Annotated in this window: 390 protein-coding genes, 2 tRNA genes and 3 pseudogenes (2 of these 395 running past the window's edge); 214 read left to right on the plus strand and 181 right to left on the minus strand. The window is 59.8% G+C overall.

The genetic code is table 11. The features are described 5' to 3' along the window. The 5 genes in view from IH404_RS12365 to IH404_RS12385 are tightly spaced (at most 4 nt apart) and all read right to left on the minus strand, a layout consistent with a single transcriptional unit that may run on beyond the window. Window positions 1–268: the start of an NAD(P)/FAD-dependent oxidoreductase gene (locus tag IH404_RS12365; RefSeq protein ID WP_005787616.1), read on the minus strand. It extends 1076 nt beyond the left edge of the window; only the first 268 of its 1344 coding nucleotides appear in the window; its start codon is at window positions 266–268; its stop codon lies off the left edge, out of view. Beyond that, window positions 265–555, minus strand: coding sequence for a (2Fe-2S)-binding protein (locus IH404_RS12370; protein ID WP_005787618.1), 291 nt, complete (start codon window positions 553–555; stop codon window positions 265–267). Before IH404_RS12370 ends, IH404_RS12365 begins: the two co-directional genes overlap by 4 nt. Next, window positions 555–1349: an ABC transporter permease gene (locus IH404_RS12375; protein WP_005787620.1), complete on the minus strand. Its 795-nt coding sequence runs from the start codon at window positions 1347–1349 to the stop codon at window positions 555–557. Before IH404_RS12375 ends, IH404_RS12370 begins: the two co-directional genes overlap by 1 nt. A gap of 4 nt (window positions 1350–1353) precedes the next feature. Beyond that, window positions 1354–2199, minus strand: a complete 846-nt coding sequence (locus IH404_RS12380; protein WP_194440528.1) for an ABC transporter permease — start codon at window positions 2197–2199, stop codon at window positions 1354–1356. Beyond that, window positions 2196–3224 carry an ABC transporter ATP-binding protein gene (locus tag IH404_RS12385; RefSeq protein WP_005787624.1) on the minus strand — a complete coding sequence of 343 codons (1029 nt, stop codon included), beginning with the start codon at window positions 3222–3224 and terminating at the stop codon, window positions 2196–2198. The genes IH404_RS12380 and IH404_RS12385 overlap by 4 nt, the downstream gene beginning before the upstream one ends. Window positions 3225–3467: 243 nt before the next feature. Between IH404_RS12385 and IH404_RS12390 the strand changes: the two genes are divergently transcribed. Both IH404_RS12390 and IH404_RS12395 read left to right on the plus strand, forming a co-directional pair. Beyond that, window positions 3468–4298, plus strand: coding sequence for an IclR family transcriptional regulator (locus IH404_RS12390; RefSeq protein ID WP_005787625.1), 831 nt, complete (start codon window positions 3468–3470; stop codon window positions 4296–4298). An 84-nt stretch (window positions 4299–4382) separates the two neighbouring features. Next, a complete protein-coding gene (locus IH404_RS12395; protein WP_005787627.1) occupies window positions 4383–5738 on the plus strand; it encodes an MATE family efflux transporter in 1356 nt (451 codons plus the stop codon). On the opposite strand, the gene IH404_RS12400 is transcribed toward IH404_RS12395, so the two are convergent. Beyond that, complete coding sequence (locus IH404_RS12400) at window positions 5722–6309, minus strand: TetR/AcrR family transcriptional regulator (RefSeq protein ID WP_005787628.1); 588 nt, start codon at window positions 6307–6309, stop codon at window positions 5722–5724. The two genes, IH404_RS12395 and IH404_RS12400, sit on opposite strands and share 17 nt — an antisense overlap. Window positions 6310–6440: 131 nt before the next feature. Between IH404_RS12400 and IH404_RS12405 the strand changes: the two genes are divergently transcribed. The 3 genes from IH404_RS12405 (at window position 6441) to IH404_RS12415 (ending at window position 33831) form a co-directional block, all read left to right on the plus strand. Continuing rightward, a complete protein-coding gene (locus IH404_RS12405; protein ID WP_194440529.1) occupies window positions 6441–7613 on the plus strand; it encodes an MFS transporter in 1173 nt (390 codons plus the stop codon). Window positions 7614–7944: 331 nt separating this feature from the next. Then, window positions 7945–21978 (plus strand): non-ribosomal peptide synthase/polyketide synthase, encoded by a 14034-nt coding sequence (locus IH404_RS12410; RefSeq protein WP_194440530.1) that lies wholly within the window; start codon window positions 7945–7947, stop codon window positions 21976–21978. Window positions 21979–21981: 3 nt separating this feature from the next. Continuing rightward, on the plus strand, window positions 21982–33831 hold the full coding sequence (locus IH404_RS12415) for a non-ribosomal peptide synthetase (protein WP_194440531.1): 11850 nt from the start codon (window positions 21982–21984) through the stop codon (window positions 33829–33831). Between the two features lie 173 nt (window positions 33832–34004). Here the strand turns inward: IH404_RS12415 and IH404_RS12420 are convergent, their stop codons facing one another. Further along, window positions 34005–36446: a TonB-dependent siderophore receptor gene (locus IH404_RS12420; RefSeq protein ID WP_005787637.1), complete on the minus strand. Its 2442-nt coding sequence runs from the start codon at window positions 36444–36446 to the stop codon at window positions 34005–34007. Window positions 36447–36563: 117 nt separating this feature from the next. Further along, entirely contained in the window at window positions 36564–38216 is a 1653-nt protein-coding gene (locus tag IH404_RS12425) for a cyclic peptide export ABC transporter (RefSeq protein WP_005787638.1), read from the minus strand. A gap of 202 nt (window positions 38217–38418) precedes the next feature. On the opposite strand from IH404_RS12425, the gene IH404_RS12430 reads away from it, so the two are divergent. Next, window positions 38419–39246, plus strand: coding sequence for a formyltransferase family protein (locus tag IH404_RS12430; RefSeq protein WP_194440532.1), 828 nt, complete (start codon window positions 38419–38421; stop codon window positions 39244–39246). Window positions 39247–39367: 121 nt separating this feature from the next. Here IH404_RS12430 and IH404_RS12435 read toward each other — a convergent pair whose 3' ends face one another. The 3 genes from IH404_RS12435 to pvdM are packed head-to-tail and all read right to left on the minus strand — an operon-like array spanning window position 39368 to window position 42905. Further along, window positions 39368–40240 (minus strand): formylglycine-generating enzyme family protein, encoded by an 873-nt coding sequence (locus IH404_RS12435; protein ID WP_005787642.1) that lies wholly within the window; start codon window positions 40238–40240, stop codon window positions 39368–39370. Window positions 40241–40268: 28 nt separating this feature from the next. Further along, a complete protein-coding gene (locus tag IH404_RS12440) occupies window positions 40269–41537 on the minus strand; it encodes an aminotransferase class V-fold PLP-dependent enzyme (RefSeq protein WP_194440533.1) in 1269 nt (422 codons plus the stop codon). Between the two features lie 18 nt (window positions 41538–41555). Further along, window positions 41556–42905: a pyoverdine-tailoring dipeptidase-like protein PvdM gene (gene pvdM / locus IH404_RS12445; protein ID WP_005787645.1), complete on the minus strand. Its 1350-nt coding sequence runs from the start codon at window positions 42903–42905 to the stop codon at window positions 41556–41558. Between the two features lie 142 nt (window positions 42906–43047). Here pvdM and IH404_RS12450 point away from each other — a divergent pair, with 142 nt between their 5' ends. Next, window positions 43048–44676, plus strand: coding sequence for a PvdJ/PvdD/PvdP-like protein (locus IH404_RS12450; protein ID WP_194440534.1), 1629 nt, complete (start codon window positions 43048–43050; stop codon window positions 44674–44676). Here the strand turns inward: IH404_RS12450 and IH404_RS12455 are convergent. Next, window positions 44673–48449, minus strand: a complete 3777-nt coding sequence (locus IH404_RS12455) for a hypothetical protein (RefSeq protein WP_194440535.1) — start codon at window positions 48447–48449, stop codon at window positions 44673–44675. The two genes, IH404_RS12450 and IH404_RS12455, sit on opposite strands and share 4 nt — an antisense overlap. A 175-nt stretch (window positions 48450–48624) precedes the next feature. Continuing rightward, complete coding sequence (locus IH404_RS12460) at window positions 48625–49167, minus strand: thioesterase family protein (RefSeq protein ID WP_194440536.1); 543 nt, start codon at window positions 49165–49167, stop codon at window positions 48625–48627. Between the two features lie 109 nt (window positions 49168–49276). On the opposite strand from IH404_RS12460, the gene IH404_RS12465 reads away from it, so the two are divergent. Then, a complete protein-coding gene (locus IH404_RS12465; protein WP_194440537.1) occupies window positions 49277–50236 on the plus strand; it encodes a helix-turn-helix domain-containing protein in 960 nt (319 codons plus the stop codon). A gap of 128 nt (window positions 50237–50364) precedes the next feature. Here IH404_RS12465 and IH404_RS12470 read toward each other — a convergent pair whose 3' ends face one another. Beyond that, window positions 50365–50751, minus strand: coding sequence for a hypothetical protein (locus IH404_RS12470; protein ID WP_194440538.1), 387 nt, complete (start codon window positions 50749–50751; stop codon window positions 50365–50367). 145 nt (window positions 50752–50896) lie between these two features. Then, window positions 50897–51619 (minus strand): pirin family protein, encoded by a 723-nt coding sequence (locus IH404_RS12475; protein ID WP_005787654.1) that lies wholly within the window; start codon window positions 51617–51619, stop codon window positions 50897–50899. A gap of 181 nt (window positions 51620–51800) precedes the next feature. Between IH404_RS12475 and IH404_RS12480 the strand changes: the two genes are divergently transcribed. Then, window positions 51801–52751, plus strand: coding sequence for a GlxA family transcriptional regulator (locus tag IH404_RS12480; protein WP_005787655.1), 951 nt, complete (start codon window positions 51801–51803; stop codon window positions 52749–52751). Window positions 52752–52846: 95 nt separating this feature from the next. Continuing rightward, window positions 52847–54352: a winged helix-turn-helix domain-containing protein gene (locus IH404_RS12485; protein ID WP_194440539.1), complete on the plus strand. Its 1506-nt coding sequence runs from the start codon at window positions 52847–52849 to the stop codon at window positions 54350–54352. Here the strand turns inward: IH404_RS12485 and IH404_RS12490 are convergent. Both IH404_RS12490 and IH404_RS12495 read right to left on the minus strand, forming a co-directional pair. After that, window positions 54299–57070, minus strand: coding sequence for a winged helix-turn-helix domain-containing protein (locus IH404_RS12490; RefSeq protein WP_194440540.1), 2772 nt, complete (start codon window positions 57068–57070; stop codon window positions 54299–54301). The two genes, IH404_RS12485 and IH404_RS12490, sit on opposite strands and share 54 nt — an antisense overlap. Window positions 57071–57128: 58 nt before the next feature. After that, window positions 57129–57527, minus strand: a complete 399-nt coding sequence (locus IH404_RS12495) for an AraC family transcriptional regulator (RefSeq protein WP_032876268.1) — start codon at window positions 57525–57527, stop codon at window positions 57129–57131. A 203-nt stretch (window positions 57528–57730) separates the two neighbouring features. Between IH404_RS12495 and IH404_RS12500 the strand changes: the two genes are divergently transcribed. The 5 genes from IH404_RS12500 to IH404_RS12520 all read left to right on the plus strand — a co-directional run bounded on the left by IH404_RS12500 (window position 57731) and on the right by IH404_RS12520 (window position 62950). Continuing rightward, window positions 57731–58636, plus strand: a complete 906-nt coding sequence (locus IH404_RS12500) for a LysR family transcriptional regulator (RefSeq protein ID WP_194440541.1) — start codon at window positions 57731–57733, stop codon at window positions 58634–58636. 124 nt (window positions 58637–58760) lie between these two features. Then, entirely contained in the window at window positions 58761–59351 is a 591-nt protein-coding gene (locus IH404_RS12505) for an antibiotic biosynthesis monooxygenase (protein ID WP_005787663.1), read from the plus strand. Continuing rightward, on the plus strand, window positions 59348–61186 hold the full coding sequence (locus IH404_RS12510; protein WP_194440542.1) for an amidohydrolase: 1839 nt from the start codon (window positions 59348–59350) through the stop codon (window positions 61184–61186). The genes IH404_RS12505 and IH404_RS12510 overlap by 4 nt, the downstream gene beginning before the upstream one ends. A 24-nt stretch (window positions 61187–61210) precedes the next feature. Continuing rightward, window positions 61211–61828: an isochorismate family cysteine hydrolase YcaC gene (gene ycaC / locus IH404_RS12515; protein WP_005787666.1), complete on the plus strand. Its 618-nt coding sequence runs from the start codon at window positions 61211–61213 to the stop codon at window positions 61826–61828. Between the two features lie 240 nt (window positions 61829–62068). Further along, complete coding sequence (locus IH404_RS12520; RefSeq protein WP_005787668.1) at window positions 62069–62950, plus strand: LysR family transcriptional regulator; 882 nt, start codon at window positions 62069–62071, stop codon at window positions 62948–62950. 44 nt (window positions 62951–62994) lie between these two features. Here IH404_RS12520 and IH404_RS12525 read toward each other — a convergent pair whose 3' ends face one another. The 5 genes from IH404_RS12525 to IH404_RS12545 form a co-directional block, all read right to left on the minus strand. Then, window positions 62995–63939 (minus strand): D-isomer specific 2-hydroxyacid dehydrogenase family protein, encoded by a 945-nt coding sequence (locus IH404_RS12525; RefSeq protein WP_194440543.1) that lies wholly within the window; start codon window positions 63937–63939, stop codon window positions 62995–62997. Beyond that, window positions 63936–65105, minus strand: coding sequence for an acyl-CoA dehydrogenase family protein (locus tag IH404_RS12530; protein WP_194440544.1), 1170 nt, complete (start codon window positions 65103–65105; stop codon window positions 63936–63938). Before IH404_RS12530 ends, IH404_RS12525 begins: the two co-directional genes overlap by 4 nt. A 61-nt stretch (window positions 65106–65166) precedes the next feature. Next, window positions 65167–66141 carry an ABC transporter substrate-binding protein gene (locus IH404_RS12535; RefSeq protein WP_005787673.1) on the minus strand — a complete coding sequence of 325 codons (975 nt, stop codon included), beginning with the start codon at window positions 66139–66141 and terminating at the stop codon, window positions 65167–65169. Between the two features lie 82 nt (window positions 66142–66223). Next, a complete protein-coding gene (locus IH404_RS12540) occupies window positions 66224–67807 on the minus strand; it encodes a rhodanese-related sulfurtransferase (protein WP_194440545.1) in 1584 nt (527 codons plus the stop codon). Beyond that, window positions 67804–68415, minus strand: coding sequence for a cysteine dioxygenase (locus IH404_RS12545; protein ID WP_005787676.1), 612 nt, complete (start codon window positions 68413–68415; stop codon window positions 67804–67806). Before IH404_RS12545 ends, IH404_RS12540 begins: the two co-directional genes overlap by 4 nt. A 213-nt stretch (window positions 68416–68628) precedes the next feature. Here IH404_RS12545 and IH404_RS12550 point away from each other — a divergent pair, with 213 nt between their 5' ends. After that, window positions 68629–69534, plus strand: coding sequence for a LysR family transcriptional regulator (locus tag IH404_RS12550; RefSeq protein ID WP_005787677.1), 906 nt, complete (start codon window positions 68629–68631; stop codon window positions 69532–69534). Between the two features lie 106 nt (window positions 69535–69640). Further along, entirely contained in the window at window positions 69641–70435 is a 795-nt protein-coding gene (locus IH404_RS12555) for a class II aldolase/adducin family protein (protein ID WP_005787679.1), read from the plus strand. Window positions 70436–70508: 73 nt separating this feature from the next. Here the strand turns inward: IH404_RS12555 and IH404_RS12560 are convergent, their stop codons facing one another. Next, a complete protein-coding gene (locus IH404_RS12560) occupies window positions 70509–71591 on the minus strand; it encodes an LLM class flavin-dependent oxidoreductase (protein ID WP_194440668.1) in 1083 nt (360 codons plus the stop codon). Window positions 71592–71892: 301 nt separating this feature from the next. Between IH404_RS12560 and IH404_RS12565 the strand changes: the two genes are divergently transcribed. After that, window positions 71893–72237, plus strand: coding sequence for a hypothetical protein (locus IH404_RS12565; protein WP_005787683.1), 345 nt, complete (start codon window positions 71893–71895; stop codon window positions 72235–72237). Between the two features lie 55 nt (window positions 72238–72292). After that, on the plus strand, window positions 72293–73201 hold the full coding sequence (glsB, locus tag IH404_RS12570) for a glutaminase B (RefSeq protein ID WP_005787684.1): 909 nt from the start codon (window positions 72293–72295) through the stop codon (window positions 73199–73201). A gap of 238 nt (window positions 73202–73439) precedes the next feature. Here glsB and mddA read toward each other — a convergent pair whose 3' ends face one another. The 3 genes from mddA to IH404_RS12585 all read right to left on the minus strand — a co-directional run bounded on the left by mddA (window position 73440) and on the right by IH404_RS12585 (window position 76767). After that, window positions 73440–74207, minus strand: coding sequence for a methanethiol S-methyltransferase (mddA, locus tag IH404_RS12575; protein ID WP_005787686.1), 768 nt, complete (start codon window positions 74205–74207; stop codon window positions 73440–73442). Window positions 74208–74396: 189 nt separating this feature from the next. Then, window positions 74397–75641: a saccharopine dehydrogenase family protein gene (locus IH404_RS12580; protein ID WP_005787687.1), complete on the minus strand. Its 1245-nt coding sequence runs from the start codon at window positions 75639–75641 to the stop codon at window positions 74397–74399. Between the two features lie 28 nt (window positions 75642–75669). Then, window positions 75670–76767 (minus strand): carboxynorspermidine decarboxylase, encoded by a 1098-nt coding sequence (locus IH404_RS12585; protein ID WP_005787689.1) that lies wholly within the window; start codon window positions 76765–76767, stop codon window positions 75670–75672. Window positions 76768–77055: 288 nt separating this feature from the next. On the opposite strand from IH404_RS12585, the gene metE reads away from it, so the two are divergent. Then, window positions 77056–79344 carry a 5-methyltetrahydropteroyltriglutamate--homocysteine S-methyltransferase gene (gene metE / locus IH404_RS12590; protein WP_005787691.1) on the plus strand — a complete coding sequence of 763 codons (2289 nt, stop codon included), beginning with the start codon at window positions 77056–77058 and terminating at the stop codon, window positions 79342–79344. A gap of 286 nt (window positions 79345–79630) precedes the next feature. Here the strand turns inward: metE and IH404_RS12595 are convergent, their stop codons facing one another. After that, window positions 79631–80785 (minus strand): DUF1624 domain-containing protein, encoded by a 1155-nt coding sequence (locus tag IH404_RS12595; RefSeq protein ID WP_194440546.1) that lies wholly within the window; start codon window positions 80783–80785, stop codon window positions 79631–79633. Between the two features lie 100 nt (window positions 80786–80885). On the opposite strand from IH404_RS12595, the gene IH404_RS12600 reads away from it, so the two are divergent. Both IH404_RS12600 and yfcF read left to right on the plus strand, forming a co-directional pair. Next, window positions 80886–81437, plus strand: coding sequence for a DUF924 family protein (locus IH404_RS12600; RefSeq protein ID WP_122733507.1), 552 nt, complete (start codon window positions 80886–80888; stop codon window positions 81435–81437). Window positions 81438–81531: 94 nt separating this feature from the next. Continuing rightward, the gene (gene yfcF / locus IH404_RS12605) at window positions 81532–82164 is read left to right on the plus strand and encodes a glutathione transferase (protein WP_005787698.1); all 633 of its coding nucleotides are present in this window, start codon (window positions 81532–81534) and stop codon (window positions 82162–82164) included. On the opposite strand, the gene IH404_RS12610 is transcribed toward yfcF, so the two are convergent. Further along, on the minus strand, window positions 82123–82407 hold the full coding sequence (locus IH404_RS12610) for a hypothetical protein (protein ID WP_005787700.1): 285 nt from the start codon (window positions 82405–82407) through the stop codon (window positions 82123–82125). The two genes, yfcF and IH404_RS12610, sit on opposite strands and share 42 nt — an antisense overlap. 137 nt (window positions 82408–82544) lie before the next feature. On the opposite strand from IH404_RS12610, the gene IH404_RS12615 reads away from it, so the two are divergent. Together IH404_RS12615 and IH404_RS12620 are read left to right on the plus strand one after the other, a co-directional pair. Further along, on the plus strand, window positions 82545–83189 hold the full coding sequence (locus IH404_RS12615; RefSeq protein WP_122733506.1) for an ATPase: 645 nt from the start codon (window positions 82545–82547) through the stop codon (window positions 83187–83189). Window positions 83190–83234: 45 nt separating this feature from the next. Then, entirely contained in the window at window positions 83235–83576 is a 342-nt protein-coding gene (locus IH404_RS12620) for a hypothetical protein (protein ID WP_194440547.1), read from the plus strand. 76 nt (window positions 83577–83652) lie between these two features. Here IH404_RS12620 and IH404_RS12625 read toward each other — a convergent pair whose 3' ends face one another. Together IH404_RS12625 and IH404_RS12630 are read right to left on the minus strand one after the other, a co-directional pair. Then, on the minus strand, window positions 83653–84399 hold the full coding sequence (locus IH404_RS12625) for a creatininase family protein (protein WP_186560160.1): 747 nt from the start codon (window positions 84397–84399) through the stop codon (window positions 83653–83655). Between the two features lie 30 nt (window positions 84400–84429). Beyond that, window positions 84430–85143 carry a murein L,D-transpeptidase catalytic domain family protein gene (locus IH404_RS12630; RefSeq protein ID WP_032876209.1) on the minus strand — a complete coding sequence of 238 codons (714 nt, stop codon included), beginning with the start codon at window positions 85141–85143 and terminating at the stop codon, window positions 84430–84432. 40 nt (window positions 85144–85183) lie between these two features. Between IH404_RS12630 and IH404_RS12635 the strand changes: the two genes are divergently transcribed. Continuing rightward, on the plus strand, window positions 85184–86779 hold the full coding sequence (locus tag IH404_RS12635) for a L,D-transpeptidase family protein (protein WP_194440548.1): 1596 nt from the start codon (window positions 85184–85186) through the stop codon (window positions 86777–86779). 36 nt (window positions 86780–86815) lie between these two features. Here IH404_RS12635 and IH404_RS12640 read toward each other — a convergent pair whose 3' ends face one another. Together IH404_RS12640 and IH404_RS12645 are read right to left on the minus strand one after the other, a co-directional pair. Further along, window positions 86816–88207, minus strand: coding sequence for a HAMP domain-containing sensor histidine kinase (locus IH404_RS12640; RefSeq protein ID WP_005787711.1), 1392 nt, complete (start codon window positions 88205–88207; stop codon window positions 86816–86818). After that, entirely contained in the window at window positions 88185–88868 is a 684-nt protein-coding gene (locus tag IH404_RS12645) for a response regulator transcription factor (RefSeq protein ID WP_005787712.1), read from the minus strand. Before IH404_RS12645 ends, IH404_RS12640 begins: the two co-directional genes overlap by 23 nt. A 392-nt stretch (window positions 88869–89260) precedes the next feature. Here IH404_RS12645 and IH404_RS12650 point away from each other — a divergent pair, with 392 nt between their 5' ends. Next, window positions 89261–90166: a hypothetical protein gene (locus IH404_RS12650; RefSeq protein ID WP_005787714.1), complete on the plus strand. Its 906-nt coding sequence runs from the start codon at window positions 89261–89263 to the stop codon at window positions 90164–90166. Window positions 90167–90267: 101 nt separating this feature from the next. On the opposite strand, the gene IH404_RS12655 is transcribed toward IH404_RS12650, so the two are convergent. Continuing rightward, the gene (locus tag IH404_RS12655; protein ID WP_194440549.1) at window positions 90268–91503 is read right to left on the minus strand and encodes a multidrug effflux MFS transporter; all 1236 of its coding nucleotides are present in this window, start codon (window positions 91501–91503) and stop codon (window positions 90268–90270) included. A gap of 92 nt (window positions 91504–91595) precedes the next feature. Between IH404_RS12655 and IH404_RS12660 the strand changes: the two genes are divergently transcribed. Next, window positions 91596–93008, plus strand: coding sequence for a PLP-dependent aminotransferase family protein (locus IH404_RS12660; protein WP_194440550.1), 1413 nt, complete (start codon window positions 91596–91598; stop codon window positions 93006–93008). A gap of 7 nt (window positions 93009–93015) precedes the next feature. Here the strand turns inward: IH404_RS12660 and IH404_RS12665 are convergent, their stop codons facing one another. Continuing rightward, a complete protein-coding gene (locus tag IH404_RS12665; RefSeq protein ID WP_032876193.1) occupies window positions 93016–93924 on the minus strand; it encodes a MurR/RpiR family transcriptional regulator in 909 nt (302 codons plus the stop codon). A 284-nt stretch (window positions 93925–94208) separates the two neighbouring features. Here IH404_RS12665 and iolC point away from each other — a divergent pair, with 284 nt between their 5' ends. The 13 genes from iolC (at window position 94209) to IH404_RS12730 (ending at window position 108032) form a co-directional block, all read left to right on the plus strand. Further along, window positions 94209–96146 carry a 5-dehydro-2-deoxygluconokinase gene (iolC, locus tag IH404_RS12670; protein WP_194440551.1) on the plus strand — a complete coding sequence of 646 codons (1938 nt, stop codon included), beginning with the start codon at window positions 94209–94211 and terminating at the stop codon, window positions 96144–96146. 87 nt (window positions 96147–96233) lie between these two features. Continuing rightward, window positions 96234–97121: a myo-inosose-2 dehydratase gene (iolE, locus tag IH404_RS12675; protein ID WP_005787726.1), complete on the plus strand. Its 888-nt coding sequence runs from the start codon at window positions 96234–96236 to the stop codon at window positions 97119–97121. Between the two features lie 3 nt (window positions 97122–97124). After that, entirely contained in the window at window positions 97125–97913 is a 789-nt protein-coding gene (iolB, locus tag IH404_RS12680) for a 5-deoxy-glucuronate isomerase (protein ID WP_005787728.1), read from the plus strand. 26 nt (window positions 97914–97939) lie between these two features. Then, on the plus strand, window positions 97940–98755 hold the full coding sequence (locus IH404_RS12685) for a TIM barrel protein (protein ID WP_194440552.1): 816 nt from the start codon (window positions 97940–97942) through the stop codon (window positions 98753–98755). 10 nt (window positions 98756–98765) lie between these two features. Continuing rightward, window positions 98766–100697, plus strand: coding sequence for a 3D-(3,5/4)-trihydroxycyclohexane-1,2-dione acylhydrolase (decyclizing) (gene iolD / locus IH404_RS12690; protein ID WP_194440553.1), 1932 nt, complete (start codon window positions 98766–98768; stop codon window positions 100695–100697). Window positions 100698–100716: 19 nt separating this feature from the next. Next, window positions 100717–101727, plus strand: coding sequence for a Gfo/Idh/MocA family oxidoreductase (locus IH404_RS12695; RefSeq protein WP_194440554.1), 1011 nt, complete (start codon window positions 100717–100719; stop codon window positions 101725–101727). Between the two features lie 150 nt (window positions 101728–101877). Continuing rightward, entirely contained in the window at window positions 101878–102906 is a 1029-nt protein-coding gene (locus tag IH404_RS12700) for a Gfo/Idh/MocA family oxidoreductase (RefSeq protein ID WP_194440555.1), read from the plus strand. A gap of 126 nt (window positions 102907–103032) precedes the next feature. Beyond that, window positions 103033–103209, plus strand: a complete 177-nt coding sequence (locus IH404_RS12705; RefSeq protein ID WP_005787736.1) for a hypothetical protein — start codon at window positions 103033–103035, stop codon at window positions 103207–103209. Between the two features lie 49 nt (window positions 103210–103258). Then, complete coding sequence (locus tag IH404_RS12710) at window positions 103259–104194, plus strand: sugar ABC transporter substrate-binding protein (RefSeq protein ID WP_194440556.1); 936 nt, start codon at window positions 103259–103261, stop codon at window positions 104192–104194. A gap of 65 nt (window positions 104195–104259) precedes the next feature. Then, entirely contained in the window at window positions 104260–105813 is a 1554-nt protein-coding gene (locus tag IH404_RS12715; protein ID WP_005787739.1) for a sugar ABC transporter ATP-binding protein, read from the plus strand. Between the two features lie 26 nt (window positions 105814–105839). Then, window positions 105840–106862, plus strand: coding sequence for an ABC transporter permease (locus tag IH404_RS12720; protein WP_003191668.1), 1023 nt, complete (start codon window positions 105840–105842; stop codon window positions 106860–106862). A 361-nt stretch (window positions 106863–107223) separates the two neighbouring features. After that, entirely contained in the window at window positions 107224–107628 is a 405-nt protein-coding gene (locus IH404_RS12725; RefSeq protein WP_003191666.1) for a TraR/DksA C4-type zinc finger protein, read from the plus strand. Window positions 107629–107828: 200 nt separating this feature from the next. Continuing rightward, a complete protein-coding gene (locus IH404_RS12730; protein ID WP_005787746.1) occupies window positions 107829–108032 on the plus strand; it encodes a hypothetical protein in 204 nt (67 codons plus the stop codon). A 7-nt stretch (window positions 108033–108039) separates the two neighbouring features. Here the strand turns inward: IH404_RS12730 and IH404_RS12735 are convergent, their stop codons facing one another. The 3 genes from IH404_RS12735 to IH404_RS12745 all read right to left on the minus strand — a co-directional run bounded on the left by IH404_RS12735 (window position 108040) and on the right by IH404_RS12745 (window position 108964). Beyond that, a complete protein-coding gene (locus IH404_RS12735; RefSeq protein ID WP_005787748.1) occupies window positions 108040–108276 on the minus strand; it encodes a DUF2789 domain-containing protein in 237 nt (78 codons plus the stop codon). Window positions 108277–108347: 71 nt separating this feature from the next. Beyond that, on the minus strand, window positions 108348–108578 hold the full coding sequence (locus IH404_RS12740) for a hypothetical protein (RefSeq protein WP_005787750.1): 231 nt from the start codon (window positions 108576–108578) through the stop codon (window positions 108348–108350). 110 nt (window positions 108579–108688) lie between these two features. Next, window positions 108689–108964, minus strand: coding sequence for a hypothetical protein (locus IH404_RS12745; protein ID WP_194440557.1), 276 nt, complete (start codon window positions 108962–108964; stop codon window positions 108689–108691). A gap of 395 nt (window positions 108965–109359) precedes the next feature. On the opposite strand from IH404_RS12745, the gene IH404_RS12750 reads away from it, so the two are divergent. Together IH404_RS12750 and IH404_RS12755 are read left to right on the plus strand one after the other, a co-directional pair. Further along, entirely contained in the window at window positions 109360–109809 is a 450-nt protein-coding gene (locus IH404_RS12750; protein WP_177327419.1) for a hypothetical protein, read from the plus strand. 131 nt (window positions 109810–109940) lie between these two features. Further along, window positions 109941–110948, plus strand: a complete 1008-nt coding sequence (locus IH404_RS12755; RefSeq protein ID WP_005787756.1) for an ABC transporter substrate-binding protein — start codon at window positions 109941–109943, stop codon at window positions 110946–110948. A gap of 126 nt (window positions 110949–111074) precedes the next feature. Here IH404_RS12755 and IH404_RS12760 read toward each other — a convergent pair whose 3' ends face one another. Together IH404_RS12760 and IH404_RS12765 are read right to left on the minus strand one after the other, a co-directional pair. Beyond that, on the minus strand, window positions 111075–113201 hold the full coding sequence (locus IH404_RS12760; protein WP_005787759.1) for a TonB-dependent receptor: 2127 nt from the start codon (window positions 113199–113201) through the stop codon (window positions 111075–111077). A gap of 94 nt (window positions 113202–113295) precedes the next feature. Next, on the minus strand, window positions 113296–113685 hold the full coding sequence (locus IH404_RS12765) for a DUF2946 domain-containing protein (RefSeq protein ID WP_005787761.1): 390 nt from the start codon (window positions 113683–113685) through the stop codon (window positions 113296–113298). A gap of 93 nt (window positions 113686–113778) precedes the next feature. On the opposite strand from IH404_RS12765, the gene IH404_RS12770 reads away from it, so the two are divergent. The 13 genes from IH404_RS12770 to IH404_RS12830 all read left to right on the plus strand — a co-directional run bounded on the left by IH404_RS12770 (window position 113779) and on the right by IH404_RS12830 (window position 129157). Next, window positions 113779–114216 carry a DUF3995 domain-containing protein gene (locus tag IH404_RS12770; RefSeq protein ID WP_005787763.1) on the plus strand — a complete coding sequence of 146 codons (438 nt, stop codon included), beginning with the start codon at window positions 113779–113781 and terminating at the stop codon, window positions 114214–114216. Window positions 114217–114854: 638 nt separating this feature from the next. Continuing rightward, a complete protein-coding gene (locus tag IH404_RS12775; RefSeq protein ID WP_005787765.1) occupies window positions 114855–116021 on the plus strand; it encodes an efflux RND transporter periplasmic adaptor subunit in 1167 nt (388 codons plus the stop codon). After that, on the plus strand, window positions 116018–119194 hold the full coding sequence (locus tag IH404_RS12780; protein ID WP_194440558.1) for an efflux RND transporter permease subunit: 3177 nt from the start codon (window positions 116018–116020) through the stop codon (window positions 119192–119194). The genes IH404_RS12775 and IH404_RS12780 overlap by 4 nt, the downstream gene beginning before the upstream one ends. Then, window positions 119191–120639: an efflux transporter outer membrane subunit gene (locus tag IH404_RS12785; RefSeq protein ID WP_194440559.1), complete on the plus strand. Its 1449-nt coding sequence runs from the start codon at window positions 119191–119193 to the stop codon at window positions 120637–120639. Before IH404_RS12780 ends, IH404_RS12785 begins: the two co-directional genes overlap by 4 nt. A 512-nt stretch (window positions 120640–121151) precedes the next feature. Next, a complete protein-coding gene (locus IH404_RS12790; protein WP_005787770.1) occupies window positions 121152–122147 on the plus strand; it encodes an HOASN domain-containing protein in 996 nt (331 codons plus the stop codon). 37 nt (window positions 122148–122184) lie between these two features. Then, the gene (locus tag IH404_RS12795) at window positions 122185–123171 is read left to right on the plus strand and encodes an HOASN domain-containing protein (RefSeq protein ID WP_005787772.1); all 987 of its coding nucleotides are present in this window, start codon (window positions 122185–122187) and stop codon (window positions 123169–123171) included. Between the two features lie 29 nt (window positions 123172–123200). Beyond that, the gene (gene purB, locus IH404_RS12800) at window positions 123201–124634 is read left to right on the plus strand and encodes an adenylosuccinate lyase (RefSeq protein WP_005787773.1); all 1434 of its coding nucleotides are present in this window, start codon (window positions 123201–123203) and stop codon (window positions 124632–124634) included. After that, window positions 124634–126082: an adenylosuccinate lyase family protein gene (locus tag IH404_RS12805; RefSeq protein WP_194440560.1), complete on the plus strand. Its 1449-nt coding sequence runs from the start codon at window positions 124634–124636 to the stop codon at window positions 126080–126082. The genes purB and IH404_RS12805 overlap by 1 nt, the downstream gene beginning before the upstream one ends. Window positions 126083–126120: 38 nt before the next feature. Next, window positions 126121–127194, plus strand: a complete 1074-nt coding sequence (locus IH404_RS12810) for a class I SAM-dependent methyltransferase (protein WP_005787777.1) — start codon at window positions 126121–126123, stop codon at window positions 127192–127194. Window positions 127195–127344: 150 nt separating this feature from the next. Next, complete coding sequence (locus IH404_RS12815; protein ID WP_032803867.1) at window positions 127345–127674, plus strand: hypothetical protein; 330 nt, start codon at window positions 127345–127347, stop codon at window positions 127672–127674. A gap of 89 nt (window positions 127675–127763) precedes the next feature. Next, window positions 127764–128210 carry a GNAT family N-acetyltransferase gene (locus IH404_RS12820; protein WP_005787782.1) on the plus strand — a complete coding sequence of 149 codons (447 nt, stop codon included), beginning with the start codon at window positions 127764–127766 and terminating at the stop codon, window positions 128208–128210. A 4-nt stretch (window positions 128211–128214) separates the two neighbouring features. Further along, window positions 128215–128451, plus strand: a complete 237-nt coding sequence (locus IH404_RS12825; protein WP_242462659.1) for a hypothetical protein — start codon at window positions 128215–128217, stop codon at window positions 128449–128451. Between the two features lie 457 nt (window positions 128452–128908). Continuing rightward, window positions 128909–129157: a DUF1652 domain-containing protein gene (locus IH404_RS12830; RefSeq protein WP_194440562.1), complete on the plus strand. Its 249-nt coding sequence runs from the start codon at window positions 128909–128911 to the stop codon at window positions 129155–129157. Between the two features lie 15 nt (window positions 129158–129172). Here IH404_RS12830 and IH404_RS12835 read toward each other — a convergent pair whose 3' ends face one another. Further along, a complete protein-coding gene (locus IH404_RS12835) occupies window positions 129173–129535 on the minus strand; it encodes an NUDIX domain-containing protein (protein WP_005787788.1) in 363 nt (120 codons plus the stop codon). Window positions 129536–129661: 126 nt separating this feature from the next. Here IH404_RS12835 and IH404_RS12840 point away from each other — a divergent pair, with 126 nt between their 5' ends. The 8 genes from IH404_RS12840 to uvrA all read left to right on the plus strand — a co-directional run bounded on the left by IH404_RS12840 (window position 129662) and on the right by uvrA (window position 141909). Beyond that, window positions 129662–130639, plus strand: a complete 978-nt coding sequence (locus tag IH404_RS12840; protein WP_194440563.1) for a Gfo/Idh/MocA family oxidoreductase — start codon at window positions 129662–129664, stop codon at window positions 130637–130639. Window positions 130640–130681: 42 nt separating this feature from the next. Beyond that, window positions 130682–131311 carry a ribonuclease T2 gene (locus tag IH404_RS12845; RefSeq protein ID WP_103734368.1) on the plus strand — a complete coding sequence of 210 codons (630 nt, stop codon included), beginning with the start codon at window positions 130682–130684 and terminating at the stop codon, window positions 131309–131311. Window positions 131312–131833: 522 nt separating this feature from the next. Then, the gene (lexA, locus tag IH404_RS12850; RefSeq protein ID WP_032803494.1) at window positions 131834–132451 is read left to right on the plus strand and encodes a transcriptional repressor LexA; all 618 of its coding nucleotides are present in this window, start codon (window positions 131834–131836) and stop codon (window positions 132449–132451) included. Continuing rightward, window positions 132451–133065, plus strand: a complete 615-nt coding sequence (gene imuA / locus IH404_RS12855; RefSeq protein WP_005787796.1) for a translesion DNA synthesis-associated protein ImuA — start codon at window positions 132451–132453, stop codon at window positions 133063–133065. Before lexA ends, imuA begins: the two co-directional genes overlap by 1 nt. Before the next feature lie 7 nt (window positions 133066–133072). Then, window positions 133073–134488 carry a DNA polymerase Y family protein gene (locus IH404_RS12860; protein WP_194440564.1) on the plus strand — a complete coding sequence of 472 codons (1416 nt, stop codon included), beginning with the start codon at window positions 133073–133075 and terminating at the stop codon, window positions 134486–134488. Between the two features lie 19 nt (window positions 134489–134507). Next, entirely contained in the window at window positions 134508–137579 is a 3072-nt protein-coding gene (locus IH404_RS12865; protein ID WP_194440565.1) for an error-prone DNA polymerase, read from the plus strand. 101 nt (window positions 137580–137680) lie between these two features. Beyond that, window positions 137681–139393 carry an ATP-binding protein gene (locus IH404_RS12870; protein WP_005787802.1) on the plus strand — a complete coding sequence of 571 codons (1713 nt, stop codon included), beginning with the start codon at window positions 137681–137683 and terminating at the stop codon, window positions 139391–139393. Continuing rightward, window positions 139390–141909, plus strand: a complete 2520-nt coding sequence (uvrA, locus tag IH404_RS12875) for an excinuclease ABC subunit UvrA (protein WP_005787804.1) — start codon at window positions 139390–139392, stop codon at window positions 141907–141909. Before IH404_RS12870 ends, uvrA begins: the two co-directional genes overlap by 4 nt. A 58-nt stretch (window positions 141910–141967) precedes the next feature. On the opposite strand, the gene tkt is transcribed toward uvrA, so the two are convergent. Continuing rightward, window positions 141968–144025 (minus strand): transketolase, encoded by a 2058-nt coding sequence (gene tkt / locus IH404_RS12880; protein WP_005787806.1) that lies wholly within the window; start codon window positions 144023–144025, stop codon window positions 141968–141970. Between the two features lie 175 nt (window positions 144026–144200). Between tkt and IH404_RS12885 the strand changes: the two genes are divergently transcribed. After that, window positions 144201–144425, plus strand: coding sequence for a DUF465 domain-containing protein (locus tag IH404_RS12885; protein WP_005787808.1), 225 nt, complete (start codon window positions 144201–144203; stop codon window positions 144423–144425). Window positions 144426–144564: 139 nt separating this feature from the next. Here the strand turns inward: IH404_RS12885 and IH404_RS12890 are convergent, their stop codons facing one another. Beyond that, window positions 144565–145941, minus strand: coding sequence for a VOC family protein (locus IH404_RS12890; protein ID WP_005787810.1), 1377 nt, complete (start codon window positions 145939–145941; stop codon window positions 144565–144567). Window positions 145942–146180: 239 nt separating this feature from the next. Between IH404_RS12890 and IH404_RS12895 the strand changes: the two genes are divergently transcribed. Continuing rightward, entirely contained in the window at window positions 146181–148817 is a 2637-nt protein-coding gene (locus tag IH404_RS12895) for a glucosidase (protein WP_194440566.1), read from the plus strand. Window positions 148818–148845: 28 nt separating this feature from the next. Here IH404_RS12895 and IH404_RS12900 read toward each other — a convergent pair whose 3' ends face one another. The 3 genes from IH404_RS12900 to IH404_RS12910 are packed head-to-tail and all read right to left on the minus strand — an operon-like array spanning window position 148846 to window position 152129. Next, window positions 148846–149688 (minus strand): metal-dependent hydrolase, encoded by an 843-nt coding sequence (locus IH404_RS12900; RefSeq protein WP_005787814.1) that lies wholly within the window; start codon window positions 149686–149688, stop codon window positions 148846–148848. 15 nt (window positions 149689–149703) lie between these two features. Beyond that, a complete protein-coding gene (locus tag IH404_RS12905; protein ID WP_005787815.1) occupies window positions 149704–150594 on the minus strand; it encodes an SDR family NAD(P)-dependent oxidoreductase in 891 nt (296 codons plus the stop codon). Then, a complete protein-coding gene (locus IH404_RS12910; RefSeq protein ID WP_194440567.1) occupies window positions 150591–152129 on the minus strand; it encodes an NAD(P)/FAD-dependent oxidoreductase in 1539 nt (512 codons plus the stop codon). Before IH404_RS12910 ends, IH404_RS12905 begins: the two co-directional genes overlap by 4 nt. 294 nt (window positions 152130–152423) lie before the next feature. Between IH404_RS12910 and IH404_RS12915 the strand changes: the two genes are divergently transcribed. The 10 genes from IH404_RS12915 to IH404_RS12960 all read left to right on the plus strand — a co-directional run bounded on the left by IH404_RS12915 (window position 152424) and on the right by IH404_RS12960 (window position 165977). After that, window positions 152424–153422, plus strand: a complete 999-nt coding sequence (locus tag IH404_RS12915) for an alpha/beta hydrolase (RefSeq protein ID WP_005787819.1) — start codon at window positions 152424–152426, stop codon at window positions 153420–153422. A 308-nt stretch (window positions 153423–153730) separates the two neighbouring features. Then, window positions 153731–155011 (plus strand): alkane 1-monooxygenase, encoded by a 1281-nt coding sequence (locus IH404_RS12920; RefSeq protein ID WP_005787821.1) that lies wholly within the window; start codon window positions 153731–153733, stop codon window positions 155009–155011. Between the two features lie 125 nt (window positions 155012–155136). Continuing rightward, entirely contained in the window at window positions 155137–155631 is a 495-nt protein-coding gene (gene praA, locus IH404_RS12925; RefSeq protein ID WP_005787823.1) for an alkane oxidation protein activator PraA, read from the plus strand. A gap of 134 nt (window positions 155632–155765) precedes the next feature. Further along, entirely contained in the window at window positions 155766–156260 is a 495-nt protein-coding gene (gene praB / locus IH404_RS12930) for an alkane oxidation protein activator PraB (RefSeq protein WP_005787825.1), read from the plus strand. Window positions 156261–156392: 132 nt separating this feature from the next. Continuing rightward, complete coding sequence (locus IH404_RS12935) at window positions 156393–157841, plus strand: outer membrane protein transport protein (RefSeq protein WP_005787826.1); 1449 nt, start codon at window positions 156393–156395, stop codon at window positions 157839–157841. Between the two features lie 262 nt (window positions 157842–158103). Next, window positions 158104–160629: an acyl-CoA dehydrogenase gene (locus IH404_RS12940; RefSeq protein WP_122732924.1), complete on the plus strand. Its 2526-nt coding sequence runs from the start codon at window positions 158104–158106 to the stop codon at window positions 160627–160629. A gap of 79 nt (window positions 160630–160708) precedes the next feature. Then, entirely contained in the window at window positions 160709–162052 is a 1344-nt protein-coding gene (locus IH404_RS12945; RefSeq protein ID WP_005787830.1) for a 3-oxoacyl-ACP reductase, read from the plus strand. Between the two features lie 4 nt (window positions 162053–162056). Then, window positions 162057–162944, plus strand: a complete 888-nt coding sequence (locus IH404_RS12950) for a MaoC/PaaZ C-terminal domain-containing protein (RefSeq protein ID WP_122732922.1) — start codon at window positions 162057–162059, stop codon at window positions 162942–162944. Continuing rightward, window positions 162944–164242, plus strand: coding sequence for an acetyl-CoA C-acetyltransferase (locus IH404_RS12955; protein ID WP_194440568.1), 1299 nt, complete (start codon window positions 162944–162946; stop codon window positions 164240–164242). The genes IH404_RS12950 and IH404_RS12955 overlap by 1 nt, the downstream gene beginning before the upstream one ends. A gap of 31 nt (window positions 164243–164273) precedes the next feature. Continuing rightward, a complete protein-coding gene (locus tag IH404_RS12960) occupies window positions 164274–165977 on the plus strand; it encodes an AMP-binding protein (protein WP_194440569.1) in 1704 nt (567 codons plus the stop codon). A gap of 26 nt (window positions 165978–166003) precedes the next feature. Here the strand turns inward: IH404_RS12960 and IH404_RS12965 are convergent, their stop codons facing one another. Beyond that, window positions 166004–168085 carry a M10 family metallopeptidase C-terminal domain-containing protein gene (locus tag IH404_RS12965; RefSeq protein WP_194440570.1) on the minus strand — a complete coding sequence of 694 codons (2082 nt, stop codon included), beginning with the start codon at window positions 168083–168085 and terminating at the stop codon, window positions 166004–166006. Between the two features lie 379 nt (window positions 168086–168464). Next, entirely contained in the window at window positions 168465–169580 is a 1116-nt protein-coding gene (locus IH404_RS12970; protein ID WP_005787838.1) for a Gfo/Idh/MocA family oxidoreductase, read from the minus strand. 298 nt (window positions 169581–169878) lie between these two features. Here IH404_RS12970 and IH404_RS12975 point away from each other — a divergent pair, with 298 nt between their 5' ends. Beyond that, the gene (locus IH404_RS12975) at window positions 169879–170919 is read left to right on the plus strand and encodes a YCF48-related protein (protein WP_005787840.1); all 1041 of its coding nucleotides are present in this window, start codon (window positions 169879–169881) and stop codon (window positions 170917–170919) included. A gap of 16 nt (window positions 170920–170935) precedes the next feature. Then, window positions 170936–173311, plus strand: coding sequence for an RND family transporter (locus IH404_RS12980; protein ID WP_194440571.1), 2376 nt, complete (start codon window positions 170936–170938; stop codon window positions 173309–173311). A 55-nt stretch (window positions 173312–173366) separates the two neighbouring features. On the opposite strand, the gene IH404_RS27845 is transcribed toward IH404_RS12980, so the two are convergent. Both IH404_RS27845 and IH404_RS27850 read right to left on the minus strand, forming a co-directional pair. After that, window positions 173367–175037: a hypothetical protein gene (locus IH404_RS27845; RefSeq protein WP_242462660.1), complete on the minus strand. Its 1671-nt coding sequence runs from the start codon at window positions 175035–175037 to the stop codon at window positions 173367–173369. 83 nt (window positions 175038–175120) lie between these two features. Beyond that, a complete protein-coding gene (locus IH404_RS27850) occupies window positions 175121–178225 on the minus strand; it encodes a DUF6543 domain-containing protein (RefSeq protein WP_242462661.1) in 3105 nt (1034 codons plus the stop codon). 524 nt (window positions 178226–178749) lie between these two features. On the opposite strand from IH404_RS27850, the gene IH404_RS12990 reads away from it, so the two are divergent. The 3 genes from IH404_RS12990 (at window position 178750) to IH404_RS13000 (ending at window position 180544) form a co-directional block, all read left to right on the plus strand. Beyond that, entirely contained in the window at window positions 178750–179046 is a 297-nt protein-coding gene (locus IH404_RS12990) for a DUF5629 family protein (protein ID WP_005787844.1), read from the plus strand. Further along, window positions 179033–180208, plus strand: coding sequence for a lactonase family protein (locus tag IH404_RS12995; protein ID WP_032803498.1), 1176 nt, complete (start codon window positions 179033–179035; stop codon window positions 180206–180208). Before IH404_RS12990 ends, IH404_RS12995 begins: the two co-directional genes overlap by 14 nt. Before the next feature lie 156 nt (window positions 180209–180364). Further along, a complete protein-coding gene (locus IH404_RS13000) occupies window positions 180365–180544 on the plus strand; it encodes a hypothetical protein (RefSeq protein ID WP_005787847.1) in 180 nt (59 codons plus the stop codon). Between the two features lie 372 nt (window positions 180545–180916). Here the strand turns inward: IH404_RS13000 and IH404_RS13005 are convergent, their stop codons facing one another. The 10 genes from IH404_RS13005 to IH404_RS13050 form a co-directional block, all read right to left on the minus strand. Continuing rightward, window positions 180917–181510, minus strand: coding sequence for a glutathione S-transferase (locus IH404_RS13005; RefSeq protein WP_005787848.1), 594 nt, complete (start codon window positions 181508–181510; stop codon window positions 180917–180919). After that, window positions 181507–185145 carry an AAA family ATPase gene (locus IH404_RS13010; RefSeq protein ID WP_194440572.1) on the minus strand — a complete coding sequence of 1213 codons (3639 nt, stop codon included), beginning with the start codon at window positions 185143–185145 and terminating at the stop codon, window positions 181507–181509. Before IH404_RS13010 ends, IH404_RS13005 begins: the two co-directional genes overlap by 4 nt. Continuing rightward, complete coding sequence (locus IH404_RS13015) at window positions 185142–186383, minus strand: exonuclease SbcCD subunit D C-terminal domain-containing protein (RefSeq protein WP_194440573.1); 1242 nt, start codon at window positions 186381–186383, stop codon at window positions 185142–185144. The genes IH404_RS13010 and IH404_RS13015 overlap by 4 nt, the downstream gene beginning before the upstream one ends. A gap of 182 nt (window positions 186384–186565) precedes the next feature. Then, window positions 186566–188206, minus strand: coding sequence for a BatD family protein (locus IH404_RS13020; RefSeq protein ID WP_194440574.1), 1641 nt, complete (start codon window positions 188204–188206; stop codon window positions 186566–186568). Continuing rightward, window positions 188203–189942 carry a tetratricopeptide repeat protein gene (locus IH404_RS13025; protein WP_005787854.1) on the minus strand — a complete coding sequence of 580 codons (1740 nt, stop codon included), beginning with the start codon at window positions 189940–189942 and terminating at the stop codon, window positions 188203–188205. Before IH404_RS13025 ends, IH404_RS13020 begins: the two co-directional genes overlap by 4 nt. Beyond that, entirely contained in the window at window positions 189939–191027 is a 1089-nt protein-coding gene (locus IH404_RS13030) for a VWA domain-containing protein (RefSeq protein WP_005787856.1), read from the minus strand. The genes IH404_RS13025 and IH404_RS13030 overlap by 4 nt, the downstream gene beginning before the upstream one ends. Next, a complete protein-coding gene (locus IH404_RS13035; protein WP_003190798.1) occupies window positions 191020–191514 on the minus strand; it encodes a DUF4381 domain-containing protein in 495 nt (164 codons plus the stop codon). Before IH404_RS13035 ends, IH404_RS13030 begins: the two co-directional genes overlap by 8 nt. Beyond that, a complete protein-coding gene (locus IH404_RS13040; RefSeq protein WP_005787858.1) occupies window positions 191511–192443 on the minus strand; it encodes a DUF58 domain-containing protein in 933 nt (310 codons plus the stop codon). Before IH404_RS13040 ends, IH404_RS13035 begins: the two co-directional genes overlap by 4 nt. Window positions 192444–192448: 5 nt before the next feature. Next, window positions 192449–193408, minus strand: coding sequence for a MoxR family ATPase (locus IH404_RS13045; RefSeq protein WP_005787860.1), 960 nt, complete (start codon window positions 193406–193408; stop codon window positions 192449–192451). Window positions 193409–193667: 259 nt separating this feature from the next. Next, entirely contained in the window at window positions 193668–194021 is a 354-nt protein-coding gene (locus IH404_RS13050; RefSeq protein WP_194440575.1) for a hypothetical protein, read from the minus strand. A gap of 481 nt (window positions 194022–194502) precedes the next feature. Between IH404_RS13050 and IH404_RS13055 the strand changes: the two genes are divergently transcribed. Further along, window positions 194503–199371, plus strand: coding sequence for an NAD-glutamate dehydrogenase (locus tag IH404_RS13055; RefSeq protein ID WP_005787863.1), 4869 nt, complete (start codon window positions 194503–194505; stop codon window positions 199369–199371). Between the two features lie 137 nt (window positions 199372–199508). Here IH404_RS13055 and IH404_RS13060 read toward each other — a convergent pair whose 3' ends face one another. The 3 genes from IH404_RS13060 to IH404_RS13070 form a co-directional block, all read right to left on the minus strand. Then, window positions 199509–200195, minus strand: coding sequence for a GntR family transcriptional regulator (locus tag IH404_RS13060; RefSeq protein ID WP_194440576.1), 687 nt, complete (start codon window positions 200193–200195; stop codon window positions 199509–199511). A 16-nt stretch (window positions 200196–200211) separates the two neighbouring features. Then, window positions 200212–200913 carry a FadR/GntR family transcriptional regulator gene (locus IH404_RS13065; RefSeq protein WP_005787865.1) on the minus strand — a complete coding sequence of 234 codons (702 nt, stop codon included), beginning with the start codon at window positions 200911–200913 and terminating at the stop codon, window positions 200212–200214. 158 nt (window positions 200914–201071) lie between these two features. Then, window positions 201072–202397 carry a C4-dicarboxylate transporter DctA gene (locus tag IH404_RS13070; RefSeq protein WP_177327440.1) on the minus strand — a complete coding sequence of 442 codons (1326 nt, stop codon included), beginning with the start codon at window positions 202395–202397 and terminating at the stop codon, window positions 201072–201074. Between the two features lie 216 nt (window positions 202398–202613). Between IH404_RS13070 and IH404_RS13075 the strand changes: the two genes are divergently transcribed. Continuing rightward, window positions 202614–203243: a DNA-3-methyladenine glycosylase I gene (locus IH404_RS13075; protein ID WP_005787868.1), complete on the plus strand. Its 630-nt coding sequence runs from the start codon at window positions 202614–202616 to the stop codon at window positions 203241–203243. Between the two features lie 541 nt (window positions 203244–203784). Here the strand turns inward: IH404_RS13075 and IH404_RS13080 are convergent. The 7 genes from IH404_RS13080 to IH404_RS13110 form a co-directional block, all read right to left on the minus strand. Next, a complete protein-coding gene (locus tag IH404_RS13080; RefSeq protein WP_005787870.1) occupies window positions 203785–204186 on the minus strand; it encodes a cupin domain-containing protein in 402 nt (133 codons plus the stop codon). A gap of 84 nt (window positions 204187–204270) precedes the next feature. After that, window positions 204271–205704 (minus strand): PLP-dependent aminotransferase family protein, encoded by a 1434-nt coding sequence (locus IH404_RS13085; protein ID WP_194440577.1) that lies wholly within the window; start codon window positions 205702–205704, stop codon window positions 204271–204273. A 70-nt stretch (window positions 205705–205774) separates the two neighbouring features. Then, on the minus strand, window positions 205775–206542 hold the full coding sequence (locus IH404_RS13090; protein WP_005787872.1) for an SDR family oxidoreductase: 768 nt from the start codon (window positions 206540–206542) through the stop codon (window positions 205775–205777). Window positions 206543–206563: 21 nt separating this feature from the next. Further along, window positions 206564–207631 carry a phosphotransferase family protein gene (locus tag IH404_RS13095; RefSeq protein ID WP_005787874.1) on the minus strand — a complete coding sequence of 356 codons (1068 nt, stop codon included), beginning with the start codon at window positions 207629–207631 and terminating at the stop codon, window positions 206564–206566. A gap of 129 nt (window positions 207632–207760) precedes the next feature. Continuing rightward, a complete protein-coding gene (locus IH404_RS13100; RefSeq protein ID WP_005787875.1) occupies window positions 207761–208714 on the minus strand; it encodes a 2-hydroxyacid dehydrogenase in 954 nt (317 codons plus the stop codon). Between the two features lie 145 nt (window positions 208715–208859). Next, window positions 208860–209294: a hypothetical protein gene (locus tag IH404_RS13105; RefSeq protein WP_005787877.1), complete on the minus strand. Its 435-nt coding sequence runs from the start codon at window positions 209292–209294 to the stop codon at window positions 208860–208862. Between the two features lie 53 nt (window positions 209295–209347). Then, window positions 209348–209848: a DUF4822 domain-containing protein gene (locus tag IH404_RS13110; RefSeq protein ID WP_005787879.1), complete on the minus strand. Its 501-nt coding sequence runs from the start codon at window positions 209846–209848 to the stop codon at window positions 209348–209350. 553 nt (window positions 209849–210401) lie between these two features. Between IH404_RS13110 and IH404_RS13115 the strand changes: the two genes are divergently transcribed. Next, window positions 210402–211679 (plus strand): serine/threonine transporter, encoded by a 1278-nt coding sequence (locus IH404_RS13115; RefSeq protein ID WP_005787881.1) that lies wholly within the window; start codon window positions 210402–210404, stop codon window positions 211677–211679. 217 nt (window positions 211680–211896) lie between these two features. Here IH404_RS13115 and acnB read toward each other — a convergent pair whose 3' ends face one another. Further along, a complete protein-coding gene (gene acnB / locus IH404_RS13120) occupies window positions 211897–214506 on the minus strand; it encodes a bifunctional aconitate hydratase 2/2-methylisocitrate dehydratase (RefSeq protein ID WP_005787883.1) in 2610 nt (869 codons plus the stop codon). Window positions 214507–214902: 396 nt separating this feature from the next. On the opposite strand from acnB, the gene IH404_RS13125 reads away from it, so the two are divergent. After that, complete coding sequence (locus IH404_RS13125) at window positions 214903–215370, plus strand: DUF1289 domain-containing protein (RefSeq protein WP_005787885.1); 468 nt, start codon at window positions 214903–214905, stop codon at window positions 215368–215370. A 528-nt stretch (window positions 215371–215898) separates the two neighbouring features. On the opposite strand, the gene IH404_RS13130 is transcribed toward IH404_RS13125, so the two are convergent. Beyond that, a complete protein-coding gene (locus IH404_RS13130) occupies window positions 215899–216762 on the minus strand; it encodes a universal stress protein (protein ID WP_194440578.1) in 864 nt (287 codons plus the stop codon). A 147-nt stretch (window positions 216763–216909) separates the two neighbouring features. Between IH404_RS13130 and miaE the strand changes: the two genes are divergently transcribed. After that, window positions 216910–217512 (plus strand): tRNA isopentenyl-2-thiomethyl-A-37 hydroxylase MiaE, encoded by a 603-nt coding sequence (gene miaE / locus IH404_RS13135; protein ID WP_005787889.1) that lies wholly within the window; start codon window positions 216910–216912, stop codon window positions 217510–217512. On the opposite strand, the gene IH404_RS13140 is transcribed toward miaE, so the two are convergent. Then, window positions 217468–218667 (minus strand): MFS transporter, encoded by a 1200-nt coding sequence (locus IH404_RS13140; RefSeq protein ID WP_194440579.1) that lies wholly within the window; start codon window positions 218665–218667, stop codon window positions 217468–217470. The two genes, miaE and IH404_RS13140, sit on opposite strands and share 45 nt — an antisense overlap. Window positions 218668–218824: 157 nt before the next feature. Between IH404_RS13140 and IH404_RS13145 the strand changes: the two genes are divergently transcribed. Both IH404_RS13145 and IH404_RS13150 read left to right on the plus strand, forming a co-directional pair. Beyond that, entirely contained in the window at window positions 218825–219532 is a 708-nt protein-coding gene (locus tag IH404_RS13145) for a response regulator (RefSeq protein ID WP_194440580.1), read from the plus strand. Beyond that, a complete protein-coding gene (locus IH404_RS13150; protein ID WP_194440581.1) occupies window positions 219533–220810 on the plus strand; it encodes an ATP-binding protein in 1278 nt (425 codons plus the stop codon). It abuts the gene before it with no gap. A gap of 50 nt (window positions 220811–220860) precedes the next feature. Here IH404_RS13150 and IH404_RS13155 read toward each other — a convergent pair whose 3' ends face one another. The 3 genes from IH404_RS13155 to IH404_RS13165 form a co-directional block, all read right to left on the minus strand. Beyond that, window positions 220861–221652, minus strand: coding sequence for a MipA/OmpV family protein (locus IH404_RS13155; protein WP_194440582.1), 792 nt, complete (start codon window positions 221650–221652; stop codon window positions 220861–220863). A 16-nt stretch (window positions 221653–221668) separates the two neighbouring features. Next, the gene (locus tag IH404_RS13160) at window positions 221669–223492 is read right to left on the minus strand and encodes a serine hydrolase domain-containing protein (RefSeq protein WP_194440583.1); all 1824 of its coding nucleotides are present in this window, start codon (window positions 223490–223492) and stop codon (window positions 221669–221671) included. 137 nt (window positions 223493–223629) lie between these two features. After that, entirely contained in the window at window positions 223630–224511 is an 882-nt protein-coding gene (locus IH404_RS13165) for a LysR family transcriptional regulator (protein ID WP_005787897.1), read from the minus strand. A 131-nt stretch (window positions 224512–224642) separates the two neighbouring features. Here IH404_RS13165 and IH404_RS13170 point away from each other — a divergent pair, with 131 nt between their 5' ends. The 8 genes from IH404_RS13170 to dctM all read left to right on the plus strand — a co-directional run bounded on the left by IH404_RS13170 (window position 224643) and on the right by dctM (window position 233252). After that, window positions 224643–225461: a MaoC family dehydratase N-terminal domain-containing protein gene (locus tag IH404_RS13170; protein WP_005787900.1), complete on the plus strand. Its 819-nt coding sequence runs from the start codon at window positions 224643–224645 to the stop codon at window positions 225459–225461. Window positions 225462–225489: 28 nt separating this feature from the next. Continuing rightward, a complete protein-coding gene (locus tag IH404_RS13175; protein WP_194440584.1) occupies window positions 225490–226653 on the plus strand; it encodes an acyl-CoA dehydrogenase family protein in 1164 nt (387 codons plus the stop codon). 10 nt (window positions 226654–226663) lie between these two features. Next, a complete protein-coding gene (locus IH404_RS13180) occupies window positions 226664–228013 on the plus strand; it encodes an MmgE/PrpD family protein (protein ID WP_194440585.1) in 1350 nt (449 codons plus the stop codon). A gap of 10 nt (window positions 228014–228023) precedes the next feature. Further along, on the plus strand, window positions 228024–229217 hold the full coding sequence (locus tag IH404_RS13185) for a CaiB/BaiF CoA-transferase family protein (protein WP_194440586.1): 1194 nt from the start codon (window positions 228024–228026) through the stop codon (window positions 229215–229217). 14 nt (window positions 229218–229231) lie between these two features. Next, complete coding sequence (locus IH404_RS13190) at window positions 229232–230047, plus strand: CoA ester lyase (RefSeq protein WP_122732260.1); 816 nt, start codon at window positions 229232–229234, stop codon at window positions 230045–230047. A gap of 146 nt (window positions 230048–230193) precedes the next feature. Then, entirely contained in the window at window positions 230194–231177 is a 984-nt protein-coding gene (locus IH404_RS13195; protein WP_005787905.1) for a TRAP transporter substrate-binding protein, read from the plus strand. A 162-nt stretch (window positions 231178–231339) separates the two neighbouring features. After that, window positions 231340–231972 carry a TRAP transporter small permease gene (locus IH404_RS13200; protein WP_005787907.1) on the plus strand — a complete coding sequence of 211 codons (633 nt, stop codon included), beginning with the start codon at window positions 231340–231342 and terminating at the stop codon, window positions 231970–231972. Beyond that, window positions 231972–233252 carry a C4-dicarboxylate TRAP transporter large permease protein DctM gene (dctM, locus tag IH404_RS13205; protein ID WP_124400844.1) on the plus strand — a complete coding sequence of 427 codons (1281 nt, stop codon included), beginning with the start codon at window positions 231972–231974 and terminating at the stop codon, window positions 233250–233252. The genes IH404_RS13200 and dctM overlap by 1 nt, the downstream gene beginning before the upstream one ends. Window positions 233253–233297: 45 nt before the next feature. On the opposite strand, the gene ampC is transcribed toward dctM, so the two are convergent. Beyond that, a complete protein-coding gene (ampC, locus tag IH404_RS13210) occupies window positions 233298–234437 on the minus strand; it encodes a class C beta-lactamase (RefSeq protein WP_194440587.1) in 1140 nt (379 codons plus the stop codon). A gap of 131 nt (window positions 234438–234568) precedes the next feature. Between ampC and IH404_RS13215 the strand changes: the two genes are divergently transcribed. Further along, window positions 234569–235441 carry a LysR family transcriptional regulator gene (locus IH404_RS13215; RefSeq protein ID WP_194440588.1) on the plus strand — a complete coding sequence of 291 codons (873 nt, stop codon included), beginning with the start codon at window positions 234569–234571 and terminating at the stop codon, window positions 235439–235441. An 18-nt stretch (window positions 235442–235459) separates the two neighbouring features. On the opposite strand, the gene yghX is transcribed toward IH404_RS13215, so the two are convergent. From yghX to IH404_RS13230, 3 genes are read right to left on the minus strand one after another with little or no spacing between them, the layout of a single operon-like run. Further along, the gene (yghX, locus tag IH404_RS13220; RefSeq protein ID WP_194440589.1) at window positions 235460–236347 is read right to left on the minus strand and encodes a YghX family hydrolase; all 888 of its coding nucleotides are present in this window, start codon (window positions 236345–236347) and stop codon (window positions 235460–235462) included. A 44-nt stretch (window positions 236348–236391) separates the two neighbouring features. Beyond that, window positions 236392–236886, minus strand: coding sequence for a thioesterase (locus tag IH404_RS13225; RefSeq protein ID WP_005787913.1), 495 nt, complete (start codon window positions 236884–236886; stop codon window positions 236392–236394). 51 nt (window positions 236887–236937) lie between these two features. Next, window positions 236938–237828, minus strand: a complete 891-nt coding sequence (locus IH404_RS13230; protein WP_194440590.1) for a DMT family transporter — start codon at window positions 237826–237828, stop codon at window positions 236938–236940. 87 nt (window positions 237829–237915) lie between these two features. Here IH404_RS13230 and IH404_RS13235 point away from each other — a divergent pair, with 87 nt between their 5' ends. Continuing rightward, on the plus strand, window positions 237916–239241 hold the full coding sequence (locus IH404_RS13235) for a PLP-dependent aminotransferase family protein (RefSeq protein WP_194440591.1): 1326 nt from the start codon (window positions 237916–237918) through the stop codon (window positions 239239–239241). A 7-nt stretch (window positions 239242–239248) separates the two neighbouring features. On the opposite strand, the gene IH404_RS13240 is transcribed toward IH404_RS13235, so the two are convergent. Further along, entirely contained in the window at window positions 239249–239674 is a 426-nt protein-coding gene (locus IH404_RS13240; RefSeq protein WP_194440592.1) for a nuclear transport factor 2 family protein, read from the minus strand. 152 nt (window positions 239675–239826) lie between these two features. On the opposite strand from IH404_RS13240, the gene IH404_RS13245 reads away from it, so the two are divergent. Beyond that, window positions 239827–240042 carry a DUF6434 domain-containing protein gene (locus IH404_RS13245; protein ID WP_005787917.1) on the plus strand — a complete coding sequence of 72 codons (216 nt, stop codon included), beginning with the start codon at window positions 239827–239829 and terminating at the stop codon, window positions 240040–240042. Window positions 240043–240496: 454 nt separating this feature from the next. Here IH404_RS13245 and IH404_RS13250 read toward each other — a convergent pair whose 3' ends face one another. Next, the gene (locus IH404_RS13250) at window positions 240497–242206 is read right to left on the minus strand and encodes an amidase (RefSeq protein WP_194440593.1); all 1710 of its coding nucleotides are present in this window, start codon (window positions 242204–242206) and stop codon (window positions 240497–240499) included. A 53-nt stretch (window positions 242207–242259) separates the two neighbouring features. After that, window positions 242260–243048: a helix-turn-helix domain-containing protein gene (locus IH404_RS13255; protein WP_194440594.1), complete on the minus strand. Its 789-nt coding sequence runs from the start codon at window positions 243046–243048 to the stop codon at window positions 242260–242262. Between the two features lie 83 nt (window positions 243049–243131). On the opposite strand from IH404_RS13255, the gene IH404_RS13260 reads away from it, so the two are divergent. Then, window positions 243132–243437 carry a DUF2834 domain-containing protein gene (locus IH404_RS13260; RefSeq protein WP_194440595.1) on the plus strand — a complete coding sequence of 102 codons (306 nt, stop codon included), beginning with the start codon at window positions 243132–243134 and terminating at the stop codon, window positions 243435–243437. Continuing rightward, entirely contained in the window at window positions 243430–243585 is a 156-nt protein-coding gene (locus IH404_RS13265) for a hypothetical protein (protein ID WP_194440596.1), read from the plus strand. The genes IH404_RS13260 and IH404_RS13265 overlap by 8 nt, the downstream gene beginning before the upstream one ends. On the opposite strand, the gene IH404_RS13270 is transcribed toward IH404_RS13265, so the two are convergent. The 3 genes from IH404_RS13270 to IH404_RS13280 are packed head-to-tail and all read right to left on the minus strand — an operon-like array spanning window position 243572 to window position 246504. Then, the gene (locus IH404_RS13270; protein WP_005787924.1) at window positions 243572–244495 is read right to left on the minus strand and encodes a sugar ABC transporter substrate-binding protein; all 924 of its coding nucleotides are present in this window, start codon (window positions 244493–244495) and stop codon (window positions 243572–243574) included. The genes IH404_RS13265 and IH404_RS13270 overlap by 14 nt on opposite strands. A gap of 39 nt (window positions 244496–244534) precedes the next feature. Next, window positions 244535–245659, minus strand: coding sequence for a phytanoyl-CoA dioxygenase family protein (locus IH404_RS13275; protein WP_194440597.1), 1125 nt, complete (start codon window positions 245657–245659; stop codon window positions 244535–244537). Continuing rightward, entirely contained in the window at window positions 245659–246504 is an 846-nt protein-coding gene (locus tag IH404_RS13280; protein ID WP_005787928.1) for an SDR family oxidoreductase, read from the minus strand. The genes IH404_RS13275 and IH404_RS13280 overlap by 1 nt, the downstream gene beginning before the upstream one ends. Window positions 246505–246627: 123 nt before the next feature. Between IH404_RS13280 and IH404_RS13285 the strand changes: the two genes are divergently transcribed. Next, window positions 246628–247653, plus strand: a complete 1026-nt coding sequence (locus IH404_RS13285) for a LacI family DNA-binding transcriptional regulator (RefSeq protein WP_005787930.1) — start codon at window positions 246628–246630, stop codon at window positions 247651–247653. 43 nt (window positions 247654–247696) lie between these two features. After that, window positions 247697–248701 (plus strand): inositol 2-dehydrogenase, encoded by a 1005-nt coding sequence (gene iolG, locus IH404_RS13290; protein ID WP_005787932.1) that lies wholly within the window; start codon window positions 247697–247699, stop codon window positions 248699–248701. 544 nt (window positions 248702–249245) lie between these two features. Here the strand turns inward: iolG and IH404_RS13295 are convergent. Continuing rightward, entirely contained in the window at window positions 249246–250457 is a 1212-nt protein-coding gene (locus tag IH404_RS13295; protein WP_005787935.1) for an MFS transporter, read from the minus strand. A gap of 96 nt (window positions 250458–250553) precedes the next feature. Between IH404_RS13295 and IH404_RS13300 the strand changes: the two genes are divergently transcribed. Then, a complete protein-coding gene (locus IH404_RS13300) occupies window positions 250554–251375 on the plus strand; it encodes a helix-turn-helix transcriptional regulator (protein ID WP_194440598.1) in 822 nt (273 codons plus the stop codon). Here the strand turns inward: IH404_RS13300 and IH404_RS13305 are convergent. Next, the gene (locus IH404_RS13305; protein ID WP_122732827.1) at window positions 251368–252555 is read right to left on the minus strand and encodes an MFS transporter; all 1188 of its coding nucleotides are present in this window, start codon (window positions 252553–252555) and stop codon (window positions 251368–251370) included. The genes IH404_RS13300 and IH404_RS13305 overlap by 8 nt on opposite strands. 168 nt (window positions 252556–252723) lie before the next feature. On the opposite strand from IH404_RS13305, the gene IH404_RS13310 reads away from it, so the two are divergent. After that, window positions 252724–253644 (plus strand): AraC family transcriptional regulator, encoded by a 921-nt coding sequence (locus IH404_RS13310; protein WP_194440599.1) that lies wholly within the window; start codon window positions 252724–252726, stop codon window positions 253642–253644. Here the strand turns inward: IH404_RS13310 and IH404_RS13315 are convergent. Beyond that, the gene (locus tag IH404_RS13315) at window positions 253622–254125 is read right to left on the minus strand and encodes a GAF domain-containing protein (protein ID WP_005787942.1); all 504 of its coding nucleotides are present in this window, start codon (window positions 254123–254125) and stop codon (window positions 253622–253624) included. The two genes, IH404_RS13310 and IH404_RS13315, sit on opposite strands and share 23 nt — an antisense overlap. 52 nt (window positions 254126–254177) lie before the next feature. After that, complete coding sequence (gene proP / locus IH404_RS13320) at window positions 254178–255680, minus strand: glycine betaine/L-proline transporter ProP (protein WP_005787944.1); 1503 nt, start codon at window positions 255678–255680, stop codon at window positions 254178–254180. 320 nt (window positions 255681–256000) lie between these two features. Here proP and IH404_RS13325 point away from each other — a divergent pair, with 320 nt between their 5' ends. Together IH404_RS13325 and IH404_RS13330 are read left to right on the plus strand one after the other, a co-directional pair. Then, window positions 256001–256531, plus strand: a complete 531-nt coding sequence (locus IH404_RS13325) for a GNAT family N-acetyltransferase (protein WP_194440600.1) — start codon at window positions 256001–256003, stop codon at window positions 256529–256531. A 144-nt stretch (window positions 256532–256675) separates the two neighbouring features. Beyond that, window positions 256676–258079 (plus strand): MFS transporter, encoded by a 1404-nt coding sequence (locus IH404_RS13330; RefSeq protein WP_005787948.1) that lies wholly within the window; start codon window positions 256676–256678, stop codon window positions 258077–258079. Here IH404_RS13330 and IH404_RS13335 read toward each other — a convergent pair. Further along, complete coding sequence (locus IH404_RS13335) at window positions 258066–258926, minus strand: alpha/beta hydrolase (protein WP_005787950.1); 861 nt, start codon at window positions 258924–258926, stop codon at window positions 258066–258068. The genes IH404_RS13330 and IH404_RS13335 overlap by 14 nt on opposite strands. Further along, complete coding sequence (locus IH404_RS13340; RefSeq protein ID WP_194440601.1) at window positions 258923–259906, minus strand: DMT family transporter; 984 nt, start codon at window positions 259904–259906, stop codon at window positions 258923–258925. Before IH404_RS13340 ends, IH404_RS13335 begins: the two co-directional genes overlap by 4 nt. Before the next feature lie 92 nt (window positions 259907–259998). Between IH404_RS13340 and IH404_RS13345 the strand changes: the two genes are divergently transcribed. Further along, on the plus strand, window positions 259999–260907 hold the full coding sequence (locus IH404_RS13345; RefSeq protein WP_005787953.1) for a LysR substrate-binding domain-containing protein: 909 nt from the start codon (window positions 259999–260001) through the stop codon (window positions 260905–260907). A gap of 30 nt (window positions 260908–260937) precedes the next feature. Here the strand turns inward: IH404_RS13345 and IH404_RS13350 are convergent, their stop codons facing one another. Together IH404_RS13350 and IH404_RS13355 are read right to left on the minus strand one after the other, a co-directional pair. After that, on the minus strand, window positions 260938–262230 hold the full coding sequence (locus IH404_RS13350; protein ID WP_005787955.1) for a sorbosone dehydrogenase family protein: 1293 nt from the start codon (window positions 262228–262230) through the stop codon (window positions 260938–260940). Beyond that, window positions 262227–262652, minus strand: coding sequence for a DUF2231 domain-containing protein (locus tag IH404_RS13355; protein WP_005787957.1), 426 nt, complete (start codon window positions 262650–262652; stop codon window positions 262227–262229). The genes IH404_RS13350 and IH404_RS13355 overlap by 4 nt, the downstream gene beginning before the upstream one ends. 188 nt (window positions 262653–262840) lie before the next feature. Here IH404_RS13355 and IH404_RS13360 point away from each other — a divergent pair, with 188 nt between their 5' ends. The 3 genes and pseudogenes from IH404_RS13360 to IH404_RS13370 form a co-directional block, all read left to right on the plus strand. Beyond that, window positions 262841–263320 (plus strand): ATP-binding protein, encoded by a 480-nt coding sequence (locus IH404_RS13360; RefSeq protein ID WP_005787958.1) that lies wholly within the window; start codon window positions 262841–262843, stop codon window positions 263318–263320. Then, window positions 263317–264114 carry a nucleotidyltransferase domain-containing protein gene (locus IH404_RS13365; protein WP_194440602.1) on the plus strand — a complete coding sequence of 266 codons (798 nt, stop codon included), beginning with the start codon at window positions 263317–263319 and terminating at the stop codon, window positions 264112–264114. Before IH404_RS13360 ends, IH404_RS13365 begins: the two co-directional genes overlap by 4 nt. Continuing rightward, a pseudogene (locus IH404_RS13370) lies at window positions 264107–264238 on the plus strand (DNA mismatch repair protein MutT); the annotation flags it as partial. The gene IH404_RS13365 and the pseudogene IH404_RS13370, both read left to right, overlap by 8 nt. A 76-nt stretch (window positions 264239–264314) precedes the next feature. On the opposite strand, the gene IH404_RS13375 reads toward IH404_RS13370, so the two are convergent. Continuing rightward, entirely contained in the window at window positions 264315–264875 is a 561-nt protein-coding gene (locus IH404_RS13375; protein WP_005787964.1) for a cysteine hydrolase family protein, read from the minus strand. Window positions 264876–265030: 155 nt separating this feature from the next. On the opposite strand from IH404_RS13375, the gene IH404_RS13380 reads away from it, so the two are divergent. After that, window positions 265031–267229, plus strand: coding sequence for an OsmC domain/YcaO domain-containing protein (locus IH404_RS13380; RefSeq protein WP_194440603.1), 2199 nt, complete (start codon window positions 265031–265033; stop codon window positions 267227–267229). Between the two features lie 167 nt (window positions 267230–267396). Here the strand turns inward: IH404_RS13380 and IH404_RS13385 are convergent, their stop codons facing one another. From IH404_RS13385 to IH404_RS13410, 6 genes are all read right to left on the minus strand, one after another. After that, on the minus strand, window positions 267397–268563 hold the full coding sequence (locus tag IH404_RS13385; protein WP_194440604.1) for a cystathionine gamma-synthase: 1167 nt from the start codon (window positions 268561–268563) through the stop codon (window positions 267397–267399). Then, window positions 268560–269936, minus strand: a complete 1377-nt coding sequence (locus tag IH404_RS13390; protein ID WP_005787970.1) for a cystathionine beta-synthase — start codon at window positions 269934–269936, stop codon at window positions 268560–268562. Before IH404_RS13390 ends, IH404_RS13385 begins: the two co-directional genes overlap by 4 nt. A 334-nt stretch (window positions 269937–270270) precedes the next feature. Beyond that, on the minus strand, window positions 270271–275214 hold the full coding sequence (locus tag IH404_RS13395) for an RHS repeat-associated core domain-containing protein (RefSeq protein WP_194440605.1): 4944 nt from the start codon (window positions 275212–275214) through the stop codon (window positions 270271–270273). A gap of 213 nt (window positions 275215–275427) precedes the next feature. Continuing rightward, on the minus strand, window positions 275428–275910 hold the full coding sequence (locus IH404_RS13400; RefSeq protein ID WP_005787974.1) for a VOC family protein: 483 nt from the start codon (window positions 275908–275910) through the stop codon (window positions 275428–275430). 65 nt (window positions 275911–275975) lie between these two features. Continuing rightward, the gene (locus tag IH404_RS13405; protein WP_005787976.1) at window positions 275976–276695 is read right to left on the minus strand and encodes an SDR family oxidoreductase; all 720 of its coding nucleotides are present in this window, start codon (window positions 276693–276695) and stop codon (window positions 275976–275978) included. 65 nt (window positions 276696–276760) lie between these two features. Continuing rightward, a complete protein-coding gene (locus IH404_RS13410; RefSeq protein WP_194440606.1) occupies window positions 276761–277945 on the minus strand; it encodes an MFS transporter in 1185 nt (394 codons plus the stop codon). Between the two features lie 94 nt (window positions 277946–278039). Here IH404_RS13410 and IH404_RS13415 point away from each other — a divergent pair, with 94 nt between their 5' ends. The 4 genes from IH404_RS13415 (at window position 278040) to IH404_RS13430 (ending at window position 282326) form a co-directional block, all read left to right on the plus strand. Continuing rightward, complete coding sequence (locus tag IH404_RS13415; RefSeq protein WP_194440607.1) at window positions 278040–278933, plus strand: LysR family transcriptional regulator; 894 nt, start codon at window positions 278040–278042, stop codon at window positions 278931–278933. Beyond that, the gene (locus IH404_RS13420; protein ID WP_005787982.1) at window positions 278933–280102 is read left to right on the plus strand and encodes a hypothetical protein; all 1170 of its coding nucleotides are present in this window, start codon (window positions 278933–278935) and stop codon (window positions 280100–280102) included. Before IH404_RS13415 ends, IH404_RS13420 begins: the two co-directional genes overlap by 1 nt. Window positions 280103–280346: 244 nt before the next feature. Further along, window positions 280347–280871: a hypothetical protein gene (locus IH404_RS13425; protein WP_194440608.1), complete on the plus strand. Its 525-nt coding sequence runs from the start codon at window positions 280347–280349 to the stop codon at window positions 280869–280871. A gap of 240 nt (window positions 280872–281111) precedes the next feature. Continuing rightward, window positions 281112–282326 carry an aldose 1-epimerase family protein gene (locus tag IH404_RS13430; RefSeq protein ID WP_194440609.1) on the plus strand — a complete coding sequence of 405 codons (1215 nt, stop codon included), beginning with the start codon at window positions 281112–281114 and terminating at the stop codon, window positions 282324–282326. Between the two features lie 94 nt (window positions 282327–282420). Here IH404_RS13430 and IH404_RS13435 read toward each other — a convergent pair whose 3' ends face one another. Together IH404_RS13435 and IH404_RS13440 are read right to left on the minus strand one after the other, a co-directional pair. After that, entirely contained in the window at window positions 282421–282960 is a 540-nt protein-coding gene (locus tag IH404_RS13435) for an AAA family ATPase (protein ID WP_194440610.1), read from the minus strand. 168 nt (window positions 282961–283128) lie between these two features. Continuing rightward, complete coding sequence (locus IH404_RS13440) at window positions 283129–283749, minus strand: LysE family translocator (protein ID WP_194440611.1); 621 nt, start codon at window positions 283747–283749, stop codon at window positions 283129–283131. 190 nt (window positions 283750–283939) lie between these two features. Here IH404_RS13440 and IH404_RS13445 point away from each other — a divergent pair, with 190 nt between their 5' ends. Further along, on the plus strand, window positions 283940–284455 hold the full coding sequence (locus IH404_RS13445) for a GNAT family N-acetyltransferase (protein ID WP_122732852.1): 516 nt from the start codon (window positions 283940–283942) through the stop codon (window positions 284453–284455). Between the two features lie 322 nt (window positions 284456–284777). Here IH404_RS13445 and IH404_RS13450 read toward each other — a convergent pair whose 3' ends face one another. Both IH404_RS13450 and IH404_RS13455 read right to left on the minus strand, forming a co-directional pair. Further along, window positions 284778–285911 carry a sensor histidine kinase gene (locus IH404_RS13450; RefSeq protein ID WP_122732853.1) on the minus strand — a complete coding sequence of 378 codons (1134 nt, stop codon included), beginning with the start codon at window positions 285909–285911 and terminating at the stop codon, window positions 284778–284780. 156 nt (window positions 285912–286067) lie between these two features. Next, complete coding sequence (locus IH404_RS13455) at window positions 286068–286307, minus strand: hypothetical protein (protein WP_194440612.1); 240 nt, start codon at window positions 286305–286307, stop codon at window positions 286068–286070. Window positions 286308–286542: 235 nt separating this feature from the next. Between IH404_RS13455 and IH404_RS13460 the strand changes: the two genes are divergently transcribed. The 3 genes from IH404_RS13460 to IH404_RS13470 all read left to right on the plus strand — a co-directional run bounded on the left by IH404_RS13460 (window position 286543) and on the right by IH404_RS13470 (window position 290542). Then, window positions 286543–287070: a sigma-70 family RNA polymerase sigma factor gene (locus tag IH404_RS13460; protein ID WP_194440613.1), complete on the plus strand. Its 528-nt coding sequence runs from the start codon at window positions 286543–286545 to the stop codon at window positions 287068–287070. Next, on the plus strand, window positions 287067–288032 hold the full coding sequence (locus IH404_RS13465) for a FecR family protein (RefSeq protein ID WP_005788000.1): 966 nt from the start codon (window positions 287067–287069) through the stop codon (window positions 288030–288032). The genes IH404_RS13460 and IH404_RS13465 overlap by 4 nt, the downstream gene beginning before the upstream one ends. Window positions 288033–288109: 77 nt before the next feature. Beyond that, entirely contained in the window at window positions 288110–290542 is a 2433-nt protein-coding gene (locus IH404_RS13470) for a TonB-dependent receptor (RefSeq protein WP_194440614.1), read from the plus strand. A gap of 12 nt (window positions 290543–290554) precedes the next feature. Here the strand turns inward: IH404_RS13470 and IH404_RS13475 are convergent, their stop codons facing one another. Beyond that, complete coding sequence (locus IH404_RS13475) at window positions 290555–291469, minus strand: LysR family transcriptional regulator (RefSeq protein ID WP_194440615.1); 915 nt, start codon at window positions 291467–291469, stop codon at window positions 290555–290557. Window positions 291470–291613: 144 nt separating this feature from the next. On the opposite strand from IH404_RS13475, the gene IH404_RS13480 reads away from it, so the two are divergent. Next, window positions 291614–292624 carry an NAD(P)-dependent alcohol dehydrogenase gene (locus tag IH404_RS13480; RefSeq protein ID WP_194440616.1) on the plus strand — a complete coding sequence of 337 codons (1011 nt, stop codon included), beginning with the start codon at window positions 291614–291616 and terminating at the stop codon, window positions 292622–292624. Window positions 292625–292701: 77 nt separating this feature from the next. Here IH404_RS13480 and IH404_RS13485 read toward each other — a convergent pair whose 3' ends face one another. The 21 genes from IH404_RS13485 to IH404_RS13585 form a co-directional block, all read right to left on the minus strand. Then, window positions 292702–294195, minus strand: a complete 1494-nt coding sequence (locus IH404_RS13485; protein WP_194440617.1) for a methyl-accepting chemotaxis protein — start codon at window positions 294193–294195, stop codon at window positions 292702–292704. Window positions 294196–294374: 179 nt separating this feature from the next. After that, a complete protein-coding gene (locus IH404_RS13490; protein WP_194440618.1) occupies window positions 294375–296528 on the minus strand; it encodes a TonB-dependent siderophore receptor in 2154 nt (717 codons plus the stop codon). Between the two features lie 203 nt (window positions 296529–296731). Beyond that, the gene (locus IH404_RS13495) at window positions 296732–299284 is read right to left on the minus strand and encodes an autotransporter outer membrane beta-barrel domain-containing protein (protein WP_194440619.1); all 2553 of its coding nucleotides are present in this window, start codon (window positions 299282–299284) and stop codon (window positions 296732–296734) included. 250 nt (window positions 299285–299534) lie between these two features. After that, window positions 299535–300296, minus strand: coding sequence for a PIG-L family deacetylase (locus IH404_RS13500; RefSeq protein ID WP_005788016.1), 762 nt, complete (start codon window positions 300294–300296; stop codon window positions 299535–299537). A gap of 143 nt (window positions 300297–300439) precedes the next feature. Then, a complete protein-coding gene (locus IH404_RS13505) occupies window positions 300440–301099 on the minus strand; it encodes a glycosyltransferase (protein ID WP_194440620.1) in 660 nt (219 codons plus the stop codon). After that, on the minus strand, window positions 301096–301695 hold the full coding sequence (locus tag IH404_RS13510; protein ID WP_005788020.1) for an SAM-dependent methyltransferase: 600 nt from the start codon (window positions 301693–301695) through the stop codon (window positions 301096–301098). The genes IH404_RS13505 and IH404_RS13510 overlap by 4 nt, the downstream gene beginning before the upstream one ends. Beyond that, the gene (locus IH404_RS13515) at window positions 301692–302450 is read right to left on the minus strand and encodes a PIG-L family deacetylase (RefSeq protein ID WP_005788022.1); all 759 of its coding nucleotides are present in this window, start codon (window positions 302448–302450) and stop codon (window positions 301692–301694) included. Before IH404_RS13515 ends, IH404_RS13510 begins: the two co-directional genes overlap by 4 nt. Further along, a complete protein-coding gene (locus tag IH404_RS13520; protein WP_194440621.1) occupies window positions 302447–303445 on the minus strand; it encodes an acyl-CoA dehydrogenase family protein in 999 nt (332 codons plus the stop codon). The genes IH404_RS13515 and IH404_RS13520 overlap by 4 nt, the downstream gene beginning before the upstream one ends. A gap of 1 nt (window position 303446) precedes the next feature. Then, on the minus strand, window positions 303447–305606 hold the full coding sequence (gene glgX, locus IH404_RS13525; RefSeq protein ID WP_005788025.1) for a glycogen debranching protein GlgX: 2160 nt from the start codon (window positions 305604–305606) through the stop codon (window positions 303447–303449). A gap of 121 nt (window positions 305607–305727) precedes the next feature. Next, on the minus strand, window positions 305728–305988 hold the full coding sequence (locus IH404_RS13530) for a DUF2934 domain-containing protein (protein WP_005788027.1): 261 nt from the start codon (window positions 305986–305988) through the stop codon (window positions 305728–305730). Between the two features lie 23 nt (window positions 305989–306011). Further along, window positions 306012–308762 (minus strand): malto-oligosyltrehalose synthase, encoded by a 2751-nt coding sequence (locus IH404_RS13535; protein WP_194440622.1) that lies wholly within the window; start codon window positions 308760–308762, stop codon window positions 306012–306014. After that, window positions 308759–310843 carry a 4-alpha-glucanotransferase gene (gene malQ / locus IH404_RS13540; protein ID WP_194440623.1) on the minus strand — a complete coding sequence of 695 codons (2085 nt, stop codon included), beginning with the start codon at window positions 310841–310843 and terminating at the stop codon, window positions 308759–308761. Before malQ ends, IH404_RS13535 begins: the two co-directional genes overlap by 4 nt. Then, on the minus strand, window positions 310840–312585 hold the full coding sequence (treZ, locus tag IH404_RS13545) for a malto-oligosyltrehalose trehalohydrolase (RefSeq protein ID WP_194440624.1): 1746 nt from the start codon (window positions 312583–312585) through the stop codon (window positions 310840–310842). The genes malQ and treZ overlap by 4 nt, the downstream gene beginning before the upstream one ends. Window positions 312586–312616: 31 nt before the next feature. Further along, on the minus strand, window positions 312617–314173 hold the full coding sequence (gene glgA / locus IH404_RS13550; RefSeq protein WP_005788034.1) for a glycogen synthase GlgA: 1557 nt from the start codon (window positions 314171–314173) through the stop codon (window positions 312617–312619). Window positions 314174–314544: 371 nt separating this feature from the next. Then, window positions 314545–315498, minus strand: coding sequence for a D-2-hydroxyacid dehydrogenase family protein (locus IH404_RS13555; protein ID WP_194440625.1), 954 nt, complete (start codon window positions 315496–315498; stop codon window positions 314545–314547). Between the two features lie 16 nt (window positions 315499–315514). Then, entirely contained in the window at window positions 315515–316516 is a 1002-nt protein-coding gene (locus IH404_RS13560; RefSeq protein ID WP_194440626.1) for an alpha/beta hydrolase, read from the minus strand. A 45-nt stretch (window positions 316517–316561) separates the two neighbouring features. Further along, a complete protein-coding gene (locus IH404_RS13565) occupies window positions 316562–317005 on the minus strand; it encodes a YqaA family protein (RefSeq protein ID WP_194440627.1) in 444 nt (147 codons plus the stop codon). Between the two features lie 3 nt (window positions 317006–317008). Further along, complete coding sequence (locus tag IH404_RS13570) at window positions 317009–317455, minus strand: DUF411 domain-containing protein (RefSeq protein ID WP_005788041.1); 447 nt, start codon at window positions 317453–317455, stop codon at window positions 317009–317011. 82 nt (window positions 317456–317537) lie between these two features. Then, window positions 317538–317996, minus strand: coding sequence for an SRPBCC family protein (locus IH404_RS13575; protein WP_005788043.1), 459 nt, complete (start codon window positions 317994–317996; stop codon window positions 317538–317540). Window positions 317997–318086: 90 nt separating this feature from the next. Then, window positions 318087–318989 (minus strand): calcium-binding protein, encoded by a 903-nt coding sequence (locus tag IH404_RS13580; protein ID WP_194440628.1) that lies wholly within the window; start codon window positions 318987–318989, stop codon window positions 318087–318089. Between the two features lie 200 nt (window positions 318990–319189). Beyond that, window positions 319190–320095, minus strand: a complete 906-nt coding sequence (locus tag IH404_RS13585) for an AraC family transcriptional regulator (protein WP_005788046.1) — start codon at window positions 320093–320095, stop codon at window positions 319190–319192. A 103-nt stretch (window positions 320096–320198) separates the two neighbouring features. Between IH404_RS13585 and IH404_RS13590 the strand changes: the two genes are divergently transcribed. From IH404_RS13590 to IH404_RS13610, 5 genes are read left to right on the plus strand one after another with little or no spacing between them, the layout of a single operon-like run. Then, the gene (locus IH404_RS13590; RefSeq protein WP_032875627.1) at window positions 320199–320759 is read left to right on the plus strand and encodes a carboxymuconolactone decarboxylase family protein; all 561 of its coding nucleotides are present in this window, start codon (window positions 320199–320201) and stop codon (window positions 320757–320759) included. Between the two features lie 39 nt (window positions 320760–320798). Continuing rightward, window positions 320799–321860: an acyl-CoA dehydrogenase family protein gene (locus tag IH404_RS13595; RefSeq protein WP_005788049.1), complete on the plus strand. Its 1062-nt coding sequence runs from the start codon at window positions 320799–320801 to the stop codon at window positions 321858–321860. Beyond that, a complete protein-coding gene (locus IH404_RS13600) occupies window positions 321857–322660 on the plus strand; it encodes an ABC transporter ATP-binding protein (RefSeq protein WP_194440629.1) in 804 nt (267 codons plus the stop codon). The genes IH404_RS13595 and IH404_RS13600 overlap by 4 nt, the downstream gene beginning before the upstream one ends. Beyond that, the gene (locus tag IH404_RS13605) at window positions 322647–323846 is read left to right on the plus strand and encodes an ABC transporter substrate-binding protein (RefSeq protein WP_194440630.1); all 1200 of its coding nucleotides are present in this window, start codon (window positions 322647–322649) and stop codon (window positions 323844–323846) included. Before IH404_RS13600 ends, IH404_RS13605 begins: the two co-directional genes overlap by 14 nt. Before the next feature lie 53 nt (window positions 323847–323899). Beyond that, the gene (locus IH404_RS13610; protein ID WP_164699546.1) at window positions 323900–324604 is read left to right on the plus strand and encodes an ABC transporter permease; all 705 of its coding nucleotides are present in this window, start codon (window positions 323900–323902) and stop codon (window positions 324602–324604) included. 47 nt (window positions 324605–324651) lie between these two features. Here IH404_RS13610 and IH404_RS13615 read toward each other — a convergent pair whose 3' ends face one another. Then, window positions 324652–328116, minus strand: coding sequence for a membrane-targeted effector domain-containing toxin (locus IH404_RS13615; RefSeq protein WP_194440631.1), 3465 nt, complete (start codon window positions 328114–328116; stop codon window positions 324652–324654). 316 nt (window positions 328117–328432) lie between these two features. Between IH404_RS13615 and IH404_RS13620 the strand changes: the two genes are divergently transcribed. Then, the gene (locus IH404_RS13620; protein WP_005788056.1) at window positions 328433–328627 is read left to right on the plus strand and encodes a hypothetical protein; all 195 of its coding nucleotides are present in this window, start codon (window positions 328433–328435) and stop codon (window positions 328625–328627) included. 15 nt (window positions 328628–328642) lie between these two features. Here IH404_RS13620 and IH404_RS13625 read toward each other — a convergent pair whose 3' ends face one another. Continuing rightward, entirely contained in the window at window positions 328643–329023 is a 381-nt protein-coding gene (locus IH404_RS13625; protein ID WP_005788058.1) for a hypothetical protein, read from the minus strand. Between the two features lie 237 nt (window positions 329024–329260). Between IH404_RS13625 and IH404_RS13630 the strand changes: the two genes are divergently transcribed. Further along, a complete protein-coding gene (locus tag IH404_RS13630; protein WP_194440632.1) occupies window positions 329261–331540 on the plus strand; it encodes an acylase in 2280 nt (759 codons plus the stop codon). Between the two features lie 214 nt (window positions 331541–331754). Next, window positions 331755–331828: transfer RNA gene (locus IH404_RS13635), tRNA-Cys, on the plus strand. A gap of 277 nt (window positions 331829–332105) precedes the next feature. Here the strand turns inward: IH404_RS13635 and IH404_RS13640 are convergent. Beyond that, window positions 332106–333068 (minus strand): LysR family transcriptional regulator, encoded by a 963-nt coding sequence (locus tag IH404_RS13640; protein WP_194440633.1) that lies wholly within the window; start codon window positions 333066–333068, stop codon window positions 332106–332108. A gap of 312 nt (window positions 333069–333380) precedes the next feature. Between IH404_RS13640 and IH404_RS13645 the strand changes: the two genes are divergently transcribed. From IH404_RS13645 to IH404_RS13670, 6 genes are all read left to right on the plus strand, one after another. Beyond that, window positions 333381–334700, plus strand: coding sequence for a serine hydrolase (locus IH404_RS13645; RefSeq protein ID WP_194440634.1), 1320 nt, complete (start codon window positions 333381–333383; stop codon window positions 334698–334700). A 303-nt stretch (window positions 334701–335003) separates the two neighbouring features. Further along, a complete protein-coding gene (locus tag IH404_RS13650; RefSeq protein WP_194440635.1) occupies window positions 335004–335756 on the plus strand; it encodes an alpha/beta hydrolase in 753 nt (250 codons plus the stop codon). A 542-nt stretch (window positions 335757–336298) separates the two neighbouring features. Then, on the plus strand, window positions 336299–337237 hold the full coding sequence (locus IH404_RS13655; protein WP_242462598.1) for a DUF481 domain-containing protein: 939 nt from the start codon (window positions 336299–336301) through the stop codon (window positions 337235–337237). Between the two features lie 128 nt (window positions 337238–337365). Beyond that, window positions 337366–338346: an MBL fold metallo-hydrolase gene (locus IH404_RS13660; protein WP_199803501.1), complete on the plus strand. Its 981-nt coding sequence runs from the start codon at window positions 337366–337368 to the stop codon at window positions 338344–338346. Between the two features lie 586 nt (window positions 338347–338932). Further along, window positions 338933–339658, plus strand: coding sequence for an META and DUF4377 domain-containing protein (locus IH404_RS13665; protein WP_232289425.1), 726 nt, complete (start codon window positions 338933–338935; stop codon window positions 339656–339658). Window positions 339659–339836: 178 nt separating this feature from the next. Beyond that, window positions 339837–340019 (plus strand): hypothetical protein, encoded by a 183-nt coding sequence (locus IH404_RS13670; RefSeq protein WP_194440718.1) that lies wholly within the window; start codon window positions 339837–339839, stop codon window positions 340017–340019. Window positions 340020–340081: 62 nt separating this feature from the next. On the opposite strand, the gene IH404_RS13675 is transcribed toward IH404_RS13670, so the two are convergent. Next, complete coding sequence (locus IH404_RS13675; RefSeq protein WP_005788077.1) at window positions 340082–340327, minus strand: hypothetical protein; 246 nt, start codon at window positions 340325–340327, stop codon at window positions 340082–340084. A 553-nt stretch (window positions 340328–340880) separates the two neighbouring features. Between IH404_RS13675 and IH404_RS13680 the strand changes: the two genes are divergently transcribed. Next, the gene (locus IH404_RS13680; protein WP_194440670.1) at window positions 340881–341864 is read left to right on the plus strand and encodes a GlxA family transcriptional regulator; all 984 of its coding nucleotides are present in this window, start codon (window positions 340881–340883) and stop codon (window positions 341862–341864) included. A gap of 15 nt (window positions 341865–341879) precedes the next feature. On the opposite strand, the gene IH404_RS13685 is transcribed toward IH404_RS13680, so the two are convergent. The 5 genes from IH404_RS13685 to IH404_RS13705 all read right to left on the minus strand — a co-directional run bounded on the left by IH404_RS13685 (window position 341880) and on the right by IH404_RS13705 (window position 348381). After that, entirely contained in the window at window positions 341880–343127 is a 1248-nt protein-coding gene (locus IH404_RS13685) for an FAD-dependent oxidoreductase (protein WP_194437988.1), read from the minus strand. Window positions 343128–343129: 2 nt separating this feature from the next. Next, a complete protein-coding gene (locus IH404_RS13690) occupies window positions 343130–344701 on the minus strand; it encodes an aldehyde dehydrogenase (NADP(+)) (RefSeq protein ID WP_194437991.1) in 1572 nt (523 codons plus the stop codon). Window positions 344702–344834: 133 nt separating this feature from the next. Then, window positions 344835–345782: a dihydrodipicolinate synthase family protein gene (locus tag IH404_RS13695; protein WP_005788086.1), complete on the minus strand. Its 948-nt coding sequence runs from the start codon at window positions 345780–345782 to the stop codon at window positions 344835–344837. A 35-nt stretch (window positions 345783–345817) separates the two neighbouring features. Beyond that, the gene (locus IH404_RS13700) at window positions 345818–346744 is read right to left on the minus strand and encodes a 4-hydroxyproline epimerase (RefSeq protein WP_194437994.1); all 927 of its coding nucleotides are present in this window, start codon (window positions 346742–346744) and stop codon (window positions 345818–345820) included. A gap of 11 nt (window positions 346745–346755) precedes the next feature. After that, complete coding sequence (locus IH404_RS13705; protein ID WP_194437996.1) at window positions 346756–348381, minus strand: APC family permease; 1626 nt, start codon at window positions 348379–348381, stop codon at window positions 346756–346758. A 186-nt stretch (window positions 348382–348567) separates the two neighbouring features. Between IH404_RS13705 and IH404_RS13710 the strand changes: the two genes are divergently transcribed. Together IH404_RS13710 and treS are read left to right on the plus strand one after the other, a co-directional pair. Then, window positions 348568–349386, plus strand: coding sequence for an AraC family transcriptional regulator (locus IH404_RS13710; RefSeq protein WP_194437998.1), 819 nt, complete (start codon window positions 348568–348570; stop codon window positions 349384–349386). Window positions 349387–349483: 97 nt separating this feature from the next. Then, complete coding sequence (treS, locus tag IH404_RS13715) at window positions 349484–351547, plus strand: maltose alpha-D-glucosyltransferase (protein ID WP_194438000.1); 2064 nt, start codon at window positions 349484–349486, stop codon at window positions 351545–351547. 65 nt (window positions 351548–351612) lie between these two features. On the opposite strand, the gene IH404_RS13720 is transcribed toward treS, so the two are convergent. Next, on the minus strand, window positions 351613–352041 hold the full coding sequence (locus IH404_RS13720) for a glycine zipper domain-containing protein (RefSeq protein ID WP_032875586.1): 429 nt from the start codon (window positions 352039–352041) through the stop codon (window positions 351613–351615). A 228-nt stretch (window positions 352042–352269) separates the two neighbouring features. Here IH404_RS13720 and IH404_RS13725 point away from each other — a divergent pair, with 228 nt between their 5' ends. Further along, window positions 352270–352728, plus strand: coding sequence for an Hsp20 family protein (locus IH404_RS13725; protein ID WP_005788097.1), 459 nt, complete (start codon window positions 352270–352272; stop codon window positions 352726–352728). 49 nt (window positions 352729–352777) lie between these two features. On the opposite strand, the gene IH404_RS13730 is transcribed toward IH404_RS13725, so the two are convergent. Beyond that, complete coding sequence (locus tag IH404_RS13730; RefSeq protein WP_005788099.1) at window positions 352778–353674, minus strand: LysR family transcriptional regulator; 897 nt, start codon at window positions 353672–353674, stop codon at window positions 352778–352780. 285 nt (window positions 353675–353959) lie between these two features. Here IH404_RS13730 and moaB point away from each other — a divergent pair, with 285 nt between their 5' ends. Next, window positions 353960–354499 (plus strand): molybdenum cofactor biosynthesis protein B, encoded by a 540-nt coding sequence (moaB, locus tag IH404_RS13735; protein WP_005788101.1) that lies wholly within the window; start codon window positions 353960–353962, stop codon window positions 354497–354499. Continuing rightward, window positions 354496–355701 carry a gephyrin-like molybdotransferase Glp gene (gene glp / locus IH404_RS13740; RefSeq protein ID WP_194438002.1) on the plus strand — a complete coding sequence of 402 codons (1206 nt, stop codon included), beginning with the start codon at window positions 354496–354498 and terminating at the stop codon, window positions 355699–355701. The genes moaB and glp overlap by 4 nt, the downstream gene beginning before the upstream one ends. Window positions 355702–355753: 52 nt before the next feature. Here glp and moaE read toward each other — a convergent pair whose 3' ends face one another. From moaE to moaA, 4 genes are read right to left on the minus strand one after another with little or no spacing between them, the layout of a single operon-like run. Continuing rightward, window positions 355754–356209, minus strand: a complete 456-nt coding sequence (gene moaE, locus IH404_RS13745) for a molybdopterin synthase catalytic subunit MoaE (protein WP_194438004.1) — start codon at window positions 356207–356209, stop codon at window positions 355754–355756. Window positions 356210–356212: 3 nt separating this feature from the next. Next, window positions 356213–356464 carry a molybdopterin converting factor subunit 1 gene (moaD, locus tag IH404_RS13750; protein WP_078821301.1) on the minus strand — a complete coding sequence of 84 codons (252 nt, stop codon included), beginning with the start codon at window positions 356462–356464 and terminating at the stop codon, window positions 356213–356215. Continuing rightward, a complete protein-coding gene (gene moaC, locus IH404_RS13755; RefSeq protein WP_005788109.1) occupies window positions 356461–356955 on the minus strand; it encodes a cyclic pyranopterin monophosphate synthase MoaC in 495 nt (164 codons plus the stop codon). Before moaC ends, moaD begins: the two co-directional genes overlap by 4 nt. 46 nt (window positions 356956–357001) lie before the next feature. Then, on the minus strand, window positions 357002–358000 hold the full coding sequence (gene moaA, locus IH404_RS13760) for a GTP 3',8-cyclase MoaA (RefSeq protein WP_194438005.1): 999 nt from the start codon (window positions 357998–358000) through the stop codon (window positions 357002–357004). Window positions 358001–358411: 411 nt separating this feature from the next. On the opposite strand from moaA, the gene IH404_RS13765 reads away from it, so the two are divergent. From IH404_RS13765 to IH404_RS13855, 19 genes and pseudogenes are all read left to right on the plus strand, one after another. Next, on the plus strand, window positions 358412–360736 hold the full coding sequence (locus IH404_RS13765; protein ID WP_005788114.1) for an FdhF/YdeP family oxidoreductase: 2325 nt from the start codon (window positions 358412–358414) through the stop codon (window positions 360734–360736). Window positions 360737–360868: 132 nt separating this feature from the next. Continuing rightward, window positions 360869–362290 (plus strand): cytochrome ubiquinol oxidase subunit I, encoded by a 1422-nt coding sequence (locus tag IH404_RS13770; RefSeq protein ID WP_194438008.1) that lies wholly within the window; start codon window positions 360869–360871, stop codon window positions 362288–362290. Window positions 362291–362305: 15 nt separating this feature from the next. Continuing rightward, window positions 362306–363322: a cytochrome d ubiquinol oxidase subunit II gene (gene cydB / locus IH404_RS13775; protein WP_194438010.1), complete on the plus strand. Its 1017-nt coding sequence runs from the start codon at window positions 362306–362308 to the stop codon at window positions 363320–363322. After that, the gene (locus tag IH404_RS13780) at window positions 363309–363467 is read left to right on the plus strand and encodes a DUF2474 domain-containing protein (RefSeq protein WP_194438012.1); all 159 of its coding nucleotides are present in this window, start codon (window positions 363309–363311) and stop codon (window positions 363465–363467) included. The genes cydB and IH404_RS13780 overlap by 14 nt, the downstream gene beginning before the upstream one ends. Before the next feature lie 248 nt (window positions 363468–363715). Continuing rightward, the gene (locus tag IH404_RS13785) at window positions 363716–364405 is read left to right on the plus strand and encodes an isochorismatase family protein (RefSeq protein WP_005788122.1); all 690 of its coding nucleotides are present in this window, start codon (window positions 363716–363718) and stop codon (window positions 364403–364405) included. 63 nt (window positions 364406–364468) lie between these two features. Beyond that, window positions 364469–365095, plus strand: a complete 627-nt coding sequence (gene ycaC / locus IH404_RS13790; RefSeq protein WP_003191542.1) for an isochorismate family cysteine hydrolase YcaC — start codon at window positions 364469–364471, stop codon at window positions 365093–365095. Between the two features lie 119 nt (window positions 365096–365214). Beyond that, window positions 365215–366633 (plus strand): annotated as a pseudogene (locus IH404_RS13795) (OprD family outer membrane porin). A 115-nt stretch (window positions 366634–366748) separates the two neighbouring features. Beyond that, window positions 366749–366958 (plus strand): annotated as a pseudogene (locus IH404_RS28020) (transporter); the annotation flags it as partial. A 203-nt stretch (window positions 366959–367161) separates the two neighbouring features. Further along, window positions 367162–368193, plus strand: a complete 1032-nt coding sequence (pstS, locus tag IH404_RS13805) for a phosphate ABC transporter substrate-binding protein PstS (RefSeq protein ID WP_005788130.1) — start codon at window positions 367162–367164, stop codon at window positions 368191–368193. Window positions 368194–368268: 75 nt separating this feature from the next. Next, on the plus strand, window positions 368269–369237 hold the full coding sequence (gene pstC, locus IH404_RS13810) for a phosphate ABC transporter permease subunit PstC (protein ID WP_005788132.1): 969 nt from the start codon (window positions 368269–368271) through the stop codon (window positions 369235–369237). Next, a complete protein-coding gene (pstA, locus tag IH404_RS13815) occupies window positions 369234–370127 on the plus strand; it encodes a phosphate ABC transporter permease PstA (RefSeq protein WP_005788134.1) in 894 nt (297 codons plus the stop codon). Before pstC ends, pstA begins: the two co-directional genes overlap by 4 nt. Before the next feature lie 76 nt (window positions 370128–370203). After that, on the plus strand, window positions 370204–370965 hold the full coding sequence (pstB, locus tag IH404_RS13820) for a phosphate ABC transporter ATP-binding protein PstB (protein ID WP_019817112.1): 762 nt from the start codon (window positions 370204–370206) through the stop codon (window positions 370963–370965). Window positions 370966–371020: 55 nt separating this feature from the next. Beyond that, complete coding sequence (locus tag IH404_RS13825) at window positions 371021–371719, plus strand: hypothetical protein (protein WP_032803881.1); 699 nt, start codon at window positions 371021–371023, stop codon at window positions 371717–371719. A 74-nt stretch (window positions 371720–371793) separates the two neighbouring features. After that, window positions 371794–372345 (plus strand): hypothetical protein, encoded by a 552-nt coding sequence (locus IH404_RS13830; RefSeq protein WP_194440671.1) that lies wholly within the window; start codon window positions 371794–371796, stop codon window positions 372343–372345. A 200-nt stretch (window positions 372346–372545) separates the two neighbouring features. Then, on the plus strand, window positions 372546–374267 hold the full coding sequence (locus tag IH404_RS13835) for a ShlB/FhaC/HecB family hemolysin secretion/activation protein (RefSeq protein WP_194438014.1): 1722 nt from the start codon (window positions 372546–372548) through the stop codon (window positions 374265–374267). Between the two features lie 33 nt (window positions 374268–374300). Then, the gene (locus tag IH404_RS13840) at window positions 374301–391247 is read left to right on the plus strand and encodes a hemagglutinin repeat-containing protein (protein WP_242462600.1); all 16947 of its coding nucleotides are present in this window, start codon (window positions 374301–374303) and stop codon (window positions 391245–391247) included. A 10-nt stretch (window positions 391248–391257) separates the two neighbouring features. Beyond that, window positions 391258–391605 (plus strand): hypothetical protein, encoded by a 348-nt coding sequence (locus IH404_RS13845; protein WP_194438016.1) that lies wholly within the window; start codon window positions 391258–391260, stop codon window positions 391603–391605. Between the two features lie 152 nt (window positions 391606–391757). After that, window positions 391758–392234 (plus strand): hypothetical protein, encoded by a 477-nt coding sequence (locus IH404_RS13850; RefSeq protein WP_242462601.1) that lies wholly within the window; start codon window positions 391758–391760, stop codon window positions 392232–392234. Between the two features lie 475 nt (window positions 392235–392709). Then, the gene (locus IH404_RS13855) at window positions 392710–394569 is read left to right on the plus strand and encodes a calcium-binding protein (protein WP_194438017.1); all 1860 of its coding nucleotides are present in this window, start codon (window positions 392710–392712) and stop codon (window positions 394567–394569) included. Between the two features lie 110 nt (window positions 394570–394679). Here IH404_RS13855 and IH404_RS13860 read toward each other — a convergent pair whose 3' ends face one another. Beyond that, window positions 394680–395147 carry a MerR family transcriptional regulator gene (locus IH404_RS13860; RefSeq protein WP_242462602.1) on the minus strand — a complete coding sequence of 156 codons (468 nt, stop codon included), beginning with the start codon at window positions 395145–395147 and terminating at the stop codon, window positions 394680–394682. Window positions 395148–395241: 94 nt separating this feature from the next. Here IH404_RS13860 and IH404_RS13865 point away from each other — a divergent pair, with 94 nt between their 5' ends. Beyond that, window positions 395242–395880, plus strand: a complete 639-nt coding sequence (locus IH404_RS13865) for an NAD(P)H-dependent oxidoreductase (protein ID WP_078821309.1) — start codon at window positions 395242–395244, stop codon at window positions 395878–395880. Window positions 395881–396004: 124 nt separating this feature from the next. Here IH404_RS13865 and IH404_RS13870 read toward each other — a convergent pair whose 3' ends face one another. The 13 genes from IH404_RS13870 to IH404_RS13930 form a co-directional block, all read right to left on the minus strand. Then, on the minus strand, window positions 396005–397453 hold the full coding sequence (locus IH404_RS13870) for a serralysin family metalloprotease (protein ID WP_194438018.1): 1449 nt from the start codon (window positions 397451–397453) through the stop codon (window positions 396005–396007). A gap of 714 nt (window positions 397454–398167) precedes the next feature. Further along, the gene (locus tag IH404_RS13875; protein ID WP_194438019.1) at window positions 398168–399202 is read right to left on the minus strand and encodes a tyrosine-type recombinase/integrase; all 1035 of its coding nucleotides are present in this window, start codon (window positions 399200–399202) and stop codon (window positions 398168–398170) included. Further along, window positions 399203–399415, minus strand: a complete 213-nt coding sequence (locus IH404_RS13880; protein ID WP_194438020.1) for a DUF4224 domain-containing protein — start codon at window positions 399413–399415, stop codon at window positions 399203–399205. Between the two features lie 2 nt (window positions 399416–399417). Further along, window positions 399418–399636, minus strand: coding sequence for a hypothetical protein (locus IH404_RS13885; RefSeq protein ID WP_194438021.1), 219 nt, complete (start codon window positions 399634–399636; stop codon window positions 399418–399420). Between the two features lie 42 nt (window positions 399637–399678). Beyond that, window positions 399679–400425, minus strand: coding sequence for a hypothetical protein (locus IH404_RS13890; RefSeq protein WP_194438022.1), 747 nt, complete (start codon window positions 400423–400425; stop codon window positions 399679–399681). Next, complete coding sequence (locus IH404_RS13895; RefSeq protein ID WP_242462603.1) at window positions 400422–400673, minus strand: hypothetical protein; 252 nt, start codon at window positions 400671–400673, stop codon at window positions 400422–400424. Before IH404_RS13895 ends, IH404_RS13890 begins: the two co-directional genes overlap by 4 nt. Before the next feature lie 43 nt (window positions 400674–400716). Then, entirely contained in the window at window positions 400717–401025 is a 309-nt protein-coding gene (locus IH404_RS13900) for a hypothetical protein (RefSeq protein ID WP_194438024.1), read from the minus strand. A gap of 50 nt (window positions 401026–401075) precedes the next feature. Next, window positions 401076–401321: a hypothetical protein gene (locus IH404_RS13905; RefSeq protein WP_194438027.1), complete on the minus strand. Its 246-nt coding sequence runs from the start codon at window positions 401319–401321 to the stop codon at window positions 401076–401078. After that, window positions 401318–401743, minus strand: a complete 426-nt coding sequence (locus IH404_RS13910; protein ID WP_347340287.1) for a hypothetical protein — start codon at window positions 401741–401743, stop codon at window positions 401318–401320. The genes IH404_RS13905 and IH404_RS13910 overlap by 4 nt, the downstream gene beginning before the upstream one ends. Window positions 401744–402146: 403 nt before the next feature. Further along, complete coding sequence (locus IH404_RS13915) at window positions 402147–402710, minus strand: hypothetical protein (protein ID WP_194438029.1); 564 nt, start codon at window positions 402708–402710, stop codon at window positions 402147–402149. Further along, entirely contained in the window at window positions 402707–403018 is a 312-nt protein-coding gene (locus IH404_RS13920; protein ID WP_073842580.1) for a DUF4406 domain-containing protein, read from the minus strand. Before IH404_RS13920 ends, IH404_RS13915 begins: the two co-directional genes overlap by 4 nt. Beyond that, window positions 403015–403611 carry a hypothetical protein gene (locus IH404_RS13925; protein WP_194438030.1) on the minus strand — a complete coding sequence of 199 codons (597 nt, stop codon included), beginning with the start codon at window positions 403609–403611 and terminating at the stop codon, window positions 403015–403017. Before IH404_RS13925 ends, IH404_RS13920 begins: the two co-directional genes overlap by 4 nt. Window positions 403612–403866: 255 nt before the next feature. Then, window positions 403867–405825: a DNA cytosine methyltransferase gene (locus IH404_RS13930; protein ID WP_194438032.1), complete on the minus strand. Its 1959-nt coding sequence runs from the start codon at window positions 405823–405825 to the stop codon at window positions 403867–403869. A gap of 390 nt (window positions 405826–406215) precedes the next feature. Here IH404_RS13930 and IH404_RS13935 point away from each other — a divergent pair, with 390 nt between their 5' ends. Both IH404_RS13935 and IH404_RS13940 read left to right on the plus strand, forming a co-directional pair. Then, window positions 406216–406830, plus strand: coding sequence for a riboflavin synthase subunit alpha (locus IH404_RS13935; protein ID WP_194438034.1), 615 nt, complete (start codon window positions 406216–406218; stop codon window positions 406828–406830). 69 nt (window positions 406831–406899) lie between these two features. Then, on the plus strand, window positions 406900–407469 hold the full coding sequence (locus tag IH404_RS13940) for a hypothetical protein (protein ID WP_194438036.1): 570 nt from the start codon (window positions 406900–406902) through the stop codon (window positions 407467–407469). Here IH404_RS13940 and IH404_RS13945 read toward each other — a convergent pair. From IH404_RS13945 to IH404_RS13965, 5 genes are all read right to left on the minus strand, one after another. Continuing rightward, on the minus strand, window positions 407424–407759 hold the full coding sequence (locus IH404_RS13945) for a hypothetical protein (protein WP_194438038.1): 336 nt from the start codon (window positions 407757–407759) through the stop codon (window positions 407424–407426). The two genes, IH404_RS13940 and IH404_RS13945, sit on opposite strands and share 46 nt — an antisense overlap. 69 nt (window positions 407760–407828) lie before the next feature. After that, window positions 407829–408299 carry a hypothetical protein gene (locus IH404_RS13950; RefSeq protein ID WP_194438040.1) on the minus strand — a complete coding sequence of 157 codons (471 nt, stop codon included), beginning with the start codon at window positions 408297–408299 and terminating at the stop codon, window positions 407829–407831. Beyond that, a complete protein-coding gene (locus tag IH404_RS13955) occupies window positions 408296–408538 on the minus strand; it encodes a hypothetical protein (protein WP_194438042.1) in 243 nt (80 codons plus the stop codon). The genes IH404_RS13950 and IH404_RS13955 overlap by 4 nt, the downstream gene beginning before the upstream one ends. 7 nt (window positions 408539–408545) lie before the next feature. Next, on the minus strand, window positions 408546–409109 hold the full coding sequence (locus IH404_RS13960) for a siphovirus Gp157 family protein (RefSeq protein ID WP_194438044.1): 564 nt from the start codon (window positions 409107–409109) through the stop codon (window positions 408546–408548). Then, window positions 409106–409849, minus strand: a complete 744-nt coding sequence (locus IH404_RS13965) for a hypothetical protein (protein ID WP_194438046.1) — start codon at window positions 409847–409849, stop codon at window positions 409106–409108. The genes IH404_RS13960 and IH404_RS13965 overlap by 4 nt, the downstream gene beginning before the upstream one ends. Window positions 409850–409973: 124 nt before the next feature. Here IH404_RS13965 and ykgO point away from each other — a divergent pair, with 124 nt between their 5' ends. Continuing rightward, the gene (gene ykgO / locus IH404_RS13970; protein WP_019816741.1) at window positions 409974–410129 is read left to right on the plus strand and encodes a type B 50S ribosomal protein L36; all 156 of its coding nucleotides are present in this window, start codon (window positions 409974–409976) and stop codon (window positions 410127–410129) included. Here the strand turns inward: ykgO and IH404_RS13975 are convergent, their stop codons facing one another. From IH404_RS13975 to IH404_RS14000, 6 genes are all read right to left on the minus strand, one after another. Next, complete coding sequence (locus tag IH404_RS13975) at window positions 410130–410321, minus strand: hypothetical protein (RefSeq protein ID WP_194438048.1); 192 nt, start codon at window positions 410319–410321, stop codon at window positions 410130–410132. Then, a complete protein-coding gene (locus IH404_RS13980; RefSeq protein WP_194438050.1) occupies window positions 410318–410509 on the minus strand; it encodes a hypothetical protein in 192 nt (63 codons plus the stop codon). Before IH404_RS13980 ends, IH404_RS13975 begins: the two co-directional genes overlap by 4 nt. Continuing rightward, on the minus strand, window positions 410506–410928 hold the full coding sequence (locus IH404_RS13985) for a hypothetical protein (protein ID WP_194438051.1): 423 nt from the start codon (window positions 410926–410928) through the stop codon (window positions 410506–410508). The genes IH404_RS13980 and IH404_RS13985 overlap by 4 nt, the downstream gene beginning before the upstream one ends. 158 nt (window positions 410929–411086) lie before the next feature. Further along, entirely contained in the window at window positions 411087–411470 is a 384-nt protein-coding gene (locus IH404_RS13990; protein ID WP_194438053.1) for a helix-turn-helix transcriptional regulator, read from the minus strand. Window positions 411471–412308: 838 nt separating this feature from the next. Then, window positions 412309–412959 (minus strand): DUF4760 domain-containing protein, encoded by a 651-nt coding sequence (locus IH404_RS13995; RefSeq protein ID WP_102606502.1) that lies wholly within the window; start codon window positions 412957–412959, stop codon window positions 412309–412311. A gap of 67 nt (window positions 412960–413026) precedes the next feature. Continuing rightward, window positions 413027–413815, minus strand: coding sequence for a S24 family peptidase (locus IH404_RS14000; protein ID WP_194440675.1), 789 nt, complete (start codon window positions 413813–413815; stop codon window positions 413027–413029). 116 nt (window positions 413816–413931) lie between these two features. On the opposite strand from IH404_RS14000, the gene IH404_RS14005 reads away from it, so the two are divergent. The 9 genes from IH404_RS14005 (at window position 413932) to IH404_RS14045 (ending at window position 419476) form a co-directional block, all read left to right on the plus strand. Then, complete coding sequence (locus IH404_RS14005) at window positions 413932–414135, plus strand: Cro/CI family transcriptional regulator (RefSeq protein ID WP_102606500.1); 204 nt, start codon at window positions 413932–413934, stop codon at window positions 414133–414135. A 79-nt stretch (window positions 414136–414214) separates the two neighbouring features. Further along, a complete protein-coding gene (locus IH404_RS14010) occupies window positions 414215–414640 on the plus strand; it encodes a phage regulatory CII family protein (protein WP_102606499.1) in 426 nt (141 codons plus the stop codon). A gap of 69 nt (window positions 414641–414709) precedes the next feature. Continuing rightward, on the plus strand, window positions 414710–415534 hold the full coding sequence (locus IH404_RS14015; protein WP_194438055.1) for a Rha family transcriptional regulator: 825 nt from the start codon (window positions 414710–414712) through the stop codon (window positions 415532–415534). After that, the gene (locus tag IH404_RS14020) at window positions 415531–416442 is read left to right on the plus strand and encodes a helix-turn-helix domain-containing protein (protein WP_194438057.1); all 912 of its coding nucleotides are present in this window, start codon (window positions 415531–415533) and stop codon (window positions 416440–416442) included. The genes IH404_RS14015 and IH404_RS14020 overlap by 4 nt, the downstream gene beginning before the upstream one ends. Beyond that, window positions 416429–417226, plus strand: coding sequence for a hypothetical protein (locus IH404_RS14025; protein ID WP_194438059.1), 798 nt, complete (start codon window positions 416429–416431; stop codon window positions 417224–417226). The genes IH404_RS14020 and IH404_RS14025 overlap by 14 nt, the downstream gene beginning before the upstream one ends. Further along, complete coding sequence (locus IH404_RS14030) at window positions 417223–417738, plus strand: hypothetical protein (protein WP_194438061.1); 516 nt, start codon at window positions 417223–417225, stop codon at window positions 417736–417738. Before IH404_RS14025 ends, IH404_RS14030 begins: the two co-directional genes overlap by 4 nt. After that, entirely contained in the window at window positions 417735–418379 is a 645-nt protein-coding gene (locus tag IH404_RS14035; RefSeq protein WP_194438063.1) for a recombination protein NinG, read from the plus strand. Before IH404_RS14030 ends, IH404_RS14035 begins: the two co-directional genes overlap by 4 nt. Then, the gene (locus IH404_RS14040) at window positions 418376–418921 is read left to right on the plus strand and encodes a hypothetical protein (protein WP_194438065.1); all 546 of its coding nucleotides are present in this window, start codon (window positions 418376–418378) and stop codon (window positions 418919–418921) included. The genes IH404_RS14035 and IH404_RS14040 overlap by 4 nt, the downstream gene beginning before the upstream one ends. A 159-nt stretch (window positions 418922–419080) precedes the next feature. Next, window positions 419081–419476, plus strand: coding sequence for a winged helix-turn-helix domain-containing protein (locus IH404_RS14045; protein ID WP_194438066.1), 396 nt, complete (start codon window positions 419081–419083; stop codon window positions 419474–419476). Window positions 419477–419757: 281 nt separating this feature from the next. Here the strand turns inward: IH404_RS14045 and IH404_RS14050 are convergent, their stop codons facing one another. Continuing rightward, window positions 419758–420147, minus strand: a complete 390-nt coding sequence (locus tag IH404_RS14050; protein ID WP_242462604.1) for a hypothetical protein — start codon at window positions 420145–420147, stop codon at window positions 419758–419760. A gap of 78 nt (window positions 420148–420225) precedes the next feature. Between IH404_RS14050 and IH404_RS14055 the strand changes: the two genes are divergently transcribed. The 13 genes from IH404_RS14055 (at window position 420226) to IH404_RS14115 (ending at window position 429613) form a co-directional block, all read left to right on the plus strand. Continuing rightward, complete coding sequence (locus tag IH404_RS14055) at window positions 420226–420564, plus strand: MFS transporter (protein ID WP_194440677.1); 339 nt, start codon at window positions 420226–420228, stop codon at window positions 420562–420564. Continuing rightward, window positions 420561–420905 (plus strand): hypothetical protein, encoded by a 345-nt coding sequence (locus tag IH404_RS14060; protein WP_194438067.1) that lies wholly within the window; start codon window positions 420561–420563, stop codon window positions 420903–420905. The genes IH404_RS14055 and IH404_RS14060 overlap by 4 nt, the downstream gene beginning before the upstream one ends. A gap of 47 nt (window positions 420906–420952) precedes the next feature. Further along, window positions 420953–421201, plus strand: a complete 249-nt coding sequence (locus tag IH404_RS14065; protein WP_194438068.1) for a hypothetical protein — start codon at window positions 420953–420955, stop codon at window positions 421199–421201. A gap of 91 nt (window positions 421202–421292) precedes the next feature. Then, a complete protein-coding gene (locus tag IH404_RS14070) occupies window positions 421293–421709 on the plus strand; it encodes a hypothetical protein (protein WP_194438069.1) in 417 nt (138 codons plus the stop codon). 24 nt (window positions 421710–421733) lie between these two features. Next, the gene (locus tag IH404_RS14075; protein ID WP_194438070.1) at window positions 421734–422348 is read left to right on the plus strand and encodes a putative metallopeptidase; all 615 of its coding nucleotides are present in this window, start codon (window positions 421734–421736) and stop codon (window positions 422346–422348) included. Window positions 422349–422379: 31 nt separating this feature from the next. After that, the gene (locus tag IH404_RS14080) at window positions 422380–422856 is read left to right on the plus strand and encodes a DUF2280 domain-containing protein (RefSeq protein ID WP_194438071.1); all 477 of its coding nucleotides are present in this window, start codon (window positions 422380–422382) and stop codon (window positions 422854–422856) included. Beyond that, window positions 422831–424153, plus strand: a complete 1323-nt coding sequence (locus IH404_RS14085; RefSeq protein ID WP_194438072.1) for a terminase — start codon at window positions 422831–422833, stop codon at window positions 424151–424153. Before IH404_RS14080 ends, IH404_RS14085 begins: the two co-directional genes overlap by 26 nt. Further along, window positions 424150–425568: a DUF4055 domain-containing protein gene (locus IH404_RS14090; protein WP_194438073.1), complete on the plus strand. Its 1419-nt coding sequence runs from the start codon at window positions 424150–424152 to the stop codon at window positions 425566–425568. Before IH404_RS14085 ends, IH404_RS14090 begins: the two co-directional genes overlap by 4 nt. Further along, window positions 425543–426628 (plus strand): minor capsid protein, encoded by a 1086-nt coding sequence (locus tag IH404_RS14095; protein ID WP_194438075.1) that lies wholly within the window; start codon window positions 425543–425545, stop codon window positions 426626–426628. The genes IH404_RS14090 and IH404_RS14095 overlap by 26 nt, the downstream gene beginning before the upstream one ends. Window positions 426629–426711: 83 nt before the next feature. Beyond that, window positions 426712–427440 (plus strand): hypothetical protein, encoded by a 729-nt coding sequence (locus IH404_RS14100; protein WP_194438077.1) that lies wholly within the window; start codon window positions 426712–426714, stop codon window positions 427438–427440. A gap of 12 nt (window positions 427441–427452) precedes the next feature. Next, window positions 427453–428418 (plus strand): major capsid protein, encoded by a 966-nt coding sequence (locus IH404_RS14105; protein WP_194438079.1) that lies wholly within the window; start codon window positions 427453–427455, stop codon window positions 428416–428418. A 47-nt stretch (window positions 428419–428465) separates the two neighbouring features. Further along, window positions 428466–429050: a hypothetical protein gene (locus tag IH404_RS14110; protein ID WP_194438080.1), complete on the plus strand. Its 585-nt coding sequence runs from the start codon at window positions 428466–428468 to the stop codon at window positions 429048–429050. Between the two features lie 59 nt (window positions 429051–429109). Continuing rightward, a complete protein-coding gene (locus IH404_RS14115) occupies window positions 429110–429613 on the plus strand; it encodes a DnaT-like ssDNA-binding protein (RefSeq protein WP_194438082.1) in 504 nt (167 codons plus the stop codon). Here IH404_RS14115 and IH404_RS14120 read toward each other — a convergent pair. Beyond that, window positions 429610–429915, minus strand: coding sequence for a hypothetical protein (locus IH404_RS14120; protein ID WP_194438084.1), 306 nt, complete (start codon window positions 429913–429915; stop codon window positions 429610–429612). The genes IH404_RS14115 and IH404_RS14120 overlap by 4 nt on opposite strands. A gap of 28 nt (window positions 429916–429943) precedes the next feature. On the opposite strand from IH404_RS14120, the gene IH404_RS14125 reads away from it, so the two are divergent. The 11 genes from IH404_RS14125 (at window position 429944) to IH404_RS14175 (ending at window position 438227) form a co-directional block, all read left to right on the plus strand. Next, window positions 429944–430312: a hypothetical protein gene (locus IH404_RS14125; protein ID WP_194438086.1), complete on the plus strand. Its 369-nt coding sequence runs from the start codon at window positions 429944–429946 to the stop codon at window positions 430310–430312. Between the two features lie 105 nt (window positions 430313–430417). Continuing rightward, window positions 430418–430729 carry a hypothetical protein gene (locus IH404_RS14130; RefSeq protein WP_194438088.1) on the plus strand — a complete coding sequence of 104 codons (312 nt, stop codon included), beginning with the start codon at window positions 430418–430420 and terminating at the stop codon, window positions 430727–430729. A gap of 113 nt (window positions 430730–430842) precedes the next feature. After that, window positions 430843–431439, plus strand: a complete 597-nt coding sequence (locus tag IH404_RS14135; RefSeq protein WP_194438090.1) for a hypothetical protein — start codon at window positions 430843–430845, stop codon at window positions 431437–431439. Continuing rightward, window positions 431436–431864, plus strand: a complete 429-nt coding sequence (locus IH404_RS14140) for a phage tail terminator-like protein (RefSeq protein ID WP_194438092.1) — start codon at window positions 431436–431438, stop codon at window positions 431862–431864. Before IH404_RS14135 ends, IH404_RS14140 begins: the two co-directional genes overlap by 4 nt. 39 nt (window positions 431865–431903) lie before the next feature. Next, window positions 431904–432563: a phage tail protein gene (locus IH404_RS14145; RefSeq protein WP_034135914.1), complete on the plus strand. Its 660-nt coding sequence runs from the start codon at window positions 431904–431906 to the stop codon at window positions 432561–432563. 9 nt (window positions 432564–432572) lie between these two features. Next, window positions 432573–432953: a phage tail assembly chaperone gene (locus IH404_RS14150; protein ID WP_194438094.1), complete on the plus strand. Its 381-nt coding sequence runs from the start codon at window positions 432573–432575 to the stop codon at window positions 432951–432953. 17 nt (window positions 432954–432970) lie between these two features. Continuing rightward, window positions 432971–433276, plus strand: coding sequence for a DUF1799 domain-containing protein (locus IH404_RS14155; protein WP_194438096.1), 306 nt, complete (start codon window positions 432971–432973; stop codon window positions 433274–433276). 27 nt (window positions 433277–433303) lie between these two features. Continuing rightward, on the plus strand, window positions 433304–436351 hold the full coding sequence (locus tag IH404_RS14160) for a phage tail tape measure protein (RefSeq protein ID WP_194438098.1): 3048 nt from the start codon (window positions 433304–433306) through the stop codon (window positions 436349–436351). Beyond that, window positions 436351–436689 carry a phage tail protein gene (locus tag IH404_RS14165; RefSeq protein WP_194438100.1) on the plus strand — a complete coding sequence of 113 codons (339 nt, stop codon included), beginning with the start codon at window positions 436351–436353 and terminating at the stop codon, window positions 436687–436689. Before IH404_RS14160 ends, IH404_RS14165 begins: the two co-directional genes overlap by 1 nt. A 9-nt stretch (window positions 436690–436698) precedes the next feature. Further along, entirely contained in the window at window positions 436699–437451 is a 753-nt protein-coding gene (locus IH404_RS14170; RefSeq protein ID WP_194438101.1) for a phage minor tail protein L, read from the plus strand. Between the two features lie 2 nt (window positions 437452–437453). Next, entirely contained in the window at window positions 437454–438227 is a 774-nt protein-coding gene (locus IH404_RS14175; protein ID WP_194438103.1) for a C40 family peptidase, read from the plus strand. On the opposite strand, the gene IH404_RS14180 is transcribed toward IH404_RS14175, so the two are convergent. Then, the gene (locus IH404_RS14180) at window positions 438203–438802 is read right to left on the minus strand and encodes a hypothetical protein (protein ID WP_194438104.1); all 600 of its coding nucleotides are present in this window, start codon (window positions 438800–438802) and stop codon (window positions 438203–438205) included. The two genes, IH404_RS14175 and IH404_RS14180, sit on opposite strands and share 25 nt — an antisense overlap. A gap of 204 nt (window positions 438803–439006) precedes the next feature. Here IH404_RS14180 and IH404_RS14185 point away from each other — a divergent pair, with 204 nt between their 5' ends. Then, window positions 439007–439429 carry a hypothetical protein gene (locus IH404_RS14185; RefSeq protein ID WP_194438106.1) on the plus strand — a complete coding sequence of 141 codons (423 nt, stop codon included), beginning with the start codon at window positions 439007–439009 and terminating at the stop codon, window positions 439427–439429. Between the two features lie 96 nt (window positions 439430–439525). Here the strand turns inward: IH404_RS14185 and IH404_RS14190 are convergent, their stop codons facing one another. The 7 genes from IH404_RS14190 to IH404_RS14220 all read right to left on the minus strand — a co-directional run bounded on the left by IH404_RS14190 (window position 439526) and on the right by IH404_RS14220 (window position 443956). Then, window positions 439526–441025 carry a hypothetical protein gene (locus tag IH404_RS14190; protein ID WP_194438108.1) on the minus strand — a complete coding sequence of 500 codons (1500 nt, stop codon included), beginning with the start codon at window positions 441023–441025 and terminating at the stop codon, window positions 439526–439528. Between the two features lie 462 nt (window positions 441026–441487). Beyond that, a complete protein-coding gene (locus IH404_RS14195) occupies window positions 441488–441970 on the minus strand; it encodes a hypothetical protein (protein ID WP_194438110.1) in 483 nt (160 codons plus the stop codon). A 56-nt stretch (window positions 441971–442026) separates the two neighbouring features. Beyond that, entirely contained in the window at window positions 442027–442314 is a 288-nt protein-coding gene (locus IH404_RS14200; RefSeq protein WP_194438112.1) for a hypothetical protein, read from the minus strand. After that, window positions 442311–442523: a hypothetical protein gene (locus tag IH404_RS14205; RefSeq protein ID WP_194438114.1), complete on the minus strand. Its 213-nt coding sequence runs from the start codon at window positions 442521–442523 to the stop codon at window positions 442311–442313. The genes IH404_RS14200 and IH404_RS14205 overlap by 4 nt, the downstream gene beginning before the upstream one ends. 76 nt (window positions 442524–442599) lie before the next feature. Next, the gene (locus IH404_RS14210; RefSeq protein ID WP_194438115.1) at window positions 442600–442893 is read right to left on the minus strand and encodes a hypothetical protein; all 294 of its coding nucleotides are present in this window, start codon (window positions 442891–442893) and stop codon (window positions 442600–442602) included. Between the two features lie 54 nt (window positions 442894–442947). After that, window positions 442948–443415 carry a hypothetical protein gene (locus IH404_RS14215; protein WP_194438117.1) on the minus strand — a complete coding sequence of 156 codons (468 nt, stop codon included), beginning with the start codon at window positions 443413–443415 and terminating at the stop codon, window positions 442948–442950. Between the two features lie 109 nt (window positions 443416–443524). Continuing rightward, window positions 443525–443956: a helix-turn-helix transcriptional regulator gene (locus tag IH404_RS14220; RefSeq protein WP_242462605.1), complete on the minus strand. Its 432-nt coding sequence runs from the start codon at window positions 443954–443956 to the stop codon at window positions 443525–443527. Window positions 443957–444068: 112 nt separating this feature from the next. On the opposite strand from IH404_RS14220, the gene IH404_RS14225 reads away from it, so the two are divergent. The 12 genes from IH404_RS14225 (at window position 444069) to IH404_RS14280 (ending at window position 455478) form a co-directional block, all read left to right on the plus strand. Next, window positions 444069–444233 carry an Arc family DNA-binding protein gene (locus IH404_RS14225; RefSeq protein ID WP_194438118.1) on the plus strand — a complete coding sequence of 55 codons (165 nt, stop codon included), beginning with the start codon at window positions 444069–444071 and terminating at the stop codon, window positions 444231–444233. Further along, window positions 444214–445203, plus strand: coding sequence for a phage antirepressor N-terminal domain-containing protein (locus IH404_RS14230; protein ID WP_194438120.1), 990 nt, complete (start codon window positions 444214–444216; stop codon window positions 445201–445203). Before IH404_RS14225 ends, IH404_RS14230 begins: the two co-directional genes overlap by 20 nt. Further along, window positions 445200–445418 (plus strand): hypothetical protein, encoded by a 219-nt coding sequence (locus IH404_RS14235; protein WP_194438122.1) that lies wholly within the window; start codon window positions 445200–445202, stop codon window positions 445416–445418. Before IH404_RS14230 ends, IH404_RS14235 begins: the two co-directional genes overlap by 4 nt. Then, window positions 445415–446251, plus strand: coding sequence for a BRO family protein (locus tag IH404_RS14240; protein WP_194438123.1), 837 nt, complete (start codon window positions 445415–445417; stop codon window positions 446249–446251). Before IH404_RS14235 ends, IH404_RS14240 begins: the two co-directional genes overlap by 4 nt. A gap of 123 nt (window positions 446252–446374) precedes the next feature. After that, window positions 446375–446776 carry a hypothetical protein gene (locus IH404_RS14245; protein ID WP_194438125.1) on the plus strand — a complete coding sequence of 134 codons (402 nt, stop codon included), beginning with the start codon at window positions 446375–446377 and terminating at the stop codon, window positions 446774–446776. Between the two features lie 46 nt (window positions 446777–446822). Continuing rightward, window positions 446823–447422, plus strand: a complete 600-nt coding sequence (locus IH404_RS14250) for a tail assembly protein (RefSeq protein WP_194438127.1) — start codon at window positions 446823–446825, stop codon at window positions 447420–447422. Window positions 447423–447480: 58 nt separating this feature from the next. Then, window positions 447481–451434: a phage tail protein gene (locus tag IH404_RS14255; protein ID WP_194438129.1), complete on the plus strand. Its 3954-nt coding sequence runs from the start codon at window positions 447481–447483 to the stop codon at window positions 451432–451434. 306 nt (window positions 451435–451740) lie between these two features. Then, window positions 451741–452643 carry a hypothetical protein gene (locus tag IH404_RS14260; protein ID WP_242462606.1) on the plus strand — a complete coding sequence of 301 codons (903 nt, stop codon included), beginning with the start codon at window positions 451741–451743 and terminating at the stop codon, window positions 452641–452643. 25 nt (window positions 452644–452668) lie between these two features. Then, on the plus strand, window positions 452669–453883 hold the full coding sequence (locus IH404_RS14265; RefSeq protein ID WP_194438132.1) for a hypothetical protein: 1215 nt from the start codon (window positions 452669–452671) through the stop codon (window positions 453881–453883). Window positions 453884–453926: 43 nt separating this feature from the next. Continuing rightward, a complete protein-coding gene (locus tag IH404_RS14270; protein ID WP_194438134.1) occupies window positions 453927–454352 on the plus strand; it encodes a structural protein in 426 nt (141 codons plus the stop codon). Next, on the plus strand, window positions 454349–454882 hold the full coding sequence (locus IH404_RS14275; RefSeq protein ID WP_194438135.1) for a lysis system i-spanin subunit Rz: 534 nt from the start codon (window positions 454349–454351) through the stop codon (window positions 454880–454882). The genes IH404_RS14270 and IH404_RS14275 overlap by 4 nt, the downstream gene beginning before the upstream one ends. 119 nt (window positions 454883–455001) lie before the next feature. Beyond that, window positions 455002–455478: a DUF3757 domain-containing protein gene (locus IH404_RS14280; protein WP_194438136.1), complete on the plus strand. Its 477-nt coding sequence runs from the start codon at window positions 455002–455004 to the stop codon at window positions 455476–455478. Here the strand turns inward: IH404_RS14280 and IH404_RS14285 are convergent. Then, window positions 455470–456156, minus strand: a complete 687-nt coding sequence (locus IH404_RS14285; RefSeq protein ID WP_194438137.1) for an SOS response-associated peptidase family protein — start codon at window positions 456154–456156, stop codon at window positions 455470–455472. The genes IH404_RS14280 and IH404_RS14285 overlap by 9 nt on opposite strands. A gap of 83 nt (window positions 456157–456239) precedes the next feature. On the opposite strand from IH404_RS14285, the gene IH404_RS14290 reads away from it, so the two are divergent. The 3 genes from IH404_RS14290 to umuC all read left to right on the plus strand — a co-directional run bounded on the left by IH404_RS14290 (window position 456240) and on the right by umuC (window position 458238). Further along, a complete protein-coding gene (locus tag IH404_RS14290) occupies window positions 456240–456449 on the plus strand; it encodes a hypothetical protein (protein ID WP_194438138.1) in 210 nt (69 codons plus the stop codon). 96 nt (window positions 456450–456545) lie between these two features. Further along, a complete protein-coding gene (locus IH404_RS14295; RefSeq protein WP_032880717.1) occupies window positions 456546–456971 on the plus strand; it encodes a S24 family peptidase in 426 nt (141 codons plus the stop codon). Beyond that, complete coding sequence (umuC, locus tag IH404_RS14300; RefSeq protein WP_194438143.1) at window positions 456964–458238, plus strand: translesion error-prone DNA polymerase V subunit UmuC; 1275 nt, start codon at window positions 456964–456966, stop codon at window positions 458236–458238. Before IH404_RS14295 ends, umuC begins: the two co-directional genes overlap by 8 nt. Before the next feature lie 3 nt (window positions 458239–458241). Here the strand turns inward: umuC and IH404_RS14305 are convergent, their stop codons facing one another. Continuing rightward, window positions 458242–458451 (minus strand): hypothetical protein, encoded by a 210-nt coding sequence (locus IH404_RS14305; protein ID WP_194438145.1) that lies wholly within the window; start codon window positions 458449–458451, stop codon window positions 458242–458244. Between the two features lie 168 nt (window positions 458452–458619). After that, a tRNA-Leu gene (locus tag IH404_RS14310) sits at window positions 458620–458706 on the minus strand. 224 nt (window positions 458707–458930) lie between these two features. Between IH404_RS14310 and IH404_RS14315 the strand changes: the two genes are divergently transcribed. Continuing rightward, complete coding sequence (locus tag IH404_RS14315) at window positions 458931–459407, plus strand: hypothetical protein (protein WP_005788147.1); 477 nt, start codon at window positions 458931–458933, stop codon at window positions 459405–459407. 114 nt (window positions 459408–459521) lie between these two features. Here IH404_RS14315 and IH404_RS14320 read toward each other — a convergent pair whose 3' ends face one another. Continuing rightward, the gene (locus IH404_RS14320; RefSeq protein ID WP_194438147.1) at window positions 459522–460049 is read right to left on the minus strand and encodes a DinB family protein; all 528 of its coding nucleotides are present in this window, start codon (window positions 460047–460049) and stop codon (window positions 459522–459524) included. 125 nt (window positions 460050–460174) lie between these two features. Here IH404_RS14320 and IH404_RS14325 point away from each other — a divergent pair, with 125 nt between their 5' ends. Beyond that, window positions 460175–460870 carry a tellurite resistance TerB family protein gene (locus tag IH404_RS14325; RefSeq protein ID WP_194438148.1) on the plus strand — a complete coding sequence of 232 codons (696 nt, stop codon included), beginning with the start codon at window positions 460175–460177 and terminating at the stop codon, window positions 460868–460870. Here IH404_RS14325 and IH404_RS14330 read toward each other — a convergent pair. Next, window positions 460867–461373, minus strand: partial view of a hypothetical protein gene (locus IH404_RS14330; RefSeq protein ID WP_194438150.1) — the 3' portion only. Its footprint extends 315 nt past the window's final position; 507 of the gene's 822 nt are visible here — the last part of the coding sequence; its start codon lies off the right edge, out of view — the gene reads right to left on this strand; its stop codon occupies window positions 460867–460869. The two genes, IH404_RS14325 and IH404_RS14330, sit on opposite strands and share 4 nt — an antisense overlap.

The following is a 461373-nucleotide window of genomic DNA, read 5'->3' on the forward strand; positions in this document are numbered from 1 at the left end:
CCTCGGCGTTCCATACCAGGGTTTGCGGCCGGTAGTCGATCAACGGTGCAAGCTCGTCCATGATGCGATGCACGGTCTGCGCCTTGCTCGCTTCAAAGCCGTAGAGTTGTTTGGCCGAGCGCTGGAAGTTTGCCGGTTGGCGCCGATATATCTGCCCGCCGCCGCGCAGGTTCTCATCGATCAAGCAGGGTTTTATGCCGTGATCGAGCAGCGTACGTGCGGCAGCGATGCCCGCTGGGCCTGCGCCTACAATTGCCACGGGCTTCATGGCTGCCGTCCTGGATCGCGGCTGATCGCGTGACCTTCTTCGAGCAACGTCGAGCAGGCCCGTACGCGTCGCCCATCGGCAAGCCGTACCCAACAATCCTGGCACGCCCCCATCAGGCAAAAACCGGCGCGGCGTTCGGCGCTGAAATCGCTGCCGCGCAGATGGTCGGCGCAGGTCAGCATGGCAGTCAGCAAGGTATCGCCGAGCAGCCCGGTGGCCGGCTGCCCATCAAGGGTGAACGCCAGGGCTGGGCGCTGGGTTTCGGTCAGTCGCTTGAACAGCGCCATCAGTGTTTCCCCACCAGTACACGGTCCAGGCCGTAGACCCGATCGAGCAGAATCATGGTCGCTGCGGTGAGTGCAATCACCAGCGCCGATACCGCCGCCATCATTGGATCGATGGACTCAGTGGCATACACGTACATGCGCACCGGCAGGGTTTGTGTGGCCGGTGAACTGACGAAGATCGACAGGGTCACCTCATCGAAACTGTTGATGAACGCCAGCAACCAACCACCGGCCACCCCAGGCAAAATCATCGGCAAGGTGATTTGCCGGAACAACGTAAAGCGCCCGGCTCCGAGGGATTCGGCGGCCTGCTCGGCACTGCGATCAATCCCGATCGCTGCCGCCAGCACCAGGCGCAGTACATAGGGAGTGATGATCACCACGTGTGCCAGCATCAGCCAGGTAAAGCTGCCATTAACGCCCATCAACGCAAACAGGCGCAGCATCGCCACGCCCAGCACCAGGTGCGGGATGATGATTGGCGACAGAAACAGTGCACTGAAAAAGTTGCGCCCGGGGAACGTATAGCGACTGATCGCCAAGGCCGCCGGTACCGCGATCAAGGTCGCCAGGGACGCGGCGGTAAACGCCAGGATCAGGCTGTTATAGAAGGCCTGGATGAAGTCGGCGCGCTCGAATACGGCGCGAAACCAGCGCAGGGAAAAGCCCGATGTGGGCAGGCTCAAGGTGTTTTCCGGGGTGAACGCCACCAGGCACACCACCACCAGCGGCGCCATCATGAACAGCACCACCAAACCATGGAAACCGAGGGCCAAAGGACCGTTTCTGGACATGCGCTTAAACCCCCAGGGACTTTTTATAGCGGCCTTCGACCATGCGGTTCCAGCTCAGCATGATCAGTAGATTGACCAACAGCAGCACCACCGCAATGGTCGCGCCCATGGGCCAGTTGAGTTCCGAGAGGTATTGGTCATACACCACAGTGGCGACCATTTTCAGACGCCGCCCGCCCAGCAACCCTGGGATTGCGAACGAACTGGCGGCCAGGCCGAACACGATCAAGGTGCCGGACAGCACGCCGGGCATCACTTGCGGCAACACGATCTTGCGCATCACCGTGGCCTGGCTTGCGCCCAGAGACAGCGCTGCTTGTTCCGCCGAGGGGTCGAGCTTTTGCAGGGAGGTCCATACCGGGATGATCATGAACGGCAGCATCACGTGCACGAGCGCGATGATCACGGCGAACGGCGTATACAGCAGCTTCACCGGGCGCCCGCCGACGGCCTGGATCACCTGGTTGACCAGGCCATCGGCGCCGAGCAGCAAGCTCCAGCCAAACGCGCGTACCACCACGGAAATCAGAAGCGGTGTGAGGATCAGGATCAGGAAGACCGACCGCCACGGCGTACCCATGCGGCTGAGGATGTACGCCTCCGGTACCCCGATCACCACGCACAGCAACGTTACCAGCGCACTGATCCAGAAGGTGCGCCAGAAGATCTCGTAGAAATAGGCATCGCTCAACAATGCCAGGTAGTGGGCCAGGGTCCACTGATCGGCCTTTACACCCACCTGGTAATCGAACACGTTGAAGGACAGTACCAGCGTCAAGGCCAATGGCAGGATCAGTAACCCGCCAAACAGCACCAATGCCGGCAACGAGAGCAGGTAGCCGCGATTCATGGGTGCACCTCATCGGCCGCCAGTACCCGTAGCAAATCCGCTTGCCATTGCAGGCCCACTGCCGCGCCGTTGCAAAGCGGTGCGCTGCCATCGTTGCCGCGCACCACGGTAATTTCGCCAAGGGGGGTATGGATGCGATACAACCATTGGCTGCCGAAAAAGTAGCGGTCGAGCACCTGGCCTTGCACGCGGCCTGAACCTGCTTGTACCAATTGGATCTTTTCCGGACGCAGGCTCAGGGTCAGTTGGCCAGCGCCGCCCTGGTGACGCACTTGGGGGACACCGAGCGCGTCGTAGTCGCCGGCCAGCAGGTTGGCCTTGCCGACAAAGTCAGAGATGAAGCGCGTGCGCGGGTGTTCATAGAGTTTGTATGGCGCGTCGATCTGGGTCACGCGCCCGGCCTGCATCACGACCACGCGATCGCTGATGGAGAGCGCTTCGGCCTGGTCGTGGGTGACCATTAAGGTGGTGATGCCCACCGCACATTGAATGCGGCGGATCTCGAACTGCATCTCTTCACGCAGGTTGGCGTCAAGGTTGGACAACGGTTCATCCAACAGCAGAACCGGTGGCTCGATCACCAATGCACGGGCCAGCGCGACGCGTTGGCGTTGGCCGCCGGAGAGTTCCCGAGGGTAGCGTTCGGCATGGGGGGCCAGACGCACCAGTTCGAGTACGGTCTTGACGAGGCTTGCGATCTCGGTGGCCGGTACCTTGCGCATCTTCAAGCCGAAGGCGACGTTGTCGCGCACGCTCATATGGGGAAACAGCGCATAACTTTGGAACACCACGCCCAGGCCACGACTGGCAGGCTTGGCACGGGTGATGTCGCGACCATCGAGCAGGATCTGGCCGCTGCTCACCTCGACAAAGCCGGCGATCATTTGCAGGGTGGTGGTCTTGCCGCAGCCCGAAGGACCAAGCAGGGAAACGAATTCGCCTTTTTCCACCGCGAGGTCGGTGGCAACTACTGCATCAACGGCGCCGTAGCGTTTACTCAAGGCGTTGAGTTGGAGAAATGCCATGTCTGCGATCCACCTTTTATTCCGCCGCGCCGAAGCGCGTTTTTTTGTTTTGGGCAGATGCGAAAAGAGTGTTGCCGGTGCGTTGACGCTCGATCTTGAGTCGGCTGCCAGTTGTTGTTCGTTTCGCCCCTGTGGACGCAGATTAGAGCGAAGACTAGGATGGGCGGAAGATGGAATTTCATTCAGCGGACTACTATTTTAAGATTTATTCACTGAGCAGAATTTATGTTGATATCGAGTGATATGGATTCCATTCAGCGGAATAGCAACGGCAAGGAAGTCGGTGCTGGTGGCGTATCCCGCGTGTTTGCCTTACTACGTGCTCTGGGTGAAGTGCCCGAGGGAGGCGAACGTGTCACCCAGCTCGCCCAACGCGTTGGCCTCTCCCAGCCCACCACTCACCGCTTGCTACGCAGCCTGATGGATGAAGGCATGGTCGAGCAGGATGCGCGCAGTAAACGCTATCGCCTGAGCCTGGAGTTCTTTGCGTTGGCCGCCAATGCCGGCAAGACTGGCAACCTGCGCGATCTGGTGCGCCCAAGCCTGTTGCGCCTGAGTGCATCGTTGGGAGATTCGCTGTTCCTGCTGGCTCGCAGCGGCTTCGACGCCATTTGCCTGGACCGCAGCGAAGGCCCGTACCCGATTCGTACCTTCACCGGTGATATCGGCGGGCGCGTAGCCCTGGGGGTAGGGCAGGGCAGCCTGGCAATTCTGGCCTTTCTGCCGCAGGAAGAGCGCGAGACGGTCATCCGCTACAACCTGCCACGGCTCAAGGATTTTCATTTGTATGACGAAGTGCTGCTGCGCTCCGAAGTTGAGAACGTTCGCAATTTGGGCTACGCGGCACGCAACACCGGGGTGCTGGAAGGTATGGCGGGGTTGGCAGTGCCGATCCTCAACCGCGAGGGGCATGCGGTCGCAGCGTTGAGTGTGGCGACCATCAGTGACCGCCTGGGGCCAAGCCGATTGCCGATGGTGGTGGAATTGCTCAAGCGCGAAGCTGCAGCAATCGGGCCACGCATCAACCCGTTCGACCCTACGTTGCGCAGGCCGTCGCAGACGTTTGGTGGATGAGTGATCTTTGCTAAAGCGCATTAGCATTGGATCCACTTACGGTATAACCCTGCGACGCTTTCGTTATTCGAGGTCCCATTTTTCATGCTGACCCCTTTGCAACGCCCGCTGTGGCAGATCTATCTGATCTTTCTGGCACCGATGGTGCTGTCCAATTTTCTGCAAAGCTTTTCCGGCACCCTCAACGGTATCTATGTCGGGCAAATGCTCGGCACCCAGGCTTTGGCGGCGGTGTCGGGGATGTTCCCCATCGTGTTTTTCTTCATCGCCCTGGTGATCGGCCTGGGGGCGGGCGCCTCGGTGTTGATCGGCCAGGCGTGGGGTGCCCGGGAGACGGGCATGGTCAAGGCGATTACTGGCGCCACTCTGGCCTTGGGCGCACTGGTGGGCCTGATTGCTGCGGTGCTCGGCAGCCTGTTTGCACGGCCGGCGCTGCAGGCATTGGGCACGCCGCTGGATGTGCTCGACGATGCGGTGGGCTATGCCCAGATGATGATGTTGATCATGCCGCTGTTACTGGTGTTCATCCTCTATACCCAATTGCTGCGTGGGGTGAGCGATACGATTTCGCCGTTGCTGGCGTTAATGGTTTCGACCCTGGTGGGCTTGCTGCTGACGCCAGCGCTGATTCGCGGCTGGATCGGCCTGCCGCCCCTGGGCATCCAGAGTGCGGTGTACGCAGGTTTGGTGGGTAATGCGTTGGCCATGCTGTTTCTGGTCCTGCGCCTGCGGCATAAAAACCATGTGATGGCACCGGATCGCGAGCTGCTCGCGGCTTTACGCCTGGACCGCGTCATCCTCGGTAAAGTGCTGCGCATCGGCCTGCCGACAGGCTTGCAGATGGTGGTGTTGTCGTTGTCGGAATTGGTCATCCTGGCCCTGGTCAATAGCCACGGCTCCCAGGCCACGGCGGCTTATGGCGCAGTGACGCAGATCGTCAACTACGTGCAGTTCCCGGCGCTGTCGATTGCCATCACCGCCTCGATCCTCGGTGCCCAGGCGATCGGCGCCGGGCGTCTGGAGCGCATCGGGCCGATCCTGCGCACGGGGTTGGTGATCAACCTGTGCCTGACCGGTGGCCTGATTGTGCTCGGTTATGGGTTGTCGCACTGGTTGCTGGGGCTGTTCATCACTGACGACAGCGCCCGGATCAGAGCCGAACACCTGCTGCACATCATGCTCTGGAGCATCCTGGTGTTCGGCTTCCAGGCGGTGATCGGCGGCATCATGCGCGCCAGCGGCGTGGTGCTGATGCCGGTGGCGATCTCGATTTTCTGCGTGCTCTGCGTGGAGCTGCCGATGGCTTATCTGTTCAACGCACACTTCGGGTTGGAGGGGGTGTGGATGGCGTTCCCGGTGACCTACCTAGCGATGCTGGTATTGCAGACCGCGTATTACCGGCTGGTATGGCGGCATAAGCAGATCAAGCGGTTGGTTTGAGGCTAAGCCCGCGCAATAACACCTCCAGGCCTTGCAAGCCTTCCTCCAGCCGCGCGCCCGGGTGTGCATCCCGGGCGATCCACAACGCCGTGTTGACCAGGCTGCCGTTGATCAACTGCGCCAGTGCCTGGCTGGGTGCCGGCGCGACCCATCCGGCTTGCATCAGGGCTTCCAGGAGTTGGCGCAACGACTCAACACAGTGATGTTGTGAGCCGGTATCCCCCAGCACCGCTGGCGCATCCTGCAACACAATGCGCTGGATTTCCGGATCCTGGGCCATGCGCAGATAAGCTCGGCAGCGTTCGCAAAACCCGCTCCACACCTCTGTGGCCTGCGCGCTGATGCGTTGCAAGCGCTCGTCCATCTCGCTGTCGAGCTGGGCGACTACGGCTGCCAGCAAGCCTTTTTTGTCACCAAAGTGATGGTACAACGCACCGCGCGTCAGCCCGGCTTGAGCGGTAAAGTCATCCATCGAGGTATGGGCATAGCCTTGGGTGGCGAATGCCCGGCGCGCACTTGCGATCAGGCGGGCGCGAGTCTCTTCGATCATTTCGGCACGGGCTCGGCTCATGGAAGTCTCATCGGTTGGTGATTGACATACGGTGCGTATGCGAAGCATGATCCCTCACATACGCACCGTATGTATTCTGCCCGGATCGCTTCAGATAGCAAGGCCGCGGCTTGAGCAAGAGGTTACGCAGGATGGCAAACCCTTACGCCGAATTATTCCAGGTCCCAGGCGCCCGAGCCTTTGTGCTCGCAGGCATGTTGGCGCGTATGCCAATCTCGATGACCGGTATCGGCCTGATCACTATGCTCGCCCAAGTCCATGGCGGTTATGGGCTGGCGGGGTCGGTGGCGGCGGTGTTTGCCCTGGCCACGGCGTTTTGTGCGCCGCAAGTGTCGCGTTGCGTGGACCGCTACGGCCAGGGCAAGGTCCTGCCGATAGCTGCACTGATCGGCGGCGGGGCGCTATTGATGTTGTTGCTGTGTACGCGTTTGCAGGCACCAAGCTGGACGCTGTTCCTGTTTGCTGCGCTGGCCGGCTGCATGCCCAATATGTCCGCCATGGTGCGGGCGCGCTGGACCGAGTTGTACCGCGGCCAGCCCAGGCTGCAAACCGCGTTTGCTCTGGAGTCGGTGCTGGATGAGGTGTGCTTTATTATCGGCCCACCCATTTCTGTGGGCCTGAGCGTGGTGCTGTTCCCTGAAGCCGGCCCTTTGGTGGCGGCGTTGTTGCTGGCGGTAGGCGTCACCACCTTTGTATTGCAGCGGCAAACCGAGCCACCCATACACGAGCACCACGGCGCGCATGGCCGCTGGCTGATCGCTTCCCCTGCGGTTTTGATCCTGATGACCTTGCTGCTGGCCATGGGCGTGATCGTTGGCGTGGTGGACGTGGTCAGTGTGGCGTTCGCCCAGCATCAGGGCCAGCCGGCGGCGGCGAGTATTGTGCTGTCGGTGTACGCCATCGGTTCGTGCCTGGCCGGATTGGCCTTCGGGGCCCTCAAGCTCAAGGCGCCGTTGCCGCGTCAGTTCCTGTTCTGCGGCGTGGCCACGGCGTTGACTACCTTGCCCTTGTTGTTGGTGAGCAACATCCCCGCCCTGGCCGTCGCCATATTTATCTCCGGCCTGTTCTTTGCGCCCACCTTGATCGTGTCGATGGCCATGGTCGAGCAGATCGTTGCGCCCAGCCGCCTCACCGAAGGCATGACCTGGCTGATCACCGGGTTGAGCATCGGCGTTGCTATCGGCGCCGCCAGTTCTGGTTGGATGATCGATCATTTCGGTGCGACCAGTGGATTCTGGGTGGCGCTGGCGGCGGGGGCGGTGGTGTTGTGCTCGGCTGCATTGGGTTACCGGCGTTTAGGATGAAGGGGCTACGGAGCACTCCCGGTCAAGAAAATCATTTACGGCTGCGCTGTGTTCAACCGAGCCTCTATAGCCTTTGTGTTGCAGTTGGCGATTCATTGTGCGGATTTTCCTCACTTAAACGGCTGGATAACTTGGCCTCGGCAAGCCTGAATCTTACGCATCGCTGAAAATATCGGCCGCGCACGCTTTTTTTTCGTAGGACGTTTCCCGCCAGCCCGCATTCCCCGCGGATAACGGCCGCCTATCCCCCCGCTAATTTTTCCCTTCCCGGTTCGTTTTATAGGGACGACGTGCCTTTGTGCTTCCCGCCTATTGCCCCGGATTCGAAGAAATGAATGCTGAAGACTCCTTGAAACTTGCTCGCCGGTTTATCGGGCTACCCCTGGAAAAACGCCAACTGTTCCTGCAAGCCCTGCAGAAAGAGGGCGTGGATTTTTCCAGGTTTCCGATACCGGCAGGGGTGGAGGTTGAGGATCGCCAGGCGCTTTCCTACGCGCAGCAGCGCATGTGGTTTCTCTGGCAATTGGACCCGGCCAGTGGCGCCTACAATTTGCCTGGCGCGGTGCGCTTGACCGGCGCGCTGAGCCTGCCTGCGATGGAGCAGGCGTTCGCCAGCCTGGTGGCGCGCCACGAAACCCTGCGCACCGTGTTCCAGCGTCAGGCCGACGAGCGCTTGACGCAGGTGGCGGTAGAACCGGCGGTGAATGTCGAGCAGTTGGACGTCAGCGCCTTGCCAGCCGCCGAGCGCGAGCAGGCCGTCAGCGACGCCGCTACCCGCCAGTCCCTGTTGCCGTTCGACCTGGAGCACGGCCCGCTGCTGCGCGTGCAACTGCTCAAACTCGCCGATCAAGAGCACGTGCTGCTGCTGACCCTGCATCACATCGTCTCTGATGGTTGGTCGATGAACGTGCTGATCGACGAGTTCATTCGTTGCTATGACGCCCATGAGCGCAACCAAGAACCGCAATTGCCGGCGCTGCCGATCCAGTACAGCGACTATGCCCTGTGGCAACGGCGCTGGCTGGAAGCGGGGGAGCAGGCGCGCCAGTTGGAATACTGGCAGGCGCGCCTGGGCGACGAGCATCCGGTACTGGAACTGCCCACCGACCACCCACGCCCGGCGATGCCCAGCCATCAAGGCACGCGGCATAACTTCGCGATTGATCCGGCATTGGCGGCGCAACTGCGCAGTTGCGCGCAAAAACACAACGTCACTTTGTTCATGCTGCTGCTGGGCGCGTTCAATGTGCTGCTGCATCGCTATACGGGCCAGGGTGATATCCGCGTCGGCGTGCCGATTGCCAATCGCAACCGCACTGAAGTCGAAGGGCTGATCGGTTTCTTCGTCAACACTCAGGTGTTGCGCACCGAACTGAGCGGGCAAACCCGCGTCACCGAGCTGTTGCAAGGCATCAAGGAACACGCCCTGGGTGCCCAGGCCCATCAGGAATTGCCCTTCGAGCGCCTGGTAGAAGCGCTGAAAATCGAGCGCAACCTGAGTCACACGCCGCTGTTCCAGGTGATGTACAACCACCAGCCGGTCGTCGCCGACATCGCTTCGGTCAGTACCGCGTCCGGCCTGGAGCTGGCTCTGGTGGAATGGCAAGGCCGCACCACGCAGTTCGACCTGACCCTGGACACTTATGAAAAATCCGGCACCCTGCACGCCGCGCTGACCTACGCCAATGACCTGTTTGACGCGCCGACCATCGACCGCATGGCCCAACACTGGATCAGCCTGTTGCAGGCGATGGTGGTGGATGGCGAACAGCGTATCGGCGAATTGTCGATGCTTGATGCCCAAGAACAGCACCGGCTGGTTCACACCTGGAACCAGACTGCCGAGTCATACCCAACTGAACGCGCAATTCATCACCTGATCGAAGACCAGGTTCAGCGCACCCCGGATGCACCGGCACTGGTATTCGGTACAACCACCTTGACCTACGCCCAGCTCGACAGCCGGGCCAACCAGCTGGCCCACGCCTTGTGCGAGCAGGGCGTAGGCCCCGACGTGCTGGTGGGAATCTGTGTCGAGCGTTCCGTCGAAATGGTGATTGGCCTGCTGGCGATTCTCAAGGCCGGTGGCGCCTACGTGCCCCTCGACCCCGAGTATCCCCAGGAACGCCTGGCCTACATGATCGAAGACAGCGGCATTCGGTTGCTGTTCAGCCAGCAAAGCCTGCTGGCCGCGCTGCCCGCTGCCGGTATCCAGGTGATTGCCCTGGATCAGCCGGCGCTGTGGCTCGACGGCTACAGCCGCGAAACGCCCGCCGTGGCGGTCCATGCCCTCAACCTCGCCTATGTGATCTACACCTCCGGCTCCACCGGCAAGCCCAAGGGCGCTGGCAACAGCCACCGTGCGTTGGTCAACCGTTTGAGTTGGATGCAGCAGGCCTATGGTCTGGATGCCAGTGATGCAGTGTTGCAGAAAACCCCGTTCAGCTTCGACGTGTCGGTGTGGGAGTTCTTCTGGCCGCTGATGACCGGTGCGCGCCTGGTGGTCGCGGCGCCTGGGGAGCACCGTGAACCGGCGCGCCTGATCGAAACCATCGGCCGGCACGCCATCACCACGTTGCACTTCGTGCCGTCGATGCTGCAGGCGTTTATCCACGAGCCGGGCGTGCAGGCGTGCACCCGCCTCAAGCGCATTGTGTGCAGCGGCGAAGCCTTGCCCCTGGATGCGCAACTGCAGGTGTTCGCCAAGTTGCCGGGTGCGGCGCTGTACAACCTCTATGGCCCGACCGAGGCGGCCATTGACGTCACCCACTGGACCTGCATCGACGAAGGCGCCGACAGCGTACCCATCGGCCGCCCGATCGCCAACCTCGCCACCTATGTGCTCGACGCCCAACTCAACCCGGTGCCTGACGGTGTAGCTGGCGAGCTGTACCTGGGCGGTACTGGCCTGGCGCGCAGTTATCATCGGCGCCCGGCGTTGACCGCCGAACGTTTTGTGCCAAGCCCGTTCGTGACGGGTGAGCGGCTGTATCGTACCGGTGACCGTGTGCGCCAGCGCGCCGATGGTGTGATCGAATACCTCGGTCGCCTCGATCACCAGGTCAAGTTGCGCGGCTTGCGTATCGAACTGGGCGAAATCGAAACCCGCCTGATGCAGCACCCGCAAGTGCGCGAAGCGGTGGTGTTGGTGCAAGGTGGCAAACAATTGGTCGCGTACCTGGTGTGTGAAGGCGAGGAGCCGACCGACCTCAAGGCCTGGCTGCTCGGCAGCCTGCCGGAATACATGGTGCCGACCCACTTCGTCACCCTGGCCAGGCTGCCGGTGACCGCCAACGGCAAGCTTGACCGCAAGGCATTGCCACTGCCGGATGCAGCGCTGCAACAGGCGTTTATCGCCCCGCAAGGCGACCTGCAAACAGCCCTGGCGGCGATCTGGAGCGATGTGCTCGGCGTTGAACAGGTCGGCCAGGACGATAACTTCTTCGAGCTGGGTGGCGACTCGATCATTTCTATCCAGGTGGTCAGCCGCGCCCGCCGGGCCGGTATCCGACTCAGCCCCCGGGACCTGTTCCAGTACCAAAGCATCCGCAGCCTTTCGCGGGTGGCCAGCTTCGACCAGGTCAGCCTGATCGACCAGGGCCCGGTCAGTGGTGAGGTGATTCTGACCCCAGTGCAACAGCGCTTTTTCGCCCAGACGATCCCGGCACGTCATCACTGGAACCAGTCGTTGCTGCTGACCCCGCGAGAGGTGTTGCAGCCCGCGCGGCTGGAAGCGGCCTTGAACCAGCTGATCCAACATCACGACGTCTTGCGCCTGCGTTTTGTGCAGCAGGCGGATGGCTGGCATCAGAGCCATGCGGCACCCCTCGCCGAGCCGCTGCTGTGGCAGTCCCATGCCAGCATCGACGCCGAGTTGGCAGCGCTGTGTGATGAAGCCCAGCGCAGCCTCGACCTCGAACAAGGCCCGTTGATACGCGCCGCATTGGTGAGCATGGCCGATGGCAGCCAACGCCTGCTGCTGGTGATCCACCACCTGGTCGTCGATGGTGTGTCCTGGCGCATCCTGCTCGAAGACCTGCAACAGGCTTACCGCGAACAGTCGCTGCCGGCGAAAACCAGCGCGTACCAGCATTGGGCGCAGCAACTTCACGACCACGCGCAAACCCTCGACGAGCAACTGCCGTACTGGCAGGCGCAATCGGTCGACACCGATCTACCTTGCGACCACCCCGAGGGCGGCCTGCAAAACCGCCTGGGCACCAAACTGGAAACCCGCCTCGACGCCGAGCAAACCCGCCGGTTGCTGCAAGACGCACCGGCGGCCTATCGCACCCAGGTCAACGACCTGCTGCTGACCGCCCTGGCGCGGGTGATCAGCCGCTGGAGCGAACAACCCGCTGCGCTGATCCAGCTCGAAGGCCATGGCCGCGAAGACCTGTTCGACGACATCGACCTGAGCCGCACCGTCGGCTGGTTCACCAGCCTTTTCCCGGTGCGTCTGCACGCCGAAGGCGAGTTGTCCGATGCGATCAAATCGGTCAAGGAGCAACTGCGCGCCGTGCCCGACAAGGGCCTGGGTTACGGTCTGCTGCGTTACCTGGGGTCGCCGCAGGCCCGCGAAAGCCTGGCGAACCTCGCCGCGCCACGCATTACGTTCAACTACCTGGGCCAGTTCGACCGTCAGTTCAATGAGTCGGCACTTTTCGTACCGGCCAGTGAAGGCAGCGGCCAAGCCCAGGATCCCGAGGCACCGCTGGCCAACTGGTTGACGGTGGAAGGGCAGGTGTATGGCGGTGAGTTGGCGCTGCAATGGGGCTTCAGTCGCGAGATGTTTGACGTGTCGAGCGTCCAGCGTCTGGCGGATGAATACACCGCTGAACTCAAGGCGTTGATCGAACATTGCTGTGCTGCTCCGGCAGGGCAGGTGACCCCGTCGGATTTTCCGTTGGCACGTCTTACTCAGCAGCAACTGGATGCATTGCCCGTGGCGGGGGCGGCGATTGCCGATCTTCACCCGCTGTCGCCGATGCAGCAGGGCATGTTGTTCCACACGTTGCTTGCGCCCGAGGCCCAGTCTTATATCAACCAGTTGCGCCTCGACATCGAAGGGCTCGACCTGTTGGCCTTCGGGCGTGCCTGGCAGGCCGCGCTGGATCGCCATGACACCCTGCGCAGCAGCTTCCACTGGCTGGGCATGGACAGTGCTCACCAGTTGATCCAGCACCAGGTGGACCTGCAACTGCAAGTGATTGAAGACCCGTATGCCGACTTCGACGCCCTGGCCCAGGCTGAACGTGAGTGCGGTTTCGCACTGAATGCCGCGCCGCTGTTTCGCCTGACCCTGGTGCGCGGTGCGGGCGCGGCCTGGCACCTGATTTTTACCAGCCACCACATTCTCATGGATGGCTGGAGCAACGCGCAGTTGCTTGGCGAAGTCATTGCTCACTACGCAGGTCAGGCTGTGCCCGCACCACTGGGGCAGTGGCGCGATTACCTGGGCTGGTTGCAACAGCAAGGCGCTGGCGAAGCGTTCTGGAAAGCCGCACTGGCAGCATTGCCGGCGCCGACCTTGCTGGCCCAGGCACTGCGCAAGCCGGTGGACGGGATCGGCATGGCTGACCATCACGTGGTGCTAGACAGCGACGTTACCCGGCGTCTCGGCGAGTTTGCGCGCCAGCACAAAGTGACCCTCAATACCGTGTTGCAAGGCGCCTGGAGCCTGCTGTTGCAGCGCTACACAGGCCAGGATTGCGTGGCCTTTGGCGCCACCGTGGCCGGGCGTTCCGCGCCACTGCCAGGGATCGAGCAGCAATTGGGCCTGTTCATCAATACCTTGCCGATCATCAGTGCAGCCTCGCCAGCCCAGTCGGTCGCAAGCTGGCTCGGCGAGTTGCAAGCGCTCAACCTCAGCCTGCGCGACCATGAGCATGCACCGCTCTACGATATCCAGGCTTGGGCCGGCCATCACGGCGCGCTGTTCGATACCTTGCTGGTGTTCGAAAACTTTCCGGTTGCCGAGGCGCTCAAGCAAGGCGCGCCGGCAGGCCTGACCTTCGGCCGCCTGCACAACCATGAACAAACGCACTACCCATTGACCCTGGGCATTGAGCTGGGGGCCAACCTGCGCCTGGAGTTCAGCTACGACCGTTCGCTGTTCAGCGAGCCGCAAGTCGCGCACCTGAGCGCCAACCTGCAACACCTGCTGGCGCAATTGCTCGCCGATGCCCATGTGCCCCTTGGTAACCTGCGCCTTCTCGACGCCACCGCACAGCGGAATATGCTCGCTCTCAGCCGGTCGGCCGCGGCTGCCCAGGGTAACGAGCGCGTGCATCAACGCATCGCTGCCCAAGCCCAGGCCACCCCGGACGCCCTGGCTGTGCTGGCCGGTGGCGAAGGCTTGACGTACGCGGAGCTAAACCAGCGGGCCAATCGTCTGGCCCATCGCCTATTGGAGCTTGGTGTCGGTCCCGGACAACGGGTGGGCCTGGCTTCGCGTCGTGGCCCGCAGTTGATTGTCAGCCTGTTGGCGGTACTCAAAAGTGGCGCGGCCTACGTACCGCTGGACCCGAAATACCCCGTCGAACGCCTGGCCTACATGCTCGCCGACAGCCGACTCAACCTGCTGCTCAGCGAAGTGGGTTTGCTCGTGGATCTGCCATTGCCCCAAGGACTGGCACGTGTGGATTTCACCGCCTGCGGTGACGAGCTGGCCGGCTACCCGGCGACCAACGTGCCCAACCCTGCCGCCGCTGCTGATCTGGCATATGTGATCTACACCTCGGGCTCCACCGGTCAGCCCAAAGGTGTGGCCATCGATCATGCCGCCCTCGGTCAATTCTGCGACAGTGCCACGCTGTACAGCCGCTTGAGTGCCGAGGATCGCGTCTTGCAGTTTGCGACCTTCAGTTTCGACGGTTTTGTCGAGCAGTGCTTCCCGCCCTTGTGTGTGGGCGCAGCGTTGATCATGCGCGGTGATGAGCTGTGGGACGCCGGGCAACTGGCGCGGGAGATCGTCGAGCAAGGCGTAACCCTGGCCGACTTGCCGGCGGCCTACTGGTACCTGTTGGCGCAGGAATGTGCAGTGCACTGCCGCTCCCTGGGCAAGCTGCGCCAGGTGCATGTGGGCGGTGAAGCCATGGCGGTGGAGGGTGTACGTGCCTGGTATGCCGCAGGGCTTGGCGATGTGCGCCTGGTCAATACCTACGGGCCGACCGAAGCCACGGTGGTGTCCAGCGTGCATGACTGCCAGTTGACCGATGCCAACGACGCGTACGGCGTGCCGATTGGGCAGGCGATTGCGGGGCGTGCGCTGTATGTGCTCGACAGCGGTTTCGAACTGCTGAGCACCGACGGTGTGGGCGAGTTATGCATCGGCGCCGAGGCGGGCTTGGCCCAGTGCTACTTCGATCGCCCGGCGCTCACCGCCGAGCGCTTCTTGCCGGACCCATTTTCCGCCACGCCCGGTGCGCGGCTTTATCGCAGTGGCGACCTGGCCCGGTACAACGCGGCGGGGGCGCTGGAATACGTGGGGCGTATCGACCATCAGGTGAAGATTCGCGGCCTTCGTATCGAAATGGGCGAGATCGAAGCCAGCCTGCAAGCCTTGCCCGACGTGCGTGAAGCGGCGGTGATTGCCCAGCCGAGCGCAATCGGCATGCAGTTGGTGGCGTATGTGGTACCCGCCGACGATCAGCCGTTGGAAACGCAGGCACTGGCCACTCGCTTGCGTCAGGCGTTACCGGATTACATGGTGCCGGGACACTGGGTGGTACTCGATGCCTTGCCGCTCAACAACAATGGCAAGCTCGACCGCCGGGCGCTGCCGGCACCGGATCTGAGCCAGGCGTGCGCCGTGTACGTGGCACCTCAGAGCCCTTTGCAGGTGCAGTTGGCAGCGATCTGGCAAGCGGTGCTGCACGTGGAGCGGGTTGGCCTGGACGACCACTTCTTCGAACGCGGCGGTCACTCGTTGCTGGCGACTCAGGTGATCTCACGGGTGCGTCACGACCTCAAGCTGGAAGTGCCGCTGCGGGCCCTGTTCGAACAGCCGACGCTGGCAGCCTTCGCGGCGGCTTGCGCAGGCTTGACGGCCGATACGGCACCAGCGATCCAAGCGCTTGGACGTGAGCAGCCGCTGGCGTTGTCCTTTGCTCAGGAGCGTCAATGGTTCCTGTGGCAATTGGACCCGGCCAGCGCGGCTTACCATGTACCGACTGCATTGCACGTGCGCGGTCAACTCGACAGTGCGGCACTTGCACGCGCCGTCCAGGCCCTGGTGCAGCGTCATGAACCGCTGCGCACTACATTTGTTGAGGCGGGCGAGCACACCTTGCAAGTCGTCCACCCCAGTCTGACCGTGCCGATTGAGCAGCAAGCGATTGACGCCGATGCCATCGAGCACGCCGTCAGCGAAGAAATCCAGCGCCCGTTCGACCTGCTTGACGGCCCATTGATGCGCGTCAAGTTGCTGGTCGTCGCGCCTGAACACCACGTGCTGGTCATTACCCAGCACCACATCATCTCTGATGGCTGGTCGATGCAGGTCATGATCGACGAGTTGGTAGCGCTGTACCAAGGTGACGCGGACTTGCCGGCCTTGCCGATCCAATACGCCGACTATGCCCGTTGGCAGCGGGATTGGATGGCGGCAGGGGAGCAACAACGCCAGCTCGATTACTGGTGCGCCCGTCTGGGTAACGACCATCCGCTGCTGGACTTGCCGCTGGACCATCCGCGCCCAGCGGTGCAGAGCTATCGCGGCGCGCGCCGGCAGATCCACCTTGACCGCGTGATGCTGGCTGAGCTCAAAGCCTTGGCCGAACGCCAGGACGTGACCTTGTTCATGCTCCTGCTGGCCTCGTTCCAGGCCTTGCTGCACCGCTACAGCGGCCAGTCGCAGGTTCGCGTCGGCGTGCCGATCGCCAACCGTAATCGTCTCGAAACCGAGCGGCTGATGGGCTTCTTCGTCAATACCCAAGTGCTGCAGGCGCAGTTGCACGGGCAGATGCCTTTCGAGCAGTTGCTGGGCCAAGTCAAACGGCGCGCTTTGGAAGCCCAGGCTCATCAGGACCTGCCGTTCGAGCAACTTGTGCAGGTGTTGCAGCCGGAGCGTAGCCTGAGCCATAACCCGCTATTCCAGGTGATGTTCAATCATCAAAGCAGCCTGCGTTCGGGGGCAGTGCAACTGCCTGGCCTGGTGTTGCAGCCAATGGACTGGGCGGGTCACAGCACGCAGTTCGACTTGAACCTGGAAACCGAGGAATCGGCCGACGGCCTCTGGGCGTCCCTGACTTACGCCACCGACTTGTTTGACGCTGCAACCGTGGAGCGTCTGGCCGAGCATTGGCAAAACCTGCTGCGCGCGGTCGTGCACGATGCCTCCCAGCCCCTGGATGAACTGGCGATGCTGAGCACGTCGCAATGGCAACAAATGGTGCACGACTGGAACCGCAGCGACACCCCATACCCACACGAACACTGCGTACACCAGCTGTTTGAGGCCCAGGCTGTGGCGCAACCCGACGCCATCGCGCTGCACTTCGACGAGGAGCGCCTGAGCTACGATGAACTCAACCGCCGCGCCAATCGCCTGGCCCATCGTTTGATCGCCATGGGTGTCGGCCCGGACGTGCTGGTGGCAGTGCACGTGGAGCGCTCCCTGGACATGGTGGTCGGCTTGCTCGCGACTCTCAAGGCCGGTGGCGCCTATGTCCCGCTCGACCCGCAATTCCCGGCAGAGCGCCTGGCGTTCATGCTCGAAGACAGCCGCGCCCGGGTGCTGCTGACCCAGGCGCACCTGCAAGGGCGCCTGGTGCAGTCGCAAGGCGTGCAGGTGCTGATGGTCGAGGATGTCGGCACGCAGGCATATAACCCGCAGGTTGCCGTTACACCGCAAAATCTGGCCTACGTCATCTACACCTCCGGCTCCACCGGCAAGCCCAAAGGGGTGATGGTAGGCCACCAGGCGCTGTGCAGCTTTACCAGCGGTATGGCGGGCACCCTGGATATTGGCCGGCAGACGCGGCTGTTGTCGCTGACGACCTTCTCGTTCGATATCTTCGCCCTGGAGCTGTACGTGCCGCTGAGTATGGGCGGCACAGTGCTACTGAGCGCCCAGGACATGGCCCTCGACCCTGAGGCGATTCTCGAACTGGCCCAGCGTCAGGCCGCGAGTGTGCTGCAGGCCACGCCATCGAGCTGGCGCATGTTGCTCGATAGCCCGCGCGCCCATTTACTGCGTGGCATAACCTGTCTGTGCGGTGGTGAAGCGCTGCCAGCCGACTTGGCCCAGCGCCTGCTCGAGCTGCAAGGTCCCGTATGGAACCTCTATGGCCCGACGGAAACCACCATCTGGTCAGCGGCTCATCGTCTGCATCAAGCGCAGCCTTTCGTTGGACGGCCCATTGCCAATACCGGGTTGTTTATCCTCAATCCCGGCCTCATGCCATGCCCGCAAGGCGCGTCTGGCGAGCTGCTGATCGGCGGTGTCGGCCTGGCGCGCGGTTACCACAGGCAGCCGGCCCTCACTGCCGAACGCTTCGTGCCCAACCCGTTTGGGGCGCCGGGCGAACGCCTGTACCGCACCGGCGACCTGGCACGCTATCGGGCCGACGGCGTGGTGGAGTACATCGGGCGCGTCGACCATCAGGTCAAGGTCCGGGGTTTCCGGATCGAGCTGGGTGAAGTCGAAGCCTGCCTGCGTGAGCACGACGGTGTACGCGAAGCGGTGGTGCTGGCCGATAACGACCGCCTGATCGCCTATCTGGTCAGCACTGCACCGCAGCCACCGCAGGTGTACAAAGCCGCGCTGCGCGAGCGCCTGCCGGATTACATGGTGCCTGCGCACTGGATGTTTCTCGATAGCCTGCCCTTGACCCCCAACGGCAAGCTCGACCGCAAGGCGCTGCCCAAGCCGGAGGTTGGCGATTCACTCAAAGGCCATATAGCACCGGTAACCCTGCGCGAGCAGCAGGTAGCCGCCATCTGGGCCGAAGTGCTGGAGGTGCCGCAGGTCGGCCTCGACGACCACTTCTTCGAGCTGGGTGGCCATTCATTGCTGGCTACGCGTGTGGTGTCGCGGGTTCGCCAGGCCCTGACACTGGAAGTTGCGCTCAAGACCTTGTTCGAACACCCGCTGCTGAGTGATTTCGTTCGGGCCTTGGGCGAGGAGGGCGCTACTGCGCCAGCGTTGCTCAAGGCCGATCGCACGCAGCCTTTGCCGCTGTCCTACGCTCAGGAGCGCCAATGGTTCCTCTGGCAACTGGACCCCACCAGCGCCGCGTACCACATCCCCAGCGCCTTGCGTTTGCAAGGGCCGCTGGACCTGAGTGCACTGCAACGCAGCTTCGACAGCCTGCTGGCACGCCATGAAAGCTTGCGCACGCATTTTCAGCAACAGGCCACCGGTGCGTTGCAGGTCATTGAGGCCGTTGGCTGCGTCGATATCGACCGGGTCGATAGCGATTACGCTGGCCTCAAGGCGCGGGTCGCCGAAGTGGTCGCCCACCCGTTCGATCTGCTGCGCGGGCCACTGCTGCGGGTCAAGTTGCTGCGTCTGGCCGACGATGATCATGTGCTGGTGCTGGTGCAGCACCACATCGTCTCCGATGGTTGGTCGATGCAACTGATGGTTGAGGAGTTGGTGCAGTTGTATGCCGCCTTCAGCCAGGGTCAAACCCCAAGCCTGCCGATGCTGCCGATCCAGTACGCCGACTATGCTGTATGGCAACGCGACTGGATGGCCGCGGGCGAGCAGGCACGTCAATTGGCCTACTGGCGCGAGCATTTGGGCGGCGAGCAACCGGTGCTGGAATTGCCGTTCGATCACCCGCGCCCGGCCCAGCCAAGCCATCGCGGCGCCCGCTTGGGCATCGAGTTGGCCCCCGAGCTCCTGAAGGGTTTGCGCGCACTGGCACACACTGCCGGCGTCACGCTGCCGATGGTGCTGCTGGCGTCTTACCAGGCATTGTTGCATCGCTACAGCGGCCAGGAGGACGTGCGCGTCGGCGTGCCGATTGCCAACCGCAACCGTCTCGAAACCGAGGGTTTGATTGGCTTCTTCGTCAACACCCAAGTGCTCAAGGCCGATATTCATGGTCAGATGAGCGTGGAGCAATTGCTGCGCCAGGTACGCCAGCGCTCTTTGGAGGCTCAGGCGCACCAGGACCTGCCCTTCGAGCAGTTGGTGCAGGCTTTGCAACCGGAGCGCAGCCTGAGCCTGAGCCCGTTGTTCCAAGTAGTGTTCAACCACCGTGTGAGCGGTGCCGACAGCCACCTGAGTCGCCTGACCGACCTGCACGTGGAGGTCCTGGATCTGGATGAGGGCGTGGCCCAGTTCGACCTGGCGCTGGATGTGGAAGAAAGCCCGACCGTGCTGCGCGCCTCCCTGAGTTACGCCACTGACCTGTTCGCTGTGGCGACCATCGAGCGCATGGCCGGGCATTGGCAGAACCTGTTGCGGGCAATGGTTGCCGATCAACAACAGGCTATCGGCCAATTGAAGCTGCTGGGCCAGGATGAGCAAGAGCACATCCTTGAGCTGTGGAACCAGACCGACGCCGGTTTCTGCGCCGAGCGTCTTGTTCACGAGTTGGTAGCCGACCGTGCCCGGGAAACCCCGGATGCGGTGGCGGTTAAGTTCGACGCGCAAACCCTGAGCTACGCCGAACTGGATCGCCAGGCCAACCGTCTGGCTCATGCCCTGATTGCCCGTGGCGTCGGCCCGGAAGTGCGCGTGGCGATTGCCATGCCGCGCAGTGCCGAAATCATGGTGGCGTTCCTGGCGGTGATGAAAGCCGGTGGCGTGTATGTGCCGCTGGATATCGAGTACCCGCGTGATCGCTTGCTCTACATGATGCAGGACAGCCGTGCGCAACTGCTGCTGACCCATAGCCGTGCGTTGCAACAACTGCCGATCCCCGAGGGGCTCACCACCCTGGCGATCGATCGTAGCGAAGAATGGACCGGTTACAGTGATACGGCACCAGACGTGGCGCTGGATGGCGACAACCTCGCCTACGTGATCTACACCTCCGGTTCCACCGGCCTGCCCAAGGGCGTGGCGGTGTCTCACGGGCCGTTGGTGGCGCACATTATCGCTACCGGCGAGCGCTATGAAACCTCGCCGGCCGATTGCGAACTGCACTTTATGTCGTTCGCCTTCGACGGCTCCCACGAAGGCTGGATGCACCCGTTGATCAACGGCGCCAGCGTGTTGATCCGTGATGACAGCCTGTGGTTGCCCGAATACACCTATGAGCAGATGCACCGTCATAACGTGACCATGGCGGTATTCCCGCCGGTGTACCTGCAACAGTTGGCCGAACATGCCGAGCGCGACGGCAACCCACCGGCGGTGCGGGTGTATTGCTTCGGCGGTGATGCCGTTGCTCAAGCCAGCTATGACCTGGCATGGCGCGCGCTGAAACCCAAGTACCTGTTCAACGGCTACGGCCCTACCGAAACCGTGGTTACGCCGTTGCTGTGGAAAGCGCGCAAGGGCGACCCATGCGGTGCAGTCTACGCACCCATCGGCACCTTGCTCGGCAACCGCAGCGGTTACGTCCTGGATTCGCAACTCAATCTGCAACCCATCGGCGTGGCAGGCGAGTTGTACCTGGGCGGCGAGGGCGTGGCCCGGGGTTACCTGGAGCGCCCGGCACTGACTGCCGAGCGTTTCGTGCCGGACCCGTTCGGCAAACCGGGCAGCCGTGTGTATCGCAGCGGCGACCTGACCCGTGGGCGTCCGGATGGGGTGGTGGACTACCTGGGGCGTGTCGACCATCAGGTGAAGATCCGCGGTTTCCGTATCGAACTGGGTGAAATCGAAGCGCGCTTGCGCGAGCAGGTCAGCGTCGGTGAAACCGTGGTGGTGGCTCAGGAGGGCCCGACCGGCAAGCAGTTGGTGGCCTATGTGGTGCCGGCAGATGCCAGCCTGGCAGACCCCGCCGAGTTCCGCGATGCCCTGCGTCGAGCCCTGAAAGCCGACCTGCCGGACTACATGGTGCCCAGCCACTTCGTATTCCTGGCGCAAATGCCGCTGACCCCCAACGGCAAGCTCGACCGCAAGGGCTTGCCATTGCCGGATGCGAGCCAGATGCAGCAACAGTACGTGGCCCCGCAATCCGAGCTTGAACAACAGATCGCGGCGATCTGGGCCGACATCCTGCACCTGCCGCAAGTGGGGCTGAACGACAACTTCTTTGAAGTCGGCGGCCATTCCTTGCTGGCGATCCAGATCACCTCCCGGGTGCAAGCCGAATTGGGCCTTGACGTGCCGCTGATGGAACTGTTCCAGACCGATTCGCTGCGTGCCTACGTGCAGGCGGCAGCCACTTTCCGCGCCGGCAGCGTGGAAGATTTTGATGACCTGCGTGACTTTTTGAGCGAACTAGAGGCGATTTGAACCATGCTTTCCAACCCTAATATCGACTTGGTGTCGCGCTTTCTTCGCTTGCCTCTGGAGCAGCGCCAGCAGTTTTACCAGCGCCTGCAAAGCCGGGGCATGAGTTTCGCTCAACTGCCGATTGCCTCGATCCGCGAGGACGGCCAACATCTGCCGCTGTCCTACGCTCAAGAGCGCCAGTGGTTCCTTTGGCAACTGGATCCGGACAGCACCGCCTATCACATCCCCGGGGCCCTGCGTTTGCACGGGCACTTGGACCTGGCGGCATTGCAGCGCAGTTTCGACAGCCTGCTGGCCCGGCATGAGAGCTTGCGCACACAACTGGTCGAGGACGGCGAACGCCTCTGGCAAGCGGTGATGCCCCAGGCGCGGGTGCAGATCCACCAGGCGCGTATCGACGAGGCGCAGTTGATGGCGCGGGTGGAAGCCGAAGTCGCACGGCCGTTTGATTTGCACCAGGCGCCGTTGTTGCGCGTGACGCTGTTGCAACTGGCCGAAGATGAACATGTGCTGGTGATGGTGCAGCACCACATCGTGTCCGATGGTTGGTCGATGCAAGTGATGGTCGAGGAGCTGGTGCAGTTCTACGCCGCTCACAGTCAGGGCCATGATTTGCAACTGCCTGAGCTGCCGATCCAGTACGCCGACTACGCCCTGTGGCAACGAGGCTGGATGGAGGCCGGAGAGCAGGCGCGCCAGCTGGCCTATTGGCAGGCCTTGCTGGGCGGCGAGCAGCCGGTGCTTGAGCTACCGCTGGACCGCCCGCGTCCGGCGCAGCAAAGCCATCGCGGTGCAAGCGTGCAGGTGCATCTGCCACCGGCTCTGGTGGCCGGTCTCAAGCGCCTGGCGCAGCAGGAGGGTGTGACGGCGTTCATGCTGTTGCTGGCGTCGTTCCAAGCCCTGTTGTATCGCTACAGCGGGCAGTCGGACATTCGTATTGGCGTGCCGAATGCCAACCGAAACCGCGTCGAAACCGAGCGGCTGATCGGCTTCTTCGTCAATACACAGGTGCTCAAGGCTGACCTCGACGGGCAGATGAGCTTTGCCGAACTGCTGCAACAAACCAAGCGTCGCGCCCTGGAGGCCCAGGCCCATCAGGATCTGCCGTTCGAACAACTGGTGGTGGCGTTGCAGCCCGAACGCAGCTTGAGCCACAACCCATTGTTCCAGGTGATGTTCAACCACCAGACCGATGCCCAGGGCGGCCGCGAAGGCCAGCAGTTACCGGGCCTGCGTGTGGTGGAACTGGATTGGGACAGCCCGACCACCCATTTCGATCTGAGCCTGGATACCCATGAATCCGCCGATGGCCTCTGGGCTGCGCTGACCTATGCCACTGACCTGTTTGACGCCGCTACCGTCGAGCGCTTGGCGCAGCACTGGCAGCACGTGTTGCAGGCGGTGGTGAATGCACCGCGCAGCCGTCTCTGCGAGCTGCCGATGCTGAGTGCCGTGGAGCAACAGGTGATGCTCCAGGATTGGAATGCCCCAGCTTGCGCCACCACCCTGCACGCGGTGCACCGGCTGTTTGAAGCCCAGGCCGACCGGCAGCCGGGCCGCCAGGCCCTGGCCCTGAATGACCAGGCCCTCAGCTATGGCGAACTGAATCGCCAGGCCAACCGCCTGGCGCATTACCTGCTGGCCCAGGGCATCGGCCCGCATGGGCCGGTGGGGATCTGCATCGAGCGCTCCTTTGCCATGGTGGTCAGCTTGCTGGCGGTGCTCAAGACGGGCGCAGCCTATGTGCCGTTGGACCCTGAGTACCCGCGCGAACGCCTGGTGCATATGCTTGAGGACAGCGGCGTCGGCCTGGTGTTGACTCAATCTCACCTGCGCGGGCGCCTGCCGTTGCCGGCTCATGTGTCGTCCGTGGATATTGATCTGGCCCCATTGGCGCAGTGCTCCGAGGACAATCTACCGACTGATGTCGAGCCCCAGAGCCTGGCGTACGTGATCTACACCTCCGGCTCCACCGGCAAGCCCAAGGGGGTTGCCATCAGCCATGCTGCCCTGAGTGAGTTCGTTGGCATCGCGGCGGATTACTCGCAACTGGTTGCCCAAGACCGGGTGTTGCAGTTTGCCACCCTGAACTTCGACGGTTTTGTCGAGCAGTTGTACCCGGCCCTGACCCTCGGTGCCACCGTAGTATTGCGCGGCCCGCAACTGTGGGACGGTGCCGAGCTGTATCGGCAGATCATCGCCCAGGGCATCACCTTGGCCGACTTGCCCACGGCCTACTGGAAGCTGTTCCTGCAAGACTGCCTGGCAGCGGGCCCGAGGTCTTATGGTGCCTTGCGCCAGATCCATATCGGCGGCGAAGCCATGCCGTTGGATGGCCCACTCCTGTGGCAGCGCGCAGGGCTTAGCCATGTGCGCTTGCTCAACACCTACGGGCCTACCGAGGCCACTGTGGTCTCCAGTGTGCTGGACTGCACTGACGCGAGCGCCGTCAGCGCCGCCGGTGCCAGCCCGATTGGCCGGGCGCTGCCAGGGCGTGGCCTGTATGTGCTGGACCGCGACCTGAACTTGCTGGCGCTGGGCGCAGTCGGTGAACTCTATATCGCCAGCGCCAGTGGCTTGGCCCGCGCTTATTTACAACGGCCGGGCCTGACTGCCGAACGTTTCGTCGCGGACCCGTTCGGCGCCGCAGGCGAGCGCCTGTACCGCACGGGCGACCTGGCGCGTTATCGCGCCGACGGCGTGGTGGAGTATGTCGGGCGGGTCGACCACCAGGTCAAGATCCGTGGTTTCCGCATTGAACTGGGTGAGATCGAAAGCGTACTGCTGGCTCAGGACAGTGTGCGTGAAGCCTTGTTGCTGGCCGCTGACAACCAACTGGTGGCCTACCTGGTGCCGGCACAGACGCTGTCTGAAACCGAGCGCGCGGAGGCTGGCGAACAACTGATGCTGACCTTGCGCGAACACCTGCCGGACTACATGGTGCCAGCGCACCTGATCTTCCTCGACCACATGCCTTTGAACCCCAACGGCAAGCTGGACCGCCAGGCGCTGCCCAAACCCGAAGCCGCCGCCTTGCAACAGGACTGGCTGGCGCCGGTCACGCCGTTGCAGCAACAGGTGGCAGCGATCTGGGCGGATATCCTCGGCGCCGAGCACGTGGGCCTGAACCAGCACTTTTTCGAACTGGGCGGGCATTCGCTGTTGGCGATGCAGGTGGTATCACGGATTCGCCAGACCCTGAGCCTGGAAGTGCCGCTCAAGGCCGTGTTCGAACACCCACGCCTGGAGGCATTTGTCACCGCCTTGCAGGCCCAGGACAGCCCGATGCCGACGGCGCCACCTCTGCTGCCGGCGGGCCGCGAGCAGCCCTTGCCGCTGTCTTATGCCCAGGAGCGCCAATGGTTTCTGTGGCAACTGGAGCCCCAGAGTGCGGCGTATCACATCCCCAGTGCATTACGCTTGAAAGGGCAGTTGGATCCAGGCGCGCTTCAGCACAGTTTCGATAGCTTGCTGGCGCGCCATGAAAGCTTGCGCACCCATATCCGCCAGGATCACGACGGCGCGGTGCAAGTGATTGAACCGCAGGTGACCTTGCCGATCACCCAGGCTGATGTCGATGAGGCCCAGCTTCAGGCCCGGGTAGAAGCGTTGATTGCCCAACCGTTCGACCTGCAGCAAGGCCCGTTGCTACGCGTGACGTTGCTGCGCCTGGCCGCAGACGAGCATGTGTTGGTGCTGGTGCAGCATCATATCGTCTCCGATGGTTGGTCAATGCAGTTGGTGGTCGAGGAGTTGGTGCAGTTGTATGCCGGTTACAGCCAAGGCCAGGATGTACCGCTACCGGTGTTGCCGATCCAGTACGCCGATTATGCCGTATGGCAGCGTAACTGGATGGACGCCGGCGAGAAGCAACGTCAACTGGCCTACTGGCGTGAGCTGTTGGGCGGTGAGCAGAACGTGCTGGAGTTGCCGTTCGACCACCAGCGCCCGGCGGTGCAGAGCCACCGTGGCGCGCGCCTGGCCTTCGAGCTGGCGCCCGAACTCACCCAGGGTCTCAAGGTGTTGGCGCAAGAGCAGGGCGTGACCCTGTTCATGTTGCTGCTGGCATCGTTCCAGACCTTGTTGCACCGCTACAGCGGCCAGGAAGAAATACGCGTCGGTGTGCCGATTGCCAACCGCAATCGCAGCGAGACCGAGCGGCTGATCGGCTTTTTCGTCAACACTCAGGTGCTCAAGGCGGATGTGCATGGGCAGATGAGCGTCGAGCAGTTGTTGCAGCACGTTCGGCAACGCGCGGTCCAGGCCCAGGCCCACCAGGACTTGCCGTTCGAACAGCTGGTGGAAGCCCTGCAACCTGAGCGCAGCCTGAGTCACAACCCGTTGTTTCAGGTCATGTTCAACCACCAGACCGATGTCGGCCAGGTCCAGGTTCAGCGCCAATTGCCAGCGTTGCAGGTGCAAGGGCTGGAGTGGGAAAGCAAGACCGCTCATTTCGACCTGGACCTGGATATCCAGGAGTCCACCGAAGGCATATGGGCCACCCTGGGTTATGCTCAGGACCTGTTCGAAGCCGGCACTGTGCAACGCATGGCGCGCCACTGGCAGAACCTGCTGCAGGGGATGGTTGCCAACCCACGGCAGCAGCTCAGTCAGTTGAGCTTGCTGGACGCGGCCGAACAACAACAGATCCTGCAACTCTGGAACCGCACGGATTCCGGCTTCTCGGCCGAGCGCTGGGTGCACGAATTGTTTGCCGATCGCGCCCGGGAAAACCCGGCGGCGGTGGCGGTGAAGTTCGACGCGCAAACCCTGAGCTACGGCGAACTGGATCGCCAGGCCAACCGTCTGGCTCATGCCCTTATTGCCCGTGGCGTCGGCCCGGAAGTGCGCGTGGCGATTGCCATGCCGCGCAGCGCCGAGATCATGGTGGCATTCCTGGCGGTGATGAAAGCCGGTGGCGTGTATGTGCCGCTGGATATCGAGTACCCGCGTGATCGCTTGCTGTACATGATGCAGGACAGCCGCTCGAAATTGCTGCTGACCCATTCGGCAGTGCAGCAGCGGTTGCCGATCCCGGAGGGCCTGGAAGCCTTGGCGGTGGATCAGGTACACGCCTGGTCAGGTTATAGCGAAACAGCACCGAATGTGGCGCTGGACGGCGACAACCTCGCCTACGTGATCTACACCTCCGGTTCCACCGGCCTGCCCAAGGGCGTGGCGGTGTCTCACGGGCCGTTGGTGGCGCACATTATCGCTACCGGTGAGCGTTATGAAACCTCGCCGGCCGATTGCGAACTGCACTTTATGTCGTTCGCCTTCGACGGCTCCCACGAAGGCTGGATGCACCCGTTGATCAACGGCGCCAGCGTGTTGATCCGTGATGACAGCCTGTGGTTGCCCGAATACACCTATGAGCAGATGCACCGTCATAACGTGACCATGGCGGTATTCCCGCCGGTGTACCTGCAACAGTTGGCCGAACATGCCGAGCGCGACGGCAACCCACCGGCGGTGCGGGTGTATTGCTTCGGCGGTGATGCCGTTGCTCAAGCCAGCTATGACCTGGCTTGGCGCGCGCTGAAACCCAAGTACCTGTTCAACGGCTACGGCCCGACCGAAACCGTGGTTACGCCGTTGCTGTGGAAAGCGCGCAAGGGTGACCCATGCGGTGCAGTCTACGCGCCCATCGGCACCTTGCTCGGCAACCGCAGCGGTTACGTGCTGGATTCGCAACTCAATCTGCAACCCATCGGCGTGGCAGGCGAGTTGTACCTGGGCGGCGAGGGCGTGGCCCGGGGTTACCTGGAGCGCCCGGCACTGACTGCTGAGCGTTTCGTGCCGGACCCGTTCGGCAAACCGGGCAGCCGTGTGTATCGCAGCGGCGACCTGACCCGTGGGCGTCCGGATGGGGTGGTGGACTACCTGGGGCGTGTCGACCATCAGGTGAAGATCCGCGGTTTCCGTATCGAACTGGGTGAAATCGAAGCGCGTTTGCGCGAGCAGGCCAGCGTCGGTGAAACCGTGGTGGTGGCTCAGGAGGGCCCGACCGGCAAGCAGCTGGTGGCCTATGTCGTGCCGCTGGACTCAACACTTCTGGACGACGCAGTCGCTCAATCAAACGGCCGCGAAACCTTACGTCGCGCGTTGAAATCCCGCTTGCCGGACTACATGGTGCCGACGCACTTGATGTTCCTCGAACGTATGCCGCTGACCCCTAACGGCAAGCTCGATCGCAAGGGCTTGCCGCTGCCGGATGTGAGCCAGATGCAGCAGGTGTATGTGGCACCTCAGAGCGAGTTGGAGCACAAGATCGCCACCATCTGGGCCGACGTGCTGCGCCTGCCGCAAGTCGGCTTGCATGACAACTTCTTCGAACTGGGTGGCGACTCGATCATTTCGATCCAGGTGGTCAGTCGGGCTCGCCAGGCCGGGGTGCGCTTCACGCCCAAGGATCTGTTCCAGCATCAGACCGTGCAAAGCCTGGCGACCGTCGCGCGGGAAGGCGAGGGCACGGTGCAACTGGACCAGTCGGCGCTGACCGGCGAGTTGCTGCTGCTGCCAGTGCAACAAGGCTTCTTTGCCGATGACATTCCCCAGCGTCACCACTGGAATCAGTCCGTGGTGCTGCAACCGCATCAGCCGTTGCAGGCACCGGTGTTGGTGGCCGCATTGCAGGCGTTGATTGTGCATCACGATGCCTTGCGCAGCACTTTCGTCGACGGGCCGCAAGGCTGGAGCGCAGCGTACCGCGGCCCCGATCAGCACCAGGCTGAACAGGTGCTGTGGCAAACCACCTTGAACAACGTCGAGGAGCTGGACGCCCTTGGTGAAGAAGCCCAACGCAGCCTCGACCTGGCTGTGGGGCCGTTAGTGCGTGCTGTGTTGGCGCAGTTGGCCGATGGCTCCCAGCGTTTGTTGCTGGTGATCCATCACTTGGTGGTGGACGGTGTGTCGTGGCGCATCCTGCTTGAAGACCTGCAAAGCGCTTACCGGCAACTGGCGCAGGGCACTCCTGTTGCGCTGCCGGCCAAGACCAGCGCCACCCGCGCCTGGGCCTCTCGCTTACAGACCTATGCCCGTAGCGCTGCGCTGCAACATCAACTGGCCTGGTGGCAGACGCAATTGCAAGGCAGCCCGGTCGGCTTGCCCGGCGCTGATCCACAGGCAAGCTTGAGCAATCAGCTGGCGCTGAGCGTGAGCACGCAGTTGGACGCCACGTATACGCGACGCTTGCTGCAAGACGCGCCGAGTGCCTACCGCACCCAGATCAACGACCTGCTGCTCACCGCCCTGGCGCGGGTGATCACACGCTGGAGCGGCGAGGCCTCGATGTTGATACGGCTGGAAGGCCACGGTCGTGAAGACCTGTTCGATGAGATCGACCTGACCCGCACGGTCGGTTGGTTTACCAGCCTTTACCCATTGCAACTGGTTCCGGCTGACTCCCTGGGTACTTCCCTGAAACACATCAAGGAGCAATTGCGCGCCGTGCCCGACAAGGGCCTGGGGTTTGGCGCATTGCGATACCTGGGCGATACCGAGGCGCAATTGGCGCTGGCGGCCTTGCCACGCCCACGTATTACCTTCAACTACCTGGGGCAGTTTGACGCCAGTTTTGACAATGGCGAACAGCCAGGGCTGTTCACACCGACCGGTGATGCCAGTGGTGCCGAGCAAAGCCAGCAGGCGCCTTTGGGCAACTGGCTGGAAATCAATGGCCAAGTCTTTGGCGGCGAGCTGAAATTGAACTGGAGCTTCAGCCAGGCGATGTTCGATGAGGCGACGGTGCAATGCCTGGCTGATGAATATGCAACTGAACTCAAGGCGCTGATCGACCACTGCTGTGAGTCGACGCACCAGGGCGTGACGCCGTCGGACTTCCCCCTGGCGCGCTTGTCCCAGGCACAGTTGGATGGCCTGGCGCTGAACGTGTCCGAGGTCGAAGACCTGTACCCGTTGTCACCGATGCAGCAAGGCATGTTGTTCCAATCGCTGTACGGCGAAGGCTCGGGTGACTACATCAACCAGATGCGCATTGATGTGCAGGGCCTGGACGTAGCGCGCTTCCACCAGGCATGGCAGGTGGCGGTAGAGCGTCATGAGATCCTGCGCAGCGGCGTGGTCTGGCAGGCGGAGCTTGAGCAGCCTTTGCAGGTGGTCTACAAGCAGGCGCACCTGCCGTTTGTGCAGTTGGATTGGCAAACGCGTGCAGACTGCAACCAGGCCCTTGATGACCTGGCCGAGTCGGCACGGGCCCAGGGCTTTGTGCTGGAGCAGGCGCCGTTGTTGAGCTTGACGGTGGTGCGCACGGGGGTATCGAGCTACCACCTGATCTACACCAATCACCATATCCTGATGGATGGCTGGAGTGGTTCGCAGCTGTTCGGCGAGGTGCTGCAACAGTATGCGGGTGAGGCGCTGCCCGCGCCGACCGGGCGTTATCGTGACTATATCGCCTGGCTTCAGGCGCAGGATAAAGCTGCCAGTCAAGCGTTCTGGAAAGACCAACTGGTCAACCTGCAAGAGCCTACGCGTCTGTCCCGTTCCGCACAGACTGAGGCGGATGCGGCCCTGGCGGTCAATGGCGAGCATCGCTTGAGCCTGGATGCCGCGCAAACCGAACAGCTTAGAACCTTTGCCCAACGCCACAAGGTGACCCTCAATACCCTGGTGCAAGGCGCCTGGTTGCTGCTGTTGCATCACCACACCGGGCAAGCCACCGTAGCCTTCGGCGCCACGGTGGCAGGGCGTCCGGCGCAACTTCGCGGGATTGAACAGCAGGTCGGATTGTTCATCAACACGCTGCCCGTAGTCGCGACGCCGGATGCCCAGATGTCGGTCAGCCACTGGTTGCAGCAGCTCCAGCAACAGAACGTTGGCTTGCGAGAGCAAGAGCACACGCCGCTGTTCGAGATCCAGCGTTGGGCCGGGCTGGGCGGTGAAGCCCTGTTCGACAGTATCCTGGTGTTTGAAAATTATCCGGTGTCCGAGGCGCTGGAGCAGGGTGCACCGTCGGGGTTGCGGTTTGGTGCAGTGCACAGCCTGGAGCAGACCCACTATCCATTGACCGTGTTGTTGGCCCTCGGCGAGACACTGGGCCTGGAATTCAATTACGCCCGCCAGGCCTTCAGCACAACGCATATCCAGCGCTTGGCCGAGCACTTCCAGCAGTTGCTGCTGGCCCTGGCCACCGATGGCAGTCAACGTCTTGGCGCGTTGCCGTCTCTGGCGCAGGCCGAGCGTCAGTTGGTGGTGCAGGATTGGAATGCCACGGCGGTGGACTACCCGCTCGATCAAGCAGTACACCGCTTGATCGAGGCTCAGGTGTTGCGCGCGCCGGATGCGCAAGCGTTGGTGTTTGACGGGCAAACCCTGAGTTACAGCGCGTTGAACGCCCGGGCCAACCGGCTGGCGCACCGCTTGATGGCTGCCGGAGTCGGCCCGGATGTGCTGGTGGGCCTGGCGCTGGAGCGCTCGGTGGAAATGGTGGTCGGCCTGTTGGCGGTGCTCAAGGCCGGTGGCGCCTATGTGCCGCTGGACCCGGAATACCCCGGTGACCGTCTGGCCTACATGCTGCAAGACAGTGGCGTGCAACTGCTGTTGACCCAGGCCCACCTGCTGGCGCAGCTGCCGGTTCCGGCGGGTGTGAACACTCTGGTGCTGGAGCAGGGCGATGCCTGGTTGGAGGCGTTCGGCAGCCACAACCCGGATATTACCGTGCATGGCGAAAACCTCGCCTACGTGATCTACACCTCCGGATCCACCGGCCAACCCAAGGGCGCCGGCAACCGCCATCATGCACTGACCAACCGCCTGTGCTGGATGCAGCAGGCCTATGGTCTGGACGCTCGCGACAGCGTATTGCAGAAAACCCCGTTCAGCTTTGACGTGTCGGTGTGGGAATTCTTCTGGCCGTTGATGACCGGCGCCCGCCTGGTGGTGGCGGCGCCGGGGGATCATCGTGACCCTGCCAGGCTGGTGAGCCTGATCAACTCGCAGCAGATCACCACCCTGCATTTCGTGCCGTCCATGCTGCAAGCGTTTTTGCAAGACGCGGCAGTTGCTTCGTGCCAGAGCCTGCAACGCATCGTCTGCAGCGGTGAGGCATTGCCCGCGGACGCCCAGCAACAGGTGTTCGCCAAGTTACCCCTCGCCGGGTTGTACAACCTGTACGGTCCCACCGAAGCGGCTATCGATGTGACCCACTGGACTTGTGTCGAGGAAGGCCGCGATGCCGTGCCGATTGGCCGACCGATTGCCAACCTGGGTTGCTACGTGTTGGATGACAACCTGGAGCCTGCACCGGTGGGCGTGTTGGGTGAATTGTACTTGGGCGGTATTGGCTTGGCGCGGGGTTACCATCGCCGCGCGGCACTCACCGCTGAGCGTTTTGTGACTGACCCGTTCGGTAGCGGCACACGTCTGTATCGCACCGGCGACCTGGCGCGTTATCGCGACGATGGCGTGATCGAATATGCCGGGCGCATGGACCATCAGGTCAAACTGCGTGGCCTGCGTATCGAGTTGGGAGAAATCGAAGCGCGCCTGCTGGAGCTCGACAGTGTCCGCGAAGCCGCAGTGCTGGCGGTGGACGGCACGCACCTGGTGGGTTACCTGGTGCTGCAGCAGCCGCTTGAGGATTGGAAGGCGGCGGTGGTTGCGTACCTGGCCGCGCAGTTGCCGGACTACATGGTCCCGGCGCAGTGGGTGGTGCTGACGCAGATGCCGCTGAGCCCGAACGGCAAGTTGGACCGTAAGGCACTGCCCAAGCCTGAGGCTCAGAGCGCTGAGCAACACCAGGCGCCTGTCACCGAGATCGAGCAGCAGATCGCGGCGATCTGGCGCGAGGTACTGGAGGTGGAGCGTGTGGGGCTTCGCGACAATTTCTTCGAACTCGGCGGCCATTCGCTGCGGGTGCTGATGCTCAAGGAGCGGATTCGCAAGGTCAGCGGCGTGAACCTGTCCGTCAGCCAATTGATGCTTAACCCCACCGTGGCGGGGCAGGTCAAGTGCTTGCAGGGCGATAGCCGAGCGTCGTTGATCGTCAAGCTTAACCAGCAGACGCAAGGCACGCCGTTGTTCATGTTCCACCCAAGCTTCGGCTCGGTGCATTGCTACACCGCGGTTGCCTTGGCCCTGCGTGAGCAGCGCCCGGTGTACGGGGTGATGTGTCGCGCATTGGCTGAAGACGGCGCTGCGGTGCCGCATTGGCAGGTGATGGTCGAGGATTACACCGCGCAATTGTTGGCGGCCCAACCCCATGGCGCGTTCCGCCTGGCCGGCTGGTCGTTGGGCGGTAATCTGGCCATGGAAGTGGCCTACGGTCTGGAGCAAGCCGGCCGCGAGGTTGAGTTTGTAGGCTGGATCGACGCTGCGCCGCCGCAGTGGGTCAAACCCTACTGGGATGCTGTGGAGGTCGAGGACGACCTCGAAGTCTCAGCCAATGAGCGCCGTGCCGCCTTGTTGGGGGTGATGTTCCCCGAATTTGCCGAGTCCATCCAGGGTGCCTGGCAGCAATGCCGGCAGGATACCGAGGATGAAGCGCAGCAATGGCTGGGATTCGTGAGCTGGGCTGAACAGACCTTGGGCGAAGCATTTACTGCCGTCAAAGAGGAACTGCTGCGTGGCAATGAGGCGCAGATATCCTGGGACGTTGACCGGGCACTGAGTGAGCGCTTGCTGCAGGCGGACTTCAAGCCGATCAAGGCTCCCATCAGTTGCTGGTGGGCAGCCAAGAGCCGGGCAGGGCGATTCAAGGACGTGATTGAGCAGCAGATGGCGACGGTGATCAGCCAGGGGCGTATCGAGCGCTCGGTGATGATTGAGACTGATCATGACGGCATTATCGACAGCGCGGTGTTCATCAGCAGTTTGGCGGATGCGATGAGGTAAGCCGCCGCTTTACGAGAAGCCCGGATCCTGTATCCGGGTTTTTTGTGGGTGAGCGGCATAGTCTTTTTGGCTGATGCCGATCAATGAAGCAGCCACAGACTATTTTCGTACGACAAAAAACGCCCGGTGAGCGTTCAACTCTCACCGGGCGTGCGGTCGATCAAGGGGTGCGATCAGAAGTCCCAGCGGGTGCTGACCATCACGTTGCGCGGCTCGCCGTAGGCGGCCGAATTATAGAAGCCCACGTTGCTGTAGTAGGACTTGTCGAAGATATTGTTGAAGTTGACGGTGGCCGAAAGGTTCTTGGTGACCTGGTAGCGGGTCATCAAGTCCACCAACCAGTAGGATTCCTGGGTGATGTCCTGATCTTGCTTGAGCGGCTCGTTCCAGATTGAGTTCCAGCCCTTGGTCTGCCAGCGCACCCCACCACCGATGGTGAACTTGTCCAGGTCGCCCTTGAGCTTGTAGGTGGTATTCAGGTTGACCTGATGCTCGGGCTCGAAGGTAGAGAGCTTCTTGTCGTCTTCGTCTCGTACGATCTTGTGGGTGTAGCCACCCTGCAGTTGCCAGCCTGGGCTCAACTCACCGGAGATCTCTGCTTCATATCCCTTGGTGACGGCTTTGGAGCCCTTGAACGCCCAGTTTTGCGGGGCTGGTACTTGGTTGTTATAGGCATCGTCCGAGATCGGGCGGTTGGTCTCATGCACTTCGAAGTAAGCGATGCTGGTGTTGAGACGGCCGTCGAAAAACTCGCCTTTCAGGCCCAACTCGTAGTTCTGTCCTTCGTCCGGTTCCAGCAGTTTTTCGTTGCGGTCCTTATAGGTGCTTTCCTGGGGTTGGAAAATATCGGTGTAGCTGGCGTATACCGAGAAGTTGTCGTTGAGGTCGTAGATCACGCCGGCGTAGGGAATAAAGCGACCCGTTTCCTTGTAGGAAGGATTGTTGCCGGTGACGTGATAGTTGGCCACGCGCCCACCCAGGATCACGTTCAGGTCGTCTATCACGTTAAAGCGTGCCGTCAGGTAGTAGCCGGTCTGGCGGATGGTGTCATCGATGTGCTGTTGGGCCGGGCCGTAGATCGGCTTGGCGATATGGCCGTTCCAGTTATAGAAGTCGACCTTGTTACCGCCTGGCCATTCCGGCGACCAGTAGCCCTTGCCTTGCCAGCGCGAGGTGCCGATGGACCCCCCCACCACCAGTTCATGTTCGCGACCAAACAGGCTGAACGGCCCGGTGGCGTAGAGGTCCGCCGAGGTGCTCTTGGTCTCGCCGGTGTATTTCTGGCCATTAATCTCGGCGGTGCCGTCGGCTGCTGGCTGGACGAATTGAATCGAACCCAGGTCGGCATGGTAGCTGTTGATCTTGTGGTCTAGCTGGAATTTGGTGACCCAGCCGTCACCCATGTCATGTTCGAGCATGGCGAAGGCGGTACGGGTGTTCTGCTCCCAGGAACTCCAGGTGGTGCCGTTGTTATACGAGCGGGGCATCTTGTTGATGCTGCCGTTGGAGTTGACCAGCGGGAAGGACCCGGACCAGCTCGACCCCTGCGGAATGTTGTCCTGGTAATCGAAGCCCACCGTCAGCATGGTGTCCGGGGAGAGGTCGAATTCGGTGATGCCGTAATAGGTTTCGGTCTTGCGTGAGTAGTGGTCCATGAAGGACTTTTTGTCCTGGTACGCCGCCACTGCACGCCCACGGACATTGCCGCTGTCGGTCAACGGGCCGCTGACATCCACTTCGCTGCGGTAGTTGTCCCAGGAACCCGCGCCCAGTTGGACGTGGCCCTTGAAATCCGAGGTAGGTTTCTTGCGGATCAGGTTGATGGTAGCGCCCAATGAGCCCGCGCCATTGAGCAGGCCGGTGGCCCCCTTGAGGATTTCGACACGATCATAGATCGCCATGTCGCTGAGGGTGTTGCCCGCCGAATAACCAACGTTGCGCACGGTGGACGGGATACCGTCGTACTGGAAACTGTTGACCGAAAAACCACGAGAGTAGTAGTTGGTGCGGTCGGAGTCATAGGCTGACACGGTGATGCCCGGGGTGTGGCGCATCACGTCATCCATGTTGTTGAGGCCGAAGTCCTCGATGTGCTGGCGGGTGACCACGGTGATCGACTGCGGCGTTTGCCGCGGCGTCAGGGTCAGGCGCGTAGCCGTGGCAATGGTGCCCGGCGTGTAGGAACCGGAACCTTCGGTGATGTTGCCCAAGTAGTTGGCGGTCACCTCAGTCGGGCTCAGCTCCAGCCCGCCACCGCTGCTGGCGGCGGCAACGGTCAAGGTATTGCCATTGAGGCTATAGGTGGTCTGGCTGCCAGCCAGCAACGCGTCAATGGCCTGCTGCGGCTGCATCTTGCCCTTGACGGCGCGGCTGTTCTTGCCCTGTACATCGCCCGGGCTGTACAGCACTTGCACATTGGTCTGGCGGCCAAATTCCTGCAGTGCGCTCCCCAGCGACTGTGCAGGAATATTCAGCTCGATCTCCTGGGCTTGCACATAACCTGCAATTGGCATCGACACAGCCAGCGCCAGGGCACTCGGCAAGAGGTTGATGTTCAGGGCCCGGCGCATGGATAGCGCTTTGCTCAGGGGGCTGAGACCGAGTCGTGCTGGCATGGATGCTTTCTCTTCTGTGTTTTAAGTGGGCAATTATAAGTGTTTATTGAGGTTAGTTCTCATTACCACTAGTGAGACGTTCCTACTTCGCAAAACCGGAAAAAATATTCCGACGCATCATGCAGGCTCCATTTCATGCACCACCTGGCCGGCGCGCAGGCGCACCAATTGGTCGGCAATGTCGAAATAACGGTCGTCATGGCTGATCACGATGATGGTCTTGCCCAGGCGTTTGAGGTCCGGCAGTAGCTCGGTGTAGAAGATGCGGCGAAAGGCCGGGTCCTGGTCGGCAGCCCATTCGTCGAACACCAGTACCGGGCGCTCCTCCAGCCAGGCATTGACCAGGGCCAGGCGTTTGCGCTGGCCGGTGGACAGGTCGGTGGTGCTGAACACGCCATCCTTGACGCTGACCTTGTGCGCGATTTCCAGGCGTTCCAGGTATTTGGTCGCGCTGTCCAGGGACTGGGCGGCGCTGCCTTGTACCAAATCGTCGAACAGGTAGTAGTCAGAAAACACCGTAGTGAACAACTGCCGATAATCGTCGCGTTCAGGGTCGGTCACCGCTGTGCCGTTGAGCACAATCTCGCCAGCCTGAGGGGGATACAGGCCCAGCAGCAGCTTGATCAAGGTGGTCTTGCCGCTACCGTTTTCGCCGACGATAAATACGATATCGCCTTGCTTGATGCTGAGGTTGATCGGCCCCAGATGGAACGGCTGGCTGCCTTCTACCGCTGGTGGGCTGTAGCTGACGCCACGCAGTTCAAGGCTGTTGACCAGCGGCTTTGGCGCTTCACTGTCGTCCATCAACAAGTGGGGCTCGGGCGAAGAAAAACGCTCCGACAGTTCGCTGATGCGCCCAAAGGCAATCTTGGCCTTGCCCACGACCGGCAAGTAACCCAGCAGGTGCTCCAGCGGCCCCTTCATGTACAACAGCACCAGCACGAAGCCAGTAATCACCGTAGGGTCGGGGTTGGGGTTGTACGCCTGCATCGCCAAAGCCAGGCCGATGACCACGAAGAACAGCATCGAGCCGAAGGTCTTGGCCAGAATATAAATATTGACCGAGCGCACCTGGATGTCGCTGATGCGGTCAGCGGTTTCCTGGATGCGATGGGTGTTCATGCGAAACCGCCGCGGGCGGTGCATGCGCAATTCCTTCGCGCCGGAGGCAATCGCATTGTAATAGCGCTGCAATTCATCCTCGTGGCTGCGGGCCAGGTCGAAGCCCTGGATGCCTTTGCCGCCGGCAATGAACTGCACGGCGCTACCGACAATGATCGCGACCACCATCATCAGAAACATCGGCACCGACAGGTAAGCCAGGTAACCGAGGCAACCCAGGGTAACGGTGGCGGCGATGGCCAGGGGTGTGAAGGCAAAGGAAAAATCGCTGATGGTGTCCACGTCGTGGGTCAGCACCGGGATCAGGCGGTGGGAGCGATACTGCTCGATCTGTCCGATCGGAGCTGACAGCACCTTTTCACCCAGATCCTTGCGCAGGGCGGCAATGATCCGTTGCCCGACATAGTTGGTGCCGATGTCGGAAATGATCGAACTGATAAGCGCCACCACGCACAAGGCGGCAAAGGTCAGGACCACACCCTGTGTCATGCCACCCTCGGAATGCAGAGCATTGTTGATGGTTGCCAGCAGCAGGGTGATGGCCAGGCCGCCGACCATACCGAGGGCGACGGAGACCGTAACAATGGTGCGAAAGGGCCGGAGCAATGCGAGCAAACCTTTGAAGGCGCCGCGCTTGGGGTCGGTCATAAATACTTCCCGGGAAATGAAAAAGAGGGGGCTGGGCACACAGACCCTTACCCATGACAAACGAAGCATCGGCGTGACTATTTAGCTCGGTGCGCCAGGCGGTGGCAGTGAGCGATAAATTGCCTGGGGCCTGGTTCGTTCTTGTTGTGTAGGCGCACGCGTATCGACGCTGTGCGTGGCCCTTTCAGCGAGAGCGAAACAAATGACGAAAAAGAACCTGGTGTATGTCTGGTCCCTGAGAAATGCCGCTGCCGACAAGGCCGGGCAGCCGGTGGCCTATAAGGACCACGAGCGCTACATGAAGTCGGTGCTGGAGTTTCTGGTGGGCTCGCTCAACGACACGCCGCTGGGCGAGGTCTACAACCTGGTGGGCGTGGTGTATGACGACGATGAGCAAAACCCGCGCGACCAGCAGTTGGTCGCGGACTATGGCTTCGCCTACAAGCCGGGCCGCCAGTGGTTGTACCCGGCGGATTTGCGCGTGCAGGGCAAGTTGGTCAATAACCTGCTGCTGAGCGTGCCATCCACCTATCGCCGGCTGCCACGGGGCAGCGCCGAACATATCGCTGGCAAGCAGGATTTCGAGCGGCGCCTGCATGACACCCTGGTGGAGTTGAAGGCCGACATCGTGGTACTTGACGGTTTGCTGGTGATCCTCGATGAACTGGTGCGTCCGGGCGCGCCGTTTGCGCGGCGCATCATGAACATTCATCCGGGCATCACCCGCATCGAATCGCCTTACGAGCGCCGTGGGGCCTACGCCACCTGGAATGCGCTGTACGGCGCGCGTGGGCAAGCGGTTGTAGATTGGGCGACCAGGCAGACGCAGCCGTGCGAGCCGCTGTACCTGACCGGGGCATCGTTCCATTACGTGGATAACGGTATCGACTCCGGTGAAGTGTTCCACGACGTGCTCAAGACAGAGATTTCGCCCGAGGACACCATCCTCGAACTGCGCTGGAACAACTTCAATAACAGCCTGTTCCCGGCGCTGCACGAAGGCTTGGAGCTGTTGGCCAAGCAAGGCTGAGCACAATCTTGCTGATGCATGGGATCTAAATGTGGGAGGGGGCTCGCTCCCGATGAGGGCATGTCAGTCAATGCATGGGTGACTGACACACCGCTATCGGGAGCAAGCCCCCTCCCACAATTTAGAGCTCGCGCACTACCCGAAAGCCAATCCAGTCGCCGCGTGTCTGCGGATAGATGTTGTTGCGATTGCCCGAACGCGAAAACACCGGCGCCTCGCCCCAGTCATTGCCGCGAATCTGGTAAGCCTCACAGTTCGGCTCCACCCACGCACTGCCATCAGTCGGTGCGCCGATGTAGTTCGGGTGCTCGCAATCGGCTACCCGCTCATACACATTGCCGTGCATGTCATACATCCCGAACGCATTCGGCGGGTAGCTGCCGACCGGCGACGAATAGCTATAGCCGTCCGCCGGGCCGTAGGTGTTGGCGTGCTTGGCGATGCTGTAGCCCTTGCCCTCGTCGAACGGGAAGGGGAACGGTCCGGTGGTACCGGCGCGCGCGGCGTATTCACGCTGGGCTTCGCTGACCATGTGGTACGTGTGCCCGGTCTTCTTCGACAACCAACTCACGTATTGCTTGATGTCGTCCATGTCCATGCACACTGCCGGCTGGCGTGGGCCCTGGGGGTAGCGTGGCTTGCTGGCGATACATTCGCGGCCGGGGCGGTCGTCGCCGTTGGCGATCTTCACGCCGGTCTGGCGCACGTAACTGTCCCATTCGCCGGCGGTGATGTGGAAACGGCTCATGGCGAACGGCTTGGCGAAGGTCACTTCATGCATCGGGCCTTCATCGGGCTCGCGCCCCACTTCATCGTCCGGGGTGCCCATGGTGAAGGTGCCGGCGGGTAGCACCACCATCTCGGGGCAGTCCTTGCAGTCCTTGAAGACCTTGCCCGGCTGCGGGGCGGCAGCCTGGGCAAGGTTGGGCAGCAGGGCCCCACACAGGGCGGTGAGTGCCAGGGCGGTCAGGGGTTTGAGTCGGGATGGAGTCATGTGGGCATCTCGTTCAAAGGGAAAAAGGTCATAACCGCTGGCTCAGCAAGGTCATGAAGCGCTGGATCTCGGCCGAGTTGTTGAGCAGGCCGGGCGAGGTACGAATGACCGGGCCGACGTCACGGTCTACCGCGTCCACCACCACGCGGTTTTTCATCAGGTGGGCCGCAACTGCATCGCTGTCCTGGCCCTTGACCCGAAAGAAGGTGAAGCCCGCCGACAGCTCGGGGCTGCGTGGTGTGACCAGTTCGATCTGCGAGTGAGCCAGCAACTGGTCTTTCAGTTCGGTATTGAGCGCATGGATGCGTGCCTGTACCGGCGCCTTGCCCAACTGCAGGTGCAACTTGAAGGCTTCGTCGGCGGCCCAGCGATGTTCGAAGGCGTGGTAGCCGCCGGGTGTCATGGTCGTGGCGAAGTCCTTGTCTTCCGAGAAGGTCGGTATCATCGGTGTGACGTATTTGTTTTCGGTCTCGCGGGCGCACACCAGGCCGGTGCCGCGCGGGCCGAACATCCACTTGTGGGTGCCTGATATAAAGAAGTCGCAGTGCATGTCCGGGAAGTCGAGGTTCTCGACGCCGAAGCCGTGCACGCCGTCGACCACATAGAGAATGCGGTCCGGCTCGTCGCGGTTGCGGTTGTGTTCGTCCACCAGCTTGCCGATCTCGCCGATGGGCAATTTCACGCCGCTGCCCGACTGCACCCACGTCATGCCCAATACGCGAGTGTTGGGGCGGATATTGCGCTGGATATTGCTCAGCACCTCATCGACCGATACCTGATTGGCGTTTTCGAACAGGCGTATTTTACGAACCTGGGTTTGCTCCTTGCGCACTCTGAAATCCAGGCTGAACTCGGTGGCATAGTGCTCGTGCACGGTGGTGAGGATTTCCTGGTCGGCGCGCACCTTGATCCCGCCGTAAATCATCGCCAGCCCTTCGGATGTGCTACCGGTGAGGGCGATCTGTGCGGGTTTGGCCTTCAAATAGCGGCCGGCCCACTCGCGTACCTGGCCTTCGCGCTTCCAGGTCTCCTGCAGGTCCCAGTCCATGGCCAGCCCGGGGTTGCGATCGATCTGCTGGCGGTAGCGTTCAATGGCTTCGCGCACCGGCTTGGGGTGCGAGGCCACCAGGAAGTTGGAAAAGTGCAGGTAGTCCGGATCCTGGTTGAACAGCTGTTTGAGTCCCGTCCATGGGTCGTTTGTAGAGGCTGCCCGTGCCTCGGGCAGCAGTGCGGCGCCCAGTGGCAGGCTCGCGGCAAAGACGCCGGCCTGCTTGAGAAATGTACGGCGGTCGGTCATGGACTTACTTCGTGCTGGTTAGCGATTGGCCAATGGTTTGGCGGCTTTTTGTACCTGGTCCCACACCCGCAGGAAGTTGCCGCCCCACAGTTTGGCAATATCGGCTTCGGAGTAGCCGCGCTGGATCAATTCGGCGGTGACGTTGCGTACTTCGCCAACGTTCTCCCAGCCCTGCAAACCGCCGCCGTCGTTGAAGTCCGAGGCGATGCCGACGTGATCGATGCCGATCTTGCGCACGGTGTAGTCGATGGCGTCTCCCAGGTCCTTGAGGGTGGCCTTGGGTTCTTCTTCAAGGATGGCGTACAGCGCGCTGGCATACTCGCCGAAGCGTTGCTCGGGCCAGGCGGCAATGATTGCATCGCCGGGCATCAAGGCCATGGCCAGGTTGGGCAGTGGTGGCAGGTCGAAGCGTGCGCGCAGGGTGTTGAGCTTGTCCTGGGTCGGCTGGCTCAAGGGGCGCAGGTACGCGGGGAAGCCCACCACCTGCACCACGCCGCCGCTGTTCTTGATCAGTTGCAGTTCTTTGTCGCTGAGGTTGCGCGGGATATCCACCGACGCCCGAGGCGCCGAGTGGGATGCCACCATCGGCGTGCGGCTCAACTGCGCGACTTGCTCCAGGGCCTTGGTCGACATTTGCGATACATCGATGATCACGCCCAGGTCATTCAGGCGATGCACCGCCTGCTGGCCGATCGGCGACAGACCTTCGAGGGCGTCGGGGGAGTCATTGAAAAACGGCAGCGGGCGCGACGAGTCGGACCAGGCGTTATTGCCGATGTAGCTGAACCCGAACATGCGCATGCCGCGTGCGGCCCACAGGTCCAGCTGGTTGAGGTCGTTGCCCAGCGGGTAGGCGTTGAGCATGCTGATAAAGATCGCGAACTTGCCTTCGCCGTGCAGGCGCCGCATATCGTCCGGGGTGTAGGCGATGCCCACCTGGTTGGGAAAGTCGCGCACCATGCCAGAGATGATCTTGTAGCGCACCTCCTGCTCGTGGCGGGCCTCTTCGACAAAACCGTCGGTGGGCTTGTGCGGGGCGTTGTCGCCGTTCCAGATCTCCGGCCAGCCGAAGATCGTCAGTGCGGCACCCGACAATCGGCCCCGCGCCGCCTTGGCCAGGTCGAACTGGCCGCTGCCATCCTTGTCGGCTTCATTGCCCGCCGTGCCGAAATCCAGGGGCAGGGTGATGTGGCTGTCGAACGACAACAGGCGATCCTGCATTTCATTGGCCTGCTTTATCACCTCCAGCGGGTAGCCGGCGTTGCCCTTGAACCATTGGTCCCAGACCAGAAAGCCGGCCCCGGCGCCGATAGCCAGGGCCAACGGCAGGCCGATATACAACGCCTTTTTCGAACGTGATTTTGTCATTGCCATCTCAGTCAGTTGCGGCCTTTGCTATCAGGGAAGAACGAGCGCTGGCGGGGGAAATTTAGGCAGCGCTGGCGCGACGGTAAATTTCAGTGGGCTGCAAACGTTCTAGCTCTGATCAAGCCGTTTCCTAAGGTAGCCAATGACAATCTCTCGACGTGGGTTCATCGCAGGCCTGGCGCTGACCGGCGCGGCCGTGCCGGCGGCCTTTTATGCCCGTCGCGAGCTGACGCGGGAAGAAGAATTCCCCATAACCCCCGGCGAAGCCACGGTGGACCTGGCCGACACCCAGGGCCAGCACCTGGCGAACACCCTGCGCGGCGTCTGGAGCCTGCGCCTGGCAGGGCGCGATGCCGGCCTTGCGGGTTTGCCGTTGCACGGCCTGGAGCTGCTGCTCGACATCGCCCCTCGTGGCCGTGGGCTGCGGGGTTACCTGGATACCGCCGAGAACCTGCGCGCCGACGGCGAGCCACGCTATCGAGTCTTGGGCGACCTGCTGACGGGCGAGGGCGTCGTGCTCTATTGGCGGTTGATCGACCGCGACTCAGTCGGCGGTGTGCCGGCCTATGAGTTCAAGATGACCCTGGATGAAGTCTGGGCCGACTTCGGCAATGCCGGCAGCGCCACGCTCAGCGGGCAAATCCTCGACCTCGAGCGGCCCCTGGCGTTGACCGAGCGCGACAACCGTTTCATTGCGCACAAACAGCTGTTCCCCGAGGCGCGGCAACGCATCGGTCTGAATCCCACCTTGCTGGCCTGGCTGATTTCTCCCGAACACCGCCTGTTTCACCAACTGTGGCACGCCACGCGTGACCAGTGGCACAAGCTCTCCGAAGAAAAACGCGAGGCCCTGCGTGGCATCGGCTGGCAACCGGGGCCCCGTGGTCAGGAGCGCGATGCCCGCGGCCAACGCAAGGATCGCAATGGCTCGGGCATCGACTTCTTCTTCATGCACCGGCATATGCTCGGTACTGCGCGCTCCATGCAAGACCTGCCGTCGTGGCCGCAATTCCCCGCGCCGCAACCGGCGCTGGAGCGTGATCGCCTGGGCTTTGTGCGCTACTTCGACAACCACGACGGCTTCGCGCTGCCGCCCTGTTGGTCGGCGCCGGACGACGCCGACTACACCCAGTGGGTCAGCGATATCAAGGCGGCCGAGACCTACCACAGCAACTTCCAGGTCTGGGAATCCCAATACCGCGACCCGCGCTACCTGGCCAGGATGACCCTGGGCCAGTTGGGCTCGGAGATGGAACTGGGCCTGCACGACTGGCTGCACATGCGCTGGGCCTCGGTGCCCCGTGACCCGTCCAACGGCGCACCTGTGCCGTTCGCCCGTGACCCAGCAGACTTCTCGGCACGCTGGTATGCGCCGGAGAATGACTTCCTTGGCGATCCGTTTTCATCCCACGTCAATCCGGTGTTCTGGCACTTCCACGGCTGGATTGATGACCGTATCGAAGACTGGTTCCGCGCCCACGAGCGTTTCAACCCGGGCGAAGTGCGTCGCCTTGAAGTCAACGGTGTGGCCTGGTTTGCGCCGGGCCGTTGGGTTGAAGTGGGCGACCCCTGGCTGGGCCCGGACACCCACGGTTGCAGCACCACGCCGGGCTTGCAGCAGGGTCGCTCGATGGAAATGGACCCGGAAATCATGAAACTGGCCCTGCGTATTACCTTCGGCGCCGATGAGGACCTGCTCAAGGGCTTGTTCAAACGCGTACCGCGGCGGCCTTGGTACGCGCGGCATTTGAAGGTCACGCCCAAGCTTTAAACGCCATTGGCAGCGTCCTGTTCCAGCTTTATCTCCGCTCTATACAGGCCGCTGACACTTAGAGGGCTACCCGTCTTGCTCATCAGGTACAACTCGTTGAAGTCGGACACGGTGTAACCATCAGCCCTTCTGAGCGGCTGGAACAAGTGGCTGGTCTGCCCACTATTGAGCGCGCGTTCCATGCCGCTGCGCATAGACGCCTCATTGGGGAATTTGGCGAGCCCGAGGTTGGGATCGTAAAAGAACCAGGTTTTTTGGCCATCCACGACTTTCACTCCGGCCGTGACGCCGTGCTTTGGATTGCTGATGAGCAAGGCTTTGGACGTGGTGGCCTTTGCCAAGTCCGCGATGATCATCTCGTGCGTGGCGTTGTGGGTCAGTTGCCCGGAATGAAAGTCGTCTCTGAGCGTGTTTTGATACCTCTCCAGGCTGTTGCGGAATGCTTCCGTGTTGGGGTGCTTGGGGTGCGCCATACTGATGAAGAAGTTTTTGATCAGCGTGTCTTGCTTGTCATCGAGAATAGCCAATGCCATGGCATTGGACAGCGCGGCACAATCGCCATCGGATGGCAGGTTGACCTGACTCAGGTAATAGCCTTGCGGCATGGAGACGACTGTTGCGCCGGCAGCGGTCATGTCGTCACTGAATTTTTTGCTGAACGCAAGGCTAGTCTCAATCGTCTGATTTTGCAGGTGCTTGAACAGCGCCCCGACTTCTGCAGGGGTTAGCCCAGGGGTCAATATCAACTCGCGCAATTGATGCTTTTTCATCGTCGGTGAGAAACCCTCGATCCCCGCAGGGTTGCCCCTGGCAAGCGCCTCTTCAAACTGCATTTGTTGGGCGGTTGGGAGGTTGCCGGGCGATAAATTCCTGGGCGGAATGAGCGTTTCGTAGAGTGCTTTGACTCTGCCTGGCAGTGCCTCCAGTTCGTCAATGCGCCTGGACAAGCTGCCCAGTACGCTGGGTGAAGCCGTGGAATCCGTGGCCAGTTTTTTCAATTGTGTGACCCCCAGATCCGGGGAGTAACCAGCAAGGCTGGTCGGGTCGACCGTACTGTACCCCTGATGGAACGCAGCCCCACCTGCGGCGGTTGACCTGGCGTCGGCAACGGCATCGTTGAAGGCTTCCGGTATGGGTTTTGTCGGGTTGAACCAGCTCGTGATCCACTCGTCGAAGGTGCCTTTGATCTCACCCTGGGTTGCCAGCAGCTTAGGGGTGAAGTCCTTGATCGGTGCGCCGTAGGGTTGGCGGGTGATGGGGTCGTAGTGATGCCACTGATTGTTTTTGTATACCGCCACACTTTCAAGGGTGCGCCCGCTGGCTTTGACCGAACCCAGCAAAGCGCTGCCATGTTCCTGGCTGATAGTTTTCAACCAATCATGGCTTTTATCCGTGGCACGTATGTTGGCAAGCCACGCCGTGGTCCTGTTCAGCCCTTTGCTGATCAGGTTTGTACCGCCAACGGCCAGGTCAGCCAACCCGTCCAAAGGGTTGAAGTTGCTCAATGTGACCATGCCGATGACTTTGCCGGTCCGTGCGACTTTGGTCACAAGGGATGCGGCGCTTGCAGCAACGTTGGTCAGTTTGCCGATGGTAGCCGCGCCGGCTGTCAGAAAGCCGAATACATCCAGGGCCAAGTCAAACCCGCCCTCAAGAGTGTTGCCTTTTTTAAAGTTTTCAATTGCCGAGCGGAAAGGAATCAAATTCATGAAGAAATCGTTCACCTGATTGGCTTTCTCATTGGCCAGGTCCTGGGTTGTTTGGCCTCTGGCGTATTTCTCCATGTCCGGGTCGTCGAGATTGAAATGCTCGACGAAGGCATCGGCGATGTGTTGAGTGCGCGTGGTGGCAAAACTATCCATAGCTGCGCCAGTCGTGCGTTCGCTTGCGTGGCTGGCACTGACGCTCGTGGGTACGAACACGTTGGTCTTGAGCTCCACATTTCCAGCATCCCTGGACTCGCGCTCTTTAACCGCCCACCTTTCAACGGGCACGATTGCGCCTTGGGTAAGGTCAATACAGTAGCCAGTGGTTTGGCCGTTACGTTCAATTTTTACCAGCAGGTTTTTTTCATAGACGGGGTTGGACTTGCTCCAGAAGCCCAACTCAGTGGAGGAGTTTCGATAATACGTAATTTTGCCGTACTCGAAGTTCTTGCGGTCTTCCAGGGGCAATTGAGCGATCAGGTGTTTGACGGTCGTGCCAAGGGCGACTTTTTTCTGCTTGATCGTTTCCTCAAAGCGCTTTTCGAAGTTGCCGCTCACATCAAACCGGTAGCGGGCGTTCAGGTCTTTTATCGGTACACGTTTGTCCGCCGATTCAAACAGGTAGGGCAATCTTAGATCCATCATTGCGATGTCCAGCATCGAGTGACGGCCATAGAGCCATGTATGAGCCTTGTTCTGCCCTGTGCGCGGCGTGTTGGTGGTCTTTATCAGCTTTTGTCTGAACAGATCGCCCAGATCGCCATATCGTTCTACCAGCACGGCCATGGCCATTTTTTCGCGAGTAGGGAGTTCCATATCCAGTGCTCGGGACGCGGCGAGCATGTCCTGCTGGCGTTGTGTGAAGGTGGTTTTCAGGCTTTCGAGTTCCTGCAGGCTGTATTGCGTGTCGTCCTTGCGTGCAATCACGTTATGGCAAACCCCCCAATCTACCAGTGCGGCCGTGCGCGCTCGCTCAGCCGCCTCAGGTTGCGCCAGCCTGGCACGTTCACCTTCCTGCATCACCTGGACGTAGGTCATGTTCGGGACTTTTCCCGGCGTACCGGCTTCAATGGCTGCCGCAGCAATCACCAGGTTCAGCCAGGCGGGGCTGCCAGGCCTTACAGTGGCTGGGATGTCCTTGATCAGATAGACAGGCGCTTTCCTGGCCAGTAATGCATACGCGCCGACTTTGGACAGCGCAGGGCTGATCCTGGCGCTGTCGATCAGGTACTTGCTCAATGCATCCAGGACCGAGGAAGCAGGTTTACCCCAGTGGTTCTCGTGCGCCAGATCGAATCCCGCCACTTTATGGCGGTGAGGTGCGGTGATGGATTCTGGGTCCAATTGCAGGTGAATGGCGGCCATCAGGTAGTCCGTGGCGCTGTTGGCCGTGGCAATACCGCCGGACTGCTCCTGCAGGTATTTGCCCAGCGTTTGCCCAGCGGCACCGTTAAGCAAGGCCTCCAGCGCCTGGGCGGGATCACTGTGTACCTCAGTGGGCAGTGGGTGCTCGGCCAGCAAAGCCTCCAGGGCGTTCTGGTAATCTGACCTCATGGAGATAATGCGCAGTCGACTCTGTTCAGCCTGGCTCAGGGGAGTTGACCATGACAACGCTCCACCAAAATCCCCCAGTGGTTGCGCCAGGGCTTGCTGTTTTACCGTATTTATCAGCTCAATCAGCGAAAGCTTGGTGGTCGGTATCGACCAACCCTTGGCCCTGATAAAGCTCTCCAGTGTCGCCCCTTCACTGGGGCGCATAGGAAACGATGAGTCAGGATGAATATCCAGTGGTGCTCTTAAGGTGACAAGTATTGCTTGAGGCGTGGTGTTTACATCCAATTGTGGCGCGATGGCTGCGAGTTTCGTTGCCAGCAGCTGCAGGTCATGCCTGTCGCCGAACCCTTGCTTAAAGGTTTTCGGCGCAATGGCACGCTTCTCGGAGTCGACGGCAGGGAAGGTGGTTGCCGGTTCGATTGCGGGTGCCTGGTGGGGCGGCCTATCAGGCTTGGGGGTATGGAAGGGTCTGTTGTACCAGTGTGATTCGGCGTGTGTAGTCGGGTTGAGCATGGATGGCGGACCTGTAAGTCGAATAGCAAATAGGCAAGTTTCCTAAGGTGTACGCTTGAGCTTCAGACGCCGAGTTGGGTGAAGGAAAGGGGCACCAGGGTTCCCCTCCGGCAGAGAATGGAGTGTGACTAATAGCGACACGCGGTCGTATTACCCCCTGTGGGCTAAACAGCCTTCACGCTTGCTCTTGTTCCCGTAATTGCACACTCATCTGATCGCAACTGCGCGCCCAGTCACTGAGCCATTGGGGCATAGGTGGCGACGTTTCTTCCAGACCCAGTTCGCGCACGAAATCCGACGGCGGCACGTTGCCCTTGGCGCTGCGGAACACTCCACGGATCACCACCACGCCGATCACTCGGCCATGGCTGACGAAGCGGTGCTCCATCAGGCTCCACTTGTGGTCCCAGCCGAGCATTCGGGTGTGCACTTCAAATACCTCGAACAGTTTCAACTCGCGACGAAACTTGCCCCAGGTATCGCCCACGATCGGCACTGCCCTGTGGCGCAGCGCCACGCGAAAGGCACCCGTGCGCAGCACAAAATCCATGCGCGCCACATCTGCCAGGGTGAAATAGCGACCATTGGTGACATGCCGGTTCAGATCCAGGTCCAACGGCCAAACCCTCATGCGCACCACCGTAGTGGCCAGGCCGTGGACCGGTTTGCGCCAGGGGCGGCGCAACAGCATGTGCAGTAATCGAAACCAGAGATTCATGAAAAGACGCCAGACAGTTGAACAATGACCGCACTGTAAAGGTGAGGAATCGGATAAGGTAGGTGCGCAAATGACTTATTTCATGCGAAAAGCGCAAACTGGTTTTTAAATGCACATTACCTTGCTTCTGGCTGACCGATGTTCCGCTGCCAATGCCACCCTCGCCATGGAAGTACTCAGTGCGGCCAACCTGTTTGCGGATAGCCCGTGCTTTGAGGTGGTGCTGGCTTCCCTGGATGGGCAGGCGGTGGTGACATGGGGCGGCCAGCGCCTGGAGGTGGATTGCAGCGTGGCGCAGGTGGCCCGGACCGACCTGGTATTGATCCCAGGCTTTCTGTTTACCCTCAAGGAAGTCTTGCCGACGTTTGCCGCTTACGGCCCTTGGTTGCGTGAGCTGCACGGTCGTGGCGCAGTGCTGGCCTCGATGTGCACGGCCGCGTTTCTCTTGGCCGAAACGGGCCTGTTGCAGGGCTTGCGCGCCACCACCCATTGGGCGTTTACCGAGTTCTTCCGTCGTCGCTATGCCCAGGTCTGCCTGGATGAGGGGCAGATCCTCTGCGAAGAAAACCGCTTGATTACCTGCGGTGGCGCCACGGCGGCGATGGATTTGATGCTGCACCTGATCCGCCGCTTCGGCTCTGCGGAACTGGCTTATACCTGCGGCAAATATTTGCTGATCGATACCGGGCGCACCGAACAGTCGGTGTATGCCATGTGGTCGTTGCCCAAAAGCCACGGGGATAGCGAGATTCTGCGCGTACAGCACTGGTTGGAGCAGCACTTTACCGAGTCATTGGTGATCGACGAGGTGGCCCGGCGCTTCGGCTTTGGCGTGCGTAATTTCAAGCGCCGCTTCAAGGACGCCACCGGTCATACGCCAATCGGCTACCTGCAAACTCTGCGTCTGGAACGGGCCAAGCAGATGCTTGAGTCAACGCGCATGACGCTCGACAGCATTACCTATGCCGTTGGCTATGAAGACAGCAATTCGTTTCGACGCCTGTTTCAGCAGCGGGTGGGTATGTTGCCGGCGGCGTATCGCAAGAAATTCCTGATCGTCCAGGGCTGACCCAAATGTGGAAGGGGCGGTGCGACGATTCGACTTCCCCCGGAGGCGACCTGACAGCCGAGCAAATCGCAGACGAAAAAAAACCGGCTGATCAGGCCGGTTTGGGGGCTCCCGCAAACAGCGCGGGGTTATACGTGGGAGCTCAGCAGACGCTCGGCACCACCTTCGGCCAAGCCACGTTCCTGCAAGCGGTCAGCACCACCTTCGGCCAAGCCACGTTCCTGCAAGCGGTCAGCACCACCTTCGGCCAAGCCACGTTCCTGCAAGCGGTCAGCACCACCTTCGGCCAGGCCGCGTTCCTGCAAGCGGTCAGCACCACCTTCGGCCAAGCCACGTTCCTGCAAGCGGTCAGCACCACCTTCGGCCAGGCCACGTTCCTGCAAGCGATCCGCGCCACCTTCGGCGACACGAGTTTCCATCAGGCGGTCGGCACCGCCTTCAGCGACTACCGGGTGGGCAAAAGCGTTTGCAGCGAGTACCGAGAAAGCGAGGCTAAGCAGGATTTGGCGTTTCATGATGGTGTGCTCCGAGTGCTTTGGTTGGGTGCCGTTTGGCATGGGTTTGATGTTACGCGCTGCATGTTTTAAGAGAACTTCATTGCGCTGATGGTGACTATCGATGCCAGCGATGGTCCCGCCTACGGGGCCATCACTGTGGCCGTCATGGCATCTGCGGCAGTTCGTTGGGGCGCAGGTCAAACACCAGCACCTCGGCGTCTTCGCCATGGCTCAGGCGGATCTGGCGCTCGTCGCGCACTCGCACACCGTCGCCTTCCTGCAAGCGCTGACCATTGAGTTCAACGCTGCCGCGTGCCACATGGACGTAGGCGTAGCGATCCGGTGCCAGCTCCAGGCGGGTACTTTCGTCAGCGTCGAACAGCCCGGCATACACCCGTGCGTCCTGGCGCACTTTCAGCGAACCGTTGGCGCCGTCCGGCGAGATGATCAACTGCAAGCGCCCACGTTTTTGCGCTTCACTGAAGTGCTCCTGCTGATAGCGTGGCTTGGCGCCGGCTTCGTTGGGCACGATCCAGATTTGCAGGAAATGCACACCAAGGCGCTGGCTGTGGTTGAACTCGCTGTGGGCCACGCCGCTGCCGGCGCTCATCAGTTGCACATCGCCGGGGCGAATCACCGAACCGGTGCCCAGGGTGTCCTTGTGCTCCAGTGCGCCTTCAAGCACATAGGAGAAGATCTCCATGTCGCGGTGGGGGTGCTGGCCGAAGCCTTTACCCGCGGCGACACGGTCATCATTGATCACCAGCAGGTCGGAAAACCCCTGCTCCTTGGGGTTCCAGTAGTTGGCGAAAGAGAAGGTGTGGAACGACTTCAACCAACCGTGATTGGCGGCGCCGCGTTCGGAAGCTTTGCGAAGGGTCAGCATGGTCCAGTCCTCAAGTGAGCGCGGGCTGCGAGATGCAGGGCGCTTGGGTTGAGAAGAAGGTTAATGGTTAACGAATGATTGATTAAGAAGATGAAAATAGAATAACTGTCAACCTCAAGTTGACAGTAAAAGTCGTGCCATAATGCCCGTCGCACTTCTTCTCGATGGACATTTCCCGCTTATGAAAACCGTGGCCATGGCGCTGTTTCCGGACTTCCTGCTGCTCGACATGGCCGGGCCGCTTGAAGTGTTTTCGATTGCCAACCGCTACCTGCCGGCGGCCGATCACTACCAGATCCTGACCATTGGCACTGAGCCTGGTCCGTTGCGGGCATCCAATGGTGTGGTGGTCCAGACCGATCTGCTGTTGGAACAGGCCCAGGCGGCTTATGACCTGCTGCTGGTGCCGGGTGGCCCAGGTGCCTATAACGAATGCCATCCCGCGTTGCTGCCTTGGCTGAAGGCCGCCGCGCCGCGTGCCCGGCGTTTCGGCTCGATCTGCACCGGGGCCTTTGTGCTCGGCCATGCAGGTTTGCTCGACGCGCACCGCGTGACCACCCACTGGCACTACACCGAGCGCTTGATCAAGGCTTTTCCCAAGGCCATCGTCGAGACAGACCGCATCTACTTGCAGGACGGGCGCCTGATTACCTCCGGCGGCGTCACTGCGGGTATCGACCTGGCCCTGTCGGTGGTTGCCCAGGACCATGGCAAGCAAGTGGCGGTGGACGTGGCCAAAGTCTTGCTGGTGGTGATGAAGCGCCAGGGTGGCCAGGCCCAGTTCAGCCCCATGACGGCTGCGGTAGCGCCCCAGGAAACCGCGATCACCCGCGTGCAGAACCACGTGCTGGCGCATCTTGAGCAGCCGTTTACTATCGAGTCCATGGCCGAACTGGCCGGCATGAGTGCACGCCATTTTGCGCGGCTGTTCGCCAAGGACGTGCAGATGACGCCCATGGCGTTCTTGCAGGGCGCGCGCATCGACCGTGCCCGGCAACTGCTGGAAACCACCGACCTGCCGCTCAAGACCGTGGCGTTTCACGCAGGCTTCGGCAGCGTGCGGCATATGCGCTTTCTGTTCAGTGAAAAACTGGGCCTGAACCCGACCCAATACCGACAACAGTTCAGTTAACGACACAATGTCCGTCTGAGGCACTCGATTGTCCGTATCGCTCCCCGTGCCAGCATTGTCCTGTCATCGCTAGCTGGCAAGATAGGGCCGAGCCCATGGAAAAGGATGCGCAGGCACTCAAGCACGGGTGTTTCAGCGCAGTTACGGACATGCAAGATTCTGAGACGCTGAGCTTCGGCCCCTACACCTTTCATCGGCAACAGCGCCTGGTCAGCAAGTCTGGCTGGCCGGTGCCGTTGGGCGGGCGGGCGTTGGATATTCTTGCGGTACTGCTGGAAGTGCCGGGGCAGTTCATCAGCAAGGCCACCTTGATCGAACGGGTCTGGCCCAACAGCGTCGTCGAAGACAATAACCTGCGCGTGCATATTGCCGCGTTGCGTCGGGCGCTGGACGGACAACGCCTGATCCTCAATCACCCCCAGCGTGGTTATTGCTTCGTCGGCCCCGTGCAAGCCACTGTGCCGACGCTGCCGGCTGCGCATAACCTGGCTGCCCGGCTCAGCCCGGTGTTCGGTCGCGAAGAGCTGGTGAGCCTGCTGGCGCGGCGCTTGTCCGGGCAACGCTTGCTGACCCTCACCGGTGTGGCCGGCGTCGGCAAAAGTACGCTGGCCCTGGTCCTGGCCGAGCGCGTGTTGCCGCGCTATCGCGACGGGGTGTGGTGGCTCGACCTGACCCAGGTGCAAACCCTTGGCGAACTGCTTGCCAGCGTTGCCACGGTCATGCAGTTCAAGCCCACTTACAGCCTCGATGAGGTGTCTCGCCAGTTGGCCTCGCACCAACTGCTACTGGTGCTCGACGGTGCCGACCTGTTGCTCGGCGCCTGTCGAAAGCTGGTGCGCGCACTGCGCGAAAGAGCGCCCGAGGTGAGTATCCTGATCAGCAGCCGCGAACCCTTGCTGGCGCCCGGCGAGTGGGTGTTGCGTGTACCTGCGCTGGCACTGCCTTCACCGTCGGCGTGCCGTAGTGTCGAGCAGGCCATGGAGTGTGCCGCGGTGCAGCTGTTTGTCGCCCGCGCCCGCGCCAGTCAGCAGGATTTTGTATTGCGGCCGCAGGACCTGGCGCCGTTGCGCGATATTTGTCGACGCCTGGACGGTATCCCATTGGCCCTCGAACTGGCGGCCGCCCAGGTCGATGCGCTGGGCATCGGCGCAGTGCAGCAGCAGTTGCGCAGCGGCCTGCAGGGGCTGACGCGCGGTCGCCGCACAGCGGTAGAGCACCATCGCTCATTGACCGCTGCCCTGGATTGGAGCTACGCGCGTCTGAGCCTGCCGCAGTGCTGGCTGTTCTTGCAGTTGGGCTTGTTCAAGATGGCGGTGACCTTGCCCACGTTGAGTGAGATGGTACGCGGTACCGAGCTTGAGCACGCCGACCTGACTTATCTGTTGGCGCGTCTGGTCAATACCTCGCTGCTGGTCATCGAGCCTGGGCTTGGCCCGCGGCGCTACCGGTTGCTCAACTGCGTGCGCAGCTATGCTTTGGCGCAACTGCGTGATCCGAGCCAGGTGCAGCGGTTGCAGCAAGGTTATGGAGACTGCCTGGATGCGTGTTCAGGCCGGCCGTTTGTCTTGCAACTGGTCGAGCAGGCCGCGCACGCGCATTAAGTCCTGGGTGGCGAAGCCTTCGGTAAATTGCGCGTGGATCGGGCTCAGCAGGTTCCTGGCAGCCAGGCTGCGCCCTTGCTGTTGCCACAGTTGCGCCAGGGAGTGCGCACATCGCAGCTCCCAGGCGAGCGCGCCTTGCTGGCGCGCCAGGCCAAGGGCCTGGAGCAAGAGGTCTTCAGCGACGCGCATATCACCTTGACGCGCCAACTGTTCGGCGCGCACCCGCAGGATTTCCGTGGCGCACCAGCCGGCAGCGCCACTGCGTGCCCTTTCGACGGCGGCCGCGTCGGCTTCACGGGAGCCGAGTGTGATCAAGGTATCCTCGATCAGTCCCAAACCCTGCAAATGGTTGTCACCCAGGATGCCGGCGTAATGCCCGGCCCAGGTCTGGAACAGTTGCACTGAATGCTTGTGGGATTGCTCCAGCAGCAGCGTTTGCAACGCGTGTGCGTCGTCTTCGGCGCCGTTGTAGCGGGCGATTACCACGCCGGCCAACGCCAGGGTGTAGCAGATCGACGTGCCGTGATTGATCTGCAGTGCCAGTTCCAGTGCCTGGCTGGCCGTGCGCCAGGCGCACTCGGGAAAGCCCTGTAGCCACAGGATCCTCGCCAGGACGGTCAGGGATGCGACGTTCTGGTCGTATTGCACGCCAACGCCATGGGCGAAGCGGTTCACGTGGCCGCTGTGGGTCATGCGCTGCAGCACCTGCTCGGCATGGTGACGAGCAAGCGGCTGATTGCCCATGTAGTGCTGGCCCAGCGCGCGCAAGCGTTGGACGCTGAGGTCCAGCAGCGGTTCGGTGCGCGGGTCGAGGCGCTCGAACTGTACGCTTTGCTCCAGCGCCTCGGCATAGCGTCCGGCACACAGGTTCACGGCCATATGGCCTGAGACCGCACGCAACTGGCCGGCCAGGTCCTGATTCATTTCGGCCAGGCGTGCGGCACCCACGAAGGCTGCGACGGTCTGGGGCGCGGGGCCCAAGGCATGGTACGAGAGACTGCCCAAGGCCAACTGCAATTGCAGGGTCAATTGGGTGCAAGGGGCCTTGACCTGATCAATCAGCGCCAGCGCCTTGTGCACATAACCGCCGTGCTCGCGCAGTAACGACAGCTCCTGCCACAGCGGCATCGCACTGACCGTCAGGCGAATGGCCAACAGGTGCTCGTTTTCCTCGGTAAAGCTCCAGTCGAGTGCGGCGCGCACGTCCTCGCGCAGCGGTGCGTAACGGTCGATCCAGGGCTGCGTGGCGATCAGTTCCCAGTCGCCTTGCGCCTGTTCCATCAGCGCCAGGCACCTGGCGGCGTGGCGTTCGCGAGTGGCGTGCAGCTCGCCGGCCTGGCTGAGCTTTTCCAGGGCATAGGTGCGGGTAATATCCAGCAGGCGATAAACCACCTCGTCATCGCTGGCTTCCACATTCAACAGCGACTTGGCCACCAGTTGCGTGATGGAGCCCAGCACCTGGGCCGGGGCAATGTTTTCCCCGGCGATCACCGCCGCCGCGCTGACCAGGCTGAAACCACCGCGAAACACCGCGAGCCGGCGCAGGCAGATTTTTTCGCATTCGGTGAGCAAATCAAAACTCCAGTCGAGCGTAGCTCGCAGGGTTTGCTGGCGGGGCAGGGCACTGCGTCGCCCGCGGGTCAGCAGACGGAAGTTGTCCTCCATCTGCACCAGCAGCCCCTGCAAGCCAAAGCGTTCGATCTGCGCGGCGACCAGTTCGATCGCCAGGGGAATGCCGTCCAGGCGCTGACAAATATCGATTGCCAACGGCAGTTCGGCTTCGCTGAGGGCAAAGCTGTCCTGATGAGACATCGCCCGCTCGATCAGCAATTGCATGGCCGGATAACCCAGGGCCTGGGCACGGTTGCCGGTGGCGGGCGGGCAGGCCAGCGGTTCGAGGCGTTGTACATGTTCACCCTCGGCGCGCAGGGCTTCGCGGCTGGTGCTGAGAATGTGCAGGTGCGGCGCATGGCGCAACAGGGTTTCGCTGATCAGGGCAATGTCGTCGAGCAGGTGTTCGCAATTATCGATCACCAGCAGCATCTGACGCGCCTGCAGGCTGCGGGCGAAGCTGACCAGTGGCGCATTTTCGCCGGGAGTGAGGCCGAGCAGGGCGGTGAGATTGGGCAGGATCATTGACGCGGCGCTCAGCGGCGCCAGGTCCAGCAGATGAATCCCATCGCGGTAATGCCCGATCAGCAATTCGGCGACACGCAGGGCCACGGTGGTCTTGCCGATGCCACCGGCGCCGGTCAGGGTGATGAAGCGTTGCTGCGGCAGTTGCTGCACCAGGGCGTCGATCAGGGCCTGGCGGCCGATCATTCGCGTGCGTCGCAGCGGCAGGTTATGGCGCGGGCGCTGGGGGGCGCCGTCGGTGGGTAGCGTCATCGGTTCGATGCTCAGTGGCGCAACAAAGCTGTAGCCGCGCTGGGCGACTGTGACGATATAGCGCTGCCCGGCCTGGCCGTCACCCAGCGCCTTGCGCAGCGCCGCCATGTGTACCCGCAGGTTGCCGTCTTCCACCACGCTGGTGGGCCAGACCCGCGCGATCAGCTCCTGCTTGCTCACCACATTGCCGGCCTGCTCCAGCAGGATCAGCAGGATATCCACCGCCCGCCGCCCCAGGCGCAACGGGCGACCGGCCTCCAGCACCAGGCGCTGGCGCGGGTGGATGCAGTAGGGGCCGAAGTGCACGGCCTGGTCGCTCAGGTCTGTCATGGTTGCCCAGGTTCTGGAGTAGGGGTTGGGCCAGCATATTCCAGCCGCGGCAAGACCACTAGGCGGCGATCACGTCAGGCTTGGAACGCGAGTGGTGATTTCGCCAGGTCATCGGGTTCACGCCTTCGCTGCGCGTGAACATATGGCAGAAGTGCGCCTGGTCGCAGAATCCGCATTCCAGGCTGATTTGCGTGAGGCTCAAGGACGAACCGGTGATCAATTCCTTGGCCCGCAGAATCCGCTGCTGGCGAATCCATTCCTGGGGCGACACTCCGGTGGTGCATTTGAACGCGCGGGAGAAATGGCTGCGCGACAAGGCGCAGGCCTGTGCCAGGTCGGCGATGGCCAGGCTTTCGCCGAGGTTGGCGAGGATCAATTGCTTGGCGATGCGCTCGCGCCGGGGGCACAGGCCACCGGTGGCGGACAAACGAGGGGCGTATTGCTCAAGTCGGGCCATGACAAATATCCGCAGTCGATGGGAGCGTTCCCGTGAATGGATGCAGTGTAGACGTGGCTTATCTTGTTGGCGGGCCGCCTGGCTGACGAGTTAATCGTTGTTAATTTCGCTAGGTGCCGCCGCATAAAAGACAGCACGGCTATGCAATCGCAGGCGTGCGGGACATGCTTTGCTTGCCCTCTGCAAATTGTCTGGATACCGCCATGAACCGCAACGACCTGCGTCGCGTCGATATGAACCTGCTGGTGATTTTCGAGGCCCTGATGTTCGAAAAAAACCTGACCCGGGTTGCCGAGAAGCTCTTCATGGGCCAACCGGCGGTCAGCGCGGCGCTGGGCCGTCTGCGCGATTTGTTCGACGACCCGTTGTTGCTGCGCAACGGTCGCGGTATGGAGCCCACGCCACGGGCGGTGGCAATACTCAAGGAGCTGCAACCGGCCATGGACACCATCTCCGGCGCCGTCAGCCGCGCCAAGGATTTCGACCCTTCCACCAGTTGCGCGGTGTTTCGCATTGGCCTGTCCGATGACGCCGAGTTCGGGCTGTTTCCCGCGTTGCTCAGCCAACTGCGCGAAGAGGCCCCGGGCATCATCGTGGTGGTGCGCCGGGCCAATTACCTGTTGATGTCATCGCTGCTGGCCAGCGGTGAAATTTCGGTCGGGGTGAGCTACACCACCGAACTGCCGGCCAATGCCAAGCGCAAGAAACTGCGGGATATTCCCTGCAAGGTGTTGCGCGGGGATGACGGTGAGGCGCCGCTGACTCTGGATGACTACTGCGCCAGGCCCCATGCGATGGTGTCATTCTCGGGTGACCTGAGCGGCAATATCGACCTGGACCTGGCGCGCATCGGCCGCTCGCGGCGGGTGGTGCTGGCGGTGCCGCAGTTCAGCGGGTTGCGCGCGTTGCTGGCGGGAACGCAGATCATCGCGACCGTGCCGGACTACGCAGCGTGCGCGTTGACCGAAGGCACCCGCTTGCGGGCCGAGGATCCGCCGTTTGCGATTGATGCGGCGGAACTGTCGATGGTCTGGAGCGGGGTGCATGACAATGATCCGGCGGAGCGCTGGCTACGCGGGCGGATTGCCGAGCATATGGCGGCGAACTGAATGCCAAGTGACTGTCGGTGATCTCCTCCCACAGAAACCCAGACAGCACATACATCCAATTCCCAGTACCCCCGGCCCGGCAAACTCCTCCCATCGCTCAATCCTGCGGGGGAGTCACCCAATCATGGACCCAACACCTAAAACCAGCTCTGACGAAGTCGTCACGCTGGTCGTCAAGCACCGGGTCAAGCCCGGCCGTGAAACCGAGTACGAAGCCTGGCTACGCCGCATCGTGCGTATCGCTGGCGAACGCCCCGGCCACCTGGGCGTCGACGTGGTGCGCAGCCAGCAAAACGGCACGGCCCTGTTCACCTGCGTATTGCGCTATAGCTCCACCGATGCCCTGGAACTGTGGCTCGACTCTCCACAACGCCAGGCCCTGATCGACGAAGCCGCGCCGATGCTGGCTGACGGCGACCAGACTGAAATCGGCGGCGCCAATGAGTTCTGGTTCGCCCCTCAGGCCGACGGCGCCGCCAAGCCACCGCGCTGGAAGCAGGCGGTGGTGAGCCTGTTTGTGATCCTGCCGCAAACCTTGCTGCTGCCCATTATCTGGGGGCCGATCCTGCGGCTGCATCCGTTTTTGTCCAACTACGTGGTTTCGACCTTTTTGGTCACCCTCACCATCGTGCTGTTGGTGGTGTACCTGCTGATGCCGGCAGCCACCCGCTTGTTCGCTCCCTGGCTTGAAGCCTCTGTAAAGGAAACCCTATGAACGCCGATCTGATTCTGTTCAATGGCCAGTTCCACACCGTGGACCGGGAAAACCCACGCGCCAGCGCCGTCGCCATTCGCGACGGGCGCTTCGTCGCTGTCGGCACTGACGGCGAGGCCATGGCCCTGCGCGGCAGTGGCACCCAGGTGATCGACCTCAAGGGCCGTACCGTCATCCCCGGGCTCAACGACTCGCACCTGCACCTGATCCGTGGCGGGCTGAACTACAACCTCGAACTGCGCTGGGAGGGCGTGCCGTCCCTGGCCGATGCCTTGCGCATGCTCAAGGACCAGGCGGATCGTACGCCCACACCGCAATGGGTACGCGTGGTCGGCGGCTGGAACGAATTCCAGTTCGCCGAAAAACGTATGCCCACCCTGGAAGAACTCAACCAGGCCGCGCCGGATACCCCGGTGTTCGTGCTGCACCTGTACGACCGCGCCTTGCTCAACCGTGCGGCGCTGCGCGTGGCCGGCTACACCAAGGACACGCCGAACCCACCGGGCGGCGAGATCGTACGTGACAGCAACGGCAACCCCACCGGGATGCTGGTGGCGCGGCCCAACGCGATGATTTTGTATTCGACCTTGGCCAAAGGCCCAAAACTGCCGCTGGAATATCAGGTCAACTCCACCCGCCAATTCATGCGCGAACTCAATCGCCTGGGCCTGACCAGCGCTATCGATGCCGGCGGTGGTTTCCAGAACTACCCGGACGATTACGCGGTGATCGAGCAACTGGCCAAGGACCAGCAGTTGACGGTGCGCATCGCCTACAACCTGTTTACCCAAAAGCCCAAGGAAGAACTCAGCGACTTCAAGAACTGGACCGGCAGCGTGACCCTGCATCAGGGCGACGACTACCTGCGCCACAACGGTGCCGGGGAGATGCTGGTGTTCTCCGCTGCGGACTTCGAAGACTTCCTCGAACCACGTCCGGACCTGCCGCTGACCATGGAACAGGAGCTGGAACCGGTGGTGCGCCACCTGGTGGAACAGCGCTGGCCGTTCCGCCTGCACGCCACTTACGACGAATCCATCTCGCGTATGCTCGACGTGTTCGAGAAGGTCAACCGTGACATTCCGTTCAATGGCCTGCCGTGGTTCTTCGACCATGCCGAAACCATCACCCCGAAAAACATCGAACGGGTGCGCGCCCTCGGCGGTGGTATTGCGATCCAGGATCGCATGGCGTTCCAGGGTGAGTACTTTGTCGAGCGCTATGGCGCCAAGGCCGCCGAAGCCACGCCACCGATCAAGCGCATGTTGGCCGAAGGCGTGCCGGTAGGGGCGGGCACCGATGCCACGCGGGTCTCCAGCTATAACCCCTGGACCTCGTTGTACTGGATGGTCAGCGGGCGCACGGTCGGCGGCCTGGAGCTGCATGCCGAGGGCTTGCCGCGCCTTACCGCGCTGGAGTTGTTTACCCACGGCAGCGCCTGGTTCTCGTCCGAGCAGGGCAAGAAAGGCCAGATCAAGGTCGGTCAGTTGGCCGATGTCGCAGCGCTGTCGGCGGACTTTTTCAGTGTCGATGAAGAGGCCATCAAGTGGATCGAGTCGGTACTCACCGTGGTCGGCGGCAAGGTTGTCTACGGCGCTGGCGACTTCGAAGATTACGCACCGCCGCGCGTGCCGGTGCTGCCGGACTGGTCGCCGGTGGCCAAGGTGCCAGGGCACTGGCGCCCGACTTCGCCGATGCAGGCGCAGGTACATCAGTGCAGCGGTCCGTGCGGCGTACACGCCCATAGCCATGAAAAAGCCCGTCTTTCCAGCGTGCCGGTCAGCGACTTCCAGGGTTTCTGGGGTGCGTTTGGCTGCTCATGCTTTGCCTTTTAATCCAGAAACCCAAGGAGTTACCCCATGACTTACAAGCGCTTGAACAAAGATGACGCCGTTGTCCTGCTGGTCGATCACCAGACCGGTCTGATCTCCCTGGTGCAGGATTTTTCCCCCAACGAGTTCAAGAACAACGTGTTGGCCCTGGCCGACGTAGCCAAGTTCTTCAACCTGCCGACCATCCTGACCACCAGCTTTGAAAGCGGCCCCAACGGCCCACTGGTTCCGGAACTCAAGGCACTGTTCCCGGACGCGCCGTACATCGCTCGCCCTGGCCAGATCAACGCCTGGGACAACGAAGAGTTCGTCAAGGCCGTCAAGGCCACCGGCCGCAAGCAGATCATCATTGCCGGTGTGGTGACGGATGTGTGCGTTGCCTTCCCGACCCTGTGCGCCCTGGCCGAAGGCTTCGAGGTGTTTGTGGTCACTGACGCCTCCGGCACCTTCAACGAGACCGTGCAACAAGCTGCCTGGGCACGTATGACCGCCGCCGGTGCGCAACTGGTGAACTGGTTCTCGGTGGCCTGCGAGCTGCAAGTGGACTGGCGCAACGACATGGAAGGCCTGGCCAACCTGCTGTCGCCGCGCATCCCCAACTACCGCAACCTGATGAACAGCTACTCGGCGTTTACTGCCAAGTAAGCGGATCTGCCAGGTGTAAGTAATCCCCTGTGGGAGGGTAATGCTTTTGCAGGAGCGAGCTTGCTCGCGAAAAACTGATAGGCGCCGCGTTCATTCAGGAAACACGCGTTATCGTTGACGTTTTTCGCGAGCAAGCTCGCTCCTACGGGGGAGCGTTGGGGCAAGCCTCCTCCCACATCAGGTTTGTGGTGTGCCTCTGAACCCGCTATAAAACAGCCCATCGTCCACCGAGTAGCGACAATGAACCCCTTCGAAGACATGCGCCTGTTCTGTCAGGTCATGGAGTCCGGCAGTTTCACCGCCGCCGCCGAGCAACTGGGCCTGTCCAAGCAATTTGTCAGCCGCCGCCTGATCCAGCTGGAAGAACGCCTGGGCGTGCGCCTGCTCAATCGCTCCACGCGGCGCCTGGATGTCACGCCGCTGGGCCAGAGTTACTACGAATCCGCCTTGCGCCTGCTCAGTGATGTCGAGCAGGTGGAGCAGGGCATTGCCGGGCAGAACAGCGAACCGCGCGGCACGATTCGCCTCAGTGCGCCGCTTTCGTTTGCCATGGCGCACTTGGGTTGCCTGCTGCCGCTGTTCCTGCAGCGCTATCCCGACGTGTCGGTGGAGGTAGATCTCAGCGACCGCCCGGTAGACTTGATTGGCGAAGGCTACGACTTGGTGCTGCGGATCGGCACCCTGGAAGACTCCACCTTGATCGCCCGTCGTATCGCCAGCATCCCGAGGGTGTATTGCGCCAGCCCCGATTACCTGGCTTTGCGCGGCACGCCGCAAAAACCTGACGACCTTGCCGACCACGACTGCCTGCCTTACGGTCACGGCCGCCAGGTGCAATGGCGCTTCAAGGGCAAGCTGCAAGCGCTGAATGTGAGCGGGCGCATGCGGGTCAACAACGGCGATTTGCTGCGTGACACCGCCATTGCCGGGCTGGGGGTTACCTACCTGCCGACGTTCATAGTCGGCGAGGCATTGAAGGACGGTCGCCTGGTCAGCGTATTGGACGAGTTCGCGCCCGAAGCCCTGACGTTGTCGGCGGTGTACCCCCAGCACCGGCAGAGTTCACGGCCGGTACAGGCGTTGGTCGAGTTCCTGCGTGAACGCCTGGCTGGCGGCTGCTGATACGTGTGGGAGCAGGCAGGCCAGCTCCTGTAATTTGAATAGCGTCAGGCGTTTGCTACGTTGGTTAATTCAAGGCCTGCCACATACCGCTCCAGATTCGCCAGGAACGTATCCGCAATCTCCTCCTTGCTGTTGGTAGAAATCGCCGACGTATGCGGCGACAACCGCACCCTGGGATGGGTATACAGCGGATGCCCGTCCGGCAATGGCTCTGGCTCGGTCACGTCGAGCGATGCCAGCCCGATCTGCCCGTTATCCAGCGCCTCCAGCAGCGCCTCCTGATCCAGCAAGCCACCGCGTGCGATGTTGATCAGGTGCAGCCCCGGCTTGGCGCTGCCTAGTACGTCACGGTTGATAACGTGCCGCGTTGCCTCGGTCAGTGGTGCCGCCACCACCAGATGGTCGGCGCGGGCGAACAGGTCGTGGATGTCAGTGGTGGCCTCCACGCCGGCGCTGAACGGAGCCTGGCTCTGACGCAGCGCGATCACCTTGAGGCCAAGGCCCAGGGCTTTTTGCGCCAGGCTTTCGCCAATCGCCCCAAAGCCAAAGATACCCAGGGTGGTCCCTTTGAGCGGGCGCAGGGCGGTGAAATTCCACTGCGAGTCTTTCACCCAGATGTCCGGCAGGTGTTTGGCGGCGGCAAAGATTGCTGCCAGGGCGAATTCGGCCAGGTTGTCGGCCGCGCTGCCCCGGGACGTGCTCACAGGCGGGCCGTTGAACAGCCACTGCGGGTAAAAGTCGATGCCCGATGACACCAGGTGCACCCATTGCGCGCCGTACGGCCAGCCCGGTGGGGGCGTGTCGGGGGCGATATAGCCGCGCACATTGATCGGGCGCAACAGCAGGATATTGGCCTGGGGTGGCAGGTCGTTCGGCGCACCCACCGGCACACCGATCACCTGAGCTTGGGGGTGCAGCGGCGCCAGTCGTTCGCGAATGACCTGGTTGAAGTCTTCGTCCAACTGGCTGGCAATTATCACGTGGCTCATGGGCGCTCCTTCTGGTGTTGGGTGAACACGGCTCTGCCGACACCTTGCAGCACGGCGTCGTTTTGTGGGGTATGCACGCGGCTGCACAGCACATCGCGGTAATGCCGTTGCAGTGGGCTATGGCGTGACAAGCCTGGGTTGCCCGAGGCTTCGATGGCCAGCTCGACGGCGCGGATCGCGTTACCGGTCACCAGGTATTTCAATTGTGCGGCGTTGGCGGCCGGCGTGTGGCCTTGGGCGGCAGCCTCAAGCAGGCTGCGATTGGCGAACAGCAAGGTGTCGATATGGCCGACGGTTTCCTGAAAGCGCGGCAAAGTGGACAGCGCAGCCCCCAGGTTGGATGGCTTGCGCTCTTGCAGCCAGTTCACCAACCAGTCCCGCGCCGCCTGGGCCACCGCGTCGTAAACCGACGACAGCAGCACTGACATCCACAGCAAGCCTTCGCCATCCAGTTCCGGCTGCGGCGCGCTAAAGGGGCTGACGCTGACGGCGTGGTCCAGTGGCACCAGTACGTTGTCGAGCACCACCTCGTGGCTGCAAGTGGCGCGCATACCCAGGTGATCCCAGGTGTCGATGATGCTCACGCCGGGGCTGTCCTTGGCCACCAGCCAGGCGCCCACCAGCGGGTCTGCGTCGTCGCTGCGCGCCCATACGCTGAACCAGCTCAAGCCATGGCTGCCGGTGGAGTAGAGTTTGCGCCCGCTGATACGCCAGCCGTCAACGGTGCGCACGGCGGTGGTGGCGGGTAAACCGCCACGGGCCGGTGTGCCCAGGTCCGGCTCGACGCGCAGGGCATTGATCAGCGCACCGTTGCGCACCGCGTCCTCGGCGACGCGTACGCGCAGGTGCCGGGGCCAGGTTTTGCTGTCTTGCAGGCGGGCGTGTTGCAGGTACTGCATCACCAGGATCAGCGCCGTGGAGGGCTCGCCCTTGGCAATGGCGCTGATGGCCTTGCGCGCCTGGGCCAGGCTGGCACCGCCGCCGCCGAGGGCGCTGGGGACGGTGAGGGCGACCAGACCGTGTTGGTGCAACAGGTTGAAGTTGGCGTGGGGGAAGGCGCCGCTTTCGTCATAGATATGAGCGGTCCCGGCCAGTTCGGCGCTGAGGCGGGTGAGCGTGGTGTCGAAATCGACGACGTCTACAGCGCGTAGAGACGAGTGAGTCATCAGCATGTACTCGGTCAAGTGTGGGAGGGGGGCTGGGCCGGGGCTCGCACTGCATCCCTCTTTAGCGCGAGGCTTGGTCGAGGGTGGCACGCTTGGCGTTAAAGCTTGGGTCGAAGCCCTGGGAGACATCGATGCGGTTGGGCAGCAGCCCCTCTTTTACATACGTGTCGGCGGTGGCTTGCAGGCCGCTGATCACCGCATCGTCAATCGCGACCGGCGACAGGTGAGTGTCCTTGGCCACTTCGATATGCACGGCCAGCGGCAAGCCGGTGATCCTGGCCTGGGCGGCGGCATACTCATCGGGGTGGGCGTTGGCCCAGGCGTAGGCGCGGTCAACCCGTGCGACAAAGTCGTCCAGTTGCGCGCGCTTGTCGGCAATGGCCTGGCCGGTCGCAGCGAAGTACAGATGATTGCTCAGCAGGTGTTTACCGCTGACCAGCACGCGAGCGTTGCTCTGTGAGGTGACCACGGTGGTGTACGGGTCCCAGGTGGCCCAGGCGTCTGCAGTGCCGTTGTCCAGCACCAGCCGCGACTCGGCAGGCAGCAGGAATATGAACTGCACATCCTGAGTGCTCAGGCCCGCATCGTTCAGGGCCCTGATCGCCAGGTAATGCCCGATGGAGCCGCGCCCGGTGACGATTTTCTTGCCTTTGAGATCGGCCGCGGTCTTGATCGGCGAGTCCTTGGGCACCAGCAGTGCGGTGGTGTTACGCCCTTGTGCATGGATGATGCTGATCACTTTGAGCGACGCGCCGGCGCCCAGAGCGAACACATAAGGAGCGTCACCAAGCGCGCCGACATCCACGGCGCCGGCATTCAGCGCTTCGCCCAAGGGCGAGGCCGAGGGGAATTCCGACCACTTGATTTCGTAGGGCACGTTGCGGGTTTCGCCAGAGGCTTGCAGCAGCGCCTTGATCGTGGATTTCTGGTTGGCCACGCGCAGCGGTTGCAGGTCGGCAGCCTGTACGCTGGACAGCAGGCCGAGGGCCAGGGCGGCGCCCAGTAGCAGGTGTTTGAAAGGGATGGCGTACAGCATGGGACACACTCCAGGCGTTGGATAAGGGGGATACCTCCACCTGGAGAAGGGGTCGGATAGGCGAAAACGATGCAGCAGCAGCTCAGATCACGTAGAAACCATGGGTGCCGTCGCGGGCCAGTTGCTCGACCAGGCCGAACTCCCAATCCAGGTAAGCCTGCATGGCTTCCCGTGGATTGTCGGTGCCTTCGTAGGGGCGACGGTAGCGATCGATACGCGGTGAGGCGAGGTGGGTTTCGCCTTCCTCCAGGGGCAGTTGCGCGGCGATCCAGGCGGCAGTGCCGTCCTGCAACACGAACACCTGCTGGCCGGTCAGCGCTTGTACCTCGGCCACCGCCAGGCGCGCCAATTGGCTGCTGCCGCAGGTCAATACGTAGCGCTGGGCACGCGGCACCTTGGCCAGGGCCTGAGGCAGTTGCGCACGCAGCACCCACCAGGCACCGGGTATATGGCGTTTGACGTAATTGGCGCTCGCGGTGAAGTCCAGCACCACGGTGTCACCATGGCCCAGCCAGTCGGCGAGGGTGTGCGGGCTGATCAGTTCGGCCTGGGGTGGCGCAGGCACTGGCGCGACCCACCCGCCGCGTTCGCTGAAGTGCTCGGCTTGCAGGTCATCCAGCACATGCACTTGCCAACCCAACTGAGCCAGCCAGGAGGCGGACATATTGGCACGCACGCCGTCGTCATCGACCAGCACCAGGCGCGCACCGCGGACGCTGGCGACATGATCGGTCTCCTGCACCAGTTGCCCGCCGGGTGTGGCGCGTGCCCCGGGCAGGTGCCCGGCTTCGAATTCTTCAAGGGTGCGCACATCGAACAGGTAGGTGGTGCGCGTCGTGTCCTGCTGCCAGTGGTGTAGATCGTCAAGGGTGGCGCGGCCGACGCGGGCCTTGTCGGCGACACGGCGTGCAGCCTCGGCGGCGAGTTGGCGATGTTCCTCTGGCGTTGGCGCGAAGCGGCGGGCTTGGTTGTGGGCAAGTGTTTGCCCGGCCAGGGTCCAGCCGATGGTGCCGTTGCGTAGCGCCGCAACCGGGTTGGGAAGGCCGGCATTGATCAACGACTGGGTACCGATAATGCTGCGGGTGCGCCCGGCGCAGTTGACGATAATGCGCGTGGCCGGGTCTGGCGCCAGTTCGCGGGCGCGCAAGACCAGCTCCGCACCCGGCACGCTGATACCGGTGGGAATACTCATGGTCTGGTATTCGTCGAAACGGCGGGCATCGAGCACCACCACATCGGCCTGGCTGTCGAGCAGGGCCTGGACTTCTTCGGCGGCCAGGGACGGCGTGTGGCGCTGGCTTTCGACCAGCTCGCCAAAGGCTTTGCTCGGCACGTTGACGTCGATAAACAGCTCGCCACCCGCGCGGCGCCACCCGTCCAGTCCCCCCTCAAGCAGGCTGACCTGGGTGTAGCCCAGCTCAAGTAGACGTTCGGCAGCGCGGCTGGCCAGCCCTTCACCGTTGTCATACAGGGTGACCTGGGTATCGCGGCGTGGAATGCGTGCGTACACCTCCAGTTCCAGCTTGGACAGCGGGATATTGGCGGCGAACAACGGGTGGGACTCGGCAAACGGCGCCTCTTCACGCACGTCGATCAACGCCAGCTCCTCACGGTCCAACAGGGCCTGGCGAATCTGGGCAAAGCTGCGGGTCGATACGGTGATCATAGGGCAGGGCTCTTTTCTTTGGACAGGTCCCAGATGTTCGGGAGCGAGGCGTTGGAATAACCGGAGATAAACAATTTTTCGCTGCCGTCGGGCTGGTACACCGCACGGCGTACCGCACCGATATTGGCGCCGTATACATGGATGCTGATGGACACCTGATCGCGGTGGGCATTGCTGACCTGATGGATATCGCCGATCTTGGGCGATACCGCCTCGACCTGGCCCGGCAGCAGCTGGACGGGTGAGCCTTGCGCCACCAGGCTGCCGTCGGGCGCACGTGCAAAGCCCTGGGAAAACTCAGCGCCCCGCAACATGCCGATCAGCCCCCACACCCGATGGTCATGAATCGGCGTGCTTTGCCCTGGCCCCCACACAAAACTGACCAGGCTGAAACGCTGGCGCGAATCGGCATGCAGCAAAAATTGCTGATAGCGCTCGGGATCGGGCTGGGCGAACTCGTCGGGGAGCCAGTCATCATGGCTGACCAGTTGCGCCAGCAGCTTGCCGCCGCGGTGCAGCAGGTCACCTTCACGTGGGTTGGCGTCGATCAATTCCGCCAGGGCGCCTATGAAGGCTCTGAGTCTTTCGGGGTGTCGGGCCTGGGGCATGACCATTCCATCGTGCTGTTGTGATGGGTTTATATAAGCATAATGTTTATAGTTAATATGCTATTTTTTAATGATTAGCTTATAGCCACAGGTAATTTAGAACCGCCGTGAATAGCGTTAGACGTTATCGATCCCAAGGCGGGCTATCCAGAGCGGTGCGCGACAACTATGCTTCACGCACATCTTAATGACTGATCTCTATGTGCGGCCCAAATGAAAATTGACGATATCGATGCCTTTGTCGAAGTGATTCGTTGCCAGTCCATCAGCCATGCCGCCGAGTCGTTGCAACTGACCCAGCCGGCTATTACCCGCCGTGTGCAGAACTTTGAGCAGGCACTGGGGGTGGAGCTGTTCGACCGCAACACCAAACCCCTCAAGCCGACGCTGATCGGCACTCGCGTCTATGAACAATGCCGGCTGATCCTGCGCGAGATGGATGCCCTGCGCGAACTGGTGGCCACCGATGCACCGCCCACCGGCGTGTTACGCCTGGGCGTCCCGCAAACCATTGGCGATGTGGTGTTGCTGGATGCGCTCAAGCACCTGCGCACTGAATACGCCGACCTGCGCGCCCAGGTTGCCACCGGTTGGGGCAGCCAACTGGTCGGCAAGATCGAACGCGGCGAACTGGATGCGGCGGTGGCGTTGTTCCCGGCGGGCAAGATTTTCCCGGACAACGTTGTCGGCGAGTCCATCGGCAAGATGGAGCTGGTGGTGGTCTGTGCCAAGGCGCAGCTGCCGAAGAAGCCGTGCAAACTGGCGGACGTATACCAGAACGGCTGGATCCTCAACCCGGATGGTTGCGGCTTCCGTGCCGGGTTGCAACGCACCTTGTCGGACCAGGGCCTGGCGTTGCGGGTCAACCTGGAAACCTTCGGCACGGAGTTGCAACTGGGCCTGGTGGCGGATGGGCTGGGCCTTGGCCTGGTGCCACGTCCGTTGTTGGAACGCAGCGCTCAGCGCGAGCACCTGGCAGTGATGCCGCTCAAGGATTTCAAACCGGTGATGGATTTGTGGCTGATCTATCCGCACTTTCTCGGCAACCTGCAAGGACCGGTGGATGCGTTCGGGCAATGGGTGGCGGCTTCTTTGCACAAGGTTCGCGCAGTGGCGTGATATGAAAAAAAATAATAATTAGCTTAGATTAAAATGTGCTTTTTATTATTTTTTTGCTTCCCCTAGGCTGGCCTGACGTCCTTAAGGCCATCCAGGAAGTTTTGTCATGAGCAGCGTCACCTCGCTATCGAGTGTTTCCAATACTGTCCGCCAACGTGTTACGCCAGAGGAATGGGAGGTGCGTGTCAAACTGGCCGCCGCCTATCGCCTGGCCGCCCTGTACAAGTGGACCGACCATATCTATACCCATTTCTCGGCCCGTGTGCCGGGGCCCGATGAGCATTTCCTGATTAACGCCTTTGGGCTGTTGTTCGATGAAATCACTGCGTCCAACCTGGTTAAGGTCGATCTGGACGGCACTCTCGTCGATGATCCTACGGGCCTTGGCATCAACTACGCCGGTTATGTGATCCACAGTGCCATTCACGGCGCGCGCCACGATTTGCAAGCGGTGCTGCACACCCATACCCGCGACGGCATTGCCGTGTCGGCGCAGAAGGGCGGCTTGCTGCCGATCTCCCAGCACGCCATTGCGTTCTCAGGGCGCGTGGCCTACCACGGCTATGAAGGCGTGGCCCTGGACCTGGACGAGCGCGAGCGGCTGGTCGCGGATTTGGGCGACAAGAGCGTGATGATCCTGCGCAACCATGGCTTGTTGACGGCGGGTGTCAGCGTCGAGCACGCCTTTCAGCAACTGCAAGGCCTGGAGCGCGCGTGCAATATCCAGATTGCTGCGCAGGCGGCGGGGAATGCCGAGTTGGTTTTCCCGCCCGCAGAGGTGGTAGCCAAGGTCGAGCAGCAGGCCAAGGTGTTCAGCAATGGGGAAGGGCCGGGCGTGGCACGGCATTGGAATGCGCTGGTGCGGCAGTTGGAGCGCACCGATACCGACTACAAAAACTGATCCTGAGTGCACAGCAAATCAAATGTGGGAGGGAGCAAGCCCCCTCCCACATTTTTTACGACTTGCTGTGTGCCTAAGCCACTTGCTGGGCCTGTTCTCTCTCTGCGACCAACTGGCGGGTGAGGGGAATCAACTTCTTGCCATAGTCGATCGCATCATTGAGCGGATCAAACCCGCGAATCAGGAACGTGGTAATCCCCAGGTCGTAATAATCCAGCAGCGCCTCGGCCACTTGCTCCGCCGTGCCCACCAGCGAGGTGGAATTACCCTGCGCCCCAAGTAACCCGGCAATTCCCGTCCACAAGCGCTTATCCAGCCGCGACCCCTGCGCCGCCGCCGCCAGCAAGCGCCGCGAGCCTTCATTCGGCGGTTCACGGCGCACAAAACCATGCTGCTCGGCCAGCGCCGTGGCCTGCTGCAGAATCTGCTCGGCACGTTGCCACGCCAGTTCCTCGGTCTCGGCGAGGATCGGGCGCAATGACAGGCTGAAGCGAATCGTGCGCCCATGCCTGGCCGCTTCTGCCCGCACCTGGGTCACCACTTCGCGTACCTGTTCATAGGTCTCCCCCCACAGCGCATACACATCCGCGTGCTTGCCGGCCACTGCGATCGCAGCAGCTGAGGAACCGCCAAAGTACAGTGGAATATGCGGTTGTTGCGGCGACTTCACCGTGGAGTGCGCGCCTTGCACTTGGTAGTACGTGCCGGTGAAGTCGAAGGGATGCTCGCTGGTCCATTCCTGGCGCACCACGTCCAGGTACTCTTCGGTGCGCGCATAGCGCTCGTTCTTGCCGATATGGCTGCCATCGGCACGCAGTTCCTGGTCATCGCCACCGGTGATGATGTGCACGGCGGTACGCCCTCCGTTGAACACATCCAGCGTGGCGAACTGGCGAGCAGCCAATGTGGGTTGGGCAAAACCCGGGCGGTGGGCGATAAGAAATTGCAGTCGGGTGGTGACGCTGGCCGCATGGGCCGCGATCAACGTGCTGTCCGGGCTGTTGGAATGGAATGCCACCAGGGCGCGGTCGAACCCCGCCGTTTCGTGGGCACGGGCGACGGTTTCAACGTAGTCCGGTTGCAGAGTCGGGCCGCTGCGCGGGTGGATTTCCGAGGCGTGATGGCCGCCGATATAGCCGATGAATTCGATGCTCATGGTCAGGTCCTTGTCGAGGTCGGTAAACAAGCCTCCACCGGGCAGGGGGTCGGTCCGTCGCATGAAAGTAGGGCTCACGGGCCAATCTGTAAAATGCCGATTGGTTCTAACCTAATTATAAAATTAAAGAATAATTATGATTGATTATTATAGAAGATGCTTTTTGGCTTTGATCTCAAATGGAGAGCGTTTATAGATAAGGCCTCTAAAACGTGGCGCATTTCTAATGCCTCGCCTTGGCTCGACAGCGCCTGCAAATGAACTACCTTGAGTGACGAGCCCTCCCAATCGGTACTCAAGTATGCGCAGCTTATGGACGCGGTATCTGGCGTTGCTGGAAAACGACCTGAGCACCCAGATTTTCGACAACGTGAAGAACCTGTTGGTGTGCGCGCTGTTGTTTGCGGCGGGTACCGATACGTTGATGGGGCGACGTGAGTTATTTATCGGGGTGTTCGCCTCCAACGTCGCTGGCTGGGGGCTGATTATCCTGTCGGCGTTGTTGATGTTGTTGAATGTCAGTGACGGTATCCGCCGACTCGCCAGGTTGCCTTATCACCTGGCGCTGCAAGTGTTATTGATCCTGGTGTATGTGGTGATTGCAGAGCGGGTGGTAGAGATTGTGTGGGGCTTCCGCGCTCATTAACGTATCCTCCGCGCCTCGCTTATCACTGATTTAAACAAAGATGACAGGACAAGACATGCAGGCGCTGCTGGAGTCGATTCTCGACGAAGTGCGCCCCCTGATCGGCCTCGGCAAAGTGGCCGACTACATCCCTGCGCTGGCCGACGTGCCCGCCGACCAACTGGGCATTGCGGTCTACGGCAACGATGGCACGGCCTACAGCGCCGGTGATGCCGACACGCTGTTCTCGGTACAAAGCATCTCCAAGGTCTTCAGCCTGGTGCAGGCCATTGATCACGGCGGCGAAAGCATCTGGGAACGCCTGGGCCATGAGCCCTCGGGGCAACCGTTCAACTCCATGGTGCAACTGGAATTCGAACGCGGCCGCCCGCGCAATCCGTTTATCAATGCCGGCGCCCTGGTGATCTGCGACATCAACCAATCGCGCTTTGCGGTGCCGATCTTGTCGATGCGCGACTTTGTACGGCGCCTGTCGGGTAACCCGCAGATCCTGGTCAACAGCGTGGTCGCCGAATCCGAAGCCCAGCACGGTGCGCGCAATGCGGCCATGGCCTACCTGATGAAATCCTTCGGTAACTTCCATAACGACGTGCATGCAGTGCTGCACAGTTACTTCAATTACTGCGCGTTGCAGATGAGCTGCCTGGACCTGGCCCGGGCCTTCAGTTTCTTGGCCAATGAAGGCGTGAGCGCCCACAGTGGCGAGCAGATCTTGACGGCGCGGCAGACCAAGCAGGTCAACTCGATCATGGCCACCAGCGGGCTGTATGACGAGGCGGGCAATTTTGCCTATCGCGTCGGGTTGCCGGGCAAGAGCGGGGTAGGCGGGGGGATCGTCGCGGTGGTGCCTGGGCAGTTCACGGTATGTGTGTGGTCGCCGGAGTTGAACGCGGCGGGGAACTCGCTGGCGGGGATGAAGGCGTTGGAATTGTTGAGTGAGCGGATTGGGTGGTCGGTGTTTTAGGGGCGCGGTGGAACGCTGAATAACAGGCGCCATAAAAACGGAATGTGGGAGGGGGCTTGCATCTTCAGTGTTCTGGGGAGTGATGTACGGCCTGGCTTTATGTGGCGGGGCAGGCTTCACCAAGACTTTGTCTACCCGCAACTGCGCGCCTTGAGTATCCGGCAGATGCCCAGCGTTCATCCAGGCTGCCTGCGTCATCCTTGACGATCTTCGCGAGCAAGCTCGCTCCTCCAGGAGGCTAGCGGCGCCGCTTTTTGAGTTGCGGCACAATCATGCCCACCTCACGCTGGTAGCGTTGATAGGGCTCACCAAACAGCTGCACCAGATCCCTTTCTTCGAAACGGGCACCCACGAACAAATAAACCGACATCCCCAGTGCGAACAACAGATGGCCTGCCGTCATATGCGGGGTTGCCCAGAGCGCGATCAAAAACCCCAGGTACATCGGGTGACGCACGACCCGGTAGAGCAGCGGCGTTTTAAATATCGCCGCCTTTTGTGGGGCGTTTCGCCAATGATCAAAGGCCTGTTTTAACCCGAACAGTTCGAAGTGACTGATCAGGAAGGTTGCCAACAACACCAAGCCCCAGCCCAGCCAGAACAGACCTGACAACAGTGCCTTGGCCCAAGCCGCTTCAACCTCCCAGACGGTGTATGGAATGGGTTGCCACAGCCAGAACGTCACCCCAAGCACCAGGCTACTGAGCAGCACATAGGTGGAGCGTTCAGCCACAGGTGCAATGAGCGCGGTCATTCTATCCTTGAAGCTTCTACGCGCCATGAGGCTGTGCTGGACACCGAACAGGATCAACAGTAGCCCGTTGATCAGCACAGCAGTCGGCCAGTCGACAGCTGGCCCATCGTTAATGTTCTTGGGCACCAGCACGCCACCTGTGAAGCCTATGAGGTATAAAACTGCGGCCAGGAAAATCAGGTAGCAGGCGATGCTGTAGAGCAGACAGAGCAGATGCACTGTCAGGTTGTTGGTTTGTTTTTGCGGGCGCATGGACGACTCCTTTCGCACATGGTGACGGGAGAAGTGAGTCAGGCTAGTGGAGTTTGCCCTGCCCGTAACCTGTGAGAATTGACAGTTGCTTAGACGGATTGGCGATGAGTTTTCACGAGTTTGAGAGGTGTGCGAGCCTAAAAAATGCGCCCCTGAGGGCGCATTCTTTTGTCAGTCAGCTATCGCCTGTCAGGCAATCGCATCCCAGGCACGATCACCTTTCTCGTCCTTGATCCGAGTCGGCAACCCCATCACATCCAGCGCCTTGAGGAACGGCTCAGCCGGCAGTTCCTCAACGTTGGCCATGTGCTTCACGTCCCATTCGCCACGGGCAACCAGCAGCGCAGCGGCTACGGGTGGAACGCCTGCGGTGTAGGAGATGCCTTGGCTGTCGGTCTCGGCATACGCCTCTTCGTGATCAGCCACGTTGTAGATGAACATCTCGCGTGGCTGGCCGCCTTTGGTGCCTTTGACCAGGTCGCCGATGCAGGTCTTGCCGGTGTAGCCCGGGGCAAGCGATGACGGGTCGGGCAGCACGGCCTTGACCACTTTCAACGGCACCACTTCCAGGCCTTCGGCGGTCTTGACCGGTTTTTCCGAGAGCAGGCCGAGGTTTTTCAGCACGGTGAACACGTTGATGTAGTGCTCGCCAAAGCTCATCCAGAACCGCACGTTGGGCACGTCGAGGTTTTTCGACAGCGAGTGCACTTCATCGTGGCCGGTGAGGTAGAGGTTTTGCGAGCCGACTACCGGCAGGTCGTCGGTACGTTTGACTTCGAACATGGTGTTGCTGGTCCACTGGCTGTTCTGCCAGCTCCACACCTGCCCGGTGAATTCGCGGAAGTTGATTTCCGGATCGAAATTGGTGGCGAAGTATTTGCCATGGGAGCCGGCATTGACGTCGAGAATGTCGATCGAATCAATGCGGTCGAAATGCTGTTGCTGCGCCAGCGCGGCGTACGCGTTGACGACACCCGGGTCGAAGCCCACGCCAAGGATGGCGGTGATGTTCTTCTGTTTGCACTCTTGCAGGTGGTTCCATTCGTAGTTGCCGTACCACGGCGGGGTCTCGCAGACCTTGCCCGGCTCTTCGTGGATGGCAGTGTCGAGGTAGGCAACGCCCGTGTCGATGCAGGCACGCAGCACCGACATGTTGAGGAACGCGGAACCTACGTTGATGACGATCTGCGACTCGGTCTCGCGGATCAGGGCCTTGGTCGCTTCCACGTCCAGGGCGTTCAGCGCAAAGGCCTGGATATCGGCGGGTACCTTGAGGCTACCCTTGGCCTTGACGCTGTCGATGATGGCCTGGCATTTGGAGATGTTGCGCGACGCGATAGCAATACGACCGAGTTCGTCGTTGTGCTGCGCGCACTTGTGGGCCACCACCTTGGCGACACCTCCTGCACCAATGATAAGAACGTTCTTTTTCAATTGCTTTATTTCTCCTATATCCGCCAGCTTAGGAAAGGCTGGACAGGTAGTCGTCGTAACCAAATTCACGAACCACCTCGACTGTACCGTCGAGTTGTTTCACTACGATGGACGGCATTTTCAGGCCGTTGAACCAATTTTTCTTGACCATGGTGTAGCCCGCGGTGTCGATGAACGACAGCCGATCGCCGATGGCCAGCGGACGATCAAATTGATACTCGCCGAAGATGTCCCCGGCCAGGCAGGATTTGCCGCACACCATGTAGGTATGTTCGCCCTCGCTCGGCGCCAGCTTGGCGTTGAGGCGATAGATCAGCAGGTCCAGCAGGTGGGCTTCGATGGAGCTGTCTACTACGGCGAGGTTCTTGCCGTTGTAGAGGGTGTCGAGCACGGTGACTTCCAGGGAGGCGCTGTTGGTGATCGCAGCTTCCCCCGGTTCCAGGTACACCTGCACGCCATACTTCTCGGAAAACGCCTTCAAGCGCGCGCAGAACGCGTCCAGTGCATAGCCTTCACCGGTGAAATGGATGCCGCCGCCGAGGCTGACCCACTTGACCTTGTGCAGCAGCTCACCGAAGCGTTCCTCGATGGTGCCGAGCATCTTGTCGAACAGGCTGAAGTCGCCGTTCTCGCAGTTGTTGTGGAACATGAAGCCGGAGATCTGATCGATCACGCCATCGATCTTCACCGGGTCCCACTCGCCCAGGCGGCTGAACGGGCGCGCAGGGTCGGCCAGCAGGTAATCGGAGCTGCTCACCTGCGGGTTTACGCGCAGGCCACGGGTCTTGCCTTCGCTGCGCTCGGCAAAGCGCTGCAGCTGGCTGATGGAGTTGAAGATGATCTTGTCGCAGTTCTCGAGCATCTCTTCGATTTCATCGTCGGCCCAGGCCACGCTGTAGGCGTGCGCTTCACCTTCGAACTTCTGGCGACCGAGCTTCAACTCGTACAGCGACGACGAGGTGGTGCCGTCCATGTATTGCTGCATCAAGTCGAACACCGACCAAGTGGCAAAACACTTGAGCGCCAGCAGAGCCTTGGCGCCGGACTGCTCGCGCACATAGGCAATCTTCTGCATGTTGACCAGAAGCTTCTGTTTATCGATGAGGTAGTACGGCGTTTTGATCATTTTTGAGAGCCTGCGGCGGTGCCTGCCAAAAAAGGACACGCATTGTGCCCGCACTTGGGGCAGATCGAAAGGTTAGCGGGCGGAAATTGCGCGCTTGCGTTTAAGCATACGGAACGAGTGTGACCGTTCGTTAGGATGACGGTAATAACTGCCAGTCCGGTTATGGGCAATGCGCAGCCGTACAAACATGAATGGATCTTGTGATGATCTAGAATTAAATGAGTTTGTCTCACTATTGCCGACTGCCGACAATGAGCGCCATAAACATCGACATTGGAGCTTTACGTCATGGCAGTCGCTCATTCCCTCGGATTTCCGCGCATTGGACGCGATCGTGAACTGAAAAAAGCGCAGGAAGCGTTCTGGAAAGGCGAGCTCGACGAAGCCGGCCTGCGCGCCGTTGGCCGTGACCTGCGCAAGACCCATTGGGCGCTGCAAAAACAGGCCGGTATTGAACTGCTGCCCGCTGGTGATTTCGCCTGGTACGACCAGGTGCTGACTCACTCGCTGATGTTTGGCGTGATCCCCGAGCGTTTCCGCCCGGCCGATGGCCACGCCACGTTGCACACCTTGTTCGCCATGGCTCGTGGCGTCAGTGACACCTGCTGCGGCGGTGCTCACGCTCAGGAGATGACCAAGTGGTTCGATACCAACTATCACTATCTGGTGCCGGAGTTCAGCGCCGATCAGCAGTTCCATCTGGGTTGGGATCAACTGTTCGAAGAGGTCAAGGAAGCCCGTGACCTGGGCCACACCGTCAAGCCTGTCGTCATTGGCCCGCTGACCTACCTGTGGCTGGGCAAGGCCAAGGGCGACGCTTTTGACAAGCTTGATCTGCTTGAGCGCTTGCTGCCGCTGTACGGGCAGATCTTCCAGCGCCTGGCGGACCTGGGCGTGGAGTGGGTGCAGATCGACGAGCCGATCCTGGTGCTCGACTTGCCGCAGGACTGGAAGAATGCGTTCGAGCGTGCCTATAACCTGATCCAGCGGGACCCGCTGAAAAAACTGGTGGCTACCTACTTCGGTGGCCTGGAAGAAAACCTCGGCCTGGCGGCCAACTTGCCGGTGGATGGCCTGCACATCGACCTGGTGCGAGCACCGGAACAGTACCCGACTATCCTGGATCGCTTGCCGGCCTATAAGGTGTTGTCCCTGGGGGTGGTCAATGGCCGCAACGTGTGGCGTTGCGACCTGGAGAAGGCCCTGGCCACGTTGCAGCATGCCCAAGAGAAGCTCGGCGATCGCCTGTGGGTCGCGCCGTCCTGCTCGTTACTGCATAGCCCGGTTGACCTGGGCCGTGAAGACAAGCTGGATACCGAGTTGAAAAGCTGGCTGGCCTTTGCCGTGCAAAAGTGCGAAGAAGTGGCGCTGCTGGCCCAAGCTGTCGACCAGCCCGAGGCACCCGCTGTACTTGCCGCCCTGGCTGAAAACCGTGCCGTACAGGATGCTCGCCAGGCATCGACACGGATCCACAAGCCTGCCGTACAAGCCCGCGTTGCCGCTATCACCGAGCAGGACAGCCAGCGCCAGTCGCCGTTTGCCCAGCGTATCGAGAAGCAGCGCGCCGGCCTGAACCTGCCACTGTTGCCGACCACCACCATCGGTTCGTTCCCGCAGACCGCGGCGATCCGCCTGGCGCGCCAGTCGTACAAGGCCGGCAAGTTGAGCGAAGCCGAATACGTCGAAGCCATGCACAGCGAGATCAAGCACGCTGTCCAGGTGCAGGAAAACCTCGGCCTGGATGTGCTGGTGCACGGTGAGGCCGAGCGTAACGACATGGTCGAGTACTTCGCCGAACAACTGGATGGCTACGCGTTCACTCGTTTCGGCTGGGTGCAGAGCTACGGTTCTCGTTGCGTGAAGCCGGCAGTGATCTTCGGTGACCTGAGCCGCCCGAAAGCCATGACCGTGGAGTGGATCCGCTACGCCCAGGGGCTGACCGACAAGGTATTGAAGGGCATGTTGACCGGCCCGGTAACGATGCTGATGTGGTCGTTCCCGCGGGAAGATGTGAGCCGCGAAGTGCAGGCCCGGCAACTGGCCCTGGCGATTCGTGACGAAGTGGTGGACCTGGAAGCCGCCGGCATCAAGATCGTGCAGATTGACGAAGCCGCGTTCCGCGAAGGTTTGCCGTTACGCCAGGCACAGTGGCAACACTACCTCGACTGGGCCACCGAAGCATTCCGCCTGTGCGCCGGCGGTGTGCGAGACGAGACCCAGATCCACACTCACATGTGCTACAGCGAGTTCAACGATGTGATCGAGTCCATCGCGGCGATGGATGCCGACGTGATTACCATCGAAACTTCGCGCTCGGACATGGAGTTGCTTGATGCCTTTGAGGCCTTTGACTACCCGAACGACATCGGCCCCGGCGTGTATGACATCCACTCGCCACGGGTGCCCGATGTATCGCAGATGGCTAACTTGCTGCGCAAGGCTGCCAAGCGGATTCCGGCGGAGCGTTTGTGGGTCAATCCCGATTGCGGCTTGAAGACCCGCGGTTGGCCGGAGACGGAGGCGGCGCTCATTCACATGGTCACCGCCGCCCGCCAACTACGCGCTGAATTGGCCTGATATTGTCTGCAAGTGTGGGAGGGGGCTTGCCCCCGATGGCGGCTAAACCGGCATCCCTGCCGGTTTACCCCCCAAATCCCTGTCGAATTCCGGCCAGCGTGGTTTAACGGGGCGCCTGAGATCAAAAGCAGATCAAGAGCGGCTCGCTTCGCATCGTGGTTACGGTCGGCAGCTACAAAGTTGTGTAGATACCTATGCCCCGATTGCGGTAGTTCAGCCAAGGAATTGGATACTGATCCACCGCTATCGGGAGCAAGCCTCCTCCCACATTTTGAGCCGCGTCAGGTCAGAGGTACTTGAGCCAGGCGATATCGCGTCGGCGCGCTTTGAGCCCGGCAAACCAACGTACCGGCGGGTATAGCACCAGCGGCAACACCAAAGCTGCCAACCACACCGCACCGATGCTGTCGAAGCCGAAATAGTTGCCGTGGTTGAGCCCAAACCACTCCACACAGGCGACATACAGCACCTTCAGCACATACAGATGCAGCAGATAAAAGAACATCGGCGCCGCACCAAACACCGCCAGCACGCCAATCCAGCGCTTATGCCCGGCGCGTTCGAATGCCAGCAACAGCAACAACCCAATCCCCAACGTCAACGCGAGGAACAACAGCGACGGCGGGTACTTGGTGATGTTGAAGAAGCTCATCAGGGTCTGCACGCCATTGTCATACACGGACCAAGGCTGCTCGCCGTAGCCATTGACTGCCCGCAGCAGCACAAAACCCATCAATGCCGCCACGCCCGCGATCAGCAAATGCCGCTGACGCACAGCCGGTAGTGCGGTAGCGGCAAACCATGGCCCGAGTCCATAACCCAGGGCGATCACACCGATCCACGGCAGCACCGGATAAGTCACGCGCAGGCGCAGGTTTTCCGACACCTCGATCCAGCTGCGCTCATGCAGGATTGACCAGCCAATCTGCAACGCCGAATCCGGGGCAAAGTGCACTCCGTCAAGCAGGTTATGCCCGGCGATGATCACCAGCGCCAAGCTGATCAGCAGCGGGCGCGGCAACCACACCAGTGCTGCGAGGGCGATCATGCTCACGCCGATGGCCCAGATCACTTGCATATAGATCACACTGGGCGGCAACTGGAAGGTCCACGCGAAATTGACCAAGGTGAATTCCAGCACCACCAGAAACAGCCCACGCTTGAACAGAAAGGCCGACACATCGCGTCGTCCCTGATATTTCTGGCCATACAGCCACGCCGACAATCCGGTGAGCAACACAAATACCGGCGCGCAGAGATGGGCGAGGGTGCGGCTGACAAACAGCGCAGGCTCGGTGCTGTCGATGCTCATCGGGTCGCTGACCTGGCGATGCAACAGGAAGGTTTCGCGCACATGGTCCAGTAGCATGAACAGGATCACCAGGCCGCGCAGGGCGTCGATGGACTGCAGGCGTTGGCGTAGGGGAACAGCATCGGTCATGGGCAAGAGTCACAGGCAGGACAAGAATTTAGCGTTATCCTATAACATTAACCTGCGCGTTGCTGCGTTGGATCATCTGCGAGCTGATTGGGAGGCACTCATGACACACATCACCACACAACCGGCCGAGGCCGTGATTGAGTTCTGGACACAGGCGGGCCCCAAGCGCTGGTTCGCCAAGGACGATGGCTTCGATACGGCCTTTCGCGACACCTTCCACGCCACCCATATGCAAGCCGCGCGGCGCGAGCTGGACGGCTGGCTGGCCACGGCCGACAGCGCACTGGCGTTATTGATCCTGTTGGATCAGTACCCGCGCAACGCCTTTCGCGGCACCGCGCATATGTTCGCCACCGACCCGCTGGCGCGTCTGTATGCGCAGCAGATGGTGGACGCCGGGTTGGATCAACAGATCGATCCCCAGTTGCGTGCGTTTTGTTATTTGCCGTTTGAACATTCCGAAGACCCGCAAGACCAGGAGCGCTCGTTAGCGCTTAACCAGCAGTTGGATGCCAGCACCTATCACTGGGCCAGGGAACATGCCGATATTATCCAGCGGTTTGGGCGCTTTCCCCATCGCAATGCGGTGTTGGGCAGGGTCACCACCGAGCAGGAGCATTTGTTCCTCAAAGCGGGTGGTTTCGCTGGTTGATGCTATTCCCACCAGGAATGCCCCCATAAAAACCCTGCATTGTCCTTATCGACCTGAATCTCGTAGCGTGGCGTTTCATCCTCGGAGATAGCCCATGAGCCAACCCCCGCTGCGCCTCTATGTTGATTCGCTGTTCACAAGCCCCTACGCCATGTCGGTGTTCGTTGCCCTACGGGAAAAAGGCCTGGCGTTCGACATGGTCCCCCTGGACCTGGATGCTGGACAAAACCAGTCGGCAGATTACGCCCAGCGCTCCCTGACCCAACGGGTACCGACTCTGGAGCACGGTGATTTTACGCTGTCGGAATCTTCGGCAATCACGGAGTACCTGGACCAGGCGTACCCCCAGATCAGCATTTACCCGGCTGATCTGCAGCAGCGGGCGAGGGCGCGGCAGGTTCAGGCATGGTTGCGCAGCGACTTGCTGGCGATTCGCCAGGAGCGCTCGACGCTGGTGGTGTTTTGCGGGCAGAAGATGCCACCTTTATCGCCGCTGGCTCAGGCTGCTGCGTGTAAGTTGATCGGTGCGGCGCAGGTTCTCCTGGCAGGCAACCCTGAGCATTTGTTTGGCGAGTGGTCGATCGCCGATGTAGACCTGGCGGTGATGCTCAATCGCCTGATCCTCAACGGCGACCCCTTACCGGCCGAGCTGGTGATGTACGCGCAACGCCAGTGGCAACGGCCGTCAGTGCGGGAGTGGGTCAACCTGCGACGGCCTGTGCTCTAGCTGCCACTCTTCCTTGACACGTCGGTCCAGGTCCTCCCAATGGGCCATGCCCAGCACCCGCATGGTGTTCAAGCCCCGCAGGTAACCACGCAGTTGCTGGGCGCTGGCCGAGCGTTGTTTGGCGTCGGCGTCTGGGTCCAGCAGTACTTCTTCATACTCGACCAGGTAATCGGCGACCCGCTCGCGAAATTCCGGCAGTACGGCATCGCGGATGCGGTCGAAGGTTTTCTGGTAGGGCTTCATGGCGGGGTCCTTATAGGTTTTATGGGCTGCCTGACACTATCGGTTCAAATGATAGTCACCATCAAGGATCACAAGTTCTGTTTTTTCGCCAAGCGCGCAGAATCTGCTCATCCAGACGCAGCTCAAGGAAATGCGCGATGAGGACGATTATCCAGCTTGCTTTAATGGCCCTGATGTTGGGCACCACCCTCATGACCACCCCGGCGATTGCCGATGAGCTGCGTACAGGCCATTTGCTGCCGCTGGCCGCTAGCGTAGAATCCCTGCAACGCACCCAGAGGGTAGGGGTGTTATTCAGCGAAAATACCCGCGACAACCTCATCTACCTTGAGCGCTACCATGCCATGGCACTTAACGGCGCCAAGGATGCCCTGGATGGGCGGATTCGCCAGGCGTTCGTCAATAGCTCCGATCCGGAGCTGGCCATCGACTGGTTGATGAACTCGCTGCAGGGCGCTTTTTTCTCGGTGACGGTCTATGGCAGCCTGGATGAGATGGTGCAGGCGCATCCGGATGTAGTGGTGGTGCTCGATACCCATAACCAATTGCTGACCCAGCATAACGACCGGGTCGAGGCACGCTTTGCAGCACGCTTCTATGACGCGAACCTGCAATACATCGCCAAGGCCGAAGGTTCGGTGGACAGGCAAGTGCCGTCAGTGTGGGTGCACGGAAAGGCGGCGCCGGAGATTGCCGCGCTGATCGAGCAGCAGCGAGATGTACAGCGAGATGCCCTGAAGCAGTTCGATGTGTCGCTCAAGGCCCTGGTTCGCGCAGGTTGATTCGCGAGTGGATGTGAACCCTATTGGTTATTTTCAGGAATCTGTATGCGCTCTTTTTTCGCCCCGGCCCTGGCCTTTGCAGCCTTGTTGCTGACCGGTTGTATCACGGCTCCGAATGCCCCATCGCTGACCCTGCAAACCGACAAGACCCCCGAAGGCTATGTGCAATGCGTATTGCCCAAGCTGGAAAAGCACGGCATCACCTCGACCGTGACGCAGAACTCGCGTCACGCCAAGGTGCTGTTGACCAGCAAGATTGCTGCTGATGATGTGCTGGAAGCCTACAAGTCCCAGGACGGCACCAAGGTGTTCCTGTATGAGCGCAAACCGCTGGCCTCGGCGATCAAACCGTCGCGGCTTGAGCAAGCGGCCCAGGACTGCAAGTAAGCCCGTTCTGAAAGGCAATGCATTTCAAAATGTGGGAGGGAGCAAGCCCCCTCCCACATTTGGACCAACACTCGGCTCAGGGTTTGGCTTCGTTGCTGAAACTATCGACCGTCTTGATCAACCCCTGCGCCGCCAACGCCACCAACTCACCGCCTTTCTCCACCGTCGCCAGCGCAGGGTCTGAACCCATGCGGCCATCGGGGAAGCGCGCGCGGAAGTCCAGCGCCTCGCGGATCGGCCCGGTGTTGGCAATTTGCGGTGAGTAATCGGCAGACTTGATCGACTGCGGATAAGCCCACTGCGTCACCGCAATCTCCGACGGCGTGGCGTGGCTGCCGTGGCCGACCGGGAATTGGCGCTGGGCCAGGTCGGTGACGCCTTCCAGGTCCCACCAGTTCACCAGCTTCAGCGCAAACCCGGCCGGGCGGCGGGCGAAGCTGGCTTCGGCGTACAGCTCGGAAAACGCCGCTTCGATCGTGGCAATATTGCCGCCGTGGCCGTTCAGGAACAGGATTTTCTCGAAGCCATGCCCGGCCAGCGAACGCACCCAATCGCCAATCGCGGCGATAAAGGTGGAAGGGCGCAACGAGATGGTGCCGGGAAACCCCAGATGATGCTGGGCCATGCCGATATTGAAAGTAGGGCCGATCAGAATGTCGGCGTTTTTTTGCGCCTCATGGGCGATGATCTCCGGGCACATCCAGTCGGTACCCAGCAGGCCCGTGGGGCCGTGTTGTTCGTTGGAGCCGATGGGGATCACGACCGTGCGGCTGCGTTCCAGGAACTGCCCGATTTCGATCCAGGTGCTGGTGTGTAGAAGCATGCGAGGCTCTCTTTTATCTGTGGGGACAGGCTATCCGCCACGGATTGTACGACTACTCGCTACCTGTTGGGGCTTGCAATTGAGGTACGTCGAGGACTTCAACCAGCGCTGGTCGGGGTACCAGGAAAACATGAACTGCCCATCCTTGAGCTTGTCTACCACTTGACGGGCGACCTGCGGGCGTACTGCCGGGCAGCCCTGGCTACGGCCGATGCGGCCTTCGCGCTTGCTCCACAGCGGGCTGACGTAGTCGGCGGCATGGATCACGATGGCGCGGTCGCGCGCCAGGTCATTGAAGCCGGGCTCCAGGCCATCCATGCGCAACGAGTAGCCATGAGCGCCGAGGTAGCTTTCCTGGGTTCGGAACAAGCCCAGGCTGGATTGATGGCTGCCTTCGAGATTGGAGAACTGGGTGGCGAAGTTTTCCCCGGACTTGGCGCCATGCGCCACCAGGTCACGCAGCAGCAGGGTCTGTTTGCGCAAATCGAAGATCCACAGCCGACGGGCGGTCGAGGGCTGGGAGTAGTCAATAACCGCTAGGCGATCGGAACGTTCTTCGCCGTTATTGACAGCGCACTGCACCGCGCTCAGGGCGCTTTTGAGTACAGTGGGATTGAGTTCTGGAGCCGAGCGCGCCAGGCTGCTATACAAGGAAGGTGGGGTGCCGGTGGCCGCGAGCGCAAAATTGCTCAGTAAAGCCAGGCCCCCGGTGATCAAGCCGAGGTGGCGCATAAAAGTCAGCATCTACAGTCGATTCCCCCGCTGTGGAGTGGAGCTAAGTCAATTGTTCAAAAAACACGCATGTTACTTGAGCATTTGCCTGCTCGTTGCACCATTGGTCGCGACAGCCGATGCGCTGGCGCCTGAGCCGCTGCCTGTGACCACGCCTGCGCCCGTCGATCTGGCGCCGATACAGCAGGCGTTGGCGCAACTGCCCAGCGTCTGCCCCCACCTGGTCTCGCGGGTCGATGCCACCGCCCAAGTGCGCCTGCAAGCCTTTTACCAGCAGCAAGGCAATGCACCGTTATGGTCGGCCGACGAGTCCCGGCAAGCCTTGCAAACCCAGTTACTGATGCTGGCCGACGACGGCCTGGATCCCACCCACTATAGCTTGCCTGCGGTAGATGCCACGGCCAACGTGCTGTGCAGCGATATCGCGACCAGCCAGCAATACCTGCAAGCCCTGCACGATTTGCATTACGGGCGCCTGCTGCAATCGCGCTATGAGCCGCTCTGGCATTCGCAACCGCCTGCGACGGACCCGAACACCGCAGTGTTGGCATTTGCCGCCACCGGCTTGCAGGACATGGCCAAAGCGTTTGACCAGGCGCGCCCAAGTGCAGACTTGTACCGCAGCCTGCGCAACGTCTATTCCAGCCTGCGCCAGCAGCCTTTACCGCACTGGGACGCGGTGGGCAGTGGCCCGTTGTTACGCCCCGGCATGGAAGACCCGCGCGTGCCGGAACTGGCGCGGCGCCTGCACAGTGGTGGCTATCTGGCCAAGTTGCCCAACGGCAAGCAATATCAGGGCGACCTGGTCAAGGCGGCGAAGGCGTTCCAGCTCAGCCACTCGTTGCAAGCCGATGGCGTGATCGGCGCCGGCACCGTGGCCGAACTCAATATCAGCCCGGCGGTACGCCGCGAGCAACTGCGCATCAACCTGGAGCGTTTCCGCTGGCTGGCCCAGGACCTTGAGCCTGAAGGCGTAGTGGTCAATGTGGCCGCCGCTCAATTGAGCGTGTACCAGAGCGGCATCCCGGTGTGGCAAACCCGCTTGCAAGTGGGCCGCGCCGAACGCCAGACACCGCTGCTCAAGTCGCGCATCACGCGGCTGACCCTCAACCCCACATGGACCATCCCGCCGACCATCATGCGCGAGGACAAGCTCCCGGCTATCCGTCTCAACCCTGAATACCTGCGCCAGCAAAACCTGCAAGTACTCGACGCCGAAGGTCATCCGCTGACCCCCGAGCAGGTCGATTGGGCGCGCCCTGGTAATATCCTGCTGCGCCAACAGGCTGGCCCGCGCAACCCGCTGGGCAAGATCGTGATGCGCTTCCCCAACCCGTTCTCGGTGTACCTGCACGACACGCCCAGCCAGCCGCTGTTTACCAAGGGGCCACGGGCGTTCAGTTCGGGGTGTGTGAGGGTCGAGCAACCGCTGCTGCTGCGTGACCTGCTGGTGACCCCGGCCGAACGCACCCGTACCGATGAACTGTTGGCCACCGGCTTGACCCATGAATTCAGGCTGGCCACGCCGGTGCCGGTGCTGTTGGGGTATTGGACGGTGGAAGTGGATCGCCAGGGGAGCCTGGTCTATGCGCCGGATATCTATGCGCTTGATCCGGTGTTGATCAAAGCCATGGGAAGTGTGCTCTAGGCACAATGGGCAGGGGTCTTCATGACCCCATCTGACCTATTCAGGTATCAACTGCTGGCGACATTCCAGCACCAGTCGGGCGCCGCCCAGTTCACTGGTACCGACTTCGAGCTTGAAGCCATGCAGGTTGATGATCGCCGCCACAATCGACAGCCCCAGACCAAAGCCACCTTGCTGATCGTTCTCATCCACCCGATAAAAGCGCTGGAACACCGACGCGCGCTCGGCCGCTGGAATTCCAGGGCCGGAGTCGAGCACTTCAATGCGCGTACTGCCCATATCATTGACCGCTCGCAGGATGACCTTGCCATTGGGCGGAGTGAACTTGATCGAATTGCTCAACAGGTTGGCCAAGGCTTCAAACAACAGGGCGCGGTCGCCCGTTACCCACGGCAGCGATTCGGGAGCCTGCAATACCAACTCCATTTCACCTTCCTCCGCCAGGGGCAGATAAAAGTCATGCAATTCGCGCAGCAACGGCAGCGGGTCCAGCACCAGGAAGCCTGACCTGCGCTGGTGATCTTCCAGTTCGGAAATGCGCAGCAGCCCGCGAAAGCGCGCCATCAGCGTGTCGGTTTCGGCAATGGCGTCATCGAGTTTCACTGCGTGGGCGGAGTCTTCCTCGGCTTGCTGCTTGATGCGGTAAAGCTGTGCGCGCAGGCGGGTGAGGGGGGTACGCAGGTCATGGGCGATGGCGTCGCACACGCCCTTGACCTCGTTCATCAGTTTCTCGATGCGTTCGAGCATGGCGTTGACGATGGCCGCGAGCATGTCCAGTTCGTCGCGCCGATTGGACAGCGGCAAGCGGTGCGTCAGGTCGCCGGCGACGATGGCTTCGGCGCTGGCCTGGATCCCGCGGATGCGCCGCAACGGGCGCCGGCGCAGCAGGTGCCAGCCCGCAGCGCCGGGGATGATGGTCAACGACAGCGCCCACAACAGGGCATGCCAGATGATCCGCGTCACACCGAACAACGAACCGTTGGCGCGCACCAGCACCAGCCAGCGCCCGTCGTCGGTGTGGGTGGCCACGGCGTCGCAGCTGTCCTTGGGCAGCTTGGGGTCATCGGATTCGACGCAATTGGCCAGGGTGTGGATCTTGCCATCCAGGGGCAGGTCCGCCGGTAACGTGCGGATCGGCCCGCTCAAGGGCCGAAACTGCTCATCGAACAAGCCATAAGCATCGACGCCCTTCATGTCGAAGGTCATGCTGGTGGTCAGCGCTTCCACCAGGGCTTCGCCGTCGAAGCGCTGGAACAAGTGCTGGCGTTGCAGAAGAGAATGGCGCGAGAGGTCGCTGAGGTAGCCCGACACCTCGTAATACAGCACCCCCATGAGGATGCAACTCCACGCCACGAACAACGAGCTGTACAGCGCCAGCAAGCGGCTGCTGGAGGAACGCCAGCCCTTAGAGGGGTTCAGCAATGACATACCCGGAACCTCGTACCGTGCGGATCAGCGGCGTGAGGCCCGGGGGATCGATTTTCTTGCGCAGGCGACCGATGTGCACATCGATCAGGTTGGTGCCCGGGTCAAAGTGATAACCCCAGACTTCCTCGAAAATCATCATCCGCGACAGGATCTGCCCGGTGTTGCGCATCAGGAATTCCAGCAGTTTGTATTCGGTGGGCAACAGGGTCAGCGGCTGCTCGGCGCGGCTGGCTTCGCGGCTGATCAGGTTCAATTCCAGGTCCGCCACGCGCAGGGCGGTTTCGAACTCCTTGACCGTGCTTTTGCGCCGCAGCAGCACTTCGACCCGGGCGGCCATTTCGTCGGAGGCGAACGGCTTGGTCAGATAGTCATCACCGCCGGCACGCAGGCCACGTACGCGCTCGTCGACATCGGAGAGGGCGCTGATCATCAGGATCGGCGTCGATACGCCAATCGTGCGCAAGGTGGTAACGATGGCCAGGCCATCCAGTTCGGGCAACATGCGGTCGAGGGTGATCAGGTCGTAATCGCCGCTCACGGCGCGGACCAGGCCCTCGCGGCCGTTGTCTACCCAGTCTACGTCCAGTCCATGGCTACTCAGCTCGGCGACGATCTCGCGGGCCGTTACGGCGTCATCCTCGATGGTCAAAATGCGGGTCATAGGATTACCTGGTGAGCGTTCACACTAGAAGTGGAGGTCATTTTGCCAAGAAGTTGCTGAATGTTTCCTAAATAAAACTTCATCTTGGCAAAACTGCCACCTGTTCATGACTGGCACGAATCGATGTGGGAGGGGGCTTGCTCCCGATAGCGGTGTCTCAGGCAAGAGTTTGTTGATTGACACGGTGCTATCGGGAGCACGCCCCCTCCCACATGAATGCATATCGCCCGCCCTTAACGGCCGGTTCTTGCAACTTGCATGACTTTAGTAAGTTCAATTTAATTAACTTGTTGAAATGCAAGGAATTTAAATTATTGGCCGACTGGCATGGTGCCTGCACTGTCCCTTTTGAGACTTGTAACACTATTTTTCATGCCTGGAGCAAAACAACAATGATCACATCCTCATCCGCGCTGCAAGAGTCAAGCACGCTCTCCGGGGTTTCCTGGGGGGCGATCTTCGCCGGGGCCGCTGCGGCGGCTGCGCTGTCACTGATTCTGGTGCTGCTGGGCTTCGGCCTGGGCTTTTCGGCGGTGTCGCCGTGGGCCGATAGCGGTATCAGTGCCAAGGGCCTTGGCATTTCCACGATTGTCTGGCTGGCCTTTACCCAGATCGTCGCTTCGGGCCTGGGTGGCTACATCGCCGGCCGGTTGCGGGTGAAGTGGGCCAACATGCATGGCGATGAAGTGTACTTTCGCGATACCGCCCATGGTTTCCTGGCGTGGGCCGTGGCCACATTGATCACGGCAATGCTGGTGGTCGGTTCGGTCAGCAGTGTCGTCAGTGGTGGTGTGAAAGCCGGTGCCAGCGTTGCGTCGGGCGCCGCCAGTGGCTTGACCCAAGCAGCCGGCAGCGCAGCCAAAGGTGCCGACAGCGGCGACTTCGGCTACTACGTCGACAGCCTGTTCCGCGATGACCGCCCAGCCGCGGTCAGCGACGATGCGGCCCATGCCGTGGTCGGCCGTATCTTCGCCCGCACCCTGAGCAATGACGGTCAACTGGCCGCCGAAGACCGTGCCTACCTGGCCCAGTTGATCACCCAGCGCACCAACCTCAGCCAGGCCGATGCCGAAGCGCGTATCGATAAAGTGTACGGCGATGCCCGTAAAGCCATCGAAGACGCCAAGCTCAAAGCCAAGCAGGCCGCCGAGACCGCCGCGAAAGTGGCTGCCTATACCTCGCTGTGGACCTTCGTGGCGCTGTTGATCGGTGCATTCTTCGCCAGCTTCGCTGCCACCTTCGGCGGTCGCCGCCGGGATGCCGTGGTGTACGTCGAAACCGAAAACTACGTTCGTTAATTCAAGGCCCATTCATTTAAGGAAAGCATCATGCGCTCATTACTGCTGTGGTTCCTCGGCGTGCCGATTCCGGTGATCATTCTGATCGCGATCTTCATGCACTAAACCCGGGCCTGGCTCGGTAAAGGGTGGGAAGGGCTTTGCTCCTTCCCACTTTTCGTTTTGCGCAACGTCAGCCAACTGATGACCAGCAAGGTGCTGGCCAGCGATGTCATGATTACCAACGGTTGTGCAGTGCCATCCGATAGCAGCCCGGTGGCCCAACTGCTCACAGCCGTCACAAACATCTGAATAAAAAAGAACAACCCCGACGCCGTACCGGCAATTGCGCCGTAGGGCTGCAACACCGACAACTGGCAGGCGGGCATCGTCAGCCCCACCGACACCATGATCACCACCATCGGCAACACAATCGCCAGCCAATCCTGCGCCAGCAGTGTCGTGGCCGTCGCAAGCAGTACGCTGCCCAGCACATTCAGGCCGATGGCGAAGCTGATCAAGCGGTCTGCCTCGAACCGCGCTACCACGCGGCGGAACAGGTTGGCGCCGAACATATAGCCACTGATCGTTGCGGCAAATACCAGGGCGTAGGCGCTCGGCGATAAATCAAAGCCGCGTTGCAGCAACGCCGAAGACTCGCTGATAAACGGAAAATAGGTGCTGTACACGCAGCCGATCGCCAAGGCATAACGCAGGAAATAGCGGTCGCGCAGCAGTTGGCCGTAGATGCGTAGCAAGTGGGTGGGTGGTGCGGCGGCCACTTGTGGCGGACGGGTTTCCGGAAGGCGGCGCTGGACCACCAGGCACAACAGGCTGCCAATCACCGCCAGCAACACAAACAAACCCTGCCAACCCAAGAGGGGCAACAGCACGCTGCCAAGCACCGGCGCGGCCATGGGCGAGACCGCCATTGCCATGGAGATCAACCCCAGCAAGCGCGCCTGCTCCTGCGGGGCAAAATAGTCGCGCACGATCACCCGGCCTATTACCGTGGTGCAACACCCGCCGAGGGCCTGGAACAGCCGCGCAATGATCAATACCCCCAGGCTGTCGGCCAGTGCGCAGGTGAGGGTTGCCAGTACATACATCGTCAACCCGGCCAGCAACACCGGACGCCGGCCGAAGCGGTCGGTAAGCGGGCCGCTGACCAGCAAGGAAATCGCCGATCCGAGGGTGTAGAGCGTCAGTACCAGCTGCAGTTGGCTATCGGAGGTCTGGAAGTAGTCGGCCATAGCGGGCAGGGCGGGCAAGTGCAGGTCCAGGGTGAGGCGCGGCAAGCCCACCAGGACCGTCAGCAGCGTTAGCCAGAACCAGGGAGCGAGAATGCGTTGCGTCATGGGCGGTTACTTCGCGAGGGGTAGAGCCCGGACTCTAGCGGCGTTGTGGTTTAATCCGCAGAACCACTTGTGCATGGAAGGACTGGACCACTATGAGCCGAGGAAAAGCCGCCTCCAACCTTGACTTGCCGCGCCCGGACAACTTGGGCGAGGGTAAACAGCAGGGCGCCTATGAGGCTTTGCGGGGGGCGATCCTGACTCGGCAGTTGCCGGCCGACAGCCGTTTGCCATCGACCCGCAGCCTGGCCGAGCGCTGGCAGGTTTCGCGCGGCACCCTTGAGGCCGTGTTCGACCGCTTGCACAGCGAAGGCTATGTGCAGCGCGTGGCGGGCTCTGGCACGCGGGTGCGCGCGGTGATTCCCGAGCAATTCATTGCGGCCCCGGCGTCAAAACAAATGCTGCGCCGCCCGGTTGACCCCGACCCACCCCACGCCGGGGTACAGAGCCATGTGCCCTTTGTCGCACGGCGCCCGGATGCCGGCCTGTTCGACCTCAAAGCCTGGGCGCGTTGCGTCGCCCGTGGGTTGTTGGCCGCAGGCCCTGGTGTACTGGAGGCCGCGCATCCTGGTGGGCTACCGGCCCTGCGTGAGCACATTGCGGATTACTTGCGCCGTTATCGCGGTATGCACTGCGAGGCGGATGAAGTGATTGTCACCACGGGTATTCGTCATGGCCTTGACCTGATCGCCCGCACGCTGCTCCAACCGGGTGACCTGGCCTGCGTCGAAGACCCCGGCTACACCCCGGCGCGGCGTCTGTTCAACCTGGCCGGTGCACAGGTGCAGTCGATCCCGGTCACCGCCGAAGGGCTCGATACCGCTCAGTTGCCTGCCCACGCACGACTGGTGTATGTCAGCCCCGCGCACCAGGCCCCGCTGGGCGTGACCCTGTCGGTGTCGCACCGCCTGGCGCTGCTGGACTGGGCAAGTCGAGCGGATGCCTGGGTGGTCGAAGACGACTACGACAGCGAGTACAACTACAACAGCGCACCTTTGGCCGCGCTCAAGTCCCTGGATGCGAACGGCCGCGTGCTCTACTGCGGCAGCTTCAACAAGAACCTGTTTCCAGGGTTGCGAGTCGGTTTCATGGTGGTGCCCAAAACCCTGCGTCCGTCACTGCTGCGCACCCTGCAACTGACCGGGCATTCGGTGGGCGCCAGCGATCAGTCGGGCCTGGTGGACTTTCTGGGCAGCGGTGCGTTTGTGCGGCATTTGCGCGCTTCGCGTCAGGCCTATCAGGCACGGCGTGATGCCTTGCTCGCCTGCTTCCCGCCGGACGTCACGGTCACTGGCGAGCAGGCCGGGCTGCATTTTGTGCTGTGGTTACCGGCAGGGGTGCCAGAGGCGGACTTCTGCGCCCGCGCCGCCGACGCCGGGCTGAGCTTGCAGCCACTGGGCAAGTTTTGTGTCGATGTAACGTTGCCGCCCGCCGTGATTGTCGGCTACACCGCATTGACCCTCGCGCAGATCCGCTTCCACGGCCGGGCTCTGGCGCAATTGCTGTAGGAGCGCGTCAGTCGTCGAACCCGACCTGCTCATGAATTTCATCCACCTTCAATTCCAACCGATAGGCCACCGCAATAAACAACGCCTGGCACAGGCACAAGGTGGCGCTCAGCGAGCGAAAGGCAAACGATGAGCCTTCATTGACCAACAGCACCGCATTCGCGCGCTTGGCCAGCGGCGACAGGTTGCTGTCGGTGATGATCAAGGTCTTGGCCTGGTGATGCTGGGCAATGCGCAGGCAGTGCTGGGTTTCCTTGCCGTAGGGCGTAAAACTGATGGCAATCACCAGGTCATTGGCGCGCACGCTGCGCATCTGCTCGCGATAACTGCCGCCCAGGCCAGAGATCAGGTGGATGCGCTTGTTGGTGTGCTGCAGGTTGTAGACCAGGTAGTCGGCCACGGCAAAGGAACGGCGCACACCGACCACATAGATGTTGTCGGCATTGACCACCAGGTCCACGGCTTTCTCGAAGGCCGCATCGTCCAGTTCCAGGCCCAGGCGTTCGATGCCGGACAGGGTGGCGTTGACACACTCACGCGCCAGGTCGCCGCCGCTGGCTTTCTGCGACTTGTTGGCGATCATGCTGCGGATGCGCTGCTGGTAGTTCTGTACCGGCGTGGTCTTGTGGGTATAGGCCTCGCGAAACAGCGCCTGCATTTCACTGAAACCGCTGAAGCCGAAACGCTGGGAAAACCGCACGATGGCCGAGGGGTGCACTTCGCATTCACGGGCGATGTCACTGATGCGATCGACCATGATCCGGTCGCTCTGCTGGCTCATGTAACTGGCGATGCGCTTGAGCTGGCGCGGCAGGCTTTCGTATTCGTCGGTGATCAGCTGCAACAGGCGTTCGGCATTGATCGGAGGGCTGGCGACAGTTGCTTCCAGGGTGGTCTCGGGATCGGTGCGGGACATGGGCAATCCTTCTGGCGTGTTCGTCTGATGCGCTGATGGGTGACGCAAGTCTACAGGGTAGGCGCAAAAAAATACCTCGGCATCACGGCCCGCGTGGCCTGCTGAAACGATGCACGGGCGCTGGCGTGCCGCTATGCTGACGTATTGGAAAATATATTCCACTAAAAATAATTATGGAATAAATATTGATTGCCGCCGTCGGACGTTCTAGTCTGCTCCCACCAAGAGCGTTTGCCGCCACTACGGCGGCACAACGCAGGCTGATAAAAATAACAGGAGCCAGCATGGGCCAGACTCGTTTTGCCAGTGGGCGTCAATTGGATCTGATTTGCCTGGGGCGCCTGGGCGTCGACCTCTACGCGCAGCAAGTGGGTGCGCGGCTTGAGGATGTGTCCAGCTTTGCCAAATACCTCGGCGGTTCCTCCGCCAACATCGCCTTCGGCACTGCCCGGCTGGGGCTCAAGTCGGCGATGCTGAGCCGGGTGGGCGACGACCATATGGGCCGTTTTCTGATCGAATCCCTGGCCCGCGAAGGTTGCGATGTCAGCGGCATCAAGGTCGACCCCGAACGCCTCACCGCCCTGGTGCTGCTGGGTCTCAAAGACCGTGAAACCTTTCCCCTGGTGTTCTACCGCGAAAACTGCGCCGACATGGCCCTGCGCGCCGAAGACATCAGCGAAGCCTTTGTTGCATCGAGCAAGGCGCTGCTGATCACTGGCACGCATTTCTCTACCGACGGTGTGTACAAGGCCAGCATCCAGGCGCTGGATTACGCGGCCAAACACAACGTCAAACGGGTGCTGGATATCGACTACCGCCCGGTGCTGTGGGGCCTGGCGGGCAAGGCCGATGGTGAAACCCGTTTTGTTGCCGACCAGAATGTCAGCCAGCATGTGCAGAAAATCCTGGCGCGTTTCGACCTGATCGTCGGCACTGAAGAAGAATTCCTCATCGCCGGTGGCAGTGAAGACCTGCTCACCGCCCTGCGCACGGTACGTGAACTGACGCCCGCCACCCTGGTGGTCAAGCTCGGCCCGCAAGGCTGCACGGTGATCCACGGCGAGATTCCCGCCCGACTGGAAGACGGTGCGATCTATCCCGGTGTGCGCGTTGAAGTGCTCAATGTGCTGGGTGCTGGCGATGCCTTCATGTCGGGCTTTCTCAGTGGCTGGCTCAATGACGCCAGCGACGAGCGTTGCAGCCAGTTGGCCAATGCCTGTGGCGGCCTGGTGGTCTCGCGGCACGCCTGTGCGCCGGCCATGCCCACGCCCGCCGAACTCGATTACCTGTTCAACAGCCCGGTGCCGATCACCCGTCCCGACCAGGATGCGACCCTGCAGCGCCTGCACCGCGTCACGGTGCCGCGCAAGGCTTGGAAGCAACTGTTCGTGTTTGCCTTCGACCACCGCTGGCAGCTGGTGGACCTGGCGCAAAAAGGCGGCCAGGACTTGACGCGAATCAGCGCCATCAAGCAGCTGTTTATCCAGGCCATCGAACGTGTGGAGACCAAGCTCGCCGAGCAGGGCATCGAGGCCGACGTGGGCCTGCTTGCCGATCAGCGTTTTGGCCAGGATGCCCTCAATGCCGCCAGCGGCCGAGGCTGGTGGATTGCCCGCCCGGTCGAAGTGCAGAACTCACGGCCCCTGGCGTTCGAACACGGTCGCTCGGTGGGCAGCAACCTGATTGCCTGGCCCCAGGAACAGATCATCAAATGCCTGGTGCAATTTCACCCCGATGACGAGCCGATGCTGCGCCTGGAACAGGAAGCGCAACTCAAGGCGGTGTATGAGGCGTCCATCGTCAGCGGCCATGAACTGCTGCTGGAAGTCATCCCGCCCAAGGATCACCCCTCCACTTATCCCGACGTTTTGTATCGCAGCCTCAAGCGCCTGTACAACCTGGGCATCTACCCGGCCTGGTGGAAGATCGAAGCGCAGTCGGCCGCTGACTGGAAAAAGCTCGACGAACTGATCCAGGAGCGCGACCCGTACTGCCGTGGCGTGGTGTTGCTTGGCCTGAACGCGTCGGCTGAATGTCTTGCCGACGGTTTTCAACAAGCGCGCATGAGCACCACCTGCCGCGGATTTGCCGTCGGCCGCACGATCTTCCAGGAGCCGAGCCGGGCGTGGATGGCGGGGGAGATCGATGATGAGACCTTGATCCAGCAGGTACAGGCTACCTTCGAACAACTCATCAACGCCTGGCGCAGTGCTCGAAATTGAATTAGGTCAAATGTGGGAGGGGGCTTGCCCCCTCCCACATAAAGCAGATCTCAGTGATCTCTAGAGAAAACAATAAAAGGTGCAGCCATGCCCGCAATCCGAATTGGCATCAACCCGATCTCCTGGAGCAACGACGACCTCCCGGCCCTTGGCGGTGAAACGCCGCTGAGCACGGCCTTGAGTGAAGGCAAGGACATCGGCTACGAAGGTTTTGAACTCAATGGCAAGTTTCCCAAGGATGCCAAGGGCGTCGGCGACGTGCTGCGTCCCTATGACCTGGCGCTGGTCTCGGGCTGGTACTCCAGCCGCCTGGCCCGTCGTTCGGTGGCCGAGGAGATCGAGGCCATTGCCGGCCATGTCGAACTGCTCAAACAAAACGGTGCCAACGTACTGGTGTACGGCGAAGTCGCCGATTCGATCCAGGGTTCACGCATTCGCCTGATAGAGCGTCCGCGTTTTCATAGCGAACAGGCCTGGCAGGCGTACGCCGACAAGCTCACCGAGCTGGCGCGTTTCACCTTGTCTCAAGGCGTGCGCCTGGCCTATCACCACCATATGGGTGCCTACGTCGAGTCTCCCGAAGACATTGACCAGTTGATGAAGCGCACGGGCCCGGAAGTCGGCCTGTTGTTCGATTCGGGCCACTGCTACATGGGCGGCGGCGAACCCATCGAGGTGTTGCGCAAGCACATCGACCGCGTTTGCCATGTGCATTTCAAGGACGTGCGCAAACCCGTGGTGCAATTGGCGCGCAATCAGATGTGGAGTTTTCCCGATTGCATCGTCAACGGCACTTTCACCGTGCCCGGGGACGGCGATATCGACTTTGCACCGTTACTGGACGTGCTGCTGGCTGCGAACTACACAGGCTGGCTGGTGGTGGAAGCCGAGCAGGACCCGGCCGTGGCGCCCAGTTATATCTACGCGAAGAAGGGCTATGACACCTTGCGTGCGCTTCTCAACGAGAGGGTTTGAGTGATGAGCTTGTTGGTCAAAAGCAGCAAACGTGGGCAAACCATGGTTGCCCTGGAGGCGGGGCGCCTGGAGTACGTAGGCTTCGCCGCTTACCGCTTGAGCCTGGGCGAAACCTTGCCGGTCAGCGCGGGTGATCAGGAGCTGTGCCTGGTACTGCTCAGCGGTCGGGTGAATATCGAAGGCGAAGGCTTCAATTGGCAGAACCTGGGTGATCGCCAGTCGGTGTTCGAAGACAAATCACCGTTCGCCGCCTATTTGCCGCCGGGCACCGACGCCCAGGTCACGGCCCTGAGCGATGTACAGATTGCCGTGTGTGCGGCGCCGGGTGCGGCGGGTTTTGCCCCGCGCCTGATCCGCCCCGAGCAGTGCAAACGCAGTGTGCGCGGCAAAGGCGCCAACACCCGCTACGTCTGCGACATCCTGCCCGACAGCGAGCCGGCCCATTCGCTGCTGGTGGTGGAAGTGCGCACACCGTCGGGGCATTCCTCAAGTTACCCGCCGCACAAACACGATACCGATGACCTGCCGCACCAGAGCTTTCTGGAAGAAACCTACTACCACCAGGTCAATCCACCCCAGGGCTTTGTGTTCCAGCGCGTATACACCGATGACCGCAGCATCGACCAGGCCATGGCCGTGGAAAACAGCGACCTGGTGGTGGTGCCCAAGGGGTATCACCCGGTCAGCGTGCCGTATGGCTACGAGTCTTATTACCTCAATGTCATGGCCGGCCCCAAGCGCGCCTGGCATTTCCATAACGACCCGCAGCACAGTTGGCTGCTGGACCTTTAAACGGTTTTGGACGGAGAACAACAACAATGAAGTCGCCGCTACGTTTTGCCCTTAACCGTATGGTCGCGCCTGACTTGCCCCTGGCGGATTTTATCCAGCTGGCCAAAGCCCTCCAGTGCGATGCCATCGAGATTCGCAACGACCTCAAAAACCGCGAAATCGAATACGGCATGTCCGCCGCCCGCGTGCGTGAGTTGTGCGCGGCGCAGGGCATCAAGGTGCTGTCGATCAACGCGCTGTACCCTTTTGATGTGTGGAACGACGAACGCCGCGCTCAGGCAATCGAACTGGCCACCTACGCCCGTGAGTGCGGGGCCCGGGGCCTGGTGATGTGCCCGTTCAATCAGCCTGGCGATACGCGTAACGACGCGCAGCGCGCCGCTGGTTTGCGCACCGCGTTGAGCGAACTGGCGTTGATCCTGCGTGAGTACGGGATTCTCGGTTTCATCGAACCCCTGGGCTTCGCAGTATCCGCCCTGCGCCGCAAGCGCGTGGCAGTGGATGCAATCAAGGCCATCGGTGGCCTGGATGTATTTCGTGTGGTGCATGACACCTTTCACCATCATTTGGCCGGCGAGCATGAGTTCTTCCCGGAACTGACCGGGCTGGTGCATATCTCCGGGGTGGAAGACCGCGAGGCGCCGCTTGACTCAATCCGCGACGGCCACCGCGTGCTGGTGGGCGAGGACGATATTCTCGGGAATGCGGCGCAGATCGACACCTTGCTGAGCACCGGCTACAGCGGCTATCTGTCGTTCGAGCCGTTTGCCGAAAGCGTGCATGGGTTGGCGGATATCCGGCAGGCATTGGGGGCAAGCATCGCCCACCTGCAAAAACGATAAGGGGCGCGACATGAGCACCACACGATTGACCATGGCCCAGGCCCTGGTGAAGTTTCTGGATAACCAATACATCGAAGTCGACGGCGTACAGAGCAAGTTCGTTGCCGGGGTGTTCACTATTTTCGGGCATGGCAATGTGTTGGGCCTTGGCCAGGCGCTTGAGCAGGACAGCGGCGACCTGGTGGTGCACCAGGGCCGCAACGAACAAGGCATGGCCCATGCCGCCATCGGGTTTGCCAAGCAGCACCTGCGCCGCAAGATCTATGCGTGCACGGCCTCGGTCGGCCCTGGCGCTGCGAATATGCTCACTGCCGCAGCCACCGCCACGGCCAACCGCATACCGCTGCTGCTGTTGCCCGGCGATGTCTACGCCAGCCGCCAGCCCGACCCGGTGCTGCAGCAGATCGAGCAGTTCCACGACCTGAGCATCAGCACCAACGACGCGTTCCGCGCCGTGAGCAAATACTGGGACCGCATCAACCGCCCCGAACAGTTGATGACGGCGGCGATCCACGCCATGCGCGTGCTCACCGACCCCGCCGAAACCGGCGCGGTGACATTGGCGTTGCCCCAGGATGTGCAGGCCGAGGCCTGGGACTATCCCGACTACTTCCTGCAAAAGCGCGTGCACCGTATCGACCGGCGCCCGGCCACCGCCGCGATGATCGGCGATGCGCTGGCGGCGTTTCGCGGCAAGCGCAAACCGCTGATCATTTGTGGCGGCGGGGTGAAGTACTCCGGCGCCAATGCGGCGCTGCAAGCCTTTGCCGAGCGCTTTGAGATTCCCTTTGCCGAAACCCAGGCCGGTAAAAGCGCGGTGGTCTCCAGCCATGCACTGAACGTCGGCGGCATCGGCGAAACCGGCTGCCTGGCGGCGAACCTGCTGGCCCCCGAGGCGGACCTGATCATCGGCATCGGCACGCGGTATACCGACTTCACGACCTCGTCCAAATCGCTGTTCAAGCACCCCGAGGTGACTTTTCTCAACCTCAATGTCAGCACCTGCGACGCGTTGAAGCTGGACGGTATGCAAGTGGTGGCGGACGCCAGAGTCGCGCTTGAAGCGCTGGCCGATGCCCTCGGTGACTACCGCTCCGGCTGGGGCGAGCAGATCGCTGACGCCAGGGCGCAACTGGATGCCGAAGTGGATCGCGTGCATCAGGTGCAATACTCAGGCGATGACTTTGTGCCGGAAGTTGACGACCTGCTGGACCGCGCCGTACTGCGCGAGTTTATCGAGCTGACCGGCTCCTGCCTGACCCAAAGCCGCGTATTGGGCGTGCTCAACCAGACGCTCGCCGACGATGCGATCATCGTCGCTGCCGCCGGCAGCCTGCCCGGGGACTTGCAGCGCGCCTGGCGCAGCAAGGGCGTCAATACCTATCACGTCGAATACGGCTATTCGTGCATGGGCTACGAGATCAACGCCGCCCTGGGCGTGAAGCTCGCCGAGCCTACCAAAGAGGTCTACGCCCTGGTCGGTGACGGCTCCTACATGATGCTGCACTCGGAGCTGGCCACCTCGATCCAGGAACGGCGCAAGATCAACGTGGTGCTGCTCGACAACATGGCCTTCGGTTGCATCAACAATCTGCAGATCGGCAATGGCATGGACAGCTTCGGCACCGAGTTTCGCTTCCGCAACCCCGAGAGCGGCAAGCTCGACGGCGGCCTGGTACCGGTGGATTTCGCCATGAGTGCGGCGGCCTATGGTTGCAAGACCTACAAGGTCAGCACGGTAGAGCAGCTGGAAGCGGCCCTGGCCGATGCGCGCACGCAAACCGTCTCGACGCTGATCGATATCAAGGTGCTGCCCAAGACCATGGTCCACGGCTACCTGTCGTGGTGGCGGGTAGGTGTGGCGCAGGTGTCCACCAGTGAACGCACGAATGCAGCGGCAAAAAAACTCAATGAGCACCTGGCCAAGGCCCGGCAGTACTAACAACAAGAGGAGTGTTTACATGTCTTTGAAGCTTGGAGTGATTGGTACGGGCGCCATTGGCCGGGACCATATCCGTCGTTGCAGCCAGACCTTGCTCAACAGCCAGGTGGTGGCGGTCACCGATATCAACCTTGAGCAGGCCGCCAAGGTGGTCGCGGACTTGAAGCTGGACGCAGAGGTGTACCCGGACGGCCATGCACTGATCAGCTCGCCGCAGGTCGAAGCGGTGCTGGTGACTTCATGGGGTCCAAGCCACGAAGCGTTCGTACTGGCCGCCATCGCCGCCGGCAAACCGGTGTTCTGTGAAAAACCTCTGGCGGTCACCGCCGAAGGTTGTCGCAAGATCGTCGAGGCCGAAGTGGCCCATGGCAAGCGCCTGGTGCAGGTGGGCTTCATGCGTCCGTATGACGAAGGCTATCGTGCCTTGAAAGCCGTGATCGACAGCGGCCAGATCGGTGAGCCGTTGATGCTGCATTGCGCGCACCGTAACCCGACGGTGGGCGAGAATTACAACACCGACATGGCGATCACCGACACCCTGATCCACGAACTGGACGTGCTGCGTTGGCTGCTCAATGACGACTATGTGTCCGTGCAGGTGGTGTTCCCGCGCAAGACCAGCAAGGCCCTGGCCCACCTGCGCGACCCGCAGATCGTGCTGCTGGAAACTGCCAAGGGCACGCGTATCGACGTGGAGGTATTTGTGAACTGCCAATACGGCTACGACATCCAGTGCGAAGTGGTGGGGGAGACCGGCATCGCCAAGTTGCCGGAGCCGTCCCAGGTGCAACTGCGCAGCGGTGCGAAGCTGTCCAATGCGATCCTGATGGATTGGAAGGATCGCTTTATCGGTGCCTATGACGTGGAGTTGCAGGCGTTTATCGACAGCGTACGGGCTGGGCAGGTCGGCGGGCCGTCGGCGTGGGATGGGTATGCGGCGGCGGTGGCGGCGGATGCGTGTATTGAAGCCCAGGGCAGTGGGCAGATTGTGCCGGTGAGCTTGCCGGATCGCCCACACTTCTACGGCTAACTCACTGAAGAAATGTGGTTAACATTGTGGGAGCTGGCTTGCCTGCGATAGCGGTCTATCAGTGGCAGATTCAGTGCCTGACACACTGCTATCGCAGGCAAGCCAGCTCCCACAGTTGCTTGGGTTCCCAAATCAATTCTGGAGTTGAGCATGCGGATCGGACTAGTGGGCTACGGCCACGGCGGGCGCTTTTTTCATGCGCCGCTGATCGCCACCCTGCCTGGGGCCACCTTTGTCGGCGTGGTGACGCGTTCACCCGAACGTCGCCAGCAATTGAGTACTGATCTTCCAGGTGTCAAAGCCTTCGACTCCATCGGCCAGATCGTCGAAGCCGGCGTCGACGCCCTGGTGATTTCCACCACCCTCAAAGGTCGCCCGGCGTTGGTACTGGAAGCCATCGAACACGGCGTGGCGGTGGTCAGCGACAAACCCTTTGCGGCCAACGCCGAACAAGCCCAAGCCCTGATCACTGCCGCCGAGCGCCAGGGCTCGCTGCTCAGCGTCTACCAGAACCGGCGCTGGGACTCGGATTACCTGACTCTGCGCAAACTCATCGATGCCGGCGCCCTGGGCACCATCACCCGCTTTGAATCTCGTGTAGAACGCTACAGCCCACAAGCCGTGGGCAATGCCAGTGGCGGCGGCTGGTTGCGCGACCTGGGCAGCCATCTCGTGGATCAGGCGCTGCAACTGTACGGCCCGGTGGACCGAGTGTTCGCCCAACTGCACTACACCCCTGAACACCCCAGCGTGGATCACGGCTTCTTTGTTTCCCTGACCCACACCAACGGCGTGATTTCCCACCTGTGGGGCAACGCCTTGCAGAACAGCCAGGCGCCGCGCTTTCGTGTCAGTGGCACCTTGGGTTGCTACACCGTCGAAGGGTTGGATGGCCAGGAAGAAGCGCTGATCGCCGGTAAATCGCCGAAGACCGAAGGCGAGCACTGGGGCGCGGAGGAGCATCGACGCTGGGGCTGGTTCGAACAAGGCTCGGAGCGCGAGCGGGTGCCGTCGGAGAAGGGCTGCTGGACACAGTTCTATCGCCAGTTGCAGTTGGCGGTGCAAGGGCAGGGGCCGCTGCCGGTAAGCGCCTATGACGCGCTGGAAACCACCCGTATATTGGACGCCGCACGCCTGAGCGCCGAGCGCCTGCAAGTGGTTTCGACAAAAATAGAATAAAATTCTAAAACAGGTTGATATGGAAATTATTTTCTAATACAGTCGTTTCCAGGTTGCATAAAGTACGTCCCGGACCCAGCGGGCGACTCAACAAAAACAAGATCAAAAACAACCAGGTACCGTCAGATGAAAATCTTCAACGCTGTACTTCGAGTTTTACGCCCCGCCCAAGCGCCACGCGGACTGCCCCGCGCCCGGCCGTTCTACTTCTCCTTCCTTAACGTGCTGTGCGTCGAAAACCAGGGCGCGCTGGTGTGCTGCATTCCAGGGGCGCCAGTGGTGCGACTGACAGCCGAGTCCTGATAAACGCAACGTCGAAAAAAACCAACAAAAAAGTGGAGACAGACCGTTCATGAAGACCCCGATCCGTTTTACCGCGCTGGCCCTGTCCATGCTGCTGGCCAGTGGCGTTGCCGGCGCCGCCGATCTGAAGGTGGGCGTCACGATGTCTGCGTTCGATGACACCTTCCTCACCTATCTGCGCGAAGACATGGACAAGCAAGCCAAGTCCTACCCCAAGGGCGATGGCGTGCAATTGCAGTTTGAAGACGCGCGGGCCGATGTGGTCAAGCAATTGAGCCAGGTCGAGAACTTTATCAGCCAGAAAGTCGACGCCATTATCGTCAACCCGGTCGATACCGCTTCGACCAAGAACATCATTGCGGCTGCGACCAAGGCGGGCATTCCGCTGGTGTTCGTCAACCGCCGCCCGGACCAGAAAGACTTGCCCAAGGACGTGGTGGCAGTGACCTCCGATGACGTCGAGGCCGGGCGCCTGCAAATGCAATACATCGCCGAAAAACTCGGCGGCAAGGGCAAGGTCGTGATCCTGCTGGGTGACCTGGCGAACAACTCCACCACCAACCGCACCAAGGGTGTCAAGGAAGTGCTGGCCAAGTACCCGGACATCAAGATCGAGCAGGAGCAGACCGGCGCCTGGCTGCGTGACCGGGGCATGACCCTGGTCAACGACTGGCTGACCCAGGGGCGTGATTTCAATGCGGTGCTGGCCAACAACGATGAGATGGCGATCGGGGCGTCCATGGCCCTGCGATCGGCCGGCAAGGAAAAAGGCAGCGTGCTGATTGCCGGTGTTGACGGTACGCCGGATGGCTTGAACGCGATCACCAAGGGTCACATGGCCGCCTCGGCGTTCCAGGACGCCAAGGGCCAGGCGGTGGGTTCCGTAGAAGCGGCGCGCAAGATGGCCAAAAAAGAGCCGGTGGAGCAGAACGTGGTGATCCCGTTCCAGTTGATCACCCCGGACAACGTCAAAGACTTCAAGTAGCCCTGACACAACAACAATAAGCCGGCAGGGCGGTCACGGCCGCCCTGCAGATGGAGTGCCTCCCTATGCTTGCTCAAGCCGCTGCCTCGCAGCCCCCGGGCATCCAGCCGTTGCCGCTGGACGAACCCTACCTGCTGGAAATTCTCAACATCAGCAAAGGCTTTCCCGGTGTTGTCGCCCTGGACGATGTGCAACTGCGGGTGCGCCCCGGCACGGTGCTGGCATTGATGGGCGAGAACGGCGCGGGTAAATCAACGCTGATGAAGATCATCGCCGGCATCTACCAGCCCGACGCCGGGGAAATCCGCCTGCGTGGCAAGCCTATTACCTTCGAAACGCCGCTGGCGGCGCAAAAGGCCGGGATCGCCATGATCCATCAGGAGCTCAACCTGATGCCCCATATGAGCATCGCCGAGAACATCTGGATCGGCCGCGAGCAGCTCAACAGCCTGCACATGGTCAACCACCGCGAAATGCATCGCTGCACCGCCGAGTTGCTGGCGCGCCTGCGCATCAACCTCGACCCTGAAGAGCAGGTGGGCAACCTGAGCATCGCCGAACGGCAGATGGTCGAGATTGCCAAGGCGGTCTCGTACGACTCCGACATCCTGATCATGGATGAACCCACCTCGGCCATTACCGACAAGGAAGTTGCCCACCTGTTTTCGATCATTGCCGACCTCAAGGCCCAGGGCAAAGGTATTGTCTATATCACGCACAAAATGAACGAAGTGTTCGCCATCGCCGATGAAGTGGCGGTGTTCCGCGACGGCCAGTACATCGGCCTGCAACGTGCCGACAGCCTGAACAGCGACAGCCTGATCTCGATGATGGTGGGGCGGGAGTTGAGCCAGTTGTTCCCGGTGCGCGAGACGCCGATAGGTGAGTTGCTGCTGTCGGTGCGCGACCTGAGCCTGGACGGCGTGTTCAAGGACGTCTCGTTCGACCTGCACGCCGGGGAGATTCTCGGTATCGCCGGCCTGATGGGCTCTGGGCGTACCAATGTGGCGGAAACCATTTTTGGCATTACCCCAAGCACCGGTGGGCAAATCACCCTGGATGGCAAGGCGGTGCGCATTACCGACCCGCACATGGCCATCGAGAAAGGTTTTGCGCTATTGACCGAAGATCGCAAGCTCAGCGGCCTGTTCCCGTGCCTGTCGGTGCTGGAAAACATGGAGATGGCGGTGTTGCCGCACTATTCGGGCAGCGGCTTTATCCAGCAGAAGGCCCTGCGCGGCCTGTGCGAAGAGATGTGCAAGAAGCTGCGAGTAAAAACTCCGTCCCTGGAGCAATGCATCGACACCTTGTCGGGCGGTAACCAGCAAAAGGCACTGCTGGCACGCTGGCTGATGACCAACCCAAGGCTGCTGATCCTGGATGAACCGACCCGCGGTATCGATGTGGGCGCCAAGGCCGAGATCTATCGCTTGATCGCCTTTCTTGCCAGCGAAGGCATGGCGGTGATCATGATTTCCTCGGAGCTGCCCGAAGTGCTTGGCATGAGCGATCGGGTGATGGTGATGCACGAAGGCGAACTGATGGGCACCCTGGATCGTGCCGAGGCCACCCAGGAAAAAGTCATGCAGTTGGCCTCCGGCATGTCTGCGGTCCACTGATCTACAGAATAAGAAGGTGATGGGCTATGAACGCAATAACAGACAACAAGCCGGCGACGGCACCGGTGAAGAATCGTCGACGCATGCCCACCGAGCTGAGCATCTTTTTGGTGCTGATCGGTATCGGCCTGGTGTTTGAACTGTTCGGCTGGATCGTGCGCGACCAGAGCTTCTTGATGAACTCCCAGCGCCTGGTGCTGATGATTCTGCAAGTCTCGATCATCGGCCTGCTGGCTATCGGTGTGACCCAGGTGATCATTACTACGGGCATCGACTTGTCGTCCGGCTCGGTGCTGGCCTTGTCAGCGATGATTGCCGCCAGCCTGGCGCAGACCTCGGATTTTTCCCGGGCGGTGTTTCCGTCCCTGACCGACTTGCCGGTGTGGATCCCAGTGGCGATGGGCCTGGGCGTGGGGCTGCTGGCGGGGGCGATCAATGGCAGCATTATCGCGGTGACCGGCATCCCGCCGTTTATCGCGACCCTGGGCATGATGGTCTCGGCCCGTGGCCTGGCGCGTTACTACACCGAAGGCCAGCCGGTGAGCATGCTCTCGGATTCCTACACGGCCATCGGCCATGGTGCTATGCCGGTGATCATCTTCCTGGTGGTGGCGGTGATCTTCCACATCGCGCTGCGTTATACCAAGTACGGCAAGTACACCTACGCCATCGGCGGCAATATGCAGGCGGCGCGCACCTCGGGCATCAACGTCAAGCGCCACTTGATCATCGTCTATAGCATCGCCGGGCTGCTGGCGGGCCTGGCCGGCGTGGTGGCCTCGGCCCGTGCCGCGACAGGGCAGGCGGGCATGGGCATGTCCTACGAGCTGGATGCGATTGCCGCTGCGGTGATCGGCGGCACCAGCCTGGCGGGCGGGGTAGGGCGCATCACCGGCACCGTGATCGGCGCGCTGATCCTCGGCGTGATGGCCAGCGGGTTTACCTTCGTGGGTGTGGATGCGTATATCCAGGACATCATCAAGGGCCTGATCATCGTGGTGGCAGTGGTGATCGACCAGTACCGCAACAAGCGCAAGCTCAAGCGCTGAGTGAATCCAAGGGCCGAATCAGATCAAATGTGGGAGGGGGCAAGCCCTCTCCCACATTTAGTCCGGGATCAGCCACTTTCAACCGTTTGTCTTCTATATAGCTCCACTGCACTGAATTTCTTGCTATAAACGCACTCCGATGACCGTTCGCCAAGCCCGTCCTGGTGCCTTTGGGGGTTAATTGGGAAAAAATGCCTGTCTTTTCAGTTGCTGCGCTCTCAAGTCGGCCTTAGACTGCCGCCCCTCGTAAATTGAGTGCCGGGTGGCGCTTGAAATGGACGGCGCCCTTCCGAGACCTGTACAGGCCTTGCGGAACGCTCCCTTATTCGCCTTAATGCACGTATTTTTTATAGAGAAATCAATGACAAAGGAAAAGTTGCTGGCCATGCCGGCGGATGACTACATGAATGCCGAACAGCACGCTTTTTTCGAGAAGTTGCTGCAAGACATGAAGGTGGAACACCACGAGCGCATTGAACAGAACCGCATCGCCATTGAAAGCCTGGACACCCCGGCGGACCCGGCTGACGCGGCTTCCGTTGAAGAAGAGCGCACCTGGCTGGTAAATGCCATTGATCGCGACCAGCGTATGCTGCCGCAACTTGAGCGCGCCCTGGAGCGCATCAAGGAAGATTCTTTTGGTTGGTGTGATGACAGCGGCGAGCCGATCGGCCTCAAGCGCCTGCTGATCAGCCCGACCACCAAGTACTGCATCGAAGCCCAAGAGCGCCACGAGCAGATCGACAAGCATCAGCGCCAAGCCTGATGTGCTGAATGACGGGCCTGCCAGTGAGCTGGCTGCCCCGTCTGCAACAACCTCCCGAGATCATCCGGCCCGCGTCTGGCGCGATGGATTGTTGCTGTTTATGCAATGAAGCTATTCCCAGGATAGCTTTTTCCAGCTGGAATAAAACCGTAGCATGGCCAACATTGTTAGGCAGCTAACTAATGCTACGGAGAACTTCCATGCAAAACAAAGTCGATGTGGCCGTGATGATCGGCAGCGGTGTACCTGAGACCCTGCGCGCCTTGGGTCAGAAAGCCTGCTGGGTAGTGTTGCTCAATGGTGAACAGCGCGGCACCGCTTTTGCAAGTCGTGATGAGGCGCAGGAGTGTCAGGCTGCCTGGCAAGCGCTGTTGCGCATGGAACAGTCAGACAGCCTGCATTGAGACCGTGCTAGTGAGGTTGATGCAGGCGCTGATTCAACTCATCCACCGGGATGGCCCACTCAGCGTCTTCACGCAGTTCTTCCTTAAGAAACTGCGCCTGTTGGGGCGTCCAGAACGGCGCATCGATCAACTTCACGTCTTCGGGCAAAGAATGCGCGACGATGAAGGCATCAATGGCCTCAGGGGTTGAGTCCAGGCCCAGTTGTTCAAACAGGGTTTCGAGCGTGGGGATTGGCGCGTCCATTGGGTACTCCATACAAAGTGAGGATCGTTGTGTATGGGAGGCTTGAGGCGCGTTAGAGTTCTATCGAAGTGTCAGGAATTGAGAGCACCCGAATCCACGGCGGTTTTCAGGGCTTTTGCGGCTTCTTTTGCTGCAAAGGCAGCGGCGTCTACAGTCTTGAACCAACGGTCTTTTTCTACCTGGTGCGCGGTTACGGTGGTCAGCGGTGGTTTGGCCCGCATGATAATGACTGCTTGAAACTCTCCGTCTACTTCCCTGGCATCGCCGTGGATAAAAAATTCGCCAATATCAAATTCCGTCACGTATAGCCTTCCCTTCAAGGTAACTGCACTGATGAAACCTGACCCGCACGGGGCAAACTTCAATGGACGGGCCAGTATGGCAGTTGTTGAGGGGCGCAGGCGCAGTAAAGTCACCCAGGTGACGAAACGAGCCCCCCGCAAAGGGCATGCAGCTTGGCTTCAAGCATTTTGGCCAATTCACAGGCTTTATTGTGATCGCTGCGAAACCCCTTGATCCTGCCACTGGGCACTTCAAGAATGTGGAAAAAGTTCTTTCCGGCCGGTACCACTTGGTAAAGAACCGAATGGGAGTACCCATCAAGGTTATGCAAGCAGTAGTATTGGCGTTCGTCTGGACATGATGAACGAGTGTGGAAGGACATAGCATCGTGTTGACGTCGTTGCATGCTCAGCTCCTGTCGATCGATCTTGTTAGCCTGTCTTTGGCGTTTCGGGTGGTTTTGACCCGGCTTGCTGTTTTAGTATTGTCGTCGGTAGTTCGCAACTGGTTCCATGCCCGTCTATTTTTTGTTTCGGGTGTCGGAAAACTGCACTTTTGACTGGGTTATTCTCTGAAGTTGGTCGACTCGTATTCTCGGGTCGTTGAACCTGTGATTTGCTGTGCCACCGGCTGACCTTGCTTTAGGTCCACCGCGGCTGGGTGTACGGGGCCTGCGGGTTATCTTCAGGTTTTTGACGAATGTGTGATCGTGCCGTAACGGCCGTTTTTTTGTGCTGCCCGCTTCGGCGGCCAGCGCTTTCTTGATGTGGGGGCGTTTCCTTGGCAGTCAGTAATCTGGATATGCACGCGTTATTCGTGCTGGGTGATTTGCGCGCAAAGTTGGTCAAACAGTTTCAATCCCGGTTTGTCTACGTCACTGAACAGACGCCGGAAGGCATCTACATCGCCGAGATCGATACCGAAGCGGCACTGGTCGTGGATGACAAGCCACGCCTGGAACTCAAGGTGGGCGACCATTTCCGTGCGGCTGTCTTACCCAGCCGCGAAGGTGGAAAGTTCGAACTCAAGTTTCGCGATATCAAGTTGACCGTTTACGGCCTCGGCGACTACGCCTTTGTATCGTCAAACGAAGGCCAGGGCATTGTGTTCAAGGAAGGCCATAGCGTGATGCTGGTATTTGCCGCCCATGAACAGTTGCAGGAAGGGCTGACCAAAACCCTCAAGGCCGTGACGGGCAAGGCCGCCAAGTGGCGCAAGGGTGAACTGGTGACGTTCAAGGCCAGCGAATAACCGATAAATACGCTGTGCACCTTTGTCTTTCGGAACCTCTACTACAGTTGAGTTGACTTAACTATTCAGAGGCTTCGCGCATTAGCGGCAAAGCCGTTTGCCATGACTGCGAGAACGCGAGGTGCAAAGGCATGAGAGGATTGAAGTCACTGCTGGCCGCGTCACTGACGGCCCTGAGTCTGTCACTGCCGGTATCGGCCGCACAGGCACCGGTGCATTTTGCCGACCTCAACTGGGAAAGCGGCAGCCTGATCACCGAAGTACTGCGCTTTATCGTCGAAAAGGGTTATGACATGCCCACCGACACCTTGCCTGGCACCACCATCACCCTGGAAACCGCCCTGGCCAAGAACGACATCCAGGTGATCGGCGAAGAGTGGGCGGGCCGCAGCCCTGTTTGGGTCAAGGCTGAAGCCGAAGGCAAAGTGGTAGGGCTTGGAGACACGGTCAAAGGCGCCACTGAAGGCTGGTGGGTGCCGGAATACGTGGTCAAGGGCGACCCGTCCAGAAACCTCAAGGCCCTGGCGCCGGACCTGAAAAGCGTACAGGACCTGGCGCGCTACAAGGATGTATTCAAAGACCCGGAATCCCCGGGCAAAGGGCGCTTTCTCAACAGCCCCATCGGCTGGACGTCCGAAGTGGTCAACAAACAGAAGCTCAAGGCCTATGGCCTGGACGACACCTACGTGAACTTCCGCAGCGGTTCGGGCGCAGCACTGGATGCCGAGATTGCCTCTTCGATCCGCCGGGGCAAGCCGGTGCTGTTCTATTACTGGTCACCCACCCCGTTGATGGGGCGCTATAAATTGATCCAGCTGGAAGAGCCGCCGTTTGATGCCGATGCATGGAAGACCCTGACCGACGCGGACAACACTGACCCCAAGCCTACGCGCTCGCTGGCATCCAAATTGAGCATTGGCGTATCGACGCCGTTCCAGCAGCAATATCCGCAGATCACCCAGTTCTTCGAAAAAGTCGAGTTCCCCATCGAGCCGCTTAACAAAGCCCTGGCGAAGATGAGCGAAAACCACACCGCGCCACGGGACGTGGCCCAGGCGTTCCTCAAGGAGCACCCTGAGGTGTGGAAGGCGTGGTTGACGCCGGATGTAGCCCAGAAGGTTGAGACGGCCCTTAAATAGCCTGAATGCAGAACAAAATGTGGGAGGGGGCTTGCTCCCGATGGCGGAGTGTCAATCACAGATAAATTGACTGACACGCCCTCATCGGGAGCAAGCCCCCTCCCACAATTTTTTTGCATTCCAGATTTAGAATCGCGTTTGTACCGCTATCTCGAAGGTCCGCGGTGACCCCAGATAGTAAGCTGGCGACACATGCGCAAACTCGGCATACACCTCATTGGTCAAGTTGCGCACGCGCGCGGTCACCGAGGTGCGGGCATCCAGCTTGTAGCGCAGGAACGTACCGAACAGCGTGTAAGCCGGCACTGTCTGGGTGTTGGCATAATCGGCATACACCTGGTCGACATAGCGCGCATCCACCCCCCCTTGCCAATCCTCTGAGAAGTCGTAGGTCAACCACAGGTTGCCCACGCGCTTGGGCACATTGGTCGGCGTATTGCCTTTGCGCGATACCACGGCGCCGCTGGCAACTTTGTCATTGAATTCATCGTACTCGGCATCCACCCAGGCAAAGTTGCCTTCGGCCAGCAGCCTTGGCGTGATGCGCAGTGAGCTGGCCAGTTCGATACCTTTGGATGACTGCGCGCCCACCGGGATGCTGTTGGTGGGGTCCTGTGGGTCGGTGACGGCAAAGTCTTCGCGTTCGATCTTGTAGACGGCGACCGTTGCCGAGCCGCGACCGTCCAGGTAATCGAACTTGCTGCCGATCTCCCACTGCTTGCCGGTGGACACGTCGAACACCTGGGTGGTGGTATTGGGCTGTTCGACGGCTGTGCTGTATTGCACGTAGACATTGGCCGACGGAACAAACTGATAGGTAAGCCCCACACGGCCGGTTACTGGCTCCCAACTGCGCTTGAAGTGCCGAGGGTTGGTAGCGGTGATTGTGCGGTGGTTGGTCACGTCCAGGTCGATAGCGTCATAACGCAGGCCGGTCAGCAGTGACAGCTTGTCCGTGAGCCCCAGGCGGTTTTCCACAAACAGCGCCTTGGTGGTGACCTGGTTGGTCTTGTCCTTGATGAAGCCCGGCCGTGTGCCGGGGATGTCATAGAAGTGCCCCGGGTTGTAGTTGTTCGGGTCGACGGTACTTCGACCCGATACGTTCAAGGGGCTGTTGGTGGTGCTGTTGACCTTGTACTCAAAACCGCTAGACCAAGTGGTGGAGAGGCCGAACACGCTAGTGTCATGGCGCAGTTCAAACTGGTTGCCGTTCTGTTCGCCCTGATGCCGCACCTGATAGGCGGTCGAACGGTTCACCGCGCTGTTGTCGGCGTTGTACTGGTAGGTCTCCAGGTTGCGGTAATCGCGCTGGCTGTCGAGATGGTAGAGGGTATTTTTCAGCGTGGTGCTGTCGTTGATCCGATAGTCGATGATCGAGCGCGCCCAGATCGTGCGCTGTTCGTAACGCCCGTCGGCGACGTTGTAGTTGTTGAAGCGGTTGTGCTTGTCGATCTTCAGTTCGCCGGCCTTGGGGTTGAGCACCGGCGTGCCCCAATACGGGCTGTCTTCATGCTCATCCTGATATTCCAGGGCCAGGGTATGGGACAGGTTGGGCGTGAGGTCGCTGAGCAGGGAAAACGCCACGCTCCAGGCATCTCGTTGAGCGCGGTCGATGTGGCTGTGGTTGGTGTTGCGGCTCACATCCAGTCGCGCGTAATGCTGCACATCGGCGCCGGGCTCGGTCAGCGCGTGATTAAGGCCGAAGGCCATGCCGGCGGTGTCGTAGCTGCCGTAGGTCAGTTGGCCTTCTGCTGCCAGTTCTTCACGGGTCGCCAACTTGGTCACGTAATTGAGCGAGCCGCCCACGGAGCCGGCGCCGTTGATCAGGGAGGAGGGGCCGCCGACCAGTTCCACGCGGTCGTAGATCCACGCATCCACCGGCCGCGCCAGGCCTGTGGCGACATTGATGCCGTTGAACATCTGGGTGATCTGGCTGCTGGTAAACCCGCGGTACGAGATAAACCCACCAAACCCGGGCGGCGCGCTGGCGTTGACGCCGGGCAGGGTATTGGCCGCCTCGCGAAAGGTCCTGGCGCCATGGCGCTCGATATCGTTGCGGTTGGCGATGGCCACCGACGCCGGGGTTTCCCGCACACTCAGGCCCAGGCGCGAGGCCATGCCGCTGGATTGATCCAGGGCCAGGCCGGGCTCAACGCTTTGCCCGCCTTCAATGGTGGTCGGCGCCAGCTCAAGGGCGCAGGCGCAAACGGGCAGGCAGCCGAACAGGCCCGCCAATAGGGGTAGATGTTTCATGGTTGAATCCTGAAAACTTGGCTTGAAAACAACGCACAGCCATCCGTCCTTCCTCACGGAAGCGGTCGGCAATACAGATCAGAAAGCGCAGGGCTCAGGCGTAGGCAGGTGGCGCGCGCGGGTTAGCCGTGGGCCAGGTGAAACGGGCAGGGATGTCAGCGGCAAGCACCACCGCAGCAGGTGGCGCATGGGGTTGTGGCAGTACCGCCACATTCAGATGGGAGTTGAGAGCAGGCCCCATGCCGCCGGTAGAACACAGCGGGCAACCAAAGGCCTTCGACAGGGTTGGCAGGCTTTCATCCGTGGAGTTGCTGGGCAGGGGCGCCTGGGTGCGCGGGTCCACCGTACAGAACTGGCCGCTGATGCCGTTGAGCTGCATCCCCACCATCTGCCCATGACCAATGCTGCAGGCGAACACATTGAACAGGACGCAGCAGTAGAGCATCCAGGCAATGAGCGAGCGGTCGGCACGGGCGAGTTTCATGGGGCGGCACTTTACCATCAGCCGCCGACGAAATGCCTGCAAAAAATCTCAGGGCGACTATCCTGATTCCCACATTTTTCGGGAGTGTGCGCCATGAGTTTTGTCATTGCGCGATGGATTGTCGGGGTTTTTACCTTTATCAGCATGGTGCATCTTTACTGGGCGGCTGGCGGCAAATTCGGCAGCCTGGCGGCGATTCCGCAACTGCCTGGTGAATTTGCCAGCGGGCCGCGACCAGCGTTCAAGCCGTCGGCGCTGGGCACCTTTCTGGTCGCGATGGGGCTGGTAGCGATTGCCTTGCTGGTTTGCCTGCGCGCCGGGCTGTATTTCTCGCCGGTGTCCCATGGTGCGTTGCAGTGGGGCATCAGCGCGATTGCGGTGCTGATGTTTGCCCGTGCGATTGGCGATTCGGAGCTGGTAGGTTTTTTCAAGAAAGTCGGCAATTCCCGGTTTGCACGCCTGGATACGTACCTGTACTCGCCGTTGTGCCTGGTGTTGGGTGCCGGGTTGTTGGTGGTGGCGTGGACCTGATGGTCTCGGCGCCATACCTGTGGCTAGGGAGCTTGCTCTCGTGACGGTCGGACAGCCAGCACATATCTACCTGACAAATCGAGATCCAAATGTGGGAGGGGGCTTGCTCCCGATGGCGGCCTCAGGGCCGACCAGGATGCTGGATCAGACCGAGTACATATCCGTTATTTGGGTAACGGCTGCTATTGGTTCCGCTCTTACAGCGGCTCACTTTTGAACGGCGCAAAAGTAAGCAAAACGCTATCGCCCCACCACTCGGCACCTCGCCCAGGCTCGGTGTGCCCGTAATCCGCCATGGATTTGGGGGGCCGCCGCCACGCGCCATCCATGGCGCGGGGCGGCTAAACCGGCATCCCTGCCGGTTTACCCCCCAAATCCCTGTCGAATTCCGGCCAGCGTGGTTTGACGGGGCGCCTAAGATCAAGATCAAAAGCAGATCAAGAGCGGCTCGCTTCGCATCGTGGTTACCGTCGGCTGCTATAAAGCGCGCTTGACCTGCGCACCCAATCCCCACTCAAAACACCCTCCAGACAAAAACACACCCTCCCGGTTTTATAGCGCTTGACCTTCCCAATGTGGCAAGCCCGATAAAAACCTCCAGTGTCGATTTGTCTTGAAAATTCCAAGGAGGGTGAACGATGTACGCCAAACCAATAAGCCTGATCACCGGGGCAATGGCCGTGGTGTTGATGCTGGGCGGATGCACAGACAACGCGCCGCCGGCCGCTGCCGCCAAGCCGCCCAGCGTGCCAGTGGCCGAAGTGGTGGCGCGAGCGGTGACGCCGTTTGTCGAGTACACCGGTTCGTTGACCGCCATTGAGCAGGTCGAACTGCGCCCGCGTGTCAGTGGTTATCTGCAAAGTGTCAGCGTGCCCGAAGGCCAGTTCGTCACCAAGGGCAGCCCGTTGTTTGTGATTGACCCGCGGGGATTTCAGGCCGCGTTGAACGCTGCCAAGGCGCGCTTGCGCGAGGCCGAGGCCAATGCGTTGCTGGCCCAGGCCGAGCATGGTCGAGCCGAGCAACTGTTCGCCAAGAAGGTGGTGGCGCGTGATCGTCTCGACACCGCCATTGCCTCCTTGAATGCCGGCAGGGCCCAGGTCGAGGCGGCGAAGGCGGCATTGGATACGGCACAGTTGGACCTGAGCTACACACGCGTCACCGCGCCCATCAGCGGCCGCATCGATCGTGCCCTCGTCACCGAAGGCAACTATGTCACCCGAGGGGAGACGCCGTTGACGACGATCGTTTCGGTCGATCCGTTGCATGTGTACTTCGATGTCGACGAGCGCACCTATCTGCACTCGTTGGCCGCGACCCGTGAATACGCCGGATCGAAGGGGGACAAAGCCGCCAAGGTGATGGTCGCGATGCTCAATGATGCGACCTATGCGCGGGCTGGGCGGGTGGACTTTCTGGCCAACGCGGCCGACCGCAAGACCGGCACCGTGCGCGTGCGTGCGGTGGTCGACAACCCGGACGGGCGCCTGACCCCCGGGCTGTTCGCCAAGGTCAAGCTGGACACCGGCGCGGCACAAACGCGGGTGTTGATTGCCGACCATTCCATCGGCACCGACCAGGGCCGGCGCTATGTGCTGGTGGTCGGTGACAGCGACAAGACCCAATACCGCCCGGTCGAATTGGGCCCGATGGCTGAAGGCCTGCGGGTGATCGAGCAGGGCCTGCAACCGGGCGAGCGTATTGTCGTCAAAGGGCTGGTGCGCCCGGGCATGACGGTGACGCCGCTGGCCGCCAGCATCGAGGGCAAGCCGCTTGAGGCACCGCTGACCGTGGGAGGCGTGCAATGAGCTTTCCACGGTTCTTTATTGATCGGCCCATCTTCGCCATCGTCCTGTCGGTGTTGATGATGATCGGCGGCCTTGTCGCCTTCTTCCACCTGCCGCTGAGCGAATACCCCGCGGTCACGCCACCGACCGTGCAAGTCACCGCGAATTATCCTGGGGCCAACCCGCAAGTGATTGCCGAGACGGTGGCGGCGCCACTGGAACAGGTGATCACCGGCGTTGAGGGCATGCTCTACATGACCTCGCAGTCGGCCACCGATGGCCGCATGATCCTGACGGCGACCTTCGCCCAGGGCACCAATGCCGACATGGCACAGATCCAGGTGCAAAACCGCGTCTCGCGTGCGTTGCCGCGTTTGCCCGAAGAGGTACAGCGTCTTGGTGTGGTCACGCAGAAGACCTCGCCGGACATCCTCATGGTGGTCCACCTGCTGTCTCCCGACCAACGTTATGACCCGCTGTACATCTCCAACTACGCCTACTTGCAGGTGCGCGATGAGCTGTCGCGCATACCGGGGATCAACGACGTGCTGGTGTGGGGCGCGGGTGAATACAGCATGAGGCTGTGGCTCGACCCGGACCTGATCGCTGCCCGTGGCTTGACCGCCGGTGATGTGATCGGCGCCGTACGCGAGCAGAACGTGCAAGTGGCGGCGGGCTCGGTCGGCCAGTCACCCGATTCCAATGCGGCTTTCCAAGTCACGGTCAACACCCTCGGGCGCTTGACGGACGAAGCGCAGTTCGGCGACATCATCATCCGCACCGGCGATAACGGCCAGGTCACGCGCCTGCGCGATGTGGCCCGTATCGAGATGGGCGCCGATGCCTATGCGCTGCGCAGCCTGTTGGATGGCGAGCCGGCCGTGGCCTTGCAGATCATCCAGAGCCCAGGGGCCAATGCGCTCGATGTGGCGCAGGCGGTGCGTGACACCATGCAGCGCCTGCAGGCCAACTTCCCCGAAGGGCTGGTGTCGCGGATAGCCTACGACCCGACCGTGTTTGTGCGCGCTTCGCTGGAGTCAGTCGCCATCACGCTGATGGAAGCGATCCTGCTGGTGGTCATCGTGGTGGTGGTGTTCCTGCGTAACTGGCGCGCATCGCTGATCCCGTTGATGGCTGTGCCGGTGTCGATCATTGGCACCTTTGCGGTCATGCATCTGATGGGGTTTTCCCTCAATACCTTGTCGTTGTTCGGGCTGGTGTTGTCGATCGGCATCGTGGTCGACGATGCCATCGTGGTGGTCGAGAACGTCGAGCGGCATATCGAGAACGGCGAGGAGCCCACCGAGGCAGCGCGCAAGGCAATGGGGGAGGTCACCGGCCCGATCATCGCCATTACCTCGGTGCTGGCGGCGGTGTTTATTCCCACAGCGTTTCTCAGTGGCCTGCAGGGTGAGTTCTATCGGCAATTTGCGCTGACCATCGCGATTTCCACGATCCTCTCGGCGGTCAACTCGTTGACCCTCAGCCCGGCGCTGGCCGGCCTGTTGCTGCGCCCGCGCGGCGCCGCCGTGGCGCACGACCCGCGTAGCCTGCGCGGTCGTGCTGCGCATTGGGTGCAGGTGCTGAGCCGACCGTTCCAGCGGGCGCCGCAGGCGTATGGCAACTCGGTGCGCAAGGTCGTCGGCCGCCGCGGGGTGGCGCTGGTCGCCTACGGCGGATTACTGGCGCTGACCTGGTTCGGCTTCAACGCTGTACCGGCGGGCTTTGTGCCGATGCAAGACAAGTACTACCTGGTGGGTATCGCCCAATTGCCCAATTCGGCCTCGCTGGAGCGTACCGATGCGGTGGTGCGGCAGATGTCGAAGATCGCCCTGGATGAACCGGGTGTAGAAAGCGTGGTGGCGTTCCCGGGGTTATCGGTCAACGGCTTCGTCAATGTGCCGAATGCCGCGGTGATGTTTGTCATGCTCGATCCATTCAAGGAACGAACCTCGTCCGATATGTCCGCGGTCGCCATCGCCGGGCGCCTGCAAGCCAGGTTCGCGAGCATCCCTGACGGTTTCCTCGGCGTCTTCCCGCCGCCGCCGGTGCCCGGCCTTGGGGTGACCGGTGGCTTTAAGTTACAGGTCGAGGACCGTGGCGGGGTTGGGCTTGAGGCATTGGTGCAGCAGACCCAGGTATTGATGACCAAAGCCACTGAGTCGGGCCAGGTCGCCGGATTGATGACCAGCCTGGACGTCAACGCACCGCAGTTGAACGTCGACATCGATCGCACCCAGGTCAAGAGCCAGGGCGTGCGTCTGGCGGATGTGTTCGAGTCCTTGCAGGTCTATCTCGGGTCGCTGTATGTCAACGACTTCAACCGTTTCGGCCGGACCTACAAGGTGACCGCCCAGGCTGATGCCGACCATCGGATGCAGGCCGAAGCCATCGGCCGCCTGCAAGTGCGCAATGCGGCCGGGAACATGCTGCCGTTGTCGGCGTTTGTCACCGTCACTCCCGGTTCCGGCCCGGACCGGGTGATTCACTACAACGGCTACCCTTCGGCGGATATCTCCGGTGGGGCGATGCCTGGGGTCAGCTCGGGGCAAGCTGTTGCGCTGATGGAGCGGCTGGCGCAGGAGGTACTGCCCGAAGGCGTGACCTATGAATGGACGGATTTGACCTACCAGCAAAAACTCGCCGGATCATCGGCGCTGTTTATTTTCCCGCTGTGTGTGTTGCTGGCGTACCTGATCCTCGCCGCGCAGTACAACAGTTGGCTGTTGCCGCTGGCGGTCTTGCTGATCGTGCCCATGTGCCTGCTCAGCGCGATCATCGGCGTGTGGCTGGTGGACGGTGACAACAACGTGTTCGTGCAGATCGGGCTGGTGGTGCTGGTCGGGCTGGCGGCGAAGAACGCCATTTTGATCGTCGAGTTTGCCCGCAGCCTCGAAGCCGAAGGTGCGAGCCCGTTGGAGGCGGTTATCCACGCGTGCCAACTGCGCTTGCGACCGATCCTGATGACGTCGCTTGCGTTCATCGCCGGCGTGGTACCGCTGGTATTGGCCAGTGGCGCCGGGGCCGAAATGCGTCATGCCATGGGGGTTGCAGTGTTTGCCGGGATGTTGGGGGTGACGCTGTTCGGCCTGTTCCTCACGCCGGTGTTCTACGTGGTGATGCGCAGCCTGGCGCTGCGCTTGCAGCGTCAGGGTTCGAATCCGAAGTTGCAGCTGGAGGAGCGCGCATCATGAAACGGTCTTTTCCACTTTTTATGTTGCCGTTGCTGCTGGTGGCCGGCTGCGCTGCGGTAGGGCCTGACTATTCCGCGCCGGTGCTGCCCGCCGCGCACAGGCCGGCAAGCTTCGGTGCGCCCGTTGCAGGTCTGGGCAGCGGCGAGGTCGAGGTGCAGTGGTGGCAAGTGTTCGACGAGCCGGCACTCAGCCAATTGATCCAGCAGGCGCTGGCGGCCAACCACGACATCGGCATCGCCGCCGTACGCCTGGATGAAGCCAAGGCGATGCTGCGCGAGAGCCGCCAAGGGTTTCTGCCCAGTGGCGGTGCCGCCCTCGGTTATGAGCACCGACGGCGCAGTGAAGTCGAGACACCGTTGGGCCAGGAACGCTCAATTGAAACCACCCGCGCGGCACTGGATGCGGCCTGGGAAATCGACCTGTTTGGGCGCGTCCGCCGTTCGGTAGAGGCAGCGCAAGCGCAGGCGGGGTCGCGCCAGGCATTGCTGCGCAGTGTACAGGCGAGCGTCGCCGCCACCGTCGCGGCCACCTGGTTCGAACTGCAAGGGATCGAAGCTGAACAGGCGGTGGTCGCGGATATCAGCCAGAGCCAGCGCGACAGCCTGGGCCTGGTGGAACATCTGGTCAGCGTCGGCGCCGCCACCGAGTTCGACCGGCTGCGCGCCGAGGCCTTGCTGCGCAATGTCGAGGCGGTAGCGCCCGACCTTGAACGGCGACGCGCAACCTCCACCAACGCGCTGGCCGTGCTACTGGGGCAAGCACCGCAGGGGTTCAAGCCGCCTGCGGCCAAGCCCGGCCGTGAGGCCTTGAACCTGCGTACCCTGCAAGTCGGCGACCCGGCCGGCTTGTTGGCCCGGCGCGCCGATATCGCTGCGGCCGAGCGCACGCTGGCAGCCGAGACTGCACAAATAGGCGTGGAAACCGCGGGTTTGTACCCGGATATCCAGGTGCAGGGCTCCATCGGGCTACTGGCCGGAAGCCTCGGTTCGCTGGGGGACGCCGGTATGCAGTCGAACTTTATCGCCCCGGTGATTCGCTGGTCGCTGCTGGATACCGGACGCGTGCGCGCGCGAATCGCCGCCAGCGAGGCGCGCACCCAGGCGGCACTGATCGCCTACGACCAAGCCGTCTTGCGTGCCCTGCAAGAGACCGATGATGCGTTTCAGGCCAACAACGCCGCGGGCAATACCCTGAGCCTGAGGCTGCTGGAAGCGGCGGCCAATCGCGAGGCGGCCAGGTTTGCGCGTACGCGCTTTACCGAAGGCGAGGGCGTATATCTGGATGTGCTTGAGGCCGAACGCGCAGACTTCAACAGCCGCCGTGCGTTGACGGCGGCGCGTACCGGGCAGCGGCTGGCGGTGGTGGGGATTTACAAGGCGTTGGGAGGTGGATGGCAGATTTGTGAGCAGATGGGGCAGGGATGTGGGGTGGCGGTGATGCGATAGCGGCTAGTCCACGATGCGAAGCGAGCCGCTCTTGATCTTGCTCTTGATCTGCTTTTGATCTGAGGCGCCCCGTTAAACCACGCTGGCCGGAATTCGACAGGGATTTGGGGGGTGAACCGGCAGGGATGCCGGTTTAGCCGCCCCGCGCCATGGATGGCGCGTGGCGGCGGCCCCCCTAATCCCTGGCGGATTACGGGCACACCGAGCCTGGGCGAGGTGCCGAGTGGTGGGGCAAGAGCCTTTTGGTTACTTTGGGGCTCTTTTCCAAAGTGACCCGCTGTAAAAGCGGAACCAATAATGGCCGTTACCCAAACAACGGATATGTACTCGGTCTGATCCAGCATCCTGGTCGGCCCTGAGGCCGCCATCGGGAGCAAGCCCCCTCCCACATTACCCCTGGCAACTCCCTCCAAAAAGAAATTTCCTACAGGTGTTGACCTTGCCACTACAGGAACCTTTAGGCTTTTTTCCGTGTACGCCAAATCACAAAAACAAGAATCAAGGGGTTATCAATGGATACTGCTACCCTGCAACAACGCTCGGATTCCCATCGGTTTGCCACGGCTTCAACGCTGATGGCCAACGCCCTGGAACCCGGTGCCAATTACGCCCAGCTCACCCGTGCCCTCGAGGCACTGCTCACGCTGACCCGCCAGGGCCTTTCGGGAGATGCCGACGCCTACGCCCACTACCAGTCAGCTCTGCTGCAACTGCACATCCCGGGCGAGCCGCGCACTGAGCCGACCCGCCGCTGGATGGCCAGCGAGGTCTACCGCGTCGAAGACGAGTTCGCCGCCGACCTACCGGGCTTCACCGCGTTGCCGGTGGATGAGTTCCGCCAGTTGGTCGACGCTGAAATCGCCGCGCGCAGCCGGGTCAACCACCCCATGTCGGTGCACCTGTTCCAGGGTACGCCGCCTGTGCAAGATGTGCGGTTCTTCCTGGAGCATCACTGGACCCGCTCCTACAACTTTTACAGCCTGCTGGCCGAACTGGCCTTTCGCTTTGAAGCGATCGAAGACGCCTCGGTGTTCTACCGCAACCTTTACGGTGAAGCGGGTGCCGAGACGCCGGAGCGTTCGCACCCGGCGATGCTGGCCCATCTGATGGAATATTTCGATATTGCGCTGGCAATCGATTTTCCTGCGCTGCATCCGTTGGAAAAGGCCTACCTCAATAATCGCATTCGCTGCGTGCGCCACACCGATGTCGCCTGGGGGCTTGCACTGCTCTATGCGGTGGAGTCAGTCAGTTGCGTCAACCATCGGCGCATCTACGAGCTGTTGCAGCGCCTCGACGTTCCGCAGCAACCCAGTGAGTTCCATCGCCTGCATGGCACCCAGGATGAAATCGATACCGAGGAGATGTGGGCACTGATTGCCAAGTTCGCCGGCGATGAAGGCTTCCAGCGCACGTTCATGCGCGCGTTGAAACGTCACTTCGAAATCAACAAGGCCTACTTCGACAGTTTGTGGCAGCAGATGCAGGCACAGCGCCTGTCTGCCTGAACCCTGTGATCGCAGAACAACAATAATGGAGCACATGATGAGCCCACGTAATTTCTCGCAGCCGCAGTTGCAGAATATCCACACCGCCGAAGCCCGCTTGTTGGCCGAAGCGCTGAAGCCCGAGGCAACGTTCAATCGCATCGAGATTGCCGCCAATATGCTGAGCGGCCTGTGCGAGTCCGGCTTGCAGGGCGACGCCGCAAATGCGGCGCAGTGCCAGCAATTGCTGTATATCCTTTCGCTCAGCGATGACGTTGCCAGCGCCTCGACCCGCCGCTGGCTGGCCAATGCCATCTATCGCGTGCAAGAGCGCTTCATGCCCTCGGTGGATCTGGCATCGCCCTTGTCCGAAACCGGCTTCCAGCAACGCCTGGAAGAACAAATTGCCGCGCAATCGCGAGAGCATCACCCGATGTCGCAGTATGTGTTTGAGGGCAAGGCTTCCCGCGAACAACTGCAGGTGTTTCTGCGCCATCAATGGTTCCGCACCTACCGCCTGTACCGTGATGCCGCCGACCTGTTGGTCAACCTGACCGACGTAGACGAGGCTGCCGCACTGGGCCGTTATCTGTACGGCGAACTGGGCGAAGAGGACGAGCAGCGCTCCCACCCTCGGTTGTTGGCCAAGCTCCTCGCCGCCATTGGCCTGACCGCCGATTTCGAAGCCATCTCGACCATGCCCGAAGAAATCGCCTACCTGAACAACCGCGCGCGGTGTTTCCGTAACCCCGATGTCGGCTGGGGCCTGGCGGTGTTCTATATCACCGAGCTGGTGGTGCCCGGCAATCACGGCAAGCTGTACAACGCTTTGCGCAACGCAGGCTTGAGCCAGGACGACGCGCAGTACTACGAAGTGCATATCAGCCTGGTGCCGCCGCGGGCCAAGCGTGAATGGGCGTTGATTTCACGCCGTATTCCGGACCTCGGGTTCCAGAACGCGTTTCTGACCTCGCTGGCCGAGCACTTCCGGCTGGAGCGGGCTTATTACGATGCGGTCTGGGAAGAAATGCAGCGCGTGAAATAGCCCTCCCTGGACAACGCGAGTACCCCGACATGCCAAGTCATATCACTGAATCCCGTATCCACGGGGGCGCTTACTCGTCCCCGGAATTTGCCGCGATCTTCTCTGATGCCAATCAGGTGCAGAAGTGGCTCGATGTTGAAACAGCACTGGCGGCGACCCAGGCGCAGATGGGCATCATCCCCCCTGAGGCCGCGCGGGAAATCGCCCGGGTCGCCAGTGTGGAACTGCTGGACCTTGATGCCCTGGGACGCCAAAGCATGGAAACCGGGCATATCCTGGTGCCGACCCTTCGCGCACTGGAGGCCCTGTGCGCCGATGGCCTGGGTGAATACGTGCACTACGGCGTAACCACCCAGGACATCCTCGACACCGGCCTCATGTTGCAGGTCCGCGATGCCTGGGGCCTGGTGTTGCAGCGTTTGCGCGCTATCCGTGGGCATTTGCTCAAGCTTGCGCTGCGGCACAAACACACACCGATGGTCGCCAGGACCCACGGGCAACAAGCGCTGCCCACCACGTTCGGCTACAAGGTGGCGGTGTGGGTCGATGAGATCGATCGACACCTTGAGCGTTTTGACGAAGCCTATGCCCGGGTCATGGTGGGCAATCTCACCGGCGCCGTGGGCACCCTGGCCGGCCTTGGCCCGCAGGGTCTGGAGGTGCAGCGCCGGACTCTGGAAAGCCTCGGCCTGGCGGCACCGTTGAGCAGTTGGCACAGCGCCCGCGACCGCATTCTGGAGGCGGCGTGGTTGCTGGTGCAGGCATCGGCAACCCTGGGCCGGGTTGCCAATGAGATCTACCACCTGCAACGCACCGAGATTGATGAAGTGCGCGAAGGGCGACGGGCAGGGCAGGTGGGGAGCAGCACCATGCCCCACAAGCACAACCCGTCGACGGTGGATTTGATCAGCGCGCTGTCGCGCCTGGTGCGTGCGCAGATGCTTGCGCTCACCGACGCGGCATTCCAACTGCATGAGCGAGACGGCACCACCTGGCGGATTGAATGGGCGGCCTTGCCGGAGCTGTTCATCTACGCCGGGGCCTTGCTCGCCCGTATGGAAGGCGTACTGCTGGCCGGCCTGGACGTGCGTGAAGCACGGATGCGCAGCAACCTGGACATGCTCGGCGGGCTGATCCTGTCGGAACGCATCATGCTCGCGCTGGCGCCGCGTCTGGGCAAGCAGACGGCCCATTACCTGATCCACGACATCGCCCTGCAGGCCCAAGGTTTGGGCGGTTCTTTTCGCGAAGCCTTGCTCAGCGATCAACGTCTGCACGGCTGTTTCACCCGCCAGGCACTCGACGACCTGCTTGACCCGGCCGCCTACACCGGGTTGGCGGCGGAGATGGTCGAACTGGTGGCCAATAAAACAATCCCCCGCTGTTCAAGCGATGGCCTTGAGGCGGTGATGGCAACCCAAGGCAATACCAGTCAGTCCCAGTACGCTATGGAGGGTATGTAATGGATGCGCAAACGTTGGAAGCGGTAGCCCGTGCGTCTTGCACCGCACGCACCGAACACCTGGGCCTTGATCATGAAGGCGAGCAATGCCGCCATGAACACAGCCACATTCTCGACTCGAAAACCCACGGTTCAGGCTATGCCGGCCCGCAGAGCCGCAAGATCTTCTGCAGTCACTGTCGCTTGCAACGCTGGCTGGATGTGGAAGCCGCGTTGGCCATGGCTCAGGCCGATGTGAATATCATCCCGCGCGAGGCCGCCCTGGAAATCGAAAAAGCCGCCTTGCTGTCGGGCATCAATGTGCGCCAGTTGGCCGAGGGCGTGGCAGCCACCGGCCATTCGCTGATGCCGTTGCTGAGCGCCCTGCAAAAAAATTGCAGCCCAAGCGCCCGCGAGTACGTTCACTACGGCGCCACCACCCAGGATATCCAGGACACCGCCCAGTCCCTGGAAATGCGTGACGTCCTCGACGCGATGGACCAGGCCCTGGAGACCTTGCTCGGCAAGTTGTCGACCCTGGCCGATGCGCACCGTGACTCGCTCATGGTGGCCAGGACTCACTCGATCCCGGCGTTGCCGACCACCTTCGGGCTGAAGGTCGCCGGCTGGATCGATGAACTGTTGCGGCATCGCCAGCGCCTGGCCGAAGCGCGTCAGCGTGTGCTGGTGGTGCAGCTGTTCGGCGGGGTTGGCACCATGGCGGCGTTCGGCCCGGAAGCGATACCGATGCTGGAACGCTTTGCGCAGCGTCTGTCGCTGCAAGTGCCGCTGACGGGGTGGCACGTGTCCCGTGACCGCGTCGCGGAGTTTGTCAGCACCCTGGCCATGGTCACGGCCTCCTTGGCCCGTGTGGCCGATGAGATCCGCACGCTCAATCGCTGGGAAATCGCTGAAGTGGAAGTGGGCTGGAGCGACCAGCAGATCGGCAGCAGCACCATGCCGCACAAACGCAACCCCGAAGGCTGCGAGCAAGTGGTGGTGTTGGCGCGGCTGGCCAAGGCCCAGGTCATGCTGGCCCTGGACGCGATGATCCTCGAACACGAGCGTGATTACCGCGGCACACGCCTGGAATGGTGTGCGGTGGCGGACGTTTCTCACTATGCGCTGATGGCGCTGTCGATCCTGACCGACACCATCGACGGGCTCACCGTTAACGTCAAAAAGATGGAGGGCACTGCCCATGCCTACGGCGATGCGATCTGCACCGAAGCGGTGGTGTTCGAAATGGCGCGCAAGCTGGGCAAGAGCAGCGCCTACCAGATCATCTTTGAAGTGTCCCAGGCCAGCCAGCGTGATCACGTATCGATCCGCGCCGCAATCGAAGCCGACGCCCGGGTGCTTGCCGTCATGAATGCAGGCGCTTTGGCGCGACTGTTCGAGCCGAGAACTCACCTGGGCATGTCCGAACACATCGTCGATAACGTGCTGTCCAAACTGGCGGCGCGTTGATCACTGAACAGACTTACACAATCATCAAGGAGCGACAGATGTCCAAACTTATGGAAGTTGATCAAGCCAAGGTTCAACAGTTTTCGGCGCGCATAATGGAGGATTACGGCAACACGCTGCGCGGCGCCATGCTCTACATCGGCGACCAGTTGGGTTTGTTCAAGGCACTGGCCGATGGCGAGGCCGTCACCCTGGAACAATTGGCGCACAAGACCGGCTACAACGCCCGCTACTTGCGTGAATGGCTGGGCAGTATGGTCACCGGCAATTATGTGACCTATGACGCGCAAACTCGCCAATACCGGATGCCCGCTGAATTTGTGCCGGTACTTGCCGATGAAGACTCGCCGTATTTCGCCGGTGGCATCATCCAGTTGAGCGTGCCGTTCGTGAGCATGGCGCCCAAAGTCATCGAAGCCTTCCGCCATGGCGGTGGCTGTGCCGAAGAAGCGTTCCCGCTGGAAACCTGGAAAGGCATGGAGCGCATGACCATGCCTTGGTACAAGCACTACTTGGTCCAGCACTGGATCCCGTCCCTGGACGGCGTCGAAGAGAAGCTCAAAACCGGCGGCAGTGTGCTGGATTTCGGCTGCGGCGCGGGCCTGGCGGCGATCACTATGGCCAAGGCTTACCCCGAGGCGCGCATCGTCGGCTGCGATTTCCACTTGCCTTCCATCGAGTTGGCGCGCGCCAACGCCGAGGCGGCTGGGGTGGGCGACCGGGTGCAATTCGAGGTCAACGATTCGGATGCCCTGCGCGGACAGCAGTTCGACTTCGTGACCACTTTCGTGGTGATCCACGACGCCACTGACCCCCAGCAAATGCTCAAGGACCTGCGCGCCGCCACGGCCAAAGACGGCACCTACCTGATGGTAGAACTCAACCTGTCCGAAGAGCTGCACGAGAACATGAACCTGTTCGGCCGCGTCATGTACCCGCAGAGCACCCTCTATTGCATGACCTGCTCGCTGTCCCATGGCGGGGAAGGGCTGGGAGCGTTCATGGGCGAGAAACGTGCGCGCCAGATGGCGCAGGCGGCCGGTTTCAGCCATTTCCGCAAAGTCCCCTCGGAGTGGCCGCCGATGCCGGCGCTATTCGAGCTCAAACCTTGATGTGAGCTTGCTGTGGCGAAGGCGCTTGCACCCTCGCCACGGCGCGCAGCGTTCCCGAAATATTGCGCAATAAGGCAATTTAATGGCCCCTTTGTAACAAAATCCTCGCCAAAATCACTTTTATTTTCAGGTGGTTAGGCGGGGATGCAAATGCGCACTGTTGGAATGATGCTGATTGCCTGCTCCCTGGCGGGGGGCGCGACCACCGTACAGGCTCGGGAGTTGCGCGAGGGCGACAAGTACATGTGCAGTTGGGGCGCGGGCACAGCTGCCAGGGCTCAGGAGTTGAAGTTGTCCGGAGTGTCGCTGTATGCCGCTCGGCAGAAGATCCAGACCATCAAGTTCAACAAATCCTGGATGCGCATGATGGCCATGGGGATTACCGAGCAAACCTATGACAGCCACTCAAGACTGAAGCCGGAGGCGATCCGCAAAAGTTTTTACCAGGATTGCCTGCGCTACAAAGTCGCACGTAAATAAGCCGAAGCCGTTTAACGGCGCTTACAAATCCCCCACAAACCCTGTGTGAGTATTTGCATACAATTGCGCACTTCTTCATGGAGGCTTGTATGCGAGTGCTTATTCGAGCGGCGACAGCCGATGATGTCGACACGCTGTGTGCTATTCGCACCTCGGTGGTGCAAAACCATCTGAGCCTTGAGCAGATGGCCGAACGGGGGATCACGCCGCCGGTACTGATCGACGCGTTACGCCAAGCGCCTTGCGCCTGGATCGCCGAAGTCAACGGCCAGGCCGCCGGATTTTCCATGGTTGATCTGGATGAAGGTGAAGTGTTCGCGATGTTTGTGTTGCCTACACACGAGAACCTGGGCCTGGGACGGCAACTGATGGCAGTGGCTGAAGCCGCTTTGTTTGAACGCCACGACAGGCTGTACCTGATCACTGACGGGCGTGGTGAAGTCCGTGCCAACGGTTTCTATCAACACCTGGGCTGGTCCAACGTCGGCCCGGTTGATGGCGACGATGTTCGCTACGAAAAGAGCAGGGCGCCGTAAGGTCATGAATGCCCCAAAACCCACATCCTCCAGCGGCTTGCTGTATCTCGCCGTGGGGGTGCTGTGCCTCGCGGCGCTGCTGGGGTTCTATTTCGTTCAACTCAACGCCCAGGTGGACCGCCAGCGTGAAGAGGCCGCTGAGCGCCTGGCGCTTTGTCGGCACATGGAGACCGTCGTGGAGGTGAGCGCTGCCAGGCGCGCTGAACTTCAACAGACGTGCAAGCAATTGAGTGAACAGTGATTGAACAGTGTGCCGTACCTAATCAATAACCCTTTTTTATAGATGGACTTATGGCACGGGTATAACCGTTACTTGCACCAAAAAGTGGCACTCATTGTTCCCGTTACCTTAAAAAACATGTGGTTATTGAATGACTTACAGCGCTTTCAATCCGACGAAAGGATTAAAATAATCTTGTTACACGTTTTTACAGTCGCTACTATAGCCGGGCGTTCACCTCCCACGGTTTATGCATTTTTAAATCCCAAGTTTCCATCAGCTACTTGGGATTTTTTTTGCCTGGAATTAAATACGGGCAATAACGGCAGCGATACGGCCTGTCATTCGAAACGCGCTCGTTGCCGGGCGAAATGAGGCATGGCTAACACTTTTGCATCAATCGTCCGGCCTGCGACAAAACCTCATCTACGCTGTTTGGATCACAACCACCAGGTAGGCCCGCACAAGGGCGCTTGTCATGATCTCGATCGTCGAACTCAACCGCATCATGGCCTCGGGGTTCCAGCCTCTTTGCTGCGACTGCACCTTGAACAGCGATGGCTCGTTGCGCATCAGCATCTATGAGCCGAAGTCCGGTCGCGTCGATCTTTTGTTGACGTGCGTATCCCCTGAGCGCCTGGACAGCATCCGTTCCATCTCAAACCTGATTGGTGAGTTGCGTGCCGAGATCAAGGCCGGGCGCCGTGGGTTTGCGGCGGTGGGTTAGTGGCTGTGCGCGGCGTCAGAGGCGCCGCAGGAAGGATTTGACGATGTGACGGGTGGCGTCGGTGGTGTCCAGTTCGTCCAGGGCGCTGTAGGCGTACCACTGGCAGGCAACGATTTCGTTGCACGGCCGCGCCTCCTCGATATTCACCACCGAGGCCTCGAACACGTGGTGCAGCGTGTCGCGGGCCTTCAGTTCTTGCAAGTACAGCAAGCCATCGACGCTTAATCCGGTTTCTTCTTCCAGCTCGCGTTCGGCGGCGCCCACCGGGCGTTCGTTGCGTTCTACCTTGCCGCCCGGCAAGGCCCACTTTGATCTGGCCTTGCGCACGAAGAGAATATGCCCTTCATGTTCGCAAATGACGGTTGCCCTAATTTTCATCGTATGTGCCCCCGCGCCGGATGAATGTCACAAAAGTGTAATGCAAATGTCATGCTAAGTGGTTATGGCGTGCCGGGTTCTGTATGTGGATACTGCCCGATTGACGAAGACGAACGAGGGCATTCGATGAAGACCATACGCTGGGGCATGATCGGCTGTGGCAGTGTCACTGAGTTAAAGAGTGGACCCGCTTTCTACAAAGCGCCAGGTTCGGCATTGGTGGCCGTGATGGGGCGGCGTATCGAGGCGGTGCGCGATTATGCGGCGCGGCACGGTATCGCGCGTTTTCATACCGATGCCCAGGCACTGATCAATGACCCTGAGGTGGATGCGGTCTACATCGCCACACCGCCCGACAGTCACCTTGAATACAGCCTGATGGTGGCGGCGGCGGGCAAACATTGCTGCGTCGAAAAGCCCATGTCGCTGAATGCCGAGCAGAGCGCATTGATGCAACGCACCTTCGAGCGCGCCGGGCTGCACCTGTTTGTTTCCTACTATCGGCGTTCGTTGCCGCGCTTTCAGCAAGTGCGCAGCTGGTTGCAGGAAGGTCGTATCGGTGAGTTGCGGCACCTGACCTGGACCCTGTGCAAGCCTGCCGCTGCAACTGATGGCAACGCCGCCAATTGGCGCACCGATCCGGCCATTGCCGGTGGCGGCTATTTCGCCGACCTGGCCAGCCACGGGTTCGACCTGTTCCAGTACCTGGCCGGGGATATTGTCGAGGTCTCAGGCTTTTCCGCGCGTCAGGCCGGGCGCTACGCGGCAGAGGATGCCGTGACGGCCTGCTGGACCTTCGCCAATGGTGCCTTGGGCATGGGCTGCTGGAACTTCGTGGCGGACCGTCGCGAAGACCGTGTCGAATTGATCGGCAGCCGTGGCCGCATTCAGTTTTCAGTGTTCGAGGACCAGCCATTGCGCCTGGAAGGCGAAACCAGCGAGGTGTTGGAAGTGCCGTGCCATGCGCATATCCAGTGGCACCACGTATTGGGCATGAATGCGCATATTCGCGGGGACGCCGAACATCCGTCGCTGGCGATCGAGGCGTTGAAGACCGATATCATCCTGGACAAGGTGTTGCAACGTTACTCCAATCATCCCTAGCTGCCGCGATAGCGTAAGACTCATTTTTAAAGGAATACCGGGATGAAATACTGGATGGTGTTGTGGCTCCTGATCGCCACAGTTGCAACTGCGGCGCCGCGTGACCAAGGGCTGCCGGGGGAGTTTGACTTTTATGTGCTGTCGTTGTCGTGGTCACCGACCTTCTGCCTGACGCACCCAGGCAATGAACAGTGCACGGGTAAGGGCTATGGGTTTGTGTTACATGGCTTGTGGCCGCAATACGCGCGGGGAGGGTGGCCGGCCTCCTGTGCGCCACAGTCACGCTTGAATGACGAAGAAATGGACAAGGGCGCGGCAATGTTTCCAACCCGTGCGCTGCTCAAGCACGAGTGGGCCAAGCATGGCACCTGCAGCGGGCTCGAACCGCTGGAGTATCTGGACAAGACCGACACGGCACTCGGCGCGGTGGTCATTCCGCCGCAACTGCAGCCATTCAATACACCACCGTCGCTACAGGCGCGTGAGATTGAGGACTTGTTTCGCGAGAGTAACCCGCGCATGGGCAATCACGGCTTGGCAGTGATCTGCAAGGGCAAGGTGCTGTCGGAGGTACGCGTGTGCCTGACCAAGGAGCTGGCATTCACCGGGTGCCCGCGCAGTGTAAAAAGCCAATGTCGTAGCGGTGATATTCGCATTCCGACGCAGCGCTGAGCTCAATTGCGGGAGCCAGGTTAAAGCCAACACTGATCTTGTGGGAGGGGGCTTGCTCCCGATGGCGGCCTCAGGGCCGACCAGGATGCTGGATCAGACCGAGTACATATCCGTTATTTGGGTAACGGCTGCTATTGGTTCCGCTCTTACAGCGGCTCACTTTTGAAAAGCGCAAAAGTAAGCAAAACGCTCTTGCCCCACCACTCGGCACCTCGCCCAGGCTCGGTGTGCCCGTAATCCGCCATGGATTTGGGGGGCCGCCGCCACGCGCCATCCATGGCGCGGGGCGGCTAAACCGGCATCCCTGCCGGTTTACCCCCCAAATCCCTGTCGAATTCCGGCCAGCGTGGTTTGACGGGGCGCCTGAGATCAAAAGCAGATCAAGAGCAAGAGCGGCTCGCTTCGCATCGTGGTTACGGGGTGTGCGGAAGCTATAAAGTTGTGTAGATATTTATGCGGTGATGACCAGGCAGTTGGTCGCCGACTGACGGTTATTGTCAGAAATTTCCCACAGGAGTACAAATGTACTCCATGACAAACCTGACTCCCCGCCGTACCGCCATCCTGACTTTCATTCGCGAGCGCATCGCGCACCAAGGTCAGCCCCCCAGCCTCGCCGAGATCGCCGAGGCGTTCGGCTTCGCCTCGCGCAGCGTCGCCCGCAAGCATGTGGTGGCCTTGACCGAAGCCGGTTTCATTGAGGTCAACCCCAACCAGGCCCGTGGTATTCGTTTGCTCAATCAACCCGCGCGTCCCGAGTGGCTGGATGTGCCGGTACTTGGCCGCGTGGCGGCTGGCCGGCCCATCGGTGCCGATGCGGACGTGCACAGCCACTTGCAACTGGATCCGGCCACTTTCGCCAAGACCCCTGACTACCTGCTGCGAGTACAGGGTGATTCGATGATCGAAGACGGCATTCTCGACGGCGATCTGGTGGGCGTACGTCGCAGTGCCGAAGCCTTGAACGGGCAGATTGTGGTGGCGCGTCTGGACGGTGAGGTCACCATCAAGCGCTTCGAGCGCAACGGCGAGCGGGTGCGTTTATTGCCGCGCAACCCGGCATATCAACCCATTGTGGTCGGCCCCGACCAGGACTTGGCCATCGAAGGGGTGTTCTGTGGCCTGGTGAGGCAAGGCTGATGGGCGCCGTAGTTGCCCTGGACTCGCTGTTCAATGGCGGGCGAGTCTGGAAGGGCCGGCCCGCCGCACCACCGGCCAGCGTGCACCCTACGGGGCTGGCGGCGCTGGATGCGGTGCTGCCCACTGGCGGCTGGCCGGAAGCGGCCTTGAGTGAAATCCTCATGGCCAAGGACGGGGTGGGCGAATTGCAACTGGTGCTGCCAACCCTGGCGCGCTTGTCGGCCCTGGGTGAGCGTATTGTGCTGGTGGCGCCGCCCTATACGCCGTATCCCCATGCCTGGCAGAACGCCGGGGTAGATGTGCGTCAGCTTTCCATTATCCAGGCCCAGGAGCGCGATGCGCTGTGGGCGGTGGAACAATGCCTGCGCTCCGGCAGTTGCGGTGCGGTGTTGTGCTGGCCGCGCAAGGCCGATGATCGGGCCTTGCGGCGTTTGCAGGTGGCGGCGGAAACCGGACAGACCCTGGCATTTGCCTGGCGCTCCTTGAATGAGGCGGTCAATGCCTCGCCCGCGGCCTTGCGCCTGGCGGTCGAGGCAAAGCCTGCACAAGTGCGCGTGCTCAAGTGCCGGGGCGGGTTGGCCCATCCGGCACCGATTGCCCTGGCGGGGCATTGAGGTTGCCATGCGTTGGGTCTGTATCGTCTTCCCGCAATTGGCGCTGGACGGGGCGCAGCGTGTGCATCCCGAACCCGACCAGCCTCTGGCACTGCTGGCCGGCACGCCGCAGCGGCGGGTGCTGCAAACCGTCAACGCCGCCGCCCGTGCCCTGGGCTTGCGCCCTGGTCAATCGTTGACGGCAGCTCATACCCTGGCCAAGGGCTTTGCCTGTGTGGAATACGACCCTCTGGAAATCGAGCGCTTGCAGCAATTGCTTGCCGCCTGGGCCTACCGTTTCAGTTCCCAGGTCAGCCTGTATTACCCGCGCGCCTTGTTGTTCGAGATCGAATCGAGCCTGGGCCTGTTCGGGCCCTGGTCGCAGTTCGAGGCGCGCTTGCGCAAGGAGTTGACCGACCTTGGCTTTCGTCACCGTATCGTCGCAGCGCCCAACCCGGCGGCGGCGCGGGTGTTGGCAAACCTTTACGATGGCCTGGCCGTGGCCGATGACAACGCCTTGATGCAGGCCCTGGCGCCACTGCCTGTCGACCGCGCCGGTCTTGACCCGCAGGCCGCCACCGCCTTGTCACGCATGGGCCTGCGCACCCTGGCCCAGGTGCAGGCATTGCCGCGGCATACCCTGGCGCGACGCTTTGACGCCAGCCTGCTCAAGCACCTCGACGCCCTGAGCGGGCAACGCCCCTTGGCCCTGGCGTTCTATCAGCCGCCGGACCAGTTCGAGGCGCGCATCGAGTTGAACTTCGATGTGCAATCCCACCAGGCCTTGCTGTTTCCATTACGGCGCTTGACCGGAGATTTGTCGGCCTTCCTTTGCGGGCGCGACAGTGGCGTGCAGCGCTTTGACCTGCACCTGGAACATGCCCAGGCGCCCGACAGCGTGATCAAGGTGGGCTTGCTCAGTGCCGAGCGTGAGCCTTTGATGCTGTTCGAACTGGCCCGTGGGCGCCTGGAGCAGGTCCAGGTCACCTCGCCGGTGCGCGGTTTGCGCCTGGTGGCCGAGGACTTGCCGGTGTTCGTGCCCCAGCGCCAGGACCTGTTCGACGACCGCCCGCAGCAAACCCTGCCGTGGGAACAATTGCGCGAACGCCTGCGCGCGCGCCTGGGGGATGAGGCGGTGCAGGGCTTGCGCTTTCACGCCGACCATCGCCCCGAATGTGCCTGGCAAGCCGCGACCGACAGCCGTCCATGCCCGAGCTTGAACAAGGTGCGGCGCCCCGGCTGGTTGCTGTCCGAACCGACGCTGCTGGCCGAGCAGGGCGTGCACATTCTGATGGGCCCGGAGCGCATCGAATCCGGCTGGTGGGATGGCGCCGATATCCGCCGCGACTATTACCTGATCCAGACCCGCGCCGGCCAGCAAGGCTGGGCCTACCGCAATGTGGGGTGCAGCGATGGACTGTGGCTGCAAGGCTGGTTTGCATGAACCCTGGAGCGAGTCGCGCATGAGTTACGCCGAACTGCATTGCCTGTCCAACTTCAGCTTCCAGCGCGGTGCCTCCAGTGCACTGGAGCTGTTCCAGCGGGCCAAACACCAGGGCTACAGCGCCCTGGCAATCACTGATGAATGCACCTTGTCGGGCATCGTACGGGCCTGGCAAGCAGCCAAAGCGATGGATTTGCCGCTGATTATCGGCAGTGAAGTGCGCATCGAAAACGGCCCCAAACTGGTGCTGCTGGTGCAAGACCTCAACGGCTACCAGCATCTGTGCCGGCTGATCACCCTGGCCCGTCGCCGTGCTGAAAAAGGCCGTTACCGCCTGCTGCAGGAAGACTTCGAGCAACCATTGCCCGGCCTGTTGGTGCTGTGGGTGGCGCAGGACCATGACACCCAGGCCTCGATCCAATGGCTGTGCCGCACTTTCAACGGGCGACTGTGGCTGGCAGTGCAGTTGCATTGCGGCCAGGACGATGGGCGTCACCTGGAGCAGCGCCTGAACCTGGCCGCCCGGTTGCAGATCCCGGCGGTGGCTTGCGGCGATGTGCACATGCATGCTCGTGGCCGCCGTGCCCTGCAAGACACCATGACCGCCATCCGCCATCACGTCGCGGTGGCCGACGCCGGTACCTTGTTGCATCCCAATGGCGAGCGGCACTTGCGCAGCCTCGATGCCCTGACCGCGCTGTACCCGCAAGCGCTGCTGGACGAGACCCTGGCGATTGCGCGGCGTTGTACCTTCGACCTCAGCCAGTTGCGCTATCACTACCCACGCGAACTGGTGCCGACAGGTCATGACGCCGCCTCCTGGTTGCGTGCGGTGACCGAAGAAGGCATTGCCCGGCGCTGGCCCGAGGGCATCGATGCCAAGACCTTGCAGCAGATCGACAAGGAACTGCTGCTGATCAGCGAGTTGGGCTACGAAAGTTATTTCCTCACGGTGCACGACATCGTGCGCTTCGCCCGCAGCCGCTCGATCCTGTGCCAGGGTCGTGGCTCGGCGGCCAATTCGGCGGTGTGTTTTGCCTTGGGTATCACCGAAATCAACCCGAGCTTGAGCGACTTGCTGTTCGAGCGCTTCCTCTCCAAGGAGCGCAATGAACCGCCGGACATCGACGTAGACTTCGAGCACGAGCGCCGCGAAGAAGTGCTGCAATACGTATTCCAGCGCTACGGCCGCAATCGTGCAGCGTTGACGGCGGTGGTCAGCAGCTACCACGCCGCCGGCGCAGTGCGCGATGTAGCCAAGGCCCTCGGGCTGCCACCAGACCAGATCAACGCGCTGGCCGACTGCTGCGGGCGCTGGAGTGATGACGCGCCACCTCTTGAACGCCTGCGTGAAAGCGGTTTCGATCCGGACAGCCCACTGCTGCGCCGCGTGTTGACGCTCACCCGGCAACTGATCGGCTTTCCCCGGCACCTGTCCCAGCACCCCGGCGGTTTCGTGATTTCCGAATACCCGCTGGACACCCTGGTGCCAGTGGAAAATGCGGCCATGGCCGAGCGCACCATCATCCAGTGGGACAAGGATGACCTCGACGCCGTCGGCCTGCTCAAGGTGGATATCCTCGCCCTCGGTATGCTCAGCGCAATCCGCCGCTGTTTCGATTTGCTGCGTCGGCATCGCAACCTGGATTTGAGCCTGGCAGGCATCCCAAAGGAGGACCCGGCAACCTACGCCATGATCAGCAAGGCTGACACCATCGGCGTGTTCCAGATCGAATCGCGGGCACAGATGTCGATGTTGCCCAGGCTCAAGCCGCAAACGTTCTATGACCTGGTGATCGAAGTCGCCATCGTGCGCCCCGGGCCGATTCAGGGCGGCATGGTGCATCCGTATTTGCGCCGCAGAAACAAAGAGGAAGCAGAAACCTATCCTTCACCCGAATTGGAGGCCGTGCTCAAACGCACCCTGGGTATCCCTTTGTTCCAGGAACAAGTGATGCAGATCGCCATGGTCGCCGCCGACTACAGCCCTGGCGAGGCCGACCAGCTGCGCCGCTCCATGGCCGCCTGGAAACGTCACGGCGGCCTGGAGCCGCACCAGAAGCGGCTGCGCGACGGTATGCTCGGCAACGGCTACACCGAAGCCTTTGCCGCGCAGATTTTCGAGCAGATCAAAGGCTTTGGCAGCTATGGTTTCCCCGAGTCCCACGCGGCCAGTTTTGCCCTGTTGACCTACGCCAGTTGCTGGCTCAAGTGCCATGAGCCGGCGGCCTTTGCCTGCGCCCTGATCAATAGCTGGCCCATGGGTTTCTACAGCCCGGACCAGATCCTGCAGGACGCCCGGCGCCATCGCTTGCAGATTCGCCCGGTGGATGTGCAGGCCAGCGACTGGGATTGCAGCCTTGAGCCCATCGACGGCCAGCAACCGGCGATTCGTATGGGCTTGCGCATGATCTCGGGGTTTCGCGAGGACGACGGGCGGCGTATCGAAGCCGCACGCCAGCGGCAACCGTTCAGCGACATCGCCGACCTGGACGCACGCGCCGGCCTGGATGCCCGGGGCCAGGCGCTGCTGGCGGATGCCGGTGCCTTGCGCGCCCTGGCCGGCAACCGACACCAGGCGCGCTGGGACGTGGCCGGTGTGCACAAGCAGTTGGGCTTGTTTGCCGGCCAGCCAGGTCAGGATGAAACCGTGGTGGCATTACCCGCGCCCAGCGTAGGCGAGGACCTGCAAGCCGATTACGCCACGCTGGGCACCACCCTTGGGCCGCACCCCTTGGCCTTGTTGCGCGCCGAGCTGCGCAAGCGACGCTGCCGCAGTTCCCAGGAGTTGCTGGCGGTGGAGCATGGGCGCAATGTGAGCATCGCCGGGTTGGTGACCGGTCGCCAGCGCCCCGGTACGGCAAGTGGCGTGACCTTTGTCACCCTCGAAGATGAGTTCGGCAACCTCAATGTAGTGGTCTGGCGCGACCTGGCCGAGCGCCAGCGCCGGGCGCTGGTGGGGTCACGTCTGCTCAAGGTGGATGGGCGCTGGGAGGCGGTGGGCGAGGTGCGGCATTTGATCGCAGGGCGCCTGACCGATTTGACGCCGCTGTTGGATGGAATGGTGGTGCGCAGCCGGGATTTTCATTGAGTTCAGTGGTTTCTGCATTCCAGCGTTCACAAGATGAAACCATCCACCGTCGGCGCGCTCCAAAACTTGCGATCGTCTTCTCCTGCGCACAGAGCCCAATGATGCAATTTTTATCCAACCCCCACGGCTGTGAAGGCTGGGCCGGCGAAATGGCTCAGCGGATACGCACCTTTGACTGGTCAACTACCGACCTTGGCCCTTTGGATCAGTGGTCCACAAGCCTGGCTTGCACCGTGCAAATGATGCTGGCCTCACCCGTGCCGATGGTGATGCTGTGGGGGCGGGCGGGGTACATGATCTACAACGACAGCTATTCGGCATTTGCCGGCGGGCGCCATCCTTACCTGCTGGGTACGCCGGTGGAACTGGGCTGGCCGGAAGTGGCCGAGTTCAATCGGCATGTGGTGGATACGTGCCTGGCGGGCGGTACCTTGTCGTTCAATAACAAGGAACTGGTGTTGTCGCGGCACGGCCGACCGGAAAGCGTGTGGCTGGATCTCTACTACAGCCCGGTGGCGGGTGACAACCAGCAGCCGGCCGGCGTGCTGGCGATTGTGGTGGAAACCACCGAGCTGGTGAAGTCCGAGCGGGTGCGCCAGGAGCTTACCCATAATCTGGAGCAACGCGTGGCCGCCGAGGTGCAGGCGCGCTCTGCCGCCGAAGACCAGTTGCGCCAGTCACAAAAGCTGGAAGCGATTGGCGGCCTGACCGGGGGCGTGGCCCATGACTTCAATAACCTGCTGCAAGTGATCGCCGGCAATCTGCATTTGCTTGCCCGGCATGAGCCGGACAATTGCCAGGTGCAACGTCGCGTGACCGCGGCCATCGCGGCAGTCGAGCGCGGGGCCAAGTTGTCATCGCAATTGCTCGCGTTTGCCCGTCGCCAACCGTTATCACCCGCGGTGTACAACCCGCAGCGCATCTATGCCGGCCTGGGCGAGTTGCTGCAACGGGCGCTGGGGGAAACCATCCATATCGACGTGCAATTGCCCCTGGACTCCTGGTGCATCAATGTCGACCGCAACCAGCTGGAAAATGCCTTGCTCAACCTGGCAATCAACGCCCGGGATGCCATGCAGGGCGAAGGGGTGATTCGGATCACCGGGGAAAACATCATCCTCAACCCTGACGATTGCATCGGCAAAAGCATCAAGCCCGGCGAGTACGTGCGCCTGGCGGTGGCCGACACCGGTGTGGGCATGTCCCAGGCCACCCTCAAGCGCGCCTTCGAACCCTTCTTTACCACCAAACGCGAAGGCCACGGCACCGGTCTGGGGCTGAGCATGGTGTTTGGTTTTGTGCGCCAAAGCGGCGGCCACGTGGATATGTGGAGCGAGGAGGGCAAGGGTTCGGTTGTGCAGATGTATTTCCCCCACAGCCTGGAGCCCGAGTGCCTCGACGACTACAGTGACGTGGACCTGCAAGGAGGCGGCCAGGAAACCATCCTGGTGGTCGAGGACAACGAAGGCGTGCGCCTGACGGTGGTCGAGTTGCTGCAGCAGTCGGGTTACACCGTATTGACCGCCGAAGATGGCGACCGCGCGATGCAGGTGTTGCAGCGTGGCGCAGCGCCGGACTTGATCTTCACCGACGTGGTGATGCCAGGCCGGGTCAAGAGCACTGACCTGGCCACTTGGGCGCGTACGCAGAACCCGCCGGTGGCGGTGCTGTTCACCTCCGGCCACACCCGCGACATCCTGTCCTCCAATCATTTGCTCAGCGCCGACATCCACCTGCTGAGCAAACCCTACAGCCCCGAGGCCCTGACTCAACGCGTGCGCAGGGTGCTCAGTGCAAGACAAGGTTGCCCATGACATCACAGCGCAACATCCCTGCGGTTACCGCTCGGCAACCGGGCTTTGTCAGGGTGCGTGGCGCCCGTGAACATAATCTGCGTAACGTCGATGTGGATATTCCACGCGATGCCCTGGTGGTGTTTACCGGGGTATCCGGCTCCGGCAAATCGTCCCTGGCGTTTTCCACCGTGTATGCCGAGGCGCAGCGTCGCTATTTCGAATCGGTGGCGCCCTATGCGCGGCGCTTGATCGACCAGGTGGGCGTGCCGGATGTGGACAGCATCGAGGGCTTGCCGCCGGCGGTGGCCCTGCAACAGCAACGCGGCACGCCGAGTGCGCGCTCTTCGGTGGGCAGCGTCACTACCCTGTCGAGCTTGATCCGTATGCTGTATTCACGCGCCGGCAGCTACCCGCCGGGGCAGGCCATGCTGTATGCCGAGGACTTTTCCCCGAACCTGCCCCAGGGCGCGTGTCCGCAATGCCATGGCTTGGGTCGCGTGTATGAAGTGACCGAAGCGTTGATGGTGCCCGATCCGTCCTTGAGCATCCGCCAGCGTGCGGTGGCGTCCTGGCCGCTGGCCTGGCAGGGTCAGAACCTGCGCGACATCCTCGTGACCCTGGGCTATGACGTCGACATCCCCTGGCGTGACCTGCCGAAAAAACAGCGCGACTGGATCCTGTTCACCGAAGAAACCCCCACCGTGCCGGTATACGCCGGCTTTACCCCGCAGCAGACCCGCGATGCGTTGAAACGCAAGCTCGAACCCAGCTACCAGGGCACTTTCAGCGGCGCACGGCGCTACATCCTGCACACCTTCGCCCATACCCAAAGCGCACTCATGAAAAAGCGCGTGTCGCAGTTCATGCAAGGCAGTGCCTGCCCGTTATGCCACGGCAAGCGCCTGACCCAGGCGGCACTGTCGGTGAAGTTTGCCGGGGTGGATATCGGAGAGTTGTCGCAACTGTCCCTTGCGCAATTGGCCCAATTGCTGCGGCCGGTGGCGGCGGGGCAGGACAAGATGAAATTGTCGGTGGAAAAGCGCCTGGCAGCCCAACGCATTGCCCAGGACTTGCTCGAACGGGTGAACACCCTGATCGAGTTGGGCCTGGGCTATCTGTCGCTGGAACGCAGCACGCCGACCTTGTCCTCCGGAGAGTTGCAGCGTTTGCGCCTGGCGACCCAGCTGGGCTCGCAGTTGTTTGGCGTCATCTACGTGTTGGACGAGCCCTCGGCGGGCCTGCATCCTGCGGATGGCGAAGCGTTGTTCAGTGCGCTTGAACGCTTGAAGGCCGCGGGCAATTCATTGTTTGTAGTGGAGCACGACCTGGAAACCATGCGCCGCGCCGACTGGTTGATCGACGTGGGCCCGGCAGCCGGTGAACATGGCGGGCAGGTGCTGTACAGCGGGCCGCCTGCGGGGTTGGAGGCTATCGAGGCGTCGCAGACCCGTGAATACCTGTTTGCTCCACAGCGCCCGGCCAACGTGGCGCGGCGCGCGCCCACTGCCTGGCTGAAGCTCGAAGGCGTGACGCGCAATAACCTCGATGACCTGAAGGTGGACTTCCCGCTGGGCTGCTTTACCGCGGTAACCGGAATTTCCGGCTCGGGCAAATCCAGCCTGGTCAGCCAGGCGTTGCTGGAACTGGTGGCCACGGGCCTTGGGCGCGTGCTGGAAAATGACGACGAGCCAAGCCTGGAAGACGCTGCACCGCAAGCCAGTGGCGGGCGCATCAGTGCCGGGTTGGAACACATTCGCCGCCTGGTGCAGGTGGACCAGAAACCTATCGGCCGCACGCCGCGCTCTAACCTGGCGACCTACACCGGGTTGTTCGACAACGTGCGCAAGCTGTTCGCCGCTACGCCGGCGGCCAAGAAACGCGCTTACGACGCCGGGCAGTTTTCGTTCAACGTCGCCAAGGGGCGGTGCCCGAACTGCGAGGGTGAAGGCTTTGTCAGCGTTGAACTGCTGTTTATGCCCAGCGTGTACGCGCCGTGCCCCACCTGCCACGGTGCACGCTACAACCTTGAAACCCTGGCGATCAAATGGCAGGGTTTGAACATCGCTCAGGTGCTGGGGCTGACGGTCGAGCAGGCAGTGGACGTCTTTGCCGAGCAGCCTGGCGTACTGCGCTCGTTGCAGGTGCTGCGCGATATCGGCCTGGGCTATCTGCGCCTTGGCCAGCCGGCCACCGAACTGTCCGGCGGTGAAGCCCAGCGCATCAAGCTCGCCAGCGAACTGCAACGCAACGCCCGCGGCGCTACGTTGTATGTGCTCGACGAGCCGACCACCGGCTTGCACCCCAAGGATGTCGACCGCTTGCTCAGCCAGTTGAATCAACTGGTCGATGCGGGGCATACCGTGGTTGTGGTCGAGCATGAGATGCGCGTGGTGGCCCAGAGTGACTGGGTGATTGATATCGGGCCGGGGGCAGGGGACCTGGGCGGGATGGTGGTGGCGTGTGGTACGCCGCACAAGGTTGCCAAAAGCAAGCACAGCCGAACCGCGCCTTATCTAACCCAGGCGCTGATCTAGCAGTTGTTGATGACCAAATGTGGGAGGGAGCAAGCCCCCTCCCACATTAAGCCAAGCGCTAGTCAGTGAGATTATGCTGGATCTGCTCCTTGGCCAGCTTCACCACATTCTCCACGGTAAACCCGAACTTCTCCTGCAACTTGGCCAATGGCGCCGACGCGCCAAAGCTGTTCATCACCACCTTGGCACCGGTTTGCCCGACATAGCGATCCCAACCCAGGGGCCCCGCCTGTTCCACCACCACCCGCGCTTTTATCGCAGGCGGCAAGACGCTGTCGCGGTAGGCTTGATCCTGGTCTTCAAACAACTCCCAACTCGGCATCGATACCACTTGCGCGGCCACGCCTTCGCCCTTGAGTTGCTCGTAAGCAGCCACCGCCAGGCTGACCTCACTGCCTGTCGCGATCAGAATGACTTCAGGCTTATCCGCAGCGGCCAATACATAGGCACCTTTGGCCGCACCGGAGGCGCACGCATACTGGGTGCGATCCAGGGTTGGCAGCGCCTGACGCGACAGCACCACGCAGCTTGGCCGATGGGTTTGCGCCAGGGCCACCTTCCACAACTCCAGGGTTTCATTGGCGTCGCCCGGGCGTAGGGTCAGCAGCCCCGGCGTGGCGCGCAGTTGGGTCAGGTGTTCGATCGGTTGGTGCGTCGGCCCGTCTTCACCCACGCCGATGGAATCATGGGTAAACACGAAAATCACCGGCAATTCCATGATCGCCGCCAGGCGGATCGGTGGTTTCATATAGTCGCTGAACACCAGGAAGGTCGAGGTGTACGGGCGCAGGTAGGACAGTGCCATGCCATTGGCAATTGCGCCCATGGCGTGCTCGCGGATGCCGAAGTGCAGGTTTCGCCCGCTGTAGTCATCGGCGCTGAAGCGCCCGGCGCCGTCGAACGTCAGGTTGGTTTTGGTCGACGGCGACAGATCCGCCGAGCCGCCCAGCAACCAGGGGATCTGTTGGGCGAAGGCATTCAATACCTCGCCGCCGGAGGCCCGGCTGGCGACGCCCTTGGCATCGGCGGCGAAGCTGGGCAGGTGCGCCTGCCATTGCTCGGGCATTTCGCCGGCGCGCATTCGGTGCAGTTCATCGGCACGTTGCGGGTCGAGGGATGCCAGGGTCTGGTTCCATTCGGCGAACAGCGGTTCGGCGCGTTCGTAGAGGGCATCACGCAGTACCGTGCGGGCTTCGTCGGGCACCAGGAAGCTCGAATCCTGCGGCCAGCCATAGGCAGCCTTGGTCAGGCGAATCTCGTCTTCGCCCAGAGGCTCGCCGTGGGCGGCTGCGGTGTTGTGCTTGTGCGGCGAGCCATAGCCGATCACGCTGTCGACCACGATCAGGGTCGGCGCGCCGGTATTGGCCTTGAAGGTTTCCAGCGCCACGCTCAACGCCTGCAAGTCATTGGCGTCGGTGACGTGCTGGGTGTGCCAGCCGTAGGCCTGGAAGCGCTTGATCACGTCTTCGCTGAAGGCCAGTTCAGTGTGCCCCTCGATGCTGATGGTGTTGTTGTCGTAGATCCAGCACAGGTTATCCAGCTTCAAGTGGCCGGCCATCGAGGCCGCCTCGCTGCTGATGCCTTCCATCATGTCGCCGTCACCGCACAGGGTGTAGACGTCGTAGTCGAACAGCACCTGGCCGTCGCGGTTGAAGCGTTCGGCCAGCCAACGCTGGGCCATGGCCATGCCCACGCTGTTGGCGCAGCCCTGGCCGAGCGGGCCGGTGGTGGTTTCCACGCCGGTGGTCATGCGGTATTCGGGGTGGCCTGGGGTCTTGGAACCCATCTGCCGGAACTGCTTGATATCGTCGAGGCTGATGGCCGGCTGGCCAGAGCGCTGGCCGTGGGCGTCAATCTCCACCACACCGGCCAGATGCAACAGCGAATACAGCAGCATCGACGCATGCCCCACTGACAACACAAAACGGTCACGGTTAGGCCAATCGGGATGTTCGGGGTGATAACGCAGGAAGCGACTCCACAACGTATAACCCACCGGCGCCAGGCCCATGGGCGTGCCCGGATGCCCGGAATTGGCCTTCTGTACAGCGTCCATGGCCAGGGTGCGAAGCGTGTTGATGCATTGAGTGTCGGCAGCAGTGGCAGCGTGATTCATGAAACCTGTCTCCCTCGGGTGGCGATCTACAGTGGAGGGCAGGGCACGGCAAAGGTTTGATCCCATCGCAGGCTGCACGACGAACGGGACTGTATTGACCTCAAACATGACAAGACCCATTGGAATGGGCTAGCTTCAAGGGCGTAGACCATTGATCAATTTGTGGAGGTACGCCATGCCAGTGAAACACGACCTGTATCAGGACTTGGGTTTGAGCAAGGAAGACGTTCACGAACGCAGGGCGAACGATAACCGGCTGGATTCGCTGCTCACGCAATATGATGAAGCTGACGCAAAGGTGCTGAAGGCAGAAAAAGCCAGTGCCAGTGATGAGGACGTAGAAAACCTGAAGAAGAAACGGCTGCTGATCAAGGACGAGATCGTCGGGCGATTAGGCTAGGCGCAAAACGGCAATATTTGTTCAGATTTGTATGCGGGACATCGCAGGACTGTGTCTTTATGATGCGCCCCGTCCACCCGGCTCTGGGGACTGTTGCGGCGCAAGGATTGTGCCGCTGAGCCGGGGAGGACACCCCATTTCAGGCCAGCAGTGTGCCCAGACACTCATCAATGGAACGCTGCTGCGTCTCGCCGTAAAGCTGCAACTCATCAATCGTCTTGCGCCCCAGCGCCTGTTCGAATTGCGCCTGGTTGGCGTTGGCCGCGTAATGACTCTGCGCCGCATCCCCCAGGTTTGACTGGAAAATCCCCGCCGCACTCACCGGCAGAAAATCCTCATACACCAATGGCTCCACCGCCACGTGATCGGCGTTGACCAGTGCTTGCAACGTTCGCGGCTGCTCGGGCTGGCCGCGTGCCGCCAGGCCCTTGGCTGTAACGAAGTAACGAAAGTACGCCAGGCCCTGCTCGCGCATCTGTGCGGGGGTATCCGGGAACGCCGTAAAGTGCCGTTCCATCAATTGCACATAACGCTCGGCGTTGGCCTCGTTGGGGAACGCTCCGAGTTCATCGCGGGCGGCGTTCAGCAGTTGGTCGTACAGGGCGCGGCCTTTAGGCGTGAGCGCTACACCGCGTTGTTCGATTTCGCCAAAGCGTGCGCTGTGGCTGCCGTGGGCGTCGGTGAACGCGATAGGTTCGTCGAGCGCCTTGAAGCTGGTCTGGCGCAGCAGGATCGGGCAATGGCGCCGGGGTGGGCCTTCGATCACGGCTTTGGGCGTAATGCCTTTGCCGGGCATGGCGGCCTGTACCTGGTCGATGTCCAGGGTGCGTGGCGTGAGATGGTTGATATGCGGGCCCCTGAAGGCGACCACGTCGGCGATCAGGCGGTGCTGGTTGCTCAGTTGCTCGTATTGCGCGCCTGTCACGGTGGCGGTGTTATGCCAGCGGAACGTCTCCAGCGCCTCGTCGATGAAAGCCTGGGCGTCGCGGGCATTCAAGCCGCCCTGTGTTTCGGCCTGTTCGATCAGCGCCAGGGCGCCGGGGGTGAAGATCGAACGCTTGGCCAGGGCACTTTCGGCGAAGGCGCGCAGCTCCAGGTTTTCGATCAGCTCCAGGCGCAGCAGCGAGGTGAACACCCGGAACGGGCTGGTTTGCAGCGCGTGTTCATGCACGGCGCGAAAGGCCGTGGAATGCACCGGCACGCCGGCGGGGGTGAGGTCGTAGTAGCCCACCGGTTGCATGCCCATCACCGCGAACAGGCGGCTGATGGTCGCCAGTTCTGCGGCAGTGCCCAGGCGGATAGCGCCATGGCGCTCCATGTCCAGGCGCTGGATTTCTCCGGTACGCTGCAACTGCTGCACCAGCTCAGGTTGGCTGTCGAGTACGCGTGCATTGGTTTGGGCCACCAGTTCCAGCAGCGCGCCGTACAGAGGTACTTCATCGCGGTACATGTCGGACATGGCCTTGGAAAAGCCCTTGCGGATCTCATCGGGGCTGACATGTGCAGTGGCGTGCATAGAAAAATTCCTGATGGCTGTGGCGAGCAAAATGACCTTTGCCCGATTTTGTTGAGGCGCAGGCCGGCTTGCAAACGAAGATTCTTCTGGACTTCATTCTGCAAATGAATGAGATGCCATGAACAGGAGCAAACCCAGCCCCAGCGGCTTGTCAACGCCAGGTGCTTTGAGTCTTCATGTGCAACCGGGCCCCATTGGGTTCTACACTGCGCCTCACTGTGTAGGTGATGGAGGACTCAATGACGGCCGTACCCGCAAACCGCCTGCTTGACACGATTGAAGGCCAGCGCCTGGCGACGCAAGATGCCGAGCGTTGGCGTGAGTGGGGCCCGTACTTGAGCGAACGCCAATGGGGCACCGTGCGCGAAGACTACAGCGCCGATGGCGACGCCTGGGCCTACTTCCCCCATGAACAGGCGCGCAGCCGCGCTTATCGCTGGGGCGAGGACGGCCTGGCCGGTTTCAGCGACAAGGCACAACGCTGGTGCCTGGGCCTGGCGCTGTGGAACGAACGGGATGCGATCCTCAAGGAGCGCCTGTTCGGCCTCAATAACGCTGAAGGCAACCACGGGGAAGACGTCAAGGAACTGTACTTTTTCGTCGATGGCGTACCGAGCCATGCCTACATGCGCATGCTCTACAAATACCCCCATGCCGCCTTTCCCTATGCCGACCTGATCGCTGAAAACGCTCGCCGTGGGCTGGGCGATACCGAGTATGAAATCCTTGATACCGGCGTGTTTGAAGACAACCGTTACTGCGACATCAGCGTCGAATACGCCAAGCACCAGCCCGACGATATTTTCATGCGTGTCACCGTGCACAACCGCTCGGAGCAGCCGACACGTCTGCAGGTGCTGCCCCAGTTGTGGGCGCGCAATGACTGGAGCTGGACCTTTGATGCGCCCAAACCCAGGTTGACGCTGGACGGCGACCGCGTGCTGGCCCGTCATCATGAGCTGGACGATCGCCAGCTCAGCGCCTGGGGACAGGATGGGGTGCAATGGTTGTTCTGCGAAAACGAGAGCAACTTCGCCAAGCTGAGCGGGCAGCCGACGTCCGGGCCGTTCAAGGATGGCATCAACGATTACGTGGTGGAGGGTGATCAAGGGGCCATTCGCGGTGACGCGGGCACCAAGGTGGCGGCGCGATTCAGTCTTGAATTGGCGGGCCTGGAAAGCAAAAGCCTCTATCTGCGCTTTGCCCCTGTGGACGCGCCCCAGGTCAACGCTCGCAAGCTGTTTGAACAGCGCCGCCAGGAGGCCGATGACTTCTACGCAGCCCTGCAACAGGGGATCGCCGATGACGATGCGCGCAATGTGCAGCGCCAGGCCCTGGCCGGCTTGCTGTGGTCCAAGCAGTTGTACTATTTCGACGTCAACCAGTGGCTCGACGGTGATCCGGCCCAGCCTGCGCCGCCGCCCGAGCGCCTGCATATCCGTAATACCCATTGGCGGCACCTGTCCAATTTCGACATCCTGTCCATGCCCGATACCTGGGAATACCCGTGGTATGCCTCCTGGGACCAAGGCTTCCAGGCGGTGGCCATGGCGCTGATCGATCCCGGCTATGCCAAGCAACAGCTGCTGTTGCTGGTTAAAGATCGTTTCATGCACCCCAACGGCCAATTGCCCGCCTACGAATGGCGCTTCGACGATGCCAACCCGCCAGTGCATGCCTGGGCCAGCTGGCGCGTGTATCAGCAGGACAAGGCGCTGACCGGCGTGGGCGATATGGACTTTCTGGAGCGGATCTTCCACAAGCTGCTGCTGAATTTTTCCTGGTGGGTCAACCGCAAGGACGCCGAAGGCCGCAACCTGTTCCAGGGTGGTTTTCTGGGCCTGGACAATATTGCTTTGTTCGACCGCTCGGCCACGCTGCCACCGGGTTACCAGTTGGACCAGGCCGATGGCACTGCCTGGGTCGCGGCCTATGCCCTGGACCTGATGCGCATCGGGCTGGAGCTGGCCAAGCGCAACGCCGTGTACGTGGACATTGCGGTAAAGTTTTTCGAGCACTTCCTGTATATCGCCGGCGCCATCAACCGCGTCGATGACAGTGCCGAAGGCTTGTGGGATGAGCAGGACCTGTTCTTCTACGACGTACTGCACCGTCCCGACGGCCAGAGCGAACCGGTGCGTTTGCGGTCTATCGTCGGCCTGATGCCGCTGTTCGCCGTGCTGGTGCTGGAACAGCGCGAACATGAAGGCTTGGAAGGCCTGCGCGAGCGTCTGCTGGGGTTTATGCATCACCGGCCGGACCTGGCCAAATTGGTCTCACGCTGGAACGAACCGGGGCAGGGCAATCGCCTGCTGCTGGCGTTGCTGCGTGGCGAGCGTACCAAGGATTTGCTGCACCGCATGTTGGATGACCAGGAGTTCTTGTCGACCTTCGGTGTGCGCGCCTTGTCCAAGACCTTTGCAGAGCAACCCCTGGCGCTGAAGATGAATGGCGACACCCTGTGCGCCAGTTACCAGCCCGGCGAATCCGACTCTCGCCTGTACGGCGGCAACTCCAATTGGCGCGGGCCGCTGTGGATGCCGGTGAACTACATGCTGATCGAATCGCTGCGTGAATTTCACCGCTACTACGCGGATAACTTCTCAGTGGAATACCCCACAGGCAGCGGCTATCTGGCGTCGCTGGAAGACGTGGCCGACAGCCTCAGCCAGCGCCTGATCGGATTATTCCTGCGCGATGAAAATGGCCTGCGGCCATCCATGGCAGGGTATGCGCAGCTGGAGGCGGACCCGGCCAGCCGCGATCTGGTGTTGTTTCATGAATACTTTCATGGCGAGACAGGGCGAGGGTTGGGGGCGTCGCACCAGACGGGGTGGAGCGCCCTGGTCGCCTTGCTGCTGCAGCCAAAGGTCTAGCACCCATGGCGCGCATAGGCATCGGTAGCTACACCCCTTTGGCGCCGCGCCGCGTGCGCTCGATCTCTTCAAGCAAGCCATCTATGCCCGCCAGGCGTGCGCGGTTGTCATGTTCCCAAGGGTGAAACCCCGGTTTGAAATAATGCAGCCACGGCCTGAGCATCCGCGGGAATACGCCCTTGGGGCCGTACAAGTACTTGACCATGCGCCACAGCCCCTTCAACGTGCCGCCCGAGGTGCGGTCGGCAATCAGCAGCCGCACGTGGAAGTCCAGCACCACTAGCCAGAACATGACGGTGGTGGTCAGCATGGTGCCGGTGCGCAGCAGGTAGCGTGCGGGGCCAGGTTTGATCACCTGGTTCCATACATCGAAGGCTACGGCTTTATGTTCGGTTTCTTCCAAGGCGTGCCAGTACCACATCTGCTGGTAACCCTTGAGTGAATCACCAAAGCGCGAGGGGTCGCTCAACAGGATTTCCGCCAGCATCGCAGTGTAGTGCTCAAGGGCGATGGTCACCGCCAGGTTGAACGACGGCGGCAGGTGTTTCTTCTGCAAGTCGAGGAAGAACTTCAGGCGTCGGTCGAGGGTGTGCGCCGGCAAGCCCGCCGCTTGCAGCAGGTCGTTATAGGCCACATGTTCGCGGCTGTGCATGGCCTCCTGGCCTATGAAACCCTGGATTTCCTTTTTCAGTTCGGGGTCGTCGATCTGCCCGCGGTAGTGGCGCACGCTGTCCATGAAAAACAGCTCGCCCTGGGGAAACAGCAACGACAGGGCGTTGAAGAAGTGGCTGATCACCGGCCCTTGTTCATGCCAGTCTTTGATGCGCTCGGCAGGCAAGGCAAAACGGATATCGCGACGGATCGGCAACATGCTGCGTCCTCCTGTTCAGAGATGGGACTGGTCGTTGGTTTCAAAGACCTGTGTGCGCGGCTTGGGCGCCATGCGTTTGCTGGCAAACACCACCAGTGCCTGATAGGCCGAAGGCAGGCAACGGGCGAGCAGGTCGAGAAAATAGGCGTCGCGGCCGATCAGCACACGGCGCTTGTTTTTGCGTACACCTAGCAGGATCACTTTGGCGGCCTGGTCGGCGTCGGTAATGAACAGCTTTTCGAAATCGGCGCGGGCCTGTTGTTCGCTGTGGATGAGGAAACCGGTCATGTTCGCGTCGATGCGGCTGCTGCGGCAGATATCAGTACGAATACCACCGGGGTGCACACAGGTGGCCGATACGCCGCAGCGTTGCAGGTCGAGTTCCTGGCGCAGGGCCTCGGTGAAGCCGCGTACAGCAAACTTGGTGGCGTTGTAACCGCTCATGCCGGGTTGGGCGAACAGGCCGAACACGCTGGAAGTATTGACTATGTGGCCTTCGCCGCTGGCCTTGAGATACGGCAGGAACGCCTTGGTGCCATGCACCACGCCCCAGAAGTTGATGCCGACGATCCATTCCAGGTCGGCGTAGTCCACGCCTTCGACGGTACTCGACAGCGCCACCCCGGCATTGTTGAACACCAGGTTGACCTGGCCATGTTCCGCGGCACAGCGTGCAGCCCAGTCCTGCATGGCTTGGCGGTCAGAGACGTCCAGCACCTGCGTGGTAACGGTCACGGGCGACAAGGTCGATGTGCGGATCAGCTCCAAGGTCTGTTCCAACCCCTGGCTGTTCTTGTCGGCCAAGGCCAGGTGGCAGCCTTCGCGTGCCAAGGCTAAAGCCAATGCGCGGCCCATGCCGGAGGCTGCACCGGTGATCGCCGCAACGCGGCCATTGAATGACTTCATGACAGGCTGCCTTCTGTGGCGGAGTGAGGGGCTGGTACGGGACGTGGCAGAGCGGGCGCCGGCAACGGGCTGGCGACGTAGTCCTTGAGCGCAAAGTGACGGGTGAGCTGTTTGAAACGCCAGGTAGAACCGGGCCACAGCGTGGTGTTCTTGCCGGTGCGTGGGTCCAGGTACCAGCTCTGGCAGCCGCCGGTGTTCCAGATGGTGCGCTTGAGTTTGTCCTGCAACTGGTAGTTGTAGGCGTGCTCTACAGCGGGTTTGACCTCGACCGTGGCAATGCGCTGGCGCCGCATATGTTTCAAGGCATCGAGGATGTAGGTGACCTGAGCTTCGATCATCAGGATCATCGAGTTATGCCCCAGGCCGGTGTTGGGCCCGACGATCAGAAACAGGTTGGGATAGCCCGGCACGGTAGTGCCTTTGAAGGCATGGGCGCCGTCGCTCCAGGCGTCCATCAGGTCGATGCCGTCGCGGCCGATGATGCAGTCTCGCGGCAAGGGGTCGCTGGCCTGGAAACCGGTGCCGAAGATCAGGCAGTCAGCGGGATGCTTGATCCCGTCGGCGGTGATCACACCGTCCGCCTCGATGCGCAGCACCCTGTCGGTGACCACCTCGACATTACTGCGCGTCAGCGCCGGGTAGTAGTCATTGGAGATCAGCACGCGCTTGCAGCCGATGGTGTAGTCCGGCGTCAGCGTCCTGCGCAGGGAAGGGCGGGCCACTTGTTTGCGCAGATGCCGCAGGGCGATTTTCTGCACCATCTTCATCAGGCGTGGGTGCAAGGCAAAACCCACCACCCGGCCTTCCAGTGCCCAATAAAACGCGCCGCGCACCAGCTTTTGGGTGAACGGCAGGTGTTTGAACAGCCAGCGTTCAAGCGTTGAAATCGGCCGGTCCGGTTTGGGCATGATCCAGGGCGGCGTGCGCTGGAACAGGTCCAGGTGCGCCACCTGTGGCGCGATCTGCGGCACGAACTGGATGGCACTGGCGCCGGTGCCGATCACGGCCACGCGCTTGCCTTTCAACGAGTAGTCATGGTCCCACTGCTGGGAGTGAAAACGCTTGCCCTTGAAGCTGTCCAGCCCCGGAATATGCGGCAGCGCCGGGCGAGACAGCCCGCCCATGCCCGAGACCAGCACCCGTGCGCTGACTTGGCGGCCATTGCTGAAGCTCAGGTGCCAGCGCTGCTGTTGCTCATCAAACACCGCACGTTGCAGGGCCATGCCAAAACGCAGGTAGGGCGCCAGCTCAAAACGTGTGGCGCAGTGTTCCAGATAGGCGCGGATCTCAGGTTGTGTCGCGAACTGTCGCGACCAGTCCGGGTTGGGCGCGAAGGAAAATGAATACACATGGGACTGCACGTCACAGGCGCAACCCGGGTAGTGGTTATCGCGCCAGGTACCGCCGAGGGTCTCGGCCTGTTCGGCGATGAAGAAGTCGGTGAGCCCGGCCTCCTTGAGCTTGATTGCCATACATAGGCCAGCGAACCCCGAGCCAATGATGGCAATGTCAATCGAATCACTGTGGGCAGTCATGGGCGTGCCTCATCGATAGATAGAAAGCGGGTGGGCATCGGATGTGCTCCTCTTTTTGTTTTGTCTTTTAGATAGAACACCATTGCAAAGGAAAATTGAATTAATTATTTTAAAAAAGATTTTAAATAATCTACCTGAAAATTTCGCCTACGCTAGGACCTTGTTCCGCATGTGCGATTTGTCCGACGGACGAGCGTGGTATGCAGGGCGCCCAGGTCCAAGGGGTGGACGATGGCTGAGGCCTTGATCAATTCCGGTCGGGTCGCCAGCAGCAGGGAAGCAGAGGACCGAGCTATGGCTGTGGAATGGGTTGTCGCTGCGGGTGTGCTGGCCGGCGCCAGCGTGGCGTTATGGGGCTTGAGTGCCTGGATGACGCGGCGCATTGAAGCGCGGGTTCCGATCAACGGGCGTTTCGTCGAGGTGGATGGCGAGCGCTTTCATTATGTCGAAGAGGGCAAGGGTCCGCCGCTGGTGATGATCCACGGGCTGATGGGCAGCAGCCGTAACCTCACGTATGCCTTGTCCGGTCAGTTACGAGAGCATTTTCGCGTGATCACCGTTGACCGGCCGGGGTCCGGCTATTCCAGCCGACACAGCGGCACGGCCGCAGACTTACCGGGTCAGGCCCGACAAATCGCGGCCTTTATCAACACGCTCGACTTGGGCAAGCCATTGGTACTGGGCCATTCCCTGGGTGGCGCGATTGCTCTGGCGCTGGCCCTCGACCATCCCCATGCGGTGTCCGGGCTGATACTGGTAGCGCCCCTGACCCACCCGCAACGCATGTTGCCGCTGGTGTTCCTGTCATTGGCGGTGCGCCCGGCCTGGCTGCGACGCTGGATGGCCCACACCCTGACGATGCCCGTCGGCCTGCTGAGTAAAAATGCGGTGGTCAAAGGCGTTTTCGCCCCCGATGCCGCACCGCCGGACTTCGCCACCCGGGGCGGCGGGCTGCTGGGCATGCGTCCGGACAACTTCTATGCCGCGTCCACCGAAATCAACCAGGTCAACGACCACCTGCCCGACATGGTCAAGCGCTACCCGCAACTGACCTTGCCCATCGGGCTGATCTATGGCACCCGCGACAAGGTGCTCGACTTTCAGAAACACGGCCAGGCCCTGGCGAGCAAGGTGCCAGGGCTGAAAATGCAAGTGGTCGAAGGCTGTGGGCATATGTTGCCGATCACCGCGACAGAGCGGGTGGCGGCGCTGGTGGAGCAGGTCGCCAAGCGCGTCCGGCCCGGGGCGGACATCAGGCTGTTGCACCCACCCAAGGCCCTGGCGAGTAGATAAGGGTGCACCCGACTTGCGGTTCAAAGGCGTTGATGCCTGCCCTAGACACCTGACCAGACGGCTGAAAAAGAGACTGCCCGGTCACGGTAAAAAGGGCTGGAGAAACTAGTTGACGACCTAACGATTCCGCGCTATTTATTTAAAAAAATTATTTCAATGTGTAATTTGAAATTATTTTTGAAATGCCTAAGAGCGAATAAAATAATGAAAAAAACGTCTTTTATCGCATGGTTGATTTCTCGGGGCAGTCAGCGCTCCGTAAACCTGTTTGCTGCCCCAATGCACACCGAATGTGTACGGAGGTTGCCATGAATCAGACCCTGGCCGCCCCGCACGTCTGGACCGACGGTAAGCGCCACCTGTGGTGGCTCGGCATCATGCCACTGGCAACCCCCTTGCTCTCCGGCGCCCTGGCGATCGGTACCGGCGTACAGCAATTGTGGTGGGTGGGTGTGCTGGTGATCTTCGGCTTGATCCCCCTGATCGACGGCCTGCTCGGCGAAGATGTCAGCAACCCGCCTGAATCTGCCGTCAGCAACCTTGAATCCCAACGTTACTATCGCTGGATCGTCTACACCGGTGTGCTGTTTGTGATCTCTTCAGTGATTATCACCGGCTGGCTGGCCGCCGGTGGCATCGACTGGATCATCAACGGCGGCCTGCTGAACGCCACGGCCACGCTGGAGCCGTCGAGCTGGCTGGCCAAGGCTGCTGCATTCGTCACCGCACGCACTGAACTGCATGGCCACATCAGCGTGTTCACTTACCTGGGTATGGCAATGTCCACCGGCGCTGCCACGGGTATCGCGATCAACACCGCCCATGAACTGGGGCACAAACCCAAGCCCCTGGAAGTGTTCCTGGCCAAGGTCACCCTGGCGCCGACGTTCTACGGGCACTTCTACACCGAACATAACCGCGGCCATCACGTTCGGGTCGCCACCCCGGAGGATCCCGCCAGTTCGCGGCTGGGGGAAAGTTTTTGGGCATTCCTGCCGCGTTCGGTGTGGTTCAGCGCCGTGTCAGCCTGGAACCTGGAGCGCGAACGCCTGCGCAAACTCGGGTTGCCGGCCTTGCACTGGAAGAACGCCGTGCTCAGTGCCTGGATGTACAGCGTGGTGTTGTGGGGCGCGATGATTGCCTGGTTGGGCGCGGCGGTGATTCCGTTCCTGATCATCCAGGGCATCTACGGGTTTTCGTTGCTGGAAGTGGTGAACTACGTCGAGCATTACGGCCTCAAGCGCCAGAAGTTGCCCAATGGCCGTTACGAACGCTGCTCGCCGCGCCATTCATGGAACAGTAACCGGATTGTCACCAATATCTTCCTGTTCCAACTTCAGCGGCATTCCGATCACCATGCCAACCCCACGCGCAGTTATCAGTCGTTGCGCCACTTCGATGAGTCACCGCAACTTCCGTATGGTTACGCGAGCATGATTGTCTGGGCCTATGTGCCTTACTTGTGGCGACGTCGTATGGACCATCGGGTACTCAATCATTACGCCGGGGATATCACCCTGACCAATCTTCAACCGTCACAGCGTTTGAAGTATCTGGAGAAGTACAGCAACAGCGCCAAGCCGTTTTGAAATGAAGTAAGCAGTACGGGCGTACTCGGGATCTGTGTATCGCGCAGGTCCTTGTCGCCCCCAGTATCAGGTGCAAGAACGTGGTTTGACCCTACAAAAATAATTTCAAGGGAAGGACGTACACCATGCAAAGTTCTGCCAAGTTCACCGCCCACATCCTGCTGGCAGCGATGGGCCTGATTGTCTATCACCAGGCCCAGGCTGCCCGTATCGAACCTGCCGGCAGTGCCTTCACGGCTCAAGGGCCCATCAGCTTCTCCAAAGGCAAGCTGATCAGCGCCGACTGCACTATCAAGGTGGCCGGCAAGGTTGCAGCCGATGGCTCATCGGTGAATGTCGATAAAGTCGAGTTCGACGGTGGCCTCAAATGCAGCCGTGTCGAAGCGATCAACTTGCCCTGGGTGTTGGTCGCCAAAGATACAAAGAGTGGCTCGATGTCCAGGATCAGTGTCGATGTGCACGCCTTTGGCCTGGGCGGCAAGTGCGGCCCTTCAACCGCCGACGGTACTTGGGACAACGCCACCGGCAAGTTGGAAGCCGCCAATGTTGCTATTGGCGAAGACTGCAAGATCAACACGGTATCCATCAAGATGCCGGCCAACTTCAAAGTGGTCGAATAAACCGTTCCAACTGTTGCAGCGGTAAATGCATTGAAATTTGGCTGGAAAGGGAAGTTCTGCAGTTTCACCGTGACCTCTCGATCATGGCCATTACCCCTGGCGAAATGAATCGCCATAACATGTGAGGAAAAACAATGAAAAGCTTGAAAACTCTCGTGTCGCTCTCTGCCTTGGCTGTTTGCATGGGTGCTGCCTCCATGGCCAACGCCTATAGCATCACGCCGGTTAATTCTAACTTCACTGCGCCTGGCACCATTTCGGTGAAATCACCGTCGTCCTATCAGGCCACCGTTAACTGCACCGCGAACTTTACCGGCAACGTAGATGCCACTGGGGTAGCAAAAATCACCGGAGTAACGGTCAGCGGCAGCGGCCTTTGCGCATTGCCGAAAATCACTGGGTTGCCATGGACATTGACCGCCACCGGCCCAACCGCAGGTTCGGTCGCCAATGTTGGCTATACCATTGCCTCATCGGTTCTGTACCCGGCATCCAACTGTGGCCCATCGACCATCACCGTGGGCTACAGCGGTGGGGTGCTGACGGCGGCCAATCAAGGGCTTAGCGGCAGCTGCACCGTGGTGAGCTTGAGCGTGACCCCAAGCCCAACCTTCACCATCGTGCCTTGATGGCAGGTTGAAATGCGGGGTTGATCACCTGCTCAAAAACTGGCGCCTGAACCAGGCGCCAGTTCACCAATGGCCTGGCAGCAAGACGAACCGGCAGGGCCGGCTCAGAGAGATAACAATAAGGAGTGCCGCATGAATAATAAGAAACAACAGGTGTTGCTGGGGCTGGCACTGATAGGAGGTGCGATAGTTACCGCGCCTGTGCAGGCTGGCGGTTTTTCTACCCCTACTTACGGCGCGCCCGGTTGGGGCAGGGCGTTTGCCGGTGGCTCGTTATTCAAGAACGACCCTAGCTCGGCCTATAACAACCCGGCCGCCATGGCGTTTGTCGAACACAACGTCGCGCAATTCACGGTCGACTATGCGCGGATCAAGATCAAGTACAAAGGCAATGCCTCTGACTATGCCGGCAACCCGATTTCCAGTACGCCGTTGGACGAGAATGGTTTTCCCGACGGTGCAGCGACCGCGGTCAATAACAATGATGGGGGCCAGGGTGGCTTCACTGCCTGGCTGCCGACTGGCTTCATGGTGATGCCACTGGGCGATCGGTTCGCCTTCGGCTTGAGCCAGGTCGTGCCCCAGGGCATGCGCTCCACCTGGGATGAAGACTCCAAAGTGCGCGATTTTGCCGTGGATACCAAAATCGAAACCGTCGGGTTGACGGGCTCGTTGTCTTTCAAAGTCAACGACCAGTTTTCTATCGGTGGCGGCATGATCGTGCAACACAGCAAGGGGTTCGTCAGCCAGAACGTCGACCTGTTGTCTGCGGCGGCGGTGTCCGATTCCGAGCTGGGCGGCATCAATTTCCCGTCCGATGTGGGGCACGCGTTGATGCGCGTCAAGGTCGACAATATCTCGACTGGCTGGTTTGCCGGCGTGGTGTGGAAACCCACTGAACGCGACACCTTGGGCTTGAATTACCACGCCAAGATCAAAAACAAGATGACCGGCAAATACAACCTGTATGCCGATCAGTTTTCCTACAACCTCATGACGCAACCCAGCCCATTCGGGGGCACCGGCACGTTGGTCAACACCGCGTATCCAGGCCTGGAACTGGCACCAAATGGCGCCCATGCCAGTGTCCAGCTGGACATTCCTGCCACCGCCGGCCTGGACTGGGTGCATCAGTTCAATGATCGCTTGACCCTGGGCGCAAGCGTGACGTGGACCGAATGGTCATCGTTCAAGGACCTGACGCTCGACTCCGGAGACATGCGGATTGTCTCCATTCCCTACAACTACAAGAACACCTGGATGTACTCCCTCGGCGGTGATTATCGTGCGACCGATGAGCTGACCTTGCGAGCCGGTGTGGCGATTGATCAGACACCGACACGTAACTCCACCCGCGACCCACGGATTCCGGACGGCGACCGCACGTTCCTTTCCCTGGGGGCGGGTTACGACGTCAAAGCCGTCAAGGGGCTGAGCCTGGACGTGGCCTATTCCCACCAGTTCGTGCAGAAGGTCAACCTCAAGACCAAGAACATCGATCGCCTTGGCGGTGCGAGCCTGGATGGCAAGGCCGAGTCTTCCGGGGATGTAGTGAGTTTGTCGGCAACCTACGCGTTCTAGCGATACATGCGCAGAATGGAGGAGGGCGGCAAGCGCATCTTGCTGCCTTCCCCCAGGGCTTTTTTCTGACGGGCTTTGATGTTTCTCGGTAGTCCTTGAGCAGGCTGATTCGGTCAGCCATTTTTTTCGCCCAAGGATTAAATAAAAATTTCAAAACAAAATTTGAATTTAGTCTTTCAAGTTTGTAGTGTGGTTTTACGCCGCCGCGCAGCTCGACCTGCCTGTGCTCTGGCCACATCCCGAATCAAGTAGAGGTATCCCTATGCTTATCTGGTTATTGGTGGGTTTCGCAGCAGCGATTGCCCTGGCGTATCGACAAGCCGCCGCTACCCTGTGGCTGGTCACTGGCCTGGTTTGGCTGGCAGCGGGTTACCTGTTCAACGTCGTGGCCGGCCTGGGCACCGCCGTCGCGGCGGTACTGGTGGTGTTACCGGCCCTGGTGCTGGCGCTCAAACCCCTGCGCCGCACGCTGTTGACCAGCAAGGCCCTGGGCCTGTTTCGCACGATCATGCCGGCGATGTCCGACACCGAGCGTGCGGCCATCGAGTCCGGCACTGTGTGGTGGGATGCCGAGCTGTTCAGCGGCAAGCCCAACTGGCAGCGCCTGTTGCAAGCCGCGCCGGCCAGCCTGAGTGCGGAGGAGCAAGCCTTTCTCGACAATGAGGTCGAAACCCTGTGCGACATTGCCAACGACTGGGAAACCACCCAAGTCTGGCAGGACATGTCCCCCGAAGGCTGGCAATACACCAAGGACGCCGGGTTCCTCGGCATGATTATTCCCAAGCAATACGGAGGCAAAGGCTTCTCCCACTACGCCCACTCCCAGGTGGTGATGAAGCTGTCGACTCGCTGCTCGGCGGCGGCGATTTCGGTGATGGTGCCCAACTCCCTGGGCCCGGCCGAATTGCTGCTGCATTACGGCACCGACGCCCAGCGCAATTACTACCTGCCGCGCCTGGCGCGGGGTGAAGACATCCCGTGTTTTGCCTTGACCAGCCCGTATGCCGGCTCTGACGCGGGTGCGATCCCGGACCTGGGCATTGTCTGCAAAGGTCTGCACGAAGGCGAAGAAGTGCTGGGTTTCAAAGTGACCTGGGACAAGCGTTACATCACCCTTGGCCCCATTGCCACGGTACTGGGCCTGGCATTTCGCGCCGAAGACCCGGACGGCCTGCTTGGCGCGGCCGGTTCCCTGGGAATTACCTGTGCGTTGATCCCGACTTCTCATCCCGGGGTGAACAGCGGTCGTCGTCACTGGCCGCTGAATGCGGTGTTCCAGAACGGTCCTACCACCGGCAAGGACGTATTCATTCCACTGGAGTGGGTGATTGGCGGCCGTGAACAAGTCGGCAACGGCTGGCGCATGTTGATGGAGTGCCTGGCCGCGGGCCGGGCGATTTCCCTGCCTTCGGCGAACGTTGGCCTGGGCAAGGTCGCCGTGCGCGGCACTACGGCCTATGCGGCGATGCGCAAGCAGTTCGGCTTGCCCATCGGCAAGTTCGAAGGGGTGCAGGCTCCGTTGGCGCGCATGGCCGGGCATCTGTATGCCTGCGATGCGGTGCGCAAGGTGTCGGTAGCGTCCCTGGATGCCGGCGAGAAACCTTCAGTGATCTCGGCCATTGCCAAATACCACGTCACTGAGCGCGCGCGCATCATCGTCAACGACGGCATGGACATTGTCGCCGGCAAGGGCATCTGCATGGGGCCCAATAACTTCCTCGCCCGTGCCTATCAGCAAAGCCCCATCGCCATTACGGTGGAAGGCGCCAACATCATGACCCGCTGCCTGATCATCTTTGGCCAGGGCCTGATTCGTTGCCACCCCTATGTGTTGCGCGAAATGGAAGCGGCGCGCAACCCGGACCGGCGCAAGGCGCTGGAAGACTTCGACAGCGCGATGTTCGGCCATGTGAGTTTTGTACTGGCCAACACCGTGCGCGCAGCCGTGCATTCCCTGACTGGCGGGCGCCTGCTTGCCGCGCCAGCCAAGACCGACCCGGCGCTGGCGTCCTACTACCGTCAGGCCAATCGGCTGTCGGTGGTGCTGGCGTTGATCTCGGACATTTCCATGGGCGTGCTCGGGGGGGCCCTCAAGCGCAAGGAAAGTATCACCGGGCGTTTGGGGGATATTCTGTCGCAGCTGTACATCCTGTCGTGCGTGCTCAAGCGTTTCGAGGACGACGGCCGGCCCCAGGCAGATCTGCCGCTGGTGCATTGGGCGGCGCAGGACGCGTTGCTGCGCGCCCATGAAGCCTTGGCCGAAGTGCTCGACAACTACCCGTCGAAACCAGCGGCGACGGTGGTGCGCGCGTTGAGTTTTCCGTTTGGCATTCCCCTGCACAAACCGTCGGATCGTCTGTTGGCGCAAGTGGCCGATGTGGTGCAAACCCCTGGGGAAACCCGCGACCGCTTGCTGGCCAATTCCTACATACCGCGCCCGGAAATCGACAAGCTGGCCTACGGCGAATTGGGCTTTCGTTTACTGCCACAGGTGGAGTCGATCGAGGCTCGGCTTAAACCCGCCATCAAGCAAGGTTTGCTTGGCCCGCTGCCGATTTCGGCCACGGCCTTTACCGAATGGCGCGTCAAGGCGCGGGCGCTGGACTTGATCAGCGACGACGAGGACGCCTTGCTGGGCCGCTATGTGGAATACGCCGACCACGGTATCCAGGTGGATGACTTCCCCCAGGACTTTGGTTTGCTGGAGGCGTTGCAGCAGCGCAAGCAGGCGCTCGAACCGACCGCCAAACGGCGCAGCAGCCAAAGCGAAAACGCCCCGGTGAATTGACAGTGTGGGAGGGGGCTTGCCCCCTCCCACATTTGATTGGGTTTACAAGGCAAATGTGTGGTGTGAGTGAGTGCTTACCATGAGTGACAACTACCTTTCATTCGTCAACTCCCCCTGGGGCCGTCGCCTGGCCCAGGCTATTGGCTTGCCGCAACCCTTGCCGCTGCAGCGTTATCGCAGCGGCCAGGCCGGGCTGGCCAACCCGGTGATCATCGCCGGGGCAGGGCGCCTGGCGGCGTCGGTGCTGCGTAACTTCAGCGCCACCGACACCGTCGCCGCCACGGCGGCAACCCTCAAGGCGCCGTCGACGGTCAAGGTGCAAGGCGCAGTGTTTGATGCCAGTGGCGTGGTCGATCTGCAACAGTTGGACGAGCTCTACCTGTTCTTCCACGCCAATGCCAAACGCCTCGGTCAACATGGCCGAGTGGTGGTGCTCGGCACCGCGCCGGAACACTGCCAGGGCTTGCCCCAAGCCATCGCCCAGCGCGCCCTCGAGGGTTTGGTGCGCTCGCTGGCCAAGGAGCTGCGTCGGGCGATCACCGTGCAATTGTTGTATGTGGCGCCGGGTGCCGAGGAGGCATTGGACAGTAGTTTGCGCTTCTTCCTCTCACGCCGCTCTGCCTATGTATCGGGGCAGGTGGTGCGCCTGGAAAAACCTGTGGATGGCAACACCACCGTCAATTGGGACAAACCCTTCGCCGGTCGCCGTGCCTTGGTCACCGGTGCTTCCCGAGGCATCGGCCTGGCCATCGCCCAGGTGCTGGCGCGTGACGGCGCCCATGTGGTGTGCGTGGACGTGCCCCAGGCCCAGCAAGCCTTGCAACAGGCCGCCGCCAGCGTCGGCGGGTCGTCGTTGCCCCTGGACATCACCGCCGCCGATACTGCCGCGCTGTTGCAAGCCCATGCCAACCAGTACGGTGGCTTTGATGTGGTGGTGCACAACGCCGGGATCACGCGTGACAAGACCATCGCCAAGATGACTGAAGCCGCCTGGCGCAGCGTGATGGCGGTCAACCTCCAGGCGCCGTTGCAGCTCAGTGAAGCCTTGCTCGACAACCAGGGCATCAACGCCGGTGGGCGCATCATCTGCGTGTCGTCGATCTCAGGGATTGCCGGCAACCTGGGGCAAAGCAACTACGCCACCTCCAAGGCGGGCGTGATTGGCCTGGTGCAAGGTCTGGCACCGCATGCGGCGGCCCGGCAGGTCACAGTGAATGCGGTGGCGCCCGGTTTTATCGAAACCCAGATGACCGCGAAGATCCCGTTGATGATCCGTGAGGCCGGGCGGCGCATGAATTCATTGTCTCAGGGCGGGCAGCCCATTGATGTGGCCGAGACCATCGCCTGGCTCGCTCATCCTGCGTCGGGCGGAGTGAATGGCCAGGTCGTGCGAGTGTGTGGCCAAAGCCTGTTGGGAGCCTGAAGCGATGGACTATGTGACACAGATTATCGACCCGCCGCCGTCGCGCACGCAGCTGCTGCTCGACGGTATGCGCGCTATGCGCAAGCCCAAGCTCGACGGTGCGCCGCTGTTACCCACGGCGTGCCTGGTGCGCTCCGCGGTGGCGCTTTCCCCCGCGGGTATCGCCGCTTACGCACGGGCCTGTGGCTTTCGGCGTGAACAGGGCGTGCCGCTGTCCTACCCTCATGTGTTGGCGTTCCCACTGCATTTGATGCTGCTGACCCGGCCAAGCTTCCCGTACCCGGCCAGCGGCATGGTGCACCTGGCCAATCGCATTCGCCAGCACCAACGCCTGCACGAGGGCCAGGCGTTGCGCGTGGAGGTGTACTGCGAGCGCTGGGTCGCGCATCCCAAGGGGCAGGCGCTGAGTATCGCCACCCGGGCCTACGGTGCTGACGTCCTGGTGTGGGAAAGCGACAGCCTGTACCTGCGTCGTGACGTCGATGACCCCGTGGGCGAACCCTGGAGTGACCCTTTGCCGCTGCAGGAAGACGGTTTGTTGCGTACCCAACGCTGGGTGTTGCCGGCTGACCTGGGGCGACGCTTTGCCAAGGTCTCGGGGGATTTCAATCCGATTCACACCTCGGTCATTGGCGCCAGGCTCTTTGGTTTTCGCCGTGCCATCGCCCATGGCATGTGGACGCTGGGCCGTGCATTGGCGGCGCAACAACCGCCCGGTGGCCTGGAGCAGGCGCAAGCGCATTGCGATTTCAAGTTGCCGATTTTCCTGCCTGGCCAGGTCGCCCTGTGGAGCCACCCGGTGACCGGCCCACGACGTGAGTTCGAAGTGCGCAATTTCGCCGGGGACAAACCCCATATGCGCGGGCTGTTTATTTGGAAAGAGAACCAGTGATGAGTGACTACAGCTTCAACCCGGCGCCAACTCGCCGCGTGGCGATTATCGGCGGCAATCGCATTCCGTTTGCTCGCTCCAACACGGTGTATGCCCATGACAGCAACCAGGATCTGCTGGTCGCCGCTCTCCAGGGCCTGGTCGACCGTTACAAGCTGCATGGCCAACGCGTGGGCGAATTTGCCGCTGGGGCAGTGATCAAGCATTCGCGGGATTTCAACCTGGCCCGTGAAGCGCTGTTGTCCACCACACTGTCGCCGCAAACCCCGGCCTATGATGTGCAGCAAGCCTGCGGCACCGGGCTTGAAGCTGCGCTGCTGGTGGCGAATAAAATCGCTCTGGGCCAGATCGAAGTCGGCATTGCCGGTGGCGCCGACACAACCTCCGACGCGCCTATCGGCATCAACGAATCCTTGCGCCATACCTTGCTTGCGGCCAATCGCGCCAAGGGTATGGGCGACAAGCTCAAGCAACTCCTCAACGTACGCCCGTCGATGTTGTTCAAGCCGCTGCTGCCGCGCAATGGCGAGCCGCGTACGGGGCTGTCCATGGGCGAGCACTGCGAAGAAATGGCCAAGCGCTGGCAGATCAAGCGCCTGGCCCAGGACGAGTTGACCCTTACCAGCCACCAACGATTGGACGCGGCCTATAACCGCGGTTTTTTCGACGACCTGATCAGCCCCCATCGCGGCCTGGCCCGCGACAATAACCTGCGTGCCGATATCAGCCTGGAGAAACTGGCGGGCCTGTCGCCGGTATTCGATCGCCAGAACGGCACGCTCACTGCCGGCAACTCCACGCCCTTGACCGATGGCGCCTCGGTGGTGCTGCTTGCCAGCGAAGAATGGGCTACCGCCAATGGCTGGCCGGTGCTGGCTTACTTGCGCACGGGTGAGACGGCGGCGGTAAATTTTGTCGACGGCACCGAGGGCCTGCTGATGGCACCGGCCTACGCCGTGCCGCGCATGTTGCAACGGGAAGGCTTGAGTTTTGCCGACTTTGATTTATTCGAGATACACGAAGCGTTTGCCGCCCAGGTGCTGTGTACGCTCAAAGCGTGGGAAGACCCTGAATATTGCCGCGAGCGGCTCGGCCTTGATGCACCCCTGGGCACCATCGAGCGCAGCAAGATGAACGTCAACGGTGGCTCACTGGGCTGCGGCCATCCTTTCGCGGCCACTGGCGGTCGGCAATTGGCGGCGCTGGCCAAGGCGATCCATGAACGTGGTGGCGGTCGCGGCCTGATCTCGATCTGTGCGGCGGGTGGGCTGGGCATTACCGCCATCGTCGAAAAGTAACGCTTTTAAAAACAACAATAAGGACACTGCCATGAACGCTATCAGCCTGGAACACACCGAACGTATCTGGTTGAACACTTACCTGCCCGGCGTTCCAGCCGATATCGAGGCCGGGATCGAGGCGTATCCGTCGCTGCGTGAAGTGTTCCTGGAGCATCTGGAAAAGTTCAGCGAGCGGGTGGCCTACGTCAGCATCGGCACCGAAATGACCTACGCCGACTGGCGGGTTCAGGGCATCGCCTTTGCCGCCTGGTTACAGGGCCAGGGCGTAAAGAAGGGCGACCGCGTGGCGCTGATGATGCCCAACTGCTTGCAATACCCGATCTGCCTGTTGGGCACGATCCTGGCCGGTGCCGTGGTGGTCAACGTCAACCCGTTGTACACCGCCCATGAACTCAAGCACCTGCTCAAGGACAGCGGCGCCGAAACCGTGGTGATCTTCGAGAACTTCGCCCACACCCTGGAAAAAGCCATGGCCGGCAGCAGCGTCAAGCGCGTGGTGCTAGCGGCTATCGGTGATTTGCTGGGGACCTTCAAGGGCGCTGCGATGAACTTTATCCTGCGCCGCGTGCAGAAGCAGGTGCCAGCCTTCACGCTGCCCGGCGCGCTGCGCTTCAACCAGGTGCTCAAACAGGGCAGGGGGTTGCACCACTTGCCGGTTGCGTTGGATCGCGATGAACTGGCCTTCCTGCAGTACACCGGCGGCACTACCGGCGATGCCAAGGGCGTGATGCTCAGCCATCGCAATATCATTGCCAACCTGCTGCAAGCCAAGGCCTGGGTCGGCGACCAACTGGACCAGCACAAGCAGGAAACCAATGTGACTCTGCTGCCGCTTTACCACATCTTTTCGCTGACCGTGAATTGCCTGATGTTCATGTGCCTGGGCGGGCGCAATATCCTCATCGCCAACCCGCGGGACGTGAAGCGGGTGCAGATGATCCTGCGCAAAGAGCGCTTCAACGGGATTGCCGGGGTTAACACGCTGTTTAATGGCTTGCTGGAGAACAAGGAGTTCTGCTCGCGGGATTTTTCCGATCTGCGCCTGGTGATCGCCGGCGGTATGGCCACCCACACCGCGGTGGCCAAGCGCTGGAAGGAGGTGACCGGGCTGCCGATCATCGAAGGCTACGGGCTGACCGAGTGTTCGCCGGTGGTGAGCATCAGCCCTATCGATATTTCGCGTATGCGCGAGATGGAATTCACCGGCAGCATCGGCGTGCCGTTGCCGTCGACCTGGGTACGTTTCATGCGCGAAGACGGCGAGCTGGCTGACATCGGCGAGCAAGGCGAGCTGCAAGTACGTGGCCCGCAAGTGATGCAGGGCTACTGGAAGCGGCCCAAGGAAACCGCTGAGGTATTGGATGCCGACGGTTGGCTGTCCACGGGCGATATCGGGGTGATGGACGCGCGCGGATATATTCGCCTGGTGGACCGCAAGAAGGACATGATTCTGGTCTCGGGTTTCAATGTGTACCCCAATGAAATCGAGGACGTGGTGGCGATGCATCCGGGTGTCGCAGAAGTGGCGGCGATCGGTGTGGAAGATGCCGTGAGTGGGGAGAAGGTCAAGATCATCGTGGTGCGCAAGGATCCGGCCCTGACCCAGGAGCAGATTCTTGCGCATTGCCGGGAATACCTGACGGGGTACAAGGTGCCCCGGTATGTGGAGTTTCGCAGTACCGAGCTGCCCAAGACGACTGTTGGCAAGGTACTGCGGCGCGCATTGCGCTGACTCGGTTCACCGGGGCTCGCCAATCGTCAGAGGTAACCATCTTCCCGGAAATTGAGACCAATGACATCCTCGCTGTGGATCGGTCGGATGCTTTTGATCAAAAAGTCAGTCTTGCCATTTCCCGTCAAATCGACACCGAGTAAGTACCTATTGGTTTTTGGGTTGAATGTCAGGATGGTATCGCCCGGTTGTCCGCTGTACTGAGTGACGTAGTTGAACTTGAGCTGCGTGTTTTCGCTCAGGCTGCTCAAGTCGATCTTGTCCTGGCCTGTGGTGAAGTCCATGAGCAAGTCGGCGTTGTTGCGCAGCGAGTCGCTGGCGGCATGATAAGTGAAAGTGTTGAAGCCACCGTTTCCGGTCAGAATGTCGGCTCCGCCACCTCCGGTCAGGACGTTGTCCGCACTGTTTCCGGTAATACGATCGTTGCCTGTGCCGCCTTTGGCGTTTTCGATAAGGGTTTGGGCGCTGATGTGCACGTTGTCAGTCAAACCACCCACGCTGGAACGCGAATCCGGAGCCAGGTTGATTCGCTGATTTTGCGCGAAGCCAGAGAAGTCCAGCGTGTCATTGCCTTGTTTGTCGTGCACGCTGAAACCGGGCTTGTCGGTGGGAGAGGTCAGGCTGGTTTCAGGCTTGCCGGTATTGGAATTGAAGCCATAAACAGTGTCGGCGACCTCGCACTCGGGATGTGAAGGCGTTACTGGGGGCTTGGGTACCGGCTTGGGGACTGGAGTCGTTGTAGGTTCTGTCTCAGGCTCTGGTTGAGGTGGCGTTACCGGGGGCGTGGGTACCGGTTTGGGGACTGGAGTCGTTGTAGGTTCTTTCTCAGGCTCTGGTTGAGGTGGCGCAACTGGCGTGGCACTGGTCAAAATATCCTCGGGTTTTATGGGCTTTTCACTCAGAATCACCAGCATGGAATAGGGGTCGCCAGTTACATTCATGGTCAGCCTGTAGCGCTTGATACTCTCATCGTAGTCCAGCGTCAGTTCACCTTTCTTCCCCGTGTGCCGGTCAACAAACGTGGGTTTCTGGATGCCCGCATCTTTCAACATAGTTGACAGATCAATCTTGTCGATGCCACTTGTGAAGTCTGTGAGTGTATCGGGATTTTCACCCGATGAGTCGCTGACACTGTTATATACAAACGTATCTGCGCCACCTCCACCGGTCAGCGTGTCGCCGCCAGCACCTCCCCTCATGCGATTGTTGACATTATTGCCGATCAGCACATCGTGCCCGGAGCCGCCAATGGCGTTTTCAATAACAACGCCCTTGGCAATTGATACATTACCCTCACGGCCGCCGACATCCGAGAGTGTTCCCGCGTTCAAGTTTATCCTTTGATTTTTTTTGAAACCGGAAAAATCCAGAGTGTCCTCGCCGCCGTTATCCCAGACACAAAAGAACGGCAAGTCGTTGGGGGAAGTCAACGTATAGTGGTCGCGCTCTGTGTTGGAGTTGAAACCGTAGGTCGTATTGCCTTTACGGGTTTCGTCGTTGGCCTTGTATCGCAGATGAGCGCCGGCAATATCGTGCATCATCGGGGTTTGGGAAGAGTCCGCGACGAAGGAGTTTTTACTGTTTTCATAGGGGCGAAACATGGTGAAACCATAACTCATAGTGCTATAGACGTCGCTGCTTTGAGGGAGGTCAAGGTCCGGATGCTCAAGTCCCAAGGTGTGTCCGATTTCGTGGACCATTGCCGCATGTAGCCCAGCCCCTTCATTTTTTCCGATGTCTATCCTCTGAGCGCCGTAAGCATTTGGCAACGTAGCGCTACCGCCCCCGCCTGAGACTTCCCGAACTGACAGGTGAGTGTCAGCATTTTTGCCATTTTCGACAAACTTGACTTTTATAACATCTTCCCAAGACTGAAGTGCCTGCCTGAATGCTCTTTTCTTGGCCTCGCTGAATTCGCTAAGTGTATAGGAGATCGTTATTTGTCCGTCACCATTGCGATCTTTTATTTTATAGTTGCTTCGAGTGAGGCTTTTGGCAACTTCATTGGAAGGGTCGGAGGAGGGTGAGTTACTGGCGGGTAACTTGGAAGTTCCGGTTGTCACAGGAAGCGGTTTTGCGGGCGGGCAATAAACGCGAATGGACGACATGATAGAGGCTCTTGAGTAAGTGGATATTAGTTGCTGGCCATGCTTGCAATTGATATTTAAGGCAGGGGTAAGTTAGACGCTTTTTGGAGGCTGCTCTAGGGGTACAGTATTTCGATATATGATTGTGTTGTTAGGTAACTGCGGCCGTGTTACTGGTGTGCTAAGTGTTGTCGGAATAATTACTTTGTGGGGGAGGCGGCAAGATATTTAAGCGAAGGGTGACGGTTAACTTGTCAGGCAGAATAGGCGTTGAATGAGGCGTGCGTTCATGTTTTCGTTATTTAGCAAGCAAGCAATGAGTGCGCGTAAAGAACATGCAACACTGAGTGACGTCGCCCGTAGACAGGGCGACGTGATTGATTATTTGCACCGTGATTGATTAAAGCGCGCTGACCTTGACCCAACGTTCTTCGAGGGCTGCTACGCGAATCGCTGTTGCCAACCGCTCCACCTCCCATGCAGCCTCGAAGTCCGTGCCATCCGCACCTTGCCCCGCCAGCGCCATGATCAACTCCTGCACCTCCAGCGTCTTCAACTCGTTGTAGCCCAACTGATGCCCCGCCGCCGGGCTGAACGCCGCATAGCCGGGCAGCGCAGGGCCGGCCAGCACGCGTTGGAAGCCGTCCTGGCCGACGCGGTGCAGGCGCAGTTCATTCAAGCGCTCCTGATCGAATGCCAAGGTACCTTTGGTGCCGCTTATCTCAAAGCACAGGTGGTTTTTGTAGCCGTGTTTGAGCCAGCTGCTGCTCACCGTGCCGCGTGCACCATTGGCGAAGCGCAGCAGGGCGTGCACCTGGTCATCCACGGCGATGGATTTCAAATCAGTGCTGCCTTGGGTAGCGGGGCGCTGAGCATGCACGGTCTGGGTATCGGCACACACACTGACCACATCGCCCACCAGGTAACGGGCCATCGACAGCAAATGGCTGCCCAGGTCAGCCAGAGCACCACCGGCGTGGCCCACTTCGCAGCGCCACGACCACGGCGAGACTGGGTCGGCCATGAAGTCTTCGCTGAACTCACCCTGGAAGCTGATGATCTGGCCCAGCTCACCCCGGGCTAGCATCTGGCGCGCCAACACGATCATCGGGTTGTGCTGGTAGTTGTAGCCCACTCGCGTCACCACCCCGGCGCTGCTGGCTGCACGGCGCATGGCATCGGCTTGCTCCAGGCTGATGGCCAGGGGTTTCTCGCAATACACCGCTTTGCCCGCCGCAATCGCGGCCATGGCCATGGGGTAGTGCAGGTGGTTGGGGGTGGTGATGGCCACGACATCGACCTTGGGGTCCTCGATCAGCGCCTGCCAATCGCCATGGGCCTGGGCAAAACCCCAGGCCGTTGCGCAGCGTCGGGCGCGCTCGGTGTCGGCATCGGCCAGGGCAGCAAGCTTCAGCTGTACCGGCAACTCGAACACTGTGCGCGCATTATTGAACGCCAACGCGTGGGCACGGCCCATGAAGCCTGTGCCGATCAAGCCGATTCCGAGTTCACGCATAGCCGTGGTCCTTTGGATTATTGTTTTCAGGGATGGCATTAATGGAATAAAAATTCGCAAATATCAATAGTTGGAATAAAAATTCACTCATCACTTCAGTTGATATGAACCTATTCAGCCGTAGCCAAACGCCGCCAGTTAACAAAAGATAACGTAGCGCCGATTGTCAGACGATTCCAAAGCCCGATAGGATGGCCCGTGCTGACTCCAGGCGCTCTAGATTGCAGGTTTCAACGTCCTGGAAGATAAGCCGACCTAACAATAATAAATGGGAGAAAGGTCTATGAGTGAGCCTGTCATGGGTTGGGTTGTTTGCCGCCCACGCGCCGCACGCAGGGTTGCGTTGCTGGCCACAGCGCTCTCGCTGCTTGCCGGTGCGGTGTTGTCTACGCCCGTGCTGGCCGCCAGCGATACCTCCGCCGCCGCGGTATTTGCGATTCAATCCCCCAAGGCCGCCAAAGGCTTGATGATCGATGTGGTTCACGCCGGCAAGCGCCTGGTGGCGGTCGGTGATCGTGGGCATATCCTGTATTCCGATGACCAGGGCAACACCTGGACCCAAGCCAAAGTCCCCACCCGGCAACTGCTCACGGCGGTGTTTTTCGTCGATGACAAACAGGGCTGGGCCGTCGGCCATGATGCGCAAATTCTTGCCAGTTCCGATGGCGGCGCCACTTGGACTCAGCAATATGAAGACCTCAAGCGCGAAGCGCCGCTACTCGATGTGTGGTTCAACGATGCCAGGCACGGACTGGCCGTCGGCGCCTACGGTGCGTTGATTGAAACCACCGACGGCGGCACCACCTGGGCCGACGTCAGTGACCGCCTCGATAACGAAGACCAGTTTCACCTCAACGCCATTGCCCGGATCAAGGGCGCCGGCCTGTTTATCGTCGGCGAACAGGGCAGCATGTTCCGCTCCAGCGACGATGGCCAAACCTGGGAGAAACTCGAAGGCCCCTACGAGGGCTCGTTGTTTGGCGTGATCAGTACGGCGCAGCCGCAGACCCTGCTGGCTTATGGCTTGCGCGGCAACCTCTATCGTTCCACGGATTTCGGCAGCACCTGGGAACAGGTCGAACTCAATGCCACACGCGGTGCGCTTGAGTTCGGCCTGTCTGGCGCCACCTTGCTTGATGATGGTGCCATCGTCGTCGTCGGCAACGGTGGCAGCGTGGTGGTCAGCCATGACGACGGCCAGACGTTCAGCGTGTTCAATCGTCCGGACCGGATTTCACTCTCGGCAGTCACAGCCGCAGGCAATGGCAACTTGATTCTGGTGGGGCAGGGTGGCGTTCGTGTCGCCACGCCCGCCGGTGCCGAACTCGTAAAACAATAAGAAGGGCGGGGAACGCATGAGCAGTCATCACAACGATAAAGCGACCTTTCTTGAGCGCCTGATTTTTAACAATCGCCCGGCGGTGATCATCATCTGCCTGCTGGTGAGTATTTTCCTGTTCTGGCAGGCGACGTTGATTCGCCCGTCTACCAGCTTTGAAAAGATGATCCCCCTCAAGCACCCCTTCATCGAAAAGATGATGGAGCACCGCAACGACCTGGCCAACCTGGGCAACACCGTGCGTATTTCGGTGGAGGCGAAGGATGGGGATATCTTTACCAAGGACTATATGGAGACCCTGCGTCAGATCAATGACGAGGTGTTCTACATCTCCGGCGTCGATCGTTCGGGCCTCAAGTCGCTGTGGAGCCCCAGCGTGCGCTGGACCGAAGTGACCGAAGAAGGCTTTGCCGGCGGTGAAGTGATCCCGCAAAGCTACAACGGCTCGCCGCAAAGCCTCGACCAACTGCGCAACAACGTGCTCAAGTCCGGCCAGGTCGGGCGTTTGGTGGCTAACGATTTCAAGTCGAGCATTGTCGATATCCCGTTGCTGGAGTCCTACCCGGACCCACAGGACCAGGGCAAGCTACTGGCCCTGGATTACCAGAAGTTTTCCCACGAGCTTGAGGACAAGATCCGCAACAAGTTCGAGGCGCAAAACCCTAATGTAAAAATCCACATTGTCGGCTTTGCCAAGAAAGTCGGAGACCTGATCGACGGCCTGATCATGGTGGTGCTGTTCTTTGGCGTGGCCTTTGGCATCACCCTGGTCCTGTTGCTGTGGTTCACCAACTGCCTGCGCAGCACCATCGCAGTGTTGAGCACCACATTGGTGGCGGTGGTATGGCAGTTGGGCCTGATGCATGCCGCCGGTTTCGGGCTGGATCCCTACTCGATGCTGGTACCGTTCCTGATCTTCGCCATCGGTATTTCCCACGGCGTACAGAAGATCAACGGCATCGCCCTGCAATCCGGTGAGGCCGACAACGCCCTGACGGCTGCGCGCCGCACGTTCCGGCAACTGTTCCTGCCGGGGATGATCGCGATTCTCGCGGATGCGGTCGGCTTTATTACCCTGCTGATCATTGATATCGGCGTGATCCGTGAACTGGCCATTGGCGCATCGATCGGCGTGGCGGTGATCGTGTTCACCAACCTGATCCTGCTGCCGGTGGCGATTTCCTACGTTGGCATCAGCAAACGCGCCATCGCCAAAAGCAAGAAAGATGCGAACCGCGAACATGCGTTCTGGCGCCTGCTGTCCAAATTCGCCAGCCCGAAAGTCGCACCGGTCTCGATTTTCCTGGCCTTGATCGCCTTTGGTGGCGGCCTGTGGTACAGCCAGAACCTGAAGATCGGCGACCTCGACCAAGGCGCACCGGAACTGCGCCCGGACTCGCGCTACAACAAAGATAACAACTTCATCATCAGCAACTACTCCACCAGCTCCGACGTGCTGGTAGTGATGGTCAAGACCCGTGCCGAAGGTTGCTCGCGCTATGAAGCCATGGCGCCCATCGACCAGTTGATGTGGAAGATGCAGAACACCGAGGGTGTGCAGTCGGCGATCTCGTTGGTGACCGTATCCAAACAAATGATCAAAGGCATGAACGAGGGCAACCTGAAATGGGAAACCCTGTCGCGTAACCCCGACGTACTGAACAACTCCATTGCCCGTGCCGATGGCCTGTACAACAACAACTGTTCCCTGGCGCCGGTGCTGGTGTTCCTCAACGATCACAAGGCCGAAACCCTCGACCGTGCGGTGCACGCTGTGCAGGACTTCGCCAAGGAAAACAACAAGGACGGCCTGGAGTTCATCCTCGCTGCTGGTAACGCAGGGATCGAAGCCGCCACCAACGAAGTGATCAAGGAGTCGGAACTGATCATCCTGATCCTGGTGTACCTGTGTGTGGCGACCATGTGCATGATCACCTTCCGGTCCTGGGCGGCGACTTTGTGCATTGTGCTGCCGCTGGTGCTGACCTCGGTGTTGGGTAACGCGCTGATGGCGTTCATGGGTATTGGCGTCAAGGTCGCGACCTTGCCGGTGGTGGCCCTGGGTGTGGGGATTGGCGTGGACTACGGTATCTACATCTACAGCCGTCTGGAAAGTTTCCTGCGTGCAGGTTTGCCGCTGCAAGAGGCGTACTACCAGACGTTGAAATCCACCGGCAAGGCTGTGCTGTTCACGGGTCTGTGCCTGGCTATCGGCGTGTGTACCTGGATCTTCTCGGCGATCAAGTTTCAGGCCGACATGGGCCTGATGCTGACCTTCATGTTGTTGTGGAACATGTTCGGCGCGTTGTGGCTACTACCCGCACTCGCGCGGTTCCTGATCAAGCCTGAGAAACTGGCGGGGCAGAAGGGCAATTCGTTGTTTGCGCATTGAGTCAATGCAAAAAGCCGCACTGTGCGGCTTTTTGCAGAGCGTCAGTTGATCAGCCTCACAGATCCAGAAAGAGCTTCTGGTCCAACGGGGCTGTAATACTGGTTTTGGTTATTTTCTCCACGACGCCATTGTTTCCTGCTTCTCTAATCAAGTCCTTTTGGGTCTTGTAGCGTTGGGATGGGATTTTCAGATGCGCAGCGTTGTGGTCGGCTCGCTTCCAGCCTTTCTGCGGATAGTGGAAGTGGGCATACCACAACGGTTCGACTTCGCCTTTTTTGCGAACTTGGTACTCGGTGAGAAAGTCGTTTGGCTTTAATTGGAAGTCCCGCTTTACCAGGTTGATATCGACAAAGCGATGGGTCCACAAGAAGTCGACATTTTCCGCTGTCGGCGGCTGAACCAGAAAGCCGTCTGCGGCGTGTTGACGGGCCTTTTGCAGCAGCTCATCTGCGGCGGCCCTCCATTGTGCAACTAAGTCGGCGGTTTCCGGTCTGGCTCTATGGCTGGCTTCGGCTTGATCCGCTGTGTCCCTGAGTTTATTGGCCAGCGGCTCTAGCATATCGTTCCAATCCTTGGGGGCAACAGTATCGCGCCGCGCCGGATCGTTAAGTTTGCGTTTCTGGAAAAGAATTGACTGCTCCTCTTTCGCCGCGTCACTCATCAGCTTTTGTGCCTCGCTCTTATAGTTCGCCAGGGACCTCGGGGGGGAGGCAAGGCGGGGAGGTGTGGGCTGCCCACGGATGATCTTCACCCACCCACGATCATTCGCGTGTTCGCTATAACTCTCCATGGGTTGGCCGCTTTGTGGGTCTATCACATCGACAATGTCAAAGGTCTGGCCCGGTTCCGGAGCGCGCAGGGTGCCGATCAAGGTCTCATTGTCTTCAGTCTTGAATACGCGTTGATTACTCGGTTTGGCCCGTTGGTCGCTGCGTGGGGGCGCTTTTGGAATTAGAAACTGCTCTTCTTCGACGACTTGGACCAACTCGGCTTCCGCTTCGGCGATGAGCTCATTGAGCACCTCGGTGAAACGCTGGTGGTATTGCGCCCGAAAGAGTTCTGGGTGCTCCTCCTGCATAAGGAGGCTGTCGCTCAATACCTGTTTGTATTTAGTGATAATGGTAGTCAGCGCGGCATTGCGTTCGCTCAAGGTGTAGCCGGTGTATTGGCGCAGATCGTTAAAAGCGACTATTTCGGTTTTCAGGGATTCTGTCAGGAAGCGCTTCATCTGCAGGCGATCAGTTGCCCCTGCGCTGCGGGCAGACCATGTCGTGGTTAGTAATTTGAGGAACGACATCCTATTCAGTTTTGATGTCAGTATTCTGGCGGCGGGAGGGGAGGTGTATCGCTCTTTGATGTACTCCTCGGCGTTTTTATTACCGAAGGGGGAGTCGTTCTTCCACTGATCAAATGTGTCACTGACCGCCTGCTTCGACGCCAATAGGTTTTCAGTAGCGTGATAGGCCATTTCGGATACTTGCATCAATTCATCGTAAGCGATCTCGGAGTCGTTATTGGACTGCCGTATCAACTCCTCCAGCGAGGCGCCGTTCACTCCAACGTGGCGGGCGTCGTTGGCCAGCTTCGTGTAAACGTCATCTATTTCAGTCAGGGCGTGCAGGACTTTTTCGTACACCTCTGAGCGGTCCTCTTTGAATTTGGACAGGTCGTCGACCCCGCCGAATTTTTTGGGTGCAATGATTTCAATGGCTTTTTCGCCAGCCACCTTTAGGGTTTGTGTCAGCGGCTTGAGCGCCTGAAGTTGCTGGTCCAGGTTGCTCTTGAGCCGCTCGGAGACCTCGTACTGTTCTAGATAGGGCGCAAGAAATCGCTGTGCCGAACCCTCACTCCTGGATAGGTTGCGAAGCGTCTTGAGTTTTTTTTTCGAGCGGCCTCGTAGTCGGAGAGGCTGGTTTGGATTTCTTTGAGTGCGCTTTCATGGGCTTCTACCACTTTGGTCAATTCCCGCGTGCTGCGCTGGAAGTTCGCTTTTGCTTGCTTCTGCGCTAGCAGGTTTTTTTTGACCATATCCTGCGGGCTCTCGTTTTTTGGCATGCCGCCCTTGAGCTTGGGTGCCACGTCAAAATGCCAACGACCCTGGGCATCGCGTTGTATTGGCGGTGCCGTACGCGCCTTGTTCTGTTCATCAATAACGTACGGGCCATCCAGGTCGGTCGCTACGCGATACCAGTGATTGTCGATGTTGGCATACAGCTTATCGTTCACTCGGTACAGACCTTTTTTGATGCCTTCGGCGATGGGCAATCCAGGGGTGGTCGGAGCCGTTACTTTGAACGAGTCTATGTGTGCAAGCAGGCTTGGCGTCAATCCACGCGGGCTGGATAAGCGGATATCGATGGCCGTACCGTTGCCGCCAAAATTGCCGGAGGAGGGAGGTGTCGGGTCCTGGCGGATCACAGCCTGGCGTACTATCGGCTGATTGCTGTCGCGAGGGAGCGGACCGCGGCTGTCGGAATGGGCGTCCTGCTCGAAGTGTTCAAAGGACTGCGCTGGTTTGCCAGGCTCGCTGGTCGGAGCATGGGTCAGCGTCATGCCCAAATTGATCAGCAGGTCGATCACCGCCGAAGTCGGGTCCGGGTCGTTTGGTGTGGAGAGCCGCTTGATGTCCTCTTCGCTGTTGGCCAATTGCAATAACCAGCCTGCCATGGCCCCCGGCCCGCGCAATACCGGCAGCAACGTGTTGAATAGCAGCCAACCGAGTTCCTTGTGCGAAGCCCAGCGGCTTTCAGCGTCGGTGGTGGATTGGCCTTGCGCCAGGGTGACGAGGCTGTTGGCGTTGGATCGGAACCAATGGGTGAACAGACCACCGTTGAGCTGGTCCTGGCGTAGCTTGGTGGCCTCAGCATAGCCGTCGACGGCGAGGGTGGTGGGCTTGGGCGTGGTGGGTGGGTCGAACTCATTGAATACGGTGAAGCGTGCAATATTGGGGATGCGAAAACCGCCATTGCCATACACCGCTCTGACCTTGTCATCCTTCAACCAGGCCAGCACGCTGTCTTGCAGCGCACCCGGCTGGCGGATGGCTTCCAGTAGCGCGTCGCGGCTTGCAAACTCCAGCAACGCAGGCTTCAGTTGCGCACGATAGAGAATATGTGGGCCGCTGGTGCCGGCCAGTGGTTCGATGATGAACATGTTGTCGACAACGTCTGGCGTTGCCCCTGGTTTGCGCACAAATGCCAGGGGGCGCACGGTAATCTCCTGTCCATCCACCTGTTTGCTGCCCGCACCGGGCTGGGTGAGTGCTTCAATAAAGCGGTAACCCTGGGCGGTCATGCCGGCTTCGCCCTTGAGCTTGAGCCCCAGCGCCTGCATGGCGAGCTGGATCGGCACCTGTTCGACAAAACGCGCTGCCCGCTCCTGGGATTGCGGGGTCTTGCTGAGCAGTTCGCGATTAAGCAGTTGCGGGTAGTGACTACCGATGTCCACGCTGCTGATCAGGTTCTTGAGCATCTGCGGCATTTGCGGGTCGCTGCTTGGTTGCCCGCGCAGATGGACTTCCATCTCGCCCTTGGGCAAGCCGGCGAGATTGTTCAGAGCCATATCCACCAGGCTCATCTTCACCCGCTCGATGTAGCCGCTGCCCAGGTTACCCACGGCGACCTTGAACACCACTTCCACATCCTTTGCCGTGTAGCCCTTACCGGACAATTGCTCGTCCAGCTGCTGCTGGGCGTAGGTGCGGATATCGGGAATGCCGTCGAGAAACGTCCGGCCATTGTTACGTTGTACGCTGCTGGCCAGTGCCAACGAGTGACGCCGGTAAGTGTCACGATCTGCTTCGCTGGCGTTTTTGAGCCAGCCTGGCAAATTATCGCGCAGCCGCCCAAGCTCGGCCGCATTTGCAGCATAGGCTCCGGTGAACCAGGGGCTCGGGTCGCTTGCACGGAAGAAGGCCTGCTCCAGTTGATCAAGCGTGCCCGACGTCGGAAGCGCAATGGACGCTACGTTTTCCACCATGGCATTGAGGATGAGCGCCGCTTGTGTATCAAAAATGTTTGCATCGATTTCCTGGCGCTTCCAATTCAGGCTGTCGAAAACAAATACTTTCTCCAGGTTTCGCCCCCAGGCTTCGCCGAATGCTTGCAATGAGTCATACGGTGTGACGACTCCAGCGGGGGTGGTATGCAGCACTTGCGTACGGCCGTCGACTTCTCGTGTGATCAACAGATCCGGGCTCAGTTGAGCTGAACTGCTGGCGCCATGGCTTACGGTGGTGTCGAGGATAAATACCTTGGCCGCTGCGTTGCCTTTTGCGGCTTGGCGGTGCACTTGATCCGGGTAGGTGGCGAGCTGATCGAGAGTCTCGCGTTGCGTGTCGGTGAGCCTGGGTTGTTTCAATGCAGCGGTTTGCAAGGTGTCCCTGAGTGTGTCGCTCAGCCATAGCCAACGGTTTGTCTCAAGCTCGGGGGTGTCATAGGCGTTGCCGTTGAAGTGGCGAACCAGCGCTTGTTCGAAGCCGCTTTTGAGAGTGGTTCGCAGGCTGCGGATGATCAATTCGATGGCTTGCATATCGATGCCCGGCACCAGCGCTCCCGCCAAGGGCCCCGGTTTGAGCATATGGCCCGTGGCTTGATCAATCAGCGTGCAGGCCAGTGAGTGCTTATCGGTAAAGTCCAGCTCGCCGTCGCGGGTCAGGTGCTTGAGCGCTACGTCCAGCAAAGGGGTCAAGCAGTACTGGGGGGGATTGTTGGAAATGGGTTCGGCCAGCGCTGTGTATTGAGGGTCAAACGCCAAGGTGGGATACAGGTTTTTGATGGCGTCGCCGAGCAGGTTCGATACCACTGAGCGCAACGTGGGCCGGCCGGCGAACTGGTGTGCAACCGTATTGGCAGTGACGTCGGCAGCGGGCTGCAGCGTTGAGACCGTAGCGGCCGGCGTTGGGCTTAGCGGCACAAAGCTCAAGCCGGATCTGAGCGATGACGACCCAGGCGATATTTCGTAATGGACGCTGGTATCGCGCCGGGATCTGCGCAGTGAATGATCGTGGTCCGTTTGGAGCGACGCCTCGGAGTGGCTGCCAGGGGGTGTTTCGAGCACTTCACCCGACTTGTGGGTAACGGGGGGGAGCGGTACGGGGCTCAAGGTGCAGTCGGAAGGTCGTGGAGGGTGGTTTCCATGGATCATCATGTAGCTTCCTTGTCGTTGAGATCTTGCTCGGCATAGCGATTTGACCCTGAACGCGTAAAGCGAACAGGCGAGCGAAAACTAACGACCGGTGCTTAACCGTCAAATGAACAATGAGTAATCAGCTGTTTCCGGTAACGCTGTATCAGCGGTAAAAGCTGATAATGCGCGGGCCGACTTAGGGAGGGAGCAATTATGGCGGCATGTGAACGCCCCCGATGGTTGAAGGCAGCATTTAGGCCGATGCAACAATTTGGCCTATCATGAGGTCTTTCCTCTGAACGACTGATGTGATGACTGCCGAATCTGCCACCCTGCCGGACACCCTTGAAACCAGCGACATGCTTGAAATCGATGGCTTGCACGCTTTTGACTTCGAACTCAATGACGAGAAGTTGCTGATCACCGCCATGGACGGCCGTGCAGAAAAACGCTGGGCATTCAGCCTGGCCCAGGTGCAGGCGGCCACGTTCGACGACACCCTGCAAAGCTGGACCCTTACCGGTGAATCGGGCGAGCATCGTCTGATCTGCATGAGCGCTTTCACCGGCAACAATAACGATGAGGATGAAGCCGATGATGATGCGTAAATTCTGGCCCCTGCTGATGGCCGGCAGTGTTGGTGCCATGTCGGTGCAGGCTGCACCGGCTGACACCTATGAACTGCTGGTGGGCAGCTACACTGCCGGTACCAGCGAAGGCATCTACCGCCTGCAATTCGACAGCCGCACCGGGCAGTTCAGCGGCAAGCCGGTGCTGGCGGCCAAGACGGCCAACCCGTCGTGGTTGACGGTTTCCAAGGACCAGAAGTACCTGTTTGTGGTCAACGAGAACGGTCCAGGCCAGAAAGACCCGGTGGGTCGTGTCAGCAGTTACAGCATCGACCCGCAAAATCATCAGCTCACCCTGATCAACCAGGTGCAGAGCCTGGGCAACGAGCCGACCCATTCCAGCGTCGCCGCCGATGGGCGTCACCTGTTCGTTGCCAACTATTCGGTACTCGAAGACCCGGGCGGCAGCCTGGCGGTGCTGCCGGTAGGCGCCGAGGGCAAGCTGTCGGCCCCGGTGCAGTTGAGCGGGCATCCGGCCAGCCGGGTAAATCCTGAGCGCCAGGCGTCCAATCACGTGCATTCTGTGGTGTCGTCGCCGGATGGCAAGTACGTGTATGTGCAGGACCTGGGCGCGGACAAAGTGTTTGTCTACCAGTACGATCCCAAGGCCAATCACGAATTGCCGCTGACGCCGGCCAACCCGGCCTCGGTGCAACTGCCACCCGGCAGCGGCCCACGTCATTTGCTGTTCAGCGCCGACGGCAAACACGCCTGGCTGACCACCGAAATGAGCGCTCAGGTCGCGGTGTTCGATTACAGCGATGGCAAGCTGACGCAAACCCAGCTGCTGGACTATGCCGCTGGCCAACCGGTGTCCGACAAGGCCGGCGCGGCGCTGCATGCGTCAAGCGATGGCAAGTTCCTCTACGTGAGCAACCGCGGTACCGCCAATCAGTTGCTGGTGTTCAGCATCGACCCGGCCACCGCGCACCTCAAGGAAATCCAGCGTCGCTCTGTGGAAGGTGATCACCCTCGCGAGTTCAGCCTCGACCCGAGCGGCAAGTTCCTGCTGATCGCCAACCAGAAAAGCAATGAAATCGTGGTGGTTGAACGCGACCCCAAGACCGGTCTGTTGGGTAAAACCGTGCAGCAATTGCCGATCGATGCCCCCAGCGACCTCAAGTTCCTGGTGCGTCAATAAGCCACAGGCCCCGCAGTGCGGGGCCTGAGCCTTTGTATTAATTCGGTTGATAGCGGCTACTGTTTCAAAGCATTTCTAAGGTTCAAGCCTCGGGCGTAAGTTTGGTTCCAAGGCCTCCACCGGCCACCCAACCAAACGAACACAAGGGTTACCGCCATGAACTTGAATCTCTTCTCCATCATCGCCGCTTCCGCTGTTTCCGCTACCGTGGCATTGCCTGCCAGCGCCAGCGTGGAAGTCACTGACAAGAAATCCAGTGTCACGGCCTACACCCAGAAATACCTGCAACAGAGTGCCAATTTCTATGCAGCGCTGGATCACAAGACTCAGCACTGAGCTTCAGACTACAGAGTACTAATGTGGAAGGGAGCTTGCCCCCGATAGCCATAGGTATCTACACAACTTCAGTTCCCAGCCCTACGGTAACCACGATGCGAAGCGAGCCGCTCTTGATCTGCTTTTGATCTCAGGCGCCCCGTTAAACCACGCTGGCGGATTACGGGCACACCGAGCCTAGGCGAGGTGCCGAGTGGTGGGGCAAGAGCGTTTTGCTTACTTTTGCGCTTTTCAAAAGTGAGCCGCTGTAAAAGCGGAACCAATAGTAGCCGTTGCCTAAATAACGGATATGTACTCGGTTTGATCCGGCATCCTGGTCGGCCCTCAGGCCGCCATCGGGAGCAAGCCCCCCCACATTTAGTCGAGTAAGACTCAGGTTTTTGCCATCACCGCAATAAACAGCGGTGACTCCAGAAATTTCTGAAGCCACGCCTGCAACCGGTAGTACTGCGTCCCCGCAAACCATTCGCGATCCACATGGGCAAACTGCCGTACAAAGGGCACAAGCGCCGCATCTGCCAGGCTCCGGTGATCGGCAAGCAAATACTCCCGCTCTGTCAGCAAACCCTCCAGCTTGCGCAAAAACACCTCGCCCTCGGCCCGATAATGTTCCATCGGTTGCTCCGGGTAGCGTTCGGCGTACTTGTATCGATTCAAGTGATGTTTGAACACCTGATCGTTCTCGCTAATCAGCGCCAATACCGCAGGCTCACCCTGCAACAACCAATCCTCGGGATCGTGCTGTGCCAGCGCCCACTGCATGATCTCCAGGCTTTCTTCGATCACTCGGCCTTCGACGCTCAACACCGGCACCGTGCCCTTGGGCGACAGCGCCAGCATCTCGGTCGGCTTGGCTTTCAGGCTCACTTCGATAATGTCCACCGGCACGCCTGAATAGCGCAGCGCCAATCGCGCCCGCATTGCATAAGGGCAACGCCGGAACGAATACAGCAGCGCCTGGCTCACTTGACCTCCAGGGTGCTCAGGCCATTGCCCTGGCGCTTGACCTGGATTTGCACCGGGATACGCTCGTGCATTTCCTGAACGTGAGAGATCACCGCCACCTTGCGGCCCTGAGCCTGCAAACCATCCAAAGCGTCCATGGCCAATTGCAGGGACTCGGGGTCGAGGCTGCCGAAACCTTCATCGATAAACAGCGACTCGATCTTCAAGGTGCTTGAGGCCATGGACGCCAGGCCCAAGGCCAGCGCCAATGACACCAGGAAGGTTTCGCCACCGGACAGTGAGTGTACCGAGCGCAATTCGTCACCCATCTCCGTGTCCATCACCAACAGCCCGAGCATACTGCCGCCGCGTTTAAGCCGGTAGCGGCGCACCAGTTGGCGCAACTGCACGTTGGCATGGTGCACCAGCAAATCGAGGTTGTAGGCCTGGGCGATCTTGCGGAAGGTGTCGCCGGTGGCCGAACCGATCAACGCATTCAGGCGCGCCCAGCGCTGCCATTCTTCATAGGCCTTGGTGATCTGTTCGGCCAGGGCCTGGTTGGCGTCCTGGCGGCGTTGATCTTCGGCTTGGCGGGCGCGCAGTTCGGCGCACTGCTTCTCGCCTTCGGCCAGCTGCTGATTGAGCGCCGCCAGGGTGTGGTCCAGTTGATCGGCGTCGAGATTGCCGTTGTGCAAGGCCTGGTGTTCGGCCAAGCGCTGTTCGCGCTCTTGCAGCAGTACCTTGGCTTGCTCGACAGCTTTTTCGCTGCTGTTCAGGTCCTGGCGTAGCTGCGCGATCCGGGCCTCATCGAAGGCCAATAAACGTGACAGGCCCTGGTTATCCAGGTCGGGGTGCAGCGTGCGCCATTCATTGATGCGTGTTTCAAGCGCTTGTTGTTCCGCTTGCAGCGCGTGCTGGCGGTCCTGCTGGGCCTTAAGGTCAGCAGCCAGTTGGACCAGGGCCGTGTGCACGGTGTGCAGCTCGTGGTTGGCGTCGGTCTCGCTTTGGCGTGACTGCGCGACGGCCTGCTCCAGTTGCTGCTGCCAGTGTTCGGCGCTGGCGTGGTCGCCCAGCAAGGCGCTGAGTTTTTCTTGAACAGCTTGTTGCTGTGAGGCCACTTCGGTGACTTGCAGCGTGAGCGCGTCGAGCTGCTGCTGGCGATGTTGCTGGTGGGTCTGCTGTTTCTCGATGGCCTGCTGGCGCTCCTGCTGCTCGGCCAGTTCATCGCGCTGATGGCCCAATTGCTCAAGGCGTTGACTGACCTGCTGGTCGAGTTGCATGAAGGTCGCCGCAGGCGCACTGCGCAAGCCCTCCAGGGTTTGGGTGGGCAACAGGGTGGCGAAGGTGGTGAGTTCTGCGTCGAGGCGTTCGCGGTCCTTGGCCAATTCCCGTTGCTGGTCCACCAGCAGCTGCCGGGCTTGCTGGCTGGCCTCCTGGGCGGCTTGCAATTGCTGCTGAAGGCGCCCGGCGTTTTGTTGCAGGTTGAGCAGGGCGCCCTGGCGTTGTTCGTCCTGAGTGAGGCTCTGGGTCAGTTGGGCCAGTTGCTGAGCCAGCCAGCCGCTGCGTTTGGCCGCGTCCTGGTTGAACAACGAAGCGGCCAGCGGATGGGCTTCCAGGCTCTGTGCCAGGCCTTGCTGGTGTATCGCCAGCTGTTCCTGTTGGCGCAGGAACTCCTTTTGTTCGGCGATCAGGCCACCGACTTCTCCGCGCAGTTCGTTGAGTTTTTCCTTGAGGTCGTCGACCGCCTTTTGCGCCGTGGCTTCTTCGTTCTCGTCATGGCGACCCAGGCTCTGCAACAGGGCTTCGGGCTGGTGATACGGATGCTCGTGGCTGCCGCACACCGGGCAGGGCTGGTCATCCTGCAATTGCGCGCGCAACTCTTCGACGCTGGCACTGCGGGCCAGACGCTGACGTTCCAGCAGTTGCTTGGTCACCGTGAGGGTTTGCTCAGCCACGCTGAGTTCGGCCTTGGTTTGCAAACCGCTCTGGTTCAGTTGCTCGCGGCGTTGCGCGGCGTCGGTGAGCTTTTGTGTCAGCGCGGCTGTCTGTTGATCCAGTTGCTGCTGGCTGTCCCACAAGCGGGCCAGGTCCTCGAAGGCACGCTGTTGCTTGCGATTATCCTGCAGCAGGCTGGCCAGCAACTGAATTTGCTCGGCCACCGCGTGGGGTTCGGCACCGGCTTCCTGGTAGAGCAGGTCAAGGGCTTCGCGCTGTTGGGTGAATTGTTCGGCGGCGGCGCTGGCACGCTGTTCGAGTTGCGGCAGTTCAGCCTCGCCCTTGTTGAGGCGATTGCCGATCACCATCAGCTGTTGCAGACGGTCGCGGTAGGCGTTCCAGGCTTCGCTCAGCGGGGCAAGGGCGGCGCTGTGCTCAAGCTCGGTGGCCAGGCGGTGCAGGCGCTCGGCGACTTGGGTTTGCGTGTCCTGCAAACCCTTGAGCAGGGCGTGGCCTTCGTTGCAGGCGCTTTGCTGTTGTTGTTTTTCTTCGCTGCGCTTGGCCAGTTCCCGGGTCAAGTGGGCGAGGGTGTTCTGTTCTTCAACGGCCTGGCGCAGCAGGGGAGCCGCCTCGGCCTGGTTTTTCAGGGCGTCGACCAGCGCCGTTTGGGCAGCCAGTTGCTGTTGTTGCGCCTGGTCCTGGCGGGTATGCAGGGCGACTTGCTGCTCAAGCTGTTGCTGAATCTGTGCCGCGAGTGGCGTCAGCAGGGTGCCGAGTTCAGCCTGGCGCAGGAAGTGATGACGTTGCGGTGCCAATTGCTCCAGGCGATTGAGGTCCTGGCGTTGCGGGCCTTGGCTGTCCCACTGCTGCTGGGCCTGCTGCAGTTGTTCGACGGCGCTGAGCTGGCGCTCTTGCCACTCACGCAACTCTTTAAGCCAGGTGTGCTGCAACTCCAACTGCTTGAGCTGGGCCTGCTGGGTCTTGAGTTGTTGCTGGGCTTCGGCCAACTGTTGATCGAGTTCGACGCGGGCTTCAGGCGCCAGGGGCACTACGCCGGTGGCCTGGTCTTGCAGCTGTTTGTGGGCGTCCCTGGCCTCCTTGGCCTTGTCGAATGCACGTCGCCCCAGTTGGGTGTACAGCGCGGTGTCGGTGAGCTTTTCCAGCAGTTCGCTGCGCTCATTGTCATTGGCCTTGAGGAAGGCGCTGAACTCGCTTTGCGCCAGCAATACCGCACGGGTGAACTGCTCGAAGTTCAGGCCCAAGGCCAGCTCAAGCTGAGTCTTGTATTCGGTTTTCTGGCTGGCCAGCAGTTGCTCGCTGTCCAGGTCGATCAAGCTTTGCCGGCTGTTCTGCAACTTGCCGCTGGCCTTGTCGCGGGCGCGGTTGGCTTCCCAGCGCGCGCGGTAGCGACGGCCGCTGACGCCGACGAAATCCACTTCGGCATAACCGCCGCCGGTGCCGCGCCGAATCAGCGTGCGCGGATCGCCAATGGAAATATCGGTGTCGGCGTCCGGCATCTTGGCCTGGCCGGTATCGCCCAGGCGCGGCACCGCGCCGAACAACGCCAGGCACAATGCATCAAGCAGCGTGCTTTTACCCGCGCCGGTCGGCCCGGTGATAGCGAACAGGCCCGCACTGGCCAGGGGCTCGGCGGTAAAGTCGATCTCGAACGGGCCGGCCAGGGAGGCGAGGTTTTTCAGGCGGATAGCGAGGATCTTCATGGCTGTTCGCCCTCCTGTTGCACTTCCTGGAGCAGCACGGCGAAATCCTTCAGGGTTTGTTCATCCACTTCGCTGCCATAGCTGTCCTGCCAGGCGCGGCTGAACAATTCCTGGGGCGTGAGCTGGTCGAGTTCGATCAAGCGCTCATCGTCGCTTTCGCTGTTGCCGCGCTGGCCGGCGTATTCGGCGGCGATGCGCACCAGGCGCACGGCTTTGCCTTGCAGGGCGGTTTCGATCTGCTGGCGCAGGTCTGGCTGTGGTTCGTCGAGGCGTACCCGCACTTCCAGCCAAGGGTGACGTTGGGTTTCGGCCAGCAGGTCGATGTCGGGCAGGTCGTGCAGCTGCTTGAGGATGTCCGCCAGCGGTGCGGCTTCCAGGCGTTGCAGGTTGACTGAACGGGGGATCAGCAGCGGTTCAACACCCACCAGCCGTTCGCCCTGGAACGTCACGTCGAGCACCTGGTGCTTGTAGCCAATCTCGGAAAACGACAGTGGAATCGGCGAGCCGCTGTAGCGAATGCGCTCTTCGCCATTGACCTGTTGCGGCTTGTGCAAATGGCCGAGGGCAACATAGCCGACGGTTTTGTCGAACAGGCTGGCCGGCAGCGCCTCGGCATTGCCGATGATCAGGCTGCGCTCGGAGTCTTCCGATACCGACCCCCCGGCCATGTGCGCATGACTGATGGCTATCAGCGCCTGGCCTTTTTTGCGTTTGGCATTGGCGGCGGCGATCAGCCATTCATGCACCTGGCCGATACCCCGCAAGTAATCATCGCCCAAGTGCGCACCGGTGACTTCCGCCGGGCGTAGAAAAGGTAACGCCAGGCACCAGGCGGCAATCTTGCCTTTGGCATCCGGCAAGGGGATCAGCAGGCGTTCGGCGTCCAACTGGCCATCATCGAGCCACAACACCCGGCCCAGGGCATGAGTGCGCAGGCGGCGCATCAACGGCGCGGGCAGCTCGATACGCGAGCCGGAGTCATGGTTGCCGGCGACCATCACAATCGTCAGCGTCGGGTTTTGCTCGTGGGCGCTGATGATGAAGTCATACAGGCGTTCCTGGGCCTTGAGCGGCGGGTTGACCGTGTCGAAAATATCGCCAGCGATCAACAGCGCATCCGGGCGCTGGGCCTTCAGTTGGCCCAGCAGCCACTCAAGGAAACAGGCATGTTCGAAGTCGCGTTCCTGGCCGTGGAGGTTTTGGCCCAGGTGCCAGTCGGAGGTGTGAAACAGACGCAAGGCGAACTCCGTGGAGAAGATGAAAAGGAGGGGAGTTTACCTGTAACACGCACGCAGTGCCTGCAAGTGGCCCAGACCCGATATAGAAGAGGACTTGCCCCGATGACGATGAGTCAGATATGGATTAACTGGCTGATCCACCGCCATCGGGAGCAAGCCCCCTCCCACATGAGTTTGCGGTATTACTTGGGATACAACGGCGGCAAGCTGGTGGTGTCGGTCGCCGGGTCTTGCTCGCGTTCGGCCACGGGGATGGCCTTGATTGCACGCCACAGGTCTTCACCCAGCCAGTACTGGCCGCTTTCGCTGTACAGCGCGCCGTTCAAGCCATCCAGGGCATCTGACAATGGCACAAACCGCGCCGCCATGTCGGCCAGGGTTTCCGGCTGTTGACGCGCCCAGGCATCGAGGGCCTGGCGGGTGGCTTGCGGATCGTTGGCCTGGGTGGCGCGCTTGAGGTCGTCGAGCAGGGTGCGTGGGCTTGGGCCGGTTTGCGCGGCGCGCTGTACGGCCGGCTGCCGACGGGCGCGCCACCACAGGCCGAAGCCCAGCAACGTGGTGCAAGCCAGGATCAGCGTGCTCAGTTGCCACAGCCACAGGCGCTCATCGTCGGGTGCAGTGATGATGGTCGGCGTGGCGGGTGTGTCCACCACCAGGCTGGGATTGACCGCCACTTGCATAGTGCGCGCCGGCAGGGTGGTGCGTTCCAGGTGATCTTCGTGGGTGTTCCACCACACCACTTCCACCGGCGGCAGTTCCAGCTCGCCGGCGCGGGTTGGCACCAGGGCTTCGCGGTCTTCACGGCTGCCGATCAGGCCGCGGTCGCTGGTCTGGTTGCCCAGTACCGGTTGGTCCGGGTAGCGGCGCAGGCCGTTGACGTCGGCGCTGGGCAGCGCCGGCAACTGTGCGCTGGATAAGCCCTCGGCCTGCACGGTGAGGCTGCGGGTCAGAGAGTCGCCGACCTGCACGTGGTCCGGCGTAGGGTTCCAGCCTTCGCTCAGGGTCAGGCTGCGCGCCGGCAGCCAGGGAGCGTCGGCGGGGTAGAGGTCCGGCTTGGGTTTGATCGTCAACGGCAGGGCTGCAGAGCTGACGTGGATCATCTTGCCCGGCTTGGTGCCCTGCAGTGTGTTTTCCTGGGGGGGGCGCGATTCGACCAGGGTAGCGCTGAAGGTCTGCGCCGGAATTACCACCATGCCGCTGTGCTGGGGGTAGACAGCGTAGCGTGTCTCGATCACGCCATGGCGGATGCTGTTGATGACCTTCTCATAGGTGCGCGACTCGCCCAGTTGTTCGACACGGGCATCGGGGATCTGCAAGGGCGTGAGGCTGCTGTCGTCATACAGCGATACCGAGTGGTACACGCGTACGGTCAACAGCGCCTGGGCCTGGACGTACACGGCGGTCTGGTCGAGGTTGGCCTCGATAAATACCGGGGCCAGTTCGGTGCTGGTGTTCTGGCTGGCGGTTTCGACCACTTGCAGGGTGATCGGCTGGGTCTTGAGTGCGCCCACTTGCAACGGCGGGATGACCACGTTGCCGTTTTCCTTGGGCAGCAGGGTGATGATCCAGCGGGTGGTGGCGTGGTTATCGCCGCCCAGGGTGGTGAGTTGGTTGATCTGGCGGGTGCCGCTGACTTCGAACTGTGCGTCCAGGGGCGACAGGTCCGGCTTGCCGAATTGGGTTACATCGCTGGACTCCACCGTCAGCTCCACCGTTTCCCCGGAGTTGAGGCGGTTACGGTCAACGCTGGCAACCAGGTTCGCCGCCTGGGCGTGGCCTGCCGACAACGCGAGCAGAAGCAAAAGGGTGGTGCGGCGGCTCATCGAGTCGTGTCCTGATGTTGTTGCTGTTCGTACCAGAATTTGCGCCGCAGCAGTTCGCCGGGGTTGTCCGGGATCTCTTGCAGCCATTGCTCCAGCGCTTGGCGGCGCTCGCCTTCAAGGCGGGTGTCGACAGGGCGCAGGGGCGGCGTGGTGGTGTGCTCGTCGCCCAGTTCGCTGCCCGGCACTTCATTGTGGCCTGGCTGTGGCGTGGCGCCGGCCTGCGTTTCACCGCTGCTGGCTTCGCCCTGGCCCTGGGGCGATTGTTCGCCACTCTGGCCCGTTTGCCCGCTGGCCCCCGGTTGCGCAGTTTGGCCGGGTTGGGGGCTTTCGTCATCTTCGTTTTTTGCAGGCTGGGTCGGTTCGGGCTGGGCTTGCTCTTGCATCAGGGTTTCAACCAGGGCCTTGTTTTTCAGCGCCGGTTGCAGATCGGGCTGGGCTTCCAGGGCTTGCTCGTAGGCGTCGATAGCGGCTTCGAGTTCACCGGCTTTGGCCAGAGCATTGCCTCGATTGTAGTGGGAATAAGCGTCGTTGCCTTGGGCAAAACGTTTGATCGCCTCGGCGTAATTGCCGGCTTCGTACAGGGCTACACCTTGCCATTGCGGGTCTTGAAAGTGTTCGGCGGCTTCGGCTGGGCGCTTGTGCTTGAGCAGGTATTGGCCTTGCTGGTCGGGGCGCAGCCACAGGTCCTGAAGGCCAAAGGCGTAACTGGGTTGTGGTGCGCCCAGCAGCAGCAACGGCAGGCAGAACAGCCAGCCGCGACGCCCGGCGCAGGCGGCCAGCAGTAACAGCGGCAGCAGCAGCCAGTAACCCTGATCGGCCCAGGTGTCCAGGTGCAGTACTTGGCCGTCGTTGCGCAGGGCTTGTACGCTGTCGAGCATACCCAGTTGGCGCAGGTCCTTGTCATCCAGGCGCGCTGCACGGTAGCGGCCACCCATTTCACTGGCGAAGGCCTTGAGCGTCGGGCTGTCGAGGCGTGGCACCAGGATCGCGCCCTGGTCGTCCTTGAGGAACTCGCCGCTTTCCTGGGTCACCGGTGTGCCTTCACGGCTGCCGATGCCGAGGATCGACAAGGGCGGTGCCTGGGCGCTTTGCAGTTGCAGGCGGATGCCCTGGCGCTCCTGTTTCGACAGTGAGGAGCCGATCAGCAGCAGGCGCCCCTGGCCGAGCCCGCCTTGCTTGAGCAGGCCGAGGGCTTTTTCCACGGCCAGATCGGCGCGATGGCCGGGCTCGGGCATGATCGAGGGGCGCAGGGCCTCCAGCAGATTGCGGCTGGTGGCCAGGTCGTCCGACAGCGGCACCAGCGTATGGGCGCTGCCGGCATACACGACGATGGCGGTTTGCGCATCGGTGCGTGCTTGCAGCAGGTCATACAGCTTGCGCCGCGCCTGCTCCAGACGGTTGGGCGGGCTGTCGGTGGCAAGCATTTCCGGGGTCAGTTCCAGCAGTACCACCAGCGGGTCAGCGGGTTTCTGACTGGGCTGTTCAACCCGTTGCCAACTGGGCCCCAGCAACGCCAGCACGGCCAACAGCCAGGCGATGCCCAGCACCACCCACGGCGATTTGCTCTCGCGGCCGTTGCCGCCACTGAGCAGTACGGCATGGAAGGCCGGTGGCAGGATCATCTGCCAGCGGCCGGCGCGCTTTTGTCGGTGCCACAACTGCCACAGCAACCAGCCGAGCAGCGGTAGCAGCAACAGCCACCAGGGCCGGAACCAGTGCGGCCACAGGGCGATCATCGACGTCTCCGCAAACGCAGGCGCTTGAGGCGCTGGCGCCATTCAGGGTGTTGTTGCAGGAAGATCCCTCTGCTCGACAGCTTGTTGAACCCGCGTTGCAAGGCGTTGTTGGGCCAGCGTTCCTGGATTACCAGCAACAGGCTCAAGATCAGCGCCAGCGCCAGCGGGCCGCTGTACAACGCCTGGGCCGGTCGCGCTTGGGTGGGTTGTTGTTCGACGGGCTCCAGGGTGTCGAGGGTCTCCTTGATCTGCTGCAGTTCTTCGCCGTCATGGGCGCGGAAATATTGGCCGCCGGTGGCCTCGGCCAACGCCTTGAGCGCCGGTTCGTCGAGGTCCAGGCTCGGATTTACGCCGAGAATGCCCAGAGAACCGGTTTGCTCCGGGTCGGCGCCAATGCCGATCGGGTAAATCTTCACGCCTTCTTCGGCCGCCAGTCGCGCTGCCGTCAACGGGTCGATCTGCCCGGCGTTATTGGCGCCGTCGGTGATCAGGATCAGCACACGGCTTTGCGCCGGGCGTTGGCGCAGGCGTTTCAAGGCCAGGCCGATGGCATCGCCGATAGCGGTATTCTTGCCGGCAATGCCGATACGCGCTTCGTCCAGCCAGGTACGTACGGTGCGCCGATCGAAGGTCAGCGGTGCCTGCAGGTAGGCTTGAGTACCAAACAAGATCAAGCCCACGCGGTCACCTTCGCGTTCTTCAAGAAAGTCCCCGAGCAGGTGTTTGACCAGGGCCAGGCGACTCACGTCCTCGTCTTGCCAGTGCATGTCGGGAAAATCCATGGAGCCGGACACGTCGACCGCCACCAGCAAGTCCCGGCCACTGGCGGCAATCGGTAAAGGTTCGCCAAGCCATTGCGGGCGTGCGGCGGCGGTCAGCAACAGCAGCCACAGCACCACGAAGGGGGCCTGCTGACGCCAGCCGGGCAGGTTGGCCCGGGCGCGGCGACGGGCGAGGCTTTCGAGGTCGCTGAGGTAGCTGACTTTCAATGCCGGCTCGCCGCTGTCGGCCACGGGCAGGATCAGGCGCATCAACCAGGGCAATGGCAACAGGGTAAAGATCCACGGCCAGGCGAACTCAAACATGTTTGCGAATCCAGGTGTCGACAGCTTGAGTCAGGCCGGCGATAGCTTTGTCGTCGAGTTTGCATTCGGGCTTGTAGGCGCCTTCCACCAGCACCATCCAGCGTGTCAGGCCGGCAGCCGGGCAGCGGTTGTCGAGGAAGGCCAGCCATTTGCGGCCGTTGAGGGTATGGCTCTGGCTATACGGGTAGTCGTTACGGCACAGGCGCTTGAGCAGGCCGTTGAGTTGTTGCAGCCAGGCACCTGCGGGTGCACCGTCATAGGGCTTGGGCATCAAGGCCAGTTCGGCGAGGGCGGCGATGCGCAGCGGGTCCAGCGGTTGTTCGGCGCGGGCCACGGGGCGGCGCGCTGGCAGGAAGCGGCGCAACCACCACAGGCCCCAGCCGAGCAGCGGGATCACCAGCAGCAACAGCCACCAGCCGGGCGCAGGCGGCCAGAAGCCGATGGCCGGCGGGGCGATCAGCGGTTGCAGTTGGTCCAGGCTGCTCATTGTTTTTTAACCGGGCGTTGCGGGTTGAGGTACTCGCGCAATTGCTCGACCATTTCACTCTGTGTGCTCAACGGCATCAACAACACCCGCAGCTTTTGCGCGAGCCGTTCCCAGCGGGCGATACGCGCTTCGGCCTGGGCTTTGTAGGCCTGGCGCAAATCAATGTTCAGGGTGTCCAGTTCCAGCTGTGCGCCACGTTCTGCGAAGCGCAGTAACCCGGCGGCGGGCAGGGCGTGATCAAGGGGGTCGGAAATGGGCAGCAGCAACAGGTCGCAATGTCGCGACAGCAGGCTCAGCTGTTGCTCGGCGCTGTCAGTCAGCGCCCGTTCATCGCAGATCACAATCCCCAGGCTGCCCGGTCGCAACACTTCACGGCCACGGCGCAAGGCCATTCCCAGGGCGTCAGCTTCGGGGCGGCTTTCGGTGTTCAGGCTCTGGTTGACCCGCACCAGGCGGTTAAGCAGCTGCAACAGGCTTTGTTTGCTGCGTCGAGGCTTGATTTCGTAGTGCTCGCTGTCGCCGAACACCAGCCCGCCGACCCGATCGTTATGCCCCAGGGCCGCCCAGCCGATCAGGCTGGCAGCTTGTGCGGCGAGCACCGACTTGAACATCTGCCCCGAGCCAAAGAACAGCCGGCAGCTTTGCTCTACCATGATAAAGATTGGCCGTTCGCGTTCTTCGTGGAACAACTTGGTGTGCGGTTCCTGGGTGCGCGCTGTCACGCGCCAGTCGATGGTGCGCACGTCGTCGCCGGCCTGGTACACCCGCACCTGATCGAAGTCCACACCGCGCCCGCGCAGCTTGGAGTGGTGCAGGCCGATCAACGGGCTGCGCTGGCCGGGCGTGGAGAACAGCTGCACTTCGCGCACGTGGTGACGCATCTCAATCAGTTCACTGAGGGTTACGCGTATACCATCGCTGGCGTTCATCGGCTTCAAGCGACGGCAACAACGTCAAGAATGCGTTGCACCACGCGGTCCTGGTCGATCCCGGCAGCTTCGGCTTCGAACGACAGGATGATGCGGTGACGCAGCACGTCGAACAGCACCGCCTGGATATCCTCGGGGCTCACGAAGTCGCGACCGGCCAGCCAGGCGTGGGCGCGGGCGCAGCGGTCCAGGGCGATGGAGCCACGGGGGCTGGCGCCATAGGCGATCCACTCGGCCATTTCCGGGTCGAACTTGGAAGGCGTACGCGTGGCCATGACCAGCTGCACCAGGTATTCCTCTACCGCATCGGCCATGTACAGGCCAAGGATTTCCTTGCGGGCGGCAAAGATCGCCTGTTGGCTGACGCGCCGCTCGGGCTTGGTTTCGCCATTGAGCGCTTCGCCGCGGGCCTGCTGCAGGATGCGCCGTTCGACGGCGGCGTCCGGGAAGCCGATCTTCACGTGCATGAGGAAGCGGTCGAGCTGGGCTTCGGGTAGAGGGTAGGTGCCTTCCTGCTCGATGGGGTTCTGCGTGGCCATCACCAAAAACAGCGGCGATAGCTCGTAAGTGCTACGGCCCACGCTGACCTGGCGCTCGGCCATCGCTTCAAGCAAGGCCGACTGGACCTTGGCCGGGGCGCGGTTGATTTCGTCGGCGAGCACCAGGTTGTGGAATATCGGCCCCTGCTGGAACACGAAACTGCCGGTTTCCGGGCGATAGATCTCGGTGCCGGTGATGTCGGCGGGCAGCAGGTCGGGGGTGAACTGGATACGATGGAACTGCGCTTCGATGCCTTCGGCCAACTCCTTGATCGCCTTGGTCTTGGCCAGCCCCGGTGCGCCTTCGACCAGCATATGGCCGTCGGCGAGCAGGGCAATCAGCAGGCGATCGATGAGTTTTTCCTGGCCGAGAATCTGCGTAGAAAGAAAGGTTCGCAGCGCAAGCAGCGCTTCACGATGTTCCATCGATGACGGTTCCTGGAAAGATGAGCCTGATGGTGGAGCGCGAGCGCCAGGCTTGGGAGGCTTACTTTAATGCATCGAAGGGGGTGACGACTAACGACGTCACGGGTATTTTCAGAAAAACTTGTAGGCTTTTGGTGTGGGAACACGGTCAATGTGGGAGGGGGCTTGCCGCCGATGCCCGTGTGTCAGGCACCGATGTATTAACTGGCCCGCCGCTATCGGGGGCAAGCCCGCTCCCACATTTGAACCAGGGTGCAGCTCAAGTCCGGATGAAAGTGCCAGTGCCTGCGAGGATTTTCTGCAAGGTTTCCTCCACTTCAGTCAGGTCGGATGCGGCCGTGGCGTGGGTGATCTCCAGATGATCCTTGCCACCCAATGCATCGGCATCACCAGCTGCAAGTTCGACCAGCAACGTCGTGGCACTCAAGGTGATCTTCAGCCCATCCAGCGTCGACGGCTCGTAATCCCAGGTCAGTTCCACTTCCTCTTCATCCGGGTAGCGGCTCAACATGAACATTTCGCCGTTCTTGCCGTGGCAGCAAAGCATGGCCATGTTGTCTTCTTCTTCGTCGCACGGGGTGGCCATCAGGGCGTCGGTTTTCAGCTGCAGCATGGGAAATCCTGTGTGGAGGAGGGCGTTGCGCTGGCAATTGTGCCATTGCGGCGAATTTTATGCTGCAGGGTGTGTCAGACCCAGGGCATGACCTGGGGTGCGGTATCAGTCATTTTCGGTACTCAGAGGGCTGAAAAGCGCAGGTTTTTTGCCCGGAAAAACGCGGTTGCCCAAGTTGCAACCTATTGCCTGCTTACCGATGACCGAATATGTCGCAGCGTCGCAAGCAGCGGTCTTCCTACACTCGTTAAGCTGCGCAACGGATGTGCCCCGCGCCCGGCGCCTGACCTGCCCGTCGTACCGTCACCCGGCAAGGTGTGCATCTTGTGGAAGTTGTATGTGACCTGACTGTCCTGTCCAGCTTCACCCACCTGTCGGCCTGATTCGTTTATCGTGACCCACGAACAGAGCTGACGGTCTCCCCGCAAGGGGATAACACGCGACGCTTCCATCAATAACAAGCCCAAGCGGAGTACCACAGATGGCGTTCTTCACCGCAGCCAGCAAGGCCGACTTCCAGCATCAACTGCAAGCGGCACTGGCGCAGCACATCAGTGAACAGGCACTGCCACAAGTGGCGCTGTTTGCTGAGCAATTCTTCGGCATCATTTCCCTGGACGAACTGACCCAGCGTCGCCTTTCCGACCTGGCCGGTTGCACCCTGTCTGCCTGGCGCCTGCTTGAGCGCTTCGATCACACCCAACCGCAAGTGCGGGTCTACAACCCCGATTACGAACGTCATGGCTGGCAATCGACCCACACCGCGGTCGAAGTGCTGCACCATGACCTGCCATTTCTGGTGGACTCGGTCCGTACCGAGCTGAACCGCCGTGGCTACAGCATCCACACCCTGCAAACCACCGTGCTCAGCGTGCGCCGTGGCAGCAAGGGCGAGTTGCTGGAAATCCTGCCCAAGGGCACCCAGGGCGAAGGCATCCTGCAAGAATCGCTGATGTACCTGGAGATCGACCGCTGCGCCAACGCCGCCGAGCTGAACGTGCTGAGCAAAGAGCTGGAGCAGGTGCTGGGCGAAGTGCGCGTGGCCGTGGCCGATTTCGAACCGATGAAAGCCAAGGTCCAGGACCTGCTGGCCGGTATCGACGCCAGCGCGTTCACGATCGACGGTGAAGAAAAAGCCGAGATCAAGAACTTCCTGGAATGGCTGGTGGGCAACCACTTCACCTTCCTGGGTTATGAAGAGTTCGTGGTACGTGACGAGGCGGACGGCGGTCATATCGAATATGACGCCAGCTCCTTCCTCGGTCTGACCAAGCTGCTGCGCGCCGGCCTCACCGCCGAAGACCTGCGCATCGAAGACTACGCCGTGGCCTACCTGCGTGAACCGACGGTGCTGTCGTTCGCCAAGGCTGCACACCCAAGCCGCGTGCACCGCCCGGCGTATCCGGACTACGTGTCGATCCGCGAGATCAGTGCCGACGGCAAGGTCATCAAGGAACACCGCTTCATGGGCCTCTACACCTCCTCGGTGTACGGCGAAAGCGTGCGAGTGATCCCGTACATTCGCCGCAAGGTAGCGGAAATCGAGCGTCGCTCGGGCTTCCAGGCCAAGGCGCATCTGGGCAAGGAACTGGCCCAGGTGGTTGAAGTGCTGCCCCGTGACGACCTGTTCCAGACCCCGGTCGACGAGCTGTTCAGCACCGTGATGTCGATCGTGCAGATCCAGGAACGCAACAAGATCCGCGTGTTCCTGCGCAAAGATCCGTACGGTCGTTTCTGCTACTGCCTGGCCTACGTGCCGCGCGACATCTACTCCACCGAAGTGCGCCAGAAGATCCAGCAAGTGCTGATGGATCGCCTCAAGGCTTCGGACTGCGAGTTCTGGACCTTCTTCTCCGAGTCCGTGCTGGCCCGTGTGCAACTGATTCTGCGGGTCGACCCGAAGAACCGCCTGGACATCGACCCGCTGCAACTGGAAAAAGAAGTGGTGCAAGCCTGCCGCAGCTGGCAGGACGACTACGCCAGTCTGGTCGTGGAGAGCTTCGGCGAAGCCCACGGCACCAACGTGCTGGCGGACTTCCCCAAAGGCTTCCCGGCCGGCTACCGCGAGCGTTTCGCCGCGCATTCGGCCGTGGTCGACATGCAGCATCTGAACAGCCTCACCGAAGCCAACCCGCTGGTGATGAGCTTCTATCAGCCGCTGGGCCAGGTCTCCGGTCAGCGCGAACTGCATTGCAAGCTCTATCACGCTGACACCCCGCTGGCGCTGTCCGACGTGCTGCCGATCCTGGAAAACCTCGGCCTGCGCGTGCTGGGCGAGTTTCCGTATCGCCTGCGCCATGCCAATGGCCGTGAGTTCTGGATCCATGACTTTGCGTTCATCGCCGCCGAAGGCGTGAACCTGGATATCCAGCAGCTCAACGACACCCTGCAGGACGCCTTCGTGCACATCGTGCATGGCGACGCCGAGAACGATGCATTCAATCGCCTGGTATTGACCGCCGGCCTGCCATGGCGTGACGTTGCGCTGCTGCGTGCCTACGCCCGTTACCTCAAGCAGATCCGCCTGGGCTTCGACCTGGGTTACATCGCCAGTACCCTGAACAACCACACCGACATCGCCCGCGAGTTGACCCGGTTGTTCAAGACCCGCTTCTACCTGGCGCGCAAGCTCACCGCCGACGACCTGGAAGACAAGCAGCAACGCCTGGAACAAGCGATCCTCACCGCCCTGGACGATGTTCAGGTGCTCAACGAAGACCGTATCCTGCGTCGCTACCTGGACCTGATCAAGGCGACCCTGCGTACCAACTTCTACCAGACTGACGCCAACGGCCAGAACAAGTCGTACTTCAGCTTCAAGTTCAACCCGCACGCGATCCCTGAGCTGCCCAAGCCGGTGCCGAAGTTTGAAATCTTCGTGTACTCGCCACGGGTTGAAGGTGTGCATCTGCGCTTCGGAAACGTCGCTCGCGGCGGCCTGCGCTGGTCCGACCGTGAAGAAGATTTCCGTACCGAAGTGCTCGGCCTGGTAAAAGCCCAGCAAGTGAAAAACTCGGTGATCGTGCCGGTGGGCGCCAAGGGCGGCTTCCTGCCGCGTCGCCTGCCATTGGGCGGCAGCCGGGACGAGATCGCGGCCGAGGGCATCGCCTGCTACCGCATCTTCATTTCCGGCCTGTTGGACATTACCGACAACCTCAAGGACGGCGCCCTGGTGCCACCGGCCAACGTCGTGCGTCATGACGACGATGACCCCTACCTGGTGGTGGCGGCGGACAAGGGCACTGCGACCTTCTCCGACATCGCCAACGGCATCGCTATCGACTACGGCTTCTGGCTGGGTGACGCGTTCGCTTCCGGCGGTTCTGCCGGTTACGACCACAAGAAAATGGGCATCACCGCCAAGGGCGCGTGGGTGGGTGTGCAGCGTCACTTCCGCGAGCGCGGCATCAACGTGCAGGAAGACAGCATCACCGTAGTGGGCGTCGGCGATATGGCCGGTGACGTGTTCGGTAACGGCTTGCTGATGTCCGACAAGCTGCAACTGGTGGCGGCCTTCAACCACCTGCACATCTTCATCGACCCGAACCCGAACCCGGCCACCAGCTTCGTCGAGCGCCAGCGCATGTTCGAGCTGCCGCGTTCGTCCTGGACCGACTACGACACCAGCATCATGTCTGAAGGCGGCGGTATCTTCTCGCGCAGCGCCAAGAGCATCGCCATCTCGCCACAGATGAAAGAGCGTTTCGACATCCAGGCCGACAAGCTGACCCCGACCGAACTGCTCAACGCCTTGCTCAAGGCGCCGGTGGACCTGTTGTGGAACGGCGGTATCGGTACCTACGTCAAGGCCAGTACCGAAAGCCATGCCGACGTGGGCGACAAGGCCAACGACGCGCTGCGTGTCAACGGCAACGAGCTGCGCTGCAAGGTGGTGGGCGAGGGCGGTAACCTGGGCATGACCCAACTGGGTCGTGTGGAATTCGGCCTCAATGGTGGCGGTTCCAACACCGACTTCATCGACAACGCCGGTGGCGTGGACTGCTCCGACCACGAAGTGAACATCAAGATCCTGCTCAACGAAGTGGTGCAGGCCGGTGACATGACCGACAAGCAACGCAACCAGTTGCTGGCGAGCATGACCGACGAAGTCGGCCACCTGGTGTTGGGCAACAACTACAAGCAGACCCAGGCCCTGTCCCTGGCCGCACGCAAGGCTTACGAGCGCGCCGCCGAGTACAAACGCCTGATGAGCGACCTGGAAGGCCGTGGCAAGCTGGACCGTGCCATCGAGTACCTGCCGACCGAAGAGCAGCTCAGCGAGCGCGCGTCCACCGGCAAGGGCTTGACCCGTCCGGAGTTGTCGGTGCTGATTTCGTACAGCAAGATCGACCTCAAGGAAGCGCTGCTCAAATCCCTGGTGCCGGATGACGAGTACCTGACCCGTGACATGGAGACCGCGTTCCCACCGAGCCTGGTGGCCAAGTTCTCCGAAGCCATGCGTCGCCATCGCCTCAAGCGCGAGATCGTCAGCACCCAGATCGCCAACGACTTGGTCAACCACATGGGCATCACCTTCGTGCAGCGACTCAAAGAGTCGACCGGCATGAGCCCGGCGAACGTCGCCGGTGCCTATGTGATCGTGCGCGATATCTTCCACCTCCCGCACTGGTTCCGTCAGATCGAAGCCCTGGACCACCAGGTGTCGGCCGACGTGCAACTGGAGCTGATGGACGAGCTGATGCGCCTGGGCCGTCGTGCTACGCGCTGGTTCCTGCGCAGCCGTCGCAACGAACAGGACGCCGGGCGTGACACAGCGCACTTCGGTCCGCACCTGGCGGCATTGGGCCTCAAGCTCGACGAACTGCTGGAAGGTCCGACCCGTGAAGGCTGGCAGAACCGTTACCAGGCCTACACCCAGGCCGGCGTACCGGAGTTGTTGGCACGCATGGTTGCAGGCACTACCCACCTGTACACCTTGCTGCCGATCATCGAAGCCGCCGACGTGACCGGGCATGACGCCGCCGAAGTGGCCAAAGCCTACTTCGCCGTTGGCAGCGCTCTGGACCTGCCGTGGTACCTGCAGCAGATCAGCGATCTGCCAGTGGCCAACAACTGGCAGGCCCAGGCCCGCGAAGCCTTCCGCGATGATGTGGACTGGCAGCAACGGGCGATTACCATTTCGGTACTGCAAATGGCCGACGCGCCACAAGACATGGAAGCCCGCGTGGCCCTGTGGCTTGAACAGCACCAGGACATGGCTGATCGCTGGCGTGCCATGATGGTGGAAATTCGTGCTGCGGTTGGCACGGACTACGCCATGTACGCGGTGGCCAATCGTGAGTTGCTGGACCTGGCGTTGAGTGGTCAGTCGGTGTTGCAGCCGGCTTGATGCTTCGGTAAACCAAAAGCCCCCGCATCGTGAGATGCGGGGGCTTTTTATTGGAACACCATTTATCAAACACTGAAGGGCTAGTGTGGGAGGGAGCAAGCCCCCTCCCACATTTGGATCTCCTTATTATCCGCAGGTCAGTGGTGTTTGAGTAGCCGGGTTTCCAGGTGATTCAGGTGCTGGGTCATCAGGGCGACAGCCGTGTAGGCGTCGCGCTGTTCCACGGCATCCACAATCGCCACATGTTCCTGCCACGCACAATACGTGCAGGCCTTCGTTTCAAATTGCGCAATGATCAACGACGTCAACGGCACCAGGCTGTTGAGAAACTGTGCCAACGGCGCATTGCCTGCCATGTGCGCCAGTTGCAGATGAAACTCTCCAGAAAACCGGATCGCCGGCCCACGCTGGTCACGCTCAATGGCGTCGCGCTCCTGCGCAATCAGCTCGCGCAGTTGGCGGATCTGCATCGCTGTGGCCTGGGCGCAGGCCAGTTGCACCACGGTCATTTCGGTCAGGCGCCGTGCTTCCAGAATCTGCCGTGTGTGCTGGGCATCCGGCGCGGCGACCTGGGCGCGCTGGTTGGGGCGCAGGATGACCACTTGCTGATGGGACAGCTTGGCGAGCACCCGGCGAATCACGCTGCGGCTCACGCCAAAGAGTTCGCCCAGGCCTTCTTCGGTGAAGCGGCTGGCGGGGGCAATGCGCTGCTCAAGGATGGCGTCGAACAAGCGTGGGTAGATATCGTCCACCGAGGGCTTTTTTTCGGGCGCCCAGCGTAGGGAGGTGAGAGTGGAATCGCGTTGCAGGGCGTGAGCGTTCATGGCCGGTCTCCGAAAATCAGCTGCCCAGATGGTCATCCGGGATATTCAAGCGAATGCCCATGCGCAAGCCTTCCTGAAGGATGTGCCGACGCATTTCCGCACTGGCCAGGGCGCTGTTCTTGTTGCGGATGGCGCGTACCACGGCTTCGTTCTCTTGCAGGCGTTCGGCCAGGTGTTCAGGGGAGTTGCGCAATACCTGGGCGCTTTGTTTGAGCGCGGTGCTGGTTTGCTGCACCACGTTCTGGAAAATCGGGTTGGAGGTCAGGGCAAACAGTTCTTCGTGAAAGTCGATGTAGGCGTTCATGCCCGCCTCGGCGTCGCCGGCATCCAGGGCTTCGCGCATGTCCATCAGCGTCAGGCGCAGTTGGCCGATTTCCTTGCTGCTGATGGATTGGGCGACCAGGCCGACGATGAAGGGTTCGAGGGTATAGCGCAGTTGCAGGATGTCTTCCAGGCTGGCGTCGGCCACCGCGTCGTTCGACTGCGGCTCGCTGACGCTGGTTTCCAGTACCACCACACCTTTGCCCGGCATGGAACGCACCAGGCCCAAGGTCTCCAGCACGATCACCGCTTCACGCAGGCTCGGGCGGCTGATGCCCAGCTGTTCGGCCAGTTCGCGTTGACCGGGCAGCATTTCACCGCGGCGCCACTGGCCTCGCGCCAGGGCGGCGCGCAGTTTTTCTACCACTGAATTGACGACGGTTGAAGTGCTGATCACGTCGAAGGCTCCTTGATGTTGCTCATACAGTATTCAGTCTGGCAAAGGGCCAATGTGGGAGCTGGCTTGCCTGCGATGACTGAGTGTCAGGCACTACATTTGACGCTGACTCACCGCTATCGCAGGCAAGCCAGCTCCCACATTGGATGGGCGTTGTCCTAGAACTCCTGATGCGCCGGCAGCACCGGCTTCTTGGCCTGAAAGGCATAACCCTGCTGACCGTCGAGCACCTTGTTGGCACGCTGGATATCGATATCTTTTTCCCAGCGAGCAATCGCCACGGTAGCCACGCAGTTGCCGATCAGGTTGGTCAGCGCACGACCGATACCCATGAACCAGTCCACCGCCAGCACCAACACCAGGCCCACCACCGGAATTGCCGGGATCGCCGTGAGTGTCGCCGCTAGAATCACCAGTGCCGAGCCCGGAATGCCGTGGGCGCCTTTGGAGGTGATCAACGATACCAGGAGGATGGTCAGCAAGTCGGTCATCGACAACGGTGTACCGGTGGCGTTGGCGATAAACACGATGGCCAGGGTCAGGTAGATCGAAAAACCGTCGAGGTTGAACGAGTACCCGGTGGGAATTACCAAACCCACGGTGGAACTGCCAATGCCCAAATGTTCCAGCTTGCGCATGATCTGCGGCAGCACAGCGTCGGACGAAGCGGTGCCCATCACGATCAGCAGCTCTTCGCGCAGGTACTTGAGCAGCGGCAGCATCCGCAGGCCGGACAAGCGCATTACCAGCCCGAGGATCAGCGCGACAAAGGCAAAGCACGTCAGGTAGAACAGCCCAACCAGGCTGCCCAGGTGTTGCAGCGAGTCCAGGCCGTAGGTGCTGGTGGTGAACGCGATGGCACCGAATACGCCAATCGGCGCCAGGCGCACGATCATGCCCATGATGCGGAAGATCACATGGCTAAGCTCATTGATCAGCCGCGAGATACCGCTGGCCGCTTCGCCCACCAGGTTCAGCGCACTGCCGAACAGCACCGAGAACAGCAGCACTTGCAACACGTTGTTATCGGCAAACGCACCGATCACCGAGTTGGGAATCAGGTCCATCAGGAACTGGCTGGTGCCCTTGATGTGCTGGCCCTTGTCGGCCAGCTCATTCAAGCCGGCGGAAGAGAGTTGCTCAAGGTGAATATTGGCGCCGCTGCCGATGCCGGTGCTGAAGGCCATGATCAGGCCAAGCACCAGGGCGACGGTGGTCAGCACTTCAAAGTAGATCACCGACTTGAGCCCGATACGCCCGACCTTCTTCAAATCGCCGGCGCCGGAAATACCGCTGACCACGACACAGAACACGATCAGGCCGATCAGCATTTTGATCAGCTTGATAAAGCCGTCGCCCAGGGGTTTGAGTTGTGAGGAAAATTCGGGAAGGGCCAGGCCGCAGGCGATGCCGAGCATCAGGCCAATCACGACTTGCAGGAAAATCGAACGCGAGCACCATCTGAGCATGGGAGGGATCTCTATTCGGTGCCCTGGTGGTTCCAGGGCTTAATTGTTGTGGTCTTACCGGTAAGTCCAGTGCGCGGCCAGTCTACGCTCGGTTTTTTTCAAACAACAAGTAAATATTCAGCGGTTGACAGGTCCCGGTCTGACCAGTTGGTCGGTAAGTACGGTGCTTGAGCGGTTGACGGGCTTTAAAGTTTTTTGCGTATCATCGGCCCACGGCACACGAGGTGATGGATGGATCAACCAGGGCTGACAACCGACCCCGCAGGACGTACCCATTGCAGCTGGCGCAACGCCGCCCCGGAATACCTCCATTACCACGACCACGAATGGGGCGTGCCGGTGGCGGATGACATCCAGTTGTACGAGAAAATCTGCCTGGAGGGCTTTCAGGCGGGGATGGCGTGGATCACGATCTTGCGCAAGCGTGAATATTTTCGGCAGGCGTTCCACGGATTTGATTTTCGCCAGGTCGCGCAATATGACCAGGCGGATATCGAGCGCTTGATGACGGATCCGGGGATCGTGCGTAACCGCGCCAAGATCGTCTCCACCATCAACAATGCGCGCCGGGCCTGTGAGCTGGTGGAAGAAACCGGCTCGCTGGCACGCTGGTTATGGACATTCGAACCCGGCGAAGCCGAACGCCCGGCAGTGGTGGACATGGCTTACTGGACGGCCAATCCGACCTCAGCGGCTTCGATGCGCTTGTCCAAGGCCCTGAAGAAACGCGGCTGGACCTTCGTCGGCCCGACCACGATGTATGCGTTGATGCAGGCGATGGGGATGGTCAATGATCATCTGGAGGGTTGCGAATGCCGGCTGCGCATTGAACACCAGCGCGACCTATTCAAACGTCCCTGACCAGACACGGTTAAAACTGTGGGAGCTGCCTTGCCTGCGATAGCGGCCTGACAGGCGACGCCAATCTACCTGACACCCCGCAATCAAACTGTGGGAGCGGGCTTGCTCGCGAAGGTGGCCTGACAGGCGACACCGCTATACCGAGTACATATCCATTCCTGCGGTAACGGCCACTTAGGGTTCCGCTCTGACAGCGGGTCACTTTTGAAAAGCGCAAAAGTAACCAAAACGCTCTTGCCCCACCACTCGGCACCTCGCCTAGGCTCGGTGTGCCCGTAATCCGCCATGGATTTGGGGGGCCGCCGCCACGCGCCTTCCATGGCGCGGGGCGGCTAAACCGGCATCCCTGCCGGTTTACCCCCCAAATCCCTGTCGAATTCCGGCCAGCGTGGTTTAACGGGGCGCCTAGGATCAAAAGCAGATCAAGATCAAGAGCGGCTCGCTTCGCATCGTGGTTACCGTTGAGCGCTACAGAGTTGTGTAGATACCTATGGCTATCGCAGGCAAGCCAACTCCCACATGGGTTTTGGGGTGTTGCTGATTATTTGGGAAGCGGGGTGAGTACCTCAGCCTTGTCATCCAGCACCATCACCACCAGCAGCCTGGCCGGTTGGGTCTGGCTGGCATTGCTTGATTCAAAGTGTCGTGAGCCTGCCGGTTCATAGAACGATTCCCCGGCCTTGTAGGTGATCGCCTTTTCATCGTTGACCCGCGAGGTGATCGCGCCTTGCAGCACATAAGCCACCGCAGTGCCGGTGTGGCTATGGGGCACGGTGGCCTGGCCGGGGGCATAGTCCACGGTGAGCATGATGGTTTTCTTGCCGGGCACGTTGGTCAAGGCGTGCTCCTGCAGCACCTTGAGCGTTTCCTGGTTGTATACCGGGTCGTGGGCAAATGCGCTGAGGGAGGTGAGCATCAGCGTGGTGGCGAGCAATCGTTTCATGATCAGGATTCCGCGTAGTTCGAGACCTCTTCACCCTACGCCGTAGCCTGTACGCCACCAATGACCAATACGCCGGAAAACCCCTTAGCCAATCTGCCGGAGAATATCGCGCACCTTGTCCAGCGCCGGGTCGATGTCCAGGGTCTCGATGGCGCCGAAGCCGAAAATCAGCCCCGAGCGTAATGGCACGTCGTGGAAGAATACGTCCAGAGGGTACAACCCCACCTCGACCTGACGCGCCTGTTCTATCAGCAAGGGGATATTCAACGCCACCTTGCACAATGCCGCCAGGTGAAAGCCCGCCACCGTCGGAACCGCCTCGAACCACGGTGACAGATCGCCCGCTAGACGCTGCAGTATTCGTTCGCGACGCCCCGCATAGATGCTGTGGCAACGGCGAATATGCTTGAGCAGGTAGCCTTCGCTGATGAACTTGGCCAATGCCCACTGCGGCAGGGTAGAGCTGTGCTGGTCGGTCAACTGCTTGGCCTTGAGCACCGCGCCATAGATCGCTGGCGGCAGCACCGCGTAGCCCAGGCGCAACTCGGGCAACAGGGTTTTGGAAAAGGTCCCGACGTAGGTGACCACGCCTCGGGTGTCCAGGCTTTGCAGGGAGTCGGTGGGGCGCCCTTCGTAGCGAAATTCGCTGTCGTAGTCGTCTTCGATGATGATCGCTCCCAGCTCGATTGCGCGGTCCAGCAGCGCCTGGCGGCGCTTCTGACTCATCGGCATGCCGAGTGGAAACTGGTGGGACGGGGTTACGTAGATCAGACGGGTGCCATCGGGGATCTGATCGACCTGGATGCCCTGTTCATCAACGGCCACGCTGGCAACGCTGGCGCCCATCGCTACGAACATTTGGCGTGCGGGGCTATAGCCTGGGTCTTCCATCGCGACCATGCTGCCGGGTTCCAGCACCACGCGGGCAATCAGGTCCAGCGCCTGCTGCGCGCCATTGGTGACCACGATATCGCTGGCGCGGCATTTGACCCCTCGGGAAAACGCGATATGCCCGGCGATGGCCTCGCGCAATGCCGGTAACCCTTCCGGTTGGCTGTAGAAACCACTGTTCTGGGCGATACGACGCAGCGCATCCTGGGTGCAGCGTCGCCATTCGTCCTGGGGGAATTGGTTGCGTGCAGTCGCGCCGCCGATAAATTCGTAGCGCAGGATACCCTCACGGGAAGGGTGGCCCATGGGCGAGGGCAGTGCTGCCCACTTGCCCAGGTTGGCGGCGCAGGCCAGGTCGGTGGCGGTTTGTACACGATCGGGTTGGGGCGCCCACGCATTGACGAAAGTGCCGCGGCCGATCTTGCCGATCAGCAGGCCTTCGTACGTGAGGGTGGTGTAGGTATCCGACACTGTCTTGCGTGATACGCCCAGTTGTTCGGCGAGCAGTCGGCTCGGTGGCAGTTGCGCTCCCGCCGACAGTCGCCCGGTGGCGATAGCTTCGCGCAGTTGCTGATAAAGCTGGGCAGCCAGGTCCTTGCGGCCCTTGATGACGAGGTGCAGTTCCATGTTTCATCCTGGAGACAGATCGATCCGCGCCAAGGTTACGCGCAAATCGATCTGAAGAAACCAGGCAGTGTCAGGACAGGAAACCGCCGTCTACATTCAACGACACACCGGTGGTGTAGCTTGACGCATCGCTGGCCAGATACAACACCGCGCCGGCCATTTCGCTGGGTTCGGCCACGCGCTTGAGGGGGATCTGCGCCAGGGCCACTTTCAGGATCGAGTCGTTCTTGACCAGCGCCGAGGCGAACTTGGTATCGGTCAGGCCCGGCAGCAGTGCGTTGCAACGGATGCCGAACGCTGCGCATTCCTTGGCGAACACCTTGGTCATGTTGATCACGGCAGCCTTGGTGACCGAGTAGATGCCCTGGAACACGCCCGGCGAAATGCCGTTGATCGACGCCACGTTGATGATGCTGCCGCCGCCGTTCTCGCGCATCAGCTTGCCGGCTTCCACCGACATGAAGAAGTAACCGCGGATATTTACGTCGACGGTCTTCTGGAATGCGCCAAGGTCGGTATCCAGCACGTTGCAGAACTGCGGGTTGGTGGCGGCGTTGTTGACCAGAATATCCAGGCGGCCGAACTGTTCGCGGATGCCGGCGAACACCTGGGTAATCTGCTCCATTTCACCGATATGGCAGGCAATCGCCGTGGCCTTGCCGCCGTCGGCAATGATCGCGTCGGCGACGTGCTGGCAACCTTCCAGCTTGCGGCTGGAGACGATCACGTGGGCGCCTTGCTGGGCCAGCAGCTTGGCAATGGCCTCGCCGATACCACGGCTGGCGCCGGAAACGAAGGCAATCTTGCCGTCAAGGTCAAACAGGTTGGTCTTGGACATAAAGGTTCCTTGTGGTTGCGATCAGAGCGCTGATTTGCCAATGACATTCAGGCTCATTTGCTCCAGCAGCTTGTTCATGTGGATGAACTGCGCAAAGCGTTTGTCCTGGGTCTGGCCGTGGAAAAAACGGTAGTAGATCTGCTGCACGATGCCGGCCAGCCGGAACAGCCCGTAGGTGTAATAGAAATCGAAATTGTCGATCGCAAGCCCCGAGCGCTCGGCGTAGTAGTCGACAAACTGACGGCGGGTGAGCATCCCCGGAGCGTTGCTCGGCTGGCGCCGCATCAGTTGCACCGGCGCCGGGTCTGCGGCTTCGATCCAGTACGCGAGGGTGTTGCCCAGGTCCATCAGCGGGTCGCCCAGGGTGGTCAGTTCCCAATCCAGCACACCGATGATTTGCATCGGGTTATGCGGGTCGAGGATCACGTTATCGAAGCGGTAGTCGTTATGCACGATGCTGGATGTGGGCGAGTCGGCTGGCATTTTGTCGTTGAGCCAGGCGCGCACCGCTTCCCATTTTGGCGCATCAGGGGTCAGGGCTTTTTCGTAGCGCTCGCTCCAGCCACGAATCTGCCGCGCCACGTAGCCTTCAGGCTTGCCCAGGTCGGCCAGGCCGCAGGCGCTGTAGTCGACTTGATGCAGTTCGACGAACTTGTCGATAAAGCTTTTGCACAGCGCTTGAGTCTTGGCCGCATCCAGGCCCAGTTCGGGCGGCAGGTCAGAGCGCAGGATAATGCCGTTGACCCGTTCCATCACATAGAACTCGGCACCGATCACTGATTCATCGGTGCAGTGCACGTATGCCTTGGGGCAATACGGAAAACCATCTTTGAGCTGGTTGAGAATGCGGTATTCGCGGCCCATGTCGTGGGCGGACTTGGCCTTGTGGCCAAACGGCGGGCGACGCAGCACGAATTCCTGGCCTGGGTATTCCAGCAGGTAGGTCAGGTTCGATGCCCCGCCGGGAAACTGACTGATCGCAGGCGTGCCGTTCAAGCCCGGAATGTGGGCCTTGAGGTAGGGATCGATCAGGCTGGCATCAAGTTCTTCGCCGGGGCGAATCTGGGTCGATTGGTCGTTCAGCGCCATGCTTATCCCTTCTGCTTATTCTAAAGGCCGTGGACTATTTCCTAATCTAATGCGCACCGCCGCCCAGCGACAAGGTCGGGGCGGCTTAATAGGTTAGCGTGTTGAACGGTGATCAGCGTGCCTGATCGGTCATTTTGCGGGCGCTGGCAAGGCTACCGGTGTAAGCACGGGGCGGCCGGCAAAGTATTCCACCAGGTTATCAGCGACGCGCTGCACCGTGTCATGGGCCGCTTCCGGGGACAGACCGGCCACGTGGGAGGTCAGCACGGTATTGCTCAGGCGCTTGAGGGCATCGGGCACCGCGGGCTCATCGTCAAACACGTCCAGTGCGGCACCGCCGATGCGGCGCTGCTCCAGCGCGGCGACCAGGTCGGCGGTCACTACCACGCTGCCGCGGCCGATGTTGACCAGAAAACCGTGTGGCCCCAAGGCGTCCAGGGCATGGCGGTCGATCAGGTGACGGGTGCTGGCACCGCCGGGCGTGGCCAGCACCAGGAAGTCCGAGGTGCGCGCCAGCTCCACGGCCGTCGCACAGTAGGTGTAATCTACGTCATCGCGGGGTTGGCGGTTGTGATAACTGACCTCCATGCCGAACCCCAGGGCGGCGCGCCGGGCGATCTCCATACCCACCGCGCCCAGCCCGAGAATCCCCAGGTGTTTACCGCTCAGGGAAGGGCGCATCACTTTCGGCCATTCGCCGCGCCGCACTGCCGCATCCGTCTGGGGAATGCCACGCACCAGCGACAGCAGCAACGCCATGGCATGGTCGGCCACCGACGGCGCATTCACCCCGGCGCCGTTCGTCACCACGATCCCACGATTGCTCGCGGCCTGCAGGTCCACATGTTCGTAGCCGGCACCGATCACGCAGATGATTTCCAGCAACGGCAGTGCCGCGATTTCATCAGCGTACAACCCCAGCGGACCACGGGTCAGCACGGCCTTGATCTGCCCACCGTGCAACTTGATCGCCTGAGCGCGTTCGGCGGGCGTCGGCGCCAGAATCACATGAAAGTCATTGCTCTCGATGATTTGCAGGTATTCGTTGATGGTTTCAACCAGGACTAGAACGGTGGTGGGCATGGGGCAGCTCTCCGGTGAGTTCGATGCTCGGAGTATGCTGCATTTTTGTTGCGCGAAATGCTGAGGGCGCTGAGAAAGCGCCCCTGATTTTGCGAAAAGTGCCAGCGTCTCGGCGAGCGGGAGACGCTGTTTGCACGCGTGCGAATTATTTAGCGGCTACGGGCTTGCGTACCTTGCTCTGTTCGGCAGCTACGATGTCCATGTAATCGTAGGTAGGAAAGAACTCCGTCCTGAAGGGCCCCCATGCAGAGCGTTCGATGGCGAGATTGACTTCCCGCAGGCGCGAGGCGGGGAAGCGTAGAACGATGACGTGACCGATCCCCATGGCGATGTTCCAACTGACAATCTCTACCCCTTCAGGAGGGAATACTTTAAAGAGTTCCTGTTCGGTGAGTTTTGTTCTTATTTCGTTCAAGTTGCGAGATTGGTCATGTTTGAGGAAGACGGTCAACATGACTGCATTGTCAGCGCTGATGGCGACAGGTTTTCCTGGCGTGGAAACCTGCGCATGAAGGCCGCCTGAAACAAGGGTAGAGAGCAATAAAACAGACGCCAATAAAGGCTTTAATAGTGTTTTCATTGACTGAGGCCTTTTATGAGTATTGTCGCTACTCGTGGGATGAGTATTGAGGGTTAGTGGGTGGGGGTGGTTTTGACTGATCCGGTATAGGGCGCATGAACCACATGTATTCGAACAAGAGGGTTGGCGTCGATCATGTCGCGCGGCACTTCACGAGAATAAGTGAATTCCTGATTGTTCAACGTCTCAAGTTTTCTGACGATGGTTCTCGTTGCACCTTTATCCGGTATCAGGATATGGTTTTTCTTGTCACCCGTTACCATGAAGTAACCGCCGCCGCCGTTGTCATATTTTGATAGCCCGGTATCGGTGTAGAAAAATTCGTAGCGATTCCGTTCAGGGTCCCACACTGATATTCCAACGACACCTGGGTACTTGTCCTTTACGTCGATCTCCGGGGCGCCTTCTATATAAACTTTTGTCGTCAGCCAGCGGGGGGATGTACCCAGGGCACTTGCGTCTGAGTTTTCTACTGCCGGTTGTGCTTGACTGGCCAATGGGCTGAGTATTCCGGTGGCAAGTATCAGGGAGAAAATAAGGTTGTGTTTGTTCATCAAGTCGCTCCTGAAGAGTGAGGTTTTTAATTCTGCTGTGGTGGGTTTAGATACCTTTGTTTTTTTTGAACTGGACTGGAATATAGACGTGATAGAAGGGGGTCTCAATGCCTGGGAAAACCCTTGCAACAAATGCCGTAATCATTAGAGTTTCAATCGAGAGGCGTTGGTTAACTGTATGTAAGAACTTTCTTATATGTGAGGGTGTTTAACTTTAATTGATATTGGGTTTCTGTCAGCGGCTCCCCACTGGCGAACTTTGAGTGACGGCGTTTATTTAAACAAAGCTTCGCCGGCCTTGTGTGATCGCCCCTCCCAATGCCCCGCTGGCAGGGGCGTTCGTGAGGTGGGTAAAGGCGGTGGACATCTGGCGTCGAATCAACTGAGCCGCCCATGGGCTGCCTTCCAGCCTTTGCACTGCATTGCCGTTCCTCAGCTAAGTCTTTGCTTATTCAAGAGAATCCCGGACAATCCGGCCCTTGTTACGGCCAGGGCGCTGCCTGTCAGGTTTTTCTGACTCGTGCTGGCCGTGTGAATGCGGAGATCCGACCGGATGAATGATCAGGCCAATAGCGTCGACGAACGCTATGCAACGACACCTGCAACCCTCACAAGCTGGAGCCGCCAGGACACCACCTGGATGCTCGGGCTATTCGGTACCGCCATTGGCGCCGGTACTTTGTTTCTGCCAATCAACGCGGGCCTGGGGGGCTTCTGGCCGCTGGTGATCCTGGCGTTACTGGCGTTCCCGATGACGTTCTTTGCCCACCGTGGGCTGACCCGTTTCGTGCTGTCTGGCCGTGAAGGCTCCGACATCACTGATGTGGTCGAGGAACATTTCGGCATCAAGGCGGGTGCGTTGATCACCTTGCTGTATTTCTTCGCGATCTTCCCGATCCTGCTGATCTACAGCGTGGCACTGACCAATACCGTGAGCAGCTTCATGGAACACCAACTGCACATCATGCCGCCGCCTCGTGCGATCCTGGCGTTTGTGCTGATCCTCGGCCTGCTGGCCGTGGTGCGCTGCGGCGAGCAAGTGATCGTCAAGGCCATGAGCCTGATGGTGTATCCGTTTATCGTCGCCTTGCTGTTCCTGGCCGTGTACCTGGTGCCGCACTGGAATGGCGGTATTCTCAGCACTGCCAGCGAGGTGCCAGCACCGTCGGCGCTGCTCAATACGCTGTGGCTGGCGATTCCGGTGATGGTGTTCTCGTTCAACCATTCGCCGATCATCTCGGCTTTCGCGGTTGACCAGAAACGCCAGTACGGCGCACACGCCGAGGAGCGCAGTTCGCAGATCCTGTCCCGCGCTCACTTGCTGATGGTGGCGATGGTGCTGTTCTTCGTGTTCAGTTGCGTGCTGACCCTGTCGCCCGCACAACTGGCCGAGGCGAAAGCGCAGAACCTGTCGATCCTGTCGTACCTGGCCAACCACTTCGACAACCCGACCATCGCCTTTGCGGCACCGTTGATTGCGTTCGTGGCGATTGCCAAGTCGTTCCTGGGCCACTACATCGGCGCCAGCGAGGGTCTCAAGGGGCTCGTGGTCAAGACCGGTCGCCGCCCGGCACCGAAGACCCTGGACCGCATGACCGCCGCCTTCATGCTGGTGGTGTGCTGGATTGTCGCCACGCTTAACCCAAGCATCCTCGGTATGATCGAGACCTTGGGTGGGCCGGTGATTGCGTCGATCCTGTTCCTGATGCCGATGTATGCGATCCGCAAGGTGCCGGCCATGGCCAAGTACCGTGGGCAGGCGTCGAATGTGTTTGTGACTGCAGTTGGTTTGGTTGCCATTACGGCCTTGGTGTATTCGCTGGTTGCCTGAGCCCTGATGCGGTCTATCTGACTGCACAGCTCTAAAAGTGTGGGAGCTGGCTTGCCTGCGATAGCTATGTGTCAGTCATTACATTCATGACTGATACATAGCTATCGCAGGCAAGCCAGCTCCCACATTGGTTTTGTGTTGGCAGTAAAGGTTAGTTCCAGGCATAAAAAACGCCGCGTACCTTGCGATACGCGGCGTCTTTCACATCAACACACCCTTAAGCTTGAATCACCGGGATGTTGGCGCTTGCTGCGATCTTGCGGAACTCGGCGATCTGGTCGAAGTTCAGGTAGCGGTAGACGTCACTGGCCATGGTGTCCAGTTTCGCTGCGTAGCCCATGTACTCTTCGACAGTCGGCAGGCGACCCAGGGTAGAGGCCACTGCCGCCAGTTCGGCCGATGCCAGGTAGACGTTTGCACCGTCACCCAGGCGGTTCGGGAAGTTACGGGTCGAGGTCGACACAACGGTCGAATTCGGCTCAACACGTGCCTGGTTACCCATGCACAGCGAGCAGCCCGGCATTTCCATGCGTGCGCCAGCCTTTCCGTAGATGCCGTAGTAGCCTTCTTCGGTCAACTGGTGAGCGTCCATCTTGGTCGGCGGCGACAGCCACAGACGAGTCGGCAGCTGGCCCTTGACCTGCTCCAGCAGCTTGCCGGCAGCGCGGAAGTGACCGATGTTGGTCATGCACGAACCGATGAACACTTCGTCGATCTTCTCACCGGCAACGCTGGACAACAGACGGGCGTCGTCCGGGTCGTTAGGCGCGCAGAGGATCGGCTCGTTGATTTCCGACAGGTCGATCTCGATGATTTCGGCGTATTCGGCGTCGGCATCGGCTTCCATCAGTTCCGGGTTGGCAACCCAGGCTTCCATCGCTTGGGCGCGACGTTCCAGGGTGCGGGCATCGCCGTAGCCTTCACCGATCATCCAGCGCAGCAGGGTGATGTTGGAGTTCAGGTACTCGGTAACGGACTCTTTGGACAGCTTGATGGTGCAACCGGCAGCCGAACGTTCAGCCGAGGCGTCGGACAGCTCGAAAGCCTGTTCCAGCGTCAGGTCGTTCAGGCCTTCGATTTCCAGGATGCGGCCGGAGAAGGCGTTTTTCTTGCCTTTCTTCTCTACGGTCAGCAGGCCAGCCTGGATCGCGTAGTAAGGAATGGCATGAACCAGGTCACGCAGGGTGATGCCAGGCTTCATCTTGCCTTTGAAGCGCACCAGGATCGATTCCGGCATGTCCAGTGGCATCACGCCAGTGGCTGCGGCGAACGCGACCAGACCGGAACCGGCCGGGAACGAGATGCCCATCGGGAAACGGGTGTGGGAGTCACCACCGGTACCGACGGTGTCCGGCAGCAGCATACGGTTGAGCCAGCTGTGGATGATACCGTCGCCCGGACGCAGCGATACACCGCCACGGGTCATGATGAAGTCAGGCAGGGTGTGGTGGGTGGTCACGTCGATCGGCTTCGGGTACGCCGCGGTGTGGCAGAACGACTGCATCACCAGGTCGGTCGAGAAGCCCAGGCACGCCAGGTCTTTCAGTTCATCACGGGTCATGGGACCGGTGGTGTCCTGGGAGCCCACGGTGGTCATCTTCGGCTCGCAGTAGGTGCCAGGGCGAACGCCTTTGCCTTCCGGCAGGCCGCACGCCTTGCCGACCATTTTCTGTGCCAGGGTGAAGCCTTTGCCGGTGTCGACAGGCGCTTCAGGCAGCTTGAACAGGTCGGTAGGGCCCAGGCCCAGCTCGGCGCGGGCCTTGTCGGTCAGGCCGCGACCGATGATCAGCGGGATACGGCCGCCGGCGCGAACTTCGTCCAACAGTACCGGAGTCTTCATTTCGAAGGTGGTCAGGACTTCGTCGGTGCCGTGTTTGCAGACTTTGCCAGCATGAGGGTACAGGTCGATCACGTCGCCCATGTTCATGTTGGTGACGTCGAATTCGATTGGCAGTGCGCCAGCATCTTCCATGGTGTTGTAGAAGATCGGAGCGATCTTGCTGCCGAAGCAGAAACCGCCGGCACGCTTGTTCGGCACGTAAGGCACGTCGTCACCGAAGAACCACAGTACCGAGTTGGTGGCCGACTTACGCGACGAACCGGTGCCGACCACGTCACCGACGTAGGCGATCGGGAAGCCTTGGCCGCGCATTTCTTCGATCTGCTTCATCGGGCCGGTCTTGCCTTGCTCGTCCGGCACGATGCCTTCGCGAGCCATTTTCAGCATGGCCAGGGCGTGCAGCGGGATGTCAGGGCGGGACCAGGCGTCCGGCGCAGGCGACAGGTCGTCGGTGTTGGTTTCGCCGGTGACCTTGAACACGCGCAGGCTGATCTTGTCGGCCAGGGTAGGGCGGTTGCGGAACCACTCGCCATCAGCCCAGGACTGGATCACGCCTTTGGCGTGTTCGTTGCCGTTGCGGGCTTTTTCGGCGACGTCGTGGAACGCATCGAACATCAGCAGGGTGTGCTTGAGTTGGGCGGCCGCGACGGGCGCCAGGGTGGCGTCGTCCAGCAGCTCGACCAACGTCACGATGTTGTAGCCGCCTTGCATGGTGCCGAGCAGTTCAACAGCGCGTTTCTTATCGATCAGGGGGGAAGTGGCTTCGCCCTTGGCCAGGGCAGACAGGAAACCGGCCTTGACGTAGGCAGCTTCGTCAACGCCTGGTGGAATGCGGTTGGTGATCAGGTCAACGAGGAATTCTTCTTCGCCAGCCGGAGGATTTTTCAGCAGCTCGACCAGGCCTGCGGTTTGTTCGGCGTTAAGCGGCTGGGGAACGATACCCAGTGCTGCGCGCTCTTCGATATGTTTGCGGTAGGCTTCAAGCACAGTTATTACCCTCATCAGTGGTCCCACGGGACGCTCATCCAGAAATGAACGGCACGCATGCGCTCAGGGGCTTTTTGGGCCGCAAAGCCAGCGCTGCCGGCATTCCTTTACAGAAGCTGCTTTCAAAGTTTTACGCCTGCAGAACGGAGCTGATGAGGGTTGGCGTGGGCTCTGACCTACCGGGTCGAAACCACGCCAACACCGTTCTGAAGGAACGACTGTGCTCGTGACGCTTTGAAAACAGCTTCCAGCGGATTATTGGCGCCTTACAAGGCCGGGTGATTCTACGGCAAAAAAAATCTAAAGGTAAGTTGCCTGGCCAAGTTTGCTGGGTGATCAACCTTAGACAAAGGGCTAACATGGCGCACTGTTTCGCTGATTTGCGTGTTATCGCCCATGTCCAACCAAACCATCAAGACCCCCTGCGTCGGCCTGTGCTCCACGGTCTACGGCGACCTCGTGTGCCGCGGCTGCAAGCGCTTCCACCACGAAGTGATCCAGTGGAATGGCTATAACGAAGAAGAAAAGCGTGCAGTCTGGCTCAGGCTTGAGCAACTGCTGGTCCAGGTGATGGCCGGCAAAGTGGAGGTGTTTGACCCCAAGACCCTGCGCGGGCAGTTGGAGCAACGCAAGATTCGCTTCGTGCCGCACCAGTCCGAGTATTGCTGGGCCTACCAGTTGATCGCACGCGGGGCGCGGGTGATCAATAACCTTGAGGCGTACGGCATGGTGCTGTTGCCGGAGTTTCGCGACTGGCCCTTGCCGGACCTGCGCGATGCGATTGATCGGGAGTTCTTTATCCTCTCTGAAGCGCATTACCAGCGCTATATCGCCCCGGGATTCTTGAAAGATGCGCTGGGCTAACTGACTGACGAGCTCAATGTGGGAGCTGGCTTGCCTGCGAAGGCGGCCTGACAGCCGACAAGGATGTTGGATCAGACCGAGTACATATCCGTTGCTGCGGTAACGGCCGCTTATGGTTTCGCTCTTACAGCGACTCACTTTTGGAGAGGCCCAAAAGTAAGCAAAAGGCCTTCGCCCCACCACTCGGCACCTCGCTGTGGCTCGGTGTGCCCGTAATCCGCCATGGATTTGGGGGGCCGCCGCCACGCGCCATCCATGGCGCGGGGCGGCTAAACCGGCATCCCTGCCGGTTTACCCCCCAAATCCCTGTCGAATTCCGGCCAGCGTGGTTTGACGGGGCGCCTGAGATCAAAAGCAGATCAAGAGCGGCTCGCTTCGCATCGTGGTTACTGATGGTTGCTACGTCAGAGTTGTGTAGATACCCATGCTGCGATAGCGGTGTATCAGAAGCAAATGCGCCAGCTGACCCACCGCAATCGCAGGCAAGCCAGCTCCCACATTTGATCTTCATTGCCTGAAGGGTCGGTGTCAGGGTTTGGTTGCCAGCTCTTGCAGGTGATCCATCAACGTCTGCGGCTTGAGCACCAGCACGTCACTTTCCACCGCATCCAGCACCACCTCCGCTGTATTACCGATCAACGCCCCCGAAATCCCGGTGCGGGCCACGGTGCCGATGATGGTCACCGCCGCGTGCAGCTGATGGGCCATATGCGGGATCAGCACATCGGCCGGGCCTTCCTTGATATGCAGGTGCCTGTCGTCCACGTCGAACTCGTCCTGGAATGCCTTGCATTGTTCGCGATAGCGCGCCTCGATGGTTTCCTTGAGCTGGAAGGTCGGGTCGGCTGCCGACAGCATCGGCGACGGGTGGGCGCTGATCACATGCAGTTGCGCCTTGGCCAGGCTGGCGATATCAAAACCATGGTCGATGATCGCATTGTGCAGTGAGCGGTGTTCGCTGTCGGTATTGCCCACATCGATGGCCGCCAGAATCACTCCGCCCGCCCATGGCGTAGCGGTCTTGACCAACAGCACCGGCGTGGGGCAGTAGCGCAGCAGCTTCCAGTCCGCCGGCGTCAACAGGGCTTTTTTCAGCGGGCTGTCGGGAAAATGCTGTTTGATCACCAGGCCGCAGCCTTCGGCTTGCTGCACCTCGATAATGGTGTCATGCAGGCTGTCGTTCCACGCCTGTTCGGTGGTGACGCTGTAACCGTCGTTCTTTAAACCCTCCTTGAGCACACTCAACAGCGCCGAATGCTCGTGTTTCTTGTCGCAGACCAGCAAATGCAGGTGCGCGTCGGTCACCCCGGCAATCAGCTTGGCACGCTTGAGGGCCAGGCTTTCCGAGTGTTCGGGCTCGATGACCACCAGGATGCTGCGGATGGCTTGCATGATCGGGTTCTCCAGGAAGGGGCATGCGACAACTATAGTTGCTGCCCGCCAGACGTCATGTTGATGCACATCAAGGCCGGTGGCTGGTGGTCTGCGGCGGGGTCGGTATAATCGGCGCCCTTTTGTGATCCTTTGCCCGTGAGCCCGATGAACCTGCCCGAAATCCATGAATTCCTCGGCTGCCGCACCCCCGACGCCTGGGTCCAGGCCGCCCTGGCCGATCAGGACACCCTGCTGATCGACCACAAGAACTGCGAATTCAAAGCCGCCAGCACCGCCCTGAGCTTGATGGCCAAGTACCACGGCCATGTTGACCTGATCAATATGATGTCGCGCCTGGCCCGCGAAGAACTGGTGCACCACGAGCAAGTCATGCGCCTGATGAAAAAGCGCAAGGTCGAACTGCGCCAACTGCACGCGGGCCGCTATGCCTCGGGTTTGCGCAAGGTGGTGCGCAGCCATGAGCCGGTCAAGCTGGTGGACACCCTGGTAGTCGGCGCCTTTATCGAAGCACGCAGCTGCGAGCGTTTCGAAGCATTGGTGCCGCATTTGGACGAAGAGCTCGGCAAGTTCTACTTCGGTTTGCTCAAAAGCGAAGCCCGGCACTTCCAGGGTTACTTGAAGCTGGCCTACCAGTATGGCGACGCCAAGGACATCGCCCAGGTGATCGAGCGGGTGAGGGCGGCCGAGCAGGAGCTGATCGAATCACCCGACATCGAGTTCCGCTTTCACAGTGGCGTGCCAGCCTGAGGCCACCGCCACGCCGATCAAGGCGGTGATCCCGGCGAGCAGCAGGATCACCGTTTGCGTGCCCAACGGCGCTGCCAGCACGGCGATCATCAGGCCCGCCAACGGCTGCGGCAGGTTGTTGAGCAAGGTGATCACGCCTACCGTCTTGCCGAAATCCTGCACCGGGATCACTTTTTGACGGGTGCTGCGCAGGTACACGTTGAACATCTTGTCAAAGCCGGTCACCAGCAAAAAGCCCACGGCATACGCCCACACACCGGGGCTGACGGCGGTGATCAGCGCGCCGACTGCAATCATCGAATACGACAGCCCACCCATTACTTTCAACGGCAGTGATGAGCGTGCCAGGTAAAACAGAATCCCGATGGTGACCAGCGCGCCGGCGGCTTGCAGCAGGGCGTAGGCATCCTTGTCGGCGGCGTATTGGCCGGTAACCATGGCGGCCGAGGTGGCCAGTGTGACCCCGATAATCAGGTTCACGCCGACTGCCAGAATGATGATGCGCTTGAGTTCCACCAGGTTGCGGATGTGGCCAAACGCGGTGCGCAGCGGTTGCAGCCAGATACCCGGGGGCTGCCCATGGCTTTGCAGGCTCACCGTGGTGTTGCGCTGCCAGATCAGCATTGCCAGGTCAGCGAGAACAAACAGTGCGGCGATGGCCAGCACCACCCAGGGCCAGGCCCAAACCTGCAGCATCAGCGCTGCCAGCAACGGCCCGAGCACCAGGCCGCTCTGGTCGGCAATCTGCGAATAGGACAAGGTCTTGGCGTAGGTGTAATGCTGGAAGACATGCGGCATCACCACCTCCCGCGCCATGATGCCCTGAGTGGTCAATACCCCGCACAACGCGGACAGCATCACCAGCCAATGGATCCCGTCGAACAGCCTATACAGCGCCACCGCCACCACGCAGGCCAGCGCGCGATACACCTGGCTGATATGCAGAATGCGTACGGGTGAAAACCTGTCGCACAAGGCTCCGCACACCGGAAATGCCAGATAGCGCGGCAGCGATTCGACAAAAAACGCCAGGCCCGCCCACGACACACTTTGCGTGGTCTGGAACACGATCAGCGGCACGATGAACAGCAGGATCTGGTCGGCCAGCCGCGAGAGGAACAGCGAAACGAAGAACGCCAGGTAATCCTTGCGCATACAACTCCTTGTGAATGGCGTTAAAGATTGCAGGCTATTTGTTAAAAACTCTTAAAAGCATGAAGCTTCATCGGCTCGTACTGGCCAGCTGCTTCTGTGCGCCTGCTTGCCACCTATAATGCGCGCACTTCAATCTGCGTTTCTACACTGAGAACTTATGGAAAACCTGGGTCTGGGCAAGGTCCTGCTCGTTGAGGACGATGAAAAGCTGGCGGGGCTGATCGCGCAGTTCCTGTCGCAGCATGGTTTTGAGGTGCGTGTCGTGCACCGGGGCGATGAAGCCCTGGCAGCGTTCCTGGACTTCAAACCCAGGATTGTCGTGCTCGATTTGATGCTGCCAGGCCAGAGCGGGCTGCATGTTTGCCGCGAAATTCGCACTGTGTCAGACACGCCCATCGTGATCCTGACAGCCAAGGAAGACGATCTGGACCATATCCTGGGCCTTGAGTCCGGGGCTGACGATTACGTGATCAAGCCGATCAAGCCGCCAGTGCTGCTTGCGCGTTTGCGTGCGTTGCAGCGCCGCCAGGTGCCCGAGCCCGCGGCGCGGGGTGCCCTGGAGTTCGGCCGCTTGTCGATTGATCGCAGCTGCCGGGGCGTCAGCCTGGGCGGTCAGACCATCGACCTGACGACCATGGAGTTCGAGTTGCTGTGGTTACTGGCCAGCAGCTCGGGCAAGATCCTCTCGCGCGATGACATCCTCAACCGTATGCGTGGCATTGCCTTTGATGGCCTCAATCGCAGCGTTGACGTCTACATCAGCAAATTGCGCGGCAAGCTCAACGACAACCCACGCGAGCCGGTGTGCATCAAAACCATCTGGGGCAAGGGTTACCTGTTCAATCCGTTCGCGTGGGAGGTTTAGATGCTGCGCTTGTATCTGCGCCTCTATGTGATCCTCGCGCTCGGCCTGGCCGGGTCGGTCTGGCTGGTCAACTATGGCCTGGACGCGTACATGCCCGAGTCCAACGAGACCTATAACCGTGAAGCCTTGCGCGGCCCGGCGTGGGCCCTGGTGGAACAATTGCGACCGGTACAGGGAGAGGCGCGCCAGGCACGCCTGGCTGAGCTGCAACCGCATTATGGCTTGCGCCTGAAACTGGTGCAGCGCGACGCCCAGCACCTGAGCGAGCGCGAACAGAAACTCCTGGCGAGTGACCAAGTGGTGGTACGCGAGGATTTTATGAAGTTCCTGTCAGCGATTGACGGCGGCCCGCAATTACTGGAGATCCAGCTGCCGGAAGAACCCAAATGGCTGTATTTGTGGGCTTATGGCTTTCTGGGCGCAGGCCTGGCCATCGTCCTGTATTTCTGGGTACGCCCGCACTGGCGTGACCTGGAGCATATCCGCCTGGCGGCGCAACGTTTTGGTGACAATGACCTCGGCTCACGCATCCTGTTGCCAAGGCGTTCCACCGTGCGCGAACTGGCCGGGCACTTCAACCAGATGGCCGAGCGTATCGAGAGCCTGATCGCCAACCAGCGCGAACTCACCAACGCCGTATCTCATGAGCTACGCACGCCGATTGCGCGCTTGTCGTTTGAACTTGACCAACTGCGCCAGCAGATCGATCCAGGCCAAAGCAGCGAGTTGATTGCCGATATGTATGCCGACCTCGGCGAGCTGGAAGAAATGGTTTCCGAACTGTTGACCTACGCCAGCCTGGAGCGCGGTGCCACCCAGGTCACCCGCGAGAACATCGAAGCCCACAGCTGGCTCGACAGCGTGATCGGCAGTGTGGCCCTGGAGGCCGAAGCACAGGGGGTGCAGTTATCGCTGCGTACCTGTGAGGTCGACTTTATCCGCATCGAGCCACGCTTTATGGCGCGGGCGGTGATCAACCTGCTGCGTAACGCCATCCGTTATGCCGATCGCCGCGTGGAAGTGTCGCTGGTCAAGTTCGGCAACGGCTATGAAGTACGGGTCAATGACGATGGCCCAGGCGTGCCGCTGGAGGGTCGCACCAAGATCTTCGAACCCTTCCTGCGCCTCGACGCCAGCCGCGACCGCCGCACGGGAGGGTTTGGCTTGGGCCTGGCGTTGGTCAAGCGCGTCAGCCAGTGGCATGGAGGGCACGTGGAAGTGCTGGATTCGGAGTGGGGAGGGGCGTCGTTTCGGATGACCTGGGCGTATGCCGAGTAACACCTTTTGAATACCCCCCTCCCACATTTGGATTGGGTTACCAATTTGAATCAGAAGGTGTATTCCACCATCCCCATCACCGACGTCTGCAAGCGGCGCTCCACAATCGGGCTCTTGCCCGCTTTATCCGCCAGGTACTGCACATCCAGCAACGTCGAGAACTGTGTGTGCTCGCTGATTGGCAAGCTCCACGTAAGGTTCATGCCATTGCTGATATTGCCGCCGCTGGCCTTATATCCCTTGAAGCGGCTGCGCGCGGCTTGGCCGGTGGTCACGCCGTACCAGGTCTGCAGGTAGTCACGGTCACCAAAGTGGCTGTTGATGGCAGCATCGACGGAACCGAAGCGCCCCTCATACAGATTGGTACCCAAGCTCAACTCCACGTGGGTAAAAGCCTTGCCGGTGTCCTTGTGTTTATCTTCTTCAAGCGCATGTTCCAGGGTGGCACCGATGATCACGCCGCCGAGGTTGTAGGCGGCACTCACCCCCAGTTGCGGGCGTGATTTGATCTCGCCCATGCCTTTGAGGCGTTTGGAACCGGCATGCATGCTTTCGTTTTTATCCTTGCGCGAATCGCTTGCGCCAATGTATGCGCTGAAGCTCAAGGCATTGCCTTCGTAACCCCAGCCCAGGCCCGTATCAGTGTCGAGGAAGACGCCCCAAGGGCTGATGATTTTGCCGCCCAGCACAGGCGCCGTCATGCGTTCGTCGCTGCCACTGTAGCGGGGGGCGTTGGCTATGCCGGCCTTGAGGCTGTATTGCCAGTCTTCGGCAAGCGCCGTGTCGGCGGCGGCAAGCAGGCACAGTGAGGTCACTGACAGGCACAGGTTTTTTGCGTGCATCAGGTGTTTCTCCAGGTTAGAAATTCAAGGGTGTGTGGGGGGACTGGGTGCGTTTGAAGGAATAACCCGAAGCGCTCAGCCCGTTGACCTGGCGGCTGACGGTGTCGCCCAGGCCGTAGCCGGTGCCGGCGAGTACCGCGTGGGCGTTGTCGACCGGCAGCAGGATGTAGTCAGTCAGTGGCTCGTCGTGCAATTGGCCGCGGATCACCAGGAAGCCGTCTTCCAGGCGCACGCTGATACCGCTCAACGGTGCGTCGGGTTCATGGCTATTGAGTACCTGATAGGTGCCGATGGTGTCGGCCCAAGCCGTAGACAGGGTCGGCGGCTCGATGCGCTCACCGATGGCAATGCGTTGGCCGTGGCTGCGGGCCGTGAGCATCTGCCGGCCTTGTACCGTCACTACATCAAGCTGGATGCGACCCAGGTCGCCCAGGTCCTTGAGCCAAAAACCCAGGACCTTTTTCTGCGCACGCAGCCAGCCCTGGTCATCGCGTAGCAAGTCGAAGGTGTAGCCGGCCAGTTCGCCGGCCAGGCGCTCACGGTCATCCTTGATACGGAATATGCCCCAGGGGGTCGCGTAGAACCCTGCCAGGCGCTTGCGGTCGACGGCCGCTGGCACGTGGCGCAGTTTCAGACCGTGGCTGGGAGCCCGGCAGTCGTCGGCGCAGGCGCGCTCGCCGGTGTGTGCCTCAAGCATCAGGCGCAGGCTGTCGGTGGCCAACGACACCACCATCTCTTCGGCATTGCTGTCGTTGGCCATGATGATCACGGCCAGTTGCTGGTCCGGCAGCAGGGTCAACTGGGCGGCAAAATCATCGCCGCCGCCGCTGTGCTGGTAAGTACGCACCCCAGGGGTAATCGGCTCGTCACCGCATGGCGCCAGAAACCAGCCCAGGCCCATCTGGCAGTCAAAATCCAAGGCGTTGCCGGTGTTTTGCTGGGTGAACATTTGATCTATTGAAGCGCTGCCCAGCACGCGGTTGCCCTTGTAGGTGCCTTTGGCAAACAACATCTGCACGTAGTGACTCAGATCCTTGGGGCTGGCCCACAGGCCACCGGCGGCAAGGTCGCGTACCTGGGCGTCGGTGCTGGCGTTGCCGTCCTCATAACCCAGGGCGCGAAAGCTCAATTGCGCACCGGTGCCGAGGAAACTGGACTGGTTCATATGCAAGGGGGTCAAGAGGCTGCTTTGTAGCTGGGCTTCGAAGCTTTTGCCGCTGCTGCGCTCGATGGCGGCACCCACCAGCGAGTAGCCGAGGTTGGAATAGGCCACCTGAAAACCGGGCGGGCTGCTCAGCCATACGCCCGACACGCGCATCGGCATCTGCCCCATGGCATAGGTGCTGTGCAGGTCACGCAGGTGCTCACTGGGCAGGCCGGATTGATGGCTGAGCAAACGCCGTAACGTGATGGCGCGATCTGCTTCGGCCTGGTCGTCATGAAAGCGCGAGCGTACGTAAAACTCACGCAGGGTTTGCTGGATCGGTGCATCCAGTGCCAGGCGCTGTTGCTCCACCAACTGCAACGCCGCCGTGGCGGTGATCAGTTTGGAAATCCCCCCGGCGCGAAACGCCGTGTTGGGCGTCACCGGCACGCCCTGGGCCTTGTCGGCCAGGCCAAAGCCTCGGGCCCAGATCAACTCCTGGCCATTGACCAGGGCAATCGACAAGCCTGCCACATTTTCCCGGACCATCTCCCGGGGTATGCGGGTTTGCAGGTAACGGATGATCGCGCCGTAATCGCCTTTTTGAATCGGCGGCGGAGCAGGCGGTTGCGAGTGGCAACCGATACTGCTCAGCAGGCAACCCAATAGCGGAATACCGCGCAGTCTGCGAAACATCAAGAGCACCCGAATGATGATTTGGATGCTGGAATGCTAGGGCGGCGGGGGCTGAGAATCTTTGAGTGCTTTGTCGGGAAACTGTCAAAGACTGTTAACGGCCAACTGTAGGCGCGAGCTTGCTCGCGCCTACAAGATCAGGGCATCAATGTGGCGATCAGTGCCCGAATGGTCCCCGGCAATGCCTCCAGCTCGCGCACCAGAATGCTGCGCTCGCGAATCGCCCAAGGCTCGTCCAGCTTCACCGTCACCAACTGCATGGTGCGGCTGTGGCGCTGGGCGGCGGACTCGGGAATGATCCCGATGCCCACGCCGGCCTCGACCATCCGGCAGATCGCCTCGAAGCTCGACACCTGGATGCGCAGCGACAACTGCTTGCCCAGGCGCTCGACATGTTCGCGCAGGAAACTCAGCAGCGTGCTGCCTTCATGCAGGCCGATATGCTGGTAGGCGAGGGTTTGTTCGAGGGTGACCGAAGGCTGATCGGCCAAGGGATGCCCGACGGGCACCATCAGCACCAATTCATCCGTACTGAAATGCAGAACTTGCAAACCCGCCGCTTCCACGGGGCCGGCAATAATGCCCATGTCGCTGGTGCCATCGAGTACGCCGCGCACGATGTCCCGAGACAGGCGCTCCTGCAGGTCGACGGTCACGCCTGGGCGCTGGGACAAAAAGCCCGCCAGCACTTCCGGCAAGAACTCGGTGACCGCCGTGGTGTTGGCGAAGATGCGGATATGCCCGGCTGAATCCACGCCGTATTGGGTGAACTCGCTTTTCAGGTAATCCACCTGACGCATGATCAATCGCGCATGGTGCAACAGGCGTTCGCCCGCCGGGGTGATCTCCACGCCACGACTGTCGCGGTACAGCAGGCGAGTATCGAGCTGACCTTCCAGGGCCTTGATCCGCGCACTGGCGGCAGCCGGCGACAGAAACGCGCGCCTGGCGCCCTGGGTCAGGCTGGGGGATTCGGCGATATGGATAAACAGGCGCAGGTCGGCGAGATCAAAGTGCATGCAAGACTCCCGGTACAGGGTGGCGGCGTTCAGCATAACCGAACGCTGGTTTATTGAAATGCAAATTCTCAGAACGGGCAGTCCCTTGCATGATCGGCAGCAGACACCCACTGCCTGAGGATCTGCACCCGATGAGCGCCACTGATTGGATCGGCCGAAGCGAGACCGCCCACGACCACCTGAGCCATAACCTGCTCAAGCGCATCGCCGCCACGTTCGGTGAAGGGGTGCCTGCCGACGGTGCAGCCGTACCCGCATTGTGGCAATGGTGCTTTTTCCAGGACCCGCTGCCGGAGTCGGCCCTGGGCAGCGATGGCCACCCGGCGCGCGGCGGGTTCCTGCCACCGGCCGATAACCGTAATCGCATGTGGGCCGGTGGGCGTATCGAGTTTGTGCACCCGCTGCGGGCCGGCGAGGCGGCGACCCGCGTGTCTACCATCACTCAGGTCGAAGAAAAGACCGGTCGCACCGGTTCGCTGTTGTTTGTCACGGTGCGCCACGACTATTCCCAGGCCGGGCGCCTGGCGATCCGCGAGGAACAGGACATCGTCTATCGCGAGCCCACGCCGCCCAAACCCGGCAGCGGCGATGTTCTGGTTCGGGGCGAATGGACAGAAGCGGTGGAACCGACACCAACCCTGCTGTTCCGCTACAGCGCCGTGACCTTCAACGGCCACCGCATCCATTACGACTATCCCTATGTCACCGCCACTGAAGGCTACAGCGGCTTGGTGGTGCATGGCCCACTGATCGCCACCTTGAGCCTGCGTGCGTTCTGCCGGGCGCACCCTGAAGCCACGCTGCGCCGTTTCATCTATCGCGGCGTGCGCCCGTTGATTGCACCGCAGCCGTTTGAAGTAGGCGGGCGCATCAGCGCAACCGGCGTCGCAGAACTTTGGGCTGGCAACGCTGAAGGTCTGGCGCAGACCGCCCAGGTGCATTTCGAATAACCCAAGAACAACAGGCGGAGAGCCGCGCATGAACCCCAATGACAACGAAGAACTCAATGCTATCCGCGAAGGCGTGCGCGCCTTGTGCGCCGAGTTCGATACCGCCTACTGGCGCAAGATCGACGAAGACAAAGGCTTCCCCGAAGCCTTCGTCAAGGCCCTGACCGCTGCCGGCTGGCTGTCGGCAATGATCCCCGAAGAGTACGGCGGTTCCGGCCTGGGCCTGGCCGAAGCGTCGGTGATCCTCGAAGAGGTCAACCGTTGCGGCGGTAACTCCGGCACCGTGCATGGCCAGATGTACAACATGTTCACCCTGTTGCGTCACGGCAGCGCGGCGCAAAAGCGCTTCTACCTGCCCAAGCTCGCCAGCGGTGAACTGCGCTTGCAATCAATGGGCGTCACCGAGCCCACCACGGGCACTGACACCACCAAGATCAAGACCACCGCGATCAAACGCGGCGACAAGTACGTGATCAACGGTCAGAAAGTCTGGATCTCTCGAGTGCAGCATTCCGACCTGATGATCCTGCTGGCGCGCACTACGCCCCTGGCCGAGGTGAAGAAAAAGTCCGAAGGCATGTCGATCTTCCTGGTCGACCTGCGCGAGGCCATCGGTAACGGCCTGACCGTGCAGCCCATCGCCAATATGGTCAACCATGAGACCAACGAGCTGTTCTTCGACAACCTGGAACTGCCGGCCGACAGCCTCATTGGCGAAGAGGGCAAGGGCTTCAAATACATCCTCGATGGCCTCAATGCCGAGCGCACCCTGATCGCCGCCGAGTGCATCGGCGACGGCCGCTGGTTTATCGAAAAGGCCAGCGTCTATGCCCGCGACCGCGTGGTATTTGGCCGGCCCATCGGGCAGAACCAGGGCGTGCAATTCCCGATTGCCGAAGCGCATATCGAGATCGAAGCCGCCGACCTGATGCGCTGGCGTGCCTGCGAGGAATACGACAGCGGCAAGAACGCCGGGGCCAGCGCCAACATGGCCAAGTACCTGGCGGCCAAGGCGTCGTGGGAAGCAGCCAACGCTTGCCTGCAAACCCACGGTGGCTTTGGTTTTGCCTGCGAATACGACGTGGAACGCAAATTCCGCGAGACGCGCTTGTACCAGGTGGCGCCGATTTCCACCAACCTGATCCTGTCCTACGTGGCCGAGCATCTGCTCGAACTGCCACGCAGTTTCTGAGGGCCTGAGCATGCGTCATACCCAAGCCCTGTGCCAATTCCTCGCTGATCTGACCTACTCGCAGTTGCCCGAGCACGTACTGGATCGCATCGAGGAGCTGTATCTGGATTGGCTCGCCTCGGCGCTGGCCAGCCAGGGCGCACACCCGATTCCCCTGTTCGAGCGCTATGCGCAGACGATGGGGCCCGGCAGCGGCCCGGCCCAGGTGATCGTCAGCGGCGCCAGCAGCAGCGCGTATTTTGCGGCACTGGTCAACGCGGCATCGTCGCACCTGGTGGAGCAGGATGACCTGCACAACAGTTCGGTGCTGCACCCGGCCACGGTGGTGTTTCCCGCCGCGCTGGCGGCCGCCCAGGACCTGGGCAAATCGGGTCGCGATCTGTTGCTGGCTGCGGTGGCCGGTTATGAAGCCGGGATTCGCATCGGCGAGTTCCTGGGCCGCTCGCACTACCGCATCTTCCACACCACGGCCACCGTCGGCACCCTGGCGGCGGCGGTCGCCGTGGGCAAATTGCTCGACTTCAACCAGGAACAGTTCATCAACCTGCTCGGCAGTGCCGGCACTCAAGCGGCAGGGCTGTGGGAGTTCTTGCGCGATGCCGCCGACTCCAAGCAACTGCACACGGCCAAAGCCGCAGCGGATGGCTTGCTGGCGGCTTACCTGACAGCCGATGGATTGACCGGTGCGCGCAATATCCTTGAAGGCGATCAAGGCTTGGCGGCGGGCATGTCGAGTGATTCAGAACCGAGCAAGTTGTCGGCTGACTTGGGGAGCCGCTGGGCGCTGGTGGAAACTTCGTTCAAGTTCCACGCTTCCTGCCGCCACACCCATCCCGCTGCGGATGCGCTACTGGACGTGATGCAGCGTGAAGGCTTGAGCGCGGCGCAGATCTGCCGAGTGGAAACCCGCGTGCATCAAGGCGCAATCGATGTGCTTGGCCGGGTGACGGTGCCGGCCACCGTGCACCAGGCCAAATTCTCCATGGGCACCGTGCTTGGCCTGATCGCGGTGCATGGCAAAGCAGGGTTGCCCGAGTTCCATGAACTGGCGTTGACCGACCCTGCGGTCGCGGCCTTTCGCGACAAGGTCAGCATGACCCTCGATCCCGAGGTCGATAGCGCCTATCCGCAACGCTGGCTGGGCCGCGTCACCGTCACCACCACCGATGGCCGCACGCTGCACGGCGCCATCGACGAGCCCAAGGGCGACCCGGGCAACACCCTGAGCCGCGCCGAACTGGCGGATAAGTTCCAACGCCTGACTCACTTCAGCGGCGCCCGTACCTCCGCCCAGGCCAGTGGCCTGATCGAGCAGGTATGGAACCTGCGTAACACCGTGTCCATGGCCCATTGGCTTTGAGGAATTTGTCATGAGTAATCAACGACCGCTGGACGGCATCACGGTTGTCAGCCTGGAACACGCGATTGCCGCGCCATTCTGTACCCGCCAATTGGCCGATCTCGGCGCCCGCGTGATCAAGGTCGAGCGCCCCCGTGCCGGTGACTTTGCCCGGGGCTATGACGAACGCGTGCGCGGCCTGGCATCGCATTTCGTCTGGACCAACCGTTCAAAGGAAAGCCTGACCCTGGACCTGAAGCAGAACGAGGCGGGCGCCATCCTTGAAGCGCTGCTGGCCGATGCCGATGTGCTGGTGCAAAACCTTGCACCCGGCGCGGCGGCGCGCATGGGCTTGTCGTTCGAGGCACTGCATCAACGTTTTCCAAGGCTGATCGTCTGCGATATTTCCGGCTATGGCGAAGGCGGGCCCTACGAGAAAAAGAAAGCCTACGACCTGCTGATCCAGAGCGAAGGCGGCTTCCTGTCGGTGACTGGCGGCCCGGGTGATGAGCAGATGGCCAAGGCCGGTTGCTCCATCGCGGATATCTCCGCGGGCATGTACGCCTACAGCGGCATTCTTTCGGCGTTGCTGCTGCGGGGCACAACCGGCAAGGGCAGCCGTATCGATGTGAGCATGTTGGAAAGCCTGGTGGAGTGGATGGGCTACCCGATGTATTACGCCTTCGACGGCGCGCCGCCGCCCCCGCGTGCGGGCGCAGCACATTCGACGATTTACCCCTATGGGCCGTTTCCCACCGGTGATGGCGGCACGGTGATGCTCGGGTTGCAGAATGAGCGCGAGTGGGCGGCGTTCTGCGACAAGGTACTGCTCACTCCAGCGCTGGCGACGGACGAACGTTTCAGCGCCAACTTCAAGCGTTCGGCCAACCGCGAGGCGCTGCGCCAGATTATCGTGGACAGTTTTGCCCGGTTGGACGCCGAGGCGGTGATTCAGCGTCTGGAGGATGCGCAGATCGCCAGCGCGCGGGTCAACGATATGCAAGGCGTATGGGCCCACCCTCAACTCAAGGCCCGCGACAGCTGGCGTGAAGTCGACAGCCCGGCCGGGCCGTTGCCCTCGCTGCTGCCACCGGCGCGTAACGCTGCGTTTACTCCACGCATGGATGGCGTGCCGGCGCTGGGGCAACACAGCCAGGGCATTCTCGACCAGCTGGGTTATACCGGTGAAGCCATCGACAGCCTGCGTGCGCGCGGCGTTATCTGATCAGGAAGTGTGCGATGCCAAAGCCCTTAGTACGTTCAGCATTGTTTGTGCCGGGCAGCCGCCCGGAGCGGTTCGCCAAAGCCTTGGCCAGCGGCGCCGACGCAGTGATTGTGGATTTTGAAGACGCCGTGGAAGAGCCGCTCAAGCGCCAGGCCCGGGACAACCTCGGGATGTTCCTGCAGGCCCACCCCGAAGCCCGGGTGTGGGTGCGCATCAATGCGCCGGAACACGTCGAGCATTTTGAGGATGTAGCGTTCTGCAAGGCTCATGCAAATGTCGCGGGTGTGCTGCTACCCAAGGTCGAGAGCGCAGCCCAGGTCGCCGTAGTGGCGGCCACCGGCAAACCCATCTGGCCGATCATCGAAAGCGCTCGCGGCTTGTTGGCGGTGGCCGAGATTGCCCATGCCCCGCTGGTGGAGCGGCTGTCGTTCGGTGGCTTGGACCTGGCCCTGGATCTGAACCTGAGCAGCCATTCCCGCGCTGCTGAGTTCGCCCTCGACCAGGCGCGCCTGTCACTGATCGTGCATTCCCGCGCCGCCAACCTGGTGGCACCGCTGGACGGCGTACATCCGGCCATCGACGACCCTGAGGGCCTGCGCAGTTCGATCCGGCACGCCTATGAAATGGGCTTTGCCGGGGCGTTGTGTATCCATCCCAGGCAGGTTCCGGTGATTCACCAGGCGTTGGCGCCCAGCGCTGAAGAACTGGCCTGGGCCACGCGCGTGGTAGAGGCCGGTGCCCATGGGGCAGGGGCCTATCAGATTGATGGGCAGATGGTGGATGCGCCAGTGTTGCTGCGGGCACAAAGACTGCTGGCTGCCCAACCCTGACTGGATAAGCCCTCCCACAGGAGCTACATGTTCCTTGAGGTTGGTGTTCGGCCAGGCCGAACGCAGGTATCTAAAATTCGAAATTCTCAACACGCAGCACATCAGGCACCTTGCCTTACAACACAACAATAAGAAGGTGATTTCCCATGCTCAAGCTTTCTCGGGCGCTGCTGTGCGCCGCCACCTTGTTCGCCGCGGGCCTGGCCCAGGCGGCTGACCCGATTGTGATCAAGTTCGCCCACGTGGTGGCCGAGAACACGCCCAAAGGCCAGGGCGCGCTGCTGTTCAAGAAGCTCGCCGAAGAACGTCTGCCCGGCAAGGTCAAGGTCGAGGTGTACCCCAACTCGTCGCTGTTCGGCGATGGCAAGGAAATGGAAGCATTGTTGTTGGGTGACGTGCAGATGCTGGCGCCGTCCCTGGCCAAGTTCGAGCAGTACACCAAACAGGTGCAGATCTACGACCTGCCGTTCCTGTTCAACGACCTGGCTGCCGTCGACCGTTTCCAGGCCGCCCAGGGCAAGCAACTGCTGACTGCGATGCAGGACAAGAACATTCTCGGCCTGGCCTATTGGCACAACGGCCTCAAGCAACTCTCCGCCAACAAGGCCCTGCACGAACCCAAGGACGCCCGTGGTCTGAAGTTTCGCGTGCAAGCCTCCAGCGTGCTTGAAGAGCAGTTCAAGGCGATCCGCGCCAACCCGCGCAAGATGAGCTTTGCCGAGGTTTACCAGGGCTTGCAGACCGGCACCGTGAATGGCACTGAGAACACCTGGTCGAACTATGAAAGCCAGAAGGTCAACGAGGTGCAGAAGTATTTCACCGAGTCCAACCATGGCCTGATCGACTACATGGTGATCACCAACGCCAAGTTCTGGAACGGCCTGGCGCCGGATGTGCGCAGCACGCTGGAGCAGATCATGGCCGAAGTCACTGTCGAGGTGAACAAGCAGGCCGAAGCGCTGAACCAGTCGGCCAGGCAGAAGATCATCGATGCCAAGACCAGCGAGATCATCGAACTGACCCCCGAGCAACGCACGCTCTGGCGCGAAGCCATGCGCCCGGTGTGGCAGAAGTTCGAAGGCCAGATCGGGGCTGAGCTGATCAAGGCAGCGGACGCTTCCAACCAATAGTCCCAGGGCGTACTGAGGTCCAATGTGGGAGGCGGCTTGCTCCCGATAGCGGTGGATCAGAGACAGACCTGCAAGCTGACACACTGCTATCGGGAGCAAGCCCCCTCCCACATTTCGGGCAAGTTCCACCCTGGTATTTCATTTGCCTCGCGAGGTTTTGCCATGCAAACGCTAAGGCGCGTCTGGGAGCACCTGGAGGAAGGCTTTATTGCCTTCCTGCTGGCCGCCATGACCCTGGTGACATTCGTCTACGTCATGCTCAATAACATCTACACCCTGTTCTTTGCCCTGGCGGATAAATGGGCCTGGAGCAGTCATTTCTTCAATGCCCTGGGCGACACCACCATGACCTGGGCCCAGGACATGACCTGGAGCGTGGCGCTGACCAAGGCCATGTTCGGCTGGTTGATTTTCTTCGGCATTTCCTACGGTGTGCGCACTGCCGGCCATTTGGGCGTGGACGCGTTGGTCAGGTTGACCAAACGCCCGGTACAACGCTTGCTCGGGATGCTCGCCTGCCTGTGCTGCCTGGCCTACGCCGGCCTGTTCATGGTCGCCAGCTACAAGTGGGTGAGTGCGGTAATGACCGCGCATATCGGTGCCGAGGACCTTGACCAGTTCGGTATCGACGTCGGTGACATCGTGGTGATCGTGCCCATCGGGTTTGCCCTGGTATTGATTCGCTACCTGGAAATTTTCTACCGCATCTTTACCCACCGTCAGGTCGGGTTGGGATTGGCCGACGAGGCCGGAGAGGCCAGCAAGTTGGCCGGCAGCCATGAGGAGCGTCACTGATGGCCGTGCTCTGTCTGTTTCTGCTGTTGTTCGTGTTCATGTTTCTTGGCGTGCCGATTGCGATTTCCCTCGGGCTGTCCGGCGCGGTGTCGATCCTGATGTTCAGCCAGGACTCGGTGAGCTCCCTGGCGATCAAGTTGTTTGAAACCAGCGACGCCTATACCTTCCTGGCGATCCCGTTCTTCCTGCTGTCCGGTGCCTTTATGACCACCGGTGGCGTGGCTCAGCGGCTGATCGACTTTGCCAATGCCTGTGTCGGTCATATCCGTGGTGGTCTGGCGATTGCGGCGGTGCTGGCCTGTATGTTGTTTGCCGCGCTGTCCGGCTCGTCACCGGCCACGGTGGCGGCGGTGGGCTCGATTGCCGTGGCAGGCATGGTGCGTTCCGGTTATCCGAAGGAGTTTGGTGCGGGGATCATCTGCAACGCCGGGACCTTGGGTATCCTGATTCCGCCTTCGATTGTGATGGTGGTGTATTCGGCGGCGACCGAAACCTCAGTGGGCAAGCTGTTCATGGCTGGGGTGATCCCGGGACTGTTGCTGGGCCTGATGTTGATGATCGCGATCTACATCGTCGCGCGTATCAAGAAGCTACCCGCGCAACCACGGGCGACGTTCCGCGAGTGGCTCAGTTGCGCACGCCGAGCGTTCTGGGGCCTGTTGCTGTTGGTGATCATCCTCGGCGGCATCTACAGCGGCATGTTCACCCCCACCGAAGCGGCGGCGGTGGCGGCGGTGTATTCGGCGTTTGTGGCGCTGTTCATCTACAAGGACATGAAGCTGCGCGATTGCCCCAAGGTGCTGCTGGAATCCGGGCGGCTGTCGATCATGCTGATGTTCATCATCGCCAACGCCATGCTGTTTGCCCATGTGCTGACCACTGAGCAGATCCCCCAGGAAATCACTGCGTGGGTGATCTCCGAAGGGCTGACACCGATTGGTTTTCTGATCATGGTCAACGTGGTGTTGCTGATTGCAGGCAGCTTCATGGAGCCTTCGGCCATTGTGTTGATCCTGGCGCCGATCTTCTTCCCGATCGCGATGAAGCTCGGGATTGACCCGATTCACCTGGGGATCGTGATGGTGGTGAATATGGAAATCGGCCTGGTTCATCCGCCGGTGGGACTGAACCTGTTCGTGACCTCGGCGGTGACCGGGCTGACATTGGGACAGACCATTCGCGCGGCGATGCCATGGCTGATGATTTTGCTGGTGTTCCTGATCATGGTGACTTACTTGCCGTTCATTTCCCTTGCGCTTCCGCATTGGCTGGGTATGTAAGGTGGGGGGGATTTCCCCCTCCCACATTTGTTGATTGTTTCGGCCTTACTGAGCCATCGCACTCAAGATCGCATGGGCCACTTTTACCCGCTCGGCATTCGGGTAGTTCTTGTTGGCCAGAATCACCACGCCCATATCCTTGCTCGGCACATACGCCACATACGCACCAAAGCCACCGGTAGAGCCGGTCTTGTTGTACAGCACGTTGGCCGGCTGGGCCTGGGCCGGGTTGAGCCAGGTGACCTTGTGCGGCTCCATTGCCATCGGTGTTGAGTTACCGTCGATCAACGCTTGCAGGGTGATGGGGTAGGGGTAGCGCTCCCAGCCCAGGCCCTGGGTCATGCCGTTCACGGTGTAGTAGCCAGCGTGGGTGGCGGCGATGGCCTGTTGCACGGGCTGTTCCAGGGTTTGCGGGTGCATGTTCGCAATGACATAGCGGGCGAGGTCCTGGCTGGTGGTCTTGAGCCCGTAGGCTTCACTGTCCAGGGCGCCGGGGCTGACGCGCACAGGTTTTTGCTGCTTGTCATAGCCTTGGGCATATTGGCTGGCTTTGTCAGTGCGCACGTTGACATAGGTGTTGGTCAACCCTAGCTTGGGCAGCAGCGTCTTCTCCATGGCAACGTTGAACGGCTGGCCCAGGCTTTGCGCGGTCAGGTAGCCGAACAGGCCGATGCTGGGGTTGGAGTACAAGCGTTGTTTACCCGCAGCGTAAGTGGGCTTCCAATGCTGGAAGTAGCCCAGCATGGTCGATGCACTGTCGGCTGCATCCGGAAATTGCAGCGGCAGGCCGCCAGGGGTATAGGTCGCCAGTTGCAGCAGGCTGATGCGATCGAACGCGCTGCCGGCCAGGGACGGCAAGTACTGGCTGGCTGTGTCCGACAGTTTGAGCTTGCCGATGGCCTGGGCATAACCACCAAGGGTGGCGGTGAAGGTTTTGCTCACCGAGCCAATTTCGAACAGCGTGTTTTGAGTGACCGCGGCCTGGGTGTCCTTGGCGGCTACGCCGTAATTAAAGTATTGCACCTTGCCCTGGTTCACCACCGCGACCGCAAGGCCGGGGATGCCTTGCTGTTGCATCAAGGGTTTGATGTTGCTGTCCACGACCTGGCGCATATCGGTGGCGGCCATACAGCCGCCGGATACGAGCAGCAAAGCTGAAACCAGGTACTTTGGCTGATATTTCATGGTGATTCGCTTCCATGTAAAGGTGGCAATGATGATCAGAGCCTGCGCAGGCGTGGCAAATCTAGGTGGATTTTATACCCGGAGCAAACGATGATATCTCGCACCAGCCATTAGAAAAATTGGGGTAAGCCTTGTTGCGTTCCCATCTGCCCCTCAATGCCCTGCGCGCTTTTGAAGCCTCGGCGCGCCATTTGAGCTTTACCCGCGCGGCCATCGAGCTATGCGTGACCCAAGCCGCAGTCAGCCATCAAGTCAAAAGCCTCGAAGCGCAGCTCAATGTCACGCTGTTCAAGCGCCTGCCACGCGGCCTGATGCTCACTCGCGAAGGCGAAACCCTGCTGCCGGTGTTGCGGGAAGCCTTCGACCGCATTGCCCACACCCTGGGCCAGTTCGAGGGCGGTCACTACCGCGAGGTGCTGACAGTGGGCGCGGTCGGCACCTTCGCCGTGGGCTGGCTATTGCCTCGTTTGGCGGATTTCCACAGCCGCTATCCGTTTATTGATTTGCGCCTGTCCACCCACAACAACCGCGTTGATGTCGCTGCCGAGGGCCTGGATTACGCCATTCGGTTTGGCGCAGGCGCCTGGCATGGCACCGAGGCCTGCCCTCTGCTGGAAGCACCGCTGACGGTGTTGTGTGTGCCGCAGATTGCCGAGCAATTGCACAGCCCGGCCGACGTGTTGAAGCACACCTTGCTGCGCTCTTACCGGGCCGATGAGTGGAGCCTTTGGTTGCAGGCTGCCGGGTTGCCGGCAGACACCCTGGTGCCGCGCAGTATTGTGTTCGACTCGTCGCTGGCGATGATGGAGGCCGCCCTGCAAGGCAGCGGTGTGGCCCTGGCGCCAGCGTTGATGTTTTCACGCCAGTTGGAAAGCGATGTGATCCGCCAGCCGTTCGATGTGGGGATCACGACCGGCAGTTATTGGTTGACCCGTTTGCAATCGCGGGCTGAGACGCCGGCGATGTTGGCCTTCAAGGGGTGGTTGCAGACGTGCATTGGATAAGAATGTGGGAGGCGGCGGTTAGGCGAGGTATTTGCGGAACCACCCCAGGGTGCGCTCCCAGGCCAGGTTAGCTGCTGCCTCGTCATACCGCGGCGTTGAGTCATTGTGAAAACCGTGGTTGGCGCCTTGGTAGATGTAAGCCTCATACGTCGTGCCCGCAGCTTTCAACGCCTGCTCATACGCCGGCCAACCCTCATTGATTCGCGTATCCAGCTCACCGAAATGCAACATGACGGGTGCCTTGATGCGCGGCACGTCTTTGGCCTCGGGTTGGCGCCCGTAGAACGACACCGCCGCGCCCAGTTCCGGGTAGGCCACCGCCGCCGCATTGGTCACGCCGCCGCCGTAACAGAAACCGGTGATGCCGACTTTGCCGGTGCTGCTGTCGTGGTGCATCAGCCATTCGATGGCGGCGAAGAAGTCGTTCATCAGTTTGGTCGGGTCGACAGTCTGTTGCAGCGCCACGCCTTTTTCATCGTTGCCGGGGTAGCCGCCCACGGACGTCAGGCCATCGGGTGCCAGGGCAATGAAGCCGGCTTTGGCCAGGCGCCGGGCCACGTCTTCGATATAGGGGTTCAGGCCGCGGTTTTCATGCACCACCACCACGGCGGGCAGTTTTGCCGCAGCCTTGGACGGGCGCACCAGGTAGCCGCGCACCGTGCCGTTGCCCTTGGGCGAAGGGTAGGTGATGTAGTCGGCGACGATATCCGGATCGGTGAATTGGACCTGTTCGGCCAGGGCGTAGTTGGGGCTCAGGGCTGCCAGCAGCGCCGAGGCGGTGAGGCCGCCCAAGGTGAACAGCGCGGCACGGTCGAGAAACTCGCGGCGGTTGATCTTGCCGTGGGCGTAGCCGTCGTAGAGTTCCAGCAGTTCGGGAGCAAAGTCCTTGGCGGTAAGACGGGGCATGGGTGCAGTCCTCGATCAGCGGTTGCAGTCACTGTAGACCAGGATCACGCCTCGCGACCATGGGCGGCTGCGGCCAATTGCCCGGTGTCGACGCGTACGAAAACTGAATCGCCGATGGCCGTGAGCACATCACCGGCGTACACCTCGCAGACCACGCGGCTTTTGCGCCCGATGTCGCCTTCGACCCGTGCGCGCAGGGCCAGCGGCACGCCCATCGGTGTGGGCTTGATGAATTTGATCCCCAGGTTGCCGGTGACGCAGTCGATGCGCGGCAGGCTGCCGGGTTCGCGCTGTTCGGCGCGGTAGTGGTAGGCCATGGCGGTCCAGTTGGAGTGGCAATCCACCAGCATGGCGATCAGGCCGCCGTAGACCAGGTCTGGCCAGCCGCTGTATCTGGCTTCGGGTTGATGCTCGGCGACCACGTGTACGCCATCTTCGGCCCAGCGGCTCTTGATATGCAGGCCATGGGGGTTGCTGCTGCCGCAGCCGTAGCAGATGCCTTCTGGCGCGGTGATGTCTTGGAGAGAAGCGGTGGTCATGCAAAGTCCTTGTTATTGTTCAGGCGACTTCCCTGTTTAGCAGGCCACGCGTCAGCGGGCAAACTTCTTCGCCCCGGCCACGCAGCCGATCACCGCGACGGTCACCAGCACCATGCCCAGGCTGACCTGCTCATGCAGCAGGCCCGCGGCCAGCGCCAGGCCGAAGAAAGGTTGCAGCAGCTGCAACTGGCCGACTGCGGCAATGCCGCCTTGGGCCAGGCCGCGGTACCAGAACACAAAGCCGATCAACATGCTGAACAGCGCCACGTACCCCAGGCTCAGCCACGCCGGCAGGCTGATGCCGCTGAGGGTCGAAGGCGCCAGCAGCAGGCTCAACGGTGCCACCAGCGGCAGCGACACCACCAGCGCCCAACAAATCACCTGCCAGCCACCCAGGCTGCGCGACAGCTTGGCGCCTTCGGCATAACCCAGGCCGCAGACCAGCACCGCCAACAGCATCAACACGTCGCCTGCAGGGGCGGCGCTCAAGCCTTGGGCAAAGGCGTAACCCATCACCAACAGGCTGCCCAGGATGGAAAACAACCAGAACACTGGCTTGGGTCGCTCGCCGCCACGCAGCACGCCAAATACCGCCGTGGCCAGGGGCAGCAGGCCGATGAAGACGATTGAATGGGCCGAGGTCACGTATTGCAGGGCCAGGGCTGTGAGCAGTGGGAAGCCGACAACCACGCCCAGAGCGACGATCACCAAGGGAGCCCATTGCTGACGGGTGGGGCGTTTTTCCTTGAATAGCCACAACAGGCAGCCCCCCAGCAGGGCGGCGAGGGTGGCGCGGATCATGGTCAGGAACACCGGGTCGAACTCCATGACCGCCAGGCGCGTGGCCGGCAGCGATCCGCTGAAAATCACCACGCCGATAAAACCGTTGATCCAACCCTGAGTGCTGACATCCAGGGTGCCGAAGCGGGCGATGCGTTCCATGACGGTATGTCCGAAAGTGGGGTTGCGTGCGGCTCATCCTAGGGCTGAAGATTAGGACAATCAAAAAATTGTCATGGATACATCCCGATGCCCCGTGCGCGCTACAAATTGCTGGTCGATACCTTCGCCGAGGCCATCCGCAGTGGACAGATGCCTGCCGGCGCGCGCTTGCCTACTCATCGCCAGTTGGCCGCTGAGCATGGCTTGGCACTGGTCACCGCGAGCCGGGTGTACAGCGAGTTGGAAGCCATGGGCCTGGTCAGTGGCGAGACCGGTCGCGGTACCTTCGTGCGCGAAATCACCTTGCCGCCGGGGCAGGGCAGCGGGCAGATGACGGTGGCGCCGGGCCTGCTCGACCTGAATTTCAACTACCCGTCCTTGCCTGGGCAGGCCGAGCTGTTGCGCACGGCGTTGCGCCAGTTGGCGCTGTCGGGCGATCTGGAGGCACTGCTGCGTTACCAGCCCCATGCAGGGCGTGTGCATGAGCGCGCCGCCATGGCCCGGCACTTGTTCAACCGAGGACTCACGGTGGACGCCGAGCAGGTGCTGGTGGTCAGCGGCGCCCAGCACGGCTTGGCGGTGACCCTGATGACGTTGCTCAAGCCTGGGGATGTGATCGCGGTGGATGCGCTGACCTATCCGGGCTTCAAGGCGCTGGCCGAAACCCTGCACCTGGAAATCGTCGCCATCCCGGTGACCACGGCCGGCCCGGACCTGGACCATCTGCATAGCCTGTGTCGCCAGCGCCCGGTACGTGCGGTATACAGCATGCCAACCCTGCATAACCCGCTGGGCTGGGTACTGAGCCTGGAGCAGCGCGAGCGTTTGGTGGCGATTGCCCGGCAGCACAACCTGATGATCGTCGAGGATGGCGCCTATGCGTTTCTCGCCGAAGATGCACCTGCGCCGTTGGCGGCACTGGCCCCGGAGCGCACGGTGTATGTGGGTGGGCTGTCCAAGAATGTCGCCGCCGGTTTGCGCATAGGGTTTATCGCGGCGCCTTCAGCTTGGGTGAGCAGGTTGGAACGTACGATCATGGCCACCACCTGGAGCGTGCCAGGCGTGATGAGTGCCATTGCAGTGGCCTGGCTCGAAGACGGTACGGTGGCGCAACTGGAAGCGCAAAAACGCGCGGATGCTCAAGCTCGCCAGGCATTGGCAGCCCAAGTGCTGACGGGCGTGCGGTATGTCAGCCATCCGTCATCGTATTTTCTGTGGCTGCCATTGGCCGAAGAGGCTCGCGCTGATCAAGTCGCCATGACCTTGCAGCGCGAAGGCATTTGCGTGTCCACCGCCGAACCGTTCGCAGTCTCGGCCCAGGTGCCCCATGCACTGCGCGTGGCCCTGGGGTCGGTGCCGATGGCGCAGTTGCGTGGGGCCCTGGAGACGATACGCAAAGTGGTGGCATGGTGAGCTGTGCTCAGTATTTGTAAGCCTGCCGCCCGATCAGTAGCCACTTGCCGTGTTGCTTCTGCCAGACCTGGAAGTTGTCGATATCGGTTGGCGTATCCACACCACTGTTCACCGCCAAGGCATGGAAGTGGTTGCGCACCAGGGCGGTATCGCCGTTAAGGGTGATGGTCTGGTTCTGCATTTCCAGAGTCTTGAAGGCGCTGGTGTGGGTTTGCAGGTCGGCGATAAATTGCGCCTTGTTCTGCACTTTGCCGCTGGAGTGGCCGTAGGTGAGCGTGTCGGATGTCAGCGCGTGAAGTTGCTTGACGTCCAGATGCAGCATGGCTTGGGTCAGTTGGTCGACTGCCTGGGCCACTTCCTTTTCAGCGGGGGCGGCGGCGACGTAGCTGGAAAACAGGCACAGTAAGCCGATCAGCACTTTGAGGTTGGGCATGGGTGTTCCTTGTTTTTGTTGGGTGGATACGACGAGGTATGTCGTCGTACAACCATGCAATAATTTCGGCAGGGAAGGAAAGTGAAATTTTGAGGTGGTCTGAAATGATTCGAGGTTAGAGTGGTAACCAGCACCCCATAGCCGAGGTAAAAATGGCTTTTGACTGGCACAGCGACCCTCTCACCCGTGGGACACCGGTGACCCCGAGCTATAAAAACACTCAGAACGTGCGCCGTTTCATGCGCGAACAGTGCGGGCCGACGTTCAAGTTCAACCGCCCCTTTATGGCGTGGATTCTCAATGGCGTCCCGAAGACTATGGGTGATGTGGTGGACGAGTGGCAGCGTCGCGAGGTGACGCTGCCCTAAGCCATGGTGCTTGATTGCAAATACAGCAAAATGTGGGAGGGGGCTTGCTCCCGATGGCGGCCTCAGGGCCGACCAGGATGTTGGATCAGACTGAGTACATATCCGTTATTGGGGTAACGGCCGCTATGGGTTCCGCCCTTACGGCGGCTCACTTTTGAACAGCACAAAAGTAAGCAAAACGCTCTTGCCCCACCACTCGGCACCTCGCTCAGGCTCGGTGTGCCCGTAATCCGCCAGTGATGTGGGGGGCCGCCGCCACGCGCCATCCATGGCGCGGGGCGGCTAAACCGGCATCCCTGCCGGTTTACCCCCCCAAATCCCTGTCGAATTCCGGCCAGCGTGGTTTAACGGGGCGCCTAAGATCAAAAGCAGATCAAGAGCGGCTCGCTTCGCATCGTGGTTACTGTTGGCGACTGCAAAGTTGTGTAGATACCCTCCCATATTTGAATTGCTTTTATTCGCTGGGCAGCGGCGGTGTGCGTGGCGGTATCACGCGTTTGCTGCCGGTGGCTTCAAACGCTGCGGCAAAGCGCAGCAGCGCCGAATCATCATAAGCACGCCCGGCAAACGTCAGCCCTACCGGCATACCGATATCCGCCATCACGCCCATCGGCACGGTGACGGTGGGCACGCCCAAGTGGCGAATCGCAAGGTTACCGTTGGCGACCCACACGCCGTTGCTCCAGGCAATGTCGGCAGACGCTTCGTTCACGTCGGCATCGGCCGGGCCTACATCGGCTACGGTCGGGAACAGCACGGCGTCGAGGCCGAGGTTGTCCATCCAGTCTTCCAGATCCAGGCGCCGGGTTGTTTCCAGGCCACGCAGGCCATCGGGCACGGTACCGATCTGGTCCCACGGTGTGATGCCGCGTTGGGCCATGCGCACGTATTCATCCATGCCGGCGGCGAGGTCGTCTTCACGGTTGGGCAGGGTACCGGGGTCATGGGGGAAGATCTTTGGTCCGTCCACATCCGCCAGGCGGTTGAGCGCCGGATCGTTGTTGGCGCGCAAGAAATCATCAAAGGCCCAGGCAGACAGTTCCCACAGTTCGTCGTGGAGGAACTCCTTGGACACCAGGCCACGGGTAAACACCGTCGGCGCGCCGGGACGGTCGCCTTCGCAGTTGGACACCAGCGGGAAATCCACCTCGATCACTTCGGCGCCGGCGGCCTCCAGCGCCTGGCGGGCGGCTTGCCACAACTCGATCACCGTGGCGCGGGTATTGATCCGCTGCCCGGTGGGCCCGCCGATACCGGGTTTTTCGCTGGTGCCTGCGTCGGGGTCGGCATTGATGTACATGCGCGGCACGCCAAAGCGCCTGCCGGCCAGGCTCTCGCTGCTGGTGGCCAGTGCGGCGTATGAGGCCGGGCGCACCGAGGTGACGCTGGGGATCGGAACCCAGGGTTGCAGGCGCCACAGGTCGCCGCGCTTGTCGGGGTCTTCGGCCACCACGACGTCGAGCACTTCCAACAGGTCGGCCATGGTGCGCGCATACGGCACCACGACGTCCATCGTCGGGGTCAATGGCCAGTTGCCGCGTACCGAAATCACCCCACGGGAAGGTGTGTAGGCACACAAACCATTGTTGGAGGCCGGGCCGCGGCCACTCGACCAGGTTTCTTCAGCCAGGCCAAACGCTGCAAAGCTGGCAGCGGTGGCAGTGCCCGCGCCATTGGAAGAACCGGACGCAAATGGCGCGGTCAGGTAGTCGGCGTTGTAAGGGCTTTCGGCGCGGCCATACACGCCACGCTGCATACCGCCATTGGCCATCGGCGGCATGTTGGTCTTGCCCAGGCAGATCGCGCCACCGGCTCGCAGTCGCTCAATCGTGAAAGCGTCACGCTGGGCAACCAGCCTGGCAAAGGCGGGGCTGCCGGATGCGGCTGTCAGGCCCTTGACCAGGTAACTGTCCTTGGCCGTGTAGGGAATGCCCTCCAGCGGTCCCAGGGTCTGGCCTTTGGCACGGCGCGCATCCGACGCCTCGGCTTCTTTCAGGGCGTCAGGGTTACGCACCACCACGGCGTTCAGCGCGGTAGCCGTCTGCGGGCCATCGTAGGCATCGATCCGTGCCAGGTAGGCCTGGACCAGTTCAACGGCCGTGGTCTGGCCGGCTTCAAGCGCAGCGCGCAATTGGGCAATGGAGACTTCAGTAACTTGCATCACGTTTTTTTCGCCGCCTTCACGTGGGGGATGGCGGCAGTCTACGTTCAGATATTTCACAAAACCAGCGCGGCATACTCCGCGTAGGCAGCGCGCATGACTTGCCAGGTAGCCTCGTCCGCAGGAATCAAATGCTCGATGCGCAACGAGGTGAGGGTAATGTCCTGAGGCATACCGAAGGTGGTGAAGGTCGACAGGAAGTTCAGCTCACCGTGCCGCGAATGCACGCGTGTCAGCACCAATGGCGGCAGCTCTTGGGGCAGTTGCGTGCTGGCTGGCGCTGGCAGGTTGGCGAGCAGTGCGGCCAATCCGGGGTTGCCCAGGGCCTCACGGGCCGCACGCTGCCAGGCCAGGCTACGAATCTCTTCGCCATTGACCAGGTGATCGCCCAGTCCGCCGGGTTGCAGCAGTGTGGCCAGCAGGTTCAAGCCGTCCAGCGCAGTTGGCTGGATGCCGACCAGTTCAAATAACAGGCCGGCACTGGCATTCGCCGCCAACACATCCCATTGGCTGCCTATCAGTATTGCCGGTGCGGGGTTGTTCGCGTGCAGCACGTGGTCGAGTGCTTCACGAATCGCCGCCATGCCCGGTGCGGCGAGTGGCGTGGCTGGATAACGCGGCGCAAAACCGGCGGCGAGGAACACGTGGTTGCAGCGCTCCAACGGTGTTTGCAGTGCCGTCAGCAAATGGTGCAACGTGCCCGCGCTCGGCTTGGCGCGGCCGGTTTCGATGCAACTCAGATGGCGTTGGGACACGCCGGTCATCAGGGCCAGGTCGAGCTGGCTGAGCTTGGCGTCGCGACGCAGTTGACGCAACTGTTCGCCAGCGGTGGCAGGGGTATCCATGGTTTATTCATAACCTGCGAGGTCATTGCGAAGGGCCGCACCTTATCACTACCTTGGGGCTCGATCACTCTAAGGAAGGCACCATGCCAAGACCCTATATCGCCCTGGCCGCACTGCTGGTTTTTTCGCTCTATACCCTGGCGACTCTCCTGACTGCCGAGCAATCACTGCTGGCGTTTGGAGGGGAGCTGATGTCACGGCCCGATACGGCGCAGGTGGTGATCGACCTGTATTTGATGGCGGCGCTGGCGTGTGTGTGGATGTACCGGGATGGGCGCGGGCGAGGGCGGTCGCTGGCTTCGATGATGCCGTACTTTCTGCTGACGGCGGTGTTTGTGTCGGTGGGCCCGTTGCTTTACATCGTCATCAATGGATTTCGTGATGAGTGATTTTCTGCACGTTTATGCCCTGTGCGGGCTGGGCGGTAGGGTAGGAGCGAGCCTGCTCGCGAAAAACGTCAGCGATCACGCGGGCGCCGCGCCGGGGCTGAAGGCTTTGCCGGCAAGTTCGCTCCCTGCCAGACTCAAGGATTCATGAACGCCTGGTAGTTCTCCTTGGTGATCTGTTGATAGGGAATCGTCAGTTCCGCCGTGTACGGCTGCTGCTTGACCATCTTCACCGCCAAGTCAATGGAGCCCACCGCCTGGCCTTTGTTGTCCTGATACACCGTGACCAGCAACTGGCCTTTTTTCACCGCATCCAGACCGGCCGCGCCGCCGTCGCTGCCGGCCACCAGGATGTCCTTGCCCGGTTGCATGCCTGCCTGGCTGATAGCCATGGCCGCGCCGATCGCCATTTCATCGGCATTGGCCACCACGGCATCGATTTTGCGCCCGGATACGATCCAGTTGTTCATCAGGTCAATCGCCTTGCCGCGCTGCCATTCGGCGCTTTGTTCCTCGACAATCTTGATGTCGGGGTAGTCCTTGAGCACGGTTTTCACCCCCAACGTGCGGTTGTGGGTCGCGTTGTTGGAGAGCAGCCCGAGCATGATCGCCAGGTTACCCTTGCCTCCCATTTTTTCGGCCAGGTAGCGCATCTGGATTTCACCCGCTTTGATCTCGTCCGAGCCGACATAGCCCACGCCGGCCGGCACCTCCTTGAACTCCGGGCGACGGTTGACATACACCAGCGGGATCTTGGCTTGCTGGGCGTTGAGGGTCATTTTCTGGGTGGCTGCGGTGTCTACCGCGTTGACGATAATTGCGTCCATACCCTGGGCGGTGAAGTTCTGCACCTGGTTGAGTTGGCGCACTACATCGCCCTGGGCGTCTTCGAATTGCAGGGTGACATCAGGCAGTTCCTTGGCGTGGGCGGCCATGTAGTCGCGCATTTGCGCAAGGAATACGTCGTCCACCTGGGCGATGCTCACGCCTATACGAATATCGGCAAATGCCCAGGGACTGATCGCAAGGGTCAGCAGTGTCGCAAGGAGTTGCTTTTTCATGGTTTGCTCCGTTGTTTTTGTTGTTGTCAAAGCAGCGATTCACGCTTGGCGCTTGGCCCGCAGATGCGCCACGGCGGTGGCGAAGTCCGCGTAGGGCCAGCGTTCGTCAAGGGCTTGCAGCATCAGCTGTTGCCCGGTCTGAGGGGCCAGGCCCTGCAAGGGTGGGTCGGTGTCGAGGTTGGTGGGGAAGGAATAACCGTCTGCTGTACAGGCGATCACGGCGTGGGTATTCAGGTTGGGGTTGGCCAGCAGCACCGGGTAGACCGCCAGCATCATGCGGTCGCGGTCGAGTGCTTCCATCGGTTTGCCGAACGCCGAGGAAATTTGCAGCAGGTTGGCCATGCGCTGGCGATCGGTCGTGCGGTTGGTGCCGGCGGCGTGGAACAGGGCGGGGTTGAAAAACAGCAAGTCGCCCTTGTTCAGAGGCAATTGCACGGCGTGTTGCTGGAAGTAGTCGATAAACTCCGGGCGGCGCCAGGCCAGGTAACCCAGGGCGTACTGTTGGGAAAACGGCAGCAGTAGGGTCGGGCCGGTTTCCAGCGGCATGTCCGAATGAGCGATAGCACCCTGTAGCGTCAGATACTGCGACAGCACATGCAGCGGCAGCGGAAAACGCTCCACCACTTCATTGGACTGGAAGCCCAGGTGATAGTCGCGGTGTGGCTGCTGTGCCTGGCCGCCGGGGCGCACTACATTGACCTGCGCCGTTACCTGGAAGCCCGGCCCTAACCAGGCTTCAGCAATCAACTCCAATAGAGGATTGGCGTAGTACTCGGCAAAGGACTCGGGGGACTGCAAGGCAGTCTTTTGCAACGAGTTCCATATCCGCCCATTGCTGCCGGGCCTGGCAAAGTGATCGGCGGCCACGCCTTGGGTGGCCTCATGGGCAAAGATCGCTTCGAATACCTGGCTGTGGCGGTCCACGACTTCCAGGTCTTCATAGGCTTGGCGCACCACCATCACACCAGGCCCGTCACGGAACAGGCCATGCAGTTCGTTCATGACGGTCAGTCGGTCGTTGTTGCGCAAGGTGTGGGCCTGATAGATCGGCACATTGCCTTGCACCTCAAGGCACAACGGGTAGTCGCCGGGGTTGACGCACTGCGCACAAATGCGGCTGAAGTCGGCCAGGCGCACGGCATCGCTGGTTACGAAGGCGGACATTATGCACCTCCGGGCAGGCTCAGGGCCTTGTGAGGTTGCGGGGTGCTGCTGTCGGTGCAGCCGACCACGCCTTGCTCCAGGTCGATCACCGCGCCGCTCATCATTCCAGACTCAGTGGACAGCAAAAACGCCACGCTACGTGCCACTTCTTCGGGCTTGAGCAGACGGCCAAACGGCTGGGCGTGTTCGGCCTCGGCGAGCCAGCCGTCCTGGGCACCGTGATAGTGGCGCTGGATCTGATCTTCGTGGGGCGTGTCCATCCAACCGATATTCAAGCCATTCACGCGGATGCGGTTGCGCAAGGCGCTGAAAGCGACGTTCTTGGTCAGGATTGCCAGCGCGCCCTTGGACGCGGCATAGGCACTCAAGAACGATTGCCCGCCATGCCCGGTGACGCTCTGGATATTCACCACCGCACCTTCCACGCCCTTGCTGATCATCAACTTGAGCGCTTCCTGCATCAGAAAAAATGGTGCCCGCACATTCACCGCAAACAGGCGTTCGAAGAGTTGCGGCGAGGTGTCCAGAATGGTGCCACGGTCAGACATGCCGGCGCAGTTCACCAAGCCATGCAAAGTGCCGAAATGCGTGCGTGCCGCCTCGATGATCGCGCGGCAATCCTCGACTTTTTCCAGGTCGGCCTCGACAAAAAATGCCTGGCAGCCCAGTTGCGCCAACTGGCGCACCTGCTCCTGGCCTTCGATACGGCGGCGTCCACAAATGATCAGCCCGGCCGCACCCCGGCGAGCCAGGGTATGGGCCACCGCCGCGCCGAGGCCCTGGGTGCTGCCGGTGACGACAAAGTATTGGCTGTTGAACGAGGTCGCAAGATTGGTGTGGGGCATTGGGCTCTCCTGGAGTTTTTGTTGTTTTGCTCGCTCGGCTCGACGCCGGACAAAACTGAGACTAGCATTGCAAAACCTCAGTAAAGCCCAAAAAAGACCTCAAAAAGACCTCAGGCGAAAACCATGCTCGAACGCGCAAAACACTTTTCCGTCAAGCAGCTCGCCACTCAGGCAGGCGTCAGCAAAGCCACAGTCGACCGCGTGCTGCACCAGCGTGGCAGCGTGCATGCGCAGACCCGTCGGCGTATCGAGCAGGCGCTGGAGGAGTTGGAGGCCCAGGAAAAAAACGGCCTGGCCGTGGGGCGCACGTTCCATGTGGACGTGATCATGCATACGCCCCAGCGGTTCAGCGCGGCGGTGCAGGTGGCGATCGTGGCGCAACTGGCCAGCCTCGCGCCGTTTCGCATTGCGCCGCGCTTTCATCTGTTCGAAGAGATCGAGCCCCAGGCTATGCACGATCAATTGCTGCGCTGCCTCGAAACAGGCAGCCAGGGCGTGGTGCTCAAGGCCGCCGATGAGCCAGCGGTGAACTTGGCCGTCAAGCAACTGATTGCGGCCGGCATTCCGGTGGTGACCCTGGTGACTGACCTGCCCCAGAGCGAGCGCGTCGGCTATGTGGGCATGGACAATCGCACTGCCGGCCAGACCGCCGCCTACCTGATGTCGAACTGGCTGCCGAACGTGCCCCAGGACGTCGCGGTGGTGATCGGCAGTGAATTGTTCCGGGGTGAAGAAGAACGCGAAATGGGCTTTCGCACCTGGCTGCGCGGCCGCGCCGAGCACTTGCGGGTATTGGAGATCAGCGGCGGCTACGGCGTATACGAGCGCACCTTCGAGCGAGTGACCCAGGCGCTGCAGCAGCATCCCGGGCTCAAGGCGGTGTACAGCGTCGGCGGCGGCAACCGTGCGATTGTCGACGCCTTTGCCGCTCGGAATCGCCCGCTGGACGTCTTTATCGGCCACGACCTCGACGAAGAAAACCGCCAGTTGCTAAGGGAAGAAAAAGTCGCGGCAATCATCGACCACAATTTGCAGATCGATGCCCGCCACGTGTTCCTGTACATCCTGCAGTACCACCGGTTATGGAAGACCGGGCCGATTGCGCCGTCACAGGTGCAGATCGTCACGCCGTTCAACCTGCCGGACTGAAGCTCTGAAACTACAAATCCAATAACGATTCAGGAGTTCGACCATGCTACGTATTGCCGTTCTAGGTGCGGGGCGCATCGCCAAGATCCACGCCGCCAACGTCGCTGCCCATCCCAACGCCACGCTGGTGCTGGTGGCCGACCCCTGGCGCGAAGGCGTCGATGCCCTGAGCACGCAGTTGGGATGTGAAGCAGCATACGACTGCGCCGCCGTGCTGAACCGCAAGGACATCGACGCAGTGGTGATCGGCACGCCCACCGACACCCATATCGACCTGTTGCTGGCCGCCGTGGCCCAGGGCAAGGCGGTACTCTGTGAAAAGCCCATCGACCTGGATATCGCCAAGGCGCGCAGCGCAGCACAAACCGTGGAGCGTCAGGGCGGCAAGGTGATGCTTGGCTTCAACCGCCGTTTCGACCCGGACATGCTGCGGCTGCGCCAGGCCTTGGACGCCGGCCAGATCGGCGCAGTGCGCCAGGTGATCATTACCAGCCGCGACCCCGGCCTGGCTCCGCGCGAGTATCTGGAACATTCCGGTGGCATCCTGCGCGATATGACTATCCACGACTTCGACACTGCCCGGCACTTGCTGGGTGAAGAGCCGGTGCAAGTCAGCGCCTTCGCCAGCCGCCTGGTAGACCCGAGCCTGGAACAGATTGACGACTACGACAGCGTGATGGTCCTGCTGCGCACCGCCTCGGGCAAGCAATGCCATATCAACTGCTGCCGCCAGGCGGTGTATGGCTACGATCAACGTGTAGAAGTCTCCGGCGCCAGCGGCGTACTGCTCACCGATAACCACAGGCCCAGTACCTTGCGACACTGGAGTGCTGAACACACTGAAGCACTGGAGCCGTTGCAGCACTTTTTCCTTGAGCGCTATGCGGATGCCTATCGTAATGAGTTGATGCAGTTTGTCGATGCGCTGAATGAGGGGCGTGAGTTGCCCACCGGCATGCGTGATGGGCTGTATGCCTTGCACCTGGCTGACTGTGCGTTAGAGTCGGTTAAGACGGGGCGCAGCGTGGCCGTTTGTTATGACCGGTAGGTTACGCGGCGTAAATGGGGGGCTTGCCCCCGATGGCCATAGGTATCTACACAACTTGATAGCAACCGACGGTAACCACGATGCGAAGCGAGCCGCTCTTGATCTTGATCTGCTTTTGATCTGAGGCGCCCCGTTAAACCACGCTGGCCGTAATTCGCCATGGATTTGGGGGGTAAACCGGCAGGGATGCCGGTTTAGCCGCCCCGCGCCATGGATGGCGCGTGGCGGCGGCCCCCCAAATCCATGGCGGATTACGGGCACACCGAGCCTAAGCGAGGTGCCGAGTGGTGGGGCAAGAGCGTTTGGGTTACTTTTGCGCTTTTCAAAAGTGACCCGCTGTAAAAGCGGAACCAATAGCAGCCGTTACCCAAATAACGGATATGTACTCGGTCTGATCCAGCACCCTGGTCGACCCTGAGGCCGCCATCGGGAGCAAGCCCCCTCCCACAGTTTCGGCGTCGCACCAAAGTTGTGAAGATACCTATGCTTACCGGGCGCAAGTCCCTCCCACAGTTTGATCAGGTAAATACTCACCTGCCTTCGTTCAAACCCCCTTGGTCGAAGGCAACAGTATCGTCAGGATGCCCACCAGCGGCAGGAACGAGCACAGTTTGTAGACGTATTCGATCCCGTGGTTATCGGCAAGCAACCCCAGCAACGCCGCGCCAATCCCGCTGAAACCGAACATCAGGCCGAAGAATATCCCAGCGATCATGCCCACGTTGCCCGGCACCAGTTCCTGGGCAAACACCACAATGGCCGAGAACGCCGAGGCGATGATGAAACCGATGACCACGCTGAGTACGGCGGTCCAGAACAGGTCGACGTAGGGCAGGGCGAGGGTGAACGGGGCGGCGCCGAGGATCGAGAACCAGATGACTTTCTTGCGGCCGATCTTGTCGCCGATCGGGCCCCCGGCGAAGGTGCCGACCGCCACCGCGCCAAGGAACAGGAACAGGTACATCTGGGAGCTGGCCACCGACAGCTGGAATTTTTCAATCAGGTAGAAGGTGAAGTAGCTGGTCAGGCTGGTCATGTACCAATACTTGGAGAACACCAGCACGGCCAGAACCACCAAAGCGAAAGTCACGCGGCCTTTGGACAAGCCATGGGTCGCCTGGCTGCCCTGCTTGAGCTTGAACAGGTTGAGATGGTGACGGTACCAGCGGCTCAACCCGTACAGCACCAGGATTGCGAACACTGCAAACAGGCCGAACCAGGCGATATGGGTCTGGCCGTAGGGAATGATGATCGCTGCCGCCAGCAAAGGGCCGAACGCGCTGCCGGTATTACCGCCGACCTGGAAGGTCGATTGCGCCAGGCCATAGCGCCCACCGGACGCCAGGCGTGCGACCCGCGAGGTTTCCGGGTGGAAGGTCGACGAGCCGACACCCACCAGCCCCGCCGCGAGCAGAATCGCCGGGAAGTTGCCGACAAACGCCAGCATCAAAATACCGATCAAGGTGCACACCATGCCCGCCGGCAGCAGCCAGGGCTTGGGGTGGCGGTCGGTGTGGTAGCCGATCCACGGTTGCAGCAGGGAGGCGGTCAACTGGAAGGTCAGGGTGATCAGGCCGACCTGGGTGAAGCTCAGGCCGTAGTTGGCCTTGAGCATCGGGTAGATCGACGGCAGTACGGCCTGGATCAGGTCATTGATCATATGCGCCAGGGCGCAGGCGCCGAGGACGCGCATGACCAGAGGGCTTACCTGGGGCGTCGTGGTAGCAGCGGCGGGTGTCGCGGTGAGGCTCGACATGCGGGCATTCCATACAAGGCAGCGAACAGGGGCAGACAGTACTTTAGCTGGCAGCCATTTCTAATTGTTTCGAAAGCTATGCTAAATTCGAAGAAAATGCCTGTCTCGCGAAATTCGGGCATAAACCATCGCAAAAAGGGCGAAACAATCAAATCCCTCAACAAATTTCTCCAAGAGATCGATGAAGGCGATTGGGCCGTCATCAGCTCGGCCACCGATTATCCGGAAAACTGGGTGATTCCGGAACACAGCCACAACAAGCATCAACTGCTCTATGCTATTGGCGGGGTGATGGTGGTGTATTCGGCGCTGAATCAATGGACGGTGCCACCCAACCGTGGCTTCTGGATGCCGTGCGGGCAAGTCCATTCGCTGCGCTGCGTAGGCACGTTGAAGATGCGCAGCGTGTTCGTGCGCCCGGACAGCTTCCCGAACCTGCCAACCGAGCCGAAGACGGTGACGGTTTCGCCGCTGTTGAGTGAACTGATCAAGGCGTCGGTGAGCCTGAAGCCGCCGTATGCCGACGACTCACGCGATGCCAGGATCATGCACCTGATCCTCGACGAACTGGCGATCCTGCCGGACTTGCCGCTGTCCCTGCCGCAGCCTGCCGACCCGCGCCTCAGCCAGATTTGCCTGGCGTTGCAGGACGAACCGGGGGATGCCTCTACTGTCGCCGATTGGAGCGCGCGCCTGGGGCTGGATCAAACCACCATTCAGCGCCTGTTTCGCAAGGAAACTGGCATGACCTTCGGCCAATGGCGCCAGCAGGCACGGTTGCTATTGGCGCTGGAGCGCATTGCGGTAGGGCAGAAGATTATCGATGTGGCATTTGAACTGGGTTACGAAAGCCCCAGCGCCTTTACCAGCATGTTCAAGAAACAGTTTGGCAAGACGCCGAGTCATTTTTTCAGGTAGCGCTGCTGATAACACGCGCTTGCACAGCGCGGCGTGACGCCAGGCAGGCAAGCAGGGTGGCGACTACCAGCAAGCCGGCACTGAGCTCAAAGGTGGCCTGGTAGCCGCTCAGGTCGAACGCCACGCCGCCGACGGTGGCGCCGGCAGCAATCGCCAATTGGATGATAGCCACCATCAATCCGCCGCCGGCCTCGGCGTCATCGGGCAAGGTCTGCGCCAGCCACGTCCACCAGCCCACAGGTGCGGCGGTTGCCACCAGGCCCCAACTGCCGAGCAATAGCGTGGTTATGATCGTTGAATGGCCCCACTCCACCAGCGCAAGTGCGAGGCCTGCCATGATCAGCGGGATGGCAATCAGTGTCGGGTACAGGTTGTGCTTGAGGAAGCGTTCAATCAAAAACGTACCGGCCAGGCCTGCCAGGCCAAGCACCAACAGCATCAACGACAACGTAGACACCTCAACCCGCGTGACGCTTTCCAGAAACGGGCGCAGGTAGGTGAACAACATGAACTGGCCCATGAAGAACACGCTGACGGCGAACATGCCCAAGGCCACCTTGGGGTTTTTCATCAGGCGCAAGGCATTGGCGGTTTTCGCCGCACCCTGGTTTTTCAGCGCGGGCAGGCTGGCCAGCAGCCATACCAGTGCAACCACCGCGACCGGCACCACGCAGAAGAACGCACCGCGCCAGCCGATGATCCCGCCGAGAAAGCTGCCCAGCGGCGCGGCGATCACCGTTGCCAGCGCGTTGCCGCCGTTGACGATGGCAAGGGCCCGCGGTATCTGTGCTTGCGGCACCAGGCGCATCGCCGTGGCCGCCGACAATGACCAGAAGCCACCAATCGCCACGCCAATCAAGGCTCGGCCGAGCATGAACACCAGGTAATTGGGCGCGAACGCTACCACGGTGCCGGAGATAATCATCAGCAGCGTCAACGCCATCAACAGGCGCTTGCGGTCCACCCGTGTAGCGATCGAGGCGATCACCAGGCTGGTGAGCAGGGCAAACACCCCGGACACGGAAATGCCCTGGCCAGCCTGGCCTTCGGTGATGTGCAGGTCGGCGGCCAGCGGTGTCAGCAGGCTGACGGGCATGAATTCGGAGGCGACCAGGGCGAACGCGGCGAGCGACATCGCCAGCACCGCGCCCCAACTGCTTTTGGTAGGTGTATCAGACATGGCGTAAACCCGTTGATGCGTAATGGCCTGCGCATTTTCCGGATCAAACCCCATGCTCCATAGTTCGATTCGCCAGATTACTTGCCTGATCCTCTGAGTCTCGCGGTATACCGGGGACTCGCGAGCCGTGCGGGAGTAAAGTTGCGCAAAGAGGCAAAAGAGTCCGTTATGAGCATCCACCCTGCATCCCTGCAAACCCTCGCGCACTCCATCGAGTCGCGCACCCCGTCGCCCGGCGATTACCCCATGCCGATTCCCGGGCTGGCGTTCTATCGGCGTGAACAACCGGCCGCGCCTGTGGTGTGCATGGTCGAACCGTGCATTGTGCTGGTGGTGCAGGGCCAGAAGCAATTGTGGGCCGGTGGTGAGGGTTACCCCTACGACAGCTCGCGCTTTCTGGTGACGTCGCTGGACATTCCGGCCAACTCGGAGGTACTGGTCGCCAGCCCCGAGCAACCTTGCCTGGGGCTGACGTTCAAACTGGACTTGCGCATGTTGGCCGAGCTGATTGCCCAAGGTGATCTGCCGCCAACCCGAGAGCGTGCGATGATGAAAGGCGTGGGTATCGGTACGGTCACCGACGGTATGCTCAGCGCATTCGCTCGTCTGGTCGCGTTGCTTGAGGAGCCTGAAGCGATTCCGGTACTCGCGCCGTTGGTCCAGCGCGAGATTCATTACCGCCTATTGAAAAGCGACCAGGCCGGCCGCCTGCGCCAGATCTGTTCGGTGGACGGGCAGGGTTATCGGATTGCCAAGGCTATCGATTGGTTGAAATTGAATTTCGATGCGGCGCTACGCGTGGAAGAATTGGCAGCGCGGGTGCAGATGAGCGCAGCGACCTTTCACCATCATTTCCGCCAACTGACGGCGATGAGCCCGTTGCAGTACCAGAAATGGCTGCGTTTGAATGAAGCGCGACGATTGATGTTGAACGAGCACCAGGACGTGTCCAGCGCAGCGTTCAAAGTGGGCTATGAGAGCCCGTCGCAGTTCAGTCGTGAGTACAGTCGCTTGTTTGGCGTGCCACCCAAGCGCGACATGGTCGCGCTGCGGGGCAGGGCGGGGGTTACTGATCCGGGGCCAGGTTAGCGTAGAAAATGCAGCCGATCAGCCGCGCAAACAGGCTCAGGGTTTCGGGCAGGTTGGGGTCATCAAACAGCATTGCCCGTGAGTCCAGCGCACACAGCGCGCCAAACAGGCGCCCGTCGGGCAGAAAGATCGGTGCACCGGCATAGCTTTCGATGGCGTATTGCTTGACCACCGGGCGCGAGGCAAAGCGACCGTTATGGCTGATCTGCGGGATGAACAGGGCTTGAGGGTCGATGCAGAACTCACTGCACAGGGTGGTTTCCAGGTCGAGTACGTCGTCGACATGGATGCCCATTTGCAGAGGGTCGTAGGCCGAACACACTACCCATTCATGGTCGGTGAACTTGGCGATGCCGGCGAACCTCATCCCGGTCAGCCGCGTGACCAGCTTGAGAATGTTGGTGGTGGCTTCGATTTCTGCGATAGCGGCGCGTTCGTCTGCGCTGAGTAGCGATTGTGCGGCGGTGACGCTTGTAGCCATGCTGAACGCTCCAATGGCGTGGTCGCTGGTCGCGACCACGCACAGTCAGGTCTTAGTTAATCCGTGGATGCTGCTGTACCAGGTTTTCACGCTTGGCTTGCAGCGCGGCAATCTCGGCGTCGATGTCTTCGATCTTCTGCTCGATGTTGTCGTGATGCTCCTGCAGCAGTTCTTTGGCTTCTTCCATGTCGGAAGCCGCCGGGGCCGCGCCGCGCAGTGGCTTGTTGGCGGTTTCTTTCATGGTCAGGCCGGTGACCAGGCCAACCACGGCAAACACCATCAGGTAGTAGGCGGGCATGTACAGGTCGTTGGTGCTCTCCACCAGCCAGGCGACGACGGTTGGCGTGACGCCGGCGATCAGCACCGATACGTTGAATGCACTGGCCAGGGCGCTGTAGCGCAAGTGCGTTGGAAACATCGCTGGCAAGGTCGAGGCCATCACGCCGATAAAGAAGTTCAGCACGATCGCCAGGATCAGCAGGCCGCTGAAGATCAAGCCGGTCTTGCCGCTGGTGATCAGCATGAACGCCGGGATCGACAGGAACAGCAGGCCGATGCTGCCGGCGATGATGAACGGCTTGCGGCCGATCTTGTCGCTGACAAAGCCAATGAATGGCTGCACGAACAACATGCCGACCATGATCGCGATGATGATCAACACGCCGCTGTTTTCGGCGTAGTGCAGGTTATGCGACAGGTAGCTGGGCATATAGGTGAGCAGCATGTAGTACGTCACGTTGGTCGCCGCGACGATCCCGATGCAGGTCAACAGGCTGCGCCAGTGTTTGGTGGCGATTTCCTTGAACGAGACTTTAGGGCCGTGGCTCAGGCCTTCGCGGTCGCCCTGTTCAAGCTTGTCGACGTGCTGCTGGAACGCTGGAGTCTCTTCCAGTGCGTGGCGCAGGTACAGGCCGATGATGCCCAGGGGCAGGGCAAGGAAGAACGGCAGGCGCCAGCCCCAGGATTCGAATTCCGCTTCGCCGAGCACGGTGGAGATCAGTACCACCACACCTGCGCCGAGGACGAAACCGGCAATCGAGCCGAAGTCCAGCCAGCTGCCGAGGAAGCCGCGCTTGCGGTCCGGGGCGTATTCGGCGACGAAGATCGATGCGCCGGTGTACTCGCCGCCTACCGAGAAGCCCTGGGCCATTTTGCACAGCAGCAGCAGGATTGGCGCCCAGATGCCAATGGAGGCATAGCCGGGAATCAAGCCAATGGCGAAGGTGCTCAGGGACATGATCACGATGGTGGCAGCGAGGACTTTTTGCCGCCCGTACTTATCTCCCAAGGCACCGAAGAACAGACCGCCCAGTGGGCGAATCAGGAAGGGCACCGAGAAGGTACCCAATGCGGCGATCATTTGTACGCTGGGGGACGCATCGGGGAAGAACACCTTGCCCAGCACATAGGCGACAAAGCCATACACGCCGAAGTCGAACCATTCCATGGCATTGCCAAGGGCGGCGGCGGTGATCGCCTTGCGCATCTTGTTGTCGTCGACAATGGTGATGTCTTTCAAGCCGATGGGTTTGACGCGTTTTTTCCGTAGTTTCATGCGGGCCACTCTAAAGCTGAACGGGGAGGTGCCATCGCTACGATGGCACCGCTCTGTCAGTTCAGATACAAGTGGACACGAAAAAATTCACCGCATCGGGTGTTTTTTCTCGCATTAGCGAAAATATCGTGTGAGTGCCCTCGCGGCGGCGTGCAAATCCACGCCTCAACCAAATTTAAATGTGGGAGGGGGCAAGCCCCCTCCCACATTGGGTCGTCGCTGCTTTGAGCATTTCGTTCGCTTAACTGACTGCGGCGACGATAGCGATATTGGCTAAACTCGGTTCGAAGGTTCATGCCCCAAACAGGGACGTCATTTGTATGCCTAACCTCCATTCACGCCTCATCTACCGCCAACCACGACTGGCAGATGTCCGGCGGTTGTTTGCGATCTTCGGTGATCCGCAGACCAATCTGTTCAACCCGGCCGGGCCCATGCCCGATCTTGCGACGGCTCAACGCTTGTTGGCTCACTGGATGGAGCAATGGGCCAATCACGGCTACGGCTGGTGGGCGATTGCCCGTAAAGAAGCGCCCGAACACATCATCGGGTTTGGCGGCATTGCACCGCTTAACTATCTGACCCAACGACGCATCAACCTCGGTTACCGCTTTGCCGTCGAAGCCTGGGGGCAGGGCTACGCCACCGAAGTGGGCCGTGACGCGTTGGAGCTGGCTTTTGTAACCTTGGGTTTGCCGGAGGTTTTCGGCCTGGTACGGCCCGATCATGCTGCGTCGATCCGCGTACTGGAGAAGATTGGCATGCAGCCCTTCGGCCTGCTGGACGACGTACCTGGCCAGGCACCCAGTCTGGTGTTGCGGGTTTGTCATCCTACAACTGCTAACGCCTGACATTTTTCATACGTACGTAATTCCTCGATAAACGGCGCTTGTTCAGATTGACACTGCGCAGGCGTCCCGATATAAAAGCCATAGTTGTACGACGACATATGACGTTACATGTGTCCTACCTAACAAAAATAAAAAAGTGATGCCATGAATCTGAACGAGCCCATCAGTGCCTATCGTGTCGGCCAGGCGGTCGGCAGCTATCGCTGGACGATCTGCGCGATGCTGTTTTTCGCGACCACGGTCAACTACCTCGACCGTCAGGTGCTGAGCCTGTTGGCGCCGCAACTCTCGACACAATTTGGCTGGAGCAACACCGATTACGCCAACATTGCCGCGGTGTTCCAGTTCGTCTACGCGATTTCCATGCTGTTTGCCGGGCGGTTTGTCGACAAGATCGGTACCAAGGCCGCGTATGTGGTGGCGATCGGCATTTGGTCCACTGGGGCGATCATGCATGCGTTTTCGGTGCCGATGGGCGAGGGCATTGCGGCGGTCAGCAGCGCTGTCGGCCTGGCGGTGATTCCGGTGTCGATTGCCGGGTTCATGCTGTCGCGTGCCGTGTTGGCGATCGGCGAAGCGGGTAATTTCCCTATCGCGATCAAGGCCACCGCTGAATATTTTCCCAAGAAGGAACGCTCACTGGCCACCGGCATCTTCAACTCCGGTGCCAACGTCGGCGCGATCCTGGCGCCGATCTGCGTGCCGTTGATCGCAGGCTGGTGGGGTTGGGAGGCGGCATTTATAGTCATTGGCATGTTGGGGTTTGTGTGGGTGGCAGTCTGGGCCGCCGTGTACGAAAAACCGGAACAGCAAAAACGACTGTCCGCTGAAGAACTGGCCTACATCCGCAGCGATCAGACCGTACAGCCTTTCACTCCGGAGCCTACGGGCGCCAACGCAAAGAAAGTCTCCTGGTTCAAACTGCTGACTTACCGCCAGACGTGGGCGTTCGCATTCGGCAAGTTCATGACTGACGGTGTGTGGTGGTTTTTCCTGTTCTGGCTGCCCACCTACCTGTCGGCGCAGTACGGCATGAAAGGCGCCGATATCGTCATGCCGCTGGCGGTGCTGTACAGCATGACCATGGTCGGCAGCATCGGTGGCGGCTGGTTCCCGAGCTACTTCATGGCGCGCGGCGATGCACCCTATGACGGGCGTATGAAAGCCATGCTGGTGATTGCGCTGTTCCCGCTGGTGGTGTTGCTGGCACAGCCCCTGGGTTACCTGAGCTTCTGGGTACCGGTGCTGCTGATTGGCGTGGGCGCCTCGGCGCACCAGGCGTGGTCGTGCAATATCTTCACCACCGTGTCCGATATGTTCCCGCAGAAAACCGTGGCCTCGGTGGTCGGCATTGGTGGCATGGCCGGGGGCCTGGGCGGCGTGGTCATGACCAAGATCGGCGGTTGGGTGTTCGACTACTACAAGTCTGTCAACGACATCCACACCGGCTACATGATCATGTTTGCCATCTGCGCCCTGGCCTACCTGGTGGCCTGGAGCGTGATGAAGGCATTGGTGCCCCGTCACAAGGAAATTACTGATCTTTAGGGGCCGCTTCAGGCAACCGTAGAAACGCCATCAGCGCGGCAACGATGGCATCTGGTGCATCTTCTTGCACCAGATGCCCGGCATGGGGGATACGCAGGTAGCGTGCCCCGGCCAATCTGCCAGCGAGTGCATCGCCTTGCGCCAGCGGGATCCACCGATCTTCTTCACCCCACAGCAACAGCACCGGGCAACGGACGCTGGCGAGTTGATCTTCTATCGCATCGGTATAACGCTGATCCATTTGCACGATCTGTCGGTAAAAAGCGGCCTGGCCAATCTCGCCCATCCAGGGCGTGACATAAGCTTGCAATACCTCGGCAGGCAGCGGCTTGAAAGCGGCGCCCTGAAGATAGGCACGCACGATCGCCTCGTGGATGTATGCCGGCGCATCGCTGAAGGCCCGTTCGTGCTGACGCACATGCTGAATCAGCGGCGAACCCCAGGGCGCCAGGGCAACGGGATCGATCAGGGTGAGGCTGGCGTAGTCGCAGCTATCCAGCAGATGCGTGCGCAGTGCCGTGGCACCGCCAAAATCATGGGCGAGTAGATGAGGGCGTTCCAGGCGCCAATGTTCAAGCAGTGCGGCCAGCAAGGTGTTTTGCACGCCGAGGGAGACGTCCTGCCCCGGCGCCTTTTGCGACTGGCCGTAGCCGAGCAGGTCGTAATAGAACACGCGACAGTGCTGGGCGAACAATGGCGCGATGCGTCGCCACACATGGGCAGAGAAGGGCGTGCCATGCACCATCACCAAGGCCGGGCCCTGAGTGCCGAGTTGGCCCCAGCGCACCGCCTGGCCGTGAAAGTCGAACGTTTCGCGCAGTGCCAAGGCATCACTTGCGTGGGTCATGATTGAATCTCCCCTAAAGCATCGTGGGCTGTGACGGACTTTGCGTCCGCCAGGATAATACGAACTGCCATCACTACACCGATCAGTACCGCGGCCAGGCCCGCTGCTTCCAGGGGCGTTGGCCAGCGCTGGTGAAACCACAGGCCCAGCAGGCTGGCGAACAGTGATTCCAGGGCAATCAACTGGCCGCTCAAAACCATGGGCAGGCGCCGCGTCGCGGCGTTCCAGGCCCAGGCGCCGACGACGGTGGACATCACGGCGATCACCAGGCTCCAGGTATACAGCGGCCATGCCTGGCTCCAGCCAGCGCCAAGGGTGGGCAACCGCAACACGCCCAACACGTATAGCCACGGCAGGATGATCAGCGCAGCGGCACCGGCCCCCACTAGCATCAGGGCGGTCCACACACCTGTCACCTTGGCCGGCAGGTGCGCCAGTTGCTGTTGGTTGATCACGCTGAACGCCATCCATAAGGCGACGGCGCCCAAAGAAAAAAACAGACCGGCCAACCAGGAGCCGCTGCCCGAAGAGGGCTGGTGCAGACTGCTGATATTGACCAGCAACAGCCCCACCGAGAGACAGAGCAACGGCATCACCAGTTGACGCCACTGCAGGGTTTTATCGCTGGCGTTGCCTATCAGCGCCAGCAGCACCGGGACCATCCCGACAAACGCTGGCGTCAGCACCGGGCCGCCGACGATCACGCCGCCTGCAATGCATACGCCGTAGCCCAGGCAGCCCATTGCGCCCAGTAGTGCCGCGAGCAGGCACTGGCCATGGCTGAGCATCCGCAGTTGCGATCGACACACAATCATCCAGACGACGCCCAGCCCGCCGGCCATCAGAAAGCGCACAGCCATCAGATCGTAGAGGCTATAGGCCCCGGTGACGTAGGGCGCAATGAAGTTCAGTGCCCAGCCAAGGGTGGCGACCACCGCGCATATCACGCCGGTAAAGACTGAAGCTTGGGAAGTGCTCATCAGGCTGATCCATGAAGTAATGGATTCATGGTGCCCAGCCGCACGGCTGTGCTACAAACGAGTTCTCGGCCCTTGATGCATTACCTCAGATTATGAATCTACTTGGCAAAACCTTACCGCCCCTCGCCAGCCTGTTGCCGTTTGAAGCCGCTGCGCGCCTGGAAAGTTTTTCCAAGGCGGCCGATGAACTGCACATCACCCAGGCGGCTGTCAGCCGGCAGATTCGCGGGCTGGAAGATAACCTGGGGGTGAAACTCTTTAGTCGGCGCAACCGTGCGGTGTTCCTGACGCAAGAGGGGCGTGAATTGGGGCGGGTGGTCAGTGCCGCGTTGCAAAGCATCAGTGATGGCGCGGCTCAGCTACGCGCGGCGCCGCTACGCAATCGGGTGGTGCTGTTGTGCCAGTTGTGCGAGGCGTTCTATTGGTTGATGCCGCGCCTGTCGACGTTCCATCAGCAATATCCGCAGGTCGAGATCCAGGTGGTGACCTGTACGCGGCCCATCACGCAATTCGAGGGCCACTTCGATGTAGCCCTGCAAAGTACCCGGCGCGCCAGTGGTGCCCATACGCTGATGTTTACCGCTTCTGATGAAGTGTTTCCGGTGTGCAGTCCCGCCTACCTGTGCCCGCAGCAGCCGTTAGCGCTCGCTGAGTTACAGCCTTGCACCTTTTTGCACCATAGCTCTGAACCTCCGCACTTGATGGAGTGGGATGAGTGGCTGCAGGTGTTTGGGCGGGTGTTGGCCAAAGATGCGCGCAGTGCCACCTTCGACAGCTACCCGCTGATGTTGCAGGCGGCGGTGGAAGGGCACGGTGTTGCCATGGGCTGGCGTCGCACCGCCAGCAGGCTGATTGACAGTGGGGCACTGGTGCGCCCCTGTGCTGAAAGCGTGTTTCTGCCGGAGGCTATTTCGGTGTACAGGCAGCATGGGGCAAGCAGTCGGGAGGAGGTGGCTGCGTTGCTGGCCTGGCTTGAAGCGCAATTGCAGAAGGACGACTGACAGGGGCGTCGCCGCCCCTGTCACCCCCGGTTATTTATTACGGGTGACGCGCCAAAGGGTATTGGCCAGGTCGTCGGCAATGATCAGTGCGCCTTTGGGGTCCACCGTCACGCCCACCGGGCGCCCACGGGTCTTGCCATCGTCACCCCGAAAGCCGGTGGCGAAGTCGATGGGTTCGCCAGCGGGCTTGCCATTGCTGAACGGCACGAAGATCACCTTGTAGCCCACCGGATTGTCGCGGTTCCAGCTGCCGTGTTCGCCGACAAACACGCCGTCGGCAAATTTTTCACCCATGGCTGGGATGGAGAAATCCACACCCAGTGCAGCCACGTGGGAACCCAGGCTGTAATCGGGCTTGATCGCCGAGGCTACTTTGGCTGGGTTCTGCGGTTGTGCCCGTGGGTCGACGTTCTGGCCCCAGTAGCTGTAGGGCCAACCGTAGAAGGCACCTTCGCGCACTGACGTCAGGTAGTCCGGCACCAGGTCGGGGCCGAGTTCATCGCGTTCGTTGACCACCGTCCACAGTTGCCCGGAGCCCGGTTGGATGGTCAGCGCCGTGGGGTTGCGTAGCCCGGTAGCGTAGGGTTTGTGCGCGCCAGTGGCCGCGTCGATCTGCCAGACCATGGCGCGGTCGATCTCCACTTCCATGCCGCGCTCGGTGATGTTGCTGTTGGAGCCGATGCCCACATACAGCTGGCGCCCGTCATCACTGACCGCCAAGGACTTGGTCCAGTGGTGATTGATCTGCGCCGGCAGGTCGGTGACTTTGACCGGCGGCGCACTGGCCTTGGTCTGGCCGTCGGCGTAGTCGAAACGCACCAGCGCGTCCTGGTTGGCCACATAGAGTTTGCCGTCGGCGTATGCCAGGCCATAGGGGGCGTTGAGGTTGTCGGCGAACACGGTCTTGAGTTCATAGGTGCCGTCGCCGTCGGCATCGCGCAGCAGGGTAATGCGGTTGCCGCCTTTGACCTTGGTGTTGCCCTGGGCCTTGATCACGCTGGCGATCACGTCCTTGGGCTTGAGCTTGGCCGCACTGCCGCCACGGCCTTCGGCCACGAGGATGTCGCCGTTGGGCAACACCAGGGTTTGACGGGGGATTGCCAGGTCGGTGGCGATGGCGGTCACGCTGTAGCCTTCGGGCACCTTGGGCTTTTGTTCGCCCCAAGGCGTGGGCTCGGCGATCTTCATGCTCGGCAGCAGGCTGCTTTGTTGTTCGGGCAGCTTGGGATCTGGGCCGCGGGCCTGGGTCTTGTCACCTTCGCCGCCACAGGCACTCAGCAACAGGGCAGCGCTGAGCACGGTCAATGTGTTGAGTGGTTTCATCGGGCAGCTCCTGAGCGCAGGTTGGTCAAGCCGATCCAGGTGGCGATGATCGCCAGGGCGGTGACAATCGCCGACAGCACCAGGCCGGTGGGCATCATGGCGTACGCGTCCTTGGCGTGTTGGAAGGCATTGATCAGCCCGAGTACCCAAGTAGCCAACAACAGCAGGAAATACGCCACGGGGCGCCCGCCCTTGTGTTCGGCACGCACCAGATTGACCAACGCAAACAACAGGGCAAAACCACAGAACACCAGCGCCCCGGCGATCAGCCAGGAGGCGAAGTTGGCCCATTGGATCTGGTAACTCTGGCCGTAGGCGATATCACTGAGCAAGGCGCCGAGAAACAACGGCACAGTGCCGGCCAGTAAGGTCCCATGCAGCGGGCCAGGTCTGACGACGGGGTAGGTGGGTAGGGTAGTCATGTCGGTGGCGGCTCCTTATCGTTCTGCACCCTGGACTCAAGGTGCGCTGACTTCGCATAGGAAAGGAGCCTGTCATTTGTCAGAAAGTTCATTGAGAGGTGGAGATGTTTCCTGGCAGATGTAGCTGGATGTGTTTACGACGCCAGCTCCATGACTCATCCTGCTTGGCCCCAACAAGGAATCGTTTTATGCCAACCCTGCATCTGTTGTGCGGCAAGATCGCCTCTGGCAAGTCCACGCTCGCCAAAACCCTGGCTGCCGAGCACGCGGCCATTGTGCTCAGCGAAGACCACTGGCTGGCCACTCTCTACCCCGGTGAGATCCAGAGCATTGCCGACTACCTGCGTTGTGCCCAGCGGGTTCGCGGCGTGCTTGAGCCGCTGGTGATCGAGCTGCTGGCGTCCGGTGTCAACGTGGTGCTGGATTTTCCCGCCAACACCCTCGCCAATCGCCAATGGTTGCTAGGCCTGGCCCAGGCGGCCGAGGTGCCGCACTGCCTGCATTATCTGGAACTGGACGATGCCACCTGCCGCGCCCGCCTGCATGAGCGTAACGCCCGGGGTGAGCATGATTTTGCCGCGACCGACGCGGAGTTCGACCTGATCACTCGCCACTTCTGCGTGCCGAGTGAAGAAGAAGGGCTGGTGATTGAGGTGCACCGCCCGTGACCTCGCAAAAACCTGCAGGCATCAATGCCGACGGCTATATCCTCACCGTCGCCGATGCGTCTATACAATCCGAGTTCCAGCCCCTGCTGGCGGACATCTGCGTCACCCTGTCCCAGCCTGCGCTGGGGCTGCACGGGATTTACCTGTATGGCAGCATTGCACGGGGCGAGAGCGAGGCCGGAGTTTCCGACCTTGACCTTTCACTGATACTGGTCGAACCACCGGATGCGCCCGTGCTTGAACAATTGGAGTCCGCCCGACTCGCCTTGGAGCAACGGCATCCCCAAGTCACCAAGATCGACTTTGACATCGGCCACCGCGCCCAGGTGTTGGCGCCCGAGAACCGAAACAGTTGGGGCTTCTGGCTTAAACATCATTGCCGCTGTATCTGGGGCGAAGACCTGTCACTGCATTTCGAACCGTTTCGCCCGTCCCGCTCAATCGCCCTGGCGGTCAACGGCGATTTTGAACAGGCGCTTACGGCGTACCTGGTGCGCATCGAACAGGCCGGCACTGAACACACACGGCTTGGCCTGCAGCGGGAAGCATCGCGGGCCTTGATCCGCGCTACCCACACCCTGCGAGCGCAAGACGCGCAACGCTGGCCGCAAACCCTGGAAGACTACGTCGGGTTGTTCGTTCGGCATTACCCGAACATGCGCGTGCAAATCGCCTACTTCCTGTTTGAGGCACGCAACCCGAGCGCCGAGGGCGAGGCATTCACTACACGGCTACGGGCGTTTTTGAGCTGGATGGTTTCGGCACTTATAGAAAGGAATCAATCAGATGCGTGAACGCAAAACCGCACGATTGCTGGTTATAAACCTTGCACAGCAAGTGCTGCTGTTTCGCTTCGTACACAAAGACGGCACCTTGGCCGGCCAGGATTACTGGGCCACGCCGGGCGGCGGCTTTAAGGCCGTCACGGGAGCAAGCGGATGTATTGATCCAAGCACCACAACGTGCTTGCCCTGAGACACATCCATCTTCCTTGTCAGTGACTGGCCAGGATTCCCCCGGTGTTGAGCACCCTGGCATAGTCCATCGCCAAGTTACTCAGCGACAACGCATGCACGTCTTCGGCGAGCCACAGCCGTCCCGACAAGTCGGTTTGATCGAAGGTAAAACACGCATCTGCCGCCACGATCACGTCAAATCCCAGGTTGCCGCCCGAGCGGGCGGTGGATTCCACGGAGTTGTTGGTGATGACGCCAACGATCACCAACTGGTGGATCGAGCGCAGGTGCAGCCAGCGCTCCAGGCCCGTGGCGCTGAATGCATCCGGTACGTTTTTTTCCACCACATGCTCGTGGGCCAGGGGGTGCAACGCATCCTGGAACTCACAGCCGGGCTGGCCTGGCCGAAACACCGAAGCGTCAGAGCGGGAGATATGCCGCACATGGATGATCGGGCGTTGCGCCTGTCGCCAGGCATTGAGCAACTGTTGTATGCGCAGTTCGGCGTCTGGGTTGTTGCGGCGGCCAAGGGCGGGATCGGCCATGCCTTTCTGCATATCAATGATCACCAGTGCAGCGTTCGTCGCTATCGGTTCCATGGCCTGTCCTTGTAGGGATGAGTATCGCGATTCAAGTGTGGGTCGGTTGGACGTTACCACCGATCGGCAACCCACACGCAAAACCCTGAGACTTCCCGGCGAAACGCTTCATAATGGCCGCCAATTTGTTTAGCTCGTTATTCTGGTGTGCCCGCATGGAAATTAAGGTCAACTTTCTCGACAACCTTCGGCTTGAAGCCAAGTTCGATGACTTCACGGTCATTGCCGACCAGCCCATCCGCTACAAGGGCGACGGGTCGGCACCGGGGCCATTCGATTACTTCCTGGCTTCGTCGGCGTTGTGTGCGGCGTACTTTGTGAAGTTGTACTGCCAGACGCGCAATATTCCCACCGAGAATATTCGCCTGTCGCAGAACAACATCGTCGACCCGGAAAACCGCTACAACCAGATTTTCAAGATCCAGGTCGAGCTGCCGGCGGACATCTCGGACAAGGACCGACAGGGCATCCTGCGTTCCATCGACCGTTGCACCGTGAAGAAAGTGGTGCAGGCCGGGCCGCAGTTCGTGATTGAGCAGGTGGAAAATCTCGACGCCGACGCGCAGGCGTTGTTGATGCCCAATTCCACGTCCGACGCGGGCACCTACATTGCTGGCAAGGACCTGCCGCTGGAGCAGACCATCGCCAACATGTCCGGCATCCTCGCCGGGCTGGGCATGAAGATCGAGATCGCCTCGTGGCGCAATATCGTGCCCAACGTCTGGTCGTTGCATGTGCGCGATGCGCATTCGCCGATGTGCTTTACCAACGGCAAGGGCGCGACGAAGGAGGGCGCACTGGCGTCGGCGCTGGGCGAGTTTATCGAGCGGCTCAACTGCAACTTCTTCTACAACGACCAGTTCTGGGGCGAAGAGCTGGCCAATGCACCGTTCGTGCATTATCCGGATGAGCGCTGGTTTCAGCCGGGCCCGGACGATGAGCTGCCGAGTGAAATCCTCGATGCCTACTGCCTGAAGATCTACAACCGCGAGGGCGAGTTGCGCGGTTCGCACCTGTTTGACACCAACTCCGGCAACGAAGCCCGTGGCATTGTCTCGCTGCCGTTCGTGCGCCAGTCCGATGGTGAAGTGGTGTATTTCCCTTCCAACCTGATCGAAAACCTCTACCTGAGCAACGGCATGAGTGCCGGCAACACCCTGGCCGAAGCCCAGGTGCAGTGCCTGTCGGAGATTTTCGAGCGGGCGGTGAAGCGCGAAATCATCGAAGGCGAATTCGCCCTGCCGGACGTACCCGCCGAGGTGTTGGCCAAATACCCTGGCATCCTCGCCGGTATTGAGGGGCTGGAGGCCCAGGGTTTCCCGGTGCTGGTCAAGGATGCATCCCTGGGCGGTGAATTCCCGGTGATGTGCGTGACCTTGATGAACCCGCGCACCGGTGGCGTGTTTGCCTCCTTCGGTGCGCACCCGAGCCTGGAAGTGGCGCTGGAACGCAGCCTCACCGAGCTGCTGCAAGGCCGCAGCTTCGAAGGTTTGAACGACCTGCCGCAGCCGACCTTCGAAGGCCAGGCGGTGACCGAGCCGAACAATTTCGTCGAGCACTTTATCGACTCCAGCGGCGTGGTGTCGTGGCGCTTCTTCAGCGACCAGTCAGATTACGAGTTCGTCGAGTGGGACTTCTCAGGCCACGGCGAAGACTCCAACGCCCAGGAGGCCGCGACGCTGTTCGGCATCCTCGAAGGCATGGGCAAGGAGTGCTACATGGCGGTGTACGAACACCTGGGCGCCACCGCCTGCCGCATCCTGGTGCCGGACTATTCGGAAATCTACCCGGTGGACGACCTGATCTGGGATAACACCAACAAGGCGCTGTTCTTCCGCGAAGACATCCTCAACCTGCATCGCCTCAACGAGGACGAGCTGCAAGCCTTGGTCGAACGCCTGATTGAAAGCGAGCTGGACGACTACACCGACATCACCACCCTGATCGGCATCGAGTTCGACGACAACACCGCGTGGGGCCAATTGACCATCCTTGAGCTGAAGCTTTTGATATTCCTGGCCCTCAAGCAGTATGAAGAAGCCAAGGAATGCGTGGAGATGTTCCTGCAGTACAACGACAACACCGTCGAGCGCGGCCTGTTTTACCAGGCGATGAACGCGGTGCTGGAGATGGAGCTGGATGACGACCTGGAACTGGCCGACTACGAGGCCAATTTCCGGCGCATGTTCGGCAATGAGCGTATGGATGCGGTGATCGGCTCGGTGGACGGCAGTGTGCGGTTCTACGGGTTGACGCCGACCAGCATGAAGCTCGAAGGGCTGGACCGGCATCTGCGCTTGATCGACAGCTATAAGAAGCTGCACAGCGCGCGGGCCAACATCACCTCAGGCTGAAATGCAGGCGGGGGCTGCCCTGGAGCCCCCTTGTAGGAGCGAGCTTGCTCGCGAGAAACCCATAGGCGCCGCGTTTATTCAGGACGTACGCGTTATCGTTGACGTTTTTCGCGAGCAAGCTCGCTCCTACAGAGGCCCAGGGCAAGCCCCTTCCACATTCCTGATCGTTAGATGTGTGCCAAGGCTTGGGCTAAGTCCGCTCGCAAATCCTCCACATCCTCAACCCCCACCGACAACCGCACCAACCCATCACCAATCCCCAACTGCGCCCGCGTGGCCGCCGGGATGCTCGCGTGCGTCATGATCGCCGGGTGTTCGATCAGGCTTTCCACGCCCCCCAGGCTCTCGGCCAGGGCGAAGATGCTGACGTTCTCCAGAAAGCGCCTGGCACCGGCCAGGTCACTGTTCAAATCCACCGAAATCATCCCGCCAAAACCGCGCATTTGCTGCTTGGCCAGCGCGTGCTTTGGATGGGATTTCAGGCCGGGGTAATACACCTTCGCCACTTGCGGTTGCTGTTCCAGCCAGGTGGCCAGCTCCAGGGCATTGCTGCAATGGCGCTCCATGCGCAGCGCCAGGGTTTTCACACCGCGCAGGGTCAGGAACGCATCGAACGGCCCGGCAATGGCACCGACCGAGTTTTGCAGGAAGCCCAGGCGTTCGGCCAGGTCCGGATTGTCACCGACAACGGCGATACCGCCGATCACATCGGAATGCCCGTTCAGATACTTGGTAGTGGAGTGCACCACGATATCGAAACCCAGTTCCAGTGGCCGCTGGATCCACGGGCTGGCGAAGGTGTTGTCGGCCACGCAGATAATTCCGCGGGCACGGCAGATGCGTGCGACGGCGCGCAGGTCGGTGAGGCTCAGCAGCGGGTTGCTCGGGGTCTCGACCCAGACCATGCGCGTGTCGTCCTGCAACGACGCTTCAAAGGCCGATAAGTCGCTCAGGTCGACATAGCTGAAACGGTGCCCAGCGCTGCGCTGGCGCACCTTGTCGAACAGCCGGAAGGTGCCGCCATACAGGTCATTGCCCGAAACGATATGCGCACCGGCATCGAGCAATTCGAGCACGGTGGAAATCGCCGCCAGCCCCGAGGCAAATGCAAACGCCTGGCTGCCGCCTTCAAGGTCGGCCACGCAGCGCTCCAGGGCAAAACGCGTGGGGTTGTGGGAGCGGCCGTAGTCGAAGCCCTTGTGCACACCGGGGCTGTCTTGCAGGTAAGTGGAGTTGGCGTAGATCGGCGGCATCAGCGCGCCCGTGGTCGGGTCGGGTGACTGCCCGGCGTGGATCACACGGGTGGCAAACGCGCTTTTATCGGGCTGACTCATGCAAGGGATCTCCGTAGGTGATTAAGCAGGTCGACGCGGGTGATCAGGCCATGGAAGCCCGAGGCGTCGGCAATAATGGCAACCAGGCCGCGATCCAGCTCCGCCTGCAACTCGGCCAGGCTGGCGCTGGGGGGCAGGGTGTGCAAGGTGTCGGTCATGGCGCTGGCGACGGTCATGGAAAAGTCCGCCGCGTCATGGTGCAGGCCCAGCAGAATGTCCGATTCGTCGATCACGCCCGCCAATTGTTGGCCGTCTACCAGCACCGGCAGTTGCGACACATCCGCCAGGCGCATGCGTTGGAACGCGGTGAGCAGGGTGTCGTCGGGGCTCACGCTGATCACGCGGCCGTCTTCGAAGCGGCGGGCGATCAGGTCGCGCAGGTCGCCGTAGTGTTTGTACTGCAGCAGGCCGGCGTCGTTCATCCATTGGTCGTTGTAAACCTTGGACAGATAACGCGTGCCGGTGTCGCACACAAAGGTCACCACGCGCTTGGGTTCGGTTTGCTCGCGGCAGTAGCGCAAGGCAGCGGCGAGCAGGGTGCCGGTGGACGAGCCGCCGAGAATGCCTTCGGCCTTGAGCAATTGGCGGGCGTGATCGAAGCTTTCTTCATCGCTGATGGAATAGGCATGGCGCACGCTGGACAGGTCGGCAATCGATGGGATGAAGTCTTCGCCGATGCCTTCCACGGCCCAGGAGCCAGGCGTTTCAAGTTGCCGGCTGCGGCTGTATTCGGCCATGACTGAACCCACCGGATCGGCCAATACCATCGTGAGATCGGGCTGCACACGCTTGAAAAAACGCGTCAAGCCGGTGAGGGTGCCGGCCGAGCCGACGCCGACCACGATCGCGTCGACATCATGTTGGGTCTGCGCCCAGATCTCCGGCGCGGTGCTGGTTTCGTGGGCCAGCGGGTTGGCCGGATTGTTGAACTGATCAGCAAAGAACGAGCCCGGAATATCCTTGGCCAGGCGTGCCGCTACGTCCTGGTAATACTCCGGGTGGCCCTTGCCCACATCGGAGCGGGTGATGTGCACCTCGGCGCCCATGGCCTTCAAGTGCAGGACTTTTTCCGTGGACATCTTGTCGGGCACCACCAACACCACCCGGTAACCCTTGGCCCGGCCGACCAGCGCCAGGCCCAGGCCGGTATTGCCGGCGGTGGCTTCGATGATGGTACCGCCAGGACGCAAGCGCCCATCACGCTCGGCGGCGTCGATCATGGCCAGGCCGATGCGATCCTTGATGGAGCCGCCAGGGTTTTGCGATTCAAGCTTTAGAAACAGCGTGCAAGGGCCGGTATCGAACCGGCTGACCTTGACCAGCGGTGTGTTACCGATCAGTTCAAGTACGGCAGGACGGGAAAGGGTAGGCATGTCGTCACCTGGTTACGGGATGGGCACAGGGTGGGGGACAGCAAATCACAGCATGGCTTGAAACATAGGCCGGTATCGCCCGGGTCGCAACCGGGCGGTCCGATGCATGACTTTTTTTGGCGCATAGATGATGCGCGGGAGGGGAGAGGGTGGAGATCAAATGTGGGAGTTGTCGAGCCTTGGCGAGGCTACGAAAGCGGCGGTACTGCCGGCATTCATGTTGCCTGACCCACCGCCATCGCGGCCTCGCTAAAGCTTGAGCGCTCCCACATCGGCGTTCAGCCATGGCCATTTCCAGACATAGCAGGACGCTTTTATGGCTCTATCGGACGAGCTATCGGACCTTCAGCCAATGTTTCATAAACGAGCCCCAAGGTAACCATGTCAAGTTGCCTGTGGAGTTATTGGCTAGGTTAGCCTCATCAGAGCCAAAGGCTTCAATATTTCCAAGCGTCCCAGTGGTAATAAATACGACCGTGTTGGCTTCAGCTGCTGTAAAGAGGTTTTTGGCCCTCTTTCCTTGTTCCAACTCCTTCACAGGATCGCCTTTTATCGGCCCGACGATGTGCGAGTTCTTGGGCTGCGCAAAATCCCTGTACAAGCGACCATAGTCTCTGAATTGTCCGAGTCGTCTAAGTCTGGGGATCAAGTTCGGGAAGGTTCTAGCCAGAAGGTTTCTGGCCATCGCGATTCCAGAGCGCCCCAGGTACAGGGCAAGATAGGCGACTTTTTGAAGGAGCAGGGCCCCACCGCCCAATACTCCTGTGCCCAAGGACACCCAGGCGAGAATACGCGAGAGTTCAGGATTGGTATCTTGGATAATCACCGACGCGATATTTGCCGCTAATGACACGACCGCTAGCCCGACCAGCGCAGCCGTAAGCACTAAAGATGTGCCCCCGCTTACGATGGCGGCCAATATGCCAATTGCACCGAAAATCCAGCTGCTGAATTGAGTAAAGCCCTCGATCGAGAGGGGGCCAGGCTCTCGCCCTTGGCCCTGCCATTGATTCCACAAAGCGTTATTCACTGAAAAATGTCCGCTGGGGTCGCTGAAATTGACTGGATCACCCTCGGCGCAGTAGGCATAGAGATTAGGGCCACCTGGCCCGAAAGGGCTGAGGCTGTCCGGGGTGTAGAAACACATGCTGGAAGCTGAGTAATAGCGTCCTTGCCCGCCCGCCCCCAAAACGTATTGACCCGTATCGGCATCAAGGAATTCGCCCTTGAAACCCAGCATGGAATCGGTCGCAGCCGGGGATTGCTCGCCGTATGCGGTATAGGCGTGATGCCTGAGAGTTTGCGCCTCAAGGTAATAGCTGGTCACTACCGTGCCATGGGGGTCTCTGAGTTCAAACAGGGTTGTTTTCTCGCCCGAGCGTTTGATCTGTAAAACCGTACAGCCCTCGCTCCCGGGGTTCAGCTCCCGGCTGCTGTCGTTATCCGCAGTGGAATATTCTCCACACACCGATAGCCCGTCGTAGATGAGTTGAGTTTGCTTGCCACTGTTGTCCCGGATCATCAGGCGGTTGGAGGGATCATAGCTATAACGGATACTTCCGGCCTTGCTCAATCGACCGCGCCAGTCATACGCGTATTTTTTTCCCGAAGCGTCCTGTATCACCCGCCCGGCCGCGTCGTAACTCAATGTGGCGGCTGCGGGGTAGTCCGAATGGGTGTTCTTGACTGTCGTCAACCGAAAACCGTTCAGGCTGTCGTAGGTGTTGGTTGTGGTGTTCTTGAATCCAACGAAGCTTGTGACGCAAGTGGTGACATTCCCCAGGGCATCGTAAGTAAATTCTTGCTTGTCGATGTCCTGGTTTTTTGGGGTCTTGGGTCGCCATACACCCGTGGTGGTATAGGACTTGAGTCGCCCGCCCGGCGTGTAAGCCATGATGCGTGAACCCAGCACGATGTTGTCCTGTTTCAACAACACCGATTTCAATTTGCCGTCGCGGTAATACGCGCTCTCCATGTTGAGGTCAACTTTGCCACTGAGTGTAAATCGGCGACTGGTTTCACGCCGTTCTGCGTCGTAGGTGTATGTCACATCGAAGGTGACCTTCGGATCGGTTGAGTTAAAAGGACCAATAATTCGCTCCTCACTCAAAAGTCCCTGACTGTCATAATCATGGCTACATGTAAAATGGAAATTGTTGACCGCTCTGCGCTGGTCGGCGCCGTAAATGAAAAGTGACTTAAGACCTTTCGGGTCTGTGCTGGTGAGCAGACGTCCCCCCATTGAGTAATCGGAAAGTGTCTCTTTGGCTTGACCAGGCTGAGTTTGTATATGCTGACGGGTTACATGTAGATTGGCGTCATGATTGTACTCGAGAAACTTATCGCCCTCGCTCGCTGACGAGATCTTCTGTGCCCCATACGCGTAGGTGTAAGATTGCTGCTCGGTGCGGTTGGTCGTCCCGGTGTTTGCCAAACGGTTGCCAAGTTCCTTGATGTATTCATGTTGGAGTAGAGTGCCATCGGCGGTTTGGGTTGAAGCAGGGACTGAGCTGGCGCCTATATAAGTATAAGTTTCAGTGCACGTGCCGCGGGTGAGTGAGGTGACTCGGCCCCAACTGTCGATGGTGCGTTTGCCCAGTATGTGGCGTTTATTCGAGAATTCGATATCGATCTGGGTGGCTTCGGTCATCAGCCAGTGTTTAGGGTAAGTGTAGTAATAGGTGTAGACCAAGCTGGGAGCCAGTATTCCGTTGTTCTTTTCGCTATGTTTTTCGCTCAACAGACGGCCACTGCCATCGTAGGTATAGTCAATGGTGGTGTCGCCCAGTTCGCCGTCCGTGTGCAGTTGCTTGATCTGCCTGGCACGGGTGTAGGTGGCTGTTTGGGTCTGGTAAACGTTGCCGTCCTGGCCTTTCCATTCAATCTTCTTGATGGTCTCATCCAAGTTATAGGTGGTAATCATTCTGTGCTTGTCTGTTGCCTTTCCGGTCCACTGTGTAAGCGTCAGTGCGATGGGGTCCTTGAGGTCGAAATCTTCCTTGCCATCACTGTAGCGTCGGCCGCTGACCTGATTCCAGTCATCGTATTTCAACTCCTGCCACTCATGAAGCTGGGGCGGCAAACCCTCCTGGTAATCAAACTTGGTTTTACGCAGTTCACGCCCAATACGGTCGTAGGTGACGGCCATGGTTTGTTTTTTTTGGCCACCTTCGATCAGGTATTCGCTGACCAATCGGTCCTGGCCGTCGTACTGACTCAAGCGGGTTTGCCCATTGGGCGCGGTCACTTGGATCTGCCCGGGCGCCGGGTAACTGTAGGTGGTGACCTGGCGATAGGTAGTGCTCTGCGCGCACACTGTCAAGGTGCTCAGTTGACCGTTATTGTTGTAGCTGTACTCGGTGCGGTTGCCGTCAATGTCGACTTGGCGAATGAGGCGTCCGTCAAGAGTGCTATTGGTTTCCGATGAGGTGCGGCTGTTACCGTGTTCATCGGTTTCGGTCGTTGTGGTGGTAAGTTCGATATTACCCACGCCCCCCAAGGCATAGGCGAACGAACGTAGAGGGTCACTCACCAAGGGCGCCAAATATTTATTGCCCAATGTCGACCGGCGGATGCTCTTCACGCGTCCGGTGCGAAAGTCTTCGATGACAGTGCCTTCTTCTGTAAAGTTAGCCTCGTAGTATTCGTACTGTTGGCCTACAAACGCGGCATCGGCAAGTCTATCCGTCGCTAAACTGCATTCTAACGTACTGTAAAGTTTGGTCCCCAGCAGGTCCTGCATTTCATACCGGTAAAGTTCAAACTTGGCAACATTACGTAAGGTAGGGATCAAGTCTGGCAATCCAGGGATGATTGCCAGTAAACCGGGTGTTTCGACAAACTTGGTATCCAGGGCGTCAGATGCGAATGGGCTATAATATGTACGGTCTTCGGTTTCCCACGGGGTGCCCGGTTGGTCATTTGGTTCCTGCTTGGAAGTGCGTGCGATTGCGCTTAGTAATGCGCGGGCCCTTAGCGTACCGGCGCTATTTTTCTGAAAATTGTAAAGCGGTTCTCCAGGCGAGCGTAGATAGTCCATCTCGCTGGTAATGTTCTGTTGTTGGTTTTTGACAAGGCCAGAGCTATCGTTAAAAGAATTCTTGTTTGTCGTTGTCCGGCTTCTATTCGCTTGCTGGTAAGTTACTTTGGTTTCACGATTGTGAAGGCCAGCATCCATATTCATAATATACGTCGTCAGGGTTTTGGCAGAACCTTGGGAGAGCGTCTCCGCCTCGACGTCATGGTTACCGTTGTATTGATAAACTGTGGTGCGAATTGCCGGTACGCCCTCAGTCATGATCGTCCGGTATTTTTTTTCATCTTGGCGCTCATACGTATAGGTTGTAATAACAGGCGTGCCGCCACCCGCTGGGGTGAGCGTGTGAGTACTGACGCAAGGCAACGCCGACAACTTTGGATTGTCCGGAAATGTCAGTCCGTTGTCTTTATATTCGACCGCTTCTTGGAGTCCGTCGAAATTGGTGATCTTGTTCAACAGCCAGCCACATACCGGATGGTCCAAATACTCCAGGGTGGTTTTGTGAGTATCCCCGAGGGTGACGGATTGCAGGGCGTAATCTTTAAGTGCCAACGTGTAGGTGAGGGTGTGAGTGGCATTATCAGGCCAGAAAATAATTTTGACCGTCCCAATGGCCGGCGATGTATCCGGCGCGGGGGTCGTGTATTCAATTTTGAGCAGGTTTCGCTTGGTGCTGTCCGTGATGCCTGTTAATTGAATTTGATAATGCGTTTTGCCCTCGATAACGTGGGGCGTTGATATCCATGTAAAATATAAGTTTTTCGACAGTTCAAGGTCGAGGCCGTGTTCATAGGTTGTCAATATTTTGGGTACATAGATGCCTGTATTGTCCAGCAGCTCCAATACTTCACATCTTTTGTCCTTGCGCGTTACGGTCAGTTGGTTTTCGGACCAGGAGACTTTAACGGCATCGTTTTGTGGGTTCGGATTGACACCTTCTTTTATACTTATTGTTTCGCCGGAATGCAATGTTAAAAGGCTACGCGCAACGCTATACGTGGTTACCCTAACAAAAAAGTCATCCCCTATTCCGAAAAGGTTATTGACGGTGGGGGCACCGTGAAGCCCCATTTCAAACACAGGGCCGCTGCCGTCGTTACCGACGATCGAGGGAAGGGGAATAAAGGCCTCGAACAGGCCTGTGCGTGGATCGACCACGTTGCGTTTTTGAGTGGTGGCGTTAAAAATCGGATCGTTTTCGGAATCGCTAGGATCCGTACCCATTGGATTGTGGGCCATGTTCATTTCCTTATGTCGTAGTAGGCCCCTTCGTGGGGCGATGTTTACGACTTGAAAACTACACGGCCGGTAAGCCTGCAGTAACTGTAAGAGTTCACAGTATTTTATATTAAATAGTTTTTGAGTTTATTTTTTAATCTCCTTTGCGAATAAGGATGTTTGTGATCTGTATGACAGTTGGCGGCCTTCAAGTTCGGATCGATATCATGCACATCAACGTCCGGCCACGGCGTCTTCTATAGCTGCAATATCAATCTTGGTCATCTTCATCATCGCCTCAAACGCACGCTTGGCCACGACAGGATCTTTACTGGTGACCGCATCGACCAACACCCGTGGCGAAATCTGCCACGACAACCCCCACTTGTCCTTGCACCAACCGCAAGCACTTGCCTGCCCACCATTGTCGATGATGGCATGCCACAAGCGATCGGTTTCTTCCTGGTCATCCGTAGACACCTGAAAGGAAAACGCCTCACTGTGCTTGAACATCGGGCCGCCATTGAGGCCAACGCAGGGGATACCCAGCACGGTGAATTCCACGGTCAGCTCATCGCCCTGTTTACCCGCCGGGTAGTCGCCAGGCGCATGGTGAACGTTCCCCACTTTACTGTCGGGAAAGGTGTTGGCGTAGAAGGTCGCCGCCTCCAGGGCATCGTTGTTGTACCAGAGGCAGATCGTATTTTTGTTGTTCATCGCAAGGCTCCTCGGGTTGGAAGGTGCGTGAAGTCTAGACGATAACCGCGGGCGTTCTGCCCCGTTCAGAACCGCTCATCCAGGATCGCCGGTAAGGTGATGTCCTTGACGAAACTGGCCGGGGACAAGTTCAGCGTCATGCGCACCACTTGCACCACGTCATGCACAGGAATCGACTGGCCCTGATCGCGTTGCGCTGCCACTGCGAGGGGTGTGCTCAACGGGTCTTCGGTGTTCAGGTAACCCAGGTTCAGGCAGGTCACGCCCAGGCGCTGATGCCGATAGCCTTCACGCAAGGCATCGGCAATCCCGCGCAACGCAAACTTGGAGGCACCGAAGGCCACCTCCGGGCGGCCACTTTGCGGCAGGCCGGAGGTCGAGCCAGTCAGGATGATCCGTGGGTTGGCACTGTCGAGCAGCACCGGCAGCAGGCGTTTGATCAGCAACAAGGTAGCGGTGATGTTGCACGTGACAATGGCTTCGAGCTGCTCATCACCGTCGGCCAAAAAGTTGTACGCCGGGTCGAAGGCAAATTCTTCCCAGATACCCAGGTTGTAGATCAAGGTATCCAACCCGCTCTCGGCTACCGCGGCCTCAATGGCCTGGGCAGCTTTGGCGGGTTCGGCCAGGTTGGCTTCGATCCAGCGCACCTGCACATCAGCCTTGTGGTTGAGCTGTTCAGGACGGCTGCGGGATACACCGATCAGCGTATCCCCGGGTTCGCCCAACCCCTCGATCAGCGCCTTGCCCAGGCCTTTGCTGGCGCCAACTACCATGGTTTTCATTACGCGTCTCCTTGACTGAAGCGCGTAGTTATAAGGCAGTTGGGTGGGGCTTTCCAGCGTGGTGTTCAGGCTTGCACGGCTTCCCGGCAAGTGTGTAAACCCGCACGCCGCGAGCGCCAGGCCAAACCCAGCACCATCATCAAGCCCAGGCCCGCCATGATTGCACCGGCCAGGGAAATGGCCGGGTAGCCCAGCCCGGCGTTGATCACCGCGCCACCCAGCGCCGCGCCAATCGCATTGCCAAAATTGAACGCGCCGATGTTCATCGCCGACGCCAGGTTAGGCGCATCCTTGGCGGCCTCCATCACACGCATCTGCAACGGCGGTACCAGCGCAAAACTGGCGGCACCCCATAGCAGGATCGACACGGCGGCAGGCAGCGGCCATTGCATCAGCATCGAGAAGGCCAGCAGCACGGCAATCAACACCACCAGCGAGGTGATCAAGGTACGGTCCACCGAGCGGTCGGCCGACTTGCCGCCCCACACGTTGCCCAGGGTCAGCCCGATACCGAACAGCACAAGCATCCCGGTGACGAAGTTGGTCGAGGCGTGGGTGACGTTGCGCAGAATCGGCGCGATGTAAGTGAACACCGTGAACATCGCGCTGGAGCCCACCACCGTCAGCGCCAACGCGGCCAGCACCGGCCCGCGGCCCAACACGCGGATTTCCGCCATCAGGCTGCCGCCTTTAGGCGCGGGTGCATTCGGCAACGCCCACCACAGCGCCGCCATTACCACCGCACCGAGGCCGCTGATACCCCAGAACGCCGTGCGCCAACCAAAGTTCTCGCCAAACCAGGTCGCCAGCGGCACGCCGCCGATGGTCGCCAAGGTCAGCCCGAGAAACATCGCCGCGACCGCTCCCGCGCGTTTCTCCGGCGCTACCACGCTGGCTGCCACAATCGAACCAATGCCGAAAAACGCCCCGTGGTTCAGCGACGTCACCAGCCTTGCGATCATCAAGGTCTGATAGTTGGTGGCCAGCGCCGACAATAAATTGCCCAAGGTAAAAATCGCCATCAGCCCAATCAGCAAATAACGACGCGGCACTCTCGCCGTGGCAAGGGTCATGATCGGCGCGCCGATCAGCACGCCCATGGCATAGGCACTCACCAGCAGCCCGGCGGCTGGAATGGATACGCCAAGATCGGCGGCAATACCGGGCAACATGCCCATGGGCGCAAACTCCGTGACCCCGATGCCGAAGGCACCGATGGACAAGGCTACAAGGGGTGGATTGATACGCATGGTTGACTCCTCATCTGTGTGCTGAATGCTACAATCCAGCCTTTTCAAGCAGTAGCCCTTGCTTGGGAACTACAGCTTTGCGCAGGAGGCACAAATGGACATCGGCGGTCGGTCAGGAGAGATGGAAGTGTTCGCCATGGTTGCCGAGCACGGCAGCCTGTCGGGCGCGGCGCGAGCCCTGGGGCTGACGCCATCGTCCATCAGCCGCATCATCACCCGCACCGAAAAGCGCATCGGCACCCGACTGCTGCTGCGCACTACCCGCGCAATCACCTTCACCGCCGAAGGCGAAGCCTACCTGCGCGGCGCCCGGCGCATCCTCGCAGACATGGCCGAAGTCGAAGACGCCATCACCGACCAGGGCACCCCACGCGGCCGCCTGCGAGTCAGCGCCGCGCTGGCCCATGGCCGCATGACCATCGTCCCGCTGATCGCCGCCTTCAGCGCCCGCTATCCCGCCATCGTCGTCGACCTGATGCTCGGCGATGAAGTCGTGGACATCCTCGGCGGCCAGGCCGACGTCGCCATCCGCTTCGGCCCCCTCGCCGACAGCCCGCTGACTGCCCGCCATATCGGCTCCACCGGACAGGTGATCGTCGCCTCACCGGACTACCTGGCAAGGCATGGCACCCCGGTAACGCCGCAGGATCTACTCCAGCACAACTGCCTGCGCTTCAACTTTCGCCGAGCGACGCCGGATTGGCCGTTCAGGGTGGATGGGCGGGAGTTTTCGTTGAAGGTGGCGGGGACGATTGAGGGCAACAGTGGCGAGGCATTGGCACAGTTGGCGAAGCTGGGGGCAGGAATTGCGCGGATTGGGGCGTTTAGTGTGGTGGAGGAGGTGAAGCGGGGGGAGTTGGTGGTGTTGCTGGAGGACTTTAACCCGGGGGATGTGGAGCCGATTCATGCGGTGTTTGTGGGGGGAGGGGCGATGCCGGCGCGGGTGAGGGCGTTTGTGGATTTTTTGGTGGAGCGGCATGGGGTTTGATGGAGGGTGACGAATCCCTGCAAATAGCAGTTATTCGTTTTTGCCTAAAAAATCAGGGTAATTTTAATTGGAACATGAAAAAAAACACTTGCAATGATACGGTCATGACCTCTTCGAGACTATCGGGTATTGCTATGCCTACTATCCAGTCCATGCGTTTACCAATACCTGCGAACTGGCAGGATTTCGAAACGATCGTCAGAGACGCTCAGGCGCTACGCTGGTGCAGCGTAAACTTGCAGAAAAACGGTCGGCCCGGCCAGGCTCAAAATGGAGTAGACATCTATGGCGCAGACAATATTGGGCGGCCGGTAGGGGTTCAATGTAAATGTTATAGGGAGCAGTTGAAACTTACAGATGTCACGTCTGAGATTACAAATGCCGAGGGATTTGGGGGGCGATTGACAGCGCTGTTTATCGCGACCGCAACCGATCACGATGCAGTCCTCCAGCAACAAGTGCGAGACATATCTGACGCCAGAGTGGCTCAAGGACTGTTTGCGGTATCTGTCATTTATTGGGACGAAATTGTGGCTAGCCTACTACTGAATCCTCAGGTGTTTAAAAACCACTATCCACAGATATCATTACCATCTGTAAAGGTGTCTGACCCAGACCGAATGATCGCTGCATTGGAAATTGGCTATCACGGCGGTGAACTGTGGGAGGGTGTAGAGCTCATTCATGGTAGTGTTGGCAACATGGTTAACCAAGATCCCGATGAATTAACTACAGTCATTCAGGGGCTAGAGCGCCGTACCCAACAGATATTTCCACCAAAAGACAGCAGCATAATACTTGAGTCACTTGCGCTCGTTAGAAAAGTTTGCCTTTCTGAAAAAAATACTCCTGCTGACTGGAAAACAGTCAAGCTTCACGCTGATCGAGTATCGACGCGTTTCCACAAAGCCGGCTCATGGCTAACGAATGAAGAAGCCCTAGTGCTCGATATGGGGCTCCGCCTCGGAAGCATCTATTATAAAAGTATTGAAATCCCTTCAGTTAAAGTCAGAAAGGCAATGAAGTCTCAGATGCAGGTAATACTAGGGGATGAAATTTTTTCAGCGATTGATGATGAATTTGAGGCGGCAGGATCATTGTCAGATGGTTTTAGGTGGGCGATGCGGATGTACACTCTGTTAAATAGGGGGATTCGCTATCGGTTGTGAGTTCAACTGGATAAGTTTATTTTTAACTTGTGGGGTTTTTGGCTTGAGTGTTTGAGCTAAGCTAACAAGCCGTGGCAAAGTTATCTGTGAAGTTCAATTCCGGAGGGCGTGCGCGCTTTGTTAGGCAAAATGATCAAACTTGCAACTGGCTCTTCGAGGTGTGGTAAATGACTTTGTGTATAAGGTATTTTAGAAGTTTTTTTTGTCCAAGGTCAGGTGTAAAGAGCTAGAACAGGATGTGGGGTTGGGCGCTTTTGGAGCAAGATGCCTAGATGATATGGTCTGGAAACTCGCGTGGGAGATACGCAACCTTGAACGAGAGGAAAATTCCACTACCGGACCCTATCAAAATGAAAAAGAAGCAGAGTTTGCTGCTTTTAATTGTGCGATTTCTGCCTGGCATATCTTAGATTGGGTATGGAGGACATGCAATCAAGAGCAGAAGGCAAAAATTAGCCCTGACGGCACATTCAAAAGTTTTAAGGCTGCCATGGCGGCGGAATGCCGAAGCTTATTGATTTGCCAAACCTTGTGCAACTCTACAAAGCACGCCTCTCCAGGGCGAGATCTTCGCCTTCGCTGTTTATGTCGTTTTGTTTTAGTTGATCCCGATTCAAATAAAATGAAATTTAACTTGATTGTCGAAGCCGGCGGCGAAGAGCACTTGGCTCTAGATGTATTCAAACAAGCTGGGCAGTTTTTGTTTGAGAAATTAATTGCCTGGAATCTTTTTGAGGTTTTTGATGAGGATGATCATCTCTTTAAGTAATTGGAAGCTACAGTAACGTGACGCCTACTCGTTTGTAGCAAAAAAAGAGACCGTTTATTTTTCCAGATAAATATAACCATACCTTTTTTCGGCCCAGTTATTTTTACCTGACAGAGACTTAATTTATCGGTTTGTGCCAGGGTTTTCTCAGAATCTACCCGCTTTGTGTAGCTTTTTCAGCTTGCTGAAACGTTTCATCGAGTTTATAAAACGCCTACAACTCCAAAAAAAGGCGTAGCCATGACCCCGCTCAAACTCCTCATCGCCCTCAGCGCACTGTCCGCTGCCTCCCACGCCATGGCCTGGGATTACGTCCTGCTCGACACCGACAAAGCCGCCCAGAACTGGCAGATCACAAGCCAGCAACTCGGCATAACAACCGACAAACCCTTTAGCGTTACCCTGCGTACCTTGCACGGCGGTCGGCAGGAGGGGGTCAGCATCGTTGATATCGATAACGGCACGATGAAGCTTTCGGTGGTGCCGACTCGCGGTATGAACGTGTTGCAGGCTTCGGTCGGCGATGTGCGGATGGGTTGGGATTCGCCGGTCAAAGAGGTGGTCAATCCTTCGTTTATCGAGCTCAATGGCCGTGGTGGGTTGGGCTGGCTGGAAGGTTTCAATGAGTTGGTGACCCGCTGCGGCTATGAGTGGGTCGGCCACCCCGGCATCGACAACGGCGAACTGCTGACCCTGCACGGGCGGGCGGCGAATATCCCTGCGAACAAAGTCACGCTGCATATCGATGAAAAACCACCGTATGCCATCACTCTGCGCGGTGAGCTGAAAGAGCAGGCGTTCAAGAAGGTCGATTTCTCCGTTGCGACTGAACTGGTCACCCAGCCTGGCAGTGTGGTGTTCGCCCTCAACGACACCTTGACCAACAACGGCGACTATCCGAAGGAATACCAGGCGCTGTATCACAGTAACTTCAGCACGCCGTTCCTGGAGCAGGGCGCGCGGTTTGTCGCGCCGGTGAAGCAGGTGTCGCCGTTCAATGACAAGGCCAAGGGCGAATTGGCTGACTGGCAAACCTATCGCGCACCCACCAAGGACTACGACGAAACGGTCTACAACGTGGTGCCGTATGCCGATGCCAAGGGCGATACCTTGACTGTGCTGCATAACAAGGCCGGCAGCCTGGGCGTTTCGGTCGGCTTCAATACGCAGACGCTGCCGGTGTTTTCCCTCTGGAAAAACACCGACACTCAAGGCCAGGGCTATGTCACGGGGCTGGAGCCGGGGACTAGTTTTTCCTACAACCGTCGTTATCAGCGGCCACTGAATCTGGTGCCGACAATCGGGCCCAAGGAACACAAGCAGTTCCGCATCAGTTACAGCTTGTTGGCGGACAAGGCGGCTGTTGATAAGGCCTTGAAGCAGGTCAGCGAGATTCAGGCTGGTCGGGAGACCGAGGTGCGGCAGACGCCGTTGGTTGATCTGACCAAGGGGTGACACCCCTGGCGCATCATGGCGATGTTATGGATGTTGAGCACCTGCGCTCGTGCGGGGTGCGTCAACATTGACGACTTGGAAAGTCAGCCGTCGATCAATCGGGTGTTATCTGGCCAGTAGAACGTCCAATGCTTGCAAGAAAAATCCGGGTATCCCGATTGGACCGCAGATGAACCACACGGCAAGTGGGTGGCGCAGCCTCCACGAGTTGTCGCATCTGAACTCGCGCTGATTTTTTGGTCTGCCACATGAATCTAAAAAAATCCGGCAGGTTCGCCAGTCGCTCGGGGCAGTTCTCGGGCAGGTCTGGTCGTGTCTGACCGCGTCTGAGCAGCGTCCTCATCAGTACGCGCCAGAATCGAAGCGTCGCCGAACGGTCAATCCAGATCAACAGGTCTGCGCGGCCCAGCCGGTTGTCCCAAGTGGATGAATGGCCGCCTTCAAATATCCAGCATTCACGGGCCTCGACCTCAAGGCAAAGCTGCGTCTTCGCGGCGCGGCTGCGTTCGATCCACCCTGGTTGCCAGTGGATAGTGTCGATATGAACCACCGGCAAACCCGTGCACTGACCAAGCTTGCGCGCCAAGGTGCTTTTGCCTGACCCAGGTTGGCCCACAATCATCACCCGTCGCATCGAAGCTCCTTCTCGCTGTGTACGCTGATTTTTTGGGGGGGCGATTCTACGGCAATGCCTGTCTGCGTCAACTTGTTCGCGGAAAACCCTGAACGCCACCTTTTATCCAGGCATCGCGTGTCAACGTTGGCGGTCTTCGCGAGCAAGCTCGCTCCTACAGTGGTTGGGTTACGCCCTGCGCGCCGTTAATAACACTGCCGCCGCCGCTGACAGCAACCCCGCGCAGCAACGATTGAAGATGCGCTTGCCCCTTGGCTCGGCAAACCAGCGGCGCATATGCAGGCCCATGTAGGCGTAGGCGCTGATGGCGATCCATTCCAGGATCAGGAACATCGCGCCCAGCAGGGCGAACTGTGCGGTGATGGGTTGGCCAGGTACCACGAACTGCGGCAGGAAAGCGGTGAAGATCAGGATGGCTTTCGGGTTGCCCGCCGCCACCAGAAACTCCTGCCGTGCCAGGGCCCATAAGCCGACCTGGTGAGCGGCTGTTTGTGACTCTGTCTGTGGTTGCGCACGCCATAGCTGATACGCCAGATAAAACAGATACGCCGCGCCCAGTATCTTGATCCCGTAAAACAATAACTCCGACGTTTGCAGCACTACCGCCAACCCGGCGGAGGCGAGGGCGATCATGCCGGCAAAGGCCAGCAAGCGGCCGAGACCTGCGAGGCAGGAGGTGCGGTAACCGTAGCGGGTGGCGTTGCTTACCGACAGCAGGTTGTTGGGGCCAGGCGCCATGTTCAGGGCGAAGCAGGCAGGCAAGAAGAGGGCGAGGGTGGCGAGGTCCATGGCGGCTCCGGGTTTGGTCGGACGAGAGCGTTGAGGATAGGGGCAGTTGGCAGGGGCGGCAATCAGGCTGGCAGTGCATCTGCGCGCCGGAGCGCAAGATCTTTATTTCGTCCCTGGCGAAACTGATTTCGTCATAAGCCCGCAGGCATACTGCGAAGACAAGATTCAGTGCACGAGGGAAGGAGCACGCATGATTCGCAGAGCATTACCCACCGACGCAAACGCCATTGCCCAAGTGCATATCCGCAGTTGGCAAGAGGCGTATCGCGACCTGATGCCCACCGACTACTTGAACGGGTTGCAAGCCACTCTGGCTCAGCGCGAAGCCTATTGGCGTCGTTCGATAGCCGCGGGCGAACCTGGTGTGTGGGTCGCAGAGGTGGACCAGCAGATTGTCGGGTGGATAGCCGTTGGCGCCAGCCGTGACGAAGAGGCCGCCGGGGCAAATGCAGGGGAGGTTATGGCCATCTATGTTCTGGCCAGGTATTGGCAAACGGGCGTCGGGCTGGCGCTGTGGAACGCTGGCTTGCAGGCGTTGGTTCAGCAGGGGTATGACTGCCTGACGCTTTGGGTCCTGGCCCGCAATGAACGGGCCATGCGCTTTTATCGGAAGGTCGGCTGTGTCGAGGACGCAGGCAGCGAACTCAGGATTGAGAGGGGCGGCGTCACGCTGGTGGAGGTGCGCTACAGGTTGTCCTTTACCTGAGCCTTTGCTCCAAACAATTGATCCGCCAGTTGCCGGCCTCGCTCCTGCCCTTGCGTCGTCAACCAAACCGACTTGTTCTTGTTGACCGGGTTCAGAATATAACCATGCCGGTCAGTTAAACGTAGATCTCCTGTGGGAGCGGGCTTGCTCGCGAAAGCGGTGGGTCAGTCAACACCAATGTTTGCTGGGCCGACGTCTTCGCGGGCAAGCACCCTCCCACATTAGATCTTCGCTGCTTTGAGCATTTCGTTAGCTTAACTGACGCGTATCAGGGCTTGCCCCTTCCCATCGGTTCAGGGTCGCGCCGAAGCGGTGTTGATACCTAGGCTATCGAATTGAGGGGAAGCCGCACATGAAACACCGTGCCGTGTTCGGTATCAGAGCTGACCTCAATCGATCCGCCATGGGACGCGACGATTTCCGAGGCGATGAACAGGCCCAGGCCCAAGCCCTCTGTGGGGCCGTGATTGACGGCAGTACGCTGAGAGAAGCGGCCCATCGGGTTGAAGATGAACGGCAGCACATCCTCAGGTATCGCCTCTCCACTGTTGTGCACGGAAAATACTGCGAAATCTTCCTGTAATCCCAACTCGACCTGGATAGGCCGCGTGGTGTCGCCATGCTGCACGGCGTTGCTGACGATGTTCGAGAACACCTGCTCCATTCGGGCGCCGTCGAACTGGCCCCAAGCCTGGGTCTTCGAATCGAACAGGATGATCGCTTCAGGATGAAACGTGCGGATTTCTTCAACGACCCGCTGGCACAGCGGTGTGAGCTCGATAGCTGCGGTTCTGACCGGAATGCCCGGCCCCATCTGGCAGCGGGTCAGGTCGAGCAAGTCGCCGACGATCTGGCTCGCTCGGCGCACACTGGTGTAAATCTGGTTGGCCACTTTGTTCGCCTTGGGGCCTGCATCCTGTGAGCGCCGCAGCACGTCGGCACCCAGCAGGATCGCGCCGAGCGGCGTGCGCAGGTCGTGGCCGAGGATGCCCAGAAACACGTTGCGCGATGCCTCGACCGCGCGTGAATAGCTGGCGATGGACTCGGCGAGGGCCTGGTCAATGGCCTCGTGGAAACGGGTCATGTCGTCAACGTTGATCGGCGTGCCGTCCTTGATCTGGCGCATCCACTGGCTGACTACACTGGTGCGCAGGGCGCGGTATTCCGACACCATCTGATCGATGGTGAAGCCTGCCATCAACCGCGTGATGGCGTGGATTTCTGCCGCGGTCTCCTGCTCCTCCGCGGGGGCCAGGCCCTGGGCCTTGGCGATTTGCTCTTGGCGGGTCTGTTTGGTTCGCAGGTCGCTGACGATGGCTCGCAACATCTGCTCGGCATGGTCGCGCAGCGCCACGCTGTCGAGGTCCTCGCCCGGGGTGTCGAGGGTTCTGGCGAAATCTTCCCAGGCTTGCAGAATAGGTTCGAGGTGCTCAAGGATGAAATCGGCCAGGCGCATGTCTGTAATCCTGAAGGGTAGGGCACAAGAGCGAGGCTGCGCAGACGCAGGGAAATTCCCGGCAGTGTAGGAGGTTGTTCGCAGCTTTAAAAGCGCGGCCATGGGGGCGATAGCATTGATCCCATCTGCATGCCGACGGAATTCATCCCGCTGACGCTAAAGCCCGAGTGTCAGCGACCTCAGCTTGCGCTCTACAACGCTGTCAAAATGGCTTGCCAGCTGCTCACAGCGCTCGGATGTCAGCCCCTTGCAGCAGGTTATTCCCAGAACAAACCCCTGAGCTTTGGCCCCCCCTTTGACTGCAAGAATCATCGACCCCGCGAGGTCGATCTCGCGAAGGAGTCTGTCAGCCTGTCGCTTTATGGGGCCGGGCAAATCGTTGAAGGCTTCTTTCATGGCTGTCTCCGCAGCATTCATTACACACAAGACATCTGAGGCGCTAACGGCCCCTTCAAAGCATCGACCAAAGGAAGATTAAGGAGTTTCGCAGCGCTCAAGCCAAAGGCGATGAGGTGAAGCGAACAGGAACAGGGCAAGGAAGGCTTGGTTGTCTGCACAACGTTTTAGTTGCACGAGGCTGAGCCTGGGCTGATAGAATGCGACGAATTCTCATTAGCATCCATTTCATACCGTGCAGTCTACTTCGTCGGCAAGTCGCCACCAGTCCATCGATCAGCTCTACAGCCACCACCACGGTTGGTTGCGCGGCTGGCTGCGCAGGCGCCTGGGCAACGCCGCCGATGCAGCTGATCTGGCTCAGGATACGTTCGTGCGGTTGCTCAGCAGTGGGCCTGGCGAACCGTTGAACTTCACGACGCCGCGCGCCTACCTGGCCACTGTCGCCAATCGGTTGAGCATCAATCTCTATCGACGCCGATCACTGGAGCAGGCCTACCTGGACGCGCTGGCGCAAGCCCCGCAGGATCTGGCTCCATCGCTGGAGCATCAGGCGCTGGTGCTTGAGGCGCTCGACGAGATCGATCAGGTACTGGCGCTGTTGTCAGCCAAAACCCGGCAGGCCTTCCTGATGGCGCAACTGGAGGGGTATACGCAGGAAGAAATCGCCAGCCGGCTTGGGCTCAGCGTGCGTTCGGTACAACGCCACCTGGCGAGGGCGTTCGAGGAGTGTATTGTGCTCGCCAGCCAGAGCGCAGCATGAATACCAAACCCATTGACCGGCGTATTGCTCGCCAAGCGGCCAGCTGGTTCGTGCGCTTGCAGAGCAGCGGCGCGTGCGCTGCCGAGCATGTCGCTGGTGCCGAGTGGCGGGCGCAGCATCCAGACCACGAACGGGCCTGGCAACTGGCCGAGCGTTTCAGTGCTCGTACCCAGCAGCTTGGCGAGGGGGCCGCGCGCGCAGCGTTGGAACGCCCGTGCAACCTGGGGCGTCGACAAACGCTCAAGACCCTTGCATTGTTGATCGCTGCCGCGCCGGTTGGCCTCGCGGCATACCGGGGCTTGCCATGGCGCGAATGGCAGGCGGACGAGCGCACGGCTACGGGGGAACAGCGCACGCTGAATCTGCCGGACGGCGCGCAGATTCGCTTGAACACCGGTAGCGCTATCGACATCGCCTACGACGACAGTGTTCGTCATGTGCGCCTTATCGCCGGCGAAATGCTCGTTGAGGTATCCGATGTGCATGTCACGCGGCCATTTATCGTCAGCACCGCCCAGGCGCAAATTGCGCTGTTCGGTAGCCGCTTTTTGGTGCGCCAATATCCGCAAGGCACTTTCCTCGCCGCGCTGGAGGGTGCCGCAGAGGTGAGCCCGCGGCTGTCACGAGACGGCCGCATGATGCGTTTGGCGGCGGGCCGGCAGACCTATATCAACAGCCAGGCGATGGAGCCGTCCCTGCCATTGGCGCAGCATCGTCTGGACTGGCTGAGCGGTGTGCTGCGCGCAGAAAAGATGCGCCTCGATGACTTCGTCAATGAGTTGGACCGTTATCGACGTGGCCTGCTGCGTTGCGATCCGGCAGTCGCCGGGTTGCTGATTTCCGGTGCCTTCCAGTTGCGCGATACCGACCAGGTTCTCCACGCCCTCAGCCAGACTCTGCCGGTGAGCGTCCACTACCGCACGCCCTATTGGGTGACTGTAACGGCGCGTACGAGCACGTAAAAAATAGTTGTCGTGTTTTTGCCGGGCTGCGTGTCCCCCTCATAACAACACTACTTTTATCGGGCGGGGACGAACACATGGCGACGAAACAGGGCATGCAACCACTGGCGCGCGCAGTACACGCTGCCGCATTGGGTTTGATCATCACAGGTGGTGACGCCCTGACTGCGGCGTCGCTGCACGCCGCCGAGCAAGGTGCGCAGCAGAGCCGCGGCTATCATGTGCCGGCCGGTAACCTGAGTAGTGCGCTCTCGGCCTTCGCCAGCCAGGCGGGTATCACCTTACCGATCGAACCGGGCCTGGTGGAAGGTCTGCGCAGCCCTGGCCTGAATGCCGCCACCAGTGTGGAAGGCGGCTTGCAGCAACTGCTGCAGGGTACCGGCCTGCAAGCCTCGGCACAGGGTAATGGGCTTTACCTGTTGGTACCGCAGGTGGCCGGAACCACGCTGGAACTGGGCGCGACCAGCATTACCGGTCAGGGCCTGACGTCGACGACCGAGAACAGCGGTTCCTACACCACCGGGCCTATGCAAACGGCCACCAAGCTGCCCTTGAGCCTGCGCGAAACGCCACAGTCGGTCAGCGTGGTGACGCGCAAGCGCATGGACGACAAGGTCATGACCACCATCAGCGATGTGGTCAAAAGTACGCCGGGGCTGTTTCTGAATAACGCGGGCGGCGCGGGGCGGCCTACGTTCAGTTCACGGGGCTTCGACGTTGACAACATCATGTACGACGGTTTTCCCACCAGCTTCCAGACCTACCTGCCCAGCGCAGAGGCCAACCTGGCCATGTATGATCGGGTAGAGATCGTGCGCGGCCCCAACGGGCTGGCCCAGGGCGCCGGCAGCCCTGCGGGCGCCATCAACCTGGTTCGCAAGCGCCCGACCCACCAATTCCAGGGCACGTTCACCGGCAGCGCTGGCAGCTGGGATGACTACACGGGCACGCTGGATGTGGGTGGCCCGCTCAACGACAGCGGCACCCTGCGCGCCCGTACTGTGGTCTCGCGGCAAGACGCCAAGAGTTTCCGGGACTCGGTGGAAAGTGATAACGATCTGTTCTACGGCGTGGTCGACGCTGACCTGAGCGAGAGCACCACTCTGACACTGGGCGGCTACCGACAGAAGACCCACACCAACTACATCTGGGGTGGATTGCCCATGGCCCGTGGTGGTGGTCATCTGGGGCTGCCCCGTGACACTTTCCTGGGGCATGACTGGGAATACTCGGACAATCGCACCACCGGCTATTTCGCTACGTTGGAACAAGGCCTGCCCAACGACTGGACACTGCGCGCAGCGGCGATGCAGTCGAAAACCGACGGTGACGTGCTGGCTTCTTCGATCTGGGAATACAATCGCCAGTATCTATGGACCGAAGCCATGGAGCAGAAAGAAACCGGCTACGACCTTGCGCTCAGTGGCCCCTTCCAATTGCTCGGCCAACAGCATGACCTGACCTTCGGTGTCAGCAAGCGCAAGCTGGATTACCGGTCCGGCAAGGATTGGAGCGATTACATCGACACGGGCATCAATCCCTTCACGTGGAACCCGCGTGGTCATGCCAAGCCCAATTATGTCAGGGCAGACAACGGTCTTCCCCAGACCACCACTCAGGACAGCTTCTATGCCAGCACCCGGCTGCGACTGACTGAACCGCTGTCGCTGATCCTCGGTGGGCGTGTCGACTGGTACGAATTCCAAGACCGCGCAAACAGTGAAAGCAACTACAAGGTTACCCGTAATCTGACGCGCTATGCCGGCCTGGTCTACGACCTGGACATCCATCATTCGGTCTATGTCAGCTATACCGATATTTTCAAGCCGCAGAGCGAAAAAGGCGTCGATAGGAGCGTAATCGTGCCTATCGTCGGCGAGAACTACGAAGTGGGCATCAAGGGCGAATACTTCGACGGCGCATTGAACGCCAGCATGGCGGTGTTCCAGCTGGACCAGAAGAATCGCGCCCAGGAGCTGCCTGATGTCAAAGGCTGCGGCTCAGGCCCGGCCAGTGCCTGCTATGAAGCTGCCGGGCTGGTACGCAGCCGTGGTATCGATATGGAAATCCAGGGCGCCCTGACTGATAACTGGCAATTGGCTGCCGGTTATACCTACACCCAGACCCAGTATGTCAGCGATGCCAATGCCGCCCGCGAAGGCGAAGACTTCGACCGCAAGAAGCCGCGGCAACTGTTCAAACTCTCGACCATTTACACTTTGCCAGGTGAACTGCAACGCTGGCGCGTGGGGGGTGATGTCTATCAACAAAGCCGCATCCGCACCTCGGGAGGGGCCGGCGCTACGGCCTGGAAAAACGAGCAGGGTTCGTACACCGTGGTTGGTTTGGTAGCAGGCTACAAGGCCAGCGAGCAACTGGACTTGCAGGTCAACGTCAACAACCTGTTCGATCGTGTGTACTACAGCAGCGTGGCCAATGGGGGCTATAGCCCGTACGACATCTACGGCGATCCACGCAATATGAAACTGACTGCGCGTTACAGTTTTTAGTGGCGCTACGGCCTACTTGCTCAGCCACTCGGCCTGTAGCTGCACGAAGTTCTCCTGCAACCATTCAATGAATACCTGCACCTGCGGCGCCAAGTGAGTACGGCTCGGGTACAGCAGCGACACCGGGCGTGGGGCAGGCCGATAGGCGTGCAGGATTTCCACCAGCGCGCCGCTGTGCAGATGTTCTGCCACGGTGATGCCGGGCGCCTGGATAATGCCGAAGCCCGACACGCCGCACTGCACGTAGGCGTTTGACTCGGTGACGGTAATGCCTGCTTGACCGACCAGGGTTCGATTATGACCCTTGACCGAGAAATGCCACGGCAATATACGGTTGCTTTGGCCGGACAGGAAGTTGACGCCTCGATGGCCGGCCAGCGCTTCAAGGGTGTCTGGGTGGCCATGGGTACTCAGGTAGTCGGGGGCCGCGCAGGTCACCATGGTTGCCCGGGCGATGGGACGAGCGATGAGGCTGGAGTCAGGCAAGTTACCTATGCGCAATGCACAATCGATGCCTTCGCCAACCAAATCCACGGCCCGATCGGTCACGCCCAGCACCAGGTTGATGCCGGGGAAACGGTCGGTGAAGCCCTTGAGGCTATCAATGAATTTCATTTGTGCGAAGGCGGTCGGGATATCGATCCGCAGACGGCCCGCGAGCGTCGCCCCGGTGCGGTCGAACATGCTGGTGGCGGCGCTGATATCCGCGAGAATGTCCTGCACGCGTGCGTAAAAGCGTTCGCCCTCGGCAGTGAGGGCGACTTTGCGGGTGGTGCGCTGGAACAGGCGTACGCCCAATGATGCCTCCAGTTCCTGGATATACCGGGTGACTTGGGGGCGACCGATGTTCAGTGATTGCGCGGCCTTGGTAAAGCTGCCGAGCTCCGCCAGCCTGGCGAATAGGCGCATTGATTCGAGTAACTGCATGACGGTCCTGAATATGATTGTTGTCTCAGGATAGAACAAAGCTGTCTTTTTCTGCGTATTTATTGCGCGCCGCCGCTGGCCAATGATGAGCCCCAGGCAAACCGATTGCGGTTTGCGGGTATTACCTGCATTTGGAGACTCATCATGAAAGCGTGGTTATTGAAAGACTTCGGCCTCGACAATCTGCAACTGGGCGAAGTAGCCACCCCACAACCGCGGGCTGGCGAGTTGTTGGTCAAGGTCGGCGCCGTCTCGCTGAACTATCGTGACAAGGCCATCGTCGACGGCATCTATGAGCCGCATAAAGTCCCCAAACCATTGATTCCAGTGAGTGATGCTGCTGGCACCGTGGTAGCGCTGGGGGATGGGGTGACTCGCTTCAAAGTCGGCGACCGGGTCAACTCCCATCTTTATTCACGCTGGCTGGATGGCGCGCCTGGGCCGCACGAACCGGATTACTGCTTTGGCTCGCCGCTACCGGGCGGATTGGCTGAGTACATGATCATCCACCAGGACAGCGCTGTGGCTGCACCTGCCAACATGAGCGATGAAGAGGCCGCGACATTGCCTATTGCGGCGCTCACTGCCTGGTATTCGCTGGTCGACTTCGGCCAGATCCAACCGGGGCAAACCGTGCTGGTGCAAGGTACGGGCGGGGTGTCGATATTCGCCGTGCAAATCGCCACCGCGTTGGGTGCGAAAGTGATTGCAACCTCAAGCCGCGATGACAATCTACAGGCCGTGAAACGCCGGGGCGCGGTGGCTGGCATCAACTATCGAACCACTCCGGACTGGGCTGGCGAAGTGCTGAAACTCACCAACGGCAAGGGTGTCGATCTGTTGCTCGACGTGGCCGGCGGCAGCGGTATCAATCAGTCAGTGGCAGCCACCAAGGCATCCGGGCGGATTGCGCAGATCGGCTTTTTGACCGGTCAGACGGCGGCGCTTGATTTGATGCCGCTGATCTTTCGGCAGACAACCCTTCGCGGTATTGCTGTAGCACCTCGGTCATCGTTCGACCGGATGAATGAATTCCTCAACCAACACGATATTCGTCCTGTTATCGACCAGGTGTATCCGTTTGAGCAGGCACGTGAGGCTTACGCGCATTTGGCGAAGGGTGCGTTTGGGAAGGTAGTGATCAAGGTGGGTTAACCGACCTTGATCACTGCAATGAGCACGTCTGTCGCCAATGCGTGAGCGGAATTTACGCCGATGTTCGGGTTGACGGGTCAAGGATGAAACCTTCGCCCCAACGCATCCAGGCGCACTGCAATCGGCGGCAGGCGTTCGCTGCTGCGGGCCAGGGTTTCCACATCGTCGGCGGTGCTTTGGGCGATGCTCTGCACCGACTGCAAGCGCTCGACGATCTCCAGGTTCGCCGAGGTCTGCTCGCGGGTGGTCGCGACGATGCGGCCGTTAAGTTGATCGATATGCGCAATGTCCTCGCCGACCGCCCGGAGCATCTGCACCGCCAATTGGCTGTCTTGCACGCAACGCTCCACGCCTTCGCGGCTGGCGTGCATGGCTTCGACGGCATCGCGGCTGCCATGTTGCAGGCCCTCGATGATGGTTTTGATTTCCTGGGTGGAGAGGGCGGTGCGCTGCGCCAGGCTGCGCACTTCGTCGGCGACCACGGCAAACCCGCGGCCTTGCTCGCCGGCGCGAGCGGCTTCGATGGCGGCGTTGAGGGCCAGCAGGTTGGTCTGGTTGGCGATGCTGCTGATCACTTCCAGCACCGAGCCGATCTGCTCGGCCTGCACGGCCAACGATTGCACGGTGGATTCAGTGCCGTTGATGCGTGAGGCCAGTTCGCTGATTTCATGTTGGGCGCGGCCGACGCTCTCCTGGCCGCGAACAATTTGCTGACTGGCTTGGCCGGCGTGTTCCACGGCTTGTTCGACTTGCACCGTAATGTGGCCCATGGCGTCTTCCATGCGCTGCATCGAACCGTTCATTTCGCCGATCTGCACCAATTGATGCCGCGCACCTTTTTCCAGGGTGCCACTGGCGCAGGCCAGTTCCTGGCCGAGTTGCCCCAGGCCGTGGGAGTCGCGGGCGACACCGTCGATCAGGTGGGTCAGTTGTTGCAGGAAGTGGTCGAAGCGCTTGGCCAGGGACACGCGTACCTTGTCTTCATCGTGCGCGCCTTGCTCGGTGAACTGTGAGGTTACAGCGAGCATCTTCTCGAGCATTTCCTGGCTTTCGACAGCTTCCGCCTGGCTGTGGACCGCCAGGTACAACAGGGCCACGGTTTCCATCACCACATAGAAGGCGTGGACGAAGATCATCGTCCAGCCGCCGTGATGCTCCATCACAAACACCGGCAAACCCTGGTGCTGCAGCGCATGGAACACCAGGTGGTGCACGGCGATGGTCAACGCCGCCACCAGGATCGGCAGCCAGTCACGGTAGAAGGTCAACACCGCCAACAGCGCGAAAATGCCGAAGTGAGATTCGATCACCCCGTGCGCCTGATTGATGTGCAACGCCGCCATCACCATCAACCCGGCGCCCAGTGCGCAACGCATCAAGCGGGTGCTGCCAATGACACGGTAGAGCGCCGTCAGCACCACGCCGGTGCCGCCACCGACGATCAGCGCCTGGAGCAAGGTTTCATGCCAGAACGCCAACCCCAGGGAGAACAGGAACATCAGCCAGATCAATGCCAGCATGATGCGGTCGGCTTTGCGATAGTGCTCCTGAAAGCGTGTGCGAAGGGGCATTCACGGTTACTCCATATAGTTATGCCAGCATCCAAGCAGGTGGCGTGCCACGATGGCCGCTGGTGAGAGCAAAGCAGGTACAGCGATTTTTACCGGATCAGATCCGGCAATCGGTTATCGGCAGGAGGGAAGGGGACTTGAGTGGGAGGGCGCAGGCCCTCCCACGGTACAGGCTGGAATCAGAAGCTGTATTTGGCGGTCAGCATCATGTTGCGCGGGCTGCCATAGGAGTCGCCGCCATATTCCACATCGTCGGCGATGGACTGGTAGTAGTGACGATCGAAGATGTTGTTGGCGTTGAGTTGCAGGTCCAGGTGCTGGTTGACCCGGTAGCCGGCCATCAGGTCGGTGACTGCGTAACCGCCTTGCTTGAGCCGGTAGGTGCTGCCATCGGCCAGCTTGATGTCGTTGTACATGCGGCTCTGCCAGGAGATGTTGCCGCCGACCCGGAGTTTTTCCAGCGGGCCCTGGAAGTTATAGCGAGTGGTCAGTTTGAACAGGTGTTCCGGGGTGTCGGTGTCGAACTGCTTGTTGACCTTCTGCGGGTTGGCGTCGTCCTTGATCGTGTGGGTTCGTGCGTAGGTGTAGCCACCGCCGACTTGCCAGTTCTCGGTCAAGGCACCTTGCAGTTCGAAGTCGATGCCCTGGCTGCGGATTTCCCCCGAGGCCTGGTTGCAAGAGGCCTGTGGGCAGTTCGGTACAACGATCTTCACGGCGCGGTTTTCCTGGTCGACGCGGAACAGCGCCACGCTCGCATTCAACGCGCCCCCCAGGTATTCGCCCTTGAGGCCGATTTCATAGTTCTTGCCGACGATGGGCTTGAGCGGGGTGCCGGCAGTGCTCTTCTCTTTCTGTGGCGTGAAAATGTCGCTGTAGCTTACATACACCGAGTGCTGGTCGTTCAGTTCGTAGATCAAGCCGGCGTAGCGGGTGAGGTTGCGGGTAACCTTGTAGTCGCCGTCGCCATCACGGTTGTCATAGTCATACCAATCCAGGCGCCCGCCAAGGATCAGCTTCAACGGGTCGGTCAGGCTCAGGCGCGAGGTCAGGTAGAAACCGTCCTGGGTGGTGACTTCGCGGGCGTTGTTGGTACGGGTGAAGTTCGGTTTGCCGGCGTTGATCGGCCAGTTCATCTCATACGGGCTGTAGTTATGAGTGGTCATGTCGTAGATGCGCTTGCTGGCGCCCACCACCAGTTCATGAGTGCGCCCGAACGCCTCGAACGGGCCGCTGGCAAAGGCGTCGACGCCGGCCTGGTTTTCATCATAGCTGGCCTGATACACCGTGCGGGCGAGGGTCTTGTTGGTCCAGCGCGATTGATAGGAGCCGGAGAACAATGCGTCCTGTTCGGAATAATTGGCGTTGACCTGCAGGCTCCAGTCATTGGCCAGGCGCTGGCGCAGCTCGGCGAACACGGTATTGATTTCCTGGTCTTTGTTTTCCCAGTCGGTACCGGGGTTGTAAGAGCGCGACAGGTCCAGGTGACGGCCATCCAGGCCGACCATCGAGGCCCCCCAGAAGTAGTTGGTCTTGTCCTTCTGGTTCGAGTAGCCGAGGGTGAGAGTGGTGTCTTCGCTCAGATCGGCTTCGGTGACGGCGTAGAACAGGCCGTGATCCTGCTCGGCCTTGTCGATAAAGCTGTTGGCGTCGCGGTAGGATGTGACGACGCGACCGCGCCAGGTGCCACTGGGGTTGAGCGGGCTGGAGGCGTCAAACTCGCCACGGTAGTCATCCCAGCTGCCGGCGGCGCCGGTGAGGGTGACTTTCTGTTCGTCCAGGGGCCGCTTGCGGATCAGGTTGATGGCCGCCGAGGGGTTGCCCGCGCCGGTCACCAGGCCGGTAGCGCCGCGCACCACCTCGACGCGGTCGAACATCGCCAGGTTCGGCTGGGCGCCCACCGACGCGCCGTTGTAACCGCTGGGGATGCCGTCATACATGAGGTTGTCGACATTGAAGCCGCGTGCGGTGTAAGACTGCCGGCCGGGGCCGTTGGAGTAGTTCAGGAACAACCCGGGCGTGGCGTTGACCACGTCGTTGATGCTGGTCATGGCCTGGTCATCCATGCGCTGGCGTGTAATCACGGTGACAGCTTGTGGGGTTTCACGCAGGGTCAGCGGCAGTTTGGTCGCGGTTTTCATCGAGCCGGTGGTGTACGACTCGCTGCCTTCGGTGGTTGCGCCAAGCTGCTGGCCCGAGACCTGGGTGGCGCCCAGCTCAATGGTGGCCGGGGCTTCGGCGTCGGCGGCCAGTGCCGCGTGGGAGGTTGTCAGGCAGATAGCAATTGCAATCGAGCCAGGTGAAAAAACGTTGCTGCCGCGTTGTTGCACGAACATGGATAGAGAGCTCCCAAAGGCCATCCGTGGCGAATAAAAAATCTGTTGATAATTATTCGCATCAGTGTGTCAGATTGAGCCCATGGGAAAAAGCCTTGCGTGGTCCTGCAGGAGCGAGTTTGCTCGCGAAAAACGTCAACGATTACGCGTGTTTGCTGAATGAACGCTGCGTCTGTGAGTTCTTCGCGAGCAAGGTTTTCAGATCAGAACTTCATACTTACGCCAATCGTCCCTCGATGGCCGTTCAAGTTATTGCTGTCCAGGTTGCGGTCATAGCCGATCTCGCCGTACAGGTTAATATCTTTGGCCACCTGAAGGATGGCGCCAAGCCGGGCGTCCATCGTGGTGGATTTCTGTTCGGTGTCTATACGCGTCACATCGTTGAATATCACACTGTTGTCCCCGGCGCTGGAATGCCAGACATTCGCACGTACATAAGGCTGCAGCGGCAGGCCATTGACGGTGTAATCGCCGCGCAAGCGCACACCCAGGCGCGTAGTGACGTTGGTATCGGCGTCATAGGAAACCTCGGAAATACCGTCGTTCTGGCTATCGAGCTTGGTTTTGCCGACGATCAACTGCGCCTGCGGCTCCAGAATCCAGCGAGCACTCAGCGCGAACGGCCAGCCCACTTCGGCGGAGGCGGTAACGTTATGCCCGCGGGTTTTCATCTTGACGCCACGCGCTGACTCGTTGTTGCCATCAAAGCGGGTGCCCATCAACACCAGGTCAAGATAAGCCTGGTTGGCGCCGATCAGTGTCCAGTAGACCCCCAGGCTATCGCCGCGCAAGGTGGTTTTGCCGGCGTCCTTGTCCTCCCAGCCGCCGTTGAAGCCTTTTACATTGCCTCTGAGGCGACTGTGACCGACGAAGAACCCAAGGCGCTGCAACAGGCCGTTTTCCAGCAGGCTGGCGAACACATCTGTGCCGACCTGGAACCCTGTCAGCGAACCGTCCAACGTAGGGTTGACCGCACCGGCAAAACTCTGGCGGCTGCTGCTGCCGTAGACCCGGCCCCAACCTGCCGGCATGACGCCGGTTTGCTGTTGCCGGCTCTGATCGCCCATGCGCTCGTGATAGGTGCCGAGCATGCCCTGCACGATTTGCTGCGCGGCAGGAAACAACACAGAGTACAGCGGTACTTCGGGGCGATAGATCGGGACCTCTTTGTCAGTGGGGTTAGACGGCAGGGGCGGGGTTCCAACCACCGGCTCAGGCACTGGCGTAACCGGCCCTTCAGGTTCGGGCAGCGGTGTGACCGGAATCGTGGAGCGCAGGTAATAACTCTGCTCTGTTCCAGCCGTGCCCGCGCCTTTGAACAGGTAGTAGTCAAACGCCCCGGCCGTTACCGTATTGCCCAAGGTAAAGGCAGTGCCAGGCCCGCTGGCGTCATTGAGCGCCTGCACTACCTGGATGCCGTCTTGTAACGTCGCTGCGCCGGCGCCCCCAAGGTTGGTGATCAACAGAGTGGTGTTGCCCAGCAGTGTGCCGCTGCTGACCACCAGTTTGTCGCTGGCCGAGTCGTCTGCTCCCAACACGGTTTGCAGCGCCAGACGCCCGCCGTTGCCGGTGTAATTGCCGTTGATGGTCAAGGTGTCATGGGCGGTGGTGCTGCCAGTGACCATGTCGAGGGTGCCACTGTTGGTCACGTTGACCAACTGGCCGGCGGTAAACGGATTGATCCCGCCTGTGTTGACCAGCAGCGCACTGGTGCTGTCAATGAGCAGGGCGCCGGTGCCAGTCTCGCTGTCCCCCAGGGTCAACGTCCCGCCCAGGTTCATTTGTGAGCCGTTGTCCAGGCGAATGCTTTCCCAGTTGGCAAACAGGCCGGGATCAGCGGTTTTGGTGTTGTTCAGGGTCAGGGCGTCAATCCCCACGCCACCATCTATCAGTTGCGCCGCCGCCACTTGCTCAGCCACTAGCCCCTGAAGCAACGCCGTATCGTCGCCGGCCCCCATTGACACGGAGGAATGCAGGTTGCCGCCGGACCAGATAAATTCATCGTTACCGAAGCTGAGCAACACTTGCCCGTTAACCTCACCACCGGAAATGATCACCTGATCGTCACCGCCGCTGACGCTGATATTGCCGCCCACGAACGCGTTGTTCGAGATCAGGATGGTGTCTTTACCGAAGCCGGTCACCAGGTTGCCGATGATCCTGCCACCAGACATATCGAACCGGTTGTCATCGAGTTTCATGTTGACCCGGCCGATGGTGCCGCCGGTCATCGTCGCATTGTCGCCGTCGTCGAAACCGCCGGTGATGGTGCCGTCGCTCATGTTGAAGACGTCCAGGCCGTCGCCCTGTTCCAGCGAGGCAATGGTGCCGCCGCGCATGTCAAAACGGTCGATCCCCGAGCCCTGGTTGACAGCGCCTGCCTGGCCCCCGGAAATCTCCACCACATCAGCGCCCGCGCCTTGGCTGATGGATCCGGTGATACTGCCCTGGTTGAGCTGGAAAATGTTATTGCCATCACCCTGGTTGAGGTTGCCATCGATGCCCGCGCTCGGGCCGTTGACAACCACGTGATCCTTGCCGCTTCCAAAGATCACATTCCCGCTCACTCGCCCCGTGGCGGTGAGTTCGAGGGTGTTGTCGCCGCCGGTATCGGTAAAGCCCGGCGCGGTGGCGCTGTCACAACGGGAGGTGTCGTTGCCTGGCGTGTTGTTGACCGTGCACGCCGCATACGAGGCAAACGGCCATGCCGTCACAATAATCGCTGAGTACAACAAAGAAGTTATCCGTGTGCGCATGATCCGTCCTCGCTTGAGCACAATGATGTCCCGTCGCCCGGAACAGCGGGCGCGGTTCAAAACCATGGCAACAACGAACGCGATACGGATCAGGGACTACGAGTTACCTGCATCTGAAAACACCGGGCAATGCAATGGGTTGGCATGGCTTTCTCGACTGCACCTCAACTGGCGCAGCACTTGTCGCACCTTAGTTGCAGATCGAAAAGGCCGCCACTGTAAAACCTGACAGGTATAGACGAGCCAATGCCTAGGTGAACACGATCTCGTAGGGTTCGCGCATACGCTCAAGCAACACCTGGGCGAGCATGGGCGGCAAGCCGATCTGCGGGTCGCCGACCAATTGGCTGGCGTAGGCATGGGCAGCGTGCAGTTTGCGCGCCACGCTCCAGGTGTCCAGGCGCACCTTGCGTGCACGTTGCCAGGGAATCACCGCACCTTCGCGTGCCGGCCAATGCCAGGCCCAGATCGCCAGTTCATACAGGCGAGCGCCCACCAGGCTACAGGCTTTTGCACTCGCCCGACCGACTGCATCGTGGTCGTCATTGCCGTCATTGCGCCAGGTGGTAAACACCACGTCTCCAGGTTGCAAGTAGCGCGCAATGAACTGGCTCATCGGTTGCTCGTGGGCAGCTAGCGCGTCGTCGCAAAACCCACCGCGAATCCATTTGAGGCTGTGCAACGGCATACCGAGGCGGCGCAATGCCTCGGCGCTTTCCTGGGGGCGCACCACGCTCAAGCGCCTGGCCGGCCACACCTGTGAGCCTGGATGGCTGGCGCTGCCATCGGTGATGGAGATCAATTTCAGCGGATGCTCGCGGGTGCTGAGCAGTTGCAGCAAACCGCCGCACGCCAGGACTTCATCGCCAGGGTGGGGCGCTATCACCACAACCCGGGCACCGGGCGGCACCAGGGTAGCCAGTGCGAGGCAGGGGATTTGCGCCAACTGCGGCGCGCTGTTCCAGATTTGCGCGGGGCCGCGACGGCCTTCGCTTGAGGAGGCAGGCTTCATGGGGTGTCACGTCCTTGTCGGTGGGTAATGCTCTTGACTTCAGCGCAGGCTCCGCTGCGGTGAGTGCACGGCATTCCAATCCTGGGATGCTATGCAAGGCACTCTCAGCATAGACAAGGATGTGTCACAGGTTTGTCGTTTTTTTACGAAACCAGCATCAGGCTTTTCAGGTAATCGCCGAAACCGCCCTGGGCGCGGCAATCCAGGCGTGCGCTGGTGACCACTTGCGGCGCATGGCTCCAGGCAATGGAAGCACCGCAACGTTCCAGTTCACGCACTAATTGCACATCCTCGTGGCACGCCAGCGGTTCAAAGCCGCCGGCCTGCACATAGGCACTGGCACTCACGCCCAAGTTAGCGCCATGGATGTGCCGGTGGCCATCACGCGCGTGGTAAGCCTGGTGATAACGAATCTGCGCCGCGGGGTCGAACCCCTCACTCCAGGCGTCCACGGTCACGGTGCCACACACCGCGTCACAGCCCAGGGCCAGTTGAGCCACCAGCCAGTCGGGGGCCACGCGGCTGTCGGCGTCGGTACAGGAAATCCAGCGCGCCCCCTGGTTCAACAAGTGCCGTGCGCCGACGCCTCGTGCTCGCCCTACGTTGCGTGCCTGTACCTGCACGCTTTGCACATCATGCGCCTGGGCGATCGCTGCGCTGGCATCGCTGCAACTGTCGAGCACTACCAGGATCTGCACCGTTTCCCCGTGCAACCCCGGATGGTTGGCGGCGATCTGCGCAGCCCTCAGGCAGTCATCCAGCAGCGCTTCTTCGTTGTGCACCGGAATCAAGATGCCGATCATCGCAACCCCTCATGGCGCGCGACCGAGGTGCCATCGCGGCTCCACAAATCGAGCAGAAAATCCTTGTCATGATGCTGTACCAGCGGTGGCATACCCAGTCGGTGCTGGAGCAGGGCGTGCACCTGTTCGGCGGTTTGCGGGCAACCGTCAATGGGCGGGCGCCAGTGGCAGGCCAGGAGTTGGCCGTTATCGGTCAAGGCCGCCAGCGCGTGATCGATCAGACGATTCAGATCATTCGCATCCAGGTAGTAACAAAGCTCGCTCAACACGATCAGTTCGAACTGACCTGCAGGCCATTCCTGGGGCAGCCGGCGCTGTTCTACATGAGCATGAGCAAACGCGGTCAGGCGCGTCTGTGCCAGTTGCACGGCGGTGCTAGCGGTGTCGCAGCACAGCAGGCGCTCACAACGGGTCGCCAGTTCGGCGCTCAGCTCGCCGTTGGCACAACCAGGCTCGAAGATCGAGGCATAGCGAGGTCGGGTCAGCACGGCCAGGGTCAGTGCGCGCTTGCGTTGTTCGTACCAGCGCTGACGAAACGCCCAGGGGTCGTCGTTGCCGGCAAACAGTTGATCAAAGTACGGGGTGGCCACACTCATACAAACACCACTTCAAAAGGTTGCAGCAAGCGTTCCACTACGTAGGGTGCCAGCACCGGCGGCAGGCCGACCTGCGGGTCGCCCTCCAACTGGCTGGCGAACGCGTGGATCGCGTGGCGTTTGCGTGCCACTTGCTCGGGCGTCAATGCAATCTTGCGCGCCCGATGCCAGGGCACCCGGTGATCTTCGGCAGTTGCCCAGTGCCAGGTCCACACCGGCAGTTCGCACAGGGTGGCGCCGACAGCCTGGACCGCTTTAGCGCTGGCACGGCCCACCGCTTCGTGGTCGCAATGGCCATCCTCGCGCCAGGTGGCGAACACGATGTCGGTGGGTTTGAGGTGGCGCTGGATGAACTCGCACAGTTGGGCTTCGCGCTCGGCCACCTTGCTGTCGGTAAAACCGCCGCGCAGCCACTTCAAGCTGTGCAACGGCAGGCCCAGGCGGTGCAGAGCCTGGGCCGACTCCTGCGGCCGCACCACGCCCAGGCGTGCCACCGGCCAGCGTTTGGAACCGGGATGGCTGGCGCTGCCGTCGGTGACGGAGATCAACAGGATTGGGCGCTCCAATACGGCCAGACCTTGCAGCAGGCCACCGCTGCCGAGCACTTCATCGTCCGGGTGCGGTGCGATGATCACCGCGCGGTGCCCCTGCGGTACCAACTGCGCGGCGCTGATGTGCGGCAACTCGGCCAGCCGTGCCGAGGTTTGCCAATGATTGAGCGGGGTGCCCTGGCCGACAATCGGATTGGGTTTCATAACTGCCACCGTCCCGAGTCGTCGCCGGCGACCAGTTCGCCGAGGGCAGCCAGGTCGCGTTCGGCATGGCTTTGCCGCACATACACCGGCAAATCTGCCATCAACCGGGCAAAGTGCGGGTCTTTGCAGTAGGGGCCGGCGCCTACTGCATGGCCGACATGACGCATGACCTGCTCGACAGTGTCTTCAATACATGCGCGTGCCTGTTGGGCCAGTTGCCTGGCATTGGCGCGAGGCTCGCGGTCTATCTGCTCGGCGCTGGCGCGTAGTACGCAAGCGGCGCTGTTCAGTGCGCTGTCAACTCCCCCTAAATGGGCCAGCGCATGAGGCTCCGAGCGCTGCGCACAGTGCGCGCGCAGCACTTCGCCCAGGCGTTGCGCGCCGCCGTACCAGCACGCGGCGATACCGACTCCGCCTTGCCAGAAGCCGGGGCGCGACAGGTAATCACCCGGCCCACCTATCGCGATACCCTTGACCGCGTTGAACAGAACCTCAACGCTACCGGTGGCAGCCATGCCTACCGCATTCCAGCCCTCGTCCGACACCGTGACGCCGGGTTGATCCATCGCCACGGCCACCAGTTGCTGACGATCATCCTCGTCCCAGGCAGTCAGCAAGCCATGGCTGACCACCGCCGCGCCGGAACACCAGGCTTTGCGTCCATCGACGATCAGCCACTGACCGTCGCGCCGTACACGCACCTTGGCTGCGGGTGGTTCGGCCGCCCACATGCCCCACGTACTGGCAAGCGGCGGCAGCGGGCTGTCGAGTTCGGCAATGATCGCCAGCGCGTCGGTATGACCTTCGAACAACTTGCACAGGCGCAAGTCATGGCCGGCCACCTGGGCCAGCCGACTGAAGCGGGCCAGGGTTTCGCCGCTGCCCGGCAGCGGCAGTTGATCGAGGCCTTCTTCCTGAAGTGCCTTCAGTGCCGTACCCAGGGCGTACGTATCCGCGTAGCCCCGGTAGCCCTGAAGGAAACTGTGCAACGCCATCTCACACCTCGTCTTCACGCTGCAGTTCAAACAACAGCAATGAGCGGCCGGTCACGGCGTACTCATGCTCAAAGTCAAAACGCTCCTGGCCGCGTATCGCCGGCTCATTGGTATCGAGCATGCACGTCCAGAATTCACCCTCTGGCACCGGCGGCAGGCGGAAATTGACCATGTCATGGTGGGCATTGACCACCAGCAACAGCGTAGCATCGGCACCCGCGCGGCGGATCCCGGTTTCCTGGGCGCGGCCATCCATCAACATGCCCAGGCAGCGACCCTGGCTGTCTTCCCATTGCTCGGTGTTCATTTCGTTGCCATCGGGCGCCAGCCAGGTGACGTCTTTTACGCCGATATCTTCGTTGTAGTCGCCGACCAGGAAGCGTCCACGCCGCAGAATCGGGTAGGCCAGGCGCAGCTTGATCAAGCGCTTGACGAACTTGAGCAGGGCCTTGCCGTCATCGTCCAGGTCCCAGTTGACCCAACCGATTTCGCTGTCCTGGCAGTAGGCATTGTTGTTGCCATGCTGGGTGCGGGCGAACTCGTCACCGGCGACGATCATCGGAGTGCCCTGGGCCAGCAGCAGGGTGGCGAAGAAGTTGCGCATCTGGCGCAGGCGCAGTGCGTTGATCTCAGGGTCGTCGGTCGGGCCTTCGACACCGTGGTTCCACGACAGGTTGTTATTGCTGCCGTCCTGGTTGTTTTCGTCGTTGGCCTCGTTGTGCTTGTCGTTGTACGAGACCAGGTCGTGCAAGGTAAAACCGTCGTGGGCGGTGATGAAGTTCACCGAGCTGTAAGGCCGGCGCCCACGATGGTTGAACATCTCGCCCGAGGCGGTCATGCGCCCGGCAAAATCCGCCAGTTGGCCGTCGTCGCCTTTCCAGAACGCACGCACGGTGTCGCGGAAGCGGTCGTTCCATTCCACCCAGCCTGGCGGGAAGTTGCCCACCTGATAGCCGCCGGGGCCGCAGTCCCAGGGTTCGGCAATCATTTTCAACTGGCGCAGCACTGGGTCCTGGCGGCAGGCGACCAGGAAGCTGTGGCGTTCGTCGAACCCGTCACGGTAGCGGCCCAGAATGGTTGCCAGGTCGAAGCGGAAACCGTCCACATGCATCTCGGTGGCCCAGTAACGCAGGGAGTCGGTGACCATTTGCAGCACGCAAGGGTGGCTCAGGTCCAGGGTGTTGCCGGTACCGGAGTCGTTGATGTAGAAGCGCTTGTCGTCGGGCATCAGGCGGTAGTAAGAGGCGTTGTCGATGCCGCGCATGGACAGGGTCGGGCCGCGCTCGTTGCCTTCGGCGGTGTGGTTGTAGACCACGTCCAGAATCACTTCCAGCTTCTGCTCATGCAGGTGCGCGACCATCTCCTTGAACTCGGCGATCTTGCCGCTGGCCAGGTAGCGCGGGTCGGGGGCGAAGAAGGCAATGCTGTTGTAGCCCCAGTAGTTGGTCATGCCTTTTTCCAGCAAGTGCTGGTCGTTGACGAAGGCGTGCACCGGTAGCAGCTCGACCGAAGAGACGCCCAACTGGCGGATATGTTTGAGCACGTCGTCTTCCATCAAGCCGGCGCAGGTGCCGCGCACGGACTCGCCCACCGAAGGGTGGCGCATGCTGATGCCGCGCAGATGGGTTTCATAGATGATCGTGCGGTCCCAGGGCACCCGTACGGGTTGATCGTTGCCCCAGGTGTGTGCCGGGTCGATAACCTTGCACTTGGGCACGAAGGGCGCGCTGTCGCGCTCATCGAAGCTGAGGTCGTCATCCGGGTGGCCGATGGTGTAGCCGAACAGCGCCTCCGACCATTTGAGTTCGCCCACCAGTTGCTTGGCGTAGGGGTCGATCAGCAGCTTGTTGTGGTTGAAGCGATGACCATTGGCCGGGTCGTACGCGCCGTACACGCGGTAGCCGTAGATCAGCCCGGGGTGGGCGTCGGGCAGGTAACCGTGGAAGATCTCGTCGGTGTATTCGGGCAGTTCGATGCGCTCCAGCTCGACTTCGCCGGTGTCATCGAACAGGCACAACTCCACTTTGGTGGCGTTGGCCGAAAACAGTGCAAAGTTGACGCCCAGGCCATCCCAGGTGGCGCCGAGCGGGAAGGGCAAACCTTCACGAATCCGCGACGGTTCATGATCCGGCGTCGCTGTGGTGTTCTCGGGTTTGCTCATGGTGTTGCTCCTGCAAGGGGTCTTTTCTCGGGCCGAACGCGGCCGTGCTGACGGTGTTTCAGCGAAGGACATGGACGAAAAAGGGCCTGTAGCCTGGGATAACGGCTGCAGGCCCGAGAAATCATGGGGCGGGTGGTTTTGGTTTCTTGGGGGCGGTCGGTTTTTTCGCCGCAGGCTTGGCGGCTACCGGATTGGGTTTGGCGGCCGCCTTGGGCGCGGTTTTCGGCTTGGCGGCAGGCTTGGGCTTGCTGGGCGTCAGCGCCTCGGCTTCGGCCAGTTTGCGCGCCATCTCCCAGTGGCGATCGTGCGCACCGTCCGGCTTGCCTTCAGACTCCCAGATCTGATGCGCCAGTTCGCGAATACGTTTGTCTTCTTTACTCATCACAAACTCCTCACAGAAAATGTTCAGCTTTCTTGATTATCAGGATTGATAAAGACATTGACCGGGAAATCCCCCAGGGCAGCGCTGATCAACAGCTCCTTGTTGGGTGTGACTGCGCCTGTTTGAAAAAGTCCCTTCCAGTTTTGTGTTGTGGTGGCGAACGGTAATTTCACCCGGGTATCGCCCCACACCTGCGCATTGATGTGGGGAAATACACCGTTTTCCAGCAACGGATATGGCCAGCGCGGCACCACCACCAACAGCTGTTGGCCCTGGTGCTCACGGTAAAACGCAACCACGCGCTCCGAGTGCCGACCCACCACTTCGAGCGGTGTATAGCTGCCGTTGCGAAACAGCTCGGGACAGGCTCTGCGTGCGTTCAGCACCTGGGCGATCAACGCTTGTTTGATACGCCCATCGCGCCAGTTGAACACCAGCTCACCGATGTCGGGTGGGGTCTCCAGGGCACGCTGGCGCGCATCGAAATCCACCGGGCGTCGGTTGTCCGGATCCACCAGGCTGAAGTCCCAGAACTCGTCACCCTGGTACACATCCGGTACACCCGGCACGGTGAGGTGAAGCAAAGTTTGCGCCAGGCTGTTCAGCGCGCCGGCGGGGGCGATGGCTTGAGCGGCGCCGTCGAGCGCATCGCGCAGCGGTTGGCAGGCTTCGCTGAGCAATAGACGCTTGAGGAAGCGCTCGACACCCTGCTCATAGGCCTCGTTGGGCGCGCTCCAGCTGCTTTGTAGCTTGGCTTCGCGCAGGGCTTTCTGCTGCCATTGCCAGAGGCGTTGCTGGTAAGCCTCTAAGTCCGGGTTGTGCTCCAGCGGCCAACTGCCGAGCAGCACCTGATACAGGATCAGCTCATCACCCGCCGAGGGGCTGTCGGTACCCTCGCGCAAGGGCGCGGCGAGGCTGCGCCAGTGTTCGACCTGTTCGGCATACCAGGGCGCGCACTCGCTGAGCACCGCCAGGCGTGCGCGGGTGTCTTCGCCGCGCTTGTGGTCATGGGTGGCGGTGGCCAGCAGGTTGTTCGGGAAGCTGGTCAGGCGCTGTTGATTGGCCTGGTGAAAATCTGCCAACGGCGCACTGAATTGTTCGGTACTGAAGCCCACGTCGTTGCGCGACAGCAATACGGCCGAGCGATAGAACGCGGTGTCTTCCACGGCCTTTGCTGCGGCGGGAGATGTCAGTTGCTGGAAGCGCACGCAGGCATGTTTGAGGATCTTGCGCTCACGGCCCACCGGGCGATTGCGCCAAGGCTGGCCGCCCAGCCATTTTTCCAGGTGCTCAAGCACCGGCCAGTCGCCTTCGTTAAGGGTACTGCGCGCACCGTCCATGGCCTGCTGGAGCACCTTGTCGTCGGCGGCGCTGCGGCCCCTGGCACTGATGTAGGTGCGGTACACCGGGAAATGCACAATCAGCTCCTGCAAGGCCCGACGGATCGCACCCAGGGTCAGGTCGCGGGTCATTACATCATCGCGGGCCACTTGCAGCAGGGCCTGCGCCACACTTTCGAAGTCGCCGCCCAACGAGCCATTGAGGATTTGCTGGCGCGCCAAGCGGGCTTCTTCGATAAACGCCGAGGGCCGTTCGCTGTGGCGCGTCCACAGGTCGGCCAGCGGAGCAAAACCGTCAGGATGGTGTTGCAGCAACGACACTTGATTCATGAATTCGTAGCCGGTGGTGCCGTCCACTTGCCAGTCTTCGCGCAGGGTTTCGCCTTCGCCGAGGATCTTCTCCACGAAGATCGGCACATGGCGCTGTGGCGACAGCGCGTCCACGCGGCGGCGCAGTTTGCGGCAATAACCACGCGGGTCGGCCAGGCCGTCGATATGGTCGATGCGCAGGCCATCGATCAAGCCTGCGCTGATCAGCTCGAAAATCTTGCCGTGGGTGGCTTCGAACACTGCCGTGCGCTCCACGCGCAGGCCACCCAGCTCATTGACGTCGAAAAAGCGCCGCCAGTTGATGTCGTCTGCGGCGGTGCGCCAACTGGCCAGGCGGTAGGTCTGTTGCTCAAGCAAATGATGCAAGCGCTCGAAACCCTCAGGCTGGCGACCATCGAAAGCGGCCAGCCGTTGCTTGATGGCCGGCAAGACCTCGGTGGCGCGTTCGGCCAGCGCCTGCTTGAGCCAAGCAGCTTCGGTGTAGGCATCGTCCTGATAGGCGAGGGCGGCGAAACGCTCGGCCAGCGGTTTGAGCACCTCATCGCCGCCCAGGATCAAGGCGTAGTCCCGTGGGCAGATCGGGAAGCGATGCTCGTAATGCTCGGCGTAGAAGCTGCCGTGAACGGCGTCGAACTTGAGCGTCAACGCTCCGCTCTGCAAGGCTTCGCCGTAATCGCTGCCCAGGAACGGCATCAGCAATTGGCCTTTGAGCAACGGATCGGGCGAGTGCCACTGGATGTCGAAAAACTCGCTGTAGGGGCTCAAACGGCCCCACTCCAACAGGTCCAGCCACCACGGATTATCCGCGCCACCCACGGCCATGTGGTTGGAAACGATATCCAGGATCAGGCCCATGTCGTGCTCACGCAGGGCGGCGACCAGGCGACGCAACGCAGCCTCGCCACCCAGCTCCGGGTTGACGCGGGTTGGGTCGACCACATCGTAGCCATGCATGGAGCCGGCGCGGGCGCTCAGGAGTGGCGAGGCATACAGGTGGCTGATGCCCAGGCGGGCAAAATACGGCACCAGCGGCACCGCATCATCGAGGGTAAAGCCTTTATGAAATTGCAGGCGCTGGGTGGCGCGCAGGGGCAGTACGTTCATCGGTCACGCTCATAGGCTTGGTTACGCGCCACGGCCAACAGTTCGAGGCGGCGCGCAGCACTGTCGTGGTCGAGCAGGCTGGCGGCCTCGCCTGGCAAGCGTCGGCGCCAGTTGGGGTGGGTATCGAGGGTGCCGGGCAGGTTGGCTTGCTCTTCGATGCCCAGCGCGTCCTCCAGCGGCAGCAATACCAGTGGCGCACGGGTGTGGCCGAGGTAGCGCACGCTGGCGTCGATCACGTGATCGGTGTCGTTGCGGATCTCATCGACGAAATTCTGCGGGTCCTGGCTCAAGGCCTGGCGCAGTGCATGACGTTCGCGCAGACGGTGTTCGCTCCATTGCTCCACGGTGGGAGGGTCGATCAGGTCGAGCTGGATATTCCACTCGATATCACGGCTGTGCCACCAGCCATTGAGGGTGGGCAGGTCGTGGGTGCTGGTGGTGGCCAAAGCATTGTCGGGCCAGTCAAGAATCGGCGTGAACCGGCCTTCGTGGTCCTGTTCGAACAGCAATACGCGCATACCCAGAATCGAGCGGGCGCTGAGCTTTTCACGCAGGCCCTCGGGCACCGTACCCAGGTCTTCACCGAGGACGATGGCCTGGTGGCGGTGCGATTCCAGCGCCAGCAAACGCAGCAGGTCGTCCACCGGGTAATACAAGTAGGCGCCTTCGCGGGGCGAGGCACCCAGGGGGATGACCCACAGGCGTTGCAGGCCCATCACATGATCGATGCGCAAGCCACCGGCATGGGCGAAGTTGGCCCGCAGCATTTCGATAAACGCGCGAAAGCCATTGCGTTTGAGACCTTCCGGGGAGAAGGCGGAGATGCCCCAACCCTGGCCTGCACGGTTGAGAATGTCCGGCGGTGCGCCAACCGTGAGGTCGGCCAGCAGTTCATCCTGGCGGCTCCATGCCTGGCTGCCGCCACCGTCGGCACCCACCGCCAGGTCGGCAATCAGGCCGATGCCCATGCCGCTGCCACGGGCGGCCTGTTGCGCGCGCGCCAGGCTGCGGGCGATCAACCATTGGGTGAAGGCGAAGTAGCCGATCTCATCGCGGTTTTCTTCAGCAAACTGCGCCAGCGCCGGGCTCTGTGGCGTGCGCCAGTCTTCGGGCCAGTGGCGCCAGTCGAGCTCCTCGCCGGCGGCGGCACGTTGCGCTTGCACTGCTTCGAAGCGGCAGTGGTTTTCCAGGGCCTCGCCGCCGGCCTGGCGGAAGCTCTGGAAGTCGGCATGTTGCGGATGTGCGCCGTGGCGGAAGTCTTCATACAGCGCACGCAGCAGGCGTTGCTTGGCCTTGGCGGCGGTGGGCCAGTCGATCAGCGTGAGCTGCTCCAAATCCCGCAGTTCGTCGGTCAGGCCGACGGCCTCGATAGCGTCGCGCACTTCACGTTCGCCAAGGATGCAGGCGGGCGAGGCGTACAGGCTGTTGAGAAACAGGCGGCTGGACGGTGAATATGGGCTGAAACGTTCGGGGTCGGCGCTGAACATCGCGTGCATGGGGCTGATCGCCACCGCGTCGGCACCGCGCTCGGCCGCCGAGCGCACCAGATGCTCCAGGGCCAGGGTGTCTCCGAAGCCACCATCGCCGAGGCGACGCAAGGCATACAGCTGGGCGCTCAAGCCCCAGGCGCGAGCGGGGCGGCTGTCCACCGCGTCGGCCACGCTGTAGCAGTGGCTGGGCGCAACGGCCAGGGTGAAGGTTTGTCCATCGATATGCACCTGGTGGTAACCAAGGGCAATCACCCCGGGCAGCACCGCATTGCCGTCCAGGCGCAGCTCCAGGGTTTCACCGCCTTCCAGGCTGACGCGACACGGCGTGTCCGGGGCGAAGTAGCGGGCCAGGTCCAGGCTTGCGCCGCTGTCGATGGTGATCAAGGGCGGCAGGTGCGTGTCTTGTTGCACCTGCTCCAGTTCCTGCAGGCTGGCGTCGATCTCGGCGTCGGTATCGGCCGGGTGCCCCAGCCCTTTGAGAACGGCGCGCAAGGCCTCGGGCTGCACGTGTTGCGGGCGACCGTTGGCATCGATCCAATCGACGGCCAGGCCCGCGCGACTGGCGAGTAGTTCCAGGTTCGCTTCGCTCAAAAGTGTTCTCCGACAGGTGATAAGCAAACGCGTGCGCTCAACGGTGGTAACTGCGTACCTTGCTGGGCAGGCGTCTGAAAAATGATGGGGTGGCGCGCGGGGTGATCCAGAGGCTGTTCACTCAGGTTCAGGTCGATCTGCAACAGGCTGCCATTGCCCAGGCGCCAACGCGCCGTGACAGCTCCCTCGGCCATCACCTGCGCGCCCAAGGCTACAGTGCCCGGCAAGTGCGGCACTATGTGTTGGTGACGCAGGCTCAACAACTGACGATAGAGCTGGGTGTGCTCGTTCTCGACGAAAGAGGGTGCCGATTGCACAAAGGTTTCCAGTGCGTTGGGATCGGGAATGCGTTCGCGTTGCTCGGGGTCGTGAAACGCCGCGAAATCGGCGAACTCGTTGCGCCGGCCTTCGCGCACCGCCTCGGCCAGTTCGCCGTGATGGTCGGTGAAAAACAGAAAGGGTTCGGCCGCATTCACCTCATCGCCCATGAACATCAGCGGAATCATCGGGCTGAGCAGCAATAGAGCCGTCGCCGCGTTCAGCGCCTGGGGCGAACACAGTTGGTTCAAGCGTTCGCCCAGGGCGCGGTTGCCGATCTGGTCGTGGTTTTGCAAAAACGCCACGAAAGCGCTGGGCGGCAGATCCGCACTGGGTTCGCCGCGTGCGTGGCCGTGGCGGGTGGTTTCGCCCTGATAGATAAAGCCCTCGCCCAGGCAACGCGCCAGCTTGGCGGTGGGCTGTTCGGCGAAATCGCTGTAATAGGCGTCGGTTTCACCGGTCAGCAGCACGTGCAGCACGTTATGAAAGTCATCATTCCACTGGGCGTTGAAGTCTTCCTTCAGCAGGCTGGCCTGGTTCAGCTCGTTCTCCAGCACCAGCCAGACGTGCCGTTCGTCGTGCACCTGCTGACGCACGCGGTGTGCCAGCTCCTGCAAGAACCCGGGATTATCGATGGCGTGTACCGCATCCAGGCGCAGGCCGTCGAAGCGGTATTCCAGCAGCCACATCAGCGCGTTATCGAGGAAGAAATCCCGCACTTCACGGCGCTCGAAATCGATGCCGGCGCCCCACGGGGTATGCGCGTCTTCCTGGAAGAACCCTTTGGCGTACTGTCCGAGGTAATTGCCATCGGGCCCGAAGTGGTTGTAGACCACATCGAGCATCACCGCCAAACCATGGGCATGGGCAGTGTCGATCAAGTGCTTGAGCTGTTCGGGCGTACCGTAGGCGGCGTGCGGTGCGTAGGGCAGCACGCCGTCATAGCCCCAGTTGCGTTCACCGGGGAACTGCGCCAGCGGCATCAACTCGATCGCAGTGATTCCCAGCTCAGCCAGGCGTGGTAGGTGCTTCTCGACTCCTGCGTAGCCACCCATGGCGCCCACATGCAGTTCGTAGATCACCGCGGTGTGCCAGGGGCGGCCTTGCCACTGGGTATTGCGCCATGGGTAAGCGTTGGGGTCGACCACTTGGCTCCAACCGTGCACGTCCTGGGCCTGGGCCCTGGAAGCGGGGTCGGGAACCGCGTTTTCCCCATCGATGTTAAAGCGGTAGAGCGTGCCGGCAGGGCAGGCTGCTTCGACTTCGAACCAGCCATCCGCCTGGGGCAGCAGGGTGATGGATTTACCGTGTTGCAATTCAACGCTGACATAAAAAGCGTCTGGCGCCCACAAGGCAAAACGCGTGTGTTGCGCGTCCAGCATGATTGCGCCGTGGGGCCAGGTGTCCAGAGTCCGTAACGGCATCTATGAAGACCTCCCGGGTTGGTTCAAGTGGCTATTTGGTTGGTTTCCCCAAGGCCTTGGCCACCAGTTGTTCGTAGAGCTCAGCGTAGGGTTCAACCGCCTGGCACCAGTTGAACGGTTGTGTCATGGCGCGGCTGCGCATGGCGTTGAGCAGGCCGGGGAAGGCGAATACCTTGAAGGCACGGCGCAGGGCTTCTTCGTAGCTTTGCACCGTCGATTCATTGAACAGGAAGCCGGTGACGCCATCTTCGATGGTGTCCGCCAGGCCACCGGTATTACGCGCCACCGGCAACGAACCAAAGCGTTGCGCGTACATCTGGCTCAGGCCGCAAGGTTCATAGCGCGAAGGCATCAACAGGAAGTCGCTGCCGGCAAACATGCGACGGGCATCGGTCTCGTTGAAGCCGATGCGCACACCCACCTGGCCCGGGAAGCGCAGCGCCAATTCGCGCATGGCCTGTTCTTCTTCGGGTTCGCCACGGCCGATGATCGCGATCTGGCCACCGTTTTCGACGATAAAGCCGGCGACCGCTTCAGTCAGGTCCAGACCCTTCTGATAAACCAGGCGTGACACCACGGCGAACAGCGGGCCGTTGGACGCGTGCAGTCCAAACAGCTCGCGCACATGGGCGGCATTTATCGCCTTGCCTTCCCAGTCGCCGATATTGAAATTGTGGGTCAAGTGCGTATCGGTGGACGTTTCCCAGCTTTCGTCGATGCCATTGGGAATCCCGCTGAGCAGACCTTGTTGAGTCTTGCTGGCAAGAAAGCCATCCAGGCCACAGCCGAATTCCGGCGTGGTGATTTCCTGGGCGTAGGTGGCGCTCACGGTGGTGATGTGGCTGGAATACGCCATGCCCGCCTTGAGGAACGACATTTTGCCGTAGAACTCCATGCCTTCCTGCTGCAGGGCATGGGGTGGAATGCCCAGTTCGGGCGTCGACGCCAGGCTCACCACACCCTGATAGGCCAGGTTATGAATGGTGAACAGCGTTGGCGTGCGTGACCCACGCCAGTGCATGTACGCCGGCGCAAGGCCCGCGGGCCAGTCATGGGCGTGCACCAGGTCGGGGCACCAATGGATCTGTGCCAGGTTGGCGGCCATGTCAGCGGCGGCCAGGCCCAGGCGGGCGAAGCGAATATGGTTATCCGGCCAGTCGCGGCCGTTATTGGCGCCGTACGGCGTGCCTTCACGCTCGTACAGTTCGGGGCAGATCAGCACATAGATGACCAGGCCGTCCGCAAGGTCCATGCGCCCGATCTTGCACGGCGGCAGCGCCGCGTGGCCACCCAGTTCACCGACGATATGAATCGGGTTGTCGCTTTCCATCACTTGCGGGTAACCAGGGATCAGCACCCGCACATCGTGCAAATGCGCCATGGCGCGGGGCAGGGCGGCGGACACATCGCCCAGGCCACCGGTTTTCACCAGGTCGGCGAACTCGGAAGTGACAAACAAGACTTTCTTTCGATTCGGATTCTGACTCACGATCGGCCGCACAGTGTTGGGCAGGTCGACCAAAGACGTTGGCCCCCCTACCGGCTGACTAAAACGCTCTCCCTGAGTATCTACTGCGGCACTGATCATAATGCACTCCCATTTGTTGGTTCGCTAATGGCCCGCTGCCACTAGCTCCAAGTGGCCGCATCCTGCGGCCAGGCACACCAGCGCTATACAAGCTGGCAAGGCGTATGCCAGTTGCAACGTCGGCTGAAAAAGATTGGATGAACGGGCATTCGGCGTGAAACGCTCGTGCACGTCCTTACCTAAAACTTGACCTGAGGCGGAGTTGGAAAGTTTAGATTTTTTGCGGGGTTTTTGTTTTGGAACGGACCCATCGGTCATGAGTCTAGGCCAGATCCCAGAGCCTGCCGGGTTTAGCGTGGTTTTTTGTAGGACAAAATAAATCTAACGATATGCCCTCTGTGGCAAGGGGGAGGGCGCCCTTAAATGGTGCGTCAGCCCAGCGCGCGAATGGGCACGCCATCGGCCCAGGCCTGAATGTCTTCAATCATCTGTTGATAGAACTGCCGGTAATTGTGCTCACTCACATACCCCACGTGTGGCGTGGCCAGCACATTGGGCAAGCGGCGAAATGGATGATCAGCCGGCAGCGGCTCCTGGGCATACACATCCAGCGCCGCCCCGGCCAGGCGGCCACTGCTCAATGCCTGCACCAGCGCCTGCTCATCCACAATCGGCCCGCGTGCGGTGTTCACCAGGTGCGCCGTGGGCTTCATCCACGCCAGAGCCTGGGCATCCACCAGCCCACGGCTGCGTTCACTGAGCACCAGATGGATGGTGAGGATATCCGCCTGTTCAAACAACTCGCGCTTGCTGACCCATGTCACGCCTGCTTCAGCCGCCCGTTGCGGCGTGAGGTTTTCGCTCCAGGCGATCACCCGCATACCGAATGCCTGGGCAAACGTCGCGACTTTCTGGCCGATACTGCCCAGGCCGAGCACGCCCAGGGTCTTGCCATGCAGGTCACCGCCCAGGCCCACCTGCCATCCGCCTGCGCGCAGCGAGTTGGCTTCGGCCAGCAGATTGCGCGTAGAGGCCATGATCAGCGCCCAGGTCAGTTCCGGCGCCGCGTGTTTATAGCTGTCGGTGCCGCACACCTGGATACCCAGGGCCTTGGCGGCGGCAATATCGATGGCAGCATTGCGCATACCGCCGGTGACCAGCAATTTGAGCTTGGGCAACTCTTGCAGCAGGGCCTCATCGAAGGTGGAGCGTTCGCGCATGACGCAAATCACCTCGAAGCCCTTCAAGCGTTCAACCATTGTCGCCGTATCAGCGGGGTAGTCGTGGAGGAACTGCACCTGGCCCACGCCGTCCAGCGCCGACCAATCCACCACGTCACTGGCGACGTTCTGCCAATCATCTATTACTGCGATCTGTCTCGACATGCCATGGGCCTCGAAATCAAAGGGCATTCATACCCTGCAACAGCGCTTTATGAAACTGCTCCGGTTCTTCCATCTGTGGCGCATGGCCCAGGCCGGGGAATTCCACCAGCGTGGCGTGGGGAATCAGCTTGGCCACCTGCTTGCCCAGCACTTGGTAATTGCCAATCCTGGCCTTGACCGCCGGCGGCGCCACATCTTTGCCGATGGCTGTGGTGTCGCTGGTGCCAATTAGCAACAGGGTGGGCACCTTCAGATCCTTGAATTCGTAGTACACCGGTTGGGTGAAGATCATGTCGTAAATCAATGCCGAGTTCCACGCGACTTGGGTATGCCCCGGGCCTTTGTTCAGGCCGACGAGCATATCCACCCAGCGTTCGTATTCCGGCTTCCAGCGCCCGCCATAATAGGTGTCGCGTTCATATTTGCGCACCCCGTCGGCGCTCATTTTCAGCTCGCGCTGGTACCACTGGTCGACGCTCTGGTAGGGCACACCGAGGGCTTTCCAGTCTTCCAGGCCGATAGGGTTCACCAGTCCAAGTTGTTCGGTTTGCTCGGGATACATCAAGGCATAGCGAGTGGCAAGCATCCCGCCGGTGGAATGGCCGATCACCGTGGCTTTCTGGATGCCGAGTTTTTCCAGCAGTTGGTGGGTGTTGGCCGCCAATTGCTGGAAGCTGTACTGGTAATGCTCGGGCTTGCTGGAGGTGCAGAAGCCCACCTGGTCCGGCGCGATCACGCGGTAACCGGCGTCGCTCAAGGCCTTGATCGAACCTTCCCAGGTGGCACCGCAAAAGTTCTTGCCGTGCATCAGCACCACGCTGCGGCCGTTGGCTGTGCCTTTGGCGGGCACGTCCATGTAGCCCATTTGCAGGGATTTGCCTTGGGATTGGAAGGTGAAATGCTGGAGAGGATGGGGGTATTGGAAGCCTTGGAGTTCCGGGCCATAGGTGGCGGCTAACACGGGGGTGGCGCTCACTGAAAACAGGCCGGCTATGCATAACGAACGGATGAAAGGCATGGGCTGGGGCTCCGAGAAAGATGTCCGGATGCTCTTGGGAGAGGATTAACGGGGGATTAACACCCATTGCAACGTCAGCGCTGCGAGCACGCCATAACGTACGCCTTTGGCCAGGGTAACCAACAGCAAAAAACGCCACAACGGCTCGCGCATCACCCCGGCTACCAGCGTCAGCGGGTCACCAATGATCGGTACCCAACTGAGCAACAATGTCCAGTGCCCCCAACGGTCGTAATGGCGGCGGGCTTTGTCCAGTTGCCTGGCGCTCACTGGAAACCAGCGCCGCTCCTTGAAACGTTCCACCGAGCGTCCGAGCAGCCAATTGACCACCGAACCCAGCACGTTGCCCAACGTGGCGATGCCCAGCAGTAGCCACAGCTGGTACTGGCCGTTCAGCAACAGGCCCACCAACACGGCTTCCGATTGCAGGGGCAATAACGTTGCGGCGCCAAACGCTGCGACGAACAGGCCCAGGTAACCCGTCAGCACCGGTCAATGTGCCGGGTAGTCGGCTACTACTACGTCTTTGCCGTCGCGGGTCAGGCCAATGACTTGATAGGCCTCGCTGCGACCGTCAACTTCCATGCCTGGGGAGCCCAGGGGCATGCCCGGTGCGGCAAGACCCAGCAGGTCGTCGCGCTTGCGCAAGGCCATTACTTGTTCGGCAGGTACGTGACCTTCGACGAATTTGCCATCGATTACCGCCGTGTGGCATGAGCCAAGGCGCGGGGCGACGCCCAGGCGTTGCTTGACCGCGCTCATGTCTGCTTCAACGTGGTCGTTGACCTTGAAACCGTTGTTTTCCAGATGGCTGATCCATTTTTTGCAGCAACCGCAATTGGCATCGCGGTGTACATCGATGGGAATCAGCTCGGCGGCCTGGGCCAGGGGGGTGGCAAGCAGGGCGCAGAGCAAGGCCAGTCGCAATGGGATTTTCATCAGGGGTCTCACTGAAAGCGCAGCAATAAACCGCGCATTCTCCCTGCTTTTTACACTGAGACGCGGTGGTAATGTTTCTAAATTATACGAAGTTTGGGCTTTCCAACCGCTGCTTGAGCTGGTCCAGGGCGATGGCGGAGAGTTTGATCATGCGTTCGTGCAAGGTTGCCAGTTGCAGTTCGGTTTCATACGTCAATACGCGCTTGAACCGAGTGCCACCCTGATGAGCTTGCAAAAAATAATGGATACAACCGTCCACTGCCAGTGAGGTGAACACGGTCTTGAACTCGTCGGGGCAGCGGGCGATTTGCACGCGGTAGCTCATTGATACGCGAATGCCCAGCAGGTCTATGTCTTCAGTAAAGCGCGAGCCGACCGGCAATGAGCCGCGGGTGCCGGTGTCGGCGCTGAGGGAGGAGGGGTGCCATTCGTGCCAGCGGTCGGGCTGGGTTACATAATCGTAAACAGTATGGATTGGGACCTGGATGAAGCGTTCCTGACTGATCTGCTCCAAGCGGATCGGCTGCTCAGTCGCGTGCATGACACACCTCCTGTGTGGCGGGTTTTTACACTGGGAGTTGTCAGAATAGTCCGACTCCCGCGCTTCGCACGGGAGTATTGCGACCGTTGGTTAACTTGGTTGCTCGCTGGCTTTGCCCGGTTTGGCCTGATTCCAGGCCGAGCCTTGGGTGAGTGTCAACTTATCATTGACGCGCGTGTAAATGCTGTCCGTTGGCCGATGATTGGCGATGCGATCATTACCTTCACCGGTATAGAAAGACGTACGGTCATGCCCTGTCAGCAGATCATCGCCGTTGCCGCCCTTCAGATGGTTGGTCCCGCTACCGGCATACAGTTTGTCGTCGCCGTCGCCACCATCGAGCAAGTTCTGTTTATGTGCATTGCCAACCCCTGCATCGAGTCGGTCGTTGCCCCCGTTACCGAACATGATGGCGTTGCCACTGCCGCCGATGATCAGGTCGTCTCCGTCGTTGCCTTCGGCGTAGCCTGAGTTGCTGCCCAAGAGCAGAGTATCGTGGCCGCTGCCGCCAAATAGCCCGGACACGCCACCGCCGGCCTGGATGAAGTCGTTTCCGGCGCCACCCTGTACTTCCAGGAGGTGCTTGACGTCATCATCGATGATGACCCTGTCATCGCCGCCGTTGGTTTTGATCAAAAGGCTCTGATCCGGGCCTTGTGGTGCTTTGGCGTCAAGCACATACGGTCTGCCGTTGATGATGAACTGCAGCTTGTCGCCCGGCCAACTGCGCACGTGGACCTCGTCGGCGCCGTTACTGGTTTCTATCACAAGTCGGCTGGAGCTGATCTGCGGTTTTTCTGGGTTCCGGGTGCTCCAGGTAATTTCCCGGCTGAAGGTCACATCACTTTTTTCAAGCAGCAGGTGCGTCCTGATATTCGGTACGCCCAGCTGCAGGTCTAAGGGGGGGTCATAGGGTGACGGCTTGGACCGCTGCGGTTCGGTGGAAGCCGTGGAGTGATGGGGGACTGCTGCATGAGTGAGGGGTAATAGCATCAGGTGTCCTTCGGGTTGATCGTAGAAAGTCTGACAGTGCGCCATGACTACTCTTGCGTGGAGGATCAGCCCAAAGGGTTCCCGCGGGCGGTGACGCATTTGCGTCAAGGCATTTATGCCAACCTTTAATGCGCCCCCCGGGGCGATCAGATATCCAGCATGGCCAGCACTTGCCTGGGGTAGCGCAAACCGGCGATTGCTTAGGCTTGTGCCCTGCGATAGGCGCCGGGTTGCTGACCGGTGACTTTATGAAAGGCCCGGGTAAATGCGGCCACCGACTGATACCCGGCTGCCAGCGAGACCTCGGCCACGGTCTGGTCCGCCTTGAGCAGCCCACAGGCATGGCGCATACGTATCACCAGCAATACCTGCCCCGGCGACTGCCCGCATAACTCCCTGAAACGCTTGAAAAACGCCGAACGGGATAACCCCGTGCACGCCGCCATGCTTTCCAGGCTCCAGGGCTCGGCCGGGCGCGCAATCAGTTGCTCCAGCAGGCCGGCAAATGCCGGTTGCCGGCCCAACGCTGCCAGGCCGCCCAGCTCGGTGTTGTCGATGACTTGCTGGCGCAGTACATATAAAAACAACAAGTGGCAAAGACGTTCGAGCAAGGCCGAGGAGGGCGCGGGTAGGCGCTCGCACTCCTGCAGGATCAATTCGAACAGATTGCGCGCAGCGGTCAACGATGGATCACCGGCACGCAGGATGATCCAGGCGGGCAGGCTGTCGACAATCATCGCCGACAAGCCGGATTGGAAATGGAAGAAGCCGCAAACCAGGCCCACGCCATCCATGGCACTGCTGTCGAGGGGCAGCATCGGCCGGCGAGGGCACTCTTGGGCGCTTGCCGCGGTACTTTCCCCGGACAACCGATAGGCCAGGTCACGCAGTAGAAACACGGCGTCACCATTGTTCAGGTGCCGGGGCGTTGGATCACCGTCGATATGCAGCCAGCAATCGCCCTGCACGATCAAATGGAAGCTTGCCTGGGCCAGGCCGTGCGTGCTGGCGTGCCAGTCACCGCAGTAGCGGCCGACGTGAAACAAATTGGTATTGAGTTCAAGGCTATCTAATAACCAATCGACAAGTGTGCTGGACGAATTCATCTAATGGAAAGACTCAAGAGCAAGTAATCGCTACTTTAGCCTATTGAGCGATTTTTTTAGAACCAACAGACTGGCGCACTCGAACCCAACAGGAGACCACTCCATGTCCCGTGTACCGTTGCTCACCCCTGACACCGCCCCGGAAGCGGCGAAACCTTTCCTGGAAAATGCGCAGAAGGCCTCGGGTTTCATTCCTAATCTGCTGGCGGTGTTGGCCAATGCACCGGCGGCGCTGGAAACCTATATCACTGTCTCCGGCTTGAATGCCAAGGCCGAACTGAGCCTGGCCGACCGCGAAGTGGTGCAGTTGATTGCTGCTACTACCCACGGGTGCGATTTCTGTGTCGCCGGCCACACCGCCGTTGCGCGCAACAAGGCCAAGCTGCCCGAGAACGTGATCGAGGCCCTGCGCCGGCTGGGTGAGCTGCCTGATACTCGCTATGAGACACTCGCCGCCTTTACCCGCGAAGTGATCGCCACTCGGGGTGATGTCAGCGATGCCGGCTTTGAGGCATTTCTCGCGGCCGGCTATACCAAGGGCCACGCGCTGGAGGTCATCCTGGGCGTAAGCCTGGCAACCCTGTGCAACTTCGCTAACGTGTTTGCCCGTACCCCGCTGAACCCGGAACTGGCGCAGTATCGCTGGGAAAAACCGGCAAGCTGAATCGGCGATGGTCCACCTGCTGTAAAAGGAGAGACATGAATGCTTGACCCAATCTTGAGCCGTTGGCTCGATGTTCAAGCGCAGGCCCTGGATGTGGGCAGTTGCGATCCACAGGAAGTGCTGCCACGCCTGGCAGAAGCCAATATTCTGAAAATCGGTGTGCCCACCCAACTGGGCGGGCTGGGCGGTGACGTGACGGGTGCGGTCGAGGCCATCGCCAATGTGGCCAGCCATTCCCTGGCGGCGGCATTTGTGTGCTGGGGCCAGCGCTCGTTTATCGAGTACTTGTTGCAGAGCCCCAATCAGCGCCTGCGCGAACACCTGATGCCGGACCTGCTCAGCGGCAAGTTGGCCGGAGCCACCGGGCTGTCGAATGCGATGAAGTTCATATCGGGTATCGAGTCGTTGCAGATCAGCGCCGAGCCCAACGAGCATGGCTGGACGCTCAACGGTCGTCTGCATTGGGTGACCAACCTGCGCAAAAATGGTTTTGTCGCCGCAGCTGCTATCGAACATGCCGGCGGTGGTACGCCGTTTATCCTGGCGATCCCGGATTCAGTGGCGGGCTTGCAGCGCTCCCGCGATCTGGAGCTGCTTGGGTTGCAATCGAGCAACACCGCTGCCCTTGGCCTGGAAGGCGTGGAGCTGAGCCGTGACTGGTTGCTGCACGAGGACGCGCGCAAGTTCCTGCCGGCAGTGCGCCCGGCGTTTCTTGGCTTGCAGTGCGGCATGTCGATTGGCCTGGCCCGCCGTTCCCTGGCCGAGGTGGCCAATCATCTGGGGGCCAGCCGTACGGTGTTGCGCGAAGAGCTGGAAGCCTTGCGGGCGACGCTGGACCATCTGGTCAGCGAGCTCAAGAGCGGGTTGCTGGCCGGGCGCTTTGCTGCCGAGCCGATCCCCTTGTTCAAGCTGCGCATTGCCCTGGCAGAAACCGCCGCCAGCGCCGTGCAGCTTGAACTGCAGGCCAGTGGCGGCAAGGCCTACCTCACCGCCCACGGCAGTGGTTTTGCGCGGCGCTGGCGCGAGTCGGCATTTGTGCCGATTGTGACGCCCAGCCTGGTGCAACTGCGCACTGAGTTGCAGCGCCAGGCCAACCTATGAGCCAGGCGGTCATGACGGCCCAGGGGATTTGCCTGGGGTATGCCAGCGGCCCGGTACTGCAAGGGTTTGACTTGCAGTTGCAGGCGGGCGAAGTGGTGTCGATCCTGGGGCCCAGCGGCGTGGGCAAATCCAGCCTGCTGCGTGTGCTTGCCGGCTTGCAGCTACCCCAGGCCGGTCGTGTGCACGTGTTGGGCGAACCCTTGAGCGGTCCGCACCCACGGGTGGCGGTGGCCTTTCAGGACCCAAGCCTGTTGCCCTGGTTGAACCTGGAAAAGAACGTCGCCTTTGGCCTGGACTTCGCCCGCCAACCGCACCTGAGTGTTGAAGAGCGCCGCCGTCGTGTCGACCACGCCATCGCGGCGGTAGGCCTGGAACATGCGCGCCAGCAGTTCCCGGCGCAACTGTCCGGCGGCATGGCCCAGCGCTCCGCGCTGGCCCGCTGCCTGGCCCGCCAGCCTCAAGTGCTGCTGCTGGATGAGCCCTTCGGCGCGCTGGACGAAGTGACCCGCGCCGACATGCAGCACCTGCTGCTCAAGGTCAACCGTGAGCAAGGTTCGGCGGCGGTATTGATCACCCATGACATCGACGAAGCGCTACTGCTGTCCGACCGCATCCTGCTACTGGGTAACCGCCCGGCACGGACGTTGGGTGAATGGCATATCGACTTGCCGCAACCTCGGGACGAACAGGTCAAGGCCATCGGCGCGCTGCGTATCGATATTCTGAAAACCTTACGGCAGGCGAGCCGCCCTCAACCCAACCCCCTTGAACAACAGGAGCTTAGCCATGTGTCTGGATGACCTGACCCACTCGCGCCGTGACTTTCTCAAACTCTCGGCGGTGCTCAGTGCCGCCGGCGCCTTGCCGCTGTTGAGCAGCCTGCAGGCGCGTGCCGCCAATGAGCCCGACGCGCCGGTGCGTATCGGTTATCTGCCGATCACCGACGCCACGCCGTTGCTGGTTGCCCACAACAACGGCCTGTTCGAAGCCGAAGGCATCAAGGCCGAACGTCCGGTGCTGTTGCGCAGTTGGGCCCAGGTGATCGAGGCGTTCATCTCGGGGCAGGTCAACGTGATTCACCTGCTGTCACCGATGACCGTGTGGGCGCGCTACGGCAGCAAGGTGCCGGCCAAAGTCGTGGCCTGGAACCATGTGGGCGGCTCGGGCCTGACTGTATCGCCAGGCATAACCGACGTGAAGCAACTGGGCGGCAAGTCGGTGGCGATTCCGTTCTGGTACTCGATCCATAACGTGGTTGTGCAACAGCTGTTCCGCGACAACGGCCTCACGCCGGTGACGCGTGCGACCGGCAGTTCGATTGCCGCCAATGAAGTCAACCTGATCGTGTTGCCGCCGTCGGACATGCCGCCCGCACTGGCCAGCAAGCGCATCGACGGCTATATCGTCGCCGAGCCGTTCAACGCGCTGGCCGAGAACCTCAAGGTCGGCCGCGTGCAGCGCTTCACTGGCGACGTATGGCGCAACCACGCGTGCTGTGTGGTGTTCATGCACGAACACGATCTGACCAACCGCCCGGAGTGGTCGCAGAAAGTAGTGAACGCTATCGTCAAGGCCCAGGTGTGGACCCGCAACAACCGCGAAGAGGCGGTGAAGCTCTTGTCCAAGGATGGCCCGAACCGTTACACGCCACACGCCGAGCCGGTGTTGAGCAAAGTCCTGGCCCCGGCTGCCAGCGACCGCGCCGCCTATTTGGCGGACGGTGCGATCCAGCACGCCAATTGGGACGAGCACCGCATCGACTTTCAGCCTTATCCCTTCCCCAGTTACACCGAAGAACTGGTGCGCCGCCTCAAAGACACGCTGATCGAAGGCGACAAGAAGTTTCTTGCCGATCTCGATCCGGCATTCGTCGCCAAGGACCTGGTGGACGACCGTTTCGTGCGTCAAGCGATCGAGGCGGTGGGCGGCATGAAAACCTTCGGCTTGCCGGGCGGCTATGAGCGGCATGAGGAGATTGGCGTTTGAACAACGGTAGAATCCTGGGCTGGTCGCTGGGGTTGAGCGGCTTGGCAGGTTTGATGTTGCTGTGGTGGCTGGGCGTAAAAGTGTTCGGCGAGGCCGACGGCCTGTCGGCGCGTTTTTCGCTGGCGGCCACCGCAAGCAGCCTGTGGGAACTGCTTGGGCGCAGCGAGCTGTACCTGCACATTGCCGTGAGCCTCAAGCGCATTTTTGTCGGGCTGTTTCTCGCACTGTTAGTGGGGGTGCCACTGGGGCTGCTGGTGGGCAGTTCGCGCAGACTGGAAGCGGCGACCACGCCGGCCTTCCAGTTTCTGCGGATGATTTCGCCGTTGTCCTGGATGCCGATCGTGGTGATGCTCATGGGGGTAGGCGACCAGCCGATCTATTTCCTGCTGGCGTTTGCCGCGGTATGGCCGATCGTGCTCAACACCGCAGCCGGCGTGCGTCAACTCGACCCGCGTTGGTTGCAGTTGAGCAAGAGCCTGAGTGCCACGCGCTGGGAGACGTTGCGTCGAGTCATCATTCCTGGTGTGGTCGGGCATGTGCTGACCGGCGTACGCCTGGCCATCGGTATCCTATGGATCGTGCTGGTGCCGTGCGAGATGCTCGGGGTCAGTGCAGGGCTGGGCTATTACATCCTCGATACCCGTGATCGCCTGGCGTATTCGGAGTTGATGGCGATGGTGGTGGTGATCGGGCTGTTGGGGTTCGCGCTGGATGCGCTGGCACGTGGGCTGCACCAGCGCTGGGTGCAGCGGGGATAAACACGCACATTCGAGCGACACACTGTCGCTCGAAGCGCAGGGCAGGGTTAAACCTGAATAACCAGGTCACCTGGCAAGTCTGTGGGGGAGAGAGGGTTTCGTACGTTGGGCGAAGGTTTGTCGAAGACCCCGATACTGATGCTGCCTGTCATCTCGGCCAAGCCCGGAACACCCTCAGTGGTATTCATGTGTGATTGACCGACCAAGGCAAGCCACTTTTCCGTTCCAGAGTTGGCCTGGATCACTTCTGACGCATAGTAATTGAACTCTTCGAGGCGTTGCCTGGAGCCGAACCCTGTCTCGGTGCGGCCTAGTTTTGCGTCTTTATGCCGGGTTAAATAATAGTGATCAAGCGGCAACACTTCGATGCCATGCAACTCGAACTTGGCTTTGAGCTCGTCAAAGGTCGGTTGGGTACGAGGGAGGTTAGGATTGGCAAGGTTGCCGATGCCATCATCCACAATACCCTTGGGCGGTAAGTCGATGACGCCTTCGAAATAGATCTTCTTCACCCCTTCCTGTTTAAATTTTTCAACATTGTCGAAGAGCAACTTAAAGCTGGCCATCTCTTTATGGGACTCTCCGAACACGATGCCATTGGACACTTTCAGTGCCTCTGTGATCACTTCGGCTGCGGGCGCGGTCTTGGAGATTTGCGGCGCCACTATGCGTGGTGGCAGGGCGCCGTCTTTGATGGCGTCATAGGTCTCGTACATTTCCTCGATGAATTTTTTCAGGGTTTCATCTTTGCCGTCACCGCGCAGGAAGTGCCCTGGCTCCAGTTTCCCTTTCATGCTTTCTACGTAGCTGCCTTTGGGCAGCTCCTTTCTTGTGACTTTGCTGCTGATCCTGGGACGTGTAGGTCGACCTATCGGGTCGAATCGATGCGCTTGCGAATGACTTGGGGCGTATGCCACAGGCATGTAAGTATGCGTCGGAACGAACGCCTCAAGAGGCGGGCCGTAAGGCTCCCGAGTGTCCGCATCCACGGCGTACCATTTGCCCTCATGTAGAACGGCAGAGGCTTCCAGGTTTTTGTCACCACGCTTGAACAGGCCGATAGCGACATCATCGAAGGCCGCGCCTGCCTCGATCAGGTCGCTGCCCCTGGCCATGCCTCGCAGACGCTGTATGCCGTCACCGGCTGCGCCGGCACCTGCCAGAGCCAGCTTGCCGGCGCCCACCGCCGCATCGCCTAAACCACCCAGCGGATTGAAAGCGCTCAAGACGTCGGCGCCGATTATTCGGGTGGCGCGCGCCAGTTTGCTGATGGCGTTGCTGGTTTTATGCGCGCCCTTCAGCAGTTTTGACGCGGTGCCCACGCCGGCAGTGAGAAAACCGAAGACGTCAAATGCCAGATCGACAGCCGCATCTTTATAGTTGCCGTTACGCCAATTGACGATGGCCGTTCTCAGCGGAATCAGATCGAGGATAAATTCGCCGATGGTATTGAGGGTGTCACGGTTCCTCTCCGTAGACGTCCTACCTTCTGCTTGCCGCCTGACGGCGTCACTGTCGATGCCCTGCGCGTTGACTATCATCTGGGCGATGTCGTGGATGCGTGGGTTTTTGAATGTGTTGACAGGGGGGCTTTCTCGGGTCTTTTCGATACCCAGACTATTCAGGTTCTTGCTGAGTGGGAGCGCTTCGATCCTGGTGACTTCATTGGCTATGTATTCATCCGCTGCGATGCGTCCCGAAGAAGCTTTTTTGATAGTCGCGGTGACCGGGTCGAATTCGTAGACGTGTTTCTCGCCCTTGAGCTCTGCTTGCATCAAAACTCTTGGGCTGGTGTGGAACAGTTTGTTTGGCCAAAACGGAATAGGCGAGCTGCGGTAGGTGTTCTCTTGATAAAAACCAAGCTTTGCGTTGTTTAAAATCTCTCGATCTGCGACAGGCAACTGGGTAATGGCATTCATCCACGTGTAATGGTGGATTTTTTTACAATGGGTCGTTACTTCGGCGAATTGTTTATCAAATTCCTGGGGGACGTTGAAGTGTGGGCTGTGGGTGAAAAGAGCGACGGCACCCAGGTTGATGCCCTTGGTGTTATTGCGGATCACCCAGTCGTTTGTGTTGATTTTCAGCCCTTGCATGGTGAGCTCGCGTAGCGAGTAGAGAGGGCCGAGGCGTTGGCCCTTGAGCCCCATCTTGTGATAATTCAGACAAAAGAGTTTGTCATCCAGAGGGAAGTCATCACCCAAGTGCTGCTGGATTCGTTCTTGTGCCATTCTTTCTCGATTCGGCAAGGGTTTGTCGAGCAAAGCGGACGCCTCTTTCAACGCTTCATGTTGAGCATTGAAAGCTGTGCGGGCGTACTCGAAATCCTCCGCGGTGTAGTGTGCGTCGTCGAGGCGGTAAATCACGTCGTTGGCCACACACCAGTCAATCAGTGCATTTTTCTTTGCCGCTTCACTGGCTGGGTATTGCGACGGGTCTGCGCACATCACTTCGGCGAAGTTCATGTTGATCGTCCTGCCGGGCGTGTGAGCTTCGATACCGGCCACCGCGATACATAAGTTCGCCCACGCCTGGCTGTGGCAACGTACTGACGCTGGAATGTCTTTGATCAAAAACTGGGGGGCGACCCGCATCAGCAGCAACCGGGCTGCCAGCGCGGCGGTAGCAGGGGAGGTACGGCCAGTGCTGCTCAGGTGATTGGCAAGGGCCTCAACCACGGAGGCGGGCGATGAGTCCCTGTGGATTTCGACGCCCAAATCAAAGCCGGCCACTATGTTTCGATTGGATTTTTGATCCAGCGCTTCAGGGTCGAGGCTCAAGTGGATGGTCGCCAGCACATAATCATTGGCGCTGCTGCTTGTGGCAATCCCGCCCACACTGGCTTGAACCGCGGCGCCTAGCGCTGCGGCTTGCGGTGAGTCGAGCAGTTTCTCCAGCGCGGCAGCAGGGTCTTGCATCAGTTGTGGAGACAGGGTGACGGCGTTGGCAAGGTAGTCCAGGGCTCCGACGCCAGGCTTGGGCAGTGGCAAGCCTTGCAGATTCGCGCTATTCGACGCGATGACATTGTAGGCCGTGCGCTGATGTTCAATGCTCAATGGCAGCGTCCAGGCCAGAGCACCACTCAAGTTGCCCAATGGGTGCTTCTGGACGTGCTCGTAGAGGGTCTGGGCAAGCTCCTGCAGCTCTACTCGGGTCTTGGGATAGTAAGGGCTTGCTGCTTTGATGAGCGATTCGAGGCTGGCGGTGCGTGGGGACGTATCGGCGGACGCAAGCGTGAGATGGGTGGACAGGAAATACGCGGCCACGGCCTCTGGCGTCGCGTCTTCGGGCAGTTTCTCCAGCGCCGTATCGAGGGCCTTGGCAAGGTTATGCAGCTCCTGGCGGTCGCTTAATTTTTTTCTCAGTGTCTGGCGTCCATCCGGCAGCGCTGGCTCAGCGGTGGCGGTGGTATCGCCCACCTGAACGTCAACATCTGGCGGTGTTTGGGGAAGGTCGGTAGATAGCGGCGAAAATTGCAAACTACGAAGTGGGGCAGCATGTTGAATGTTCACAGTCACTCACCTTTCAGGCATGGAAACGTCAACGCTCCCAAAGACTACATACCTGTAGCTTGAGCGCACTGATTCGTGTGCGCTCTGGGCATTACGGTTCCCACATGGCTACCTGTGGTGTGTGAGAAATCAAGTCAGCAAGACGCGAGGGGATTGCCCTCTCAACGATTAAAAGCGACGGCCCGTGTGAGCGCCGAACAAGCCAAAATTTTTGATCGCCTGTAACATGAGACGCAGCCGACCCGGTTCGTCCCGATTTTCGGGTATGTGCGGCGAAACACAGCGGATACATTCTTTAAGGTTCAGGAACTTCGTCATGACCCAAAAGCAACGCTTGAAATACTCGATTCTGATCGCCCTGGCCGTGCTGGCCTCGATGTTCGGCCTGTCCTACCTGCAGAACATTGGCGTGATCAGCGAAAAGACCTTCCAGTACCTGGCCATTGCGATTGCCGTGGTGGTAGTGGTGATCAACGGCATCATGCGTCGCAAGGTCAAGCCGCACTTCTGATCAGCGCGGCGTGACTCAGGCGCGACCTTCGAGCACTTTGGCAGCCTCTTCATGGAGGCTGTAGCTTTTATCGGCATTGAGGGTGATCACGCCCTCGCTGCACAGACGCTTGAGCACCTCGCGCACACTGAGAAACGACAATGGGATGCCCAGCTCCAGCAAGTGGCTGTGCACGCCCCGCACCCCCAGGGTGCGCTGATTGTCGGCGGCGGTGAGGAGGGCGTCGATGACCTTCAGCCGAATCAGGCTGGTGCGCAGACCGAAGCACTTGAGCAAATGGCGAATGCGCTGGTTGCCTTGCTGTTCGGGTGCCTTGCCAAAGTCTTGTGAACCGTTGCCGTAGTTGGCCTCGGCAGTCGGTGAATGTCCATCCGTGGGCACTTGCGGGTTGTACATGCAAAAACTCCTTATCAGAGCCTGATCAGGAAAATGATGGTGCTCTTATTCAATAAGACGAACGAGAGAGCAAAATCATGAAGTGCCGAATGTAGAAAATTTGTCGGTATCAGGTTTGTCACACTGTCGCCGGCCTGGATAAGCCCCATTCGTGGCTAAATTATTCCCGGTTAAATGCGTCCTTACGGTGGGGTAGTTGTATCTACCGAGGGTGTTCAATTTGACTGCGGGGTCTGCGTGATTATTTCCAACGGGTTGTCCAGAGTCTGCGTGGCAGGGGTGTTGCTGGGGCTGAGCTTTGCAGCTTCGGCGCGCGAGCATGTGGCTCAGGCGTCGGCCGATATCCGCCGTACCACTTACGGCGTGCCACATATCCGCGCCAATGACGAGCGTGGCCTGGGCTTTGGCATCGGTTACGCGTATGCCCAGGACAACCTGTGCCTGCTGGCCAATGAAGTGGTCACGGTGAACGGCGAGCGCGCGCGCTATTTCGGCCCCGAGCAGGCCACCCTGGAGGAACGCAACAATCTCGCCAGCGATGTGTTTTTTACCTGGCTCAATACACCCGGCGCGGTGCAGGCATTCTGGCGTGCGCAGACCCCGCAGATCCGCCAGCGTATCGAAGGCTACGTGGCCGGCTATAACCGCTATTTGAAGGAGCAGGGCGCACCTGCACAATGCCAGGCGGCGTGGGTACGACCGTTGGTTAAAGAGGATCTGGTCAAACTGACGCGCCGGTTGCTGGTAGAAGGTGGCATCGGTCAGTTCGCCGAAGCCTTGGTGGGCGCCACGCCACCCCAAGCCATCGCCGGTGTGCAACCCGGCGCGCAGGCATTTGCACAGGCCGCCGCGCATCAGCAACGCTTCAGCCTCGACCGGGGCAGTAATGCCGTCGCGGTGGGGCGTGATCGTTCTTTCAATGGCCGTGGGATGTTGTTGGCCAACCCGCATTTCCCATGGGTGGGTGGCATGCGTTTCTACGAAATGCACCTGACCATCCCCGGCCAGCTGGATGTAATGGGTGCCGCACTGCCAGGGTTACCCGTGGTGAATATCGGCTTCAACCAGCATGTGGCGTGGACGCATACCGTGGACACCTCCAAGCACTTCACCCTGTACCGGCTGACCCTGGACCCCAAGGATTCCACGCGCTATATGCTTGACGGCAAGTCCGTTGCTCTGGATAAAACCACGCTGACCGTGCAGGTCAAACAGGCCGATGGCAGCCTCAAAGACGTTGCCCACACCGTCTACAGTTCGCAGTTCGGCCCCGTGGTGCAATGGCCCGGCAAGCTGGACTGGGACAACAAGTACGCCTTCAGCCTGCGCGACGCGAACCTGGGCAACGACCGCGTGCTGCAACAGTGGCACGCCATGAATCGTGCGGGCAGCATCACTGAGCTGCAAACTGCGGTGCACACCTTTCAGGGCATCCCATGGGTCAACACCCTGGCTGCCGATGATCAGGGCCAGAGCCTGTACATGAACCTGTCGGTCGTACCCAACGTCAGCGCTGCCAAACTGGCGCAATGCAGCGACCCACGGGCCGGCCTGCAAATGATCATGCTCGACGGCAGCCGCAGTGCATGCGCCTGGGACATTGACCCCAAGGCTGCGCAAGCAGGGATCTTCCCGGCGGCGCAGTTGCCGCAGCTGCAACGCACCGACTATGTACAGCACTCCAACGACTCCGCCTGGATGGCCAACCCCAAGGCGCCGCTGAGCGGGTTCTCGCCGGTGATCAGCCAGGACGACATCGGCCTGAGTCCACGCGCACGTTTCGCCCTGCAACGCCTGCAATCCCTGGACAAACAGCCGATCAGCGTCAGCGACCTGCAAAATATGGTCATGGACAACGAGGTGTACCTGGCGGGCCAAGTCATGCCGGACCTGCTCGATTTTTGCGCCAACCAACTCGGCACCGACGCCGCCGCGCTCCAGCCACTGTGCACCAGCCTGAAAGCCTGGGACCGGCGCGCCAACCTCGACAGCGGCATCGGCCTGGTGCACTTCATCAACCTGATGCAGCACCTGCAGCAAACTCCCGACGCCTGGCGTGTCGCCTTCGACCCGGCCCACCCCCTGACCACGCCCCGCGGCCTCGCCATTGATCGCGCGCCGGTGGCCACCGCCCTGCGTGAAGCCATGCTGGCCTCCAGCGCAGACGTCAACCAACTCGGCCTGAGCCGTTGGGGTGAGATCCAGGTCAGCGGCCAAACCCCCATCCACGGCGGGCCGCAAGAGCTGGGTATCTACAACGCCATGCAAACCGTGCCCCGCGCCGACGGCAAACGCGAGGTCGTCAGCGGCACCAGCTACCTGCAAATCGTCACCTTTGATAACAACGGCCCCAACGCAGTCGGCGTGCTGGCGTTCTCCGAATCCAGCAACCCGGCGTCCCCTTACTCAAAGGACCAGACTCAAGCCTTCTCCGAGAAAAAACTGCGCCCGTTGCCGTTCACCGACGCTCAGATCAAGGCCGATCCGCAGTACCAACTCCACACCGTGAAGGAGTAGGGCAGGCCCGCAACCCCTTGATGCCAGAGCAGAATATTTTTTGAAATCAAGGGGTTGCAGGCATAGGCAAATGAGTACATAATGGCGCCCATCGAACGCAATGAAGCATTAAAAACTTCAATGTATTCAATGAGTTAGAGTATAGGCAAGCTTCACATAGCCCACTCAAGTTTGTATGCGGTGAATGTCAGCGACAAGGACATTGATCGTTTGAGGCCGAGTAGCAAAATGGTTATGCAGCGGATTGCAAATCCGCCTACGCCGGTTCGATTCCGACCTCGGCCTCCACTCTTAGAAACCCCGTAGATTAACGTCTACGGGGTTTTTTATTGCCTGTGATTTGAGAAGTGTTCCGCAACCCTACTCATTGTTGATCGCAATGAGGGGGCAGAACAATGCCAGGGGAGGGTGTGGTTGGCCTTTTGCTCCAGCAGATTGATCCATGTCGAAAGCAGCCTCCAACTCCCCCCAGCCCTGCATACAACGGAGGGGAAAGAGAGAAAGTTCGGTTCTCATGCAGGCCAGCGCTTCGTTTGCTCAGATGGAACTCGACCGTAGTCTGAAGTTAGTCTGAGATGACCGCTGGCTGAGTTACGACAGGTCGGCGTCTTTCTGCCTCGTCGACGATCAGTGCGATGGTTTTTCTGGCGATGGGTGACAACGTGCGGCCGGCATGAAACACGATGGTTTCCGGGATATAGCGCAGATGTATGGGGATCGCGGGCTGGATTTTTTGGATTAGATCAATCAGCACCCCACTCTCCAGATCAGGCGCTAGCCAAGATTGCCAAGTGAGCAGTAGGGCGTCGCTAGTCAGCGTGGCCTGACGCAGGCAGTTCAGCTCATTGCACACCAATGTCCACGGCAGCAGTGTCGTCGAGGGCATTCCGAATAGCGCCCGGGCGTGCACGTCGTCCGTGGTCACGGCAGCCCACGGGTAGGCGAGTAGCTGCTGATACGTCACTGGCTCGACCTGTCGAGCCAGTGGGTGCTCGTGGCGACAGAAGATAGAGGCCGGTTGTGGCGGCAAACTCCGAACGTCAAAGCGTGGGTCCACCCCCTGTTCGACCCGCACGCTCGCTACGACAAACTCGATGTCTTCCCGGGCCAGTTGGTTGGCCAGGTGATGCCAGTAATTGACCTCAGGGGTCACCACCAGCTTGGGCGAACTCTTGCGCAAGGCCAGCAGCACGTTGGGAAGGGTGGTGTTGGCGGTCATCATGCCGACGCCGAAGTTGAGTTCACCTCCCTGCCCCCCGGCGATGTCGCTGGCCTCCGCGACCAGCTTGTCGGCGCACGCCAGCATCTCGCGTGCCCGAGCAATGAGCTGGTGACCGGCGAATGTCAGCGTCACTGAACGGGTGTCCCGATCAAACAGGCGTACCCTCAGGTCTTTTTCCAGCGACTGGATGCTACGGCTGAACGCCGTCTGCGAAAGATGGGCTCGCTCTGCGGCCCGGGAGAAGTGTAGTTCCTCTCCAAGCAAGACCAGGTGACGAATTCGCTTCAAGTCAATTAAGTCGCTCAATGCATCAATCACTCTTCATATTTGCATTGGACGGTTGTACCTCACTCCCAGAAACTTCGCCAGAGTTTGCGCTTGGTTGGCAGCCTGTCCGTTTGCGTTTCGATGTCCTGAAACGATGACGGCCGGCTCAACTTTAAAAAAGAGTGAGACCTTCTCGAAGATCTTCAAAGGCATTCACGATCTGCAATTGAGTACAGAGCTCCGTGGTGATCTTGCGGCCTTAGGCCTAATTGGTTGCCGTGAATGGAAAAGGCCTGCCGGCCACCCGATTGCGACGCAATCCGAGTAATCAAGCGTGCGAAGGAGACAAACATGCAAGTGAAAATAGACGCTCTGCAAACCTTGCTGGGCAGCGCGACCCTGTCATGTTCCCAGGCTCAGGCTGACGTCCAGCCGCAGTTCCTCAGTGCCGACGCCAGCGATCCACAGGTCATAGGCTGGATGCAAGGTTCACCGCCGGCGCCGGAAAAGGTCGTGGGGTTCAGCAGCATCCTGCAGTTCCCGCAGACGCGCTGGTCGTTCTCGCATCTGCGCGAGCTGTTGCCAAGCGTGCAGGTCGCGCGTGGAAAGGGAGCAGCCAGCCCGTTACCTCGCGCCGAACGCGAAGACATCGACGCCCTGGTCTTCACTCCACTGGGCAGCGACCGCACTATGACCTGGGAACAGTCATTGAAGGCCAACTACACCGATGGGATCCTGGTACTGCACCGTGGGCAGGTGGTCTATGAACGCTACTTCGGCGCGTTGACTGATCAGGGCCAGCACATTGCGATGTCGGTCACCAAATCTTTTATCGGCACCTTGGGGGCGATGCTGGTCGAGGAAGGTAGTATCGACCCACAGGCGAAGGTCAGCCACTACGTTCTGGAGTTGAAGGACAGTGCATTTGGCGATGCCACGGTACGCCAGGTAATGGATATGACAGTCGGTGTTCGCTACTCGGAAGACTACGCCGACCCCAAAGCGGAAATCTGGGAGTACTTGCGAGCCGCCCATATGACGCCGCGGCCGGAGGGGTACGCCGGCGCTACCACGGTGACCGAATACCTGATGAAACTGCGCAAAGAGGGCGAGCACGGTCAGGCCTTTGCTTACAAGACGGTCAATACTGACGTTTTGTCTTGGGTGATCCAGCGCGCAACGGGGAAACCCATCGCGGTCAATCTACAAGAGCGCATCTGGAGCAAGCTGGGCGCCGAGCAGGACGCCTACTTGATCGTCGATGAAGTGGGTACCGCGTTTACCGGTGGCGGTTTCAACACCTCGTTGCGCGACTTGGCCCGTTTCAGCGAGATGATGCGCCTGGGCGGCAAGTTTAACGGCCAGCAGATCGTGCCCAAGAGCGTGATCGCGGATATTCGCGGGGGCGCCAGCCAGCAAGACTTCGCGAAGGCGGGCTATGAGCTACTGCCAAACTGGAGTTATCGCGACATGTGGTGGGTGTCCCACGACACTCATGGCGTCTACTCGGCGCGTGGGCTTCACGGACAAAGCATGTATATCGACCCCAAGGCGAAAATGGTCATTGTGCGTTATGCCTCGCATCCCCTGGCTCGCAGTTCGAACTTCGATCCGACTACCTTGCCCGCCTATCGAGCGGTGGCCAATCACTTGATGGCCAACTCACTATAGTGCGATGAAAAGCGGTAATAGCAGGCATTGGAGAATGGGCGGCAGTGTTCCGCGATGTACCGTTCGCCAATGCTGACTCGTTGATCAGCGCAGGTCTGAACGATTACTTATTTAACTTTTATATTTATACTGGGTGATACTGTGGGCTCGCTAACTAATCCTCAAAAGCCTAGTTTTAGAAGTCGCGCACTGATAGCCTATCTTTTGTTGATCAGGCGAAAATCAGTTTATGGCTCCTTGGACAAAGTGCTCAAGAGTTTTCGAAAATCACGAGAGCAGGGTCCTGCAAGACCAACTATTAAAATGCACAAAAAAATCTCTATCGAACTCCAGATAGTTGATGGTATCGAAGTCTACAGGCTAGCCCCTAAAAATGACCAAGCAAACTCAAAACATATTTTCTATCTTCATGGTGGTGCTTACGTTTGGCCTATCACATTTTTGCACTGGCGCTTCCTTCAAACGTTAATCGAAAGATATGGCTATATTATCATAGTGCCGCTTTATCCTCTTGCACCAGAGACTAAATGTAAAATCGTTATTTTTCGCATGTTGTCTATATATAAGCTTGCTTGCTTTAACGCTCGATGTCACGCAATGAATGTAATGGGCGATTCAGCTGGCGGCGGCCTTGCAGTTGCCCTCTGCTACGCGTTGACAGACATCGGATGTATTCAACCTACAAAACTAGTATTGATCTGCCCATGGATGGATGTCACTTTGAGTAACGAGTTGATATCAAGAACGGAGAAGTCAGATCCAATGCTCTGCGCGAGAGGTTTAAGAGCGGCCGGCATGATGTATGCGGGAGGTCTCGGCACGGACCACGACTACGTAAGCCCGATTAACGGAGATCCAGAAAATCTACCTCCGATCCTTATTTTCGCTGGCACGCGCGACATTGCTCACCACGATGCAATCAATTTCTCTGAGAAAACGTTGGCACTCGGAGGTGAGGTTCAGTTGCATATAGGGCGAGGAATGATTCACGTATGGCCAATCTTCCCGATACCTGAAGCGAAACAAGCCATGGATAAAATAGCTTGTTTCCTTTAGCGTTAGTGCGAATGCCAACTGTCAGTTAAATTTGGCGTTCATGCAGGAGGTGGGAAAGTACACGTGAAAAAGTTCATTTTATCGCGGCGTGAGTTTGGCGCTTTAATGGCGCCCGTGTAGATTGGGTTTTCACCAATCGCTGTACAGCTTCCACATGGAATACCTTATAAGATGATGACTATTCATCGTGCATCGCCGGCACCAATTTGGCAGCAATCAAAGAACGCACAGGCATTGTTCGCGTTGCCGATAAGCTTGCCTTTGAGATGCAAAGAGTGAGCGCTTTTAATAAATATCCCCCTGGCTAAATAGCTTTATTTAGACACTAAGATCTCGCGGCTAACGACGGCATTGAAATTGCGATGCTGACTTCATGCTGCAGAGCGAACGGAGGGCGGTTCTTCGTAACGTAAAGCACGGTAATTGTACTATATGGTAGGTATCCCAAGCGCGGTAGGTTCGTCATGCGATTAGCGGCGGTGATGTTGTCGTGCTATGTCTGCGTGAGCGTTCTTTCACCATGCGCATCTGCGGACAATGTAATGCTGAAAAATGGTGACCATATCAGCGGAGACATTATTTTGATGGAGGGCGCAAATCTTGTTCTAAGTACGAGTTACGGAGGCGATATAACGATCAGTAAGGACCAGATTCAGACTTTGGAAAGCAAGCAGCCGCTCATGGTAAGGCAAGTGGGCCAGTTGCAAGGAACGGTTGAATCGATTCGGGCCGGTCCGCGAGGTAATGTGCAGCCTGCTGTAGGCGTTGGTTTGAATTTCGTCGACCTTAATAATATCGATCAGGTTATGAAACCCCAACCCAACCTCAAGGCTGCAATCTGGAAGGGGAATATTGACCTTGCGCTTCATGCTGAAAAGGTTAAGACAGAGAAGGATAATGTTAACCTGGCAGCACAAACAAGTTTTGTCAGTGGCCCTTGGCGCCATAGCGCGATTGCTCACGTCCGCGAAGACGACGATGAGGTTGCAAGTACGGCAAACTGGAGTGCCGAGTACTCTGTGATTCGTTTCCTCACCGATAGATGGCTTTGGGAAGGCGGCTTGAGTTACAAAAAAGACCAGATCGAAAACCTACAAACTAGGCGAAAAATTGGCACCGGTCCCGGCTACCAATTCTGGGACGATCAATTAGGCAATCTTACCGTTGTTGCACTGCTAAATCGTATGCGATTCGGGTACTCAGGCGGTGGCAGTAATACGTTTTACTTCACATCTGCCCGCTGGGACTTCAAACGATATCTAGTCGGAAGAAAGTTTGAATTTTTCACATCGGGTGAGCTGGGAAGGCCGCTCAGTGATATAGCATACTATGCTTATGACTCTGAGCTAGGTTTGCGCTACAGCGTCACAGAATGGGCTTCCTTAAATTTGAAGTACGAACACGCGGTAGTCGCGGGTAAGTCCGATAATAGCAACTTGGACAGTGCTAGATATACAGCCGGTTTTGGTGTGAACTGGTGATGTATATTTTGGCTGCATCCACGATGCTGAGGCCGGGCGTACTATTTCCTAGCGGCTTAGATACAAAAATTTAGATCCGCCTATGCAGGCGAGCGATGCCTGTCCATTTCAATATCGGGAGATGAAGCGTGAGTCGTAGCAAAAAAATGTTGGGCTGTGCATTTGTTATTGCAGTGGTGGCAGGGGCGCTCTGGGGGGCATGGAAATTTTCATCACCCTCGGTTCAACCCTTTGCTTCGCTAAGACCGCAAGGCGGTCAAGGATCTCCGGACTTGACGGTGCGTTTTCTGGGGGCTGGCACATTGAGCTTCGATGATGGGGAGACAGCAATCATGGAGGACGGTTTTTTCTCACGGCCCAGTATTTTTTCGGTGCTACTGACGCCTATACAGCCTAATGAGCAGCGCATCGATGCGAGTTTGCGCGGCGCTGGCATTTCCAAGCTTGCAGCGATATTCGTCGCGCACTCGCATTACGACCATGTCCTGGACAGTGGCTTGGTGGCTCTCAAAACAGGCGCTACCATATTGGGTACAAAATCGACTGCCAACGCCGTTCTGGGTGCCGGATTACCTCCTGAGCGTATCAAGGTAATCAAAGACGGAGATTCTTTTTTGTTTGGTCAATTTCAAATCAAAGCCTTCGAGACCCCGCATTCACCACATCCCACCTCACCAGGCTTCATAGATCATCCGCTGCACACCCCTGTCCCGGAGGGGGATTTCAAAGTTGGCGAAAACTTCTCATACCTGATCACTCATGGCAGCCGCCGTCTTCTGGTGATCGCCAGTGGTAATTACAGTCCAGGCAAGTTCAAGGATGTCAGGGCAGATGTGGTGTTTCTCGGCATCGGAACTTTAGGTAAACAAACCCCGGAGTTTGTCGCTCAATATTGGCAAGAGACGGTTGTCCAGACGGGCGCTAAAATCGTGATCCCGATCCATTGGGATAATTTTTTTGAGCCCTTGGACCAACCGTTGACCGCTATGCCGCGCATACTGGACGCTTTCGATCAGAGCATGGCCATGTTGCTCCCCCTGGCACAACGGGACGCTGTGAAGGTGCAACTGCCTGTCGCTTTCGCCCCTATCGATCTAGATGCCCGGTAGACATCGAATAGGCCCGCCACACGGTTGGCCTACGGAAGCCACCGCCAAATTATGAGAACGCAAGGACCTAATTTTCCTGGAGAAATACGGGGGCGTCCAAAAAATAGCCCTATGTGCTCGCCCTTGTGTCGGTTGCAGGCAGCAGTAATCAGCCGATGCCGAGTTGTGGGAGAAACCCGGCGCCAGTCACCAGGATGTTGTTGCGTCCATGTTGGCGTGTGGTGAAAAGAATGGCTCCGGCGTTGATCCCAAGGCCAGCTTCCAAGAGATGGCCCAGCGATTTGTATGTATGAAGCGTGCGGGCTATACCCGGCGTGACGGTTTTGACATCTGTGCATTGCACCCCAAGGAGCCGTTGAAGGCCTGTGAGTCGGCGCAATGAGGCCACGGATTTTTATTGCCTGTGATTTGGCAGCGCTTCCAGCGCCCTTATTCAGTGCGTATGGTGGCAAGCGCAGGACTATGTCCGTACTTATCAAAGCTGACCGAGACAACCATGAAACAGAACATTCTTCTTGCAGCCGTTTGCGCTGTACTGATCCAGGGCTGTGCCTCCACCTCCAAAAGCCATGAGGACTCGCCCTCCATGCTCACGACTACCTCGGCTGCTGTAGCCCAGCCAGCTTTACCTGCCTATTACTGGAACCTGGTTTCGGCCAATGATGCTTCGGGTAAACCACTCGTCGCTCTGAACAAAGGCATCGAACGCAAGCTGCGCGTTTCCTTCGGTGACAAGAATCTGAATATCAGTGGTGGCTGCAACGGCCAGTTCGGCGGCTATCAGTATCAGGACGGGGTGTTGAAAGTGCAGTCACTGGCTTCAACGCTTATGGCTTGCGACAAGAGCCTGATGGACCTTGACGCAGAGGTCGCTCGACTGTTCAAGGGCGACCTGCGCGCCGTCATCACCGGCGACAACACGGCGCCGGTGCTGCAACTGACTACCGCCAACGGCTCGGTGCTCAGGCTGCAGGGCGAGGCTACGCCGCAGACGCGTTACGGGAGCAAGGGTGAGGTCAAATTCCTGGAGGTGGCCGCCAAGACCATCAAGTGCAGTCACCCGATGATTCCTGACTATCAGTGCCTTCAAGTGCGCGAGCGACGCTATGACGACGCCGGCCTGCAACTTGCGACCCAGGACGCATGGCATCCGCTGTATCAGCCTATCGAAGGCTTCGAGCATCATGACGGCGTGCGCACTGTGCTGCGGGTCAAGCAATACGAATGGAAAAATCCGCCCGCAGACGCACCTTCAAAGGTCTACGTACTGGATATGGTGGTCGAGCAGGACGCTTCCGGGACTAGTCAGTAACCGAGACCCTAAGCCGGTGACGTTCGAGAAAATGGCCGTTTTTCGACGAGTGACACGTCTAGATCAACGGTTTCAGCTCGGTTGGGGTTGTCACGTGTGTGTTTGCCAACTACCCTGAAAATGTTTGAATTATTACAAACAATTTCGGTTTGGCTTTTTTCGGTCAAACGACTTCAGGATGAGGGACGAAAAAATGTTTTCACACGAAGGTACCGCAATAGAGCTGTTGACCCTGGTTTTCACCGTGACCGGCGTGCTGTTGATTGCCTGGTTTATTCACCATCAATACGAGCTCAGGTCACGTAAGCGTGTAAAAAAACAACAAGGTGGTAGTCAGCAGCCTTCCGCTCAAAACCGCTGATTGAGCATAAATCCGGGCCAGCCATTCGCGCCGGTTTCAGTCCGATGATCCGAGGCTCGGCGTCAGCCACTGGCCTCGGATCTATTGATTCTCTGGGCCTTGACTTCACTTGCGTAGGTTTCAAGCCTTTGCTGCTGGGCCGTGAGTAGCGCGCAGACCTTCGTTAACGTCGCCACGTTATTGGATGCTTCGCCTGTTGCCAATGCTGTCAGTTGCAACACCGACCAGCCGATAACCGCGCTGGCGTCTTCAAGGTCGTAGAACAATTCCTGTTGCGCTGTCCTGGGGCCGTCGAGGTCGTCTATCAAAAGCGTGCACTCTGTGTGGGGTAAAAAGCTTAAGTGTGTACGACAGGGTAGTCATACCGGCGCACAAGGGAAAATTACAGACAAAGAAAAGCCCGCGATGGGGGGCGGGCTAAAGGGGATGTTTTCAGGAGCTGTAGGCACAATAGGCGCTCGCCTGTGAAAGCTTTGTGAAACGCGCTCCTGAATTGAAATGCGCCTACACCGGCGAGATAGTCGCCAGCATCCCGATACCAATGGTCAGCACCAAAAAGCCGAACAGGAAAATTGCCATCTTGGTCATAAGGCCTCCGAAGGGAAGGGGGGACGACAGGAATGTCGGGATGGGGCTATTGTCCGCCTGGAGCGGTTTTCAATACAGGCGCAGATAGAAAAGAAAAAACCGTATCAGATTGCCCGTTAGCGCCTGCGCCGGGCCTTTTCAAGCCAACAGTTTTTATAAAGATCAGTGCCGCCCCCTGAGACAGCCACCGTATTTGCCCCTAAGATAGCGCCCACTGCATCAACAATAAAAGTGGGTCCACCCTCGATGGAAAGACGCCAGTTCAGCGGTGGCATGCAAGGCAAGAACCTGCGCTACCTCAACGATCCCTCCCGGCAAGCAGCGTTGGTGACCCGCGTCGGTTTCCTGCTGCTTGAACACTTCTCTCTGCCCGCTTTCACCCAGACCCTGGACACGCTGGTGACCGCTAACCTGTTGCGCCCCGAGCTATTTGCTTCGCGCACCTTCGGTTGGGGTGAAGGCGAAGTCGTCAGTGACCTGGGCCTGGTCATCCGCCCCGATGCCAGCCTGGAACCTGCGGTCTTGCCGGACTTGGACCTGCTGGTCATTTGCGGGGGCTTTCGCACCGAACTCAAGGCCAGCGAACCCTTTATCCAGCTGTTGCGCAGCGCGGCCGAGGCGGGTGTCAGCCTGGCGGGTTTGTGGAACGGCTCATGGTTTCTCGGTCGCGCCGGCCTGTTGCAGGGCTATCGCTGCGCCATTCATCCCGAGCATCGTCCGGCGCTGGCGGAGGTATCCAAAGGCGCCCAGGTCACCAGCGAGCCCTACGTGATCGACCGTGATCGCCTCACTGCGTCCAGCCCATCCGGCGCTTTCCACATGGCGCTGGACTGGATCAAGAGCCTGCATGGCAAAGCATTGGTCGAAGGTATCGAAGATATCCTCGCGTTCGAAGAGTCGCGCTATCGCCGTATCAAACCCACCGAAAACGTCTGTGTCAGCGCACCGCTGCGTGAAGTGGTGAAGTTGATGGACGCCAACCTCGAAGAACCGCTGGAACTCGACCAACTCGCCGTCTATGCCGGTCGCTCCCGCCGCCAACTGGAGCGCCTGTTCAAGGAGCAACTGGGAACTACGCCGCAACGCTACTACATGGAATTGCGTGTGACCGAAGCGCGGCGCCTGCTGCAGCATACCGAGCTGTCCCAGGTGGATGTGCTGGTAGCGTGCGGGTTTGTCTCACCGAGCCATTTCAGCAAGTGCTACAGCGCGTATTTCGGATATCGCCCCTCCAAGGAGAAGCGGTTGGTCAGGTAAGCATCTTGAGCTGTCTCAGAACCGCTCCAATCGATAGGGCCGTAACTCAGGCACCCGCTCTCCCGTCGCAAGTTGCCCAACCCTTTCGGCGGTCACCGCCGCCTGTGTCAGCCCCAAATGCTGGTGCCCGAACGCAAGCAGCACTTTGCCGTCGCACACCCGGTCGATGATCGGCAGCGAGTCGGGCAGGGAGGGGCGAAACCCCATCCAGGGGGTGGCTTGGCTGTCGCTCAGGTCGTGACGAAACAGCCCTTTGCTCAGACGGTGCAGTTGCCAGGCCCGTTGCATATTGGCCGGGCGGTCGAGTCCGGCGAATTCGACTGTGCCGGCCAGGCGCAAACCGCCGGACAGGGGGGTCATGATGAATTTGCGCTCCAGCGAAGTGACGGCAAAGGGCAGGCGCTGATGCTCGTGGGGCAGCATCAGGTGATAACCGCGCTCGGTGTCCAGCGGCACCTGTTTGCCGGTCAGTGCGGCGGTGAGTTTGGCCGAGTGCGCACCGCAGGCGATGAGTACTTGGCGTGCCGTCAGTACGCCTTGGTCGGTCATCAGTGAAACGCCGTTGCCCTCCAGGCGTCCATCCAACACGCGCTGCTCCAGAAATTGCACGCCCTCGGCCTTGGCCGCGTTCACCAGTTCGCCCACCACGGTGTACGGGTCGAGAAAGTGCCCGGTAGTGGGGAAGAACAATCCGCCTTGTATCGCGTCGCTCAGTTGTGGCGCGGCCTTGCGCACCGCATCGCCGCTCCAGAAGTTCACCGCTACGCCTTGCTGAGTCATGCGCTGCTGCAACGCATCGATGGCAGCGCGGGATTCGGCGCGCTCAAACACCAGCAGCGAACCGTCTTCACGCAACAAATGCGCTTGCCCAATGGAGTGCAGCAAGCGCTGCCACGCGCCCAGGCTGCCTTCGTTCAATGCACGCAGGCCGGCCACGGTGCGCTGGTAGCTTGCCGGTCGCAGATTCAACAATAGGCGAATAAACCAGGGCAGAGCGCGGGGCAGGTAGGTCCAGTCCAGGCGCAGTGGGCCCATGGGGTCCAGCAGCATGGCCGGCAAGCGCTTGAGGATCGACAGGTCAGCAATGGGGAACACTTGCTCTGTCGCCAGATGACCGGCATTGCCATAGGAGGCGCCCATGCCCGGCGCCTGCGCGTCGACCACCAGCACTTGGCGGCCCTGGCGCGCCAGCTGCAAGGCACAGGCGACGCCGATGATGCCGGCGCCCACCACCACAATGTCTGCTTGATTGGGCTGGGCCATGGCTACGCCTCTCTCTGGCCGTCAAGCAGGCGCCGCAGCCCTAGCGGGTTGTCGTGCCCGAGCGCAGCGGGCAGCAGCGCATCCGGAAAATCCTGATAGCACACCGGCCGCAGGAACCTGTGGATCGCCGCCGTACCCACCGAGGTGCTGCGCGCATCCGAGGTCGCCGGGAAGGGCCCGCCGTGCACCATCGCGTCGCACACTTCCACGCCGGTCGGCCAGCCGTTGACCAGCAGGCGCCCGGCCTTGCGCTCCAGCACGGGCAGCAGGGCCCGGGCTTGTGGCAGATCCAGGTCATCCATATGCAAGGTCGCGGTGAGTTGACCTTCCAGGTGTTCGGATACCCGTCGCACTTGCTCGGCATCGTCGCATTCCACTACCAGCGAGGCGGCGCCGAAGACCTCGGCCTGCAGGTGTTCGTTGCTCAGGAATGCCTGGGCCTGGGTTACGAACAGATGGGTCTGGCCTTGGTTCGGCCCAGCTCCCGCCAGGCCCTTGGCGGCGACTTGGGCGTGCCGGGCCAATGCACTCACGCCGGTTTTGTAGGCGCTGAAAATGCCTGGGGTGAGCATGGTCTGCGCCGGGCACCGTGGAAGCAGATCACTGGCGACCTTGATAAATTGGTCCAGGGCGCTGCCTTTCACGGCGATTACCAAGCCAGGGTTGGTGCAGAACTGGCCGGCACCTTGGGTCAGTGACGCGACGAAACCTTCGGCCAATGCCTCGGCCCGTGCTTCAAGCGCGGCAGGAAACAGGTACACAGGGTTGATCGAACTCATTTCCGCATACACCGGGATCGGCTCAGGGCGTGCCTGCGCAGCCTGGCACAGGGCGATACCGCCACCGCGTGACCCGGTAAAACCCACGGCTTTGATGCGCGGGTCGGTCACCAGTGCGACACCCAACTCGTTACCCGAGCCATAGAGCAGTGAAAACACGCCCTCGGGCAAGCCGCACTGTTTTACTGCCTGTGCAATGGCACTGCCCACCAGCTCACTAGTGCCAGGGTGGGCGTTGTGAGCTTTAACGATGACCGGGCAGCCCGCCGCCAGCGCCGATGCGGTATCGCCGCCCGCCACGGAGAAGGCCAGGGGAAAGTTGCTGGCACCAAACACCGCTACCGGGCCCAGGGCGATATGGCGCTGGCGCAGGTCGGCACGGGGCAGGGGCTGGCGTTGGGGTTGCGCGTTATCGACCCGTACGTCGAGCCACTCGCCCAGGCGTACAGTGCGTGCAAAGGCGCGCAACTGCCCGCAGGTGCGGCCGCGCTCACCTTCAATACGCGCGCGGGGCAGACCGGTCTCTGTGCTGGCGCGTTCGATCAGCTCATCGCCCAGGGCTTCGATGTTGTCGGCGATGGTTTCAAGAAACCTGGCGCGATCTGCCAGGGACGTTTCGCGATACATATCGAAGGCAGCCCAGGCCAGTGCGCAGGCCTGTCCCACGTGTTCGGTATCGCCGCCGGCGTAGGCGGGTTCCAGTGGCGTGTCGGTGGCTGGGTTGATGGCCCGGATCGCATCGCGACGGCCATGAAGGGATTGCTGACCGATCAGCATCTTGCCTGTCAGAGTCATGGGGGCATCCTGGAAAATAGAGGGTTGTTTTAGGAGCGAGCTTGCTCGCGAAAAAAGTGCATATAACGCGTTTATTCAGGATGAACGCGTTATCGTTAACGACCTTCGCGAGCAAGCCCACCCCTACAGAAAATCAAGCGACGTTTTGTTCCGCCGACCAGTTGGCATACCACTGGCGGAACAGCGCGTACTGCTGCTCGGCATAGCGGCGCTGGGCAGCGCTGAGCACATCGGTTTCGTTGAAGTGCAGGGCGTAGCCCTGATCGCCGTTGAGCACCATCAAATGCTTGTAATACAGCACCAGGTCACAGCCCTCATCGAACGACGACAGCACCGCCAGCGCAGCTTCCAGTTCGCGGGCCTGGCGCCGCGCCTTGGCATCACCCTTGGCGGCCTTTTTGCTCAGGGCCACCAGTTGCAGCACTTCCCGAGGCAAGGCGTTGCCGATGCCGGTGATGGCGCCGGTGGCGTTGCAATTGACGAAGCCGTGCACCACTTGCGTATCGACGCCAACCATCAGCGTTACGTCATCGTCCTGGGAGGTAATGTTTTCTGCGGCGTAGCGCAGGTCGGCGCCGCCGCCGAATTCCTTGAAGCCAATCAGGTTCGGGTGTTCGCGGCGCAGTTCGAAAAACAGATCGGCGCGGGTGGCGAACCCGTAGTAGGGGCTGTTGTAGATCACCGCCGGCAGGTTGGGCGCGGCGTTGAGGATCGCTGCAAAGTGGGCCTTTTGTGCGGTGACCGAAGCCCCACGGGACAGAACACGGGGAATCACCATCAAACCATGGGCGCCGACCTTGGCGGCATGGGCTGCGTGGGATACGGCCTCACGGCTGTTCACCGCGCCGGTGCCGACGATGGTCGGCACGCCGGCCGCGACCAGACGCGCCACGCCTTCCTGGCGCTGGGCCTCGGTGAGCAGCGGCCAATCGCCCATGGAGCCGCAATACACCACTGCGCTCATGCCGATATCAATCAGCTCGCGGCCTTTGGCGACCAGTGCGTCAAAGTCCGGTTGGCGCTCGGCAGTGCAGGGGGTCATCAGGGCGGGCATGCAGCCGGTGAAGATGTTGTCGCTCATGGTGCTAACTCCATTCAGGTTAATAAATAAAAGGCTCAGATGCCCCAGGCAAACGGGTCCTGTTCGTCGATCAGCAAGGTGCTGTCGGCGGTCATGAAGGCGCGGCCGGTGATGAAGGGACGCACGCGTTCGCCTTCCCATTCATAGCGGCCCTGGAAGTGGCTGCCGGTGATGCTGGCTTGTACCCAGGTCTGCCCCGCCGCGAGTTTTCCATCGGCGGCCAGGCACGCGAGCTTGGCGCTGGTGCCGGTGCCGCAGGGGGAGCGGTCATAGGCTTTGCCGGGGCACATCACGAAGTTGCGGCTGTCGGCCTGGGCGTCGTCGGCGAACAGTTCGACATGGTCGATCAACGCGCCGTCTGCGCCGTGAATACCTTGGGCCTCAAGGGCCTTGAGCATCGCCCAGGTGTAGTCGGTCAAGACGTCAACGTTGCTCATCTGCAGGGCCTGGCCGTGGTCCGACACCAGGAAAAACCAGTTGCCGCCCCAGGCGATGTCGCCCAGCACCACGCCATACCCGGGCACCTGCACCGGTACCTGCTGGCGGTAGCGGTAGGCGGGCACGTTGCGCAGGGTTACGCCACCGTCTTCGTGCAGCGTGGCTGCCACCGGGCCTACCGGGGTGTCGATGGTGTGGACACCTGGCGCGATAAGGCCGAGGTAGCGCAGGGAGGCGACCAGGCAGATAGTGCCGTGGCCGCACATGCCGAGGTAGCCGGCATTGTTGAAGAAAATCACTCCACAGGTGGCGCCCGGCGTGACCGGCGCGCAGTACAGTGCACCGACCAGCACATCGTTGCCCCGTGGCTCCAGCAGGCAGGCGCGACGCCATTGATCGTGATGAGTGCGCAGATCTTCAAGCTGCTCGGCGACGGTGGTGCCCGCCAAAGCCGGGAAGCCGTTCATGATCAGGCGCGTGGGTTCGCCACCGGTGTGGGAGTCGATTACATGCAGTCGCTTCATGGAAGGTTCCATCAGTGAGTGGCCGCCGAGAGGGGAGTGTCGTAGTGGCTGTCAGTGACCGCTTCGCTTTCATCGTCTTCGGTCTCCAGGCGCACCAGGTGGGCCGGCACACCGGTGGCGGCGCCCCAGTAGTAGATGCCCAGGGCGCAGGCCGCTACGACCAGCGTGTCAAACGGGTGGCTGATCACACCAATACCGCCAAAGCTGCCGAGCTTGGAGAGCAAAATGGTCACGGCGTAGAAGCCGATCAGCCAGGCCGAAGAGCGCACTTGCTGCTTGAGATTGAGGTGCGCGGTCGGTACCCAGCGTGCACAGAGCAGGTACACCACAAACATCAGGATTTGCAGGCCCAACAGCCATGACACCGTGTTCCAGCCTGACCAATACACGATCAACGCGGCGATGATGAATGATAGCGGGCCCAGTACCGCCATGCCCTTGACCCGGAACGGCCGCGCCATGGCCGGTGCATTGCGGCGCAGAGCGGCGACGGTCACCGGGGCCACGGCGTAGCTCAGGATCAACGCGGCGGATACCACGTTGATCAGCGCTTCCCAGGAAGGGAACGGCAGGGTCCAGAACACCGACAGGCCAAAGGTCAGCCACAGCGCCGGACGCGGGATGCCGGACTTTTCATCGATGCGCGTGAAGATCTTGAAAAAGGTGCCGGTCTGCGCCCAGCCATACACCACGCGCGGGGTGGCGTTCATGTAGATATTGCCGCAGCCGCTGGGGGAGATCACCGCATCGGCCACCACCAGATAAGCCAGCCAACCTACACCCAGCGCCAGAGCGATATCGCGATACGGCAGGGCCAGCTCCTTGCTGATGCCGGCCCAGCCATTGGCGAGCATTTCGGTGGGCACACCGCCGAGGAACGCGGTTTGCAGCAGCACATAGATGGCAGTCGACAACAGCACCGAGAGAATCAGCGCGATGGGAATGGTGCGCTGCGGGTTCTTGACTTCGCTGGCCACCGAAATGATCGGCGTCAGCCCCAGGTAAGCGAAGATTACGCCGCCAGCCGACACCGCCATCTCAATGCCCGAGAGGCCGAACGGTGCAAAACCATGCATCTGGAAGTTCGCCGGTTTGAAGAAGGTGAACAGCACACCGATCACCAGCAACGGCACGATGAACTTGAACACGCTCACCAGGTTATTGGCGATGGCAAAGGTCTTGACGCTGCGGTAGTTGAGGATAAAGAACAGGCATAGCAGCGCGAACTGCACCAGCCAGCCCAGGGTGGTCGGGTCGCTGGAACCGGCCTTGGTCAACTCCGGAAACCACGCTGCAGCGTATTGGCGCGAGGCAACCACTTCAATCGCCACCAGGCTGGAAAACGCGATCAGCGTGATAAAGCCCATCAGGTAGCCCAGCAACGGGCCATGGGAGTACACCGGGTAACGCACTACGCCACCGGCGCGGGGCAGGGCGGCGCCGAGTTCGCAATAGACAATGCCCAGCAACAGCACGGCGAACCCACCCAGCAACCAGGAAAAAATCCCTGCCGGGCCGGCGATGGCCGACACATGACTGGCGGCGAATAACCAACCCGAACCGAAGATGGCTCCCAGCCCGATAAAGGTGAGGTCCATCAGTGACAACTGTTTCTTGAACTTGCCTTGGCCTGACATAGCGGCGCCTTCTTGTGAGTTATTGGATAGGCATGCAGTGGCGCTATCGTGAACCCGCCAGCCCGGCGGCGATTGATGTTTTACGTGGGGATGAATGACGAATTCAGCACAATTTCTCGCACTCGACAGCGCCCGGCACATGGCGCAATCTGCTGGCCGTCGATCAATAAAAGGGCGGTGAAAGTCATGTTGCACAGCGCGTTTGCGAGCCTTCTCCACGGCAGCCGCCCCGACAGCATCGAGCAGCTATTGAACGGGGTAGAGCAGTTATTACCGATGTTCGACGTGCTGCCCAACGCCGCGATTTTTATCAAGGACATCGACGCCCGCTACGTGCTCGCCAACCGCACCCTGGTGCAGCGCTGCGGCCTGAGGCAGTTGCAACCGCTGCTGGGCAAGACCAGCGCCGAGGTGTTCCCTGCGCAACTGGGGCCGGGCTATACCGAGCAGGACAGGCGTGTGCTTGAACAGGGGCGGGTGCTGGAAGACCAGCTTGAATTACACCTCTACGGCACCCGCGAACCCGGCTGGTGCCTCACGCACAAATGGCCGCTTTACAACCGGCTCGGTGCAATCATTGGCTTGGCCGGGATTTCGGTAGACCTGCAATCGGCCAGCGAAACCCATCCGGCTTATCAACGCCTGGCGGCGGTGGATGAACACATCCGCGCCCACTTCAACCGTCGCGTGACCCTCGGTGAACTGACCCGTATTGCCGGGATATCCGTGGCGCAACTGGAGCGCTACTGCAAGCGTGTTTTCCACCTGACGCCCCGGCAGATGATCCAGAAGGTACGCCTGGAACATGCCCGGCGGCTGTTGCATAGCGAGCTGCCGATTACCGAGGTGGCGTTGCAGTGTGGGTACACCGACCACAGCGCGTTTACCCGCCAGTTCAAGGCATCGACCGGGTTCACCCCCAGGCAGTATCGGCAGACAACGCCAAGAGACAAGACAGACGAAAATCTAGTGTGGGAGGGGCGGTGCGACGATTCGACATTTTAGATTGCGGCCGGCCCTGGCTCTATTTCAATGCAACGAATGGCGCGCACGCCCCTCATATGCTTACGAGTAACCTTTAACGACCACAGGTACCGAGCTTATGACCGCGGCGAACAACGATCATGTGAACTGGCTGGTGCAACAATCCATGCTGCACGCGGCGCGGCAGCGGGCCAAGCTCTACTCCGGGCAAGGGCGTTTGTGGCAGCAGCCCTACGCGCATACCCGGCCGCGTGATGCGTCAGCCTTGTCGTCAGTGTGGTTCACCGCCTACCCGGCGTCGATTGTCACCCGCGAAGGCGGCACGGTGCTCGAAGCGCTGGGGGATGAAACCCTGTGGCATGCCTTGTCGAAAATCGGCATTCAAGGCATTCACAACGGCCCATTGAAAAAGTCCGGTGGCTTGGCTGGCACCGAACACACCCCGACCATCGATGGCAATTTTGACCGCATCAGCTTCGACATCGACCCGCAACTGGGCACCGAGGCGCAGTTGCAGGCCTTGACGCGCATGGCCGCCGCGCACAATGCGGTGATCATCGACGATGTAATCCCATCCCACACCGGCAAGGGCGCGGACTTTCGCCTCGCGGAGATGGCCTACGAGGACTACCCCGGGCTGTACCACATGGTGGAAATCCGTGAGGAAGATTGGCCGTTGCTGCCGGACGTGGTCGAGGGCCGTGATGCGCAGAACCTCAGCCCGATGCAGGTGGATGCGCTGCGCGACAAGCACTACATCGTTGGCCAGTTGCAGCGGGTGATCTTCTTCGAACCCGGGGTAAAGGAAACCGACTGGAGCGCCACGCCAGAGGTGGTCGGCGTGGATGGCAAACCACGGCGATGGGTGTACCTGCATTACTTCAAGGAAGGCCAGCCGTCGCTCAATTGGCTGGACCCCTCGTTCGCCGCGCAGCAGATGATCATCGGTGATGCGTTGCACGCCATTGATGTGATGGGCGCAAAGATCCTGCGCCTGGACGCCAACGGTTTTCTCGGTGTGGAGCGCAAGCTCGATGGTACGGCCTGGTCGGAAAGCCATCCGCTGTCGATCACCGGCAACCAGTTGCTCGGCGGCGCAATTCGCAAGGCCGGTGGTTTCAGCTTCCAGGAACTCAACCTGACTGTGGATGACATTGCCTCCATGTCCCACGGCGGTGCAGACCTGTCATACGACTTCATCACCCGGCCGGCCTACCAGCACGCGTTGCTGATGGGCGACACCGAATTCCTGCGCCTGATGCTGCGCCAGATGCACACGCTGGGCATCGACCCGGGTTCGTTGATCCACGCGCTGCAGAACCACGATGAACTGACTCTGGAGTTGGTGCACTTCTGGACGCTGCACGCCCATGACACCTTCCTGTTCCAGGGCCAGACTTTTCCCGGCAACATCCTGCGCGAGCATATCCGCGAGCAGATGTACGAACGCCTGACCGGTGAACATGCGCCGTACAACCTCAAGTTCGTCACCAACGGCGTGTCCTGCACCACGGTCAGCATCATCACTGCTGCCTTGGGCATTCGTGACCTTGAGGCGATTACCCAGGCTGATACCCAGCAGATTCGCCAGATCCATTTGCTGCTGGTGATGTACAACGCCATGCAGCCTGGGGTGTTCGCGTTATCCGGCTGGGACCTGGTGGGCGCGCTGCCGTTGGCGGCCGAAGACGTGGCGCACCTGATGGCCGATGGTGATACCCGCTGGATACATCGCGGCGCTTACGATCTGGTGGACCTGAACCCCGAGGCCGAGCTGTCGGCCGGGCAGATGCCGCGCTCCAAAAGCCTGTACGGCAGCCTGAACCACCAGTTGCAGGATCCGGATTCATTCGCTTCGCAACTGCAGAAAATCCTCAGCGTACGCCGCGCCTACGACATCGCCGCGAGCCGTCAGATCCTGATACCGGATGTCGAGCATCCGGGGTTGCTGGTCATGGTTCACGAACTGCCGGCGGGTAAGGGGACGCAGATCACTGCGCTGAACTTTGGTGCCACGCCGATCACCGAATCCCTGCACCTGCCTAACATCGCGCCGGGGCCGGTGGTGGATATCATCAATGAGCGTGTAGAAGGGGACCTGACAGAGGAGGGCACGTTCACGATTACGCTGGATGCCTATGAAGGGCTGGCATTGCGGGTAGTGAGCAGCACGCCGATGTAAATGGATATTGGCCCGACGTAGGAGCGAGCTTGCTCGCTCCTACACCTGGCATTATGGCAAGCCGATCAATGATGCTTATTCTTGTGCTTATGCTTGTTGCCTTTGTGCTTGGCGCCGCCTGAGCGATGATCGCTCTCGTCATCGGCCAGGTTATTACCCAGCGCGCCACCGGCTGCACCACCGACGCCTGCGCCGATGGTCGAACCGGTGGTGCCGCCCAGGCGATTGCCAATCAGCGACCCGCCTGCCGAACCCAAACCGCCGCCAATCGCCGCTTCGGTTTTATTGCCCTTTTGCGCGCCAACCGCGCCACCGGCGGCGCCGCCCACGCCTGCACCGATAGCCGCGCCGGTCGAACCGCCGAGCTGTTGGCCTACCACATTGCCCAACGCGCCGCCGACACCGCCGCCCAGCGCGGCAGTGCCATCTCCGGCGGCCAGGGCCCCTTGGGAAATCAGGATGCCCAATGCCAGGGCAGGGAATGTCATTTTCATTTTTTTGTACCTCAAGGGCTGTCTCAGGCGCTCACGGGTTAAAGCACGCCTGGCATTCAGATTAGAGCACATGCGGTATCACTGCGGTTTTTGCGATAGTCATTGGCGCAAGAAAAAATTTCTTGCAGCCCTCTTGAATTCCGTTTCCTCGTCCATAAATTTTTGATCACGCGATGCCGAATGCGGGTCGCGTACTAAATCACTTGGAGAAACTCAGGAGATTTTAAAATGGCTACTACCCTTTCGTTGGCACCACTGTTCCGTCAATCGGTGGGCTTTGACCGCTTCAATGACCTGTTCGAGTCGGCGCTGCGTAGCGAGGCTCCGAACTCCTATCCACCTCACAACGTGGAAAAGCACGGTGACGACGCGTACCGCATTGTCATCGCCGTCGCTGGCCTGACCGAGGAGGATCTGGATATCCAGGTCGAAAGGGGCGTCTTGACGGTTTCCGGCGGTAAACGCGAAACCGACGATAAGGTCGCTTACCTGCACCAAGGCATTGCTCAACGTGCCTTCCGGTTGTCGTTCCGCCTGGCGGACCACATCGAAGTGCGCGGCGCAGCCCTGACCAATGGTTTGCTGAGCATCGACCTGCAGCGCGAGGTGCCTGAAGAGGCCAAGCCCAAACGCATCACGATTGGTGGCGAAAGCAAGCCTGAACTGCGTCAGGTAAGTGTGCAGTAAAGCAAACGGCGGTAAAAAGGCGCTCTACGGAGCGCCTTTTTTGTGGGCGTTAACCCTCGCCCTTGATCGCAAACAACTTCCTGGCTTCGGCAAAACACTTCTCGGCAATGGCCGAGCGTGGTTCGGTCTTGCGCATCACCATGCCCAGGGGCGCGAGGACGCTGGCGTCCGGCAGGTTGATGAACGCCAGGTTCTCGATCGGGCTTTCCAGGCCGCTGTCCAACGGCATGATCGCGCAGCAGAAGCCTTCGTGGATCGCCTGGAACAGTTGATAGGTGGAATCACTTTCGAGGATAGGCTGCGGATCCAGGCCACGGCTGCGGAAACTCAGGTCGATGGATTTGCGGTAGTGCATGCCGTTGCTGATCATCCCCAATGGCAGTTCGGCGGCGTCTTCCCAGCTCATTTGGGTGCCTTCGAAATGGAAGTGGCGGGTGTCGTAGAGCAGCCCGACACGGGTCTCGCCCATTTCAAAAAAATCCAGATAGTTGGGATTGACGTGGTCCAGGTAGCACACACCCAGGTCCAGCTGGTTGGTGCCCAGCGCTTCGATGATCCTGTCCGAACTCATGGATGTGAGGCTGAACTTGAGTTCCGGGAAGGTGTGGGACAAGTCCTGAATGAAACGGATCGGGTTGAAGCCGCTCAGGGGCACCAGGCCCAGGCGCAGGTTACCGACCAGTTGGCCACGGCATGCGGCGGCTTCGGCAAACAGGCCGTCATGGGCAGCGAGCAGCGTCCTCGCCCAGGCCAGCACACGCTCGCCGGCTTCGGTGAAGCCTTCAAAGCGCTGGCCGCGGGTGACCAGCTCCAGGCCAAGCTCATCTTCCAGGTTGCGCAGGCGCATCGACAGGGTCGGCTGGGTGATATGGCAGCGTGCAGCAGCCTGGCCGAAGTGCCGGGTCTGCTCCAGCGCGATCAGGAATTTGAGTTGCTTTATGTCCATTAATGCACCTGCCTGGGAATAAGTGAAAAGCCGTTCATGGCGCAAGGTGCTGGAACCCCGCGCAACCCGGCGAATGAATGAGCAGACGATCTCATTGTAACGGCAGGCACGTCCAATCACCTGTATTGACAGAGTGATTGATGCACTCGATAGCAGTCCAGGGCCGGCAGTGAAAGCCGTGATAGAAACGCTCGATAACCCGGTCAGTCGTAACGATTAGACAGCCATCGTTTCAGCGCTTTAGCCTCAGGCCATTGTTTTGATAATTGCCTGCCGGAGAATCACATGAGCGTCACGTCGGATGCATTGTTTGTACCCCTGAATATTGCCGTGTTGACGGTCAGCGATACCCGCGAATATGCCAATGACACCTCCGGGCAATTGCTGGTCAGTCGCCTGTTGGAAGCTGGGCACAGCCTGTTGGAGCGCAACCTGCTCAAGGATGACCTGTACAAAATTCGCGCCCAGGTGGCGGCCTGGATAGCCGATGAGCGCGTGCAGGTGGTGTTGATTACCGGCGGCACGGGGTTTACCGGCCGCGACAGCACCCCCGAGGCGGTGGGCTGTTTGCTGGATAAGCACATTGATGGTTTTGGTGAGCTGTTCCGTGCGATCTCGATTCTTGATATTGGTACGTCCACGGTGCAGAGCCGCGCCTTGGCCGGGCTGGCCAACGGCACGCTGGTGTGCTGCCTGCCGGGCTCGACGGGTGCTTGTCGTACTGCCTGGGAAGGTATTCTGGCCGAGCAGCTCGATGCGCGCCACCGACCATGTAACTTCGTGCCGCACCTCAAGCCGGTGGCTCTGTGCGGCACGCGAGGATGAGGCGCGCCGCGCTGATGTCGGTGGAGGAGGCCATTGCTGCGTTGTTGGCCCTGGCCGAGGAGCATCGCCTGCACGACAGCGAGCTGGTGCTGCTCAGCGATGCCCGGCAACGGGTGCTGGCCAATGACCTGGTGGCGAGCCTGGACCTGCCGCCCTGGCCCAACAGTGCCATGGACGGCTACGCCCTGAACCTCACAGACTGGCACGGCCAGCCACTGCCGGTGTCGCAGCAGATCTTCGCCGGTCAAGCGCCTGAACCGCTGCAGCCCGGTACCTGTGCGCGCATCTTCACCGGCGCACCGGTGCCGGAGGGGGCCAACTGCATCGAAATGCAGGAGAACGCCGAGGTGCTGGACGATGCGCGTGTGCGCTTTACCCAGCCGCTGCGCGAGGGCCAGAATATCCGCACCCAAGGCCAGGAAAACCGCGCCGGTGAGGTATTACTGCATGCCGGCAAGCGACTCGGCCCTTTCGAGCTGGCCGTCGCGGCAGCCCAGGGCTGCACCCATGTGTCGGTGGTACGCCGGCCACGGGTGGCGCTGCTGTCCACCGGCGATGAACTGGCCGAGCCGGGCACACCGCTCAAGCCTGGCTGCATCTACAACAGCAATCGAACTTTGCTCAGCCATTGGCTGGGGGCACTGGGTTGTGAGGTCATCGACGGCGGCATTCTCCCCGACCAGTCGCAACTGACTCGGCTCAAGCTGGAGCAGCTGCAACAGGCGGCCGACCTGATCCTGACCACCGGCGGCGTGTCGGCCGGCGATGCCGATTGCCTCGGCCAGGTACTGCGTGAATGCGGCAAGCCATTGTTCTGGAAACTTGCGATCAAACCGGGCAAACCCCTGACCGTCGGTTCGTTTGGCCGAGTGCCGGTGATTGGCCTGCCCGGCAACCCGGCCTCGGCACTGGTGACCTTCGGCTTGCTGGCCCGGGCTTATCTACTGCGTATCCAGGGGGTCGATGATGTCACGCCGATGAGCTTTGAGGTGTATGTGGGGTTTGACTGGCCCAAGGCCGGCAGTCGCCGCGAGTACCTGCGAGCCAGGATCGAGGCGGGCAGGGCGGTGCTGTATCCGAACCAGAGTTCCGGGGTGATGCTGGGTGCGTCGTGGGCGGATGGGTTGGTTGAAATTTGCGAGGGCAGCACGTTGCAGGCCGGTGATACGGCGCGGTTTATACCGTTCTCTGAGTTGTTCTGATTCGGGCACGCTAATGCCAGTCAGTTAAGGCTTTTGCAGGAGCGATGTACGCTTAACTGAGTACCCAGCGCTCCTGCGCCAGGCGGTCACTTTCCCGTCCTTCTACCCAACGCTCTCCAGCTGGCGTTTGCTCCCGCTTCCAGAACGGCGCCCGAGTCTTGAGGTAGTCCATCAGGAACGCGCAGGCTTCAAAGGCCGCCAGGCGATGTTGGCTGGCGACGCCGACGAAGACGATGGGCTCACCCACCTTCAGCGGGCCCACACGATGAACGATGCTTACCCGCTGTAGCGGCCAGCGTTCATGGGCTTGATCAACGATCAACTGCAGTGCGCGCTCGGTCATGCCGGGGTAATGCTCAAGGAACAATGCGCTGACCTGATCGCCCTGGTTGATATCGCGTACATACCCCACGAACGTGGCCACGGCGCCAACGCCGGGGTCTTCGGCGTGCACGCTGCGGGTCAGTTCACCCAGGTCCAACAGTTCGGTCTGCACCTGAATCGGCATGGGTCAGCCTCCGGTCACTTGGGGGAAGAACGCAATTTCGTCGAAGTCTTCGATCAGCGCTTGCGGTGTGCAGAGTTCCTGGTTCAGCGCGCACATCAGGCTGGTTTCACCCAGCACTTGCTGCCAGGTCTCACCGCGGGCGCATAGCAATTGCCTGACGTCTGCAATGGTGCGCAGGGACTCATCCAATACGAGCTTTTCACCGCCAACACCCAGTTGTTCACGGTAGCGCGCAAAGTAGTTGATCAGAATCATTGGGCGTCTCCTGCAATGAAGGTGCCTGATTTGCCGCCGTGTTTTTTCAGCAGCTGGATTCGGTCGATGACCATGCCCCGATCCACGGCCTTGCACATGTCATAGATCGTCAAGGCTGCCACGCTGGCGGCGGTCAGGGCTTCGAGTTCGACGCCGGTCTGGCCGTTGAGCCGGCAGGTGCTGAGGATCTGCACTCTGTCAGGCTCGATGGCGCGCAGTTCGAGGTGGATCGAACTGAGCATCAGCGGGTGGCACAGCGGGATCAGCTCATGGGTTTTCTTCGCGGCCATGATCCCGGCGATACGTGCCACGGCAAACACATCGCCTTTGGGATGGCCGTTGGCCTGGATCAGTTGCAAGGTGGCCGGCAACATGTGCACCCAAGCCTGGGCCTGGGCTTCGCGGGTGGTAGCGGCTTTGTCGGTGACGTCGACCATGCTGGCTCGGCCTGCGGCGTCCAGATGGGTCAGGGTAGGCGAGTGTTCGTGCATGGGGTACCTCGGGTCAACTGAGTACAAAGAAAGAGAGGCCGGCCAGCTAGCCGCCGGTCATGTTCATGAAACGCACCACCTGCACGTCATCGTTGAGCTCGAAGTTGTGTCGATACGGCTTGATCTTCATCGACTCGAGAATGGCGTGCTCCAGCCGTTGCGGTTCACCCGGGTAACGGCGCAGCACCTCCTTGAGGTCGACCGAATGCTCGTTGCCCAGGCACAGCAGCAAGCGGCCTTCAACGGTCAGCCGCACGCGGTTGCATGTGCCGCAGAAGTTGTGGCTGTGGGGGGAAATAAAGCCCAGGCGGATATGCGGTGCTTCGGCCAGGCGCCAGTAGCGTGAAGGGCCCTGGGTCGATTCGGCCGAGTCGATCAGGGTGTAGCGTTCGGCGATGCGCTCGCGCACTTGCGCGCTGGAATAGAAAGCCTCGGCACGGCTGTGTTCGCTGATCACGCCCAGGGGCATTTCCTCGATAAAGCTGATATCCACGCCGCGTTCGATGGCGAACGCTACCAGGTCGTTGATCTCGTGATCGTTGCGGCCTTTCATCACCACGCAATTGAGTTTGGTGTGTTGAAAACCCGCAGCATTCGCAGCGTCAATACCGGCGATGACTTTGGCCAGATCGCCGGTGCGCGTCAGTTCGCGAAAGCGCTGGGGATCAAGGCTGTCGAGGCTGATGTTCAGGCGCTTCACGCCAGCCTCGAACAAGGGGGCGGCGAGCTTGCCCAACTGCGAGCCGTTGGTGGTCATGCACAGCTCGCGCAGGCCGGGGAGGGCGGCGATGCGCTGGCACAGGTCAACCACACCTGGGCGAATCAGCGGCTCGCCGCCGGTCAGGCGGATTTTGCGAGTGCCCAGGGTGACGAAGCTTTCAGCCAGTTGATACAGCTCCTCCAGGGTGAGGATGCGCTGGCGCGGCAGGAACTGCATGTCTTCGGCCATGCAATACACACAACGGAAATCGCAGCGGTCGGTCACCGACATTCTGAGATAGTCGACCCGGCGAGAAAAACTATCCATCAGGATTTTATCGGTCATGGAAACCTCCGGCTGCGACTCAATAAGAGCGTAGCCATGGCGTTGTTTTTGAGCGCTCGACAGAGATGAGAGCCTTATTTGATTCAAGCCTAAAGTTGTTTTTCAAGGGCGTCTAATCACTATTAACAACTGAGTGATCGATGAAATCTATAGCGATTTTATTTGAGCTTTTTAGGTTCATATCACTATGAAAAATAAAGATTTTAATGTTGATAGATGGTGTCGATGGGGTGGTCGTTATTTGTGATTAGACAGATGTTTTTGCAGGGCCTAGCCTGAATATGTAAACCGATTTCCAGACCGTGGAAAGATCGGTGCAAACACTGTTTGCGTTCTGCAATGCCTGAAAATAACCATCAATAAAGGCTTTAAGTTAGGCGCTGCCTATGCGTGAAGTCCTGGAGAAACATCATGAGCGAAGTTGAACGTTATAAACCGTACAAGGGGGCCGCCGCCGGTTGGGGCGCGCTGATCGCGGTGACGAAAAACTGGCTGGGCAGTGAAAACGCGCTCAAGAACATCCGTGCGATGCTCAAGACCAACCAGAACGGCGGTTTTGACTGTCCCGGTTGCGCCTGGGGCGAGTCGCCGGAAAGCGGCATGGTCAAGTTCTGCGAGAACGGCGCCAAGGCGGTCAACTGGGAAGCCACCGGGCGCCTGGTCAATCCGGCGTTCTTCAACAAATACACGGTGTCGTCGCTGGCAGCGCAAAGTGACTATTGGCTCGAATACCAGGGCCGCCTGACACACCCAATGCGCTATGACGACTCGCTGGACCGTTATGTCGAAATCACTTGGGACGATGCCTTTGCCCTGATCGCCAAGCACCTCAACGAACTGGAGTCGCCGGACCAGGCCGAGTTCTATACCTCGGGGCGCGCCAGTAACGAAGCGGCTTATTTGTACCAACTGTTCGTTCGCGCCTACGGTACCAACAACTTTCCCGACTGTTCGAACATGTGCCACGAAGCCAGCGGCCTGGGCATGGACGACAGTGTTGGCGTGGGCAAAGGCACGGTGACCTTCGATGACCTGGAAGAAGCCGACGCGATTTTCGTCATCGGCCAGAACCCCGGCACCAACCACCCACGTATGCTCGAACCGCTGCGCGAGGCGGTAAAGCGCGGTGCCCAGGTGATCTGTTTCAACCCGCTCAAGGAACGTGGGCTGGAGCGTTTCCAACACCCGCAGCATCCCCTGGAGATGCTCACCAACGGTTCCGAACCTACCTCGTCGGCGTACTTTCGCCCGGCCTTGGGCGGCGACATGGCGGCCTTTCGTGGTATCGCCAAGTTCCTGCTCAAATGGGAACGTGAAGCCCTGGAGAACGATGGCGAGGCAGTCTTCGACCGCGCTTTCATTGCCCAGCACACCTCGGGCCTGGAGCACTATCTGGCGCAAGTGGACGCCACCTCATGGGAGCATATCGTCGAGCAATCGGGCCTGAGCCTTGAGGATATCGAGCTGGCCGCACGCATGTACCGACGCGCCAAGCGGGTGATCATGTGCTGGGCGATGGGCGTGACCCAGCACACACACTCGGTGCTGACCGTGCAGGAAATCATCAACGTGCAACTGTTGCGTGGCAATATCGGCCGGCCAGGGGCGGGGCTATCGCCCGTGCGTGGCCACAGCAACGTGCAGGGCGACCGCACCATGGGCATCAACGAACTGGCGCCGCCGGAGTTGATCAACGCATTGGAAGCACGCTTTGACTTCAAGGTCCCGCGCCGCCATGGTCACAACACGGTCATGGCGATTGCGGCCATGGAAGAAGGGCGCGCCAAGGTCTTCATCGGCCTGGGCGGCAATTTTGCCCAAGCGACGCCGGACACCCCGCGCACCCACGCGGCATTGCGCAAGTGCGACCTCACTGTGCACATCGCTACCAAGCTCAACCGCAGCCATCTGGTGACGGGCCGCGAAGCCTTGATCCTGCCGTGCCTGGGCCGCACCGATATCGACATCCAGGAACAAGGCCCGCAAGGCGTGACCGTTGAAGACACCTTCAGCATGGTGCACATCTCCCACGGCCAGCTGAAACCCAAGTCGCCGCTGATGCGTTCGGAACCCGCCATCATTGCCGGGATCGCCAATGCGACCCTGGGCAATCACCCGATTGACTGGCTGTGGACGGTGGCCGACTACGGCCGCATCCGCGACTTGATTGCCGACACCATTCCCGGCTTCAAGGACTTCAACACCAAACTGCTGCATCCGGGCGGCTTTCATCTGGGCAACGACGCAGCGCGACGCATCTGGAAAACCGACAGCGGCAAAGCCCAGTTTGTCTCCAGCGTGTTGCCGGCGCACCTGGTCAGCGAAGGCGTGCGCAATCTGGACGTCAAGCCGGAGCTGATCCTGCAGACCATGCGTTCCCACGACCAGTACAACACCACCCTGTACGGGCTCGATGACCGTTATCGCGGCGTCTATGGCATGCGCGATGTGGTGTTCGTCAATGAACAGGACATCCGCAAGCTGGGCTACGAGCCGGGGCAGAAAGTCGACATGGTCTCGCTGTGGGGCGATGGCCGTGAGCGTCGGGTCAGCGGCTTCACCTTGATCGCCTATGACATTCCCGCCGGGCAGGCCGCCGCCTATTACCCCGAAACCAACCCGTTGGTGCCGCTGGAAAGCTATGGCGACCGTACGTTTACCCCGACGTCGAAGTTCATCGCCATCCGGCTTGAACCCGCGCCGGTCAGCAATCTGATCCAGTCCCACGGCGCTTGAGTCGTACCGGGGCGGCCAGTATGGCGCCCTGGTTTTCCCTGATCACTGCACATCCGCTTGCCCCAGGCCACCAGGCCAGAGGCACGCCGATCTGGGTGCGCGTGCGCATCAAGTTTCCATAAGGGTATTGCCATGTTAAATATCGAGGCGCTGGACCTTGCGCGAATTCAATTCGCCTTCACGGTCTCGTTTCACATTATTTTCCCCGCTATCACCATCGGCCTGGCCAGTTTCCTGGCGGTGCTCGAAGGCTTGTGGCTGAGAACCAACAACGCGGTCTACAAGGACCTGTATCACTTCTGGTCGAAGATCTTCGCCGTCAACTTCGGCATGGGCGTGGTCTCGGGCCTGGTCATGGCCTACGAGTTCGGCACCAATTGGAGTCGTTTCTCGGACTTTGCCGGCAGCATCACCGGGCCGTTGCTCACCTATGAGGTGCTGACGGCGTTCTTCCTGGAAGCGGGTTTCCTCGGGGTCATGCTGTTTGGCTGGAACCGGGTGGGGCGCGGTTTGCACTTCTTTTCTACGGTGATGGTCGCCATCGGGACGTTGATCTCGACGTTCTGGATCCTGGCGTCCAACAGCTGGATGCAAACGCCCCAGGGCTTCTCCATCGTCGATGGCCGGGTGGTGCCGCTGGACTGGTTCGCCATCGTCTTCAACCCGTCGTTCCCGTTCCGCCTGGCGCATATGGCAATCGCTGCCTTTGTTGCCACGGCGTTCTTCGTCGGCTCATCGGCGGCCTGGCACTTGCTGCGTAAAAACGACACTCCGGCAGTGCGTAAAATGCTCTCGATGGCGTTGTGGATGGCGTTGATCGTGGCTCCGATCCAGGCGGTCGTCGGTGATGCCCATGGTTTGAACACTCTGGAGCACCAGCCGGCGAAAATTGCTGCGATTGAAGGGCATTGGGAAAACGTCGGTAACGGCGCGACGCCGCTGGTGTTGTTTGGCATCCCTGACATGCAGGCCGAGAAGACCCGCTTTGCAATCGAAGTGCCGTACCTGGGTAGCCTGATCCTCACCCACAGCCTGGACAAACAGATCCCGGCGCTCAAGAGCTTCCCCAAGGAAGACCGGCCGAACTCGACCATCATCTTTTTCAGCTTCCGCATCATGGCCGGACTGGGCATGTTGATGATCCTTACTGGCTTGCTGGGCTTCGCCTTGCGGCGTAACGGCGCGCTGTATCGCAATCGCCTGTTCCTGCGCCTGGTGTTGTTCATGGGGCCGACCGGGCTGATCGCCATGCTGGCCGGCTGGATCACCACTGAAGTAGGGCGCCAGCCGTGGGTGGTTTACGGGCTGATGCGTACCGCAGACGCGGCGTCCAATCACAGCGTCACGCAATTGAGCATCTCCCTGGCGTTGTTTGTGCTGATCTACTTTTCGGTATTTGCCGTGGGTATCGGCTACATGATGAAGCTGGTGCGCAAGGGCCCGCAGCCCCATCACGACCATCCGCCACAGGGCGGCCCCGGCCAGGAGCGCACACCACGCCGCCCCCTGTCCGCCGTCACCGAGACGCTCGCGTCCGGCGACCACACCAACTGATCAAGGGGATTGCACATGGGCATTGTAGGTATAGACCTGTCGTTGATCTGGGGCGTGATCATTGCCTTCGGGGTGATGATGTACGTGATCATGGATGGCTTCGATTTGGGCCTGGGCATCCTGTTTCCGCTGATCCCGGACGAGCAGGAGCGCGATGTGATGATGAACACCGTGGCGCCGGTATGGGACGGTAACGAGACATGGTTGGTACTCGGCGGCGCGGCGTTGTATGGGGCGTTTCCGCTGGCGTATTCGGTGATCCTGGAGGCGTTGTACCTGCCGCTGATTTTCATGCTGGCCGGGCTGATCTTTCGTGGTGTGGCGTTTGAGTTTCGCTTCAAGGCCAGCCCGCAGAAGCGGCATATCTGGGACATGGCGTTTATCGGCGGCTCGTTCCTGGCGACCTTTTGCCAGGGCGTGGTGATCGGCACCTACATCGCCGGCATTGCGGTGGTCAATCGCCAGTTTGCCGGGGGCAGCCTCGACTGGCTCTCGCCGTTCCCGCTGTTCTGCGGGGTTGGGTTGGTGGTGGCCTACGCGTTGCTGGGCAGCACCTGGTTGCTGGTCAAGACCGAAGGCATGCTCGAATCGCGCATGCGCCTGTTCAGCCGCTACTTGGCCTTCGCGCTGATGGCGGTGGTGGCGGTGCTGTGCGTGTGGACGCCGTGGCTACACCCGGAAATCGCCCTGCGCTGGTTTGCCCAGGCGCACATTGTGGTGTTTGGCGGCCTGATGCTGCTGGGCGTAGTGGCACTGGTGGGGCTGTTGAAAACGTTGCGCCAACACCACTCGCACTGGCCGTTCGTATTCACCCTGGTGCTGGTGTTCCTGGGGTATATCGGGCTGGCCTTCAGCATCTGGCCGAACATTGTGCCGCCATCCATCAGCTTGTGGGACGCTGCATCGCCGCCTTCGAGCCAGTTGTTCATCCTGATCGGCACGCTGTTCATCCTGCCGATCATCCTTATGTACACCTGCTGGAGCTACTACGTATTCCGCGGCAAAGTGAGGATTGGCGATGGCTACCATTAAGGGTGAAAAGCCGCTGCCTGCTGGCCGTTGGTACCAGCGGGTGTTGTGGCTGATCGCTATCTGGTTCGCCAGCGTGCTCGCCCTCGGCATCCTTGCGAGTGGCTTGCGCTGGATGATGCATATGGCTGGCATGGCCAGCCATTGAGGCGAGCCTGAGCCAATGTGCAAGGGGCGGTACATCGTTCCATTTTTGAGATGCAGCGGCCCGGTTCAGCCACTACCTAACCCTGAACCTGATGATTAAGGTGGCTCCATTGTTTTTTCGCAGGTGTCCTACAGGCGCAAGTCGTGGATACCGGTCGGAGCGTGTCTATACAGGAAGTGCAGACACTGCCGGGCACTGTTCCGGCACACCATTCCAGGGAGGTCTATCCAAGCAAAGAGGAAATGCAAATGACTGCATCAGGTAACGCTGCAAACTTCAATGGTCAAAAGCCGACGATTGATCCCGCCGACACGGCCATGTTGCTGATCGACCACCAGAGTGGTCTGTTCCAGATCGTCAAGGACATTGATGTTCCTCAGTTGCGCGCCAACGCTATCGCGCTGGCCAAGGCCGCGACCCTGTTGAAAATCCCGGTCATCACTACCGCTTCGGTTCCACAAGGCCCCAATGGCCCGCTGATCCCGGAAATCCACGAAGCCGCGCCCCACGCCAAGTACGTCGCCCGTCGCGGCGAAATCAACGCCTGGGATAACCCTGAGTTTCACGCCGCCGTCAAAGCCACCGGCAAGAAGACCCTGGTGATTGCCGGCACCCTGACCAGCGTATGCCTGGCCTTTCCGTCTATCGCAGCGGTGCACGAAGGCTACAAGGTGTTCGCAGTGGTCGATGCTTCGGGCAACCACTCCAGGCTGGCCACCGACCTGACCATCGCGCGCCTGGCCCAAGCCGGCGCGGTGCCGATCGACATCATGGGCACGCTCTCGGAGTTGCAAGGTTCGTGGAACCGTCCGGATGCCCAGGAGTGGGCGAACGTCTACACCCAGGCGATGCCGCACTACCAACTGCTGATCGAGAGCTACATCAAGGCTCAGGAAGTGGCAAACAATCACGAAGAACTAGACTCACAGCGCAAGTAAACACGCTGGGTTCTTTACCGGGCGCCCACTCGGAGCGTCACCTTCTTTATCAGGAGTATCACGATGTCTACACCTTACGTTCGCTTGGACAAAGATAACGCCGCTGTGTTGTTGGTCGACCATCAGGCTGGCCTGCTGTCATTGGTCCGCGACATCGACCCGGACAAATTCAAGAACAACGTGCTGGCCCTGGCTGACCTGGCCAAGTACTTCAAGCTGCCGACCATCCTGACCACCAGTTTCGAAACCGGCCCCAATGGCCCGCTGGTACCGGAACTCAAGGCGCTGTTCCCGGACGCTCCGTACATTGCCCGTCCTGGGCAGATCAATGCCTGGGACAACGAAGACTTCGTCAAGGCCATCAAGGCCACCGGCAAGAAGCAACTGATCATTGCCGGCGTGGTGACCGAAGTGTGCGTGGCATTCCCGGCGCTGTCGGCGCTGGCGGAAGGCTTTGAAGTGTTCGTGGTGACCGATGCCTCCGGCACCTTCAATGAGCTGACCCAGCAATCGGCCTGGGCCCGCATGTCGGCCAATGGTGCGCAGCTGATGACCTGGTTCGGCCTGGCCTGTGAGCTGCACCGCGACTGGCGCAACGATATCGAAGGCTTGGGGACGTTGTTCTCCAACCACATCCCGGACTACCGCAACCTGTTCACCAGCTACAACGCGTTGACTGAAGGCAAGTAAGCCTGGAATGCAGGCTGCCGATGTATTGGCAGCTTGCACTTGCTCTTGGGATAGGGCCGCTTGCGCGCGGGCACTACGGCGACCGTGACGGTGCTTGAACAACCACAGGAGCAACGCTGATGCCTATTTTCAAGCGGATCGTGCGTGTCTCCATATCGCTCACGGTGTCACTCTCGGCGACGGGCGTACAGGCCGATAACTCCTTGGGCCAACGGGATAACCTCAGCACCGGTATCAATGAACGACAGAAAGCCGAACTGGCGGTGACGCCGGGATTTGTCAGCGGCTCGTCCCTCAATGGGCTGCTGCGCAATTACTACCTGGGCCGCGATAACCACAACACGCCGTCGCGCCTGGATCAGCGTGAATGGGTGCAAGGTGTGTACCTGTCGTTTCGCTCGGGTTACACCGACACGCCGATTGGTGTGGGGGTCGATGTGCATGGGTTCTATGGTCTCAAGCTCGATGGCGGTGGAGGCAGTGGCGGGGCGGGTTTGCTGCCGCTGGATTCGAAAAAGGCTCCGGAGTCTGACTTCTCGGCAGCGGGCGCGGCACTCAAGCTGCGCGGCTTTGGCAGCTTGGTGCAGGCAGGTGACCAGTATCTGGATAACCCACTGGTGGCCAGCGGTGTGAGCCGGGTGTTCCCACAGACCTTTCGTGGCGTCACGCTGAAGAACTACAGCTTGCAAAACCTGACCCTCGACACCGGCTGGGTCGATTCCACACGCCTGCGCAACCAGAGCGGCCAGAGCCACCTGACCACCAGTTACGGCACTGGCAACAAGGCCGGTGTGGCGGCCGAGCGCGAGAGTTCGCACATGAGCTGGCTGGGCGGCGTTTACAGTGCGCCGGGCGGGGTTACGCTGACCCTGTATGGCGGCCAGCTCAGCGATATCTGGAGCCAGTATTACGCTGGGGTCAGCTACCCCTTCACGTTGAACCATGGGATCACGCTGACGCCGTATGTGCATTACTTCAAGACCCGTAACCAGGGCCAAAGCCACTTGGGGCGCATCGACAACAATACTTACACCGGCGGCCTGACCCTGTCCGGCGCAGGCCAGAGCCTGACCCTCGGTGTGCAGAAGGTCGACGGCGACACACCGTTCGACTACGTCGTGCAGGACGACCGCACGTTCATGTACCTGAACAATTCCCAGCAATACGCCGACTTCAATGCCCCGGGTGAAAAGTCCTGGAAGATCCAATACCAGACCAGCCTGGCCTTCATCAACGCGCCGGACTTTCAGCTCAGCACCTCCTACACCCGGGATGAAGCGGACCTGACGCGAGTCGACCCCAACAGCACCGGCTACGGCTACATCTAAAACGCTGCGGGTAAGGACGCGCACCACTGGGAACGCGACGTCGCCCTGCGTTATGCGGTGCCGGGCGGCAAGGCCAAGGGCTTGAACGTCACATTGCGCTGGGCCGCGCATCGATCCGGCCAAGGCTATACCGCGCCGGGCAATACCCGTGGCAACTCGAATGCCGATGAGTACCGGGTGATCGTGGATTACCCATTCAACGTTTTTTAATCGGCAGTCAATGAAGGTGCTGTATGCGTCAAACACAATGGATTCGGGTTCTGGGCATCAGCTCTGCATTGGCCTGCGCCACCAGCGAGGTGAACAGTGGCAGAATGCCATCAGTGTCCAGCCGGGCCAAGCGATCCACAGTAACCTCGCAGTGTCCTATGCCGTTGCCGAACGCTGGCGGGTCGGTGTGGCGGGGTATCAACTCAAGCAGATCAGCGATGACCGTATCGATGGCCATCGGCAACAGGATTCCAGGGAGCAAGTAGTGGGCATAGGCCCCGGCGTGATGTATCAGCAAGGCAAGCAAACGTTCTTTGCGAACCTGCTGCGTAGCTCAGCAGGAGCAAGCGCCCCCGCCATAGGGGATCGCAGCATTTTAGACGCAATTTGTTACTAACCAGTCCCCCGGAAATACATCGCTGTAGTGGCAAACAGGGACAAAACCCCGGTTTGCCACTCAATTTTCATAAAAATGTAACAACCCTGCTGCACAGTTCGGGAGCCCGTCACCACAACGAGTTCCTTTTAATGAAAAGCTTGATGAAGTCTGCAGCACTGGCCGTTACGGTTTCTCTGTGTGCCTCCTCCATGACCTTCGCCGCCGAAAACGTGCGCCTCACCGGCTCCGGCGCCAGCTTCCCTGCACCGATCTACCTCACCTGGTTCAAGGACTTCAGCAAGAAGACCGCTGGCGTCACGGTGGATTATCAATCCAAGGGCAGCGGCGCAGGTGTGCAGGACTTCCTGAATAAAACCGTCGATTTCGCCGCCAGTGATTCGGCCATGAAGGATGAAGACATCGCCAAGGTGGCCGAAGGCGTGCAATTGCTGCCGATGACCGCGGGTGAAATCGTGCTGGCGTATAACCTTCCGGGCAACCCCAAGGGCCTCAAGCTGCCACGCGACGTTTATTCCAATATCTTCCTGGGCAAGATCACCAAGTGGAACGACCCACAGATCGTCGCCGCCAACCCGGACCTGAAACTGACCGATACACCGATCACCGTGGTAGTGCGTGCAGACTCCAGCGGCACCACGGCGGTATTCACCAAGCACTTGGCAACCATCAATCCTGAATTCAAAACGGCGCTGGGGGAGGGCAACACCGTCAACTGGCCGGCCAGCGACAAATTCATCAAGTCGCCCAAGAACGATGGCGTGACCGCCACCGTGCGCCAGACGCCAGGCGCGATTGGCTACATTGAGTACGGCTTCGCCAAGCTGGCCAAGGTCGACTTCGCCCAGTTGCAGAACAAGGCCGGCCAGTACGTGGTGCCGAACGCCGAGAGCGGTGCCGAGGCCCTGGCAGCAGTGAAGATGCCGGAAAGCCTGGTGGCCTGGCTGCCGGACCCGGACGGCGCCAAGTCCTACCCGATCACGTCCTACACCTGGATGATCTTCCGCAAGGACAACGGTAATCCGGCCAAGGCCAAGGCCATGCGCGAAATGGTCGAATACAGCTTGACCGAGGGGCAGAAAATCGCCGACTCGATGGGCTACATCCCGCTGCCGCAATCGGTGGTCGATCAGGTGCGTAAAGCTTCCGCCAACATCCAGTAACACCCGTGAGGTCGCTCTTGGCCTGGGCTGTCAGCCAGGCCGGGAGCGTTTCCCCCTTTGTTCCGGAATTCGCCCATGATCAAACCTTTCGTCGTTCCGGTTAACCCGGATTCTGCCTGCCAACCCCCCTCTGCAAAAGACTTCCTGGTCGATCGCACCTTCCGTGGGCTCGCGCGAATCGGGGTGGTACTGATTCTGGCGTTGGTCGCAGCCTTGGTATTCGAGGTGGGACGCAAGGCCCTTCCCGGCATGGAGAAGCACGGTTTCGACGTGCTTTTTGGCAGTGTCTGGGATGTCAACCAAGGCAAGTACGGGATCCTGCCGGCGATTTGGGGCACGCTCTATAGCGCCCTGATTGCGCTGCTGATTGCAGGGGTTTTCGGCGTCAGCATGGCGATTTTCCTGACTCAGGATTTCCTGCCGGCGAAGCTGGCGGCGGTGTTTCGCACCATCGTTGAATTGCTCGCGGCCATCCCCAGCGTGGTGTATGGCCTGTGGGGCATCTACGTAGTGATCCCGGCGATCCGGCCACTGACCACCTGGTTGAACAGTGAACTGGGCTGGATCCCGTTTTTCGGCACCTCCTTGAGCGGGCCAGGGTTGCTGCCTGCGGCGCTGGTATTGGCGATCATGATTCTGCCGACGATTGCCGCCGTGTCCCAGGACGCCCTGACCAGCGTGCCGATGAAAACCAAGCAGGCTGCCTACGGTATGGGGACTACCCATTGGGAGGCGATTCTCAAGGTGATGGTGCCTTCTGCAGCCACCGGTATTTTCGGTTCGCTGGTGCTCGGCCTCGGCCGCGCGCTGGGTGAAACCATGGCGCTGGCAATGCTGGTGGGCAACGCCAACAACATCTCACTGTCGCTGTTTGCGCCGGCCAATACTTTGGCGGCCTTGTTGGCGCTGAACTTTCCCGAAGCCGGGCCGAATGAGATCGAGGTGTTGATGTACGCCGCGCTCGTGCTGATGTTTATCACGCTGCTGGTGAACGTCATCGGTTCCATGATCATGCTCTACGCCCAGCGCGGTACTAAACAATGACTGACCTCACGTCCCCGATCACCGCGGTGCCCAGCCTGCAGCGCAAGTTCGAAGGCCGCGCCCTGCGCAGCCTGGTGTTGACCACATTGGTCTGGCTCGGCGCGCTGCTGGCCAGTGTGCCGCTGATTTCCGTGCTCTACATGCTGATCACCCGTGGTGGCGCGCGTCTGAGCCTGGAAGTGTTTACCGAACTGCCGCCCACCGGCTTCGAAACCGGCGGCGGTTTCGGCAACGCCATGGCAGGCACTTTCGTGATGGTCGGCATTGCTGCTGCCATCGCGGTACCGGTCGGCATCATGGCGGCGATCTTCCTGGCCGAACTGGGGCCGGACAGCAAATTGGCGAACACTGCGCGCTTTGCCGCCAAGATGCTCACGGGCCTGCCGTCGATCCTGGCCGGGGTGTTCGCCTACGCCCTGGTGGTCATGACCACCGGTACTTACTCGGCGCCGGCGGGCGGTGTAGCCCTGGCGGTACTGATGCTGCCGATCGTGGTGCTCACCGCCGAAGAGTCGATGCGCATGGTGCCCAAGATCATGAAGGACGCCGCCTACGGCATGGGCTGCACCCGCTCGCAGGTGATCTGGAAGATCATTTTGCCGACCGGCCTGCCGGCGATCCTCACCGGGGTGATGCTCGCGGTGGCCCGGGCTGCCGGCGAAACCGCGCCGCTGCTGTTTACCGCGCTGTTCAGCAACTACTGGATCTACCACGACGGCGACCTCGCGGTCATGAACCCCACGGCCTCGCTGGCGGTGCTGATCTACAACTTCTCCGGCATGCCGTTCGACAACCAGCTTGAGCTCGCCTGGGCGGCCTCGTTGGTGTTGGTGATGATTGTGCTGGTTGTCAATATTGTCAGCCGTATCTTCGGCAAGCCCAAGTATTAAGAACGGGAGCATCTGAATTTTGAACGTCTCAACTGCGCAAATAGCCGCTCCGTTTGTCACCCAGTCGCCTGTGGTCATGGACTGCAAGCTGGACAGGATTTTCTACGGCAACTTCATGGCGGTGCGTGACAGCCATGTGCCGATTGAAAAAAACAAGATCACCGGCTTTATCGGCCCCTCGGGCTGCGGCAAAAGTACTGTGCTGCGCAGCCTCAACCGCATGAACGATTTGGTGAAGGGCTTTCGCTTCGAGGGCCACGTGCATTTCCTCGGCCAGGACGTGTATGGCAAGGGCGTCGACCCGGTGGTGGTACGCCGCTACATCGGCATGGTGTTCCAGCAGCCCAACCCGTTTTCCATGAGCATCTTCGACAACGTCGCGTTCGGCCTGCGCCTGAACCGCTACAAAGGTGACTTGGGCGACCGCGTCAAGCACGCCCTGCAAGGCGCGGCGCTGTGGGATGAGGTCAAGGACAAGCTCAAGGTCAGTGGCTTGTCGCTCTCTGGTGGTCAGCAGCAGCGGTTGTGTATCGCCCGCGCCATCGCCACCGAGCCGGAAGTGCTGTTGCTCGATGAGCCCTGTTCGGCCCTCGACCCCATCGCGACCCGCCGGGTGGAGGAGCTGATGGTGGAATTGAAGAAGGACTACACCATCGCACTGGTGACCCACAACATGCAGCAGGCCATCCGCGTAGCAGACACCACGGCGTTTTTCTCGGTGGATATTTCCCAAGGCACGCGCACTGGCTACCTGGTGGAAATGGGCCCGACCGCGCAGATTTTCGGCAGCCCGCGTGAGCAGATGACCGAGGATTACATCAGCGGCAAGTTCAGCTGAGCCATCCATGTTCGATAACAGCCGCACCTGCGCCAACGTCTTCTCGGGAATGCCAATGCCTGTAACGCGTCGTCTAGATTTGCCAGCGATTGAGCGCGCCCTGCGTAAGGTGCAGAGCCGCTTTGCCCAGCTCAGCACGCAGTTTACCGAGCCGCGGGACCCGCTGACGGACGAGGTGTTGGAGAATGTGCTTGCAGGTTATGCGCTGGTTGACGACTACGTGGCCCAGGGCGTGGACCTGTTTGATCTGCACCACCTTGACCTGATGCTGGAGATCAACGCCACGGTGCTCTGTGGTCGAGATCCGGCACGCCGCCTGGAATACGCGCAACACCTGGCCGCAACCGAGGAGCACTTCTTCAACAACGTTGAGGGTGGCATCAAGGACTTGTTCAATTGGTACTGCGCCTACCGCAGTGAATCGGTGTGGAAGCGTGCAGCAGGTGTGTATGTACGCATCCTCAGCAAGCCGCAATTGTTCATCGAAGGCAATAACCGCAGTGGCTCGCTGATCGTCAGCTACCTGCTGATGCGTGCAGGGTTGCCGCCGTTCGTGCTGACACTCGAAAACGCCGAAGGCTACTTCAACCCCTCCTCGGTGATCCGCAACTCGGCCAAACATGGGGTGAAGGCGTTATATGAATTGCCCAAGATCAAGAAGAAGTACGCCGCGTTCCTGGAGGAACAAGCGCCTGATCCGGGTGTGTTTTTCTTGAGCGACACACCGCAGCCAATCTATCAGGGAGGCCAATGATGAGCAGGTATCAAACCTTTGCGGGCAAATGCCGAACGTCCGCCAACCTACTCGTTCAAGCCCTGTCCACGCGAATGCTCACACGGCCACGCGTACGGATCTCGTTTGATATCGACGACACCCTGGCCTGCCAACTTGATCACTCGCCCGTGGAAAGCAGCTGGTTGCCGGCCTGCGTCCGTCGCTGGTGGGGCGAGCCGCTGCGTGTCGGCACCCGCTCCCTGACCCGGGAGCTACGGCGCCAGGGCTGCAGCATCTGGGTTTACACCTCCTCAGGCCGGGCGCCTTCGTATATCAGGCGTTGGCTGATGCTGTACGGCATACGCGTCGATGGGGTGGTGAACAGCGTCGTGCATAACCAGGCCCTCAACGCACGTGGGCTGTTGAACACGCCGTCGAAGCTTCCGTCGGCCTTCGATATCGATTTACACGTGGATGATTCCGAGGGCGTGCGCATTGAAGGTCATGAGCATGGCTTTCGTGTGGTCGTGGTTGACCCGCAGGATGAACAGTGGGCGCAGAGAGTGCTTGAGGCTGTCGCAGGCGTGCAGGCGCAATTGGCAAGGCAGCGAGTTCCTCGATACCTGGAGCCAGCGAGACAAGGCGCTGAAGTTTTTTCTTCCTGAGATCAATGGGATGTCGTGCAAGAACGCCTTGAATGCCCGTGACTGATGAGGAACCCGCAGACGAAAAAGTCTTACCTTTCAGCACGCTTCGTCGCGTGTTAGAGATTGAGAAAAATTACTCGCTTATTTGACGCCATCAAAATGACATCCTATGATCGCCCTCCATTGGTGGCTTAACGCCACATAGAGGGATCTAGAGAATGTGGCGTTTACTGCGTCGGACCAGATGTAATCTGCTGTCCGCTTTTTTTTGCCTGGGCATTATCGGAGGGGTGCAAGCCGCCACGCCGCAGAACGCCCCAGGCATCACCGACCTGATCCGTGATCGCCAGGACCGCCTGCTCGAGGATCAGCAACGGCGGATCGAAGAGCTCAAGGATCTGCCCGGAAAGCCCGCGGCGTCCGCCGCACCGGTCGCCCCTGTCGACACCCGCTGCTTCCCGATCAAAACCATCGAACTGGGCGGTGCCGATGCGCTGTCCGAAGAGGAGCGCGCGGGCCTTATCAAGCCTTACATCGGCCAATGCCTGGGCGTACCGCAGCTCAACGAAGTGCTCAAGGTCATCACCGACCGCTATTTGGCCAAAGGCCTGGTCACCAGTCGTGCTTACCTGCTGCAGCAGGACCTTTCCAGCGGCAATCTCAAGATTCAGGTCGTCGAAGGCAGGCTGGAAAGCCTGAAGGGCGCCGAAGGCAGTGGCATCACCGACCGCCAATTGGGCATGAGTTTTCCCGGCAAGCAGGGCGAGCTGCTCAACCTGCGTGAGATCGAGCAGATGGTTGATCAGTTGAACCGCCTGCCGTCGAACCAGGCGCAGATGGAACTGGCGCCGGGCAAGGCCGTGGGTGGCAGCGATGTGCTGGTGAAAAATACTCCGCAAAAGCCTTGGCGTGTCGGGCTGTCACGGCATAACGGCGGCCAGCGCAGCACCGGTGAGCAGCAGTGGGGCGCCAGTCTGGACTGGGATAACCCGCTCGGCCTGGCCGACCAGCTTGCGTTGCGTGGCGGCCACGATGCCGTCAGCGATCATCAACGTACCTCACGCAATTCGATGCTCAGCTACAACGTACCATTTGGCTGGTGGAACCTCTCGTACAGCTACATCGAAAGCGAGTACCGCTCCCAGGCCCAGGCCAACAACTTCAAGTTCAAGCAGACCGGCGACAGCCAGAATCACCAGTTGCGCCTGGAGCGGGTTATCCATCGTGATGCCTTGAGCAAGACTTCCCTGAACACGGGCATCGCCTATCTGCGTACCAACAATTTCATCGAAGACAGCAAGCTCGCCTTGAGCAGCAACCGCCTCAGTGAAGCGCAATTGGGTATCAACCATGGTCGACGTATCGGCGGTTCATTCCTCAACATTGACCTTGGCATGCAAAACGGCATCGGCGCGTTCGATGCCCAGGCCAACCACGACCCGAAACCCGGCCAGCCCGATGCGCGCTACCGCAAATACACCGCCACAGTGAGCTACCTGTATCCATTCAAACTGTGGGGCGAGTCCCTCAGCTTCAGCAGTTTGATGACCGGCCAGCGCAGTGAAGACGTGCTGTTCAGCCCACAGCGCATGAGCCTGGGCGGTCAGTCGTCGATTCGTGGCTACAAAGATCAAATGCTTGCCGGCGACAGCGGCGGTTACTGGCGCAATGACCTGCGCTGGAGCCGCCCGGTGACATGGGCCTGGATGCAGTCGGTGTTCAGCGAATACGGCACCAGCCTCGGCTACGACCAGGGCGTGATCAGCCGTAACCGCTACAACGGCGAGCAGCACGGGCGCATGAGCAGCAACTCAGTGGAGTTGTTTGCGCGCGGCAAGAACGTCGCGGCCAGTGTGACCTTTGCACACTCTTTGGAACGGCCGGACGCGATCACAGACCGTGAAGCACCGATCTATTTCCGTCTGGATTTTTCCCTTTAAATTTTTGACCGCCTTCGGGCATCGAGACATGACATGGATGTTCGCCAGTTCGCCTTCCTCGCGCGCCAGCCTTCTGCTGCCGTAAAAAGCCGTTCCCATTTCCTGGGGCTGCCTAAACGTGGGTTGGCGTTGATCCTGGCCAACGCCATGTTCTGGCATCCGTTGCTGGCTCAAGCGGACGGCATCGTAGTGAGTGCACCGGGCACTACGCTCGGGCAAGCGGGCAATGGCGTGCCCATCGTTAACATCGCTACGCCAAATGCGAACGGGCTCTCACACAACCAGTTTCACGACTACAACGTCGGCACCAATGGGGTCATCCTCAACAACGCCACCGACCGCACCCAGTCCACGCAACTGGGTGGCATCATCGTCGGCAACCCCAATCTTAACGGCGCCGCTGCCAATATCATCCTCAACGAAGTCAACGGCGGCAGCCCCAGCCAATTGCGTGGCTATACCGAAGTGGCCGGGCAATCGGCGCATGTGATCGTCGCCAACCCCTATGGCATCAGCTGTAACGGTTGCGGCTTTATCAACACCCCGCAAGCGACACTCACTACCGGCAAGGCCGTGATCGAAAACGGCCAGATCAATCGTTACCAGGTTGATCAGGGCAGTGTGGCTATCGAAGGCGCTGGCCTGAATGCCAGCAACGTCGACCAGTTCGAAATCATCACCCGTGCCACCACCATCAATGCGCAGATTCAGGCGAAAAAACTCACCATCGTCGCCGGTCGTAACGACGTCGACGCTCGCACCCTGAATGCCACGGCGCGGGCAGCGGATGGCAGCCAGGCGCCCGAACTGGCGATTGACTCGTCGGCGTTGGGCGGCATGTATGTGGGCGCGGTCAAGCTGATGGGGACTGAGGCCGGTGTCGGCGTGAAGTTGTCGGGGGACATGGTCGCTGGCGGCGATATTCAGATCGATGCCGGTGGCCATGTGGTCATGGGCCAGACAACCGCGGGCGGTGCTGTCAACGTGAAGGCCCAGAGCGTCGAAACTCAGGGGCTGGTCGCCGCAGGCGGTTCCCTGAACATGAAAACTCAGGGCGATCTGACCAACCAAAAAAGCCTGGTTGCTCGTGATCGCGTGCAGCTACAAAGCGGTGGTGCGTTGACCAACAACGGCATCATCGAAGCGGGTGTCAATGTTGACCAGACACGCAATGTACAGGGTGATGTTCAGGTCTCAGCCGGGCAGTTGAACAACAATGGCAAGACACTCGTTGCCAGCCGCGACCTTTCAGTCAATGTCGCTGGAGCTCTGAATAATCAGGGCGGCACCCTGAGTGCACAAAACCAGCTCAAGGTCAGTGCCGCAACACTGGATAACCAGCAGCAAGGTCGTGTGCTGAGTGCCGCAAGTATTGAGCTGAATACCGCACGGCTGCTCAATTCCAACGCAGGCTTGGTGGTCGGCGACCGAGGCCTGAGCGGGCGCGTCGGGCAGTTGGTCAATCGTAAGGGTGAGCTCTCAAGCCTGGCTGAAGTCACCTTGCAGGTGGAGAGTCTGGACAACGTCGCTGGCCTGATATCTGCCGGCCAGGCGCTACGCTTGACCGCAAGTAGCATGGCCAATAATCAAGGTGGTCGCCTGGTTGCCGGGCAGCATCTGCAGATTAACGCCGGGCAACTGGACAACAGCCAGTCAGGCGTCCTGACCAGTCAGGGCGACCTGGGGCTGAATGTTGCCGGTACGTTGGAGAATCAACAGCATGGCCGAATCGAATCGAGTACCGCCTTACAGGTCAATGCCGGGAACTTCAACAACCACCAACAGGGCGTCCTCGCCAGTGGTGGCGCCCTTGAACTGACGGCCGGCTCGCTCAATAACAGCCAAGGTGGATCAATCTCCAGCGCCAAGGCTCTCAATGCCCGTGTCACCAGCCTCGACCAGCATGAGCAAGGGCGCATTTCCAGCAATAGCGACCTAACCCTGGACCTGGGCAACGGCCACCTCGACAACCGCGATGCAGGCTTGATCAATGCCAGTGGCCAACTGACGTTGAAAAATCTCAATAGCGTCGACAACCGCAGTGGCGAGATTTCCAGTGTCCATGGTTTTAGCGTCGCGGCAAACAGCCTGGACAACCGCGCAGGCAAGCTGCTCAGTGACCAGGCCTTGGGCTTGCGTATCGCCCAGACGCTGAACAATGGTGCCGGTCAGATTGCAGCCAGCGGGCTGGATATTGACGTTGCCAGTTTGATCAACGACCAACGCGGTCGAGTTCACAGCCGTGATCGGCTTAACGCCAGGGTAGGTGGTTTGCTCGCCAATCAAAGCGGGAGTTTCAGTGCCGACGCGGGCGCAGAGTTAAACGTGGGAAGCCTGGACAACAGCAATGGCGGCCAACTCTTCAGCCAACGCGATTTGAGCCTGAACCTCAATCGGGGTCACCTGAACAACCAGGGTGGCTTGATCAATTCCCCAGGCCAGTTGTTGCTGAGCCAACTTAACAGCGTCGATAACCAGGGCGGCGAAATCTCCAGCGCCCAAGCCTTCGATCTGATCGCGGATCAACTCAATAACAGCGCCGGCAAGTTGCTCAGTGAGCAAGCCTTGAGTGTGCGCATTGCCCGCGCCCTGGACAACACCAAAGGTGCGTTGACCGCAAAGGCCCTGGATGTAAGGGCTTTAACGCTGATTAACCAGTCCGGTCGACTCGCTGCGGTGGACGGCCTCAACCTGCAAGTCGATGGCGAACTCGATAACCGCAGTGCAAAGGTTCTGGGCAAAAATCTTGTGCTTGGCGTTGGGACGCTCAATAACGACCAGGGCCTGGTACAGGGTGATTCGACGTTGCTGCTCCAGGCGGGCGGCGCGGTCAGCAACCAGGCAGGCACGTTGGCCGCTGGGCACAGCGTGACGCTCAACAGCGCGAGTCTGGATAACCGCAAAGGTAACTTGACCAGCGACGGTGCGCTGACGGCAGGTATTGCGGGCAGCCTGCTCAACCAAGCGGGGCTTTTGAGTGCCGGCACTGACCTGCAGTTGAATGCCACCGACCTGAACAACTCGCTCAAGGGGCGGATTGCCGCTCAGCAGGTACAGCTCACGGGGCAAGGGTTGGATAACAGTGCAGGCGGTAGTCTGTATGCCAAAGGTCAATTGGGTGTGGCCCTCGGCGGCCAGTTGAACAACGCCCAAGGCACACTGCGCAGCGATGGTCGTTTGACCATCAATGCCTCCGGTTTAACCAATGATGACGCTACACTCTCCAGTGCCAGCGACCTTAAGATTACGGCCGGCAAGCTGAGCAACCAGGGCGGGCGCCTTAGCAGCGCGACCCAGTTGGGTATGGCGGTTACCGCACTGGACAACAGCCGCAAGGGGCAGGTCTCCAGCCAGGCCGATGTAAGCCTGGACCTGCAAGGTGGCCATCTCAACAATAGTTCTGGTCTGATCAATGCCCCAGGGCAATTGCTGCTCAAGCAACTGGGCAGCGTTGATAACCAGGGCGGTGAAATTTCCAGTGCGCGCGCCTTTGAGTTGGCGGCGACGGCCTTGAATACGACGGACGGCAAGATACTCAGCCAGCAAGCCCTGACCTTGCGTATTGCCCAAGCGCTGGACAACACCCGTGGCTTGATTTCCGCCGCTGCCTTGCAGGTAAACAGCGCCAGCCTGGGCAACCTGGGCGGCAAGCTGAGTGCCGTTTCCGACCTGAACCTCGGCGTAGACGGTGTGCTGGACAACCGCAACGGTGAATTGCTGGGTCAGCACTCGACAGTCGAAGTGGCTTCGCTGAACAACAGTCAGGGGCGCATCCAGGGCGATAACCGCTTGACCTTGACCAGCCACGGTGCGGTCAACAATGACAAAGGTACGCTAGCCGCCGGTCAGATGCTGATGGTCAATGCCGCCAGCCTGGACAACCAGTCCAAGGGCCGCCTGACCAGCAAGGGTGACGCGCACCTGGTGGTGGGGAGTGTGGATAACCGCGGCGGCAGCATCACCTCGGTCGGGCAGTTGCAGGTCAAGGGTGACCAGCTGGATAACCGTCAGGCCGGGTTGCTCAACTCGGGCAAGGCCATGAACCTGTCCATCGGCAAACTGGACAACCGAGGGGGCGAAGTTTCCAGCGTTACCGAACTGACGATGACCGGCCGCGAACTGGACAACAGCAATGCCGGTCGCGTACTGGCCAATAGCACGCTCCAGTTGACGCTCGACAGGCTGAACAACCAGCTCAAGGGCCTGATTTCTGCGCAACAGGAAGTCAATATCAAAGCAACCAGCCTGGACAACAGCGCCCAAGGCAACCTCTACGCCAAACGCAATCTGGACGTGACCCTGGCCGGTGAGGCTGACAACAGCCAAGGCGTAATGCGCAGCGACGCCGCCTTGCAACTGCGCGCTGGCAGCGTGGGCAACAACGGCGGGCGCATCAGCAGCGGCGGGGCACTCTTGTTGACCGCAGCCAATGCGATCAGTAACCAGAACGGTGATGTGCTCAGCGCGGATACAACGACGGTGAAAGCTGGCAGTGTCGACAACAGCGCAGGGCGTATTGTTGCTGATGGTGCATTGCAACTGACTACCGGCGTATTGCTCAACCAGCACCAGGGCCGTGTCACCAGCGCTGATCGCCTCAACCTGACAGCGACCGATGTAGACAACCGTTTCGAGGGCCGCATCGCCAGTGACCAGGCGCTCAACGCCAATATCACCAGCCTGGACCAGCGCGGTGCTGGCGAACTTTACAGCAACAGCGAACTGACCCTGGACATGAACCATGGGCACTTGAACAACGCCGATGGCTTTATCAACGCGCCGGGGCAGTTGTTGCTCAAAAACCTGAAAGGCGTCGACAACCGTAACGGCGAAATATCCAGCACGAAGGCCTTTACCGTGAGTGCCGACAGCCTGGATAACAGCGCCGGCAATTTACTCAGCGACCAAGGCTTGACCCTCAAAATCGAACAGGCCCTGCTCAACGTCAAAGGGCTGATTTCGGCCGCCGGCGTTGGGCTCGACGCCGTGCGCCTGGATAACCGCGAAGGTAAGGTCAGCAGCTCCCTCGGCACGCGTCTGGCGGTCAAAGAAGATCTGCTTAACGACCAGGGCGAAATCGTCAGCACAGGCCACACGCAGTTGAATGCGGCAAGCTTGAGCAATACCGCAGGGCAAGTGCTCGGTGATGTCAGCCTGGACGTGAAGGTCAAGGGTGCTTTGAATAATCAGGCTGGCACACTCGGCGCCGGTAGCGCGTTGGACGTACACGCGGCAAGCCTGGATAACCGCCAGGCCGGGAAACTGGCCAGTGACGGCCGGCTCAGCGCAACGATTGACGGGCTACTGGACAACCAGGCAAAAGGGCAGGTGTTGGCCAAGGGCGCGATGGAACTGCGTGCCGGTCGTCTGGATAACCGCGAAGGGCGGCTAACCGGGCAGGACCTGTTGACGTTGCACAGTGCGAATGTCGACAACCGCAGCGGTTTGATCCTTTCCAAGAAGGACCTTCAACTCAATGTGGCTGAAGTGGACAATCAGCAAGGCTCACTCAGCAGCAAGGCGGCCTTGGGCTTCGCCGGGCAACAGTTGCGCAACCAGAAGGGCCTGGTGAGTGCAGTCGGGCCCCTGCGACTGACTGCCGACAATGTGCAAAACGCGGCTGGCCGCATCGCCAGTCAGAGTGATCTGCAGGCAACCATCGGCGTACTGGCCCAACAGGGCGGTGAGCTGGTTGCCCAGAACGAGCTGAGCCTGAGCGGGACCTCCCTGGACAATCGCGATGGCGGTCTGGTAGGGGCCACAAAAGCGCTGAAACTGACGGTCGGCACCGTTGATAACCGCGCGGGCGAGATCTCCAGCCAGAGCAGTGTCGACTTCAAGGGACAGCGCCTGGATAACAGCGCAGGCAAACTGATGGCTGGTACGGCGCTGGAGTTGGCCGTGGCCCACGTGATCAACCAGGCCCAAGGGCTGGTATTTGCCCGAGACAACCGCTTTAACGGCGCGCGCCTGGACAACGGCCAAGGCCGCTTTGCCGGCCAGCAGTCACTCAATATTTCCCTGGCTGCCATTCCGGGGAGTGAATTGGACGGGCGACTGGATAACCAGCAGGGCCAGGTCAGCAGCGAGGGCACGTTGCAACTGACCAGCGCGACCCTCAACAACAACGCCGGTGCACTCTCTTCGGCGGGTGCGCTCACACTTGCTGCCAGCGGTGCTATCACCAACCAGGGCGGCATCATGGAGACCGATGCCGCCCTGACGCTCACCAGCGCGAGCCTGGACAACGGCCCCAAAGGCCTGCTCAACAGCCGGGGTGCGCTGACCCTGACCACCGGCACGCTGAACAACAATGGTCGTATCACCAGCGCCGATCGCCTGGGTCTTTCAGCAACCCAGGTGGACAACAGCGGACGTATCGCCAGCAGCAAAAACCTGACCGCCGCGATCACCGGCCTGAATCAACAGGGCGGTGAGCTATTCAGTAATACCCAGCTCGATCTTGACCTGAACCACGGCCAACTGAGCAACGTGGGCGGGCTTATCAATAGCCCGCTGCTGATGTTGAAAAACCTGGCCGATGTGAACAACCAGCGTGGCGAAATTTCCAGCCAGCACGCCTTCGTCCTGGCGGCTCGTAACCTGGATAACGGCGGCGGCAAGCTGATCAGCAACCAGGCTCTGACACTGCAGGTGCAAAACGTTTTGGGCAACGTCAAAGGTGCGATCAGCGCAGCCGCGCTCAACGCCAACAGTGCCCGCTTGGACAACACTGATGGTCTGCTCAACAGTCGTGGCGTCATGGACGTCTCGGCCACCCAAGCGCTTGATAACCAGCGCGGAACGCTGATTGCCGACGGCGCCATGCGGCTGTCTTCCGCTCGGCTCGACAACCGTGACGGTGATGTATCGGGCAAGGCATTGGTGACGGTTGATATCGATCAGATCGATAACCGTGGCGGTCAACTCATCAGCACTACGGCAGTGGATGTGCGTGGTGCGTCCCTGGACAACCGCAAAGGCCTGGTTGGCGCCGATAAAACCCTGAAACTGCGGGTCGATAGTATCGACAATCGTGGCGGCGAACTGTCGACCAACGCCGACTTGACCGTCACCGGGCAAACCCTGGATAACAGCGATGCCGGTCGTGTGCTGGCCGGGCAATCGTTGAATCTCACACTTGCCAAGCTGCTTAATCGCAACCAGGGCCAGCTCAACACGCAGCGTCTGATGCTCAGTGCTCAGGACCTGGACAACAGTACCGGCAAACTGCTCGCTCAACAGCTTCTGCAACTTGAGCTCAAAGGTGAGTTGAATAACGGCCAGGGTGTGCTCAACAGTGAAGGGCGCCTGAGCGTCGATGCGGCGAGCGTAGTCAACCGCCAGGGGCGGATTTCCAGCGCCGACGCGTTGGTGCTGGGTTCGCAGGGGGCTCTGGACAACGAGGGCGGTGAGCTCGTGACTGACAGCACGCTGCAACTGCGCAGCGCTAGCCTGGAGAACCAGAAGGGCGTGCTCAGTGGCAAAGGGGCGGTCAGTGTAACCACCGGCGCGCTGGATAACACTGGGGGCCGTCTCACCAGTGGCGACACCCTGGAGCTGAAGGCGGGGCTAGTGAACAACAGCGCTGGCAACATCGGCAGCGCCCAGGCCCTGACGGCCAGCGTCAGTGGGCTTGATCAACAAGGTGGCAAGCTGTTCAGCAACGCGGGCCTGACCCTGGACCTGAACAATGGCCAGCTCAACAACCAGCAGGGACTCATCAACGCGACCGGACCGCTGGTGCTCAGCCACCTCAATGGTGTGAACAACCAGGCCGGTGAAATATCCAGCGGCCAGGCCTTCAATATCGTGGCGCGCAACCTGGATAACAGCAGTGGTCGCCTGCTCAGCAACCAGGGCCTGACCCTGCGTATCGACCAGGTACTCACCAACGTCAAGGGTTTGGTTGCAGGTTCGAGCCTGAGTGCTCAAGCGGCCGCCGTCGATAACCGCGGCGGTACGCTGACCAGTCGCGGCGGGCTTGAGTTGACCAGCACCGGGCTACTGAGCAACGGGCAACAAGGGTTGATCAACGCCGCACAAGCACTGACAGTCAATGCGGGCAACCTCAATAACCAGGGCGGTAGTCTGCTTGGCACCAGCGCCCTGACGATCAATGCTTCGGCCTTGGACAACAGCGCCAAAGGCCTGATCAACAGCCAGGGCCGCCTGCAGTTGAATGCACTGGCCCTGGATGCCAGCGATGGCGGTGAGGTGTCCGCCAAGGGTGATATGGACCTTACGCTGACCTCCCTGGCACTGCGTGACGGCCGGCTGATTGGTGAGCAGCGCTTGACTGCTGACCTGTCCGACGGTGATCTGGATAACCGTAAAGGCCTTGTCTTCGCTAAAGGCCCGCTGACCTTGAAGCGCTTGCGCGACCTGCAAAACCAAGGCGGTGAAGTCTCCAGCCAAAGTGTCCTGAGCCTGGTGGCCCGTAACCTGGATAACAGTGCGGGTACGCTCATCAGCCAGCAGATACTCACTGTGCAGGCAGATGACACCGTCAATCGAGGCGGCTTGATATCAGGCTGGCAGGGTCTGAAGGTGACCGGCACGCGCCTGGACAACCGTGACAAAGGCACACTGTCGAGTCGCAACGGCGATCTTGATGTGCGCCTCAGTGGCAGCTTGCTCAACAGTGGCGAGGGTGCGTTGGCTAGCCAAGGGCGGTTGAGTGTCAGCACCGCCGGCCTGGATAACAGCAACAAAGGTGTTATCTCCAGCGGCGCGCAGCAGACCTTGAGCGTGATTGGCGCGTTGAACAACACCCAAAGTGGGTTGATCGACAGCGGTTCGACGCTGGATCTGAGCGCGGCCAACCTCGACAACAGTGCCGGCACTATCACGGCCCTGCGCAACCTGAACTTCCTGGGTGGCGACTTGCTCAATACCGGTGGGTCGCTGATGGGTAACGACCATCTGGTGCTGAACCTGCAAGGTCACCTTGGCAACGTCAACGGCAAGATTGCGGGTACCAGCTCGCTGCTGCTCAAGCAAGCTATTGAAGTGGATAACCGTGGTGGGCAACTCGCTAGCCAGGGAGCGCTGTCATTGGCCATGGGTGGTCTGAACAACAGCGAAGGCGGCACCGTTGCGTCCAAAGGTCGGCTAGCCATTGATGCCAGCGCTATTGTGCAAAACAACGCCGACGGCCTGATTTACAGTCAAGAAGGCGACCTGCAAATCAAAGCCTTTGGCCTGACCAACGCGCAGGGCAAATTGCAGGGGCAAAACGGTTTGCGTGTCGAGGTCAATAGCGACCTCGACAACCAGGGCGGCAATATCATCAGCCAGACCGGTGACGTGCACCTCAAGGCCGGCAACCTAGACAACCGCAGCGGTGTGCTCGCGAGTCTCAAGGGCGCCATCGAGGCCGGTGTGGTCGGTGTGCTTCGCAACGGTCCTGACCTGAGCGGCAACCCCAAGGGCGGCTTGATTCAGGGCCAGAGCCTTCTGCTGACGGCTGGCCAGCTCGATAATCAGGGTGGTCACGTTGGCGCGCAGACGGGGAGTGCGCTGCTGACCACCGCAACCCTCAATAACCAGCAGGGCGCTTTGTACGCCAAAGCCCTCATGCGCATCAATGGCGGTAGCCTTGATAACAGCACCGGCCAGATAGCCGGTGACCAGATAGCGCTAGGCCTCAATGGCCAACTGACCAACCACAACGGCCTGATCGAAAGCACCAACAGCCTGACCGTGGCCGCCAACGCCATCGATAACCAGGGCGGCAAGTTACGCGCGCTGGGTCGTACGGGCAAGACGGAGTTCCAGATCGGCGGCGTGTTCGACAACCGTAACGGCGCCGTGGAAACCGCCAACCAGGACCTGACCCTGGCGGCTGCCAGCTTCCAGAACAACGGCGGCCAATTGCTGCATGTGGGTGAGGGCACGTTCGACATCTCGTTGCCCAACGTGACCGGTGCCGGGGGCACCATAGTCACTCGTGGCGGCCTGACCTTGAACGCGGACACCTGGACCAACACCAGCGTCATTCAGGCCGGGCGTTTGAACGTCAACGTCAATAACTTCACCCAGACTGAGACCGGACAACTGCTGGCTTCGACGCACCTGGAAGGCAAGGGCGGTAGTTGGGTCAATAATGGCTTGATTGCCAGTGATGGCAGTTTAAAGCTCGACCTCACGGGCGTTTATAGCGGTAACGGGCGAATCACCAGCCAGAGCGGTCTCAACCTGCATGCGGCTCAGTTGGACCTCAGTAAGAGCGCCAAGATTACCGGCGGTGGCGATACCCTGGTCAACATTGATGGTCAATTGAACAACTATGGACGGTTGACCTCTGCGACCAGCCTTGAACTCTCGACAGGTACGCTGAACAACTACGGGACATTGGGTGGCGCACAAAATGTGACGGTAACCAGTGCAGCCTTGTTGAACGATCATGGCTTGTTGTTCAGCGGCAGCGACATGGCTTTGCACAGCAACACAATCACCAACCAGTACGGCGACATCTACAGCCTTGGGCGACTGGACGTGACCGGTCGAGATGGCGTGAGCAAAGCAGCCAGTTTCGAAAACCTGTCAGGCAGCATTGAATCCAGTCGTGACATGTCTCTTAAGGTTGCCAGCCTGACTAACCGCCGGGATGAGTTCACCACAAAAGACACCGCCGGTAGCGGCGGGTCACTCACCAATATTTGTTGGGACTGCCGAGGCGATCACTTTGTTGTCGACTTTGTCGGCACGGAAAACTATCAAACTGAGTTACTCAAGACATCGGCTACTTCGACTATCCAGTCGGGCGGGCGCATGGATATCGCCGCTAATACGCTGCTCAATGAATACAGTGTTATCGCTTCTGGCGCCGACATGAACATCGCTGCGGATACGCTGACCAACAAAGGCGCTGCGTCCAGCTCCGGAACGCGTACCCGTACCTGGCGGCTGGAAGCGACTAACGGTACTTATTGGCGCTTCAAACGTGGTGTCATGGACCCCTACAACGCCCAGCCAGGACCTAAAAGCTTGCCGGTCGGTGCGTTGTCAGCGTTCAGGCTGATTGACGACACCCTGGTGTCGACCGCTGGCGCTTCACTGGCCCCAGCGATCATTCAGGCTGCAGGTGCCGTGAACATCACCGCCAGCAAGACCTTGATCAACAGCATTGAGACGTCCAACACAGCGTTGGCCGGGCGCGCGCCGCGCAATGAGGACACGGGTGTCGCCAGCGGTCCAGCAACCGTGGTGGTGCAGCTCGCTCCGCAATTGCCACCGGACCTGGCCCAGCGACAAGTCAACCCGCTGACATTACGCGGCTTCACCTTGCCCACCGGCACCCACGGTCTGTTCCGCCTCAGTAGCCAGGCGGTTGATGACACTCAAGCCACCCAAGCCGCCAGTGGCCCGCAGAGTTGGACCATGGGCGGTGCCACTCTAGGCCTCGCTCAGCGCCAGGACGCACAGCCAGCGCTTGAAACACGCACCTTCGACTTCAAGAATGTCGCCCACCAGGACGCGTCTACCCGTCAGTTGGATCCCACCGCACGTCAGGTCAGTGGCATCACCGCCACCAGCAGAACACTTAACGTTGCCGGGGCCGGTGATGTCGACAACGGCAGCGGTTGGACTCCCAGCCAGATCACCACAGGTGAAATCGCCCGGGGTGAGGACATTAACGCCCAGAATCCGTCTACAGGCCCAACTCCGCCAGTGGCGAACGTCACAGGTCCAAGCGATCAGCCTGGCTTGGCGCTGACTGAAAGGGATACACATATTCAGGTCGTCACGCCGGGCGAGCCGTCTCGACCGACGTTGGACATTCCTGGCGTGACGCCGGTTATGCCAGGCGTCCAGCCGGTAGTGAGCGCACCCGTTGCACAAGGTCCGGGCAGCAGCCCAACCCAGATCGCAGAGGTGACTGCCCAACCGGTCAATGCAGCGGCGCAAACCACTATAGTAGCGAGCCAGACCATCAACCGCGTGCAAGGCTTTATGCCCACCGCGCCGGTGTCCCAACCGCATAAATACCTGATCGAAACCAACCCGGTACTCACGGACCTCAAGCAGTTCATGAGTTCCGACTACCTGCTCGCAGGCTTGGGTTACAACCCGGACGAAAGCGCCAAACGCCTGGGCGACGGCCTCTATGAGCAACGGTTGATCCAGCAAGCCGTGCAAGCGCGCACAGGGCAACGTTTTATCGACGGTCAGAACACCGACGAGAAACTGTTCAAGTACCTGATGGACAATGCGATCCAGAGCAAACAGCAACTGAACCTGGCAGTGGGCGTGACCTTGACCTCACAACAGGTTGCGGCCCTGACCCATGACATCGTCTGGCTCGAACAGCACGAAGTGAACGGTGAGAAGGTGCTGGTGCCCGTGCTGTATATGGCCCAGGCCGACAATCGCCTGGCGCCCAACGGTGCCTTGATCGCCGGTAACGACCTGAACCTGATCGCCGGTGAAAACCTGGAGAACGCCGGTACCCTGCGCGCCACCAACAACCTGTCAGCCAAAGCGGGCAACGACCTGATCAACAGCGGCTTGATCGAAGCCGGTAACCGCCTGGACCTGCTGGCGGGTAACAACATCGTCAACAAGTCCGGCGGCATCATCGCCGGACGCGACGTAACGCTCACCGCGATCAAGGGTGATGTGATCAACGAACGTGCCGTGACCCGTACCGGTAACGGTACTGCTGAACGCCGCGACTATCTCGACAGTGCGTCACGCATCGAGGCTGCCAATGACCTGACGATGAATGCAGGTCGTGACATAGCCAATACCGGTGGCGTACTGCAAAGCGGGCGTGACACCACATTGGTCGCTGGCCGTGATGTGCACATCGATGCCGTTGAGCAACGCAATGGTTTGGATCTGGGCAACCGCCTGCGTACCGAAACCGTGACGCAAAACGGTGCCAGTGTGGAGACGGGTCGTGACCTCAAGGTGTCGGCAGGGCGTGACTTCAGCGCCATTGCCAGCCGCATCGATGCCAAGCGTGACTTGAGCATTACGACAACTGAGAACCTGAGCATTTCGTCGGCCGCCGACGAACAGCATTCATCGAGCAAGTCCAAGAAGGTCACTCAGTCCAAGGATCACATCAGCCAGGTTTCCAGCGTGCTGACGGCCGGCGGCGACGTGTCGCTCAATGCCGGTAAAGACCTGGAACTCACCGCCAGCCGGATTTCCGGTGGCGGCAACGTGGCACTTGATGCACAACGCGATGTGAGCATTCTGTCGGCACTGGATGAAGACGCTTCGTTCTACTCGAAAAAGAGCAAAGGCTCGTTCGGTCGCAGCAAAAGTCGGCAGCAGGAAAGCTACGACAGCACCAACGTAGCCTCCGTCGTAGAAGCCGGCAAAGACCTGACCGTCAACGCCAGCAAGCAAGCCGATGGCGGCATGAGCATCGACGGCGGGCGTGACGTCACCGTGATCGGCAGCCAGTTGAAAGCAGGCGGCGACATGCTGCTGGGGGCCACCGGTGACATCGCGGTGCTGTCGGGTGTCGAGGAGCATGGCTCCTACAGCAAGAAAACCAAGTCCGGGTTCCTGGGGCTGTCCAAAAGCGGCAAGAGCCAGTTGAAAACTACTGCCAGCCAAGTGGGCAGTGAGTTGGAGGCGGGCAATGACGTGGTGGTGGCTGCGGGTAATGACGTGCGGGTGCGGGCCAGTGAGATAAGTGCCGATAACGACACCGAACTGCGCTCCGGGCTGGTCAATAGCACGGGTGACATCAACCTGATTTCTGCGAACGACACGGCCTATAGCCGCAGTGAAGAGCACAAGAAGAAGTTTGGTTATACGGAAAGGCCGACATCGGTCGCCATTTCGTCCGCTAAGAAGGCCGGTCGTGAAGCCCAGAGCAGCACCAGCGTGGGCAGCCATGTAAGCGCCGAGCGCGATGCAACTTTGCAGGCTGAGCGCGACATCAACCTGGTTGGCAGCGGAATCACCGCAGGGCGCAATGTCAATCTGGATGCAGGCCGCGACGTCAATGTGGTCGCCGCGCAAGACACCAGCAGCGAACGTAGCTGGGAGAAGAAAAAGCAGACGGGTTCAAGCCTCTCCAGTAACGGTAATGGCATCAGCATTTTCGCCGGCACCGAAGGCAGTGGGGAGAAGAATCGTGTCGAACACGAGACCGCTTCCAGCAGCCGGATCAGCGCCGGACAAGATGTGGCGATCAACGCCAAGCGTGATATCAACCAGCGCGGCTCTGATGTGGGTGCTGCCAGTGATATTGAGCTGACGGCGGGCAGAAATATCAATATCGATGCTGCGCGTGAAAGTGTGCTCACCGAGCAGATACGCGAGAAAGAGAGCAACGGCCTGGGTGTTTCAATCAACCATAACTATGCCAATACCAAGGACGCTGTCAGCGGAGCAGGGAAAGGCGAGGACAATGTCAGCAAAGGCTCAAGCACACTCAAAGCAGTTGATTCGGTCAGTCAGTTTGTCAGTGGGCCGACGCTGGACGGGAAGTTCGGCAACAGCAAGCAAACCAACAGCCAGCAGGTTATCGAGCAGACCAACCGATCTTCAACCCTGAGCGCTGGTAACGATCTGCACCTTAACGCTGGCAACGATGTGCTGGTGAAGGGAAGCCACCTGGACGCCGGGCGTGACATCAATATCAAAGGGCGTGACGTCACGCTGGACGTAGCCAAGGGCAGCATCAGTGAAGAAACCACCCACACCCAGAGTTGGGGCGGTATTCATGGCGGCACCAGCGGCGGGATCAAGCTGGGCGCCGGCGGCAGCTTCGGCACGGCTACGGGCGAGAGCTCTCAAGGCTCGTCTACGGCTTCACAGCTGGAAGCCGGTCGCGATATCAACCTCAAGGCCAGCAATGACCTGAACTTGATTGGAACGCAGGCCAAAGCCCAGCGGGATATCGAGCTGAATGCCGGCAACGATTTGAACATTCGTTCGGCGCATAACGACAGCAACAGCGAAAACAACCGTCACAGCGGCGGCGGCGAAGCAGGCCTGACGTTTGGTTCCGAAGGCATTGGCGTCTACGTCAGTGTCAGCATGGGCAAGGGCAACCTGGAGCGAGAAGGCCAACGCCAACAAGAGGCATACCTCTATGCCGGCGACCGCCTGGGGTTCGCCAGTGGCAAAGACACCACCATCGGCGGAGCGAACCTCAGAGGCGATGAAGTGGTGGGGCGTGTGGGCGGCGACCTCAAGGTTTCGTCGGTCGCTGATACGGGCAAGGTCAAGGGCAAAGAGTTCGATATCAGCGTTACGGCCACCATCGGCCCGGGTGCGGGTGTCAGCGGTTCGGTCGGCTTTGGCAAGACCACAGGCAAAACCGACTGGGTCGAAGAGCAAACCCGCGTTACCGGCAAAAACGCAGTTGATATCAGGACAGAGAACCACACCCAAATCGACGGAGCCGTCATCGCCGCTGACAACGGCAACCTGAAACTGGACACCGGCACCCTCGGCTTCAGCGATATCGCCGGGCAAGACAAAGAGCATGGGTACTACCTGAACGTAGGTGGCACCTATAAAGCCGGGAGCAGTGAAAGCAAAGGCAACACCGTACAAGACAGCAGCCAGGCGGGCAAAGGCAAGGAAGGTCAAACCGGTTGGAGCGTTGAGGGTTGGAACTACGAGAAAGAGCGTGAGCAGATTGTCCGAGCCACGGTGGGGGCAGGTGAAATCGTCGTACGCAAGGATGCTGAGACAGACGCTGACTCTACGGCCGGGTTGAACCGGGATGTGAGCAAGGCCTATGAGATCACCAAGGATGATGAAAAGCGAACGGATCTGTATGCGAGTAGTTCGTCCATTGATGCTGTACTTAAACCTGGAGAAACGCTGAAACAATGGTCTGACGGGTTACTCAACTACGATAAAACGGCGCTGGACAACTTCAACAAGGCCGCCGGGGCATTGCATGCAGTAGTCAATCGAGTGGAAGCCATGCAGGGCCGTCCGATGGATGCTCGTGCAGAAGCCATGGCCGGCAAAGACTTGGCCGAAAGTACACTTGAAGCCCTAATTCTCTCTGGCATGAGCCCCAGATCGGCAATGGCAAAAATGGGGGAACCCGAATTTATCGACAGCGTCCTGAGAAGTGTGGCGTCGTTAAACGGGATCGAACCTAAGGTGCTTGCCGACGCGCAGAAGATGGTTGAGTCGAGCACCTATAAACCCGACCCTCAGGCACTGGTACTGGAAACGTCGGAAGTCAATCCGACAGGGATTGACGAGCTTCAGGGTGTGATTCGTCAACTCGGGGCAATACAGGCTTATAAAAACGAGCATCCTGAGAGTTTGGAAGCGATAGCCTATGTGTTGGCCGCGGCTCAAGGCCCGAAAGGTGTTGCCCAATTTATCGCGATGAAGGCTGTTGAGGGGACCGAGGCGGGGCAAGCGATCTCGGAAAACATAGACAAGGCCAATGCTTTCGTCGGACAGAAGGTCGCCGAAATCGTTGAAGGGACCGAACTGAATCCGACGTATGACAGCGACAAATATCTGATTGGCGGGGGAGAGCTGCTTTCCAGTATATTGTTTGGGGCGATGCCTGCTCGTAAAGGTGAGGGTGCAAAAAGGACGGACAAAGGAAAGGCGCCATACACCTCGACTGTCTCGACGGATGCTGAGGCTGGCATGCCGTATGCCCACCCGGTAAAGGGGGCTGGTGCAAAAGGGTTAGAAATTGCGCCTGGTAAATTTGATTACTTGTTTGGCCGTGTCGCTAGTAACTCCCATAATGCCGCTCGTTCAAATCAGCTTGCGCTCGAAATGAAGAGACTTGGTGTTCCAGACAATGCCGCTGGTCGTCAGATGCTTACTGATCACTTGACCCTTTCTGCCAAAACTGACGGCAATGTGATGAGCACGTTCTCCAATCAGTACGGAAAATTTGAGGTCAGAGAGTCCTTGTTTATGGGACCATCGGGCAAGGCTGCTAATTTTCAGAGCACATTCCAGATTCTTGATGACGGAACTCGTAAACTCAGCACAGTCATACCGCTTCACTGAGGAGCTCGTAATGAAATTTCCAAGCACAAGTGACTTTTTGGAGGAGTTTGGTATCGAGCCTATCGAGGTTGATCCAACCTTGGCTCTATGTCGCTATACAAAGAAGTCAAAAAATAGTGAACTCGAGGTTGATGTTTCTTTTAGTGCTGTGATGAAATCGTTTCAGGTCGTGCTTAGGCTTTCTATGCAAGAGCTGGCAGTTATTTCGTCGGAAAATGTCAAGTCTATTGAGTTAGTGCGGGATAGTTCTGGGGCTGGAGTTCATGTTGTATTTGAATTTTGCGAATCAATTTCGGAGGCCATAGTGATATTTGAGCCGGAGGTCAGTTGTCGGTGGTGGACATTGCGTAACGGATAAGATGGTGTAAAAGGAATAAATCCTCCTTCAGTACCACGCAACGCAAGCAACCTTGCAGGCGGCCCGTTGCGAAGTGCAGCCCAGATAAGCGGGCGTTTTAAGCTTGATGGTGGACCAGTTAAAGAAAAAATGGGCAGATTTGAATCACAAAGGTGACAGATTTATTTGATTTACGAGTCCTTTTAGATATGGCGAGTGAGTATCCAAAAAATAAAACTTTCCCATTTTTCGTGTTGGGAGGGGATGTGCAAGGGATAGAAAGCAATATAGATGGGGTTGAAAAACTTTCGATTATTCCAGGATTTAATTTGTACAATTTGAATCTCGTATTAAGCTTTAACGTTCGGCAAGAACACTCGGGAGAGGATGTCTCGACGTATGAGATTGGGCTTGTCATGCTTTATGAGTTTGAGCGTTTTGAATACGAAGTTGGCTTAAGATTTATGGGGGTGAGTCGGTTTAAAGTTTCCGAAGTGAACGGTGCTTTTTACTTGAGCGAGATAGAACTGGAAAATGTTTCCGCAGATCAGCTTGAGGGCATCAATTTTAGGTTTAAAGATCATGGAGGTTCTGGATTTGAAGTACTGTCTCGTGGGTTTTCAGTTTCAAGCTGTAAGCCTCGTGACTGAAGCTGTAAATTGAGCCTGGTAAAAAGGTGAGGTCGCAAATCGGGTAAAAAGTGACGGTTTCTTTGGTTGTTCTGAGCTAATAAGTCAGGCATTTTCTCCGCCTCCATTTTTCAATTTTCTGTCTGGTTCTCAATCAAATTTTTGCTTTTTCAGAGCAGAGCACGACGCCCTACTTTTTTGACCAGTGGGTCACGAAAAAAACAGATTTTTCTATCGTGCTTAGTAAATATTGCTCATGGCATTTATGTCGTATGTATCCCTAACAATATGCTCCTTTAATCCGATAGTCGGTCACTTCCTCACTGCACTCCTACGCTAATGTTGACAAGCTTCCTTAATGGTCAAAGTCGATATTAAGAAAAGAAGCAGCCTGAACAGAATGCACAACAACAACTTCAATGCATATTGTTTAGCCCGACGTATCAGTTATTGCCGTCGACTTCGGTGTTGATCGCTGGGCTCAAGGAGTACTGACATGGCTATATTCGATTACAAGGGGCAAGATGCCCGTGTGCTGATTTCAGATGCCTGGAACCTCGCCACTTACACCAGCGGTGTCGCGACCGTAGGCGCGCTCTACAACCTTCCAGGGGCGGTACTGGGGGAGGGCAACACCTTTGCATTGCCCAAGGGCTGGCGTGAAATCGGCGCCAATGAACTGAGCGTTGATAGCAGCCACACCGATATCACCGGAAGCTTCACCGGCGATGGCGTGTTCGGCTCCCAGGCCAGGGTGTTTGGTCAATACGATGACAGTGGTCAATTGCTGAAAATGGGGTTTTCCATTGCCGGCACCAACTCCCTGACGGATCTGCTGGGCTGGCCGGCCATGATCGACAACTCGTATATCAACGGCTATGAGTACCTGCTCAATTCAATCAAGGATTACGCGATAGACCACAACCTGAGCGGTAAGGATGTGCTGGTGACCGGCTACAGCCAGGGCGGCTCAGTCACTAACAGCATGTATATCGGCAAGGACACGCTGGCAGACGGTTTCTTCAAGGATTCGGACTACTTTGGCATGGAGTCGCCCAAGTCCAGCAACAGCGACGGAATCTACAACTTCGGTTTTGAAAACGATGTGGTGCACCGCCTCACCGGGCAGGAAACCAACGTGGGAAGCGCCATCATCGACGCTCTTCAGGGGAGTGACGCCAGTTACACCTCGACGACCGACAATATCGTGCTGTTCGATACGATCTACGCCCTGCCAACCTGGCCCAATGGTCCGTTTTCCATTGCCAACTTGTCAGGATGGGCTGCGCACCTCGAAGGTATTTTCATCAACCCCATCCAGCGCATCGCCCAGTCGACGTTCTACGATTACATCGAGCGCGATAGCACCATCGTGATCAGTAACCTCGACGCGATCAGCCGCAGCTTCACCTGGGTCAGCGACAAACAGACCGCCACCTCCAACCATTACGGCACACCGGCCTTCCTGCTGGGCACCGACAGTGCAGACAAGCTGCAGGATGGTCGCAGCGATGACTTCCTCGACGGGTTCAGTGGTGACGACAGTTTCCGGGTCAGTACCGGTACCGATATCGTTGCTGGCGGTGCAGGCGATGACAAAGTCTTCCTCAAAGGTACGGCGTCCTCCTACGAAGCCGTGAAACTGAGCGACGGTACGTTGTTTTTAAACGATAGCAGCGGCCAATACGGCCTTAAAGAACTGCATGGCGTAGAGCATGTCGAGTTCGAAACCGGCCTTGCCAACACGCTCGGCCAGTTACCCGTTATCGGCGGCATCTTCAGCGGTATCGGGCAGGCGCTGACACCGTCTTATACGGTCACCAACGGCAAGCTGGATTTCGATGGCCTGTTCGGCGCCGACAAGGCTTACGCCAGATCCATCGAAGGTAGCCAACTGGCCGACACCCTGAAAGGCACTGCAGCTCGCGACCTGATATTCGGCCAGAACGGCAACGATCGGCTCGACGGTGGCGCCGGAAATGACCTGCTGCACGGCGGTGACGGCAACGACACGCTGCTGGGCGGCACGGGTAACGACTCGCTGTATGGCGCCAGTGGTAATGACGTGTTGATCGGCGGGCAGGGCAATGACCTGCTCAGTGGTGGCGTGGGCAGCGACTTGTTTGTGTTTGATCAGCGCGGGTTCGGCCATGACGTGATCAGCGACTTCAACATCCATCAGAACGGGCATGATCTGCTGGTGTTCTCCAAGTCGTTGTTTGCGAGCGCCGATGCTGTAATCGGGTCCACCACCCAGAACGGCAGTGACAGCGTGATTCTGGCGGGGGACAGCAGTGTCACCCTGGTGGGGTTCAATGCGGCACAACTGAGCGCAGAGATGATCAGCGTGGTTTGATGCGGCATCGGTACAGCTGGCGATAAAACCTCACAGGGTCGCAGATGCTGTGGGGTTTTTTCATGCCTGTCGTTTTACAGCAATCTATATCCCGCGGTATCGCGTTCTCGTCACTTGCCGGAAGCCATCATGTGCTTGCTTCGCATGACTACGGCTCGATCAGGCCTTGATCGCTCAGCGCTGCGCGGGCAATCCAATCCCGGTGCGATGCCAGTACGAAGGCTTTCTTCGAGGGTTTGTTGCAGCATCAACAACTCCTCACGCTGCACTTTTAGCGTGGCTTCGATTTGCTGTATCTCCTCCAGACGTACATTGATCTGTTCCAGAGTGAGGGATTTGGAGCAGCTCCCGTCATGAAGGAAAAGGCCACGAATGGTGTCGAGGGAAAACCCCAGCCTTTGCGCGTGGATCACGACTTCCAGGCGCTTAATGGTGGATTCGCTGTAATAGCGATAGTTGTTCATGTCGCGCGTGGGGGCGTCCAGCAGGCCTTGCTCCTCGTAGTAGCGTATTGCTGAAGCAGCAAGGCCGGTACGTCGCGCAATCTCGCCTATCTTCATTTTTTGCTTGACCTTCAAGTTGACTTTAATCCGCAGTATAAGCCGCAGCGTAATCCGGAAGGTAATCGGATTGGGCTGGATAAACACCGTTGACCTACGTGGAATGTGAAGAATGAGCAAAATAACCGAGTTGCTGAATTGGCGTTATGCGACGAAAAGTTACGATTCGTCCAAGACAATACCTGCTGAAAAGCTGGAGCGAATCCTGGAGGCGGTACGCCTGACGGCGACGTCGAGCGGGCTCCAGCCATTTGAATTGCTGGTGGTGACCAATCCGCAAATTCGCGAAAAGATTAAGGCGGTCAGCTGGAATCAGTCCCAGGTGACCGACTGCTCTCATTTACTGGTGTTCGCCGCCTGGGATGACATCACGCCTGAGCGTGTCAACATGATGTTCGACCTGACCAATACGGTACGAGCTACCGTCAACCAGGGGTGGGAAGACTACCGTCAAATGCTCCTCGGTATAGTCGCCGAGCGTGGGCAGGAGGCCAACTATCAAGCGGCTGCGCGCCAAGCCTATATCGGCCTCGGCTCGGCTTTAATCGCCGCGGCATCCGAGCAAGTCGATGCGACGCCCATGGAAGGTTTCGACCCATCGGCTGTCGATGAGATTCTGGGACTGGGAGCCAGGCATCTGCGCAGTGTGGTGCTCCTGCCTTTGGGGTATCGGGCAGCAGAGTCTGACTGGCTGGTAAACCTGAAAAAAGTACGGCGGTCTCGCGAAAATTTCGTAACCGAAATCAACTAGGGAGAAGTGCAGCCGCTCCACATTGCAGCAATAGTGGGGCGCAGCTGCATGGGTAGAACCGAGTATTTGATCGTGAGTTCCTTTCCAATCACTGAGCGCGGCGCACGAAGCGCCGCGCTTTGTATTACGCCACGATGTCGCTGACGGCTGCCTGGCCGACGGTGGTGACGAGGAAGTCCGCCACACCGTGCCCGGAGAAGTCCACGGCCAAGGTGCCCAGGTTGGTACCCGAGGCATAGTTCAGCACGGCATCGCCGGCATGGCCGGTAAATGCATTGACGAAGCTCAAGCCCGCACCTTTGGTAATGCCCGACAGGTCGATCTTGTCGGAGCCCGAGGTGAAGTCAAAGATCTTGTCCGCAGCGCCTGGCCTGGAATCGGAACTGGCACCGTACACGAACGTGTCGTTGCCGGCGCCGCCCCACAATTGGTCTGCGCCGCCACCTCCGTAGATGAGGTCGTTACCGGCCCCGCCTTTGATGAGGTTGGCGACCTGGTTACCAATGATCAGGTCGTTGCCCGAACCGCCGAATGCGTTCTCGATGGTGACGCCCTTGGCGATCGACACGTTGCCGACCAGGCCGCCAACATCGGAGAACGAGGTGGCAGTGAGGTTGATCTTCTGGTTTTGAGTGAAACCGGAGAAGTCCAGAGTGTCTTTGCCGCCGCCGTCCCATACCGAAAACACCAACTTGTCGGCATCGGATGTAGCAGTGAGGAAATCACGCCCGGTATTGGAGTTGAACCCGTAGGTCGTGTCACCGGCGCGAGTACTGTAGTTGGCACCGTAAAGCTTCTGGATCGCGGCGATGTCGTCGATCAGCGGGCCCGCAGCATAGGCTTCGACACCACCTTTACTGAAGTTCTGGTTGGTGTTGCTCTCGCTCCAGTAACTCATCACGGAGTAAGCATGTGTATCTTCGGCATATTTCGCATCCGAATACGACGGTTGACCCACACTGGCGTCGTACGAACCTGGATGCTGCAGCCCAAGTGTGTGACCAATTTCATGGGTCAAGGTTTGACGACCGTAATTGCCGTTAGCCGGTGTTAAGTTTTCTTGATAGTTTTGATTGGTATAAAACAACGCATCGCTATTTCCGCTGTTATTTGGATAGAATCCAAATGCTGATCTGGCACCACCATGCTGCAGGTCATTACTGTAATTGCCCAGTGATATATGTGCGTCGCCTCCGCTTCTGGATTCGATGAATGAAATGTTGGCGACGTCCGACCAGGATTGGAACGAAAGAGCTGCTTGGGATCTCTGTTGAGCGTTGAATGCGCTGAAGCCAGAAACATTCTCGGAGGCGTATGCTTGACTTTCTGAAGTCAGAAAACTGTAGGTGAAGTTGTATTTCCCATTGTGGTCGTTGTCACCCCAATAGTAACCTCCTCGAGTGATTTCATCCGCGGCCTGCGCAACAGTGTAAGACGGCTTGCCCTGTGGGGAATTAAATCCTCCTCGATCATAGGTGTGTGAAAAATTATAGAGGGCCTGGTAATTTTCACTTGTTCGGAGCTGCGCCGACGTGGTGAGTGGGTTAACAAGATGTTTTGCCAAGATAGTCATACGAGTACATTCCTTCGTGTCCGTTGATTTGGAGTGTTATATGCTTATCACGTTTTCGTTGCCTTCTTGTTGTGGTAGTCATTTATAAAGGACTTGTGGGTTTAGTGTTATTTAAAAATTAAATAGAATATATAACTTATTGATATATCCTCAGAAATTATCAAGGCGCCTTAGGTGGGTGAGTAAAATGGCTGATTTTATTGCAGGGAAGTAATTTGCGTTTTTAAAGATACAGCCAAGATGCGGCCAGGTCATGTGATGGCGTATTGGGTGCGCGGTATATGGTCAAGATTGTTGTCGTTTTGTATATGTGATCTAACTTTAAATTAGGCTGTGAGCTATTATTTCGATACTTTAGTGGCGGCTCGGGGCGTCTGGTAACTGCCCGATGGCAGTAAGAATATAGGCGCACCGTCTCTCCGGTGGATCAGGTAGGACTGCTTTCTGGGCTACAGTCCGGCAGGACGCCGGGAAAGGTATTACGGGGTAGAAAAGATAAGGGCCTGCTCAGGTTTCCCTGGCAAGCCCTTGATATCTATGGTGCCCGAACCCGGAATCGAACCGGGACGCCCTTACGAGCGGGGGATTTTAAGTCCACATACAAACATATACAAAACAGTAGGTTAGCGATACTTTCGGTCCGCAATTGTTCTTAGATGACTCGCTTGTAGCCCTTTGTTTTCAAGGGCTCATATATTATTGCGGAACGGAATTTTACTTCGTGGGAAGCACCTTTAGGCCTTTGCGGCGCCGGATGTACTGCTCTGTCATGCCGACAGTTGTGTGACCCAATTGATCTCTCGCATCGCGAATACTTCCAGTCGATTCCTCCTTGTCTGTTGCCGCTTTTGCGCGTAGGTCGCGCATCTGAAAAGCAGACTTTTCAATCCCGGCCTTCATTCTGGCCGCGTCAAATCTCCCTCTGAGCATACTCGTTGTCATCGCCTGGCCGTTGTCCATAACGACGAGCCTGGTTGAGCGAATCTTGTGCCCCTTTTTCCTTTCCAGAATGCGGTCAATAACCACCTTCAGCTCTCCTACAATCTCAATGCGGCGTTTTGCACTCGTCTTCCCCTGCTTTATCAGCAACTGGTTATCCAGCAGGTCACGTTCGTCCATCTTGAGCGTGTCACCTATGCGCTGAGCTGTGAGATAGAAGAGGTCTAACGCGTCCTTGAGTGGCTGATCAGCGTGCAGGTACACCGCCGCAAACATTTCGTCTTCGACGTAGGTGTCCCGGCCCGTTTCCTTGTTCCCTTTGATGCCGGCGCACGGGTTTGCGAGCGACGTATAACCGCTCTGACGGGCGAAATTCCAGATGGCGCTGAGCAAGGCTTTTTCTCGGTTGGCGCGCACCTTCGCTGTCTTCGACCGATAACGCAGGTACTGAACGACATGCTTCGGCTCGATAGCCTCAAGCGGGCCGGGCGGATCATTGAAGAAAATCAACAGTTGTTTTAGCTCGCGGACGTTGTCTTTTTGTGTGTTCGGCGACTTGGTAGGCACCACCTCGTCCATATATTTGTTTGCGACGTACTCGAAGGTGAGCACCTGTGCGACGATTGCATTGGCTGCCCGGCTCTTTTCAAGCCGAGCATATTCAACGATTGCGGCTCCGTAGTCAGAACCCAGAGCGATTTCCTTTCTCGGTTTATCGCCTGCGTCGTAGTAGTAATAGACCCTTCCCCCTGGCCGCAGGCGCTTTCTAAGCCGAGGGATGCTGCCAGGGTTGGTCGGTCGTCTTGCCATTTACTGGATACCCATCCGTGGTTGCCATTCAGCCTTTTCTGGCTTGAGATCTTTCGAAATGACCATCAGCGATGCGGATATCACGCAAGGCCATCCGTTGCGCTTGATGGTGTGCCGTATACCGTTACGCGATAGGACCTGAATCTGGCCCGCTTTTGTTCTGGCGCCCGTCAATTCACAAACATCTTCGTGCGACAGAAAATGAATTTCCATAACTACCTCCCGCCGGCAGTGGGCCGCGCTGTCTTGATGATGTGGATTGCCAGGCCAAAGCTGATCAGCAGCCAGGCGCATGTGCCGGTGAAGGCGTAGAGCAGTGCCTCGGTGGTGCCGGTGACCAGCAGGTCGAGCCCGAGCCAGCCGAACCAGCCGATGGTTCCTGCCAGGTACAGAAAAGCGCCCAGCAGTATCAGGGTGAGTTTCATAGCGAACATGGGGTGTCCTTGCCGCGCTGGGCGGCAGAAGGTGGGTTAGGGTTAAAGCAAGGCGCCTTGCTTCGGCGCCGGCTCTGGGATTTGGTAAGTCCAGCGGGGAAGCGAATTGTGCGACTCGATGCGGCTGCGCATTACTGATGCGCGCGCCTCCTTGGTGGGCGGGGAGTAAGTGCCGCGCCAGGCTTGGTCGATCCCGATGTTCCGGCCGATGTTCGTGCTGTCTGCACTTGATAGGGGCAGGTGGCCGAAGATCGCTGGGTCGAGCATGCGCAGGCCGTGAAGCTTGCACATCGGCCTGCCGTCATCGTCGCAAACAACCCGCATCGCTTTTCCCATCTGCGCCCACCAGGCGGCGCTGCCTGGCTGCGAGTAATCGCCTGAGCTGCCGATACACACCCTTGGCCAACTGCTTGCCAGGCGCTCTAACCGATCAAGGCTTTCGTGCATGTGCCAGACGGGCGCACCAAACCATCGTGGTAGCGGCCATTCCTCGATCAGTGCATCATTTGCCGCCTCGTCTCCGTCGATCACATCAGGGATCACGGCGAAGTCGCAGGCGGGGATCAGCTTTGCGTCAGCGGCCCAGCGGTAGAACGGTTGCCAATCTGTAACCGGCTTACCTTGCTTCCAGGCTGAAAACGCTCCGTTGTCGATAGCAAACGACTGGCAGACTTGCGCAGCAAGTGCGAGTTGCCGGGGATCGCTGAAGCTGACGAAGGCATGGCCGCCACCAATCGCGGCGGCTGCGGCTGTCTCTGGCGTTATGGGCAGGCCGTGGTAATGGATCATCCGCTAAGCCTCACTGTTTCGATCTCAACACCCTGGTGCGTTGCGATGATGGTTTGGTCGCCGCCCAGCGATTCAGCTAGGCGATCGGCGATCTGTTCGTGCCAGCCCTTTTTGATCAGTGCCGTAGCTGCCCGGATGTGTTCGACATGGATCATTGCGGGAGACCGCAACTCAAACCGATAGATGATCGTTTCGCCGTCGGACGGGCAGACGGCTGCGAAGGTGTGTCGATAAATATTCACGCGCATACCTCGCCCGCCGCTCACCGGCAGGCATGTAGGGGGATTGGGGTTAGGGCTTGATCGTGATGCCAGCGGCATCGATAGCCTTGAAGCATGCGTTGCGCATTTGGATCTTGGCGTGGTGGGCATCCAGCCAGCTGTCGTCGATGGCGTCTTCTGGTGGTTCCGGCGAAGGGCCAACCGTTGGCAGGTCCACCACCAGGGTTTCGCGGGAGCGCTTGAACCAGTACCAGGCCCGGGCAACACGTTGCACGCTGTAGCTATCGCCCAGGCGCTGCAGCTTGATGAACGATACCGGCAGCTTGCCGTTGTCATCGCTGAACGCCTGCTCGAACTGATCCTGCATTGTCTGCGTCATGATTTATTCACCTTGTAGATGAAGACGTAGGCGAACCAGAGGGGGGGCGATCATGGCGTCACCTCTTGCTTTCCGTCTTCCGCCCGCATGAATGCCGCCATGTCGCCCATCTGCTCGACAATGGCGCGCTCTTCGGTCGCGGCTGTATCAATGATTTTTTCTTTGAGAGCCTGGCAGCGGTGACAATCCACTCGTTCCCAAATTCCAGAAAGCCCCGATCCCTCGCCTAGCCAGGTTCCGCAAGACGCCCGCTCGATGTCGTCCGCTCTAGGCCCTGCAAAGAAGTGCGTCTTCATGGCGTAACCCTGCGCGCCCACTGGACATATGGGCCGTCATCCGTATCGAAGATCCCCATCAGGAACCACTCAGGGCCTGGCGATTCGGGATTCCAGGCGGTGCACGCGGCATCCTCGTCAGGTAGCTCCTCGAGCTCGTCGCCCGAGTGCCAGCCTCTCAGCTCCAGTCCCTGTTCCTTGACCCATCCAACGTAGGGCGCCGGGTCTTCGCCTTCGCCAAAGCTGGGAATGTTCGGGTGATACCACCAGCCGTCTGCATCGCGCTTCACCTCGACCGGCCCAAACGGCTTGTTGTCGCTGTGATCCTGGCAGGGAGTGACGTAAACCACGTCGGAGTAGTGCCCGCCGCCAGAGCTGAATTCCATCCTGCAGCCGCACTTGGCGGGCTCGCTGTTAACGAACGTAATCTTTTGTTCGGGCATGACTTCGTCCTTGCCGCCATAGCGGCTATCAAATTCATAGAGGGGAGAGGTATCGTTTCCTCCTCAGATAGGGAGGTGCGATGTGGTCGTGCACGGAGTTGAATACCGATTTTGTTGCGCCTCAAGCGTCATCGAAGGTCACGATGGACTTGCGATGGAGTGCTGGAGGGGTAACAACGGACCGTTGTTTGAGATATTTCGAAATGATGAAACGCTTCGATTCGAGGTGACTTTGTTTATACCGGACGTTCCGCTTGAGTTGCTTGAATACGCGGTCCCGATTGCCCGAGAGTGGTTGGGAGAGTTTGTACCCTATCCCTAATGCCGGGTTCCTTGCCGCTATAGCGGCTGACTTTGAAGGGGGAGGGGTTACAGGTTTTGCGGGTGGAGTACGGATGTACTCCTATCGGGATTTTGCGCTCTGCCGCGACAGATCCAGGGCGTCTTCGCCTTGCTGAGTCATTTCCCACAGTGCAGGGCTGCGCTGCACGCGATTAAGTAGGCCGAGCTGGGTGAGCAGGTCAAACCAGTGCCGCCCGATGTCTGCACCCTGGCCGTCATCCGCGCACTCTTGAAAACGCTCCAGCTTGCGGATCACCTTTTCGGCGAATGGATGCACCACCGCTACCGGCGCTGGCTGCTCGGCGTGGTCGAACATCGCCTTGTATTCAAAGCCTTGATCTTCCCAGGATTCGACCACATCCCATTCCTGCGTGAAGTGGTTAATCGCGTTGCCGCGGGTCTGCACCCAGCCATACGGCTCATTGTTTTCTGTCTTGCCGCACTTCGTGCATGTCAGCGTGAACTCGCCGTCGTCCGTCCATTCATGCGCGCAAGGGGCAGGTGCATCAAGTAAGGCACGCAGCTCAACGACATGGCTATCGGTATCGAATCGAATCAGGCCGGCATCTCGAAGCGCCTTCTCGAGAACCAGCGGCTTAACGCTGATCAATCTTTCAGTGCTCATACAGCCTCCCTCGTTACCAGATCATGGGCATCCACAACGGTCATGCCGAGCTTCTCGGCGATCAGCACTTCCAGCTTTGCGCCCTTTGAATTCTCCCAGCCGGGCAGGGTGGCCACGGTGTCGCAGTCCATCAGGGCGGCAATGTCGCGGCGCATACAGTCGGTCCAGGTGCCGCCTTCTGGGTTTATCTCGGCGGGGTTGGTGACTGTGTGGCCGCTGGCGCGTAGGCTGGCGGTCATGCTGTGGAAGGTTGGGAAGTTCAGCCCGGGCAAGCCGCTCATGGGGCCGCTGAGGTAGATGCGCTTCATGCTGCCTCCTTCGGCGTGTAGGTCAGCGTGCCGTCGAGGATCGCTTCCTTGATAGCGTTGAACTCCCAGGCGTAATACTGGGATTCGACATAAACCCTCATGCCCTCGCGGTAGTCGTGCTTCTTGCGCTTGATGAAGGCTTCCGCGGCCGCGTGGGTGAAGTGGGCGTTGACGTATACCCAGCGGTCGTCCCAGCCCGTGACGGTGTGGTCCGGTAGTTCGCCGAGCAAATACCACTGATCCGACTCGTCGGCCTTCATAAATTGGCACTCAGACCAAGCCTGCATTTTTTTATTCAGCTGGCTTTTCTGGTAGCGGGACAGGCCGTCCCAATACTCTTTGACCGAATATGCAGCCGATTCGCCGCTGTCCCAATACACCATGCGTTGTTCGGTGTAGTCCATGTCCAGACCGCAGACGATGCGCCGAGCTTCGACGATGAATATCGCATCGCGAGTGCAGTGATCATGGACACGTTTACCGTTGCAGTCGTAGCGCAGGCGGTTCACGAATTCGGCCCAGGTAGCAGCGTCGAGGCCGTGGCCGGTTGCCAGGCTCGGCACGGGCTCAGCGATTTTGTTTTCTGTAGGCACGGGGAGTCCTTGCCGGGCCATGCCCGGGCGGTGGAGTGGGGGAGTTGGAAAAAACCCAAGAGGAAGGGTGGGCCGAGCTTTGAATTAATTGGGCACTTATAGACTACGAAGCCATATCGTTGGCTTTGAGTCTTCATAGGAAGCTCAAAATGAAACAGCTTATTGAAAACCTGATTTTCCAGGTCCTGATTGAACTGCTTGGTCAGATGCTCATGCGTCTGGCGGAGTGGATGGCGGCAGTGCCGTGGTTATGAGTTATGCCGCAGCCGACTGCCGCTGTTCGGCACGCCATGGATCATTGGCTCTCGCCAGTGCTGCCATCGGCGGCGGGCTGACGCTGTTGCCGCACATATGAACCTGCTGTGTCTTGGTGAACGGTTTGCCGTCGGCGCCGTGGCTGATGATGTAGTCGGCCGGGAAGCCCTGGGCCTTGTACAGCTCGGACGGCTTCAGCATCCGCAGGCAGATATCGACGATCACATAGGGCGTGCCCTTGACCATCACGGTGACCATGGCCAGTCGGTCTTTGGTGGTGATGTTCGGCGCTGGTGCATCGCAAGCACTGACGTTCTCGGTACCGTAATAACTAATCAGGAATGCCGCAACGCGCAGGGCACCGTCTTCATGCTCTGGCGACAGCTTGTAATGCAGCAATGCGTGATGCTCAGCGCCGGCGGTCATGGTTGGTACAGGCTCATCCACTCCCCGACCCACGCAGTTCCGTCGCAAGGTGGCTAGGCTGGCGCTTACAAACTGCTGCTGGCTGCCGGTGTTAGTGACCGTGGTCATGGGTTCGTGCATGCTTTTGGCGTGCGTGGTGTTGAATCCGCCATTTGCCTGGATCATCACCGCAGCGCTGACGGACTGGCCGCCGCCGCTTGCAGTGACGGTGCCCACCGGGCCGCAGATATCGTTCACCCCGTGGGAGCGGCGTTTGTTTGCGCCTGAGCCTTCGCCGTGACCAGCCTGGACGATGCAGGCGGATGCCAGTGCGTGCTTCACGCCGCCAGCAACAACGGTGCCCAAGGGTTGATCAACGCCAGGCACACGAGGCTCTTGTCCTGGGCGCTCGCCATAGCCTGATTGAATCAGCGTGGGGCTGATCAGCGTCAGCTCGCCTCGATTCGCGCACGTCACTGTCGGCAGTGGGTCGAGCGGATCGTTGATACGGTCGCTGCCCTGGTGTGTTGCGGGTGCAATCACCGGACTGACGACCGAGAAGGCGCCGCCCTTTGGGTATGAGGTCACGGTCCGCAGCGGTTCGTCGGCAGACTGCACCGTTTCCCCTGACCAGTTGGCAATCGGCACAATGAACGGCGCCGCGCTATCGATGACGAACTTCTTCATCCCCTTGGCTACGCGGCGCAGGGTGGCCGGGGCCAGGTCCTTCTTGCGGCCGAAAATGCTTTTGCCCAGGTCAGTGAAGTCGATGCATTCAGCTGCTGTTTTCCACTTCTGCTGGCCTTTGACGGGGTTCTTTGCATGGGTTGGCTCAGGCCACACAATCGGCTGACCGTCGCATCGGGCGATCATAAACAGGCGCTCCCGGCTGGTGGGCGCGCCGAAGTCGCAAGCTTTGATAACCTTCCACTCCACAACGTAGCCCATGCCTTCCAGCAGAGCCACGAAACGGCGCCAGGTGCGGCCGCGCTGCTTCGGGTCAGGAATAAGGAACTGCTGTCCCACCGGCACGACCTCACCAGGTGCAGCAACTTCGCCGCCGAGCTTCACCACGCGGCCGGTAGCCTTGTCGCGCTTGGCGATCAATCTTCCCCACTGCAGGATCTGTTTCACGTTTTCCAGGCTGATTACCCGGGGCCGCTTCATGCCTGCCCACTTGAGGCCAATCCAAGAAAGGTTGCGGATCTCGCGCTTGCGCGGTTGGCCGCCGGCCGCCTGGCTGTGGTGCGTGCAGTCCGGTGACATGTGGAACCAGCCCACGGCTTTGCCGCCACATTCGGTGTCCGGGTCACCATCGAACACATCGGTGGTGAAGTGCTTGGCGCCCGGGTGATTGACGGTGTGCATGCTGATCGCTTGCGGGCTGTGGTTCTTCGCCACGTTCACTGTGCGGCCCAGGCCCATTTCCAACCCGGTACCGGCGCCGCCACCACCACAGAAGAAGTCGACAACGATCTCATCGTCCTGAGGGTTGAAGCCGAGTCCGTATTGGGTTTTGAAATCGAAGGGGTGTTTCTTCTGTTGTGCGGACATAGGGGATCCTCGCCGGCAGGCGTGATTCGTTAATTGGATTGATGATCTGCACTCAGCAAAAACCTGATGGTGACTGCGGTGAGTATGTAAATTGATGTAGTAGAGATACGTCTGATAGGTGATGAGGTCGTGCGGATGATTAGTCGGCCTGCTGATGCGCTCGGCGCCAGAGTTCGCTTGGGTTCTTAAGCTGATCGCTGACCTAGCGCAGTTGTGAGTGTTAACATGAAGCCGCGGGCCTTAGAGGCAGACTAGGTGCGCTGAACCTTGAAATAGATAACGTTTTTTGCTTAAGTCCAAGTATTTGAGGTTGGGGGCAGGCATCTCTAAAATAATTGTCCGTCGGGAAAATGAGTTTTTGCCGATTTATTCAATATAGGGGTTGAATCTATGTATACGGGGATAGTGCAGGGCACTGGAATAGTCTTGGATGTGAGATCTGGCGATGGCTTTAAGAGTCTGCTTGTTAGTAATCTAGGTGGATTGTTCAATGATGCTTTCGTCGGAGCAAGTGTAGCTATCGATGGAGTGTGCTTAACTGTTACTTCTGTCTTTGTAAACTCCGTTACTTTTGATGTTTCGGATAAGACGAATCTAAATACCTCAATGCAATATTTGAGCATTGGCGATGAGGTGAATATAGAGCGATCGCACATTACCGGCTCTGAGAACGGCGGGCACAGTCTCTATGGCCATATTGAGGGTGTCGCTGAGATAGTTGAACTTAAGAGTCGTGGGGAGACGGTGGATATGATACTGAAGCTTCCTCCGCTCGCTATTAAATATTTCTTCTCCAAGGGTTTTATCGGGATGCATGGCGCTAGTCTGACAGTTCATGATGTCGATAGACAAAAGAATCATTTGAGCGTTAGTCTAATTCCAGAGACAATACGCCTGACAAATTTCAGGCTTCTGCGTAAGGGCTCATTTGTCAATATCGAAGTTGATCATGCCACTCGCGTGATGGTCGATGCTATATCCGCAACGCTGAGGCCGTTACATTAGTACTTATTTTGAGCTACGACTTCGCCGGCTGGCGCTGTTCAGTGATATGGGGTATTACGGGTGACCGGCATGGAGCCGGAAATGGAGATGGCTGTGGCAGAATTACTTCTTGATGATGCGCGAGGCTATTGGCGAGATCTTTCCGCAGAAGCTTACGATGAGTTCTGGACTGAGTATCAGAAAGATATTCAGCCTGACGTAAAGCATCTTTTACGTGTTTACCGAAGACTTCTATGCGCGGCGCTGTTGCTCAACCATCAGGCTGACAAGGTCGCCCCGCTACATGGTCTGGATGGCGGAAACAAATTCATGGATCTGATAGCAAAGTCTGATAAAGAAATCGGGCTGAAACTCCATGCCTGTCGACACTTCGCCAACGACGCTAAGCACGAAATGAAGCGAATCCAAGAGGCGCGTACCAGGCCGCGAGATCCAGAGTACGACCAAGAAGGGAGGTATGAGATCTTTGAAATCCACATGCTCGCGCTTGATGGCGAACTCTACGACATGTGTCGCATTGCCGGTGAAGTTTGGCAGTTCTGGATCGGTTACTTCGATGGGTCGGCAGCAGTTAACCATCGGCAGGCACTGAGTCAGCTCAAGCTCGGCGACAACACCTCGTCCCCTGGATCTTGCTGAATTATTTGCATGCTCTTCATGTGAAACTCCCGAGCCACGTTTTCAGGGATTGCGATTTCGTGGCGCGGCGGATTCAGTAGAGGCTGGCACTTTGCGGAACCCAGCGCGTGCAGGTGATGAATCATCAACGTCATCGCCTCTCCCTGCTCAGTAATGCCTGACCACTCCATCAGGTCGGCCAGCGCCTGCCGTGTGCCTGGGCGAACCCTGAGCCTCAACTCTTCCTCGGCATTCGCCACGCGCTTCCTGGCAGACTTGGCCGAGCGCTCTTTCTGCGGTACTGCTGCCATGGCCTACCTCTTCTATTCCGCTGGCCGGCAGTGCGAGCCAGGTTTGACGTTTGCGTTGCTGGATGCGGGCTATGCGGCGCATGAGTCGACCTTCACCTGGTGCCAGGCGCCCACCGCTTCGAAGATCCGCGCGGCGTGCGCCTCGTCCAGCGATATCGCTTCAGGTATGGCGATCCAGCCCGAAGCCACCATCTGGCTTTGATTGGCCTCGCCGCGCAGCTTCTTGTAGCAATGCTCGATCACGTCTTCCAGGTGGTCGGAGAGGTAGACGCCTTCGGGCGCCACCTCCACCGATTTGCTGTAGCGGTCGCCCCGGGCGTCGATACAAAGCGCGCTGAGGTAGATCGTCCACCGGTGGGGAATACCGCAGACGGCCTGGCCGATCCTCCCCGGCGCGATGTTCTTCAGCGACTTGTAATTGATCATGCCCTGGCGGCCGCTGGGGTCGATGTTGACCACTGCGACGTGATTGGCGGCCAGCAGCGACCGGCAGGATCGGTCAATGCGCGCTTTGAGGTTGTGCGGCTTGCGCTTGCTCATAAAGCCTCCGCAAGTTTGCGCAGCGCTTCACGCTCGGCCCGGGTGATGGGCGGCTTGCGGCGCTTGAGGATGGTGTCGGGGTCGATCTTGGCAGAACGCTTCGGCGGTGGCGGGTTGATAGATGGGCTATCGCCCTGGTAGATCGTTCCGCCAGCGGCCAGGAACTGTGCGGTGCGCTCCGATATTGAGTCGGCGTGCTGGCGTTGCTGTTCGACCAGGTTGAGGTGGTTGCTGATCATGGCTGCCTCACTTAATTCTGATTGAACTGTCGCCGCGCTCCAAGTGGGCCCAGGTAGGTTCGGGTAGAAGTTCGTGTTCAGCGTCTTCACCGGCTGTCATGCGCTTGCGCACCGCTTCGTTATGCTCGCGGATCTCTTTAAGCTTGGCGGCGATGGCCTTTTTGTCGGGGGTGATGCTCGATTTCACCGACGTCAGTTCGTCCGGCACGGCGTCTTCGTTGTCCACGATGACCCGTTCGATGCCCATGGCCAGAGTGATGGTGAAGAGCGGACGCTTGATCGACTTGATGTTGGCGGCTTCCATGTTGCGGCGCAGGTAGTCGCTGATCTGCGACACGCTGTTGGACTTGATCCGCTTGAGTTCAGCCAGGCGCTCGATTTCGTTGTCGATGGCCGTCACGTCGCTTTCGATATTGCGGCGCAGCATGACGATGTTGTCGGCCTTGTCGTTGAAGTCGCCTTGAACCTCGTCCATGGCGTGCTGCAGGGCCTCTTTCAAGCCTTCGTCGTCGGTGTCGGCCATTGCCTGGAGTTCGGCGAGCTTGCCGGTGAGTGCGTAGAGTTGAGTCATGCTGCGGCCTCCGTGCCTTTTTCAAGCACAGCTTTGCGCTCCTCGAATGCTCGTGTGATTCGCGCGATGAAGGTGGGTTCGTTGCGGCGAGTTGCCTCGCGGATGTATTTCACGTTCAGAAGCTTGAGTTCGTGAGTCGTGACGGCCTTGCCGATGGTTTCGACCGCTGAGGCAAGCCAGTCGACACGCTCTTGTTTTTGGCGAAGTATCTCGGCGTCCTTGTCCTCGGCCTTTTCAAGCTTGAACTCTTCGGTGATGGTGTCGACGTAGGTTGGATCGTCGAACATGCCCATGTAGATGTCGGCGGCGAACCCCAGAGGCTGCAGGCATTTACCGATGGCGTCAGTCAACGATTTTTTCGCCGCGTCCCAGTCGGTAAGAATTTTTCCCTGCTGCAGGTAGATAAATGGCGTATGGCCGTAGTGCTGAACCGTGCATTTCTGCCCAGCGTTGCCCAAGTACCAAAGTTCGATTTTTACGGTGTGTAGCTTCGCGCAGATCATCGGAGCCTCTGGCCACTCTTTCGTGGGCCCCTGGAGCGGTGCACCTTCGTCAAATCGATCCTCAAGGACGTTCCAACCCCAACCCTCACCACATGGGCCGAAAATTTCGGTCGCCTTGCGCATGAGATAGGTTGGCCTGATCGCAGTGCCCTTAAAACCACCTGCGCCAGTGTATTTTTTAGTCGCATCAGGGTCGGTCGTGTCGACCTGGTCCCAAATTCGCGTGTTCGTGGCCATGAGAAATCCTTGCCGCGACGATCGCAGCAGTGAGTAGGGGGCAGGGAAATAAAAGTTGATAAACATTCTTATTCGTATTTAAGATACGTAATAACATTTCAACTAATCGCAAGGAGCCTCACCTATGAAAGTGCTGTCCTCACTCAAAGAAGCTAAAAACCGTCACCGTGACTGCCAGATCGTTATGCGCCGTGGCCGGATCTACGTGATCTGTAAATCCAATCCGAAATTCAAAGCGCGTCAGGGCAGTGCGAAAAACAAGAACAAGGGCAAAGGCTGATCAGCTCTGCCGCTCAACTCGGTAGCGCAGGACCTGGAGCACTCGACCGCCGTAGCCAGGTTCTGCGTATTGCTCTACCGGTGCCCCGAAGAAGCCACGCCGTTCGGCCAGGCTGTAGGCCTCCCGCAAGTTGTGAGCGCTAATGTCTTCGAGCTGCTCGTCGATCAGGGATTTAACCGGTGCGGTACTCATTGAATCTCCTTACGCCGCCGGCTGACATCCAGTAGACGGGCGCTATACCAGTGGAATTCTTCTGCGTTGATGGAGCCCGAAGTAAAGTGGCGGACGATCAAACCCTCAGCCAAGATCTCGTCGAGAGCGGGCTTATCTGGATCTTCAAGCGCAAACAACGCTTTATCGATCTCAACGTAGGGGCTCACAGTTCGTCGTCCTCGGCCTGGGCGATAAGAGCGTCATCAGCCAAAGGTTGAAGGAGGCGTTCGGCAATCTCGCCTAGTTTTCCCAGTGGATGGTCGCTCCGGCCGAGTAGCTCCAGAGCTTCCGATTTCACCCTCGAACCCGCCATCCCTGCGATCAGTAAGTAGCCCAGGGCTGGAGTGTCGACGCCGCAGTCGGCAAGTAGGTTGTTGGCGTACTCATCGACAGCCAGTGCGAACTGATGGGCTGTGACGCCTTGCTGCGGGTGCAGATGGCGCTTGAACACCACGCCGCCACCTCTGGCCAGCTCTTCGGCTGCGTTGTACAGCCATTCGCTGCGAGCCAATTGCAGAGAGGTTTCGCTCACCGGAGGCGGCAGTTGTTCGTCGTGCTCAAACTGAGGTTTGCGTAGTGCTGACATGGTCGCCTCCAAAGTGGCGGGTTGTTCACCTGTATTCGTCAACACCCATGCCTCCCGCTGGTTGCCGATGGGCGCGGGGGAGGAGTGCTGACGTAATAGAGGTGTGGAAGGGTGCCCAGGCCCGCTACTGGTGGCGGCCTGGGTTTGTTGTGTGTCTATCAGGCGAAAAGCTCGGCGCATTCCGCCCGGCGCACCATTCGCACCTGAGCCATTCGCCTTTCCGGCGCCCGGCGATCACGACGCAGCGAGTCCTCACTGACCATCGAGTGCATGGCGATCAGCGCCGCCAGAACAAAGCACACCGGCGTGATGATCTGGCGCTTCATGGCCTCAGCCACCAAAGCCGTGCGCTTCGTCACGCCCAGCTTGAACATCGCATTGGTGAGGCGCTTTTTGACAGTGCCTGCTTCTATGCCTGCTTCCCGGGCAATCTCTTTCGAGGTGAATCCCTGGGCAATCCAAAGCAGAAACTGAAGCTCTCGCGGCGCGAGGCCACGCCCGAGGTGACCCTTCCATGAACCGTTGATGATTGTTGCGTCCATCGTCGTGACCCTCGGTTGGTTTCCCGTTAGGCCCTGTTGCCAAGAACTATCGGTGAAACCCCCGACCTCGCTACTGGCGACAGGCCGGGGTTGTTGCGTCAGCGGTATGGCCCGTTGCCCGCTGCCGATTGCAGGGCTGGCCGGTCGTCTTCGGTGTGGGCGTCGAGCTTCCTCCTCACAGCGTTAAACAGCATCTGTTCGCCGTGGATCACAGGTCCTTACAACATGCACGCTACAGCTCTGAATGCCCTGGCTGAGTGGGGCAGGGTGCATGAGGTCCGGCGTTCCCAGCCGAGGCTATCGGGATCGCTAATTCAAATCTTTTGGAGCTGGCCGTGACCCGCTTCTGGCGTCGGTCACCGGCTTGAATCAAATTGTTCTTCCAGCCGCGGGCCTTTCGGCTTGTTCTCCCGCTGGATAACTGTTCTTGGCGCTTTACGCTGCACGCCCGGGTCAGTTGCCAACCCTCTGAACCGTTTAGGCCGGTTCATCGCTGCCTTTGAATCTGGGCCGGTGGTGATCCGGCAAGGGGTGTCGCTAAAGATCGGCGCAGCTTTCGCTGCTGGACCAAAGTATGCTGGCTTGCGAGTAAAAGTAGCAGTGCTAATTTTGAATGTAAATAGCACTGCTAATAATAATTTCAGCGGACGTAAAAAAACCCGCACGGAGCGGGTCTGGAGCGGCCGGTACTAGGTTTGAATTGCAAGAGGGAAGCGGTGCGCACGGTGCGTAGCGGTTGATAGCCTCATTTCAATGTAGTTAGTCGCCCTACAGTTGCGGCTTGGGGTCCTGCAATCGCCAGTAAATAGCAGGAGCTTTTCTATTCATTGGTCATAACTCATTTTAATCCAAGGCTCTTTAAGGAAATTGGCCGCTTCTGACTGCTCAATTGGGTGCTAATTTTTTTAAGCTCTTTTTGCGTTTTATCGTGAGATGCTTTGTCAGACCAGTCTCGATAAAGCTTCGCGAGCCCTTCATATACCACATGGTCCTCGTCCTCTCTTGCATGCGCAATGTAGGGTCGAAGATATTCTATGTTAGATAAGATAAAATAATGCTCGAGTTTATAGCAAAGTTCTTCGTCAGTAATTCCGGAGTATATATAGTGAGCGAAGTTTTCAATATCATTCAGTACGAGTACTAGGCAATTGTAGAATGGAATAGCTTCGTCGCTTTGATACCAGTCAAGCCAATCTTGGTTAAATGTTGAGCCTGCGCGTGAGAGGCCGACTATTTTGCCAGTAAAATCAGGGCTCTCTTTGTATGAGCTATCTTGGAAAGCTTGGTTCGTTAACGCTTCAATGCTCCGAAGCTTTCGGTCTAATATGGAAATACTTAACGCAATTGTTTCGCGCTTGAATCGAATTTTTGCTTCTTCTTTGAATGCTTTCAGTTGGTAAATTGCGACGCCCGCGCCCAGCAGGATTAGGGGCCAAGAAACAAAATAAGCGAACTCTGCATAGGGTCTGTACTCGGTAATAAAGTCCATAATTAAGCATGCTTCCTTGAGATTTTTATAGCTTGTCTAAACGGATAATTTGACATCTCGACTTAATTCAGCGCGAGTACATCGCCCACCAAAATACATGACCCAGAATCGATACCTGCTGCTCTTGAATCTGCTGGAAGGTGTAATCCTCGTCGGGATGCTCATCACGATTGAAGCTGCGCAGTCGAATCCCTATGGGGATGCGGTAGACCTGCTTCACGCGAAGCTGACCGTTATGGTTGATGGCGTACATCTCTCCATCGACTATATCGCTGAGAGAGTTTTTCCCTACGTTCACTCCTACGGTTGCGCCGTCGCGTAGCACGGGCACCATGCTGTTGCCGCCGACCTTCACGCATTTTGCGTTGCTGAACTGAACGCCATTTTGGCGCAGGTCCTTCTTGTTGAAGCGCAGACGTGAATTAGCGCTTTCCTCAATAGCAAATCTGCCAGATCCGGCCGCCAATTCGACTTCATGAAGGAAAGGAACGTATACCTCATCATCATCGAGCGGGGTTTCATCGTCCCAAGTCTCGATACTTCCTAATTTTGCGCTTTGCTGGATGCGCTCCGGCTGCACGCTGGCAACAGTGGATAACAGTCGAGAGCTGACTTCGCCTGCATCGAAGTTGAGCGCCTTGGCGAGCTTTAGCAGTGCCTCCACATTTAACGGCACCTTCCCCGTGGCGTATTGGCTGAATGCACTTTGTCCAGACCATCCGCACGCTTCGGCAACGTCCGCCTGAGTCAGGCTGCGCCCGGCAGCTTTGGCGGCTGCTTTCCGCTGTTCATAGATGGCCTTGAGCCTAGCGCTTTCGGCGACTTCTTCGGTGGTAAGGGGGCGGCGTATTTTCATACGAGCAAGAGTATTAGCAGAGCTGATATCTTTGCAAATAGCGCTGCTATTATTAAGTTGCTGATAAAAATCAGCGCTGCTACTATGCATGGCAGATATAAAACCGTGGAAACTCCATGAAAAAGATCCCCTTGAGCAAATACCTAGAAGAGAACGGCACTCAAGCCGCGCTTGCTGCTGCTCTCGGCGTGAACCAGAGCGCGATCTCGCAAATGGTTCGAGCCGGCAGAAGCATCGAGATCACCCTTCATGACGACGGGCGTATCGAGGCTAATGAGATTCGTCCGATCCCAGCACGCCCGAAGCGCACAGCAGCCTGAGGCTTTTATTGCTGACTGCCTGAACAAATGATCGCCTCTGCACCTGCAGGGCGCCACGTAAAGAATTTCGAGGTGTTACATGCAGGAATTGATGAAGGCGATCTATGACGTCGTGGATGAGCATGGGGCAGGGCGCATTGCAGAGGGCGCCAGCTTCTCCTCGAAGACGCTGCTTTCCCAGAAGGCGAACCCGGACTACGACAGCCACAAGCTGAACGTCCAGGAGCTGCACAGGATTATGAAGTTCACGCGGGACTTCCGCCCGCTGAAAGCGTGGGCCGAGGCTTTCGGTTTCGACCTAGTGCCAAAGGAAAAGCCCGAGGGCATCAACCTCAACACTGCGCTGCTGCGCCTGCACGCCGATCTAGCTGACGTGACCCGCCTTGCCTTCGACGCCCAAGCCGATGGCTGCGTTTGCACTCGCGAGAAATCCGAACTGCTCAAAGAGGCTGAGGAGGTGATCGTCAGCCTGGAAGTTTTCAAGCAGTCGGTTAAGGCGGCCTGAATTACAGACACAAAAAAGCCGACGTACGAGGTCGGCTTTTTCTACAGCGGTAAACAACTGGAGCGAATCATGCACCAACACACCGAGTCGATCAATAGCCCCAACAATCTCGCGCCACGTTTTTCGCAATCTGAAAACGTGGCGCGCACGATGTCTTCGCGTGAAATCGCCGATCTGACCGGCAAGCGGCACGACAACGTCAAGGCAGATATTCGCAACATGCTTGCTGACCTCAAAGAAGATGTCCTGACTTTTCAGGGTATCTATTTGTACGGTATGAACCGGCAGCAAACCGAATATCTGCTAGACCGGGAACACACTGACTGCCTCCTGACCGGCTACAGCGCAGCAATGCGTATGGTGGTGATAAAGCGCTGGCGTGAGCTTGAAGGTAGTCGCGTCATTGCAACGCTACCTGACTTCTCCAATCCGGCAGCAGCCGCGCGCGCCTGGGCTGATGAGGTGGAGCAGAAACAATCGGCTGAGCAGGCTCGCCTACAACTCTCCGTGGAGGTTCAGGCCCAGGCCACCAAGATCCACTCCCTGGAGAACCTGTTCAAGGAAGGTATGACCCACACCCAATTCTGCAAGGGCCTCAATGGGGTCAACGTCATGCAGGTGGGCAAGTACCTGGAGGCGCGCAGCTGGCTCTACAACGAGAGCAAGTCCGGCACGCGTCACCGTGTTGGCTCATCCGCGCGCGACAAGTACATGACCGAGCATCAGCACGAAGTCACCCCGCACGGCAAAGACCCCTTTATCTCCTACACGCCGATCCTGCTGAAGAAGGGCGCCGCGCGTCTGTACGACCTGTACCTGGCCGGCGAGCTGCCCATGATGAAGACTTGGGATGGCCTGTTCACCCACGATAAAGCAGTGCGAGGTGCCGCGTGAGTATGGGCCTTATGGTCGCCGCGATGAAGCTTCGCGTCGGCAATCCATTGCGCAAGCTTGTCCTGATCAAGCTGGCTGACAACGCCAGCGACATAGGTGAGTGCTGGCCGTCCTATCAGCATGTCGCTGACCAGTGCGAAATCAGCAAGCGCTCAGTAATGAACCACATCACCGCCCTGTGTGAAGCCGGCTTGTTGCGAAAGGAAATCCGAAAGGGTGGCCCTAAAGGGAACTCGTCGAACGTTTACTTCCTCACCCTTGATGGTGGTGTACCTCCTGCACCAGGGGTAGTGCAGCAGATTCACCAGGGTAGTGCAGCAGGTTCACCCCCTAGTGAATCTCCTGCACCAGGGGGTAGTGCAGTAGCTGCACCCAGAATCAGTAACTCTCTTGAACCAGTCATAGAACCGGTCATTGAACCAATTACGCCCCAGGCTACCGCCAAGGTCGTGACGGGGCAGGTTGTGCCATTCGTTCCGCAGCTACCACGAGTTGAGATCCCCGCCGACATGCCGGGGCCGAAGGATCAGGCCTGCAAGACGTTCAAGGTCTGGGCCAACTACGCCATGGCCTACCGCAAGCGCTACGGCGCCTGGCCGGTCTGGAACGCCAAGACCGGCAAGCAGACAGCGCTGCTGGTCGACCGTCTCGGTGCCGATGCTGCCCACCACGTCGCTGCCCACTTCCTGAAAACCAGCGATGCCGCCGTGCTGCGCAAGTGCCACAGCCTCAACGAACTGCTGGCCAACGCAGAGAGCTACCACACCCAGTGGGTGACCGGGCAGCGAATCAACGGCACGACAGCCCGCCAGATGGAGCGGACCGAAGCAAACCACTCAGCAGCCGAGCAGGCCGCCCAGATGGTTCTGGCCAAACGCCAAGCAGGTGACCGCAATGAATACCTTTGAAATGAACGACCAGCAGGTTGCTGGGCTGGCCGCCGCCATCTGCGCAACCGCCGAGGCCATGGGTCAGGAAATGAACCCAGGCACTGCGGCAATGATGGCTGAAGACCTCTGCGCTTACTCGGTGCCTGTCGTCAAAGCCGCGTTGAAGGCGTGCCGCTTCGAAGTGAAGGGCAAGCTGGCTATGGCTGACATCTTGCAGCGCGTCCAGACCGCCGATGGACGTCCAGGTAAGGACGAGGCCTGGGCCATCGCCATGATGACCAACGATGAATTCGAAACTGTGGTGCTGACTGATGAAATTCAGCTGGCTCTGGCTGCTGCGAAACCCATCTTGGATGGTGGCGACAAGATCGGTGCTCGCATGGCGTTCATTGACGCCTACCAGCGGTTCGTCAGCCAGGCCCGTGAGGATGCGAAGCCGGTCAACTGGCATGTGTCCGTGGGCTTCGACGCCAACCGTCGACTCCAGGCCGTAACCAAGGCGATGGAGCTGAAGCGTATTCCCCGCGAGCACGGCCAAAAGTACCTGGCAGAGTTGAGCGTCGAGCCGGTCACCGAAGACGGTCGCGCGATCGCGGGCTTGCTCACCGGCACCGTCACCCGGCCGGAACCCGCTATTCGCGCAAAGCTTGAGATTGTTAAGAACTCGATGCTGGAAATGCGCAAGGCCAGCGCAGAGCAGAAGGACGAGATACGGATTGCAGCGGCCAACGAGTTAGCGGATCGCCGGGCACTACTGATCAAGCAGGCCCAGGAACTGGAAGCGAAGAGGGCAGCGCAATGACCAAGCCAGCAAAGCCTCGCCCAATGCCTGTGTACCTGGTCCTGCGCCGACTGGTCGATCCAGCCACCGGCAAAGAGGTCGCCGCATTCGTGCCGTCCTCCGATGCTGACCGCTCGATCCTGCGTGAGCGTGACTTCCGCATCAACACGAAGATCCGGGCCGACCTCAAGCAGCCGCGCAACCCACGGTTTAATGGTTTGGTCCACGGCCTGGGCCGGGTGCTGAGCCAGAACATCGACCGGTTCTCTGGCAAGCAGTCACACGACGCAATCAAGGCCCTGCAACTGGAGTCGGGCGTGTACTGCGACGAGGAGCTTTTCGACATTCCTGGCCTTGGCCAACTCACCCGCAAGACACCCCGCAGCCTTTCCTACGATTCGATGGGGGAGGAGACATTCCAAGATTTTTGGCGCCAGTGCTGCGCGTATCTGGTGCTACACGATTGGCCGACGCTCACGGAAGAGCGCCTGACCGAAATGGCAGAGTTTGAAGCATTCAAGGAGGCCGCATGACTATCGAACGGAAACAGCCCAAGCCGAAGAAATGCCGTGTAGCTACGTGCAGGGCCTCATTCGTCCCGGCGCGCATCGGTCAGGCGGCGTGCAGTCCGGCATGCGCAATGATCGACGCGCCAAGGCACGCACCAAAGGCCCTTAAGGCGCTGGCCCAGGTTGGGCGCCGAGAGATAAAAGTCCGTAAGGAAGCGCTCAAGAGCCGAGGCGATCACCTCAAGGACGCTGAGAAGGCCGTGCGCGACTACCGGCGCACCTACGAGCTGAGCATTGGCAGCGGCTGCATCAGTTGTGGAGAGTCGCAGGAATCGATCCTGGCCGCCCAGGGCTGGAAGACCGGCGGCGCATTTGATGCGGGTCACTTCCTCGGTAAGGGTGCACGGCCTGAACTGAGGCTGGTACCGACCAATATTTGGCTCCAGTGCAAAAGCTGTAATGCAGGCTCGTCCAAGTTCGCCCGCAAAGGCGAGACGGTTTCCCAGGGTTTTCGGGCTGGCCTGATCGCCCGTATCGGCCTGGAGGCTGTCGAGACGCTAGAGGCCGACCACACGCCACGCAAAGAAACCGTAGAGCAACTGAAAGCTATCACCGCCGAATACAGGGCAAAGACCAGAGAACTAAAGAAGGGGCTCGCAGCATGACCTATCGCAACGTTGTTTCAGCAGTAGTTCGCGCCCTTGCGGCCGAGACCATCAGTTCCGCCGGCGGCTGCGACTTTGAGCCGAAGGTGCAGTGCGCCAAGCAGAAGGGGGAGATCGTTGGCAAGGAGGCGGCGTTTCTCCAGGACTGCTGGGTGTTCGGTCGCCTGCATAAGGCGCTATCCGCCGAGCATTGGCGCGCACTGGTCGCGAAGTTTTCCACGCACGCGGAGCGCAAGCACGCAGCTATTGCTGAGCTGACGCGCGTGATGCGGTCGCCGGCGCCGGAAAGGTTCCTGCATTGCGCGGTGGTTACCTGGGCATTACCTCGGCTTCCTGGTGTGGATGGGAAGCGCTCCACCAACGTCTTGCCGGCCGGCTGGTACGAGATGGATAACTGGTCGAATGAGCCGCACCCGATTAAAACTCAGGAGCGGTGGAGGCGTGACATTCGTAAGTCGCTGGAGAGCACCGTAGATCTGGCCCTGGTCGAGGCTCAGCACATTCTCGAACGAGAAGGCCTTATTGCATCCGAAGTCGCTTGACGGGCAGTGATCTATTGAGCCAATATTAGCCCATCATGCCATCCGTACGCGTGTATAGATGGATGGGCAGTAACTTAAAATTTCTAGCAATTTACTAGTATTTCTGACGGTTGCATGTTTTCATAGCGGCTCACAATAACCGCTAAAGGAATGTAAAACATGGGAACACCCGCTCCTCGCAAAAAGACCCCTGCGCCATCAGTGCTAGTGAATAGTGCTGATGCGATGGTCGCTAAGCAGTTGTCCGACCTAGCTAAAATTATTCAGCAGGGTGGTGTTGATTACACGGTCCAGAAGAAGGGTGATCGGATGGTATTTACCGTCGATTCGCCTGATGGCACCCAACGGATCATCCGAGAAGCCGATAGTATGACTGGGCTCGTACGTGAGTCCACAGAGCTGGCTACTAAACTGCCGGCGTCTCAGCGTCGCGATGTCGTAAAACAACTGTCGGACGAAGGCCTGACTCAAATCGAAATTGCTAAGCGCACCATGACGTCGCAGAAGACGGTGTCAAATGACATCAAAGTGTTAAAAAGGGCCGGCGAGTTGTAACTCCGGCTTTGATATACCCGCAAACCCAGGCTAAAGCCTGGGTTTTTTTATGCGTCAAATTCACCGGTAGCCAAGGACAGTCCTCGGGATAGCCTGGGCGTCGATAGCCGGATAGTGCGACGTACTGAAATAACACCGGCAGCCCGTGCACCCTGACCTTGCTGTGCTTCAAGGGTGGCGCGAGCCACGAACGGCGAGATCGATGCATTGGGGCGTCGACGCGTCGACGCCGGGGTTGTCTTTGGCAGGCAGCGCGGAAAGACGCGCACCTATTCAGGGCTTCAAAAGTCTTTTTTCCTGAAGGATTCGTCACCCGACTGATCATTGCTGATCGTCAGCACGCCATTCGACACCGAGTATGTAGTTAGGGCGTCACCCTCAGGATATTGATTGCGCCAACGGCCCCACCGATTTTCATCCTCCATAAAAGAAGACCAAATCACTCGATCTTCGCTCACCTGGCAGCGATAACGGAATGAATCCCCATCCGGGCGGCGGTACGTGATTTCGGGGTTTGGCTCAGCGTGCTTCGTTTTCATGGTTTTGGTTGGGCGTCCCATCTCCACTGCGATAGCTGCTTTGCATATGTCGGCCTTTGAGAAGGATTCGCCGTGAGCGCCGGCGATGATCCCAATCGATGCGAGTAATCCTGCCGCAATTTTTTTGTTCATACCCTTGTCCTTGGTTAGTTGGCAGGGGAATTCTACATGGCTTATAGCCATTTTCTCATGCCCCACGGAGTCGAGCGCATGGAGTATCTACAGCGCCTGCTCGACAAGATCGACAGGTTCGAATTGTTGATTGCGGGCCTGATTGGGGCTGTTGTTGCAAGCTGGTGGCACAAGGACGACTTGTCCGACTGGCGCGCCTGGTTGGTGTTCTTGGTCACCGGTGTGGCCTGCTCGCTGTACCTGACGAGCATGGTAAGCGCCTACCTGAACGTCACTGAGCCAAAGATCGTTGCCGGGATTGGTTTTCTTCTGGGCACGTTCGGCGGCTCGCTCCTGGCAGCAATCAACCGAGCCATCAAAGCCGCTGACCTCTGGGCGCTCATCCGCCAGCGGTTCGGGGGAGGCAATCCACCATGAATCTTGAACTGATCAACTCCATCGCCTGTGGCCTGGTAGCGCTGTGGGCCACCTGGTGCGTACTGAGCGGGAAGGTGAGGGACGGCATCCTGGGTAAGCTGATCTATTCGGCGATCGCCATCAGCGGGTTCGTCGTGATGACCCGCAGCCAGAACATCTTCTTCGGGCCGACCACTGCTGGCCTGACATTCCACGTTGCTCTCTGCATGGCTGGGGTGCGCCACATGTTCATGGTCATGTACTGGAGGCCGGTGAAGGCCTGGCTTTGCCGAACGCTGAGTTGTGAGCATTGCATGGGATGCCCGAAGGCACCGGAAGGCATCGATCGCCGGAAGCCGTAATCCGCGCCACGTTTTCGAATGCGCCAAACCGTGGCGCGGAGTTAGGCATGAAGATTGTTGAGCTCAAACGTGAGGGCTGGCGCGACGCCGCCAAGACCCTGCGAAAGATTGCCGACGACCTCGACGCTGGAGAGCATCCCGAGTGCACGGTCGGCGCCTTGACGCTGATCGGTGCCAAGGGTGAGGTGACCGTCTTCGGCCTCGGGCCCAAGTGCGACGACCTGCAATGTCTGGGTGCGATGCGCCTGGGTGAGCAGAAGCTGATTGACGTACTTCTGGAAGGCGGGGCGGGGTAGGTGTGCCGCAGGTGAGTGCGGCATGTTGGTAAGCGCTCGTTGTCGTAATATATGAATAGGGAAATTTCACCCGAACATACGGAATACGGGCATGGGAACGGATCAACGGAGTGTTTTGCTGCACCAAAGCCACAATGAAGAGATGGGACAGTTTGATCGCTTTGTTTTGGGTGCGACATTGGCAGGCTGTGCATACCTTGGCCAGACGATTCCCTACGGGCATCTGGGCTGGAACATACCAACAATGTTTCTTTGCTCGCTTTTGACGTTGGGTTTGAGCGCTTACTTGGGCTTCAAACGTATCGAGACCGTCTTAAGGGCGAGGAGAGCCAATAGTGATTTTCTCCATGCACAAGAAACGAATAATCCTGCAAAGGCTGCAATAGTGATTCCCGAGTTAAGGCACGTGGCCCGTCTGACGGAAATATTTTACCAGCTCAGGAATATGACTTTGCTGCTCGGCTTTACGGGCTACATCGCAGCAAGGGTCCTGACTACATACGCGTAAAGCAAACGAGTCCTGGGAGGGTTTATGGATAGACCTTTTCCCCCGGCAGCGCTAAGTAATCTGTCCGACCTCGGTATACGCCTGACTCCCGCCCAGGAAGTGTGGGAATGGGTCCATGCCGAGATCCTCGTCAACAGCGGCAGGATTCACAACGAAGACCATGCCCATCTACTGGATGCAGACATCCGGGTCATGTGGGCGTCTTCCAGCTTCGAGAAGCAGGGTCGCACCGTGCTGGGCCAGGCTGAGCAGGTAGCGTTCCGCGCCGGTGGTTGGCAGAAAGCCCGGTTGGAGCAACAGATGCGTGATTGGTTCGGCGATGTGCCGGCATTCATCATCACTCTGGCTGCTGACTACTGCGCCCAGTGCAGCGACCTTGAGTTCTGCGCCCTGATTGAGCACGAGCTCTATCACCTGGCTCACGCGACCGACAAGTACGGTCAACCAGCATTCACCCAGGACGGTGCACCGAAGATAAAGCTGCAGGGCCACGACGTGGAAGAGTTCGTCGGTGTGGTCCGCCGCTATGGTGCGAGCCCTGACGTTCAAGCGTTGGTGGATGCTGCAAACAGTCCTGCCGAGGTGGGGAAATTGAACATTGCGAGGGCCTGCGGAACCTGTCTGCTGAGATCGGCCTGATTCTTGACAGGCTCTAGACGGATGAGAATTTATGGCAGCCCTGAAAAATGAGGTGAAGAGCTTCATCGTTCAGGCGCTGGCGTGCTTTGACACACCATCCCAGGTGGTGGAGGCCGTCAAGAACGAATACGGGGTCGTCGTGACTCGCCAGCAGGTGGAGACGCACGACCCAACCAAGGCTGCGGGGAAGGGCCTTGCAGTTAAGTGGGTGACCCTATTCCAAGACACCCGAAAGAGATTCCGCGAAGAGACAGCCGAGATACCGATTGCCAACCGCGCCTACCGTCTTCGCGGCCTGGGGCGAATGGCTGAGAAGGCCGAGAACATGCGCAACCTTGCATTGACCGCTCAGCTGTATGAGCAGGCCGCTAAAGAGGTGGGCGACGTTTACGTGAATCGCCGCCTTGAACCTGAAAAGCCTTTGGGCTCCCACGCTGACCAGCAGCACGCCGTTGCTGAGTACACCTTGGAGCCTGATGAGAATGTCCCCGTTACCCCGTACCTTTGACCCGCCGGTAAAGCTGACGCCCAAACAGGCGAACATTTACTGCTGGGGATTTCAGCCTGAGGCCCGCTTCCGCGATGCGGTGTGTGGTCGCCGGTTCGGCAAAACGTTCCTGGGCAAGGCCGAGATGCGCCGCGCTGCACGGCTGGCTGCTGAATGGGGCGTGAGCGTCGAGGATGAGATCTGGTACGGTGCGCCGACCTTCAAGCAGGCCAAGCGTGTGTTCTGGCGTCGGCTGAAGCAGGCCATCCCCGAGGCGTGGCGCGCACATCGCCCGAACGAGACAGAATGCTCGATCACGCTCAAGTCCGGCCACGTCATGCGCGTGGTGGGGCTTGATAACTACGACAACCTTCGGGGCTCTGGTCTGTTCTTCGTCCTAGTGGATGAGTGGGCGGACTGCCCGTGGGCTGCGTGGGAAGAAGTGCTGAGGCCGATGCTGTCGACCTGTCAGTACACGATTCCAGGTGTCGGCGTGCGCAAGGGCGGCCATGCGCTGCGGATTGGTACACCGAAAGGCTTCAACCACTGCTACGACACGTACATGGACGGCAAGCCAGGTGGCGAACCCGATCACAAGAGCTGGCAGTACACGTCATTGCAAGGCGGCAACGTCCCTCCTGAAGAGCTTGACGCTGCTCGCCGCAAGATGGACCCACGAACGTTCCGGCAAGAGTACGAAGCCGGCTTCGAGAACTATGCGGGTGTCGTTTACTACACGTTCAATCGTACTGAATGCCGCACCAGCGAACGAATCAAGCCAGGTGAGGCGCTGCACATCGGCATGGACTTCAACGTCATGAAGATGGCCGCTGTTGTCTACGTCGTGCGTAACAATCTGCCGATGGCCCTTGATGAGTTTCACGGTGTGCGGGACACACCTGAGATGATCGAGAAGATCCAGACGCGGTTCCCTGGGCACTCGGTGGCGGTCTATCCCGACGCCAGCGGGCAGAACACCAGCAGCAAAAACGCGAGCGAGTCCGACTTGTCGCTGTTGAAGAAAGCAAAATTCACGGTGATCGTCGACTCCACCAACCCAGGCGTGAAAGACCGCGTGAACTCGGTGAACGCTATGTTCCTGAATGCCTACGGCGAGCGACGACTGAAGGTCAACATCGACCAGTGCCCTCAGCTCACTTTGTGCCTGGAGCGACAGACCTACACCGACAAGGGCGAGCCGGACAAAGATCCGAAAAAGGGTCACGACCATATGAACGACGCCGCCGGCTACTTCATCGCCAAGCGCTATCCGATCAAAGCGATCGTCACTTCTATCAAAATGGGATACGCCCGATGAGCAATGACGTCTCCTTCAAGCGGGCGGAATACACGGCAGTGCTGGATCGCTGGGCGACCGTTCGCGACGTGTGCGCGGGCCAGCATCGTGTTGTCGATCGGCTGCCGCTCATCAACGCACACGACAAGTCGCCGGAGAACGAAGACAGGAACCGGGCTTATCGAGAGCGGGCAGTGTTCAAAAACGCCACCGGGCACACCCGTAACGGGTTGCTGGGCCTGGCCTTCCACAAAGACCCGACGCTGACGGTCCCCAAGAAACTTGAATACCTGCAGGACAATGCCAACGGATCTGGGGTGAGCATTTACCAGCACTCCCAGGGCACGCTTGAAAAGGTACTGGAGGCTGGCCGACACGGCCTGTACGTCGACTATCACCAGGATGACGGTATCGGCGGGCACTCGGTGATCCTGTCCTATTGCGCCGAAGACATCATCAACTGGCGCACGGGCATGGTGAACGGTCACAGCGTGCTGACGCTGGTGGTGCTGCGCGAGTCGCCGGAGATACCGGATGGTTTTGGCTACAAGACAGCTGAGCAGTACCGGGAGCTGGCGCTGGAAGACGACGGTTTCGTTTGCCGCGTTTGGCGCAGGTCTGGGCCGAAAGGTGGAGGGCCACTGGCAGTCATCGACGAGTTCAAGCCCGAGGGTGTAACCGGTCGCCTCAAGGAGATCCCGTTCACCTTCGTCGGCGCACAGAACAACGATCCAAGCATCGACGAGTCGCCGCTCTACGACATCGCCATGATCAACCTGGGCCATTACCGGAATAGTGCTGACTACGAAGATAGCGTTTTCTGGTGTGGGCAGGCACAGCCCTGGATCAGTGGTCTGGATGAGCAGTGGCGCGACTGGATGCAGAAGAACGGCATCTATGTTGGATCGAGAGCGCCGATGCTTTTGCCTGTGGGCGGCGCATTCGGTTACGCACAGCCCGCTCCGAACACCTTGGTCAAAGAGGCCATGGCCGACAAGAACCAGATGATGATCGAGCTGGGCGCTCGGATGGTGGTTGCGTCACTTGCTACCAAGACCGCTACGGAGTCCCGCGGCGATCAGTCAGCCTCAACATCGGTGTTGGCCGGGTGCGTGGCGAACGTCAGCGAGGCCTACACCCGGGCAATCATGTGGTGCTGCGCTTACATGGGCATCACCGACAAGAAAGTCGCCTATCAGGTCAATCAAGAGTTCGTCGAGCTGACGGCCGATCCGCAGATGATCACGGCCTTGGTGGGCTTGTGGCAGAACGGCGGCTTTGCGAAAGCGGACCTTCGAGCATATCTGCGCAAGCTTGGACTGATCGCGCCAGAGCGAACTGACGAACAGATCGACGGCGAGCTGGAAGAGCAGGGCGATGGTCTGGGCCTGGACGACGAGGACATAGTAGATGGCGGCGAACCAAGCAATACTTGACGCAACCATCCGGCACGCTGTCTTTCTCGAAAAGCTCAAGGCTGGGGAGGTGGGCAAGTTCGCTCCCTTTCTCAAGGAGATTGACCGCTCGATCCGTGACCGGCTCACCCAGTCGGACCTGACCGAGTACAACGTCAAACGTCTGGAAGCACTGTTGAAGGAAGTGGATAGCCTGCTGCTGGGCATCTTCGACCGCTATAGCGCGCAATTGAACCTCGACCTGGTGGACATCGCCAATTACGAGGCCGAGTTCGAGGCGACCAGTCTTGCCAGGTCGGCACCGGTTGGCGTGTCGCTGGATGTAGTCGCGCCAACAGCTGCCGCAATCCGTACCGCCGTGCTGACGAATCCGCTCAGCGTGCGCGGTACCGGTGGCGGCAAGCTGTTGAAAGCCTTCATCAAGGGCTGGACCGGCGCCGAGCGAGAGCGTGTCACCGGCACTATCCGGCAAGGCTTTTTCGAAGGCCAGACGAACTTCCAAATCATCCGCAACATTCGCGGCACCAAGGCGGCAGGGTACAAAGACGGCATCTTGGCCACCACCAATCGCAATGCCAGCACGGTCGTGCACACTTCCATTCAGCATGTGTCGTCCCAGGCGCGAATGGAGGTGGCTAAGGCCAACACGGATATCGTGGAAGAGATCCAGATGGTGGCCACGCTGGACAGCAAGACCAGCCAGCAATGCCGCTCAATGGACAAACGTAAGTTTCCAGTGGATTCCGGCCCAAGGCCGCCGTTCCATCCAAACTGCCGCACCACCTTCATCCTGCTGACCAAGCTCAGTGCCATGTTCGCCAAGGGCGCTACCCGTGCCTCAGTAGGCGCCAATGGCGGCCAGCAGGTAAGTGCAGACCTCGATTATTACCACTGGCTCCAGCAGCAGCCGGCTGCGTTCCAGGACGTTGCTATCGGCCCAGTCCGGGCCAAGCTGTTCCGGGAGGGTGGGTTGACGGTGGAGCGCTTCGCCGAACTGCAACTGGACCGCAACTTCTCGCCGCTAACACTGAAACAGATGAAGGGCTTGGAGCCTTTGGCGTTCGAACGCGCCGGAATTTAACCGAACACATTCATTCAGCCGGCCTTGAGCCGGTTTTTTTATGTCCGTCAGGCGGGCAAAACATACCCAAGGGGTGCATCAACGTGGCAGACGAAAACGAAATCGACCTGGAAAACCCGGCAATCAAGGCCGCTATCGCGACTGCCGTTGAAGCATCCGTTTCCGGATTGAAAACCAAGAACTCGGAGCTGCTGGGCAAGCTGAAGGAAACCTCCGGCAAGCTGACTCAGTTCGAAACCCAGTTTGAAGGCATCGACATTGACGCCGTCAAAGGCTTGCTCAGTCGTGCCGGCCAGGACGAAGAAACCAAGCTGCTGACAGAGGGCAAGGTGGACGAAGTCTTCAACCGCCGCACTGAGCGTCTTCGTGGCGACTACGACAAGCAGTTGAAGACCATCAGCGAGCGCGCCGAGAAGGCTGAATCCTTCGCTGCCAAGTTCCAGGGCAAAGTCTTGGGCGACTCGGTACGCGGTGCAGCACTAAAAGCCGGCGCTCTCCCCGAAGCAACAGACGACATCATCTTGCGCGCCAAAGGCGTGTTCACCCTTAACGAAGATGGCGATGCAGTCGCCGTTGATGAATCCGGCCAGGTCATCCTCGGTAAAGACGGCAAGACCCCTTTGACTCCGCTCGAATGGGCGGAATCTCTGCGCGAAAACGCACCTCATCTGTGGCCAAGGGCTTCAGGGACATTTGCCCCGGGCGGGGGTGGCGGCAAGGCTGCATTCAAGCGCTCCGAAATGACCTCCGAGCAGAAGCGCGACTTTCAGCGCAAGCACGGCCAAACCGCATATCTCGCATTGCCCAAGTAAGGGGATTTACCCATGGCTACAACCGTTAACAGCGACTTGATCATCTACAACGATGAGGCGCAAACCGCATACCTCGAGCGTGTCCAGGACAACCTGGATGTGTTCAACGCATCGTCCAACGGCGCGATGGTGCTGGACAATGAACTGATCGAAGGCGACTTCCGCAAGCGCGCTCTCTACAAGCTGAACGGCTCTCTGGAGCACCGCGACGTCAATTCTGACGGCAAGGTAACTGCCAAGAAGATCACCGCCGGCGAAGCCGTCGGCGTCAAGGCTCCCTGGAAGTACGGCCCGTACCAGACCACCGAAGAGGCGTTCAAACGCCGCGGCCGTCCGGTCGAGGAGTTCTCCCAGATCGTCGGTGCCGACGTAGCAGACGCTACCCTGGAAGGCTTCATCCAGTATGCAACTGCTGGCCTGCGTGCCGCCATCGGCTCCAACGCTGACATGGTGGTCTCGGCCAACATCGAAACCGATGGCAAGAAGACGCTGACCCGTGGCATGCGCAAGTTTGGTGACAAGTTCGGCCGGATTGCGCTGTGGGTCATGCACTCGTCCGCCTACTTCGACATCGTCGACGAAGCCATCACCAACAAGATCTACGAAGAAGCGGGTGTTGTGATCTATGGCGGCCTGCCGGGCACCTTGGGCAAGCCAGTATTGGTGACGGACACCGCGCCGGCGGACGTGATTTTTGGATTGCTGCCAAACGCGGTAACCATCACCGAGTCTCAGGCCCCAGGCTTCCGTTCCTACGAAGTGAACGACGAAGAAAACCTGAGCATCGGCTACCGCGCTGAAGGCACCGTGAACATCGACGTGCTGGGCTACAGCTGGAAAGCCACCACTGGCGGTTCTAACCCAACCCTGGCTGCCGTCGGCTCCGCTGCCAACTGGGTCAAGCACGCGGGCAGCAACAAGGTGACTGCTGGCGTGATGATTACCCTCACTGCAACACCTCCTGCCACCGGCGGCTAAGCCTCGAACTCAACGAGCGGTCAGCAATGGCCGCCTTGGAGAAACTCATGGAATTGACTTACAGCAACCAGCTCAACGACTTTGACCCGGAGAAGCGCTACCGCAATCCGGAACACTTCGATAAGCCTGAAGCCGGTGTTACACGCGTGGCGGTGATTGGCGATTGGCCGAGCGTGGTCAATGCGTACGAAGCAGCCGGCATCGATGTGTCGGTGAAGGAAGCCAAGCGGGCGCAGATTGTTGGTGCGGGCAACCAAGCCGAACTGGAAAAGGTGATCGCGGCTTTGCGTGCTGAGCATGGATCGATCCAGATCCTTGTTGACGGCCTGGAAACTGGCGAAATCAATCGTCCAGAGTCCGGCGAACTGGCGTTGCGCTTGTTTGTTGTACTCGGAAACATTCATGCTTCGGTTGGAGAGCTGACCACTGAGCGTGACGGCCTGGTCCTGACTGTCGACGCGCTGCGCGAAGAGATTGGGGCCCTGAAAAATGCCTCGATTAAACCGCCGAGTGATGAGGCTGAAGAAATCGCGGCGCTGAAGGCAACGCTCGATGAGGCCAAGGTCCAGTATCGGGCCAATGCCTCGAAAGAGTCCCTGGAAAAGCTCGTAGCTGAGCTGACCAAGGAGTAATACTGTTGGCTGCTGGTGATTCGGCGGCCAATCCTCAAACCATTCCAGCGAGACGACGCATGACACTCATCATTGAGGACGGCACCGGCAAGCCTGACGCCGAAAGCTATGCGAGCGCCGAGGACCTGGCCATGTATGCCTTGAAGTTCGGCACGGTCATCCCCGCAGGCGTCCCGGAGCAGGAAGCGTTGCTACGCCGGGCCGCACTGGCTATGGATGGCATGACCTGGAAGGGGCGCAAGACGAATGGCGAGCAGGGACTGTCTTGGCCGCGCCGGGAAGTGCTGCTGGATCACGAGATCAAGCCGAACAACTACCTGCCGGCGCGGATCCAGTACGGCCAGATGGCCCTGGCTGCAGAGATCCATCAGGATGATGTAGACCCGGTGGAGAAGCGCAAAGGGGCGGTGCTGCTGGATCGTGTTGAGGGCGCGGTGACGCGGCAGTACGCGGCGATCCCGTCCACCAGCAACCGGCTGCTGCCGGCAGCGCCGGATCGACCGAGCGCCACACAATTTGCTGACTATTTGCAGAAGCGCGGTTTATTCGCCATTCGGGCTTAGAAATCCCCTTGCAATTCGCCCATGTCCAAGTTTTCAAACAAATCTTTTGGCCACTCGCTCGAAGAACCGATCATCGATGCTAAATGCTTAGTGGCAGCGACATCGACGGGAGTTTCTGTAGGTCCCCATGAGGGGGCGCATCTACGCTGTGCTTGAGCTATTCGCCGTGCATCCGGGGATTGTTCAAGTGCTGTTCTTATCGCAGACCTAAGTATCTGGCGGAAATAGAGCGCCTTGTCAGGCTGCAAAATATATTGATTGAGTGCATCAAGGATTAGTCCTGCACGCATAGCATTCGTCATGGCTCATCCTAATTTGTTGGAGGTAGATTTGGCATTCTACGATGATGTGGCCGTGATGGCGCTGGAGGTGATCACAGAGTTCGGCCAGCCTGTGACCATCAGCAAGACGGAACCTGGCGAGTACGATCCGGAGACGGGCGGCGAAGCACCAGGTGCAACCATCGAGCAAACCGCTCAAGGCATTCTGCTCGACTTCACCGGCCAAGAATTCCAGAACAACAGCCTCATCAAGCAGGGCGACAAGAAGCTCAAGATCGCCGCGCAGGGATTGGCGTGGGTGCCTGGTCTGCTCGACAAAGTGGTTGCTCAGGGGCGCACCTGGTCAATCGTGCCGCCGCTGAAAGAGTTCAACCCCGCCGGCACTCCGATCTTGTATGAGCTGCAGGTGCGATGGTAATCCGGGATTTGAAGCTGACATCATCATTGTGGGTGTTGATGAGTGGACAAAAAATCGTGGCCGTAATAGCGTTGTGCCTTAACTTTCTTGCTGTGAGAAACGTATATGGATATGCGCCGCATTATTACAATGGTTGGCATTGCAGCTTTCTTATCTACTACAGCCTATGCGGACACTGATGTAAAAAAAGAGATCATTGATCGATGCAAGGTTCAGATGGGGAGTTACGGATCAGCAATGGTGAAGGCTTGCGTTGATCAGGATCTAAGTGCAGTAGCTGAAATCAAGCAAATTCCAGACGAGCACAAAAAAACTGTGGCTCGCTGTATGAAGCAGATGCGCCAGTACGGATTCGCTATGGTCAAAGCCTGCGCTGATCAGGATATTGAGGCGGACAAGGCGCTCGAGGAGTATTGAGCCTTCGCGGCGTAACTGCCTGATCGGCGGTCATACGCTCAAACCAATTAATTGTCGTAACTAAACCCGCCATTGAGCGGGTTTTTTTATGCTCGGCTGGAGAGGAGTCGGTTGTGTCTACCAAATACGCAAACCAATCCGGCAGCTTCGCCCTGAGCCTGGCCGAGTTCGCCGCCCAGGCCAGCGAAGCCATCAACGCAAGCGTGCGGGAGATCATCATCGAAGTCGGCAGCAGCCTGATCCGCATGTCTCCTGTGGGCAACCCAGAGATATGGGCACAGAACGCCGTAGCGACCCAGTACAACAAGGCCGTCGACGACCACAACAGCGCGCTACGCAGCGATCCGACCAACCTCACGAAAGCTGGCAGGCTCAAGAAGGGCCGCAAGTTACACGACGGCATGGATGTCATCGCCCCAGAAGGCTATGTCGGCGGCCGGTTCCGGGCGAACTGGCACATCTCGCTCGGGGTGGTCGAAAACGTCACATTTGACGAGGTAGACCCGAGCGGCGCAGAAACCACTGCCGCGCTGGTCGCTGCAATGAGCGACTTCACCGCCGGCCAGATGGCCTACATCATCAACAACTTGCCCTACGCGATTCCGCTGGAGTTCGGCCATTCGACCCAAGCCCCTGGCGGCATGGTCCGGGTAACCGTAGCTCGCTTCCAGCAGATCGTGCTGGAGGCCATCAGGAACAACCAGGTATGAGTCACGCACGCGCCCGTCAGGCCATCGAAACGAAGCTGTCCGCATGGGCGGCTGCGCGCCCGATACGAGTGGCCTACGCAAACCAGCCTTTTACACCAAGTGCCTCTGAAACGTACCTGCGAGCCTACCAGCTGCCGGCCAGCACCACCTGCCGCTATCTCGGCGGGGAGGCTTACGAGTACGCCGGTGTTTATCAGGTCAGCATCGTCTGCCCCTCTGCGCAGGCCATGGCCATCGCCGAGTCGCTTATTGACGAACTGGCCCGGCTGTTTCGCGTCGACACGCCGCTGGCCCGCAACGGTTTCGAGGGCTTGATCACCGAGCCAGTAGATCAAGGACCAACTATTACCGAGCCGGCGACCTACATGGTCCCGGCCAGCTTCACCTATCTGGGTGTCGCAGACCAACTGCCCGCTGGGGCATAACCTACCGCCGACAGGCGGGCACTCAAGAGGAAATACACCATGGCCGCACGCTTCCCGCTGCCGAACGGCGCTGTGCTGGAGATCGCCAGCGTTTTGGGATCCGCCGTCGCTTTCACCGCCCTGACCAATGCAAAGCCACCTGTCGCCGCCTCTGTAGGACACAGCATTGAAAACGGCGACGTCCTGCTGATCAATTCTGGCTGGGCACTCATCAATGACCGCGCTGTAAAAGCTTCCGGCATTACTGCCGACGCTTTTGCTTTGGCTGGTCTCAATACCACCAATGTCGACAAGTACACCGTGGGCGCAGGCGCTGGCTCGGTGATCCCGGTGTCCGGCTGGACGCAAATCTCGAAGGTCACATCGTTCACATCCTCCGGCGGCGAGCAGCAGTATCAAACTGTCGGCTACCTGGAAGATGACGACGACAAGCAGTTCCCAACCAACCGTAACCCCACCACCATCACCATCGTGGTGGAGGACCAGCCAACGGCCCAGTACGTGGAGACCGTCGAGGGCTACGACGACACCAAGGAACTAGCAGTTGTCCGCATGAAGCTGCGTAACGGCGATCAGATCCTCTACCCGGGTTACGTGAGTATCACTCCGGATCCGACCATGGAGCGTAATAACGTAATGACGCGCACCATCAGCATCGGGCTTTCTGCTCGCTCGCTCCGCTACTTGGCTGGCGCATAAGGAGTTCCCATGGCAAAAATCAGGATCGCCCAGAACCCTACATTCAAGGCATTCGTGCTGATTCCAATTGTTGGGGAAGAGCCCGAGAAAATCGAGTTCACCTTCAAGTATCGGGATCGCCCAGGGCTTGCAGCCCTGTTCGATGATTGGAGCGCAAAGGGAAAGGAGATGCGCGCGAGCTTCGGTGAGGCGACCACACTGTCCGATGTCGTCGCGGCCGAGACCGAGCTTCAGGTGCAGCAGATCAAGGATCTAGTTGTTGGTTGGGGTTTCGATGACAAGTTCGACGACAAAAGCATCAACGCCCTTGTTAAGTCCTGTTACGGCACCGCCGAAGCGGTTGTTAACGCTTATCAGGGCGCGTTCAGTCAGGCTCGCCTGGGAAACTGAAGGCGGCAGCCAGCGCGATGTACGCAAGCGGCCAATCTGCTGAGCAGTTGGCTGCTCTCGGGCTGACGGCTGCCGACCTCGATGAGGAAGAGGTCGAAGTCTGGCCCTGCAACTGGCCGTCCTTCCTCTTGTTCAACCGCATGTCCACCCAGTGGCGAGCAGGCGCCGGCGGCGTTATCGGTCTCGACTACAGCAGCATCCGCGACGTGGCCGGTTTCCTCGGCATCAAGAAAAAGAAACTCGCTGAAATCTTCCCTGACCTTCAGGTGCTGGAAGGCGAAGCCCTGCGCGTCATGGCGGAGGAAAGGGAAAACAGCCCGTAACCACGGGCACTTATTCAAGGTGAGTCGATGAACATTGCAGAGCTCGGCGTCAAGATCGACTCGGCCGATGCAATCCAGGCGAAAACGAGCCTGGATGAGATGGCGAAGGCCGGCGGCCGGGCCGAGCAGTCCGCCGTTTCGCTGATGAGCGAAATGCAGGCCCTGGAAAAATCGCTGTCCACCAGCGCCAAAACTACCCAGGACCTGGCGAAGCAGCGTGACGCTCTGACCAAGCTGACTAAGACCGGCGCCTATGGCGAGGCCGAAGCGGCGAAGATCTCTGCGCAGCTCGATAAGCAGCAGGTGGCCCTGGTCAAGTCCACCCTGGACGAGCAAAAGGCCCTGAACAGTCTGCTGGGTGCCATCGACCCGGCCCGAGCTGCGCTGGCGAAGCTGGACACCCAGGTCGAGCAGCTTGGCAAGCATCTGGACGAGGGTCGTCTGAGCCAGGACGACTACAACAAGGCTCTCGGCAAGATCGACAAGGACTACGCCAAGCTCGAAAAGACAGCTACCGGTTTCGACAAGCTGCGTCTCGGCACGCGTCAGGCGCAGGAAAACGTCGTACAGCTGGGCAACGCGCTGTCGTCGGGTGACTGGGGGAGCGGTGTTCGTGCCGTGGCTCAATTGGGCGCCGGCGCGGGTGCAGGTGCTGCGGGCCTGCTCGCCATCCTGGCGCCGCTGGCCCTTGCCACCGCCGCTGTAGGTGGCCTGGCCGTCGCCTACTACAGGGGCAGCGAGGAACAGGACCGCTACAACAAATCGCTGATCCTCACCGGAAGCTACGTGGGCGTGAGCGCTGGGCAACTCGGCGATATGGCCCGTCAGGTCAGTGCTACCGTGGGCACCACCGGCCAAGCGGCCGCAGTGCTGGCGCTATTGGCCGACAACGGCAAGATCGCAGGTGAGAGTTTCACGGCGATCACCCAAGCCGCTGTGTCGATGCAGGAAGCTACTGGCAAGGCTGTCAGTGAGACGGTTGCCGAGTTCTCCAAACTGGCCGACGACCCGGTCAAGGCGTCTGCTGCGCTGAATGATCAGTACCACTACCTGACGGCGTCGGTTTACTCGCAGATCGCCGCACTGGAAGAGCAGGGCGACCATGCCGGCGCGGTGAAGCTGGCCACCGAGCAGTACGCCGATGCGATCAATGAGCGTACGCCGAAGATTCTGGAAAACCTTAGCTTTTGGGAGCGCGCATACAACGCTGTCGCCAAGGCAGCTGATGGTCTCAAAAACGCCGGGCGGCGTGACATCAATTCGGACATCGAGAATGCCAGGTCGGACCTGCTCGAAGCCCAGAACATGGACGGTTTGTTTCAGAACCAAAAGTCCAAGGATGCACTGATCGAGTTCCGGCAGAACCGCCTGAACATGCTGGAGGACGAGAAAGCCGCCCAGGCCGACATCGCCAAGTGGGAGGGTGAGCAGGCCAAGGCCCAAGGCGCGGCTGTCACGGCAATGACGAAGGTCGACGCATTGACCAAGTCGTCGCTGACCAATGAGCAGAAGCGGACCAAGGAGCTTGAGGACTATAAGCAACAGCTCGACGACATCCGCAAGGTTTCGCCGAACGATCCGCGCCTTGCCCAGGCGACGATCGACAAGAACATCTCCAACATCAACGCTAAATTCAAGGATCCGAAAACACCAGGCTCCCAAGTCAACCTGACCGGCTTTAACGACGCCAAGAACAACCTGGCGTCCATCGCAGCCGACTACAAAAACTACCAGAAGGAACTGGACGCTGCGCAGAAAGCGGGCCTTATCTCCGAGGCCGACTATCTGGTGCGACGCCAGGCCCTGATCGGTAACGAGCGCGACCAAGTTACAGCCGCGTACGAGTCCGAAATTTCCGCACTGGAAGCCGCCAAGGGCAAGAAGACCACCTCGGCCGCGCAAAGCATCCAGTTGGACCAGAAGATCACCGACGCGCGCGCAGGGATGGTCAAGGCGCAGAAGGATGCTGACAGCCAACTTGAAGTGCTGGCCACCAACGAGACCGGGCGACTCGCCAAGCAGGAGCGGGCGATCAGCTCTTACGCGCAGGCGCTGGAACAGCAGCAGCGAGCCCTGGAGCTGGCCGGGCAACGCGCCGTACTGGGCGTCGGCCAGGGTGACCGCCAGAACGCGCTCAACGGGCAGTTGAACAGCCAGCAAGACCGGTTTGCTCAGCAGTCGCTGGACCTGGAAAACCAACGCTCCGATCCTTCTCGGAACATGTCGGACGAAGAGTTCGCCCGCAAGTCGCAAGCTCTCGCAGATGCGAATAAGAAGGCTACCGACCAAATCCGGCAGAACTACGCGGATGTGGAGGCAGCCCAAGGCGACTGGACGAAGGGCGCGACATCGGCCTGGGCCAACTACCTGGATTCGGCGCAGAACGTAGCAGGGCAGACCAAGACTCTATTCGGCAATGCGTTCAGCTCCATGGAAGATGCAGTAGTCAACTTCGCCACGACTGGTAAGTTCTCGTTCGCTGACTTCACGAAGTCGGTTCTCGCGGACATGGCGCGCATTGCTACCCGGCAAGCAGCCTCCGGGCTTCTCGGCTCACTTGTAGGGCTCGGTATATCTGCCGCTGGCTCGTACTTTGGTGGCGGGGCTACCACGTCAGCAGGCTCGACAGCGGCAGGGTACAGCCCTGATGTATTGGCGGGCTGGTCTGGCGTTACCCAGGCCAATGGCGGCGCCTGGTCGGGCGGTGTGCAAATGTTCGCCGACGGGGGCGCCTTCACCAACACCATCGTCAGCAAACCCACCGCATTCGGTATGTCCAACGGCAAAACCGGGATCGCTGGCGAGGCGGGGCCGGAGGCGATCATGCCGCTGACACGGACGTCCAGCGGAAAGCTTGGCGTAATAGCAATGGGTGGCGGCGGGGCCGGCAGTACGCAGATCAACGTCGAGGTGCACATCGATGGCGACGGTAACGCCTCATCGAGTGCGGATACACCTGGCTATGACCTCTTCGGCAAAGAACTGGCCGCGTTCGTTGAGCAGAAGTATCAGCAGATGCGCAACAAGGACATGGGCCAGGGCGGCGTCATCAACAAAGCAATCAAGGGGCGCTGATGGCAATCGAACGATTTACGTGGGCAACAGAGAAGGGCGCGGAGGGTGAAATAACTCAGCGTGTCCGGACCAAGCAGTTTGGCGATGGGTACACCCAGTCGGTGGAGGACGGAATCAACAACCGGTCGCAGTCTTGGCCGGTGACCTTTACGGGGCTGAAGCCGCGCATCAAGGACATCATGACCTTCCTCGATCGGCACAAAGGAGCCAGGGGGTTCCTATGGGAGCCACCCCTGGGCGAACTGGGCCTCTACAAGTGCAACGGCTACAAGCCAGTGCACCGCGGGGGCCAGGTCTACGCCATCACCGCCACCTTCGAACAAACCTTTCATCCCTGAGACCTACCCATGGCACTGATCACGGACATCCAGAAACTGGAGCCTGGCGGCGAGATTCGCCTGTTCGAAATTGATGGGACCGAATATGGTGCGGATTACCTGCGCTTTCACGGTCACGCCATCCCTCACACGCCCGAGGAACTGCTGGCGTATGAAGGCTCGGAAGACGATCTGCCGGCCAAGTCGATTTGGTGGCAGGGCGCAGAATACGCGGCCTGGCCGGTGCAGATCGAAGGTATCGGCTCCAACAGTGACGGTACTGCCTCTCGGCCAACATTCGCCGCCGGCAACATCAACGGTCGCGTCACCGCGTTGTGCCTGGCTTTCGAGGACATGCTGAAATTCAAACTGACGGTCCGCGAGACCTTGGCCAAGTACCTGGACGCGGTGAACTTTCCAGAAGGCAACCAAACTGCAGATCCGACCCAGGAAGCACTGGAGATCTGGTACATCGATCAGAAGACCAGCGAGGACGGGGAGGCTGTGGTCTGGGAGCTGTCCTCCCCGGGCGAGATCGACAACCACGGCTTGCCCGGCCGGCAGATGACGACCTTCTGCCACTGGGCCATGACGAATGGCTATCGAGGGCCGGATTGCGGATACACCGGCGCGGCCATGTTCGACGACGAGGACAGCCCCACGGATGACCCGGCACTGGACCAGTGCAAAGGTTGTTTATCGTCCTGCAAGCTGCGCTTCGGCGAGAACAACGAACTGTCCTTTGGTGGATTCCCCGCCGTTTCCCTGATTGCTCGGAGCTGACCATGCGCAAGCACATCATCGCGGCAATCCAGGCGCACGCGGCGGCCCAGTATCCGAAAGAGTGTTGTGGCCTGCTGCTGGCCGTCGGCCGGGCGCAGAAGTACTTCCCGTGCCGGAACATCGCCACGGATCCGAACGAAGAGTTCCGGCTCGACCCCGAGGACTACGCTGCGGCGGAAGATTTTGGCGAAGTGATCGGCATCGTTCACTCGCACCCGGACGCTACCAGCAGGCCGTCACCGCATGACTTGGCCATGTGCGAGGCTACGGCCTTGCCCTGGCATATCATTTCCTGGCCCGAGGGCGACATGCGCACGATCACGCCAACGGGCAGCACGCCGTTGCTCAAGCGTCCGTTCGTGCACGGCGCTTGGGACTGCTGGCAGGTCTGCGCCGATTGGTATCAGCGCGAGTGGGGATTGGAATTCGAAGCCTTCCAGCGCGCCGATGGCTGGTGGGAGAGGGCGGAAAACCCCAGTCTTTACGAACAGCATTACGAGGCTGCCGGCTTCGTGCGCGTAGACAGTCCTCAGCGCGGTGACATGATCGTTATGCAGGTTGGCCGAACGGTTCACCCGAACCACGCCGGGATCTACCTGGGCACGGATCCTGCGCTACCAGGCGAAGAGTCGGGCACCTTCGGTCCAGGCCCATTCCTGCTGCACCACCTTTACGGGAGGCCTTCCGAGATCATCGTGTTTGGCGGCCCCTGGCATGATCGGACGCGCCTGATCCTCAGGCACAAAGACACTCAGTCAAGATCGCCTAATGAGTAAATGGAAAACCCGTGCTTGGTTAAATGGGTGACTTGCACCGACCCGCCTATATAAACGCGGTCTTGGGTCTTTTTTTCTTCCTGACGTGACTGCGCGCGCATCATTTCAGGCGCGCACGCAGGGTACGAATTGAGGTCGATTCCCGCCTTGTCCATAAGCTCTGGCTTTACCCCGAGCCCATAATCTAAATGCTCGGATTTGAAGTCCGACACTGAACGGTAAGCGAAGCCATGGATTTTTCCAGAGTTGTCGGAAATCCCGAAGTGATAGATCGTTGCAGTCTGATTCTTGAGGGCGGGGGCATGTCGATTCAATTCGCTCCAGAGGGCCTGAAGCTCTTGGGGCGCATGAGCATCGACCGCATCTACATCGAGGGCAAAACCTTGGTTATTCACAAGGCCGATCCATCGACTGAAAAGCAGGGCCGATCCGGTGCCGGCAATGATCATACGGATGTGCGGGATCGAGATAGCTTTGCTGGCGAACCCTGGGGGCGTGTCGACGGAATAATGTAAAAGCGTATCCGTGGCTACGATTGCTTCGTTTTCATCCGTGTAGAACAAGAGCGAGGACATAGGGCCTCCTGGCCAACTTTGAGTTGGCGGAGGCTACTATCGCTCCCGGATTAGCCGCCACTGGCATTCCATACACGCTGGATGCCTGGCCAGGTCGCATATAGTAGGAGGGATTCAATTTCGGGCGAACAGGGGAGACGCGCCTGGGGCGGTTTGAAAATGCTATGGTGAGCGATACAAATTCATTGAAAGGATTCACTGCTAATGCAAAAGCTACCTAGCCTGACCGTCACAGCGGATCAAGTTATTGCCGACTCCTTCCAAGGCAGTATTAGCGTGAAGGGGTGTACGCTCGTTATTAGCGGGTCGCATCAAGGTTCTTTAGCTATTTCTGAAGGGGCTATGGTGGAGGTTTATGGCGCACATCAGGGCTCAACATCTATATCTGGCGGTAGCAAAATGGTGGTTTCTGGCACAAATCTAGGCTCTGTTACCATTTCTTCTGATTCAGAATTGGTAGTTGAGTTTGGCGGTAAACATACCGGATCTGTTGGCAACGAAGGTCGCCTTATCATTCGCGGGACATTTGGAGGCTCAACTAGCGGCTCTGGAGCCCAAACGGTTGAAGAGGGTGGTTACATCAAAGCCCCGCGTATCGAAAATGGCATTCACTACTACGACTTGTGAAGCTGCGCTTCTCGTCCGACGCTGGGCTTTTTGCTTCTGGCCCCTAGTGCTCTACAGTCCCGCCAAACCAACGAGGGAACGACATGCGCATTTCGTCTATATACCTGATGCCAACTCCTCTTGCAGGTCTTTTAGTACGTAATTGAGGTAGTCGTCACGGCACGCTTTAAGCTCTTTTGGAAAGTTTGTATGTATAAACGGCATCACCATCCATCCCTTTTGGTATTCGTTCGCTCGTTTGCTAAAGAACTCCTTTACGCCTACCTGTGAAATTAGCTGGAAAGCTATTTCATATTCCTCTACTGACATAACCGTATAGGGGTAGAGATGCAGTACGTCACGAGAAATGCCTGCTTTGTCTAGGAGTTTTAATACTGACTCCTCCATTCGTTCATGGACATTTGGTGCAAATAAATTCCAGTTGACTAGTGTGACCACTATAGGGAAAAGAGTACGATCGCTAGGCAACCACTTAGTATGACCATTAACAATGTCCTCGAGGTTTTTGTAATTCTGGACGATGAACTTCGCCAAGATATCTATCTCGCTGTACAAAGCGTCGTCATCAAGCTGATAGCGTGCTTTAAGGTTTAATCGTTTTGCCTTACATTCGACAAGAGCGGCTCCCGTCGCGTCATGTATCAATAGGTCAACGCCATGCTTTTCATTTTTGCCTATTTTGTATGGTTTGGGTTTTATTATTTCTATTGTGCGGCATGCTGTTTGATTTGTATTTAATATTTTGCTTACGTCATGTACGTACTGCTCAAAAGCATCACCATATGCCTGCTCGTGACCTTTTATACTCGTGAAGTCAAAAAAGAGGCCCTCTGAGAAGCGATACATCAAGTAAAATGGTATTGGGCATATTACGAGATTTGGAATGGCCTGATTGAAGGCAATCAAAGGCGTGCTGATCAATGGGTTTATGGTATATGACCAGTTTTCGTTATATTCTTGGGTTTTTGCAGTGCGGTGCTTTAGCGCATCAAATCCAAACACTATTTTATCAATAAAGGAGTCACGCTGCTCATCACTAATTCCAAAAGCGGTGTAGTCCTGTTTTGTATTAAAAACATGTTTTGTGAGGAAGTGACCTGATATCGATATTCCTAATGTATAGATTTGTTTGATCGAAAGGGAAGTTCCTCTCTCTATGAAGGACGCGAGATTGGGGGTGCTGTAGATTTTAAAGTGACGGGCGAGCATGAGGCTTGTATTGGTGCGCCACAAAGATTGCTGCTGATATAGGCGCTGCAATTCTTGGTAAAGTGTTTTTTCAAGATTGTCTGCGTTTTGAGTCTCTGATATCCGTCTGATATGGTTAATTGCAACTGATAAATGATCGGTGTTGTATAAGTCTTTGATGCGATCATCTTGGGCGTTCAATATGATTTCGCGCGTCAGAATATCCAGTTCCCATGGATGAGCCACCTCCTTGAGCGATGCTAACCCGTGTTTGCCTATACGGGAAAATTGCTGTGGTAATGGCGCGCCCCGCTCAAGATTTCTGAAGAAACTCCATATTTTCACAAGAGAATCGATTCGGTTGAGCTTGGCTACGAAATTACGCATGGGTTTGTATGCGCTGTACATTTTTTCATCCTTAGAAGATGGCTACCTATTTAGTATCGGTGTTTCGAAAGCTCTGCCTTGTCAATTTCGCAAAACTATTTTACTTTTTTTTCTTACATGAGTAATTCCGGTGGACCGTACTATAGTCGGGTAATTTCAGATTGTGGATCAAGAATCCGGAGTAGCATCTGGTCCTGCTCCGCTCGGTTTGCCCTGTAGAGCATGCACCGATCTAGAAGGGTCCTTTCCATGCTCCGCGCCGAGGCAAGGTGCTTGGGATCGACGGAGATTATCGTAGTCTTGCTGCTGCGAGTATCGCTCACTTCCAGCTGTTAGGACCCAATCAAGTCGCCACGCTTGGTGTGGCCCAGGCATTTGAAGATGAGGGTGGATTCTGTCACTTCGGCACCGGTGGTCGTAGTCCTAGGTCTGCATGCGCAAAGCCCCATTATATACGGTATAGAATGGGACTTCGTGTATGGTCTACAGCTTGTTCAAAAGGTCTGCGAAGGCCCAAAGCAATGTACCAATCGAGGCAACAAAAAATTCATGCCGCTGTATTTTCTTCCTAATCGTTTCAATCATTATTTCTTTTGCAACAATTAGCCGTCGACGATGTTCTCTATCAAAGATAAGCGAAAGCTGCTCATCGGTCGTGTCGTCGGTCACTCCGTACAGATAGCGACGATTCATTATTTGGTTGAAAACAGTCTGAGCGGTTATTCCTTCTGTGAGATCCATCGTTTTGTTCACGAATTGCTCAGGCAACCCTGTAACCTCAAACATCAACGCCAGACAAACAAGTAGTGCACCAAATCGCGCTAGCCACATCCAGTCGCTGAAGTGCACGCTTAAGCCGACCCCAAATGCGAGTGCGAGCGTTGTAAGGACGTAAGCGTAAAACACATAATGTGTAGGTATCTTGAATACCTCTGCTGCTGCAGCTTCGGCTGATTTTTTACTCATGCTGTGAACTTTTCCTCCTGAAGGCGCGTGAAAAGCCGGGCGGCCGGGCTTGAGGTTTACTTGTAAGCGGACTCTAGGGTACTAAGCTCACCCATCGCCCAGCCCCTGTGGGCTTCGAACGTGTGCCCATTGGTATCGTCGAAGCCAAGCGCAGCAGCACAGTGCCAGCGGACGCCAATTGCTTTCTCTTTAGCGTAACTGTTGAGGCGCTCGTCATTGTCTAGGTCCTCGACCAAAATGCGAATGGCAGCAAAAAGCGAAGCTCGTTCGAAGATTGTTGCTGCGTTCTTGAGTTCGTCCACAAGCATTCGGAGAGCTTCGATGCGGGCTTTGATATGGCTCATCGGCCGCTCCAATAGATGAAGGTCACTTGCACCTTTGCGTCCTTTGTTTTGGCACCGTCCAGAATTTTGATCGCATGACTTGGTGGCGTGACACTTACTGAAACCAAGTTATCTTCGGTAATCCCAAATTCTGATGCGCGCTCGTTGAATTCCTGAAGAATTTCCTGAACGCTCAGTCCGATAACTTCGTGACTTCGTAGTTTTCGCATTGCCTTCTTCCTTGATGACCGGCGAGGTGCCGACACTGGATGTGAAAAGCCCGACAGGCCGGGCGCGGTCTATTGGCTACTTAAAATTCCGCTCAACGAACAATCCGTAACAGCGTTTCGCTACTGTCGCAAAATACAAGCCGCTCAGAGCAACCACGCCTAGAAAGGCAAAAACCATGACCGCTTCCAGCGTCAGTCCGTTTTGTTCGGACCAGATGATCACGTCCTCAGTAACCGTTTTTGCCACCCACAGGTAGTAGGCGCCGGTAGCAAAGCTTGGTAGGCCGATCAGGATCAGCGCCCAGTCGTTAAGTTCAGCCCAGGTCTTTTTTTTCTTACGGTTGTTCCATGCAGCCTTGAGGAATTTCATAGCGACTTACTCCATGTGGTTTGCTGAAAGAGAGAGGAGACCCTGGGCTTTGGCCTATCGCTTGCGCTGAGTGCATTTATCGAGAAGTGGGCCGGCACCGCCATGCTTGGCTATGAAGTATCCATGGGAATGCCCTTGGCGCCCCATGCCGGTAGTCATAGCTTCGACGGCCTCAAGTTTTTTGTCGTAGGGGCCCGGGCCTTCATAGATCCGCCGGACATCCATGAGGAAATTCAAGTAGTCGTTGAAAGCCAGGTCAAGCTGCCCGATGTCGGACCAGGTATGGATGCTGTCAATGTTTCCATTCTGATCAAGAGCGACAAATGTCCCGGCCGGGAAGTACAGGTCGCACTTCAGTTTCTCGATTCGTCGAAACTCTTTGTCACCGGATTTGCAGAGCGTGCCAACCAAGCCTAGGTTCGCCAGGGTGTTGGCGGCAAACGCCCTGGGCACGAAGCAGACCGTGACTGACGAAAAGGCGCTGGAATTGTCGGGCTCTGGTATTGGTTCCTTGGATGACATAGACGCTCCCTTGTTTGTCCGGCACAAGATCTTGGAAGCCCGGCGGGCCGGGCTTGGGGTGGGGGTATTGACAGTGGCAATAGCCCTCCAACCGACGAAAATTCGTCGGCTAAGTTTTCTTGCCCAGCATCTCAAGAAGCTTGGCGTATCCGCCAGGCATCTCGGCCTCCAACTGCGCCATCAGGTCAGGGCTCTTGTCCATGCGGTCCTTCATGCCGGCCGCAATAATCTGATTCACGGCTTGATTAAAGGAGATTCCTTCTTTAGCAGCAAAGTCTTCAATTGCCTTCTCTTCCGAGCCGGTCAGCATCAAGGTGATTTCCCTGCCTTCGTAGGTGGCACCACCTCCGGATAGCTGTTCAGCTGTCACACCGAGAGCCGTGGCAAGCTTGAAAAGAACGGTTCTTCTAGGCTTCGCCTGGCCAGATTCGTAGCGAGATATCTGTGACGGGGTGATGCCAACGGCGTCCGCAAGCTGTTGCTGCGTAAGATTTTTTCCGCCTCTCAGTGAGATGAGCTGGTTGGCAAAATCAGTCGACATGTTGATCCCCTTGTATGTCTCTAGAAGCGTACAGCAAACGCACAAAAAGCAAAAATTGTTTGACGAAGTCACAAAAAGCATTAAACTCACAAAACGCAAATAAGGAGTCGTCATGAAAGCCCTGAAAATTACTACCGCTGTACGAATGCTGTGCGAAATGCGAGAGAAGCTTGAGATGAGGGCAACTGAAAACGGCCGCAGTCTCAGCGGGGAAATCGTATTCCGGCTTAGAAAGTCTCTTGAGCAGGAACAGGGCCATGAAAAGCAGCAGGCATAAAAAAACCCCAACGCTGGCAGGCGATGGGGCTTTGGTTAACGAGATCAACTTCGAGGAAGAAATCGTCATGAGCGATATTAGCACAGCTGTAGCGAAATCCAATGTCATCCCGTTCCGTTCGACCAAGCTGTTACTCGTTGAGCGCGACGGCCAGCCTTTCGTGCCAATGAAGCCAGTAGTAGAGGGGATGGGTCTAGCCTGGCAAACCCAGCACCGTAAGCTGATGGCTGGGCGATTTGCTTCAGTTATCACCATGATGGTGACAACTGGATTTGATGGTAAGCAGTACGAAATGGCGTGCTTGCCATTGAAAAAGCTTCCGGGCTGGCTGATGTCGATTCACGCGAGCAAGGTCCGTCCTGATCTGCGCGAGAACGTGCTGGCTTATCAGGACGAGTGCGACGACGCGCTTTGGGCGTACTGGAATGAAGGTCATGCTGTTAACCATCGGGGTCCCGATCAGGCGATGACCGTTCTCGGCCAAACCATCGGCACGGACGGATTTCACATGCTGGGCGCAGTGGTCAAGGGGAAGGTATCGAATCTGCCTGCGCCAATTCAGCGTAGAGCCACCGCGAAAATCTGGTCGCAGACTCATGCAGCTTTTGGCGTTCGGTCGGCAGCAGACATTCCCGCTGATCAGCTTGACGCTGCGCGGAACTTCATTGCGGCCTACGCCGTTCTGGAAGGTGAGTTCATTCCGAAGGGGCCGGGCAAGTCCTTCGATATCCCGGACAAGCTTGGAGAGTGTGAGCGATATCTCGTCAGCGCCGACCATCAGGGCAATCGGCAGGTCACTCCGGTGCCAATGGGTGCATTCGTTTTGACGCGGCAGCAGTTCATGCAGGCAATGCTCGTGGACAGGGATATGTACGTCTCCACGGCGGAAATGTTCGAGTTTGTAGCACTGGCGACCGAAAATTTGCGCTGCCGGTTCCTTTCCCAGGCTGCCCGGAGGAACGCGGCATGAACTTCTCTCTTAAAGCTGGCGGTCGCGCCTTGATCCTGATGCCGGGGCGGCCAAATCTGGTCGGCCGCTCCGGTCAGCTGATTCGCAAGATCGAAGAAAATTGGCTGATGCTGGTCGAGGGCAAGCGCTACTCGGTCAGCGAAAAAAGCCTGATGCCGCTGGACGGCTTCAATCCGAATGTGGCCGCGTCGACTGAAGTGAGGAAGACAGCATGAGTAGCGTAGTTCCGTTCAGCTTTAAAGGTGCCGGCGTTCGCGTGGTTGCTGACGATCACGGGGAGTCTTGGTTTGTTGGTCGCGATCTATGCTCCGCACTTGGTTATGCGGATCAAACCAGCGCAATGAAACAGCACTGCCGTGGGGTGGTGAAATACCACCCCATCGCTGACAGCCTTGGGCGTATGCAAGACACGCGAATTCTTGCAGAGTCGGACATGCTGAGGCTCGTTATTAATAGCCAGCTTCCCGCTGCTGAGCAGTTTGAACGCTGGGTCTTTGAAGACGTTCTGCCGACAATTCGCAGGACTGGCAGCTATCAAATGCCAGCGAATGACGCCACGATCCCAGTTGAGCGTCAGTTGCCAATCGCCGCCGACAGCCTTGATGCGGCGAAGCGTATTGCCGATTGCTTTGGCCTTGAAGGTAATCAGGCTCTATTGAGCGCCAATAGCATGGTCAAGTCAGCTATCGGCGTAGACCTGATGGAGATGGCGGGGGTTAAGCGGCTGGTCAACGAATCGCAAGAGATGAACTTCACCCCAACCGAGCTTGGGGCGAAGTTCGGCATGAGCGCGGTGAGCATGAACAAATTGCTCGCCGAGTGCGGGCTACAACATCAGGTGATCTACAAACCTGGCAAGAAGCGCTGGGAAGTTACGCCCGACGGTAAGATCTTCGCGGTCATCACCGACACCGGCAAGAAACACAGCGACGGAAAGCCGGTTCAGCAAATCCTATGGAAAGAGTCGGTGCAGGAGATGCTGGCCAGGCTGGCCGACCAGCTTCGGTCCGGGCTTCCGGCCGTCGTTGCTGGCGGCGTCCGACGTTAGATTTCAAATGTGATCCTGAATCACCTTTAACTACCGCCACGAAATTAACCCCGCCCATGCGGGGCTTTCGTGTTGCTCTCTCGTTGGTGATAAAGTCTCGCCATATCTCAACGAGGGAACGACATGAAAGTTTTTGTAGGGTGCTTTTTTCTTTTTGCTTTGGTCGGCTGCTCTAGCTCGCCAATATCTGCCGACAAAGCCGATCCCGTGCCTTCCTCGCGGCTTTATGCCTTCACCGCAAAGTCCGATGCTCAGCTCATTGTCACCCGAGATAGTGGAATGTTTGGAGCTGGGTGCAATTACCGCTTCTATATCAATGGAGAGCTTGCTGCCGAATTCGCCTCGGGAGAGGTTGCTAGATTTGGCGTAAAGCCGGGCAGAGTAGTTCTGGGCGCTAAGCCGAGCGCAGCTTGCGGCGGAGGGATGATGGTTGAGCGCGATGTCGAAGTAAAAAGCGGAGAAGTTTTGAGAAGAAGGATATCTATGTCGCCAGGCGGCCCAGATATTTCAGCTACCGCCTATTGATCCCATAAAGCCCGCAAACGCGGTTTTTTTTCGCCTGGAGAAAAACATGTCAGCACTCGCAATCAATTATCAGCCCATGACTACCATTTTGCTTTATGGGCAACTTAGGCAATTCGGAAGATCTTTCAGGCTGGCGGTTAAGTCGCCAGCCGAGGCTATCAAGGCGTTATGTGTGCAGATCCCAGGCTTCGAGCGCTTTTTGTCGAACGCTAAGTCTCGCGGGATTGAGTTTGCCGTGTTTCGAGGGTCAAAAAATCTGAAAGAAAAAGAGCTAGGTTTTGGCGGCTCTGGAGAGATCCGAATAGCGCCGGTAATTACGGGTCGTAAGCGCGCAGGACTCATGCAGACCATATTGGGCGCAATATTGATTGTGGTTGGTTTCTTTGCTTTCGGTTCGACAACAACTACAGGTGCAGCGCTCATAGCAGGCGGTATCGGAAGTGCTGCTGGAGGCGTAATTCAAATGCTTAGTCCGCAGGCGGCAGGCCTCAAGATGAGCGCCGCACCGGAAAATCAGCCTGGATATGCATTTGGCTCGGCGCGCAACACGACTGCATCGGGCAATCCCGTGCCGTTGTGTTACGGCAACCGGCGATGGGGTGGCGCAATCATCAGCGCCGCCATCTATTCCGAAGATAAAGCCTAGAAATAGAACGTTACAACCCACCGCCCTTGAGGCGGTTTTTTATTGCCTGGAGAAAAGCATGGGCGCAGCACGCAAGATTGATATCCACGGCGCCAAAGGTGGCGAGGATAAGCCACAAACGCCAACGGAAGCCCCGGACAGTCTGCGCTCTGTTGCGCTGGCCAAAATGCTTATCGCGGTAGGTGAGGGGGAGTTTGACGGTACGCCTACAGCACGGGATATCTTCCTGGATGCCACTCCAATTCAAGACCCCCAAGGCAACATGAACTTCCCGAATGTAAAATGGGAGTGGCGCACCGGAGGTGTGGACCAAGCGTCGATCGCCGGAATTCCATCAGTCGAAAACGAAACCACGATCAGCGCCGAACTGCGCAGCGGCACACCGTGGGTCCGGGCGATCAGCAATACGCAGCTGTCAGCCGTTCGCGTGCGGTTCGCATGGCCGGTTCTCCAATCCGTTGATTCGGGCGGTAACATCAACGGCTACCGCATTGAGTACAAGATCGAACTAGCCACAGATGGCGGGGCTTATCAGCAAGTGCTTAGCGAAGCTGTGGACGGAAAAACCACCAGCCTTTACGAAAGGACGCGCCGAATAGACCTGCCAAAGGCTACAACCGGCTGGCTGATGCGCATCACACGAATCACGCTCAATCAGAACAACAACAAAATCTCGGACACGATGCAGATCGCCGGCTTTACAGAGGTAATCGACGCCAAGATCCGATATCCGAACACCGCACTGCTCTACATAGAGTTTTCAGCTGAGCAGTTCAGAAACATTCCTGCCGTCACGGTTCGCTGCAACGGCCGCAAGATGCAGGTTCCGAGCAATTACGACCCTGTGTCTCGGACTTACTCGGGCGTTTGGGACGGCACCTTCAAACAGGCCTGGACCGACAACGCCGTCTGGATGACCTACGACATCACCACCGCCGATCGCTTCGGCCTGGGCCGGCGTATCAAGCCGTGGATGGTGGACAAGTGGGAACTGTACCGAATCTCGCAATACTGCGACCAACTGGTGCCGGACGGAAAGGGTGGCCAGGAGCCGCGCTTCATCTGCAACTTGAACCTGCAGAGCAAAGCCGATGCCTGGTCACTGCTGCGCGATATCTCGGCGATCTACCGAGGGATGACGTACTGGGCCCAGGGCCAGGTGTTCACTCTCTCGGATATGCCGCGGGCAACGGACTTTGACTTTGCCTACACCCGGGCAAACGTCATCGACGGCAAGTTCACCTATTCCAGCGCGTCAGAGCGCACACGCTATACCCGGGCGCTGGTCAGCTACGACAACCCGTTGAACAACTACGACACGGACGTCACCGCCGTGACCGATCAGAAGCTGCAGCGGCGCTACGGCGACAATCCGCTGGAGATCAGCGCTATCGGCTGCACCCGCGAATCCGAGGCCCAGCGCCGCGGCAAGTGGGCGCTGCTGACCAACTCCAAGGATCGGGCCGTGACCTTCAAGGTTGGCCTGGATGGCCGTATCCCGCTGCCTGGCTACGTGATCCCGATTGCTGACGAACTGCTGGCCGGCCGTGCCATTGGCGGCCGTATCTCAGCTGTTAACGGCAAGGTCATCAAGCTGGACCGCGACACCCAGGCCAAGCCCGGAGACCGACTGATCCTCAACCTGCCTGACGGCAAGTGCGAGGGGCGTACCGTGGAAGTGGTCAGCGGTCGGCAAGTCACGGTCACCGTGGCCTACTCAGTGACGCCTGAGCCGGAACTTGTGTGGGCACTGGATGCTGATGACTTGGCCGTCCCGCTTTACCGGGTGGTCAGCGTTGCGCGGCCAGAGCCTGGCGTGTTCGAAATCTCGGCCGTGCAGTACGACCCGAGCAAGTTCGCGCACATCGATACCGGTGCGCGCCTTGAAGAACGCCCGATCAGCGTAATCCCGATCACCGTTGTACCGCCGCCGGCCAGCGTCACGCTCACGTCGAGTTACACGGTAGATCAGGGCATAGCCATCAGCACCATGAACATCTCATGGCCCGCTGTTGCTGGCGCCGTCGCTTATGACGTGGAGTGGCGCAAGGACAGCGGAAACTGGATAAAGGTGCAGCGCACGGGATCTACCAGCGTTGATGTAACCGGGATCTACTCGGGCGCCTATCTCGCCCGTGTGCGCTCGGTGAGCGCCTTCGAAATTTCGTCGATCTGGAAAAGCTCTAGCCTGACCAACCTTGAAGGCAAGACAGGCCTACCGCCGGCGGTGTCGTTCCTGACCACCACCAGCCTGGTCTATGGCATCGGCATTCAATGGGGCTTTCCACCAGGTGCAGAGGACACTGAGCGCACGGAACTTTGGTACAGCCAAACGGCTGACCTGACGACCGCGATAAAGCTGAGCGACTTCAGTTACCCGCAGGCCAAGCACGAAATGCACAGCCTGCTGGCTGGCGCGAGTCTGTTCTTCTGGGCTCGCCTGGTGGATCGGACCGGCAACGTCGGCCCGTTCTTTCCTGTACCTGGTGCGGTCAATGGTCAGGCCAGTTCGGATCAAGCCGAGTATGAAAAATACTTTGCGGACAAGATCGGAAAGGGCGCCCTGTACCAAAGCCTTCGAGAAGAGATCGAGCTGATTACAGGTGATGGTCCAGGGTCTGTGAATGAACGCCTGGAGGAGGCCAAGCAGGAACTTGAAGACCTGATCAAGAAAGTGAGCGATGCCCTTGCTTACGACCCGGCAAAGCCGTATTTGAAGGGCGACATCGTGCGTCTGGATCAACGCCTCTACCAAGCGAAAGGCCCTGTGCCTGTCGGCGCAACGCCGCCCGACGCCACGTACTGGACCGATATTGGCACCATCATTGAGACCACTGACGCGCTGGTGTCGCAGGTCCAGATCATCGAAACCAAGATCGAGGAAATCGACGGCAAGGTGTTGGCCACCGCTACCTCCGTCGAGGCGTTGCGTTCTGCTGCTCGGGGAGATGATGGCGCTGGCGATCTGGCCGACGCAGTCAAGGGTTGGACATCCACGGCGGATCTTGCCGTTGAGCGTAAAACCCGAGCCAGCGAAAATGATGCGATGGCCCAGCAATTGCTGACCTTGGGCGCACAGGTTGGTGACAACAAGTCGTCGCTGACGGTGCTTGAGCAGGTGGTTGCCACCAACCGCGAAACGTCCGCAACGCAGATCACCCAACTCAAGAGTGACCTGTCTGCAGTTGATCAAAAGGCGATCGGCAATGCTCAAGCGATTAATGGCCTCGATACGAAGGTCACCAACTTGGACGGGCGGGTCACGGCCCAGGCATCCAGTAATGAATCACTGCGTGCTTCGGTGCGTGGTGACGACGGCGCGGGCGAGCTGGCGGGGGCGTTGAAAGCGTATGAGTCCACCGCAAGTATCGCCCAGCAGATGCGTGTTGAAGCATCTCGCGAATTGGCAACTGCTGAGCGGCTGACTACCTTGCAGGCCGGGATTGATAACGCGAAGGGGCTTATTCAGCAGGAGGAGCTGGTTAGGGCCACCGCGATCGAGGTTCAGTCCAAACGGACTGATACGGTCCAGGCCAGTCTGGGCCAGACCAATGCATCGGTTCAGCAGGTGAGCCAGGTCGTAGCGGGCCTTGACGGCAAGGTTTCGGCACAGACAACCATCAAGGCCCAGACCAATGTGGACGGAAAGAAAGTAATGGCGGGGCTCGCCCTGGGCAGCGATGGGGAGACGTCCGAAATTCTGGCTTTTGCTCAGCGATTCGCCATTATCGACGAGGTCAGTGGCGCTGCAACTTTCCCGTTTGTGGTTTCTGACGGGCAGGTGTTCATTAGTTCGGCAGTAATTAAAACGGGCATGATCACCAATGCCATGATCGGTAATTACATTCAGTCAAATAACTACGTGGCAGGGGTCAGCGGGTGGAGGCTTTCATTCGACGGTACGTTTGAAATGAACGGGAATATTGCCGGTCTTGGCACCATGAGGCTAACCAATACATTCCTTAAATTCATTTACGCCAACGGTGTGGTTGGTATTGATCTGAGTCTCTAATATGGTCGGATTAGTAATAAGGGATCGCGATACGGGTCTGGTTAAAGTCGATATGACTATGAGTATTAGCCAGACCCAAGGATCAGTGGTTACCAACTCTGCAAACGGTTCAATAGCGATCCCGGCACCGCCCCCTGGAAAGGTCCAGTTTCCAATCGTCGTTCCTCTTCAGGACAGGCAGCTCGAAAAGGGAAAGGTCCCGTCGGTAACCATATCCAACGGGGTCCTCTCTTGGATCTACTCGTACAACACCAACGGCTGGGGTAATTTTTCAGCCAATTGCATTATTTACTACGGTTATTATTAATGGCTAATCTCGTAGTTAAAAAACAAGATGGCAGTCTTCTGTTTGATACGGCCAAAATTACCTATGGTCTTGTGAAAAGCGGAAATCTGAGCGTCATCGAGACCTGGTGGCGTCGGAGTTTTAAAGGAGGGAACGTAGATCCTAATTGGGGTGGAAATTGGACAAGCTCAGGTGTAAGTCCTAGCGTTGCCTTGTCAGATGTTATTTATGGCTTCACTGTGGTTGGAGCCTCGTCGCCAATCGTGTTTCTCACTGGCAGCGGTTGCTTGCAGGGGACAAAGATTTCCGGCGATTCAATGACTTTTCTTTACACTAACGCAAGCGTAAATACTAAGTTCTATTGCTTTGATTTGATGAAGGACGCTATTGCGGGGTCTCCGTACTTGAAAACCCGGCAAACGGACGGTGCAATGACGTTTAACTCTCTGCAACTGGCCTTGAATGTAGTTGCATCCATTCAAGCGCCTCCGCCGACGGGAACGCAGGAGTCGCAATATCCAATCCCATCGGGTAGCAGCCCATACGCGAATGCCGTCTTTAATGTTGAGCAGCGCGAAACACCTCCCAGTTACCAGTCAAATATATTTACCGCCAAGGTAACGATTAATATCAAGCCGGGCGTTGAGTACGCCGCGTACCTTCCCTGGAGTAGGGGGTGTCAGATCTGGTTGTACGGTCTCAACGAGTCGAAGCGGACCTATCGTTATGGGGGAAGCGAGGGGTGTGGCGGTGTCGTAGGAGGCATTCAGTTTATGTTCGGGCCTGCTGGGGGGACACCTCAAGATCACCCGACGGTTGTGAGTGGTACTCCAATGCCACCAAACTTTTCGCAAATTGCAACGGATAGGCTACCGACCGCTTTGGTGATCGAGACGGCCAACCTGCCATTTCCCTTCAACTGATTTATTAGCTCAAAGAGCCCGCCGAGTGCGGGTAATTTTTTGCCTGGAGAAAAATATGGCTTCTTGGTTTTCAGAAGGAACCGTCACCGTCAATAACGGCAACACCGTTGTGACTGGTGTCGGTACCAAGTTTTCAAACTGCCGCTCTGGCGATATGTTTGTCGGTCCAGATAACGGCGTCTATCAGGTTATAAACCCGTCGAGCGATACCTCCGTGTCGATCTCGCCGGCTTATCGCGGAGCCAATGCCTCCGGTGCGTCCTACGGCATTGTCCCTGTAAACGGCTACCCAAAGGCCCTGGCCGATGCGGTCAACCTGATGGTTCAGCAGTGGGGAGCCACGCTCGCAGGACTTGGTCCCGTCTCCAGTATGGCGGTTGTCCCGTTTGCAAATGGTGGTACAGGTACTACCACCAAGGCAGCAGCCAAGGTGGCACTGGACCTGGGTACCGCTTCTGCAAAAAACTTTGGCCTTACTAACGGCGACCTGATCCCGGCGGGCGTGCTCAGCGGGATGTTTTCCAATGTTGCCCCAGACGCCTATCAAATGGACAGACCTGGCGAGCCTGGGCAACAGGGCGCTTTCTACAAGTTTCTGAATAACGGATCTTCGTCTGGGCTGAGCTACTCAACCCTGATTCGAATTCCGTACAACGTTGGATATGAGGCGCAAATCTTCATTCCCGTTTCGCAAGGCACCGGTTCGCTGCTCTTCCGCACCACGCCTGGTGCTGCTGGAACCTTCGGCCCCACGTATAGCGTTTACCACACAGGTAACACCACCCGCGGTTCCGGCGGTGCGCTTTCGGCGGCTTCACCCATCCTGAGAATTGCTGATGTGTCCGCCAGCGAGCGCCGCGACCTCCAAGAGGAATCGTTTCTCCCTGCCGGAGAATGGGGTGTGGCCAACGATGAAGCGCGCGGCGTTATTGTTGAGCGCCTCGGCGTTGGCGAGTATCGGGTGACGGGAAGCCTTGGCCTGGCACTGGAGGGCTGGCGCACACAAGATCCGCACTCGCCTGATGGAGGTCGTGCACTGGGCATAACCGAAAGCGAGCAGGCCGATGGCGGGGCTGTCGTAATCCGTCTTTTCAAGCAGCGCTGGACGCTCACTGATGACGGAGAGATGGTGCCGGGCCGGGGGGCGCCAATGGATGTTCCGCCGAATAGCTGGATCGATGTGCGGCTTGAAATGCCCAAGGTCGACACGCCGCCGCCACTCAGATCGACCGAAGAATAGCAGCCCGCCAATTGAGCGGGCTTTTTTACGCCTGGAGAAAAGCATGTCGACCACCGAAACCCGCGGGGTACGCAACAAGAACCCCGGCAACATCGATTACAACCCTGCCAACCAGTGGCAGGGTCAGCTGAAGCCAGACCCTGCGCTAGAGAAACGCTTCGCCAGGTTCGATACGCCCGAGAATGGTATTCGCGCCCTGGGCAAGCTGCTGCTGACTTATCAGCGCAAACATGGCCTGAAAACTGTGAAGGCGATCATCAGCCGGTGGGCGCCGTCGGTAGAGAACGATACTGCGGCGTACGTGCGCGCGGTTGAAGCGAATACCGGTACTCGGCCTGGTGCGGAAATTGACCTGGCCCAAACAAAGGTCATGACGGGCTTCGTCAAGGCGATCATCCACCATGAGAACGCCGGGTACGTTTACCCCGACGAAGTGCTGGCGGAAGGCGTGCGGCGGGCACTGACATGACGCCAGTGCAGAAGATTGCCGGCCTGGCGGTGCTGGTTCTGTTGTTGATGGCCAGCGCCGCCGGAGTGACTTGGCAGGTTCAGGACTGGCGACTGGGCAAGCAACTGTCCGAACGGCTCTCGGCCCAAAGCGCCGCGCACCAGGGTCAGCTCGACGCCATAACCAACGAAGCCTGGCGGCAGCAGAAGGCCGAGCAGGATAAGCGCTTGGCCATCGAGCAGCAGATCGCAGTGCAGGACCAACAACACACTCAGGAATTATCCGATGCTCAACGCAATCAGGCTTCTCTTCGCGATCGCCTCGCCACTGCTGATGTCCGGCTGTCAGTCCTTCTCGACGGCACGGACACAGCCAGTCGCTGCGACGCGCCTGCAGCCCCCGGCCCCGCCGGCGTGGTTCATGCAGCCCGTCGAGCCCAACTTGACCCAGCGCATGCTCAAAGAATTATCGGCATCACCGACGCCGGCGACCAAGGATTGATCGCGCTACGGGCGTGCCAGGCGTATGTCAGGGCTGTAACGAATAGGTAGAGGATTTTGTGGAGGTGATAAAAATAGGAAAATTCTCGAGAAGTCTCAGACAAGTCCTGCATCAAGAAAATCTGCGGACTGATAAAAGAAGGCTTTGAAATCTATCAGGGTGCTAGTTCGTGCGTCTTTTTGTCTTAAAAGGGATTATTTTTTTTCAGTTGTTCGCGATTTTCCCTACGGAGGCTAGTAGCCGGTACTTTGATATCCCGGCTTGGCCAGGTGACGAAGAATCATGCCCCATCCCCGGGCACATAAAAAATAACCGAGGGGTATTTATTTCGCCAGCCAAATCGGAAGGTGTTGATTGGGTCGGTGTGTTGCCCGGTGACGGGCTTGCTAGTGTGGTGGCATTCGAGAAAGCGGTTTTTGTGTTGACTGAAGAAAACTCAAAAACTCGCGGATTTTTAATCAGCTGCATCTACACCACATCCGAGGGAAGATATCTAAGAATGAGGCCAAATACTGGTAATAAAAATGATGGGATCATGTGGATTGTCAGGTCTTCTTCATGGAAGAGATCGGGTGATTTTTCATCAAAAACAATTTTGGAGTGTGCGGACAAAGGCGATCGCGCATGTGGCTTTTTCTTAAAGTAACGACATCGGAGTGATTAGCTCGGCCCCCTTGTTCCGCACATTGCCCACAGCCGTATCGACCTTGAACCACTCGAACACCTCAGACGGTTCACCCTGGTGGAGCACCATCTGCTCGGCTCGCTCTTTGGGTGTGGCTGGATCCAACCATTCCCGGGCCAGGTCCGGCGTCAGCACCACGGGCCTCCGGTCGTGAATGTCCACCATGCCCCCGGCACTATCGGCGGTAATGATCACAAAGCCGTCGTGCTCGCCTGGGCCTTCATCATCATCTGGTAGCTGGCCAATGGCGGCACAGAATATCGGTGCGCCATCACGCCGGCGGATGAGGTAGGGCTGCTTCTTTGGGCCGCCTTCATCCACCCACTCAAACCAGTTGTCGATTGGAGTGATCGCCCGGTGCGGCCAGATCGCCCTGAAGAACGGACCATGCGCCACTTTTTCTACGCGTGCGTTGATAGGTGCTGCCCGGTCTTTCGCCCAGTGCGGCCGCCATCCCCAGCGTACCGGATCAGCGTGGAGCAACTCTCCCTGCAGATGCAGCAGTGCCACCGCGGTTGTCGGTGCCACGTTGTACCGTTCAATTGGCTGATCGCCCACGGAGTTCGCCAGCGCATTGGGCATACTCAGCGCTGCAACGAAATCGTGGATTCCCCGGTACTGTGAAAGTCTCCCGCACATAAGCATCTCCGCTCGTCGGCGCCGATGAACAGCCGGTCCCCGGCCAATCTCTACACTGTAGACACTGGCCCAAGGTATTCGTCATGGCGACCAACATTGAACAGGTGAACGCAATGGAGGCGTGGTTTGCACTCCGCAATGATCCCGCCTTCATATCGGCCACACCTGAGGAGCGCTACGAATCGCGGCTGGCCCTGGCGGACGACTTGAAGCAGCAGGGCCTGATAGATGAGGGTGAGTGGCGGGAGCTGACGGAAGAGGCGGTCGCCGCATACGCAGACGAATTGGTCTGACGCGCCCGCTTATCAGATATCTCTTACACCAAATTGACCGCAAGCCATCTGCGCTATTAACTGTACATTCGTACAGTGTCTGTAAAAGGCTGCGTCATGAGTTTCTCAATTTTAGGTCCTATCGCCGAGGGTGGCACGAAGCTGCCCTTTTGCTCTTTTCGGGTGCCCGCCGGCTTTCCATCGCCGGCGGCCGATCACATCGAGCAGCACATCTCATTGGATGAGGTCCTAAATATCAGGGCGCCGCACGTCTATCTCATCGCGATTACTGGCGAAAGTATGCAAGGGGCGGGAATTTTTGAGGGAGACTTGGCAGTTGTGGACCGGTCAATTGAGCCGGTTCACGGGCACATCGTTGTCGCTCTCTTGAATAATGATCCTGTATGCAAGCGACTTTGCAAACGTGGGAAAGAGGTGATTCTTTTATCTGAAAACCCAAAATACCCAGCGCGGTATGTCCTGGAGGGCGATGAGCTATCGATCTGGGGCGTAATCACCAGCACAGTGCGTAGTCATGTCTAAATCGCCTGTATTCGCACTTGTCGATTGCAACCGTTTCTACGCTAGCTGTGAGCGCGTGTTTCGCCCGGATCTGGCGCGCGTCCCAATCGTTGTCTTGAGTAACAACGATGGCTGTGTCATTGCGCGTAGCTATGAAGCCTCTCCCTTCGTCAAAATGGGCGAGCCGTATTTTCAGATTAAGCACAAGCTCAGACAGCACGGGATTGTGGCCTTCTCGTCGAATTACGCGCTGTACGGGGATATGAGCCAGCGCGTCATGAGCGTGATTGAATCGCTGGTGCCGGCCGTTGAGGTGTATTCGATTGATGAAGCATTTGCAGACCTGAGCGGTATTACCGGTTTGGACGCTCTGGGCCGACAGATCCGTGCCCAGGTGCTCCGATGTACCGGCATTCCGGTTGGTGTAGGTATTGCTCATACAAAGACTTTGGCCAAGCTGGCCAACCACACGGCAAAGCGACTGCAAGCTCAAACCGGTGGCGTGGTGAACATCACCGATCCGGTCAAGCGCGATTGGGTATTGCGTAATACTGACGTCTGCGAAGTGTGGGGCGTGGGCCGCAAAATGAAGCTCCACCTAGACGCCATGGGCATAAAGTCAGCGATGGACCTGGCCAAGGCAGATCCTTGGACGCTCCGTAAGAAATTCAGCGTAGTGATCGAAAAGACGGCGCGGGAGCTGGCCGGCACATCTTGTCTGGAACTTGACGAGCCCGACCCGCCCAAGCAAGAAATATGCTGCAGCCGGATGTTCGGCAAACGGCTGACCGATCTGCCGCCGATCAAGGAGGCGGTGGCCACCTACATGATGCGCGCCTCAGAAAAGCTTCGCGCCCAAAACTCACTTTGTAAAAAGGTCCGCGTCTGCATCCGCACAGGCATGTTCAACCCCGAGGAGGCGAAGTATGCCAACGGCGTGGTGGTCGATATGCCGTACCCCACCGATGACGTGCGCCTGCTCACGAAAGCCGCTGTCGATGCGCTCGACAGGATTTTTCGGCCGGGTTTCAAATACAGCAAGGCCGAAGTGATGCTGCTCAACCTGTGTCAGCCAGGCGAATACACCGATGATCTTTTTGCAATATCGCAGCCGACCGAAGCAACCCAGGTTATGACGGTCCTTGATCAGATTAACGAGAGGTGGGGAAGGGGAACGCTTCGTTCTGCTAGCGTGCCCACCAATCCCGACTGGGGTATGCGTCGGGAGATGATGAGCCAGAGTTACACCACCAAGCTGGACCAGCTTTGGGCTGTAGCCTGCAAGTAGCTGTTATTCAGGACTCATCAGTACCGCCAGAGTCAGTTTGATGAACTCCTCGTTATCGTCGATGGCTTGAAGGGCGCCACGAACATTATCCGCTATCTCGGCAGAGCCACGCTGCTCCACCCAGTTGGACAATTCCAGGATGGACGCTTCGAGGGCGAGTTGGTTTTCGTAGAGCTTAGAAAGCAGGGAAGGGAGTAGATCTGAATTCGGCATTGGTGTTCCTCCGGAGAGTGAACAGCGTAGTAGTGCGTGTGTTTTTTTGGTAGTTGTGTTCGTTCGGCAGGACGCCGGGGAAGGGATAATTGCGGAACAGCTTGTAAAATTGCGGAACAAAAAAGATAAGGGCCTGCTCAGGTTTCCCTGGCAAGCCCTTGATATCTATGGTGCCCGAACCCGGAATCGAACCGGGACGCCCTTACGAGCGGGGGATTTTAAGTCCCATGCGTCTACCAGTTTCGCCATTCGGGCGGTAGCGCGGTGTAGCAGGGTTGGGAATATATAGATCCTGTCGCTTCGGCGCAACCTCGAAGCGCGCTTTCCTGCATAAAGATACCGATGAAAAAGTGTGGCAGATCAGTGATCTACAGGGCCTTGGGGTTAAGTCCTGATGAATGCTTGCGCCGCAGGAACAAGCCTCATAAATGACAGTCATAGCGACATGCCATCCCGGCAAATCGCAAAGGAGTCAGTTGATGCTCAGTGTCCGTAGGCGTTCTTGGATGATGGCTGCAGGCGTGGTGGGGCTGTTGGGTGCGGCGATAGCTGGCCCGGCGCAGGCGGCGAGTTCGGTGCGGTGGGGAGAGTTCAGTGCATCGTCGACAGACAGATTGACGGGCGCCTCGGTAGAGGCGGGCAATACCTATGTGTTGAAGTCGTCGAGTATTTCCGTCGGCGATATCGAGGCGTTGCAAGCGGCGCAAAAGCGTAGCGAAAGCGAGCTGCAAAGCCTGAAAACCAAAATGGATGATCAGGATCGTGCATTTGACGAGTTCAAGCGTAAAGACGGGTCGAGTTCCAGCAGCAGTGATAGCCAGTTGTCGAGTCTCAAGCGCACGGTGGATGAGCAGAAAAATACGATAGATCGGCAGAAAGACGAAATCGCCGGCCTCAAGCGCGGCCTGGATGATTTGAAGCGCAGTGTGGAGACGTTGAGCAGCAAGGTGAAGTAAAGGAGAGGGCTTGCTCGGGAAAGCTGTGCTTCAGTAACTGGCTCAGTGCCTGACGTACTGCATTCGCGAGCAAGCCCGCTCCCACAAGATTTGTGTTATGCGCTGTGCCCGCGTTCAGTCAATCAGTGCCAGCAGGTCGGTAGTACCTACGTCCACGCCAGCCTGGGTCAGCAGTGTTGTCACCTGGCCCCGGTGGTGGGTCTGGTGGTTGAAAAAGTGCACCAGCAGGCCGAAGAAGGGCTTCTCACCTGCCACGCCGCGCATGTTGTGGTAGCGCAGGCGCTGGTCCAGATGAGACTCCTGCAGCGTGTTGGCCCAATCAATGATCAATTGATCCAGCCAGGCGCGATGGGCTGACAGTTCACTCAAGTTGGCAAAGGCCAATTGCTTGAGATCCACCGGTGTAGGGATGTTACTCAACGGTGCCAACGCGCGAAAGCCCGCCGGATGTTCGGCAAAGCGCTTGAGCCAGACTGTGTCGCCCAGCGTCAGGTGGTTCAAGGTGCCGAGGATCGAGCCGAAAAACGCCTGGCGATCCACTGTCAACTCCGCGTCGGTCAAGGTGCCGGCGGCGGCGTAGACCTTACGGTTCATCCATTGATTGTAGTGGGCCATCAACCCAATATGCTCGATACGGTTCACCGCGGTTCTCCCTTGACGGCATGGTGGCGACATCATAAAGCTTGCCCGCCCGGCGGTCATGGTGTTCCATCGCAGGCGAACTATGTTTGATAAACGCCATTATTGCGCCCCGGGAGGGCGACACCATGAATACCAGCGATCTACTGGAACAACTGTGGCGAGCAGGGCAGCAAAGCGGCGGCGCTTCGGGCGGCGGCCTGGGCGGATTGCTTGGAGGTTTGTTGAAAAACGCCGGTACCGGCAATGCATCAGCCGGTGGCGGCTTGGGTGGTTTACTGGGTGGCCTGGGTGGCTTGTTGGGCGGCGCTCCGGCAGGCGGCACGACCCAGACGCGTAGCAGCGGCGGAATGAATTACGCGGCGCTGGCATCTCTCGGCATGGCCGCCTTCCAGGCGTATCAAGCGTGGCAACGTCAGCAGGCGAGTGCACCGCAGCAAGCCATCCAGACCGTTGACCAGCTTGAAGGTGCGCAGGCCGAAGTTCATAGCCACGGCGTATTGCGTGCATTGATCGCAGCGGCCAAGGCAGACGGCAACATCGATGAACAAGAGCAGCAGATGATCTCTGCCGAGATCGGCCGTCACACCGACGACCCACAATTGCAGCAGTGGCTCGACGCCGAAGTCGCCAAGCCACTGGATGCCGCAGATTTCGCTGAATATGCCAAGGACCCAGCAATCGCTTCGGAGATTTACCTGGCCAGCGTCCTGCTGGTCAATGATCAGCAGGACGCCGAGCGCAACTACCTGGACGATCTGGCCGGGCAGCTGCAAATCGACCCGCAGTTGCAGGTCCACCTGGAGCAACAGGCCAAGGCCTAGAACCTGAAAGTCGCCCCAGTGGTCAGCCACTGGGCACGGTCCCCAGTCAAACTGCGCCCGACCACCAGGTCCACGTCGACAAACTTGCCGACGTGGAATCTCGGCCCCGCCTGCCATGCTTGTTCACCGCCTTCCTGGCCATAGCGTTCGCCAATCAACGTCAACACCTGCGCAAGCTGGTATTCGAAACCCATACCCCAGGTCAGGCGGTGCTGTTGCGCGCCGTCGTTATAGGCATGGTTCCAGCCGGCATTCAGGTTCAGGCGCAGTGCATCCATGGCCTGCCACGTTAACGGCAGGTTGAAGTCAGCGCCGTCGAATGCGTGCTGGCGATCGAGGGCAATGTGTGCCCCGGCGGCGACTGCCAACTCCAGCCCCAGGTCTTCTCGTGACAACAGCTGCGCCTTCACCTGTGGGCTGACTTGCGTTTCGCCCTTTCCCGCGTCAGTGGCCCGCGATAACGCCGCGCCCCACTGCACCCATGGCATACCGCTGAGCGTGCA

Source organism: Pseudomonas sp. OST1909 (assembly GCF_015277575.1).
GTDB lineage: Bacteria > Pseudomonadota > Gammaproteobacteria > Pseudomonadales > Pseudomonadaceae > Aquipseudomonas > Aquipseudomonas synxantha_A.

Coding starts and splice junctions, on each gene's coding strand:
- IH404_RS12370 (WP_005787618.1), bottom strand. CDS start 555: ATGGCGCTGTTCAAGCGACTGACCGAAACCCAGCGCCCAGCCCTGGCG.
- IH404_RS12375 (WP_005787620.1), bottom strand. CDS start 1,349: ATGTCCAGAAACGGTCCTTTGGCCCTCGGTTTCCATGGTTTGGTGGTG.
- IH404_RS12380 (WP_194440528.1), bottom strand. CDS start 2,199: ATGAATCGCGGCTACCTGCTCTCGTTGCCGGCATTGGTGCTGTTTGGC.
- IH404_RS12385 (WP_005787624.1), bottom strand. CDS start 3,224: ATGGCATTTCTCCAACTCAACGCCTTGAGTAAACGCTACGGCGCCGTT.
- IH404_RS12390 (WP_005787625.1), top strand. CDS start 3,468: ATGGATTCCATTCAGCGGAATAGCAACGGCAAGGAAGTCGGTGCTGGT.
- IH404_RS12395 (WP_005787627.1), top strand. CDS start 4,383: ATGCTGACCCCTTTGCAACGCCCGCTGTGGCAGATCTATCTGATCTTT.
- IH404_RS12400 (WP_005787628.1), bottom strand. CDS start 6,309: ATGAGCCGAGCCCGTGCCGAAATGATCGAAGAGACTCGCGCCCGCCTG.
- IH404_RS12405 (WP_194440529.1), top strand. CDS start 6,441: ATGGCAAACCCTTACGCCGAATTATTCCAGGTCCCAGGCGCCCGAGCC.
- IH404_RS12410 (WP_194440530.1), top strand. CDS start 7,945: ATGAATGCTGAAGACTCCTTGAAACTTGCTCGCCGGTTTATCGGGCTA.
- IH404_RS12415 (WP_194440531.1), top strand. CDS start 21,982: ATGCTTTCCAACCCTAATATCGACTTGGTGTCGCGCTTTCTTCGCTTG.
- IH404_RS12420 (WP_005787637.1), bottom strand. CDS start 36,446: ATGCCAGCACGACTCGGTCTCAGCCCCCTGAGCAAAGCGCTATCCATG.
- IH404_RS12425 (WP_005787638.1), bottom strand. CDS start 38,216: ATGACCGACCCCAAGCGCGGCGCCTTCAAAGGTTTGCTCGCATTGCTC.
- IH404_RS12430 (WP_194440532.1), top strand. CDS start 38,419: ATGACGAAAAAGAACCTGGTGTATGTCTGGTCCCTGAGAAATGCCGCT.
- IH404_RS12435 (WP_005787642.1), bottom strand. CDS start 40,240: ATGACTCCATCCCGACTCAAACCCCTGACCGCCCTGGCACTCACCGCC.
- IH404_RS12440 (WP_194440533.1), bottom strand. CDS start 41,537: ATGACCGACCGCCGTACATTTCTCAAGCAGGCCGGCGTCTTTGCCGCG.
- pvdM (WP_005787645.1), bottom strand. CDS start 42,905: ATGACAAAATCACGTTCGAAAAAGGCGTTGTATATCGGCCTGCCGTTG.
- IH404_RS12450 (WP_194440534.1), top strand. CDS start 43,048: ATGACAATCTCTCGACGTGGGTTCATCGCAGGCCTGGCGCTGACCGGC.
- IH404_RS12455 (WP_194440535.1), bottom strand. CDS start 48,449: ATGCTCAACCCGACTACACACGCCGAATCACACTGGTACAACAGACCC.
- IH404_RS12460 (WP_194440536.1), bottom strand. CDS start 49,167: ATGAATCTCTGGTTTCGATTACTGCACATGCTGTTGCGCCGCCCCTGG.
- IH404_RS12465 (WP_194440537.1), top strand. CDS start 49,277: ATGCACATTACCTTGCTTCTGGCTGACCGATGTTCCGCTGCCAATGCC.
- IH404_RS12470 (WP_194440538.1), bottom strand. CDS start 50,751: ATGAAACGCCAAATCCTGCTTAGCCTCGCTTTCTCGGTACTCGCTGCA.
- IH404_RS12475 (WP_005787654.1), bottom strand. CDS start 51,619: ATGCTGACCCTTCGCAAAGCTTCCGAACGCGGCGCCGCCAATCACGGT.
- IH404_RS12480 (WP_005787655.1), top strand. CDS start 51,801: ATGAAAACCGTGGCCATGGCGCTGTTTCCGGACTTCCTGCTGCTCGAC.
- IH404_RS12485 (WP_194440539.1), top strand. CDS start 52,847: ATGGAAAAGGATGCGCAGGCACTCAAGCACGGGTGTTTCAGCGCAGTT.
- IH404_RS12490 (WP_194440540.1), bottom strand. CDS start 57,070: ATGACAGACCTGAGCGACCAGGCCGTGCACTTCGGCCCCTACTGCATC.
- IH404_RS12495 (WP_032876268.1), bottom strand. CDS start 57,527: ATGGCCCGACTTGAGCAATACGCCCCTCGTTTGTCCGCCACCGGTGGC.
- IH404_RS12500 (WP_194440541.1), top strand. CDS start 57,731: ATGAACCGCAACGACCTGCGTCGCGTCGATATGAACCTGCTGGTGATT.
- IH404_RS12505 (WP_005787663.1), top strand. CDS start 58,761: ATGGACCCAACACCTAAAACCAGCTCTGACGAAGTCGTCACGCTGGTC.
- IH404_RS12510 (WP_194440542.1), top strand. CDS start 59,348: ATGAACGCCGATCTGATTCTGTTCAATGGCCAGTTCCACACCGTGGAC.
- ycaC (WP_005787666.1), top strand. CDS start 61,211: ATGACTTACAAGCGCTTGAACAAAGATGACGCCGTTGTCCTGCTGGTC.
- IH404_RS12520 (WP_005787668.1), top strand. CDS start 62,069: ATGAACCCCTTCGAAGACATGCGCCTGTTCTGTCAGGTCATGGAGTCC.
- IH404_RS12525 (WP_194440543.1), bottom strand. CDS start 63,939: ATGAGCCACGTGATAATTGCCAGCCAGTTGGACGAAGACTTCAACCAG.
- IH404_RS12530 (WP_194440544.1), bottom strand. CDS start 65,105: ATGACTCACTCGTCTCTACGCGCTGTAGACGTCGTCGATTTCGACACC.
- IH404_RS12535 (WP_005787673.1), bottom strand. CDS start 66,141: ATGCTGTACGCCATCCCTTTCAAACACCTGCTACTGGGCGCCGCCCTG.
- IH404_RS12540 (WP_194440545.1), bottom strand. CDS start 67,807: ATGATCACCGTATCGACCCGCAGCTTTGCCCAGATTCGCCAGGCCCTG.
- IH404_RS12545 (WP_005787676.1), bottom strand. CDS start 68,415: ATGCCCCAGGCCCGACACCCCGAAAGACTCAGAGCCTTCATAGGCGCC.
- IH404_RS12550 (WP_005787677.1), top strand. CDS start 68,629: ATGAAAATTGACGATATCGATGCCTTTGTCGAAGTGATTCGTTGCCAG.
- IH404_RS12555 (WP_005787679.1), top strand. CDS start 69,641: ATGAGCAGCGTCACCTCGCTATCGAGTGTTTCCAATACTGTCCGCCAA.
- IH404_RS12560 (WP_194440668.1), bottom strand. CDS start 71,591: ATGAGCATCGAATTCATCGGCTATATCGGCGGCCATCACGCCTCGGAA.
- IH404_RS12565 (WP_005787683.1), top strand. CDS start 71,893: ATGCGCAGCTTATGGACGCGGTATCTGGCGTTGCTGGAAAACGACCTG.
- glsB (WP_005787684.1), top strand. CDS start 72,293: ATGCAGGCGCTGCTGGAGTCGATTCTCGACGAAGTGCGCCCCCTGATC.
- mddA (WP_005787686.1), bottom strand. CDS start 74,207: ATGCGCCCGCAAAAACAAACCAACAACCTGACAGTGCATCTGCTCTGT.
- IH404_RS12585 (WP_005787689.1), bottom strand. CDS start 76,767: ATGATCAAAACGCCGTACTACCTCATCGATAAACAGAAGCTTCTGGTC.
- metE (WP_005787691.1), top strand. CDS start 77,056: ATGGCAGTCGCTCATTCCCTCGGATTTCCGCGCATTGGACGCGATCGT.
- IH404_RS12595 (WP_194440546.1), bottom strand. CDS start 80,785: ATGACCGATGCTGTTCCCCTACGCCAACGCCTGCAGTCCATCGACGCC.
- IH404_RS12600 (WP_122733507.1), top strand. CDS start 80,886: ATGACACACATCACCACACAACCGGCCGAGGCCGTGATTGAGTTCTGG.
- yfcF (WP_005787698.1), top strand. CDS start 81,532: ATGAGCCAACCCCCGCTGCGCCTCTATGTTGATTCGCTGTTCACAAGC.
- IH404_RS12610 (WP_005787700.1), bottom strand. CDS start 82,407: ATGAAGCCCTACCAGAAAACCTTCGACCGCATCCGCGATGCCGTACTG.
- IH404_RS12615 (WP_122733506.1), top strand. CDS start 82,545: ATGAGGACGATTATCCAGCTTGCTTTAATGGCCCTGATGTTGGGCACC.
- IH404_RS12620 (WP_194440547.1), top strand. CDS start 83,235: ATGCGCTCTTTTTTCGCCCCGGCCCTGGCCTTTGCAGCCTTGTTGCTG.
- IH404_RS12625 (WP_186560160.1), bottom strand. CDS start 84,399: ATGCTTCTACACACCAGCACCTGGATCGAAATCGGGCAGTTCCTGGAA.
- IH404_RS12630 (WP_032876209.1), bottom strand. CDS start 85,143: ATGCTGACTTTTATGCGCCACCTCGGCTTGATCACCGGGGGCCTGGCT.
- IH404_RS12640 (WP_005787711.1), bottom strand. CDS start 88,207: ATGTCATTGCTGAACCCCTCTAAGGGCTGGCGTTCCTCCAGCAGCCGC.
- IH404_RS12645 (WP_005787712.1), bottom strand. CDS start 88,868: ATGACCCGCATTTTGACCATCGAGGATGACGCCGTAACGGCCCGCGAG.
- IH404_RS12650 (WP_005787714.1), top strand. CDS start 89,261: ATGATCACATCCTCATCCGCGCTGCAAGAGTCAAGCACGCTCTCCGGG.
- IH404_RS12655 (WP_194440549.1), bottom strand. CDS start 91,503: ATGACGCAACGCATTCTCGCTCCCTGGTTCTGGCTAACGCTGCTGACG.
- IH404_RS12660 (WP_194440550.1), top strand. CDS start 91,596: ATGAGCCGAGGAAAAGCCGCCTCCAACCTTGACTTGCCGCGCCCGGAC.
- IH404_RS12665 (WP_032876193.1), bottom strand. CDS start 93,924: ATGTCCCGCACCGATCCCGAGACCACCCTGGAAGCAACTGTCGCCAGC.
- iolC (WP_194440551.1), top strand. CDS start 94,209: ATGGGCCAGACTCGTTTTGCCAGTGGGCGTCAATTGGATCTGATTTGC.
- iolE (WP_005787726.1), top strand. CDS start 96,234: ATGCCCGCAATCCGAATTGGCATCAACCCGATCTCCTGGAGCAACGAC.
- iolB (WP_005787728.1), top strand. CDS start 97,125: ATGAGCTTGTTGGTCAAAAGCAGCAAACGTGGGCAAACCATGGTTGCC.
- IH404_RS12685 (WP_194440552.1), top strand. CDS start 97,940: ATGAAGTCGCCGCTACGTTTTGCCCTTAACCGTATGGTCGCGCCTGAC.
- iolD (WP_194440553.1), top strand. CDS start 98,766: ATGAGCACCACACGATTGACCATGGCCCAGGCCCTGGTGAAGTTTCTG.
- IH404_RS12695 (WP_194440554.1), top strand. CDS start 100,717: ATGTCTTTGAAGCTTGGAGTGATTGGTACGGGCGCCATTGGCCGGGAC.
- IH404_RS12700 (WP_194440555.1), top strand. CDS start 101,878: ATGCGGATCGGACTAGTGGGCTACGGCCACGGCGGGCGCTTTTTTCAT.
- IH404_RS12705 (WP_005787736.1), top strand. CDS start 103,033: ATGAAAATCTTCAACGCTGTACTTCGAGTTTTACGCCCCGCCCAAGCG.
- IH404_RS12710 (WP_194440556.1), top strand. CDS start 103,259: ATGAAGACCCCGATCCGTTTTACCGCGCTGGCCCTGTCCATGCTGCTG.
- IH404_RS12715 (WP_005787739.1), top strand. CDS start 104,260: ATGCTTGCTCAAGCCGCTGCCTCGCAGCCCCCGGGCATCCAGCCGTTG.
- IH404_RS12720 (WP_003191668.1), top strand. CDS start 105,840: ATGAACGCAATAACAGACAACAAGCCGGCGACGGCACCGGTGAAGAAT.
- IH404_RS12725 (WP_003191666.1), top strand. CDS start 107,224: ATGACAAAGGAAAAGTTGCTGGCCATGCCGGCGGATGACTACATGAAT.
- IH404_RS12730 (WP_005787746.1), top strand. CDS start 107,829: ATGCAAAACAAAGTCGATGTGGCCGTGATGATCGGCAGCGGTGTACCT.
- IH404_RS12735 (WP_005787748.1), bottom strand. CDS start 108,276: ATGGACGCGCCAATCCCCACGCTCGAAACCCTGTTTGAACAACTGGGC.
- IH404_RS12745 (WP_194440557.1), bottom strand. CDS start 108,964: ATGCAACGACGTCAACACGATGCTATGTCCTTCCACACTCGTTCATCA.
- IH404_RS12750 (WP_177327419.1), top strand. CDS start 109,360: ATGCACGCGTTATTCGTGCTGGGTGATTTGCGCGCAAAGTTGGTCAAA.
- IH404_RS12755 (WP_005787756.1), top strand. CDS start 109,941: ATGAGAGGATTGAAGTCACTGCTGGCCGCGTCACTGACGGCCCTGAGT.
- IH404_RS12760 (WP_005787759.1), bottom strand. CDS start 113,201: ATGAAACATCTACCCCTATTGGCGGGCCTGTTCGGCTGCCTGCCCGTT.
- IH404_RS12765 (WP_005787761.1), bottom strand. CDS start 113,685: ATGAAACTCGCCCGTGCCGACCGCTCGCTCATTGCCTGGATGCTCTAC.
- IH404_RS12770 (WP_005787763.1), top strand. CDS start 113,779: ATGAGTTTTGTCATTGCGCGATGGATTGTCGGGGTTTTTACCTTTATC.
- IH404_RS12775 (WP_005787765.1), top strand. CDS start 114,855: ATGTACGCCAAACCAATAAGCCTGATCACCGGGGCAATGGCCGTGGTG.
- IH404_RS12780 (WP_194440558.1), top strand. CDS start 116,018: ATGAGCTTTCCACGGTTCTTTATTGATCGGCCCATCTTCGCCATCGTC.
- IH404_RS12785 (WP_194440559.1), top strand. CDS start 119,191: ATGAAACGGTCTTTTCCACTTTTTATGTTGCCGTTGCTGCTGGTGGCC.
- IH404_RS12790 (WP_005787770.1), top strand. CDS start 121,152: ATGGATACTGCTACCCTGCAACAACGCTCGGATTCCCATCGGTTTGCC.
- IH404_RS12795 (WP_005787772.1), top strand. CDS start 122,185: ATGAGCCCACGTAATTTCTCGCAGCCGCAGTTGCAGAATATCCACACC.
- purB (WP_005787773.1), top strand. CDS start 123,201: ATGCCAAGTCATATCACTGAATCCCGTATCCACGGGGGCGCTTACTCG.
- IH404_RS12805 (WP_194440560.1), top strand. CDS start 124,634: ATGGATGCGCAAACGTTGGAAGCGGTAGCCCGTGCGTCTTGCACCGCA.
- IH404_RS12810 (WP_005787777.1), top strand. CDS start 126,121: ATGTCCAAACTTATGGAAGTTGATCAAGCCAAGGTTCAACAGTTTTCG.
- IH404_RS12815 (WP_032803867.1), top strand. CDS start 127,345: ATGCGCACTGTTGGAATGATGCTGATTGCCTGCTCCCTGGCGGGGGGC.
- IH404_RS12820 (WP_005787782.1), top strand. CDS start 127,764: ATGCGAGTGCTTATTCGAGCGGCGACAGCCGATGATGTCGACACGCTG.
- IH404_RS12825 (WP_242462659.1), top strand. CDS start 128,215: ATGAATGCCCCAAAACCCACATCCTCCAGCGGCTTGCTGTATCTCGCC.
- IH404_RS12830 (WP_194440562.1), top strand. CDS start 128,909: ATGATCTCGATCGTCGAACTCAACCGCATCATGGCCTCGGGGTTCCAG.
- IH404_RS12835 (WP_005787788.1), bottom strand. CDS start 129,535: ATGAAAATTAGGGCAACCGTCATTTGCGAACATGAAGGGCATATTCTC.
- IH404_RS12840 (WP_194440563.1), top strand. CDS start 129,662: ATGAAGACCATACGCTGGGGCATGATCGGCTGTGGCAGTGTCACTGAG.
- IH404_RS12845 (WP_103734368.1), top strand. CDS start 130,682: ATGAAATACTGGATGGTGTTGTGGCTCCTGATCGCCACAGTTGCAACT.
- lexA (WP_032803494.1), top strand. CDS start 131,834: ATGTACTCCATGACAAACCTGACTCCCCGCCGTACCGCCATCCTGACT.
- imuA (WP_005787796.1), top strand. CDS start 132,451: ATGGGCGCCGTAGTTGCCCTGGACTCGCTGTTCAATGGCGGGCGAGTC.
- IH404_RS12860 (WP_194440564.1), top strand. CDS start 133,073: ATGCGTTGGGTCTGTATCGTCTTCCCGCAATTGGCGCTGGACGGGGCG.
- IH404_RS12865 (WP_194440565.1), top strand. CDS start 134,508: ATGAGTTACGCCGAACTGCATTGCCTGTCCAACTTCAGCTTCCAGCGC.
- IH404_RS12870 (WP_005787802.1), top strand. CDS start 137,681: ATGCAATTTTTATCCAACCCCCACGGCTGTGAAGGCTGGGCCGGCGAA.
- uvrA (WP_005787804.1), top strand. CDS start 139,390: ATGACATCACAGCGCAACATCCCTGCGGTTACCGCTCGGCAACCGGGC.
- tkt (WP_005787806.1), bottom strand. CDS start 144,025: ATGAATCACGCTGCCACTGCTGCCGACACTCAATGCATCAACACGCTT.
- IH404_RS12885 (WP_005787808.1), top strand. CDS start 144,201: ATGCCAGTGAAACACGACCTGTATCAGGACTTGGGTTTGAGCAAGGAA.
- IH404_RS12890 (WP_005787810.1), bottom strand. CDS start 145,941: ATGCACGCCACTGCACATGTCAGCCCCGATGAGATCCGCAAGGGCTTT.
- IH404_RS12895 (WP_194440566.1), top strand. CDS start 146,181: ATGACGGCCGTACCCGCAAACCGCCTGCTTGACACGATTGAAGGCCAG.
- IH404_RS12900 (WP_005787814.1), bottom strand. CDS start 149,688: ATGTTGCCGATCCGTCGCGATATCCGTTTTGCCTTGCCTGCCGAGCGC.
- IH404_RS12905 (WP_005787815.1), bottom strand. CDS start 150,594: ATGAAGTCATTCAATGGCCGCGTTGCGGCGATCACCGGTGCAGCCTCC.
- IH404_RS12910 (WP_194440567.1), bottom strand. CDS start 152,129: ATGACTGCCCACAGTGATTCGATTGACATTGCCATCATTGGCTCGGGG.
- IH404_RS12915 (WP_005787819.1), top strand. CDS start 152,424: ATGGCTGTGGAATGGGTTGTCGCTGCGGGTGTGCTGGCCGGCGCCAGC.
- IH404_RS12920 (WP_005787821.1), top strand. CDS start 153,731: ATGAATCAGACCCTGGCCGCCCCGCACGTCTGGACCGACGGTAAGCGC.
- praA (WP_005787823.1), top strand. CDS start 155,137: ATGCAAAGTTCTGCCAAGTTCACCGCCCACATCCTGCTGGCAGCGATG.
- praB (WP_005787825.1), top strand. CDS start 155,766: ATGAAAAGCTTGAAAACTCTCGTGTCGCTCTCTGCCTTGGCTGTTTGC.
- IH404_RS12935 (WP_005787826.1), top strand. CDS start 156,393: ATGAATAATAAGAAACAACAGGTGTTGCTGGGGCTGGCACTGATAGGA.
- IH404_RS12940 (WP_122732924.1), top strand. CDS start 158,104: ATGCTTATCTGGTTATTGGTGGGTTTCGCAGCAGCGATTGCCCTGGCG.
- IH404_RS12945 (WP_005787830.1), top strand. CDS start 160,709: ATGAGTGACAACTACCTTTCATTCGTCAACTCCCCCTGGGGCCGTCGC.
- IH404_RS12950 (WP_122732922.1), top strand. CDS start 162,057: ATGGACTATGTGACACAGATTATCGACCCGCCGCCGTCGCGCACGCAG.
- IH404_RS12955 (WP_194440568.1), top strand. CDS start 162,944: ATGAGTGACTACAGCTTCAACCCGGCGCCAACTCGCCGCGTGGCGATT.
- IH404_RS12960 (WP_194440569.1), top strand. CDS start 164,274: ATGAACGCTATCAGCCTGGAACACACCGAACGTATCTGGTTGAACACT.
- IH404_RS12965 (WP_194440570.1), bottom strand. CDS start 168,085: ATGTCGTCCATTCGCGTTTATTGCCCGCCCGCAAAACCGCTTCCTGTG.
- IH404_RS12970 (WP_005787838.1), bottom strand. CDS start 169,580: ATGCGTGAACTCGGAATCGGCTTGATCGGCACAGGCTTCATGGGCCGT.
- IH404_RS12975 (WP_005787840.1), top strand. CDS start 169,879: ATGGGTTGGGTTGTTTGCCGCCCACGCGCCGCACGCAGGGTTGCGTTG.
- IH404_RS12980 (WP_194440571.1), top strand. CDS start 170,936: ATGAGCAGTCATCACAACGATAAAGCGACCTTTCTTGAGCGCCTGATT.
- IH404_RS12990 (WP_005787844.1), top strand. CDS start 178,750: ATGACTGCCGAATCTGCCACCCTGCCGGACACCCTTGAAACCAGCGAC.
- IH404_RS12995 (WP_032803498.1), top strand. CDS start 179,033: ATGATGATGCGTAAATTCTGGCCCCTGCTGATGGCCGGCAGTGTTGGT.
- IH404_RS13000 (WP_005787847.1), top strand. CDS start 180,365: ATGAACTTGAATCTCTTCTCCATCATCGCCGCTTCCGCTGTTTCCGCT.
- IH404_RS13010 (WP_194440572.1), bottom strand. CDS start 185,145: ATGAAGATCCTCGCTATCCGCCTGAAAAACCTCGCCTCCCTGGCCGGC.
- IH404_RS13020 (WP_194440574.1), bottom strand. CDS start 188,206: ATGAGCCGCCGCACCACCCTTTTGCTTCTGCTCGCGTTGTCGGCAGGC.
- IH404_RS13025 (WP_005787854.1), bottom strand. CDS start 189,942: ATGATCGCCCTGTGGCCGCACTGGTTCCGGCCCTGGTGGCTGTTGCTG.
- IH404_RS13030 (WP_005787856.1), bottom strand. CDS start 191,027: ATGTTTGAGTTCGCCTGGCCGTGGATCTTTACCCTGTTGCCATTGCCC.
- IH404_RS13035 (WP_003190798.1), bottom strand. CDS start 191,514: ATGAGCAGCCTGGACCAACTGCAACCGCTGATCGCCCCGCCGGCCATC.
- IH404_RS13040 (WP_005787858.1), bottom strand. CDS start 192,443: ATGAACGCCAGCGATGGTATACGCGTAACCCTCAGTGAACTGATTGAG.
- IH404_RS13045 (WP_005787860.1), bottom strand. CDS start 193,408: ATGGAACATCGTGAAGCGCTGCTTGCGCTGCGAACCTTTCTTTCTACG.
- IH404_RS13050 (WP_194440575.1), bottom strand. CDS start 194,021: ATGCTGCAGCTGAAAACCGACGCCCTGATGGCCACCCCGTGCGACGAA.
- IH404_RS13055 (WP_005787863.1), top strand. CDS start 194,503: ATGGCGTTCTTCACCGCAGCCAGCAAGGCCGACTTCCAGCATCAACTG.
- IH404_RS13060 (WP_194440576.1), bottom strand. CDS start 200,195: ATGAACGCTCACGCCCTGCAACGCGATTCCACTCTCACCTCCCTACGC.
- IH404_RS13075 (WP_005787868.1), top strand. CDS start 202,614: ATGGATCAACCAGGGCTGACAACCGACCCCGCAGGACGTACCCATTGC.
- IH404_RS13080 (WP_005787870.1), bottom strand. CDS start 204,186: ATGAAACGATTGCTCGCCACCACGCTGATGCTCACCTCCCTCAGCGCA.
- IH404_RS13085 (WP_194440577.1), bottom strand. CDS start 205,704: ATGGAACTGCACCTCGTCATCAAGGGCCGCAAGGACCTGGCTGCCCAG.
- IH404_RS13090 (WP_005787872.1), bottom strand. CDS start 206,542: ATGTCCAAGACCAACCTGTTTGACCTTGACGGCAAGATTGCCTTCGTT.
- IH404_RS13095 (WP_005787874.1), bottom strand. CDS start 207,631: ATGGCGCTGAACGACCAATCGACCCAGATTCGCCCCGGCGAAGAACTT.
- IH404_RS13100 (WP_005787875.1), bottom strand. CDS start 208,714: ATGCCCACCACCGTTCTAGTCCTGGTTGAAACCATCAACGAATACCTG.
- IH404_RS13105 (WP_005787877.1), bottom strand. CDS start 209,294: ATGAAAACACTATTAAAGCCTTTATTGGCGTCTGTTTTATTGCTCTCT.
- IH404_RS13110 (WP_005787879.1), bottom strand. CDS start 209,848: ATGAACAAACACAACCTTATTTTCTCCCTGATACTTGCCACCGGAATA.
- IH404_RS13115 (WP_005787881.1), top strand. CDS start 210,402: ATGAATGATCAGGCCAATAGCGTCGACGAACGCTATGCAACGACACCT.
- IH404_RS13125 (WP_005787885.1), top strand. CDS start 214,903: ATGTCCAACCAAACCATCAAGACCCCCTGCGTCGGCCTGTGCTCCACG.
- IH404_RS13130 (WP_194440578.1), bottom strand. CDS start 216,762: ATGCAAGCCATCCGCAGCATCCTGGTGGTCATCGAGCCCGAACACTCG.
- miaE (WP_005787889.1), top strand. CDS start 216,910: ATGAACCTGCCCGAAATCCATGAATTCCTCGGCTGCCGCACCCCCGAC.
- IH404_RS13140 (WP_194440579.1), bottom strand. CDS start 218,667: ATGCGCAAGGATTACCTGGCGTTCTTCGTTTCGCTGTTCCTCTCGCGG.
- IH404_RS13145 (WP_194440580.1), top strand. CDS start 218,825: ATGGAAAACCTGGGTCTGGGCAAGGTCCTGCTCGTTGAGGACGATGAA.
- IH404_RS13150 (WP_194440581.1), top strand. CDS start 219,533: ATGCTGCGCTTGTATCTGCGCCTCTATGTGATCCTCGCGCTCGGCCTG.
- IH404_RS13155 (WP_194440582.1), bottom strand. CDS start 221,652: ATGCACGCAAAAAACCTGTGCCTGTCAGTGACCTCACTGTGCCTGCTT.
- IH404_RS13160 (WP_194440583.1), bottom strand. CDS start 223,492: ATGTTTCGCAGACTGCGCGGTATTCCGCTATTGGGTTGCCTGCTGAGC.
- IH404_RS13165 (WP_005787897.1), bottom strand. CDS start 224,511: ATGCACTTTGATCTCGCCGACCTGCGCCTGTTTATCCATATCGCCGAA.
- IH404_RS13170 (WP_005787900.1), top strand. CDS start 224,643: ATGAGCGCCACTGATTGGATCGGCCGAAGCGAGACCGCCCACGACCAC.
- IH404_RS13175 (WP_194440584.1), top strand. CDS start 225,490: ATGAACCCCAATGACAACGAAGAACTCAATGCTATCCGCGAAGGCGTG.
- IH404_RS13180 (WP_194440585.1), top strand. CDS start 226,664: ATGCGTCATACCCAAGCCCTGTGCCAATTCCTCGCTGATCTGACCTAC.
- IH404_RS13185 (WP_194440586.1), top strand. CDS start 228,024: ATGAGTAATCAACGACCGCTGGACGGCATCACGGTTGTCAGCCTGGAA.
- IH404_RS13190 (WP_122732260.1), top strand. CDS start 229,232: ATGCCAAAGCCCTTAGTACGTTCAGCATTGTTTGTGCCGGGCAGCCGC.
- IH404_RS13195 (WP_005787905.1), top strand. CDS start 230,194: ATGCTCAAGCTTTCTCGGGCGCTGCTGTGCGCCGCCACCTTGTTCGCC.
- IH404_RS13200 (WP_005787907.1), top strand. CDS start 231,340: ATGCAAACGCTAAGGCGCGTCTGGGAGCACCTGGAGGAAGGCTTTATT.
- dctM (WP_124400844.1), top strand. CDS start 231,972: ATGGCCGTGCTCTGTCTGTTTCTGCTGTTGTTCGTGTTCATGTTTCTT.
- ampC (WP_194440587.1), bottom strand. CDS start 234,437: ATGAAATATCAGCCAAAGTACCTGGTTTCAGCTTTGCTGCTCGTATCC.
- yghX (WP_194440589.1), bottom strand. CDS start 236,347: ATGCCCCGTCTTACCGCCAAGGACTTTGCTCCCGAACTGCTGGAACTC.
- IH404_RS13225 (WP_005787913.1), bottom strand. CDS start 236,886: ATGACCACCGCTTCTCTCCAAGACATCACCGCGCCAGAAGGCATCTGC.
- IH404_RS13230 (WP_194440590.1), bottom strand. CDS start 237,828: ATGGAACGCATCGCCCGCTTCGGCACCCTGGATGTCAGCACTCAGGGT.
- IH404_RS13235 (WP_194440591.1), top strand. CDS start 237,916: ATGCCCCGTGCGCGCTACAAATTGCTGGTCGATACCTTCGCCGAGGCC.
- IH404_RS13240 (WP_194440592.1), bottom strand. CDS start 239,674: ATGCCCAACCTCAAAGTGCTGATCGGCTTACTGTGCCTGTTTTCCAGC.
- IH404_RS13245 (WP_005787917.1), top strand. CDS start 239,827: ATGGCTTTTGACTGGCACAGCGACCCTCTCACCCGTGGGACACCGGTG.
- IH404_RS13255 (WP_194440594.1), bottom strand. CDS start 243,048: ATGGATACCCCTGCCACCGCTGGCGAACAGTTGCGTCAACTGCGTCGC.
- IH404_RS13260 (WP_194440595.1), top strand. CDS start 243,132: ATGCCAAGACCCTATATCGCCCTGGCCGCACTGCTGGTTTTTTCGCTC.
- IH404_RS13265 (WP_194440596.1), top strand. CDS start 243,430: ATGAGTGATTTTCTGCACGTTTATGCCCTGTGCGGGCTGGGCGGTAGG.
- IH404_RS13270 (WP_005787924.1), bottom strand. CDS start 244,495: ATGAAAAAGCAACTCCTTGCGACACTGCTGACCCTTGCGATCAGTCCC.
- IH404_RS13275 (WP_194440597.1), bottom strand. CDS start 245,659: ATGTCCGCCTTCGTAACCAGCGATGCCGTGCGCCTGGCCGACTTCAGC.
- IH404_RS13280 (WP_005787928.1), bottom strand. CDS start 246,504: ATGCCCCACACCAATCTTGCGACCTCGTTCAACAGCCAATACTTTGTC.
- IH404_RS13285 (WP_005787930.1), top strand. CDS start 246,628: ATGCTCGAACGCGCAAAACACTTTTCCGTCAAGCAGCTCGCCACTCAG.
- iolG (WP_005787932.1), top strand. CDS start 247,697: ATGCTACGTATTGCCGTTCTAGGTGCGGGGCGCATCGCCAAGATCCAC.
- IH404_RS13295 (WP_005787935.1), bottom strand. CDS start 250,457: ATGTCGAGCCTCACCGCGACACCCGCCGCTGCTACCACGACGCCCCAG.
- IH404_RS13300 (WP_194440598.1), top strand. CDS start 250,554: ATGCCTGTCTCGCGAAATTCGGGCATAAACCATCGCAAAAAGGGCGAA.
- IH404_RS13305 (WP_122732827.1), bottom strand. CDS start 252,555: ATGTCTGATACACCTACCAAAAGCAGTTGGGGCGCGGTGCTGGCGATG.
- IH404_RS13310 (WP_194440599.1), top strand. CDS start 252,724: ATGAGCATCCACCCTGCATCCCTGCAAACCCTCGCGCACTCCATCGAG.
- IH404_RS13315 (WP_005787942.1), bottom strand. CDS start 254,125: ATGGCTACAAGCGTCACCGCCGCACAATCGCTACTCAGCGCAGACGAA.
- proP (WP_005787944.1), bottom strand. CDS start 255,680: ATGAAACTACGGAAAAAACGCGTCAAACCCATCGGCTTGAAAGACATC.
- IH404_RS13325 (WP_194440600.1), top strand. CDS start 256,001: ATGCCTAACCTCCATTCACGCCTCATCTACCGCCAACCACGACTGGCA.
- IH404_RS13330 (WP_005787948.1), top strand. CDS start 256,676: ATGAATCTGAACGAGCCCATCAGTGCCTATCGTGTCGGCCAGGCGGTC.
- IH404_RS13335 (WP_005787950.1), bottom strand. CDS start 258,926: ATGACCCACGCAAGTGATGCCTTGGCACTGCGCGAAACGTTCGACTTT.
- IH404_RS13340 (WP_194440601.1), bottom strand. CDS start 259,906: ATGAGCACTTCCCAAGCTTCAGTCTTTACCGGCGTGATATGCGCGGTG.
- IH404_RS13345 (WP_005787953.1), top strand. CDS start 259,999: ATGAATCTACTTGGCAAAACCTTACCGCCCCTCGCCAGCCTGTTGCCG.
- IH404_RS13350 (WP_005787955.1), bottom strand. CDS start 262,230: ATGAAACCACTCAACACATTGACCGTGCTCAGCGCTGCCCTGTTGCTG.
- IH404_RS13355 (WP_005787957.1), bottom strand. CDS start 262,652: ATGACTACCCTACCCACCTACCCCGTCGTCAGACCTGGCCCGCTGCAT.
- IH404_RS13360 (WP_005787958.1), top strand. CDS start 262,841: ATGCCAACCCTGCATCTGTTGTGCGGCAAGATCGCCTCTGGCAAGTCC.
- IH404_RS13375 (WP_005787964.1), bottom strand. CDS start 264,875: ATGGAACCGATAGCGACGAACGCTGCACTGGTGATCATTGATATGCAG.
- IH404_RS13380 (WP_194440603.1), top strand. CDS start 265,031: ATGGAAATTAAGGTCAACTTTCTCGACAACCTTCGGCTTGAAGCCAAG.
- IH404_RS13385 (WP_194440604.1), bottom strand. CDS start 268,563: ATGAGTCAGCCCGATAAAAGCGCGTTTGCCACCCGTGTGATCCACGCC.
- IH404_RS13390 (WP_005787970.1), bottom strand. CDS start 269,936: ATGCCTACCCTTTCCCGTCCTGCCGTACTTGAACTGATCGGTAACACA.
- IH404_RS13395 (WP_194440605.1), bottom strand. CDS start 275,214: ATGGCCCACAATCCAATGGGTACGGATCCTAGCGATTCCGAAAACGAT.
- IH404_RS13400 (WP_005787974.1), bottom strand. CDS start 275,910: ATGAACAACAAAAATACGATCTGCCTCTGGTACAACAACGATGCCCTG.
- IH404_RS13405 (WP_005787976.1), bottom strand. CDS start 276,695: ATGAAAACCATGGTAGTTGGCGCCAGCAAAGGCCTGGGCAAGGCGCTG.
- IH404_RS13410 (WP_194440606.1), bottom strand. CDS start 277,945: ATGCGTATCAATCCACCCCTTGTAGCCTTGTCCATCGGTGCCTTCGGC.
- IH404_RS13415 (WP_194440607.1), top strand. CDS start 278,040: ATGGACATCGGCGGTCGGTCAGGAGAGATGGAAGTGTTCGCCATGGTT.
- IH404_RS13420 (WP_005787982.1), top strand. CDS start 278,933: ATGGAGGGTGACGAATCCCTGCAAATAGCAGTTATTCGTTTTTGCCTA.
- IH404_RS13430 (WP_194440609.1), top strand. CDS start 281,112: ATGACCCCGCTCAAACTCCTCATCGCCCTCAGCGCACTGTCCGCTGCC.
- IH404_RS13435 (WP_194440610.1), bottom strand. CDS start 282,960: ATGCGACGGGTGATGATTGTGGGCCAACCTGGGTCAGGCAAAAGCACC.
- IH404_RS13440 (WP_194440611.1), bottom strand. CDS start 283,749: ATGGACCTCGCCACCCTCGCCCTCTTCTTGCCTGCCTGCTTCGCCCTG.
- IH404_RS13445 (WP_122732852.1), top strand. CDS start 283,940: ATGATTCGCAGAGCATTACCCACCGACGCAAACGCCATTGCCCAAGTG.
- IH404_RS13450 (WP_122732853.1), bottom strand. CDS start 285,911: ATGCGCCTGGCCGATTTCATCCTTGAGCACCTCGAACCTATTCTGCAA.
- IH404_RS13455 (WP_194440612.1), bottom strand. CDS start 286,307: ATGAAAGAAGCCTTCAACGATTTGCCCGGCCCCATAAAGCGACAGGCT.
- IH404_RS13465 (WP_005788000.1), top strand. CDS start 287,067: ATGAATACCAAACCCATTGACCGGCGTATTGCTCGCCAAGCGGCCAGC.
- IH404_RS13470 (WP_194440614.1), top strand. CDS start 288,110: ATGGCGACGAAACAGGGCATGCAACCACTGGCGCGCGCAGTACACGCT.
- IH404_RS13475 (WP_194440615.1), bottom strand. CDS start 291,469: ATGCAGTTACTCGAATCAATGCGCCTATTCGCCAGGCTGGCGGAGCTC.
- IH404_RS13480 (WP_194440616.1), top strand. CDS start 291,614: ATGAAAGCGTGGTTATTGAAAGACTTCGGCCTCGACAATCTGCAACTG.
- IH404_RS13485 (WP_194440617.1), bottom strand. CDS start 294,195: ATGCCCCTTCGCACACGCTTTCAGGAGCACTATCGCAAAGCCGACCGC.
- IH404_RS13490 (WP_194440618.1), bottom strand. CDS start 296,528: ATGTTCGTGCAACAACGCGGCAGCAACGTTTTTTCACCTGGCTCGATT.
- IH404_RS13495 (WP_194440619.1), bottom strand. CDS start 299,284: ATGCGCACACGGATAACTTCTTTGTTGTACTCAGCGATTATTGTGACG.
- IH404_RS13500 (WP_005788016.1), bottom strand. CDS start 300,296: ATGAAGCCTGCCTCCTCAAGCGAAGGCCGTCGCGGCCCCGCGCAAATC.
- IH404_RS13505 (WP_194440620.1), bottom strand. CDS start 301,099: ATGATCGGCATCTTGATTCCGGTGCACAACGAAGAAGCGCTGCTGGAT.
- IH404_RS13510 (WP_005788020.1), bottom strand. CDS start 301,695: ATGAGTGTGGCCACCCCGTACTTTGATCAACTGTTTGCCGGCAACGAC.
- IH404_RS13515 (WP_005788022.1), bottom strand. CDS start 302,450: ATGAAACCCAATCCGATTGTCGGCCAGGGCACCCCGCTCAATCATTGG.
- IH404_RS13520 (WP_194440621.1), bottom strand. CDS start 303,445: ATGGCGTTGCACAGTTTCCTTCAGGGCTACCGGGGCTACGCGGATACG.
- glgX (WP_005788025.1), bottom strand. CDS start 305,606: ATGAGCAAACCCGAGAACACCACAGCGACGCCGGATCATGAACCGTCG.
- IH404_RS13530 (WP_005788027.1), bottom strand. CDS start 305,988: ATGAGTAAAGAAGACAAACGTATTCGCGAACTGGCGCATCAGATCTGG.
- IH404_RS13535 (WP_194440622.1), bottom strand. CDS start 308,762: ATGAACGTACTGCCCCTGCGCGCCACCCAGCGCCTGCAATTTCATAAA.
- treZ (WP_194440624.1), bottom strand. CDS start 312,585: ATGCCGTTACGGACTCTGGACACCTGGCCCCACGGCGCAATCATGCTG.
- glgA (WP_005788034.1), bottom strand. CDS start 314,173: ATGATCAGTGCCGCAGTAGATACTCAGGGAGAGCGTTTTAGTCAGCCG.
- IH404_RS13555 (WP_194440625.1), bottom strand. CDS start 315,498: ATGTCGAGACAGATCGCAGTAATAGATGATTGGCAGAACGTCGCCAGT.
- IH404_RS13560 (WP_194440626.1), bottom strand. CDS start 316,516: ATGCCTTTCATCCGTTCGTTATGCATAGCCGGCCTGTTTTCAGTGAGC.
- IH404_RS13570 (WP_005788041.1), bottom strand. CDS start 317,455: ATGAAAATCCCATTGCGACTGGCCTTGCTCTGCGCCCTGCTTGCCACC.
- IH404_RS13575 (WP_005788043.1), bottom strand. CDS start 317,996: ATGCACGCGACTGAGCAGCCGATCCGCTTGGAGCAGATCAGTCAGGAA.
- IH404_RS13580 (WP_194440628.1), bottom strand. CDS start 318,989: ATGCTATTACCCCTCACTCATGCAGCAGTCCCCCATCACTCCACGGCT.
- IH404_RS13585 (WP_005788046.1), bottom strand. CDS start 320,095: ATGAATTCGTCCAGCACACTTGTCGATTGGTTATTAGATAGCCTTGAA.
- IH404_RS13590 (WP_032875627.1), top strand. CDS start 320,199: ATGTCCCGTGTACCGTTGCTCACCCCTGACACCGCCCCGGAAGCGGCG.
- IH404_RS13595 (WP_005788049.1), top strand. CDS start 320,799: ATGCTTGACCCAATCTTGAGCCGTTGGCTCGATGTTCAAGCGCAGGCC.
- IH404_RS13600 (WP_194440629.1), top strand. CDS start 321,857: ATGAGCCAGGCGGTCATGACGGCCCAGGGGATTTGCCTGGGGTATGCC.
- IH404_RS13605 (WP_194440630.1), top strand. CDS start 322,647: ATGTGTCTGGATGACCTGACCCACTCGCGCCGTGACTTTCTCAAACTC.
- IH404_RS13610 (WP_164699546.1), top strand. CDS start 323,900: ATGTTGCTGTGGTGGCTGGGCGTAAAAGTGTTCGGCGAGGCCGACGGC.
- IH404_RS13620 (WP_005788056.1), top strand. CDS start 328,433: ATGACCCAAAAGCAACGCTTGAAATACTCGATTCTGATCGCCCTGGCC.
- IH404_RS13625 (WP_005788058.1), bottom strand. CDS start 329,023: ATGTACAACCCGCAAGTGCCCACGGATGGACATTCACCGACTGCCGAG.
- IH404_RS13645 (WP_194440634.1), top strand. CDS start 333,381: ATGCAAGTGAAAATAGACGCTCTGCAAACCTTGCTGGGCAGCGCGACC.
- IH404_RS13650 (WP_194440635.1), top strand. CDS start 335,004: ATGCACAAAAAAATCTCTATCGAACTCCAGATAGTTGATGGTATCGAA.
- IH404_RS13655 (WP_242462598.1), top strand. CDS start 336,299: ATGCTGAAAAATGGTGACCATATCAGCGGAGACATTATTTTGATGGAG.
- IH404_RS13665 (WP_232289425.1), top strand. CDS start 338,933: ATGCTCACGACTACCTCGGCTGCTGTAGCCCAGCCAGCTTTACCTGCC.
- IH404_RS13670 (WP_194440718.1), top strand. CDS start 339,837: ATGAGGGACGAAAAAATGTTTTCACACGAAGGTACCGCAATAGAGCTG.
- IH404_RS13680 (WP_194440670.1), top strand. CDS start 340,881: ATGCAAGGCAAGAACCTGCGCTACCTCAACGATCCCTCCCGGCAAGCA.
- IH404_RS13685 (WP_194437988.1), bottom strand. CDS start 343,127: ATGGCCCAGCCCAATCAAGCAGACATTGTGGTGGTGGGCGCCGGCATC.
- IH404_RS13690 (WP_194437991.1), bottom strand. CDS start 344,701: ATGACTCTGACAGGCAAGATGCTGATCGGTCAGCAATCCCTTCATGGC.
- IH404_RS13695 (WP_005788086.1), bottom strand. CDS start 345,782: ATGAGCGACAACATCTTCACCGGCTGCATGCCCGCCCTGATGACCCCC.
- IH404_RS13700 (WP_194437994.1), bottom strand. CDS start 346,744: ATGAAGCGACTGCATGTAATCGACTCCCACACCGGTGGCGAACCCACG.
- IH404_RS13705 (WP_194437996.1), bottom strand. CDS start 348,381: ATGTCAGGCCAAGGCAAGTTCAAGAAACAGTTGTCACTGATGGACCTC.
- IH404_RS13710 (WP_194437998.1), top strand. CDS start 348,568: ATGTTGCACAGCGCGTTTGCGAGCCTTCTCCACGGCAGCCGCCCCGAC.
- treS (WP_194438000.1), top strand. CDS start 349,484: ATGACCGCGGCGAACAACGATCATGTGAACTGGCTGGTGCAACAATCC.
- IH404_RS13720 (WP_032875586.1), bottom strand. CDS start 352,041: ATGAAAATGACATTCCCTGCCCTGGCATTGGGCATCCTGATTTCCCAA.
- IH404_RS13725 (WP_005788097.1), top strand. CDS start 352,270: ATGGCTACTACCCTTTCGTTGGCACCACTGTTCCGTCAATCGGTGGGC.
- IH404_RS13730 (WP_005788099.1), bottom strand. CDS start 353,674: ATGGACATAAAGCAACTCAAATTCCTGATCGCGCTGGAGCAGACCCGG.
- moaB (WP_005788101.1), top strand. CDS start 353,960: ATGAGCGTCACGTCGGATGCATTGTTTGTACCCCTGAATATTGCCGTG.
- glp (WP_194438002.1), top strand. CDS start 354,496: ATGAGGCGCGCCGCGCTGATGTCGGTGGAGGAGGCCATTGCTGCGTTG.
- moaE (WP_194438004.1), bottom strand. CDS start 356,209: ATGCCGATTCAGGTGCAGACCGAACTGTTGGACCTGGGTGAACTGACC.
- moaD (WP_078821301.1), bottom strand. CDS start 356,464: ATGATTCTGATCAACTACTTTGCGCGCTACCGTGAACAACTGGGTGTT.
- moaC (WP_005788109.1), bottom strand. CDS start 356,955: ATGCACGAACACTCGCCTACCCTGACCCATCTGGACGCCGCAGGCCGA.
- moaA (WP_194438005.1), bottom strand. CDS start 358,000: ATGACCGATAAAATCCTGATGGATAGTTTTTCTCGCCGGGTCGACTAT.
- IH404_RS13765 (WP_005788114.1), top strand. CDS start 358,412: ATGAGCGAAGTTGAACGTTATAAACCGTACAAGGGGGCCGCCGCCGGT.
- IH404_RS13770 (WP_194438008.1), top strand. CDS start 360,869: ATGTTAAATATCGAGGCGCTGGACCTTGCGCGAATTCAATTCGCCTTC.
- cydB (WP_194438010.1), top strand. CDS start 362,306: ATGGGCATTGTAGGTATAGACCTGTCGTTGATCTGGGGCGTGATCATT.
- IH404_RS13780 (WP_194438012.1), top strand. CDS start 363,309: ATGGCTACCATTAAGGGTGAAAAGCCGCTGCCTGCTGGCCGTTGGTAC.
- IH404_RS13785 (WP_005788122.1), top strand. CDS start 363,716: ATGACTGCATCAGGTAACGCTGCAAACTTCAATGGTCAAAAGCCGACG.
- ycaC (WP_003191542.1), top strand. CDS start 364,469: ATGTCTACACCTTACGTTCGCTTGGACAAAGATAACGCCGCTGTGTTG.
- pstS (WP_005788130.1), top strand. CDS start 367,162: ATGAAAAGCTTGATGAAGTCTGCAGCACTGGCCGTTACGGTTTCTCTG.
- pstC (WP_005788132.1), top strand. CDS start 368,269: ATGATCAAACCTTTCGTCGTTCCGGTTAACCCGGATTCTGCCTGCCAA.
- pstA (WP_005788134.1), top strand. CDS start 369,234: ATGACTGACCTCACGTCCCCGATCACCGCGGTGCCCAGCCTGCAGCGC.
- pstB (WP_019817112.1), top strand. CDS start 370,204: ATGGACTGCAAGCTGGACAGGATTTTCTACGGCAACTTCATGGCGGTG.
- IH404_RS13825 (WP_032803881.1), top strand. CDS start 371,021: ATGCCTGTAACGCGTCGTCTAGATTTGCCAGCGATTGAGCGCGCCCTG.
- IH404_RS13830 (WP_194440671.1), top strand. CDS start 371,794: ATGCTCACACGGCCACGCGTACGGATCTCGTTTGATATCGACGACACC.
- IH404_RS13835 (WP_194438014.1), top strand. CDS start 372,546: ATGTGGCGTTTACTGCGTCGGACCAGATGTAATCTGCTGTCCGCTTTT.
- IH404_RS13840 (WP_242462600.1), top strand. CDS start 374,301: ATGGATGTTCGCCAGTTCGCCTTCCTCGCGCGCCAGCCTTCTGCTGCC.
- IH404_RS13845 (WP_194438016.1), top strand. CDS start 391,258: ATGAAATTTCCAAGCACAAGTGACTTTTTGGAGGAGTTTGGTATCGAG.
- IH404_RS13855 (WP_194438017.1), top strand. CDS start 392,710: ATGGCTATATTCGATTACAAGGGGCAAGATGCCCGTGTGCTGATTTCA.
- IH404_RS13865 (WP_078821309.1), top strand. CDS start 395,242: ATGAGCAAAATAACCGAGTTGCTGAATTGGCGTTATGCGACGAAAAGT.
- IH404_RS13870 (WP_194438018.1), bottom strand. CDS start 397,453: ATGACTATCTTGGCAAAACATCTTGTTAACCCACTCACCACGTCGGCG.
- IH404_RS13875 (WP_194438019.1), bottom strand. CDS start 399,202: ATGGCAAGACGACCGACCAACCCTGGCAGCATCCCTCGGCTTAGAAAG.
- IH404_RS13880 (WP_194438020.1), bottom strand. CDS start 399,415: ATGGAAATTCATTTTCTGTCGCACGAAGATGTTTGTGAATTGACGGGC.
- IH404_RS13885 (WP_194438021.1), bottom strand. CDS start 399,636: ATGTTCGCTATGAAACTCACCCTGATACTGCTGGGCGCTTTTCTGTAC.
- IH404_RS13890 (WP_194438022.1), bottom strand. CDS start 400,425: ATGATCCATTACCACGGCCTGCCCATAACGCCAGAGACAGCCGCAGCC.
- IH404_RS13895 (WP_242462603.1), bottom strand. CDS start 400,673: ATGCGCGTGAATATTTATCGACACACCTTCGCAGCCGTCTGCCCGTCC.
- IH404_RS13900 (WP_194438024.1), bottom strand. CDS start 401,025: ATGACGCAGACAATGCAGGATCAGTTCGAGCAGGCGTTCAGCGATGAC.
- IH404_RS13905 (WP_194438027.1), bottom strand. CDS start 401,321: ATGAAGACGCACTTCTTTGCAGGGCCTAGAGCGGACGACATCGAGCGG.
- IH404_RS13910 (WP_347340287.1), bottom strand. CDS start 401,743: ATGCCCGAACAAAAGATTACGTTCGTTAACAGCGAGCCCGCCAAGTGC.
- IH404_RS13915 (WP_194438029.1), bottom strand. CDS start 402,710: ATGAGCACTGAAAGATTGATCAGCGTTAAGCCGCTGGTTCTCGAGAAG.
- IH404_RS13920 (WP_073842580.1), bottom strand. CDS start 403,018: ATGAAGCGCATCTACCTCAGCGGCCCCATGAGCGGCTTGCCCGGGCTG.
- IH404_RS13930 (WP_194438032.1), bottom strand. CDS start 405,825: ATGTCCGCACAACAGAAGAAACACCCCTTCGATTTCAAAACCCAATAC.
- IH404_RS13935 (WP_194438034.1), top strand. CDS start 406,216: ATGTATACGGGGATAGTGCAGGGCACTGGAATAGTCTTGGATGTGAGA.
- IH404_RS13940 (WP_194438036.1), top strand. CDS start 406,900: ATGGAGCCGGAAATGGAGATGGCTGTGGCAGAATTACTTCTTGATGAT.
- IH404_RS13945 (WP_194438038.1), bottom strand. CDS start 407,759: ATGGCAGCAGTACCGCAGAAAGAGCGCTCGGCCAAGTCTGCCAGGAAG.
- IH404_RS13950 (WP_194438040.1), bottom strand. CDS start 408,299: ATGAGCAAGCGCAAGCCGCACAACCTCAAAGCGCGCATTGACCGATCC.
- IH404_RS13955 (WP_194438042.1), bottom strand. CDS start 408,538: ATGATCAGCAACCACCTCAACCTGGTCGAACAGCAACGCCAGCACGCC.
- IH404_RS13960 (WP_194438044.1), bottom strand. CDS start 409,109: ATGACTCAACTCTACGCACTCACCGGCAAGCTCGCCGAACTCCAGGCA.
- IH404_RS13965 (WP_194438046.1), bottom strand. CDS start 409,849: ATGGCCACGAACACGCGAATTTGGGACCAGGTCGACACGACCGACCCT.
- ykgO (WP_019816741.1), top strand. CDS start 409,974: ATGAAAGTGCTGTCCTCACTCAAAGAAGCTAAAAACCGTCACCGTGAC.
- IH404_RS13975 (WP_194438048.1), bottom strand. CDS start 410,321: ATGAGTACCGCACCGGTTAAATCCCTGATCGACGAGCAGCTCGAAGAC.
- IH404_RS13985 (WP_194438051.1), bottom strand. CDS start 410,928: ATGTCAGCACTACGCAAACCTCAGTTTGAGCACGACGAACAACTGCCG.
- IH404_RS13990 (WP_194438053.1), bottom strand. CDS start 411,470: ATGGACGCAACAATCATCAACGGTTCATGGAAGGGTCACCTCGGGCGT.
- IH404_RS13995 (WP_102606502.1), bottom strand. CDS start 412,959: ATGGACTTTATTACCGAGTACAGACCCTATGCAGAGTTCGCTTATTTT.
- IH404_RS14000 (WP_194440675.1), bottom strand. CDS start 413,815: ATGAAAATACGCCGCCCCCTTACCACCGAAGAAGTCGCCGAAAGCGCT.
- IH404_RS14005 (WP_102606500.1), top strand. CDS start 413,932: ATGAAAAAGATCCCCTTGAGCAAATACCTAGAAGAGAACGGCACTCAA.
- IH404_RS14010 (WP_102606499.1), top strand. CDS start 414,215: ATGCAGGAATTGATGAAGGCGATCTATGACGTCGTGGATGAGCATGGG.
- IH404_RS14015 (WP_194438055.1), top strand. CDS start 414,710: ATGCACCAACACACCGAGTCGATCAATAGCCCCAACAATCTCGCGCCA.
- IH404_RS14025 (WP_194438059.1), top strand. CDS start 416,429: ATGAATACCTTTGAAATGAACGACCAGCAGGTTGCTGGGCTGGCCGCC.
- IH404_RS14030 (WP_194438061.1), top strand. CDS start 417,223: ATGACCAAGCCAGCAAAGCCTCGCCCAATGCCTGTGTACCTGGTCCTG.
- IH404_RS14035 (WP_194438063.1), top strand. CDS start 417,735: ATGACTATCGAACGGAAACAGCCCAAGCCGAAGAAATGCCGTGTAGCT.
- IH404_RS14040 (WP_194438065.1), top strand. CDS start 418,376: ATGACCTATCGCAACGTTGTTTCAGCAGTAGTTCGCGCCCTTGCGGCC.
- IH404_RS14045 (WP_194438066.1), top strand. CDS start 419,081: ATGGGAACACCCGCTCCTCGCAAAAAGACCCCTGCGCCATCAGTGCTA.
- IH404_RS14050 (WP_242462604.1), bottom strand. CDS start 420,147: ATGAACAAAAAAATTGCGGCAGGATTACTCGCATCGATTGGGATCATC.
- IH404_RS14055 (WP_194440677.1), top strand. CDS start 420,226: ATGGAGTATCTACAGCGCCTGCTCGACAAGATCGACAGGTTCGAATTG.
- IH404_RS14060 (WP_194438067.1), top strand. CDS start 420,561: ATGAATCTTGAACTGATCAACTCCATCGCCTGTGGCCTGGTAGCGCTG.
- IH404_RS14065 (WP_194438068.1), top strand. CDS start 420,953: ATGAAGATTGTTGAGCTCAAACGTGAGGGCTGGCGCGACGCCGCCAAG.
- IH404_RS14070 (WP_194438069.1), top strand. CDS start 421,293: ATGGGAACGGATCAACGGAGTGTTTTGCTGCACCAAAGCCACAATGAA.
- IH404_RS14075 (WP_194438070.1), top strand. CDS start 421,734: ATGGATAGACCTTTTCCCCCGGCAGCGCTAAGTAATCTGTCCGACCTC.
- IH404_RS14080 (WP_194438071.1), top strand. CDS start 422,380: ATGGCAGCCCTGAAAAATGAGGTGAAGAGCTTCATCGTTCAGGCGCTG.
- IH404_RS14085 (WP_194438072.1), top strand. CDS start 422,831: ATGTCCCCGTTACCCCGTACCTTTGACCCGCCGGTAAAGCTGACGCCC.
- IH404_RS14090 (WP_194438073.1), top strand. CDS start 424,150: ATGAGCAATGACGTCTCCTTCAAGCGGGCGGAATACACGGCAGTGCTG.
- IH404_RS14095 (WP_194438075.1), top strand. CDS start 425,543: ATGGCGGCGAACCAAGCAATACTTGACGCAACCATCCGGCACGCTGTC.
- IH404_RS14105 (WP_194438079.1), top strand. CDS start 427,453: ATGGCTACAACCGTTAACAGCGACTTGATCATCTACAACGATGAGGCG.
- IH404_RS14110 (WP_194438080.1), top strand. CDS start 428,466: ATGGAATTGACTTACAGCAACCAGCTCAACGACTTTGACCCGGAGAAG.
- IH404_RS14115 (WP_194438082.1), top strand. CDS start 429,110: ATGACACTCATCATTGAGGACGGCACCGGCAAGCCTGACGCCGAAAGC.
- IH404_RS14120 (WP_194438084.1), bottom strand. CDS start 429,915: ATGACGAATGCTATGCGTGCAGGACTAATCCTTGATGCACTCAATCAA.
- IH404_RS14130 (WP_194438088.1), top strand. CDS start 430,418: ATGGATATGCGCCGCATTATTACAATGGTTGGCATTGCAGCTTTCTTA.
- IH404_RS14140 (WP_194438092.1), top strand. CDS start 431,436: ATGAGTCACGCACGCGCCCGTCAGGCCATCGAAACGAAGCTGTCCGCA.
- IH404_RS14145 (WP_034135914.1), top strand. CDS start 431,904: ATGGCCGCACGCTTCCCGCTGCCGAACGGCGCTGTGCTGGAGATCGCC.
- IH404_RS14150 (WP_194438094.1), top strand. CDS start 432,573: ATGGCAAAAATCAGGATCGCCCAGAACCCTACATTCAAGGCATTCGTG.
- IH404_RS14155 (WP_194438096.1), top strand. CDS start 432,971: ATGTACGCAAGCGGCCAATCTGCTGAGCAGTTGGCTGCTCTCGGGCTG.
- IH404_RS14160 (WP_194438098.1), top strand. CDS start 433,304: ATGAACATTGCAGAGCTCGGCGTCAAGATCGACTCGGCCGATGCAATC.
- IH404_RS14165 (WP_194438100.1), top strand. CDS start 436,351: ATGGCAATCGAACGATTTACGTGGGCAACAGAGAAGGGCGCGGAGGGT.
- IH404_RS14170 (WP_194438101.1), top strand. CDS start 436,699: ATGGCACTGATCACGGACATCCAGAAACTGGAGCCTGGCGGCGAGATT.
- IH404_RS14175 (WP_194438103.1), top strand. CDS start 437,454: ATGCGCAAGCACATCATCGCGGCAATCCAGGCGCACGCGGCGGCCCAG.
- IH404_RS14180 (WP_194438104.1), bottom strand. CDS start 438,802: ATGTCCTCGCTCTTGTTCTACACGGATGAAAACGAAGCAATCGTAGCC.
- IH404_RS14185 (WP_194438106.1), top strand. CDS start 439,007: ATGCAAAAGCTACCTAGCCTGACCGTCACAGCGGATCAAGTTATTGCC.
- IH404_RS14190 (WP_194438108.1), bottom strand. CDS start 441,025: ATGTACAGCGCATACAAACCCATGCGTAATTTCGTAGCCAAGCTCAAC.
- IH404_RS14195 (WP_194438110.1), bottom strand. CDS start 441,970: ATGAGTAAAAAATCAGCCGAAGCTGCAGCAGCAGAGGTATTCAAGATA.
- IH404_RS14200 (WP_194438112.1), bottom strand. CDS start 442,314: ATGAGCCATATCAAAGCCCGCATCGAAGCTCTCCGAATGCTTGTGGAC.
- IH404_RS14205 (WP_194438114.1), bottom strand. CDS start 442,523: ATGCGAAAACTACGAAGTCACGAAGTTATCGGACTGAGCGTTCAGGAA.
- IH404_RS14210 (WP_194438115.1), bottom strand. CDS start 442,893: ATGAAATTCCTCAAGGCTGCATGGAACAACCGTAAGAAAAAAAAGACC.
- IH404_RS14215 (WP_194438117.1), bottom strand. CDS start 443,415: ATGTCATCCAAGGAACCAATACCAGAGCCCGACAATTCCAGCGCCTTT.
- IH404_RS14220 (WP_242462605.1), bottom strand. CDS start 443,956: ATGTCGACTGATTTTGCCAACCAGCTCATCTCACTGAGAGGCGGAAAA.
- IH404_RS14225 (WP_194438118.1), top strand. CDS start 444,069: ATGAAAGCCCTGAAAATTACTACCGCTGTACGAATGCTGTGCGAAATG.
- IH404_RS14230 (WP_194438120.1), top strand. CDS start 444,214: ATGAAAAGCAGCAGGCATAAAAAAACCCCAACGCTGGCAGGCGATGGG.
- IH404_RS14235 (WP_194438122.1), top strand. CDS start 445,200: ATGAACTTCTCTCTTAAAGCTGGCGGTCGCGCCTTGATCCTGATGCCG.
- IH404_RS14240 (WP_194438123.1), top strand. CDS start 445,415: ATGAGTAGCGTAGTTCCGTTCAGCTTTAAAGGTGCCGGCGTTCGCGTG.
- IH404_RS14245 (WP_194438125.1), top strand. CDS start 446,375: ATGAAAGTTTTTGTAGGGTGCTTTTTTCTTTTTGCTTTGGTCGGCTGC.
- IH404_RS14250 (WP_194438127.1), top strand. CDS start 446,823: ATGTCAGCACTCGCAATCAATTATCAGCCCATGACTACCATTTTGCTT.
- IH404_RS14255 (WP_194438129.1), top strand. CDS start 447,481: ATGGGCGCAGCACGCAAGATTGATATCCACGGCGCCAAAGGTGGCGAG.
- IH404_RS14260 (WP_242462606.1), top strand. CDS start 451,741: ATGGCTAATCTCGTAGTTAAAAAACAAGATGGCAGTCTTCTGTTTGAT.
- IH404_RS14270 (WP_194438134.1), top strand. CDS start 453,927: ATGTCGACCACCGAAACCCGCGGGGTACGCAACAAGAACCCCGGCAAC.
- IH404_RS14275 (WP_194438135.1), top strand. CDS start 454,349: ATGACGCCAGTGCAGAAGATTGCCGGCCTGGCGGTGCTGGTTCTGTTG.
- IH404_RS14285 (WP_194438137.1), bottom strand. CDS start 456,156: ATGTGCGGGAGACTTTCACAGTACCGGGGAATCCACGATTTCGTTGCA.
- IH404_RS14290 (WP_194438138.1), top strand. CDS start 456,240: ATGGCGACCAACATTGAACAGGTGAACGCAATGGAGGCGTGGTTTGCA.
- IH404_RS14295 (WP_032880717.1), top strand. CDS start 456,546: ATGAGTTTCTCAATTTTAGGTCCTATCGCCGAGGGTGGCACGAAGCTG.
- umuC (WP_194438143.1), top strand. CDS start 456,964: ATGTCTAAATCGCCTGTATTCGCACTTGTCGATTGCAACCGTTTCTAC.
- IH404_RS14305 (WP_194438145.1), bottom strand. CDS start 458,451: ATGCCGAATTCAGATCTACTCCCTTCCCTGCTTTCTAAGCTCTACGAA.
- IH404_RS14315 (WP_005788147.1), top strand. CDS start 458,931: ATGCTCAGTGTCCGTAGGCGTTCTTGGATGATGGCTGCAGGCGTGGTG.
- IH404_RS14325 (WP_194438148.1), top strand. CDS start 460,175: ATGAATACCAGCGATCTACTGGAACAACTGTGGCGAGCAGGGCAGCAA.